This is a genomic window from Aeromonas sp. 6P (genome assembly GCF_051919525.1).
GTDB classification, from domain to species: Bacteria; Pseudomonadota; Gammaproteobacteria; order Enterobacterales; family Aeromonadaceae; genus Aeromonas; species Aeromonas veronii.
Genome location: NZ_JBQBEO010000002.1, coordinates 1,852,891 through 2,314,263, shown reverse-complemented (window position 1 = coordinate 2,314,263; position 461,373 = coordinate 1,852,891). Strand labels below are relative to the sequence as shown.

The 461,373-nt window shown below is 57.8% G+C and carries 398 protein-coding genes, 15 tRNA genes, 18 pseudogenes, 1 riboswitch and 1 other annotated feature (2 of these 433 cut by a window edge); of the genes and pseudogenes, 207 read left to right on the top strand and 224 right to left on the bottom strand.

Features of this window, described 5'->3' with window-relative positions:
- The 9 genes and pseudogenes from ACTG2J_RS10890 to rmf all read left to right on the top strand — a co-directional run.
- A protein-coding gene (locus ACTG2J_RS10890; RefSeq protein ID WP_439997481.1) for an NAD-glutamate dehydrogenase crosses the window boundary here: on the top strand, positions 1-240 show its 3' portion. Its footprint begins 4,599 nt before the window's first position; 240 of the gene's 4,839 nt are visible here — the last part of the coding sequence; its start codon lies off the left edge, out of view; its stop codon occupies positions 238-240.
- 77 nt (positions 241-317) lie between these two features.
- Complete coding sequence (gene pyrD / locus ACTG2J_RS10885; RefSeq protein WP_005336601.1) at positions 318-1,328, top strand: quinone-dependent dihydroorotate dehydrogenase; 1,011 nt, start codon at positions 318-320, stop codon at positions 1,326-1,328.
- 90 nt (positions 1,329-1,418) lie between these two features.
- Complete coding sequence (locus tag ACTG2J_RS10880; RefSeq protein ID WP_201937840.1) at positions 1,419-1,955, top strand: cell division protein ZapC; 537 nt, start codon at positions 1,419-1,421, stop codon at positions 1,953-1,955.
- A gap of 366 nt (positions 1,956-2,321) precedes the next feature.
- Positions 2,322-2,585: a type B 50S ribosomal protein L31 gene (locus tag ACTG2J_RS10875; RefSeq protein WP_005336598.1), complete on the top strand. Its 264-nt coding sequence runs from the start codon at positions 2,322-2,324 to the stop codon at positions 2,583-2,585.
- The gene (ykgO, locus tag ACTG2J_RS10870) at positions 2,586-2,711 is read left to right on the top strand and encodes a type B 50S ribosomal protein L36 (protein ID WP_005336596.1); all 126 of its coding nucleotides are present in this window, start codon (positions 2,586-2,588) and stop codon (positions 2,709-2,711) included.
- A gap of 139 nt (positions 2,712-2,850) precedes the next feature.
- A pseudogene (rlmKL, locus tag ACTG2J_RS10865) lies at positions 2,851-5,045 on the top strand (bifunctional 23S rRNA (guanine(2069)-N(7))-methyltransferase RlmK/23S rRNA (guanine(2445)-N(2))-methyltransferase RlmL).
- Entirely contained in the window at positions 5,045-5,275 is a 231-nt protein-coding gene (locus tag ACTG2J_RS10860; protein ID WP_127005603.1) for a glutaredoxin family protein, read from the top strand. Before rlmKL ends, ACTG2J_RS10860 begins: the two are co-directional and overlap by 1 nt.
- A 73-nt stretch (positions 5,276-5,348) precedes the next feature.
- On the top strand, positions 5,349-7,262 hold the full coding sequence (gene uup, locus ACTG2J_RS10855; RefSeq protein ID WP_179903896.1) for an ATP-binding cassette ATPase Uup: 1,914 nt from the start codon (positions 5,349-5,351) through the stop codon (positions 7,260-7,262).
- Positions 7,263-7,420: 158 nt separating this feature from the next.
- Positions 7,421-7,600, top strand: coding sequence for a ribosome modulation factor (gene rmf / locus ACTG2J_RS10850; RefSeq protein WP_005315693.1), 180 nt, complete (start codon positions 7,421-7,423; stop codon positions 7,598-7,600).
- An 84-nt stretch (positions 7,601-7,684) separates the two neighbouring features.
- On the opposite strand, the gene fabA is transcribed toward rmf, so the two are convergent.
- The 3 genes from fabA to ACTG2J_RS10835 all read right to left on the bottom strand — a co-directional run bounded on the left by fabA (position 7,685) and on the right by ACTG2J_RS10835 (position 10,741).
- Positions 7,685-8,245, bottom strand: a complete 561-nt coding sequence (gene fabA / locus ACTG2J_RS10845; RefSeq protein WP_005336586.1) for a 3-hydroxyacyl-[acyl-carrier-protein] dehydratase FabA — start codon at positions 8,243-8,245, stop codon at positions 7,685-7,687.
- Between the two features lie 77 nt (positions 8,246-8,322).
- The gene (locus ACTG2J_RS10840) at positions 8,323-10,299 is read right to left on the bottom strand and encodes a Lon protease family protein (RefSeq protein WP_439997480.1); all 1,977 of its coding nucleotides are present in this window, start codon (positions 10,297-10,299) and stop codon (positions 8,323-8,325) included.
- Between the two features lie 49 nt (positions 10,300-10,348).
- A complete protein-coding gene (locus ACTG2J_RS10835; RefSeq protein ID WP_167569712.1) occupies positions 10,349-10,741 on the bottom strand; it encodes a helix-turn-helix domain-containing protein in 393 nt (130 codons plus the stop codon).
- 124 nt (positions 10,742-10,865) lie between these two features.
- On the opposite strand from ACTG2J_RS10835, the gene ACTG2J_RS10830 reads away from it, so the two are divergent.
- The 9 genes from ACTG2J_RS10830 (at position 10,866) to ACTG2J_RS10790 (ending at position 17,359) form a co-directional block, all read left to right on the top strand.
- Positions 10,866-11,117 (top strand): hypothetical protein, encoded by a 252-nt coding sequence (locus tag ACTG2J_RS10830; RefSeq protein WP_069526815.1) that lies wholly within the window; start codon positions 10,866-10,868, stop codon positions 11,115-11,117.
- Positions 11,104-12,642: a replication initiation factor domain-containing protein gene (locus ACTG2J_RS10825; protein ID WP_411240981.1), complete on the top strand. Its 1,539-nt coding sequence runs from the start codon at positions 11,104-11,106 to the stop codon at positions 12,640-12,642. Before ACTG2J_RS10830 ends, ACTG2J_RS10825 begins: the two co-directional genes overlap by 14 nt.
- A gap of 29 nt (positions 12,643-12,671) precedes the next feature.
- Positions 12,672-12,992 carry a hypothetical protein gene (locus ACTG2J_RS10820; protein ID WP_023583768.1) on the top strand — a complete coding sequence of 107 codons (321 nt, stop codon included), beginning with the start codon at positions 12,672-12,674 and terminating at the stop codon, positions 12,990-12,992.
- A 300-nt stretch (positions 12,993-13,292) separates the two neighbouring features.
- Positions 13,293-13,520 (top strand): Flexible pilin, encoded by a 228-nt coding sequence (locus tag ACTG2J_RS10815; RefSeq protein ID WP_129504056.1) that lies wholly within the window; start codon positions 13,293-13,295, stop codon positions 13,518-13,520.
- 112 nt (positions 13,521-13,632) lie between these two features.
- Entirely contained in the window at positions 13,633-15,051 is a 1,419-nt protein-coding gene (locus tag ACTG2J_RS10810) for a hypothetical protein (protein ID WP_439997479.1), read from the top strand.
- A gap of 4 nt (positions 15,052-15,055) precedes the next feature.
- The gene (locus ACTG2J_RS10805) at positions 15,056-15,370 is read left to right on the top strand and encodes a DUF2523 family protein (RefSeq protein WP_129504058.1); all 315 of its coding nucleotides are present in this window, start codon (positions 15,056-15,058) and stop codon (positions 15,368-15,370) included.
- On the top strand, positions 15,371-16,573 hold the full coding sequence (locus ACTG2J_RS10800; protein WP_439997478.1) for a zonular occludens toxin family protein: 1,203 nt from the start codon (positions 15,371-15,373) through the stop codon (positions 16,571-16,573).
- Between the two features lie 88 nt (positions 16,574-16,661).
- On the top strand, positions 16,662-16,976 hold the full coding sequence (locus ACTG2J_RS10795) for a hypothetical protein (RefSeq protein WP_439997477.1): 315 nt from the start codon (positions 16,662-16,664) through the stop codon (positions 16,974-16,976).
- A 17-nt stretch (positions 16,977-16,993) separates the two neighbouring features.
- Positions 16,994-17,359 carry a hypothetical protein gene (locus ACTG2J_RS10790; protein WP_439997476.1) on the top strand — a complete coding sequence of 122 codons (366 nt, stop codon included), beginning with the start codon at positions 16,994-16,996 and terminating at the stop codon, positions 17,357-17,359.
- A 390-nt stretch (positions 17,360-17,749) separates the two neighbouring features.
- Here the strand turns inward: ACTG2J_RS10790 and ACTG2J_RS10785 are convergent, their stop codons facing one another.
- Positions 17,750-18,703 (bottom strand): DUF2971 domain-containing protein, encoded by a 954-nt coding sequence (locus tag ACTG2J_RS10785; protein WP_439997475.1) that lies wholly within the window; start codon positions 18,701-18,703, stop codon positions 17,750-17,752.
- A gap of 393 nt (positions 18,704-19,096) precedes the next feature.
- Positions 19,097-19,447, bottom strand: a complete 351-nt coding sequence (locus ACTG2J_RS10780) for a DUF3653 domain-containing protein (protein ID WP_439997474.1) — start codon at positions 19,445-19,447, stop codon at positions 19,097-19,099.
- Between the two features lie 115 nt (positions 19,448-19,562).
- Between ACTG2J_RS10780 and ACTG2J_RS10775 the strand changes: the two genes are divergently transcribed.
- The gene (locus tag ACTG2J_RS10775) at positions 19,563-19,838 is read left to right on the top strand and encodes a hypothetical protein (protein WP_113739544.1); all 276 of its coding nucleotides are present in this window, start codon (positions 19,563-19,565) and stop codon (positions 19,836-19,838) included.
- Here ACTG2J_RS10775 and ACTG2J_RS10770 read toward each other — a convergent pair.
- The 5 genes from ACTG2J_RS10770 to ACTG2J_RS10750 form a co-directional block, all read right to left on the bottom strand.
- Entirely contained in the window at positions 19,835-20,506 is a 672-nt protein-coding gene (locus tag ACTG2J_RS10770) for a hypothetical protein (protein ID WP_162628388.1), read from the bottom strand. The two genes, ACTG2J_RS10775 and ACTG2J_RS10770, sit on opposite strands and share 4 nt — an antisense overlap.
- Positions 20,464-20,730: a hypothetical protein gene (locus tag ACTG2J_RS10765; RefSeq protein ID WP_111901098.1), complete on the bottom strand. Its 267-nt coding sequence runs from the start codon at positions 20,728-20,730 to the stop codon at positions 20,464-20,466. The genes ACTG2J_RS10770 and ACTG2J_RS10765 overlap by 43 nt, the downstream gene beginning before the upstream one ends.
- A gap of 324 nt (positions 20,731-21,054) precedes the next feature.
- Positions 21,055-21,393, bottom strand: coding sequence for a hypothetical protein (locus tag ACTG2J_RS10760; protein ID WP_201989439.1), 339 nt, complete (start codon positions 21,391-21,393; stop codon positions 21,055-21,057).
- 373 nt (positions 21,394-21,766) lie between these two features.
- Positions 21,767-23,044 carry a tyrosine-type recombinase/integrase gene (locus tag ACTG2J_RS10755; RefSeq protein WP_162628392.1) on the bottom strand — a complete coding sequence of 426 codons (1,278 nt, stop codon included), beginning with the start codon at positions 23,042-23,044 and terminating at the stop codon, positions 21,767-21,769.
- A 380-nt stretch (positions 23,045-23,424) separates the two neighbouring features.
- Positions 23,425-23,727: a YebG family protein gene (locus ACTG2J_RS10750; RefSeq protein WP_005333111.1), complete on the bottom strand. Its 303-nt coding sequence runs from the start codon at positions 23,725-23,727 to the stop codon at positions 23,425-23,427.
- A gap of 170 nt (positions 23,728-23,897) precedes the next feature.
- Here ACTG2J_RS10750 and ACTG2J_RS10745 point away from each other — a divergent pair, with 170 nt between their 5' ends.
- Complete coding sequence (locus ACTG2J_RS10745; RefSeq protein WP_113739548.1) at positions 23,898-24,773, top strand: esterase/lipase family protein; 876 nt, start codon at positions 23,898-23,900, stop codon at positions 24,771-24,773.
- Between the two features lie 90 nt (positions 24,774-24,863).
- Here the strand turns inward: ACTG2J_RS10745 and ACTG2J_RS10740 are convergent, their stop codons facing one another.
- Entirely contained in the window at positions 24,864-26,837 is a 1,974-nt protein-coding gene (locus ACTG2J_RS10740; RefSeq protein WP_113739549.1) for an SDR family oxidoreductase, read from the bottom strand.
- A 248-nt stretch (positions 26,838-27,085) separates the two neighbouring features.
- Between ACTG2J_RS10740 and ACTG2J_RS10735 the strand changes: the two genes are divergently transcribed.
- The 4 genes from ACTG2J_RS10735 to ACTG2J_RS10720 all read left to right on the top strand — a co-directional run bounded on the left by ACTG2J_RS10735 (position 27,086) and on the right by ACTG2J_RS10720 (position 30,397).
- Positions 27,086-27,658: a phasin family protein gene (locus ACTG2J_RS10735; protein WP_005333118.1), complete on the top strand. Its 573-nt coding sequence runs from the start codon at positions 27,086-27,088 to the stop codon at positions 27,656-27,658.
- 94 nt (positions 27,659-27,752) lie between these two features.
- Positions 27,753-28,940 (top strand): patatin-like phospholipase family protein, encoded by a 1,188-nt coding sequence (locus ACTG2J_RS10730; RefSeq protein ID WP_113739550.1) that lies wholly within the window; start codon positions 27,753-27,755, stop codon positions 28,938-28,940.
- A gap of 1 nt (position 28,941) precedes the next feature.
- Complete coding sequence (locus tag ACTG2J_RS10725) at positions 28,942-29,583, top strand: TetR/AcrR family transcriptional regulator (protein WP_021230121.1); 642 nt, start codon at positions 28,942-28,944, stop codon at positions 29,581-29,583.
- A 25-nt stretch (positions 29,584-29,608) separates the two neighbouring features.
- Positions 29,609-30,397 carry a hypothetical protein gene (locus tag ACTG2J_RS10720; protein WP_439988652.1) on the top strand — a complete coding sequence of 263 codons (789 nt, stop codon included), beginning with the start codon at positions 29,609-29,611 and terminating at the stop codon, positions 30,395-30,397.
- A gap of 114 nt (positions 30,398-30,511) precedes the next feature.
- Here ACTG2J_RS10720 and ACTG2J_RS10715 read toward each other — a convergent pair whose 3' ends face one another.
- Together ACTG2J_RS10715 and ACTG2J_RS10710 are read right to left on the bottom strand one after the other, a co-directional pair.
- Positions 30,512-31,942, bottom strand: a complete 1,431-nt coding sequence (locus ACTG2J_RS10715) for a wax ester/triacylglycerol synthase family O-acyltransferase (RefSeq protein WP_439988653.1) — start codon at positions 31,940-31,942, stop codon at positions 30,512-30,514.
- Between the two features lie 255 nt (positions 31,943-32,197).
- Complete coding sequence (locus ACTG2J_RS10710) at positions 32,198-32,530, bottom strand: polyhydroxyalkanoic acid system family protein (RefSeq protein WP_120414265.1); 333 nt, start codon at positions 32,528-32,530, stop codon at positions 32,198-32,200.
- 259 nt (positions 32,531-32,789) lie between these two features.
- Here ACTG2J_RS10710 and ACTG2J_RS10705 point away from each other — a divergent pair, with 259 nt between their 5' ends.
- Positions 32,790-33,518, top strand: coding sequence for an FFLEELY motif protein (locus tag ACTG2J_RS10705; RefSeq protein WP_021230124.1), 729 nt, complete (start codon positions 32,790-32,792; stop codon positions 33,516-33,518).
- A 99-nt stretch (positions 33,519-33,617) separates the two neighbouring features.
- Here the strand turns inward: ACTG2J_RS10705 and ACTG2J_RS10700 are convergent, their stop codons facing one another.
- From ACTG2J_RS10700 to prpB, 3 genes are read right to left on the bottom strand one after another with little or no spacing between them, the layout of a single operon-like run.
- The gene (locus ACTG2J_RS10700; RefSeq protein ID WP_439988654.1) at positions 33,618-35,063 is read right to left on the bottom strand and encodes a bifunctional 2-methylcitrate dehydratase/aconitate hydratase; all 1,446 of its coding nucleotides are present in this window, start codon (positions 35,061-35,063) and stop codon (positions 33,618-33,620) included.
- Between the two features lie 10 nt (positions 35,064-35,073).
- The gene (gene prpC, locus ACTG2J_RS10695; protein ID WP_113739555.1) at positions 35,074-36,201 is read right to left on the bottom strand and encodes a bifunctional 2-methylcitrate synthase/citrate synthase; all 1,128 of its coding nucleotides are present in this window, start codon (positions 36,199-36,201) and stop codon (positions 35,074-35,076) included.
- Positions 36,202-36,211: 10 nt separating this feature from the next.
- A complete protein-coding gene (prpB, locus tag ACTG2J_RS10690) occupies positions 36,212-37,099 on the bottom strand; it encodes a methylisocitrate lyase (protein ID WP_113739556.1) in 888 nt (295 codons plus the stop codon).
- Between the two features lie 147 nt (positions 37,100-37,246).
- Here prpB and ACTG2J_RS10685 point away from each other — a divergent pair, with 147 nt between their 5' ends.
- The 4 genes from ACTG2J_RS10685 (at position 37,247) to rsmF (ending at position 42,642) form a co-directional block, all read left to right on the top strand.
- Entirely contained in the window at positions 37,247-37,873 is a 627-nt protein-coding gene (locus ACTG2J_RS10685) for a paraquat-inducible protein A (RefSeq protein ID WP_005333129.1), read from the top strand.
- Positions 37,857-38,459 carry a paraquat-inducible protein A gene (locus ACTG2J_RS10680; protein WP_005333132.1) on the top strand — a complete coding sequence of 201 codons (603 nt, stop codon included), beginning with the start codon at positions 37,857-37,859 and terminating at the stop codon, positions 38,457-38,459. Before ACTG2J_RS10685 ends, ACTG2J_RS10680 begins: the two co-directional genes overlap by 17 nt.
- Before the next feature lie 55 nt (positions 38,460-38,514).
- A complete protein-coding gene (locus ACTG2J_RS10675; protein ID WP_439997473.1) occupies positions 38,515-41,067 on the top strand; it encodes an MlaD family protein in 2,553 nt (850 codons plus the stop codon).
- A gap of 144 nt (positions 41,068-41,211) precedes the next feature.
- Positions 41,212-42,642: a 16S rRNA (cytosine(1407)-C(5))-methyltransferase RsmF gene (gene rsmF / locus ACTG2J_RS10670; protein ID WP_113739558.1), complete on the top strand. Its 1,431-nt coding sequence runs from the start codon at positions 41,212-41,214 to the stop codon at positions 42,640-42,642.
- A 226-nt stretch (positions 42,643-42,868) separates the two neighbouring features.
- On the opposite strand, the gene ACTG2J_RS10665 is transcribed toward rsmF, so the two are convergent.
- Both ACTG2J_RS10665 and ACTG2J_RS10660 read right to left on the bottom strand, forming a co-directional pair.
- Positions 42,869-43,141, bottom strand: coding sequence for a RepB family protein (locus ACTG2J_RS10665; protein WP_174218724.1), 273 nt, complete (start codon positions 43,139-43,141; stop codon positions 42,869-42,871).
- Positions 43,142-43,284: 143 nt separating this feature from the next.
- A complete protein-coding gene (locus tag ACTG2J_RS10660; RefSeq protein ID WP_274161461.1) occupies positions 43,285-43,644 on the bottom strand; it encodes a DUF3693 domain-containing protein in 360 nt (119 codons plus the stop codon).
- A 129-nt stretch (positions 43,645-43,773) separates the two neighbouring features.
- Between ACTG2J_RS10660 and ACTG2J_RS10655 the strand changes: the two genes are divergently transcribed.
- The 10 genes from ACTG2J_RS10655 (at position 43,774) to ACTG2J_RS10610 (ending at position 50,650) form a co-directional block, all read left to right on the top strand.
- The gene (locus ACTG2J_RS10655; protein ID WP_439997472.1) at positions 43,774-43,968 is read left to right on the top strand and encodes a hypothetical protein; all 195 of its coding nucleotides are present in this window, start codon (positions 43,774-43,776) and stop codon (positions 43,966-43,968) included.
- Entirely contained in the window at positions 43,965-44,258 is a 294-nt protein-coding gene (locus tag ACTG2J_RS10650) for a hypothetical protein (protein ID WP_439997471.1), read from the top strand. The genes ACTG2J_RS10655 and ACTG2J_RS10650 overlap by 4 nt, the downstream gene beginning before the upstream one ends.
- The gene (locus ACTG2J_RS10645) at positions 44,255-44,479 is read left to right on the top strand and encodes a hypothetical protein (protein WP_439997470.1); all 225 of its coding nucleotides are present in this window, start codon (positions 44,255-44,257) and stop codon (positions 44,477-44,479) included. Before ACTG2J_RS10650 ends, ACTG2J_RS10645 begins: the two co-directional genes overlap by 4 nt.
- Entirely contained in the window at positions 44,466-45,947 is a 1,482-nt protein-coding gene (locus ACTG2J_RS10640; protein ID WP_439997469.1) for a replication initiation factor domain-containing protein, read from the top strand. The genes ACTG2J_RS10645 and ACTG2J_RS10640 overlap by 14 nt, the downstream gene beginning before the upstream one ends.
- The gene (locus tag ACTG2J_RS10635) at positions 45,940-46,329 is read left to right on the top strand and encodes a hypothetical protein (protein ID WP_439997468.1); all 390 of its coding nucleotides are present in this window, start codon (positions 45,940-45,942) and stop codon (positions 46,327-46,329) included. The genes ACTG2J_RS10640 and ACTG2J_RS10635 overlap by 8 nt, the downstream gene beginning before the upstream one ends.
- A gap of 251 nt (positions 46,330-46,580) precedes the next feature.
- The gene (locus tag ACTG2J_RS10630; RefSeq protein ID WP_439997467.1) at positions 46,581-46,802 is read left to right on the top strand and encodes a hypothetical protein; all 222 of its coding nucleotides are present in this window, start codon (positions 46,581-46,583) and stop codon (positions 46,800-46,802) included.
- A gap of 112 nt (positions 46,803-46,914) precedes the next feature.
- Positions 46,915-48,318, top strand: a complete 1,404-nt coding sequence (locus ACTG2J_RS10625) for a hypothetical protein (protein ID WP_439997466.1) — start codon at positions 46,915-46,917, stop codon at positions 48,316-48,318.
- A gap of 36 nt (positions 48,319-48,354) precedes the next feature.
- Positions 48,355-48,663, top strand: a complete 309-nt coding sequence (locus ACTG2J_RS10620; RefSeq protein WP_180349303.1) for a DUF2523 family protein — start codon at positions 48,355-48,357, stop codon at positions 48,661-48,663.
- A 1-nt stretch (position 48,664) separates the two neighbouring features.
- Complete coding sequence (locus tag ACTG2J_RS10615) at positions 48,665-50,014, top strand: zonular occludens toxin domain-containing protein (protein WP_439997465.1); 1,350 nt, start codon at positions 48,665-48,667, stop codon at positions 50,012-50,014.
- Positions 50,015-50,137: 123 nt separating this feature from the next.
- Complete coding sequence (locus tag ACTG2J_RS10610) at positions 50,138-50,650, top strand: hypothetical protein (RefSeq protein ID WP_439997464.1); 513 nt, start codon at positions 50,138-50,140, stop codon at positions 50,648-50,650.
- A 347-nt stretch (positions 50,651-50,997) separates the two neighbouring features.
- On the opposite strand, the gene ACTG2J_RS10605 is transcribed toward ACTG2J_RS10610, so the two are convergent.
- The 15 genes and pseudogenes from ACTG2J_RS10605 to yceD form a co-directional block, all read right to left on the bottom strand.
- Positions 50,998-51,345, bottom strand: coding sequence for a DUF3653 domain-containing protein (locus ACTG2J_RS10605; protein WP_439997463.1), 348 nt, complete (start codon positions 51,343-51,345; stop codon positions 50,998-51,000).
- 87 nt (positions 51,346-51,432) lie between these two features.
- Positions 51,433-52,374: a site-specific integrase gene (locus ACTG2J_RS10600; protein ID WP_419178071.1), complete on the bottom strand. Its 942-nt coding sequence runs from the start codon at positions 52,372-52,374 to the stop codon at positions 51,433-51,435.
- Positions 52,375-52,747: 373 nt separating this feature from the next.
- Positions 52,748-53,527, bottom strand: coding sequence for a TatD family hydrolase (locus ACTG2J_RS10595; RefSeq protein WP_100653773.1), 780 nt, complete (start codon positions 53,525-53,527; stop codon positions 52,748-52,750).
- Positions 53,528-53,552: 25 nt separating this feature from the next.
- Positions 53,553-54,500, bottom strand: a complete 948-nt coding sequence (holB, locus tag ACTG2J_RS10590) for a DNA polymerase III subunit delta' (RefSeq protein WP_113739561.1) — start codon at positions 54,498-54,500, stop codon at positions 53,553-53,555.
- Complete coding sequence (tmk, locus tag ACTG2J_RS10585; RefSeq protein WP_005345536.1) at positions 54,485-55,126, bottom strand: dTMP kinase; 642 nt, start codon at positions 55,124-55,126, stop codon at positions 54,485-54,487. Before tmk ends, holB begins: the two co-directional genes overlap by 16 nt.
- On the bottom strand, positions 55,126-56,127 hold the full coding sequence (mltG, locus tag ACTG2J_RS10580; RefSeq protein WP_162628389.1) for an endolytic transglycosylase MltG: 1,002 nt from the start codon (positions 56,125-56,127) through the stop codon (positions 55,126-55,128). The genes tmk and mltG overlap by 1 nt, the downstream gene beginning before the upstream one ends.
- Positions 56,117-56,923: an aminodeoxychorismate lyase gene (gene pabC / locus ACTG2J_RS10575; RefSeq protein WP_113739562.1), complete on the bottom strand. Its 807-nt coding sequence runs from the start codon at positions 56,921-56,923 to the stop codon at positions 56,117-56,119. The genes mltG and pabC overlap by 11 nt, the downstream gene beginning before the upstream one ends.
- Positions 56,924-56,991: 68 nt before the next feature.
- Complete coding sequence (gene fabF, locus ACTG2J_RS10570; protein WP_005333158.1) at positions 56,992-58,233, bottom strand: beta-ketoacyl-ACP synthase II; 1,242 nt, start codon at positions 58,231-58,233, stop codon at positions 56,992-56,994.
- Between the two features lie 82 nt (positions 58,234-58,315).
- Positions 58,316-58,552 carry an acyl carrier protein gene (gene acpP / locus ACTG2J_RS10565; RefSeq protein ID WP_005300909.1) on the bottom strand — a complete coding sequence of 79 codons (237 nt, stop codon included), beginning with the start codon at positions 58,550-58,552 and terminating at the stop codon, positions 58,316-58,318.
- Positions 58,553-58,710: 158 nt separating this feature from the next.
- Entirely contained in the window at positions 58,711-59,445 is a 735-nt protein-coding gene (gene fabG / locus ACTG2J_RS10560) for a 3-oxoacyl-ACP reductase FabG (protein WP_005333159.1), read from the bottom strand.
- Positions 59,446-59,458: 13 nt separating this feature from the next.
- Entirely contained in the window at positions 59,459-60,394 is a 936-nt protein-coding gene (gene fabD / locus ACTG2J_RS10555) for an ACP S-malonyltransferase (RefSeq protein ID WP_005333161.1), read from the bottom strand.
- A gap of 71 nt (positions 60,395-60,465) precedes the next feature.
- Positions 60,466-61,425, bottom strand: a complete 960-nt coding sequence (locus tag ACTG2J_RS10550; RefSeq protein ID WP_040065495.1) for a beta-ketoacyl-ACP synthase III — start codon at positions 61,423-61,425, stop codon at positions 60,466-60,468.
- Between the two features lie 7 nt (positions 61,426-61,432).
- Positions 61,433-62,452: a phosphate acyltransferase PlsX gene (gene plsX, locus ACTG2J_RS10545; RefSeq protein WP_113739563.1), complete on the bottom strand. Its 1,020-nt coding sequence runs from the start codon at positions 62,450-62,452 to the stop codon at positions 61,433-61,435.
- Positions 62,453-62,461: 9 nt separating this feature from the next.
- Positions 62,462-62,629: a 50S ribosomal protein L32 gene (gene rpmF / locus ACTG2J_RS10540; protein WP_005300935.1), complete on the bottom strand. Its 168-nt coding sequence runs from the start codon at positions 62,627-62,629 to the stop codon at positions 62,462-62,464.
- A 19-nt stretch (positions 62,630-62,648) separates the two neighbouring features.
- Positions 62,649-63,171: pseudogene (gene yceD / locus ACTG2J_RS10535) on the bottom strand (23S rRNA accumulation protein YceD).
- Between the two features lie 118 nt (positions 63,172-63,289).
- On the opposite strand from yceD, the gene ACTG2J_RS10530 reads away from it, so the two are divergent.
- Positions 63,290-63,871: a Maf family protein gene (locus ACTG2J_RS10530; protein ID WP_113739564.1), complete on the top strand. Its 582-nt coding sequence runs from the start codon at positions 63,290-63,292 to the stop codon at positions 63,869-63,871.
- Positions 63,872-63,971: 100 nt separating this feature from the next.
- Here ACTG2J_RS10530 and ACTG2J_RS10525 read toward each other — a convergent pair whose 3' ends face one another.
- A complete protein-coding gene (locus tag ACTG2J_RS10525; RefSeq protein ID WP_113739565.1) occupies positions 63,972-64,634 on the bottom strand; it encodes an HAD-IA family hydrolase in 663 nt (220 codons plus the stop codon).
- Positions 64,634-65,578 (bottom strand): 23S rRNA pseudouridine(955/2504/2580) synthase RluC, encoded by a 945-nt coding sequence (gene rluC / locus ACTG2J_RS10520; RefSeq protein ID WP_005351815.1) that lies wholly within the window; start codon positions 65,576-65,578, stop codon positions 64,634-64,636. The genes ACTG2J_RS10525 and rluC overlap by 1 nt, the downstream gene beginning before the upstream one ends.
- 413 nt (positions 65,579-65,991) lie before the next feature.
- On the opposite strand from rluC, the gene rne reads away from it, so the two are divergent.
- On the top strand, positions 65,992-69,078 hold the full coding sequence (rne, locus tag ACTG2J_RS10515; RefSeq protein WP_439988669.1) for a ribonuclease E: 3,087 nt from the start codon (positions 65,992-65,994) through the stop codon (positions 69,076-69,078).
- A 115-nt stretch (positions 69,079-69,193) separates the two neighbouring features.
- A pseudogene (locus tag ACTG2J_RS10510) lies at positions 69,194-70,284 on the top strand (IS3 family transposase); the annotation flags it as partial.
- Positions 70,285-70,468: 184 nt separating this feature from the next.
- Here ACTG2J_RS10510 and ACTG2J_RS10505 read toward each other — a convergent pair.
- The 4 genes from ACTG2J_RS10505 to apbC form a co-directional block, all read right to left on the bottom strand.
- On the bottom strand, positions 70,469-71,941 hold the full coding sequence (locus tag ACTG2J_RS10505; protein WP_439988670.1) for an inorganic phosphate transporter: 1,473 nt from the start codon (positions 71,939-71,941) through the stop codon (positions 70,469-70,471).
- A 376-nt stretch (positions 71,942-72,317) separates the two neighbouring features.
- Positions 72,318-72,899 (bottom strand): dCTP deaminase, encoded by a 582-nt coding sequence (gene dcd, locus ACTG2J_RS10500; protein WP_005336719.1) that lies wholly within the window; start codon positions 72,897-72,899, stop codon positions 72,318-72,320.
- Between the two features lie 63 nt (positions 72,900-72,962).
- Entirely contained in the window at positions 72,963-73,607 is a 645-nt protein-coding gene (gene udk / locus ACTG2J_RS10495) for a uridine kinase (protein ID WP_005352133.1), read from the bottom strand.
- A 110-nt stretch (positions 73,608-73,717) separates the two neighbouring features.
- Complete coding sequence (gene apbC, locus ACTG2J_RS10490) at positions 73,718-74,800, bottom strand: iron-sulfur cluster carrier protein ApbC (protein WP_005345574.1); 1,083 nt, start codon at positions 74,798-74,800, stop codon at positions 73,718-73,720.
- Between the two features lie 186 nt (positions 74,801-74,986).
- On the opposite strand from apbC, the gene metG reads away from it, so the two are divergent.
- Positions 74,987-77,020 carry a methionine--tRNA ligase gene (metG, locus tag ACTG2J_RS10485; RefSeq protein ID WP_026034905.1) on the top strand — a complete coding sequence of 678 codons (2,034 nt, stop codon included), beginning with the start codon at positions 74,987-74,989 and terminating at the stop codon, positions 77,018-77,020.
- 109 nt (positions 77,021-77,129) lie between these two features.
- Here the strand turns inward: metG and ACTG2J_RS10480 are convergent, their stop codons facing one another.
- Positions 77,130-77,888 carry a CHAD domain-containing protein gene (locus tag ACTG2J_RS10480; RefSeq protein WP_113739569.1) on the bottom strand — a complete coding sequence of 253 codons (759 nt, stop codon included), beginning with the start codon at positions 77,886-77,888 and terminating at the stop codon, positions 77,130-77,132.
- 15 nt (positions 77,889-77,903) lie between these two features.
- Positions 77,904-78,176, bottom strand: a complete 273-nt coding sequence (locus ACTG2J_RS10475) for an acylphosphatase (protein ID WP_113739570.1) — start codon at positions 78,174-78,176, stop codon at positions 77,904-77,906.
- A gap of 82 nt (positions 78,177-78,258) precedes the next feature.
- Between ACTG2J_RS10475 and ACTG2J_RS10470 the strand changes: the two genes are divergently transcribed.
- The 6 genes from ACTG2J_RS10470 (at position 78,259) to ACTG2J_RS10445 (ending at position 85,749) form a co-directional block, all read left to right on the top strand.
- Entirely contained in the window at positions 78,259-79,689 is a 1,431-nt protein-coding gene (locus ACTG2J_RS10470) for a methyl-accepting chemotaxis protein (RefSeq protein WP_113739571.1), read from the top strand.
- A 113-nt stretch (positions 79,690-79,802) separates the two neighbouring features.
- Complete coding sequence (locus tag ACTG2J_RS10465) at positions 79,803-80,996, top strand: class I SAM-dependent methyltransferase (RefSeq protein ID WP_113739572.1); 1,194 nt, start codon at positions 79,803-79,805, stop codon at positions 80,994-80,996.
- A gap of 342 nt (positions 80,997-81,338) precedes the next feature.
- Positions 81,339-82,523, top strand: a complete 1,185-nt coding sequence (locus tag ACTG2J_RS10460) for an acyltransferase family protein (RefSeq protein ID WP_113739573.1) — start codon at positions 81,339-81,341, stop codon at positions 82,521-82,523.
- A gap of 409 nt (positions 82,524-82,932) precedes the next feature.
- The gene (gene selD, locus ACTG2J_RS10455) at positions 82,933-83,970 is read left to right on the top strand and encodes a selenide, water dikinase SelD (protein WP_064336017.1); all 1,038 of its coding nucleotides are present in this window, start codon (positions 82,933-82,935) and stop codon (positions 83,968-83,970) included.
- Positions 83,967-85,082: a tRNA 2-selenouridine(34) synthase MnmH gene (gene mnmH / locus ACTG2J_RS10450; protein WP_113739574.1), complete on the top strand. Its 1,116-nt coding sequence runs from the start codon at positions 83,967-83,969 to the stop codon at positions 85,080-85,082. Before selD ends, mnmH begins: the two co-directional genes overlap by 4 nt.
- A 22-nt stretch (positions 85,083-85,104) precedes the next feature.
- Entirely contained in the window at positions 85,105-85,749 is a 645-nt protein-coding gene (locus tag ACTG2J_RS10445) for an MBL fold metallo-hydrolase (protein ID WP_113739575.1), read from the top strand.
- 187 nt (positions 85,750-85,936) lie between these two features.
- On the opposite strand, the gene rnd is transcribed toward ACTG2J_RS10445, so the two are convergent.
- The 7 genes from rnd to ACTG2J_RS10410 form a co-directional block, all read right to left on the bottom strand.
- Positions 85,937-87,049 (bottom strand): ribonuclease D, encoded by a 1,113-nt coding sequence (rnd, locus tag ACTG2J_RS10440; RefSeq protein WP_439997462.1) that lies wholly within the window; start codon positions 87,047-87,049, stop codon positions 85,937-85,939.
- Positions 87,050-87,147: 98 nt separating this feature from the next.
- Positions 87,148-88,824 (bottom strand): long-chain-fatty-acid--CoA ligase FadD, encoded by a 1,677-nt coding sequence (fadD, locus tag ACTG2J_RS10435; protein WP_108570586.1) that lies wholly within the window; start codon positions 88,822-88,824, stop codon positions 87,148-87,150.
- A 198-nt stretch (positions 88,825-89,022) separates the two neighbouring features.
- Positions 89,023-89,901 (bottom strand): alpha/beta fold hydrolase, encoded by an 879-nt coding sequence (locus ACTG2J_RS10430; protein ID WP_113739577.1) that lies wholly within the window; start codon positions 89,899-89,901, stop codon positions 89,023-89,025.
- A gap of 8 nt (positions 89,902-89,909) precedes the next feature.
- Positions 89,910-90,425 carry a Slp family lipoprotein gene (locus ACTG2J_RS10425; protein ID WP_113739578.1) on the bottom strand — a complete coding sequence of 172 codons (516 nt, stop codon included), beginning with the start codon at positions 90,423-90,425 and terminating at the stop codon, positions 89,910-89,912.
- Between the two features lie 118 nt (positions 90,426-90,543).
- Complete coding sequence (gene tsaB, locus ACTG2J_RS10420) at positions 90,544-91,245, bottom strand: tRNA (adenosine(37)-N6)-threonylcarbamoyltransferase complex dimerization subunit type 1 TsaB (protein ID WP_005345613.1); 702 nt, start codon at positions 91,243-91,245, stop codon at positions 90,544-90,546.
- A 90-nt stretch (positions 91,246-91,335) separates the two neighbouring features.
- Positions 91,336-93,255, bottom strand: a complete 1,920-nt coding sequence (locus ACTG2J_RS10415) for an ATP-dependent DNA helicase (RefSeq protein ID WP_113739579.1) — start codon at positions 93,253-93,255, stop codon at positions 91,336-91,338.
- A gap of 67 nt (positions 93,256-93,322) precedes the next feature.
- Positions 93,323-93,568 carry a hypothetical protein gene (locus ACTG2J_RS10410; RefSeq protein ID WP_005336755.1) on the bottom strand — a complete coding sequence of 82 codons (246 nt, stop codon included), beginning with the start codon at positions 93,566-93,568 and terminating at the stop codon, positions 93,323-93,325.
- Between the two features lie 187 nt (positions 93,569-93,755).
- Positions 93,756-93,884 (top strand) — a sequence feature (His leader region).
- A gap of 25 nt (positions 93,885-93,909) precedes the next feature.
- Between ACTG2J_RS10410 and hisG the strand changes: the two genes are divergently transcribed.
- The 8 genes from hisG to hisIE are packed head-to-tail and all read left to right on the top strand — an operon-like array spanning position 93,910 to position 101,160.
- The gene (hisG, locus tag ACTG2J_RS10405; protein WP_005352174.1) at positions 93,910-94,806 is read left to right on the top strand and encodes an ATP phosphoribosyltransferase; all 897 of its coding nucleotides are present in this window, start codon (positions 93,910-93,912) and stop codon (positions 94,804-94,806) included.
- A 12-nt stretch (positions 94,807-94,818) separates the two neighbouring features.
- Positions 94,819-96,144, top strand: a complete 1,326-nt coding sequence (gene hisD, locus ACTG2J_RS10400; protein ID WP_113739580.1) for a histidinol dehydrogenase — start codon at positions 94,819-94,821, stop codon at positions 96,142-96,144.
- Complete coding sequence (gene hisC, locus ACTG2J_RS10395; RefSeq protein WP_113739581.1) at positions 96,141-97,211, top strand: histidinol-phosphate transaminase; 1,071 nt, start codon at positions 96,141-96,143, stop codon at positions 97,209-97,211. Before hisD ends, hisC begins: the two co-directional genes overlap by 4 nt.
- A 15-nt stretch (positions 97,212-97,226) precedes the next feature.
- On the top strand, positions 97,227-98,336 hold the full coding sequence (gene hisB / locus ACTG2J_RS10390; protein WP_160882141.1) for a bifunctional histidinol-phosphatase/imidazoleglycerol-phosphate dehydratase HisB: 1,110 nt from the start codon (positions 97,227-97,229) through the stop codon (positions 98,334-98,336).
- Positions 98,336-98,977 (top strand): imidazole glycerol phosphate synthase subunit HisH, encoded by a 642-nt coding sequence (gene hisH / locus ACTG2J_RS10385; protein WP_201989473.1) that lies wholly within the window; start codon positions 98,336-98,338, stop codon positions 98,975-98,977. Before hisB ends, hisH begins: the two co-directional genes overlap by 1 nt.
- A gap of 5 nt (positions 98,978-98,982) precedes the next feature.
- Positions 98,983-99,744 carry a 1-(5-phosphoribosyl)-5-[(5-phosphoribosylamino)methylideneamino]imidazole-4-carboxamide isomerase gene (hisA, locus tag ACTG2J_RS10380; protein WP_201989475.1) on the top strand — a complete coding sequence of 254 codons (762 nt, stop codon included), beginning with the start codon at positions 98,983-98,985 and terminating at the stop codon, positions 99,742-99,744.
- Positions 99,744-100,517 (top strand): imidazole glycerol phosphate synthase subunit HisF, encoded by a 774-nt coding sequence (hisF, locus tag ACTG2J_RS10375; RefSeq protein WP_113739585.1) that lies wholly within the window; start codon positions 99,744-99,746, stop codon positions 100,515-100,517. Before hisA ends, hisF begins: the two co-directional genes overlap by 1 nt.
- The gene (hisIE, locus tag ACTG2J_RS10370; protein WP_439988671.1) at positions 100,510-101,160 is read left to right on the top strand and encodes a bifunctional phosphoribosyl-AMP cyclohydrolase/phosphoribosyl-ATP diphosphatase HisIE; all 651 of its coding nucleotides are present in this window, start codon (positions 100,510-100,512) and stop codon (positions 101,158-101,160) included. Before hisF ends, hisIE begins: the two co-directional genes overlap by 8 nt.
- A 33-nt stretch (positions 101,161-101,193) precedes the next feature.
- Here the strand turns inward: hisIE and ACTG2J_RS10365 are convergent, their stop codons facing one another.
- Positions 101,194-102,708 (bottom strand): KAP family P-loop NTPase fold protein, encoded by a 1,515-nt coding sequence (locus tag ACTG2J_RS10365; protein WP_439988672.1) that lies wholly within the window; start codon positions 102,706-102,708, stop codon positions 101,194-101,196.
- A gap of 354 nt (positions 102,709-103,062) precedes the next feature.
- Here ACTG2J_RS10365 and ACTG2J_RS10360 point away from each other — a divergent pair, with 354 nt between their 5' ends.
- The gene (locus ACTG2J_RS10360) at positions 103,063-104,352 is read left to right on the top strand and encodes a sensor domain-containing diguanylate cyclase (RefSeq protein ID WP_439988673.1); all 1,290 of its coding nucleotides are present in this window, start codon (positions 103,063-103,065) and stop codon (positions 104,350-104,352) included.
- 86 nt (positions 104,353-104,438) lie between these two features.
- Here ACTG2J_RS10360 and ACTG2J_RS10355 read toward each other — a convergent pair whose 3' ends face one another.
- The gene (locus tag ACTG2J_RS10355) at positions 104,439-106,061 is read right to left on the bottom strand and encodes an acyl-CoA synthetase (RefSeq protein WP_439988674.1); all 1,623 of its coding nucleotides are present in this window, start codon (positions 106,059-106,061) and stop codon (positions 104,439-104,441) included.
- A 666-nt stretch (positions 106,062-106,727) separates the two neighbouring features.
- Between ACTG2J_RS10355 and ACTG2J_RS10350 the strand changes: the two genes are divergently transcribed.
- Positions 106,728-108,254, top strand: coding sequence for a YfcC family protein (locus tag ACTG2J_RS10350; RefSeq protein ID WP_201989479.1), 1,527 nt, complete (start codon positions 106,728-106,730; stop codon positions 108,252-108,254).
- A 62-nt stretch (positions 108,255-108,316) separates the two neighbouring features.
- On the opposite strand, the gene ACTG2J_RS10345 is transcribed toward ACTG2J_RS10350, so the two are convergent.
- Positions 108,317-108,505: a hypothetical protein gene (locus ACTG2J_RS10345; protein WP_113740031.1), complete on the bottom strand. Its 189-nt coding sequence runs from the start codon at positions 108,503-108,505 to the stop codon at positions 108,317-108,319.
- A gap of 501 nt (positions 108,506-109,006) precedes the next feature.
- Between ACTG2J_RS10345 and ACTG2J_RS10340 the strand changes: the two genes are divergently transcribed.
- Complete coding sequence (locus ACTG2J_RS10340) at positions 109,007-109,546, top strand: glycine zipper 2TM domain-containing protein (protein WP_058058824.1); 540 nt, start codon at positions 109,007-109,009, stop codon at positions 109,544-109,546.
- Positions 109,547-109,663: 117 nt separating this feature from the next.
- On the opposite strand, the gene xdhC is transcribed toward ACTG2J_RS10340, so the two are convergent.
- The 10 genes and pseudogenes from xdhC to ygfK form a co-directional block, all read right to left on the bottom strand.
- Complete coding sequence (xdhC, locus tag ACTG2J_RS10335; protein ID WP_021230037.1) at positions 109,664-110,149, bottom strand: xanthine dehydrogenase iron sulfur-binding subunit XdhC; 486 nt, start codon at positions 110,147-110,149, stop codon at positions 109,664-109,666.
- Entirely contained in the window at positions 110,146-111,024 is an 879-nt protein-coding gene (xdhB, locus tag ACTG2J_RS10330; protein ID WP_439997461.1) for a xanthine dehydrogenase FAD-binding subunit XdhB, read from the bottom strand. Before xdhB ends, xdhC begins: the two co-directional genes overlap by 4 nt.
- A pseudogene (gene xdhA / locus ACTG2J_RS10325) lies at positions 111,017-113,334 on the bottom strand (xanthine dehydrogenase molybdenum-binding subunit XdhA). Before xdhA ends, xdhB begins: the two are co-directional and overlap by 8 nt.
- A 364-nt stretch (positions 113,335-113,698) precedes the next feature.
- A complete protein-coding gene (locus ACTG2J_RS10320) occupies positions 113,699-115,000 on the bottom strand; it encodes an NCS2 family permease (RefSeq protein WP_180343373.1) in 1,302 nt (433 codons plus the stop codon).
- A gap of 397 nt (positions 115,001-115,397) precedes the next feature.
- Complete coding sequence (guaD, locus tag ACTG2J_RS10315; protein WP_421305821.1) at positions 115,398-116,714, bottom strand: guanine deaminase; 1,317 nt, start codon at positions 116,712-116,714, stop codon at positions 115,398-115,400.
- Between the two features lie 52 nt (positions 116,715-116,766).
- Positions 116,767-118,290 carry a nucleobase:cation symporter-2 family protein gene (locus ACTG2J_RS10310; RefSeq protein WP_439997460.1) on the bottom strand — a complete coding sequence of 508 codons (1,524 nt, stop codon included), beginning with the start codon at positions 118,288-118,290 and terminating at the stop codon, positions 116,767-116,769.
- A 95-nt stretch (positions 118,291-118,385) separates the two neighbouring features.
- Positions 118,386-121,283, bottom strand: coding sequence for a molybdopterin-dependent oxidoreductase Mo/Fe-S-binding subunit (locus ACTG2J_RS10305; protein ID WP_439997459.1), 2,898 nt, complete (start codon positions 121,281-121,283; stop codon positions 118,386-118,388).
- Positions 121,280-122,056: a molybdopterin-dependent oxidoreductase FAD-binding subunit gene (gene ygfM / locus ACTG2J_RS10300; protein ID WP_439997458.1), complete on the bottom strand. Its 777-nt coding sequence runs from the start codon at positions 122,054-122,056 to the stop codon at positions 121,280-121,282. Before ygfM ends, ACTG2J_RS10305 begins: the two co-directional genes overlap by 4 nt.
- A gap of 82 nt (positions 122,057-122,138) precedes the next feature.
- Positions 122,139-123,467 (bottom strand): putative aminohydrolase SsnA, encoded by a 1,329-nt coding sequence (gene ssnA / locus ACTG2J_RS10295; RefSeq protein ID WP_439997457.1) that lies wholly within the window; start codon positions 123,465-123,467, stop codon positions 122,139-122,141.
- A gap of 30 nt (positions 123,468-123,497) precedes the next feature.
- Positions 123,498-126,608 (bottom strand): putative selenate reductase subunit YgfK, encoded by a 3,111-nt coding sequence (ygfK, locus tag ACTG2J_RS10290; protein ID WP_439997456.1) that lies wholly within the window; start codon positions 126,606-126,608, stop codon positions 123,498-123,500.
- A gap of 135 nt (positions 126,609-126,743) precedes the next feature.
- Between ygfK and ACTG2J_RS10285 the strand changes: the two genes are divergently transcribed.
- Entirely contained in the window at positions 126,744-126,971 is a 228-nt protein-coding gene (locus tag ACTG2J_RS10285; protein ID WP_124242039.1) for a hypothetical protein, read from the top strand.
- A gap of 109 nt (positions 126,972-127,080) precedes the next feature.
- On the opposite strand, the gene mocA is transcribed toward ACTG2J_RS10285, so the two are convergent.
- On the bottom strand, positions 127,081-127,740 hold the full coding sequence (gene mocA / locus ACTG2J_RS10280; protein ID WP_201989523.1) for a molybdenum cofactor cytidylyltransferase: 660 nt from the start codon (positions 127,738-127,740) through the stop codon (positions 127,081-127,083).
- 4 nt (positions 127,741-127,744) lie between these two features.
- Between mocA and yqeC the strand changes: the two genes are divergently transcribed.
- Positions 127,745-128,581, top strand: coding sequence for a selenium cofactor biosynthesis protein YqeC (gene yqeC, locus ACTG2J_RS10275; protein ID WP_113740022.1), 837 nt, complete (start codon positions 127,745-127,747; stop codon positions 128,579-128,581).
- Positions 128,582-128,620: 39 nt separating this feature from the next.
- On the top strand, positions 128,621-130,213 hold the full coding sequence (gene yqeB / locus ACTG2J_RS10270; RefSeq protein WP_113740021.1) for a selenium-dependent molybdenum cofactor biosynthesis protein YqeB: 1,593 nt from the start codon (positions 128,621-128,623) through the stop codon (positions 130,211-130,213).
- Between the two features lie 71 nt (positions 130,214-130,284).
- Here yqeB and ACTG2J_RS10265 read toward each other — a convergent pair whose 3' ends face one another.
- From ACTG2J_RS10265 to ygeW, 6 genes are all read right to left on the bottom strand, one after another.
- Positions 130,285-131,208: a DMT family transporter gene (locus tag ACTG2J_RS10265; RefSeq protein ID WP_439988684.1), complete on the bottom strand. Its 924-nt coding sequence runs from the start codon at positions 131,206-131,208 to the stop codon at positions 130,285-130,287.
- Between the two features lie 171 nt (positions 131,209-131,379).
- Positions 131,380-132,312 carry a carbamate kinase gene (arcC, locus tag ACTG2J_RS10260; RefSeq protein ID WP_439997455.1) on the bottom strand — a complete coding sequence of 311 codons (933 nt, stop codon included), beginning with the start codon at positions 132,310-132,312 and terminating at the stop codon, positions 131,380-131,382.
- Positions 132,313-132,407: 95 nt separating this feature from the next.
- Positions 132,408-133,832, bottom strand: coding sequence for a dihydropyrimidinase (gene hydA, locus ACTG2J_RS10255; RefSeq protein ID WP_439997454.1), 1,425 nt, complete (start codon positions 133,830-133,832; stop codon positions 132,408-132,410).
- A gap of 119 nt (positions 133,833-133,951) precedes the next feature.
- Entirely contained in the window at positions 133,952-135,169 is a 1,218-nt protein-coding gene (locus ACTG2J_RS10250) for a YgeY family selenium metabolism-linked hydrolase (protein ID WP_439997453.1), read from the bottom strand.
- 137 nt (positions 135,170-135,306) lie between these two features.
- On the bottom strand, positions 135,307-136,506 hold the full coding sequence (gene dpaL, locus ACTG2J_RS10245; RefSeq protein ID WP_439832278.1) for a diaminopropionate ammonia-lyase: 1,200 nt from the start codon (positions 136,504-136,506) through the stop codon (positions 135,307-135,309).
- A 137-nt stretch (positions 136,507-136,643) separates the two neighbouring features.
- Positions 136,644-137,831 carry a knotted carbamoyltransferase YgeW gene (gene ygeW, locus ACTG2J_RS10240; protein ID WP_439997452.1) on the bottom strand — a complete coding sequence of 396 codons (1,188 nt, stop codon included), beginning with the start codon at positions 137,829-137,831 and terminating at the stop codon, positions 136,644-136,646.
- Positions 137,832-138,438: 607 nt separating this feature from the next.
- Here ygeW and ACTG2J_RS10235 point away from each other — a divergent pair.
- Complete coding sequence (locus ACTG2J_RS10235; protein WP_439997451.1) at positions 138,439-139,032, top strand: hypothetical protein; 594 nt, start codon at positions 138,439-138,441, stop codon at positions 139,030-139,032.
- A gap of 41 nt (positions 139,033-139,073) precedes the next feature.
- Here the strand turns inward: ACTG2J_RS10235 and ACTG2J_RS10230 are convergent.
- Positions 139,074-140,077: pseudogene (locus ACTG2J_RS10230) on the bottom strand (Wadjet anti-phage system protein JetD domain-containing protein).
- A 212-nt stretch (positions 140,078-140,289) separates the two neighbouring features.
- On the opposite strand from ACTG2J_RS10230, the gene ACTG2J_RS10225 reads away from it, so the two are divergent.
- Both ACTG2J_RS10225 and ACTG2J_RS10220 read left to right on the top strand, forming a co-directional pair.
- A complete protein-coding gene (locus ACTG2J_RS10225) occupies positions 140,290-141,531 on the top strand; it encodes an esterase/lipase family protein (protein ID WP_113740016.1) in 1,242 nt (413 codons plus the stop codon).
- Positions 141,532-142,011: 480 nt separating this feature from the next.
- A complete protein-coding gene (locus ACTG2J_RS10220; RefSeq protein ID WP_033113256.1) occupies positions 142,012-142,215 on the top strand; it encodes a hypothetical protein in 204 nt (67 codons plus the stop codon).
- A gap of 79 nt (positions 142,216-142,294) precedes the next feature.
- On the opposite strand, the gene ACTG2J_RS10215 is transcribed toward ACTG2J_RS10220, so the two are convergent.
- From ACTG2J_RS10215 to cmoM, 9 genes are all read right to left on the bottom strand, one after another.
- Complete coding sequence (locus ACTG2J_RS10215) at positions 142,295-143,125, bottom strand: hypothetical protein (RefSeq protein WP_113740015.1); 831 nt, start codon at positions 143,123-143,125, stop codon at positions 142,295-142,297.
- Positions 143,126-143,174: 49 nt separating this feature from the next.
- Positions 143,175-143,678: a peptide deformylase gene (gene def, locus ACTG2J_RS10210; RefSeq protein ID WP_033113258.1), complete on the bottom strand. Its 504-nt coding sequence runs from the start codon at positions 143,676-143,678 to the stop codon at positions 143,175-143,177.
- Positions 143,678-144,160, bottom strand: coding sequence for a GNAT family N-acetyltransferase (locus tag ACTG2J_RS10205; protein ID WP_113740014.1), 483 nt, complete (start codon positions 144,158-144,160; stop codon positions 143,678-143,680). Before ACTG2J_RS10205 ends, def begins: the two co-directional genes overlap by 1 nt.
- Before the next feature lie 99 nt (positions 144,161-144,259).
- Entirely contained in the window at positions 144,260-144,649 is a 390-nt protein-coding gene (locus ACTG2J_RS10200; RefSeq protein WP_113740013.1) for a septal ring lytic transglycosylase RlpA family protein, read from the bottom strand.
- Positions 144,650-144,686: 37 nt separating this feature from the next.
- Entirely contained in the window at positions 144,687-145,304 is a 618-nt protein-coding gene (locus ACTG2J_RS10195) for a hypothetical protein (protein WP_162628425.1), read from the bottom strand.
- A gap of 61 nt (positions 145,305-145,365) precedes the next feature.
- On the bottom strand, positions 145,366-149,793 hold the full coding sequence (mukB, locus tag ACTG2J_RS10190) for a chromosome partition protein MukB (RefSeq protein ID WP_113740012.1): 4,428 nt from the start codon (positions 149,791-149,793) through the stop codon (positions 145,366-145,368).
- 3 nt (positions 149,794-149,796) lie between these two features.
- Positions 149,797-150,516 carry a chromosome partition protein MukE gene (gene mukE / locus ACTG2J_RS10185; RefSeq protein ID WP_005336835.1) on the bottom strand — a complete coding sequence of 240 codons (720 nt, stop codon included), beginning with the start codon at positions 150,514-150,516 and terminating at the stop codon, positions 149,797-149,799.
- Positions 150,497-151,831 (bottom strand): chromosome partition protein MukF, encoded by a 1,335-nt coding sequence (gene mukF / locus ACTG2J_RS10180; RefSeq protein ID WP_113740011.1) that lies wholly within the window; start codon positions 151,829-151,831, stop codon positions 150,497-150,499. Before mukF ends, mukE begins: the two co-directional genes overlap by 20 nt.
- 99 nt (positions 151,832-151,930) lie before the next feature.
- Complete coding sequence (gene cmoM, locus ACTG2J_RS10175; RefSeq protein WP_033113262.1) at positions 151,931-152,707, bottom strand: tRNA uridine 5-oxyacetic acid(34) methyltransferase CmoM; 777 nt, start codon at positions 152,705-152,707, stop codon at positions 151,931-151,933.
- A gap of 101 nt (positions 152,708-152,808) precedes the next feature.
- Here cmoM and elyC point away from each other — a divergent pair, with 101 nt between their 5' ends.
- The 3 genes from elyC (at position 152,809) to pfkA (ending at position 155,591) form a co-directional block, all read left to right on the top strand.
- Entirely contained in the window at positions 152,809-153,579 is a 771-nt protein-coding gene (elyC, locus tag ACTG2J_RS10170; RefSeq protein ID WP_162628424.1) for an envelope biogenesis factor ElyC, read from the top strand.
- Between the two features lie 135 nt (positions 153,580-153,714).
- Complete coding sequence (tpiA, locus tag ACTG2J_RS10165; protein ID WP_047440675.1) at positions 153,715-154,470, top strand: triose-phosphate isomerase; 756 nt, start codon at positions 153,715-153,717, stop codon at positions 154,468-154,470.
- A gap of 149 nt (positions 154,471-154,619) precedes the next feature.
- Entirely contained in the window at positions 154,620-155,591 is a 972-nt protein-coding gene (gene pfkA, locus ACTG2J_RS10160; protein ID WP_005336840.1) for a 6-phosphofructokinase, read from the top strand.
- 1,610 nt (positions 155,592-157,201) lie between these two features.
- Here pfkA and ACTG2J_RS10155 read toward each other — a convergent pair.
- Positions 157,202-158,443, bottom strand: a complete 1,242-nt coding sequence (locus ACTG2J_RS10155; protein ID WP_005360943.1) for a dicarboxylate/amino acid:cation symporter — start codon at positions 158,441-158,443, stop codon at positions 157,202-157,204.
- Between the two features lie 270 nt (positions 158,444-158,713).
- On the opposite strand from ACTG2J_RS10155, the gene ACTG2J_RS10150 reads away from it, so the two are divergent.
- The 3 genes from ACTG2J_RS10150 (at position 158,714) to ACTG2J_RS10140 (ending at position 162,182) form a co-directional block, all read left to right on the top strand.
- Positions 158,714-158,998: a pyrimidine/purine nucleoside phosphorylase gene (locus ACTG2J_RS10150; protein ID WP_043820279.1), complete on the top strand. Its 285-nt coding sequence runs from the start codon at positions 158,714-158,716 to the stop codon at positions 158,996-158,998.
- 152 nt (positions 158,999-159,150) lie between these two features.
- Positions 159,151-160,536, top strand: coding sequence for an L-serine ammonia-lyase (locus ACTG2J_RS10145; protein ID WP_113740008.1), 1,386 nt, complete (start codon positions 159,151-159,153; stop codon positions 160,534-160,536).
- Positions 160,537-160,811: 275 nt separating this feature from the next.
- Complete coding sequence (locus ACTG2J_RS10140; protein WP_005336844.1) at positions 160,812-162,182, top strand: L-serine ammonia-lyase; 1,371 nt, start codon at positions 160,812-160,814, stop codon at positions 162,180-162,182.
- Positions 162,183-163,036: 854 nt separating this feature from the next.
- Here the strand turns inward: ACTG2J_RS10140 and ACTG2J_RS10135 are convergent.
- Positions 163,037-163,315: a YcgL domain-containing protein gene (locus ACTG2J_RS10135; RefSeq protein WP_005360946.1), complete on the bottom strand. Its 279-nt coding sequence runs from the start codon at positions 163,313-163,315 to the stop codon at positions 163,037-163,039.
- A gap of 107 nt (positions 163,316-163,422) precedes the next feature.
- Here ACTG2J_RS10135 and minC point away from each other — a divergent pair, with 107 nt between their 5' ends.
- The 5 genes from minC to mtgA all read left to right on the top strand — a co-directional run bounded on the left by minC (position 163,423) and on the right by mtgA (position 166,542).
- Complete coding sequence (gene minC / locus ACTG2J_RS10130; RefSeq protein ID WP_439988687.1) at positions 163,423-164,142, top strand: septum site-determining protein MinC; 720 nt, start codon at positions 163,423-163,425, stop codon at positions 164,140-164,142.
- Positions 164,143-164,160: 18 nt separating this feature from the next.
- Entirely contained in the window at positions 164,161-164,973 is an 813-nt protein-coding gene (gene minD / locus ACTG2J_RS10125; protein WP_005336847.1) for a septum site-determining protein MinD, read from the top strand.
- A 2-nt stretch (positions 164,974-164,975) separates the two neighbouring features.
- Complete coding sequence (gene minE, locus ACTG2J_RS10120; protein WP_005336848.1) at positions 164,976-165,242, top strand: cell division topological specificity factor MinE; 267 nt, start codon at positions 164,976-164,978, stop codon at positions 165,240-165,242.
- A 197-nt stretch (positions 165,243-165,439) separates the two neighbouring features.
- Positions 165,440-165,766, top strand: coding sequence for an HI1450 family dsDNA-mimic protein (locus ACTG2J_RS10115; protein ID WP_005352317.1), 327 nt, complete (start codon positions 165,440-165,442; stop codon positions 165,764-165,766).
- Positions 165,751-166,542, top strand: a complete 792-nt coding sequence (gene mtgA, locus ACTG2J_RS10110; RefSeq protein ID WP_439997450.1) for a monofunctional biosynthetic peptidoglycan transglycosylase — start codon at positions 165,751-165,753, stop codon at positions 166,540-166,542. The genes ACTG2J_RS10115 and mtgA overlap by 16 nt, the downstream gene beginning before the upstream one ends.
- Before the next feature lie 3 nt (positions 166,543-166,545).
- On the opposite strand, the gene ACTG2J_RS10105 is transcribed toward mtgA, so the two are convergent.
- Complete coding sequence (locus ACTG2J_RS10105; protein WP_439997449.1) at positions 166,546-166,674, bottom strand: hypothetical protein; 129 nt, start codon at positions 166,672-166,674, stop codon at positions 166,546-166,548.
- A gap of 147 nt (positions 166,675-166,821) precedes the next feature.
- Between ACTG2J_RS10105 and ACTG2J_RS10100 the strand changes: the two genes are divergently transcribed.
- A complete protein-coding gene (locus ACTG2J_RS10100) occupies positions 166,822-167,145 on the top strand; it encodes an HI1450 family dsDNA-mimic protein (RefSeq protein ID WP_005336851.1) in 324 nt (107 codons plus the stop codon).
- 55 nt (positions 167,146-167,200) lie between these two features.
- On the opposite strand, the gene ACTG2J_RS10095 is transcribed toward ACTG2J_RS10100, so the two are convergent.
- Entirely contained in the window at positions 167,201-167,512 is a 312-nt protein-coding gene (locus tag ACTG2J_RS10095; RefSeq protein WP_005360950.1) for a DUF1289 domain-containing protein, read from the bottom strand.
- Between the two features lies 1 nt (position 167,513).
- Positions 167,514-168,392 (bottom strand): CvfB family protein, encoded by an 879-nt coding sequence (locus tag ACTG2J_RS10090; protein WP_005345791.1) that lies wholly within the window; start codon positions 168,390-168,392, stop codon positions 167,514-167,516.
- Positions 168,393-168,623: 231 nt separating this feature from the next.
- Here ACTG2J_RS10090 and ACTG2J_RS10085 point away from each other — a divergent pair, with 231 nt between their 5' ends.
- The 4 genes from ACTG2J_RS10085 (at position 168,624) to ACTG2J_RS10070 (ending at position 171,007) form a co-directional block, all read left to right on the top strand.
- Positions 168,624-169,838, top strand: coding sequence for a UPF0149 family protein (locus tag ACTG2J_RS10085; RefSeq protein WP_439988689.1), 1,215 nt, complete (start codon positions 168,624-168,626; stop codon positions 169,836-169,838).
- A 170-nt stretch (positions 169,839-170,008) separates the two neighbouring features.
- Positions 170,009-170,473: a MarR family winged helix-turn-helix transcriptional regulator gene (locus tag ACTG2J_RS10080; RefSeq protein ID WP_005336856.1), complete on the top strand. Its 465-nt coding sequence runs from the start codon at positions 170,009-170,011 to the stop codon at positions 170,471-170,473.
- 2 nt (positions 170,474-170,475) lie between these two features.
- A complete protein-coding gene (locus ACTG2J_RS10075) occupies positions 170,476-170,664 on the top strand; it encodes a DUF4250 domain-containing protein (RefSeq protein WP_257724851.1) in 189 nt (62 codons plus the stop codon).
- A gap of 163 nt (positions 170,665-170,827) precedes the next feature.
- Complete coding sequence (locus ACTG2J_RS10070; protein ID WP_005345799.1) at positions 170,828-171,007, top strand: hypothetical protein; 180 nt, start codon at positions 170,828-170,830, stop codon at positions 171,005-171,007.
- A gap of 183 nt (positions 171,008-171,190) precedes the next feature.
- Here the strand turns inward: ACTG2J_RS10070 and ACTG2J_RS10065 are convergent, their stop codons facing one another.
- Complete coding sequence (locus ACTG2J_RS10065) at positions 171,191-171,778, bottom strand: FMN-dependent NADH-azoreductase (protein ID WP_439988690.1); 588 nt, start codon at positions 171,776-171,778, stop codon at positions 171,191-171,193.
- 226 nt (positions 171,779-172,004) lie between these two features.
- Here ACTG2J_RS10065 and ACTG2J_RS10060 point away from each other — a divergent pair, with 226 nt between their 5' ends.
- The 4 genes from ACTG2J_RS10060 (at position 172,005) to ACTG2J_RS10045 (ending at position 175,566) form a co-directional block, all read left to right on the top strand.
- On the top strand, positions 172,005-172,895 hold the full coding sequence (locus ACTG2J_RS10060; protein WP_101530832.1) for a DMT family transporter: 891 nt from the start codon (positions 172,005-172,007) through the stop codon (positions 172,893-172,895).
- An 84-nt stretch (positions 172,896-172,979) separates the two neighbouring features.
- Complete coding sequence (gene purT / locus ACTG2J_RS10055; RefSeq protein ID WP_421312162.1) at positions 172,980-174,158, top strand: formate-dependent phosphoribosylglycinamide formyltransferase; 1,179 nt, start codon at positions 172,980-172,982, stop codon at positions 174,156-174,158.
- Between the two features lie 125 nt (positions 174,159-174,283).
- Positions 174,284-174,943, top strand: a complete 660-nt coding sequence (gene hxpB / locus ACTG2J_RS10050; RefSeq protein WP_421312164.1) for a hexitol phosphatase HxpB — start codon at positions 174,284-174,286, stop codon at positions 174,941-174,943.
- A 419-nt stretch (positions 174,944-175,362) separates the two neighbouring features.
- Positions 175,363-175,566 carry a CPXCG motif-containing cysteine-rich protein gene (locus tag ACTG2J_RS10045; RefSeq protein ID WP_005336871.1) on the top strand — a complete coding sequence of 68 codons (204 nt, stop codon included), beginning with the start codon at positions 175,363-175,365 and terminating at the stop codon, positions 175,564-175,566.
- A gap of 174 nt (positions 175,567-175,740) precedes the next feature.
- Here the strand turns inward: ACTG2J_RS10045 and ACTG2J_RS10040 are convergent.
- A pseudogene (locus ACTG2J_RS10040) lies at positions 175,741-176,357 on the bottom strand (riboflavin synthase subunit alpha).
- A 102-nt stretch (positions 176,358-176,459) separates the two neighbouring features.
- On the bottom strand, positions 176,460-177,362 hold the full coding sequence (locus ACTG2J_RS10035; protein WP_439988691.1) for a DMT family transporter: 903 nt from the start codon (positions 177,360-177,362) through the stop codon (positions 176,460-176,462).
- A gap of 130 nt (positions 177,363-177,492) precedes the next feature.
- Between ACTG2J_RS10035 and ACTG2J_RS10030 the strand changes: the two genes are divergently transcribed.
- The 7 genes from ACTG2J_RS10030 to ACTG2J_RS10000 all read left to right on the top strand — a co-directional run bounded on the left by ACTG2J_RS10030 (position 177,493) and on the right by ACTG2J_RS10000 (position 179,864).
- On the top strand, positions 177,493-177,699 hold the full coding sequence (locus tag ACTG2J_RS10030; protein WP_005352334.1) for a YaeP family protein: 207 nt from the start codon (positions 177,493-177,495) through the stop codon (positions 177,697-177,699).
- A 148-nt stretch (positions 177,700-177,847) separates the two neighbouring features.
- Positions 177,848-179,227 carry an MATE family efflux transporter gene (locus ACTG2J_RS10025; protein WP_439988692.1) on the top strand — a complete coding sequence of 460 codons (1,380 nt, stop codon included), beginning with the start codon at positions 177,848-177,850 and terminating at the stop codon, positions 179,225-179,227.
- A gap of 159 nt (positions 179,228-179,386) precedes the next feature.
- Positions 179,387-179,463 (top strand) — tRNA-Val (locus tag ACTG2J_RS10020).
- Between the two features lie 12 nt (positions 179,464-179,475).
- Positions 179,476-179,552, top strand: a tRNA-Val gene (locus ACTG2J_RS10015).
- 18 nt (positions 179,553-179,570) lie between these two features.
- Positions 179,571-179,647 (top strand) — tRNA-Val (locus tag ACTG2J_RS10010).
- 25 nt (positions 179,648-179,672) lie between these two features.
- Positions 179,673-179,749: transfer RNA gene (locus ACTG2J_RS10005), tRNA-Val, on the top strand.
- A gap of 38 nt (positions 179,750-179,787) precedes the next feature.
- Positions 179,788-179,864: transfer RNA gene (locus ACTG2J_RS10000), tRNA-Val, on the top strand.
- A 170-nt stretch (positions 179,865-180,034) separates the two neighbouring features.
- Here the strand turns inward: ACTG2J_RS10000 and ACTG2J_RS09995 are convergent.
- From ACTG2J_RS09995 to fadR, 6 genes are all read right to left on the bottom strand, one after another.
- Positions 180,035-181,870, bottom strand: a complete 1,836-nt coding sequence (locus ACTG2J_RS09995; protein ID WP_101530828.1) for a sigma 54-interacting transcriptional regulator — start codon at positions 181,868-181,870, stop codon at positions 180,035-180,037.
- 283 nt (positions 181,871-182,153) lie between these two features.
- The gene (locus ACTG2J_RS09990) at positions 182,154-182,618 is read right to left on the bottom strand and encodes a hypothetical protein (protein WP_021229454.1); all 465 of its coding nucleotides are present in this window, start codon (positions 182,616-182,618) and stop codon (positions 182,154-182,156) included.
- A gap of 221 nt (positions 182,619-182,839) precedes the next feature.
- Positions 182,840-183,724, bottom strand: a complete 885-nt coding sequence (locus tag ACTG2J_RS09985; protein ID WP_201946795.1) for an AEC family transporter — start codon at positions 183,722-183,724, stop codon at positions 182,840-182,842.
- 12 nt (positions 183,725-183,736) lie between these two features.
- The gene (locus ACTG2J_RS09980) at positions 183,737-184,294 is read right to left on the bottom strand and encodes a YaeQ family protein (protein WP_439988693.1); all 558 of its coding nucleotides are present in this window, start codon (positions 184,292-184,294) and stop codon (positions 183,737-183,739) included.
- Between the two features lie 188 nt (positions 184,295-184,482).
- Complete coding sequence (locus ACTG2J_RS09975) at positions 184,483-184,623, bottom strand: TIGR02808 family protein (RefSeq protein ID WP_005345965.1); 141 nt, start codon at positions 184,621-184,623, stop codon at positions 184,483-184,485.
- Positions 184,624-184,888: 265 nt separating this feature from the next.
- Complete coding sequence (gene fadR, locus ACTG2J_RS09970; protein ID WP_026034983.1) at positions 184,889-185,602, bottom strand: fatty acid metabolism transcriptional regulator FadR; 714 nt, start codon at positions 185,600-185,602, stop codon at positions 184,889-184,891.
- Positions 185,603-185,935: 333 nt separating this feature from the next.
- On the opposite strand from fadR, the gene nhaB reads away from it, so the two are divergent.
- Together nhaB and dsbB are read left to right on the top strand one after the other, a co-directional pair.
- Entirely contained in the window at positions 185,936-187,516 is a 1,581-nt protein-coding gene (gene nhaB, locus ACTG2J_RS09965) for a Na(+)/H(+) antiporter NhaB (protein WP_064338053.1), read from the top strand.
- A 98-nt stretch (positions 187,517-187,614) separates the two neighbouring features.
- A complete protein-coding gene (gene dsbB / locus ACTG2J_RS09960) occupies positions 187,615-188,136 on the top strand; it encodes a disulfide bond formation protein DsbB (RefSeq protein ID WP_005336895.1) in 522 nt (173 codons plus the stop codon).
- A gap of 78 nt (positions 188,137-188,214) precedes the next feature.
- On the opposite strand, the gene ACTG2J_RS09955 is transcribed toward dsbB, so the two are convergent.
- The 3 genes from ACTG2J_RS09955 to uvrB all read right to left on the bottom strand — a co-directional run bounded on the left by ACTG2J_RS09955 (position 188,215) and on the right by uvrB (position 191,308).
- The gene (locus ACTG2J_RS09955; protein WP_040069761.1) at positions 188,215-188,862 is read right to left on the bottom strand and encodes a DedA family protein; all 648 of its coding nucleotides are present in this window, start codon (positions 188,860-188,862) and stop codon (positions 188,215-188,217) included.
- A gap of 179 nt (positions 188,863-189,041) precedes the next feature.
- Complete coding sequence (locus ACTG2J_RS09950) at positions 189,042-189,299, bottom strand: YkvA family protein (RefSeq protein ID WP_043820318.1); 258 nt, start codon at positions 189,297-189,299, stop codon at positions 189,042-189,044.
- Positions 189,296-191,308 (bottom strand): excinuclease ABC subunit UvrB, encoded by a 2,013-nt coding sequence (gene uvrB, locus ACTG2J_RS09945; RefSeq protein ID WP_439988694.1) that lies wholly within the window; start codon positions 191,306-191,308, stop codon positions 189,296-189,298. The genes ACTG2J_RS09950 and uvrB overlap by 4 nt, the downstream gene beginning before the upstream one ends.
- A 133-nt stretch (positions 191,309-191,441) precedes the next feature.
- Here uvrB and ACTG2J_RS09940 point away from each other — a divergent pair.
- Positions 191,442-191,517 (top strand) — tRNA-Asn (locus ACTG2J_RS09940).
- A 472-nt stretch (positions 191,518-191,989) separates the two neighbouring features.
- Here ACTG2J_RS09940 and ACTG2J_RS09935 read toward each other — a convergent pair.
- Positions 191,990-192,154, bottom strand: coding sequence for a hypothetical protein (locus ACTG2J_RS09935; RefSeq protein WP_439988695.1), 165 nt, complete (start codon positions 192,152-192,154; stop codon positions 191,990-191,992).
- A gap of 137 nt (positions 192,155-192,291) precedes the next feature.
- On the opposite strand from ACTG2J_RS09935, the gene ACTG2J_RS09930 reads away from it, so the two are divergent.
- Positions 192,292-193,977, top strand: a complete 1,686-nt coding sequence (locus ACTG2J_RS09930; RefSeq protein WP_005336899.1) for an aspartate:alanine antiporter — start codon at positions 192,292-192,294, stop codon at positions 193,975-193,977.
- A gap of 267 nt (positions 193,978-194,244) precedes the next feature.
- On the opposite strand, the gene ACTG2J_RS09925 is transcribed toward ACTG2J_RS09930, so the two are convergent.
- Together ACTG2J_RS09925 and fabB are read right to left on the bottom strand one after the other, a co-directional pair.
- A protein-coding gene (locus ACTG2J_RS09925; protein ID WP_439997448.1) for an IS3 family transposase occupies positions 194,245-195,464 on the bottom strand; the annotation gives its coding sequence in 2 pieces (ribosomal slippage) (positions 194,245-195,116 and positions 195,116-195,464; 1,221 coding nt in all).
- Positions 195,465-195,568: 104 nt separating this feature from the next.
- On the bottom strand, positions 195,569-196,780 hold the full coding sequence (gene fabB, locus ACTG2J_RS09920) for a beta-ketoacyl-ACP synthase I (protein ID WP_040068049.1): 1,212 nt from the start codon (positions 196,778-196,780) through the stop codon (positions 195,569-195,571).
- Between the two features lie 90 nt (positions 196,781-196,870).
- Between fabB and mnmC the strand changes: the two genes are divergently transcribed.
- Positions 196,871-198,889: a bifunctional tRNA (5-methylaminomethyl-2-thiouridine)(34)-methyltransferase MnmD/FAD-dependent 5-carboxymethylaminomethyl-2-thiouridine(34) oxidoreductase MnmC gene (gene mnmC, locus ACTG2J_RS09915; protein WP_439997447.1), complete on the top strand. Its 2,019-nt coding sequence runs from the start codon at positions 196,871-196,873 to the stop codon at positions 198,887-198,889.
- A gap of 95 nt (positions 198,890-198,984) precedes the next feature.
- On the opposite strand, the gene ACTG2J_RS09910 is transcribed toward mnmC, so the two are convergent.
- Positions 198,985-199,581, bottom strand: coding sequence for a DUF922 domain-containing protein (locus tag ACTG2J_RS09910; RefSeq protein ID WP_064335946.1), 597 nt, complete (start codon positions 199,579-199,581; stop codon positions 198,985-198,987).
- A gap of 183 nt (positions 199,582-199,764) precedes the next feature.
- Complete coding sequence (locus ACTG2J_RS09905; protein ID WP_201950787.1) at positions 199,765-200,229, bottom strand: hypothetical protein; 465 nt, start codon at positions 200,227-200,229, stop codon at positions 199,765-199,767.
- A 195-nt stretch (positions 200,230-200,424) separates the two neighbouring features.
- On the opposite strand from ACTG2J_RS09905, the gene dcuC reads away from it, so the two are divergent.
- The 5 genes from dcuC to ACTG2J_RS09880 all read left to right on the top strand — a co-directional run bounded on the left by dcuC (position 200,425) and on the right by ACTG2J_RS09880 (position 206,886).
- Complete coding sequence (dcuC, locus tag ACTG2J_RS09900) at positions 200,425-201,777, top strand: anaerobic C4-dicarboxylate transporter DcuC (RefSeq protein ID WP_158111151.1); 1,353 nt, start codon at positions 200,425-200,427, stop codon at positions 201,775-201,777.
- Positions 201,778-201,868: 91 nt separating this feature from the next.
- Complete coding sequence (locus ACTG2J_RS09895; protein WP_439988698.1) at positions 201,869-203,515, top strand: bifunctional metallophosphatase/5'-nucleotidase; 1,647 nt, start codon at positions 201,869-201,871, stop codon at positions 203,513-203,515.
- A 189-nt stretch (positions 203,516-203,704) separates the two neighbouring features.
- On the top strand, positions 203,705-205,348 hold the full coding sequence (locus tag ACTG2J_RS09890; RefSeq protein ID WP_439988699.1) for a hypothetical protein: 1,644 nt from the start codon (positions 203,705-203,707) through the stop codon (positions 205,346-205,348).
- Between the two features lie 144 nt (positions 205,349-205,492).
- Positions 205,493-205,996, top strand: a complete 504-nt coding sequence (locus tag ACTG2J_RS09885; RefSeq protein WP_005333421.1) for a M48 family metallopeptidase — start codon at positions 205,493-205,495, stop codon at positions 205,994-205,996.
- 26 nt (positions 205,997-206,022) lie between these two features.
- The gene (locus ACTG2J_RS09880) at positions 206,023-206,886 is read left to right on the top strand and encodes a DUF2927 domain-containing protein (RefSeq protein ID WP_113739986.1); all 864 of its coding nucleotides are present in this window, start codon (positions 206,023-206,025) and stop codon (positions 206,884-206,886) included.
- Between the two features lie 176 nt (positions 206,887-207,062).
- Here ACTG2J_RS09880 and ACTG2J_RS09875 read toward each other — a convergent pair whose 3' ends face one another.
- Together ACTG2J_RS09875 and ACTG2J_RS09870 are read right to left on the bottom strand one after the other, a co-directional pair.
- The gene (locus tag ACTG2J_RS09875; RefSeq protein ID WP_005333426.1) at positions 207,063-207,314 is read right to left on the bottom strand and encodes a DinI family protein; all 252 of its coding nucleotides are present in this window, start codon (positions 207,312-207,314) and stop codon (positions 207,063-207,065) included.
- A 74-nt stretch (positions 207,315-207,388) separates the two neighbouring features.
- The gene (locus tag ACTG2J_RS09870) at positions 207,389-209,815 is read right to left on the bottom strand and encodes a DNA polymerase II (protein WP_439997446.1); all 2,427 of its coding nucleotides are present in this window, start codon (positions 209,813-209,815) and stop codon (positions 207,389-207,391) included.
- A 166-nt stretch (positions 209,816-209,981) separates the two neighbouring features.
- Between ACTG2J_RS09870 and ACTG2J_RS09865 the strand changes: the two genes are divergently transcribed.
- The 3 genes from ACTG2J_RS09865 (at position 209,982) to ACTG2J_RS09855 (ending at position 212,499) form a co-directional block, all read left to right on the top strand.
- Positions 209,982-210,476 (top strand): prolyl-tRNA synthetase associated domain-containing protein, encoded by a 495-nt coding sequence (locus ACTG2J_RS09865; RefSeq protein WP_201989508.1) that lies wholly within the window; start codon positions 209,982-209,984, stop codon positions 210,474-210,476.
- Positions 210,477-210,739: 263 nt separating this feature from the next.
- On the top strand, positions 210,740-211,978 hold the full coding sequence (locus tag ACTG2J_RS09860) for a GGDEF domain-containing protein (protein ID WP_113739983.1): 1,239 nt from the start codon (positions 210,740-210,742) through the stop codon (positions 211,976-211,978).
- Complete coding sequence (locus ACTG2J_RS09855; protein WP_113739982.1) at positions 211,975-212,499, top strand: GNAT family N-acetyltransferase; 525 nt, start codon at positions 211,975-211,977, stop codon at positions 212,497-212,499. The genes ACTG2J_RS09860 and ACTG2J_RS09855 overlap by 4 nt, the downstream gene beginning before the upstream one ends.
- A gap of 60 nt (positions 212,500-212,559) precedes the next feature.
- On the opposite strand, the gene ACTG2J_RS09850 is transcribed toward ACTG2J_RS09855, so the two are convergent.
- From ACTG2J_RS09850 to ACTG2J_RS09835, 4 genes are all read right to left on the bottom strand, one after another.
- Positions 212,560-213,420, bottom strand: a complete 861-nt coding sequence (locus ACTG2J_RS09850; protein WP_021231339.1) for a PA4780 family RIO1-like protein kinase — start codon at positions 213,418-213,420, stop codon at positions 212,560-212,562.
- Between the two features lie 195 nt (positions 213,421-213,615).
- Positions 213,616-214,611: an LpxL/LpxP family acyltransferase gene (locus ACTG2J_RS09845; protein ID WP_064338069.1), complete on the bottom strand. Its 996-nt coding sequence runs from the start codon at positions 214,609-214,611 to the stop codon at positions 213,616-213,618.
- Positions 214,612-214,761: 150 nt separating this feature from the next.
- Positions 214,762-215,751: a lauroyl-Kdo(2)-lipid IV(A) myristoyltransferase gene (gene lpxM, locus ACTG2J_RS09840; protein WP_274160456.1), complete on the bottom strand. Its 990-nt coding sequence runs from the start codon at positions 215,749-215,751 to the stop codon at positions 214,762-214,764.
- Positions 215,752-216,006: 255 nt separating this feature from the next.
- Positions 216,007-216,999 carry a TDT family transporter gene (locus ACTG2J_RS09835; RefSeq protein WP_005352390.1) on the bottom strand — a complete coding sequence of 331 codons (993 nt, stop codon included), beginning with the start codon at positions 216,997-216,999 and terminating at the stop codon, positions 216,007-216,009.
- 102 nt (positions 217,000-217,101) lie between these two features.
- Between ACTG2J_RS09835 and ACTG2J_RS09830 the strand changes: the two genes are divergently transcribed.
- Positions 217,102-218,007: a LysR substrate-binding domain-containing protein gene (locus tag ACTG2J_RS09830; RefSeq protein ID WP_439997445.1), complete on the top strand. Its 906-nt coding sequence runs from the start codon at positions 217,102-217,104 to the stop codon at positions 218,005-218,007.
- A 95-nt stretch (positions 218,008-218,102) separates the two neighbouring features.
- Here ACTG2J_RS09830 and nfo read toward each other — a convergent pair whose 3' ends face one another.
- The 5 genes from nfo to ACTG2J_RS09805 form a co-directional block, all read right to left on the bottom strand.
- Complete coding sequence (gene nfo, locus ACTG2J_RS09825; protein ID WP_439997444.1) at positions 218,103-218,945, bottom strand: deoxyribonuclease IV; 843 nt, start codon at positions 218,943-218,945, stop codon at positions 218,103-218,105.
- Between the two features lie 317 nt (positions 218,946-219,262).
- A complete protein-coding gene (locus tag ACTG2J_RS09820; RefSeq protein WP_005333445.1) occupies positions 219,263-219,592 on the bottom strand; it encodes a YbaB/EbfC family nucleoid-associated protein in 330 nt (109 codons plus the stop codon).
- A gap of 114 nt (positions 219,593-219,706) precedes the next feature.
- Positions 219,707-222,247, bottom strand: coding sequence for a DNA polymerase III subunit gamma/tau (gene dnaX, locus ACTG2J_RS09815; protein ID WP_439997443.1), 2,541 nt, complete (start codon positions 222,245-222,247; stop codon positions 219,707-219,709).
- Positions 222,248-222,419: 172 nt separating this feature from the next.
- Complete coding sequence (gene apt / locus ACTG2J_RS09810; protein WP_005352403.1) at positions 222,420-222,965, bottom strand: adenine phosphoribosyltransferase; 546 nt, start codon at positions 222,963-222,965, stop codon at positions 222,420-222,422.
- A gap of 134 nt (positions 222,966-223,099) precedes the next feature.
- Entirely contained in the window at positions 223,100-223,477 is a 378-nt protein-coding gene (locus ACTG2J_RS09805) for a YbaN family protein (protein WP_019445809.1), read from the bottom strand.
- Between the two features lie 123 nt (positions 223,478-223,600).
- Here ACTG2J_RS09805 and dusC point away from each other — a divergent pair, with 123 nt between their 5' ends.
- From dusC to ACTG2J_RS09790, 3 genes are all read left to right on the top strand, one after another.
- Complete coding sequence (dusC, locus tag ACTG2J_RS09800) at positions 223,601-224,545, top strand: tRNA dihydrouridine(16) synthase DusC (protein WP_058056895.1); 945 nt, start codon at positions 223,601-223,603, stop codon at positions 224,543-224,545.
- A gap of 97 nt (positions 224,546-224,642) precedes the next feature.
- Positions 224,643-225,011, top strand: a complete 369-nt coding sequence (locus ACTG2J_RS09795) for a TraR/DksA family transcriptional regulator (RefSeq protein WP_005333451.1) — start codon at positions 224,643-224,645, stop codon at positions 225,009-225,011.
- Between the two features lie 161 nt (positions 225,012-225,172).
- Positions 225,173-225,892, top strand: a complete 720-nt coding sequence (locus tag ACTG2J_RS09790; protein ID WP_439997442.1) for a substrate-binding periplasmic protein — start codon at positions 225,173-225,175, stop codon at positions 225,890-225,892.
- A 117-nt stretch (positions 225,893-226,009) separates the two neighbouring features.
- On the opposite strand, the gene yjjG is transcribed toward ACTG2J_RS09790, so the two are convergent.
- The 9 genes from yjjG to ACTG2J_RS09745 form a co-directional block, all read right to left on the bottom strand.
- On the bottom strand, positions 226,010-226,690 hold the full coding sequence (gene yjjG / locus ACTG2J_RS09785; RefSeq protein WP_439997441.1) for a pyrimidine 5'-nucleotidase: 681 nt from the start codon (positions 226,688-226,690) through the stop codon (positions 226,010-226,012).
- A 14-nt stretch (positions 226,691-226,704) separates the two neighbouring features.
- On the bottom strand, positions 226,705-228,204 hold the full coding sequence (locus ACTG2J_RS09780; protein ID WP_439997907.1) for a M17 family metallopeptidase: 1,500 nt from the start codon (positions 228,202-228,204) through the stop codon (positions 226,705-226,707).
- A 171-nt stretch (positions 228,205-228,375) separates the two neighbouring features.
- Positions 228,376-228,452, bottom strand: a tRNA-Met gene (locus ACTG2J_RS09775).
- An 88-nt stretch (positions 228,453-228,540) separates the two neighbouring features.
- Positions 228,541-228,617 (bottom strand) — tRNA-Met (locus ACTG2J_RS09770).
- 88 nt (positions 228,618-228,705) lie between these two features.
- A tRNA-Met gene (locus ACTG2J_RS09765) sits at positions 228,706-228,782 on the bottom strand.
- Positions 228,783-228,870: 88 nt separating this feature from the next.
- A tRNA-Met gene (locus ACTG2J_RS09760) sits at positions 228,871-228,947 on the bottom strand.
- An 87-nt stretch (positions 228,948-229,034) separates the two neighbouring features.
- A tRNA-Met gene (locus ACTG2J_RS09755) sits at positions 229,035-229,111 on the bottom strand.
- An 88-nt stretch (positions 229,112-229,199) separates the two neighbouring features.
- A tRNA-Met gene (locus ACTG2J_RS09750) sits at positions 229,200-229,276 on the bottom strand.
- 94 nt (positions 229,277-229,370) lie between these two features.
- A tRNA-Met gene (locus ACTG2J_RS09745) sits at positions 229,371-229,447 on the bottom strand.
- Between the two features lie 196 nt (positions 229,448-229,643).
- On the opposite strand from ACTG2J_RS09745, the pseudogene glgX reads away from it, so the two are divergent.
- Positions 229,644-231,706, top strand: a pseudogene (gene glgX, locus ACTG2J_RS09740) (glycogen debranching protein GlgX).
- A 94-nt stretch (positions 231,707-231,800) separates the two neighbouring features.
- On the opposite strand, the gene ACTG2J_RS09735 reads toward glgX, so the two are convergent.
- The 3 genes from ACTG2J_RS09735 to ACTG2J_RS09725 form a co-directional block, all read right to left on the bottom strand.
- Positions 231,801-232,520: a hypothetical protein gene (locus ACTG2J_RS09735; RefSeq protein ID WP_088868835.1), complete on the bottom strand. Its 720-nt coding sequence runs from the start codon at positions 232,518-232,520 to the stop codon at positions 231,801-231,803.
- Between the two features lie 199 nt (positions 232,521-232,719).
- Positions 232,720-234,357, bottom strand: coding sequence for an ATP-dependent endonuclease (locus tag ACTG2J_RS09730; protein ID WP_439997440.1), 1,638 nt, complete (start codon positions 234,355-234,357; stop codon positions 232,720-232,722).
- Positions 234,358-234,619: 262 nt separating this feature from the next.
- Positions 234,620-235,498 (bottom strand): helix-turn-helix domain-containing protein, encoded by an 879-nt coding sequence (locus tag ACTG2J_RS09725; protein WP_113739972.1) that lies wholly within the window; start codon positions 235,496-235,498, stop codon positions 234,620-234,622.
- Between the two features lie 168 nt (positions 235,499-235,666).
- On the opposite strand from ACTG2J_RS09725, the gene ACTG2J_RS09720 reads away from it, so the two are divergent.
- Both ACTG2J_RS09720 and ACTG2J_RS09715 read left to right on the top strand, forming a co-directional pair.
- Positions 235,667-236,584 (top strand): DMT family transporter, encoded by a 918-nt coding sequence (locus ACTG2J_RS09720; RefSeq protein ID WP_042055857.1) that lies wholly within the window; start codon positions 235,667-235,669, stop codon positions 236,582-236,584.
- 69 nt (positions 236,585-236,653) lie between these two features.
- Positions 236,654-237,520, top strand: coding sequence for a LysR family transcriptional regulator (locus tag ACTG2J_RS09715; RefSeq protein ID WP_439997439.1), 867 nt, complete (start codon positions 236,654-236,656; stop codon positions 237,518-237,520).
- A 76-nt stretch (positions 237,521-237,596) separates the two neighbouring features.
- Here the strand turns inward: ACTG2J_RS09715 and ACTG2J_RS09710 are convergent, their stop codons facing one another.
- The 4 genes from ACTG2J_RS09710 to ACTG2J_RS09695 form a co-directional block, all read right to left on the bottom strand.
- Entirely contained in the window at positions 237,597-238,373 is a 777-nt protein-coding gene (locus ACTG2J_RS09710) for a TSUP family transporter (protein ID WP_159163721.1), read from the bottom strand.
- A 199-nt stretch (positions 238,374-238,572) separates the two neighbouring features.
- Entirely contained in the window at positions 238,573-239,328 is a 756-nt protein-coding gene (locus tag ACTG2J_RS09705; protein WP_439997438.1) for a tRNA-uridine aminocarboxypropyltransferase, read from the bottom strand.
- Between the two features lie 177 nt (positions 239,329-239,505).
- Positions 239,506-240,717: an ROK family protein gene (locus ACTG2J_RS09700; RefSeq protein WP_042055876.1), complete on the bottom strand. Its 1,212-nt coding sequence runs from the start codon at positions 240,715-240,717 to the stop codon at positions 239,506-239,508.
- Positions 240,718-240,849: 132 nt separating this feature from the next.
- Positions 240,850-242,517, bottom strand: coding sequence for a methyl-accepting chemotaxis protein (locus tag ACTG2J_RS09695; RefSeq protein WP_439997437.1), 1,668 nt, complete (start codon positions 242,515-242,517; stop codon positions 240,850-240,852).
- Positions 242,518-242,640: 123 nt separating this feature from the next.
- Between ACTG2J_RS09695 and ACTG2J_RS09690 the strand changes: the two genes are divergently transcribed.
- The 4 genes from ACTG2J_RS09690 (at position 242,641) to glpC (ending at position 247,521) form a co-directional block, all read left to right on the top strand.
- A complete protein-coding gene (locus tag ACTG2J_RS09690) occupies positions 242,641-243,096 on the top strand; it encodes a YchJ family protein (protein ID WP_439997436.1) in 456 nt (151 codons plus the stop codon).
- A gap of 242 nt (positions 243,097-243,338) precedes the next feature.
- The gene (gene glpA / locus ACTG2J_RS09685; RefSeq protein ID WP_439997435.1) at positions 243,339-245,012 is read left to right on the top strand and encodes an anaerobic glycerol-3-phosphate dehydrogenase subunit A; all 1,674 of its coding nucleotides are present in this window, start codon (positions 243,339-243,341) and stop codon (positions 245,010-245,012) included.
- Positions 245,002-246,267: a glycerol-3-phosphate dehydrogenase subunit GlpB gene (gene glpB / locus ACTG2J_RS09680; protein WP_439997434.1), complete on the top strand. Its 1,266-nt coding sequence runs from the start codon at positions 245,002-245,004 to the stop codon at positions 246,265-246,267. The genes glpA and glpB overlap by 11 nt, the downstream gene beginning before the upstream one ends.
- Positions 246,268-246,318: 51 nt before the next feature.
- Complete coding sequence (glpC, locus tag ACTG2J_RS09675; protein WP_236294136.1) at positions 246,319-247,521, top strand: anaerobic glycerol-3-phosphate dehydrogenase subunit GlpC; 1,203 nt, start codon at positions 246,319-246,321, stop codon at positions 247,519-247,521.
- Between the two features lie 100 nt (positions 247,522-247,621).
- On the opposite strand, the pseudogene ACTG2J_RS09670 reads toward glpC, so the two are convergent.
- Positions 247,622-258,305, bottom strand: a pseudogene (locus ACTG2J_RS09670) (retention module-containing protein).
- A 726-nt stretch (positions 258,306-259,031) separates the two neighbouring features.
- Between ACTG2J_RS09670 and nrfA the strand changes: the two are divergent.
- The 10 genes from nrfA (at position 259,032) to ACTG2J_RS09620 (ending at position 268,440) form a co-directional block, all read left to right on the top strand.
- Positions 259,032-260,471: an ammonia-forming nitrite reductase cytochrome c552 subunit gene (gene nrfA / locus ACTG2J_RS09665; protein ID WP_439997433.1), complete on the top strand. Its 1,440-nt coding sequence runs from the start codon at positions 259,032-259,034 to the stop codon at positions 260,469-260,471.
- Positions 260,472-260,522: 51 nt separating this feature from the next.
- Positions 260,523-261,116, top strand: coding sequence for a cytochrome c nitrite reductase pentaheme subunit (nrfB, locus tag ACTG2J_RS09660; RefSeq protein WP_113739964.1), 594 nt, complete (start codon positions 260,523-260,525; stop codon positions 261,114-261,116).
- Positions 261,113-261,793 carry a cytochrome c nitrite reductase Fe-S protein gene (gene nrfC, locus ACTG2J_RS09655; RefSeq protein WP_113739963.1) on the top strand — a complete coding sequence of 227 codons (681 nt, stop codon included), beginning with the start codon at positions 261,113-261,115 and terminating at the stop codon, positions 261,791-261,793. The genes nrfB and nrfC overlap by 4 nt, the downstream gene beginning before the upstream one ends.
- A gap of 87 nt (positions 261,794-261,880) precedes the next feature.
- Entirely contained in the window at positions 261,881-262,834 is a 954-nt protein-coding gene (gene nrfD, locus ACTG2J_RS09650) for a cytochrome c nitrite reductase subunit NrfD (RefSeq protein ID WP_113739962.1), read from the top strand.
- A 119-nt stretch (positions 262,835-262,953) separates the two neighbouring features.
- A complete protein-coding gene (locus tag ACTG2J_RS09645) occupies positions 262,954-263,397 on the top strand; it encodes a hypothetical protein (RefSeq protein WP_439997432.1) in 444 nt (147 codons plus the stop codon).
- 46 nt (positions 263,398-263,443) lie between these two features.
- The gene (nrfE, locus tag ACTG2J_RS09640) at positions 263,444-265,411 is read left to right on the top strand and encodes a heme lyase NrfEFG subunit NrfE (protein ID WP_439997431.1); all 1,968 of its coding nucleotides are present in this window, start codon (positions 263,444-263,446) and stop codon (positions 265,409-265,411) included.
- Positions 265,408-266,010 carry a DsbE family thiol:disulfide interchange protein gene (locus tag ACTG2J_RS09635; RefSeq protein ID WP_439997430.1) on the top strand — a complete coding sequence of 201 codons (603 nt, stop codon included), beginning with the start codon at positions 265,408-265,410 and terminating at the stop codon, positions 266,008-266,010. Before nrfE ends, ACTG2J_RS09635 begins: the two co-directional genes overlap by 4 nt.
- Positions 266,007-267,212: a heme lyase NrfEFG subunit NrfF gene (nrfF, locus tag ACTG2J_RS09630; RefSeq protein ID WP_439997429.1), complete on the top strand. Its 1,206-nt coding sequence runs from the start codon at positions 266,007-266,009 to the stop codon at positions 267,210-267,212. Before ACTG2J_RS09635 ends, nrfF begins: the two co-directional genes overlap by 4 nt.
- A gap of 91 nt (positions 267,213-267,303) precedes the next feature.
- A complete protein-coding gene (locus ACTG2J_RS09625; RefSeq protein ID WP_043824168.1) occupies positions 267,304-267,933 on the top strand; it encodes a DUF2268 domain-containing putative Zn-dependent protease in 630 nt (209 codons plus the stop codon).
- Positions 267,934-267,987: 54 nt separating this feature from the next.
- A complete protein-coding gene (locus tag ACTG2J_RS09620; protein WP_439997428.1) occupies positions 267,988-268,440 on the top strand; it encodes an NUDIX hydrolase in 453 nt (150 codons plus the stop codon).
- A 98-nt stretch (positions 268,441-268,538) separates the two neighbouring features.
- Here the strand turns inward: ACTG2J_RS09620 and phnX are convergent, their stop codons facing one another.
- From phnX to phnW, 3 genes are read right to left on the bottom strand one after another with little or no spacing between them, the layout of a single operon-like run.
- The gene (gene phnX, locus ACTG2J_RS09615; RefSeq protein ID WP_113739956.1) at positions 268,539-269,378 is read right to left on the bottom strand and encodes a phosphonoacetaldehyde hydrolase; all 840 of its coding nucleotides are present in this window, start codon (positions 269,376-269,378) and stop codon (positions 268,539-268,541) included.
- Positions 269,371-270,810, bottom strand: coding sequence for an aspartate aminotransferase family protein (locus ACTG2J_RS09610; protein WP_113739955.1), 1,440 nt, complete (start codon positions 270,808-270,810; stop codon positions 269,371-269,373). Before ACTG2J_RS09610 ends, phnX begins: the two co-directional genes overlap by 8 nt.
- Complete coding sequence (gene phnW, locus ACTG2J_RS09605; RefSeq protein WP_113739954.1) at positions 270,807-271,949, bottom strand: 2-aminoethylphosphonate--pyruvate transaminase; 1,143 nt, start codon at positions 271,947-271,949, stop codon at positions 270,807-270,809. The genes ACTG2J_RS09610 and phnW overlap by 4 nt, the downstream gene beginning before the upstream one ends.
- A gap of 265 nt (positions 271,950-272,214) precedes the next feature.
- Here phnW and phnR point away from each other — a divergent pair, with 265 nt between their 5' ends.
- The 6 genes and pseudogenes from phnR (at position 272,215) to ACTG2J_RS09575 (ending at position 280,606) form a co-directional block, all read left to right on the top strand.
- Positions 272,215-272,922, top strand: coding sequence for a phosphonate utilization transcriptional regulator PhnR (phnR, locus tag ACTG2J_RS09600; protein WP_005352498.1), 708 nt, complete (start codon positions 272,215-272,217; stop codon positions 272,920-272,922).
- A 120-nt stretch (positions 272,923-273,042) separates the two neighbouring features.
- Entirely contained in the window at positions 273,043-274,062 is a 1,020-nt protein-coding gene (locus ACTG2J_RS09595) for a putative 2-aminoethylphosphonate ABC transporter substrate-binding protein (protein ID WP_113739953.1), read from the top strand.
- Between the two features lie 272 nt (positions 274,063-274,334).
- Positions 274,335-275,429 carry a putative 2-aminoethylphosphonate ABC transporter ATP-binding protein gene (locus ACTG2J_RS09590; RefSeq protein ID WP_425855296.1) on the top strand — a complete coding sequence of 365 codons (1,095 nt, stop codon included), beginning with the start codon at positions 274,335-274,337 and terminating at the stop codon, positions 275,427-275,429.
- Positions 275,426-277,161, top strand: a pseudogene (locus ACTG2J_RS09585) (putative 2-aminoethylphosphonate ABC transporter permease subunit). Before ACTG2J_RS09590 ends, ACTG2J_RS09585 begins: the two are co-directional and overlap by 4 nt.
- Before the next feature lie 18 nt (positions 277,162-277,179).
- Positions 277,180-278,586: an FAD-dependent oxidoreductase gene (locus ACTG2J_RS09580; protein ID WP_113739950.1), complete on the top strand. Its 1,407-nt coding sequence runs from the start codon at positions 277,180-277,182 to the stop codon at positions 278,584-278,586.
- Between the two features lie 517 nt (positions 278,587-279,103).
- Complete coding sequence (locus ACTG2J_RS09575) at positions 279,104-280,606, top strand: hypothetical protein (RefSeq protein ID WP_162628419.1); 1,503 nt, start codon at positions 279,104-279,106, stop codon at positions 280,604-280,606.
- A 136-nt stretch (positions 280,607-280,742) separates the two neighbouring features.
- Here the strand turns inward: ACTG2J_RS09575 and sucD are convergent, their stop codons facing one another.
- The 8 genes from sucD to sdhC all read right to left on the bottom strand — a co-directional run bounded on the left by sucD (position 280,743) and on the right by sdhC (position 290,318).
- Positions 280,743-281,615 carry a succinate--CoA ligase subunit alpha gene (gene sucD / locus ACTG2J_RS09570; RefSeq protein ID WP_005333542.1) on the bottom strand — a complete coding sequence of 291 codons (873 nt, stop codon included), beginning with the start codon at positions 281,613-281,615 and terminating at the stop codon, positions 280,743-280,745.
- Complete coding sequence (gene sucC, locus ACTG2J_RS09565; RefSeq protein WP_005361097.1) at positions 281,615-282,781, bottom strand: ADP-forming succinate--CoA ligase subunit beta; 1,167 nt, start codon at positions 282,779-282,781, stop codon at positions 281,615-281,617. Before sucC ends, sucD begins: the two co-directional genes overlap by 1 nt.
- 171 nt (positions 282,782-282,952) lie before the next feature.
- Positions 282,953-284,143 carry a 2-oxoglutarate dehydrogenase complex dihydrolipoyllysine-residue succinyltransferase gene (gene odhB / locus ACTG2J_RS09560; protein ID WP_005333546.1) on the bottom strand — a complete coding sequence of 397 codons (1,191 nt, stop codon included), beginning with the start codon at positions 284,141-284,143 and terminating at the stop codon, positions 282,953-282,955.
- 35 nt (positions 284,144-284,178) lie between these two features.
- Entirely contained in the window at positions 284,179-286,986 is a 2,808-nt protein-coding gene (sucA, locus tag ACTG2J_RS09555) for a 2-oxoglutarate dehydrogenase E1 component (protein WP_439997427.1), read from the bottom strand.
- Positions 286,987-287,101: 115 nt separating this feature from the next.
- Positions 287,102-287,818: a succinate dehydrogenase iron-sulfur subunit gene (locus ACTG2J_RS09550; RefSeq protein WP_005333549.1), complete on the bottom strand. Its 717-nt coding sequence runs from the start codon at positions 287,816-287,818 to the stop codon at positions 287,102-287,104.
- A 16-nt stretch (positions 287,819-287,834) separates the two neighbouring features.
- Positions 287,835-289,601 (bottom strand): succinate dehydrogenase flavoprotein subunit, encoded by a 1,767-nt coding sequence (gene sdhA, locus ACTG2J_RS09545; protein WP_346201523.1) that lies wholly within the window; start codon positions 289,599-289,601, stop codon positions 287,835-287,837.
- 1 nt (position 289,602) lies between these two features.
- Positions 289,603-289,947, bottom strand: coding sequence for a succinate dehydrogenase, hydrophobic membrane anchor protein (gene sdhD, locus ACTG2J_RS09540; RefSeq protein WP_005333558.1), 345 nt, complete (start codon positions 289,945-289,947; stop codon positions 289,603-289,605).
- Positions 289,941-290,318, bottom strand: coding sequence for a succinate dehydrogenase cytochrome b556 subunit (gene sdhC, locus ACTG2J_RS09535; RefSeq protein WP_021231296.1), 378 nt, complete (start codon positions 290,316-290,318; stop codon positions 289,941-289,943). Before sdhC ends, sdhD begins: the two co-directional genes overlap by 7 nt.
- Before the next feature lie 442 nt (positions 290,319-290,760).
- On the opposite strand from sdhC, the gene ACTG2J_RS09530 reads away from it, so the two are divergent.
- Both ACTG2J_RS09530 and ACTG2J_RS09525 read left to right on the top strand, forming a co-directional pair.
- The gene (locus tag ACTG2J_RS09530; protein WP_439988726.1) at positions 290,761-292,047 is read left to right on the top strand and encodes a citrate synthase; all 1,287 of its coding nucleotides are present in this window, start codon (positions 290,761-290,763) and stop codon (positions 292,045-292,047) included.
- A 92-nt stretch (positions 292,048-292,139) separates the two neighbouring features.
- Positions 292,140-292,460, top strand: a complete 321-nt coding sequence (locus tag ACTG2J_RS09525; RefSeq protein ID WP_005352532.1) for a DUF4377 domain-containing protein — start codon at positions 292,140-292,142, stop codon at positions 292,458-292,460.
- 77 nt (positions 292,461-292,537) lie between these two features.
- Here the strand turns inward: ACTG2J_RS09525 and ACTG2J_RS09520 are convergent, their stop codons facing one another.
- The gene (locus tag ACTG2J_RS09520) at positions 292,538-292,978 is read right to left on the bottom strand and encodes an acetyltransferase (protein WP_005352535.1); all 441 of its coding nucleotides are present in this window, start codon (positions 292,976-292,978) and stop codon (positions 292,538-292,540) included.
- A 57-nt stretch (positions 292,979-293,035) separates the two neighbouring features.
- On the bottom strand, positions 293,036-293,881 hold the full coding sequence (locus ACTG2J_RS09515; protein WP_439988727.1) for a DUF5718 family protein: 846 nt from the start codon (positions 293,879-293,881) through the stop codon (positions 293,036-293,038).
- Between the two features lie 299 nt (positions 293,882-294,180).
- On the opposite strand from ACTG2J_RS09515, the gene ACTG2J_RS09510 reads away from it, so the two are divergent.
- From ACTG2J_RS09510 to ACTG2J_RS09495, 4 genes and pseudogenes are all read left to right on the top strand, one after another.
- Positions 294,181-294,768, top strand: a complete 588-nt coding sequence (locus ACTG2J_RS09510) for a class IV adenylate cyclase (RefSeq protein WP_236282375.1) — start codon at positions 294,181-294,183, stop codon at positions 294,766-294,768.
- Positions 294,765-295,156 (top strand): annotated as a pseudogene (locus ACTG2J_RS09505) (NUDIX hydrolase). Before ACTG2J_RS09510 ends, ACTG2J_RS09505 begins: the two are co-directional and overlap by 4 nt.
- Before the next feature lie 91 nt (positions 295,157-295,247).
- Positions 295,248-295,754, top strand: a complete 507-nt coding sequence (locus tag ACTG2J_RS09500; RefSeq protein WP_236282370.1) for a GNAT family N-acetyltransferase — start codon at positions 295,248-295,250, stop codon at positions 295,752-295,754.
- A 299-nt stretch (positions 295,755-296,053) separates the two neighbouring features.
- Positions 296,054-297,172, top strand: a complete 1,119-nt coding sequence (locus tag ACTG2J_RS09495) for a glycerol dehydrogenase (RefSeq protein WP_439988728.1) — start codon at positions 296,054-296,056, stop codon at positions 297,170-297,172.
- Positions 297,173-297,274: 102 nt separating this feature from the next.
- Here the strand turns inward: ACTG2J_RS09495 and pdxY are convergent, their stop codons facing one another.
- From pdxY to ACTG2J_RS09480, 3 genes are all read right to left on the bottom strand, one after another.
- Entirely contained in the window at positions 297,275-298,138 is an 864-nt protein-coding gene (pdxY, locus tag ACTG2J_RS09490) for a pyridoxal kinase PdxY (protein WP_019446110.1), read from the bottom strand.
- Between the two features lie 174 nt (positions 298,139-298,312).
- Positions 298,313-299,089 (bottom strand): DUF429 domain-containing protein, encoded by a 777-nt coding sequence (locus tag ACTG2J_RS09485; protein ID WP_439988729.1) that lies wholly within the window; start codon positions 299,087-299,089, stop codon positions 298,313-298,315.
- Between the two features lie 84 nt (positions 299,090-299,173).
- Positions 299,174-299,737, bottom strand: a complete 564-nt coding sequence (locus ACTG2J_RS09480; RefSeq protein ID WP_439988730.1) for a VC2662 family protein — start codon at positions 299,735-299,737, stop codon at positions 299,174-299,176.
- 260 nt (positions 299,738-299,997) lie between these two features.
- Here ACTG2J_RS09480 and ybcJ point away from each other — a divergent pair, with 260 nt between their 5' ends.
- Positions 299,998-300,231 carry a ribosome-associated protein YbcJ gene (gene ybcJ, locus ACTG2J_RS09475; RefSeq protein WP_005361116.1) on the top strand — a complete coding sequence of 78 codons (234 nt, stop codon included), beginning with the start codon at positions 299,998-300,000 and terminating at the stop codon, positions 300,229-300,231.
- Positions 300,232-300,264: 33 nt separating this feature from the next.
- Here the strand turns inward: ybcJ and ACTG2J_RS09470 are convergent, their stop codons facing one another.
- From ACTG2J_RS09470 to ACTG2J_RS09455, 4 genes are all read right to left on the bottom strand, one after another.
- Entirely contained in the window at positions 300,265-300,738 is a 474-nt protein-coding gene (locus tag ACTG2J_RS09470; RefSeq protein ID WP_019446113.1) for a DUF4442 domain-containing protein, read from the bottom strand.
- Between the two features lie 167 nt (positions 300,739-300,905).
- Positions 300,906-302,657 carry an ABC transporter transmembrane domain-containing protein gene (locus ACTG2J_RS09465; protein WP_005333600.1) on the bottom strand — a complete coding sequence of 584 codons (1,752 nt, stop codon included), beginning with the start codon at positions 302,655-302,657 and terminating at the stop codon, positions 300,906-300,908.
- Entirely contained in the window at positions 302,654-304,390 is a 1,737-nt protein-coding gene (locus ACTG2J_RS09460) for an ABC transporter transmembrane domain-containing protein (RefSeq protein WP_439997426.1), read from the bottom strand. Before ACTG2J_RS09460 ends, ACTG2J_RS09465 begins: the two co-directional genes overlap by 4 nt.
- 166 nt (positions 304,391-304,556) lie before the next feature.
- Positions 304,557-307,361 (bottom strand): response regulator, encoded by a 2,805-nt coding sequence (locus ACTG2J_RS09455; protein WP_439997425.1) that lies wholly within the window; start codon positions 307,359-307,361, stop codon positions 304,557-304,559.
- A 187-nt stretch (positions 307,362-307,548) separates the two neighbouring features.
- Between ACTG2J_RS09455 and trxC the strand changes: the two genes are divergently transcribed.
- Together trxC and ACTG2J_RS09445 are read left to right on the top strand one after the other, a co-directional pair.
- The gene (trxC, locus tag ACTG2J_RS09450) at positions 307,549-307,983 is read left to right on the top strand and encodes a thioredoxin TrxC (RefSeq protein ID WP_005352560.1); all 435 of its coding nucleotides are present in this window, start codon (positions 307,549-307,551) and stop codon (positions 307,981-307,983) included.
- 161 nt (positions 307,984-308,144) lie between these two features.
- Positions 308,145-309,527, top strand: a complete 1,383-nt coding sequence (locus ACTG2J_RS09445; protein WP_005333606.1) for an SLC13 family permease — start codon at positions 308,145-308,147, stop codon at positions 309,525-309,527.
- 63 nt (positions 309,528-309,590) lie between these two features.
- Here the strand turns inward: ACTG2J_RS09445 and ACTG2J_RS09440 are convergent, their stop codons facing one another.
- Entirely contained in the window at positions 309,591-312,065 is a 2,475-nt protein-coding gene (locus ACTG2J_RS09440) for a glycogen/starch/alpha-glucan phosphorylase (RefSeq protein ID WP_439997424.1), read from the bottom strand.
- 375 nt (positions 312,066-312,440) lie between these two features.
- Positions 312,441-312,638, bottom strand: a complete 198-nt coding sequence (locus ACTG2J_RS09435) for a DUF4250 domain-containing protein (RefSeq protein ID WP_005333612.1) — start codon at positions 312,636-312,638, stop codon at positions 312,441-312,443.
- A gap of 230 nt (positions 312,639-312,868) precedes the next feature.
- Between ACTG2J_RS09435 and ACTG2J_RS09430 the strand changes: the two genes are divergently transcribed.
- Both ACTG2J_RS09430 and ACTG2J_RS09425 read left to right on the top strand, forming a co-directional pair.
- Positions 312,869-313,354, top strand: coding sequence for a hypothetical protein (locus ACTG2J_RS09430; protein WP_064335890.1), 486 nt, complete (start codon positions 312,869-312,871; stop codon positions 313,352-313,354).
- A 411-nt stretch (positions 313,355-313,765) separates the two neighbouring features.
- A complete protein-coding gene (locus tag ACTG2J_RS09425) occupies positions 313,766-314,200 on the top strand; it encodes a YcgN family cysteine cluster protein (protein ID WP_322112500.1) in 435 nt (144 codons plus the stop codon).
- 541 nt (positions 314,201-314,741) lie between these two features.
- Here the strand turns inward: ACTG2J_RS09425 and pflB are convergent.
- The 4 genes from pflB to ACTG2J_RS09405 form a co-directional block, all read right to left on the bottom strand.
- Positions 314,742-317,024 (bottom strand): formate C-acetyltransferase, encoded by a 2,283-nt coding sequence (pflB, locus tag ACTG2J_RS09420; RefSeq protein ID WP_005352571.1) that lies wholly within the window; start codon positions 317,022-317,024, stop codon positions 314,742-314,744.
- A gap of 46 nt (positions 317,025-317,070) precedes the next feature.
- On the bottom strand, positions 317,071-317,919 hold the full coding sequence (gene focA / locus ACTG2J_RS09415) for a formate transporter FocA (protein WP_429193779.1): 849 nt from the start codon (positions 317,917-317,919) through the stop codon (positions 317,071-317,073).
- A 381-nt stretch (positions 317,920-318,300) separates the two neighbouring features.
- Complete coding sequence (ycaO, locus tag ACTG2J_RS09410) at positions 318,301-320,061, bottom strand: 30S ribosomal protein S12 methylthiotransferase accessory factor YcaO (RefSeq protein WP_103251413.1); 1,761 nt, start codon at positions 320,059-320,061, stop codon at positions 318,301-318,303.
- Positions 320,062-320,251: 190 nt separating this feature from the next.
- Entirely contained in the window at positions 320,252-321,172 is a 921-nt protein-coding gene (locus ACTG2J_RS09405) for a LysR family transcriptional regulator (RefSeq protein ID WP_113740037.1), read from the bottom strand.
- Positions 321,173-321,299: 127 nt separating this feature from the next.
- On the opposite strand from ACTG2J_RS09405, the gene ACTG2J_RS09400 reads away from it, so the two are divergent.
- Positions 321,300-322,058, top strand: coding sequence for an SDR family NAD(P)-dependent oxidoreductase (locus tag ACTG2J_RS09400; protein ID WP_069556261.1), 759 nt, complete (start codon positions 321,300-321,302; stop codon positions 322,056-322,058).
- 90 nt (positions 322,059-322,148) lie between these two features.
- On the opposite strand, the gene ACTG2J_RS09395 is transcribed toward ACTG2J_RS09400, so the two are convergent.
- Entirely contained in the window at positions 322,149-323,582 is a 1,434-nt protein-coding gene (locus ACTG2J_RS09395) for a glycoside hydrolase family 1 protein (RefSeq protein ID WP_439997423.1), read from the bottom strand.
- A 166-nt stretch (positions 323,583-323,748) separates the two neighbouring features.
- Between ACTG2J_RS09395 and ACTG2J_RS09390 the strand changes: the two genes are divergently transcribed.
- Positions 323,749-324,612: a LysR substrate-binding domain-containing protein gene (locus tag ACTG2J_RS09390; RefSeq protein ID WP_439997422.1), complete on the top strand. Its 864-nt coding sequence runs from the start codon at positions 323,749-323,751 to the stop codon at positions 324,610-324,612.
- Between the two features lie 36 nt (positions 324,613-324,648).
- Here ACTG2J_RS09390 and ACTG2J_RS09385 read toward each other — a convergent pair whose 3' ends face one another.
- Together ACTG2J_RS09385 and metE are read right to left on the bottom strand one after the other, a co-directional pair.
- Positions 324,649-325,398, bottom strand: a complete 750-nt coding sequence (locus ACTG2J_RS09385) for a substrate-binding periplasmic protein (RefSeq protein WP_257687632.1) — start codon at positions 325,396-325,398, stop codon at positions 324,649-324,651.
- A gap of 175 nt (positions 325,399-325,573) precedes the next feature.
- Positions 325,574-327,838, bottom strand: a complete 2,265-nt coding sequence (gene metE, locus ACTG2J_RS09380; RefSeq protein WP_439997421.1) for a 5-methyltetrahydropteroyltriglutamate--homocysteine S-methyltransferase — start codon at positions 327,836-327,838, stop codon at positions 325,574-325,576.
- Between the two features lie 276 nt (positions 327,839-328,114).
- On the opposite strand from metE, the gene ACTG2J_RS09375 reads away from it, so the two are divergent.
- Positions 328,115-329,023: a LysR substrate-binding domain-containing protein gene (locus ACTG2J_RS09375; RefSeq protein ID WP_335819340.1), complete on the top strand. Its 909-nt coding sequence runs from the start codon at positions 328,115-328,117 to the stop codon at positions 329,021-329,023.
- A gap of 6 nt (positions 329,024-329,029) precedes the next feature.
- On the opposite strand, the gene ACTG2J_RS09370 is transcribed toward ACTG2J_RS09375, so the two are convergent.
- Positions 329,030-329,965 carry a LysR substrate-binding domain-containing protein gene (locus tag ACTG2J_RS09370; RefSeq protein WP_439997420.1) on the bottom strand — a complete coding sequence of 312 codons (936 nt, stop codon included), beginning with the start codon at positions 329,963-329,965 and terminating at the stop codon, positions 329,030-329,032.
- 192 nt (positions 329,966-330,157) lie between these two features.
- On the opposite strand from ACTG2J_RS09370, the gene ACTG2J_RS09365 reads away from it, so the two are divergent.
- From ACTG2J_RS09365 to ACTG2J_RS09355, 3 genes are read left to right on the top strand one after another with little or no spacing between them, the layout of a single operon-like run.
- On the top strand, positions 330,158-330,895 hold the full coding sequence (locus ACTG2J_RS09365) for an isochorismatase family protein (protein ID WP_439997419.1): 738 nt from the start codon (positions 330,158-330,160) through the stop codon (positions 330,893-330,895).
- Positions 330,896-330,954: 59 nt separating this feature from the next.
- A complete protein-coding gene (locus ACTG2J_RS09360) occupies positions 330,955-331,854 on the top strand; it encodes a pirin family protein (protein ID WP_439997418.1) in 900 nt (299 codons plus the stop codon).
- Positions 331,851-333,077 carry an MFS transporter gene (locus ACTG2J_RS09355; protein WP_439997417.1) on the top strand — a complete coding sequence of 409 codons (1,227 nt, stop codon included), beginning with the start codon at positions 331,851-331,853 and terminating at the stop codon, positions 333,075-333,077. Before ACTG2J_RS09360 ends, ACTG2J_RS09355 begins: the two co-directional genes overlap by 4 nt.
- Positions 333,078-333,105: 28 nt before the next feature.
- Here ACTG2J_RS09355 and ACTG2J_RS09350 read toward each other — a convergent pair whose 3' ends face one another.
- Positions 333,106-333,990 (bottom strand): LysR family transcriptional regulator, encoded by an 885-nt coding sequence (locus ACTG2J_RS09350; protein WP_113739931.1) that lies wholly within the window; start codon positions 333,988-333,990, stop codon positions 333,106-333,108.
- Between the two features lie 101 nt (positions 333,991-334,091).
- Between ACTG2J_RS09350 and ACTG2J_RS09345 the strand changes: the two genes are divergently transcribed.
- From ACTG2J_RS09345 to ACTG2J_RS09335, 3 genes are all read left to right on the top strand, one after another.
- A complete protein-coding gene (locus tag ACTG2J_RS09345) occupies positions 334,092-334,730 on the top strand; it encodes an NAD(P)-dependent oxidoreductase (RefSeq protein ID WP_021231373.1) in 639 nt (212 codons plus the stop codon).
- Between the two features lie 354 nt (positions 334,731-335,084).
- Complete coding sequence (locus ACTG2J_RS09340) at positions 335,085-336,128, top strand: isopenicillin N synthase family dioxygenase (protein ID WP_069528370.1); 1,044 nt, start codon at positions 335,085-335,087, stop codon at positions 336,126-336,128.
- Positions 336,129-336,269: 141 nt separating this feature from the next.
- Complete coding sequence (locus tag ACTG2J_RS09335; RefSeq protein ID WP_439988738.1) at positions 336,270-337,433, top strand: trans-sulfuration enzyme family protein; 1,164 nt, start codon at positions 336,270-336,272, stop codon at positions 337,431-337,433.
- A 110-nt stretch (positions 337,434-337,543) separates the two neighbouring features.
- Here the strand turns inward: ACTG2J_RS09335 and ACTG2J_RS09330 are convergent, their stop codons facing one another.
- The 3 genes from ACTG2J_RS09330 to ACTG2J_RS09320 form a co-directional block, all read right to left on the bottom strand.
- Positions 337,544-339,205, bottom strand: a complete 1,662-nt coding sequence (locus tag ACTG2J_RS09330; protein WP_439988739.1) for an AMP-binding protein — start codon at positions 339,203-339,205, stop codon at positions 337,544-337,546.
- 98 nt (positions 339,206-339,303) lie between these two features.
- A complete protein-coding gene (locus ACTG2J_RS09325) occupies positions 339,304-339,582 on the bottom strand; it encodes a YfcL family protein (RefSeq protein ID WP_005333639.1) in 279 nt (92 codons plus the stop codon).
- A gap of 99 nt (positions 339,583-339,681) precedes the next feature.
- On the bottom strand, positions 339,682-340,797 hold the full coding sequence (locus ACTG2J_RS09320; RefSeq protein ID WP_257687624.1) for an ATP-NAD kinase family protein: 1,116 nt from the start codon (positions 340,795-340,797) through the stop codon (positions 339,682-339,684).
- A gap of 120 nt (positions 340,798-340,917) precedes the next feature.
- Between ACTG2J_RS09320 and ACTG2J_RS09315 the strand changes: the two genes are divergently transcribed.
- The gene (locus ACTG2J_RS09315; RefSeq protein WP_005333641.1) at positions 340,918-341,655 is read left to right on the top strand and encodes a TerC family protein; all 738 of its coding nucleotides are present in this window, start codon (positions 340,918-340,920) and stop codon (positions 341,653-341,655) included.
- 95 nt (positions 341,656-341,750) lie between these two features.
- On the opposite strand, the gene ACTG2J_RS09310 is transcribed toward ACTG2J_RS09315, so the two are convergent.
- The 18 genes and pseudogenes from ACTG2J_RS09310 to pspA form a co-directional block, all read right to left on the bottom strand.
- Positions 341,751-342,239 (bottom strand): OmpA family protein, encoded by a 489-nt coding sequence (locus ACTG2J_RS09310; RefSeq protein WP_113739925.1) that lies wholly within the window; start codon positions 342,237-342,239, stop codon positions 341,751-341,753.
- A gap of 35 nt (positions 342,240-342,274) precedes the next feature.
- Positions 342,275-343,504 carry a diguanylate cyclase domain-containing protein gene (locus ACTG2J_RS09305; RefSeq protein ID WP_058056947.1) on the bottom strand — a complete coding sequence of 410 codons (1,230 nt, stop codon included), beginning with the start codon at positions 343,502-343,504 and terminating at the stop codon, positions 342,275-342,277.
- Positions 343,501-344,058, bottom strand: coding sequence for a YfiR family protein (locus ACTG2J_RS09300; protein ID WP_150995807.1), 558 nt, complete (start codon positions 344,056-344,058; stop codon positions 343,501-343,503). Before ACTG2J_RS09300 ends, ACTG2J_RS09305 begins: the two co-directional genes overlap by 4 nt.
- Before the next feature lie 189 nt (positions 344,059-344,247).
- Positions 344,248-345,794 (bottom strand): annotated as a pseudogene (tyrR, locus tag ACTG2J_RS09295) (transcriptional regulator TyrR).
- Positions 345,795-345,942: 148 nt separating this feature from the next.
- Positions 345,943-346,041 carry a 4a-hydroxytetrahydrobiopterin dehydratase gene (locus tag ACTG2J_RS09290; protein ID WP_270905441.1) on the bottom strand — a complete coding sequence of 33 codons (99 nt, stop codon included), beginning with the start codon at positions 346,039-346,041 and terminating at the stop codon, positions 345,943-345,945.
- A 50-nt stretch (positions 346,042-346,091) separates the two neighbouring features.
- Positions 346,092-346,427, bottom strand: a complete 336-nt coding sequence (locus ACTG2J_RS09285; RefSeq protein WP_439997415.1) for a 4a-hydroxytetrahydrobiopterin dehydratase — start codon at positions 346,425-346,427, stop codon at positions 346,092-346,094.
- Positions 346,428-346,490: 63 nt separating this feature from the next.
- Positions 346,491-347,285, bottom strand: coding sequence for a phenylalanine 4-monooxygenase (phhA, locus tag ACTG2J_RS09280; RefSeq protein ID WP_439988740.1), 795 nt, complete (start codon positions 347,283-347,285; stop codon positions 346,491-346,493).
- A gap of 153 nt (positions 347,286-347,438) precedes the next feature.
- Positions 347,439-348,870, bottom strand: a pseudogene (locus ACTG2J_RS09275) (gamma-aminobutyraldehyde dehydrogenase).
- A 29-nt stretch (positions 348,871-348,899) separates the two neighbouring features.
- A complete protein-coding gene (locus ACTG2J_RS09270) occupies positions 348,900-349,727 on the bottom strand; it encodes an ABC transporter permease (RefSeq protein ID WP_421252261.1) in 828 nt (275 codons plus the stop codon).
- A gap of 35 nt (positions 349,728-349,762) precedes the next feature.
- The gene (locus ACTG2J_RS09265; protein WP_005346227.1) at positions 349,763-350,731 is read right to left on the bottom strand and encodes an ABC transporter permease; all 969 of its coding nucleotides are present in this window, start codon (positions 350,729-350,731) and stop codon (positions 349,763-349,765) included.
- A complete protein-coding gene (locus tag ACTG2J_RS09260; protein ID WP_439997413.1) occupies positions 350,728-351,741 on the bottom strand; it encodes an ABC transporter ATP-binding protein in 1,014 nt (337 codons plus the stop codon). Before ACTG2J_RS09260 ends, ACTG2J_RS09265 begins: the two co-directional genes overlap by 4 nt.
- 143 nt (positions 351,742-351,884) lie before the next feature.
- Positions 351,885-353,030, bottom strand: coding sequence for an ABC transporter substrate-binding protein (locus ACTG2J_RS09255; RefSeq protein WP_227342656.1), 1,146 nt, complete (start codon positions 353,028-353,030; stop codon positions 351,885-351,887).
- 197 nt (positions 353,031-353,227) lie between these two features.
- On the bottom strand, positions 353,228-354,151 hold the full coding sequence (locus ACTG2J_RS09250) for a LysR family transcriptional regulator (RefSeq protein ID WP_005346246.1): 924 nt from the start codon (positions 354,149-354,151) through the stop codon (positions 353,228-353,230).
- Between the two features lie 192 nt (positions 354,152-354,343).
- Positions 354,344-355,375: a YcjF family protein gene (locus tag ACTG2J_RS09245; protein ID WP_201990194.1), complete on the bottom strand. Its 1,032-nt coding sequence runs from the start codon at positions 355,373-355,375 to the stop codon at positions 354,344-354,346.
- A gap of 53 nt (positions 355,376-355,428) precedes the next feature.
- Positions 355,429-356,835 (bottom strand): YcjX family protein, encoded by a 1,407-nt coding sequence (locus tag ACTG2J_RS09240; protein WP_439988742.1) that lies wholly within the window; start codon positions 356,833-356,835, stop codon positions 355,429-355,431.
- Positions 356,836-356,936: 101 nt separating this feature from the next.
- A complete protein-coding gene (gene pspC / locus ACTG2J_RS09235; protein WP_005333670.1) occupies positions 356,937-357,341 on the bottom strand; it encodes an envelope stress response membrane protein PspC in 405 nt (134 codons plus the stop codon).
- Positions 357,338-357,574: an envelope stress response membrane protein PspB gene (gene pspB / locus ACTG2J_RS09230; RefSeq protein WP_005333672.1), complete on the bottom strand. Its 237-nt coding sequence runs from the start codon at positions 357,572-357,574 to the stop codon at positions 357,338-357,340. The genes pspC and pspB overlap by 4 nt, the downstream gene beginning before the upstream one ends.
- 3 nt (positions 357,575-357,577) lie before the next feature.
- Positions 357,578-358,264 carry a phage shock protein PspA gene (pspA, locus tag ACTG2J_RS09225; protein WP_201990198.1) on the bottom strand — a complete coding sequence of 229 codons (687 nt, stop codon included), beginning with the start codon at positions 358,262-358,264 and terminating at the stop codon, positions 357,578-357,580.
- A 196-nt stretch (positions 358,265-358,460) separates the two neighbouring features.
- On the opposite strand from pspA, the pseudogene pspF reads away from it, so the two are divergent.
- The 6 genes and pseudogenes from pspF (at position 358,461) to ACTG2J_RS09195 (ending at position 364,900) form a co-directional block, all read left to right on the top strand.
- A pseudogene (pspF, locus tag ACTG2J_RS09220) lies at positions 358,461-359,487 on the top strand (phage shock protein operon transcriptional activator).
- Positions 359,488-359,595: 108 nt separating this feature from the next.
- A complete protein-coding gene (gene sapA, locus ACTG2J_RS09215) occupies positions 359,596-361,191 on the top strand; it encodes an ABC transporter substrate-binding protein SapA (protein ID WP_439997906.1) in 1,596 nt (531 codons plus the stop codon).
- Between the two features lie 2 nt (positions 361,192-361,193).
- Positions 361,194-362,153: an ABC transporter permease gene (locus ACTG2J_RS09210; protein WP_005333676.1), complete on the top strand. Its 960-nt coding sequence runs from the start codon at positions 361,194-361,196 to the stop codon at positions 362,151-362,153.
- 35 nt (positions 362,154-362,188) lie between these two features.
- On the top strand, positions 362,189-363,082 hold the full coding sequence (locus tag ACTG2J_RS09205; RefSeq protein ID WP_005333677.1) for an ABC transporter permease subunit: 894 nt from the start codon (positions 362,189-362,191) through the stop codon (positions 363,080-363,082).
- The gene (locus ACTG2J_RS09200) at positions 363,082-364,080 is read left to right on the top strand and encodes a peptide ABC transporter ATP-binding protein (protein WP_005346272.1); all 999 of its coding nucleotides are present in this window, start codon (positions 363,082-363,084) and stop codon (positions 364,078-364,080) included. Before ACTG2J_RS09205 ends, ACTG2J_RS09200 begins: the two co-directional genes overlap by 1 nt.
- A gap of 34 nt (positions 364,081-364,114) precedes the next feature.
- Complete coding sequence (locus tag ACTG2J_RS09195) at positions 364,115-364,900, top strand: peptide ABC transporter ATP-binding protein (RefSeq protein ID WP_005333681.1); 786 nt, start codon at positions 364,115-364,117, stop codon at positions 364,898-364,900.
- A 104-nt stretch (positions 364,901-365,004) separates the two neighbouring features.
- On the opposite strand, the gene htpG is transcribed toward ACTG2J_RS09195, so the two are convergent.
- The 4 genes from htpG to ACTG2J_RS09175 all read right to left on the bottom strand — a co-directional run bounded on the left by htpG (position 365,005) and on the right by ACTG2J_RS09175 (position 368,559).
- Positions 365,005-366,918 (bottom strand): molecular chaperone HtpG, encoded by a 1,914-nt coding sequence (htpG, locus tag ACTG2J_RS09190; RefSeq protein WP_113739918.1) that lies wholly within the window; start codon positions 366,916-366,918, stop codon positions 365,005-365,007.
- A gap of 176 nt (positions 366,919-367,094) precedes the next feature.
- Positions 367,095-367,697, bottom strand: coding sequence for a recombination mediator RecR (gene recR / locus ACTG2J_RS09185; protein WP_113739917.1), 603 nt, complete (start codon positions 367,695-367,697; stop codon positions 367,095-367,097).
- A gap of 184 nt (positions 367,698-367,881) precedes the next feature.
- Positions 367,882-367,969: transfer RNA gene (locus ACTG2J_RS09180), tRNA-Ser, on the bottom strand.
- 134 nt (positions 367,970-368,103) lie between these two features.
- Positions 368,104-368,559 (bottom strand): YbjN domain-containing protein, encoded by a 456-nt coding sequence (locus ACTG2J_RS09175; RefSeq protein ID WP_005337119.1) that lies wholly within the window; start codon positions 368,557-368,559, stop codon positions 368,104-368,106.
- A 158-nt stretch (positions 368,560-368,717) separates the two neighbouring features.
- On the opposite strand from ACTG2J_RS09175, the gene ACTG2J_RS09170 reads away from it, so the two are divergent.
- Positions 368,718-370,055: a flavohemoglobin expression-modulating QEGLA motif protein gene (locus ACTG2J_RS09170; protein WP_158110736.1), complete on the top strand. Its 1,338-nt coding sequence runs from the start codon at positions 368,718-368,720 to the stop codon at positions 370,053-370,055.
- 80 nt (positions 370,056-370,135) lie between these two features.
- On the opposite strand, the gene ACTG2J_RS09165 is transcribed toward ACTG2J_RS09170, so the two are convergent.
- Both ACTG2J_RS09165 and ACTG2J_RS09160 read right to left on the bottom strand, forming a co-directional pair.
- Positions 370,136-370,717 carry a thymidine kinase gene (locus ACTG2J_RS09165; RefSeq protein WP_005337121.1) on the bottom strand — a complete coding sequence of 194 codons (582 nt, stop codon included), beginning with the start codon at positions 370,715-370,717 and terminating at the stop codon, positions 370,136-370,138.
- A gap of 91 nt (positions 370,718-370,808) precedes the next feature.
- A complete protein-coding gene (locus ACTG2J_RS09160) occupies positions 370,809-372,389 on the bottom strand; it encodes a Na+/H+ antiporter NhaC family protein (RefSeq protein WP_113740694.1) in 1,581 nt (526 codons plus the stop codon).
- Between the two features lie 88 nt (positions 372,390-372,477).
- Positions 372,478-372,649: riboswitch (Lysine riboswitch) on the bottom strand.
- A gap of 302 nt (positions 372,650-372,951) precedes the next feature.
- Between ACTG2J_RS09160 and ACTG2J_RS09155 the strand changes: the two genes are divergently transcribed.
- Positions 372,952-373,356 carry an H-NS family histone-like protein gene (locus ACTG2J_RS09155; protein WP_075115902.1) on the top strand — a complete coding sequence of 135 codons (405 nt, stop codon included), beginning with the start codon at positions 372,952-372,954 and terminating at the stop codon, positions 373,354-373,356.
- Positions 373,357-373,425: 69 nt separating this feature from the next.
- Here the strand turns inward: ACTG2J_RS09155 and ACTG2J_RS09150 are convergent, their stop codons facing one another.
- From ACTG2J_RS09150 to ACTG2J_RS09130, 5 genes are all read right to left on the bottom strand, one after another.
- Entirely contained in the window at positions 373,426-374,001 is a 576-nt protein-coding gene (locus ACTG2J_RS09150; protein WP_100646101.1) for a cob(I)yrinic acid a,c-diamide adenosyltransferase, read from the bottom strand.
- Positions 373,998-374,228 (bottom strand): DUF3820 family protein, encoded by a 231-nt coding sequence (locus ACTG2J_RS09145; RefSeq protein WP_005337126.1) that lies wholly within the window; start codon positions 374,226-374,228, stop codon positions 373,998-374,000. The genes ACTG2J_RS09150 and ACTG2J_RS09145 overlap by 4 nt, the downstream gene beginning before the upstream one ends.
- A gap of 1 nt (position 374,229) precedes the next feature.
- Positions 374,230-374,901: a 7-carboxy-7-deazaguanine synthase QueE gene (gene queE, locus ACTG2J_RS09140; RefSeq protein ID WP_162628475.1), complete on the bottom strand. Its 672-nt coding sequence runs from the start codon at positions 374,899-374,901 to the stop codon at positions 374,230-374,232.
- Between the two features lie 61 nt (positions 374,902-374,962).
- Positions 374,963-375,670, bottom strand: a complete 708-nt coding sequence (gene queC, locus ACTG2J_RS09135) for a 7-cyano-7-deazaguanine synthase QueC (RefSeq protein WP_113740692.1) — start codon at positions 375,668-375,670, stop codon at positions 374,963-374,965.
- Between the two features lie 20 nt (positions 375,671-375,690).
- Entirely contained in the window at positions 375,691-376,314 is a 624-nt protein-coding gene (locus ACTG2J_RS09130; RefSeq protein WP_259587375.1) for a tRNA-uridine aminocarboxypropyltransferase, read from the bottom strand.
- On the opposite strand from ACTG2J_RS09130, the gene rrtA reads away from it, so the two are divergent.
- On the top strand, positions 376,313-376,906 hold the full coding sequence (gene rrtA / locus ACTG2J_RS09125) for a rhombosortase (protein ID WP_074042643.1): 594 nt from the start codon (positions 376,313-376,315) through the stop codon (positions 376,904-376,906). The genes ACTG2J_RS09130 and rrtA overlap by 2 nt on opposite strands.
- On the opposite strand, the gene pyrF is transcribed toward rrtA, so the two are convergent.
- The 6 genes from pyrF to cmk all read right to left on the bottom strand — a co-directional run bounded on the left by pyrF (position 376,881) and on the right by cmk (position 382,054).
- The gene (gene pyrF, locus ACTG2J_RS09120) at positions 376,881-377,582 is read right to left on the bottom strand and encodes an orotidine-5'-phosphate decarboxylase (RefSeq protein WP_429034815.1); all 702 of its coding nucleotides are present in this window, start codon (positions 377,580-377,582) and stop codon (positions 376,881-376,883) included. The two genes, rrtA and pyrF, sit on opposite strands and share 26 nt — an antisense overlap.
- Positions 377,583-377,600: 18 nt before the next feature.
- Positions 377,601-378,767 carry a lipopolysaccharide assembly protein LapB gene (gene lapB, locus ACTG2J_RS09115; protein ID WP_005337141.1) on the bottom strand — a complete coding sequence of 389 codons (1,167 nt, stop codon included), beginning with the start codon at positions 378,765-378,767 and terminating at the stop codon, positions 377,601-377,603.
- A gap of 9 nt (positions 378,768-378,776) precedes the next feature.
- Positions 378,777-379,061 (bottom strand): LapA family protein, encoded by a 285-nt coding sequence (locus ACTG2J_RS09110; protein ID WP_005337143.1) that lies wholly within the window; start codon positions 379,059-379,061, stop codon positions 378,777-378,779.
- A 158-nt stretch (positions 379,062-379,219) separates the two neighbouring features.
- Positions 379,220-379,504: an integration host factor subunit beta gene (gene ihfB, locus ACTG2J_RS09105; RefSeq protein ID WP_005299934.1), complete on the bottom strand. Its 285-nt coding sequence runs from the start codon at positions 379,502-379,504 to the stop codon at positions 379,220-379,222.
- A 92-nt stretch (positions 379,505-379,596) separates the two neighbouring features.
- The gene (rpsA, locus tag ACTG2J_RS09100; RefSeq protein WP_005337148.1) at positions 379,597-381,267 is read right to left on the bottom strand and encodes a 30S ribosomal protein S1; all 1,671 of its coding nucleotides are present in this window, start codon (positions 381,265-381,267) and stop codon (positions 379,597-379,599) included.
- Between the two features lie 94 nt (positions 381,268-381,361).
- On the bottom strand, positions 381,362-382,054 hold the full coding sequence (cmk, locus tag ACTG2J_RS09095; RefSeq protein WP_439988743.1) for a (d)CMP kinase: 693 nt from the start codon (positions 382,052-382,054) through the stop codon (positions 381,362-381,364).
- 248 nt (positions 382,055-382,302) lie between these two features.
- Between cmk and ribA the strand changes: the two genes are divergently transcribed.
- The gene (gene ribA, locus ACTG2J_RS09090; protein WP_005337152.1) at positions 382,303-382,896 is read left to right on the top strand and encodes a GTP cyclohydrolase II; all 594 of its coding nucleotides are present in this window, start codon (positions 382,303-382,305) and stop codon (positions 382,894-382,896) included.
- A gap of 81 nt (positions 382,897-382,977) precedes the next feature.
- Here ribA and ACTG2J_RS09085 read toward each other — a convergent pair whose 3' ends face one another.
- Positions 382,978-383,934, bottom strand: a complete 957-nt coding sequence (locus tag ACTG2J_RS09085; RefSeq protein WP_439988744.1) for a LysR substrate-binding domain-containing protein — start codon at positions 383,932-383,934, stop codon at positions 382,978-382,980.
- A gap of 63 nt (positions 383,935-383,997) precedes the next feature.
- Positions 383,998-384,872: pseudogene (locus ACTG2J_RS09080) on the bottom strand (LysR family transcriptional regulator).
- Between the two features lie 95 nt (positions 384,873-384,967).
- Here ACTG2J_RS09080 and ACTG2J_RS09075 point away from each other — a divergent pair.
- A complete protein-coding gene (locus ACTG2J_RS09075) occupies positions 384,968-386,191 on the top strand; it encodes an MFS transporter (protein WP_439973884.1) in 1,224 nt (407 codons plus the stop codon).
- 145 nt (positions 386,192-386,336) lie between these two features.
- On the opposite strand, the gene ACTG2J_RS09070 is transcribed toward ACTG2J_RS09075, so the two are convergent.
- The 5 genes and pseudogenes from ACTG2J_RS09070 to ACTG2J_RS09050 all read right to left on the bottom strand — a co-directional run bounded on the left by ACTG2J_RS09070 (position 386,337) and on the right by ACTG2J_RS09050 (position 392,298).
- Positions 386,337-386,891, bottom strand: coding sequence for a VOC family protein (locus ACTG2J_RS09070; RefSeq protein WP_439973883.1), 555 nt, complete (start codon positions 386,889-386,891; stop codon positions 386,337-386,339).
- Positions 386,885-387,649, bottom strand: a complete 765-nt coding sequence (locus ACTG2J_RS09065) for a hypothetical protein (RefSeq protein WP_005337161.1) — start codon at positions 387,647-387,649, stop codon at positions 386,885-386,887. The genes ACTG2J_RS09070 and ACTG2J_RS09065 overlap by 7 nt, the downstream gene beginning before the upstream one ends.
- Positions 387,650-387,840: 191 nt before the next feature.
- A pseudogene (gene nfsA / locus ACTG2J_RS09060) lies at positions 387,841-388,565 on the bottom strand (oxygen-insensitive NADPH nitroreductase).
- Positions 388,566-388,636: 71 nt separating this feature from the next.
- Entirely contained in the window at positions 388,637-390,202 is a 1,566-nt protein-coding gene (locus ACTG2J_RS09055) for an AbgT family transporter (protein WP_005351146.1), read from the bottom strand.
- Positions 390,203-390,345: 143 nt separating this feature from the next.
- Positions 390,346-392,298 (bottom strand): putative bifunctional diguanylate cyclase/phosphodiesterase, encoded by a 1,953-nt coding sequence (locus ACTG2J_RS09050; protein ID WP_439989589.1) that lies wholly within the window; start codon positions 392,296-392,298, stop codon positions 390,346-390,348.
- An 861-nt stretch (positions 392,299-393,159) separates the two neighbouring features.
- On the opposite strand from ACTG2J_RS09050, the gene ACTG2J_RS09045 reads away from it, so the two are divergent.
- The 3 genes from ACTG2J_RS09045 to ACTG2J_RS09035 are packed head-to-tail and all read left to right on the top strand — an operon-like array spanning position 393,160 to position 395,615.
- Positions 393,160-394,098 carry a LysR family transcriptional regulator gene (locus tag ACTG2J_RS09045; RefSeq protein ID WP_439997411.1) on the top strand — a complete coding sequence of 313 codons (939 nt, stop codon included), beginning with the start codon at positions 393,160-393,162 and terminating at the stop codon, positions 394,096-394,098.
- Between the two features lie 54 nt (positions 394,099-394,152).
- The gene (locus ACTG2J_RS09040; RefSeq protein ID WP_021231409.1) at positions 394,153-395,175 is read left to right on the top strand and encodes a response regulator; all 1,023 of its coding nucleotides are present in this window, start codon (positions 394,153-394,155) and stop codon (positions 395,173-395,175) included.
- A gap of 8 nt (positions 395,176-395,183) precedes the next feature.
- Positions 395,184-395,615: a PAS domain-containing protein gene (locus ACTG2J_RS09035; RefSeq protein WP_005337175.1), complete on the top strand. Its 432-nt coding sequence runs from the start codon at positions 395,184-395,186 to the stop codon at positions 395,613-395,615.
- A gap of 89 nt (positions 395,616-395,704) precedes the next feature.
- Here the strand turns inward: ACTG2J_RS09035 and ltaE are convergent, their stop codons facing one another.
- The 3 genes from ltaE to ACTG2J_RS09020 all read right to left on the bottom strand — a co-directional run bounded on the left by ltaE (position 395,705) and on the right by ACTG2J_RS09020 (position 398,033).
- On the bottom strand, positions 395,705-396,724 hold the full coding sequence (gene ltaE, locus ACTG2J_RS09030; protein ID WP_439997410.1) for a low-specificity L-threonine aldolase: 1,020 nt from the start codon (positions 396,722-396,724) through the stop codon (positions 395,705-395,707).
- A gap of 112 nt (positions 396,725-396,836) precedes the next feature.
- The gene (locus tag ACTG2J_RS09025; protein ID WP_439997409.1) at positions 396,837-397,538 is read right to left on the bottom strand and encodes a short-chain dehydrogenase; all 702 of its coding nucleotides are present in this window, start codon (positions 397,536-397,538) and stop codon (positions 396,837-396,839) included.
- 87 nt (positions 397,539-397,625) lie between these two features.
- Positions 397,626-398,033 carry a helix-turn-helix domain-containing protein gene (locus tag ACTG2J_RS09020; RefSeq protein WP_005351138.1) on the bottom strand — a complete coding sequence of 136 codons (408 nt, stop codon included), beginning with the start codon at positions 398,031-398,033 and terminating at the stop codon, positions 397,626-397,628.
- 147 nt (positions 398,034-398,180) lie between these two features.
- On the opposite strand from ACTG2J_RS09020, the gene ACTG2J_RS09015 reads away from it, so the two are divergent.
- A complete protein-coding gene (locus tag ACTG2J_RS09015) occupies positions 398,181-399,080 on the top strand; it encodes an aldo/keto reductase (RefSeq protein ID WP_439997408.1) in 900 nt (299 codons plus the stop codon).
- A 70-nt stretch (positions 399,081-399,150) separates the two neighbouring features.
- Here the strand turns inward: ACTG2J_RS09015 and ACTG2J_RS09010 are convergent, their stop codons facing one another.
- Entirely contained in the window at positions 399,151-399,432 is a 282-nt protein-coding gene (locus tag ACTG2J_RS09010) for an RNA recognition motif domain-containing protein (protein ID WP_005337180.1), read from the bottom strand.
- A gap of 216 nt (positions 399,433-399,648) precedes the next feature.
- Positions 399,649-400,191: a hypothetical protein gene (locus ACTG2J_RS09005; protein ID WP_064340009.1), complete on the bottom strand. Its 543-nt coding sequence runs from the start codon at positions 400,189-400,191 to the stop codon at positions 399,649-399,651.
- Between the two features lie 106 nt (positions 400,192-400,297).
- On the opposite strand from ACTG2J_RS09005, the gene ACTG2J_RS09000 reads away from it, so the two are divergent.
- From ACTG2J_RS09000 to ACTG2J_RS08955, 10 genes are all read left to right on the top strand, one after another.
- Complete coding sequence (locus ACTG2J_RS09000; RefSeq protein WP_421322759.1) at positions 400,298-401,068, top strand: amino acid ABC transporter ATP-binding protein; 771 nt, start codon at positions 400,298-400,300, stop codon at positions 401,066-401,068.
- Entirely contained in the window at positions 401,061-401,858 is a 798-nt protein-coding gene (locus ACTG2J_RS08995) for an amino acid ABC transporter permease (RefSeq protein ID WP_323929972.1), read from the top strand. Before ACTG2J_RS09000 ends, ACTG2J_RS08995 begins: the two co-directional genes overlap by 8 nt.
- 2 nt (positions 401,859-401,860) lie before the next feature.
- The gene (locus tag ACTG2J_RS08990; RefSeq protein ID WP_439988749.1) at positions 401,861-402,682 is read left to right on the top strand and encodes a transporter substrate-binding domain-containing protein; all 822 of its coding nucleotides are present in this window, start codon (positions 401,861-401,863) and stop codon (positions 402,680-402,682) included.
- Positions 402,682-403,587: an amino acid ABC transporter permease gene (locus ACTG2J_RS08985; RefSeq protein ID WP_107685015.1), complete on the top strand. Its 906-nt coding sequence runs from the start codon at positions 402,682-402,684 to the stop codon at positions 403,585-403,587. Before ACTG2J_RS08990 ends, ACTG2J_RS08985 begins: the two co-directional genes overlap by 1 nt.
- Complete coding sequence (gene mepA / locus ACTG2J_RS08980; RefSeq protein WP_005359850.1) at positions 403,581-404,318, top strand: penicillin-insensitive murein endopeptidase; 738 nt, start codon at positions 403,581-403,583, stop codon at positions 404,316-404,318. The genes ACTG2J_RS08985 and mepA overlap by 7 nt, the downstream gene beginning before the upstream one ends.
- A gap of 85 nt (positions 404,319-404,403) precedes the next feature.
- On the top strand, positions 404,404-404,994 hold the full coding sequence (locus tag ACTG2J_RS08975; RefSeq protein ID WP_113740678.1) for a LemA family protein: 591 nt from the start codon (positions 404,404-404,406) through the stop codon (positions 404,992-404,994).
- On the top strand, positions 404,991-405,716 hold the full coding sequence (locus tag ACTG2J_RS08970) for a TPM domain-containing protein (protein ID WP_058058421.1): 726 nt from the start codon (positions 404,991-404,993) through the stop codon (positions 405,714-405,716). Before ACTG2J_RS08975 ends, ACTG2J_RS08970 begins: the two co-directional genes overlap by 4 nt.
- Positions 405,717-405,736: 20 nt before the next feature.
- Complete coding sequence (locus ACTG2J_RS08965; RefSeq protein WP_005337196.1) at positions 405,737-406,354, top strand: TPM domain-containing protein; 618 nt, start codon at positions 405,737-405,739, stop codon at positions 406,352-406,354.
- Positions 406,355-406,499: 145 nt separating this feature from the next.
- Positions 406,500-406,587, top strand: a tRNA-Ser gene (locus ACTG2J_RS08960).
- A gap of 83 nt (positions 406,588-406,670) precedes the next feature.
- On the top strand, positions 406,671-407,891 hold the full coding sequence (locus ACTG2J_RS08955; RefSeq protein ID WP_439997407.1) for a phage integrase SAM-like domain-containing protein: 1,221 nt from the start codon (positions 406,671-406,673) through the stop codon (positions 407,889-407,891).
- A gap of 116 nt (positions 407,892-408,007) precedes the next feature.
- On the opposite strand, the gene ACTG2J_RS08950 is transcribed toward ACTG2J_RS08955, so the two are convergent.
- Together ACTG2J_RS08950 and ACTG2J_RS08945 are read right to left on the bottom strand one after the other, a co-directional pair.
- Positions 408,008-409,321, bottom strand: coding sequence for an McrC family protein (locus tag ACTG2J_RS08950; protein WP_081999275.1), 1,314 nt, complete (start codon positions 409,319-409,321; stop codon positions 408,008-408,010).
- A gap of 11 nt (positions 409,322-409,332) precedes the next feature.
- Positions 409,333-411,843 (bottom strand): McrB family protein, encoded by a 2,511-nt coding sequence (locus ACTG2J_RS08945; RefSeq protein WP_042877945.1) that lies wholly within the window; start codon positions 411,841-411,843, stop codon positions 409,333-409,335.
- Positions 411,844-412,416: 573 nt separating this feature from the next.
- On the opposite strand from ACTG2J_RS08945, the gene ACTG2J_RS08940 reads away from it, so the two are divergent.
- From ACTG2J_RS08940 to ACTG2J_RS08915, 6 genes are all read left to right on the top strand, one after another.
- Positions 412,417-413,553 (top strand): tyrosine-type recombinase/integrase, encoded by a 1,137-nt coding sequence (locus ACTG2J_RS08940; RefSeq protein ID WP_042877944.1) that lies wholly within the window; start codon positions 412,417-412,419, stop codon positions 413,551-413,553.
- Positions 413,554-413,835: 282 nt separating this feature from the next.
- Positions 413,836-414,534, top strand: a complete 699-nt coding sequence (locus tag ACTG2J_RS08935) for a plasmid mobilization protein (protein WP_231563061.1) — start codon at positions 413,836-413,838, stop codon at positions 414,532-414,534.
- Positions 414,525-416,234: a hypothetical protein gene (locus ACTG2J_RS08930; RefSeq protein ID WP_439997406.1), complete on the top strand. Its 1,710-nt coding sequence runs from the start codon at positions 414,525-414,527 to the stop codon at positions 416,232-416,234. The genes ACTG2J_RS08935 and ACTG2J_RS08930 overlap by 10 nt, the downstream gene beginning before the upstream one ends.
- A gap of 161 nt (positions 416,235-416,395) precedes the next feature.
- Positions 416,396-417,388 carry an AAA family ATPase gene (locus tag ACTG2J_RS08925; protein ID WP_042877937.1) on the top strand — a complete coding sequence of 331 codons (993 nt, stop codon included), beginning with the start codon at positions 416,396-416,398 and terminating at the stop codon, positions 417,386-417,388.
- Positions 417,389-417,590: 202 nt separating this feature from the next.
- On the top strand, positions 417,591-418,013 hold the full coding sequence (locus ACTG2J_RS08920; protein ID WP_139739411.1) for a hypothetical protein: 423 nt from the start codon (positions 417,591-417,593) through the stop codon (positions 418,011-418,013).
- A 176-nt stretch (positions 418,014-418,189) separates the two neighbouring features.
- A complete protein-coding gene (locus tag ACTG2J_RS08915; protein ID WP_042877935.1) occupies positions 418,190-418,828 on the top strand; it encodes a hypothetical protein in 639 nt (212 codons plus the stop codon).
- A 140-nt stretch (positions 418,829-418,968) separates the two neighbouring features.
- Here the strand turns inward: ACTG2J_RS08915 and ACTG2J_RS08910 are convergent.
- Positions 418,969-419,517 (bottom strand): annotated as a pseudogene (locus ACTG2J_RS08910) (IS5 family transposase); the annotation flags it as partial.
- A gap of 532 nt (positions 419,518-420,049) precedes the next feature.
- Between ACTG2J_RS08910 and ACTG2J_RS08905 the strand changes: the two are divergent.
- On the top strand, positions 420,050-420,526 hold the full coding sequence (locus tag ACTG2J_RS08905) for a hypothetical protein (RefSeq protein WP_139739412.1): 477 nt from the start codon (positions 420,050-420,052) through the stop codon (positions 420,524-420,526).
- 404 nt (positions 420,527-420,930) lie between these two features.
- Here ACTG2J_RS08905 and ACTG2J_RS08900 read toward each other — a convergent pair whose 3' ends face one another.
- The 9 genes from ACTG2J_RS08900 to ACTG2J_RS08860 form a co-directional block, all read right to left on the bottom strand.
- Complete coding sequence (locus ACTG2J_RS08900; protein ID WP_042877930.1) at positions 420,931-423,354, bottom strand: hypothetical protein; 2,424 nt, start codon at positions 423,352-423,354, stop codon at positions 420,931-420,933.
- Positions 423,354-427,235 carry a hypothetical protein gene (locus tag ACTG2J_RS08895; RefSeq protein WP_439997404.1) on the bottom strand — a complete coding sequence of 1,294 codons (3,882 nt, stop codon included), beginning with the start codon at positions 427,233-427,235 and terminating at the stop codon, positions 423,354-423,356. Before ACTG2J_RS08895 ends, ACTG2J_RS08900 begins: the two co-directional genes overlap by 1 nt.
- Before the next feature lie 96 nt (positions 427,236-427,331).
- A complete protein-coding gene (locus ACTG2J_RS08890; protein WP_042877926.1) occupies positions 427,332-429,983 on the bottom strand; it encodes a DEAD/DEAH box helicase in 2,652 nt (883 codons plus the stop codon).
- Position 429,984: 1 nt separating this feature from the next.
- Positions 429,985-430,512: a hypothetical protein gene (locus tag ACTG2J_RS08885; protein WP_439997402.1), complete on the bottom strand. Its 528-nt coding sequence runs from the start codon at positions 430,510-430,512 to the stop codon at positions 429,985-429,987.
- A gap of 234 nt (positions 430,513-430,746) precedes the next feature.
- Positions 430,747-431,909, bottom strand: a protein-coding gene (locus ACTG2J_RS08880) for an IS3 family transposase (RefSeq protein WP_439997401.1) whose coding sequence is annotated in 2 segments (ribosomal slippage) — positions 430,747-431,654 and positions 431,654-431,909 — 1,164 coding nt in all. Because the reading frame shifts where the segments join, the coding sequence is not laid out codon by codon here.
- Positions 431,910-431,964: 55 nt separating this feature from the next.
- Complete coding sequence (locus tag ACTG2J_RS08875) at positions 431,965-433,050, bottom strand: site-specific DNA-methyltransferase (RefSeq protein WP_439997400.1); 1,086 nt, start codon at positions 433,048-433,050, stop codon at positions 431,965-431,967.
- A 79-nt stretch (positions 433,051-433,129) separates the two neighbouring features.
- Positions 433,130-434,068: a WYL domain-containing protein gene (locus ACTG2J_RS08870; protein WP_042877922.1), complete on the bottom strand. Its 939-nt coding sequence runs from the start codon at positions 434,066-434,068 to the stop codon at positions 433,130-433,132.
- A 488-nt stretch (positions 434,069-434,556) separates the two neighbouring features.
- Positions 434,557-434,988 (bottom strand): antitoxin Xre/MbcA/ParS toxin-binding domain-containing protein, encoded by a 432-nt coding sequence (locus tag ACTG2J_RS08865; RefSeq protein ID WP_081999271.1) that lies wholly within the window; start codon positions 434,986-434,988, stop codon positions 434,557-434,559.
- A 137-nt stretch (positions 434,989-435,125) separates the two neighbouring features.
- The gene (locus ACTG2J_RS08860; protein ID WP_439997399.1) at positions 435,126-436,265 is read right to left on the bottom strand and encodes a Fic family protein; all 1,140 of its coding nucleotides are present in this window, start codon (positions 436,263-436,265) and stop codon (positions 435,126-435,128) included.
- A gap of 211 nt (positions 436,266-436,476) precedes the next feature.
- On the opposite strand from ACTG2J_RS08860, the gene ACTG2J_RS08855 reads away from it, so the two are divergent.
- Positions 436,477-436,773, top strand: coding sequence for a hypothetical protein (locus ACTG2J_RS08855; RefSeq protein ID WP_042877918.1), 297 nt, complete (start codon positions 436,477-436,479; stop codon positions 436,771-436,773).
- 167 nt (positions 436,774-436,940) lie between these two features.
- A pseudogene (locus tag ACTG2J_RS08850) lies at positions 436,941-437,043 on the top strand.
- 376 nt (positions 437,044-437,419) lie between these two features.
- Here ACTG2J_RS08850 and ACTG2J_RS08845 read toward each other — a convergent pair.
- The 3 genes from ACTG2J_RS08845 to ACTG2J_RS08835 form a co-directional block, all read right to left on the bottom strand.
- Positions 437,420-438,139: a hypothetical protein gene (locus ACTG2J_RS08845; protein WP_113740632.1), complete on the bottom strand. Its 720-nt coding sequence runs from the start codon at positions 438,137-438,139 to the stop codon at positions 437,420-437,422.
- A 271-nt stretch (positions 438,140-438,410) separates the two neighbouring features.
- Positions 438,411-438,710 carry a cyclic-phosphate processing receiver domain-containing protein gene (locus ACTG2J_RS08840; protein ID WP_113740631.1) on the bottom strand — a complete coding sequence of 100 codons (300 nt, stop codon included), beginning with the start codon at positions 438,708-438,710 and terminating at the stop codon, positions 438,411-438,413.
- Positions 438,707-439,492 (bottom strand): SIR2 family NAD-dependent protein deacylase, encoded by a 786-nt coding sequence (locus tag ACTG2J_RS08835; protein ID WP_113740630.1) that lies wholly within the window; start codon positions 439,490-439,492, stop codon positions 438,707-438,709. Before ACTG2J_RS08835 ends, ACTG2J_RS08840 begins: the two co-directional genes overlap by 4 nt.
- Before the next feature lie 937 nt (positions 439,493-440,429).
- On the opposite strand from ACTG2J_RS08835, the pseudogene ACTG2J_RS08830 reads away from it, so the two are divergent.
- From ACTG2J_RS08830 to nuoL, 19 genes and pseudogenes are all read left to right on the top strand, one after another.
- A pseudogene (locus ACTG2J_RS08830) lies at positions 440,430-441,187 on the top strand (flagellar motor protein).
- Positions 441,165-442,040, top strand: a complete 876-nt coding sequence (locus ACTG2J_RS08825; RefSeq protein ID WP_005337213.1) for a flagellar motor protein MotB — start codon at positions 441,165-441,167, stop codon at positions 442,038-442,040. The pseudogene ACTG2J_RS08830 and the gene ACTG2J_RS08825 overlap by 23 nt, the downstream one beginning before the upstream one ends.
- Before the next feature lie 162 nt (positions 442,041-442,202).
- Positions 442,203-444,341: a TonB-dependent hemoglobin/transferrin/lactoferrin family receptor gene (locus tag ACTG2J_RS08820; protein WP_439997398.1), complete on the top strand. Its 2,139-nt coding sequence runs from the start codon at positions 442,203-442,205 to the stop codon at positions 444,339-444,341.
- Positions 444,341-446,347 carry a prolyl oligopeptidase family serine peptidase gene (locus ACTG2J_RS08815; RefSeq protein ID WP_439988754.1) on the top strand — a complete coding sequence of 669 codons (2,007 nt, stop codon included), beginning with the start codon at positions 444,341-444,343 and terminating at the stop codon, positions 446,345-446,347. Before ACTG2J_RS08820 ends, ACTG2J_RS08815 begins: the two co-directional genes overlap by 1 nt.
- Positions 446,344-448,791, top strand: a complete 2,448-nt coding sequence (locus tag ACTG2J_RS08810; protein ID WP_439988756.1) for a proprotein convertase P-domain-containing protein — start codon at positions 446,344-446,346, stop codon at positions 448,789-448,791. Before ACTG2J_RS08815 ends, ACTG2J_RS08810 begins: the two co-directional genes overlap by 4 nt.
- A 59-nt stretch (positions 448,792-448,850) precedes the next feature.
- Positions 448,851-450,290, top strand: coding sequence for a DUF1566 domain-containing protein (locus ACTG2J_RS08805; protein WP_439988758.1), 1,440 nt, complete (start codon positions 448,851-448,853; stop codon positions 450,288-450,290).
- 13 nt (positions 450,291-450,303) lie between these two features.
- Entirely contained in the window at positions 450,304-450,873 is a 570-nt protein-coding gene (locus ACTG2J_RS08800; protein WP_113740624.1) for a DUF1566 domain-containing protein, read from the top strand.
- Between the two features lie 41 nt (positions 450,874-450,914).
- Positions 450,915-451,151: a hypothetical protein gene (locus ACTG2J_RS08795; protein WP_162628470.1), complete on the top strand. Its 237-nt coding sequence runs from the start codon at positions 450,915-450,917 to the stop codon at positions 451,149-451,151.
- 100 nt (positions 451,152-451,251) lie between these two features.
- Entirely contained in the window at positions 451,252-451,656 is a 405-nt protein-coding gene (locus tag ACTG2J_RS08790; protein WP_005344919.1) for an NADH-quinone oxidoreductase subunit A, read from the top strand.
- 29 nt (positions 451,657-451,685) lie between these two features.
- Positions 451,686-452,360 carry a NuoB/complex I 20 kDa subunit family protein gene (locus tag ACTG2J_RS08785; protein WP_005344917.1) on the top strand — a complete coding sequence of 225 codons (675 nt, stop codon included), beginning with the start codon at positions 451,686-451,688 and terminating at the stop codon, positions 452,358-452,360.
- A 2-nt stretch (positions 452,361-452,362) separates the two neighbouring features.
- Positions 452,363-454,168: an NADH-quinone oxidoreductase subunit C/D gene (nuoC, locus tag ACTG2J_RS08780; protein ID WP_005337234.1), complete on the top strand. Its 1,806-nt coding sequence runs from the start codon at positions 452,363-452,365 to the stop codon at positions 454,166-454,168.
- A gap of 80 nt (positions 454,169-454,248) precedes the next feature.
- On the top strand, positions 454,249-454,791 hold the full coding sequence (nuoE, locus tag ACTG2J_RS08775) for an NADH-quinone oxidoreductase subunit NuoE (protein ID WP_439988759.1): 543 nt from the start codon (positions 454,249-454,251) through the stop codon (positions 454,789-454,791).
- A complete protein-coding gene (nuoF, locus tag ACTG2J_RS08770; RefSeq protein ID WP_201990233.1) occupies positions 454,788-456,173 on the top strand; it encodes an NADH-quinone oxidoreductase subunit NuoF in 1,386 nt (461 codons plus the stop codon). Before nuoE ends, nuoF begins: the two co-directional genes overlap by 4 nt.
- Before the next feature lie 41 nt (positions 456,174-456,214).
- Positions 456,215-458,971 (top strand): NADH-quinone oxidoreductase subunit NuoG, encoded by a 2,757-nt coding sequence (gene nuoG, locus ACTG2J_RS08765; RefSeq protein WP_201990235.1) that lies wholly within the window; start codon positions 456,215-456,217, stop codon positions 458,969-458,971.
- Positions 458,968-459,936 carry an NADH-quinone oxidoreductase subunit NuoH gene (nuoH, locus tag ACTG2J_RS08760; RefSeq protein ID WP_005337244.1) on the top strand — a complete coding sequence of 323 codons (969 nt, stop codon included), beginning with the start codon at positions 458,968-458,970 and terminating at the stop codon, positions 459,934-459,936. The genes nuoG and nuoH overlap by 4 nt, the downstream gene beginning before the upstream one ends.
- Before the next feature lie 10 nt (positions 459,937-459,946).
- Positions 459,947-460,489 carry an NADH-quinone oxidoreductase subunit NuoI gene (gene nuoI, locus ACTG2J_RS08755; RefSeq protein ID WP_005351100.1) on the top strand — a complete coding sequence of 181 codons (543 nt, stop codon included), beginning with the start codon at positions 459,947-459,949 and terminating at the stop codon, positions 460,487-460,489.
- 10 nt (positions 460,490-460,499) lie between these two features.
- Positions 460,500-461,039 carry an NADH-quinone oxidoreductase subunit J gene (nuoJ, locus tag ACTG2J_RS08750; protein ID WP_069555763.1) on the top strand — a complete coding sequence of 180 codons (540 nt, stop codon included), beginning with the start codon at positions 460,500-460,502 and terminating at the stop codon, positions 461,037-461,039.
- On the top strand, positions 461,036-461,344 hold the full coding sequence (nuoK, locus tag ACTG2J_RS08745) for an NADH-quinone oxidoreductase subunit NuoK (protein ID WP_005337247.1): 309 nt from the start codon (positions 461,036-461,038) through the stop codon (positions 461,342-461,344). The genes nuoJ and nuoK overlap by 4 nt, the downstream gene beginning before the upstream one ends.
- On the top strand, positions 461,341-461,373 hold the 5' portion of the coding sequence (nuoL, locus tag ACTG2J_RS08740) for an NADH-quinone oxidoreductase subunit L (protein ID WP_439997397.1). It continues 1,815 nt past the right edge of the window; only the first 33 of its 1,848 coding nucleotides appear in the window; the start codon lies at positions 461,341-461,343; its stop codon lies beyond the right edge, outside the window. Before nuoK ends, nuoL begins: the two co-directional genes overlap by 4 nt.

Genomic DNA, 461,373 nt, shown 5'->3' with positions numbered 1-461,373 from the left:
TTCCGCGAAGATCTGGACTGGCAGCAGCGCAGTCTCACTTCTGTGGTACTGGAAGGGTGCAAAGATCAGGGAGAATGCGCTACCATACTGGCCGACTGGATTTCGGAGCATGAGCAACTCTTGTCCCGTTGGACCCACATGTTGGCCGACTTCAAGACCACCAGTACTCACGAGTTCGCCAAGTTCTCGGTGGCCTTGCGAGAGTTGAACCTGCTCCAGTTGAATTGTCGGGCACTTTAATTGCCAGATTAAGGCATGAGACCGACATTACACCCAAAGCCCCGGCCAGTTGCCGGGGCTTTCTTTAAGGAGCAAAGATGTTGTACCCCATCGCCAGGCATTTCCTGTTCAAACTCAATCCGGAACAGGCTCACGATCTCTCCATGAAATATTTGCCCCGCCTTCTCGGTACGCCACTCGATTGTTTCTTCCGCCAGAATTTGCCGAAACGCCCCGTCACTGTCATGGGGCTTTCTTTTGCCAATCCGGTGGGATTGGCGGCCGGTCTGGATAAAGATGGTGAGTGCATTGACGCGCTGGGCGCCATGGGATTTGGTTTTATCGAAGTCGGTACCGTCACCCCCAGACCCCAAAGCGGTAATGACAAGCCGCGCCTGTTCCGGGTTATTCCGGCAGAGGGGATCATCAACCGGATGGGATTCAACAACAAGGGGGTGGATCATCTGGTGGCCAAGGTAAAAGAGGCCAAATATCAGGGAGTCATCGGCATTAATATCGGCAAAAACAAAGACACTCCCATCGAACAGGGCAAGGATGATTACCTGATCTGCATGGACAAGGTTTATGATCATGCCGGTTATATTGCCGTCAATATCTCTTCCCCCAACACCCCGGGTTTGCGTTCACTGCAATATGGCGAGGCGCTGGATGAATTGCTGGCCGCCCTCAAGGTGCGTCAGCAAGAGCTGGCCGCTCAATATAAAAAGTATGTGCCGCTGGCGGTTAAAATTGCCCCGGATTTAAGCCTTGAAGAAATAGATCAGGTGGCCGCTTCGCTGGTACGAAATGGTATTGATGGGGTTATCGCCACCAATACCACTCTCGAGCGCGAGATGATTTATGACATGCCCCACGCCGGTGAAGCGGGTGGCCTGAGTGGTCGTCCGCTGCAGCACAAGAGTACCGAGGTGATCCGTCATCTGGCCAAGGCGCTCAATGGTGCTCTGCCAATTATCGGGGTGGGTGGTATTGATAGTGCCATGGCCGCCCGTGAAAAATTGGCCGCCGGTGCCAGTCTGGTACAAATTTATAGCGGCTTTATTTATAAAGGGCCGGGGCTGGTCAAAGAGATTGTGACCAATATTTAAGAAATAGATGGCGGAGCCCTTTATTTGACGTTGCTGATTTCCTGCATATGGAATAAAGTCAACTGGTAATTATCAAGTAAGGGCTCCAACATGTTTATCCAACCGACCGATAGCTGGCAATGGCACTACGATGCCCAGAGTGACCGTCTGATGTTGGACCTGTCTGATAACATGTTATTTGCGACCGAGTATAAAGGGCGACAATTGGTGCCCAGCTCGTTTGCGACCCAGCCTTTTTGTGTCGATGATGCCGCCCTCTATTATCAGTTGATGGATAAAGCAGCCGAACTTGAGTGGAGTATTCCGCATCAGGTTCAGTTGGTGCTTAATGCCATCGCGGTCAGTCGTTTTTATAAACCCCTGATGCCGCAAAGCTGGTTTTTTAGTGAACAACATCCGCAAGTGAGCCCGCAAAACGGTGATCTGGTCCTGATGAATACACCCCATGGTAACGGCGAATTTATGGTCATTGAGGCAGGGGAGCAGGCCAGCGTCTGTTTGAACCTCACTGCCGATCTGGTATTGACCACCAGTAAAGCTTTGCCGCGTTTCGGGGTGATCAAGGTGATGAATAACCGGATGAAACCGCGTATTACCGTGACCGAGCAATATCGTCAGGTTAGTTGATATATTTTCATCAATCGTTTTATCTCTGTGATTACACCGCTGCCTGTTTTTACTGTTGTCACCTCAATCGTGCCTCGTTTCTGATACTTCATTGATCCGCGAACATCTTGCCCATTCTGATTGATCTTCATAGTTGTGATCCAGCCTCTCTTGAGGCTTGTTACATCCACTTGCACCACGCAGTATCTTGGTATTCCGTGCTGTAAGCATGGTGCCTCCCTCTAGTTTCGTTCTGCTTGCGTAGTGCCTTCACCTCGCTATCAACACATCACTCACTGCTGCGATTTTCTACATACGACATTTTATGCTTGAAACGAGAGCTATTCTCACCTACTTTTTGTTATAACATAACAAAATGGAGTTGCTATGAAGCCTCATATTCATCCTGATTATCGTTTGGTGCTGTTCCATGACACGGCGGCAGATGCCTTTTTCCTGGTAGGTTCAACCATCAAGAGCGATCGCCGCTATACGTGGCAAGATGGGAAGGAGTATCCCTACGTATCGCTCGATGTTTCCAGCCAGTCGCACTCGTTCTATACCGGCAAGCAGAAGCAGGTATCGAGCGAGGGGAGTGTGGCCCGTTTCAACAAGCGCTTTGGCGCATTTTCAAGCAAGAAGGAGTCCTGAATGCAGGTCGTCTGTTCACTCAAATCCGCACGGGCGCGTCATCCCGATTGTCAGTTGGTGCGCCGTCGGGGCAAATTGTTCGTGATTTGCAAAAGCAATCCCCGTTTCAAGGCTCGCATGAAGTGATCCGCTAAATGATGTCTGGCCCCATGATCTCGCTATCGGGTAGTCATGGGGCCTTTTACCTTTTCACCATCTATCAATCTGTTTCCATCCTGCTGTTTGCGCCGACTTTTGCATGCTCCAGCCCGCCTGATGAGGTATAATGCGGCACTATTTTTATGGGTTCCCCGTGAGCGTGATGAAAGAATTTTTTGCAACCTGCCCCAAGGGGCTGGAAAACCTGTTGGCCGACGAGCTGACCAATCTGGGTGCAGAGCAGGTCCGTGAGACCGTGGCTGGCGTCCACTTCAAAGGCGAACTGGCGGTAGGCTACAAGGCCTGTCTCTGGAGCCGTCTGGCTTCCCGCATCGTACTGGTGCTCTCCGAATTCCAGATGAACGACGATCTGGATCTCTATCTGGGCGCCCACACCATCCCCTGGGAAGAGCACTTCTCCGGCACCGCCACCATTGCGGTGGACTTTACCGGTACCAACGCCTCCATTCGCAATACCCAATATGGCGCGTTGAAAATCAAGGATGCCATCGTCGACCGCTTCACCAAGCGCGGTCACGTGCGTCCGGACGTGGACAAAAAGTCGCCGGATATTCGCATCATGGCGCACCTGGGCAAGGGCAAGGCCAATATCACGCTGGACTTGTCAGGCCCGGCACTGCACCAGCGTTTCTATCGTCAAGGCACAGGTGAAGCACCGCTCAAAGAGAACCTGGCCTGCGCCATGATTGCCCGTAGCGGCTGGGCCGGTGAGCCCATGATGGACCCGATGTGCGGTTCCGGTACCTTGCTGATTGAAGCGGCCTTTATTGCCGCCGACATGGCACCGGCGCTGCGCCGCGAGCGCTTCGGTTTCGATCGCTGGCTGCAGCACGATAGCGAGCTGTGGCAAAGCCTGATGATGGAAGCGCAAGTACGTGCCAAACGCGGCATGCAGCGTTGCGAAGTAAAACTGTTTGGTTGTGATGCCGACCAGCGTGTGCTGCTCAAAGCCCGTGATAACGCCAAAGCGGCCGGTGTGGCTCACCTGATTACCTTCAAGCAGGCCGATGTCTCCAAGCTGGAAAACCCGCTGCCGATGCCTGCCCCTGTTGAAGGGGAAGCAGGTCAAGGAGAGGCCCGCCAGGTCGGTATGCTCATTTCCAACCCGCCTTACGGCGAGCGTCTTGGCGAATTCCCGGCGCTGCTGGAAGTGCATCAGGCCCTCGGCGATGCCCTGCGTCGCAGCTTCCAGGGTTGGAAAGTCTCCATTCTGTCCGCATCCCCGAGCTGCTCAGCTGTCTGCGCCTGCGCGCCGACAAGCAATATCGCCTGTTCAACGGCGCCCTCGAGTGTCAGCTGCGCAATTATCAAATCGCACTGGACTCCGTGGCTTCCCAGAAAGAGGTGGCGCAGGACTTTGCCAACCGTCTGCGCAAGAATCTGAAAACCCTCGAGAAGTGGGCCAACAAAGAGGGCATCGATTGCTATCGCATCTATGATGCCGACTTGCCGGAATACAACGCCGCCATCGACCGCTATCAGGACTATCTGGTGGTGCAAGAGTATGCCGCGCCCAAGGACATTCCCGCCCAGAAGACCCGTCAGCGTCTGCTCGACATGGTTCAGGCCGCCATCAAGGTGACCGGGATGGACGGCGAGAAGGTGATCCTGAAGGTGCGCGAGCGTCAGGAAGGTAAACAGCAATATCAGAAGCTCTCCGAAGAGCAGCACCGGATGGAAGTGCAGGAGTACGGTGCCCGTCTGTGGGTCAACCTCTACGACTATCTGGATACCGGCCTGTTCCTCGACCATCGTCAGACTCGCCGCATGCTGGGTCAGATGGCCAAGGGCAAGCGGTTCCTGAACCTGTTTGCCTACACCGGCAGTGCCACCGTGCACGCAGGTCTTGGCGGTGCCAGCGAGACCACCACGGTGGACATGTCCCACACCTACCTGAACTGGGCGCAGGACAACATGCGTCTCAACTCGCTGGTGGGCCGTCAGCACAAGTTTGTCCAGGCCGATTGCCTGAAGTGGTTGTCTGAAGCCGATGATAAGTACGACCTTATCTTCATCGATCCGCCCACCTTCTCCAACTCCAAGCGGATGGACGAGAGCTTCGACGTACAGCGCGATCACCTGCTGCTGATGCAGCACCTGAAGCGCCTGCTGGCGGCGGACGGCACTCTGGTCTTCTCCAACAACAAGCGTCACTTCAAGATGGATCTGGCCGGTCTCGAGGCCACTGGTCTCAAGGCCCAGAATATCACCCAGAAGACGCGGCCGAAGGATTTCGAGCGCAACCAGCACATCCACAACTGCTGGATCATCACCCATGCGCCGGAGCAAGGCGAGGCGTGATGCTGACCCTGTTTCATACCGACGGTTGCCACCTGTGCGAGCAGGCTTGGGCGCTGGTGGAGGAGGCAGGCCTTGCCGCTACCACCCGTCAGTGCGACATCATGGATGATGAGCTGTGGCTTGCCGCCTATCGGGTGCGCATTCCGGTGCTGCGTGACGAAGCAGGCCGCGAGCTCGGTTGGCCCTTCACACTGGCCGAGCTAAAAAGCTGGGCCGCCCGTCAGGGGTGAGAGTGATTTGACGATAAAACGGGGGCAGACCCAGTCTGCTGCCCGTTTTTTTCATATGAAATAAGGAACACACATGGCTCTTTTAACATTGCACGGCGCATGTCTGTCGTTCAGTGATTTCCCGCTGCTCGACAATGCCGAATTGACCATCGAGCGGGGCGAGCGCCTCTGTCTGGTTGGCCGCAACGGGGCGGGCAAGTCCACCCTGATGAAGGTCATTGCCAGCGAATTGCCGCTGGACGACGGGCGTCTGGTGCTGCAACAAGATTTGAAAGTGACCCGCCTTGAGCAGGATCCGCCTGCTTCCAGCGAGCTGACGGTGTTTGACTATGCCGCCGAAGGGCTGGCGGGGGTAGGGGAGCTGCTCAAGCAGTACCATCACATCTCCATGGAGCTGGCGAGCGATCCGTCAGATGCCAATATTCGCAAGATGAGCGAGTTGCAAGAGCAGCTCGACTATCAGAACGGCTGGCAGTTCGAGACCCGTATCAGCCAGGTGTTGACCCTGCTGGGGCTGGATCCTGACGTGACCCTCGATAGCCTCTCCGGTGGCTGGCTGCGCAAAGTGGCGCTGGCCCGTGCGCTGGCTTGCGATCCCGACTTGTTGCTGCTCGATGAGCCGACCAACCACCTGGATATCGAGGCCATCAACTGGCTGGAAGATTTCCTCAAGGATTTTCGCGGCGCCATCGTCTTTATCTCTCACGATCGGGAGTTTATCCACAAGCTGGCAACCCGGATCATCGATCTCGATCGCGGCGCCATCACCTCTTGGCCGGGTAACTACGACGAGTACCTGCAGGGGAAAGAGGAGTGGCTGCGGGTCGAAGAGCTGAAAAATGCCGAGTTCGACCGCAAGTTGGCGCAGGAAGAGGTGTGGGTGCGTCAGGGTATCAAGGCTCGCCGTACCCGTAACGAAGGCCGGGTGCGCGCCCTTGAGGCAATGCGCATGGAGCGCAGCCAGCGCCGCGAGCTGCAGGGCAAGGCCAAGTTGCAACTGGATGAAGTCAATCGCTCCGGCAAACTGGTGTTCGAGACTGAGGGGCTGGGGCTGGACTTTGGCGATCGCACCCTGTTCAAGGGGCTCGATCTGCAAGTGCTGCGCGGCGACAAGATTGCGCTGGTCGGCCCCAATGGCTGCGGTAAATCGACCCTGATCAAGCTGTTGCTGGGTCAGCTTGAGCCAACCCGTGGCACCGTCAAGGGGGGCACCAATCTGGAGGTGGCCTACTTCGATCAGTACCGCGAGCAGCTTGATCCCGAGCAGACGGTGGTGGACAACGTCGGGGAAGGCAAGCAGGAGGTGATGGTGCGTGGCCGCTCCCGTCATATCCTCGGTTACCTGCAGGACTTCCTGTTCGAGCCCAAGCGGGCCCGTACGCCGGTCAAGGCGCTCTCCGGTGGCGAGAAGAACCGGCTGCTGCTGGCCAAGCTGTTCCTTAAACCCAGCAACCTGCTGATCCTCGACGAACCGACCAACGATCTGGATGTGGAAACCCTGGAGCTGCTGGAAGAGCTGCTTTCCGACTACCCCGGCACCCTGCTGCTGGTCAGTCACGATCGTCGCTTCATCGACAACACAGTGACCGGCTGCTGGCTGTTTGAAGGGGATGGCCGCATCAGCGATTACGTGGGTGGTTACGCCGACATGATGGCGACCCGCGAACAGCAGAACGCTCAACAACAGGCCAAGAGTGCAACGGTCAAGGCGCCCGAGCCGGTCGTTGCCGCCGCGCCAGAAGCGCCGAAGAAAAGCAAGAAGCTCTCCTACAAGCTGCAGCTTGAACTGGAAGGGTTGCCTGCTCGTCTTGAGCAGCTGGAAGCCGAGCTGGATGCGCTGCAAAGCGAGATCAACCAGCCCGGGTTCTTCTCGCTGCCGGCAGATAAAACCCAGCCGAAACTGGATGCGCTCAATGCCGCTGAAGCCGCGCTGGAGCAGGCATTTGCTCGCTGGGAAGAGCTGGAAGGACTCAAAAATCAGGAGTAAGTTCCCTGTAATTAAAACTTAATCCAGTTCAGTGCCTTGTGTCACATAGCCCAGTTAGGGTGGAAGTTTTTGTTTGACCCAGTGCGCTCGCAGGAGTAAAGATGAAAGCGACCGATGCAGAATTGGTCGCTTTTTTTGTTCCACGAAGAGGGTCGTAGATGATGAAGAGACAGAAGCGGGACCGTCTGGAAAGAGCTCGTGCTCGTGGTTATCAGGCTGGCGTGGTCGGCAAACAGAAAGAAGCGTGTCCGTATCAATGCCTGGATGCCCGAGGGCATTGGCTTGGTGGTTGGCGTGACGCCATGGAAGGGCGGGGCTCAGGCCTCTTCATGAAGTAGCAGCTACTTCATCACTCATTACAAAAGGAAAGGGGCCGTTGTGGCCCCTTTGCGTTAATGCTGTTTCACCACCAATCAGAGAGATCAGAATGCGGTGGTATCTTTGAACAGGCCCACTTTCAGGTCGGTGGCGCTGTAGATCGGACGGCCGTCGACTTCGACCACACCATCAGCAATCCCCATCACCAGCTTGCGGTTGATGACGCGCTTGAAGGTGATCTTGTAGGTTACTTTCTTGGCAGTCGGCAGGATCTGGCCGGTGAATTTCACTTCGCCCACGCCCAGAGCACGACCCTTGCCGGGGCCACCTTTCCAGCCAAGGAAGAAGCCAACCAGCTGCCACATGGCGTCCAGACCGAGACAGCCAGGCATCACAGGATCACCCGGGAAGTGGCAATCGAAGAACCAGAGATCCGGAGTAATGTCGAGCTCAGCCAGGATCTCGCCCTTGCCGTGTTCGCCGCCGTTGTCATTGATCTTGACGATGCGGTCCATCATCAACATGTTGGGGGCAGGCAGCTGACTGTTACCCTCACCAAACAGTTCGCCACGGCTGCAAGCCAGCAGCTCTTCACGGGTAAAAGAGTTCTTGCCCTGTTCGCACAGGGAAAGGCGGGCTTCCATGGTGGTATTGTCTACGGTCACGCGGTATTTCCTTCAAATGGGTCAAAGCCGGGCCAATTTAGCTTACAGTTGTTCGCTAAACAACTCCGATCACTTCATCAGCGGCCAAACAGGCGCCCCAGCAGGGATCGCAGCAGTCCGACTTTGGCAGTGGAGCCGTTCAACTCGTCCAACCGCTCCTGAATACGGCCAAACAGGGTATCGGGCATATCAGGCTCACCGGCGACACAGCCAGTGAGCAACTCGATGGCCTCTTCCACATGATCCACCGGGTGGATGTGGAACTGGCCTGCTTCAACCGCTGCAATCACCTCGTCAGAGAGGTTCAGCTGCTGGATGTTGGTGCCCGGCAAAATGATCCCTTGCTTGCCGGTGATGCCGTGGATTTTGCACACCCGGAAGAAGCCTTCAATCTTCTCGTTGACGCCACCAACGGCCTGCACATTGCCAAACTGATCGACCGCACCGGTCACGGCGAAGTGCTGATAGATAGGCTGGCGGGCGAGGGCAGAGAGCAGGGCACACAAGCCGGTCAGGGATGCACTGTCGCCATCAATTTCGTGGTAAGACTGCTCAAACACCAGATTGGCCGACAGGGGGGAGGGGTTCTCTGCGCCAAATTTGTTGGAGAGATAGCCGTGGATAATCATCATCGCCTTGGCGTGGATATGACCGGCCAGCTCCGCTTTGCGCTCGATATCCGCCACATCGCCATCACCAAGGTGTACGGTCGCGGTGAGGCGCACCGGCTCACCGAAATCATAAGGGTGACCGGAGACCTGAATGACCGATAGGCCGTTGATCTGCCCAATCTCTTCGCCATCGGTTTGCAGCAGGATCTGGCCGTCGATAACCCCTTGATCGGACTGCTCAACCAGATAGTTGAGGCGGTAATCCTGCTCCTCCAGTGCGCCACGGATATGCTCGTCGGTGACCACCTCGGCTCCCAGCTCCCGGGCCAGACTGTCAGCCATCCGCATGATGGCGGAGAGTTGCACTTCGGAGAGCGACAACCACTCCTGATGGTCACAGAGGCGGCTGGCATGGCGACAAAGGGCGGCGAGGGCGGCTGGCGTGAAGTCCAGCAGGCTCCAGCGCTGGCGCAGCCAAGCCAGGTACTGCAGAAATTCCTGCAGACCCTCTTCAATATTCACCTCTGACACCAGATCCGCGCGCAGGAAGATGCGCTCGGACATATCCCGATCCAGCATCTGGAACTCGGCCACGTCCAGTCGGTCACCGACCAGGATCAGCTTGAGCTTGATGGGGGTCGCTTCAGGCGCGAAGAAGGGGGTCAGGGTTTTCCCTTCCTGATAGGCGTTCCAGTCCAGCTCGCCTTTTTGCATGGCATTTTTCAGCTTGAACCAGAGGTGTGGCTGATCCAGCAGCTCATCCAGTTGCAAAATGAGGTAACCGCCGTTGGCTTCGCGCAGCAAGCCGGGCTCCAAAAGGTGCTGGTTGGCATAGACAGAGCCTTGCTCGGTCTGGTAATTGATGGAGCCAAATAGGGTATCCCAGTTGAGATCACGGCCATAAATCACCGGCGCTTCCTGCGCTTCGTGGTGGATCAGCAGATTGATCAGAATGGGGTGCTGGAACTCCAGACCCAATGCCACGTGAGCCGCCAGATCGGAGAGGAAATCATCGATTTTCGGATCATTGTTCTGCTTGCGCATGATGCGGGTCACGATGCGTTCGGCATCGAGATGGTGGCTCAACAGCTTGAGCAGCTCGCCAACCATTTCGCAAAACTCGACGCCGGTGCCCGGTTGCAGGCGCAGCCAGATAGGTTTGTAGGGGTTGTTCAGATTCTCGGTGTAGCAGAGATCAAACAGGTCACCGTCCTTGCCATTGGAGTCGGCAATCAGCGTCTGGCAAACGCCTTCGTAATCTGCGCCGGGGAACCCGTTGAGCAGCATGACCGGACAGTCACCATCAAAACTGGCAAGACGTTTGATGCCGGAAATGGCTCTGGGTTGCAGCGCAGCAAAGGGGATAGGTTCAAGCTCGCTAAGCTTGGGGAACTGTTCAATCGCAAAAGCGGGTTTTAATTGTTCTGATGTTAATTCAGCCACTTAAGACATCCGGTCGAAGATAGGATCAATTGTTGCCATTATACACAGTTCAATAAGTGGTGACAGGAAACAAGATACTTGATTTAACATAATATACATTATGCGCAGTGTTGTCTGGCCCGTGGCTGGGGGTCAGGAACATAGCTACCGCAAGGGCTACAGCCGTGCCTGTACCTTTTGTGTACTTCGCTAAAATGTCATACCAAGCGCGTTTTAGCTCGGGATTGGTTTCCCTGACTGCGGCCAGATTTAGCAGTACTTCTTGCACGTCCAGGCCGATCTCTTCGGCAATCTTTTTTGCAGTCGCATCAGTGAGTTGCGACTTTCCTTTGTTCACCGCAGAGATATAGGAAGTGGTAAATCCCAAGTCTGCGGCGACTTCCTGCAACTGGCTGTACTTTTTGGCCCTCATGTAGGCTTGAATCAGCGTATTCGAGTCCATCTTTTTGTCTCCTGAGTGGTTAGACAATCGGCCCATCATACCGATTTTGGCAAAAAACGGCTTGTTCCCATTCAACAATTCGTATGATTGAATCAATTCAACAAATCATTTGAATGCATGAACCATGACCCACTTTAGCCCACAAAACCTTGATCTGCCTGCTCTCATTGAGCGAAAGGTTTATTGGCAGGCTGAACCGACTGGCGATCTCTCCGCCTGCATCGCGGGTCAGGTTGAGATGTTTCGGGATCTGCATGAGCTGCGGGTCTATCTGTCTATGACGTACCCCGATACCGTGTTCGAGCTGGTCGAAGTGACCGAGGACACCTGGCAAGGGTTCTACGACCAGGGAGTCTTTTTCGATGACTGGTCATAACTCCGTGATGCCGATAAATAGCGTTATCGGCACCAAAACCCTGATCGACTATCTGTCCTTTACCTGGGCGCCGACCGAACTGCGCCAGATGACCGAGCTTGCCAAACAAGGTGCGCTCTTGAAGGCTATTCCGCGCTTTGACACCCAGGTAAAGGCCCTGCAAGCCGCTTTCTCTGAGCCTCCTGTCGAGGGTCTGCGTTACCTGTGGAAGCGTCCGGTCGGCTTCGCTCCCCTCACCCACTTCGACAAGGTGTCAGAACGGCTGTGCAACAAAGCCGAACGTCTGGGCGCAACCCCTGCCCCTACTGTGGCGCGTGTCTACGACAAGGCCACCGAGCGGTTGAGCCTTAAGGGTGTAGCCAAGTCCCCTGCCCCCGTCTTTACCCCTTCCATGACCGAAATGATGGAGCGGGCTTTGCACTCTAACTACCGATCTCGGGCCGATATGCGCAAAGAGCTAAAGGCTGTCTGCGCATCCCTGCTCAAGTTCTCCCAGTTCGAAGTTGTCGAGGGTGCCAAGTATTGGGAAGCCTACAACGATTTGATCGACTGCTACGGGGTGCAGTTCCTGGATGCCCTGTGCTGTTCCGAGATCGAGCTGTGGCTGGAAGAACTGAACACCAAGATCGGGGTGCCTATCCCTGAGCCTCGTTTCACTATGCGCCCTCGCCGCTCCGGTCTGCATGGTTACGCCAACTCGGCCGACCTGCTGTGTGATGGCCTCCCCTGTGGCCTGATTGGTTGGGGTGCTGCCAACCACGGTTGCATGGTCAGTTTCTCCGGCGTGGGTTGTGCCGCCCTCGATATGCAGGCTTTGCACTCTGTTATCTCTCACATCCCATCTGTTCGCATCACGCGGGTGGATCTTGCCCTGGATGACTACAGCGGTGAGGTGATCAGTTATCAGGGCGCGATTGATGGTGCCCAGGCTGGTGAGTTTCACCCAGAGCGGGGCCGTGCTCCGGCGTGGATGAAAATCGAATCCGGTGAGTTCGTCATATCCGAGATTGCCAAGGGCATCGTAAAGCGGTTTGGCATGGCACCGACCAAGGGCTGTTCTTTTTATGTGGGCAGCCGGATCAACGGTAAATGTGCTCGGGTATACGAAAAGGGTAAACAGATGCAATCGGCAGAGAACCCAAATTGGGTACGCGCCGAAGGCGAGTTACACAATAAGGATCGTGTTATTCCGCTGGATGTCCTGGTAAACCCAGATCCCTATTTCGCGGGGATGTATCCGCAATTTGCTAAATGGCTTGATGCTATTAAGCAGTCGGAATCTGTTCCGGTACGGGTGACCACCTTTAAAAACAAGTTCAAGACCAGTCGGGACAATGCGGTTTTCCATATGTCTCGGATGGCGGGCCGCCTTGTTAATTGGTTAGCAAGTGTTGAGGGGCTCGCCCCTGAAACGATTGTTCACCAATTAACAGCGCATCTTAAAGAAGATGATATTCCGGCGCGGTTAAGAATGCCGCTACCACCCGAGTTTATATCGGGTGAGCATTGTTTAGTTTCGACCTAAAAAATAGGTTCTTCAACGAGGTTAATATTATGTCCCTGCTCACTGGTGTTCTGGTAACTCGTGTTACTCATGGTTATGGTGTGTCCCGTAAATCCGGCGCTCCTGTGCCTTATGATTTTGCCCAGGTGGAATACCTGGCTCCGGCAAACAACGTCAACAAGCCTGAGTGCAATATCCACTCCTGGGGTTATGAGGTTCGCCAATTGGCCCTTCGTAATGACGCTGCGACTATTAAAGAAATGGCCGACTGTCCCAAGCTGGTCGCTATTGATCTTGTCCTGGAAGCCGATCCCCAGAATCCGACCCGAAATGTGGTTGTTGGCTTCCAGCCTAACAAAAAGCCGGTATAACCGCCGCGCACCGAGGAGGAGGAGCGAGAGCGCGCAGCGAGCGACGACGAGGGCGCGATAATGCTTTGTCTAGATATTACCTCCGAAGGATATGCTCGATTATCCGAGGGGGATTCCTGCGAATATGTGCTCCTGACTGTTCAGGAGCATAACAAGTTAACGGATATATCGAGCTGGTTTGAGTTCGATAAATCCACCGTAACCGTAGCCTTTGGTTTTGGATTAGCCATCTGGGTTGTCGGTTTAAAATTGGGCGCTGTTGCCCGTGTTATTGTTGGTGCAAAAAGAGGATAAATAAAAATGAAAAACGTATCAGGCTTGTTCCGTAACGGTTGTATCGCTGCTGTGGCCTCTCTCTCTGCGATGGGTGTTGCCCATGCTGCTGGTGAAGGTGGTACTGCTGCCGCTGCGGGTGCTGCGCTCGATACCGCGCTGTCAGACGTTAACGCCACCTCTCCCAAGGTGATGCTGGTCGTTGCTGCGGTGGTTGGTGTCGGGATCCTGGTCAGCCTTATTCGCAAGGCTTAAACCATGTCCCTGCTTATCGGGACGCTCTGGTTTTTGTTCTTTGTCGAGGGATGGCGAACATCCTTTTCAATCTAAGGCGGCTTCGGTCGCCTTTTTTTATATTGGGGGCTGTGTGCGCATAGGTTGGCTTTTATTGTTATTTCCATCGCTGGCATTTGCTATTGCGGGTTGTCCTGTCGGTGTGCAATTGGGTAGTGTGACGATGGCAACGCCCTTACCTGTCTGTCTTAAATTTGAAGGTTCGGATCTCGGGGGTTGTCAGGTTAATTGCAAGGGTGTTTGTGTCGAGTTGCCTTTGAATAACACCAAGGGGCCAGTAGAAACCACTGGGGTGGCGTGTAAGTTGTCAGATAATGGCAGTGGTAACGGCGATTCAGATGGCAGTGGTAATACGCCAGGTGAAGGCCCTTCCGGAACTAAACCGATAGATGGCTGGCTTAATTTTGAGCCCGTTATTGGTGACGCCACCGGAACATCTGTTTCGGGTGCTGTTGCCAAGTTGAATAAAAACTTGGGTGTTGCTCTGCGTCAAGTTGTAGAAAGCACTAAGTCAGATACAGCCAATCTCAATTCTATCGCTCATAATGCAGAGTCATTTTCTCGGGATATGAAAGATGCGCTTTATCATATAAAGCAATCATCAAGCGAATTATCTCATGTTAATGGCAATCTTGGCGGTGTGGCTGCTGCTCTTAGTACCACTAGGGATTATTTGCAATCTATAGATGCGAAGTTGAACAATCTTGGCTCTGGTTCTTCTGGTGGCGTTCCTTCTTCTGTTGCGTCTGACGTTGCTGGTATTTCCTCAATGATGGGTGCCTCTTTAAATATGATGTCCAGTATTCAGGGCAACACAAACGGTCTCAATAATAAGCTTGACGACATTTCTGGAAATACTAAGGCAACCTCTTATTTTGCCAAGGATATGAAAACCTCGCTTGAGAATATCGAGCGTTCCCTGGGGGGTGGTTCTGGTTCTGGTTCTGGTGGTGGTTCTTCTAATTGGAGTAACTCGGATATCGCATCTGTTGTTGAAAGTGCCGCAACGACTGCAAACCAATCTGAGCAACAGACGTATGTTTTGCAAGATATGCGCACTGCTCTTGAGATTATGGCCGAGAAGGCTGGCAACGGTAATGGTAGTGGTGACGGTAGCGGTGAAGGTTCTGGCGTTGATTATTCTAAGATGCCTGGATCATCTTCCAACCCTCTTTCTGTCGGTGATGCTGATTATAAATCTGCCTGTTCAGGGGATAACTGTTTCTTTGATGTTCCTGGTATGGAAAAAAAGTTGGCCGAAACAAACAAATCCCTGGCTGATAAATACACCTCCATCACCGAGGATGTGAAACAGGTGTTTTCCTTTAACCTCACTGGCTCTGCTGACCCGATGGAGTGTTTGGATCTATTCACGCACCAGGGAAAGGAATACACCGTCTGTCCGCCATCTGGTGATTACTGGAAAACCCTGGCGGCGTTGATGCTGTTTATTTTCTACTTTGTGGCTCTGATGATTATCTTTAAGAGGTGATGGCATGGAATGGCTTGGTGAGTTTTTTAATTCGTTCTTTAACGATATATACCAACTGGCAGTACAGTTTGCCGCTTGGTTTGCCGTGCGAATGGCTGTGCAATGGGTCGAGTTTAAATTGTTCCTGCTGACGTTTACCTGGGACGTTGCCAGGGAAGTGCTATTGAACATCCATTTCAGTGAATTACTGTCCTCGTCCTTCAATTCATTGCCGCCCAGTGTTCGGGGGATATTGCTATACCTGCATTTTGATAAAGGTCTGGCGATACTTTCCCAGGCATTTGTCACCCGCTTCATGCTCAACATGATGGGGTGGTAAATGTCTATCAAGATCCACCACGGCGCCCCAGGCTCTTACAAGTCGTCAGGGGCCATTCATACCGATGTACTGCCCGCCATCAAGGCAGGCCGCCACATCATCACCAACGTTCGCGGGTTCACCGCCGAGCGTTGCCGGGAGGTACTGGGTAAGGCTGTTCCTGAGAGCTTCCAGGTAACGTATATCGAAACCGAATCCCAGGACGGGCGGGATCATTTCGCTCGCTTCTATCATTGGGCTCCCAAAGGGGCTTTCTTCCTGGTCGATGAGGTACAACGGATCTTTCCGCCTTCTTGGCGCCAGAGTGATTTAGACCGCCTGGATTATCCAGGTGGGCCGGATGTGGCGAAAGAAGATGGCCGACCCGAAACAATAGACGTGGCTTTTGATATGCACCGTCACCACAACTGGGATTTCGTCTTTACTACCCCGAACATCAAAAAGGTTCACGCCGTTATTCGTGCCGCTGCTGAAACTGCAATCCGCCATACCAATATGGGCCTCCTGGGCATTGGGGGCCGCTATAAGACGGTTTTGCATCTGGCTGATAACAGCGGGTCGTCCATGTCCGATGTATTGCAAGCAAAGCCATTCAATAAGGTGCCGAAGTATGTTTTCAAACTCTACGACTCAACTACAACAGGTAAGGTCTCGGATACAATCGCGGGTAGCTCGATACTCCGAGATCCTAAAATACTTTTTTTTCTGGCAGTTATGGGGGTATGTATCTTCTTTGGCTTCATTAAGCCTGAGTATATCGACAAGCCTAACAAGGCCCCTGCGCCCTCTCCTACCGCTGTTCCGGCTCCTGGGGAGGTGGGTGATACGTCCAGTGCTGGGGTACGTCCTGGCGGCGCTCCTGCTTCGGCTCCTGGCGGGGTTCTTTCTGTAGGGCCGTTCGCGGGACACAAGCTGATCATCAGTTGCCATGTGCTGGTAAAGGATGAACGGGGATCATATCGGGTCGAGTATTGTTTCGCCCTGCGCAAGGGTGACGATGTTCAGCCAGTCTATAGCGATGATTGGCCGGATGAGCTTGCCAGGGTGGATGCGGTGAGCGGTTGCCATGCTGTAGTGAAGTACCAGGGCAAGCATGTTGACGTTTATTGTGATCCAGAAGGTGACGCCCTACGCCGTAAATACAATGCGGCCCTCTTTGCTGGCAGTGATGCCAAAAACAAAACAGGTGATGACCGGACATAGTATGTTAGATGATGCTTCCACATTGTGCTCCATTTGAGTTATGTTCATCCGTTAACGTAACATCTTTGGAGGTTCTATGGAGCATTCTGTGAAGTGGTATTCCGTACAAGTGTTATATACGGATCGAGTTCCTTTTTCTCTTTTTGGTGAACTTGAAAAGGGAGGTCTATTTATCTCCGCTGGCGGACGTCTTTGTAGTAGGCATGCAGCTGCTTACCTCGAGAGCGAGCATCTTGCTGAAACCTATATATCAGCGCTGGTAAAACGTAGGAAGAAACTTGATCCAAATTTTACAGCTAGAGCTGTTTTGATATCATCTAATCATAGTATGTACCGCAATCTTATCGTCAGAGATACATTTAAGGTTAGTGATAAATTAACATCTTGGGGTATTTGTATTTAATATTTTATAGGTTTGATATGATTGATATTCAAAGTGTGTTTTATGGTGTTTGTGGTCTATTGGCTGCCATTGCAATTACGCAACCAAAATTTTATGTCAAATATGCTAATTATTTATTGGTTGCTGCTTTCTTTAATATGATTTTGGTTTTGGCTGTTACATTATTAGCTCTTGTTGTTGCCAATGAGGCTGGAGAGTACAGAGACGGAATAAATTTATTTGCCAGGCATTTTTCTGAGTTCTTATTAAAGGTTGATAATTATCAAGCTGTGTCATATATGGCCTTGTTATTTATTGCATGGGGTAACCTATTGGTTTTGTCGAAGTTAATGGGTAAATATGAGGATGGCATTAAAAATAGAGAGGCGGATGATCGAATATAAGTTTACTGGTCTGTCAATGCGTCATGCGGTTATTTATGTTAAATACTATTCAGTGTGTCGCATTTCTACTGGGCTGGCGAGGTGTTTGTGTTTCATGGCGAAGCCATAGAAGCGCAACCCTCGCGCTTACCCCGAGAGCTCATGTCTCCAAGCGCGGCGCCCGCCGTTAGGCGGCTCTGAACTTTCCCGAGAATGACCCTCCTCCCCCTTCCCTGCTAAACCAGTCTTTAATGCCCCAGGCAGAGCGACCAGTCGGAAGGGTTGAGGAAGGAGCGCAGCGAGGACGAGACCCTGTAGGCTGTAGGGCGCGCCTGGTGACGACCTTTTCTTCCTGTCGAAGACAAAATTTTGCTAAGGTCTTCGGTGTGTTGTTATTGATTTTAAATAATTTCATTTCGGATAAATAATTTCATGTTTTAACTCATATCTTTCATCAGATATGTAGTTTTTATATACTTTTATGTGTTGCAGCTCAGGGTCTTTGTTAATTAAGTCTATTATATTGATAGTTTCTTTTTCATCAAAAAAAACTCCTAAGTAAATGCTTTTTATATATTTTTTATTTATTTTTTTTAAAAAGATAGGCTCATGATGATAGGCTATTGTTGTTTCTATTTCATTACTGCTTTCTAGTAATGTCATTAGCTCTTCATCACTTCTACTGGGTATTAATTCAACACTACTTTGATGTTTTATTACTTTGTGAGATTCTTTTCCTTCAGCTAGCATTATTGCATATTTAGCATCAGGATGTAGTTCCTCAAATGAGTGTGGAATAATTGCTCTGGTACATGACTCTGGTGGAGATATATATCTATGTTCTTTCTCGTATGACCAGTCATCACTTTTGGTTGTTAATAGTCGCTCGATAAACATTTCTGTTTCTATGGAATCAAAATCCTCCATTGTATCTAATTCATCGAGTTGTTCTTGTTCAAACAATATTGAGTCATAGTTTACTTTTCGTAAATGGTGTGGACCCTCGCCACGATTAAGCATATTCGTATCGTATCCAATACAAATGCCTTTATGCTGTGCTGAATAGTGTGTCCACATTAATAGGTTTCGTTGTGTTTCACTGAATGATGTTATACATATAGTTTTGACTATGTACTGGATCGCATTGATCGCGGTAGCTTTAGCCACATCGGCATTATCCCTTACGGAAACAAGAGAGTCGCTATGTTTAATCATGGCTTTAGATAGCTTCTCAATGGCATTCTTAGTCATTTGACCTTCATAGGGGTCATTTAGTGTTTTTATTAGGCTGAGTTTTAATTCTGGATTTTTTAAATGACTTGCTAAATCGAAGTTGTTAGGTAGATATTTATATAGCTTGCGCATGTCGACGCCTCTGGTTTTGAGCCCCCCGTATAGTAATACGGGGGGAATTCAGATTTCTACACCTGCCCCATCATTACTGAGTAAAAACATAAATAAAGGTTGATTTTTGGTGTGCAACTAACCATGTTATCTGAATGGCTTTTGCTTTATGAGGAAATCGATGGAGTTTGCGTATTTTTTGAACATAAGTGTGGCGCATGGCCGCGAGTTACTAATCCATCGGCAGGATTGCATTTTTCCGCCTCCTGGTCTTATCCAAGAGGCGATGCTTGGGAAGCATAGCTCTGCCAGTTCTGCACTTGCTAAAGCTCGTGAAGATTATGCTCATTATGAGATTCGCTGTTGTGAGCATTGCTGTAACGAGTAGTTGTTAGGGGGCATTCGCCCCCTGTTTTAGTTAATGCCTAATTTTTTCCTCCAGTAGAAAGCAGCCATCTGCCGTTCGGATCTCTCCGCTTGGATGATGGCTATCGCCTCTAGCCTTCGCCTGTCGTATGTGACCCCTGTCGGTGATACAAGGCAATCATTCTTCATTCGCCAGCCTTCCCATTCCTTCCAGATAGTGGGCAACTCCCTACCCGAAGCCATACGCATCAGCCGTTTATAAGCAGGTGGGATCTCTTTGCCCTTATCCCAATATGTGACCTGCCTCACAGAAACAAAACAAAGATTGGCCGTTTCTTCAATTGATAAACCGCACTCAAACCAACGAAAAATGAAGTTTTTGGTCAACTCTCGTTCCATCCAAGTAAATACCTGATAAACCAGCAAAATTGCGTGGAGTGGCTTATCGGCGGGTTTCGGATGGGCATTTAACAAAACGTCGCATTATGCGCAATGACGAATGCAGGAGGACGAAATGAAGAGAACCGAACAATGGAGCCGCTTTGATGCGGTTGACTGCTTGGCCACTGAGGCCGATATGGTTGCCTATCTGAAGGCAGCCCTTGAAGATGGTGATCCGGCGCTGCTGACTGCGGCATTTGATGATGTGGAGCGTGCTCGTGCCAAACTGCGTGGCCAGCCGAGCTACACACTGAAAGAACTGTTGGCACAGTGTGACCCCAATGCCGCGTCACCAGGTGAAATGGATTGGGGCCCAGATATGGGTTCAGAGAAATTGGAGTCGGATTAGTTGATAGCCGGTGAATTGAGTTTCTTCAGAAAGTCTTCAGAAACTTCACCCTGTTCGTTGGCGTTCTCGAAGACTTGGCTCATCACACTGAGGTCTTCAAGGAAGATTGGCGGCAAAGAACCCATCAATGCGTGCATGAACTGAGGATTATCAGCAAGCTCATCGGATATTGTGGCAATCAGACTTTGCTGGAATGACCTCAGGTTGTTCTCTGACCAGATGATATAAGAAGCAGCGGCGAGAGTTACGATCTCAATGAACTCAAAGGCCAACACATCATCTTCTTGGCCCTCAGCACAGAGCCCTGCGTACATTTCATCTATCAGTGGTTTTACATAGGAAAATGAAGGGTCTGGTTGCGGCAATAACTGAAACACACGAATCTGGTCATCGTTTAATGTGTAATGAGTTGATTGTCGAGATATGGACGCCTGCTTCGCTTTTCTAGCCTGCTTGGCTTTGAGTTTCGAGCGCTGAGCCCGTTTGTCCCTGCTTGCCATATAGTCCTTCATTAAGTAGAAAATGAGATTCGTATGATGCAACAAGCCAAGATAGCAGACAAGGCTAAGGCTAATGCCGATAACCCCATTTATCGGCATCATCGTGAGAGATAACAAGGCTTTATTCAGCCGGTTCTGCGGCACAATTCCTTCACCAATCCAGCGCATGACGATGAACCGTCACGAATGCCAGTCTCAGCCAGCTTAAGAAGATCCTCACCCAAGTCAGCAAGACCTGCCATCCGGTTCCCCTGCTGTTTGGCAATGTAGAGGTCGGCCAACTTGGCCAACTGATCCGCCAAAGCCCCCTCGCCCACAACATCTACTCGCTCAACCAGGAAGTCAGGCGGTGCCTTTTCCTGGTTGAAGTAGTCATCCCAATGATCAGACATACCCCCTCCCCTTAGTCGATATCCTGAAACCACAAATGTCCCATTTTGAGACAAGAGTCCACTATTAAATCAATACGTTGTGCGGAATCCCCCTCACTTATTGAACATTATGTTTGATTTTCACAGTTATAACCCTCGTTATTACAATGAAGATTCTTAGAAATATCTGTCCCCTACTTGAGAGGTCTCTCTCTGGAAATATTGATACTCCTTCTTGTAAAACAGCCATAAAAATGCCGACTATCGCGATAGACTCCCCTCCCCTTAAATCGTCACGGCTTATTCGGCTTGAAGAGTATTCGCCATTTCATTTTGGAAGTTGGGTCAATTCATATTCAAGGCACGTTTGGCGATGGCCAATGTGGGTGGCTGGCAGGTCAAGTAGAGGTTGCTGTTAAACTGCTGCAATATACGTTTGAGCTCGTTCATATCATCGGGATGGAGGGTTAAGGACCAGAGTGCTCTGGGCTGGCCATGATGGAGACCATTGGTATAGATAATGGTGCAATCTTCGATACGCAACTCTTTGCAGTGGGCCTCCATCTGCAGGCCCACATCCGGAAACCAGATATGCAGTGTGCCTGAAGAGATAAAGGTGAACTGGGCCGTGAGCGACCCTTTGCCAACGATCCTGAAGGTCTTTTCCACCACTGCCACTTGCATAACCGCTCCTCGGTATCTCGTTAATATTGATATCAATATCATCAATAATGACTGGATATGCAAGTGTGATAATAAGGCGCTGTTCAATCCGAATATGATTGCTTCCGGTATGTTACTTAGCTTTCGGCATCGGGTGTTCTCGTTGTTTCAGCAAGCAATTTCGTTTTTTGCTTCTCTGCTACGGGGTAAATATGTATGCCGCAGATGGCAAGGTGCCTGTTCTGAATCATCCATGTGAGCCAAAAATATTTCCTGAACCGATTGCCATCCAGAGAAGTACAACATTGCCGCGCCAACTTCTATGACACCCCAAACAAGCCATTCTGTGCTCTAAGAGCAGTCAATACAAATCAGGGGGATGTCACGTTGTTCGTTAGCTTTTGTGAACGTTATCTCTCACTTGTTGGTTCAGTCGGTCCAGCGGCTTTTGCTGGGCGCTCTCATGTCGTTCACTGTTGCTGGTGTGCAGGTATTTCGAAGTGGTGTCGATGCTGTCATGTCCGGCATCGGCCTGTACGTGGGAGAGCGGCCGCCCGTGCAGATTGATGTCATGGGTGATCCCGGTATGGCGGATCGCATGGGGAGAGAGTTCCCGCATTTCGGCTGCATCCTGGGCAAATCCATCCTGCTCTGCCAATTCTGCGCCTTTACCGATGATCACCATGATCAAATCCCGTAGCTGGCGAATGCCAAGGTTGGCGTTGAGTTCTCCCTGATCGCGACCATGTGCTGCCGCTTTATGGCGAACGAACAGTGGTGTCTGTTCATCCGGTGTCGGCAAGGGAGAGAGACCGAGGAAACGGCGGTAGCGTTCGAGTGCCGCCAGCAGCGCTTGGGATACCGCTACGGTACGCCGTTTGCCCCCTTTGCTTTGCGGAATAAAGTAGCCCCAGACGCCGGTTTTGCGATCCCGCCTGAACTGCCCCATCACAGGGGTAAAGCCCGGTCGGGCTGCAACCTCAGAGATCCGCAGATAGCAGGCGTACATCAGAATGGTGAGAAAACGGCTGCGCTCGTGTTGCTCCGGATGGTCGTTGGCAAGGGTGTCGGCGGCCTGCATCACGTATGACCACTGCAACTCGCTGAAGGCCTGCACCTGATCATCGGCTTCCAGCTGTTGCGGCCGTTTGACCCGCTGCAGCAGCAGAGCGGGATTCCTGTCCATGTACTCCTCCTGGATCAGAAACTGGAAGAAGGCCGACAAGATGGCGAGTTTGGTCTTCATCGCCTGCTCGCTCAGGCGATAGGGCAAGGTGCGGCCCAGCTCCCGTTTGCCCAAAAACGGACGCCATTGCGGATTGGGCAACCGCTCTCCCCACTCCTTGTCGAGGACAAATTGCGCTACGTTGCGGTAGGCGATCAACTCGTCAGGGGGGGACTGACAGTAGTCGAGATAGCGGATCATGATGCGGCGAGTGAGATCTTTCGGGCTGATGGCTGCCTCGCGAAAGCACCAGTGTAAAAAAGTGGTCAGTTCGCTGCGATAGGTTTTGTAGTTGTTTTCGCTGTTGCGCTGCTCCAGCAGCCAATCGACCGCCAGTTCGTAAACCAGCCCGGCATCGGGCACATCATTGAGGCTGAGGTTGGCAAGGTACTGATTGACCTGCGGATTGCCAGCTTCCAGATAGATAAGGCTGTCAAACAGCGGCATGGCTGGCGGCAAGGATAATGGTTGTTGAGTCATGGTGTTGCTTGTTGATGCTGAGATGAGTCGATATGAGCCTGTGAGCCGAGTTGATAGAAAAGTGCTCGTGATAGATGAATGCGGCTTCTATTGGGATTGGTACTGCCTATTGTTGTTGCTGATTAAGGTCACCGGGAGCGATCTGGATAACGTTCTCTCCACTGTTTGCTCATTATTTCCTCATAGATCTGGCTGGTGTCGCTCAGTGGTGCACGCTATTCAGTTATGCATTAGATATGCACCGTTGTTAAAAAATTCTCGGGGTAAATAGCCGTAAAAATGGTTTTAAATGCAAATAAAGTGAATGCAGTGAGCTGTTTATCCCGAAAAATAGCAGGTCTGTGCAATCAGGCCACCTGCTTTAGTGGCTTCTCCTTGCGCTTGGCTGCTGGGGCCTCTTCCTCTTTCGTGCCTGCCTGAACCTTGCCGCCGCGCAGCAGGGTTTGTAGCACATCGCGCTGCTCTGCCAGGTAGAATGCCAGACTCTCTTGCTGCTCTGGTGCCAACTCGATCGGGGCGCCAGCCAACAGGGTCATCAACTCATCGGCCGTATCCAGCAGCTTGTCATAGGCATCGGCCTCTTTTTTGCTGGCAAAGGTCATTTTTTCCACTCCCCCACGAACAACCACATATTTGATCTCGACAGCCATGATGGCCTCCTCTTGGTGATGATGGATAGAGTATATGTATGGATATACAGTATTGCAAATAACCTCACCGGAAAAGAGTTCGCCGGGGTTTAGCGACAAAAGCCGCGCTGGATCAAGCTGTCTCAAAGTGCCATTTGACTTCCACGCCTGACTGGTCGGATCATGGCCTTATGACGATCGTACGACACCTGTTTATCCTACTGATGGTAGAGGTGCTGCTCCTCGGGAGTATCGCCCACCTGGTCGTGGGACTTCCTTGGTTGCTGACCTTGCTGTTTGTCGTGTTTGCCCTGCTTGGGTTGCGCTGTCTGGTGGTGCTCGGCAGCTGGCTGTTTACCCGCTTCTACCCCTCCCCGGCTATCGGCCCCGGGCGCCGGGTAAAGATGATGGCGCAGGAGATGCTGGCCTACCTCTACACCTTCACCTTGTTGCTACCATTCGAGCCTTTGTTGATGGCACCCGATCGGCTGCGTCCATGCCAGCGTCCCGTATTGCTGGTGCATGGTTACGGTTGCAGTCGCGGGATCTGGCGCACCCAGCGCGCCAGATTGGAAGCCGCAGGCCATGTGGTTGCCACCATTACCCTGATGCCACCATTTGGTCATATCGATGAGATGGTGCCGCTGCTGGCCACCCGGATTGACGATGTGCTGGCGCAGACCGGGGCTGACAAGCTGGTGCTGGTCGGTCACAGCATGGGGGGGCTGGTCTGCCGCGACTATCTGGCTCTCCATGGGGGTGACAAGGTCGTGCGCCTGATCACCCTGGCTACGCCTCATCAGGGGAGTCAGCTTGCCGCCCTAGGGCTTGGGGCCAATGCCCGCGAGATGGAGCCCGGTTCCGGCTGGTTGCAGCGTTTTGCCTCTGTGCCGCTTTGCGTGCCCGGCATCTCGGTGCGCACCAGTCACGACAATGTGGTGATGCCGCAGGAGCGGCAACGATTGGTGGGAATGGAAGATATCGAGTTGCCCGCCATTGGCCATCTCTCTTTGCTCTACTCCCGTCGCACGACTGATCTGCTGCTTGATCTGCTGTCCCGAGTCTGATTCTCCTTATTCGACCTTCAACTGTTATTCCAAATAAAACAGGGGCCTGATTGCTCAGGCCCCTGTTGATTTCTTTATCGTATCACCCGGTTAGAAGTGTATCCCCTTAATCAGGGTCGAGACGGCAACCTGATCGGCGGTGGCCTTGGATTTGTCGCCATCCTTGGGATCGGCAAAGGTGCGGAAGCTGGTATTCATGATCACCTGCGCAACACGAGGTGCCAGGGCATGCACCACCTGACCAAACACCCCGAGGCGTGTGGCCAGTCGCACATGCTTGTTGATGATGGTATCGCACACCAGATCGGCGGCCTCTTCCGGCGTCATCATAGGTACCTGCTCATAGACCTTGGTCGGCGCGACCATCGGCGTTTTCACCAGCGGCATATTGATGATGGAGAAGCTCACCCCTTTATCGGCAAACTCGGAGGCGGCGGTACGCACCCAGGCATCGAGGGCCGACTTGGAGGCAACATAGGCGGAGAAGCGCGGCGCATTGGTCAACACCCCGATGGAGGAGATGTTGATGATGTGCCCTTTTTTCTTCTCAATCATGGTGGGCAGCACCCCCATGATCACCTTGAGCGCACCGAAGTAGTTGAGCTGCATGGTGCGCTCCAGATCGTGGAAGCGATCGAAGGAGTCCTCGATGGAGCGGCGGATGGAGCGGCCGGCATTGTTGACCAGAATATCGACGCCGCCGTGATCGGCCACGATGCGAGCGGTGATCTCCTCGGCCTGCGCCAGATTGGAGAGATCCCCCTGATAGATCTCGATGGTCAGCCCCAGCTCTGCAAACTCGGCTTTAGTCTCGGCAATTTTCTGCTCGTCGCGAGCGATGGTAACGACGTTTGCCCCCGCCCCCGCCAGCTTGCGCGCGGTTGCACGGCCAATGCCGGAGGTGGCCCCGGTCACCAGCACCACCTTGCCCTCTACCCGACCACGCAGGGAGCGATCGATGAAGAGCTCCGGGTCGAGGTGACGCTCCCAGTAATCCCACAGCCGCCAGGCGTAGCTGTGCAGCGGCGGCACTTCGATGCCGGTCCCTTTCAGTACCCGCTGAGTTTCGCGACTGTCGAAACGGGTGGGGTAACTGATAAGGCGGAACACATCCTTGGGCAGACCCAGATCGGCGATGGCGGCATCGCGGATACGGCGCACCGGCGCCATGGTCATCAGCATGGCGGTCAGGTGGCGGGGAATGAAATTAAAGAGAGAGGCGTTGATGCGGATCGCAGGCTCTGGCGCATGGGCGGCGCGGGAGAAGGTGCTCAGCATATCGCCAACCCGCATCGGGTTGGGGTCGGTCAGGTGGAAGGTTTTGTTCTCCTCGCCCTCTTGATGGGCGATATGCACCATGGCATCGACCACAAAGTTGACCGGCACTATGTTGATGCGCCCGCCCTCAACACCGATGGCCGGCATCCAGGGCGGCAGCAGACGGCGCAGCTTCTGGATGGTCTTGAAGAAGTAGTAAGGGCCGTCGATCTTGTCCATCTCGCCGGTATTGGAGTCACCGACAACGATCCCCGGTCGGTAGACCCGCCACGGAATAGTGCACTCGTTTCGCACAATCCCTTCCGCTTCGTGCTTGGTCTGGAAGTAAGGCATGTCGAGGTGTTCGGCCTCATCGAACATGTCCTCGCGAAACAGACCGTCAAACAGGCCCGCTGCAGCGATGGAGCTGCAGTGGTGGAACTGCCCCGCCCCCAGCCGCTCGGCAAGTTGAACAGCCTGACGGGTCCCTTCGGTGTTGACCTGCTGCTGGATCCCGGCCTTGGCGTTCAGATCATAGATAGCAGCCAGATGGAAGAAGTGGTCTATCTTGCCGATCAACTGCTCCTGTATCTCGACCGATACCCCCAGCAGCGGTTGCGTCATGTCGCCAAAAACCGGGACTGCACGCGATTGATCCACATTCCAGAATGCAAATAACTCCGGCAATTTATCCTGATGAGAGGCGCGCATCAGAAAATAGACGATACAGTCGGGATGCTGTTGGAATAACTTTTTGATCAATCGACGCCCGATAAAACCACTACCGCCAGTAATGAAATAGTTCATAAAGAGAATCCTGCTACTGATTAGGGTGTTACTAGGTTGTTAGATATATCACGATTCATATGGGAATCCGCAATTTGATTGTCGGTTCGTGAGCAAACCCTAATTTCGGTGGTGTGCCTGTTCCGTTATTAGGTAGAACCCTCTATTTTTTGTCCCTAGACTGAAGTTGAAAAATCAGTAATGCCACAACCCGATTGCAGTTTCGTTGTCGCCATTACATTTATCTGTCGTTATTCAAGGAGAAGATCATGGCTAAGAAATTGAAAGCGCTGGCAGGGTCAGTGACCGACAACCAACTCACCTCCACCATAAAGGAGTCCACCCAGCAGATCTGGTTGGCGGGTCTGGGGGCTTATGCCAAAGCACAGGAAGAGGGTGGCAAGATCTTTGAAGCCCTGGTGCAGGAAGGGGAAGCATTGCAGGCCAAAACCCGTCAGAGCGCAGATGAGAAGATTGCCGCTGTGACCGACAAGACCGCCAATACCTGGGGCCGTCTGGAGCAGGTGTTTGAAGATCGCGTGGCCCGCGCTGTGGCCAGCCTCGGCATCCCGACCCGCAAGGATATCGATAAGCTCTCCAAGCGCATGGCCGAGCTGACCGACGTGGTCCAGCAACTGCTGGATGCGCAGGAAGAGGAAGCCCCTGCCGCTGAAGCCAAACCGGCTGCCGCCAAAAAGCCCGCTGCCCGCAAGCCTCCGGTAAAGAAGGCGCCGGTAGCCAAGGCTAAAGAGGCCGTGGTTGAGCAGGCCGCCGATCTCCTCTCCGCCGCCGAAGATGCGGTGAAAGAGGTGAAAGCCAAAGCAGAGAGCGTCCTGCCCTGATCCCTCGCGGTGACGGAAGGTGATTGATACCGGCCCATGCCCTGCGCTGGGCCGCTCTTGTCATGATGAATGTCATGGATAGGGAGGCGACGCTATGAGTACCATCGCAATTGCCCTTGCTGGCGGCGGGCCGCTCGGCGGCATCTACGAGATCGGTGCCTGCGCAGCCCTCTCTGACAGCATCAACGGCCTGCGCCTTGACCATGCCGATATCTATGTTGGCGTCAGTTCGGGGGCCGTGGTGGCGTCGGCGCTGGCCAACGGCATCTCGCCGGCTAAGCTGGTGCGGATCCTGCTCAGCGATGATTCGGGGGAGATGTTTGACCCGGCCACCTTGCTGCGACCCGCCTTTCGTGAATATGCCGACCGCCTGACCTCGATCCCGCCGCTGGCGTGGCAGAGTCTGACTTACTATCTGGCGGCGCCCTGGAAGCGCAGCCTGTTTGAATCGCTGCAGGGGCTCTCCAAGGCCATTCCGACCGGACTGTTCGACAACCGCGGGGTAGATCGCACCCTGACCCAGTTTTTTTCTCGTCCCGGCCGCAGCAACGATTTCCGCCAGCTGCGCAGCAGACTGTTTGTGGTCGCTACCGAACTCGACACCGGCCACCCGGTCGCCTTCGGCAGCCCGGGGCTCGATGACGTGCCCATCTCGGCGGCAGTGCAGGCGTCGGCAGCTCTGCCCGGCCTCTTTCCCCCTTCATTGATTAACGGTCGTTACTATGTGGACGGGGCGCTGATCAAGACTCTGCACGCTTCGGTAGCGCTGGAAGAGGGGGCGGATCTGGTGTTCTGCATCAATCCGCTGGTGCCCTATGATGCGGACATGGCCGACGGCACCCCGACCAATCTGGTGGACAGCGGTCTGCCGGTGGTGCTGGCCCAGACTTTTCGCGCCATCATCCACTCCCGCATGCATGTGGGGATGGATCGCTACAAGCACCAATATCCCGACGCCGACGCCCTGCTGTTTGAGCCCTCTTCTGCCGATGGCGAGATGTTCTTCACCAATGTGTTCAGTTACCGGGATCGTCGCCGCCTCTGCGAGCACGCTTACCAGCATACCCGCCGCGATCTCTGGCTGCGTCGTGACGAGCTGGCGCCGGTGCTTGCCAAGCATGGCCTCGAGCTCAATCTGGCCGCGCTGGCCGATGAAGATCGCACCCTGCTGGCCCCCGGCATTGGCTCGGTCGCCGCCCTCGACAAGTCGCTGGAGCAGTTGCAGCACTGGCTTGCCAAACGCTATCGCCACGGCGTGCGCCGTTCATCACCAAAGGAGTAGCATGGATCGCAAACCCAAGCGCCGTACCCGGGAGCGGATCCTGACCACTGCCCTCGCCTGCTTCAATCGACAAGGGGAACCCAGCGTCACCACCTCGGCCATTGCGGCCGAGATGGAGATCAGCCAGGGCAATCTCTACTACCACTTCCACAACAAGGAGGAGATCGTCAACGCCCTGTTCTGCGAATTTGAACAGCAGATGGATCGCCTGCTGGAGGCGGTCAGCACCCCGTCCGATGAGCCCGAAGATATCTGGCTCTTTCTCCACCTGATGTTTGAAGCCATCTGGCAGTACCGTTTCCTTTACTACGATATCGCGACCCTGATGAGTGGTTATCATCAGGTGGAACAGCGCTTTTCCGCCCTGCTGCGCCGCAAGGAGCAGACCGCCATCGCCATTTGCAACCATCTGCAAACGGTCGGGCTGATGGAGGGCACGACGCAACAGATGCGCACGCTGGCGGCCAATGTGGCGCTGGTTGGCACATTCTGGATCTCTTACCAGCGGGCACTGCACCCCAAGGCGGACGCCGATATCGCCCTCGGCGTCTTTCAGGTGATGCAACTGGTCGCACCCTATTTGCGGGCCGATGCCCGCGCTCATCTGGGCGCCCTCGCCCACCACTACACCGACAAGGTTTGATTCACATGCTACAGGGAGAACAAGCATGACCACTTCACAACTCGAATTTGTCCCCTTCCCCTACGCGGATGCGGCCTATGAGTATGCCGGCCAGAAGCTGGCGGACAACTGGGATCGTCTCCATCAGGGGGATGCCGAACCCTGGCCCGAGGATGAACAGGTACAGGATGCCTGGCGGGCCTATCATGCCGGGGATTTTGCCCAGGCAGTTGCCCTTGGCGAAGCGGCCGGTGAGGCAGGCCTCAATGTGGCGAACAAAGCGCTGGTGATCCATGCCAGCTATCTGCTGGAGGACAAGTATGCCAAGCGAGCCGCCTTCGAGCGGGCGGCCAGCCATGCCGAGAAGCTGCAAAAGCGTCAGCCCAAGAACGCCAATGCCTGGTATTTCCACGCTCTGGCCCTCGGGCGCTACAGCCAGGTGATCTCCATCTCCAAAGCTCTCTCTCAGGGCATTGGTGACAAGATCAAGGCAAGCCTGGAGAAGGCACTGGAGATCGAACCCGACCACGCGGAAGCCCATATCGCCTTTGGCGCCTGGCACGCAGAGATCGTCGACAAGTTGGGGGCCATGATCGGCGGTCTCACCTATGGCGCCAAGAAGGAGGAGTCCGAGCGTCACTTCAAGGAGGCGCTGGCACTGATCCCCGACTCGGCTATCGCCCGCATGGAGTACGCCAACGCTCAGGTAATGCTGCACGGCAAGAGCCGCCTGAAAGCGGCCGAAGCCCTCTATGCTGAAGCGGCCGAGTGCGAACCCATGGATGCGATGGAGCGCCTCGATGTGGAGGCGGCGCGGGAAGAGCTGGAGGATTAACCGCCACTCTTGCCACGGATAGACAGCAAAACAAGAGGCCAACCCGCGGGTTGGCCTCTTTATGATGGGGGCAGACCGGCTGGCTACGCTGTCACTGGTCGCTCAAATGCTCGCTCAACCGAGCAGCGCATCCAGCCCGTTGGGGTCAAACAGCAGTTCCGGCTCCATCAGCACCAGCAACAGCAGTTGTTCGAACTCCACCGCAAACCGCTCGACCACCCGATCCGGATCCGGTACCAGCTTCTTGTCGGTGATAAGGCCCAGCTGCACCTTGTGATCGTAAGAGAGGATGGATACGCCGACGCCGATATCCCCCGATTGCGGCACCCAGAACAGCGGCTGACGCAGTCTTGCGCCGGCCAGATAGAGGGTCTGCTGCGGGCCGGGCACGTTGGTGATCACTGCACTGGCCTTGGCCGTGAGCAGCTCGACGGCCTGCTGCTGCACCGCATTGGGGGCCATGCCAAGGGCATGTAACAGGTTGAGCACCACCACGGGTTGCAGCGAGGTGCGCAACGCCTGCATCCGGTCGCGCACGGTATAGAGCCGCTGCAACGGGTGTTCAACATCCAGTGGCAAGTCCAGGGCCACCAGCCCGAAGCGGTTGCCAAGTGCCCCCTCATCATCTGGTGCACGCATATTGACTGGCACCAGGGCGCGGATCTTGACCTTGTTGGCATCATCCCCCTTCCCCTGCAGGTAGTGGCGAAACGCCCCTGCGGTGGCGGCGATCAGCAGATCGTTGACCGAGCAGCCCAGTACCTTGCCCACCGCCTTGATATCCGGCAGATCAATTTGTTCCGACCAGGCCACCCGCTTGGTGCTGGTGGTCTTGCCCCGCAGGCGGCAGGGGGAGTCATCACCGAGGGTAGCGATATTGCACAGCTCGCTCGCCACATCCCGCCCGGTCTTGAGGTAATCCACCGCCTTGGTGGGATGGGTGACCACTTCGACATATTTGGACCAGAGGCTACCGGTCAGTTTGAGACCGGCCCGCACCAGACGGCTGCCCTGGTGGCAATCCTCCTCATCCTCGTCATCGCTGTCATCCAGTGGCTCCGGTGACGGTGGTCGCGGCTCCCCTTCCGGGGTGTTATCCATCATGGTCAGCATGGCCCGCACCAGCGAGAAGCCATCGCCCATAGCGTGGTGAATGCGCACCACCAGCGCTTGCCCACCCAGCGACGTGTCGGTCAGGTGCATATCCCACAGGGGGCGCTGGTGGTTGAGCGGCGTCGAGGCGAGATCGGCCACCAGCTTCTCCAGCTCCAGCTTGCCTGCTTCACCCGGCAGGATCACTCGCTTGAGGTGCTGATCGAGATCGAAATCGGGATCATGGCGCCAGTAGTAGGAGCCCCCCTCCAGCACGGCCCGCTGGTGGAAGCGGGGTTGCACCGAAATGGTATGGCGCAATCCGGCCCGCAGACGCGTTTCATCAAGCTCTCCTTCAAACATCAGGACACCGATGATCTGCATCAGGTTGTTGGGTCTGTCCATGCGTAACCAGGCGGTATCGACGCAGGAGATAAATTCACTCAGTGGCATGGTTGTTTCCCTACAAAATGAACTTACCGAGGCGGCAAATTGCTTCTGCCCTCATATCCGGATGAAGGCTTGATGCAATCAGAATGACATTAATGAGTGCCGACTCGAAATATGAAATAAAGATGAAAGATTACTTACAAAATAGAATCGAGACCTCGCTGGATAATAAATATGACAAACCATATGGCTTGCAAACTTATTTCAAACAGCCATCGTTTACAGCTGATTTATTTAAAAGCAGTGCAACGAAGAGTTTCAAACACGTTTGGGGCAAGGTAAGCGATTGTCGACATAATCGAGGATCTCTTGCTCCAGTACGCTGCGTACCGGCAACAGCATCAAACCAAGATGCACTTCCAGTTCCAGGTTCTCATCGTCCAGGGTGAGAGTGCCATGTACCCCTGAGCCGCGAAAGTGTAGCTCGGTCTCTTCTTCATCTGCCCATTCGCAATCGAGTTGATAGCTCTCGCTCATGTCCGCAGCGATGGCTTCGGCCGCGAGCCGTGCGGCGGCCAATCCCAGCGGATGCTGACGGCTGATCTGGATGGTAGAGAGTGCGCTGCTGCCAGCGAGCGAGTTGAAGAACATGGTCGTTACTCTGGGTCATAAGTTAGTTATTGATATTAAACACATGTTCACAACAAATGAAAGGATGGTTCACATAAATGGGACTCACTTAACAGAGTCGAGAGGGATGCAGGCCATCAGCGGGGCATGGCATTTATTCCCTCCCCCGTGCGCGCTACACTTGTCACGGAACGGTCAGCAAAAGCTGCTTTTTTTTCATTCACTTGTATCTTCGTATCACCGAATCCCCATCAATGGGCCCAAGGCCAGAGAGCTGTAGATGACGCATCAAGAACATGCCCACGACGACGATAGCACCCTGGGTCGGCTCTACCGCCAGCTCAAGCGGGTTGCAGCCTTGCGCGAGCAGATGCGTGCCCACCCGGAAGATCAGCAGGATCGGGATCGGCTACGCCAGTGGCAGGCCGACCGGTTGGGGCGAACCCATCGTGATCTGCTGGAGAGTGACCGCTATGGCCCTGCCGCCGAGTTTTTCCTGACCGATCTCTATGGCCCCGGGGATTGCGCCCGCCGCGATGCGGACGTGATGCGGGTGATGCCGACCGCCGAGCGACTGTTGCCGGAGTCCGGCCTCAAGGTGCTGGCGCAGGCGATCGAGCTTGATGCCCTCTCCGAAGAGCTGGATTACCTGATGGTGGTGGCGCTGCGGCGCATTGATGGCATTGATCCCATCACGCCGGACCACTACACCATCGCCTATCGTGCCGTGGGTGAACAGGCGCGCCGGGAACATCAGATTGCGCTGGTGAGCGAGCTTGGCATGACGCTGGATAGGCTAGCGAGAAAACCGCTGCTGGGGGCAACCCTCAAGCTGGTGTCAGGGCCCGCCCATCTGGCGGGGCTTGGCGAGCTCTTCTCCTTTGTCGAGCGCGGCTATCAGGTGTGTCATCAGATGGGGCGTGCCAACGAGTTTCTCGAGACCATCGCCAGTCGTGAGACGGCCATCATGACGGCGCTCTTTAACGGCGACAGCAGTGCGCTGGGGTAAGGCTTATCGAGGGATAAGCCGCCAGAATAACAAAGCGGGCCGATGAGCCCGCTTTTCGTTTATCACTGTTTGCCGATATGTTGGCCAATGCAAGAGCGATCAGATCACCAGCAGATCCATAAAGGCGTGCACCGGGGTGGCGGCAAGGCGCGGCCCATCCTGACAGAGGGCCAGAATGTCGCTGACCCGTTTGGCCGGGAAGCGGGTGGCCAGATTGTGCTGGAATTTATCCACCAGCAGCGGGATCCCCTCCTCCCGACGGCGACGATGGCCGACCGGATACTCCACTTCCACCTTGGCGGTGTGAGTGCCGTCCTTGAAGAAGATCTGGATGGCGTTTGCGATGGAACGCTTGTCTGCCTCCAGATACTCGCGGCTGTAACGCTTGTCCTCCTGCACCGCCATCTTGCTACGCAGCGCGTCGATGCGGGGATCGGCGGCAACATCGTCCTCATAATCCTCGGCGATCAGGCGACCGAAGATGAGAGGCACCGCCACCATGTACTGCAGGCAGTGATCCCGATCGGCCGGGTTGTTGAGGGCACCGACCTTGCTGATGATACGAATGGCCGACTCATGGGTGGTGAGCTCGATACGGTCGATCTCCTCCAGCCGTCCCTTCACCTGCCCATGCAGCTTCATGGCGCACTCCACAGCAGTCTGGGCGTGGAACTCGGCGGGATAGGAGATCTTGAACAGCACGTTCTCCATCACATAGCTGCCGTATCCCTGATGCAGGGCGAACTGATTGCCCTTGAACAGCACATCGTAGAAACCCCACTTGGGCGCGCTCAGTACGCCTGGATAGCCCATCTCGCCGCTCATGGTGATAAGGGCGAGGCGCACCGCGCGCGAGGTTGCATCCCCCGCCGCCCAGCTCTTGCGCGACCCTGCATTGGGGGCATGACGGTAGGTCCGCAGGCTCTGGCCATCGACCCAGGCTTGGGAGACCGCATCGATCACCTGATCGCGGGTTCCGCCAAGCATATGAGTCACCACTGCGGTGCTGGCGACCTTGACCAGTACCACGTGATCGAGACCGACCCGATTGAAGGAGTTCTCCAGCGCCAGCACCCCCTGAATTTCGTGGGCTTTGACCATGGCCACCAGCACATCGGCCATGGTGAGCGGCGCCTTGCCTTCGGCCACGCGAGTACGGGAGAGCCAGTCGGCAGTGGCCAGAATACCGCCCAGATTGTCGGAGGGGTGACCCCACTCGGCGGCCAGCCAGGTGTCGTTGTAATCGAGCCAGCGGATGATGGCACCGATGTCCCAGGCTGCCTTGACCGGGTCGAGGCAGAGCTGGGTGCCGGGCACCCGGGCACCGTGGGGCACGAGGGTGCCGGGGACGATGGGGCCAAGGTGCTTGGTGCACTCGGGGAAGCGCAGGGCCATGAGGCCACAGCCGAGCGTATCCATCAGGCAGTAACGGGCGGTGTCGATAGCCGCCTTGCTGGTAATGGGGTGGTTGCAGACATAATCGGCAATATCGACCAGCACCTGATCGGGGTCTGGTCTGTGGTTGACGTCGACGTTGGCGGACATCGTGACTTCCTTATCGTTGTTGTAGAGAGACAAAGTGACGGGGGGCCGGGCCGACATAATCGGCGCTCGGACGGATGATCCGGTTGTGCTCGCGCTGCTCCATCACGTGGGCGCACCAGCCGGTGACCCGCGAGCAGACGAAGATGGGGGTGAACAGCTTGGTCGGGATCCCCATGTAGTGATAGGCGCTGGCGTGGAAAAAATCGGCGTTGGGAAAGAGCTCTTTCTCCTCCCACATCACCTTCTCAGCCTCGCAGGAGACGCGATAGAGGCGATCATCACCCACCGCCTCGGCGAGCTTGGCCGACCACTCCTTGATGATGACGTTGCGCGGATCCGAGGTGCGGTAGATGGCGTGGCCAAAGCCCATGATCTTCTCCTTGGCCGCCAGCTTGGCCAGCAATTCGCGCCTTGCCTGCTCTTCATCCTGCCAGTGTTCGATCATCGCCATGGCCGCCTCGTTGGCACCGCCATGGAGCGGGCCGCGCAGGGTGCCGATGGCCGCGGTGATGCAGGAGAACATGTCAGAGAGCGTCGAGGCGCAAACCCGCGCCGCAAAGGTGGAGGCGTTGAACTCATGCTCGGCGTAGAGGATAAGGGAGACATGCATCACCCGCCGCTCCAGCTCGCTCGGTGCCTTCTGGTGCAGCAGCGCCAGAAAGTGGCCACCGATACACTCCTCGTCGCTGTCGAGGGCGATACGAATACCTTCATGGCTGAACTTGTACCAGTAGATCAGAATGCCCGGGAAGGCAGCTAGCAGCCGATCCGCCACTTCATGCTCATGCTCGAAACCATCTTCCGGCTCCAGATCGCCGAGCATGGAGCAGCCAGTGCGCAGCACATCCATGGGATGGGCATCGGCGGGAATGCGTTCCAGCACTTCCAGCAGCGGCTGGGGCAAGGTGCGCAGGCGGCGCAGCTCGCGCTTGTAGGCGTCAAGCTGCTGCTCACCGGGCAACTCCCCCTTGAGCAGCAGATAGGCGACCTCCTCGAACTGGGCGCTGTCGGCCAGCTCCTTGATGTCATAGCCGCGATAGGTAAGACCGGTGCCACTCTTGCCTACTGTGCAGATACTGGTCTCCCCTGCGCTTTGACCGCGCAGACCGGCCCCGCCCAACGGTTTTTGCTGTCCCATAAGCTGCCTCCTATTCCTTGGCTGTAAACAGACGATCCAGTGTCTGCTCGTAGTGGTGATATCCGAGGAAGTCGTAGAGTGACTCCCGGGTCTGCATGGTCTCCACGACAGCGCGCTGATGGCCATCCTGGCGAATATGTTGATAGACGTTGAGGGCGGCCTGATTGGCTGCGCGGTTGGCGCTTAACGGGTAGAGCACCATGTCGACCCCGTGGGCGGCGAGCAACTCTTTGTCAAACAGCTCGGTTTTACCGAACTCGGTCATGTTGGCGAGGATCGGCACTTCGGCCGCCTGCTTGAACTGGTCGTACTGGGCAAGCTCGGTCACCGCCTCGGCGAAGATCATATCGGCACCGGCGGCCACATAGGCAGCGGTGCGCTCAAGAGCCGACTCCATCCCCTCCACCGCCAGTGCATCGGTGCGGGCCATGATGACGAACTCGCTATTCTCGCGAGCATCTACTGCCGCCTTGATCCGATCGCACATCTCTTCAAGCGTGACCACCGCCTTGTTGGGGCGATGACCACAGCGCTTCTGGGCCACCTGATCTTCCATATGGACGGCGGCAACACCGGCCCGCTCAAACGCGCGAATGGTGCGGGCGATATTGAATGCCCCGCCCCAGCCGGTGTCGATATCAACCAGAAGCGGCACACGGGTCGCCGCTGTGATCCGCTCGGCATCGATCAGCACATCGTTGAGGGAGGTCATGCCGAGATCCGGCAAGCCGTAGGAGGCATTGGCTACCCCGGCGCCGGAGAGATAGAGGGCTTGAAAACCGCTGCGCTCGGCCATCAGCGCCATATAAGCATTGATGGTGCCGACGATCTGCAAGGGATGTTCATTGGCAAGGGCGGTGCGAAAGCGCAAGCCTGCCGAGGGGGACAAACTGGACATCATGACTCCTTTCACCTGTCTAGTCTGGCTATCTAATATCACGTTTACGTTAACGTCAATTATACTTTCGTAACATTCCGGCCGCAGGCAAGACAGGAAACCGGTTTTAGGGTAAATTTCACCAATTCCTTCAACAGGTTGAATTGTATGATGGAGCCCGGTTCCGTGATTGTCTGTCCGGCGTGCGACTTGCTGATCCAGCGAAAAGCACTGCCGCTGCGTCGCCATGCCCACTGCCCACGTTGTCACCAACATCTCTATGGCCGTTATGCCTTTCGTCCCTCCCAGTTGATGGCCCTGACCATCACCGGATTTCTGCTGCTGCCCTCCGCCTTTTTTGAACCGCTGATCTATCTGCGGCTGGCTGGGGTCAACACCGATGCCGACCTGCTGCGCGGTATTCTGGTGCTGTTTGGCGAGGGCGAATGGTGGGTAGCCAGCCTGGTGCTCTGGTGCGCCGTGTTGGCGCCGGTGGGGTTATTGGCGGGGATCTTTGCGTTGGCTTCGGGTCTGGCCAAACGTTGGCACATTCTTCCTGTCACCTTGAAGCTGGTCGAGGTGTTTCGCCACTGGGCCATGCTGGAGGTCTATATCGTCAGCTTGCTGGTTGCCCTGTTCAAACTGATCGACATCGCCGATGTGCGCCTCGGTGGCGGCTTGCTCAGCCTCGGTATTCTGATGCTGCTCAACATGACTCTGCTGATCCTGTTTGACCCCGCCCCCTACTGGGCGCGGATCCCGTTAAAGGAGCCGGAACATGACCAGCGCCCGTGAGATGGGACTCTGCCGCTGCCATACCTGCGGTTTGCTGGTGCGCTATCAAGCCGGGGCAGTCTGCCCCCGTTGCAGTAGCAAATTGCAGGTGCGCATTCCCCGCTCCCTCGCCTGGTCGTGGGGCTTGCTGGCGCTCGCCACCTTCATGTTGCTCCCTGCCAATCTGTTGCCTATTACTCATTTCTACAACAAGGGGTTACTGCAGTCAGATACCATCTTCAGCGGTATCATGATGCTCTATCGCAGCAAAATGAGCGGGATTGCCACCATAGTCCTCACCGCCAGCATACTGGTGCCAGTGGGAAAAATATTGGGGCTGGGCTGGATCTGCTGGCAGTTGCAGCGAGCCAAGCCGGTGCGGCGCAAGCGCCAACTGGTGATGTATCGGGTGATCGATTTTATCGGTCGCTGGTCGATGCTGGACTTGTTCGTGATTTCGCTGATGGTGGCACTGGTCGATCGGGGTGTACTGCTGAGTGTTCGCGCAGGCCCGGGGGCCACCGCCTTTGCCGGTGTGGTGGTGCTGACCATGATGTCGGCCCGCATGCTCGATACCCGTTTACTGTGGGACAAGGCGGCCCGTTAATGATTTCTCTGTTTTTGTCTGATGTGCTGTTTAATCCAGCCAATAAGGAGTCACTATGATCGGGGCTGAACCCGTCATCGAAAAGCGCCGCTGGTTATCGCCGGTCTGGCTGTTACCCCTGATAGCCCTGCTGCTGGCAGGTGGCTTTCTCTATCAGCAGGTATTGAGCCGTGGCCAGCTTATCCAGATCAACTTCGCCCAGGGCAACGGCATCTTGCCGGGTAAAACCCAGGTTCGTTATCAGGGGGTGGCCATCGGCGTGGTGCAGGAGCTGGAGCTGGCTGAAGATGGCCGCAAGATTGCGGTGATGGCCAAGATTGACAGCCGTGCCAGACCGCTGATCCGCAAGGGATCCGACTTCTGGCTGGTGAGCCCCAAGGCGTCGCTCACCGAGATCTCCGGCCTCGATACCCTGGTCTCCGGCAACTACATCAACCTGCAACCGGGGCGTGAAAGCAATCCGCTGGAGGAGACCTTCGATGCACTGGAGGGCCCTCCTCCCGGCTATCAGGCTCAGGGTCGCATGCTGCACCTGACCGCCGATTCGCTGGGTTCGGTGGGGATTGGCGCCAAGCTCTATTTCCGCGGTATCGAGGTGGGCAGCGTCATCAATACCCGCCTGGGTCAGGACAACCAGAACGTCATTCTGGATCTGGTGATCGAGCCGCGTTTCGAGCATCTGGTCAAAGCCGATACCCGCTTCTGGAACATCAGTGGCATCAAGGGCTCCTTCAGTCTGGCCGGGGTGAGCGTGGAGGCAGGCAGCCTCACCTCCATTCTGAGCGGCGGCATTGCCTTTGATTCACCCAAAGATTCACCAGAGCCGGAGAAGGGACAGACCTTCGTCCTCTATAAAGGGCTGGCGGAAGCGGCGCGCGGTGCGCGTATCGACATTGCGGCTGGCGATCTTCCGGTCAAGGAGGGGATGCCCATCCTTTATGAGGGGATCGAGATTGGTCGTGTCGACCCCATTCGCCTTACCGACAAAGGCCGGGTGGTCACAGCGCTGATCAACCCGGAGCAGGCTTATCGCATTACCGACAAGAGCCAACTGGTGTGGGAGAGCATCTCCCTCTCCGCGACCGGCGTGCAGCATGCAGATCGCCTGCTCTCAGGCCCGGCCATTCGCCTCGACTATGTGGCGGGCAAACCGGTACAGAAGATGACCCTGACCGATCGCGCGCCCCAGAGCGGCACCAAGGTGACGCTGCAGGCTGACGATCTGGCAGGGCTCAATCAGGATGCACCTGTCTGGTACAAGGGATTGCAGGTGGGCCGTATCAGCCAGCTCACCCTGGATGCGCGCGGCAATGCCAGCATCGAGCTGGTGATGGCGCCAAATTATGGCCATCTGCTCAATTGTGCTCGCTTCTATCGCGCCGCCCCGTTGCAGATTGATGCCGATCTGAGTGGCATCAAAGTAGAAACCAGTCCGGCCAGTGCTTGGCTGGGGGGCGGGATCAAGCTGGTGCAAGCCAGCAGTGGCGAGCGGATTAATCGTCTCTACCCGAGTCAGGAGCTGGCACTGCTCGGCACCCGTGATGCCAAGCCGCAGCGCTGGTTGCTCAAAGCAGATCAGGCCGATGGCATTGGCATTGGCTCGCCAGTGCTTTATCTGGGGCTGGAAGCGGGCAAGGTCAAACAGCTGCGCGCCGCCAAAGAGGGGGTCGAGATCGAACTCGAGATTGATGGAGTCTATGCTCCCCTCCTCGCCCAGCAACCCCAATTCTGGAAAAAACCGGCCATCGACACCAAGGTGCGGGTCGATGGGGTGCAGGTCAAGGTGGGCAACCTCGGTACCCTGCTGCGCGGCGCCATCGAGTTCGATCGGCTGGCCAATGGCCGCAGCAGCCATCAACTGTTCGATTCCAGGGAGCAAGCCAAGGCCAAGGTGCGCCAACTGTCACTGGTGGCAGAGAGTAACCCGGGGCTCGGGATTGGCAGCCCGATCCGCTATCGCGGTGTCGATATCGGCAAAATTGAAGAGATCGAGCTGGAGCCGTCACTGGGTCAGGTGATCTTCAAGGCAGAGCTCGATGGCCACTACGCCGAGCGTTTCCTGCAGTCCGGTGCCCGCTTTACTCTGGTGCAGGCCAAGCTGGGGCTGGGCGGTGTCGCTCACCTCGATACCCTGATCAAGGGGGCGTTTGTAGAAGCACAACCCGGTAAAGGCGCTGGCAAAGATCGCTTCCCCTTGAGTCAGGTCGGCCCGGTGGGTCTGGCCCTGACCCTCAAGAGCCCCTCCGTCAATGGCCTGAGCGTCGGCAGCCCGCTACTGTTTCGCAAGATGGTGGTGGGCAGTGTCACCAAGGTGGCACTGGCTCGGGATGGTAGCGAGGTGGTGATCGACGTTAACGTCGATCAGGAGTATGCCCATTTGGTGCGGGCCAACTCCCGTTTCTGGAATGTCTCCGGGGTCAAGGCGGATATCGGCCTGACTGGCGGCACCATCGAAGTGGAGACAGTACAGAGCCTGCTGGCTGGCGGCATTGCTTTCAATACGCCGGAGAAAGAGATGGGTCCAACCGTCAAGGCAGGACACAGCTATCCGCTCTACGGCAAGGCCGAGAAAGAGTGGCTGGAGTGGAGTCCGCGTATCCAGCCCTGATCTCTTCCCTTTGTATCTCATCCAAGCCCGGCACAGTGCCGGGCTTTTTTATATTCCGGTGCCTGTTGATAGGGTTCAGATTCAGAATATTCTTAGCCTTGTGGTAGGATATCGCCCCTCTTTTTCGGTCAACGAGACGGCACAGTGCACGACAACACCTTCCTTCCCGATTACTTTTTACGCCACATTGCGGCCATCATGCCGGCCCATCTCTCGATGGATGACTTTGTGGCCAGTTGTCGACGTCCGCTGCGCCGCAGCATTCGGGTCAATACCTTGAAGATCGCCGTCTCGGATTTCGTCGCCCTGATGGAGCCACTGGGTTGGCAGCTTGACCCTGTCCCCTGGTGTGATACCGGCTTCTGGCTGACCCGCAGCGATGAAACCGTCCCACTTGGCAACACCGCCGAGCACTTGAGCGGGCTCTTCTACATTCAGGAAGCGAGCTCCATGCTGCCGGTGACGGCACTCTTTGCCAGCGACAAGATCAAAGCGGATGGCATGTTGCTGGATGCGGCGGCGGCCCCCGGCTCCAAGACCACCCAGATAGCCGCCTTGATGAACAATCAGGGGATGCTGGTTGCCAACGAGTTTTCCAGCAGCCGGTTGAAAGTGCTTAGCGCCAATATCCAGCGCTGCGGCGTGACCAATGTGGGCATGACCCATTTTGATGCCAAGGTATTTGGCCAGTGGTTGCCGGAGACCTTCGATGCCATCCTGCTTGATGCCCCCTGCTCCGGTGAAGGTACGGTGCGCAAGGATGAAGATGCGCTGCGCAACTGGAGTATCGAGAGCATCGACGAGATTGCGGCGGTGCAACAAGGGTTGCTGGAGAGCGCTTTCCATGCCCTGAAACCGGGTGGCGTACTGGTCTACTCCACTTGCACCTTGAGTGAGCAGGAGAACCAAGCGGTTTGCCAATCCCTGCTGGACAAGTTTGGCGATGCCTTGAGTTTTGACTCGCTGGCAGACCTGTTCCCTCATGCAGAGCAGGCCTGCACATCCGAGGGATACCTGCACGTTTGGCCCCAGATCTTCGACAGTGAAGGCTTTTTCGTCGCCAGATTGCGCAAGCATCACTCGGTTCACAACACCATGTTCAAGCCGGGCAAGCTGGGTAGATTCCCCTTTGCGCCGCTTCCTGCCAAAGAGGCGGAACCCATGTTGCGCGAGATTGAAGCCAACTTCGGGGTGGCACCACAGGGTCTGCTGTTTGGCCGCAATGACGAGATCTGGCTCTTCCCCCAGCGGTTTGATCAGGTGCAGGGCAAGTTGCGTTTCGATCGCATCGGCATCAAGTTGGCCGAAACCTTCAAGAAAGGCTATCGCCTCACTCATGAGTGGGCACTGGCCTATGGCGATAAAGCGAGCAAGGGCGTGGTTGAGCTTGATAGCGCCAATGCGCGGGAATTCATGATGGGGCGGGATGTCTGGCCAGAACAGGATGTTGGCACTGGCGAGGTGATCGTCCGCTATCAGGGGCATACCCTGGGCATGGGGAAATGGGTGGGGAGTCGGGTCAAGAATGCCCTCCCCCGCGAGCTGGTGCGTGACAACAATCTGTTCAATGCGTAGCGGGTCGTTCGGTGCATCAGCACTTGAACGAGTCTGAAATACCCACACTCTGGTTGAACTTTTCTTCGGATCTTGAAAAGCCTTGAGCCTTGTCTAAGCTTAAGGCAATCCGAACACCAGTTAGCGCACGGCTCTGCAAGGAGCCAATTCCCCTATGCCAGGTACAAGGAATTCGTACCTGGCTTTTTTTATCTCTTCACGTATCGCTGTTACTTCACTCTTGTGTCTATTCAACGGTCTCTTCGACCTGTGTGGCGACTCTGTTTTCAAACGGAGGTTCTCTACCCAGCTCATGTTGGTAGAGCAGATCGATCGCCTGCTCGATGAGTGATGCCTGACTGTCTTCGAGATGAAGACCCAGTGCGGCCAATCGTTCGGCGTGGCGATTGCTGATCCAGCATTGCAGTCTGGTATGGGTCTCTTGCTTGCGTTTTACATGTTGGCGCTGCCGCTCGGCATTGTTTTGTGGCCCCGCCTCTTGCACTTCACGCCCTGTCATTTCTTGGCTCATATGTCCTTGCGATGTTCCATTTCCGGATTTGTTATCTCTCATGACATGCCATTATAAATTGGAAGATGGCCCTTCCCTCTTGGGCTGTTGGCTTGCGAGACAAATATATCATCAGATCAACAAGATATCATTTAACATAAAAAATGAATATGCGCAGTGACCAGCCCACCGATGCTAGCGCTTCCCATCATTACGCAACCCACGGCCAGCGCGGCTCCCGTGTTTGCGCAGTATTTTTTTAATGCGTCATACCACGCTGCTCTAGTCTCCGGTGTCTTCGCTCTTACCGCTTGCAGCGAAATTATTACTTCCAGAGGGTCTATGCCGATTTCATTCGCAATGTAAATTGCTGTTTCGTCAGTAAATTGTTTGTGACCTCTGTTTATGTCCGTCATGTATGAATTGGAAAAACCAAGGCTCTCAGCAACTTCTTTAAGCTGAGTTAGGTTTTTAGCTCTCATGTACGCTTGAATCAGTGTTTTAGAGTCCATTTATTTTTCCTCGTTTGTTCAACCACAAGTCTATCACAAGCCTCCAAACCGATTATCCGCCGTCTTGCGTATTTATTTTTTGAAGCCAATACTCACGCCATTACGATAATCCGCCAATAGGTGAATCGCATGGAACGCCAGACCCTACAGCAGTTAACACCGGTTTACCACGTCTGCCCTGAGTGTCAGGGAGACGGCTGCCGTGACTGTGGCTCTATGGGTATCGTCGAGGGTGATTACCCTGACGACCTGCTTGATTTGGCAATCCCTTTCCCTTCCGACCGTGAACTCGATTTCAACGCTGATGCTGGAGTTTCCCAATGACTGTCCTTCGTTGTTCTTACTGCAATGAGTCTGAGGGGCATCTTGATACTTGTCCTTTCACTGCTATTTACGCCAAATCTTGCCCTCATTGTGGCAAGACTGACTTTGATAATGGAGCTGCTTGTTACGCCCCTCAGGTTTCATCTCCTGCTGCTGGCGATTGGGTTTGTGTTTATTCCAGTGACAATGCCCCTGATGCCGATCTTGACCCTTATGAGTGTCGTTATTGTGGTTGTATTGGTGGCCATGTTGACGGTTGTGTTTCTGTCGATCCGGACCTTGATTTATGACTACTCCGACCATCCAACGCACCCTGTACTGGCAACAAGAGCCTACCGGCTGGATTGCTGCCAGTGTGGCCGGTCACGTCGAGATGTTCCCTGACTTGGGATCCTGCGCTCGCTACCTCTCTTTCAACTATCCCGACACCGACTTCGATTTCGTTGAAGTCACCGAAAGCACCTGGGCAGCTCTCTATGAGCAAGGAGTGTTTTTCGATGACTGGTCATAACGCTCAACTCGTTAAGCATGACTTCTTGTCCTTCACTTGGAGCCCTGAGGTCATCAAGCGCATTGCTGGCCTTGCCAAGCAAGGTGCCATTCTCAAGTCTATTCCGGTGTTTGATAAGCACACTCATCACTTGCTGAGTCGCATCAAGCCTTTACCAACTGAGAAGGGGCTTATCTATGTACGACCCGTCCCTAGTCGCGACGACCCTCGCGCTCTTGTTGACGTTTCTATCCCTAACGCAGCTGTAGAAGGTGCCCGTGCCGTTCTCACTGCCTCCATGTATGAAGCCATGGAAGCCAACATTCGCCGTGGGTACAAAGACGACGCTAACCGCCGTTTGAACAAAGAGCTCAAAGCCGTCCTCGGCCAGCTGGTTGACGCTTCAGAACTGGAACTCAATCCAGACGGTACTATCTGGGATGCCTACAACGATTTGATTCATGCATACGGAATTCAATTCCTTGATTCCCTTTGCTGCTCAGAACTGGAGATCTTCTTCGATGAGCTTAATCATGAAATCGGCGTTCCTATACCTGCGCCTCGCTTTGCTATTCGTCCTCGTCGTGGTGGTGTCCACGGCTATTCCAGCTCTGGGGATATCCTCGTTGACGGAATCCCAGCAGGATTGGTCGCTTGGGGTGCTGCTAACCATGGCTGTTTTGTCTCCTTCACCGGTCAGGGATGTGACGCTCTTGACTTTGGTGCTCTGCATCGCGTCTTGGCCCGTATTCCTGGTGTGCGGATCACTCGGGTTGACTTGGCACTTGATGACTACGATGGGAAGTTTATCTCGTATTCTTCGGCTGTAGAGGCCGCCAAGTCTGGCGGATTCCATCCCCAGCGCGGCATGGCTCCCAAGTGGATGAAGATAGAGGCCGGTGAGTTCGAGCTCATCCCTGAAGTCGTCAAGGGCCTTACCAAGCGCTTTGGCATGATTGCTAATGCCGGTTGCTCTCTCTACATCGGTTCCCGCATCAACGGCAAATGTGGCCGCATGTATGAAAAAGGTAAACAGCTTTCATCTGTTGACCATCCTGATTGGTTTCGGGCTGAGGGTGAACTCCACAGCAAAGATCGCGTTATACCGCTCGATGTGCTCATCAACCCAGACCCTTACTTTGCTGGTCTCTATCCCCAGTTCGCTGTGTGGCTCCAGCAGCTCTCTGAGGCTGCCAAGCCTGTAGAGCCTGTCCGTGTCACTACGTTCAAGAACAAGTTTGCTCTGTCCCGTGATAACGCAATTGCCAATATGGCCCGCCTTGCCGGTCGTGTTGTCAATTACATGAGCACGGTTGAAGGTTTGAAACCTGAATCAATTATCAAACAGTTGACCAGCCATTTGTCACCTGACGATGTTCCATCCCGACTATTGATGCCGTTACCGCCAGAGATATTGAACGGTAGTTGCTCATTGTTTCTTGTGCCCAAACCAGAGGGCTTATTAACCGGAGAGTACAACCATGTCTGAGATCCAAAACGTCATTGTTATGTGCGTCACCCACGGTCGTGGTGTGTCCCGTAAAAGCGGTTCACCCAAGCCCTATGACTTCGCACAGCTCGAATACATCGTGCCGGCCACTAACGTGGATATGGCCGAGTGCAATATCATCAACTGGGGCTTCCAGTCCAAACAGTTCCCAGTCAAGAACGACCCGACTGTTTTGGCTCACCTGGCTGTCTGTCCGAAGCTGGTTCCTGTGACTTTGATCCTTGAGTCTGACCCGCGCGATTTCTCCAAGAACATCGTTGTCGGCTTCAAGTCTGACCAACCGGTCAAAGACGGATTTGGCGGCCCTGCTGCCAAAGACACTGGTAAAGACACCAAGTCTGAACCCGTGAGTAAGTTCTGATGAGCTGCCTACTTGTCTCCGATACGGGGGATCTCGTCGTCACTCAAGACGCCCTGAGCTCTTGTACGGGATATGTGCTTGTCACTCCGGATCAATATCGGGCACAGGTAGGCGCTTTGTCGGAATTTGATAGCAACCTTGCCAATGAGTATCTCGGTTTCATGCTGCTGACCTTCTTTGCCGGTCACAGCCTTGGCCGAATCGTACGCTGGCTCGGTAAACACTGATTTCACATCCAAAAGGAAATTGTTATGAAAATCATCAACGCTGTTCGTAAGTACGCTGCTCCGGTAGCTGTTGTCACCTCCGCCGCTGTCGCTTCCTCCTCCGCGTTCGCCGTGGATATCGCCACCGAGTTCGCCGCTGCCAAGACTCAGGCCGAAGCCAACGTCGATCTCGTTGTGGTCGGTGTCGTCACTCTGGCCCTGCTGACCTTCGGTGTGGGTGCGCTGCTCTCTTGGGCACGTAAGTAATGTTCTCCGCCCTTCTCTGGGCGACGGCTGTAGGCCTCTGCTTCGTTCTTGGCTTTACGTCAGGGGTCTATGCCGGATAACACGAGGGGGCGGGGAGACCCGCCTTTTTTTTATGAAATGGATCTTCGCCCTCTTATTTCTCATTCCATCGCTTTCATTTGCTGTTGAGTCTGCTCCGTCCGTTCCTCAAAATACGTATGGTCAAAACAAGGGTCTTTGTTCGATTACGTATATGCCAAGTTTGACTACTACTTATGAGGGTTGTCTTGCTTATCAGAAGAGTGTATTTGGCTCTGATGCTACTTTGATTTCTTGTAATACTCTTGAAGCTTTCCCTCATCGTTGGACTTGTGTTTATAAGCCTGCTTCTGGTTCTAATACTATTCGCGGCTCTTCTTTTTCAGCGGCTTTTTCTAGTCAGTATATTTGTCCTCCTCCTGCTAATCCTGATTTTACTATTGGCCCCATTGACTTAAATGGCTCTAAAGTTTGCCAGAAACCACCAAAGACTTGCCTTAAGGGGGCTATCGTTCGCGTTACCTCTGACGGCAAAGAGACCTGTGTTCCAAATTGTGGTGCAGCTGCCGGCCTTGCTCACTCTGGTCAGTATTTCTTTCAGGCTGGCCCCACTGTTGGCTCTACAGCTGGTGAAGTTAAATGTTACGGCCAATGTTCCATCCAAACCATTGGTGGTGGTGTTCAGCTTTCATCCGGTGCTTGGACGGGCTCTTTTACTTTTACTGGTGCCAATTGCTCTGTCGTTCGTCCAGAGCCCACCCTTGAATCAGAGAATGACACCTCCTCCAATGGTGACGCTCCACCCGTCGATAACTCCAATACCTCTCAAGGCACAGAAGACGCATTGGGTGATCTTCAGGGCTCTGTTTCTGGTGCTACCGGTACCCAAGTCCAGCCTAACGCCACCGGCCCGAATGGTGAGACCACTCTTAAGGATGTTGCCAAGGTCGTGGCCGATTCGGCCAACGCTCAGATCAAGGCCAGTTCTGAGCAGAACCTCGCCACCGGCAAACTCGTCTCCAATATCTCCAAGGACATACAGAACGCCATCCACAACAGTGGCCATGGCGGTGGTGGTGCCTCTGCATCCCTTCAGGCCCAAGGCAACGGCAAGCTCGACGGTATCAAAGACGCTCTCGACCATATCTCCGACAAGCTCGACAAAGAAGAGGAAGGCGATGGCCCGTTTGTTCCAGGTGCTGGCTCCGGCGCTTTCTGGGAAAGCGTCATTCCTGAAGCCTCGTTTACAGAAATCAAAGAAAAACAGTCCGAATCTATCCAGAAGATTAAGGATCTCAACACCGAATTTCAGACCTCTCTCCGCTTCACAGAGCTATCCGCATCCGGTGAGCCTGATAAGTGGGTTCTGAACATGAACGGGACGGCTATGCCGTTCGGTATGGGGGCGTTTCAGATGATCTTGAATATGGGCCTTGCTGCCGTTGTCCTCCTTCTCTGTGCGCTGTATGCGGTCTACATCATCGCGAATAGGAAATGAATTATGATAACGGAATTCATAAATTGGGTATCAGGGATGATGGTCGATATTCATTCGTTCTTTACGGATGGTGTCCCTTACATCGTGTCTAGAACGCTGGCCTACGTCGTCGAGATTGGCCTCTATCTCAAGATTGAGGGCGAGCTCATGATGATCCAGCTCGGCTATTCCATCGCCCAGCAGATCCTTCAGGACTTCAATATATCCGGCATCCTTCAACCACTCATGAGTTCGTTACCGTCCTCTATTCAGTGGTTCCTGTTCCAGTCCGGCGCGGTTGATGGCATGAACATGATCCTTCACGCCATAGTCACCCGCTTTGCTCTTAACTTCTTGGGGTGGTGATATGGCCGTCATCATTCGTCATGGGCCTAACGGCTCTTACAAGTCCGCCTCTGCTGTTTGGTATGACCTGCTCCCTGCTCTTCGTCAGGGCCGTATCTGCATCACTAACCTTGAGGGGTGTTATCCCCTCGAGGACATCGAAAAGCGGCTCGGAGAGAAGTTTCCAGACTCTACCCGCCTCTACCGTATCAACATTATCCACGATGACGCATTGCGCCTCTGGCGGCGTTGGTTTCACTGGGCGCCTGTTGGCTCTTTCATTCTCATGGACGAAGTTCAGGACATCTATCCTGATAAGTCATGGAAAGAATCCGATTTGGATTATCAGCCCATCGAGACTTATAAAGACCAGCTCCCAGCCGGTTTGATTGAGGATTATTATTTAGCGCTCGATGCCTGTAAGCCTGAGCAATTTGAATCCTGTGATTATGATGATACGGGTTCTTTATTATTCGATGAGAACGGCCGTGTTGTATATCCCAAGACCTTGAACGGTGCTTTTAAGCGCCACCGTAAATTCAACTGGGATATTGTTTGTGTTACTCCTGATATAAACGATATTTCCCCAATGGTTCGTGGTTGTGCCGAATTAGCCAAGGCTCAATCCAATAAGGACTCTTTTTTTTGGTATAAGCGTAAACCGAGGATATATGAACATAACCCGCGTTCGAATGGTGTCCCCGCTGCAAATTCTCCGGTATATCGTGAGAAAGTACCGTTGGCGGCGTTCCTCCTCTACAAATCAACCCAAACCGGCAAGCACACCAAATCGGGTCAATCTAAAGGCCCTTTCAGTTCACCCGTCTTTTATTTTTATGCGTTACTTATTGTCATCTTCGGTGGGTTTGCTATTTACAACTATTCTGAGGCCGACAAGCTCAATTCTGAGATCAACTCTAAGTCGAGTGTGGCAGCTCCTGAAACGGATCCTGCTGTGGCTGTTCAAGGTAGTTCGGGCACTGCTGGTAATGTGGGCACTGGTCGCACTAACAAGGTATCTCCTAGTAAGCCTGTTTTTGTGAACCCCTATAACGCCAAGGCCGTCTACGTTACCGGCGAATCACTCGACACCCAGGGGAACGGCGTGATCACCATTGCCCTGTTCACCAAAGACGGCGATGAGTACCACACCAACAACGATGAGCTCTACTCCATGGGCTATGCCGTTCGCTATAAGCGCTACTGTCAAGCCGAGCTCTACAACGTAGAGACCGGCGATTCTGTCACCATCTTCTGCCAGCCCACTAAATACGAAGAGCCCAAGGCCTCTGCTCTGCCTACTCCGGCGCTTATGAACCCGTTCACTACCAAGGAGACGGCTGAGGGAGGAAGCAAGGAGGGAGCGGCCTAGCGGACGACGACGCGACGAGCGGAAAGTGAAAACCGATCATCTTTTTATTTGAAATCTGTTTACATGAATCAAGTTTGCGCTACAATGAATCATGTAAACGGAATTCAAACAGTGAGGTGTGAAATGGAAGCTAAACGTGGTGGTGCTCGTCCCGGTGCTGGTCGTCCCAAGTCTGAACCGACAACAATGGTTCGTGTCCCTGATGGTTGCCTTGAAGCCGTCCGGCATTTGATTTCTGTATACAGAGATACCGGTTCCCTTCCGGTTTCCGAGCCTTGTGGCGACAGCCATAAACAGGTCGAGTTGCCGCTGCCCACTCAGGCAAGCGTCGAGTCTGTCCTAGTTCCTGAGCCTGTCGTTCCACCTTCTGATCCTGAATTGTCTACTGCTGCGCAAGCGTGGTATGTTTATATGCCATTGCTTTCTCAGTATCGTGGTTATGCTGATCTCAAGAAGCGCTTTCTCAAGTTTGCTGATTACGATGGTGGTTATTCCTATCTCTTTATGCTCCAGCTGTTGGAGCGCCTTGCCAAAATGTCTGATGGGCCTGAGCATGTTCCCTATGAGTGGATCAGTACCAATGCTCTTCGCGATTTTGCCCGTAAGCTCTACAAAGCCAATCCTCAATGGCATTGAGTGCCATCCCATGCTGACGCGCGGTCGAAGACCATAGCGCGTATAAGGCCGCCCACTGCTGTCCATTTCTGGGAAAGCGGTAGGTCGGCCGAAACTTCTTTGGAATGCTTCCCTGATGCAGGCTCACCCCCTTCCCTGCTAAGCCATCTTTAGTGCCCCGCCAGAGTGCCCAGCCGAAGGCTATAGGGCACGTCCAGCGCCTGCCTATGCCTCCTGTCGAAGACAAGCGACACTCACCGCGCCAGCCTGTTTACCCCCCCGTGTAGTAATACGGGGGGAATTCCACTGGGTGCCTACCCTGGGCACACACCTATGAAAAAACGAATGGGCCGTCAGGCCCCTTGTCTTTATCTGTATTTCTTGTACTTCTTTCTTGGGTTCTCCCACCGCTTGAAGTGGTCACAGCCCATAATGTCGATCATCTCAAGCCGCTGACGGGTCATTTGTGAACCGGCAGGGGTGATAAGGTGGTAGCCGGACATGCGCCACCCCTCCCAGTATCTGGTGAAGATGGTCGGCAGTTCCCGCCCGCACGCCATCCTCATTACCCTCTTGTAGATGTCGGGGATCTTCTTTCCCTCATCCCACAATGTGACCTCACTCACAGAAACGAAACAGAGTTCTGCTGTTTCTCTGACACTCAACCCGCACTCAAACCAACGGAAAATGAAATTTTTCGTGATATTACGTTCCATACAATCCAAACCGTCATAACTGGGTAATTCCAGCGGGTCGCAGTTTGAGCCCGTATTTAACGTAATCTGTGTAGTGACGCAGTTATGTCAAAGCAAACCATCCAGGGCATGATCGGAGAACTTATGGGCGTCATCGAAGTACTCCTGCAGGGTTCGCATATCCTTGTGGCGAGTGACTTCAATGATCTTGTTCATCGGCTTGCCGGCAGTCACTGCCGAGGTGATAAAACCGCGCCGCAGGCTATGGCCACTGACGTAAAGATCGTCGATGGTTTGGCCGGTTCGCCGCTTGATCATCAGGTTGATGCCCTGTGGGCCGAGTGGTTCGGCCATCAATTGGCCCCAGCGGTTCATGCGCCGAAACAGCGGCCCCTCGCTGATCCGGCTTTTGTGTAGCCATTTTTGCAGTGCCGACACGGGGCAATAGTGTTTGCCCGGGATCAGGGCTATCTCGGTTTCATGCAGCTGATGCTTGCTCGGTTTGAGACGAAGACGGATCCCCTGCCCCACAAAATCGAGATCGGTCACTTCAATTCGGGCCGCTTCCGAACGGCGCAAGGCGCCACTAAACATCAGCAGTAGCAGGGTGTGATCGCGCAAGCCCGCCAGATCATGGGTGTCAATGCCATCGAGTACCTGGGTCAATGGCTGTAACGTCAGGGCGCCAGTTTTGCGCTTGCGGTTATCTCCCAATCTGACAATACCGCGCATCATCTCCTTGATTTCGGGATGCTCGGTGGGCATGGGATGAATCCCTTTCTGCTTGAAGGCATAACGGATCCCGGCAAGCCGCCGCACCAGGGTTGCCGGTTTACGAGGTTCACCGTTACGCAGCTCACCCTTCCCCTCCTCTTTATCCAGCCATACCCAGTCGGCCAATACGCCGTCGGCCTGATCTGCCAGAAAGTTCATGATGTCGTGATGGGTGGTTTGCAGCGGATCCAGCCTGTGCAATTGGCACCAGAAGACAAAAATACGGGTATCCGCCTGATAGGCATTGAGGGTGGAATCCGCTTTTGCACTGCGCAAAAAGCGGCGTGCCCGGCTATTTAGTTGCGCATCGAACACAGTCTGCAGTGACTGATTAGCCGGATTGGACAAGGTTGGAAATGCCACGGAACTCTATGATTCATATGAAGTTTGAGAGGATCTTACAGGATCTTCCCTATACATCAAGTATTGATAATGAATATTATCGATACTTAGAACATCTTGTTTTAATGCCCTTTAACCACGCTGAATAAAGGAAACATAGGAATATCATTCAACCCAGTTTGGCAGAAACGAAAAAGTAAAATTGGCAGGGAAAAGTGAGAGATAACACAGCTCGGTGTTGATATTCAGGTGGGTAATCAGCTTGGTATTTGAAATATAAAAAGCCCCGAGCAACGGGGCTTCTGTGTTATTTTTTCGCCAGTTTGAATAGTTCAAAGAAATTCCGGCTAGTGGCTTCTGCCAATTCATTAAGCGGAATATGACGCAGATCGGCAATAAACTGCGCAACGTCTCGCACAAAGGCGGGCTCGTTCTCCCTCCCCCGATGCGGCACGGGGGCAAGATAGGGCGAGTCGGTCTCGACCAGCAATCTGTCGAGGGGCAGAGCCTTGACCACCTCTTGCAGGGCAGACGCATTTTTGAAGGTGACGATCCCGGAGATGGAGATATAGAACCCCATCGCCATCGCAGCTTGCGCCATTTCGAGGGATTCGGTGAAGCAGTGCAGCACACCGCCAACCTGATCAGCGCCCTCTTCAAGCATGATCTGCAAGGTATCTTGCTGGGCATCGCGGGTATGGATGATCAGCGGCTTGTTCAACGCGCGAGCAACCCGGATATGTTCGCGGAAAGAGGCTTGCTGCACCTCTTTGTTCTCGGGTGAGTAAAAGTAATCGAGACCGGTCTCACCGATGGCCACCACACGTGGATCGGCAGCTTGCTTGAGCAGCAACTCGGCATCGACACCGGGTTCCTGATTGAGCGGGTGTACCCCGCAAGAGGCAAATACCTGGGGATAGGGAGCGATCGCCTCGAGCATGGTCGGGAACTGTGCCTGAGTCACACTGACACAGAGAAAATATCCCACGTCCAGTTTCGCGGCCTTTGCCAGTACATCAGCCAAGCTGGTCTGCTTGCTGCCATAGCTGAGGCGATCGAGATGACAGTGGGAATCAACGAGTAACATATAAAACCTTTCTGCTTGTCGGTACTTATAACCAGCGACTGAGCCAGTTCATCAGATAGATGGTGGGATTGGAGAGCTGACCCGGCTGACATGCCGCTTTCAGGGCAACCAGATCTTGTTCTGCCTCCAGCAGTTTTTCGCTGGAGTGCTGCTCCGCCAACCGTTGACTCAAGATGGCCAGATCAGGCATTGCCAGCTGATGGTGACCACATCCGGCCTGGGTTTTCAGGGCATCGCACAAGAAGAGCTGCAACCAGTGCAACCTGACCTGCGTCTCCTGACCAAGCTGGCTGCACAATGCCGTCGCCTTGACCGGACTTTGACTCAGGGCGACAAACTGCTCCAGCAGTTCGCGGCGAGTACCGTCCTGTTGCTGCTCGATATAGTCGAGTACCCGCAGCGGGGCCCCCTGACAGATCCGCACCTGAGCCAGAGTGGCCTGATGACCCTGCTCGGCCAACCAGCGTACTGTTTCCCCTTCCGCAGGCAACTGACAGACATGTTTGTGACAGCGACTGAGAATGGTAGGGAGCAGCCGGGAAACCTGGGAGGCAATAAGCAACAGCAAGCTGTCGCCGGCCGGCTCTTCCAGGGTTTTCAGCAGGGCATTTGCCGCCGATTCGGTCATCCGCTCCGCATCAGGAATGATCACCACCTTGCCACGGCCGAGCTGGGCAGAGCCCTGCAGCCGCGTGCAGATCTCGCGAATGGCCTCGACCCCGATGGTCTTGCTGTCGCGCGTTATGGTGCCGAGATCCGGGTGGTTGCCCTTGTCAAACAGCTGGCAAGAGTGGCAGTGGCCGCACGGCTCTCCGCGATCCGGTTGCTGGCAAAGGTGCAAACGTGCCAGCCGCTCGGCCAGTTGCTCCTTGCCAAGACCAGGATCGCCCAGCAACAACCAGGCGTGGCCGAGACGACCGGACTGGGCCGTCTGGCTCAGGGCATGCCAGTCGGGGATCAGCCAGGGATACATAGCGGCTCGTTCGACAGATAGTGATCCAATGCACGCTCGATGGCAGCTTTGACCTGTTCCGGCGTTTGCGCCGCATCGATCACCACAATGGAATCATCCTTGGCGGCCAGTTCGAGATAACGAGTTCGGGTACGCTCGAAGAAGCTCAGTTGCTCCAGTTCGATGCGATCCAGCTCGCCGCGATGGCGCGCGCGCTGCAAGCCAAGGGCAGGATCGATATCGAGATAGAGGGTAAGATCCGGCTTGAAGTTGCCAAGCACCGCCTGCTTGATGGCACCGATAAGCTGGGCATCGATACCACGGCCGCCCCCCTGATAGGCCTGGGAGGAGAGATCGTGGCGATCCCCCACCACCCAGACACCGTCGGCCAGTGCGGGTTTGATGCGGGTCTCCACCAGTTGTACCCGGGAGGCATACATCAGCAGCAATTCCGCCTCGATGGTGAGGCGCTCGTCGTGCACCTCTTTGACGATGGCCCGCATCCGCTCGGCCAGCGGCGTACCACCCGGCTCGCGGGTGCACTCGATCCGGTTGATGCCGTGACGCTGCAGATAGTCAGTCACATAACGCACGGCCGAGCTCTTCCCTGCCCCTTCCAATCCTTCGATCACAATAAATTTAGACATTAGGGTTTCTTCAATATGTACTCACGAACCGCCCGATTGTGTTCATCGAGGGTCTTGGAGAAATAGTGGGCACCGCCCCCCTTGGCGACAAAATAGAGATAGTCGGTCGATTTGGGGTTAAGCGCAGCTTCGATGGAGGCCTTACCCGGCATGGCAATAGGCGTGGGCGGCAGGCCGTCGATCACATAGGTGTTGTAGGGATTCTTGTCGGTCAGATCGCTGCGGCGAATATTGCCATCGTAGCGATCTTTCACCCCGTAAATGACGGTGGGATCAGTCTGCAACTTCATGCCCAGACGCAGACGGTTGACGAATACGGAGGCGATCTGCGCCCGCTCGTCCGGCTGGCCGGTCTCTTTCTCGATGATGGAGGCCATGATCAACGCCTCATAGGGCGTTTTGTAAGGCAGGTTAGCCTGACGTTTTTCCCAGCTCTGCTGCAGGAAAGCCTCCATATCCAGATGGGCGCGACGCAAGATCGAGAGATCGCTGGCATGGGTGGTATAGGCGTAGGTTTCCGGCAAGAACCACCCCTCCAGCTTGCCATTCTCGATGCCGAGCTCCTGCGCTAGGTCGGCTTCGGATTGCTCGACGGTCAACCGCTCAAGATATGGGGCGCTGGAGAGCTGCTTCTGCCAATCCTCGAAACGGGAACCTTCGACGAAGGTGAGGCTGAAGTGAAACTCCTTGCCCGATGCGAACAGGGAAAGGGTCTCCTTGAGAGGGGCCCCTTCCTTGATTTCATAGGTGCCCGATTTGATGGCCACCAGTTCGGGATGGCTGCGCAGCCAGAGTCGCACCGCCCAGGGGCTGGTTTCCCCCTCCCCCAGTTCGGCGATGAGACGCGCCGCATGGGCGCCCTTCTCCACCGTAAAGAGCCGGGTCGGCCCCTTGTTGGTTAGCGTCTCTACCTGTTGCCATTTGTAATGTACATAGCCCCCGGCAGCGGCCACCGTCAGTGCCGCCCCCGCGAGCAGGGTGTAAAGCCGATTAAACTTCAATGACCAAACGCTCCTGTAAACGGCGACTCAATACCGCAGTGGGATAGTGAATATCCTCGATGCCATTGACCGGCACGACCCCCATAAGGGTATTGGTGAGCCACACCTCTTCCGCCTGCCATAGTGACTCCAGCGGAGCCTCTACCACACGCAACTCAATACTCATCTGTTTCAGCATCGCCATCACCTGGCGGCGCATGATGCCATCGACACCACCGCGGGCGAGATCGGGCGTAAACACCGTCTTGCCCCGACGCCAAAACAGATTGGCACTGACCCCTTCAATGAGAAAACCGCGACTGTTAAGCACTATCCCTTCGACTGCATTTCTGCTGACAAGTTCGCTTTTTAGCAATACCTGCTCCAGACGATTCAAGGTTTTAAGCCCGGCCAGCATGGGGGCATCACCGATCCGCTGGCGGCACACCACCATCTCGATCCCCTCCTGTTGCCACTGTCCATAGTGAGTGGGAAATGGCGCCAGAGTGACAATCCGGGTTGTGTGTTGACATCCGCTGCCATCATAGCCCCGCCCCCCCTTGCCGCGGGTCAGGATCACCTTGGCAACGCATTGTGGCTGGTCGGCCACCATCTTTTCAACCTCCCGGGTCAAGAGACCCCAGTCCGGTTCAATCAATCCCAGCCGGTTGTTGGCCAGCTGCAACCGTGCCAGATGGGCAGGCCACTGCAACACGCGACCCTCCCTGACCGCCATGGTGGTGAAATGACCGTCACCATAAGCCAGCCCCCGATCATAGACCGAGATGGTATCAAGCTTCATGCCATTGATAAGCAAAGGGATCCCTCCGATAAAAAAGGCCCGATACCGGCAGTATCGGGCCTGTGTCTTTGCCCTGCGGCAAATTATACGCGTTTGAAGATCAGTGAGCCATTGGTGCCGCCAAAACCAAACGAGTTGGAAAGGGCGTACTCGAAGCTACCAGGCTTGGCCACATGGGGTACCAGATCCAGATCGCACTCTTCATCCGGGTTGTCCAGGTTGATGGTGGGCGGAGCCACCTGGTCACGCAGGGCCAACACAGTGATGATCGCCTCGATGGCACCGGCGGCGCCCAGCAGGTGACCTGTCATGGACTTGGTGGAGCTCACCATCAGGGATTTGGCGTGCTCACCAAACACCGACTTCATGCCACGCAGCTCGGCCACATCACCCAGCGGGGTGGAGGTACCGTGCGCGTTGATGTAACCAATCTGCTCGGGGGCAATGCCGGCATCCTTGATGGCATTTTTCATGGCGCGAGCGCCACCGTTGCCATCAGCAGGAGGCGCAGTCATGTGATACGCGTCACCGCTCATGCCAAAACCGACCAGCTCGGCGTAGATCTTGGCGCCACGGGCTTTGGCGTGTTCGTACTCTTCCAGCACCAGTACACCGGCACCGTCACCCAGCACGAAACCATCGCGATCTTTATCCCACGGACGGCTCGCTTTTTGCGGTTCGTCGTTGCGGTTGGAGAGTGCCTTGGCGGCAGCAAAACCACCCATTCCCATCGCGGTGGAGGCTTTCTCGGCGCCACCGGCGACCATCACATCGGCATCACCGTAAGCGATCATCCGGCCAGCCATGCCGATGGCATGGGTACCTGTGGTACAGGCGGTAGTCACGGCGATGTTCGGCCCTTGCAGACCTTTCATGATGGAAAGATGACCGGACACCATATTGATGATGGTGGACGGAACGAAGAAGGGACTGATCTTGCGCGGGCCGCCATTGACCAAGCTTTCGTGGTTCTGTTCAATCAGACCCAGACCGCCGATACCGGAGCCAATCGCCACGCCGACACGCTCGGCATTCTCTTCATTGATGGTCAGGCCGGAATCATCCAGCGCCTGCATTCCGGCCGCGATGCCGTATTGAATGAAGAGATCCATCTTGCGAGCGTCTTTACGGTTGATACCGTACTGCTCGGGATCGAAATCCTTGACCAGGCCAGCGAAGCGGGTTGCAAACTCGCTGGCATCAAAATGTTCGATAAGGGAAATGCCGCTCTGCCCGTTGAGCAGTGCTTGCCAGCTGGATTCGGCAGTGTTACCCACCGGGGAAAGCATCCCCAAGCCGGTCACCACGACTCTGCGTTTTGACACTGAGGTAGTCTCCGAGAGGTGTTTTGAAAGGGAACAAATACAAAAGAAGCGGCCCTTGGGCCGCTTCTCTTAGAACAGGAACTTATTCCTGATTAGCGGTGATGTAGTCGATAGCCGCTTGAACAGTGGTGATCTTCTCGGCTTCTTCATCAGGAATTTCGGTATCGAATTCTTCTTCCAGCGCCATTACCAGTTCAACGGTATCCAAAGAGTCAGCGCCCAGGTCGTCGACGAAGGAGGCAGCGTTCTTAACGTCTTCCTCTTTAACACCCAGTTGTTCGATGATGATTTTCTTTACGCGTTCTTCGATGTTGCTCATGACCTGAATTTTCCTTTAAAAATACGCTATTTGCGTCTGGTTGGGGTAGTTTATTCAATTGACGTGAGTTTGCAAGTAGCTTGCCGCTGGTCAAACCACGAAATGTGCCAAACTTCGGCGTACTATCGCAAATTTGAACAGATCTTACGACAAATTGATTACACCATGTACATCCCGCCATTAACATGCAGGGTTTCGCCGGTGATATAGGCTGCTTCATCAGAAGCCAAGAATACCACAGCTGCGGCAATTTCTTTTGGATCACCCAAACGGGCGGCAGGCACCTGACTCATGATGCCGGCACGTTGATCGTCATTCAGGGCACGGGTCATGTCGGTTTCGATGAAACCGGGAGCAACCGCGTTCACTGTGATACCACGGGATGCCACTTCCCGCGCCAACGATTTGGTAAAACCAACCAGACCGGCCTTGGCGGCAGCATAGTTGACCTGACCGGCATTGCCCATGGTTCCCACCACGGAGCCAATGCTGATGATGCGACCGTGACGTTTCTTCATCATGGCACGCAACACCGGTTTGCTCAGACGGTAGAGAGAGGTCAGATTGGTATCGATGATCTCGTTCCACTCGTCATCTTTCATCCGCATCAACAGGTTGTCACGGGTGATACCCGCGTTGTTGATCAGGATGTCGATGTCGCCAAAGCGCGCCTTGATGGCGGCGAAGACGGCTTCGATGGATTCCTGGCTGGTCACGTTCAGTGCCATGCCGCAACCATTCTCGCCCAGATAGGCGCTGATCGCCTCGGCACCGCTCTCGCTGGTCGCCGTACCGACCACTTTCGCGCCACGGGCCACGAATGTTTCGGCAATCGCACGGCCGATGCCACGACTGGCACCGGTCACCAACACAACCTTATCGGTAAAGCTCATCACTTGCTCCTGTTTACTTGATCTGGGCCAGCGCCTGCTCAAAAGAGGCGGCATCGTTGGCGTGAATACCTTCCACCCGCTTGTCGATGCGCTTTGCGAGCCCGGTCAACACTTTGCCCGGTCCCATCTCGATCTCGAGGGTAACGCCCTCATTGGCCATCCTCTCGACAGTCTCGGTCCAACGAACCGGGCTAAACAGCTGACGTACCAGCGCTTGCTTGATGGCGGCCGGATCCTGTTCACAGGATACGTCGACATTATTGATGACCGCGATGGTTGGAACCTTGATCTCGATCCCGTCCAGCGCAGCTGCCAGTTTTTCTGCGGCAGGTTTCATCAGTGCGCAGTGAGACGGCACGGAGACCGGCAGCGGCAGCGCACGCTTGGCGCCCGACTCTTTCATCAGCACGTTGGCGCGCTCAACGGCCTCTTTGTGACCGGCGATAACCACCTGGCCCGGGGAGTTGAAGTTAACCGGAGAGACCACCTGCCCTTGTGCCGCTTTTTCGCAGTTGGCGGCGATGGATTCGTTATCCAGACCGATGATGGCCGCCATGGCGCCGGTGCCTTCGGGTACCGCTTCCTGCATGGCCAGACCACGCAGCTCGACCAGTTTGACCGCATCGGCAAAATCAAGTGCGCCACTGCAAACCAGCGCGGAGTACTCACCCAAGCTATGACCCGCCATCATGGCAGGCGTTGCCCCACCCTGCTGTTGCCACAGGCGCCAGAGGGCGACAGAGGCAGTCAGCAACGCAGGCTGAGTGCGCCAGGTCTTGTTCAGATCTTCAACCGGACCATCCATCACCAGGGCAAACAGGTCATAACCCAGCACCTGACTCGCCTCGGCGAAGGTCTCCTTGATCACGGCATGTTGTTCGGCCAGCTCGGCCAGCATGCCAACGGACTGGGAACCTTGTCCCGGGAAGGCAATGGCAAATTGGGTCATCATTGATTCCTTTTAGATAAGACAAAAATGAAATCGGTGACGGGATGATGGGCGCACCATCCCGCCGAAGATCAGAGGCGAACCAGCGCCGAGCCCCAGGCAAAACCGCCGCCAAAGGCTTCCAGCAGTACCAGCTGACCCGGTTTGATCCGGCCATCCCGCACCCCTTCGTCGAAGGCGACCGGAACAGAAGCGGCAGAGGTATTGCCGTGCTTGTCGAGGGTCAGCACCACTTTATCGAGGCTCATACCGAGCTTCTTGGCGGTGGCACTGATGATGCGGAAGTTGGCCTGATGCGGCACCAGCCAGTCCAGCTCGCTCGGTTCGATGCCAGCAGCGGCCAACGTCTCGGTGACGATCTCGCTCAAACGGGTGACCGCGACCTTGAAGACATCGTTGCCCTTCATATACATGTAGGCTTCGAGCTCGGCACCCGGCATGCCGCGACGGGGATGAGGCAGCTTGAGCAGCTCGCCATAACGGCCATCGGCATGAAGATGAGTAGAGAGGATGCCCGGGGTCTCGCTGGCACCGACAATCACGGCCCCTGCCCCGTCACCAAACAGGATGATGGTGCCGCGATCTTGCGGATCGCACATGCGGGAGAGCACATCGGCCCCGACGACCAGCACATGGCGGGCTGCGCCGGATTTGACGAACTGATCGGCAATGGAGAGTGCGTAGGTGAAGCCTGCGCAAGCAGCAGCCACGTCAAAGGCAGGAATGCCCGGAACGCCGAGCAGCCCCTGCAGCTCGCAGGCGGCAGCAGGGAATGCATTTTCAGCACTGGTAGTGGCCAGCACTATCATATCGAGATCGGCAGCGGTCAGACCGGCTGCATCCAGGGCGCGCAGGGCGGCCTGGTAAGAGAGGGTGGCAACGGTTTCGTCAGCCCCGGCAATACGGCGCTCACGGATACCGGTGCGTTCCACGATCCACTCATCACTGGTCTCAACCATCTGCTCGAGATCGGCGTTGGTACGCACTGAACTCGGCAGGTAGCTGCCAGTACCCAGAATTTTGCTATGCATAGAGTTCTTATAGATCCCTGTCAGAGAAGACAGCTTCAAGGCGATCTGCTATTTGCAGTGGAAGTTGATGTTTGGCCTCTTGTGCGGCCAGCAGGATCGCATTACACAGGGCGCGCCGTTCGGCCCGCCCATGACTTTTTACCACAATGCCGCGCAATCCTAACAGACTTGCTCCGTTATACTGGTCGGGGTTCAGGTAAGAAAAACGCCGTTTGAACATAAATCCGGCGATCCGGCCAAGAAAAGTGCGTTTCTTGCGGGGATATCCGGCCAGCTGGGCCATCATCCGCACCACCCCTTCTGCCGTCTTGAGGGCGACATTGCCGACAAAACCGTCGCAGACGATCACGTCGCTGTCGCCGCTGAAGATGCGATCCCCTTCTACAAACCCGACATAATTGAGCGCGTGGCACTGACGCAACAATTCGGCGCTGTGGCGCACCAGATCGTTGCCCTTGATCTCCTCCTCGCCGATGTTGAGCAAGGCAACACGGGGGGATGCAATGCCTTCTACCTTTTCGGCCACGACGGAGCCCATCACCGCAAACTGCAGCAAGGTATCCGCATCGCAACTGACGTTGGCGCCGAGATCCAGCATCACGGTGCGTTTGCCACTCAATGTCGGCAGCGCCTTGATAAGTGCCGGCCGATCGACCCCGGGCAGGGATTTGAGCACGCACTTGGCCATCGCCATCAACGCACCGGTATTACCGGCACTGACGCAGGCATCGGCCTCACCGGCTTTCACCAGATTGAGTACCACCCGCATGGAGGAGTCTTTCAGAGTTCGCAGCGCCACGATCGGTTTATCGCCCATGCCAACCACCTGGGATGCATGTACGAAACGAACGCGGGGATGATTCAGCAAGCCATGTTGCTGCAGCAGAGAAGAGCTCTGATGCTGGTCGCCGACCAGGATCAGTTTTAACTGGGGTAAAAGAGACAGTGCCTGCACGGCGGCAGGCACTGTTTCCGAGGGGCCAATATCTCCCCCCATGATGTCTAGCGCGACAGTTTGCGTAGACAAAGGCAATCCTTAAGCGATTACCTTTTTACCGCGGTAGAAACCATCGGCAGTCACGTGGTGACGACGATGAATTTCGCCACTGGTCTGATCAACAGTCAGGGCAGCGGTGGTCAGCGCATCGTGGGAACGACGCATGCCACGCTTGGCACGGGTTTTACGGTTCTGTTGTACGGCCATTGTAGGCTAACTCCTAAATTCACTTACGTTTAAGCTCTTCAAGAACTGCAAAGGGATTCGGCCGCTCATCAGCAGGTTCGATTTCACCCCAGGTCATCTCCATGTTTCCTCTCGGGCATGCATCCAGAGAATGCATTGCAACTTGAGGCAACGAGAGGATGAAGTTCATCCTCCAGGATTTGATGAAGATCTATCTCGCCGTTTTCGTCCAACTCAATGGGCTCATAAGCTTCCGGCAGTTCTTCCTCGTTTGTTCTTTCGAACAGCGGAGTGTAGATAAATTCAGCTTCACAGAGGTGTTCGAATGTCTCTCCGCAACGTTGGCAAACCAGGTCAACCTTGGCATGGGCAGTGCCTTTCATAACGGTCAACTTCTGGACATCTTTGCCAAAGTGCAGTGATACATCGATATCACTCTGCAAGCCAGCGGTTGATTCCTCCAGCCTGGGCATCTGCGACTTTTCCACTATCCCGATGTAATCGAGCAGCTTCAAGGCACTACGGACTGGATCAACCTTAACGGGCAACTTCACCTTTTGCATAGGGCGCGAATAATATAGGTCCAACAACTGATAGTCAAAGGAAAAAGTCCTTACCGCCGATGATTTTAACGTCACAAGTCCCTAGAATGCCGGTACTCGCTTTCATCGGTACCTGATTATGCCACAGAATCTGATCCTCGCCTCAACTTCTCGCTATCGCAAAGCCCTGCTGGAGAAGCTCGGACTCCCCTTTGAATGTGCCGCCCCCGATGTGGATGAGCAACCACTGGCTGGCGAATCCGCCGAGGCGCTGGTGGCCAGACTGGCTCGTGCCAAGGCTGATGCCATCGCTGGGCAACGTGATCACGGCTTGATCATCGGCTCTGATCAGGTGTGTGTCTGCAATGGCCGTATCCTCGGCAAACCGGGCACCATCGACAATGCCATCGCCCAGCTGATGGCGGCTCAAGGTCGCAGCGTCACCTTTTACACCGGGCTGTGCGTACTTAACGCTGCAACCAATGAGATTCATCAATTGATTGAACCGTTTACGGTCCACTTTCGCGATCTCGACGAATCCGCCATTCGCCGCTATGTAGAGGCTGAACTGCCCCTCGATTGTGCGGGCAGCTTCAAGTGTGAAGGGATGGGGATCGTTCTGTTCAAGGGGCTGGAGGGGCGCGATCCTAACGCATTGATCGGTCTGCCACTGATCGGCCTGATCGAGCTGCTGGAGCGCCACGGTATTGCCCTGCCCTGATTGCGGACGAATAGATAAGCTAGAACGAGAATATAAAAAGCCCGGTCAATATACCGGGCTTCTGTTATCAATCAGATTGATGTCTGTTAAAAAGATGCGTCTACAACAGCCCGCGAAGAGCCGTCATGGAGTCCACCACCGCCACAGGTCCGTGACGACTGAGGGCATCCCGACTATCTACACCCCAAGTAACGCCGATGCGCGGCATGGCAATTGCCTCGGCCATCGCCATATCGTGAACAGAGTCGCCGATCATGACGGCCTGCCAGGGTGACAGCCCCAGCTCATCCAGGATCTGCTCAAGCATCAGCGGATCAGGCTTGGAGCGGGCTTCATCGGCCCCACGACTGATCACAAACAACGGGCGCAGCCCGGTCTCATCCAATACCCGATCCAGCCCACGGCGCGATTTCCCGGTAGCAACAGCCAGTTGCAGTCCCCGTGACTGCCAGTCATGCAGCAACTCCCCTGCCCCGGCAAACAGCGGACTGGGGGTCGCATCGTGCAGATAGTGATGACGATAGCGATCGATGAGCGCGGCAATTTTGCGCTCATCAATAGCGCTACCATTGTCGCTACGTAAAAGGAAAAGGCGGGACATGGCGACATCAAGGCTCAATCCGATGATCTGCCGGATCTGGGCTGGTGCAGGAACCGCCAGCTCACAATCTCTGGCAGCCCCCTGCACACAGGCCACAATCCGGCCCACCGAATCCATCAGGGTACCGTCCCAATCGAAAATGGCGAGCCGGATATCCTGCATCAGCGTGGCAAGCCGTTGAGGAAGTTGTCGAGCTCAGGTGCCAGCGGCGCTTCTACCTGCATCTCGCGACCATCGGCCGGATGGGTGAAACTGAGCTTCCAGGCATGCAAAAAGAGCCGTTTCAGACCTTGGCTGCGCATTTTCTCGTCAAACGCCGCTTCACCGTACTTATCGTCACAGGCGATCGGATGACCGGCATGCAGGGTGTGCACCCGGATCTGGTGGGTACGACCGGTGATGGGGCTGCACTCGACCAGAGTCGCTTCGGCAAATTGACGCACGATGCGGAACCGGGTTTCGGAGGGCTTGCCATCGGCACTGACCCGTACTACCCGTTCGCCAGACTGCAGATCGTTTTTGCGCAGCGGCGCATTGACCACCTTGACGTGAGCCTGCCATTTGCCGCGAACCAGCGCCAGATACTGCTTGCGCATGGTCTTGACCCGCAACTGCTCATGCAGGCTGCGCAGGGCGCTGCGTTTTTTGGCAACCAGCAGTACGCCTGAGGTATCGCGATCCAGTCGATGAACCAGCTCGAGGAAACGGGCTTCAGGACGCAGGGCGCGCAGCCCTTCAATCACACCAAAGCTCAGCCCGCTGCCGCCATGTACGGCCATGCCGGAGGGCTTGTTCAGCACGATCATGGCATCGTCTTCAAACAGGATCTGGCTCTCCAGACGCTGGATAACACCGAGGTTGGCTGAAGGCAGCTCATTCTTCTCGGCAACGCGCACGGGGGGCACCCGCACCTCGTCACCTGCGCAGAGTTTGTACTCCGGTTTGATGCGCTTTTTGTTTACTCGCACTTCACCTTTGCGAAGGATGCGATAGATCAGGCTCTTGGGGACGCCCTTTAGCTGAGTCTTGAGAAAATTGTCGATGCGCTGCCCGTCATGCTCAGCTTCGATGGTGAGCAGCTGCACTTGTTGTTGTATCTGTGTCATGGCGCGGATTTTAACACTGCCAGCGCCCCTTGGCTGCATGGTTTGTTGAAAAATGGCGCCTTGCTATAAAAGAGGTTTAAATGGGATAATAAACAAGGTTTTGTCATTGTGTTCAAGCCTTGTACTAAGTGGCCAAAAAGTATGCCACCCAATCCCGAAACACCGTGTATACAAGAACATGACGGTTCCCGGGTGCGAGGTACAACGCATGGAGAACACAAACATCACCGTTTATTTGTCTCCATTTCGGCATCCTTATTCATTCCTTCTCGAGAAGTGATGACCAGAACGCCCTTAGTTTGCGCCTCATGCATACCCCAACCGGGAGGTTGCCCCAGTATGCTGAAGACCCGAGGCCGGCGCTGGCAGGACCCAGATGGAGGAAATCAAAATGACACAATAATGAGAACTCAATGAAAAGAATGCTTATCAACGCAACTCAAGAAGAGGAGTTGCGCGTAGCGCTGGTTGACGGACAACAGCTCTACGATTTGGATATTGAAAGTCCGGGACACGAGCAGAAGAAAGCGAACATTTACAAGGGTAAGATCACCCGCGTAGAACCCAGCCTTGAAGCTGCTTTTGTCGACTACGGCGCCGAGCGCCACGGTTTCCTGCCGTTGAAGGAGATCGCCCGCAATTACTTCCCCTCCGGTTACTCCTATCAGGGTCGTCCCAACATCAAAGAAGTGGTCCGCGAAGGTCAGGAAGTTATCGTCCAGATCGACAAGGAAGAGCGTGGCACCAAGGGTGCAGCCCTCACCACCTTTATCAGCCTGGCAGGTAGCTACCTGGTACTGATGCCCAACAACCCCCGTGCCGGTGGTATCTCCCGCCGTATCGAGGGTGATGAGCGGACTGAACTGAAAGAAGCCCTGAGCGGATTGACCGTGCCGGAAGGCATGGGCCTGATCGTACGTACCGCCGGTGTGGGCAAGTCGCCAGAAGAGCTGGAATGGGATCTGAACGTTCTGCTCAACCACTGGGACTCCATCCACAAAGCCTCCCAGGAGCGCGCCGCGCCGGTGCTGATCCATCAGGAAAGCAATGTCATCGTGCGTGCCATCCGTGACTATCTGCGTCGCGATGTGGGCGAGATCCTGATCGACAATCCGGTGATTTTCGAACGCGCCAAGGCCCATATCGAGCTGGTACGTCCCGATTTCCTCAACCGTGTGAAGCTGTACAAGGGTGAAGTTGCCCTGTTCAACCACTTCCAGATTGAAAGCCAGATCGAATCAGCCTTCCAGCGTGAAGTGCGCCTCCCTTCCGGTGGCAGCATCGTTATCGATCCGACCGAAGCACTGACCTCCATCGATATCAACTCCTCCCGCGCCACCAAGGGCGGCGATATCGAAGAGACGGCGCTGCAAACCAACCTGGAAGCGGCCGACGAAATTGCCCGCCAATTGCGTCTGCGCGATCTGGGTGGCCTGATCGTAATCGACTTCATCGACATGACGCCGGTTCGCCATCAGCGCGAAGTAGAAAACCGTCTGCGTGAAGCGGTTCATCAGGATCGCGCCCGCATCCAGCTGGGCCGTATCTCCCGTTTCGGTCTGCTGGAGATGTCTCGCCAGCGTCTGCGTCCTTCCCTCAACGAGTCCAGCAGCCACATCTGCCCCCGTTGCCAGGGTCAAGGCGTGATCCGTGACAACGAATCCCTCGCCTTGTCCATCCTGCGTCTCATCGAAGAAGAGGCCATGAAGGACAACACCGAGCAGGTTCACGGCCAAGTGCCGGTGGATGTTGCAGCCTATCTGCTTAACGAGAAGCGTGCCGCCATCGCCAGTCTGGAACAGCGAAATGATGTGCGTGTTTACATCATTCCGAACCAGCATCTGGAAACCCCGCACTACGAAGTGACCCGCATTCGTCAGAACGAGATCCCGGAAGCGGCCAGCTATGAGCTGAAAACCGAGATTGCCAAGCCGGTCTACCAGCCGAAGCAAGCTCAGGTGATCGAGCGTGAACAACCGCTGCTGCAAGGCTTTGCCCAGCCGACTCAACCCGCGCCAGTTGCAGCACAGCAGCAGACAGCCCCGGCCGTTGCCGCTGCACCTGCCGAAGCAGGTTTCTTCAGCAAGCTGATCAAAGGCATTACCGGCCTGTTCAGCAGCGATGCAGCACCTGCCGACGTGAAAGCGCCCGCCGAGAAACCTGCTGCTCGTGAAGCACGCAAGGATGAAGGTCAACGTCACCAGCGCGAAGAAGGTCGTGGCCGTGGTCAGCGTCCTCGTCGTGACGACAATCGTGGCAACCGCAACAATGCGGAAGCTGGCGAGAAGCGTGAAGGTGGCAACCGCGAAGCCGGTGAAAACCGCAATCGCCGTCCCCGCAAAGAGCGCGAGCCTCGTCAGGAGCGTGAAGCCCGTGGTGAGGTGCGTAGCGAACAGCGCATTGAACGTGAACCCCGTCAGGAGCGCGAACCTCGCGAACCGCGTCAGGAACGTGCGCCACGTCCTGCCCGTGAACCTCGTGCTCCCCGTGAGCCGCGCACCGAAGTCGTTGTTGAAGCGGTAGACGCCGTTGATGCAACTGCCGTCCAGCCACGTCAGGAGAAAGAGCTGAAAGTGGCCGAGCGCCGCGAACGTCGTCAACTGCGCAAGCAGATCCGTGTCGATGTCGCCGCTGCTGACACCTCTGCCCTGCCGGTTGACGAAGTAGCAGCGCAAGCTGAAGTGATCGATGCCACAGTGGGTAACGAGCAGGAAGAGCAGAGTGAAGGCCAGCGCCGCTCACGCCGCACTCCGCGCAGCCAGCGTATCGAAGGTCAGCGCCGCAAGCGCATCAACGAAGATGCCCGCAGCCAGCGTGACGAAGAACAGCAAGATACCACCACTCTGACCACCGCAGCCCAGGCAGATATTGCCAAAGCGCAGGTTGAAGAGCCGGTAGTGCCTGTTGTTACCATCCCGAGCGCTGAAGCCGTCGCTGCTGCCCTGCAAGCCTCTGCGGCACTGACCGAGCATGTGGTTGTCGAAGCCGTTGCTGAAGAAGCTGCCGAGCAGGCTGCTGCCCAGGTCGAAGCAACTCAAGCCGATGTGATCGCTAGCCCGGTTGTTGACGCTGTCGCTGAGGTCGTGGTGCCAGCAGAGCCGGAAGTTGCCGTTGTCGCCGCTCCGGTTGCCGACATGGCTGCCACTGAAGTCGTTGAAACTGCTCCGGTTGTTGAAGAAACCCCTGCTGTCAGCACTCCTGTCGTGGAAGCTGTACCGGCTGCAGTCGAAATGCCAGTTGCTGCCCCGGCACCTGTCGCTGCAGTTGTGGTGGAAGAGACTCCGGTCGTGACCAAACAGGTAGCTCACGGTGCTGGCCTGCTGGCTCGTGCCCGCAAAGCATCCGCCCCGATGGCAACCCCTGCCGAAGCCCCTGCCCTGCCTGTTCGTGAGCCGGTTAACTACCCGCCGCTGGTACGCAACGAAGTGAGCACCTCAGGTCGTCATGGTGGTAGCACTGCCGCCGTCAACGTGGCCACCTGCCCGGCCGGTCGCCCCTAAGCAACCCGGGTTGACCCCCTAAACAAAAGCCACACCAACCGGTGTGGCTTTTTTATTGCCTGTGTCCCGTCCTGAATATGGTTTACACCTTTCCCCCCAATAAATAGAGAACCCGATGGGACAAGGTGTGAAACGGACACAGCGCGATTACTCGCTGACTTTTAAACTGTCACTGGTCGAGCAGATTGAAAAAGGCGAGCTCACCTACAAACAGGCTCAGGTGCGTTATGGCATTCAGGGCCGCTCCACCGTTCTGGTATGGTTGCGTAAACATGGTCGGCAAGATTGGAGCCAGGGGGCTTCTGTGCGTGCCGGCAGGAGCATCACCATGCCTGACCCCGACAACCAGACGCCCGAACAGCGCATCAAGGAACTCGAGCAACAGCTGGCGCTAATGAGTCAGAAGGCCCAGTTCTTTGAGGCCGTCGTCGATGTACTGAAGAATGACTACGGCGTCTCCATCGTAAAAAAGCGACCCGGCAAGTCCTCTCGCAGCGGCAAGTCGAAAGGCTGAGCATTGTCAGGGCTTGCCTGTTTCTGGGGATAAGCCGGCAGGCTTACTACAAGCGCAATCGGGTCGCCGACGAGCGCCATGCACAAGGATTGCAGGTGGTGCGCTTCGTGCGTCAGGTTCGACTGCGACAACCTCGGGTGGGCACTCGCAAGCTGCATTATCTGCTGCAGGGTCAGGATGATGGCTGGCTCAAGGTAGGGCGGGACAGGCTGTTTCAGATATTGGCCGAGCACCGCCTGCTGGTGCCACCCAGACGGGCGTATCACAAGACCACCCACAGTTTTCACCGTTTCTACCGTCATCCCAACTTGCTCAAGGCGGGGCCAGAGCAGGTCACACCGGTGGCCCCGGAGCAGGTCTGGGTTGCTGATATCACCTATCTGCCAGCCAGGAGCGGGCCGCTGTACCTGAGCCTGGTGACGGATGCGTACTCACGCAAGATAGTGGGCCATCACGTACACGAAGGAATGCATGCCGAATCGGTGGCGATGGCGTTCAAGAAAGCGCTGAAGCAACGGTGTGGCAGCGGGGAGCTAATCCATCATTCGGACCGCGGCGTGCAGTATTGCTCTGGGCTGTATCAGTCACTACATGAACGGTACGGGGTGAAATGCTCGATGACGGATGGGTATGACTGTTACCAGAATGCGTTGGCGGAGCGGATGAACGGGATTTTGAAGGGAGTGTTACTACAGGAAAACGCCCTGGTTTCTCCTGTGTTTGCGCTTTGGATATTTCTGAGAAAGTTCATTCAAAGCGTCAATGTTCAGTATCACACCTATTGATAATTTCAATACAACACTTTGTTTGTTGGCATATCAAAGCCAATCACAGATATGAAAAAAGGGCCCACAGGCCCTTAGAAAAATAGCGATATTATCCACCAAACAGATGGTGGCTAACGATGAACAGGCCGCCGGAGAGCAGCATGGTCAGCGGCAGAGTCAATACCCAGGCCATCAGGATGGTCTTGATGGTCTGGCTCTGCAGGCCGGATTTGTTGGCAATCATGGTACCCGCCACCGCAGAAGAGAGAATATGGGTGGTGGACACCGGCATACCGGTCAGACTGGCGACACCGATGGAGGTTGCAGCCGTGATCTGGGCCGCAATGCCCTGGCTGTAGGTCATGCCTGTGGTGCCGATCTTCTCGCCCACGGTATGAACGATACGACGCCAGCCCACCATGGTGCCACAACCCAGCGCCAGCGCGATGGAGACAATCACCCAGGTCGGTGCGTATTCAGCGGTCGCGGTCAGATCCTTGCGCCATTTGGCCAGATCGGTCAGCTCCTTGGCTGGCAGTGGCAGCTTGGCTGCCTTGCGGGCGGTGTCATCGATACAGAGCAGCAGACGACGCACTTCACGGCGGTCGGTCAGGCTCATCTGATCATAAGTACGCACGGCCCCCAGACGGGCATCCAGGGTGGCCATCGCCTGCAGCACGCCATCGGCGGAACAGTGGGTCATCAGCTCTTCCTGAGCCGTTACCGGTGCAGAGAAGTTGATGACACCTGAGAGGGCTGACTGGTTTCGCTGGTAGATCTCCATGATGCGCTGGTTGGCATCCTGGGTCCGATCCAGATCATAGGAGCGGCTGTTCATGTCCAGCGCGAAATAGGCGGGCGCCATGCAGATCAGCACCAGCATCACAAGACCGATACCCTTCTGGCCATCGTTGGAGCCGTGCACGAAGCTGACGCCCATGGCCGAGGCCACCAGGGTAAGACGCGCCCAAAACGGCGGGTGCTTCTTGCCATCCACCAGCTGACGCTCTTCCGGTGTTTTGTGGATCTTGTTGCTGGTCCAGATGCGTTTCATTGCCAGCAGCAGCAGTGCCGCGATGATGAAACCTATGGTGGGAGAGATGATGAGGGACAGCATGATGTCGATCGCTTTGCCCACGTTGATCCCTTCTGTCACCGGTTTATGGGTGATCCAGGCATAGGCGCCGCCTACCCCCAGAATGGAACCGATCAAGGTATGTGAACTGGAGGCCGGGATCCCGAAGAACCAGGTGCCCAGGTTCCACACGATGGCGGAAAACAGCAAGGAGAAGACCATGATCAACCCTTGGGTGGAGTCCATCCCAAGCAGCAGGTCGATGGGCAGCAGATGGACAATGGCATAGGCCACACCCAGACCGCCGAACATGACGCCAAAAAAGTTGAAGATCCCCGATGCAACGACCGCCAGGTGAGCGGGCATCGCCTTGGTATAGATAACCGTTGCTACCGCGTTGGCGGTATCGTGAAAGCCGTTGATGAATTCATAGGCAAGCACAAAAAAAACGGCCAATACTAAACCGATCGACCACCACAAACCCAAACCACTAAACATTTCAAACATAAAAAAAAGCCTGTTTATGAGTTGCGGCGGATTATGCCAGATGGCGGCCAACACCATAGCCACCATTGAAATATTTCAGCCATAAAAAAAAAGAGCTTTTTGGAAAAAAATATCCTAGAGCCAGTCCTCATGCGGCTTGCCATCGATTAATTAAAGCCATCAATGATTGCAGGAAATGGCAAAATTAGCTGACAATTAAACCAATAATTTCATTTTTATGACGCATTTATGACAGAAAAACGGGAAAAAGTGGTGATAAAACAACCCGCCCCTCCCATCTCATCCGACCATTACCATTAACCCCATATCCATTTGATTCCAGATGCAAAAAGGGAGCACCTTGTGCTCCCTTGAATCGTTGCAGTGCCGTCTGTCATCAGTCCTGATTGATGCGGCTGGCAACGGCGCCCTGCTGGCTTTTGTACTTGGCATTTTCCCGCTTGTTGTAGGGGCGGGCCGCAACACCGGAGAGCATCTCGAAGTTCAAGGCGCCAATCTTCATCTTCGGGCGCAGCGCCAGCGGCAGTTTGCCACCATTGTAGAACTCCAGCACGATACGACCGGACCAACCCGGATCGATCCGGTGCGCCGTCACGTGCACCATCAGACCCAGGCGCGCCAATGAAGAGCGGCCATCCAGCCAACCGACGATATCGGCAGGCAGGGTGACGGATTCGTAGGTCACTGCCAGCGCCAGCTGACCCGGGTGCAGATAGAAAGCTTCGCCATCGGGGATGTGGATCTCGTCACTCATCACCCGATCGATGGCATCGGCCATCTCGCTGCTCGGGCCGCTCAGGTCGATATAGGGCGCGGTATGATCGCGAAACACCCGAAACTCGTTACCCAGCAGCACATCGACACTGACACCACTGATCCGCTCTACCCCGGGCCGTGGCTCAATGACGATCTTGCCTTCATCCAGATGGCGTTCAATATCGGTATCACACAGACGCATTGGGCGACTCTCCTGACAAATTGTGCTTTTAAAAAAGCCGGGCATCACCCGGCTTGTTTCATCTTAACCAATCAACATGTGGCGAATACGCGCCTTGAGCATGTCGATGGCGATGCGGTTCTTGCCACCACGGGGCACGATCACATCGGCATACTGTTTGGACGGCTCGATAAACTGCAGGAACATCGGACGTACCGTCTTCTGGTACTGCTTGAGCACGGAGTCCATGGTACGGCCACGCTCCTGCACGTCACGCACCAGACGGCGCAGCAGGCAGATGTCGAGCGGGGTATCCATAAAGATGGAGGCATCCATCAGGTCCCGCAGACGGCTGTCGGTCAGCAGCAGGATCCCTTCCAGAATGATCACCCGGCGCGGCGCAAACGGGGTCACTTCGTTCATCCGGGTGTGTTCGGTGTAGGAGTACTGGGGAATGGCAACCGCGTCACCTTTAACCAGCTGGCTCAGGTGCTGTACCAGCAAGTCGTGATCCAGCGCGTTAGGGTGGTCATAGTTGGTCTTGACCCGCTCTTCCATGGTCAGGTGGGTCTGATCACGGTAGTAGCAATCTTCGGTGATCACACCAATCTGACCTGCGCCCAGTTCGGCCACCAGCTCTTCATAAATGGTCTGGGCTATAAGACTTTTGCCAGACGCAGATGCGCCCGCAATACCGATGATCACACACGAATGTTGAGTATCAGACATGACAAATACCTAAAAGAGAAGAGCAGTGGGGATGGTTTAAACCGATCCATTATATAAAAAAGGGTGGGTCATGCCCACCCTCAATTCCCTTTCAAGTGACCGACCGCCGATTATTCATCCAGCGCCATGGCATAGAGGGGGGTCGCAATCGGTTTTGCGCTGAAAAAGAGTTCAGCCCCTACCCTGCGCGCCAGCTTCAAATAGGCCTGAGCCAAGCTCCCTTCCGGTGCGCCGAACACCGTCGGGCAGCCATCATCCATGTGTTGGCGGATGTCGATGTGCAGCGGCAACTGGCCAAGCAGCGCCACTTGATACTGCTCTGCCATCTTCTGGCCGCCACCGGTACCAAACAGCGGCTCATGATGACCACAGGCGCTGCAGACGTGGTAGCTCATGTTCTCGATAATACCGAGCACCGGCACATTGACCTTGTTGAACATGGCGATCCCCTTGCGGGCATCGGCCAGCGCCACATCTTGCGGGGTGGTGACAATCACCGCCGCCGAAGTCGGCACCTGCTGGGCCATGGTGAGCTGGATATCGCCAGTGCCCGGCGGCATGTCGACCACCAGATAATCCACCTCGCCCCAGCGGGTCTCATGAAGGATCTGCGCCAGCGCCTTGCTCGCCATCGGGCCACGCCAGATGGTGGCATCCTGCTCGGAGACCAGATAGCCGATACTGTTGCTCTTGAGGCCGCAGGCCATCACCGGCTCCATCAGCTTGCCGTCATGGCTGACCGGGCGCTCTTTGAGGGTGCCCATCATGGTGGGAATGGAAGGGCCATAGATATCGGCATCGAGAATGGCGACCCGCGCCCCCTCTTTTTGCAGCGCCAGCGCCAGATTGACCGCGGTGGTGGATTTGCCCACCCCCCCCTTGCCGGAGGCAACCACGATGATGTTGCGAATGCCCTGCACGGCATTGAGGCCCTGCGCCCGCGGCATGCTGGCGACGTCAATCTCCAGTGCCCAGTCGATACGGGCGGCACCGGTGGCGCTACGCAGCCTGGCATCATAGTTCTCTTTGAGCTGATCGAGCAGCGAAAGACCGGCAAACGGCAATACCAGCCGGATAGTGAGCCCCTGACCCTGATTGATGATCTCGCGAACGAATCCGGCATCCACCAGATCCTTGTGCCAGCCTGCTGGCTTAAATTCGGCGAGGATCTGTTTTACTGAATCAATCACCATTAACTCCTCATTATCTTGTCATTATCTTGAGGTGAACGGTTACCGCACACAAATCAGTGGCTTGCCTGCCATCGTAACAGCAGGTGCTGCCAAGGTTGGCATAGCCACAACCCTAGGCAGGCTACCCCCAATTCGGGTAACATGCACGGCACTCTATCATCCCAACAAGCACATCAAGAACGTAATATGGCAACTGATCCCCGTAAAATGCTGGTAACCTGCGCCCTCCCCTATGCCAATGGCTCCATCCATCTTGGCCACATGCTGGAACACATCCAGGCCGATATCTGGGTTCGTTATCAGCGAATGCGCGGTCATCAGGTGCACTTCATCTGTGCCGATGATGCCCACGGCACCCCGATCATGCTCAAGGCACAGCAGATGGGGATCACCCCGGAAGAGATGATTGCCGCTGTCTCCAAGGAGCACCAGGCTGATTTCGCCGGGTTCAACATCAGCTTTGACAACTATCACTCTACCCACAGCGACGAGAACCGCGAGCTGGCGGAGCTGATCTATGGCCGCCTGAAAAATGGTGGCTTTATCAAGAGCCGCACCATCTCCCAACTGTTCGATCCGGAAAAATCCATGTTCCTGCCGGACCGTTTCGTCAAGGGTACCTGCCCCAAGTGCAAATCTCCGGAGCAGTATGGCGACAACTGCGACAGCTGCGGCGCCACCTACAGCCCGACGGAGCTGATCGATCCGAAATCCGCCGTCTCCGGTGCAACTCCGGTAATGAAGGACTCCGAGCACTTCTTCTTCGACCTGCCGCAGTTTGAAAAATGGCTCTCTGAGTGGGTACGCGGCTCCGGCGCCATTCAGGAAGAGATGGCCAACAAGATGCAGGAGTGGTTCGAGAGCGGCTTGCAGCAGTGGGACATCACCCGTGATGCCCCCTACTTCGGGTTCGAAATTCCCGGCGCCCCGGGCAAGTACTTCTACGTCTGGCTGGATGCCCCCATCGGTTACATGGCTTCCTTCAAGAACCTGTGCAACAAGCGTGGCGACATCGACTTTGACAGCTACTGGAAAGCGGACTCCGACGCCGAGCTCTACCACTTCATCGGCAAGGATATCGCCTACTTCCACTGCTTGTTCTGGCCGTCCATGCTGGAAGGTGCCAACTTCCGCAAGCCGACCAAGGTCAACGTGCACGGCTATGTGACCGTCAACGGCGCCAAGATGTCCAAATCCAAGGGCACCTTTATCAAGGCATCCACCTACCTGAACCACCTGGATCCGGAGTGCCTGCGTTACTACTACGCCGCCAAGCTCAACAGCCGCATCGATGATCTGGACCTGAACCTCGAAGATTTCGTGCAGCGCGTCAACGCCGACGTGGTCAACAAGCTGGTCAACCTCGCCTCCCGCAACGCCGGCTTTATTGCCAAGCGCTTTGGCGGCAAGCTGGCAGCAACCTGCGCCGAGCCCGAGCTCTACGCCGAATTCGCCAATGCCCGTACCGCCATTGCCGAAGCGTATGAGAGCCGCGAGTTCAGCCGCGCCATCCGCGAGATCATGGCGCTGGCCGACAAGGCCAACCGCTACGTGGACGACAAGGCTCCCTGGGTTATCGCCAAGCAGGAAGGGGCTGACGCCGAGCTGCAGGCGGTCTGCTCTGTTGGCATCAACCTGTTCCGCGTGCTGATGGCCTACCTCAAGCCCGTCATGCCGCTGCTGGCCGAACGTGCCGAAGCCTTCCTGGCCGAAACCCTCAGCTGGGATGGCATCGAGATGCCGCTGGTCGATCACACCGTTGCACCGTTCAAGGCCCTCTTCTCCCGCATCGAGCCGGCGAAGATTGAAGCCATGATCGAGGCATCAAAGGAAGACCTGGCCAAGGAGCAGGCACCGAAAGTGACCGGCCCGCTGGCTGATGACCCCATCAGCGAAACCATCACCTATGACGACTTTGCCAAGATTGACCTGCGCGTCGCGCTGATCAAGAAGGCCGAAGCGGTACCGGAAGCCGAGAAACTGCTAAAGCTGCAACTGGATATCGGCGGTGAAACCCGTCAGGTGTTTGCCGGTATCAAGTCCGCTTACAACCCGGAAGATCTGGAAGGCAAGCTGACCGTGATGGTGGCCAACCTGGCGCCGCGCAAGATGCGTTTCGGCATGTCCGAAGGCATGGTGCTGGCTGCAGGCCCGGGCGGCAAGGATCTCTGGATCCTGGAGCCGCAGGAAGGCGCCCAGCCGGGTATGCGCGTCAAGTAAGCGCATCGACCCGATAAAAAAGAGGCCTGCGGGCCTCTTTTTTTGTCTCTGCACTCTTTTCGTCTCTGCGACTCTGCTGATTACTCCTATTGAGCATTCAGCAGGATGATTAGAGTGGGCTATCCAGCATCGCCACCCTGAGCCCCACCAGTTCAGCCTGCTGACAATCGAGGCGGCGCAATCGCGCCGCTATCTTGCGCTTGAGTTTGCACCTTACCCTGCGCTGCCGTTTATTTCCTTTCAGAGCGCGCCGCCACTGCTGCCAATCCTGCAACTGCCCGAGCCGCTCCTGCCAATGGCTAAAGGCGCTAACCCACTGCGCCTCCCCCGCCCCCAGCTCCAGCAGCAACTCGGCGCCGTAGCGCGCCTGTTTTATCTCAAGGCGCAAATGATGCCAGCGGCGCAGCTGTTGGCGATGGGAGATGTTGCCAGCCGGGTGCTCATCAAGTCGGCTCAATGCTCCATCGAGGCGACGGGCAAGGTGGCGCCGGTAGTGACGAGCCAGCCCTGAGGTATCGGGAGTTTGCTCCAATGCATCCAGCCAGCGGGCAAGCAGGCCCGAAAAAAGGGGAACCGTCACCCTGGGCAAGACGATTGTGGATGACGCGCCAAAGCGCGCGGCGTAAACCTGTGCATCGCGCAGGGCCGAGAGTCGGCCAATGGCCCGCTGCAGCCGTCGTTCCAGTTTTGGATGGCAAAGGGCGGGTCGCCACAATGCGAGCAGCGCCTGCATGCGGCGCGCAGCGATGCGATAACCATGGACATGGGTTTCGCTCGCTTCACGGCGCACCGCGCGAGCAGCATGGCGGTAGCTGGCAACCAGCACCCGGGCCTGCGCCAGCAAGGGATCACGCGTATCGGCAGTCATGATGTTCCCGGCAGATCAGTTGGTATGAAAGCCCTGGCCGCTTGGCGGCAGCGCCTCTTCATACTCCATCCGGGTCACCCGGGCGGTGCGCGGGCCATGTTCCAGCCAGCCCAGCATCATCTGCACCCCCTGTGCGGGACCGCTGATGAGGATCTCCACCGATCCATCCTCCAGGTTGTAGGCATGGCCCCGCAAACCCAGTTGCAGCGCCCGCTCACGGGTGAAATAGCGAAATCCCACCCCCTGCACCTGCCCCCACACCCGAATGACAAACGATTGCTCTCCCATTTCTCACACCTTCCGCTTAAGAAAAAATTTCCCGAGACGATAATGTGCCCGACACTCTATCTCTGCAGGATGCAGCTCCATTATGAAAGAAGTTAAATTCCGGTGGGTTGACCGCTATCTCATTCACCTCACCATCAGTGAAAAATTCCATATCGCGTTCTGGTTACCTCTCTTCATCATCGCCTTTCTCAGCTGGTATATGCTGGCGGCCAGCCATCAGCAGGAGATCTCCCTGCGGGTAGCGCAGTTGCAGCAACGGGTCGAGACCACGGCGCAGCTGGTCAGCCAGCAGCCCACTTTGGTGTTGCCTGCTGATCTGCGTCTGACCCGGCAAGGCAGCAGCGGGTTGCAGCAGCAAGGAGATCACTACCTCTTTACCGCGCCAGCGGGTCAGGCAGGCTACGTCACCGGTGATCTCGATACCGGCAACCTCTCCATGTGGGAGGGTCAGGGCTCGACCCTGCTCCTCATCGGCGCGCTGGCCGCCCTGATGGCACTGGTGATCCACTACATGATGACCTTTGTCTCCGGTGCGCTCTACTCCACCAACAAGGCGCTGCAAACCGTGGCGGACGGGGATCTCACCTTCCGTCTCAACTTCTTCCCGGTGCGGGACGAGTTCTCCACCCTGGCGGGCAGCATCGACCGCTTTACCGACCGCCAGCATCAGATCGTCAAGCTGGTCGAAGAGTCTGCCGAAGCGCTGACCCTGGCCGCAGACGAGTTTCGTGACCATGCCCGCGAAGGCGAGACCATGGCGCGTTCCCAGCGCCAGCACATGGATTCACTGGCCACCGCCATGGAACAGATGTCGGCGGCAATCCGCGAAGTAGCGCGCAATGCCAACGATACCCTGCAGCAGACCCGCCAATCGAGCGAAGAGGCGGCAAATGGCGCCAACCGGGTAGCCCGCACCATCGAAGCGATCCGCACCCTGGCCGACGAGATTGGCAACGCCTCCGGCGCGGTCGAGCGGCTCACCCACAATGCCAACCGGATCAACGAGGTGGTCAACGTCATCAACGCCATCTCCCAGCAGACCAACCTGCTGGCTCTCAACGCCGCTATCGAAGCGGCCCGTGCCGGTGAGCAGGGTCGCGGCTTTGCGGTGGTAGCGGATGAAGTACGTACCCTCGCCAGCCGTACCCAGCAGGCGACGGTGGAGATCCAGCAGATGATCGAAGAGCTGCAGACCGGTACCGGCGCGCTGAACGAGATCATGGAAAAGACTGTAGGGCGCGCCGCCAGCAGCCAGCAGCTCATCAGCGAAGTGGGGCTCGATATCGAAAAACTGAGCAACCACAGCGATGCGGTGCTGGAGATGAGCACCCAGATCGCTACCTCGAGCGAAGAGCAAAGCTCGGTCGCCGCCGAGATCACCCACAATCTGGATCAGGTACGCCATGAAGCGGCACAGGTGGAAGAGTCTGCCAGCGCCTCGGTAGCCGGTACGCAGGGACTTAAAGCCACCGCCAGCGAACTGACCCAGGCACTCAAGGGGATTAAGCTCTGACCATATGAGGTGTCAGATCAGGGCAACCCCATCCATTACACAGGGTTGTTTGAGTTTTACCTGCGGGCCACATAGAATGTGGCCCCTTTTCTTTCTACCATCGGCAAACATCCATGAGCGCTTCCATCTATCTCGTCAAAGGCCGCGAAAAATCCCTGCTGCGTCGCCATCCCTGGATCTTCTCCAAGGGGATAGAGCGGGTTCAGGGCAACCCCATTGACGGCGATACCGTCGAGATCTATGCCAACGATGGCAAGTGGCTCGCCCGTGGCGCCTGGTCAGGCAGCTCCCAGATCCGTGCCCGGGTCTGGACCTTCGACAAGGATGAGACCGTCGATCTCGACTTCTTTATCCGTCGTCTCAAATATGCGCAGGAGTCTCGCGATCCGCTGATCAAGCGTCAGGGCCTCACCGGCTATCGCCTCTGCGCCGCCGAATCCGACGGCCTGCCGGGTCTGACCATCGACCGTTATGCCGATTTTCTGGTGTGCCAGATCCTCTCTGCCGGCGCCGAGTTTCAGCGTGAGCTGATAACGCAAGCACTGCGTACCCTCTACCCCGAGTGCAGCATCTATGAACGCTCCGATGTGGCAGTGCGCAAGAAGGAAGGGCTGAAAGAGCGCACCGGCATTATCTATGGCGAGACCCCGAACGAGCCGGTGGTCATCGAGGAGAATGGCGGCGTCAAGATCCTGGTAGACATTCGCAACGGCCACAAAACCGGTTTCTATCTGGATCAGCGTGACAACCGTCAGGCTGCCGCCAAGTACACCGAAGGCAAGCGGGTGCTCAACTGCTTCTGCTACACCGGCGGTTTTGGCGTTTATGCCCTCAAGGGCGGCGCCAAAGAAGTGGTCAACGTCGATCTCTCCCAGAATGCGCTGGATATTGCCCGCCAGAATGCCGAGCTGAACGGGCTGGATACCAGCAATACCCAATTTGTCCGTCACGACGTGTTCAAGCTGCTGCGGGAATATCGCGAGAAGGGCGAGAAGTTCGATGTCATCGTGCTGGACCCGCCCAAGTTTGCCGAAAGCAAGGCCCAGCTGCTGGGTGCCTGCCGTGGCTACAAGGACATCAATATGCTGGCGTTCCAGCTGCTGGCGCCGGGTGGCGTGCTCTTGACCTACTCCTGCTCCGGCCTGATGGAGCAGAGCCTGTTCCAGAAGATCGTTGCCGATGCGGCGCTCGATGCCGGCCGCGATGCCCAGATCCTGGAGCTGCTCTCCCAGGCCTCCGATCACCCCATCGGTACCGCCTATCCGGAAGGCTTCTACCTCAAGGGTCTGGTGGTGCGCGCCCGCTGATCGGCCCCCCCCTCCCCTTGTGATCAATCAGGCCCCTTGCGGGCCTGATTGCTTTGCATCGTATGGTGCCTGAGCCTGACGCTCGCCCCGATTCCCCCTCTCTGCTTTATGGGTGTTTCCTCTCTTCCTCTTTCCCTACCTGCTCTCCACGGCTTCTCTGTTTAATTTTTTTGCACAAAAGCTGCACATTTATGATTTAAATCACACCCGTATGACTCTCTTTTCCGTAGTGTGATCCTGCCTGCGGCAGCCAAGCCGGGGCAACCGTCCCATCAGGATTGATGGACGGCACAACAACTAAATAGATGTCAGGCCAAGCTGAACATCACAAGGGATCCCGTTATGAATCAATCATTGCCGCTGTTAACGCCGCTGCGGGGCATCGCTGCCCTGATGGTGGTGCTGTTCCATGCCCGCTTGCTGCTCTTTCCCCAGTGGATGGAGTCGATCGCAGGCCACACCCAACTCATCGAGAATGGCTACCTCTGGGTCGACCTGTTTTTTATTTTGAGCGGCGTGGTGCTGGCCCATGTCTATGGCGAGGCCTTCACCCATACGCCCCGCACCATGAGCTATGGCCGTTTTCTCTGGCTACGGCTGACCCGCGTCTACCCCCTCTATCTGGTGACCCTGCTGCTGCTGGTCGGCTGGGAGCTTTACAAGGCGCAGCACGGGGTGGGCTTCTACGCCGGCCCCTTGTTCAAGATGTGGGAGTGGGAAGGGATGCCGCCTTTCGGCTCCCCCTTCACCCCGGCCGAGGCGTTGCCGAGCGCCTTCCTGCTGCTGCAGGTGGTGACCGATCACGGGCTGACCTGGAACTTCGCCGCCTGGTCCCTCAGCGTGGAGTGGATCAGCTACCTGCTGTTCCCGCTGCTGATTCCGCTGGCGGTCACCCGCAGTCGCTGGAGCCATCTCGCCCCCCTGCTGGCGCTGACGGTGCTGGCCTTTATCGTGCACAGTCGCGGCACCCTGGATGTCACCAGCGGCGCGCTGGCGGTGGGGCGCGGGGTGAGTGAATTTGTGCTCGGCCTCTGGCTGCTGCCGAGGGTCAAGGCCGCGCAAGGCTTGCCCATGATGAAGCGAGATCTGCCGCTGCTGGTCGCCTTTGTGCTGCCCTTCGCGCTGATGCAGTGCACCATGACGCCACCACTGACACTGCTGCTGATCGCCTCCTACGTGCTGCTGATCTGGATTGCCGCCTGCCAAGGCAATCGCCAAAGCCCGCTGCTGCGCTTCCTGGATAACCGCTTCACCAACTGGCTGGGGGATCTCTCCTACTCCATCTATCTGCTCCACGCGCTGGTGCTGCTCACCGGCTGCGAGCTTATCCACTATCTGGCGCCGGGGATCACCGAATGGTGGTATGGCCAGACCAACCCGCTGCTGGGGGTGGTAGCAACTTTGCTGATGCTGGCGGTGCTGATCGGGCTGTCGGCGCTGAGCTACAACCTGCTGGAGCGGCCACTGCAACGGCGCCTGCGCCGCTGGGGCAAGGCTCGCCAGCCGGTGCTGGAGCAAGCCGGCTAACCCGTTTTCGCCAACTGATAGCCCCGCAGAGGTCAAGCCAACCTCTGCGGGGCAAATCCGCGAGTGCTCTCCCCCTGCCGATAACTGAGCGGCTCATGCCAGCGCCCTCCTCCCTTACCTTCCACCCGCCAATCCCCTTCGCTTTGTGTGAATTCCTGTTCGAACCGGAGGGGGCATTTGTGGCATAATGCCCTGTCCTGTGGCCCTTGGCGGGGCTGTGTTGGCGCATCTGCCGCCTCTTCTTCCCCGTCCTACCCGGCAGCCCTGCGTGACTGCCTGACATCACTGCTTCCAGAAGCAGCCAAGGCCACCAATTTTTGCGGCTCTTTACATGACGGTAGATGGCCGCGCATTGACCAAGATGGCTCCCGCAGAGCCTCTGCACACGGTGCACAAACAAGGGGTAAGTATGTCTTCCATTCGTCTGACCCAATACAGCCACGGCGCTGGCTGTGGCTGCAAAATCTCTCCCAAGGTGCTCGACACCATTCTCAAGAGCCAGATCCCGGGCTTCAACGACCCGACCCTGATCGTTGGCAACAGCAGCAAGGATGACGCGGCCGTGGTCGATATCGGCAACGGTCAGGGCATTGTCTCCACCACCGACTTCTTCATGCCCATCGTCGATGACCCCTTCACCTTTGGCCGCATCGCCGCTACCAATGCCATCAGCGATATCTACGCCATGGGCGGCAAGCCTATCGTTGCCATCGCCATTCTCGGCTGGCCCATCAATACTCTGGCGCCGGAAGTGGCCCAGCAGGTGATCGACGGCGGCCGCCAGGTGTGCCACGAAGCGGGGATTTCGCTGGCCGGTGGCCACAGTATCGATGCCCCCGAGCCCATCTTCGGCCTCGCGGTCACCGGTATCGTGCCTCTCGACGCCATCAAGCAGAACGACACTGCCAAGGTGGGTGACACCCTCTATCTGACCAAGCCCCTCGGTATCGGTATTCTTACCACCGCCCAGAAGAAGGGCAAGCTGAAGCCGGAACACGAGCAACTGGCCCCCAACGCCATGTGCACCCTCAACAAGATTGGCCAGCGTTTTGCCGAGCTGCCGGGTGTCCACGCCATGACCGACGTGACCGGTTTTGGTCTGGCGGGCCATCTGCTGGAGATGTGTGAAGGATCCAATGTCAGCGCCCGCCTCGACTTCAAGGCGCTGCCGCTGCTGGATGAGGTGGATTACTACCTCACCGAGGGCTGCGTACCGGGTGGCACCCTGCGCAACCACGACTCCTACGGACACAAGCTCGATGCCATGGACGATCGCACCCGCAACATCATGTGCGACCCGCAAACCAGCGGCGGCCTGCTGGTCGCAGTGGGTAAAGAGAGCGAAGCCGAGCTGCTCGCCATCGCGCGTGAAGCTGGCCTTGCGCTCTCGCCCATCGGCCAGATCAAGCCCCTTGAGGGCTCCCGCTTTATCGAGATTGTCCAATGAGTGAATTGCCACTGGCCACGGACTACGCCCAACTCTTTTTGGACGATGTGCCGTTGATTGATGTGCGCGCCCCCATCGAGTTCAAGGAGGGGGCTTTCCCCTGCTCGACCAATCTGCCCTTGATGACAGACGATGAGCGCGCCCAAGTGGGGACCTGCTTCAAGAAGCAGGGTCAGGCCGCCGCCATTGAGCTTGGACACAAGCTGGTGGGGGGAGCAGTACGTGCCGAGCGACTCGAAGGCTGGCTGGCGCAGTTGCGCCAGCAGCCCGATGCCGTGCTCTACTGCTTTCGCGGCGGCCTTCGCTCGCAAACCGTACAACAGTGGCTGGCTGAAGCGGGGGTGACTCGCCCCCGCGTCGCCGGTGGCTACAAGGAGCTGCGCCGTTTCCTGATCGACACCCAGGACAAGGCTTCTGCCGAGTGTCACTGGAGCGTGCTGACCGGCATGACCGGCTCCGGCAAGACCCACATGCTCGATCAGGTGACCCAGGCGGTGGATCTGGAGGGGCATGCCCATCACAGGGGCTCGTCGTTTGGTCAACTGCCCGGCGGCCAGCCCAGCAACATCAATTTTGAAAACAACCTCGCCATCGAGCTGCTCAAACGCCGCCATCGTGGCGAGCATGCCTTCGTGGTCGAGGACGAGAGCCGCCTGATCGGCCGCTGCTGCCTGCCCCTCTCCCTCCATGAGGCCATGAGTCAGGCACCGCTGGTGGTGGTGGATGTACCGCAAATCGATCGGGCCGAGCAGATCCGTGAGGATTACGTGCACGATCTCTGGCTGCGCTATCAAGCCATGTATGGCCAGGAAGCCGGTTGGCCACTGTTTGCTGCCTACCTCACCGATGCGCTGGCCCGCCTCAAGCGCCGTCTTGGTGATCAGGCCCACCGCGAGCTGGACGCCCTGATGCAGACCGCCCTCACCGAGCAGGAAAAGAGCGGCGATACCGCGCAGCATCTGGCCTGGATCACGTTGCTGCTGACCCGCTACTACGACCCCATGTATCTCTACCAGCTTGGCAACAAGCAGGAGCGCATCGTATTCCGCGGTGACAAGCAGGCCTGTCTCGACTATTTCGCCGAGCAGCATGCCAGCGCGCTGCGCGGCTGACCCATCCCAAGAGAGGAACTCTATGTTGAAATTCGAGGTGATCCCGGTCACCCAGTTCGCCCAGAACTGCTCCCTCATCTGGTGTGACGAGACCCATCAGGCGGCCCTGATCGATCCGGGCGGCGAAGCGGACAAACTGCTGGCTGCCATCGCCAAGCGCGGCCTGACCCTGACCCACATCCTGCTGACCCACGGTCATCTGGATCACGTCGGTGCAGCCGCCGAGCTGCGGGAAAAAACTGGCGTCACCATTACCGGCCCCCACAAGGAGGACGCCTTCTGGCTCGACATGCTGCCCCAGCAGAGCCAGATGTTCGGCTTCGCCCATACCCCCGCGTTCACGCCGGATCGCTGGCTGGAGCAGGGTGACAAGGTGCAGGTTGGCCAGTGCGAGCTGGATGTCTACTTCTGCCCAGGCCACACCCCGGGTCATATCGTGCTGCTGAACCAGGCCGAAAAACTCGCCTGGGTTGGCGACGTGCTGTTTGCCGGCAGCATCGGCCGCACCGACTTCCCCCGTGGGGATCACGGTACGCTGATCAAGTCGATCACCGAGACCCTGCTGCCGCTGGGTGAGGAAATCGTCTTTATCCCGGGTCACGGCCCCAGCTCCACCTTCGGTCGCGAGAAGGTGAGCAACCCCTATCTGACCCAGCCTATCTGGTGATCAAAAAAGGCAGCGGTGTTCCGCTGCCTTTTCTTCTCTGCTCTCTTTTTCATTCTCGACTCCTGCCATCCGGCCAGCCACGTCCCACCAGCGTTCCCCATTTCGGCATGCCCATTTGTCTCTTTCGCCCAATAAAAATCCCCACCCGAGGGTGAGGATTGATTTATAGGTGCAACCGTCTGGTGGCTTATTGTGCCAGCAGGTGACCGACCAGCTCATGACGCCACCCTTGCAGCAGCATCGGTTTGTCGCTGCGGGCCCGCTCTTCGTCGTTCATCCGCCAGCTCCAGGTGAAGTACTGGTGAATGATCTTCTTGCTGGCAATCAGCTCAGGCGGAATATTGCTCGCCTTGGCCTTCTCTTCCACCATGGCCTTGATGCGCTTGAGCTCGGCCTTGTACTGGGGATAGTCCACCAGCCGGCGAATGGGCTCGGGCCAGCTGTCGGGATCGCTCTGCTGCGCCTTGGCAACGATATCGAGCATCCGCTTGCCGTGGATCTTGATTTCGATGGGCGAGAGGCCGAGCTCGTTGAGATCGCGCAGGGAGGCAGGACGGCGCTCCGCGACCTTGAACAGGTGCAGCTCTTTGACCACAAAGTTCAGAGCCAGATCGCGGCGCACCGCCTCCTGCTGGCGCCAGGCGGCCAGTTCACGCAGGATGGCGAGCTCGCGGCGTCCCAGTTGCCAGGCGTTGACGATATCGAGATAGGCCTGACGAGGATCGCTACCCTGGGTCTTGCGGGCGGAGTGGTTTTGGCACTCCTGCTCGAACCAGGCAAACTTGCCGCTTTCCCGCAGTTTGGCCATCACCTTCTCGTAGAGCGGCATCAGGTAGAAGACGTCAGCCGCGGCATATTCAAGCTGACGCGGGGTCAGCGGGCGGGCCAGCCAGTCGGTACGGGCCTGATCCTTCTCCAGCTCCACGCCGAGGAACTCCTTGACCAGCGCGCCGAAACCGACCGATACGCCGTGACCGAGGAACGCGGCAGCCAGCTGGGTGTCGTGCATCTGGTTGGGCAGATGGCCGGCCTGATGCTGGATCAGCTCCAGATCTTCACCGGAGGCGTGCAAAATGGCGATCTGCCCAGCCCGGCCAAGTTGCTGCCAGAGCGGTGCCAGATCGAGAGTGAGCGGGTCGAGCAGCGCCAGTTGCTGGCCGTCGTAGATCTGAAACAGGCCAAGCTGGGGATAATAGGTGCGGGTGCGAACGAATTCAGTATCGATAGCCAGGGGAACGTCGGCCAGAGAAGCGAGATACTGCTCAAGTTCGGCTTGCTGAGTGATTAGTTGATATTGCATCTGTGCCTGCGCGGTTGATCAGGGCCAAAAAGAAAAAACCGTGGGATGACCCACGGTTTTGCATCACTGCGACACACCAGAAAGCCCGGTGCAACGCCTTACTGCTTGGCAATCTCCTCGTCACGCAGTACGCGGCGCAGGATCTTGCCCACATTGGTCTTGGGAAGTTCGTCACGAAATTCTACCAGTTTCGGCACCTTATAGGCAGTCAGATGTTTGCGGCAGTGGGCAATAATCTCGTCCTCCTGCAGCTTTGGATCTTTCTTGACCACAAAGATCTTCACCAGCTCGCCGGAGACCTTGTGCGGCACGCCGACTGCGGCCACTTCCAGCACTTTCGGATGGAGCGCCACCACATCTTCGATCTCGTTGGGATAGACGTTGAAACCGGAGACCAGGATCATGTCCTTCTTGCGATCGACAATCTTGAAGAAGCCCTGCTCGTCGCACACGGCGATATCACCGGTACAGAGCCAGCCATCCTGCATCACTTCGGCAGTGGCCTCTGGGCGCTGCCAGTAGCCGACCATCACCTGCGGGCCACGCACCTGCATTTCGCCCGGGGTACCGAATTCGTGGATCACCTGACCGTTGTCATCCACCAGACGGATATCGGTGGAGCAGACCGGCAGGCCGATGGAGCCGTTGTAATCGCTCAGATCGTAAGGGCAGACGCTCACCAGTGGCGAGCACTCGGTCAGGCCGTAACCTTCCAAGAGCGGGGTGCCGGTCAGTTTCTTCCACTGCTCCGCCACAGCCCGTTGCACCGCCATGCCGCCACCGATGGTGAGCTTGAGCTTGTCAAAAGCGATGCTCTGGAACTCGGCATTGTTGACCAGGGCGTTGAACAGGGTGTTGACGCCGGTGATGCAGGTGAAGGGGTATTTCTTGATCTCTTTGACAAAACCCGGGATATCGCGCGGGTTGCTGATCAGCAGGTTGTAACCGCCAAGGCGCATAAAGAGCAGGCAGTTCACGGTCAGTGCGAAGACGTGGTAGAGCGGCAAGGCGGTAACCACAAACTCCTTGCCCCGCTCCAGCATGGGGCCATAGACGCCGAGGCACTGCTCGACGTTGGCAATCATGTTGCGGTGAGTCAGCATGGCACCCTTGGAGAGACCGGTAGTACCGCCGGTGTACTGCAGGAAGGCGAGATCTTCGCAGGCAATCTCCGGCTTGATGTACTGCTGATAACGCCCTTTAGCCAGCGCCTGGCGCATGGTGGTGGCGTGCGGCAGGTTGTATTTTGGTACCAGCTTCTTGACGTATTTCACCACGAAGTTGACCAGGGTGCCCTTGGCCAGACCCAGGTTGTCACCCATGCGAGTCAGAATGACGTGCTTGACCGGGGTGTCGTAGACCACTTTTTCCAGGGTATGGGCGAAGTTGGAGACGATGACGATGGCCTTGGCGCCGGAGTCCTTGAGCTGGTGCTCTAGCTCGCGCGGGGTATAGAGCGGGTTGACGTTAACCACGATCATGCCGGCACGCAGGATGCCAAACACGGCGATAGGGTATTGCAGCAGGTTCGGCATCATCACCGCGACCCGATCCCCCTTCTCCAGCTTCAGCTCGTTTTGCAGGTAGGCGGCAAAGGCGCGGGACTGCTCTTCCAGGCGGCGGTAGGTGATGGTCTGCCCCATGTTGACGAAAGCGGGCTGGTCGGCGAACTGGCTCACCGAGGATTCAAACATCTCGACCAGTGAGCTGAACTGCTCCGGATTGATCTCGGCGGGGACCCCTTGTGGATAACGCTTGAGCCAAACTTTTTCCACGAACTTCTCCTGCATAACTAGCACCTGTGCGCTCACTCTGTTGCCTCCGTCCCGGTTCACATCCATTTTAATCGGTTGTTTTAAGCTGATGCTCTAATGCCGCACATATTTACACAGCGCAACATCAATTAACAGCAAATTAACAACAGAAAAATGTGAGGGAGAAAACAAACCTGGAATTATTGAAAGCTGGCGATTCTACCGAACTTGACAAAACTTTACGATACAAACGGCCGTATCAACCGAATTTTCCATATGAAAATGGTGGTTTCCACCCAATATGACCCGCTCGATCTGCTGGAAAGCATCCTGACGGGCCTGCCATTGGGCTTCAAGTGCAGCAAAGCCCTGCTCCCCCTGAATCAACAGCACAGGACAACGGATAGCCGCCATCAATGCCCGAGCCTGTCCTTCGCTCATTCTCAGGGGCGACAGATCCCGCAAACGGGGGTCGCTGCGCCAGTGCCAGCGTCCTGCCCGCTCTTCAAGCTGCCGCTCACAGATAAGACGCGCCGCCTGCGACGTGATATCCGCCACTTTGCAACGGGCGGCGACAGCTTCATCGATGGAAGCAAAGCCGTTAGCACTGCGCTCCCGGGTGCGACTGCGGTTTAAAATCGCTCGTCGCAGCTGGGCAGGTACCTCCTCATCGGGCTGGCTCAGCGGCCCCAGCCCCTCCAGCATGATCAACCGCTCCACCTGTTTGGGGAACACCCCGGCATAGGCGGAGGCGATCAGCGCCCCGAGGGAGTGACCGAGCAGAGTGAAGCGCGACCACCCTGCCGCCTGCACGATCTGGTAGAGATCGTCCAGCCAGTCAACAAAGACATAAGGGGTGGTTTTGTGATCGGAGTGACCGTGTCCCGGCAGATCGACACAGATGAGGTGAAAATCACCCAGATGGGGCGCCAGCGGCAAGAAGCTGACGCTATTGTCGAGCCAGCCATGCAGGGCGATCAGCAGGGGTTTGCCCTGCTGATCATGCTCCGCAGACTGGTTATCCAGCAGGGCTACCCGCCGCCCATCTGCCAAGGTGAGCAGGCGTTCGTGCAGAGTGCTTTTGATGCTCTTGATCATGGCAAGCCTTAGCGACGCAGCGGCCGTCTCGGCCAGAAGGGATCATAGAAGGGGTCGTAGAAGTAAGGGTCCATATAGCGCACCTCCACCTCCTTGACTGGCGGCCACAGCTTGCTGCCCGTCACATTGAGCACAGAGAGGCGGTACTTGTGCTCGCCAATCTGGCTATCCACCGGTTTGCCTATGGTGCCAAGCACCGTCAGGCTGCGCCCCTTGGCGTAGAGGGTCGGATCGACAAAACCCTTCATGATGGCCAGAAAACGGCCCGGGCTCTGCTCGGTCTGCTCCGGCACACCGTTGGATTTAAGCGGCAGATAGACCACTTCAATAACACTCTGATCCGCCTTGTTGTGCACCGCCGAGATAACGCCGCTCCAGCGGGCCGGTTTGCCCTCCATTCCGCCAAGGGCGGGTTGATAAGCCACCAGCTGGTTTTCTGGCTCATAGGCCAGCTCCTTGGGTACCGAGCTACAGGCCCCGAGCAGCAGAGCCAGCGCCCCGACCACCATAGTGCGTTTCATCATGTCGCTTCTGCTATTACGCATCATGTCACTCTCCTGTTGCCAGCGTGGCCTGTCGGACCACCCGCTTTTATTGCAGCTGATGAGCGGCAAGAGCGACATGCTGTCAGTGCTCCTGCCCTTATTCGCGACCCGGCAGTTTTTTCCAGGTCACCTTGTCACGCAAATAGACCGGCGTTGCTTGTTCAACCGGCACCGCCTCCCCCGCCAGCCAGGCGGCGCGGGCCAGCGGCAGCATGTCCTCTGCCGCCGGGAAACGTACCTGGCTCACCGCCAGCTCATCGGCCAAACCACTCAGGGTCTCGCCATAGGTTTCAAAACCGGTGCCGACGCAGGTCACAGGGCCCGCCAGCTTGCCACGGACGTCAACCAGTGCCGCGGGCTCGCTCACCACCTCGTCCCCCACCAGTTGCATGCGGCCATCAATCAGCTCATAGCGGCCGAAATAGACCTCGTTCATCCGCGCATCGATGGCGGTCAGCACCTGCTCGGCGCCATCCAGTCGATAGGCACCTTGCGCCATGGCGGCCAGGGTCGAGATGCCGATCAGCGGCACCCCCGCACCAAACGCCAGACCTTGCGCCACACTGATGCCGATCCGCACGCCAGTAAAGGAGCCCGGGCCGCGACCGAACGCAATGGCATCAAGGTCACTCAAACTTATCCCGGCATCCTCTAACACAGCCTGAACCATGGGCAGGATTTTTCGGGTGTGATCCCGTGGCGCCTCCTCCCAGCGGGAGAACAGCTTGTCACCCACCAGCAAGGCGGCGGAGCAGGCTTCGGTGGCGGTATCTACGGCCAGGATCTTCAACTCGTTCATGCTTTCCAATCTCTATAAAATCAGTCAATTACATAACCGGCAAGCGAGATATGCTCACCCGTTGTTCAAATCTGTTAGCTGGCGACACATTTATTCACCGCGTTCAGTGCGATCGAAAAAACTCCCCAGCGTACCCAACTCCCGGGTGCGAGGGATGGCAGGCAGACTCTTGATAAAGGTGGCGCCGTAAGGTTTGTTGACCATGCGTGGATCACAGATAACCAGCACCCCGTGATCACTGCGATCACGAATAAGCCGCCCCACCCCCTGCTTGAGGGCAATCACCGCCTTGGGCAACTGCAGCTCGGCGAAGGGATCCCCCCCCTTGAGCTTGCAATCATCCACCCGCGCCTTGAGCAGCGGATCATCGGGGCTGGCAAACGGCAGTTTGTCGATGATAACACACGACAACGCCGCCCCTCGCACGTCGATCCCCTCCCAGAAACTGCTGGTCGCCACCAGCACGGCGCGGCCATTCTCGACAAACTCCTTGAGCAACCGTTGCTTGTTGTCCTCCCCCTGCAGCAAGACGGTGCGGCCAATCTCCCGGCGCAGCACCTCGGCCACCTGACGCATCACCTGATGGCTGGTGCAGAGGAAGAAACAGCCCCCAGGCGTCTTGTTGATGAGGGGGATCATCAGATTGGCCAGCTGCTCGCCACGGCCAAAGGCGTTGGGTTCCGGCAGATAGCGGGGCACACAGAGCCGCGCCTGCTCGCCATAGTCGAACGGGCTGTCGAGAATAAGCTCGGCGCTGCCTGCCAGCCCCAGCTCGGCCTTGAAGTGATCAAACCGCATATCCACCGTCAGGGTGGCGGAGGTGAAGACCCAGGCCACTTCCGGTCTTTGCACCTCGGCACTGAATCGCTCGGCCACCGAAAGCGGCGTCAGATTGAGGGTGAAATGAAGCCGCGAGCAGTCATACCAGTAGGAGAAACCGGTCTGGTTGACCGCCAGCACTTCACCCAGGCGAGTGCGCAGTTCACTGATGCGCCCGAAGGCGTGATCCAGCTGCTCGCCCCGGCCGAGAGCCAGTTTCAGCACTTCATAACAGAGTCCGAGGGCATCGTTGAGGCGGGCCAGCGCCTGGCCCCAGAGCGGCTGGCGCAACATGTCGCGGGTATTGCCGCGACCGCCATCCACCCCGAAGGCGAGACGCAGATCCTGACTGGCGATAGCGAGCCGGTCCGCCGCCTTGCCGAGCTGGGCCATGTCGTGGGCCTCTGCCCGATAGGCCAGCTGGATATCCTGCGCCAGATCCTGAATCGTTCGGCTGCCTACCGATTTGCCGAAGTAGTTGGTGGCGATCTCCGGCAGCTGATGGGCTTCATCAAACACATAGACTTGTGCTTCCGGCACCAACTCGCCAAATCCCGTGTCTTTCACCGCCATATCGGCGAAGAAGAGGTGGTGGTTGATCACCACCACCTGGGCATCCATGGCGCGGCGACGAGCCACCACCAGATGGCAGTCGTCGTAATAGGGGCAGTCGCGACCGAGACAGTTATCGTTGGTGCTGGTGACGTGGGCGAGGATCTCGGCGTTCTCCTGCAATCCCGGAATATCCCCCACATCGCCGTTATCGGTAGCAGTGGACCAAGATTTGACCTTCACCAGATCGTTCAGGATTTCAGGCTTTTGCAGATGGGATTCGCTCAAGAGCCGGTTCATCCGCTCGATGCAGAGATAGTTGCTGCGCCCCTTGAGCAGGGCCACCGGCGGGGTGTAGGAGAGCGCGCCTGTGATTGTCGGGAGATCCCGATAGAAGAGCTGCTCCTGCAGGTTCTTGGAGCCGGTACTGATCACCACCCGCTTGCCGGATTCCAGCGCAGGGACCAGATAGGCGTAGGTCTTGCCGGTACCGGTCCCCGCCTCCACCAGCAGACGGCCACCACTTTTGATGGCGCATGCGACCGCTTCGGCCATCTCCAGTTGGGGAGCGCGGGCTTTGAAACCGTCGATATGGCTGGCCAGAGGGCCATCTGGCTTGAACAGGGTCTGGATGGTCAAAAGGGCGTCCCGCAGCAAAAGCGGACATTATGCCAAAAGCGCGGCAAAAGCGGGACAGATAATCTGCCTAGACGAACAGATCGATCTGATGCTCGGGATCCGGCTTGTGATCGCCCTCCTCCGCCTTTGGCTGATCACGCTTGGCGGGGGTGCTATACGCCTGCTGGCGCTGTTGGGAGTCACTGTTATCAGTGCTGGTCTTGCGCAGCTGGTGCTTTTTGCTGATCTGGTTCACTTCCCGCTTGATCTCTTCGCTGCCGGGCGCGGCAGGCGCCCGGGGCAAAATGGGGAACAACAGGTCCTGGCTGGGCATGATGGCGACTCCTGCAGGGGTTATTGTCTAGTTATCGACCAGAAAACCGTTTTCGCCACTTTAATCGATCAAATCACAATTTCGGGTTGCATTTTCTGTCAAGGCAGGTAGTTTAAATCAGGCGTCAATTACGACATCTTATTTTGTAAAGGATTGATTACATGAAGTTCACCACCCTGAAGACTCATCACCACCATCATCATCCCGACTAGTCTTTCAGGAGGTTGACTGCTGGAAGACACTTAACTGGTGACTTCCAAAAGGACCGCAAGATTCATAAACCCTCGGAAGCACCCACTTCCGAGGGTTTTTTCGTTTTTGACTAGAAGGAAATCGAGCAAATGGAAACACAACGTCTGCGTATCGCCATGCAAAAGTCCGGTCGTCTGAGCCAGGACTCCCAGGCCCTGTTCAAGAGCTGTGGCCTCAAGATCAACCTGCGCGAGCAGCGCCTCATCGCCCATGTCGAGAACATGCCCATCGATATCCTGCGGGTGCGTGATGATGATATCCCGGGGTTGGTGATGGAAGGGGTGGTCGATCTTGGCATCATCGGCGAGAACGTGCTGGAAGAAGTGCAGCTGATCCGCGCCTCACAGGGCCTGCCCTTCGAAGTCAAAACCCTCAAGCAGCTCGATTTTGGCGGCTGCCGCCTCTCGCTGGCGGTGCCGGAAGATGTGACCTACACAGGGCCACAGAGTCTGGCGGGCAAGCGCATCGCCACCTCCTACCCCGGGCTGCTCAAGCGCTTCTTTGATGAAAAGGGTCTTGGCTTCAAGAGCGTGATGCTGGGCGGCTCGGTGGAAGTGGCGCCCCGTGCGGGCCTGGCCGATGCCATCTGCGATCTGGTCTCCACCGGCGCGACCCTGGAAGCCAATGGCCTCAAAGAGGTGGAGGTGATCTACCGCTCCAAGGCGGTGCTGGTACAGGCCCCCAACCCCTTGTCCGATGCCAAGCAGAAGCTGATCGACAAACTGCTGCCCCGCATTCAGGGGATGCAGCAGGCCCGCGAGAGCAAGTACATCATGCTGCACGCCCCCAAAGACAAGCTCGATGCCATCACAGATCTGCTGCCGGGTGCCGAACGCCCCACCATCATGCAGCTGGCCGGAGACACCAATCAGGTAGCGTTGCACGTCGTCTCCAGCGAGACCCTGTTCTGGGAGACTATGGAGCAGCTCAAGGCTCTGGGTGCCAGCTCCATTCTGGTGCTGCCCATCGAAAAAATGATGGAATAAGGAAGGGACATCATGCAGACCCTGATCTGGAAGACCCTCTCCCCTGCCCAGCAGGCCGACGTGCTGACCCGGCCCGCCCTCAATGACGAGGCCGATATTGGCGCCGTGGTCAAAGAGATCATCGCCGCGGTACGCAGCCGTGGCGATGAGGCCCTGCGCGAGCTGAGCCAGCGCTTCGAGCGTGCCCCCCGTGAGCAGTTGCGCGTCAGCGAAGATGAGATTGAAGCCGCCTGCGCGCGGCTGGATGACGACATCAAAAATGCCATCGAAGCGGCCATTACCAACATTCGCACCTTCCACGCCGCCCAAATGCAGCCATTGGTACGGGTAGAGACCCAACCCGGAGTGGTGTGCGAGCTGCGCACCCAACCCATCAGTCGGGTCGGCCTCTATGTGCCGGGGGGCAGCGCGCCGCTCCCCTCCACCGTGATGATGCTGGCCATTCCGGCTGCTATCGCCGGTTGCCGTGAAGTGGTGCTCTGCACCCCGTCTCCGGCGAGCGACGAGATCCTGTTTGCCGCCCGCGCCTGCGGCGTCGAGAAGGTGTTCGCCATCGGCGGCGCCCAGGCCATCGCGGCAATGGCGTACGGCACAGAGAGCATTCCCAAGGTGGACAAGATCTTCGGCCCGGGTAACGCCTATGTAACCGAAGCCAAGGGGCAGGTTTCCCGCGACTGGCGCGGCGCCGCCATCGACATGCCCGCCGGCCCCTCCGAGGTGCTGGTGATTGCCGACGAGAGCGCCAACCCCGCCTTCGTGGCGGCGGATCTGCTCTCCCAGGCCGAGCATGGTCCCGACAGCCAGGTGGTGCTGATCACCACCTCGCCGCTACTGGCCGATGCCATCGCAGGGGAGATCAAGAGCCAGCTGGCCAAGTTGAGCCGCCGCGATATCGCCGCCCAGGCGCTCGGCAGCAGTCTGGTGATCCTCTGTGACGATCTGGCCGAAGCATGTGCCATCTCCAACGCCTACGCGCCGGAGCACCTGATCGTGCAGACCCGCGCCCCCCGCGATCTGCTGGACCAGCTTGAGAATGCCGGTTCCATCTTTCTGGGAGCATGGACCCCCGAGTCGGTCGGCGATTACGCCAGCGGCACCAACCACACTCTGCCTACCTATGGCTATGCCCGCACCTGCTCGAGCCTTGGCCTTGCAGATTATCAGCGCCGCTACACAGTGCAGGAGCTGAGCGCCGAAGGTATTCGCGGCCTTGGCCCCATTGTCGAGCGCATTGCTCAGGCCGAAGGGCTCGATGGCCACAAGAACGCCGTGACGCTGAGATTGAACGCCCTGGCCGCCGCGCCCCAACAAACAGCACAGCAGAAGGATTTGTCATGAGCATTGCCAATCTGGCGCGCCGCGTGGTGCGGGCCCTCACCCCTTATCAATCCGCCCGCCGCATCGGCGGCAAGGGCCACGTCTGGCTCAACGCCAACGAGGCGCCGCAGGCCTATCCCTTTACCATCGAGGGGAGCCGCCTCAACCGCTACCCCGAGTGCCAACCGGCCGAGGTGGTGAACGGCTATGCCGCCTACGCCGGGGTCAATCCCGATCAGGTGCTGGTGAGCCGCGGCGCCGACGAGGCCATCGAACTGCTGATCCGCACCTTCTGCGAAGCGGGTGAAGATCAGATCCTCATCTGCCCGCCCACCTACGGCATGTACGCCATCAGCGCCGAGACCTGTGGCGTCGGTATCGTCGAGCAGCCGCTGACCGCCAGCCGCCAACCTGACTGGCCCGCCATCGCCGATCGCCTCAGTGACGTGAAGCTGGTGTTTCTCTGCTCCCCCAACAACCCCACCGGGGATCTGGTGGGGCGCGACGGCCTCATCGCCCTGCTGGAAAAAGCGCGGGATCGCGCCATCGTGGTGGTGGACGAGGCCTATATCGAGTTCTGCCCGGAAGCGTCCGTGGTGGACCTGCTGGCCCGCTTCCCCAATCTGGTGGTGACCCGCACCCTCTCCAAGGCCTTTGCCCTGGCGGGGATCCGCTGCGGCTTTACGCTGGCAAGCCCCGAGGTGATCGCCATGCTGGCCAAGGTGATCGCCCCCTATCCCATCCCCGAGCCCATCGCCCAGATCGCGGCACAAGCCCTCTCCCCCATGGGGCTGGAGCTGATGCAGGAGCGAGTGGTAGAGCTCAACAAGCAAAAAGCCGCCTTCAAGGCAGAGCTGACAACGCTTGCCTGCGTGAAGGAAGTATTCGAGGACAAGGGCAACTTCGTGCTGGTGCGCTTTGTGGATGGCGCAGCCGTCTTTGCCGCCATGAAGGCCGCTGGCATCATACTGCGGGATTTCTCGACCAAACCCGGCCTTGATAACAGCATTCGCGTCACCATCGGCTATCAGGGCGAGATGGATGCCGTGCTGGCGGTATTGCGTGATCTGCCCTCTCCCACTTTGTAAGACAAGGATGTAGCGATGAAGACCCCGTTTTTGTTTATCGACCGCGACGGCACCCTGATTGAAGAGCCGGTGACCGACAAGCAGGTAGATAGCCTCGCCAAACTGCGCTTCGAGCCCATGGTCATTCCGGTGCTGCGCGAGTTGCAGGCCGCAGGCTACGTGCTGGTGATGGTGACCAATCAGGATGGGCTGGGCACCGCCAGCCTGCCGCTGGAGAACTTCCAGCCACCCCACGACCTGATGATGCACCTGTTTGAATCGCAAGGGGTGAAGTGGGAGCAGGTGCTGATCTGCCCCCACTTCCCCACCGACGGCTGCAGCTGCCGCAAGCCCCATCTCGGGCTGGTGAAAGAGTACCTCGCCTCGGGTCGCATCGACTTTGCCAACTCCTTCGTGATTGGCGATCGCCAGACCGACCTGCAGCTTGCCGAGAATATGGGCATTGGCGGTATTCGCTACCACCCGCAGGATCACGACTGGCTCGCTATCCGTGATCAGCTGCTTTCCAAGGGGCGCGTAGCCTCGGTGGAGCGCAACACCAAGGAGACCCGCATCCAGGTGGCGCTGGACTTAGACAAGAGCGGCGGCAACCAGATCGCCACCGGCATAGGCTTCTTTGATCACATGCTGGATCAAATTGCCACCCACGCCGGTTTCCAACTCAAGCTGAACGTCAGCGGCGACCTGCATATCGACGATCACCACACGGTGGAAGACGTCGGTCTGGCCCTCGGTCAGGCATTGCGTCAGGCCCTTGGCAACAAGCGCGGCATCGGCCGTTTCGGCTTCGTGCTGGCAATGGACGAAGTGCAAGCGGTGATCGATGCGCGCCCGCTGACCGAGCAGGAGGTGAGCACCGCGCTGGATCTCAGCGGCCGCCCCTACTTCGTGTTTGACTGCCCGAGCGGCTTTGGCCGCGACAATGTTGGCGAGATGGCCACCGAGATGGTGCCCCACTTCTTCCGCTCGCTGTCAGACGCCATGGCCATCACATTGCAGATGAAGGTGGGCAGCGGCAATACCCACCATCAGGTAGAGGCGCTGTTCAAAGGCTTTGGCCGCGCCCTGCGTCAGGCTATTCGGGTGGAAGGGAGCGAACTTCCCTCCAGCAAGGGAGTGCTGTGATGGATGTGAGCAAGCAGAAGCTGGTCATTATCGATACCGGTTGTGCAAATCTGGCCTCGGTCAGAATGGCGTTCGAACGCCTCGGCGTGCAGCCGCTGGTCTCAAGCGTGGCGGCTGATATCGAGCAGGCGGACAAGCTGATCCTGCCCGGCGTCGGCACTGCGGTGGCCGCCATGAAAAACCTCAATGAACGGGGACTGGTGCCCCTTATTCGCGCCGCCAAGCAGCCGCTGCTGGGCTTTTGCCTCGGTATGCAGATGCTGGCGGAGGCCTCCGAAGAGAGCATGAGTGCCGATGGCAGTAAAGGCGATCTCATCGACTGCCTTGGCATAGTGCCGGGCAAAATCCGGCTGATGGAGGTCGGTAATCTGCGCCTGCCCCATATGGGCTGGAACCAGATTGAGCATGACGAAACCCATCCTCTGCTCAAGGGGATCCCGAGCGGCAGCTACTTCTACTTCGTCCACTCCTATGCGCTGGAGGTAACCGAAGCGACGCTGGCGACCTGCGACTACGGCAACCCTTTTACCGCCATCGTCGGTGGGGTTGCAGAGCACAGCAACTTCTTCGGCGCCCAATTCCACCCGGAGCGCTCAGGCGCATCCGGTGCCCGTTTGCTGCAAAATTTTCTGGAGCTGTGACTAGCATGATCATTCCCGCAATTGACCTTATCAACGGTCAGGTAGTTCGCCTCTATCAGGGGGACTACCAGCAGAAGACCGAATACAGCAGCAGCCCGCAGGCCCGCTTTGACGAATATGTCTCCCAGGGGGCGGTGCAGCTCCATCTGGTGGATCTGGACGGTGCCAAGGATGCCAAGGCGCGCCAGCTGCCCCTGCTGACCCAACTGCTGTCAGCCACCGAAGCGCCTGTGCAAGTCGGTGGCGGCGTGCGCACCGAGCAGGATGTGGCAGATCTCTTGGCCGCCGGTGCCAGCCGAGTGGTGATTGGATCCACCGCCGTCAAATCCCCGGATCTGGTAGCCAGCTGGATGGAGAAATACGGCCCCGAGCAGATCGTGCTGGCGCTGGACGTCAATATCGATGAGCAGGGCAATCGCCATATCGCGGTAGCAGGCTGGCAGGAGAACAGCGGCGTAACCATCGAAGCACTGATCGAGCGCTTCCTCCCCGCCGGGCTCAAGCACGTGCTCTGCACCGACATCAGCCGTGACGGCACCCTGGCTGGCACCAATGTCGAGCTCTATCGGGATCTCTGCGCCCGCTACCCGAGCGTCGCCTTTCAAGCCTCCGGCGGCATTGGCGGCATCGCAGATATCGAGGCGCTCAAGGGCTCCGGCGTCAAGGGGGTCATCCTTGGCCGCGCCCTGCTGGAGGGCAAGTTCTCGGTGGGTGACGCCATCGCCTGCTGGCAAGCTCCCGCAGCCGTTACCACAGGAGGTAACTGATGCTGGCAAGACGCATTATCCCCTGCCTCGACGTGAAAGATGGCGTGGTGGTCAAGGGGGTGCAGTTTCGCAACCACGAGGTGATGGGCGGCATTGTCGAGCTGGCGCGCCGCTACGCCGAGGAAGGCGCTGATGAGCTGGTGTTCTATGACATCACCGCCTCCAGCGATGCCCGGGTAGTGGACAAGAGCTGGGTGAGCCGGGTGGCGGAGGTGATCGATATCCCCTTCTGCGTCGCCGGTGGCATCAAGAGCGTCGAAGACGCCCGCCAGATCCTCGAATTTGGCGCCGACAAGGTCTCCATCAACTCCCCTGCCCTTGCCGACCCGACCCTGATCAGCCGACTGGCCGAGCGCTTTGGCGTGCAGTGCGTGGTGGTGGGGATTGACTCCTACTTCGACGCCGACACGGGCCACTATCAGGTCAAACAGTTTACTGGTGACGAGAGCCGCACCCGCACCACCGCCTGGCACACTCTCGACTGGGTGCAGGAGGTGCAAAAGCGCGGCGCGGGCGAAATCGTGCTGAACGTGATGAATCAGGACGGCATGCGCCAAGGTTATGATCTCGAGCAGCTCAAGCTGGTACGCAGCATCTGCAAGGTGCCGCTGATTGCCTCCGGCGGCGCCGGTGCCATGGCACACTTTCGCGATGCCTTCACCCTCGCCGATGTGGACGGGGCGCTGGCCGCCTCTGTGTTCCACAAGGGCCTTATCCCCATTCCCGAATTGAAACGCTGGCTGAAAACTGAAGGAGTCGCCATCCGTGAATAACTTCTCTGAAAATGCACAAACAACCGCCAGCGCGCGCCCCCTTGCCGAGCAACTCGACTGGGAAAAGTGTGACGGCATGATCCCCGCCATCGTCCAGCATGCCGCCAGCGGCGAGGTGCTGATGCAGGGCTTTATGACCCGCGAAGCGCTGGAGAAGACCCAGAGCTCCGGTCAGGTCACCTTCTTTAGCCGCAGCAAACAGCGGCTCTGGACCAAGGGTGAAAGCTCGGGCAATGTGCTCCAACTCGTGGCCATCAGCACCGACTGCGATCAGGACTCTCTGCTGATTGCCGCCAACCCCGTCGGCCCCACCTGTCACAAAGGGACAACCTCCTGTTTCCATGGTCACCCGCTGCCACCCCTCGGTTTTCTGGTGGAGCTGGAACAGGTGCTGGCCGCCCGCAAAGGGGCCGATCCGGCCACCAGCTACACCGCCAGCCTCTATGGCAAAGGCACCAAGCGCATCGCCCAGAAGGTCGGTGAGGAAGGTGTCGAAGTGGCGCTGGCCGCCATGGCCAAGGATCGGGAGGAGCTCATCAACGAATCCGCCGATCTGCTCTACCACCTGACCGTACTGCTGCAAAATGAAGGTCTGGGATTACAGGATGTCGTTCAGCGGCTTTATGAGCGGCATAATAAATAAACTGATAATAAAGCCGGGTTACCCCGGCTTTATTTAGTCAAGATGCACGGCTAGCTCAACTAAATTTTTATACGTTGTTAAGCGTCGCTCCAATAGTGACAGTTCCTTTTCTGCCAAAATAGTGTTTTCTTCTACAGTCAAATTCCGCATACGCCTAACACAATCTATTGTTAACGAGATAAAACGAGATGAATATTCATCATCTAAAGTCGGCTTCAATAGCCCCTCATAAGACATGACTAAAATGTTTCTCAAGGAAACCATATATTCACTATCTTTAAATGGATTTGCATATCGTTCACCATCGACATACTTAATATAACTTCCTATAGTACTCCCTGCTTTTATAAAACATTGAAAATGTTGTTCTTCATACTCACTTGTCAGACTATTAAAACCTTTCAAAGTAGGATGGTTATCTGTCTTAGGCATTTTGCCATCCGCTACAGCGCGATAATCTCCATTGTTTTTCTCGCATAGAGAGAACAGGTAAACAAGAAAAATCAGATTTAATGTGCGACCTTGGTAATTTACGATGGACGCGATCGTTCGATCCAACACTTGCTCTGTTTTTCTTAAGCTCAATGAAAAATGATCACAAACAGCAGTTAATACATTTACCAACACTTGGCTATTAGTGATCTCAGGCCATACATTGATATACTCAAAATGCAATTTTTTATCTACAACTGCCTGCTTAATAAACTCTCGCCGAGAGATACTGCCTAACGTAAATCGTCTATGAAAAAATCGTCCAAGATAGCTTTCTGCATCAAAACCATCGCCATAAATGACCTTGATAGCATGCTGCAACTGCTCAGTATCTGTTGCCAGTACAAATACTACCCCGGGAATATCAAAAATATGTTTGATGGTCTCCAGCATTTCTACCGCATAGGAGGGGCGACAGCGATCCAGCTCATCAATCAGGATAAATGCGGGTGCCTGTTTCTTTTTCTTGCCAATAATTGCTTCAACCCACTGTTTTATTTCATGCTTGAGCAACTGTACTGCTTCTGTCTTTTTACGAGTATCTTGAAAAAGTGATTCAACCAGTTTGCCCGCGTCATCAGCTGTAATGACCTCTTGGACTTCATCGATATTGATGCCAGAGACTTTTTTAAACAGAGCCTTGGTTACTATCGGCGCAGTTGCTTTTAACAATGATGCCAATTTGGTCGACAGATAGGGGGAAAGCTGAGGGCTACCCGCTTCTTCTTTCAGCTGTTCAATAATCGACGAAATCACCGTCAATAAGGGATCATCGGAAAAGTCCTGCTGCCAGGCATCGATATAGACGGTGGGATAGTGCGCTTTCAGCTCCATATACCAGCGCTTGATAAACCAGGTTTTACCCGCCCCCCACTCGGCATTGAGGTTGAGCACATAGTTGCGCTGCTTGCCTTCGGCGGCCAAGTAGTTGGTCAGAAACTCTGCATAGCGGGCACGATCAAGCCGATCGGCACTCAAGATCTCTTCGCTACCCGCAATGGCCCCCGGCCCGTCCCACTGAACAACGTCATCCCAATTAAACGGTGCCACTGCCATCTCGAATCTCTCCATATTGCGTTGCTGAGGATGATATCAGGGGCACAGTGAAAATTGTTTGATTAAAGACCTGTTTGTTGCCCTTTCTGCCGCTCGGGCTGGCGTATTTAACTGCCGGGCAATTGCTCTGCTGCTCGCCCACGATGCCGGGCCGATATAGGTGGGACGGTTATCTGCATAGCCACGGACTCAGTTGATTTCCTTTGACCACACCAACGATGACAATCGTGTGACATGGCGCAGAACTTGCGGAAATAAACACGAAATATGGCCTGTTCAGTGCTTAATTTAAACCGTTGGTACATATATTAGCGCGGTATACAACGACTCCATTGACCAAGGATGGTTAACCCCATGAAGAATGAACCCTTCTCTATCCAGTTACAGCATGAGCTGGATCACCTCAAAGCCATCTTCAACGAGACGGACGCCTACATGTTTACCAAGGATCTGGCGGGCCGTTACACCTATGCCAATCAGGCGGTGCTGGATCTCTTTGGTTGCACCCTCGCCGAGTTGCAGGGGCAGGATGATCGGGCCTTTTTTGATCTCGAATTCTCCGACACCATTCAACGCAACGACCGGTTGGTACTGGAGCAACAACTCGCCATCGCCCAGGAGGAGATCAACTACCTCAAATCCACCGGGGAAAAGCGCTGCTACTGGACCGTTAAAAAGCCCATCCATGACAAGGATGGCAACCTGATCGGCCTGTGCGGCATCTCCACCGATATCACCGAACACAAGCTGATTGAGGCCCGCATGGCGGAGCAGCATCAACTGCTGGAAATCATCCTCGCCAATGTGGATGCCCATATCTATATGAAGGACAGCCTGCACCGCTTTCTCTACGTCAACCAAAAGGTCGCCGATCTGCTGGGCCTTCCTGCCGAGCAGATCATCAACCGGCGCGATGACGAGGTGATCCCGGCTGCCAGCGCCTGCCAGCTGTGGCGGCTGGACAACCGGGTATTCGAAACCGGCGAGCTGCAAGCCGGGGAAGAGATGCTGACCGATCCCGAGGGAAATCAGCACTACTATTGGTCGGTCAAGGTGCCCTTTCTGCTGGGGGATGGCACCCCCACCCTGATCGGTATCTCCTCCGACATTACCGAACTGCACCAGCTCAAGGAGCAGCTGCACCAACAGTCGGTGCGCGATGGCCTCACCGGTCTCTACAACCGCCGTTTCTTTTTCGAGTTGTGCGAGAAGAACCTCAGTCTGGACATGCGCCACCACCTCACCTCGGTGCTGATGGTGCTGGATGTGGATCAGTTCAAGTGCATCAACGATCGCTTCGGCCATCCCCTTGGGGATAGCGCGCTGGTGCATCTGGGCAGGGTGATGCAATCGGTGCTGCGCAGCGAAGATGTGTTGGCCCGCATCGGCGGTGACGAGTTTGCCATCTTGCTACCCAACACCACCCTCTCGGCCGCCGCATCCCTGGCCGAGCGGCTGCGCCTGCAGGTGATGCAAAGCCCGCTCCCCCTACCCGATGGGGAGAAGCTGGTCATCACCATCAGCGCCGGACTGGTGGAAAATGGCGAAGGGGAGCTGATGGAGAGCCTCTACGCCCGCGCCGATCAGATGCTCTATCAGGCTAAACAGAGCGGCCGCAACTGCGTCGCCTGCAAGGCACCCTAGCCATACAACGGGAGGGCCAGCAGCCCTCCAGCTCCCTCGTATCTCCCTCCTATGAATGGCTGTGCTGGCTCCTTACGAACAGGCCGCTACCCCAGCTGTTTGCGCAGCACAAACTTTTGCACCTTGCCGGTGGAGGTTTTCGGCAGCGGGGTGAAGATGATGCGTTTGGGGGCCTTGAAGTGGGCCATCTGCTCCCGGCAAAAGGCGATCAACTCCGCCTGGGTGGTCTCTCGCCCCTCTTTCAGTTTGACGAAGGCGCAGGGCACCTCCCCCCACTTCTCATCGGGCATGGCGATCACCGCCGCTTCGTCCACATCGGGATGGCGATAGAGCACATCTTCCACCTCCAGACTGGAGATATTCTCCCCGCCGGAGATGATGATGTCCTTGGATCTGTCCTTGATCTCCACATAACCATCCGGGTGCCATACCGCCAGATCGCCACTGCGAAACCACCCCTCCGCCATCGCCTCGGCGCTGGCCGCCGGATTTTTCAGATAGCCTTTCATCACCACATTACCGCGCAGCACTATTTCTCCCATGGTTTTGCCATCCTTGGCCACCGGCTCGCCACTGACCGGATTGATGACCCGCATCTCCCCCTGCAGAGGTGACGCAACCCCCTGGCGCGCCTTGAGGCGGGAGAGCGCCGTGGCATCCTGACCTTGCCAGCTTCTTTGCGGTTCGCACAACACGCAGGGGCCATAGGTTTCGGTCAGGCCATAGACGTGGGTCACAGCGATCCCCATCGCTTCCATACCGGCGATCACGGTGGCGGGGGGCGCAGCGCCAGCGGTCATCACCTTGATGGGGTGATCCAGCCCCCGCTTGAGCGCCGGATCGGCATTGTTGAGCATATTGAGCACGATGGGCGCTGCGCAGAAGTGGCTCACCTTGTGCTCGTGCAGCGCCTCATAAATGGCGGCGGCCTGCACATGCCGCAGGCAGACGCTCACCCCGGCGGTGGCCGCCAGCGTCCAGGGGAAACACCAGCCGTTGCAGTGAAACATCGGCAATGTCCAGAGGTAGACGGGATGTTTGGGCAGCTCCCAGGAGAGTACGTTGTTGATGGCGTTGAGGTGGGCGCCGCGATGGTGATAGACCACACCCTTGGGGTTGCCGGTAGTGCCGGAGGTGTAGTTAAGTGAGATGGCCTGCCACTCATCCTCTGGCAACCAGCCGGGTTCATCGCCACTCCCTTGCGCAAGGAACTGTTCATAGTCGAGGTCACTGATAAGCGCACCCTCCCGGTAGAGGGGATCATCGATGGCGATGACCAGCGGTTGGCTCTCCAGCAGATCCAGCGCCTTGCGCACCACAGGGCCAAACTCCCTGTCCACCAGCACCACCTTGCTCTGGGCATGCTGGAAGATAAAGGCCATCGACTCGGCATCGAGCCGGGTATTGATGGTGTTGAGCACGGCGCCGCTCATCGGCACCCCGAAATGGGCTTCAAACATCGCCGGGATATTGGGCGCAACGATGGAGACGGTATCCCCCTCCCCGATACCGCGAAGCCGCAGGGCAGAGGCCAACTGGCGGCAACGGCGGGCGGTCTCGCCCCAGCTCTGGCGCAGCGGGCCGTGGATCAGCGCCGGATAGTCGGGGTAGACCCGCTCCGCCCGCCCCAAAAAGCTGATGGGGGTCAGGGCCTCGAAATTGGCGGGATTTTTTTCCAGATCGCGCTGATAGATGTTCTGCACTGTCATCGGGTTCCTTCCTCACAAGTGGCACAAAACGGGCAGTTTAGGGATGATTCAGAGATCAGTAAGCGACATGGGCATCCTGCCCGTCACTGGTCTCTTATGGGGATGACAGCCTAACAGCGAGCCTGCGGCGGCAGGTATTAGCAAAACGTCTTAGACAGGAACAGCCTGCTGCCAACAGGGGTTCCCTGTTTTCGTTGCAAAAAATATTTCATTACGGGAAAGCGTGCCATTTTTTTCACTGGCTGTTTTTGGCGAATAACGAAAAATGGCGATAATGGAATATTATTCCGCCAAAGCCTCTTTATATGTCATTTCATTCATCTCGGTGCGCACTACTTTCATGGCATTTATTTAAGACAAGCCACATTAAACGAAAGCTGAAATAGTTATTGCATAATAACTTTTATTTCATATCAGCTATTAGATCCATGACAAATAAATTCTGTGAGCCATCCCATAAAGTGAGCATGGTGCCATGTTCATCCAGCCGAGCACGGGTTACGGTTACAACGTGAAACAATCTACCGGATGTTCAATATCAGGCCAGATTTCTCGCCAATCACTACGCAATCCACAGTGAGTTTGCGTACCTTAGATGTATGACGCAGAAACCCTATCGACCCGATATTCCGCCGAGCCCAAACCTGCTTTATCAAGGAGCATTTTATGAGTGCCGTGCCGAATACTACACCACGCAGACAATTCCCTACTGCATTTACCATTCTGTTTCTTATTATGTTGCTGGCCATTGCGCTGACCTGGATAATTCCGGCGGGCGCCTATGCCAAGCTCTCATATAATCCGGTCAGTGAAAGCCTGATGGTCAATAGCCCACAGGGGGAAATAAGCCGACTTCCCGCAACCCAGGATGCTCTGGCAAAACTCAATATCAATATCGCGGTGGAGCAATTTACCAACGGCACCATCCGCAAGCCCATCGCCATTCCCGGCACCTATGCACGACTGGAGCAAGCGCCCAAGGGGCTCGGTGACGTGGCAGTCAGCATGGTCAAGGGCACCATAGAGGGGGCGGATATCATCGTCTTTATTCTGGTGCTCGGGGGGCTGATCGGCGTCATCAACAAGACAGGTGCCTTCAGTGCAGGGCTGGTGGCGTTGTCACGCAAGACCCGGGGCAACGAGTTCCTGTTTGTGGCGCTGGTCTGCTTCGTAATGGCGCTGGGAGGCACCACCTGCGGACTGGAGGAAGAAGCGGTCGCCTTCTACCCCATACTGGTGCCCATCTTTCTGGCGCTCGGCTATGACTCCATCGTCTGCGTAGGGGCCATCTTCCTCGCCGCCTCCATGGGAACCACCTTCTCCACCATCAATCCCTTCTCGGTGGTGATCGCCTCCAATGCCGCTGGCATTCCCTTTACCGAGGGGCTGATCTTTCGCGCCATTGGCTGTCTGGTGGGCACCCTGGTGGTGATCGGTTATCTCTACTGGTACTGCAAGAAGATCAAGGCCAATCCAGCCTTCTCCTACACCTATGAGGACAGAGAGAGTTTTCGCGCCCGTTTTCTCAAAGAGGGCTCTATGGACGAAGGGGTGCCCTTCACCCTGCGCCGCAAGATCATTCTGACCCTGTTTATCCTCGCCTTCCCGCTGATGGTGTGGGGCGTCTCCATGGCGGGTTGGTGGTTCCCGCAGATGGCGGCCTCCTTCCTGACCATCGCCATCATCATCATTTTTATCTCGGGCCTCAAAGAGAAAGAGGCGGTCGAAGCCTTCACCCAGGGCGCATCGGAGCTGGTGGCCGTTTCGCTCATCATCGGACTGGCGCGGGGGGTCAATCTGGTGCTGGATCAGGGGATGATCTCGGACACTATTCTGGCCTATGCCTCCGATCTGGTCTCCGGCATGCATGGCGCCGTGTTCGCGGTGGCGCAGATGCTGGTGTTCGCCCTGCTGGGGCTGGTGGTGCCCTCCTCCTCGGGGCTTGCAGTGCTCTCCATGCCCATCATGGCGCCGCTGGCAGATACCGTCATGATCCCGCGCTATATCGTGGTGTCGGCCTACAACTGGGGGCAATACGCCATGTTGTTTCTGGCCCCCACCGGACTGGTGCTGGTCACTCTGCAGATGCTCGGCATCCAGTTCAACAAGTGGGTCAAGTTCGTGCTGCCCATGGTGGGTTTTGTGCTGGGATTTGGCGCCCTGATGCTGGTGGTGCAAGTGATGTTGGCCTGATGGGCCTGTGATACATGAGTGACAACACCCCGAGCCTGGCGCGGGGTGTTCTTTTGTCAGTCTTAGTGGCGCACCCGCTCCTGCTGGCGGAAGCAGTAGAGTTTAAGGCTGATGTCGGCGATATCGGCAGGAAGCTCCTCTCCCTGCTCGGCCAGGGGCCGGTAGAGGGATGAGAGCAGACGTTCGGCCTGCTGCGCCGTGATGATGTTGGCCTGGACGGCCGGGGTGATCCAGCTGGGTAACATTGACATATCTCCCCCTCGTTGATCCGGTGATCTCGGGTGAACGTCTTCATATCAGGTCTTACGCAGTTGTCTGCCGACCCGCTCACCCTTTGCTTCACCCAATCAAAGCAAAATGCTTGCCGTGATCTCTTATCGGCCAACATCCGATGGGGCTGGAGCCATTTATCAATTACTTGCGTGGCCATCTCAACAAACAGAGCCCTTGTTCAAGACCTCCCTTGACCTGCCCCCGTCAGCACTTTGCCACTCTGGCATTCTGCTCACCGCCCGCCTTGCAAATTGCGACTCGAATTGCTCCTTATCACACTGGCAAAGCCCGCCATGCGACGGAAACTGGTCACTTTTAGTCCGTTGTCGCCAAAGCCCGACACTTTTTCATGGTGGCTATTTTTTGACCTTGCCAGCGCCTGTCGCAGGCCCATCCCCCTCGCCTTGTCCGGCCAACCGGTTATGACAAGATGGCGCCAGATTGGAACAGCCCGTATGGGTATGCAGGAGAACAACAAGATGAACAGATCCATGATGGCAGGTATCGGTATTGGCATCGCCTCGGCCCTGGCACTCTCGGCGGCGGCCAGCGGCTCCCTCTTTACACCCCAGCCCACCTTTGCCGAGGTGATCGCCAGCAAGCCGATCACCGAGACCATCAAGACTCCCCGACAGGAGTGTCGCAACGTCACCGTGACCCACCGCAAGCCGGTACAGGATGAGCACAAGATCCTCGGCACAGTGGTTGGCGCGGCGCTGGGTGGCGTGGTTGGCCACCAGTTTGGCGGCGGCAGCGGCAAGAAGGTGGCCACTGCTGCAGGGGCCGTCGCGGGTGGCTATGCCGGTAATCAGGTGCAGGGCAATATGCAGGCGGGCGATACCTACACCACCACCGAGCAGCGCTGCAAGACCGTGCAGGATACGAGCGTCAACACCATAGGTTATGACGTGACCTATCGCCTCGCAGGTCAGGAGGGGGTGATCCGCATGAAGCAAGTCCCGGGCGCCACCATTCCGGTCAAAGATGGCAAATTGGTGATCGACCAGCCAAAAGTGTGATTTCTCCTGACCCCACTCAGCAGCAGGCCCGCCTCTTTCGAGGCGGGCCTGTGTTTTTGGGCGGCTTGATTTCCTTTTTTCAAATAACGGCACGCACCACTCACGGCACCCGAACTATCACCCTTTGCAACACTTCTTCACCGCCCGTACCACGTTCTGATAACCGGTACAGCGGCAGAGGTTGCCCGACAGCCCGCGGCGGATCTCCGCATCGGTCAGCGGACGGCGTTCGGTCTTGTCGAGCAGGGCGGCGCTCGCCATCACAAGACCAGGCGTGCAAAAACCGCACTGCACCGCCCCCTCGTCGATAAAGGCCTGCTGCACATCAGAGAGCTCGTTACCTTTGCGTTCCCCCTCCACGGTACGAATGGATTTGCCATCGGCCCAGACCGCCAGATAGAGGCAGCTGTCGATGGCCGTGCCATTCACCCGCACGGTACAGGCGCCGCACTCACCGACACTGCACCCCTCTTTCACACTGATCAGCCCCTGCCCGCGCAGGAAGTGGAGCAGCGACATGGTGGGCGGCACTGCATAGGAGTAAGGCTTGCCGTTGATCTCGCACTGGATCTCCACGGCGGGACAGCTTTGCGGTTGCATCATAGGATCTTCCCTCCGGCACGTTCGACTGCGCAGGCGACCACCCGCTGCGCCAGGGTTTTGATAAGGTGCAGGCGAAACTCCTTCTCTGCCCGCCAGGAGGATCGCGGCGCCACATCGGCTACCACAGCCTCGGCAATCGCTGCCAGTGTGGCGCGAGTCAGCGGTTGCCCCTCGGCCGCCGCTTCCGCGTGAGGGGTGCGCACCGGTGTCGGGGCCGCCACCCCATAGGCCAGCCGCAGGCGCTTAAAGTGACCATCCTCAATCTGGCAGTAGGCGGCGCAGCCGATGGTGGCGATATCCATGGCATCGCGCATGGCGTACTTGAAGTAGTGGGAGCCCACCTGGGTGTGCGCGTCCGGGGCAAAGTGAAACGCCACCAGGATCTCCGCCGGTTGCAGCGCCACCTTGCCGGGGCCGGTATGAAATCCGGCGATGGGGATGCGGCGCGTACCATTGGGCCCGGCAATTTCCAGCTCGGCTTCCAGTGCCACTGTGGGCGCTGCCGAGTCGGCACTGGTGGCGCCGTTGCAGATGTTGCCGCCATAGGTGGCGACGTTGCGGATCTGCGGGCCGGCGATGGTAGCGGCCGCCTCGGCCAGCATCGGCAGGCGGCGCTGCACCAGCTCGTTTTCGATGATCTCGGTAAAGGTGGTGCCTGAGCCGATGCGGATCGACCCATCAGGCAACTCGCTCACCCCTTTGAGCTCGGGCAAGTCGTGAATATCGACGATATGGCGATAGGCGGCGTTGAGGTGATGCAGCTGGATCATCACATCGGTGCCACCGGCCAAGAGGCGCGCCTCGGGGTCGGCCTGACGCAGGGCGACCGCCTCGGCTACACTGTGCGCCTTGTAGTAACGGGCAATATCAAACATGGTGTTGCTCCTCCCCTGATCCCTCGCCAATCAAACCCGCCGCGACAAACTCCCGGAACAGGGTTTTGGGGGTGATGGGCAGCTCGTTGATGGCGACACCGGTCGCCATGCGGATGGCGTTACGGATCGCCGGGCCCGGCGAGATGATGGGTGGTTCCCCCAACGATTTGTGGCCATAGACCGACTGGGGCTCGTAGGTCTGCACGAAGTCGCATTCAAGCTCCGGCAAATCCAGCATGGTCGGGAACTTGTAGTCGAGCAGGTTGGGATTGCGTACCACGCCAGTCTTGGCGTCGATGATCATCTCCTCGAACAGGGACCAGCCGATCCCCATCCCCATGCCGCCATGCACCTGCCCCTCCGCCAGTTGCGGATTGAGGATCTTGCCTGCATCGTGCAGGTTGATGATACGATTGATGGTCACCTTGCAGAGATCGATATCGACGCTGAGATCGACAAAGGTACAGCCGAAACTGGGCGGGTTGGTGGTGGTCTTGTGGGAGACCTCGGAGGTGATCTGGCCACCGATGGTGAGGTGGTAGTAGGCGTTGACCGACACCTCGGCGACGCTGATCAGCACCTTGTCCGGTGCGCCAGCCAGCACCACGTAGCCGTCGATCAAGGTGAGGGATCCTACATCCTGATGACAGAGCTGGGCCGCCAGCGACAAAATGCGGGCCCGCAACTGCAGCGCCGCCTGATGGATGGCAGGGGCTGCCACATAGCTCTGGCGCGAGGCGAACGAGCCCGGGTCATAGGCGGTGATGTCGGTATCCTGAGTCGAAATGACCCGGATCTGCTCAAACGGAATGCCCAACGTCTGGGCCGCCATCTGGGCAAAGACGGTGTCCGACCCCTGCCCTATCTCGGTGGCGCCGATCTGCAGATTGACGGTGCCATCCTGATTGAGCAGCATGCGGGCGCCAGCAATTTCGACCCCCACCGGATAGGTGTTGGAGCCGTAGCTAAAGCACGCTACCCCGATGCCGCGCCGCACACGGCTGGCAGGATCCTGCCCCAGACACTCGGCCTTGAGTCGATCCCACTCGAACATCTCGCGGCCACGCAGCAGGCAGTCCGGCAACCCGGCGCTGTAGATGGTCTTCTGGTTGACCTGATTGACGTCCCCTTCCCGCGCCACGTTGGCGATGCGCACATCAAGCGGATCCAGCCCCAGTTCGGCGCAGGCGTCATCCAGCATGCATTCGAGGGCAAAAATCACCTGCGGCGCGCCGTAACCGCGCATGGCACCGGCGGTGGGCAGGTTGCTGTAGAAGGTTTTGGCGTCATAACCGAATGCGCTGCGCGGATAGAGGTAGCTGATCTTGTTGCCCCCTGCGCTGGCGATGGAGTGGCCGTGGGAGGCATAACCGCCGGTGTTGGAGAGCACGTCGAGCTGATAGCCCTTGAGGGTGCCGTCGCGGTTGAGGCCCATCTTGCCATCGATGGCAAAGCCGTGGCGGGTGCGGGAGGCAAAAAAACACTCCTCCCGGCTCAAGGTCACCTTGACCGGCACGCCGCCAAGCTTGTAGCTCAAAAACGCTGCCATCGGCTCTTCCAGCACATCCTGCTTGTTGCCAAAACCGCCGCCCATATAGGGCTTGATCACCCGCACGCTCGACCAGGGCAGACCGAGGGATTGGCCACCCGGCTGCGCACTATCTGGGGGATCTGGGTGCTGCTGACCACGATGATGTGGTCCGGTTGATCCATGTAGGCGTAACAGGTCACCGTCTCCAGATGGCAGTGCTGCACCACTGGCGTCCGGTAGTGCGCCTGAAACTGCAGATCTGCCGCCGCAATGGCCTGCTCCGGGTCATTGGCGCGAAGCTGGCTTTGGCGTAGCAGATTGCCGCTCGGGTGAATGGGATAGGCACCGTCGGCCAGCGCGCTCTCGGCATCCGTCATCACCGGCAGCGGCTCGTAAGTCACCTTGACCAGCGCGGCAGCCTTCTCGGCCACCAGCGGATCGCGCGCCACCACGATGGCGACCCCATCACCAAAGTGGCGTACATGGTCGGTGAGCAGACGGCGGTCTTTCACATCCCGTTTCGCCTCATCGAGGGACCAGGCGTGACCGGCGGTGCGAAAACAGGTGGTGGGGACATCTTCATGGGTAAATACGGCTTCGACCCCGTGCAGGGCCAGTGCCTCGGTCGCATCGATGGCGAGCACCTTGCCGTGGGCAATATTGCTTCGCACGTACTTGGCGTGGCGCATCCCGAGCATGATGTTGTCATCGGTATAGCGGGCGCTGCCGGTCACCTTGGCCTCGGCATCCACCCGCTGGAGCGGTAATCCTATGGACATATGCAAGTCCTTTTTCGAATGGAAAAATCTGGAACCGGCATAAAAAACAGCAAGATATGCGCCTGTTTCCCGCCCTCATCAGGAGAATGGGGAGAAGTGTGAAGGGGATCCCATCTAGCCCGCTTTTGTTGGCCCGAAGCGACAAGCCAGGGGCAGCCCCTGAGCAAATGTGTCCCGTCGGCGGTGAAAAAATCGGCATTGCGAGGACAACAAGGGCGAGAGCCTATCAATCTGGTAGGGAGATTTATCAAAATGGTATCGCGATGGCACCAGCAGCTAAGGCATGGTAACCAGCGTTGACGGTCAGAGCGCCGCAGATATAAAAATGGGGCCGCCAGAGCGACCCCAAACGGGAGGGTTATCCCTAAATAGCCCACCCTCCAGCATAAAAGAGCACCAGCGCCAGGGCGATGACCACGGTGCCGACGTTGAGCTTGTGCCACTCCTTCGAGCAGATGCGGCCGATCACCAGCGAGCTGAAGCCAAGCATGATGCCGGTGACGATGTTGCAGGTGAGCACGATAAAGACCGCGCACACCAGCCCGGACATGGCCCCGACAAAGTCATCGAAATCGAGCTTGGTGACATTGCTCAGCATCAAGAGCCCCACATACATCAGGGCCGGCGCCGTGGCATAGGCGGGCACCAGATAGGAGAGCGGCGAGAGGAACAGCATCAGCAGGAACAGGCCGCCAACCACGGTAGCGGTCAGGCCGGTTTTGCCACCCGCCGCCGTGCCCGCGGCCGATTCGATATAGACGGCAGCCGGGGCCGCCCCCACCAGACTGGAGAAGATGCTGCTGACCGAGTCGGCACTGAGCGCCTTGCCGCTGTTGATGATGTGACCATCCTTATCCAGCAGGTTGGCCTGCCCCGCCACGGCCCGGATGGTGCCGGTGGCATCGAATACCGCTGTCATCACCAGCGCCAGCACGCTGGGCAGCACCAGCGGCGAGAGGGCCCCCATGATGTCCAGACTGAAGATGAGGGACTTGCCCTGATCGTCCGAAAGGCTCGGCAGGGCGAACAATCCCTGATACTTCACCGCCGGATCGAAGATAAGGCCGAAGATGGAGATGGCGATGATCACCAGCAGGATCCCGCCCGGTACTCTCAGCTTCTCCAGCCCGAAGATCACCGCAAGGCCGATCAGGGACATAATGACCGGCATAGAGGTAAAGGCTCCCAGCGCCACCGGCAGCCCCTCGAGCGGGTTCTTGATCACCAGCCCCACCCCGTTGGCGGCGATAAGCAGCAAGAAGAGACCAATCCCGATGCCGGTGCCGTGGGCAATCCCCATCGGCAGGTTGTCGAGGATCCAGCTACGCACCCCAGTCACCGAGATGGCGGTAAACAGCACCCCCATCAGGAAGACGGCCCCCAACGCCACCGGAATGGGGATCTGCTGCCCCAGCACCAGACTGAAGGCAGTAAACGCCGTGAGGGAAATAGCGCAGCCGATGGCCATCGGCAGCTTGGCCCAGAGCCCCATCAAGAGCGAACCGAACCCCGCCACCAGACAGGTGGCGACAAACACGGCGCCGGGGGGAAAGCCCGCCTTGCCGAGCATGCTCGGCACCACGATCACCGAGTAGACCATGGCAAGGAAGGTGGTGAGGCCCGCCAGAACCTCCTGTCTGACATTGCTGCCCCGCTCGCTGATCATAAAGTAGCGATCAAGAGCCGTGAGCGGCTGTTGCTTTGCTGCGCTAGGGCTGGCGTCATCATTGGCCAGCTGTTCCACGCTGTTTGTCCTGCTGTTTGCTTGGGTCATACCCAACTCCTTCACACGCGCCTGAATGTTCCATGACGAAATGGCGACAGGATCTGCGGGTCTGCCTCGCGCCAGTCTGATGAGAAACAGGCGATGGAGGCAGAGGATGCTACAGACAGACCAGGGCAGGCAGCCTTGACTCAAACGTTTGCCTTGCTGGTCAAAAAAACCGGGCCATTTCACGTTCTATGCGGGGAGATCCCCTGTGGTGCGGCAAGACTGGCGCCCCTGTGGGGCACGCCAGCCACCGTATTCGTTGGGGCTGCGCCGCGGCAGCCCACTCCAGCCTCTACCCCCGTTCATGCACCAGTTGGCCATCCACATAGGTGCGGTAGATGGATCTGTCATCCCCCAGGGTCAACAGCACAAAGAGCTTGTCCCGCAGGGTGGTGGAGTTGTCATAACGCAGCTGCTGCAGCGGGGTAGCGACCGGGTCGAGCACCACGAAGTCCGCCTCCTTGCCCACCGCAAAGCTGCCGATCTTCTCGTCCAGCCCCAGCGAATGGGCGCCGCCCAGGGTGGCCAGATAGAAAGCCTGATAGGCCGAGAGCCGTTCGCCCTGCAGTTGCATCACCTTGTAGGCCTCGTTGAGGGTCTGCAGCATATTGAAGGTGGTGCCCGCGCCGATGTCGGTGCCCATCCCCACCTTCACCTGCTTGCGCCACGCCTTGTGCAGCTTGAACAGGCCGCTGCCGAGATAAAGATTCGAGGTGGGGCAAAACGCGATGGTGGAGCCGGTCTCCTTCAAGCAATCCCACTCCTGCTCTTCCAGATGGACGCAGTGGGCAAAGACGCAGTTGTGGCCGGTCAGCCCATGCTGGTGATAGACATCGAGATAGCCCTTGTGCGCCGGGAAAAGAGATTTGACCCAGGCGATCTCGTCCTTGTTCTCGCACAGATGGGTGTGCAGATAGGTGGTGGGAAACTCTTCGCGCAGTCGCCGCGCCATCGCCAGCTGCTCGGGTGTCGAGGTGGGTGCAAATCGTGGTGTGATGGCATAGAGCAGTCGACCATTGCCGTGCCAGCGCTCGATAAGCTGCTTGCTCTGCACATAGCTGCTCTCGGCTGTATCGAGCAGATAATCGGGCGCATTGCGATCCATCATCACCTTGCCGGCGATCATCCGCATATTAATTCGACTGGCCGCCTCGAACAGGGCATCCACCGACTCGGGGTGAACGGTGCCAAACACCAGCGCCGTGGTGGTGCCGTTTCGCAGCAGCTGTTTGATAAAGAAGGTGGACATCTCGCGGGCATATTCGAGATCGTTGTAGCGCCGCTCGGCCGGGAAGGTGTGGCGGTTGAGCCACTCCAGCAGCTGCTCGCCATAGGCCCCTACCATCTCGCTCTGGGGATAGTGAATGTGGGTATCGACAAAGCCCGGCACTATCATCTTGCCGCGATAATCCCGCACCCGCACTTCGGTCGGAATGCGATCCTTGCCCTCCTCCCACTCACCAAACCAGTCGATGCAGCCGTTGCGAATGATCAGCAGGCCATCCTCGATAAGGCGCGCGTTGGACTCAATCTCCTCGGGCTGCTCCACCACCCGGGTGATATCGAAGAAGCTGCCGCGTACCGCTTTGACAGAGTTGTCGTTTTTCATAACCGTTTCCCTGTTTTTCTTGTTCTGTTGACGTTTTTTGCCGGTTTAACCGTCAGATCCGTTCCACTTGTGGCGCCACCGCCTGCCCGGGTACTGGCTCTGGTGAACCCTCCCCTTTGCTGGCCGATGACAGGCCCGCGCTGCGGGCGGTAAAAATCACATCCGGCTTGTCGCTCAGCTGGATCACTTCAACCGCCTCTGCATCCCTGACGGCCGCCTTGCGCTTGCGGCTCTGTGGCAACACCAGATTCATGATGATGGCGGTGATACCGCCGGCGCAGATGGGATTCTCCACCAGCATGTAGATACCCGCCGGCAGCACCTTGAAGACGTTCGGGTCATAGGAGACACCGAGCCCAAGACCCAGCGAGGTGGCGACGATCAGGGTCTCCCGCCGATCGAAGCCGTGGCTGATGATGATGCGACCACCAGCGATGGCGATCATGGAGAACATGATGACCATGGCGCCCCCCATCACAGGTGACGGTATGGTGGTAAAGAAGCGCCCCACCACCGGGAAGAGCCCCAACAACACCAGAATGACGGCAATAAACTTGCCCACATGGCGTGAGGCCACCCCGGTCATCTGGATAACGCCGTTGTTCTGGGCAAAGGTGGTGAGCGGCAAAGAGCCGAGGGCCGAGGCGATCACCGAGACCAGACCGTCCGCCAGCACACCGCCGGAGAGCCGTTTTTGAAATTCAGGCCCCTGAATATCCCGGTGGGAAACCATGGCGGTGGCGGTGATGTCCCCCACCGCCTCCAGCACGCTCAACAGATAGATGGTGCCCGCCAACATAAAGGCGTGAAAATCGAAGGAGAAACCGTACTTGAACGGGATAGGCACCGTAATAAGCGGCAGGTTTTCAAGGGCGGAGAAATCCACCATGCCGAGCATCAGTGCCACCGCATAGCCCACCATCAGGCCGATGGCAATGCCGCTCATCCGCAGCAGCGGGCTTCGGCTGCAGTTGAAGGCGACGATGACACAGAGCACCAGCAGCCCCAGTCCGATGTGCTCGTATTTGCCAAAGGTGCCGCTGCTCATGGCGGAGAAGCCGCCGCCAAAGTCGATGATCCCCACCTTGATAAGGCTCAGGCCAATCATCAGCACCACTACCCCGCTCACGGTCGGGGTGATCACCCGCTTGAGGTAGGGCAGCACTAAGGAGGAACCCATCACCAGAAAGGCTCCGACAAAAGAGACCCCGAGCAGGGTCGAGACGATCAGCTCCTCGTGGATGCCATCTTTTTTCATGGCGCCGCCGAGCGCGATCATCACGGTCACGAAGGAGAAGTTGACCGACTGGATGGAGAGCAGCCCAGAACCGATGGGGCCATAACGGTTCACCTGCAACCAGGTGCCGATACCGGAGGCGATCATCGCCATGGAGACCAGATAGGCGGTGGTCTCGGTGGATAGGCCCAGGGCGCCGCCGACGATCAGCGCCGGGGTTACCATGGGGACAAAAATGGCCAGCAGATGGGTCACTGCGCCCATCAGGGTTTGATAAAACGGGGGTTTGTCTTCCAGCTCGTAAATGAGATCCGAGTGCTTGCGTGTTGTTTTAGACATCGTGTTTGTCCCATCACACAGAATGTAGGCGGAGTACTCATTCCGCCGTCAGGTGCTGGGGGCGAGCTGGCGCCCGCCCCTCACCTTTTCTTTTGTTATGCCGACACTTTTTGCTCCAGCTTGCCCAGTTCGCGCAGGATCTGCTCCGGCGTGAAGTGCCACTTGCGCAGCCAGACACCGCAGGCGTCGTGGATGGCGGTGGCGATGGCGGGCGCGGCCCCGTTCACCCCGATCTCCGAGATGGACTTGGCGCCGTAAGGGCCGACCTTGTCATCACTCGGTACCAGGAAGGCCCGAAAATCGCGCGGAATGTCGCCAATCTTGGGCGCGCCATAGCTCTTCAGATCCCGGGTGAGCGGGATGCCCTTGCTGTCGTAGCAGATCTCTTCGGTCATGGTGTGGCCGATGGCCCGCATGGTCGCCCCGTAGATCTGGCCGAGGGCCAGCTCCGGGTTGATGGGGGTACCGCAGTCGAGCAGGGCGTAGAACTTGTCGAGCCGGATCTCGCCGGTTCTGACGTTGACCGCCACCTCGGCGAAGTTGGCCCCATACGGGAAGGCAAGCTCAGAGGTGATGTAGCTGGCGGTGCCCACCAGAATGCCGAAGCCGGTACCGGTCTCAGCCTTGTGGGCCAGCTTGGCGAGGCTCACCTCCCCCTTCTTGCCGCGCACTATGCCCGGGTGAACCAGCTCCACATCCTCCACCGGCTCGCCCAGCATGGCGGCGCCATGGAACAGGATCTTCGCCTTGAGGTTCTCGGCCGCCTTTTTGGCCGCGTTGCCGGAGAAGCAGGTGCCTGACGAGGCGTAGGCCCCCTTGTCGAACAGGGCGTGGTCGGTGTCGCCGGAGATCACATGCACATCGCTGAGCGGGCAACCGAGCACCTCGGCAGTCAGCTTGGCCACCACAGTATCGAGGCCGGTGCCGATATCGGCGCCACCGGAGTGAACGATAAAGGTGCCGTCAGATTCCAGCTTGACCATGCAGTTGGCCTGATCGATATCCGGGATCCCCGATTTTTGCATGATGATGGCGACGCCACGGCCGATGCGCCAATCCCCGTCGGCGGGTTTGGGGCTATCCCAGGCAATCAGTTCGCGACCCTGTTTGAGGATGGGCTCGAGGGCGCAGCTGGCGGCGTGGGGCACAGAAGTCGGCATCTTGCCCTCGCCGATGGCACCCAGCACCTTGAGGATGTCCCCTTCATGCACCCGGTTGTGCTCCACCATGTCGAGCTGATCGATCCCCAGTTTCTCGGCAAGTTCCGCAATGGCCATGGTCAGGGCGAAGTTGCCCTTGGGCGCGCCGTAGCCCTGATAGGCGCCGGTCGGGCAGATGTTGCTGTAGTAGGTGTTGACGGTAAAGCGCACGTTGTCGCACGGGTAGAGCGGCAGGGAGAGCGCCGGGCCGTTGCTCGGCACCGTCAATGAGTGGTTGCCGTAAGGGCCGGTGTTGGCACGAAAATCCATATCGATGGCGGTGATGGTGCCATCTTTTTTGGCCCCCACTTTCACCTTCACCTTGGCCACGTGGCGAGAGGTGTTGCTGATGAACTCCTCTTCACGGGTGTAGCGGAAGGTGACCGGACGGCCGGTGACTTTTGTGGCCCAGGCGCATACCTCTTCCAGCAGGATATCCTGCTTGGAGCCAAAGCCGCCCCCTACCCGCTCCTTGATCACATGCACCTGATGCTGCTTGAGGCCGACGATACGCGCTACCTGACGGCGCACGTGCCACGGCACCTGAGTGGATGCGTGAATAACCAGACGATCCCCATCCATGTAGGTGAAGCAGATGTGCGGCTCGGTCGGGCACTGCTGGGCCTGGGTCGATTCGTAGGTGCGCTCGACAATCTCGTCCGCCTCGGCAAAGCCTTTTGCCACGTCACCGATCTGGCCATGGACACTGGCGGCCAGGTTCTCGTGCGGACGGGAACCGATGGGGAAGTTGATGATCATGTGCTCGTCGCCACGGCGCACCGAGCAGGCGTTCTGCTGCTCGAGATCCGCCGGAGCGCCGGCCATGTAGACGATGGGCTCGTCGTGCACCAGCGGCGCATTGGGGGCCATCGCCTCGTCAATGCTCATGACCGCCGGCAACACCTGATACTCGACCTCGATGAGTTTCAGGGCCGCCAATGCGATGGCTTCGCTCTCGGCCACCACGGCGGCCACCCGGTCACCGACGTGACGCAGCTTGCGGCCAAACATGCGGCGATCCAGCGGTGACGGCTCGGGGGCACTCTGGCCACCCGGGGTGTAGTAGATATCCGGGCAGTTGAGGTGGGTGATGACGTGCACGACGCCCGGCATGGCTTCGGCGCGGCTCACGTCGAGTTTGGTGATCACCGCATGGGGATGGGGGCTGCGCAGCATCTTGATGACCAGCGCATCCTCGCTGACCCGATCCTCCACGTAGCAGGGCTTGGCCTGCACCATCTTGGCTGCGTCCACTTTCGGGCAACTCTTGCCGATATGGCGCAGGTCGTCACGGAATTCGGGGGCAATCTGGCACAGATAATCGGGATCCTGCATCCGTGAACTGGCAAGCTCGATAGCCTGATAGAACTGCTGATAACCGCCATCGCGGTGAAACAGGCCCGAGAGGGCATCGTCGATTTGATCACGGGTGGGGTTGGAATGGCGATCAAGCAGGTCGGTGACGATGAGCGCCGCGGCCGGATCATTGTAGCCGGACTGCACCACCCCCACATCTACCATCGCCTGCTGTACCAGACTGAGCTGGTTCCAGCTGCCCAGCGACTCGGCGGTGCGCACCTGCGCCCCATCCAGTTGTGCGGCGATCAGCAGGGAGGCGTTGATCACCTTGCCATTGAAGAGAATGGCGTCGGAGCCGGCGAAGCCGAAGCCGTCGTCACTGTTGCGCACCGAATGCATCCGGCACTGGTTGAACAGCACCCGCTGGGCATTCTCGCCAGCTGGGGTGATGACGGTGCGCAGGGCACCGTTCAGGGTAAAGTTGAGTTCCATCATGCCTGTACCTCCTGCTGCTGGCACTCGACCAGCAGATCCGCCACTACCACGCCGGTGATATACCGCTTGTAACTTATGCTGCCCGCCAGATCTTCACGGGGCGCAATCAGCTCGCTTACAGCGGCCTCCAGCGCGGCATCGTGCAGTTCGCGGCGCTCCAGATCACGCAGGCGCATCGGCTGCGGGGTGACGCCAGCGACGGCCACCCGCATCTCGCCAATGCTGTCGAGGGCCACGGCGGCGGTCATTACCGCCAAGCCATCGGCGTTGCGGCTGATGCGGCGAGTGGCGCAGCGCAGTTCAGGCTCCGGCAGCACAACTCCGAGCACCAGGGCATTGCGCTGGCCCGCCAGATAGGCGTCGATGGGTTGCAGCAGGTTGTTCTCCAGCACGACCACCGCTTCGAGTACCAGCAGCACCGGCAGCAAGGGGGAATCCTGCTGTTGGCAAGCAAGTTCGCCGCCAATGGTGGCCTGATTGCGCAGATGGCGGGAGTAAACAAACCCCAGCGCGTCGCACAGGGCGGCCGGGGTGCGGGGATCCTCTTTCAGGGTCTGCAGGGTGACGGTGGCGCCGATATGGAGCTGGCCGTGCTGCTGCTCAATCTGGCCAAGCCCAAGCTTGTCCAGTGAGATGGCGACCTTCTTGTCGGTGCGGGTCGGGGCGGCGTTAAGCTTGCTGCCGCCCCCCATATAGACGGCGTCGTTGCCGAAGCTGGCCTTGAGTTCCAAAGCCTGACCCAGTTGCTCGGGTCGGAAGAATTGCTCAATCATGTGTCGTCCTTACTCTTGCTGCCCGCCGCCGGGGCGAATCCACTGGGCGGGCAATCCGGTCCAAAAACTGCGGAAGGTGGCCTTAGGCCAGCTGATCCATCCGTTGCCACAGGCGGCTCGCCACCTTGCGGGCCTGCTCATAAATAGGCGCAACATCGAACGGGAACTCGCGGTCCTGATAGACCATGCGCCCCTCCACCATCACGCTGTTGACGCTGGCAGATCCCATGCCGAAGGCGAGATGGCCACCGAGGTTGCGCGGCGCCAGCGGGGTCGGCGCGTCGTAGTCGCAGATGGTGAGGTCGGCCTTGTAGCCCGGCTCCAGGCGGCCAAATTTGGCGCCGAAGTTGCGCTCCAGCAGGGTGTTGCCGTTCCACAGGAAGCGGGCAAAGCTGTCGGGCCACAGCGCGCCGCCGGCATCCTTGTGCTTGAAGTAGGCAAACTTGAGCTCTTCGAGCATGTCGGAGCCGATACCGTCGGTGCCGAGCGCCAGATTGCGATACTCCGGCAGGTGCATGTTGTAGCCCACGTGGTTGTTCATGTTGGAGCGGGCGTTGTGCACCAGGAAGGCATCGCGGCTGTTGAGCAGCTCGATGTCGGCCGGGCTCAAGTAGATGCCGTGGGCGATAAGGGTCTTGCTGTCGATCAGGCCAAACTCGTCCAGTCGGGCGATAGGCTCCTTGCCATGGTGGTGATGACCGTGGGCCATGTCGTAGCGGTCTTCCGCCACATGGATATGGAGACCACGACCGGTGACCTGCACCGCTTCGCGCAGCATGGCCAGCCCCTCGTCAGGCACGGTGAAGGGGGCATGGGCGCCGATATGGGCCTCCACCAGATAGGGTTCACTCCCCTTGGCCTTGGCGGCATCGATTGCTTGCGCGAACAGGATGTTCTCCTCTACCCCGGCCTGCAGCTCGGCGAGGCCGCCGTTGCGATCCGTGGTCTCGAAGCAGGTCATGCCGCGCAGACCCGCCTCCATAAACCCTTTGCGCAGCACGTTGAGGGAGCCCTTGATGAAGTTGGGCGAGGCATGGTGGTCGATCACCGCGCTGCAACCGCTCTTGATCGCTTCCAGCGAGCAGATGAGGCCGCTGTAGTAGAGGGACTCCTCATCGAGGGCCCGATCGAGCCGCCACCAGAGGTTTTTCAAGGTGGAGATAAAGTCCGGGCAGGGGGCGATGTTGGCCATGATCCCCCGCGACAGGCCGGAGTAGAAGTGGTTGTGGGCACAGACGATACCCGGCATCACCAGCTTGCCACCCATCTCCCGATAGTTGGCCTCTGGGTAGAGGGCCCGCAGATTGGGCCCCACCGCTTTGATAAGGGTGCCTTCGATGGCGATATCCACCCCTTCCAGCACCCGGGTCGGCTCCAGCTGGACCGCGGTGACGTTCTTCAGAATAAACATGGTGTGCTCCTTCGCTTATTCGTGGTTCGCTCAGGCCTCGACGGCCCCCAGCAGGTAGTGGTGATGAGCATGGACATGGCTGATGATCCGGCACATGTCGCCAAGGGCTGCAGGCGCATCCTTGATCCGGCTCTGGGCGTCTATGGTCAGGCGATAGGTCTCGCCATCCTGACGCACCCGCAGTTCGCCACCATCCGCCAGATAGAAACCGGGGTTGCGGCTGTTGTCGAAATCCTCGGGCAGGCTGAAGATGGTGACCTTGTCCTGATAGGGCTTGCCCTGCCACGGGCAGAACTGGGCGCAGTTGCCACATTCGTTGCAGTAGGCATCCAGATGCAGGGTCTGGAACTGGTCTTTGAAGCCCGGTACCGCGATGGCGACGTTGGCCCGGTTGGGGCAGACATCCACGCACTTGCTGCAGAGGTAGTTGCACTCGAGGCAGCGGTGCGCCTCTTGCGCCACGAAGGCATCACGCTCGTTCTTGTCGACCAGAGTGACGGCGATGCTCCCCTTGCGGCGGTAGATCTCATCCTTGCCAGACGGCTGGATGGCTACGTCACTCTGCTGGCTGGCGATATGCTCGCGAGAGAGCACCAGATCCGCGGCACGGCGGGCACCACCGATGGCACCGACGATGGAGGATGGGCCGCTCTGCACGTCACCGATGAGGAAGACGTTGCGACGGCTGGTTTCGCCAGTCTGGCCATCCACCTCGGGCCAGCCATCGCTGCCAAGAGGAATGCCCATCGCTTTGAGCACCTCGCAGTCAGGCTGCTCGCCGATGGCGGTGATCAGCGCATCCATCTGCATCACTTCGGTCTGCTCGGTGGGCACAGGACGGCGGCGGCCCTGCTCGTCAGGATCCCCCAGCGCCATCATCCGCACGGTGAGCTTGCCATCTTTGTCAAAGCGCTCCGGATTGGTGAGGAAGCAGAAACTCACCCCATCCTCCACCGCTTCCAGATACTCCTCGCGATAGGCGGGCATCTCTTTCTCGCTGCGACGGTAGATCACGGTCACATCGCTGACACCCGGCACCTTGAGGGCGGCGCGGGCGCAGTCCATGGCGGTGTTACCGGCGCCGATCACCGCCACATGGCGGCCGAGTGGCAGCGGTTTGCCCTGATTGAAGCTGCGCAGGAAGTTGAAGGACTTGTAGACCCGATCATGACCCCCTTCGAGGCGCATTCCGCCATTCTTGTCGGCACCGATGCCGACGAAGACATAGGTAAAGCCCTGAGCGTGCAGCTTGTCGACGGTGAGCGCCGGATCGCAGCCAAACTCGAACTTGACCCCGTGAGCGGCGACAAAGTCGATGTCTTGCTGGATCAGTTCAGCCGGGATGCGGAACTCGGGGATGATGTGCTTGACCACGCCACCGGCATCCGCTTCGCGCTCGAACACGGTGACCGGATGACCGGCACGGGCCAGGAAGTAACCGGCGGAGAGGCCGGCCGGGCCGGCACCAATAACCGCAACCGGGTGCTTGTCACCGCTGCCTGCCGGTTTGTGCCAGCGCGCCTTGTACCCTTCCCAGCCGCGCTCCAGTGCCACCTTTTTCAGCTCACGGATATTGAGCGCGCTGTCGTAGTCGAGGCGGGTGCAGTTGTACTGACACTGGTGATCGCAGATATGACCGGTGATGGCAGGCAAGGCGTTGCGCTGATAAATCAGCTCAAGGGCTGCCACATACTCCCCCTCGCCCATCAGGCGAATGTACTCGGGGATATCCTGATGCACGGCGCAGGCGGTGACGCAGGGCGCCACGTAGCAGTCAGTCAGCGGCAGGCCACCACCCACTTCGATCCGATCCTCGGACTTCCACTCCTTCTGGGTGTAATCCATGGTGAGCGCCTTGGCGGCAAGCGCCTCCAGCTTGGCCACGTCCACCTGACTCATGCCCCAGCTGTCCGATACATCTATCTCTTTGAGGCACTCGATCTGGCGCAGATAGCCACCCGGTTTCAGCAGGTCGGTGGCCATGGTGATGGGGCGGATACCGGTCTCAAAGATCTCGGCGATGTTGAACTTGCTGGCACCACCTGAGTAGGAGATGGGCAACTTGCCATCGAAGGCGCGGGACAGCACAGCAGCCACGTTGATGGAGAGCGGGAACAGCGCCCGACCGGACATATACATCTCATCCCCCGGCAGCGCCCCTTTGCGGTTGATGGTGCCGAGGGTGTTGGTGAGCTTGACCCCAAAGGTGAGCCCCTTCTCGGCCCCCAGCGCCATCAAGCGGGTCAGCATCGCCTTGGCCTGATCCAGCTTGAGGTCGTGATCGAACGACTCTTCGCTAAGACCAATGTAATCAAAGCCGCAGGTATCGAGGATCTCGCGCACCCGCGGGTAACCCAGTAGGGTCGGATTCAGTTTGACGAAGGTGTTAAGCCCCTTCTCTTCCAGCATGTAGCGGCAGATGGCCTCGATCTCGTTGGGCGGGCAGCCGTGCATGGTGGAGAGGGTGACACCGTGCACCAGCTCGGCCGGGATGCGCTCCACCAGCTGTTGCAGACGATCGCGGTGCGCCCCCAGTCCCAGCTCGGCGATAAACTGCTCGTCGGCCACCAGCTCGCGCAGCACCTGCTGGTACTCGGCAAACTTCGGACTTTGGCTTGCATCCATCAGGCTGTGGATAAACTGCTGCATCGGTGGCTGTTTGATGCCATCGAGGTTGTACCCCACGCTCATGTTGAAGATGAAGGACTTGGCCTCTCCGTCGAGGCGCGGGTCGAACACCTCTTCTAACAGGTAGAGGGCAAACCAGGCTTTAAGATACTCGTCAAACGCCTTGGGCAGGGTGAACTCGGTAGACCACTCGGTGTTGAAGCACTCGTCTTCGGCATCGATGCAGGGCTTTTCCAGTTCGAGACGGTCCAGGATCTGCACCGTCTTGAGCTCGATAAAGCGCCCGCCGGTCAGCCAGGAAGTGACGATGTTCTGGGCCAACTGGGTATGGGGGCCGGCTGCCGGGCCAATGGGGGTCTCGCAGGTTTCACCGAACACCTTGATCTTGCGCTCGTCCTGCTTGCGATAGAATTGCGCGGCGGGAATACCGAAAATGCTCTGACTCTCTTTATATTCCGCAAAAATACGAGTCAACAGGTTCTTGAACGGAACGGGTCGCATAATATCGCCCATGGCTATCTCCTTGCAGCTGTTCTGCCCATTGGCAGCATGAATAAATGGGGTATCCGCACGGGTGTTCCCCCTTGGCAAGGAGAAGAGCAACAATCAGGCCACTCCATCGGCAAAACTATTTTTTAGGGTAAAAGCGTGAGATGGCTCGAATTAATGAAGGCGGTTTGGCATGTCGCCATTATGATTAATGAGAGTGGTTCTCACTCACTTGAAATTTTATTCAAGGCAATGCCAGAGAAAAATGAAAAGTATCAAATCGGCAGCGATAAATATCACTTTGATAGGGTAAAAATCATCCAGCATTATCGCAAGCAAACCCCGGCCAATATGGCCGGGGTTTGCTTAAAAGTCACTGCTATATAAAAGGCGGTCGTCGCTATTTCGGTTTATCCAAAGGCTGCGAGATGACTCGGCGTTACCGCCCCTCTGGCTGCCATTGTATGCAGAGGGAGGTGGGTCCCAACGATGCGACTCAGCCCTGCTCGGTTGTAAGCTCGTCGGCAGAACGCAGCTCCAGTTCGTCGCGGATCAGCGCCTGATATCGCTCGGGGGTATCGATATCAAAGAGGATGGCAGGACTCTCGACCGGTATGCTTCGGTGTGGGCGTTGCAGCAACCAGCGGCGCACCGAACCCTGTGCCGGCGCGGCAGCCAGCTCCCTTGCGAGGGATTTTGGCAGCAAGACCGGGTGGCCCGCTTCCCCCTCAAAGCTCGGGAGCAGAGCGAACTCTCCGCGCGCCTGCCACAACTGTTGATAGACCTCGCGCGGGATACAGGGCAGATCCCCGTGGCTGATAAAGAGGTAGTCAGCATCGCTGGCCGCCAGAGCGCAGCGGATGGAACTACCCAACCCCTGCTCATAGTCAGGGTTATGGACGATGAGAATGTCGGGGCGATTTCCATAACAGGCAGCGAGTTCGGCCCCGCGATGACCCACGACCAAAATAATCCGGGAGCAGAAGGCCAGGGCATTTTTGAGACTTGCATCAAGAATTGTCCCCGAGCCATAAGGTAGCATCATTTTCCATGCCCCCATGCGGGATGACAAACCTGCTGCGGTAATTATACAGTCACACTGTTCACGCCCCCGAGCCTGCACCTTTTCATTCACCTCGCTATTTATTTCGGTCATTGCCATGTCCTTGCCACACTCTGTTATTCACGCGTTTCCGGATATTGGTTCGCTTTTAAATCCACTGCTTGAAAATAGTGACAACCATACCACGCTAATTAGCCTTTGTGGTGCCGGCGGAAAAACCAGCACCCTGTTCTGGCTGGCGGAATATTTTTATAAGCAGGGTAAAAGGGTGCTAATTACCACCACCACCCGAATGTTTCTGCCAGCCCCATCACACTATCGGGAATTGATTATCGAGACGGATCCCGTTCGTCAACTTACCCGCTGTCAGGCCCTGCCGGATGGCCCGACCCTGGTTGCCCTGTTCAGCCATCTTGACGAGCGCACCGGCAAGGTTGCAGGGCCGGATCTGCGCCAAATCGACCTGCTCAAAGGACAGCAGCGCTTCGATCTCATCCTGGTCGAAGCGGATGGCGCCCATCACAAGTTATTGAAAGTGCCCGCTTTGCACGAACCTTGCATTCCACACCAGAGTGACTGGGTGATCGCCCTGCTGGGCGGCGCCATGGTGGGAGCCAATGCCGAACCGACGCAGATCCACCGCTGGGCTGAATTGCAGGCCCTGTGCGGGATTGCGGCGGGTGAGCCACTGGATTGGGCACTGTTTGACAAGCTGCTCTCCCACCCCGAGGGGGTGTTCAAGGGCACCCCGCCCGGGGCGCGCCGGATCTGGTTTATCAATGGCGATTATCAAAATGAGGCGTCGTGGCTGGCGGAATTGATAAAGCTGCAGAGCCGCCACCCCGAGATCCACGCCATCTGGCAGGGGGCCGTGCGCGAATCCCCCCCCATCCGTCACCTGATCTGCACAGCTCCGCACGGGGAGGCGCTTTAGCCTCGCCCCTGACGTTTTAAGGATGAAAAGAGGTACCTTATGAATCTGTTTGCACACGCAGCCCGACTGGAACAGGAGAACACGCCGTTTGCCATGGCCCAGATCATCGAGAGCCGGGGCTCCACCCCGCGCCATCAGGCCCAGATGCTGGTGATGGCCGATGGCCAGATCCTCGGTACCATCGGCGGCGGCATGATCGAGCGGCTGGTGATCGAGGAAGCGATGGCTGCCATTGCTGAGCGCAAGCCCCGCATCTTCCATGGCCGGATGGCGCGCAACGGTGAGCATGCGGTCGGGTCGGATTGCGGTGGTGCCATGTCGGTCTATATCGATGTCTATGGTCTGCGACCACGGCTGGTGCTCATTGGTGCCGGTCACGTCAACCGGGCTGTGGCCCATGCCGCAGCGCCGCTCGGCTTTGATGTCCATGTCGGGGATTGCTTCGAAGGGAGCCTCAACCCTGACCTCTTCCCGGCCGGTACCCATCTGGTGCAGGCCGATACCATCAGCGCGGTGATAGATAAACTGGCCATCGAGTCCGCCAACTTCGTCATCATCGCAACCAACCATCAGGACAAGGAGGCGCTGGATCGGCTAATCAGCCGTCCCCTCGCCTATCTGGGGCTGCTCGCCAGCAAGCGCAAGGTGCAGACCTTCACCCAAGCGCTGCGCCAGCAAGGGGTGAGCCAGGAGCAACTGCAGCAGCTGCACGCCCCCATCGGCTACAACATCGGCGCCGAGACCCCCGAGGAGATCGCCATCAGCATTCTCGCCGAGTTGTTGCAGGTGAAAAACGGCAAGGCAGGCGGTCTGATGCAGGATGATGTGCGCCTCAAGCGGGATCAGCTGGTGGTGATGCGTGGCTCCGGTGATATCGCCACCGGGGTGGCGCTGCGCCTGCACAATGCCGGCTTCAAGGTGGTGATGCTGGATCTCGACAAGCCGACTGTGATCCGCCGCACTGTCGCCTTCGCCCAGGGGATGTTCGACGGTGAAACCAGCGTTGAGGGAGTGCGTGCCAAGCGGGTCGAGAGCGTCGAACAGGCGTTCGAGCAGCTGGATCGGGGCGTCATTCCGCTACTGGTTGACCCCGACTGTGCCACCCTCGCCGAGCTCAAGCCCCGCTATCTGGTGGATGCCATCCTCGCCAAGCAGAATCTCGGCACCCACAAGGAGATGGCCCCCATTACGGTGGCCCTTGGCCCGGGGTTTGAGGCGGGGCGCGACTGCGATGCGGTGATCGAGACCAACCGCGGCCATCATCTGGGCCGGGTCATCTATCAGGGCCCCGCCCAACCCAATACCGGCATTCCCGGGGTGATCGAGGGACACTCCGCCCGCCGGGTGGTGCGCGCCCCTGTCGCCGGGGTGATGAAGAGCATTATCAAGCTCGGTGATCTGGTGCAGGAGGGGGATGTGATCGCCCATGTGGGGGACGCCCCCATTATCGCGCCGCTCTCCGGCATGGTGCGGGGGCTGCTCAGCGATGGCATCGAGGTGACCGTCGGCTTCAAGATCGGTGACATCGACCCCAGAGGCGAGCGGGCCGACGCCACTACGGTATCGGACAAGGCACGCGCCATCGGCGGCGCCGTGCTGGAAGCCATGATGCATCTGGCCCAGCGCAGATAAGAGAGTGTTCTTAAAACCAGAAGGGCCCGCCATGATGGCAGGCCCTTTTTATTTCGTTGCCGACAATCGACTCAGCCGTGCTTGACGCGGGTCTCCCCCGCCACCGACACCACAGAGCGCTTGCCCTTGCGGCTGATGACGAGAAGCGCCAGCACGATAAGGGCGATGCCGCTCCCCTCCACCGGCCCCGGATTTTCGCCCAGCAGCCACCAGGAGAGCAGCACGCCGCTCACCGGCACCGCCAGTGTGCTGAGGCTGGCGATCCCGGCCGGCAGCTTTTTCAATACAAACAGCCAGAGGCTCCAGGCCAGCGCCGTGGCGAAGATGGCGCTGTAGGCGAGCGCACCAAACACATAGGGCTGCCAGTCGATGGGTCGCTCCGGCACCAGCGCCGCCACCACGGCCATCACCATGGTGGCGTAGATCATCTGCCAGGTGGTGAGGGACATCAGATCCACCGCGGGGTGGCGGACATACATCCGCTTGGCGATGATGGCGCTGATCCCCCAGCAGATGCCGGAAGCAATCCCCAGCAGCGCACTCTTCATGGAATCCAGATGCAGCTGCCAGGGCTCGATCACCAAGAGCAGCCCGCAAGCCGCCACCCCGACCGCCAGATAGTGGAGCTTGCGCATCCGCTCGCCGAGAAAGAGCGCCGCGAAGATCACCACCCAGAACGGCATGGTGTAGCTCAGAATAGCCACCTTGCCCGCCACGCCGCTGATCAGCGCCCACTGGGCCAACCCCACCATGCCGCAGGTTTGGAACAGGGCGATGGCGAGGGTATAGCGAAACGGGGTGGGTTTAAGATAACGGCGCCCACGCAGGGCCAATACCAGCAGCAGAACCAGAGATCCGCACAGGCAGCGCAGGGCGGTGAACTCGAAGGCCCCCGCGTAGAGCATCACCTGCTTCATCACGATCCAGCTGTAACTCCAGATGGCGGTGAGCAGGATCAATCCCACCAGCGCCGCCATATTGATCTTTCCGCTCATTTGCTTGTTACTCACCTCTTGTCACTCATTGCGCCGGGTCTGCTCTCGGCGTCTTGCCCGCGCTTGAAGGCGGTCATCTTACGCCGCTCATCCTCCGCTGACCATGGTCGCCCCGAAATGAACAAGGGGGCCGTCGGCCCCCGCAATCACACTCAACCCGAGCTGGAACGCCTAGCGGCAGATAAGGGTTCCCGTCTTGCCGGCAATGCCGTCGGCGGCCTTCTCCAGCAAGGTGATCAGGGATTTGCGCCCCGGCAGGGAGGTGGCGAACGAGAGCGCCGCCTCCACCTTGGGCAGCATGGAGCCCTTGGCAAACTGCTCCTGGGCAATAAAGCTGTTGGCATCGGCCACGCTCAACTGATCGAGCCACTGCACATCGGGCTTGCCGAAGTTGATGGCCACTTTCTCTACCGCGGTAAGGATGATCAGCATGTCGGCGTCAATCAGTTCCGCCAGCTTGGCACTGGCCCAATCCTTGTCGATCACCGCGCTGGCACCGCGCAGGTGATTGCCTTCGCGCAGCACCGGAATGCCGCCGCCACCGACGGTGATCACCACCTGACCGGCAGCCAGCATGGCTGAGACGGTCTCTTTCTCGATGATGTCGACGGGTTTGGGGGATGCGACCACCCGGCGATAGCCACGGCCGGCATCCTCTTTGAGCCGCTCGCCTTTGGCCATGAGCGCCTCGGCCTCCTCCTTGCTGAAGAAACCGCCAATGGGCTTGCTCGGGTCGAGGAAGGCTGGATCGTTCTTGTCGACCTCAACCTGAGTCACCAGAGTGGCGACCGGCTTGTGGATGCCGCGTTCCAGCAGTGCTTCGCGCAGGGCATTTTGCAGGTCATAGCCGATATAACCCTGACTCAGGGCCACACAGACCGACATGGGCAGATGGGGGGATTTTGGCTCGTGGCGGGCCGCCACTTCGAACGCCTGCTGGATCATCCCCACCTGCGGCCCGTTGCCGTGGGTGACCACCACCTCGTGCCCCTGGGCGATCAGGTCGGCGATAGTGTGCGCCGTGCTCTGCACCGCCTTCATCTGCTCGGGCAGATTGTTGCCCAGCGCATTGCCACCAAGGGCCAGTACGATTCTCTGTTTCATCTTGTTATCTCCAGTGATGGGACAAGCCGGCGCAATACCGGCCCACCTTTCGTTGTTCACATAACCTTGCTGCTCTGCCTGTTTCGAACGGATTGTCAGCCTGCCACTGTGGGGCAAGGCGAGTGCAGATCCGGCGCCAACGCCGGATCAAAGGGCGCTCTGGCCAGAAAACGGCCGTGACCACGCCGCCCCAGAAACTCGCCGTCGCGAGCGACTATCTCGCCGCGACTGAGGGTCATCCTGATCTGGCCGGGGCAGCGCATCCCCTCGTAGGGGCTGTAGTCACCGTTGTCATGCAGGGCGGCGTGACGGTTCAGGGTCTCGCCACGGGGATCCATCAGCACCAGATCGGCGTCGGCCCCCGGTTGCAGATTGCCCTTGCGCGGCCAGAGGCCAAACAGGCGCGCCGGATTGGCGCTGGTGAGGGCCACGAAGCGTGACGGCGAGATGCGCCCGCCCAATACCCCGTGGGCAAACAGCAGCAGCATCCGGTTCTCGACGCCCGGCAAGCCGTTGGGGCAGCGGCTGAAATCGCCGCCTGAGAGGGTCATGCGCTGGGCGTGGGAGAAGTTGCAGTGATCGGTCGCCACCGTGTCGATGTCGCCAGCAGCGATACCGACCCACAGCTTGTCCTGCTCGCGGCGTGAGCGCAGCGGCGGGCTGAGCAGATAGTCGACTCCGTTCTCCCGGTAGTAGCAGGAATCATCCAAAAGCAGATATTGCGGGCAGGTCTCCACCCAGACTGGCTGGCCCTGACGGCGCGCCAATTTCAGATACTCCAGCCCCAGTCCGTTGGAGAGGTGGACGATATAGAGCGGGGCATTGCCCGCGAGCCCCGCCAGATTGATCATCCGGGCGATCGCCTCCGCCTCGCACTCCAGCGGGCGGCTTTGCGGGTGATACCAGGGCTCATGATGGCCAGCGGCGAGCAGTGCCGCACGGCGCGCCGCGATGGCGGCATCGTTCTCGGGATGGACGGTGGCAAGCGCCCCCACCTCTTTGAGGCGGGCCAGGGCACGCAGCACGTCATGGTCCCCCAGCTTGTACTGGTAGGTGAGATAGAGCTTGAAGCTGCTGATCCCCTCCTCCTGCACCATGGCGGCCATCTCATTAAGGATGGCGTCATCCACATGCTGGATCACGCCGTGAAAGCTGTAGTCGATCACCGCCTGATCGGCGGCGTAGTCGTGATAGCGGGCCAGCTGGTGATGCAGGTTGCACCCCGCCGGGCCAAATCCCATGTGATCGACGATGGTGGTGGTGCCACCACAGGCGGCGGCACGGGTACCGCTGAAAAAATCATCGCAACTGCGGGCAATCCCGACATCGATGTTGAAGTGGGTATGGACGTCGATGCCACCCGGCATCACATAGCAGCCGCTGGCATCGATCACCCCGGTTTCGCCATCGGGCTGGATATCGGCGGCGCGGGCGCGGATCACCCCGTTCTCGATCAGCAGATCCTGACGATATTCCCCCTGCGCATCGACCAGCACGCCGTTTTTGATCAGCCGTTTCATCCCCACCACCTCGAATGCATTTTGCCTTCAAACAGCAAGGCCCCGCCTCAACAAAGACGGGGCACTTGTCACACTTGCGACAGCCGGGCGGCGATGGCAGTCACCACCCGGCAGCCCCCTTACTTGTCCAGCTCGGCCAGATAGAGCATGGGGATCACGGCGTACATGGCGGCGCACTTGACCAGATGCTCTTTCCAGGTCTTCTCGTTCGGGGCGTGGGCCTCCGGCTCTTTACCCGGGCCAAAACCGATGACTGGAATGCCGTGGCGCCCCATGATGGAGACACCGTTGGTCGAGAAGGTCCACTTGTCCACCACCGGCTCCTTGTTGAACAGCTCGCGATAAGCCTTGGAGAGGGTTTTGACGGTGATGTGATCCTCTTCCACCTTCCAGGTCGGGAAGTAGCACTCGGTCGGGTAAACCAGACCGGTGTAGGCCGGACGGTCGTACTGGTACATGGAGACCTCGGCACCGGCGGCTTGCACCGCAGGCAGGGCGCGGATCTCGTCGAGCGCACCTTGCCAGGTCTCGCCCCAGGTGAGGCGGCGGTCGATGGAGACGGCGCAGCTGTCTGCCACGGCGCAGCGGCTCGGAGAGGTGAAGAAGATCTCGGAAACGGTCAGGGTGCCCTTGCCGAGGAAGTCGTCATGACCGAGGTTGTGGCTGAGCTCCTGCAGCTCGCCAAGAATGGGGCCCATCTTGAAGATGGCGTTGTCACCGCGCTCCGGCGCAGAGCCGTGGCAGCTCACCCCCTGCACTTCCACACGGATCTCCATGCGGCCACGCTGGCCACGGTAGATCTGGCAGTCGGTCGGCTCGGTACTGACCACGAACTCGGGGCGGATCTTGCTCTGCTCGATGATGTACTGCCAGCAGAGACCGTCGCAGTCCTCTTCCTGCACGGTACCGGTCACCAGCAGGGTGTATTTATCTTCCAGCCCCAGATCCTTGATGATCTTGCCGGCATAGACCATGGAGGCCATGCCCCCTTCCTGATCGGAGGCGCCGCGGCCACCGATGATCTCGTGGTCTTCCATCCCCTCATAGGGGTCGAAGGTCCAGTTGGCGCGGTTGCCAACACCGACGGTATCGATGTGGGCATCCATGGCGATCAGGTGCGGGCCGTGGCCGATGTAGCCCAGCACGTTGCCCATGGGGTCGATCTCGACCTTGTCGAAACCAACCTTCTCCATCTCCTGCTTGATGCGCAGCACCACGCGCTCTTCATCGCAGCTCTCGCTCGGGATAGCGATCATGTCGCGCAGGAACTGACTCATCTCGGCCTTGTACTGGTAGGCCTTCTCCAACACCATTTCAAACGGAATTTGCTTGTTCATTGTGATTCTCCATAACAACTGAGAGTGCGCGGCCTGTTCGTCGGCAGCGCCCTGTGCCCGTTACCGCGCCCCGTTGGCGAGGCGCGACCAATTTCAATTCGTGTCTCTGCTCTCGCAGGGATTACTCACAGCCGGGGTTAATCGCAGGCAGGATGCTTGCCTTCCCACACCACTTCCCGGTAGTGGGTCACATCGGTGTCCCCTTCGGTGTTGATGATCAGCACGACCGAGTTGCTATCCAGCCCGAGACGCGCCATCAGCGCCGCGCGATCCGGGTGGTGACGCACTGCCGCCAGCACGCCGGTACCGACCGAGCCGGATTCGCCGGAGATGATGCGGGGATCATTGCCAAGAGGGTTGCCCAGCACTCTCATCCCCAGCGCCGACACCTTGTCGTGGCAGGAGATAAACTGGGTGGTGCAGCTTCTGAGCAGCGGCCAGCCGAGCGGATTGGGTTCACCGCAGGCAAGACCGGCCATGATGGTGCGCATATCGCCTCCCACGTTGACCATCTCCCCCGCCACACCAGAGCGGTAGATGCAGTCGGCCTGATCCGGCTCGACTACGATACTGTGCAGGTTTTTCGCCCCGAAGCAGTCCACCAGATAGCCGAGCACCCCGCCCGCCAGCGCCCCGACTCCGGCCTGCAGCAGCACGTGGGTGGGCTGCTTGATGCCCATATCTTGCATCTGCTCGACCGCTTCGTCGGCCAGAGTGGAGTAACCCTGCATGATCCAGGTCGGGATCTTGGTGTAACCCTCCCAGGCGGTGTCCTGCACTATGTGCCAACCGCGCTCTTCGGCCATCTTCATGGTCAGGCGCACGGTATCGTCGTAGTTCATGTCGGTGACAATGCACTCGGCACCGAGGTTGAGGATGTGATCCACCCGCTCCCGGGCCGAGCCCTTGGGCATGTAGACCACCGCATGCTGACCCACCTGCTTGGCGGCCCAGGCGACGCCGCGACCGTGGTTGCCATCTGTGGTGGTGGCGAAGGTCATCGGCTCCTTGATGGTGCGTTTGATGAGATCGAAGGAGAAATCCTCGATGGCCACCCCGTACTTTTCACAGAGCAGGTTGGCGATGGCATAAACGCCACCCAGCATCTTGAAGGCATTGAGGCCAAAGCGCTTTGACTCGTCTTTGACCAATATATTTTTCACCCCGATATAGGCGGCCAGATCTTTTAGGTCGCACAATGGGGTCGGCTCATAACCGGCCAGTTTTTTATGAAAAGCGCGAGCCTTTTGTGCTTCGGCGCGAGAAAACAGCGGAGATGGCTCAGCGGTAAAGAAACGGTTATCGGCAATATCCATCTTCAGCGAAAATTGGGACATGCTTACCTCACTAGGCGTTACCTGACAAAGAGCTGCCTCGCCGGGAGATCCGTTATTCAGATACCACGGGGAGAAAACTCAAAATAATGGGTTCGACAGTGTGGGCAGGATGAATATTCACCCTGCCCTGCCGTTATTTATTTCACCCGCTTTTGCGCCTCTTTAATCAGATTTTCCAGGGTTTCTGCCGGGGCGGAGAATTTACGGGCCATGATCATGGCGGCGATAATATAGGGCTTCCAGCTCGCCTCTTTGTAAGTGGCGATACGATATTTCTCGAATACCCCTTCGGTTACTTCGCCCTCTTTGCAGGAGACGCCGGAAATATCGGCGGGCAGGCAGTGCATATAGAGCGCTTCGCCCCCCTTGGTAAGCTTCATCATCTCCTCGGTGCAGTGCCAATCCTTGTGCTTAGCGTTCTGCTCCAAACAGTGTTTCTCCAGATCTTTGAGGCCAGCGTGGTCATTGGCACGCAGCAACTCGGTGCGCTGCTCCATCACCTTGTAGGGAGCCCAGGACTTGGGATAGACGATATCGGCATCCTTGAACGCCTCTTCCATGGAGGTGACCTGACGGAAGCTGCCGCCGGATGCCTTGGCATTCTCCTTGGCCACTTCGATCACGTCCGGGATCAGGTCATACCCTTCCGGGTGGGCCAGGGTCACATCCATACCAAAGCGGGTCATCAGGCCGATGATGCCCTGCGGCACGGAGAGCGGCTTGCCGTAGCTCGGGGAGTACGCCCAGGTCATCGCAATCTTCTTGCCCTTGAGGTTTTCCAGGCTGCCGAAGTGCTCCTGCAACCAGGCCAGATCAGCCATGGACTGGGTCGGGTGATCAATGTCGCACTGCAGGTTGACCAGCGCCGGACGCTGGGGCAGCACCCCCTTCTCGAACCCTTCATCCAGCGCGGCGCCCACTTCACGCATATAAGCGTTGCCGGCGCCCAGATACATGTCATCGCGGATACCGATGGCATCGGCGCAGAAGGAGATCATATTGGCGGTTTCACGGACGGTTTCACCGTGGGCGATCTGGGATTTGCCCTCATCCAGATCCTGCTGGGCCAGACCGAGCAGGTTCAGCGCAGAGGCATAAGAGAAGCGGGTTCGGGTGGAGTTATCGCGGAAAACCGAGATACCGAGCCCGCTGTTAAACAGTTTGGTAGCAATATTTTCGGCACGCAGTGTCTTGAGGGATTCGGCCAGTTTCAATACCAGTTCAAGCTCCTGAGGTGTTTGCTCCCAAGTCAGCAGAAAATCTTTTTCATGCAGGTTGGATTTGAGTGCTCTGATCTCTTTGATTAATTCGTTAACTGCTTTCATCGTTCGCCCCAATCATTGGATGAGATATGGATAGCTCCCCTTTCACTCACGATGTCACCAGCATCCCGGTTGTGGGTGAGCGCATCGGTTAGCGTCGATATGAGGCAATCAATAACCATGCCAAACCAATAAAATGCAGGTAGATATTAATAAATGGCGAAAGTGTGTGATCCCACCCACAAAATCAGCGGCTATTTAAGCGGTTTATTCAATAAAAAGGTGAGCGGATCAGCCAAGCCATAAAATAGCCGGGTGATAATAATCAGAGGCGATATCTCGGCATCGGTGAGAATTATCATCAAAGGTCAGTTTCAGGGGCTGAAATGATATCGGCGGGGCTGTCGTTATCATTATGATAATGCCGTGCAGCGACTTGCTCTTTTGTTACGACCTCTTCTGCAGAAATGTCTCGGCCATCTCGCCTCCCCTGCACTCCCGTATCACCTCTCGCCTTATCTTCCGGCCACATCGCTGGGCGCGGTTGGCCCAAGGTGCTAACGTGAATACGCCAGCTGCGCATCTGTCTCGGATGCTCAGGAGAGGCCGACGTTCACGACCGCAACTGCTCGGATGAACCTGCATGACTTACATCTTTGAGGGATTATCTATGTCCAGGAATGCTGCTCTGCTCATCACCCTGACCCTGCTCGGTATCACCCCTGCCCACGCCATCAGTGCCAAATATGCCGAGCAACTGGAGCGATCCGGCTGCACCCAGGTCACCGAGGCGCAGGGCTGTAACATTCACAAAACCAAAGCGGAAAATGCCAAGGCGGGATTTGGCACGGCCGCCCCGGCCGCGGAGGGCGGTCTGAATCTGAGCTATGAGCAGAAGCTGGAGCGCTCGGGCTGCACTCAGGTGAGCGAGCTCAATGGCTGCAATATCAACAAAACCAAGGCTGAGAACGCGGCTGCCGGTGTTGGCAATGCTCCGGCCGCGGCAACCAGCGCCAGCCCCTATGCGGGCAACTGGATCGCCACCTTCCCCCAAACCGGCGCCACCGTGGCCAATATCCGCATCGATGGCAAGGATCAGGTGTGGGTCAACGACAAGAAGGTCAATGCCAAGAAATCCGATGGCGCGCTGGTGTTCAAGGATGGCATGGTCATCTACACCATTCAGGGGGATCGCCGCATCAAGGGTGAAGATGGCTGGGTCGATAATGATGCCGGCACCAAGGGGCCCATCAACGCCAAGTAAGCAGCTGACCACGAAATGACAGGGAGCGCGGGCTCCCCGTTTCACCCCTGATTGCCCATCGCGTCCAATGACCAGCTCCGCCAGTGAGGGGCCAGAATCAATACCTCCTGCTCCAGCCAAGTCCCGTCTGTGATCAGTTTATCGAGCCAGGGAACGCCTGCCAGCGTGCCATGACCATCAACCTGATCAGCCTGCGTCGTCACACGCCAGGGCACCTTGCTACTGTCCGTTGCAAAGGTGCGCACCGGACGGGCGTAGTGATCCAGATAAGGCCGCAGCTCACAGGGAAGCCAGAGCATGGCCGGTCGATTTAGCTCGCGCGCCAGCTCGACGGCAATATCGATACCCCGTTGATCGAGATCGCCGAAATGGGCCCACTGCACGCCCGCAGGCAGCAGCGGGATCAGCTGTTTGGCCAGGGTGGTATTGCGACCGGGTGCAAAAAGCAGCAGTTGCCCGGGTTGCAGCGGGTAGTCGACAAAGGCCCCCTTGTTTTCCACCGTAATGACCCGCTCCCCTTGCCAGCCGATGGCCGCCAGCGTGCCCAGAGTCCGCTCCGGCAACGCCAATTCCCCCAGCAGCGCCATCATTGCCGTCATATCGTGCTGCTGACCTTGCCGATCGACCAATGAGAGAGGTTCGAGGGTACGGATGCGGATCACCTCATCTTGAGTTAGCGACAAGTCCGCAAGCAGTGGCGCTGCAAGGGATGCTGATCGCGGATGCTTGCTATCCCCATGCCAGAGGGCATAAAAGCAGGCCTGATTGAGCCGCGCAGGCAAACTCACTCCCATTCGTTGCAGCTGCTCACCCTTGTCCTGTTCCGGGGGCGCCACCAACGCCAGCTGCCCGAGCAAATAAGTCCGCCCCGCGTCGGTCAACACATAATGAGCACCTCGGCCAACCGGCTTGATCCCGGCCACTGCCTGCAACAGATCCTTCAACTCGCGTCATGCCGACTCTCAAGGGTGCAGCCCTTTCCGTTCTGGCTATCGAGCAACCGTGCACACAAATCCTGTACCCGCATCTCATCAAACAGCGACATCCTCACCTCTCCATGTGGCTTCATATGACGAAGTAGAGGTGATTTTCCCTGCCATTACCGTGACCGGCTTCGCAAGCGGTTCTTATCAGCCCCGCCATGCATGGCCCGTTACTGGTAAACCCGCCACAAAGGGCGCAAGCTGGTTTGATATAGAGATACGCTGCACTCTTCGCGGCACGACAACGCGATACCCGCTTTCACAAGGGCTTGCCATGACCGACGCCACAGACCCCTCGCCATCCTCTTCCTGGCATCTTTCGGATATCCGCGAGCTGGCGCACCTGCTGACTCTGGCGCTGCCCGCCGCGGTAGAGATCACCGAAGCGGTACATCAGGCGGTACTGAGCGGTATGGGGCTCAAGGGACGGGATGAGGGAAAAACAGCCGGGATCACCGGACTGGTCTACAAGAGGGTACATGGCGCCGCCAACACCCTGGGCAGCGGCATCAACCATCTGCTCAGCCGCCTGCCAGCCACACCACCGCCCCACCAGATCCCCGAAACACCGAAACGTGCGGCCCTGATCGCCACGCTCAACGGCGTGTTGGGGGACAAGCTGGTCGAACACCACAATGCTCTCGCCACCCCCATGACTCTGCGCTATCAGGGCAAGCCCCTCGATTGGCAGGCGATGCCAAAGGATCTACCCCGCGAGGGACGGGTGCTGCTGATGATCCATGGCCTCTGCATGAACGATCTGCAGTGGCAGACCGAGCATCAAGGCAAACCGGTCAATCACGGGGAGCAACTTGCCGCCGCGCTTGGCTATCAGCCTCTTTACCTGCGCTACAACTCGGGCCTGCCCATTGCACAAAACGGACAGGCGCTGGCCCTGTTGCTGGAGCAGCTGTTCGCCCACTGGCCGGGAGAGCTCAAAGAGATAACGATAATGGGCTACAGCATGGGGGGACTGGTTGCACGCAGCGCCTGCCACCATGCTGGCGTGGCCGGGCTCACCTGGCCTGCGCACCTTGCCAACCTGATATTTCTTGGCACACCACACCACGGCGCACCGCTCGAACATGCAGGTCACTGGCTGGAACAGTTGCTGCCCGCTACCGCCTACAGCGAGCCCTTCGTCAGACTGGCGCGGCTGCGCAGTGCTGGCATCAAGGATTTACGCCACGGCAAGGTGATCGATGCCGTTGCCCCACCCGACCCCGCCGTCCCCTCACAGGACCCACGCGCGCCACTCCCATTGCCCGGCGGCGTCAACTGCTATGCCATTGCCGCGACCACAGCCGCCAAGCGCAGCCTGCTGGCCGACCGGCTGATTGGCGATGGACTGGTGCCGCTACGCAGCGCCCTCGGCCAGCACAACGAAGCGCGCCATCTGCTGGCTTTTCTTCCTGCCCATACCCTGATTGTCTATCGCACCAGTCATATGGCCCTGCTCGCCAGCCCGCAGGTTGGCCAGCAACTGCTGCGCTGGCTCAGCCCCTTGCAGTTATAGCGAGCTGGCTATTAAAGCAACAGAGTGCTGGTTCACAAAGAAGCCCTGTGGCACTCTGGGACGTCAAAGGGAAGACCCACACTGACACCTCATGTGTCCCCACGGCAAAGGAGCGCCACCGATGGCCAAAGCAAGCAAGAAAGAGATCAAGAAGAAGATCGCCGCTCGTCTTGAGAAAATTGCCAAGCATGAAGGCAAGATCAAGAAGCTGAAGAAGGCCCTGAAGTAGGGCCCATCGCATAAGAAAACCGCCAGCTGGCGGTTTTTTCATCCTCCTTTTCGCCCCTTTCCCATCTCTTTTGATACCAATGGCCTTGATGTAAACGCCTAAAGTGCACCTCAGCAAAACAACCCGACTGAAGCCACGCACGTTCTCATCGCTGATATTTGGTCTAACAGCGCCAATCGGGCGCCGCGCGTGCCCATGCCAGCAACTACCTTCAACGGAGTGTTTGATATGAGCCAGCAGTGGAGCGCCATATGTTCTCTTACACCCTCACCTTCAAAGATGATGTCGACCGCCTGACCGCCCCCGAGCAGGAGGTCTCCTTGCAAAGCCCTGCCCAGGCGGGCGATTTCCTTATCCTCTCCGACGGTAGCCGCCATCAGGTGATGTTTGTCACCCACAGGGCTAACTACAGCAGCCTCTATCTCGATAAAGGGGTCAGGGTGCCGCAAAGCTAGCAAAGCTCATTCTTCAGTTTGCGAAAGCAAAAGAGCGGCACCTGGCTGCTCTTTGGTCTCTCTTTATGTGGATTTGCTGTCACAGCACCTTGATCACCGGTTGGTGCACTATCTCGACGTCGTCTTTATAGACCACCAGCTCACCCGGTGGCACGCCTCGCTCACCCAATACGGTGACAACGCACTCGTAGCGATAGGGGCCGCTCGTGAAGAGATAGGTATGATTGCCCCCCGTCCCCTCCACCCTGACGGTGCCATTTTTCAACACCAGATCCGGCTTGTCGGCGAGCGTCTTGCCCTTGGCCCAGGAGGCGTAGCGATAGTGGCCATCGTCCAACTCGTCGATGCGGATGGTAAATTTCTCGGTCTGCCACATCAGCTCGGGGCTCTTGTACTCCCGCACACTGGGATGCAGACCGCTCTTCTGCCTGGCGATAAGCTCGGCTTTCAATTTGGCGGCCTGTGCAGTCTGATGATTGATACCGATGACCTTGCCATCAAAGTCCATCCAGACCTCACCACTGCCCAGCATAATGCCTCGCCAGCCCATGGTCTGCCAATCCTGCCCGACCCGGGAGGTAGCAATGCTTTTTAATATAGCGTCATCAAATACCTCGCCAAATCGGGTCAGCATCTCCGCCGGGGTTTTGATGGCGGGAATGGGATACTCCTGCTTGAAGGGGTACTTCATCTGGTTGGCAAGGGCCTGATGATCCCGGGCTTCTGCCGCATCGACCAACTGCTGCACAAAGGGGCGATATTCGGCCGGCAGCTGCTCCTCGTCGGCTGATACGGGGAGGGCTACCCATAATGTTCCCAGCAGCAAGGCAGCCCATAAACCATAGCGCCCCTGCTCTCCTTTGTTATTGCGGCTAAACAGTGCCCTGACATTCCATTTTGCCACTTTCATTCTGCCTGCTCCCCACATAACTAAAACGGCCAGCCACTATCCGCAGACATTAGCTGGCGGACTTGAGCGATTTTTTAACTCGTTTGAGTGCCATCTGCCGCTTGAGCGGTGACAGGTAATCAATGAACAAGTTGCCATCCAGATGATCAATTTCATGCTGCATGACAATGGCCAAAAAATCGCTGCTCTCGATGGTGATCGGATTGCCTTTTCGATCCAGTGCAGATACTACCACCGAGCTGTAACGCTCGACATCCGCGTAGTAATCCGGCACGGAGAGACAGCCCTCTTGTCCAAGCACCTTTTCAGTACCGCTTATCACTTGTGGATTAATCAAAACCAGCGGCTGATCCCTGCTCTCGGACAAGTCGATAATAACGACGGCCTCTTTACGCCCGACTTGAGTCGCGGCCAAACCAATCCCGTTTTCCGTCGCATACAGGGTCTCCAACATGTCATCGATCAGCCCCTGTACGGCAGCAATATCCTCAACCCGCTCGGCCTTGAGCCTCAACCTGGGGTCGGGAGCCGTCAAAATATTCAAAATCGCCATCACAACTCTCCATTAACCACTTTTTTCAATCCGAGGTCACAGCCCAACGGCCGGGACATGGAGACAAACTCTTGATCCTCTTCGACCACGTTGTAACCAAGGCGCTCATAAAACCGTATCGCCCCATGGTTGTCTGTGAAGCTGGACAAGGTGACCCGGCATTTGCCCTCACGCTCAGCCTCCTGATGCAGCCGCTCCATCACGGCAGCGCCAAGATGTCGCCCCTGATACTGAGGGAAAATGATCAGCAGATGAACATGCTGGGCATCCTCATATGGCTTGCTACATAACAGACCAATGCGCTCTCCCCCATGCTGGATCCACGAAAACCATTGCGGCAGATAGGAGCTGGCTAGCCGTTCGCGTTGAAATTGGTCATCCCAGCCAAAGAGCGACTCAACATAGGGAAAAATCCCCTGTTTCACGGCAGTAAAGACCTGCTCAAATTCATTTTGCGACACATCAATCAGCTCAATATCCATCTCTTTCCCTGCTCAAGCCATATTGGATACGCTGTTAGCGCACAAGCAGCCTATTACGATTTTTCCAAACGGCTGCAGATTCAGAAGCATCACGAGCGGTCACAACACCTCAACCTTTACCTTGATAACACCTTCGCGAATGTTGGCGATGGAGCCGAAGGCTGATTTGGAGAGATCGATAATTCGCCCGCTTTTAAAGGCGCCGCGGTCATTGACCTTGACCACTACGCTCTTGCCATTGGCGAGGTTGGTCACCCGCACCATGGAGCCAAAGGGCAATTCCATATGGGCGGCGCTATTGAGGTTGTTGCGATAGAGCTCGCCGCTGGCAGTCTTTTTACCGTGATAGCGGTCGGCATAATAGCTGGCATAACCGGTCTCGCTATAGCCGCGCCAGCTGCCGCCGTGACGCTCGTCATAACGGCTGCTACAGGCTACAAGTAGCAAACAGAGTGTTATTACTAGAGTTTCTCCCACTCTATTATGCATAACATTATCCTTGTTAAATAAAGCATCTAACATGAAATTATTTATCTATACTTTCATTTATGAAATCATTCAATGTTTTATCAATATTCTTACAAAAAACCTGATACTCATCATAAACACAACCAGATAGCGGAAGCTCTGGATTTATTTTATTATCTATGTGATGTCTGATATGCCAACGAGCCATGCAAATGTTCGTATAAATCGTTCTATATCTATCCATCCAGATGTTAAGCTTGCTTCGTTCTATTCCCCCGTTACTAAAAACCTCATCTCTAAAAACTCTAGTTTCACCAACCAAATATGACAACTCATTATTAATATCATCCAAATACCCATGAATAATTTGATATGATACTCGTTGGGAGCGATTAAGATGGATGGCGACATCAACAAAAAAACCATTAAAAACACAAGCTCTTATCTTGCTTGGAAATGCACCGCCAAACTCTTTATTACAGATATGCTTTATATTTCCCTCTAGAGTTAATTGTGAATTTTCTAACTGAGCATCAATATCGGAAAGCTCAAGAAACATATTATTTTTAATTCTATTTCTATTGATGCGAGCCTGTATAAATGCATAGAACTGAGCGGACAGAAATCCGACTATGGCTGTGACAATTGGCAGAACAACATCTTTGTCTATCACCATAATAGCCCTCTTCAATCTTTTGAAAACGGGAGGCCTGCCTCCCGTTTTCATACGTTACCTCTCAGGCAATCAGCTTGTCGTCGGCAAAGCCGAAGCCGCGCAGACCCACCACATGCACGTGCTCGTGCTTGCCCTGCACCTTGCGGATGAGCTTGTAGGTGGTGCCCTTCTCCGGGCTGATGTTCTCGGGCGCCGCGATAAGCAGCTGCATATCCTGCCGCTCGCACAGCTCGAACAGGGTGGCGATGGATTTGCCATCCAGACGGGCCGCTTCGTCGAGGAACAACAGACGGCAGGGGGCGATATCCTTGCCGCGCAGACGGCGGGACTCCTCCTCCCAACTGATCAGTACCATCAAGAGGATGGCCTGACCGGTACCGATCGCCTCGCCGGTGGAGAGCGCGCCGCTCTCGGCACGCAGCCAGCCATCGGCCCCGCGCTGCACCTCGATCTCCAGCTCCAGATAGTTGCGATAGTCGAGCAGCACGTCGCCCATCACCTGATAGCTGCGATCCCCCTGTTCGATCTGCGGGTTCAGGCGCTGGAACAGCTTGGCCATCGCCTCGGAGAAGCTGAGCTCCTTGTCGGCGAACAGATCGTTGTGCATGGCGGTTTGATCGGCCAGCGCCGTCAGCAGACGGGTGTGGGCCTCGCGGATATTGACGTTGAGGCGCACCCCGCGCACCAGACCGAAGGCGATGTTCTGCAAGCCCTGGTTGAGCACCCGGATACGGTTCTGCTCGCGGCGGATGATGTTGGTGATCTTGGCCGCCACCTCGTGAGAGGAGAGCGACAGGTGGGTTTCCCGCTGCTTGAGTTCGTCTGCCAGACGCGCCAGCTCGATCTCCATCTCCTCGATCGCCTCCACCGGATCATCGGAGCGGATGATGTCGTTGCGGATGCGATCTTTGAGGTAACGGTAAACCTGCACGTAGAAGGCCACCTTCTGCTCGGTGCTGCGGTTGCCCTCCGACAGTCGCAGCGCATCGCGCAGGGCCTCGTCGTGGGCCACAGCCACTCGCAGGGCGCCGAGGGCCTTGTCAGACATGGAGCGCAGCTCGTCGCTGTCAAGATACGCCAGCTCGCGCTTGTTGAGGCGCTTCTCGACGTCGGTCTCCCGCGCCAGACGCACCACCCGCGACCAGCTCGCTTTGTGACCCACCAGAGATTTACGGGCGCTGTAGTAATCCTTGCCTTCCAGCTTGAGACGGCCGCCAAGGGATTCGATCTCTCGCTTGGTGACCTGCAACTGGGCCTCGGCGCTGGTGCGACGGGAACGGGTGCGGATCAGCAGCTCTTCAATCTCTTTCTTGTGGGCGCGCGCCTTCTCTTCCATATCGTCAGAGAGGGTCAGCCCCATGGCCGCCAGCTCCTGCTCGAACTCGGTCAGGGTCTGGCGCTTGGCCTCGACGCTGGAGTTGAAGGCGGTGCGCAGCTGCAACGCCTCGGTGTGACGCTGGGCAATCTGCTTGTGCTGCTCGCCAGCAGTGCGGGCCGCAAGCTCGGCCGCTTTCAGCTTCTCTTTGAGTCGCTCGCTCATCTCGGAGGCCTTGCCCAGCAGGTCTTGCGCATCCTGATAGGCAAAGTGCGGCAGACGGGCCACCAGCTGATCGAGGGCATAGCAACGGCGCTTCTGCGCGGCCAGCAGGTCGCTCACCTCATCGTAAGCCGCCTGCAGGGCGGCAAGATCCTGCGGATCCTGACGCAGCACTTGCACCATGGTTTCCAGCTTTTCCAGCGACTTGCCGTGTTTGGCGATAAAGGCTTCGGCCTGTTTCAGCGCTTCCACATCGGCGTGAGCCGCCTCGAGGCGGGCCGCCAGCTCTGTCTCGGCAAACAGGTGGGCAAAGGGCAGCATCCCCTGCACCAGCTGGATATGGCGAGTCAGCTGGGCAGCAGCCGCTTTGGCATCACTCAGCTGCTTGTCACACTCGCCGATGGCTCCTTGCAGCGCGCGCAGCTCGGCCTGCTTGGCCTGCACTTCGGCTTCGGGATCGGGGCGGAAGGCGATATCCAGATGCTGGCCGATAAAGTCGCGGAAGTGACCGTAGAGACGGTGGTACTTCTGCTGCTCGAAGGCGGCCTTGGCGTAACCCTCGATCAGCCCTTCGCGTTCAAGATCAAGCTGCTCGATCCGTTTTTCCCGGGCGGCGCGACCAAACAGCGGCAGCTCGGGATAGCGGGAGAAGCGCACCTGACGCTTGCTGGTGCGCACCAGCACGGCGTCTCCCAGCTCTTCCGCTTCCACTAGGTCCTCGTCAAAGGAGTCGGGGTTGCCCTGAATCAGGTAGATATCTTCCGGGCAATCTTCCAGCTTTTTCAGCCGCTCGATGGCGCCCTCAAGGTCGAGCACCACCAGGGCGCTGCGAGCCGGGCCGTAGAGCGCGGAGTAGTAAGGGGCATCATCGATGGAGATGTCGTCGTAGACATCGGAGAGCAGCACGCCCCCCACCTGCTCGGCGATGCGAGCCAAGCGCGGATCCGCCTCGCCTGCCCCCAGTTGCAGGTTGCGAATTTGCAGCTCCAGCGCCTGTTTCTGCGCCGCAATGCGGTTGCTCTCCTGCTCGAACTCGCGCTCCTTGTCGAGCACAGTCTGCATACCGGCCGAAAGCTCTTCGGCGGTGGCGAGCGGCAAACCGCTCTGCTCGCGCAGCTGCTCGAGTTTTTCAAAGGATTTCAGCCAGCGCGGCGCCAACTTTGTGAGCTCCGCAATATCGCGGCCCAGCTGGGTGCCCTGATGCTCGAGGCTGGCGCGGCGCTGATTCACCTCCGCCTGCAGCTCGGAGAGCTCCTCCTGACGAGTGCGCTGAGCTTCGAGGAAAATTTCCAGCTCATCGCTGCTGGCAATCAGCTGGCCAGAGGCCTGCTGCAGCTCGTCACGCAACTTGAAGAGACTCTTCTGGCTTTCGCTCTCTTTCTCGAGGCGAGCCAGCGCGGCGCGAAGACCCTGCCCCTGGGCAATGCGAGCCTTGTCTTCGATGTGACGCTTGAGCAGCGCCTGCGCGGTAGGCCAGGCGGCCTCGCGCACTGTTTCGGGGGCGATGCTCAAAAGCAGCGCCAACGCCGCTTCATGCTCGGCCACCGCCGCTTTGGCCAGCGCCAATTGCTGCTCGGCCCCCAGCACCCGGCTGGTGAGGCTCTGCTCGGCGCTACGGAACTGGTGCAGGGTGTCGCTCGCCTGTTCGGCGGTCAGCCCCGGCAGCTCGCACTGCTCGCGGGCAGCATCGAGAGCCTGCACCGCCTGACGGTACTGGATGGCGCGGGTCTGCTGGATATCGAGCGCCTGCTGATAGTCGGCAAGTTGGGTCTTGAGGCTGTCTACTTCTGCCTGCGCCAGCTCCTTGCGCTCTTCCACTTCCAGCAGCTGGCAGTGGATCTCCTCCACTACCGCCTGCTGCTGTTCGAGTTTGTCAGAGAGATCCGCCAGATCGGCGCGGTACATCTCGATCTTCTTCTGCAAGCTGACGGCCGCCATCACCTTGGCCAGATGCTCGGAGGCAGACTCCAGCTCGTCGGTCAGCAGTTTCTCGCGGTTGGTGAGCTGCTCCACCTCGTCCGCCAGATAGATGGCACGCTGTTTCTCTTCGGCCAGAATGCGGCGCTTGTCGGCCAGCTCCTGGCGCGCCTTGAGGGCCAGCTCGGAGAGACGGCTCTTCTCGGCGGCGTTGCGCACATAGTCCGCCGCCACATAGTGGGTGGTCTCGGTGATCAGGTTCTTGAACAGATCCCGCTGACCCTGGGTCTCCTTGATGGCCTCCAGCGTGCGGCGGTTTTCATAGATGGCCGCCTCCATGTCTGCAAACGCCTTGCGCACCCCGGAGTTCTCCGGCAGCAAGTATTCGCGCAGGGAACGGCTGATGGACGAGGAGATACCGCCGTAGAGAGAAGCTTCGATCAGGCGATAGAACTTGCCGCGATCTTTTTGATCACGCAGCTTCTTCGGGGTGATGCCGAACTCGAACATGAAGTTGTGATAGTCGGTCACCGTATTGAATTTGGCGACTTTCAGCGCCCCCAGCTCGGCGGCCGCCCCTTTCAGATCGGTAAAGGCGCGTACCCGCCCCTTGCCGCCATCGAGCTTCTCCAGCAGCAGATCGGTCGGAGCCAGATTCTCCGGCACATCCACCAGCGCAAACGGGGTGATGTTGACCTTGTTGTCACGGTTGGCCACCTGTTCGAGATGGACGCCGACCCAGATCCGCTGTTCGCGGCTGTTCATCACTTCCAGCAGGGAATAGCAGTGGCCGCGCTGCAGCTTGCCGTAAAGCCCCTTGTCACGGGAGGCGCTGCTGGAGCCCGCTTCCGTGGTATTGCGGAAGTGAAGCAGTGACTGGTCGGGGATGAGCGCCGCGATAAAGGCCGCCATGGTGGTGGACTTGCCCGCGCCGTTGCCGCCGGACAGGGTAGTGACCAGCTGGTCGAGATCGAAGGTCCGGGCAAAGAAGCCGTTCCAGTTGACCATGGTCAGGGATTTGAACTTGCCTCGCACCGGTTATACCTCCAGATCCAGTTGTTCTTCATCGAGATCCGCCTCGATGTCATCAAAGAGCGAGTCGCTGCTCGGCATTTCGTCGTCGTGGAAGATGGCTTCACCCTCCTGGATCATCCGCAGCTGGACGGCGCGCGGATCTTCATCGGAGCGCACATCCGCGGCGAAACGGAACACCGATTCGTTGACCCGGAATTTATCTCCGTTGCCAAGGGCGGTGATCATGCCAAGGCGGCGCAGACGGCGCATGGAGGTGCGGATCTTTTCGAGCAGCTTCTTCTTGTCGAGATCGGTACCGCCGGAGCGGCTGTTGACCATCCGCAGCAGCTGCTTCTCGTCGGCGAGGCTCAGCACCTCTTCTTGCAGCTCGGCCATGGCGAACACCCCTTCCGAGGCGAGACGATCAGGGCTCAGGTAGAGGTAGCAGAGCACCTTGCCCACCAGCATATCGAGCTCGGAGAGCACAGTAGTACCGATGTCGGAGCTCGGGCGCGGGCGCAGGTAGAAGAAGCCTTCCGGCGCCTTGATCAGCTCCACCTGATAGCGGCCGTAGAAGATCTCCAGCTCGCTGTGATATTCGACCAGCGCCGAATGCTGCTCGAACTCGTCGGCACTGATGTGACGGCCGGAGCGCAAGGCGGTGTCGATGCGCGGAAACAAGGGGTTGGCAATCGCCTCTGCAAGGCGCAGCGGCAAGGGAAACTCAGAATTGATCAATGACATAGGCCTGAACCTTGGATCCAGCTTGGTTAATGGGTTTCCATGCGGGTTGGCGATGCAGTTCGCGCTCGCCGCTGGCATGGCCCAGGCGCACGGCCTGGTCGATCAGAAGACGCGCCACATCGAAGTGGGCATGAGCCGGGTAGTCCAGCAGGTATTCGCGCAGCACATCGGCCAGATCCAGCTGCTGGCCCTGCTCGGGGTAGCGGGCCAGATAACGCTCGATGCGCTCGGCCAGCTCCTGGTTGATGTCCACCATCTCGACGTACTCCATCTCGAGGGGCACCTCACCGGTCACCTCCTCGTCGTGGATGGCGATGGTTTCATCGCGCAGCTCCAGCAGACGGGGCTCTTCGGCCACCCGCAGCTGCCAGTTGTGCTGCTCGAAATTGCGGATGGACTCGCGCAGCCGCTGGCTGAAGGCGCGGTTCTTGTCCATGTCGATGGCGTTGCGGATAAATTTGTGGACGTGCCTGTCGTAGCGGGACCAGAGCTCGATGCACTGCTGACCCCAGCTGGTGATGACGTCAAGGCGCCCTTGCAAGGCGTGAGTCAGCTCCTCGACGTGGAACAGATCGTCGCGCCCCTGCGCCGCTTCCTGAATATTGAGCAGCCCCGCCTGCAGGCGGTGGCCAGCAGCATCCAAAGTATCTTGCAGCTCGCGCAGGGTCTGGCCGGTCTCGTGCAGCAGCTTTTCGCAGCTGTGAATGGCATCGACCCAGTTCTGGGTCAGCAGGGCCGCGATTTCGCTCTTGACCTGATTCTGCTGCTCATCCATGGCGCGCTGGGTGAGATCGATACGTCCAAGGGTCTCTTCCAACGAGAAGGTGAGGCGCGGCAGCACCTCGGCATCCCACTGCTCGCGGGTGTTGGTCTCAAGCGCCGCCTTGCGGGCGGTGTCGAGCTCGGAAGCCAGGTGCTCGAGCAGAATGGAGAGCTTGATGGAATCAACCTGACGCTGATCCATAAAGAAGTCGACGATGCTCACGCCAAGGCGAGACAGGCGGTAGAGGCTCTCCCCCGCCACCATGTCGGTGTTGAAACGCGACAGCAGCTGCTGGCGAATAAGATCGTTGATGGCGTTGTTGGCGCGACCGGTGAGGGTCTCGTCCATCTGGCCGAAAGCGCTGCTGACATAGCCAAAGGCATCGTGCAGCGCTGCTTCCGACAGGTCCGACTCATCTTCGGACAGGGTCTTGATTGCAATCAGAAAGGCCAGCCGGTCGGTCGGCAGGCTCAACGCCAACCCCTCCTGCCTGATCCACCCTACTAGCTCCGGCAAAGAACGCTCTGGCAGGGTACGGGATGTACTCATCATGATGTTGTCATCTCGTTGTTGTATTGGGCGCAAAATCGTGCGCGCGGCTACATCCGGTAGCATCGAAACATGGTTCACATCGACGTGAACCGCGAGCAATCAGCTGGCCGGCTTCTGGGCCATCACATGGATATAGCGACCGAGGGAGACAAAAGGCTCCTGACGGCAATATTGCTGCTCCATGGCCAGCAAATCGTCGAACTTCTCCACCTGATCCTGCTTGTGACGCATATAGTCGTGGATCACCCGCACCCCGGTCTTGCCGATGATGCGCAGCCCCCCGCGACCAATCCAGTCATAGACCTGCTCCGGCAGCTGGGGATTGGTGGGCGTAAGCGCAGTCTGACGCTTCTTGCGAAGACCAAGGCGCACATAGTCAAAATTGCCCACCACCAGGCTCTGGAACAGCAAACCATGACGGTTGTAAAAAAGCAGCGACAGTATGCCCCCGGCATTGACGAAAGGGAACAGACCCAGCAAGGTCTGGCGCGGCTCGGCGAGCCACTCCAGCACCGCATGGCAGAGCACCAGATCAAAGGTCCCGGTTACGTGTTGCTTCAGATCCTGAATGGGGCAATGGATGAGACGAATTTTGTCTTCCAGCCCCTTCTCGGCGATCTGGCTGCGGGCCAGCTCCAGCATTTCTGCTGACAGATCGCACAGCTCCACCTGATGACCCATGGCCGCCAGCTTCTGGGCGAAATAGCCAAAACCGCCCCCCGCATCGAGGATGCGCAGCGGTCGGTTGCCAAGGCGGGCCAGGCAGGCTTCGATGTCGCTCCAGACAATGGTGGTGCGGATGCGCCCCTTGGTGGAGTCGTAAATGTTGCGTGCGAACTTGTCGGCGCGCCCGTCAAAACTCTGATCGTGCTTCAAGGAGAAACTCAACATTAGCGCCACAGGGTTGTGGCCATCCCAAAAAAGAGAGGTATTCTGTCACATCCCGAATTTGCTGAAAACTCAAGGAAGTGTCTGCCGTGTTTGTGCTCAAAAAGTGGCTTGGTCAACTGTTAATGCCGCTCCCCTTCTCCCTCTCCCTGCTGCTGGTCGCCCTGCTGCTGCTCTGGTTCACCCGTTTTCAGAAAACCGGCAAGCTGCTGGCGACTCTCTCGCTGCTTCTGGTCGCCCTGCTGGGAATGCGGCCGGTGAGCTACGAACTGGCCCGCGGGCTGGAGCAGACCTTCCCGCCGTTCGAGGTGAGCCAGCATCCCAACGTCGAGGCGATCGTGGTGCTCGGCAATGGCCATGTCAGCGACCCGGCGGTGCCCGAGCGCTCCTGGCAAAACAATATCGCCCTGGCCCGCACTCTCGAAGGGGTTCGCCTCGCCCAGGCCTATCCCGACGCCGAGCTGGTTTTCTCCGGCTATGTATCGGGGGATACCCTCTCCAATGCCGAGGTCAATGCCCGGATGGCCGAGAGCCTCGGCATTCCCCGCGCGCGAATGACGTTGTTTGAAAACAACAAAGACACTCATGATGAAGCGGTCAGTATCAGCCGCCATCTGAAAGGAAAAGAGGTGGCGCTGGTCAGTTCGGCCACTCATTTGCCACGTGCCATGGCCCTCTATCAGGGCCAGGGACTCAATGCCGTGCCGGCCCCCACCGATTACACCGCCAAGCAGAGCCAGGTACCCCAGCCCCTCTACAGTTATTTACCCAAAGGGCGTTATCTGATGTATTCCGAAGCTGCCATCCACGAATGGATTGGGGTATGGTGGGCTCGCTTGCGGGGGCAGGTTAACGAATGAGCGATCAAGCGTTTCATTCCTGATTTGGATCAGGAAAGCGAAAAAAAATTACGTCATTTGCCGCCGGGTCAGCTATCTTGGGCTCGGTTCAATTCATATAATGTCGCGCAATCAAATGCCTAGGAGATATACAAGATGAGACAGCACCTGGTAATGGGTAACTGGAAACTGAACGGCACCAAAGCTTCTGTAGAAGCTCTGATCAAAGGACTGACCCCGGCTGCTGCCGCTCATCCTTCTGTGCAAGTCGCCGTCTGCCCGCCGGTTATCTTTTTGGGTCTGGTTGAGCAACTGACCGCTGGCAGCAAGATTGCCTACGGTGCCCAGAACGCTGACGTTCACGAGTCTGGTGCCTTCACCGGCGAAAACGCCCCCTCCATGCTGAAAGCCTTTGGTTGCACCTACTCTCTGGTCGGCCACAGCGAGCGTCGTACCCTGCACGCAGAGACCGACGACGTGGTTGCAGCCAAGTACGAAGCCATCCAGAAAGGCGGCCTGATCCCGGTTCTGTGCATCGGTGAAACTCTGGAGCAGTTCGAAGCCGGCGTGACCAAGAACGTGGTTGAGACCCAGCTGAAAGCCGTTATCGACCGTTGCGGTATCGCCTCCTTCAACAACGCCGTTATCGCTTACGAGCCGGTATGGGCCATCGGTACCGGCAAGACTGCCACTCCGGAAATCGCTCAGTCCGTTCACGCTCACATCCGTCAGTACCTGGCCGGTTTTGATGCCGCCGTTGCTGCCAAAGTACAGATCCTGTACGGCGGTTCCGTTACTGGCGCCACTGCAGCCGACCTGTTCGGTCAGCCGGACATCGACGGTGGCCTGGTCGGTGGTGCGTCCCTGAAAGTGGACGACTTCTCCCAGATCATCGCTGGCGCTGCCAAGTAATCGCTGATTACGGCAAAGAGAGGGGCTCGTCCCCTCTCTTGTATCGCTTTTCCTATGGTGGCCCCCGCATCCCATATGAAAGCCGATATAGTAAAAGTGGCTTGTCTATTTAAACATTCGTATTTGACAACTCAGATCCAGAGGCACTCATGACCAAACAAATCAAACGTATTGGTGTTTTGACCAGTGGTGGCGACGCACCGGGTATGAACGCAGCCATTCGCGCCGTGGTTCGCGCCGGTTTGCATCATGGCCTGGAAGTTTACGGTATTTATGATGGCTACCTCGGTCTGCACCAGGATCGTATCGTCAAGCTGGAGCGTCACAGCGTCTCCGACGTGGTGAACCGTGGTGGTACTTTCCTCGGCTCCGCCCGTTTCCCTGCCTTCAAAGACCCCGCAGTGCGCGCCGAAGCGATCGAAAACCTGAAAAAGCACGGTATCGATGCGCTGGTCGTCATCGGTGGTGACGGCTCCTACATGGGTGCCAAGAAGCTGACCGAAGAGGGTTTCCCCTGCATCGGCCTGCCGGGCACCATCGACAACGATATCGCCGGTACCGACTTCACCATCGGTTTTGATACCGCTCTGAACGTGGTGGTTGACGCCATCGACCGTCTGCGCGACACCTGCAGCTCCCATCACCGTATCTCCGTGGTCGAGATCATGGGTCGCCACTGTGGCGATCTGGCCATGTCTGCCGCCGTTGCCGGTGGTGCCGAGTATGTGATCGTGCCGGAAGTAGCCTTCGACAAAGAGAAGCTGCTCAAGCAGATCAAGGAAGGCGAAGCCAAGGGCAAGAAGCACGCCATCATCACCATCTGCGAGCACGTTACCGACGTGAACGCACTGGCTAAAGACATCGAAGCCCTGACCGGTCGTGAAACCCGCGCCACCATCCTGGGCCACATCCAGCGTGGCGGTGCCCCGACTGCCCGTGACCGCATCATGTCCAGCCGTATGGGTGCTTACGCCGTTGAGCAGCTGCTGGCTGGTCACGGTGGTCGCTGCGTCGGTATCCAGCGCAACGAGCTGGTCCACCACGACATCATCGACTGCATCGAGAACATGAAGCGTCCGTTCGATCAGGAGCTGTACAACCTCTCCACCACCCTGTTCTAAGCCTCGCGGCTTTTAACCGGCTGTTGATGACAAAAACCCTCCATCGGAGGGTTTTTTTATATCTCAAGCAAATGGTGCATCGGCACGCTGTTTGCCCCTCACCATACGGGTTGCCTGATTCCCAACCCTTGCTCCGTCTGTCGGATCGTTAACGTCCACCTCCTCGCACCAACCGATATCAGCCAAAGATACCGTTCCGGTATTGTCGTGGATCTTTTATCACTGCGAACCGGATTGCGTTGACCTGCGCTCTGTCGACCCTGAAGCGAGCTTGTTCAGCCTCCTCGTCATACGCCGCTTTTTATATCTCAATCTTGCAGAAGGGATTCAGATCTCTTCCCCAACCATGCTCCGGCGCAGTTCTCGTATTGCACTCACATGACTCACGCAGATGCATCGCCCACGCAAATCGCTACTCGCGCCCAGCCCAGCCCAGCCCAGCCCAGCCAGAGAATACGCCTCTGGCCTATTGCGCACCTCACTCTTGCTGCGGCCATGTCGACTCCGAGGCCGACGGGGAAATTGGCGGTGATAAAACAGCCAGCTGCCACTCTATATCCCCCCGATGCACGGCTCTCCTCCCTATGCCCCCAGTGTTTTGCTGTAAAAATGCGGAGACTCTGGACTGATAAAGTGATGGTGCGACAAGGGTTGGCAACCAGACTCTCTCCATAGACTTCTTTTGGATGGGCTATCTACGTCAGGAATCGTCAAACTATGGTCTTGAACACTTTTTATGGCTTCAATGACACTATTACAAGGGTGAAAACTTATAAAAAGCCATTTGAGCTCCATACAAAACCCATCACAAAACCAACCAGTAGCTCAACAACCAATTGAATTTAAATGAAATAATCATAAAAACAGAATCTTGAATGCCTGACCTGCCATGGCAGGTGATAAAATCAGCTCAATATGACAAAAATAGCCATCTCAACCAACCACGAACATAAAGCAGTTATTTTATCAACTTACACCTTGTTTTACCCCCTTGTTATGGTATCTTGACTGCATCAACCAACAACTTAGGGAGAGAAAAATGAAAGAGTTTGTCGTTACTGCCGTTTTCACGGTGTTTTTCACCCTGGTTGCTGTCTCTCTGCCCTCACTGTCACAGTTCTGAGCCGGATAGAGAGGCATCAATCCGGACCGACTCTCTTTGCCATGTCTGTTTAATCGCCATCAACTGGCGCTTTTCAGTGACAATGCCGAGATGGTCAACATAGATATGATTTCATCACGTTGACGCTGTTTCTTTCGCCACAAGGGTGTAACTAGGATGGTTTAACCATATGGCCTGATGGAGTAGAACCAGCAGCAGATCATATCCGAGGGGAGCAAGGCTCCCCTTTTTGTTACCCGCCATTTGACAATCCCCTACCCCGGCATCTACAACAGGCCGGTTGACGCCATACGGCCCATGCCCACAACTGATGTTTTCCCTCCCATGCTCTCCATTCAACACAGCTAAATCCGTCAGCAATCTCTTGTGCACACCTTTGCTCTGATACTTGTCCGGCAGATATAAAAAAGCCCCCGCCATCATGGCAGGGGCTCGCGTTACCCAGTGTCAGCTTAAGGCTGTTATATCTCAGTCCAGCTCAAAGCAGTTATGCCTTGTTCCAGCGCTCTGGGTCATATTCCGGGCTGAAGCGGTCAACAATGACAGCACAGGCCGCATCGCCGGTGATATTGAGGGAGGTGCGGATCATGTCGAACAGACGATCCAGCGCGAACAGCAGCGGCAACCCTTCAATGGGGATCCCGGCCGCCAGCAGCACGGCAACCACCAGGAAGCTTGGGCCCGGCACACCGGCCTGGCCGATCGCCCCCAGAGTGGAGGTCACAATGATGGCCGCCCAAGCACCGACGCTCAGATCGATGTTGTAAACCTGCGCGAAGAAGATGGCGACCAGACCGTAATAGATGGCGTTGCCACTCATGTTGATGGTGGCACCCAGCGGCAACACAAAGGAAGCGGTCGCGTTGGTCACTTTCAGATCATGCTCGCAGGTCTCCATATTGACCGGCAGGGTCGCCATGGAAGAGGCGGTGGAGAAGGCCACGATCTGCGGCTTCTTCATGGCAGAGAGGTACTTCATCACCGGCGTGTTGGAGAACATCATCACCAGCAGCGGATAGACCACGAAGCCGAAGATAAGGATGGCTGCCACATAAACCACGAACAGCTTGAGTACAAGGGTCAGCACGTCGAAGCCATAGGTACCGATGGCTTCCGCCATCAGACCGAACACCCCGAGCGGTGCGATGATCATCACCTTGTTGATCATCCAGACAAAGGCATCCACCAGAGTATTGAGCCCATCGACCAGTGGCTTGGCCCGCTCGCGTGGTTGTTTGGCCAGCGCAATGCCGAGGAACATGCAGAACACCAGGATCTGCAGGATGTTCGCTTCGTTGAGGGAGTTGAAGACGTTGGTGGGGATCATGCCAAGCAAGGTGGCGACTGCATCCGGCAGCGCCCCTTTATCGGCGTAGTCACCGCCAAACATGGAGGCAACGGAAGCGAAATCGACCCCGACACCCGGTTTGAAGATCTGCCCCATCACCAGCGCCAGCAACACGGCCAACGCTGAGGTCACGAGGAAGAAGGCCAGCGTAGCCGCACCGATCTTGCCCGCAGCCGGGCTGGCGCCCAGATTGGCGGCGCCGGAGAGGATGGCAACCGCCACCAGCGGGATCACCAGCATCTTGATCAGCTGGATAAACAGGGTACCGAGCGGTGCAAACACGGTGGCTTGTTCACCCATGAACGCGCCGACCACTGCGCCCAGTACCATGGCGACCACAACCTGGAAGCCGATGTTTTTAATGAGTCCTTTAGTTAACACAATATGTTCCTTTATGTAGCAAAATTCACACTTTTCCCAGTGCAATTAACCAAACAGGGGAATGAGCGGCTGCCCATTCCCCTGTTTGCGCGTGTTATCTCACATTTAATTGCTGTTTTAAATCAGCAAATCATTAACCTTGGCTATTAATAAGTTTGCGAAAAAGTGAAGATTCAAAGCGGTCTCGGCGATTTTTCCCTCATCCCCCATGACAACTGGCAAAAGATTGTGCTAGTTTGGCTGCACAAACGTACACACAGGGATGTAAAGATGCTGAAAGTTAACGAGTATTTCGACGGAAATGTAAAATCCATCGGTTTCGAACAAAAAGGCGAGAAATCAACCGTCGGGGTGATGAACGCCGGTGACTACCTGTTCAACACCGCCGCCCCAGAACGGATGACAGTGATCAAGGGCGCCCTCACCATCCAGCTGGCTGATGAAGATGAGTGGCACACCTACAGCCAGGGTGAATCCTTCCTGGTGGCCGGTCACTCCTCCTTCAAACTGGAAGTGAAAACCCCCACAGCTTATCTGTGCGAATTTATCGACTGATCAGGCCGGTTGAAGGGGAGCAGCCCCTTCAATCTTCTTGGTTTCCCCAGACCCATTATCTGTGTCCATGTCACAGCACCGCACATCCCCGCTTTCCATCCACGTCAAAAATCCTAGAATAAACAGACATAAACCATCACCGGATTGATGTCATGATCAGCGTGTTTGACCTGTTTTCCATCGGAATTGGCCCCTCCTCTTCCCATACTGTCGGCCCCATGCGTGCATCCTATGCTTTCGTCCAGCAGCTCAAGCTGCAAGGCCATCTGCCACAGGTCACGCGGGTCGAAGTGGAGTGTTACGGCTCGCTGGGCCAGACCGGCAAAGGGCACGGTACCGGCAAGGCAATCATTCTGGGGTTATCGGGCTTTGAACCGGAATCGGTCGATATCGATGCGATTCCCGCCATTCTGGCTCGAGTGGAAAAGGAACAGAACCTGCAGCTGGCAGGCGAACAACCAAGCCATTTTCCCCGCACCGGTGCCATCATCTTCAACCGCCGAAAAACCCTGCCGGCCCACACCAATGGCATGACTCTGCGCGCCTTTGATAAAGAGGAAAACCTGCGCTTCAGCCAGACCTACTACTCCATCGGGGGCGGCTTCATCATTGAAGAGAGCCACTTTGCCACCGCCAAAGAAGAGGCCGCCAAGTCCGATGCCGAACATCCAGTCCCCTACCCGTTCGACAGCGGCGCCCAGCTACTGGCCCACTGTCAGGAGAGCGGCCTCTCCATCTCGGGGCTTATCCTCGCCAATGAGCGGGTATTTCGTAGCGATGAGCAGATAAAAGCGGGGCTGCGCAAGATCTGGCAGGCGATGCAGGGCTGCGTCGAGCGAGGCTGCAAGAGCGAAGGGGTGCTGCCGGGCGGCCTCAAGGTTCGGCGCCGCGCCCCGGGGCTGTTCCGCCAGCTAAGCTGCGAGACCAACTTCAACAAGGATCCGCTGATGGTGATGGAGTGGGTCGACTTGTTTGCGCTGGCCGTCAACGAGGAGAACGCCGCCGGTGGTCGGGTGGTGACCGCCCCCACCAATGGCGCCGCGGGCATCATTCCCGCCGTGCTGCACTACTACGATCGCTTCGTCCACAAGGTGGATGACGAGACGCTGATCCGCTACTTCCTCACCGCGGCTGCCATCGGCATCTTATATAAGAAGAACGCCTCCCTCTCCGGCGCCGAAGTGGGTTGTCAGGGAGAAGTGGGAGTCGCCTGTTCCATGGCGGCTGGCGCACTGACCGAACTGCTGGGTGGCAGCCCGGCCATGGTGGAGAACGCCGCCGAAATAGGCATGGAGCACAATCTCGGCCTCACCTGCGATCCTATAGGCGGACTGGTGCAGGTACCCTGCATCGAGCGCAACGCCATGGGGGCGGTCAAGGCGATCAATGCCGCCCGCCTCGCCCTGCGCGGCACCGGCGAGCACAAGGTGTCGCTCGACAAGGTGATCAAGACCATGTGGGAGACCGGCAACGACATGAAGACCAAATACAAGGAGACGGCCCGTGGCGGCCTCGCCGTTAACATTACCGAATGTTAAAAAACGGCAAATGACTCCATTTGGTTCCGAAATGCCCGGCATCGCCGGGTATTTTTATGGGCAAACGCTTAACAAAATGGATAAGCACAAAAATAAATTTTATACTCGCGCCTCAGATTCAACAAAAATAGATCTATTTCAACTTTTTTTAGGTCTGGAGCCGTTACACTACGGTTATCTGGTTCTGTGACCTGCGCTGACAAGCGCGTTCCATGGATCTCCCAAATTTCTGTGAGTGGGCATGCCGCCCCCTTCTACCCTGAGGTAATAGTGACATGATCAGCGTTTTTGATATCTTCAAAATCGGTGTAGGCCCCTCTTCTTCCCACACTGTTGGCCCGATGAAAGCGGCCAAACAGTTTGTTGACGAGCTGCGCGCGGGCGGCAAGATCCGCGATGTAACCCGGATCAATGTCGACGTTTACGGCTCCCTCTCCTGGACCGGCAAAGGCCACCATACCGACACTGCCATCATCATGGGCCTGGCTGGCAACCTGCCGGAAAATGTCGATATCGATGCCATCCCCGAGTTTATCTCCCGTGTTGAGCAGACCGAGCGCCTGCCGATCGGCCTGCACTGCCACACTGTCAGCTTCCCGCGCGACGCCATGGTATTCCACGACGAAGCCCTGCCACTGCACGAAAACGGCATGAAGCTGACTGCCCTGATCGAAGATGAAGTGGTTTACAGCAAGACCTACTACTCCATCGGTGGCGGTTTCATCGTTGACGAAGAGAACTTCGGCAAGGCTGACAGCGGCGACATGTCCGTACGCTATCCGTTCAAGAGCGCCGCCGAGCTGGTTGCCCATTGCAGCCAGACCGGTCTCTCCATCTCTGCTCTGATGATGGAAAACGAGAAGTGCTTCAACACTCCGGAAGAGATCTACAAGAAGTTCGGCAAGATCTGGAACACCATGCGCGAAGGTATCGAGCGCGGTTGCCGTACCGAAGGCGTTCTCTCCGGCCCGCTGCGCGTACCCCGTCGTGCCGCGCCGCTCTACCGTCAGCTCAACACCAACGAGAACCTCTCGAGCGATCCGATGAACATCGTTGACTGGGTCAACATGTTCGCTCTGGCAGTCAGTGAAGAGAACGCTGCCGGTGGCCGCGTGGTCACCGCCCCGACCAACGGCGCTGCCGGTATCATCCCGGCCGTACTGGCCTACTACGACAAGTTCATCCAGCCGGTTGGCCGCGACGAATACACCCGCTTCTATCTGGCTGCCGGTGCCGTCGGCATCCTCTACAAGATGAACGCCTCCATCTCCGGCGCCGAAGTGGGCTGTCAGGGTGAAGTGGGTGTCTCATGCTCCATGGCCGCTGCCGGTCTGACCGAGCTGATGGGCGGTAGCCCGGAGCACGTCTGCGAAGCTGCCGAGATCGGCATGGAACACAACCTGGGTCTGACCTGTGATCCGGTTGCCGGTCAGGTACAGGTGCCTTGCATCGAGCGTAACGCCATAGCAGCCATGAAGGCAGTCAACGCCTCCCGTATGGCCCTGCGTCGTACCTCCAAGCCGCGCGTCTCTTTGGACAAGGTGATCGAGACCATGTACATCACCGGCAAGGACATGGACTCCAAGTACCGTGAAACCTCCCGTGGTGGTCTGGCCATCAAGGTGATGCAGGTTGCTTGCGAATAAATAGGGGTTGCGACCCTCATCTGAACAAAGGCGGGATATCCCGCCTTTTTTATTGCCCGAATGGGATGCCGGGCACTTATACCGGCATACCGACCATTTCACTGTAGGGCGTCGCTGATATACCCCTGCTATGCCACCGCAATGCGGATTGCCTTGTCTGCATACCTCTCTGATGACATACCTTGATTAACTCTTCTCAATGCATTGAGAGGGACATTACGCCCCGATATGAAACCTTTACCTGCTATCTTGCCCCAGCCACGCTTTCACACCTAATCGATATCGAGATGGTCCCTCATCTCAATATCCCCCTTTGGTCATACCCTTGTTTGGCAAGACGCGGTTACCGCTCACCCTGCGGATTATCACGCCGCCACATTGATTGCCTCCTATGTGGCACTTTCGTGATCAGGGCAAACAATCAAGTACACAAACAGGGGGTTAGCTCATCATTTTGGCCACAGCGCATCGCGCAAACTGGTTTTAGCACCGTTATCACCGCCCTCTTTACGCCCTATTTGATGTAAAACGCATCAAGCAGTGGAGGCCAAAAAAGCGCCCAAGGAAGAGGCTGAAAATAATCGATGAATGGGCCAATAGCCGTTGAAATGGCGGATATGAGTACGCGCCACTCGCTATTTTTGTGAGCGCCAGCAAAGGTTGAGGATATGGTGTTGGGAGCAGATTGACTTTCTATTTAAACAGCGAAAAGTGAATATCACCAAAGGGAGGGTTTAATTTGGCCAGATCCTGTCACGGGATTATCGCAGGCCACCTCACCGGGGCCGGAATGCGTCATGCAGAGTCACAAAGAATTAGCCCCGCTGGGCAGAACGCACCACGGGGCTGGATATTCAGGATGGTTTTTTCAGGCTGGCCTTGTGCTGTTCCAGCAAATTCTCAGGGGGCGGTGGCACCTGCAGGTAGAACCCCTGGTTGGTCAGCGCGGCCATCACCTTGCCGACATCAGCCAGCCCCAAGGGCTTGGCCGGATCCAGCTTGGTCATCAGCACCAGCTCGGGACGCCCGAATGCGCTCAGCAGTGGCTCGGGAACGCGGGAGAAATCCTCTCTTTTTTCAACAAAAAGGTAGGTCTCGGCTTTTTTGCGACTTTTATAGACTGCACACAACATGGAAATTGATATAATCCGACGAGTTTATTGCCTCTGATGGGGGCAAACTATAACATCAGGAATTGAATAACAATAACGGATTAGCATCTCTGCCTCGGGGAAGATTCATGGTTGAGCGCGATAACGAATTGAAAGGGACCACCTTCACTATTTCTGTGTTGCATATCAGCGATGGCGAGCCTGAGCGGATACGTCAGTTGTTGGCCGAAAAAGTGGCCCAGGCACCCTACTTTTTTAATTGCGCACCGCTGGTGATCAATGTTTCCCGACTGGAACATATTCCCGATTTCGAACAGCTCAAGGAGCTGGTGGAGTCCGAAGAATTTGTGCTGGTCGGCATCACGGGGGCGCGCAGTGAAGAGATGAAGACGGCCGCCAAGGCGGTGGGACTGGCCGTGATGGCCTCGGGCAAGAGTCGCAAGAGCGAACCGGAACCCGAGCCTGCCCCCGCGCCAGCCGCCCCTGAGGTGGTTCCCGAGCCCGAACCCGCCCCCTTGATCCCGAGCAAGGTACATGTGGGACCGGTTCGTTCCGGCCAGCAGATTTACGCCGCCGGCACCTCGCTGGTGGTGCTGGGGTCCGTCAGTCCGGGAGCCGAAGTGCTCGCCGACGACAGCATTCATATTTATGGCACCCTGCGTGGCAGAGCCATTGCCGGTGCCCGGGGAAACACCCAGGCCCGGATCTATTGCCAGCAATTACAGGCCGAGCTGCTCTCCATCGCGGGCACATTCCAGCTGAGCGATGCATTGCAGGCAGGCCTGATCCAGCAACCGGTACACGTCCGGCTGGACAATGAACAACTCCGAATAGACCGTATCAAATAGAGTTACAAGGAAGCGAGAATGGCGCGAATCATAGTCGTTACATCGGGTAAAGGTGGCGTTGGCAAGACCACAACCAGTGCGGCCCTGAGCACCGGCTTAGCCCAGCGTGGTCACAAGACAGTGGTCATTGACTTTGACATCGGTCTGAGAAACCTGGATCTCATCATGGGCTGCGAGCGGCGCGTGGTGTATGACTTCGTCAACGTCATCAACGGGGAAGCAAACCTCAATCAGGCGCTGATCAAAGACAAACGCTCGGAAAATCTGTTTATCCTGCCCGCCTCCCAGACCCGGGACAAAGATGCCCTCACCCGTGAGGGGGTCGAGAAGATCCTGGATCAGCTGGCGGAGATGAAGTTCGATTACATCGTCTGCGACTCCCCGGCGGGGATCGAGGCGGGCGCGCTGATGGCGCTCTATTTTGCCGACGAAGCGATCGTCACCACCAACCCGGAAGTCTCTTCCGTGCGTGACTCCGACCGCATCCTTGGTATCCTGGCCTCCAAGTCCCGTCGCGCCGAACGTGGCGAAGACCCCATCAAAGAGCACCTGCTGCTGACGCGCTACTGCCCGACCCGCGTCAACCGCGGCGACATGCTGAGCGTGCAGGATGTGCAGGAGATCCTGGCCATCCCGTTGCTCGGGGTGATCCCGGAGTCCCAGGCGGTGCTGCGCGCCTCCAACTCCGGTGAACCGGTTATTCTGGACAAGGAGTCCGATGCCGGTCAGGCCTACGAAGATGCGGTGTCCCGCCTGCTGGGCGATGCCAAGGAATTTCGTTTTCTGGAAGAAGAGAAGAAGGGCTTCTTTAGCCGACTGTTCGGGAGTTAAACATGTCATTATTGGATTATTTTCGTTCCAACAAGAAACAGAACACCGCACAACTGGCCAAAGAGCGGTTGCAGATCATTGTTGCTCACGAGCGTTCATCCAGAGGGGGGCCGGATTACCTGCCCCAGCTCAAGCAGGATATCCTCGATGTGATCCGCAAATACGTCAACATTGATCCGGAGAAGATAACCGTCCAACTGGATCAGAAGAGTGATGAGCTGTCGGTACTGGAGCTCAACATCACCTTCGCCGATGACAAGAAGGGATGAGCTGACGCCCTATGCGTGACCCCTTCCCCCAATGAAGACCGGATCCTGTCACTGGATCCGGTTTTTTATTGGCACAAAAACAGGTCACAGCGGCTCGCCTCATCTCGCCAAGGGGTCTGCCGACCGCTAGAATAGCGCCGCCCCGCAGGCTGTGATCTGCGATGGCACCTTTTTCTCTTTTCTGGAACAGACCGCTTATGTCTATGAATGACGAAATGCACAGCGTCGAGGAACTGCTCGATACCGCCCTCGAACTCTTTATGGAGCTGGCCTCTGACAACCTGCCGGAGCAGGAGATCGCCCGCTTCAATCAGGAGTTCAACGATCGCGGCCTGCTGGCCGAAACCGATCCGGCCGATGACTGGGAAGCGGACGTGGGTTTTGCGGTGAGCGACACCGACTATGCCGAGATCTGGGTCGGCCTTGGCAACGAAGAACAAGAGTATGAGCACCTGTTTGCCCGCATGCTGCTCTCCCGCCGTGTTGACGAGAAGTTCTGCCACATCGAATGGCTGCCCCAATAATTCCGGATCCCGATGATCCCAGCCACTATCAGTGGGAGTCTGACCCTGACGCCGTGGCCCCCGTGCGCGCATCTGCATCGTTTGGGCGCCGGGTGTTGAGGTGGGCAGGCAAGATCGCGCTGGCCGGGCTGCTCTGCTCGGTCGGCTCGGTCGCCTTGCTGCGTTTTATTGATCCGCCGATGTGGAGCTGGCGTATCGAGCGGGCTCTATTTCCGCCCGCCAAAATCACCCAGGTGCGCCATGAGTGGGTGGATCTGGAGTCCATCTCCAAAGAGCTGCAACTGGCGGTGATCGCCGCCGAGGATCAGCGCTTTGCCGATCACAACGGCTTTGACATGGATGCCATCAACGCGGCACTCAAGCACAACCAGCACAGCGAACGGGTGCGCGGTGCCAGCACCCTCAGCCAGCAGACCGCCAAGAACCTCTTTATGTGGAGTGATCGCAGCTTCCTTCGCAAGGGGCTGGAGGCCTGGTTTACCCTGCTGATGGAGCTGGGTTGGGACAAGGCCCGCATTCTCGAGGTCTATCTCAATATCGTGGAGTTCGGCCCCGGCATCTATGGCGCCGAAGCCGCGGCCCGTACCTACTTTGGCAAACCGGCCAGCCGCTTGACCCGCTACGAGTCATCCCTGCTGGCTGCAGCCCTGCCCAATCCGTGGCGCTATCGGGTCAAGCCCCCTTCACCCTATGTGCAGAAGCGCTCGGTCTGGATCCGCCGCCAGATGGGACAACTGGGTCAGATCACCCTCAATCGGGTGCATCAGGCCGACTGATCCTCAGGGCTGATCGGGTTTCTCCGGTGGGCCCAGATGACCGCCCACCGTCTCGCGGTGAAGCGGCAGATAGTGCCACCACCAGGCCTCGCGCCGTCGCTTGATCTGTTGCCGCCGTCCCCGCTGCTTCATCCCCTCACTCCCTGCCAGATGATCCGCGCCTTAACCATACTCCCCCAACGGCAACTTGGACAGGCCAGCCACGCCCGGCGTACTGGTCTGGCCGCCACAGCCAATAATTGTTACAGTAGCGAACCTCGATGTATCTGGAGTGATTTCATGGAACAGCGTACCCCGGATCAGCTGGTCGAATGGGCCTATGATCAGTTTCTTGAGCAGGCCGCCGATATGCTGGCCCCCGAACAAATTGTCGACATCACCCTGGAGTTTGAGCAGCGTGGCGCCGTGGAGGCGACCCTGCCCAATGCCGACTGGTCGACCGAGCTGGGTGAGCCGGTTGATATGGAGCGCTGGGTCGAAGTGTGGGTCGGTTTGCTGGATCATCAGGATGAGTTTGAGGTGATCTTCGCCACCTTCCTGCTGCCCCGTCTGTTGACCGAAGATCAAGTGCATGTGCGCTGGCATCGCCAGCAGCAGGCATAAAAAAGGCGCCATCGGCGCCTTTCTTGTTTCTATGCTCTTTTATTTCTGTTCTCTGCTAATCCTGCGCCGCGATGGCCTTGGCCAGACAGCGGCGGCACCAGCAAGCGCTGGCCTCCTGCATCGGCAATACCGGCAACTGGCTGCACCAGCACTGGGCGATGGTCTGACCGGCAGAGACGGCGCAATAGGCCGGTTCGCCACAACCCGGACAGCGGTGGGTGCTTTTCGAGCCATTCAGCTCGGCCATCACCGCCAGCTGGGCCTTGCTATCCATCGCCGACCAGTGGCCGATCTCGGTCAAGGTACGGCCACAACCAAGGCAAAGCCCATCTTTCGCCTTGCAGAGGCCAACACAGGGGCTCGGCATCTTATTCGCTATCCTGCGCCTGCTCGCCTGCTTGTACCTGCGCGGCACCGGCATCGGTCAGGGTAATAGCGTTATCTTCGATGACAATCTTGCCCTGCTTGTAGAGGCCACCGATCGCCTTCTTGAAGGTGCCCTTGCTCATGCTGAACAGCTTGTAGATGAGCTCGGGTTCGCTCTTGTCACCCACCGCCAGACTGCCGCCCTGCTTTTTCATCCGGCTCAGAATGCGTTCACCAGCGTCATCAACCCGCGCCAGACCAGGCTTTTGCAGGGTCAGATCGAGCTTGCCATCTTCGCGTACCTGCTTGACCCAGGCGGTTTGCGGCCGACCGGTCATCACCCGGCCAAACACTTCGTTCTTGAACAGCATGCCGGGATACTGACCGTTGACGATCACCTTGATGCCAAGGGGCGAGTGCTCACCCGGCAGCGCGGTCACTTCGTCACCAACCTTGAAGTTGCTGCCGGCCGGGGTCAGGAAACGCTCGATGCGGCTGGTGCCGACCATGCGCCCTTCGTTATCCAGTTGCAGACGCACCAGATAAACGTGGCCCACCTGCATCGGCTTGTTCTGCTCACGGCTGGGCACAAACAGATCCTTTTTCATGCCCCAGTCGAGGAAGGCACCAATCTTGTTGGCATTGACCACTTTCAGACCGGCAAATTCGTCCACCATGGCAAATGGCTTGTCGGTGGTGATCACCGGTTCGCAATCGGCATCCAGATAGAGGAAGACCTGCACGCTATCCCCCTCTTTCACCCCTTCCGGCAGTTGACGCTTGGGCAGCAGCAGTTCACCGTACTCATCGGCCGCAAGCCAGGCGCCACGGTCTTCGAGTTCAACAACGGTGAGGGTGTTCATCTTGCCAATCTGTATCATGGTGCTCTCTTTTTTCATTACCCGGATGGGCCAACTGAACATGGCCCCTATGGGCGCGCATGTTACCTCAAGAGCGGTGATCCGGCCTAGTCCCCAAGCCACCACGAGCCGCCCTTTCGCTCCGATCTTATCCGCCAATGGTGATTAAATCGCCAAACAGGCGGCCATTTGCTGCAAATAACCCCACTTTTAGGTAGACTTCGCGGCTGTTCAAATCCAGAGGAACTGTCGATGAACCCATCCACTCGTACCCGCCATCTTAATCAATGGATCCAGAGCCACAGCGATCAGGACATGACCTACCCGGCCCTGCACGGTTTTCTCTGTGCTCGTCTGGTGGGGCCAGAGACCCCTGACTGGCAACACCCGCTGGCTGGTCTGCTGGAACAGGATGCCGAGTTGGATGAAAAAAGCGCAGAAGCCCTCAACCACCTGATCGCCGAGCTGGAATCCCAAGCCGACGACGCCCAGCTGGCCCTGCCCAGCCAGTGCCGCCTGCCCAGCGATAACCCCGAGCAGGTGTTCGAACAGAGCCACCCCCTCGGTCAATGGTGTTATGGCTTCAGCATGGGTTTTGCCACCTGGCCCAAGCCGAAGGATTTGAACGACCCGACCACCCAGTACCGCTTCAGTCTGGCCGCCGAGCTGAGCCTGTTTCGCGACAAGCAGATGGCCCAGATGCTCTATAGCGCCGCCGCCAGCGAGCTTCCCTTTGTCGAGTTCTGCAAACGCCAGCGCCAGAACATGAAAACCGCCCTCAACCAGTTACTCAACCTCGACCAGTATCAGGCCGCCCCCAGCACCGATGTCGTCCTCAATGGCGAGCAGGCCCAACAGTGGCAGACCTGGTTCGAGCTGGCCGACAACTGCCGCGATCATCAGGCCCGCCTCGGCTGGTTCGAGAAGATCATCGCCGATGCCACTCCGCTCTTTGACGACGCCTTCTGGCAGCAAATCGCCGGCCACGGCTGGAGTGCCCCCGAGCTGCGCCCTCTGCTGGCCGCCAGAGCCGGCCGCGCCGACTGCCTGCTGCGCCTTGGCAAGCTGGGCGAGGCCAAAGCGGAGTATCTGGCGCTGCTGACAATCTGCGTGGCCGATGAGCTGGGTTGCCGCTACAACCTCTCCACCCTCTATGCACTGCAAGGGGATTGGCAGGCGTTGGCCGCCCTGCTGGTGCGCTTCGATGAAGCCTCCAGCTGGTTGCTCTATAACAAGGCGCTGATGGTCTTTGCTACCGAGGGTGCCGAGGCAGCCAAGCCCCATCTGCTGGTCGCCATCGAGGCCAACCCGCACATTCCGGCCTGCCTGCTGGGTCAGCGCAAGCTGCCCAAACAGGAGCCACAAAGCTGGCAAGCGGGCAGCCGAGACGAGGCCGCGCTCTACGCCATCCACACTCGTGAGGCCTGGCTCAAGCAGAACGCCCTCATCTGGTTGCGTAAAGGCTGAACAGCGTTGGCTTAAAATCCCGTCGGTCAGACCCGGTTTTTCCTTGAGGGCGTGCGCCACCGCACATTTCATCGCAACCGGGTCAGACAAATCAGCTTGAGTTTCGTATCATCAATGTCAAAGTATCAAAAGAAACTGCATCTGATGCAGCCGTCACAGCAGGGTGTAATATGTCAAAAATCATAGCGTTACTCGCTCACTACCCGCCCTATCAGTTGGTACATGCCGCCGAGATGCTACGGGATACCTTCGAACAGTTTTATGAACAGCGTTACCAGCTGACCGTGCCGCAATGGCGCCTGATGATGGTGCTCGGCCCCAACTACCCCATCAGCCAGAAAGAGCTGGTCGAGGCGAGCGGCATGGACAAGGTGCGCATCTCTCGCGAGATCCGCCGTCTGGTCGAAAAAGGGATCATCTTTACCGAGAGCAGCGAGCAGGATAAACGCATCAGCCTGGTCTCCCTCACCAATGCCGGGCTCGCCCTCTTCCTGCAGCTCAAAAGTGAAGCGGGCAGCTGGCAACATACCCTGACCGACTATCTGCCTAGCGAATCCCGCGAGGCGATCCGCCAGCATCTGCACAGCGTCAGCGCCGCCATCGAGCAGCTGCAATCACTGGATCGGGAGAAATAATCATGGATTTGAAAAAATTCGCCACCATGGACATCAACATGCTGCTGAGCGTCGTCAATATGCAGCTGCGAGATCGCTATGACGATCTTGATGATCTCTGCAAGGCGCAGGAGATCGATCAGACTGCACTGGAAGCGCGGCTCGCCAGCGGCGATTTTCACTACCAGCCAGCGCAGAAACAGTTCAGATAAAGAGAGCTAGCGGGATCGGGATCACAGCGCCAGTGATGGCGCTGGTTCTGCGGTAAAAACCTGATATGGTCTGAAGAGCCCCAACAGGGTGATGCACGGATACATCACCCTGTCACAAGAGGGCATTAAAATCGTTTCAGGTGAGCAAACCAAGGATGACCCCATGATATTGATGACCCGACAGAGCCTGTTGATCACGCTCTGTACCCTGTTGATGATCAGCCTCTTCACACCCCACTTGCCGCAAAGTACCGAACAGTGGCTAACCACCCTCTTGCTTGGCCTGCTGGTCACGGTGGCATTGCTGCTGGTGCGTGGTTGTCGTCGCTTTATGATGGAGTAGTGACTCCGCCGGAACGTCTATACCGACCGCTTGCCGCGATACCCTCTATAGCAGCAACGTCTGTCGCAATCGTATCTAGCCCAAAAACAAACGCAGCCTGATGGCTGCGTTCTTGTATCTGGCGGGGCAACCCCTTGAAGAGATAACCCCTGACGGGATAGATAGCCCTTATAGAGAGAGCCCTTAGATAGCCAGAGCCTCAAGCTGCGCTTTGGCCGCTTCCATCCCCTTGCTCTGGGCATCCGGGCCCATCCCCATCCCCTCGGCGTAGATGAAATCCACCTCTTTGATACCGATGAAACCGAGCACGGTACGCATGTAGGGGGTGACCAGATCGGTGGCGCTGCCAACGTGCATGCCGCCACGGGGGCTGCTCACCAGCGCACGGGTATTTTCAACCATACCCACCGGGCCGGTCTCGGTATAGCGGAAGGTGACGCCAGCGCGAGCCACCAGATCAATCCAGTTTTTCAGCTGGGTCGGGATGTTAAAGTTGTACATGGGGGCCGCAATCACCACCAAGTCGCTCGCTTTGAGTTCGGCAATCAGCTCGTCGGACTGGGCGATCACCGCCAGTTGACGCTCATTGAGGTTGTCACCACCGCGCAGGCCGGAGGCCAACTCGCCATCCAGCACCGGCAAGTTGAGGGCCGCCAGATCACGCACGGTGACGGCATCATCCTGATGGTCAGCCAGGAAACCGTCTATCAGGGCGTTGGATTGGGAATATTGACCCAGGATGCTGGATTTGAGTACGAGGATATTGGCCATGGTGAAACTCCATTTGGTTGTCGGTTGAACAGCGTTGCTGTCGATGGAGGTCACTCTAAACATTGTGCTTATTTGCTGATAGCGAAAATAGATGCTCAACTTGTTCAAATTTTTTGATGCAAGGCCACTTCCTCGCCAGCCAACCCTGCGGCCGCGCTTCAACCCTTGGCAGAACAAACGATTGCCGTTATGATCCGCCGCACTTTTTTCCAGCGACCCGGATCCCATGATACCCTCGCGCAGGCACTCTCCTTTGGCCGGTGCAGTCTGGATGATGGTGGCAGGACTCTGCTTCGCCGCCGTCAACAGCCTGAGCCAGTATGTCAGCTTCAAACTCGGCCTTGCCTCTACCCAGGTAGCCTTCCATCAATACCTGATCGCCCTGATCTGCCTGCTGCCCTGGCTGGTTCGCCATGGCCTGCGCCAATCCCTGATGACCAATCAGTTCCGGTTGCACCTGTTGCGGGTATTGCTGGCGGTGATCGGCATCCAGCTCTGGCTCTGGGCACTGGCGTACCCCGTCCCCATCTGGCAGGGGATCGCCCTGCTGATGACCTCACCGCTGTTTGCCACCCTGGGCTCCGCCCTGCTGCTCAAGGAGCAGGTGAGCCGCGCCCGCATTCTGGCCACCCTGGCGGGCTTTGCCGGCGCCATGCTGATCCTCGCCCCCTGGACTGACGAATTCAACTGGGCCTCCCTACTGCCGGTGGCGGCGGCGCTGTTCTGGGCAGGTTACTCCCTGATGGTGCGCTATCAGGCAGCCAACGAATCATCCCACACCATAGTGGTCTACCTGCTTATTTTCAGTACCCCGTTCAACGTCATGCTGGCCCTGCCGGAGTGGCAGTGGCCAAGCGAGAGCCAGTGGCTGCTGGTAGCCGCTTCCGGCGTGCTGACGGCGCTGGCCCAGATGTCCATCGCTCGCGCCTACAGCGTGGCGGAGGCCTCCTTCGTACAGCCTTTCGATTTTGCCAAGCTGCCGATGAACGTGCTGGCGGGCTGGCTGGTATTTGGCTGGGCCCCCCCCGGCCGTCTGTGGCTTGGCGCCGCTATCATCATTGGCGCCATTACCTTGCTGACCCATCTGGAGCAGCGCGCTCACAAACCCGTTTCCTGAGGTACGCCATGCGTGCCTCTTTTTTGTCCGCTATTCGTGCGATAGCGATCATCAACAATGACCATCGACATCAGGAGAGATCGTATGTTTGGAACCGCAACCCGCCCCGGCGCCACCCGTGCCCTGCTGCTGGGCTCCGGCGAACTTGGCAAGGAGGTCGCCATCGAGTTGCAACGCTTCGGGATCGAAGTGATCGCCGCCGACCGCTACCCCAATGCCCCCGCCATGCAGGTGGCGCACAAAGCCCACGTGCTGGATATGCTCGATGGCAACGCCCTGCGTGCCCTGGTCGCCGAGGTTAAACCCGACCTCATCATCCCCGAGATTGAAGCGATTGCCACCGATACCCTTGCAGCCCTTGAGCAAGAAGGGGTCAAGGTAGTGCCCAACGCCCGTGCTACCCAGCTCACCATGAACCGGGAAGGGATCCGCCGCCTCGCTGCCGAGACGCTGGGTCTGCCCACCTCCCCCTACCGCTTTGCCCAAAGCAAAGAGGAGTTTGTCGCCGCCGTCGAGGCTATCGGCCTGCCATGTGTGGTGAAACCTGTGATGAGTTCGTCCGGCAAGGGGCAGAGTGTACTGCGCGATCTCGCCAAGCTCGATGAGAGCTGGACCTACGCCCAGGAAGGCGGCCGCGCCGGTCGTGGCAAGGTGATCGTCGAGGGCTTCGTTCCCTTCGAGTACGAGATCACCCTGCTCACGGTACGCGCCGTCGATGGCATTCACTTCTGCGCTCCTATCGGCCACCGTCAGGAAGATGGCGACTATCGCGAATCCTGGCAGCCGCAGGTGATGAGCGAGCAGGCGCTGGCCCGCTCCAAAGAGGTTGCGGCCAAGGTGGTCGAGGCCCTCGGTGGTTACGGCCTGTTCGGAGTCGAGCTCTTTATCAGGGGTGATGAGGTGTGGTTCAGCGAAGTCTCTCCCCGCCCCCACGATACCGGCATGGTGACCCTGATCTCGCAGGATCTCTCCGAGTTCGCCCTGCACGTGCGCGCCATTCTGGGGCTGCCGGTCGGCACCATCACCCAGTACGGGCCGAGCGCCTCCGCCGTGGTACTGCGCGAAGGGCACAGCCAGAATATCTGCTATCAGGGGATTGGTGAGGCGTTGGCGCTGGTGCCGGGCGCCCAACTGCGGCTGTTTGGCAAACCGGAGATCGCCGGTCGCCGCCGTCTTGGCGTGGCGCTGGCCCGCGCAGAGGATTGCCAGGATGCGGTAGAGAAAGCCAAAGCCGTGGCCGCCAAGGTCGAGGTGCTGTTCTAAGGGCTTTTTGCCATAGCAAAACAAACGTTTGCCGATGTGATCGGGCGCAAGGGGCATGGCAATGCCCCTTTTGCATTTGCTCGTCAGGCTTATAATCCCCTCTTCAAATTTGTCAGGAGTACAAGATGTTAGCTGCCGTGATCTTCGATATGGATGGTGTTCTGATCGACTCGGAACCCTTTTGGCAACGGGCCCAGATCGCCGTTTTCTCCGAACTGGGTCACCCCCACACCGTCGAGGATTGTGAGTCGACCATCGGCGTGCGCATCGATCAGCTGGTTGCCCACTGGTATCGCCTGCGCCCGTGGAGCGGCCCAACTCAGGAAGAGGTGGTACAGCGCATTCTGGATCGGGTCAACGCCCTGATCCTCTCCGAAGGTCAGGCCAAAGCCGGTGTGCTGGAGGCGCTCGACCTTATCGAAGCCCGCGGCCTGAAAGTGGGTCTGGCGACCTCCTCCCCCTTTGCGATGGTAGAAGCGGTGCTCGGCAAACTCGGCATTCGCGATCGCTTTATGGCGGTGCACTCCGCAGAGGTGGAGCGTTTCGGCAAACCGCACCCGGATGTCTATATCCACGCTGCCGAGAAACTGGGGGTAGAGCCCGTCCATTGTCTAGCCATCGAAGACAGTTTTACCGGCCTGCTGGCGGCCAAGGCGGCCTCCATGACAGCGCTGATCGTGCCGGACCCCGCTTTGGTGGGTGACCCACGCTTGGCCATCGCCAACTACCAGCTCGGCTCGCTGGCCGAGCTCAATAGTGAAATGCTGGCCAGCTGGGCCAAATAATTCGCCCGCACCAGCCGTTCGCATCCTTCACGGGGCCGCAGGCATACCTGCCTGCGGCCCCGTTTTTATAGGTGAATCGGTGCCAAAGGATAGATACCCACCTAGCGGCAACAAGAGGAAAACCGGCCGGATGTGCTGCCCCCCTCCCGGATGGCCAAATGGCCTTTTTCGCCAGTAAAAACCGCCGTTCAGCCCCTTCCATTACCAACCAGTAGTTGGCAATAACAGCTACAAATCGCCGATTAGAAACCAACTTTCGGGCCATTTTTGCCCCGGCAGCGCCTGCTGATCCCCTTTTCCGATCCGGGTTTGATCCCTGTCATACCGCCTTCATAAACGTGCGCTTGCTCGCGGTTAGCCCGCGCCTGCGCAGCTAGAATCAAGGGAGACAGGCGGCCCGCGGGCCCGAGGAGGTTATCATGATCGAGTACACCAGCAAGCGCATCGTCTGCCCCCACTGCGGTCACCATACCCGGGTCGAGCTGGATGCCAGCCAGGGTGATCAGGAGTTTTACGAAGATTGCATGGCCTGTTGCAATCCGATCCACCTGCGGCTTCACCGCGACGAAGCCCGCGACTGTTTGCAGCTGTTTGTGGATGCGGATGACGAGCAACTGTTTTGATTACGAGTCACAAAAAGCCGAGCAGCTGCTGTGCCTTCAAGTCGCAAAGAGCTGAGCAGATGTTGTGACTGCGAGTCATAAAAAGTTGAGTAGATATTTTCACCATATGAATAACAAGGGCCTGCACACTGCAGGCCCTTGCTTATGAGGCGATTAACACCGAGCCGTTTCCTTTCAGTTACCCCCGCGCGCCGCCAGTACCCGCTCCACCGTATCGACGATTGCCTGGGTCTGGGGATCGATCTCGATATTGGTCTGCCAGCCCGCCTTTACCCAACCCAGATTGGTGCGGGCCAGGGTCTCGGGGATCAGGTGGACGCAGAACTCCCGCTCGCGCACCTCACCTATGGTCAGACTGATGCCATCGATGCCGATGTACCCCTTGGTCAGCACATATTTCATCAGCTCGGGAGCAAGGCGATACCACACCTGACGGTTGTTGGGGGTATCGATCACCGAGGTAACCTCTGCCATGCCGATGATATGGCCGGACATGGCATGACCGCCGATCTCGTCGCCAAAGCGGGCGGCCCGCTCCACATTGACCTTGTCCCCCACCTGCAGCTTGCCGAGGTTGGTCAGGCGCAGGGTCTCCTGCATCAGATCGAAGCTGACCAGCTCCCCCTCGACACGGGTGACGGTCAGGCATCAGCCGTTGTGAGCGACTGAGGCGCCGAGGGCCAGCCCTTCCCCCACTCCCGGCTGGGCATGCGGATCACGTGGGTACGAAATGAAGCACTCTCTTCGATGGCGACCAGCTCGGCCACACCTTGCACAATTCCGGTAAACATCATCACCTCTTTGTTTCTGGTAACACGCTCTGTTTTTTATCGCGGCCTGTGGCCGCTTCTTTTACATAATCCGTTTTTACACAATTCGTTTCGTACAAACTGTCACACCTGCTCCGCCGCCTCAGACCGCGCCAGCACACGAGCCCGGCGCTGGGAATGGATGACCACTATGCCAGCCAGCACGATGAGCAGACACCCCGCCATACTACTGAGGGTCGGCATTTCACCAAACATCAGATAGCCGCAGAGGGTAGAAAAAAAGATCTGGAAATAGAAGAAGGGCGCCAGAGTAGAGGCCTGCGCATACTGCATCGCCTTGATAAGGCAATATTGGGAGAGCAGGGTCACCACTGGTAGCGCCAGCAGATAGGGCAAGTCAGCAAGCCCAGGGAAGTGCCACAGTGCAGGCTGCCAGCAGAGTGCAACCATTGCCACCATCCCCAGCATGAAGCAGGTGACGATCAGGATATCGAGGGTGGTCAAACGTGGATCCACCAGCTTGGTGATGAGGTTGTAGCCGGTGTTGGCCAGCACAATGACCAGTGGCAGCAGATAGTAGAGGTTCGCGTCTCCCCCATCAGGATGGGTCACCACCAGCACGCCAAACAACTCCAGCAGCACGGCCGCCACCTTGGTCCGGGTCAGACGCTCCCTGAAAAAGATCACGCCCGCCACCACGAAGGCCAGCGAACCAAGCTGGCAAATGATGGTGTAGACGTTGAGCGGTACATGGGCCAGCGCAATCACCGAGACCAGCGCACAGACCAGAAACAGCAGCGAGCGCAACAATAGCCAGCGATCCACCGCCAGCAGCGCCGACATGGTGCGCCTTGGCAATAACAGCAGCAGACCGAGGAAAGGAACAAAGAAGCGAAACCAGACCATCTCCATCACGGAGTAGCCATGGAGTACCAGATATTTGTCTGCGCCATCCTTAAGCGTCAGGGCGAGAAGTGCAAACAGCGTCAGAAAGATCGCCAGTGAGTTGCGCGAAGAGAACAGCATCAAAGAGGCCGAAACAGGAAAAGGGGGTAACCAAACTAACGGGCTTGCCGCAAATTACAACCGCGAGACTGACAAAATGGGAGCAAAACCGCTATATTTGCTCGCCTTTTTACTTTCAAGGAAGCAAATCATGATGGTTTATGAGTGCTGTGAAGCGATCCGTATCGCCTATAACCAGATTGGCTCCGGCGAGCAGGGCTACGTGCCGAAGGCCATCGCCGCCACTATCCGTGCCCTCAACGCGGTCGCCGCCGATGAGCGGGTGCCCGCCGAACTGCGTGAACAGGCCGCCTATGCGGCAGCCAACCTGCTGATCAGCGATCACGAAGACGCCTGATCCCGCTGCCGGGGCGGCAACTATTTCGTCCTGGATGAATTTCAGGCTAAAATGCCTCCCCCACCCTTTGCATGCCCGCCCGGGTGTGCAAAGGCTCTTCCCGATTTCCGCTCTTTACTCTATCTATCTGATCCACTCGGAGGTGTCAGTGCAACGTTATTGGTCCGAGGCGAAGCAGCTCGTCCGTCTAGCCAGCCCCATACTGGTCGCCCAGGTCGCCCAGGTCGCCATGAACTTCGTCGATACCGTGATGGCGGGTCAGGTGAGTGCGGTCGATCTGGCCGCCGTGTCGGTGGCCTCCAGCTTCTGGCTACCGGTGATCCTGCTGGTGCAGGGGATCATCATGGCGCTCACCCCCATCGTTTCCCAGCTCAACGGCGCCCGCAAGCGGGATCAAATCCGCCCGGCCGTCCATCAGGGCTTCTGGCTGGCACTCATCGTCACCCCGCTGGCAATGATTGCGCTCTATTACAGCCCGCTGGCGCTGCAGTTCATGGATGTGGAGCCGGTGATGGCGGCCAAGACCACCGGCTACCTGCACGCCATCCTGTGGGGCCTGCCCGCCTTCGTGATGTTCCAGGTGCTGCGCAACTTCAGCGAGGGTCTCTCCCACACCATGCCCACCATGGTAATCGGCTTTGTCGGGCTGGCGGTCAATATCCCCGCCAACTACATCTTCATTCACGGTCACTTCGGCATGCCAAAGCTCGGCGGTGTCGGCTGTGGCGTGGCTACCGCCATCGTGCTGTGGGCCATGCTGCTGGCGATGATCCTCTACGTGAAGCTCTTCTCTCATTTCAAGGAGATCAACCTCTTCTCCCGACTCGCACGCCCCAACGGCAGCCGGATCTGGCGCTTGTTCCGCTTGGGCTTCCCCATCGCCATGGCCATCTTCTGCGAGGTGACCCTGTTTACCGTGGTGGCCCTGATGCTGGCCCCCTTCGGCGCCGAGACGGTGGCGAGCCACCAGATTGCCCTCAACTTCTCCAGCCTGGTCTTTATGCTGCCCCTCTCCATCGGGGTGGGTGTCACCATCCGGGTCGGCCACAGTATCGGTGAAGGGCAGCCCCATCATGCCCGGGTAGCGGCTCGCACCGGCTTGATGCTGGGGATGGCCATCGCCGCTGCTACTGCCGCCATGACGGTGCTGCTGCGCGAACAGATCGCCTCCATCTATACCGATGATCAGCAGGTGATCGTCCTGGCGGCCATTTTGCTGTTCTTCGCCGCCATCTATCAAATCTCCGACTCGGTGCAGGTGGTCGCGGCCGCCGCACTACGCGGTTACAAGGATACCCAGGCGATCTTCTACGTCACCATCGTCGCCTACTGGGGACTGGGGCTGCCCACCGGCATGATCCTGGGTCTGACCGACTGGCTGGTGCCGCGGATGGGGCCGCAGGGCTTCTGGATCGGCTTTATCGTCGGTCTCACCAGCGCGGCCCTGATGCTGGGGGCGAGATTGCGCTACATCTATGGCCGTTTTGCCACTCCGGAAGCCTGCACTACCCTGTCGCGAGCCCAGTAACAGGGCTTGGCAAGGGACAACTCGCCTGCAAAATCAACAGGCTGCGCAAGAACTGGGCAAACAGTCTCCTTTGTGCATATGGCCTGTTGACAGCCTTGGGGGGCATGGGTAGTATGCCGACCACGTCAGCAGCGCTGGCGTAGTGAAGTAAGAGAAAGTGGGTTTATAGCTCAGTTGGTTAGAGCACTACCTTGACATGGTAGGGGTCGTTGGTTCGAATCCAATTAAACCCACCACTTTTCTGTGATGCGTCCTTAGCTCAGCTGGTTAGAGCACCACCTTGACATGGTGGGGGTCGGTGGTTCGAATCCACTAGGACGCACCATTACAGAACACTGATTATGCGTCCTTAGCTCAGCTGGTTAGAGCATCACCTTGACATGGTGGGGGTCGGTGGTTCGAATCCACTAGGACGCACCATTCAGTTTGAAAGAAATGCAGATGTGGGTTTATAGCTCAGTTGGTTAGAGCACTACCTTGACATGGTAGGGGTCGTTGGTTCGAATCCAATTAAACCCACCACTTCTGCATAAAGAAATAAAAGTCGCATTGCGCACCCTGCGTCCTTAGCTCAGCTGGTTAGAGCATCACCTTGACATGGTGGGGGTCGGTGGTTCGAATCCACTAGGACGCACCAGATTAAAAAAGCCCGCTCATCGAGCGGGCTTTTTGCATTCTCCATGCAGCCACTCCCCTGCCCCGCCAATCCGTTCACTACCGACCGGGCAACGGCGCAGAGCCTTGTTCCCATAAAAAAACCCGTGTCATCCGATAAACGACACGGGCCGGATAGATGCCGCCAGATCTTCAGCTCTGCACGGCAATCTCGTACTTCTTTATCTTGCGATAGAGGGTGGCAATCCCAATCCCCAGCGCCTGTGCGGCCAGTTTTTTGTTGCCAAGCCGCTGCAGGGTCTCTTCTATCATCTGTTTTTCCATGCTCTCAAGACCGCTCTCACCCGGAACGGGCTCAGGCAGTTTCTCCGGCGTGGCGGCAAGCGGCGCTGTGGCAGGCACATTGAACGCCGCATCCAGGTCGGTCACCGGGATCGACTGGGCCGCCACGCGATGGGGCTCCTGATTGCGGATGATGTTGGGGGGCAGCAGACTGGCGTCAATCACTTCGCCCGCTTGGCTGACGTTGACCAGATATTCGATGAGGTTGCTGAGCTCACGGACGTTGCCCGGCCAGCGATACCCCTTGAGCAGCGCCATCACCTCGGGAGCCAAACCGGGATAGACGATGCCAATGCGGCTGGTGTGCAGGTTGAGGAAGTAGTGGGTCAGCAGCTCCACGTCCCCTTCCCGCTCCCGCAGCGGCGGCAGGTTGAGGGGGATGACGTTGATGCGATAGTAGAGATCTTCACGAAACTTCCCTTCGGCGATGTATTGATCGAGATGCTGGTGAGTAGCGGCGATGATGCGAATATCCACCGGCACCGGTCGGCTGGCCCCGATGGGGGTCACCTCCCGCAGCTCCAGCACCCGCAGCAGCTTGGCCTGCATGGTGAGCGGCATGTCGCCAATCTCGTCAAGGAACAGGGTGCCCTGATGGGCCGCCTGGATCAGGCCCTGTTTGCCACCGCTGGAGGCACCGGTAAAGGAGCCCTTCACATAACCAAACAGCTCGCTCTCCAGCAGTTGTTCGGGAATGGCGGCACAGTTGATGGCAATAAAAGGCTTGTCCTGCCGCGGACTCAGGCGATGAACGGCGCGGGCCACCACCTCTTTACCGGTACCGCTCTCGCCACAAATCAGCACGCTGGAGGGACTCTGGGCGATGCGGTGCAGTAGCCGCTTGAGGGTGCGCATCGGCTTGCTCTCGCCGATCAGCTGATCGATCCGCACATCCGGATCCGGCTCCTGCACCTGACCGGAGTGGGACTGGTGAAAGGCCATCAGAAAGAGCTGCTGCCCCTGCACATGATGTAGCTGGCCGATGATCAGCTCCTGACGACCTTCAAAGGTGATGATGTGCTGGAGATGACCACTCAGCCCCTGTTGGGAGAAGGTGAGCGGGCGGATCCCCACTTCGCGCCCCTGCAGCTGTTCCTGCTGGCAACCCAGATGATGGAGCGCCGCCTCGTTGGCGTAGAGCAGTTGACTCTTGTCATCGAGCAGCAGGCAACCCTGATCCATGTTGGTCATCAGATTGAGGAACACCTTGTTGACCCCGTCCGACAGCCCGCGTGAATCGAGCAGCTTGGCTACAAAGATGGTGGAGATATGGCGCACATAGTCGCACACATCCTGCAGATTGTTGTTGAGGCGCGCCTGCTGCTCGTCGCTGAAAGCCACCAAACTGATCACCCCGATGCAGCGCTCGTCCACCATGATGGGCACCCCGAGGAAGGCGCGCTCACGGCAGCTCTCCTTGCAGGTACAACCGTCACACACGGGATCATCACTGGTGTGGGTAACGATCTTCTCCCTTTGGTTATCAATCACATAGCGCAGCAGGCGGGAGTCGCCCTCCAGCTGACGTCCGAAGAACTTGCCATAGGGCCCGGTGCCAGCCACCCGAACCATATCGGCATCCACAATTTCGACCTCAAGCTGCAGCACACTCGCCAGCATCTTGGCAAAGCGCAAGATGGTCGGCTGGATCTGCATCAACAGACACTGGTTGCTCACGGATCTCATCCATCATTCCTTTTTGTTCTTGTTATCCTCCCCCGAAAGGGAGTCATGCTGGCCAGATACTAAGGGATATCAGGGGGAACTACTTCGGGGGGGATCACGAAAAGGGAAAATGATCCGTATCCTCCGTGACTTCAGAGGCACAGATAAAATTCAATAAAAACATGAAGATGAAAACACATGCAGCAAGATAAACCACTCGGGACAGCCAAGCCTGCTGATCTGCGGAATCCATCGACAAATCATGCTGAAGGTAGGGAAAACAGCCACTGAAATGGCATCTGGCTCACGCGCCGCGTACCTGTTTCAAGACTTGGCACTCATGGTCGAAATCCGCTTTATCTTGCGGCTGAATGTAACTTTGCCAGCGGGCAAACAGCTCGGCCGTTGGATAACGATGCAGACGAATACCGGTGCGATAGAGTTTGGGAAAGAGTGGGTCTGGCTGGGATCTCACGACCAGACCGCGCAGTTTCTCGCCAGAGGGAATGGCAATCACCAGCTCATCCCCCTCTTTCAACCGTATGGCCCCCAGAATACCGATGCCGCCGATGGCTATGTCGCGCACTACCACATAGGGCACCGGGTTGAGCAACTCCAAAAACCAGTTGCGACGGCTGCATTCTGCCTTGTAACCACCGCCACTGAGGATAAAACGGCGGTGTCTGCGCCAGTCATAACCGGTAGGCAATGCCGGGTCATAGCGCGATTTTGCCTGCCCCACAGGATCAGATTGCTCACTTGTGCCCATCCGGTTTCCCTCACTGGCATTGGTTAAACAGTGTCAGTCAGCTCTTTTTCAACTATAGCTGTCGCCGTTAGGCCGGGGGCTCAGGGTCGGATACGGGTCGACAGATATATTACGGAGGCAATGATGAATAGAGATGACATGGATGAGATGCGAACTACTGCGACTCGGTTCGATCAAGCAATAGACCAGTGAGTCGCACCGCCGCAGCGATGCAATCTGGCTTAGCCGGGCAGATGAAGTGCCAGCCAGACCGCCAGCGGGATCACTAGCACAGAGAGGGCATTGCCGCCGAGCACGATACTGGCCACCTTGTCCGGCTGACAGTGATACTGCTCGCAGAGCATGTAATTCAAGACCGCAGGGGGCAAGGAAACCGACAACATCAACAGCGGGATCCACTCCGTCTTGAGCGGCAACAGCCAGATCGCCAGCAGCAGCGACAATCCCCCCGCCAGCAGATAGAGCAGGTTGCACTTGAGCGCGAGGCCAAGGTGATCGAGTTCTCCCTCCATCAGGCGAATACCCAGCGCAAAGAGCATCAGGGGCACCGAGATCTGGCCGAGCAGCGAGGCCGTGGTCACCACATATTCCGGCAGCGTAATGTGCAGGTTGGCCACCAGCAAACCGGCCAGCGCGGCCCACAACACAGGGCTGCGCAGCCACAGCCAGCGGGAGGTATTGGCCGAGAGAATAAACATGCCGACCGAGAAGTGCAGCAGATTGGAGAGCACAAAGAGGATCACGATGGCCCCCAGTTGCTGCTCGCCAAACGCCAGCACCATCAAGGGGATACCGAGATTGCCGGTATTTCGGAACATGGCGGGCAAGATCAGGGCTGCCCGCTCAATTCCTTTGAGTTTGAGCAGCGCGAGCAACAGACCGGGTAACAGAATAACCAGCGCCCCCGCCGCAATCAGCGGCAGATGCTCCGCCAGCACCAGCGGATACTTGACCAGCGCGGAGAAGACCAGCGCTGGGGTAAACAGCTCGATATTGGCCCGATTGACGTAACCGAGCGCAGCCCCCGGTCGCAATCGCCCGTAGAGGGCGCCGAGCCCGACCACACCGAACACCGGAATGACGATATTGAGCAAGGCGCTGAACATGGGCGGCGTCCGTTACAGTTCGCGGGCCGGTTTGCCCATCAGCACCACCGGATCCAGCGTCACTTCCAGTGCGCCATTGCTTACCCAGAGCTGACCATCGGAAATAGTGCAGGTGAGCTGCATGGTGCGCTCGACCATGGCGGTGAGCGGCAGAGTCTGGCTGTCGGAGAGTTCGATGATGCTGAGGTTGTCATGCTGGCTCAGCTTGCCCTGGTTCTGCTTCCACCAGACGGCTGTACCACGACCACCGTAGAGGTAGAGCACCACCTGACGGGCACGGTTACAGGCCTTTTTCAGCCGTTTTTCATCGGGTTGGCCCAGCTCGATCCAGAGCTCTACGTCGTCCGAGTAGTTCTTGCACCAGAGCTCGGGTTCGTCATCGGCGCTCAATCCCTTGGTGAACTCCAGTCGCTCGGCAGCGTGCCAGGCAAAGGCCGCCAGCCGGATCATCATCCGCTCATCGGTTTCGGAGGGGTGGCGCGCCAGCGTGAGGGAGAAGTCCTGATAAAGATTGCGATCCATATCAGACAAACTGATCTGGGCCTTGAATACGGTTGCCTTGAGAGCCATAGAAAACCTTGAACACCTGATAAGAGAAGGGTGAGTGGGAAATACGGGCGCCAGTGTAATCAAAATCGGCGGCAGGTTCGACCATCCTGACCAAAGATTTCCCCTTCCCTGCCGGGATAAGTGCTTTAAAAGACACAAAAAACAAATGCCAGTCCGAAGACTGGCATTTGGCGGCATGGAGAAGCGACTCACTTCTCGGCGGACTGTACCCCGAACGCATTCAGCAGCATGCAACAGGTCACTGCCACCGCCACGAATCCGCTCAGAAAGATAAAGGGCATGGCCCCATATCCCAGTACTGTCCAGATGGTGTGTTCAAGAAGACTCATTGTTGTGTCCTTCATCCGGTGAAAGGTGTGTTCCTTCTGGCGGATATTGGCTCCGCTCTTGATGCCTCCATTTGACCTCAATCAGCGGTTGGGTCCTATGCCACCAAAGTGATAAATGCAGGGTTCATTTGCGCTGGATCAAGCTTTTTGGCCAAATATCCATGCAGTTCAAGCAATTACCACCGCCAATCAAGGATAGACACAAACACGGCAGAATAAAAAAACGCGCCGGATGGCGCGTTTCTTGGACAGCACAGGCAAGGGATCAGTTGTCGCACAGATCGCTTGGCATGTCCTGACGCAGGCGGGTCCACAGCTTGCCGGACTCGATACCGTACTGACGCACCGTCATGAACACGGCTTCGTGGTTCTTGGTCTCCGCCAGATTGAGCAGGGTCTTGTAGTAGGCGTCTGCGGTCTCGCGGGCCTGCTTGTCGGAGAAGTAGTAGCTGCCGACCCGGCTGTACAACCCTTTGAAACCGTTCAGGATCAGGGCGTAGATCGGATTGCCGGAAGCAAACGCCAGCTGGTGGTGCAGGCGATAATCGAACTCGGCATAAGCCTGTGCGTTGTTCTCGACCCCATCGGCGCCACGCAGGATCTCGGCGGCCTGTTCCGGATTGTGACGGATCGCCCCGCGGATAAAGATGGTGCAGATATGGGTACGGGCGGAGAGCAGCTGAGCTATCAGATCAGGTACCTTGTCCTGATCCAGACGGGCCAACGTCTCCAGAATATTGAGGCCGGAGGTTTCCCAGAAATTGTTCACCTTGGTCGGCTTGCCATGCTGTATGGTCAACCAGCCATCACGGGCCAGTCGCTGCAGCACTTCGCGCAAGGTCGTCCGCGTCACCCCGATCAACTCGGATAATTCACGCTCGGCGGGCAGAATAGATCCGGGAGGAAAGCGATTGTTCCAGATGGACTCGATGATGTATTCCTCGGCAAACCCAGCTGGGCTCTGCGCTTTTATAACCATGAATTGACTCTGTTGTAATGCGTAAAAAGGCTGACGAATGATATCAAAGCGATGATGGCTGGCAAGCATAAGGTCAGTCCTCTGCTCACATATGGCAAATATAGTGTTGGGAATATGTATCTAATCGCCACGAGGGAGCCAGCCAACCCCGACAAGGTGGTTATAAAACAGACACATGGGCAGAGATCCATCGGCTATCATTTATAATCGTCACGCTTTTTGATTAAAATCACGAGGAATCAGACAGATAAAGGCCAACATCCGGAGGCACAGGTCGAATCATCCTTGACTGCATAGAAGCAGATCCTAACAACAAAGTTGAGACCCATTATCATGCCAATAAGCCTAGGGCAGGCATTCGCCAAGAACTTCTTGGGCAATGCACCACAGTGGTATAAAAGCGCCATCTTGCTATTTCTGGTGATCAATCCGATTGCCTTCCACCTTGATCCTTTCATTGCGGGCTGGTTACTGGTCGTTGAGTTTATCTTCACCCTGGCCATGGCCCTCAAGTGCTACCCCCTGCAACCGGGTGGTCTGCTCGCGATCGAAGCCGTGTTGATCGGCATGACCTCCGCCGATCAGGTCAAGCACGAGCTGGTCGCCAATATCGAAGTGCTACTGTTGCTGGTGTTCATGGTGGCAGGCATCTATTTCATGAAGCAGCTGCTGCTCTATGTCTTCACCAAGCTGCTGATCGGCGTACGCTCCAAGATCCTGCTCTCCCTCTCCTTCTGTCTGGTCTCCGCCTTCCTGTCAGCCTTTCTCGATGCCCTGACCGTGATTGCCGTGGTGATCAGCGTCGCCACCGGCTTTTATGCCATTTATCACAAGGTCTCGTCCGGCAAGGAGTTTGGTCACAGCCATGACCATACCGATGATAAGGAAGTCGCCGAGCTCAATCGCCAGGATCTCGATGATTTTCGCGCCTTCCTGCGCAGCCTGATGATGCATGCCGCCATCGGTACCGCGCTGGGTGGTGTCTGCACCCTGGTGGGCGAGCCGCAAAACCTCATCATCGGCGAGCAAGCCAGCTGGAACTTCGCCGAATTTGCCATTCGCATGTCACCCGTCACCGTCCCCGTCTTTATCTGCGGTCTGCTGACCTGCGTGCTGGTAGAGCAGTTCCGCTGGTTTGGCTATGGCGCCCGCCTGCCGGACACGGTGCGTGCCATCATGGAGGAGTACAACCGCTACGAAGAGGCAAAACGCAGCCCGCAAGACAAGGCCAAGCTGATCGTTCAGGCATTGATTGCGGTCTGGCTGATCGTCGGTCTGGCCATGCACCTGGCAGCCGTTGGCCTGATTGGCCTCTCGGTCATCGTGCTGGCCACCTCCCTGACCGGGATCACCGAGGAGCACTCGCTGGGTAAAGCCTTCCAGGAGGCACTCCCCTTCACCGCCCTGCTGGCGGTCTTCTTCAGCGTGGTCGCCGTCATCATCGATCAGCAGCTGTTCAAGCCGGTGATCCAGCTGGTACTGGCAGCCAAACCGGAGAACCAGCTGGCCCTCTTCTATCTGGCCAACGGGGTGCTCTCCATGGTCAGTGACAACGTCTTTGTCGGCACCGTCTACATCAATGAGGTGAAGACGGCCATGCTCAATGGTGCCATCGACCGCGCCCAGTTCGATCTGCTGGCGGTAGCCATCAACACAGGTACCAACCTGCCGTCGGTCGCCACTCCCAATGGTCAGGCCGCCTTCCTGTTTATGCTCACCTCGGCATTGGCGCCGCTGCTGCGTCTCTCCTATGGCCGCATGGTCTGGATGGCGCTGCCCTACACATTGGTGCTGGGGCTGATCGGCTTTTTCTCTGTCGAATTGCTGCTTGGTCCTGCCACCGAGTGGTTCTATCAGCACGGATGGCTGGTGATGGAGAGTGCGCTGCCAGCGGTACAGCCGGCACTGCATTAATCCGTTACGACGGTTTCCGAGGGCCCTTTCAGGGCCCTTTTCTTTTCGGTTCCGCTCTGCTCTAATTCAGCCACTGTTTTTTCTGAGAGATCAATGAGATGATCGAGTTTCTCCGCCGTATCGCCGCCCATCGGCTGGCCTGGGGTCTGTTGGCAGCATCAGCCCTGTTCCTCGAGTTGTGCGCCCTCTTCTTCCAGCATGTGCTGGGCCTCTCCCCGTGCGTGATGTGTGTTTACGAACGGTTGGCGACCCTGGGTGTGCTGGCCGCCGGTCTGCTCGGCATGGTGGCGCCGGATAAGTGGTATGTTCGCTGGAGTGCCATGTTGCTGTGGGGCTACAGTGCCTTCCGCGGCTTCCAGCTGGCCCTCAAGCATGTGGACTATCAGGTTAACCCCTCCCCATTCAACGTCTGCAGCCCGTTTGCCGACTTCCCGAGCTGGGCTCCGCTCGATCAGTGGCTCCCCTGGCTCTTTATGCCGGAAGGGGATTGTGCCCAGATCACCTGGCAGTTCTTCGGTTACTCCATGCCCCAGTGGCTGGTTGTCATCTTCGCCGCTTACCTGTTGGTCTTCACCGTGGTGGCCATCGGCAATCTGGTGAAAGGACGCTGCTGCAACTGAGTGTCATGCCCGCGTGAAGATAAAAAGGGGGAGCCATAATGGCTCCCCCTTTCTCGTTCTGGCTGACCGTATTTCTGGTTACGCCCTAGCAGTGCTCATCTTGGCCTTGACCGCGCCAATTACCATGGGCAACAGGGAGATACCGATGATGCCGAAGATCAGCAGGGTAAAGTTGTGACGCACCACCGGCAGATTACCAAAGAAGTGGCCGGCATAGACGAAGGAGAGTACCCACAGCAGACCGCCAACCAGGTTGAACGCCAGGAAGCGCGGATAGGTCATGGCCCCCATCCCTGCCACAAACGGCGCAAAGGTACGCACAATTGGCAGGAAGCGGGTGATGATGATGGTTTTGCCACCATGCTTGGCATAGAAGGCGTGGGTCTTCTCCAGATAATCCCGGCGGAAGATTTTGGAGTCCGGATTACGGAACAGCTGCTCGCCGAAGAAGTGACCAATGGTGTAGTTGACCACGTTGCCCAGCACGGCAGCGATGATCAGCACGGCCGCTAGGGTATGGACATCCAGCACGCTGCCCACGGTAAGCGCACCGGCGGCAAACAGCAGGGAGTCACCCGGCAGGAACGGCGTCACTACCAAGCCGGTTTCACAGAAGATGATCAGAAACAGGATGGCGTAAACCCAGACGCCATAGTTCTCGAACAGCTCTTTCAAATGCACATCTACGTGCAGAATAAAGTCAATTGCAAAGAGGATCAGATCCATTTTTTCCATACCCATAAAGTGAACGGCGTGGAGTCTACGCCAATGCTATTCGGGCGACAATCACCGGGGCAGCCTCTTTTTCATCCCGCCGCGCCCACCTTCAAATGAAACCGTTTTTCCGCTTCCTTCGAGGGTGGGAGCACAAAGAGTGATGTCAAGCGTGGTGTTGAAAAGGTGAACTAGGAGGCCTGTTCCAGCTCGCTGCGCACTGCGGGGGGCAAACAACGCTCCCAGCCCCATAGCAACACCAACAGCAGGGTCACATCATCGAACCACCCCAGCAAAGGCACCACGTCAGGGATAAGATCCACCGGACTGATGCCATAGAGCAGGATAAGGATCACCAGTCCCCTCGCCCACCAGGGGGTACCGGGATGGCGAAAACCCTGATAGAGACGACGCAGTCGTTGCCAAATCAGCCAGCGTTTGCGGCTCATGATTCGATCAACTCGCTGCGCAACTGCTGGATCTGATCCCGTAGTGCCGCCGCCTGTTCGAACTCCAGATCCCGGGCATGTTGGAACATCTGCTCCTCCATCCGCTTGATCTCTTTGGCAATCTCGCTGGCAGAGCGGACATGGTATTCCCCTTGCGGCTCGGCCGCCTTGCGCATCCCCTTGCCAGGTTTGCCTGCCGTGCGGCTGCCTCCCATGTCCATCACATCGCCAATGGACTTGTTGAGCCCTTTGGGGGTGATCCCATGCTTGAGGTTATGGGCATGCTGCAAGGCGCGGCGCCGCTCGGTCTCCTCAATGGCGACCTTCATCGAGTTGGTGATGGTATCGCCGTAGAGAATGACCTTGCCGTTGAGGTTACGCGCCGCCCGGCCGATGGTCTGGATCAGCGAGCGAGTGGAGCGCAGGAAGCCCTCTTTATCTGCATCGAGAATTGCCACCAGCGACACTTCCGGCATGTCGAGACCTTCCCGCAGCAGGTTGATACCCACCAGCACATCGAACTTGCCAAGGCGCAGATCGCGGATGATCTCCACCCGTTCGACCGTATCAATATCGGAGTGGAGGTAGCGCACCTTGACGTCGTGCTCCGCCAGATACTCGGTCAAGTCTTCCGCCATCCGCTTGGTCAGGGTCGTGACCAGCACCCGCTCCTCGACGGCGACCCGCTTTCGGATCTCGGAGAGCAGATCGTCCACCTGAGTGGTCACCGGACGCACATCGATCTCCGGATCGAGCAGGCCGGTTGGGCGCACCACCTGCTGCACCACATCGCCGCCGGACTTCTCCAGCTCGTAGGGGCCCGGGGTCGCCGAGACAAACACCGTCTGCGGCATCAGCGCTTCAAATTCGTCGAACTTGAGCGGCCGGTTGTCCAGCGCCGAGGGGAGCCGGAAGCCGTACTCCACCAGGGTCTCCTTGCGGGAGCGGTCCCCTTTGAACATGGCGCCGATCTGCGGCACCGTGACGTGGGACTCGTCGATGATGAGCAGACCGTCCCCCGGCAGGTAGTCAAACAGGGTGGGCGGCGGCTCCCCCGGCGCACGGCCGGAGAGGTAGCGGCTATAGTTCTCGATACCGGAGCAGTAACCCAGCTCCTGCATCATCTCCATGTCGAACTGGGTACGCTGGCTGATGCGCTGCTCTTCAACCAGCTTGTTGAGGGACAACAGCTGCTCGCGGCGACTGCGCAGCTCCTCCTTGATATGCTCGATAGCCCCCAGAATGGTCTCGCGCGGGGTGGCGTAGTGGGTCTTGGGGTAGATGGTGTAGCGCACTACCGTCTGCTCGATAGCGCCGGTCAGCGGGTCGAACAGGGAGAGCCGCTCCACCTCTTCATCAAATAGCTCCACCCGCAGTGCCAGCTTGTCCGATTCGGCAGGGTAAATATCGATGACTTCGCCGCGCACCCGGAAGGTACCGCGTTGAAACGCCATGTCGTTGCGGGTGTACTGCAGCTCGGCGAGGCGACGCAGGATATCCCGCTGGTTAATCACATCCCCCACTTTGAGATGCAGCATCATGCTCAGATAAGCTTGGGGATCCCCCAGACCATAGATGGCCGACACCGAAGCAACGATCACCACGTCGCGCCGCTCCAGCAGCGCCTTGGTGGCGGACAATCGCATCTGCTCGATGTGATCGTTGATGGAGGCATCCTTCTCTATAAAGGTGTCGGTGGTCGGCACATAGGCTTCGGGCTGGTAATAGTCGTAGTAGGAGACGAAATACTCCACCGCGTTGTCGGGGAAGAACTCTTTCATCTCACCATAGAGCTGGGCGGCCAGGGTCTTGTTGGGAGCCAGGATCATGGTCGGGCGGTTCAGGGTGGCGATGACATTGGCCATGGTGAAGGTCTTGCCCGAACCGGTCACCCCGAGCAGGGTCTGGTGGGCCAGCCCCGACTCGATGCCATCCAGCAGTTGGGCAATCGCCGTGGGCTGATCCCCGGCGGGTTGAAACTGGCTGGCTAACTTGAACAATTTGCTCATGAACACTCCCGACACAAAACAGCAGGAGAGCAGTGTAACCGAGGGTTTGGCAGCGGTACACCCGTGCCATCATCCCGCGAATGGCTTGACCACCTCGGACACCTTCTGTATGATGCTCCTCCTTGCCTGATGTTCCCCCGTAGTTCAGTCGGTAGAACGGCGGACTGTTAATCCGTATGTCACTGGTTCAAGTCCAGTCGGGGGAGCCAATTCCTCACCATCTCGGTGCAAGTTATCCACTTTAGTGCCCTCTCCTGCCAATTTTAATGCACAAGATCCTTCTTGCTGCTGACGCTCCCTTTTGTTACCCGTCCCGGCTCGACAGAGTTTTCTCCTGTCGCATCTAACTATTTGATTTTTATACAAACATTTTTCTTCCGGTATTTTTTGAACAGCCCTTGCATCCCAGTGCTGGCGCGGCTTTCAGGGCGATGAACAAGTTTCATAAACAGGGTTATCCACAGATTCTGTGGGTAAGTGCAGCAAGCCCTGTCAGGACGCGGGATTGCCCTTGATGGCCCCCGGCGAAGAGTCATTTTGCTGGCCAACCTGATTTTATGCTGTTTTTTTGCCCCCTCAGGAACAGTGAGGTGACAGGCTCTATTGGCACTTTTCAGAGGTATCTTTTTGCCAACCCTTTTCCCTGTGGGCGAACGGGCAAATATCAAGCTGATTTGCCCCTCAGCCAACCATGACGGCCATCGGTTGAATCTGCTGAAACAGATCCCCGCCAAGCGGCTGAACAGCAGAATCTAAAATATCGGCCTGCGCCAGAGCTCTTCGGTCGCGGGCAGCAGATTTCACTAATTGACAACGGCTGTTACAGCAAAAATTGCCAGATTTCATCCGCTTGTCTCCCTATCACGCCGCCGGTTCCACAAATAGCGTCCGATAACGTCCGATTAATCGCTCCCTTGCGCTTCTTTATTGGGGATAGATCCGGCACAATATCGACCCCACTTTTTTCCTCGGTTTTTCCGGGCATGACCATAGATTTCGTGACACTGCTACATCAAAGCGACTCCCTGCTGCTGTTCGTGGTATTGGCCTTCGGCCTGCTGCTTGGCAAGGTGCGAATTGGCAACTTTCAGATTGGCAACACCATAGGTGTGCTGTTTACCGCCCTGCTGTTCGGCCAGATGGGCTTCGAATTTGCGGCCACCACTGAAAACGTCGGCTTTATGCTGTTCATCTTCTGTGTAGGGATCGAGGCGGGCCCTCACTTCTTCAGCGTCTTCCTGCGCGACGGCATCCACTACATCACCCTGACCCTGGTGATCTTGCTGACCGCCCTGTTGCTGACGGTGGGGCTGGCCAAGTTCTTCAATCTGGGACCGGGCATGGCGGCGGGGATCCTGGCGGGTTCCCTCACCTCGACCCCGGCACTGGTGGGTGCTCAGGATGCCTTGCGCAGTGGTCTGCTCAACCTGCCCCATCAGACCGATATGCAGGCTGTGCTCGACAATATGGGCATCGGCTACGCCCTGACCTATCTGGTGGGTCTGGTGGGCCTGATGCTGGTGGTGCGCTATCTCCCATCGCTGGCACGCCTCGACCTCAATACCGAAGCGCAAAAAATCGCCCGTGAGCGGGGGCTCTCCGACAGCGAGAGTCGCAAGACCTATCTGCCCATCATCCGCGCCTATCGGGTTGGTCCCGAACTGGCAGCCTGGATCGGTGGCCGTACCCTGCGTGAGACCGGCATCTATCCCCATACCGGCTGCTATGTAGAGCGGATCCGCCGCAACGGCATTCTGGCCAGTCCCGATGGCGATGCCGTCATTCAGGAAGGGGATGAGATCGCTCTGGTGGGCTATCCCGAGAGCCACGAGAAGCTGGACGTCAACTATCGCAACGGTAAAGAGGTGTTCGACCGCAACCTGCTCGACCTGCAGATCGTCACCGAAGAGATAGTGGTAAAGAATGACTCCGTGGTAGGCCGCCATCTGGTGGAGCTCAACCTCACCGAGAAAGGGTGCTTCCTCAACCGGGTAGTGCGCTCCCAGATCGAGATGCCCTTCGATCGCAACATCATGCTGCAAAAGGGCGACGTGTTGCAGATCAGCGGCGAGAAGCAGCGGGTCAAACTGCTGGCCAACAAGATCGGCTTTATCAGCATCCACAGCCAGACCACAGATCTGGTGGCCTTCACCACCTTCTTCGTACTCGGCCTGCTGATCGGCTCTGTTTCGCTGGTGTTCGGTCAGATCGAATTCGGTCTCGGCAACGCCGTCGGCCTGCTGCTGGCAGGCATTCTGATGGGTTACCTGCGGGCCAACCACCCGACGGTCGGCTATGTGCCGCCCGGCGCGCTCAGATTGGCCAAGGATCTCGGTCTGGCGGTCTTTATGGTGAGCACGGGCCTGAAAGCCGGTGGCGGCATCCTCGACCACCTCAGCGAGGTGGGTACGGTAGTGCTCTTCTCCGGCATGCTGGTGACCACCTTGCCGGTGCTGGTAGGCTATCTGTTCGGGGTCTGGGTGCTCAAGATGAACCCGGCGCTGCTGCTCGGTGCCATCACAGGTGCCCGTACCTGTGCCCCGGCGATGGATGTGGTCAACGAGGCAGCCAACAGCTCCATTCCGGCGCTCGGCTATGCCGGTACCTATGCGGTGGCCAACGTGATGCTGACCCTTGCGGGCTCCTTTATCATCGGCTTCTGGTTCTAGCCAGCAGCCATCACATTACCGCTAACAAAGAAGGGAGCCTCAGGCTCCCTTCTTGCTATCTGCCTTTCTCCCAAGTGCGGAGCAGGCTCATTGGTGTGGCGCCCCCCATCTGCGCTGAAATCTGCCACCAACCCACTCCCCCTATTCCACAATGGTCGATGCTCTGCTCTGCTCTGCTCTGCTCTGCTCTGCTCTGCAATGAGTGATGGCAGATCCCGTGTCTAGTCCTGAAATAGGTTTACACATTTTCAACTAGCATTTCTCTACTCAAAACCCCCTATGTACAGCATCGGGGGTTCTGTATTTCAACGCATGATGCGGCCGCTCCACGTTGTAAATATCCACCGCTTCACGCACCATCTCCCGCGCTTGCGTTAAATCCTGCGGGCTTTGCAACAATAACTCTCCTTTCAAAATCCCGTTCACCCGCTCCGCCAACGCATTCTGGTAACAGTCATACCCATCCGTCATCGAGCACTTCACCTCGTACCGTTCATGTAGTGACTGATACAGCCCAGAGCAATACTGCACGCCGCGGTCCGAGTGGTGGATGAGTTCACCGCCGCCACGCCGTTGCTTCAGTGCTTTCTTGAACGCCATCGCCACCGACTCCGCGTGCATTCCTTCGTGTACGTGGTGGCCTACTATCTTGCGTGAGTACGCATCCGTCACCAGGCTCAGGTACAGCGGCCCGCTCCTGGCGGGAAGATAGGTGATATCTGCGACCCAGACCTGCTCCGGGGCCACCGGTGTGACCTGCTCTGGCCCCGCCTTGAGCAAGTTGGGATGACGGTAGAAACGGTGAAAACTGTGGGTGGTCTTGTGATACGCCCGCCTGGGCAGCACCAGCAGGCGGTGCTCGGCCAATATCCGAAACAGCCTGTCACGCCCGACTTTGAGCCCGCCATCATCCTGACCCTGCAGCAGATAATGCAGCTTGCGAGTGCCCACCCGAGGTTGTCGCAGTCGAACCTGACGCACGAAGCGCACCACCTGCAGCCCTTGTGCATGGCGCTCGTCGGCGACCCGATTGCGCTTGTAGTAAGCCTGCCGGCTTATCCCCAGAAACAGGCAAGCCCTGACAATGGTCAGCCTCTCGACTTGCCGCTGCGAGAGGACTTGCCGGGTCGCTTTTTTACGATGGAGACGCCGTAGTCATTCTTCAGCACATCGACGACGGCCTCAAAGAACTGGGCCTTCTGACTCATCAGCGCCAGCTGCTGCTCGAGTTCCTTGATGCGCTGTTCGGGCGTCTGGTTTTCGGGGTCAGGCATGGTGATGCTCCTGCCGGCACGCACAGAAGCCCCCTGGCTCCAATCTTGCCGACCATGTTTACGCAACCATACCAGAACGGTGGAGCGGCCCTGAATGCCATAACGCACCTGAGCCTGTTTGTAGGTGAGCTCGCCTTTTTCAATCTGCTCGACCAGTGCCAGTTTAAAAGTCAGCGAGTAATCGCGCTGTGTCCGTTTCACACCTTGTCCCATCGGGTTCTCCATTTATTGGGGGGAAAGGTGTAAACCATATTCAGGACGGGACACCGAAGACAAAAAAAGCGCCCTGAGGCGCTTTTTTCATATCAACCGGATGATCAAGCTTTGAACTTGCTGAACACCAGAGAGGCGTTGGTACCGCCAAAGCCGAAACTGTTGGACATGACGGTGTTGAGCTCGGCCGCTTCGTACTCGCGCACGATGGGCAGCCCTTCAGCCTTCTCGTCCAGGGTCTCGATGTTGATGCTAGGGGCGATAAAGCCGTGTTCCATCATCAGCAGGGAGTAGACAGCCTCGTGCACGCCCGCAGCGCCCAGCGCATGGCCGGTCATCGCCTTGGTAGCAGAGATCTTGGGACCGTTGGCGCCAAACAGAGTCTGGATAGCTTCCAGCTCTTTGGTATCACCCACCGGAGTGGAAGTGCCGTGGGTGTTGATGTAATCAACCTTGCCCACACCCTGCATTGCCATCTTCATGCAACGCACCGCGCCTTCACCGCTCGGCGCGACCATGTCGTAGCCGTCGGAGGTAGCACCGTAACCGGTCAGCTCGGCATAGATGTGAGCACCACGGGCCAGCGCATGTTCCAGCTCTTCGATCACCAGAATTCCACCGCCACCGGAGATAACGAAACCGTCGCGGTTCGCATCATAGGTACGGGACGCTTTTTCCGGCGTGTCGTTGTACTTGGTGGAGAGCGCGCCCATGGCGTCAAACTGGATGGTAGAGGACCAGTCCAGCTCTTCACCGCCACCGGCGAAGACCACATCCTGTTTGCCAAGCTGGATCAGCTCAAGCGCGTGACCGATGCAATGAGCAGAGGTGGCGCAAGCTGAGCTGATGGAGTAGTTGACACCCTTGATCTGGAACGGGGTCGCGAGGCAAGCAGAGGTGGTGGAAGACATGGTGCGCGGCACCATGTAAGGGCCCACACGCTTGACCCCTTTCTCGCGGGCGATGTCCACAGATTCCGAGGTGTTCTTGCCGGAGGCACCACCTGAACCGACCACCAGGCCGGTACGCTCGTTGGAGACCTGATCTTCCGCCAGACCGGCATCTGCAATGGCCTGCTGCATGGAGAGGTAGGCGTAGGCCGCAGCGTCACCCATGAAACGCATGACTTTACGGTCGATCAGTTCAGACGGATCGAGTTTGATGTTACCCCAGACACGGCTGCGCAGGTTGTGCTGCTCGAACTGCTCGGAATAGGTGATGCCGGATTTACCTGCTTTCAGGGAGGCCAGCACTTCTTCCTTGTTGTTGCCGATACTGGAGATGACGCCGATACCGGTGATCACTGCTCTTCTCATTAATTCATCTCGTCTGGAAAAACTGGCGCCAAGTCTACCCGCTTTCGGCTGCCAAACTGGTCTGCTTTCACGTAGAATGCCCGCGATTTTGTGACGCGAGCCGAGGAAAACGTGAGTCAAACATCCTTACATCATGCCCGATTGGACTGGAATGAAGCGGGAACTCCTGTCTCCAGTGACTTCGGGGATGTGTACTTTTCCAATGATAACGGTCTAAGTGAAACCCGCTACGTCTTTTTGCAGCAAAACCGGCTACCTGCGCGATTTTCGCACCACGATAGTGACAGTTTCGTGATAGGTGAAACAGGTTTCGGCACAGGTCTTAACTTTCTGGCGACAATGCAAGCCTTCCTGGAACAGGCGCCCCAATCCGGCAACGGCTCCCGTCTGCACTTCATCAGTTTCGAGAAATACCCCCTGACCCAAGACGATCTGCGCAAGGCGCTGGCCGCCTGGCCTGAAATTGGCCACTTGAGTCAGGATCTTGTCGCCCAATGGCCGCTGCCGGTCTCCGGTTGCCACCGCCTGCATTTTGCGGGTGGCCGCATTCGCCTCGATCTCTGGTTTGGCGACATCAAGGATATGCTGCCGCAGGTGCCTCATCGGGCAGAAGGTCTGGTGGATGCCTGGTATCTGGATGGTTTCTCCCCGGCCAAGAACCCGGAGATGTGGACACAGGAGCTGTTTGATGGTCTCGCTCGCCTCGCCCGTCCCGATTGCTCCATTGCCACCTTTACCTGTGCCGGTTTTGTCCGTCGCGGCCTGATTGCCGCCGGTTTTGCCATGAAGAAGGTGAAGGGCCACGGTAGCAAGCGGGAGATGCTGGTGGGGGATCGCACCGACAAGCAGCCGCAGCAGACCATCGCCCCCTGGTATGCCCGTCCTGCCGGACGCACTGGCGAGGTAGTGATCATCGGCGGCGGCATCGCCTCGGCCATGACGGCGCTCTCTCTGGTGGAGCGGGGTCGCAAGGTGACGTTGCTGTGCGCAGATGGCGAACCGGCTACCGGCGCCTCAGGCAATCGCCAGGGGGCGCTTTATCCGCTGCTTAACGGCGAGCACGATGCACTGTCACGCTTCTATTCGCTCGCTTTTGGCTATGCCCACCAACGGCTGCTGGCGTTGGCCGAGCGTCATCCCATCGCTTTTGCACTGTGCGGGGTAACCCAGCTCGGTTATGACGACAAATCGGCAGCCAAGCTGGCCAAGATAAGTCAGGGCCCCTTCCCGTCCGAACTGATGCATCCCCTCTCTACAGCAGAGGTAGAGCAGGTGGTTGGCCTGCCCTGCGGCCACAGCGGCGTCAGCTATCCGCTGGGAGGCTGGCTCTGTCCGGCCGATCTCACCCGAGCCGCCCTGAAAGAGGCGCAAGCCAGCGGCCTGCTTGAGGTGGTGTTCAACACCGAGGTGGTTGCCATTGCCGAGCAGACAGATGCTTGGCACATAGAGAACCAGGATGGCCGCCACTGGCAGGCCCCCAATCTGGTGGTCGCCGCCGGACACAAGCTGCCATCACTGCTCCCCTTTGCCGAGCTGCCGCTCTATCCGGTGCGCGGTCAGGTGAGCCATGTGCCGACCACGGCCAGCTTGCGTCAGCTCAAGACCGTGCTCTGCTACGATGGCTACCTCACGCCAATGCACAACGATCAACACTGCATCGGCGCCAGTTATGGCCGCAACCAGAGCAGCCTTGAGTTTCGTGCCGAGGAGCAAATCCAGAATCAGGTGCGGTTGCAAGCCTGCCTGCCAGAGCAAACCTGGCCCGCCGAGGTGGATGTGAGTGGCAACAAGGCGCGCGTAGGGGTGCGTTGCGCCAGTCGGGATCACCTGCCGGTGGTGGGGCCAGTGGCCAGATTGCAAGGTCTGGCGGATCACTATGCGCAGCTGCAGCATGATCAGCACAACGCCCAGCCGCTCCCCCTTCACCCCGGCCTCTATGTGCTGGGGGCGCTCGGTTCGCGGGGCCTCTGCTCGGCGCCGCTCTGTGGTGAGCTGCTCGCCAGCGAGATCTGCGGCGATCCCCTGCCGCTGGCCGCCGATCTGCTGGAGGCGCTCCACCCAGCCCGTTACTGGGTACGCAAGCTGCTCAAAGGCAAAGCGCTGGTCTGAACCGGACTCTGCAAACAAACAGAATGGCCGCCCATCGGGCGGCCATTCTGTTTATCAAATCGTGCGATGCTGGATATTGCGTCTTGAGATAGCGCTCACTTGGGCCAGTGCACCCCAAGCTGTTCGCCGTAACCTGTCTGACGCTGGAATCCGTCGAGCCGTCCCTTAATCTTGTTCAGCTCGCCACTGCCTGCTGCCCACGCGGCATAGCGCAGCGCCTGACAATCTGCATGACCGGGTAATCCCGCAATGGCGCCCCCCACCTGATTGGCCCCCTGCAGCACCATCTCCTTGAAGCGGGATTCGTAGTCAAACATGCTGGAGAGCAGACGCCCCCAGCGCTGGCGGGCAGGATCGTTACTGTTCGCGCTCTGACGCCAGCGGGGCAGCAACACAGTGGCGTTGGTGGTCACCGTCACCCGGTTGAGCTGGCAGCGCCCCGGCAACTGCTCGGTATCCAGCTGCCAGTCCACCTGATAACTCGCCTTGCCGAGTACGGGCTTGCCATTCACCTTGGGAGCACTCTGGGCAATCGCCCGGGCAAGCTGCTCCGGACTGGTTGCATTGACCTCATAAAAACGGACATTGATGCGGGACTCTGGCACCACTTGCGGCCGGCTCGGCTGAGCCTGACTCATCAGGGGCAACAGCAACAACCCGACCCCCACTACTCCATAAACCTTGCTGACCATGCCAGACTACCTTCCTTGATTGCACGGGCGGAGTACCAACCTTGGTGAACCCCACCGCCACACAGATGACGGGTATAGCCTATGTGTGACGACGAGGCGGCGCAATACAATGATGCGCCCAGAAATCAGAGCACGCTCACAGGTTGCGTGAGCAGAGTATGGCACAAGGCCAAAACTGTATTTTTATTGAGCATGACGGCTGATTCGCTGCCAGTCGAGGTGATAGTTTTTCACATTGATGTCATGACCATCTATCTGAATAAAATGATCATTTTTAAGGCGGTTGGCAAAAAAGTCCTGATCTGCCCCCTCATTGAGCCACAGCTCGCAAAGTCCCCGTTTTCCCTCTCTGGCATAGAATCTCGGAGTGACCAGCAGCGCGACCCCATCTACCCGGATGGCATGACGGGCCAGGCAGTTTGCTTCCGTGGTTTTGGATGCCAGCGCGGCAAAACGGGGTCTGTTCCCCTCGGCAACCACCAGAACGCCGTAAGAGTGAGGAGCCATGAGACGCCGCATGGCGACCGCCTGATGAGGACCGGTTTGATGAAAACCGTCATTGGTTACCGCAAACACGCAAGTAGGTGAAAATAGCATCGCAAGCAGGAAAAGAGAGCGTTTAATGCCTGAAAAATCACCAATCGCCATATAAGAGCCTCAAAAGACAACCAAGGCTGGCAAGGGTAGGTAGCCAAACCCGCTGGGTAAAGTACCTTTACCTTTCTTTAATTCTGTTCATGGGGTTAAACGTTGATTTAGCTCACACAACATCCTGTTTCCAGTCGCCACTCTACCCCTATCGGAATAGACTCCCTCCACTCTCATCCAATCAGAAGGCAACATATGCTGGAACTCATCGTTGGCACCCTGGTCACCCTGGTGGTGGGCCGTGCCATTTTCAAAGGATACTCCGCGACCGGGGTGCTGCTGAGCGGCGGCTTGCTGCTGCTGGTCATCACCGCCATGATGGGCAAGCCGGTACTGCCGAGCAAGGTGGTCAGCACCGGTTATATCGCAACCGATATCTTCGAATACGTCCGCTTCCTGCTCAATGACCGTGGCGGTGGACTGGGGATGCTGATCATGGTGCTGTGCGGCTTCGCCGGCTACATGAGCCATATCGGCGCCAACACCATTCTGGTCAAGCTGGCCAGCAAACCGCTCGGCATCATCAAGTCCCCCTATATCCTGCTGGTGGCGGCCTATCTGGTGGCCTGCGCCATGTCGCTGGCGGTGAGCTCCGCCACCGGCCTCGGCGTGCTGTTGATGGCCACCCTGTTCCCGCTAATGGTCAACATGGGGATCTCCCGTGGCGCGGCTGCGGCCGTGTGCGCCTCGCCAGCCGCCATCATTCTGGCACCGACCTCAGGGGACGTGGTGATGGCCGCTCAGGCCGCCAACATGCCGCTGCTGGATTTTGCCTTCAAGCTGACCTTGCCCATCTCGCTGGTGGCGATCGCCTGTATGGCGGTGACCCACTTCTTCTGGCAGCGCTACCTTGATCAAAAATCCGGTGAGCACAACGAACCGGTCGCACCGGGTGATCTGGTGACGACTGCGCCGGCCTTCTACGCCATCCTGCCCTTTACCCCCATCATCGGGGTGCTGGTATTTGACGGCAAATGGGGTCCGCAGCTGGATATCGTCACCATCATCGTCATGTGCATGGTGTTGGCCAGCCTGCTGGAGCTCGTGCGGATCCGCAATGGCAAGGAGCTGCTGGACGGTCTGCAGGTATGCTGGCGCAACATGGCTGACGCCTTTGCCGGTGTGGTCATGCTGCTGGTCGGTGCCGGTGTCTTCGCCCAGGGTCTGATGACCATCGGCTTTATCGACACACTGCTGGCTCACGCGCAGGATCTCGGCTCCGGCGGCCTGATCATGATGCTGTCACTGGTGGTGATAACCACCCTGGCCGCCTTCACCACCGGCTCGGGCAATGCCCCCTTCTACGCCTTCGTAGAGCTGATCCCCAATCTGGCAAGCAGCCTTGGCATTAACCCGGCCTATCTGGTGATTCCCATGCTGCAAGCCTCCAACCTGGGTCGCACCATTTCTCCGGTATCCGGGGTGGTGGTCGCCTGTGCCGGGATGGGCAAACTCTCGCCGTTCGAGGTGGTCAAGCGCACCAGTATGCCGGTCGCCGTCGGCCTGCTGGTGGTGATCATCGCCACCCAGATCATGGTACCCGCCTGATCATTGACCAGCCCGGCACCCTGCCGGGCTGGTATCCTCCCCCCCCTTTGCAGTAGACTCGGTGCTCATTTTCCCCCTAAGGAGGACCGAGATGAGTATTACGGTTCAACTTGCCCATTTCAGTGATTGCCACTCCCACTTCGATGGCGCGCCCATGAGCTTCTCCCCTGTCGGTGAAGGCCAGTGGCGCACCCAGTGCGGCGGTTATGCCCGGATCCTGACCCGACTGACCCAACTGCGTGCCAAAGCCGCAGCAGCCGGCCAGCGTTTTCTGTTTCTGCACGGTGGCGACTCCTTTCAGGGCTCGCTCTATTTCAACCGCTTCAAAGGGCGCGCCAACGCCGACCTGCTCGCCATGCTGGCCCCCGATGCCATGGTGCTCGGCAACCACGAGTTCGATCTGGGTAACGGCCCGCTGGTGGAGTTCTTGCGCCAGCTCGATTTTCCGGTGCTGGCCGCCAATCTGGACAACAGTCAGGAGCCTGCCGACACGCCGCTTGGGCTGTGGGATATTCCCCACCTCTACGACGCCCATCAGCCCTGGCATCGTCAGGTGATCGACGGGGTTCCCTTTGCGCTGCTTGGCATCACTCTCGCCCAGATGGCCGCCATCGCCAACCCGGATCCCCACACCCGTTTTCACGCGGTGGCCGACACCCTCACCAAGGTGCTGCGGGAGATAAAGAGCGAAGGGATCCACCATATCGTGCTGCTGAGCCACCTCGGGCTGGATCAGGACAAGCTGCTGGCCGAGCGCTTCCCCGAGCTCAGCCTCATCATCGGCGGCCACACCCACAGCCTGCTGGGGGATCTCGCGCCGCTGGGTCTGCCAAGCGAAGGTACCTACCCCCTGATGAACAACGGGGTAGCCATTTTGCACGCTGGCCACAGCGCCCTCTGCCTCGGTGTCTGCGAGCTCACCTTCGATGAGGCGGGCCGCGTCGTGCAAAGTCAGGGTCAGCTGGAGTGGCTCCCCTGGCAGCCCTGGCCATTTGCCTCCACGCCACCTGTCGGGCTCACCTTCTGCGAGCCGGACCCACAACTGGAACAACATCTGGCCAAACGCTACCGGCCGGAGATTGAAACCATGAGCCAGCGCATCGTCACCCGACTGGCGGCGCCACTGCCCCATCAGCGGCTACCGGATGCCACCCTGCCCCACGGCAGCCAGCTCGCCCCGCTGGTGGCCCGCGCCATGCTAACCGCTGCCCGTGAACAGGTAGGCGAGGTGGACTTTGCCCTGCACAATGCTGGCGGCGTGCGCTGCTCGCTGGAGCCGGGCCCCCTGAGCGAAGCAGATATCGCCGGTCGCCTGCTGCCGTTTGCCATTCCTCTCACCCTCTATCGGGTGCACGGTCACGAGTTGGCGGAAGCGCTGGAGAATGCCATCGACAACGCCACCAACAACGGCGTGGTCGGCAATGGCAATGGCAGCTTCCCCTACACCGCAGGGGTGCGATTCACCTATCAGGCCGATCGGCCCAAGGGTCAGCGCATCACCCGACTGGAGTGGGAAGCCGCCCCCGGCCAGTGGCAAGCGGTCAATGCCGAACAGGTCTATCGCGGAGTGTCGAGCGCCTATACCGCCTCCGGCAAGGAGGGCTACACCGCACTGGCGCGGACCCTGACCCAGCACAATCAGGAGCTCGGCATCACCCTGGCCGACGCCTTTATCCGCTGGGCCCGTCACCTGCCGACACTGGAAGCGCAGCCGCCCCTGCTTGAGTACATCCATTGATGCAGAGGGGGAATGGCTTTGCCACATCCCCCTGACGGCCAATATTGCCGCAGCCAGCGCCCGGTTCCCTGCAAGAACCGGGCTTTTTCGAGAATATTTGCCCCACACGGGCCCGCCCCATTGCATCGCACTCACTAGCTCGGCAAGATAGGCCCGCTTTCAAGACCAGCTGCAGGAACAGGCGACTTCATGAATCACTCCATCCGTTTCACTCCCCCTCGCGTCAACCCGGGTATCAAGCCAGCCATCGTGCTGCTGACCGCCCTGCTGGCGCTGCTCTTCTGTCTGCGCAACCCGCTCTTCCACGCCATGGCGCCGGGCTTTGATGCCTCGCTGTTCGCGGTGATGGGCAAGATGTGGAGCGAAGGGGGCGTGCTCTATCGCGACATGATCGACATCAAGGGGCCGATGATCTTCGCTCTCGACGCGCTGGGTTATCGAATGGGGGGATTTGTCGGGATCTGGACACTGGAGTGGGTGCTCTGCTGGCTCGGATTGCTGGCCAGCTGGCAGGCCTTTGCCCAGCTCGGACTCTCGTTCAAGGCGCGCCTTGGCGCCATGCTGGCGGTGCTGGCTCTCTACGGCACCCGTTACTACTACGGCAACATGACCGAGGACTGGACCTTCCACCTCGCCCTCATCGCCCAGTGTGCATTCATTACCCTGCTGCTGGACAAGGGATTTCGCTGGTGGCCGGCACTGGTGGCGGCACTCACCTTCGCCATCGTCGCCTGGATGCGCACCAACAACGGCGCCTTCTGGGGGGCCTGGTATCTGGTGCTGTTCTGCCACTGGTGCCTGCACGAAAAGTGGCGTGATGCCATCTTGCTGCTCATCTCCAGCCTGCTGGGGCTGGCGCTGATTGGCGGCCCGCTTTACGCCTACTTCCAGCAGCATGATCTGCTGGCGGCCTTCAAATACTACGCCTTCGACATCTTCTTCGAGGGGAGCTACGGCAACGGCTTCTCTCCCATGGTGGGCGCCGTCGGCCTGCTGCGCACAGGCCTTGTGATGCTGCTGCCCGCCTTCATCATTCTGATGCTGAGCCGCCGTCAGGAGTGGTATCTGCCCGCCCTGCTGGCAACCCTGTTTGGGGTACTGTTCACCCTGATCGCCAACTCGGTCTCCGGCCATGTGTTCGATCACTACGACGTGCTCTATCTGCAACTGGCGGTGCTGCCGCTGGCGGTATTGCTGGATCGCAGCGAACAGCAGGCAGATGCCATCGGGCTGCTTTGCATCTCGCTGGTGGTGCTCACCGCCAGCTGGCTGCTGGCCCAGCAGCTCGCCTTTGGCTGGAGCACCAAGGAGTGGTCCCTCGAGCGGGTCAACGAGGTGCTCGGTACCAGCCTGCTGTGGGCGCTGCCGGTGCTGATCCTCATCCCCCTCTGGCGCGCCTGGGATGTGCGCAGTGCCACCCCCTGGCTGGCAACGCTGGCCATGCTGCTGCTGATGATCAACAACGCCTGGGAAGGCACCCTCAAGGGTCGCCCTTTCAATCCGGCCGCGCAGGTACGGGTCGATCGCATCAAAGCCGAGACAGTCCCGAGCGACAAGATCTGGGTCGATGGCATCCAGCCGCAATATTATCTCTGGACCGATCGCCAGCCGGCGTCCGCCTACCTCTTCTTTGCCAACGTCAATCCGCCCTATGACGTGCGCGAGCGAGTGCTGGCCGATATCCAGCGCCAGAATCCGAAGTTCATCATCGCCAAGCCGGATCGGGTGAGCGAGGAGCTGAAAAAACCGAGCACCCCTTCCCATCTCGCCTTCTATCAATACCTGACCAGCCACTACGAAGAGGTGGATCCGGGTCTCTATCGCCGACGCTGATCGTCAATACGCCCCGCAGGGCGGCCATTGTTGCAATGGCCGCCCTTTTTCTTGCGCCAGAACCCCTTGCAGCAGCGGCCCGCAGTAGGCAAGCCCGCCCGAGATAACTACAATGACGCTCTTTTTGATGTAACGAGTGACACCATGGCGGAACTGACTTATCTGGGCGGCTATCCCGACCCTCTCAAGGCACAGGTACAGCAGCTGATTGCGGCAGGCAAGCTGGGGGAGATGCTGGCCAAACGCTATCCGGAAAGCCACCAGATCCAGAGCGACAAGGCGCTGCTCGCCTACACCATGGAGCTGAAGAACCGCTACCTCAAGAGCTCGGCGCCCCTGTCAAAGGTGGTGTTCGATGGCAAGATCAACGTGATCAAGGATGCCCTCGGCCTGCACACCTACGTCAGCCGGGTACAGGGCAGCAAGCTCAAGGCCAAGAACGAGATCCGCATCGCCGCCCTGTTCAAGGAGGCACCGCCCCCGTTCCTGAAAATGATCGTGGTGCACGAGCTGGCCCATATCAAAGAGAAGGATCACAACAAGAGCTTCTACCAGCTCTGCCAGCACATGGAGCCCGACTATCATCAACTGGAGTTTGATCTCAGGCTCTGGCTCACCTGGCGCGATATCGACAAGGCCAACCGCTAGGCTGACAACCGTTTCAGGGAGGAAACATGTCATTTGCCGCAACCCCCTTTGGTGCCACCCGCTTTATTGCCACTTTGGTAATGGCCAACTTGGGCTGCGCTGCCCGTCCCCGCTGCTCGTCACACGGGCTGCTGGCGCTGCTGCTTTTGCTCGCGGGCCACAGCGCCCGGGCCGATGAGCGCTGGCAGAGCAACAGCTATCTGGTCGAGAGCTTTATGGCCATCGCCATGGAGCGGGAGTATGGCGAAGCCAGGCAGACCCGTTTTGCCCGCTGGCAGCAGCCGATCCGGCTGCAACTTATCAACGAGTCGGGTGACAAGCCGCTGCAGGCCGACGTGGTGAAGGTACAGGCAGCCCATCTGGCCCGTATCACCGGCCACCCCATCAGCATGGTGTCCGCAAAGCCCAACCTCACCCTGATCATGACCGACTACAGCAAGATGAAGAGCTGGGCCAACCGCACCATGGGGGGGGATCCATCGGTCAAGATGGCGCTCAAGGAGGGGCTCTGCCTTGCCAACTTCGCAACCAATGCGAAACACGAGATCAGCCGTGCCACCATCATCATTCCGGTAGACTACAGCCGGGCCAAGGGACGCTTTCTCGACTGCGTGGTGGAGGAGTTCACCCAGGTGATGGGGCTGCCCAACGACTCGGACAAGGTGTTTCCCTCCATCTTCAATGACAACAGCATCGACAGCTTTTTGACCGGGCTGGACTATGTGCTGCTCAAAATGGCCTATCACCCGGCCCTCAAAGCCGGAATGAGCAGTGACGAGATCCGCACCGCACTGCCCATTGCGCTGGCCGACCTGCGCGCCAAAGGGGAGATCCGCGAAGCCAACCGCCGGGTGCAGCAGCAGAGCCTGAAAAGCTGGGCGGGGTTGTAACGGGCATGGCTCAACCCAGAGCCAGACAAGCCACCGCGAACCTCTCACCACCCACAAAAAACGCAGCCACCTGGCTGCGTTTTTGTTGTCCGAGGATCGGCGGATCATTCGCGGGCATGCCCGTTTATCAGCTACCCATTTATCCAACGCCCGAGTTATCCACTGACAGTGCGGGATCAAGAGGCGACATTCTCTTCCGGCATCCAGCTCTCGGCGTTCTCCCACACCTCCTGCACCATGGCTTCGGCCAGCTCTTTATCTTCCTTGCTGGCACGGCTGACGGTCAGAGCCATGGCACTGCCTGGCGCGACCCGCACATGGATGTCGGGAAATTTTTCGCCAAGCTGCTTGAGCAGCTCCTGACGTAGCGCCTCCATGGTCGAGGTCGGGATCTGATGTTTTCTGTCGATGATGATTTCAAGACGCATAGGAAACTTCTCCATGATTTATAACTGTATTTTTATCCAGTATTCATGGGAAGTAAAGTGCCAACTTGCACCAATCAGAAAAGATCCAGCTGCTGACCGCAGATCCGGTCGAACGACTCGCCGATAAAGGGCAGGATGGCATCGGCAATGGGCCGCAACTGCTTGTCTATGTAGTGTTCGTAATCGATGGCGCTGCGCCTGTATTCCAGCGGCTCTGGGCCATTGAGGGTCATCAGATAGGCGATGGCGCCCCGATGCTGATAGCGCTGGGGCAGACCGCGGCGCAGGTTCTCCTCATCGGCCAGCCGCGCTGCCCGCACATGGGGCGGCACATTCTTCTGATACTCTTCGAGCTTCTGGCGTAGCCGTTTGCGGTAGATGAGCAGATCGTCGTGACGACCGGCCCGAGTCTCATCCACCATGGTGCGCACATAGCCGCTGGGATCTTCATCGTGAAACACCAGTTCATAGAGGCGGGTCTGAAACTGCTTGGCCAGCATGGTCCAGTCGGTGCGCACCGATTCGAGCCCCTTGAATACCAGCTGTTCACTCCCCTCACTGGCTTTGCCAACCAGCCCCGCATAGCGCTTCTTGCTGCCCTTCTCCAGCCCGCGGATGGTGGGCATCAGAAAGCGGCGATAGTGGGTCTCGTACTGGATCTCCAGATAGCTCGGCAGGTCGAACTCGCGCCTGATCAGTGCAGCCCAGTTATCGTTGATCATTTTAGCCAGTCGCTGGCCAATCTCGTCCGCCTCATCGGGGCTGGTCTCGCGCCCCAGATGGACAAAGGTGGAGTCGGTGTCACCATAGATCACCTCGAACCCCTTATCTTCTATCCACTCGCGGGTCTGCTGCATGATGCTGTGGCCACGCAGGGTAATGGACGAGGCTAGGCGCGGATCATAGAAACGGCAGCCCCCCGACCCCAGCACGCCGTAGAAGGAGTTCATGATGATCTTGATGGCCTGGGAGAGTGCCTTGTTGCTGGCGGCCTTGGCTCTGTCCCTCGCCGCCCACAGGGTGGCGATGAGTTCCGGCAAGAAGTGCCGCTCGCGGGAGAACATGGCGCCGCGAAAGCCGGGAATGGCGTGCTCGGGATGCTGCAGCCCTTCGATAAGTCCCATGGGGTCGATGCAGAAGGTGCGGATGATGCTGGGATAGAGGCTCTTGAAATCGAGCACCAGCACATGGCGATAGAGACCGGGTTTGGAGTCCATCACATAACCGCCGGGGCTTGCCAACCCACCGTCGGCCGGCAGATTGGGGGCCACGTAGCCGCCACGATGGAGCCGCGGCAGATAGAGGTTGGTAAAGGCCGCCACCGAGCCCCCTACCCTGTCCAGCTCAAGGCCAGTGAGGGAGGCTCGCTCAATGGCAAACGGGATAAGGTGGCAGTAGTCGAAGATCTCCCACACCAGCTTGCAATCTTCCAGGTTGTAGCGGGCGAGCGCCTCCTTGTCGGAGTGGAACAGCTCGGTGATCTTCTCCCCCCGATTGGCCACATCCTCGATATCCTTGCCACGGCCGAGCAGTTCGCTCGCCACCGCATCCAGGCTGTAGCTGGCAAACTGCCAGGTGGCGCTTTTGAGGGTATCGATGCCATCCAGCACCATGCGCCCGGGGATAATGACGTTGCCAGTCTGGGGATCGCCCCGTGACGAGCGCCAGAAGCAGAGCTCGCGCCCCCGCCCGAGCCGCAGTCGCCGCTTGTTGAGCTCGGCACGGCGGAGCAGCAGGCGAAAGTCAAAATTGACCACGTTCCAGCCAATCACCAGATCGGGGTCATGCAGGCTGAACCAGCTCTCCAGCGCACTCAGCAGGGCGCTCTCGTCCGCCACCCACTGGACCTGGGTGCCCCAGCTCTCGGCATCCGCCTCCGGGGTGCCGATCATGATGACCCGCGCATCCTGTTCGCTGTAAAGACCGACCGAGAAGAGGGCCCCGTCCATGGCGCACTCCACATCCAGCGACACCCAGGAGAGGGTCGGCGTCACCGCCTGCGGCGCGCAGCGCGCCTCGTTCACCTCCCAGTATCCCTGCTTGCCCCCCTTCTTCACCGCCCGGCCATCGAAGCGTACGCCAGCTGTGATGAAACGCTCCATCAGAAAACGCTCCGGCAGCCGGATATCCGCCTCGAAGTGCTCCAGCCCGCGAATGAGTAACAGCTCGATGGCGCGGTGAAAGGCGCTCAGGGTGGCGAAATAGCAGCCCACCACGGGGCGACCGTCGAAGGTATGCATCGGCAGGCGGCGAAACCGCCCGCTCACCCCGGCCCCCTTGAACAGCTCGGCGGCTTCTGCCATATGGTTCTGTGGCAAAAAGAACACCGGCTCCTGCCCCGGCACCACCACTCGCACCGGCCCCTGCGCGCTCCAGAGCCACATCACGATTTCGGTGGTGGCGGCGTGCCCGTTGCGGCCGCGCACGTCCCGACCGTGACGGGTCAGGATAAAACCGTCGAGGGGCGGAGTGGCGGGTACGGTGGGCTGGGTTGCAGTCATGAAGCGTAAAGGGGCTGTCCGAGAATGGGACTATTGTACGTTCATACAGTGCCTGCTCGCAATCGTCACGCTGGCTGCGAGGCGGGAGTCAAACTGGTAAGCTCGATCCGGCCGTTATTCCCGCCCATCCCGTTCTGACCACTCTTCGCCGACGAAAGGAGTCTTTGTGGCAATTTATTCCCTGCTGGATCAGCTGGCGATCCCCTACCAGCGTGTCGATCATCCCCCCGTATTTACCTGTGAGGAGGCGAGCAAGCTGCTGCCCGACCTGCCCGCCGCCAAGACCAAGAACCTCTTTTTGCGCGATCCGAAAAGCGAACGGCTGTTTCTGGTGGTGAGTCCGGAGGATCGCCGGGTCGATCTCAAGGCGCTGGCAGCCATGCTCGGCGTCAAGCGGCTGAGCTTTGGCTCCCCCGAGCGGCTCGATGCGGTGCTCGGCCTTACCCCGGGCTCGGTGACCCTGCTCGCCATGGTGCGCGACAGGGAAAAAGCGGTAGAGCTGGTGGTGGACGAGGCCATCTGGCAAGCCGAACAGATGCAGTGCCATCCGCTGGTCAACACCGCTACCCTGATCATCCGCCTCGACGACGTGCGCCGTCTGCTGACCCATCTGGGCCGGGAGGCCACCGTCATGCGCTTGCCTGCTACAACCTGCGATTAGCACAACGTCTGGCGGTTGGGTTCACCCTGCCGCCAACACAACCACCTTTCACGCAGCGAAATTGACTGACAAGACAATAAAATGGCTCCTTGTGCGCTGATAAATCGAGTCAGCAATTGCCATTGTGCAAGAAGTCGGAGGTGAGCACATTCGGCCATTTAACCCATTGATAATAGGTTGGATTCATGTTGTGATCGGCCACTGCCAGCGGGCGATACCCCATCGCCTGTTCGTTCACAGGTGACTTCCCAGAGAGCCCCTTGATGCCAAGTCTGTTTTCCTCAGCCCAGTTGTTGAGTCTGGTACTGTTCGTCACGCTGTCACATGTGGGGGTCGCCACCATTTTCGCCGCCATGTGGCACACCCATCGCCAGATCAGGGCATTGATCTACTGGTCAGCGGGGGAACTGGTTATCGCGGGGGCTTTTTGCTGCCTGCTGCTGCGCCCCCTTGAAGGAAATGCATCCCTTGCCAATATTCTCTGCACCAACCTGCTGTTGATGTCGACCACCCTGCTCTATGAACGGGGTATGCGCCACTTCTTTCGCCGTGAAGCCGACCAACTGGGCTGGCTGCTGCCCGCCGTTACCCTCGGCGGTTTCGTCCTGTTTGCCCTGACCGCCCTGCAGCAACCCCTCTTTGATGTGCATAGCCGGATCATCGTGCTCTCCGGCGTGCTCTCGCTGCAGATTGCGCTGCTTATCTGGCAGCTCTGGCGCTACCAGCGGCGGGCCCCCGTCTATCGGGTGCTGCGCTTTGCCATTCTGCTGCTCGGCCTGCAACTGCTGTTGCAACTGCTGCGGATCGCCAAACATCTCTGGCAGCCGGAGCTGGCGGCCAACTCCTTCACCGACCCGCTGCTCGGGCCTGTGATCCTGCTCAGCCTGCTCTTTACCATCGCCCGCAGTTATCTGCTGCTGAGCCTGGTCCACACCCGCCAGCAGCAAGCCCTGCTGGCCACCCAGCGCAAGCTGGAGCGGCGCGCCAATCAGGATGAGCTGACCGGCCTGTTCAGCCGCCACTATTTCGAGCGCCAGGTGGCCCTGCGTGCCCGCGAGATGGCTAGCCCTAGCCAGCTGCTGCTGATCGATCTGGACAACTTCAAACAGATCAACGACCGCCACGGCCACCCCGCCGGTGATGCCATGCTGCGGGCCGTGGGTCGGGTGATCGCCAATACCCTGCCTGCCGAGGGCATGGCCGGTCGGCTTGGCGGCGATGAGCTGGCCCTGCTGCTGATGGCGGACCCGCAGACCCTGCCCGACTACTGTCACAGCCTGCAACAGCAGATCGCCGAGGCGACCCGGGCGCTGGCCGGTGGCCCCATCAGCCTCAGCATCGGCCTCACCTCGCTACACCCTGACGAGGGGTTTGAAGCGGCCTATCTGCGCGCGGATCGGGCCCTTTACGCCGCCAAACAGGCTGGAAGGCAACGGGCCTGCGTACAGGAGCTCCACCACAACGAGCCGCAACCGCTGCCGCCCTGCGCGCTCCTGTCATGAGCAAAGTGCTCGCTCTGCAATGCCGACCGGCCAGGCTGGCAGATGCTCCGGCTTACCGGCGCTATGTCACCGAATGCGCCAAAGACGGACAGCCGCTCTATCAGGTGGCGCAATTTGACCCGGACGGCTGGCTACAGAGCCTGCTGGATCACGCAGAAGCGCGCAACTTGCCCAGTGGATACCTGCCGACCACCACCTATTTTGCCCTCGATGGCGAGGAGATCATCGCCACCCTGCGTCTTCGTCACGGTGACAATGAGGCAACCCGCCAGTGGCTGGGTCATATCGGTTACGAAACCCGCCCCTCTCGCCGTGGCGAAGGGGCCGCGACCGTGCTGCTGCGCTGGGTGCAACAACAGGTGCTGGCAGCGCCGGTGCTGATCAGCTGCGGCGAAGATAATCTGGCTTCCCGCAAGGTCATTACGGCCGCCGGGGGCGTGTTGCTGGGGAGGCGCTTCCATCCGGGGGATCGCAACTGGCTGGAGATGTATCAGCTAGCCCCCTGCCCCAGCCGACCATAGCCGCAGCAGCAATAAAAAGAGCGCCCCGAAGGCGCTCTTTTTGCGAACGTGGCAAGACCGTTAGTAGCTGTCTTCCTGCTCCGCCTTCATCCGGGCCTGACGGGCATAGGCCTCCTCTTCGGCGCTCTCAATCTCCTGCAGCACCGAATCGAGATCGATGGCGGCGCGGCTCTCTTCAAAGTGACCGGTCAGCTCGCTATCGGGGGTGAGTTTGCCATCTTCAAACAGCGCCCACATCTCCTGGGCATAACGGGTCTTGAGCAGCTCGGGGGCATACATGCCGTAGTAGTTGCGCATATTGTTGACGTCCCGCTCCAGCATCGCCTTGGCCTGGTTGTTGGCGGCGGCATCCACCACCTGGGGCAGGTCGATAATGACGGGGCCCTGTTCATCCACCAGCACATTGAACTCCGAGAGATCACCGTGGATAAGACCGGCGCAGAGCATCCGCACCACGTAACGGATCACCTTGGCATGGTCGATGACCGCCTGCTCGGGGGTAAGCGCCACATCGTTGAGGCGCGGCGCGACATTGCCATCCTCATCGGTGATAAGTTCCATCAAGAGGACGCCATCGAGGCAGACATAAGGCTGCGGCACCCGCACACCGGCCGCCGCCAGCTTGAACAGGGCGTCGACCTCGGTGTTCTGCCACACCTCTTCATGCTGTTTGCGGCCGTACTTGGAGCCCTTCTCCATGGCGCGAGCGCTGCGGCTGTTACGCACCTTGCGCCCCTCCTGATAGACCACGGCCTGCTTGAAGCTGCGCTTGGACGCCTCTTTATAGACTTTGGCGCAGCGGATCTCGTCGCCGCAGCGCACCACATAGACGTCGGCCTCTTTGCCGCTCATCAACCGGCTGACGACCTCATCGACCAGGCCGTCATCAACCAGAGGTTGGATTCGATTTGGAATTTTCATGGCCGCCCTTTTACCCTATTTCCGCTCTCGAAGATAGCTCCGCGCACGCTCACCTGCCTCTCCCTTTCATAAGACACCCTGTTATCCCCTGTTTGCGCTGTTTTTGTCCACCCGTTCGCCTTAAAAACCACCAGCAGCAGACCAAATACGAAAGGCGCCTGTGCCAACAAAAATGGCCCGCAAGCGGGCCAATTTTCAAGGTTCGGGCGGCAAGCCCTGACGAATACGCTGGATCCCCGCTTCATAAAGGCCGTCATCCCCCTCCTGATGCTCCAGGGTTTCGAAGATCTTGAGAAACCACATGTACTGCTCGGGATGGCGCGCCACCTGCATCTCCACCACCCGGTTCATGGCGTTGACGTCTGCCAGCAGATCGGCGGTGGGATAAGGGTCAAACGGCGGCTCGATCTCCAGCAGATAGCATCCCTCATCCTCGTCATAGCTGGCGAAGATGGGCACGGCCCTAGCGCCAGTCAGCTTCACCAGCTTGGGCAGCGCGGGCAGGGTTGCCTTGGGGCGACCAAAAAAGGGAACAAACACGCTCGCCTCGCGGCCGTGATCCTGATCTGGCAGGTAGAAGAAACTGGCACCAGCGCGGATCGACTTGATCGCAGGCTTGATCCCGGCGCTGCGCTCATAGACCTTGCCCCCTTTGGCCCGCTCGCGGTTGATGTACCAGTCGAACACCTGATCTTTCGGGCTCTTCATCATGGTGCACATCTCGATGCCCATCATGGAGAAGTAGCGGCCAATCATGTCGACCGCCCAGGTATGAGGCACCACCAGGATCACCGGGCGGCCTGCAGCCTGCTCCGCTTGCACATGCTCCCAGCCGGTGACCTTGATGCGGCGGGTCAGCCGCGCCTTGCTGCGCCAGCTGAGCTCGCCAAAGCCCATAAAGGTCTTGAGCCCGACCCGGATCGATTTGAGCAGCAGCGCCTGCCGTGCAGCGGCATCCAGCTCGGGAAAGCAGATCTTGAGGTTGGTATCGGCGATATAGGCCTGCTTTTTCGAAAAACGCAGCAGGGTCGGCGAAACCAGATCGGCAAAGCGATCCCTCAATCTCGCGGGGGTAAATGCCAGCAGGGAGAGCAGGCCCAGCGCGCACCAGCTGCCCCACCATTTGGGATGCAGCAGGCGGCTATGAAATGAGGTATCAAATACCGGATCTAACGCAGACATGGCGGCCATCAAGTCATCAAAAACAAACGGTTATTGTAGTTATCCTGACATTTTTTTCTACCCTGGGGAGGCTGGCCATCAGCCTGCAAGGCACTGATCAGACTAGTTATCATAAAAAATGGCCCACCTGGGGCCATTTCAATCAATCCAAATTCTGGGTCAGCCGTGGGGCGACAATCCCTTGCGGATCCGCTGGATCCCCGCCTCGTAAAGGCCATCCGGCCCCTCCTGATCCTGACGGGTATCGAAGATCTTGAGGAACCACATGTACTGGCCCGGATGGCGCATCAGCTGCTGTTGCACCATGTCGTTCATGCGACAGGTATCGGCCATCACATCCTCGGTGGGATAGTTGTCGAACGGTGCCTCAATCTCCAGCCGGTAGCAGTGGTTCGCTTCGTCATAGCAGGCGAGCAGCGGCACCGCCTTGGCACCGCTGACCTGCACCAGACGGGGCAAGGCAGGCAGGGTCGCTTTGGGATAGCCAAAGAATGGGGCGAAGATGCTCTTCTCGCGGCCATGATCCTGATCCGGCAGATAGAAGAAGCTGCGACCGCTCTTGATGGTCCTGATCACTGCCTTGATCCCGGCGCTGCGCTCATAGACGCGGCAACCGTTCTTGGCTCGTGCACGGTTGAGGTGCCAGTCAAACACCGGATTGCGCGCCCGCTTCATCATGGTGCACATGGGCACCCCGCGCTGGGTGAAGCAGTAACCGGCGGCATCCACCGGCCAGGTATGGGGTACTACCAGGATCACCGGACGGCCGGCCGCCCGCTCCGCCTCGATATGCTCCCAACCGATCACCTGCATCCGGCTCATCAGATAACGCTGACTGCGCATGGTGAACTCGCCAAATCCCAACAGACTCTTGAGGCCGACCCGGATCGAGGTCAGTGCAATGGCATCCCGCTCTTCCGGGCTCTTGTCCGGGAAGCAGATCTCCAGATTGGTTCTGGCGATATAGATCTGTTTTTTCGAGATACGAAACACCAGCGGTGCCAAGGCTTCGGCCAAACGGTCGCGCAATCGCACCGGCACAAAGGCGAGCAGCATCAGCACGCCGAGCGCCAGCCAGCTGAACCAGTAGCGGGGATGCAGAAAACGGGCTTCAAAAGAGGAGTCAAATACGGGATCTTGGGACGACATGTATTGGGGTCGAGCGAAAAAGTGGTGCTGCATTGTAGTCGTCCTGACAGGTAATACCAGTTAAATCCATGGCAAATAGCCCGCCACGGGCGCCACATCAAAAAACCATAAAAAAATGCCCCGCACCGCGGGGCATTTTGCTCGTTACACAACCAGGGTGGAGGCTCTTTGTCCATCCATAGTATGACTGGTCGTTTATCCCGTCGCTCTCGGAGCGCACTGCTTATCCATTTCCCGATGTCACATCATCAAGATTTATCGGTGAGCACCCTGGCGGGCCATGCCGTTATTCATTTCGGTATTACGCTGCGGCAGAAAAAACATCAGGTAACGCAGTGCCACATACCCGACGATCACGGTAGCCACCCCCAGCTCGAAGTGGGCCAGCAGTCTGATCTGCTCGACGTAGTGACTCCCTTGCGCAAACCCTTCAACCAGATGAGCCACTTTGAACAGGGCGGTGGCACCGATCACCAGCGGGAAGGTGAAGGCGGCATAACCCGGCGAGAAGGGCAGACGCAGCAGTTTGATGAAGGCCAGATAGATGATGCCGGTCATCAGGATGGCAATCCCCAGCAGCACGGCCACCAGCAGCAGTGACGGCTCCTGGCTGACGGTCAGGTAACCGGCCAGAGAGAGGCTGGCAGGAGCAGCCAGAATGGCGATGGTCGGTTTGGCGGCATCCGGCACTTCATGGCTGAAGATCAGGCGATAGAGCATCAGCGGCAGCATCAGGCCGTAGCAGATGATCCCGAACCAGAGCAGGCCGTTGGCCAGCGGGGCAAACTGACCACCCGGGAAGGCGACGTCAGCCACGATGATCCCCACCGGCGGCACGAACCAGCTCGGCACCATGTGGTGGATTTCAAACTCTTTGGCGCGATGCCAGATAAAAGTGGCCAGGAACAGCAGGTGAACAGCTACGGCAAACAGCCAGAGGGCCTCGCCCGCTTGCGGCGCAATCATACCGAGCGCTTTGGAGACCACCATGGTCCCCATGGCATAGGTCGGTACCACACTGCCGACTACGGGGTGAGCGAGATCCTGCAACAGCAGGCGGGGGTGAAGCAGAAACTTGAAGGTCAGGATCACCAGCAGCACGGCAGCAATGGCAGCGCCCAGCAGTTGCATCCGGCCATCGAAGTGACCGGCATTTTCCCAACACCAACCAAGGCTGGCGATGCCCAGCGCCAGACCCGCCATGGGGGTTGGGGCGGCAGCCAGTGATTTACGGGTTCTTGCGATCATGATGACACCTTTCTATTGATGACTATGGCGATAGGATAATGGTCCCTTATCGTTTACGATATCTAAATGAATTAAATCAATCATTCAGGAAAACCAAACACGATGAAACTGACCCTGCAGCAGCTGAAAGTGTTCGCCACCATTGCCCGTTATGGAAACCTTGGCCTTGCCGCCAACGAGCTCTGCCTGAGCAAGGGGGCCGTCTCCCAGTCGCTGCAGGAGCTGGAGCGCCAGCTCTCTACCCCGCTGTTTGACCGCATTCACCCCAGATTGCAGCTCAACAACGAGGGGCGCCTGCTGCAACCGGCCGCCGAAGAGCTGCTGACCCGGATGCAGGATATCGAGAACCTGTTCAGCCCCGATGCCGAGCCGAGCGGCCAGCTGCGCTTTGGTGCCAGCCAGACCATCGGCAACTACCTGCTCCCCACCCTGCTCGCCAGCAGTAAACAGGAGCTGGGGCTCCCCCCCAAGGTGACCATCAACAACACTCACCTGCTCTGCCATGCGCTGGCCAACTTCGAGCTGGATATGGCACTGATCGAGGGGGAGAACCACCACCCCGACCTGCTCGCCGAACCCTGGCTGCAGGACGAGATGCTGGTGGTGGCCCCACCCGGTCACCCGCTTGCCAACAAGAAGGAGCTATCCCTCTCCCGACTGGGGGGCGAGACCTGGGTATTGCGTGAAGCGCAATCGGGCAGCCGCGAGCAGTTTATCCAGCAGATCCAGCCCGAGCTGCCCCGCTGGCAACCAGGGCTTGAACTCAACACCCTGGAGGCGGTGATGCTGGCGGTGGAGAAGGGGCTTGGCATCTCCTTTATCTCCCGGCTGGCAGCCTCGGATCGCCTGGCAGATGGGCGGCTGATCGCCCTGCCCCTCTCCCGGCGCTTCCCGCGCCAGCTCTCCCTTATCTGGCACAAGCAGAAGTACCACTCCACCTCCCTGCGCCACTTTATCCACTTCTGCCGGGCTCAGGTGAAGGATTCCGAGGTGAGCCGCGCAGGGTAACGCCCGCTCGGAGCGCCGCTGGCAGACCCGCCCGCCAATGACGGAAAAAGCAGAGAGGGAGCCACGGCTCCCTCTCTTTGATTCGCTTCTGAGTATCACTGCGCCAGACTGCGCAACCAGCTGATCTCCTCGCCCCAGATGGACTCGTCTATGGTCTCGAGGATCAGCGGAACGCGATCGAAGCGATCATCATTCATGATGTGGTGGAATACTGCCTCCCCCAGATTGCCCTCCCGCAAGCTGTGGTGGCGATCGACCCGGCTACCGAAAGTGCACTTGGCGCCGTTGATATGCATCCCCTTGAGATAATGAAAACCCACCGTGCGGTCGAACTCGGCAAAGACAGTGGCACAGCTCTCGGTGGTGCGCAGATCATAACCTGCGGCAAAGGCGTGGCAGGTATCGAAACAGATCCCGACCCGGCTCTTGTCCTCCACCCCCTCGATGATGGTGGCGAGGTGCTCGAACGACCAGCCGAGGTTGGTCCCCTGCCCGGCGGTATTCTCGATCACCGCCGTCACCCCTTCACTGCGCTCCAGCGCCCAGTTGATGGACTCGCTCACCAGCTTGAGGCTGGCAGCCTCTGGGATCTGCTTGAGATGGCTACCGGGGTGGAAGTTCAGATAGCAAAGCCCCAGCTGCTCGCAGCGCTTCATCTCGTCGAGAAACGCATCGCGGGATTTGGCCAGACCATCGGGATCCGGGTGGCCCAGATTGATGAGATAGCTGTCGTGGGGCAGGATCTGCTCCGGCAGAAAACCGGCCTTGTCACAGGCCGCCTTGAAGGCGCGGATGGTGGCATCCGACAAGGGGGCGGCCTGCCACTGACGTTGATTCTTGGTAAAGAGGGCAAACGCGTTGGCCCCGATGGCCTGGGCGCGGGCGATGGTATTCTCCACCCCGCCGGCCGCACTGACGTGGGCTCCGATATATTTCATACAATCTCCTCAATACGGCAAGCCGCCATTATGCCGCTCCCGCCCGGCCACGCCAAACCGGGATATCCGATAGCGGGTATCGACAAATAGTGCCGCCTATACAAGGCGCTGCGTTTCATGGCGTAATCGGCCTTCGCTGTGGCAACCTCTCCCCAGAAGGGATAGTTAGAGCCCGCCCGCGCCAGCATGGCGCCCATAAAAAAACGCAGCGTATCGCCTGAGCAATAACGCTGCGTCTTTGGGTCTCTCGGCCGTCCCCCTTGCCGTGACCCGAATGGCCAGCGACAAGGGAGCAAGAATGCGCGGGGAGAGTCGCCTTAGAACGGCATCTTGAAGCCTGGCGGCAGTTGCATGCCACCGGTCAGCTCGCCCATCTTGGCCTTGTTCTGCTCTTCCACACGACGCACGGCATCGTTACAAGCGGCGGCAACCAGATCTTCCAGCAGCTCCTTGTCATCTTCCATCAGGGAGGGGTCGATCTCGATGCGACGGACGCTGTGGCTACCGGTCATGGTGACCTTGACCATGCCAGCACCGGCTTCACCGGTCACTTCCATCTGAGCCAGCTGCTCCTGCGCCTTCTGCATACGCTCTTGCATCTGTTGGGCCTGTTTCATCAGGTTCCCCATTCCACCTTTACCAAACATATGTCGTCTCTCGTCTTGAAATCCGGCATCCAGCGCCGGGCTGTGGGCTTGTCTGTCCTAGATGGGGACAGCCAAACTGCTTTTCAACCGGAAGCAAGCTCCCGGCCACGGAATTTAGCGGTTGAGGGGCTCGATACTCTCGTGATGGAGCACGGCACCAAACCGCTGAACTAAAAACTGCACGTTGGGATCCTGCTCCAGATCCCGGGTCACCTGCTCGCGCACCCCGAGATAGAGGCGATGCTCGATCTCGAGGGGGGTCTCCTGGTCAGGCACCACACCGAGCGTCACCTCGACCTGCACCGGTTGCCCCAGCGCTGGCCCGATGATCTCGGCCAGGTCGGCGCGCGCCTTGTCGCTCACCAGATGGCGCTGCTCGGGCTTGAGGGTTAGCAGTACCTTGTCCCCTTCCCGCGTCATCACCGAGTTGATGGCCAGCTGGCGCAGCCGCCCACCCACCTGAGTGTGGGCGATCAACTCGGCCCAAGGGTCGCCGCAACCATTGAGCAGCGAGGAGGGAATAAGGCGGGTCGCCTCCCCCTCTTGCGGCTCGCTGTCGCTTTCGAGCTCATCCCAGTCGATGGTCTCCATCACTGGCTGAGGGGGTTCATCCTGCGTCACAAGGGCAGCAGCCACTGCCGTGGTGGCAACGGGCGGCTGGGTCGCAGGGGCTGACGTCACCGCAGGCGCCGCAGCACTGCGTTCACCGGGTCGATAGCTCGGCTGCCCGTCGAGATCCCAAGGTGGCAGATCGGTTGGCTGGGCCGGTGCCGTGACAGGGGCGTGGCTCATCACCTGAGTCTGCCCGGCAAATCCCTGATTGAGGTACTCTTCGTAATCGCCGTTATCACCCTGCGGCTCGTAACCATCGCCATAGAGATCCACTGGCGGCAGATCATCATAGTGACCCATCGCCGCCATCCCCTGCCCGGCCGATTGGCTGACCGGAGCAGGTTGTTGGGTGACGGCCGGTGCAGCAGCGGGCGCGACAGGACGAGCTGGCGTAACCGGCACCGCGCGCGGCGCGGGCGCCGCCGGGGCATCCTGACCACGCTGGCGGCTGCGCAGCATGTTTCGCTTGCCAAGCAGGCTCTGCATGCTCGATACCGCAGACACGGCTTCAGGTGCGGCAACCGGCTCGGTTGTCGGTTCGAGCGCGGGCTCGAAGGGGGCGGTCAGCGGCTCGCTACGGGAATAGTCCATATCGGCTGCGGAAGGTGCTCGATCATCAGCATCAGCGGATTGTTCGGCTGAGTGCGCAGACACATCGGGCTGCACATGGGGTAACGCGGGCTCGGGTTGATACCCCATGCCTGCGGCTTCGCGCAGCAGCTCATCCTGCTGGCTGAACAGCTCGGCGGCTTGCGCCTCCTCCTCTCTGTCAGCGGGGTTGCCAATGTCATCCGTCATCGCAGGCGGGGAGACATTAACCGCGGGCACGGCGCCGCTGATCGGTGCCAGTGTGGCCGATTCAGCGGCCGGGGGCTTTCCCGGCAAGGAGGCTACCGGAGTGGTATTGCTCGTCATTGACGGGGGCAGCGCAGTGAGGCTGGCCGGATGCAGGGCATCACGCCTTGGGGAGAAGGCGAGCATCCGCAGGCAGGTCATCTCCAGCGCGGTGCGGCCATCGGGGGCCCAGGGCAGATCTTTACGGCCACCCAGCACGATCTGGTAGCAGAGCTGCACCTCTTCCGGGCTCATCGCCTTGGCCAGTTGCAGCAGGGAATCGGCATCCGCCCCCTGCTCCTGCACACTGGCAGGCAGCAGTTGCGCCATGGCGATGCGATGGAGCAAACCTTCCAGCTCGGCGTGGAGCTGATCAAAATCGGGGCCCAGGGTGGCGATCTCGGTGATCTTGGCCATAGTCGCGGGGGCATCTTGCCGCAAAATGCCTTCCAGCAGCTGGTGCAGATGGCGGTGATCGAGCGTGCCCAGCATCGCCAACACGCTGTCGAGGCGCACGCTGCCATTGCCGTGGGCCAGCGCCTGATCGGTCAGGCTCAGGGCATCGCGCATACTGCCGTCAGCGGCTTTGGCCAGGGCCAGCAGGGCGCGTGGCTCGAAGGGCTGCCCCTCCTGATCCAGCACCCATTCGAGCTGCTTGGCGATCTGGGTCTGATCCAGACTCTTCAGATGAAACTGCAGACAGCGCGAGAGGATGGTAATGGGCAGCTTCTGCGGATCCGTGGTGGCCAGCAGAAACTTCACATAGGGAGGCGGCTCTTCTAGGGTTTTCAGCAGCGCGTTGAAGCTGTGGCGCGACAACATGTGCACTTCATCGATGAGGTAGACCTTGAAGCGGCCACGGGCCGGGCGGTACTGCACGTTGTCGAGCAGCTCGCGGGTATCTTCCACCTTGGTGCGGGACGCCGCGTCAATCTCCAGCAAGTCGACAAAGTTGCCCTGATCGATCTCGCGGCAGGTATCACAGACACCGCACGGGTGGCTGCTGATCCCCTGCTCGCAGTTGAGGCTCTTGGCCAGAATACGGGCGATGGTGGTCTTGCCGACCCCGCGGGTACCGCTCAGCAGATAGGCGTGATGCAGCCGTCCCTGATCCAGGGCGTTGGTCAAGGCGGTCAGCACATGTTGCTGGCCTACCACTTGTTCAAACGTATGGGGGCGCCATTTACGCGCCAGAACCTGATAGCTCATAAATCCATCATGCAGGGAAGACAAGGCATTGAGGCCGGATGCTAACACAAATGGCGGGCTGGCTGTATCGGCTATCGGTCAGAGCGGGAGGGATCGCTTGATTTTCAAACCGATGCCCGCAAGGGCACCGGTTCAACGCAGGCCCGATGCAGAGGATCGGGCCGAAGAGGCATTACTCGCCGGCCAGCTCGACCAGTGAGACCACCTTGATGCCAGCGGCAGTCAGGCGGGCATCGCCACCCAGAGACGGCAGGGAGATGATGAAGGCCGCATCGGCCACTTCACCACCTGCGCGGCGGATCAGCTTGACGGTCGCATCGACGGTACCACCGGTCGCCAGCAGATCGTCCACGACCAGCACCTTGTCACCGGGCACGATGGCATCGGTGTGCAGTTGCAGGGTGTCGGTGCCGTACTCGAGGGCATAGGACTCCTCGATCACTTCGCGCGGCAGCTTGCCCGGCTTGCGGACCGGCACGAAGCCCAGCCCCATGGCATAGGCAACCGGCGCGCCAAAGATGAAGCCGCGGGCTTCGGTGCCAACAATCTTGGTGATTCCTTGATCACGATAATGATTGGCCAGCAGATCGATGGTGGCCTTGAAGGCCTCAGCGTTTTCGATCAGGCTGGTGATGTCACGAAACAGAATACCCGGCTTCGGATAGTCGGGAATGGTCTTGATGCTTGCTTCGATAAATTTCAGGGTTTCCGGATTCATGTGTTGACCGCTTATTTTTTTGACCCAGGGGTGGCCATTTTTTCTCAATTCCCTTCTGCGGGAAATAAAAAAGCCTGTCACGCAAAAATGACAGGCCGACTCCATAGCATTATTGCTGCAATAGCTTAGGGACTTCACTTCGCCATTGCAACTGGCTCCAGCACTGGCAGACGCATTAACCAGGTGAGCAGGATCACCATTATGACAACCAGCAACCCCTTTACCCACAGCAGTGGCACCACCGCCAGTGACACCGAAAAGGTGAGCAAAATGAAGATAATGGCGCGCCGTCTGGCCTGGCGACGAATACCGCGATATTGCTGCCAATCCACGATGGGCGGGCCAAACCAGGGATGGGTCAGCAACCAGCGATGAAAACGGGGCGATGAGCGGGCAAACAGGGCGGCAGCCAGCAACATGAAGGGGGTAGTCGGCAAGAGCGGCAGCACAATGCCCACTATACCAGTGGCAAATGCCAGCCACCCGAGCGCCATCAGACACCAACGCTTCATTCCTTCTCCTTGCGTGATTTATCTCCCTCTAGCCTAACAGAGTTTGAGCGGGTGCTGACAGCGGGCCGCAACCCCACTACAATCTGCGCTCTTTTTTCTTGCCACTCTCGTCGGAAAGCCGTTATGCGCGTTATTTTGGCCCCCATGCAGGGGGTACTGGATCACCTGATGCGGGAGGTACTCACCTCCGTCAATGATTACGATCTCTGCGTGAGCGAGTTTATCCGGGTCGTCGATCAGCTGCTACCCGCCAAGGTGTTCTACCGCCTCTGCCCTGAACTGCTGCAAGATGGCAAAACCCGCGCAGGCACCCCGGTGCGGGTACAACTGCTGGGGCAACACCCCGAGTGGCTGGCCGAGAACGCCGTGCGCGCCATCGAGCTGGGCTCCCCCGGCGTTGATCTCAACTTCGGCTGTCCCGCCCCTACGGTCAACAAGAGCAAGGGCGGTGCGGTGCTGCTCAAAGAGCCCGAGACCATCTACCGCATCGTCAAGGCGGTACGCGAGGCGGTACCTACCCACCTGCCGGTGAGCGCCAAAATTCGCCTCGGTTACGACGACAAGGATCTCTATCTGGAGAACGCTCAGGCGGTCTTCCAGGGGGGCGCCAACGAGCTGGCCGTTCATGCGCGCACCAAGCGCGAAGGGTACAAGGCCCCCGCCCACTGGGAATATGTGGACGCCATTCGCCGCGCCCTGCCCATCCCCGTCACCGCCAACGGCGAGATTTGGGATCACAAAGATGCCCTCGCCTGCGCCAGGGTCTCGGGTTGCGATGCCCTGATGGTCGGGCGCGGCGCCATCTCCCTGCCCAATCTGGCCAACGTGATGAAAACCGGCTGCCCGCACATGAGCTGGGCCGAGGTGCTGCAGTTGATGGTGAGCTATACCGAGCAGGATCTGGCCAGCGAAAAAGCCGACTACTACCCCAGCCGCATCAAACAGTGGTTCAGCTATCTCAAGCGGGAATATCCCGAAGCGGATCTGCTGTTTCAGGAGATCCGGGTGCTCAAAGAGACGGATCCGATCCGCGATGCCCTGCTGCAAGCAGCCAAAAGCCACGGCTAACCACGTTTAACTTGACGCATATCATCTTGATAGAGTTATCGGATCCCTATACTGCCCCGAATATGTCGTCTGTCCTGTGGGGGATAATGTGTGTGAAATGACGCAAGCACAGTTGACTGTCTGGCGTAATCGCCTGCTGTCAGACTGGGCCCAAGTACGAGAAACGCTGATCGGTCAGCTCAAAGCCTGCCGCCGTGACGAGTGGGCCGAACAGGTCGGTCACTGCGAGCAAGATCAACTGGTGGAACTGACCAGCCGGCTGGATCTGCCGAAGGTTGAGCAGAGCGTGGCCCGCCTCAAGCGGATCGACGCGGCACTCTGCCAGATGGATCTTGGCCTCTATGGCCTCTGCTCCGATTGTGAAGAACCGCTTTCCATCGAACAGCTGGAACAGGATCCGACCCTGCAACGCTGCCCGCGCTGTGAAACCCGTTACCGCAAGGGATTCCACGCCCACGAACTGTGAGGGATGCACATCTGTGCATCCGCTCAACCCTCAGCACTGGTTACTCCGTCGTTCCTGTCCAATACTCAACCGTATCAGCCTGTTCGAGGGTATGCGTTGTGTACAGACTCTTGTTGTTATGGTGTTTGTGTTGCCAGGCTACGGCACAGGAGTCATTGGTCGTGGGCTGGGTCGACTGGCAGCCCTTCAGTTATCGCAATGAACAGCAACAGCTCCGCGGACTGGATGTGGAGCTGCTCAACGCCATCTTCCTGCGGGCCGGTTATCAGGCCAGATTCAGTGAAATGCCCTGGGCTCGCGTGCTGCACGAGCTGAAATTCGGCACGGTTCAACTGGCCATGTCAGCCAATATCACCGCCGAGCGGCAGCAATATGCCCGCTTCAGCCACCCCTATCGGGAAGAGGAGACGGCCATCGTCATCCGTCGGCAAGATGCCGATCGCTGGCGCGGGATTACCACCCTGGAGCAGTTGATCAACACCCCCGACTTCCATATCGGGGTGCTCAAGGGCTTTGATTACGGCAATACCTTCCGCCAGTTGATGGCAAGGCCCGAGCTGCAGCCCCGTTTGCAGATGCGCTTGCGGCTGGATCAGTTGCTGAAGATGTTGCAAGGGGGACGGATCCAGGGGTTTATTCTGGATCCCCACGGACTGCAGGAGTGGCAGGGTAAGGATGGCGTGCAGGACAAGCTGTATATTCTGCTGCATATCGAACAGACACCGGTTCACCTGATGCTTAGCAAAGAGAGCACCACTGAGGCGCAACTGCAGCGGATCAATCAGGCTATCGATCAATTGAAACAGAGTCCAGACTATCAGCAGATCCTCGATCGCTACCAGTTCAGATCCCTGCATTCACAGGAAAACACTCATAAGTAAGGGGAGCATATGCTCCCCTTGCAGTCTCAAGCAAACCCAATCCTGTCTCAAACAGCCCTGGTTGCAACTTGCCAGGACGTTTTGGTCACCGATAACGTGATGGATTACTTCTGCCTGTCAGCGTCCCAGCACAATGTCGGCAAGGTGGGCGAAGTGGTGGATTTCGTGGGTGGCATCGCACTCGCCCGCTTGCCGCGCCGGGTTGTACCAGCAGGTTGCCAGCCCCTGCGCCGCCGCCCCGGCAATATCGGTTTTCGGGTTATCCCCCACCATCAGCACCCGGGCCGGATCTGGCTGCCCCATCAGGGAGAGGGTGTGCTGGAAAATAGCTGGCGCCGGCTTGGTCACCCGGATCTCGTCGGAGATCACCAGCGGCTCGAACCACTCGCTCCAGCCCAGTTTGCCGAGCCGCCCCCGCTGGGGCACGCTGAAACCATTGGTGATGATCCCCATCCGCACCTTGCTGCGCAGCTGCTGCAGGGTCTCGACCACCCCTTCAAGAGGTATGCTAAGGGCAATGATCTGCTCCAGAAAGGTGTTGTTCATCTCCATGGGATCGGCGGCAACCTGCTGGGCAAAGAGGGAGAAGCGGGTCTGCTGCAACGCCGTTGCATCGATCTCGCCGTCGTTGTACTGCTGCCAGAGCCCGTGATTGAGGGCGTGGTACTGCGCCATGCTGGCGTCATCAGCCTGTACGCCATAGATCTGCAGGGTGTGCGTCAGCGCAGAGGCGACCGGAAAATCGAGCAGGGTTTCATCCAAATCGAACAGCACCCAGTCATAGCTTGGTTGTTTCACAGAACTCCTTGTTATCATTCAGATTGTTCAGAGGCTTGGCGACCAACTCTGCCAAGCGGGCTGGCCAGCAGATCCAGCGTGAGGCGCACGCCAAAGCCGGTCACTTCGCTGGAGACTACCCCATTGCCCCCCTTGTTGCGAAAACCGCTCAGGTCGAAGTGCAGCCAGGGGGTCTGCTCTGGCACGAAGTGGGCGAGGAAACGGGCCGCATCAATGTGATCCGGCGAACTGCCCGGTGCACACTGCAACAAATCGGCCCACTCGCTCTCGATGTTGTCGTCGTAATCGTCATCAAGCGGGAAGGGCCAGATCCGCTCACCGCTGCGCTGACCCAGATTGACCAGCGATGTAATCCATTCGCTGCGATTGGTAAAGACGCCGCTGTAGCGGCTACCCAGCGCCCGTTTGCAGGCCCCGGTCAGGGTTGCGTAATCGAGCAGCAGATCTGGGGTATCCTGCACCGCCATCGCCAGGGTGTCGGCCAATACCATTCGCCCTTCGGCATCGGTATCGACCACCTCGATGGAGGTGCCATTGATGGCAGTCACCACCTCGCCGGGGCGATAGGCGTGAGGGCCGATATGGTTCTCGGCAATGGCCAGCCAGCAGTGTACCTCGTAGGGTAGCTGAGCTCGGCTGATAGCGTAGAGGGCCCCCAGCGCCACCGCGCTGCCCCCCATGTCCAGATGCATGCCATACATGCTGCCGGAGACCTTGAGGTTGTAACCGCCAGAGTCGTGGCAGATCCCCTTGCCCACCAACGCAATGCGGCGCACCGGCTTGGGTGGATAGTAGCTGAGCTTGACCATGGCCCCCTGATTGTCTTCCGAGCCACGAGCAACGGCCAGAAACGCCCCCGCCCCCAACTCGGCCAGCTGTGCCTGATCATAGTGATGGCACTGCCACCCCTCATCTTGCGCCAGCTTGCTGACAAACTCGCGATAGCTGGCGGCCGTCAGCTCGGAGGCAGGCAACACCGCCAGATGGCGAGCCAGCCCGTTGCCCCCCGCTTCGCTGTAAAGGCGTGCCAAGTCCAGCACCACTGCGGGTGAAACCTTGATCTGCTGATAGCTCCAGCTGCTTTCACTGCGGCGCTTGCTGGTGGGCAACGAAATATTGGCGGCAAGCAGGGCTGACAACATCACTTCGGCCAGCATCACTCGCTCGGAGGGGGAAAAACCTTCCAGATGCAGCCCGAGCCGCTCCACATTGAGCCCAGAAAGAGGAGCAATCCAGCCTCTGATCTGTTTATAGAGGCGGTGATCCCGCGTCACACTGCCGGCCACAAACATCACCTGCAACAGGGTATTGCCATGCATCAGGGTAAAGGGCGCTTTTTTCCCCAGCGCAAGCTGGGTCTGGAGACCCGCAAGGGCGGGGAGCGAAAGCAAGGACTCCTTCTGCTCTTCGGCGATCAGCAGCAGTTGCAACGGCAGCCCTTGGGCAAGGGCTTCGGCCAGCGTGGCATCCCGGCTTTCAATAGCAGGAGGAAGATAGGTGAAGGGAGTGATCACAGGCGCGTGCCTCATCCATGAAGAGATACCTGATGATACCCAACAAATGGTTGATACGACCAGTTTTGGTCTTGAAAAAGCGTCAGAAATAGCAGTAATCACCAGATGGTGACGAGCATCAAGAAGGATTGTTCAATGATTGGCAATGCAGGAAGGGAACGTACAGAAAGTTGGTTGCGGGGGCCGGATTTGAACCGACGACCTTCGGGTTATGAGCCCGACGAGCTACCGAGCTGCTCCACCCCGCGTCCGAATTGTCACCCTCAAGCCGAGCAGTAGCTTGATGGCGTTTGTCTGCTTTCGACTGTTTACACAATCCCATGCTGACGAAAGAGTTGGTTGCGGGGGCCGGATTTGAACCGACGACCTTCGGGTTATGAGCCCGACGAGCTACCGAGCTGCTCCACCCCGCGTCCGAATTGTCACCATCAAGCCGAGCAGTAGCTTGGTGGCGTTTGTCTGCTTTCGACTGTTTACACAATCGCAAGCTGACGAAAAAGTTGGTTGCGGGGGCCGGATTTGAACCGACGACCTTCGGGTTATGAGCCCGACGAGCTACCGAGCTGCTCCACCCCGCGTCCGAATTGTCACCCTCAAGCCGAGCAGTAGCTTGGTGGCGTTTGTCTGCTTTCGACTGTTTACACAATCGCAAGCTGACGAAAGAGTTGGTTGCGGGGGCCGGATTTGAACCGACGACCTTCGGGTTATGAGCCCGACGAGCTACCGAGCTGCTCCACCCCGCGTCCGAATTGTCACCCTCAAGCCGAGCAGTAGCTTGGTGGCGTTTGTCTGCCTTCGACTGTTTACACAATCGCAAGCTTACGAAAAGTTGGTTGCGGGGGCCGGATTTGAACCGACGACCTTCGGGTTATGAGCCCGACGAGCTACCGAGCTGCTCCACCCCGCGTCCGAATTGTCACCCTCAAGCCGAGCAGTAGCTTGGTGGCGTTTGTCTGCTTTCGACTGTTTACACAATCGCAAGCTGACGAAAGAGTTGGTTGCGGGGGCCGGATTTGAACCGACGACCTTCGGGTTATGAGCCCGACGAGCTACCGAGCTGCTCCACCCCGCGTCCGAATTTTTCTCGAAGTGGCCGAGCAGTAGCCAGTTCGATTTCTCCTTTCCTACCAACCGGTTACACCGGCTTGACTGGTCAGGATCTCAGATGGTTGCGGGGGCCAGATTTGAACTGACGACCTTCGGGTTATGAGCCCGACGAGCTACCGGGCTGCTCCACCCCGCGTCTGAGGTCGCCAATAATAGGCGCCAGCGCACAGATTGCAAGTAAATATCTCAAAAAAAGTTTATTCGTAGATTAATCGGACAAATAGTGCGGTCATTAGCAGCATCATGCTGTTTTTTCAGGCAATCGAGTCCTTGCCAGGCATCCGGCACTACACTCAATAAGGTGAACACTCCTCATTTTGGGTAGGTAGAATATGCGCATCTCCGCCGGTCACTGCCGTCAGTTGGGGGCCACACCCGATAGTAACGGCGTCAACTTTGCGATCTGGGCACGCCTCGCCAGCCGGGTCGAACTGCTGCTCTTCGCAAGCGCAGACGATGCGACCCCCGAGGTGATACCCCTCTCCCCACGCCTCAACCGCACCGCCTACTACTGGCATATCCATGTGGAGGGGATCTCGGTCGGGCAACGTTACGCCTATCGCATTCAGGGCCCGTGGCGCCCATATGGCGGCACCCGCTTCGATGCCGAGAAGGTGTTGCTCGACCCTTACGGCCGCAGCATCGAGCTTGGCGCCAATTACGATCGATGGGCGGCGGCCCGTCCGGGCAGCAATCTGGCTTGTTGCGCCAAGAACAAGGTGGTCGATACTCGCCACTACGACTGGGAAGGAGACAAACTGCCCGCTCACTCCCTCTCCCGCTCGGTGATCTACGAGCTGCATCTGGGGGGCTTTACCAAGTCTCCGAGCTCCGGGGTCGATCCGGCGCTGCGTGGCACCTATCTCGGGCTGATTGAGAAGATCCCCTATCTGCAATCTCTCGGTGTCACCGCCGTCGAGCTGCTGCCGGTGTTCCAGTTCGATCCTCAGGATGCGCCCAAAGGACTCTCCAACTACTGGGGTTACAGCCCCATGTCCTTTTTCGCCCCCCACGCCCAATACGCCTGCGGCGATGATCCGCTGACCGAGTTTCGCGACATGGTCAAGGCGCTGCACAAGGCCAATATCGAGGTGATCCTGGACGTGGTTTACAACCACACCGCCGAAGGGGGAGATGATGGCCCCACCTTCTCGTTTCGCGGCATCGACAACGAGGCCTACTACATCCTCGACAACAACCAGAAGGACACCAACTATTCGGGCTGCGGCAACACCTTCAATGGCGCCCATCCGGTGGTGCTGCGGATGATCATGGACAGCCTCCACTTCTGGCGTCAGGAGATGCACGTCGATGGCTTCCGCTTCGATCTGGCGGCCATTCTGTCGCGGGACGAGTCGGGTCAGCCGCAGGCCAATGCGCCGACCCTGCGCACTATAGATACCGACCCCAACATCGCCGACATCAAGCTGATTGCCGAAGCCTGGGACGCGGGGGGGCTCTATCAGGTGGGGTCACTGGCCGGCGCCCGCTGGCGTGAGTGGAACGGCCAGTTCCGGGATGATGTGCGCCGCTTCCTGCGCGGGGATGACAACAGCGTCACCGCCTTTGTCGAGCGGCTCTGCGGCAGCCCCGACATCTACCACTATCACCACGCCGATCCCGAGAAAAGCATCAACTTCGTTACCTGCCACGACGGTTTTACCCTGTGGGACTGGGCCAGTTACAACAGCAAGCACAACGAGGCCAACGGGGAGGAGAACCGTGACGGCTGCGATCACAACTTCAGCTGGAACCACGGCCATGAAGGGGTAACGGAAGATCCCCAGATCAACGCCCTGCGGATGCGCCAGGCCAAAAACATGATGGTGGCGACCCTGCTCTCGGTGGGATCCCCCATGCTGCTGATGGGAGACGAGCTGCTGCGCACCCAGCGGGGCAACAACAACGGCTACTGCCAGGACAATGCTACCTGCTGGATGAACTGGCTGCCCAATGCCCGCAGTCAGGAGATGTTCCGCTTTATGAAGGAGCTGATCCAGTACCGCAAACACCTGTTTCAGCGCCCGGAACAGGAGAGCATGCCGCTGTCACTCACCGAGATCCTGCGCCACAGCGAGATCTGCTGGCACGGGGTCAACGCCGGGCAACCGGATTTCAGCCCCCACTCCCACGCCATCGCCATGTCGGCGCTGTCGAGCGAAACCAAGCTGGCGCTCTATGTGCTGTTCAACGCCTACTGGGAGCCCCTCACCTTCAACCTGCCGAGCCCCCCAAGGGGGTCGGCGGCTACTGGCGGCGGATCCTCGATACCGCCCTCCCCTCGCCGCAAGATATCTGCACCTTCGGCATGCCGCTGGAGGGATTGACCCGGGAATATCTGGCCCAGCCGCGCAGCAGTTGCCTCTTTATCTGCGGGGCCGACGACTTCTATTGATCGATAGCTGCTGCTTGATTGCTGCGATTCCTGCAAGCCAGATATACAAAAGCCCCGAGTGTTGGCTCGGGGCTTTCTCTTTTCAGCGCCAGTGTCAGATCAGCTGGTGCAACACACTGGTAGCGGCAATCTGGGCGATCAGCAGGCCACACAGGGAGGTAGAGACCACCACAGGCGCGGTATCACGCTGCAGGTAGAGCGGGCTGAACCAGAGCAGCAGAGAGGCCACCAGCAGCGCTGCCTGGGTCACCACCGCCGGGATCAGGGCATCGAGATTGGCCTCACCCCCTTGCCAGCCCACCAGCACTGCCAGCCAGACAAGGCTGGCCATCGCCCCCACCAGACCGGCCAGCGGCAACAGGGTGTTGAATGCCTTGAGACGATGACGGGCCCGCAGCAGCATCAGGTGGGCAAAGGCCGCCCCCAGCATCGCCATCTGCAGCAGACCGCTCACCCAGCCCTGCAGTTGCAGCAGCCCGATGCCATAGAGAGCGAGCGGCAACGCCGGTAGCCAGAGCAGTGTCGAGGGGACTGAACGCTTGCCCTCCAGCCGTGACTGGGCCAGTGACAAGCCAACCCCGAGCACCAGTGCGGCCCCACCACTCCAGATCAGCCAGCTGGCCGCCTTGGCCTCGACCGCCAGCATCAGGGAGAGCGCAGTAATGACCCAGATGGAGAAAAGCTGCTGACTGATGCGCGAGCGCTGGCCGGGGCAGATATCACCGCGCCACAGCACGATACCGAGGGCGATCAGCGCACCAAGCGCCATCAATCCGGTGAGAGGAAAGAGCCAAAAAGGGAGTTGGACGAACACGACGCCTCCAGCAGTAAAGATTCGAGGTGCGCCACCGGGGGCGCCAGAGAGGGGCGAGTATACCCAAACCGGCGGCTATCCCCAATCGCGACAAACAATCGTGGGCAAACCATCCGAGACAATTTGTCGCCAGCGGGGCTCACGTTGAGAGGCGCCCTGCTGGCAGTTATGCCCATAATGACCGGATACGGTGGTGGCTTTAGCCCTGACCGCGGGCCAGCGCCACCACCCGGGCAAACATCTGGCGGATCACCGGCGGAATATGTTCGGCGCCGAGCCGCTCCGCCTCTTCCACCACCGCCAGCGCCATTCCCGGCTTGCTGCGGTGATGGATCGCCTTGTTGATGATATGACTGGCGCTCCACATGGCGCGCCCGCCCACCCCGGCCTCGCGACGAAACACAGCTTCAAAACCGTTGTGATAGAGGTAGTGCTCGATGTCGGCGGCAGGGAGCTGGGTCAGTCGGTCCCGCTCCCGCTCTCCCTTGAGCTGGCCACGGGCCGAGGTGGCATACTTGAGCCCCGCCTCGTCGCCATCGGTCAGCAGGTGCCACTCGATGCCAAAGTCCCGCGCCACCTTGATGAGCGGCGACTGGCCGCACTGGGCAAACTCGATGATCCGCACCCCCTCGGCCCGCAGACTGTAACCGCAGATCTGCGCCAACTCGGAGAGCAGCCAGATCTCGGTCTCCCCCTCCACCAGCAGCCAGCAACGGGCAAACAGCGACATGGGGCGGTTGATCCGCACATGGAAGGCGATCTTGCGCAGATCGTCGCTGCTGTAACGCTCGCCCCCCAGCTGGTGACAGAGGATATCCTGCTGACGGCGCACCAGCCGCCGCACCTGATTGAGCGGCAGGGAAGAGAGCAAGTCCCCCGAGTTGGTGGTGAGCAGCTTCTGGCCCGGCAGTTGTTCCAGCAGCCCCCACGCCAGCGCCAGCATGGTCGGGTGCAGCCGGCTCTCAGGATCCTCCAGGATCATGATGGGACGGGCCCCCTCCTCCAGCTCGCGGTTGCCCCGCGCTTGCAGCAGGGTAGCAGCCATCCCCGCCATCGCCAGCTGCAGCGCGCGGTTATCGGCGCGGCGCAGCAGGGTATGCAGGTTGCCAGGATTGCGCAATGTCATGGGGCGATTGATGATGTCGCGCTGACTGCGCGGCTTGTTCTTGATGGGTGCCAGGGCGTTGAAGTAGTGATCCATCAGCTGGCGCACCGCCTGGAGCGCCTCTTTGAGCTCCGGCTCGCCGATGCGCTGGGGTTCATCTATCAGCTTGTCCGCCAGCTCGCTCAGGCGATGCTCGGAGAGATCTCCCCACTGCAATGTCTCCACCCCGTTGCGAGCGGTACGGGCGTCCCGCAACCGGAACACCGGGTTCATGGTGATGAGCATGCAGACAAGCTCGTGGGTATTGGCGATGGGCAAGCTCTTGCCTACCCCGTCGAGAAAGTCGTGAATGGTGAGCACAGAGCCATCCGCCTGCAGCTCGGCGCTGGCGCGATAGTGAATGCGGTGGAATTTGTCCTTGTGCAGCACCCAGGAGGGGCAAAGACGGGCCAGCCGACGGGAGTGCTGACACATCTGGGGTCTGTGCTCACTGAAGGTGAGCACCAGTTGCAGGTGACGCGCCGGGGCCAGTTCGGGATCTTCCGGTTGGTGAAAATCCTCGGCGCTGAACTGATAGGGCTCGGCATCCTGCCCCAGCAGACACCAGAGGGCGCGCAGCAGGCTCGATTTACCCCAGGTATTCTCGCCGATCAATACTGTGGTCTGATCCAGCCCGAGCGACAGGCGATTTATACCGCGAAAACCTTTGACTTCAATACGTTCCAGAAACATCCAGCCATGTCCACATCATTGTGATGGGGCAATAGTGGCAAAATTACCGGAAAAATCCTATCGCAGGCGGGGCTTTTTCAACGTGAACTGTGAGGCACTGCAGGTTCGGGAGGGGTAACAACAGCGGTGCGATCTTGCGGGGCATTCCAGTGGCTGAACCAGAGATGACGGGTACGGATTTGACGTTTGCGATAATTCAATGGGCATTCCTTTCAATGGATAAGTGGTAGAGAGTACACCTCTTTTACCCAAAGTCTCAGGGTTATCTGTGACGGGAAGATGACAATTGTGCCCGCCACTGCCCCGGCGTCAAACCAAACGCCTCACGAAAACGATTACCGAAATGGGCCTGGGAAGAGAAGCCACACTGACTGGCGATGCTGGCCAGCGGCTCAGGGCCAGCCAACAGCTGCTTGGCCCGTTTGAGCCGCAGCCCAAGCAGATAGCGGTGGGGCGGGCAGCCGAGACTCTGACCGAACATGCGGGCAAAGTGATACTCGCTCAGCCCCGCCTGCTGGGCCAGCTCTGCCAGCGTGACCGAATCGGCCAGATGGGCCTGCAGATACTCCTGCACCCGTTTGATCACCACGGGCGCCAGCCCGCCGCGCAGAGGCGGCAAACCGGGAGCCTCCTCGGTGTGGTGGCGGTAGGCGTGGAGGATCAACATCCAGGCGCCGTGTGAAAGCGCCAGCCGATCGACCCCGTGCTGCCACTGCAGTTGCATCAGCTGGCGCTGCACCAGCTCGGCCGCCTGCGGATCGTCGATAAAGGTCTTGTCCACCAGTTGCAGGTGGCGCCCCTCCTTGTCACACACCTCCTCGGCGATACGAGTGAGGTGAGTCGGGGTGAAGTAGAGATGAAAGAAGCGAAACTCTTCGCGCACCAGCCACTCGGATCTGTGGTGATCCGGCATGATGCACACCTTGCCGGTGCCACCGTGGCCACCCGGCCCATCGAGTCGCTCGGTCTGCTCGCCTCCTTGCAGATAGACGCTCAGGGTGTGGTGGCCCGGCTTGTGATAGCGGGTCTGGTCATAACAGTTGCGCCAACTGGCGACGCCAAGCCCGGGTTCGAGCCAGCAGGCGTCCTCCAGCCGGGCGCCGGTGCTGACCAGTGCATCAAATACCCCTGCTGTTTTCATTCGCCCCTGCCGCCTGTTCTGATGTACGTGTTATGCCGCTGCCATCCATCTTACCGACCGCGCCCGCAGATGACAGCGCAAGGCGATGAAAAACCGCAAGATGGTGCAATCCAGCCATCAGGGCTCGCCCCATAGTGGGTCATCTCTCCCTGACTCACCGGAAATGTGATGAATCTGATGCTCTATCTTGCCACCGTGCTTATCTGGGGCAGCACCTGGATTGCCATCGCCTGGCAACTTGGCCCCATCCCCATCGAGGTGTCGGTGCTCTATCGCTTCCTGCTGGCAGCGGTTGCGCTGTTTGCACTGCTCACCGCCAGCGGCCGCTTTCCGCGCCTGCCGTGGCATGGCCAGCGCTATGCGGCGCTGCTCGGTGCCCTGCTCTTTTCCACCAACTTTCTCTGCTTCTACCACGCCACACGCTATATCCCGAGCGGCATGTCGGCGGTGATCTTCGCCAGTGCCAGCATCTTCAACGGCCTCAACCTCTGGCTGTTCGAGAACAAGCGCCCCACCCTGCGCTGGTTGCAAGGCTCCTTGCTGGGGCTCTTTGGCACCCTGTTATTGTTCTGGCCGGTGCTGGCAGATGCGCAATTGGGTGCAAACGGCTGGAAGGGGCTGCTGCTCGCCTGCGGCGGCACCCTCTGCTTTTCGCTGGGCAATCTGGTCTCGGCACGAGGCCAACGCCACGGCTACCACGTACTGCAACTGGTGCCCTGGGGCATGGTTTACGGCGTGGTGCTGTTGCTGGGCTGGGTCATATTGCTCGGGCAGCAACTGGTGGTGCCGACCGATGGCCACTATCTGGCGGCCATGGTCTACCTCGCCCTGTTTGGCTCGGTGATCGCCTTTACCGCCTACCTGACCCTGGTGGGGCGCATCGGTGCCAGCAAGGCCTCCTACGCCACCGTGCTCTTTCCGTTGGTGGCGCTTACCCTCTCCACCTTCTATGAAGGCTTTGTCTGGCAGCCGGTCTCGGTGGCCGGAGTGGTGATCAGCCTCATCGGCAATCTGGTGATCTTCGCACCGCCCTTAAGTGAATGGCGCATTCGACCGGCCAAGGCAGCAAACGACCCTTGCTCCTGAGCCAGTCAGCCCCTAAGGTAGCGCTGATCAATCTGTGACGATCCTGATGGCGATAAACAAGGGGGCGAGATGTTACTGGAAGGGCTGGAGACGCTGAGCCTACTGGCAAGTGAAGGAACCATGGCCAAGGTGGCCAGTCGCCTCTATATCAGCCAGTCGGCAGTGAGCAAGCGGATTGCCCAGCTGGAGCTGCGCCTTGGCAAGAAGCTGATTGAGCCGGAGGGGCGCCAGATCCGGCTCACCCCGCAGGCCAAGGAGCTGCTGGAGAGAGTGGCCCCGAGTCTGGCAGAGATGAAGGGAGTGCTGGCCGATAGTCAGGATCTGGCGGATCACAGCCCCCTCCCCATCGCCTGCTCCGAAACCCTGCTGGCCGGTTATCTCGCCCACTTTATGCGCGACTATCTGGAGCGCGATCCCCACCTTGCCCTCTCTACCCACCACACGCCGGTCATTCTGGCGCGGGTGCGCAGCGGTGATGCCCTGCTCGGCATCTGCGCCGGTCGGCTCCCTCCCGGCCATGGCCTCGGCGCCGATCTGCTGCTTGAGGAGCCCTTCTATCTGGTGGGCGAGGCGCAGCCGAGCCTGCCACCAGCCAACACAGAAAGCAGGCGCAAGATCCTCACCATGGATCTGGAGAACCCCTCCAACCGCTACCTGCGCGAACCGCTGGCTTATTTGGGGCTGGAGCCCGCCATGGAGCTCGACTCCTATCTGGCGCTCATCGAACTGGCCAAGGCAGGTATTGGCCCTGTGCTGCTCCCCGCTGGCCTACTGGGGCTGGTGGGAGAACAGGGGGATATGGCGCGTCCAATGCCCGGGCTGGGCCGCCCCCTCCATCTGGTCTACCGACCAAACAGCCTAAAGCGAGAGCGGATCGCCAGGCTGGTGAGCGCCCTGCACCAACACTTTCGCCACCGAAGCGACACACCGCGCTAGCCATGTAAAACACCAGATATGACAACGGGGCCCTTGGGCCCCGTAAACATCCGATTTGTCGCACACTCGCCGCGGCTCAGATCCAGGCAAACAGCTCGGGATACTGGCTCCACACCAGCTTGGCAGACATCAGCAAGGAGACGGTCACCAACAGCGGCTTGATCAGCTTCACCCCTTTTTTCAGCACCATCTTGGAGCCAAAGCGGGCGCCGATAAACTGCCCCAGCGCCATGCAGAAGCCGACACTCCACACCACCTTGCCACCGAGCGCAAAGAACAGCAGGGAGGCGATATTCGAGGTGAAGTTGAGCAGCTTGGTATGGGCGGTGGCGCGCGCCATGCCAAAGCCCGCCAGCGCCACGAAACCAATGGCAAAAAACGAACCTGTGCCCGGCCCGAAAAACCCGTCATAAAAGCCGACACCACCCCCCACCAGCAGCGCAAACAGTATGGGAGTCAGACGGCGGGAGCTCTCGGCATCGCTTACCCGCGGCGAGAAGTAGAAGTAGCAGGCAAAGGCCATCAGCAGGAAAGGGAGCAGGCGCTCGAGAATGGCGGCGTCTATGGTCTGCACCGCCAGCGTGCCGATGGCCGCACCGATAAAGGTGCAGATCACCGCAGGCCAGATCATGGCCCACTCCAGCAGCCCCTTGCGGGCATAGAACCAGGTGGCGGAGAAGGAGCCAAAACTGCTCTGCAGCTTGTTGGTACCGAGCACCAGCGCGGGGGGCATGCCGGTGGCCAGCAGAGCAGGCACCGTCAACAGGCCGCCGCCACCAGCGATGGCATCGATAAAGCCGGCGACAAGCGCCACACCGAACAGGGCAAACAGGGTAACCAGTTCCAATTCCATCCATAGACCTCACGAGAGTGGGTTGCCCGAAGGGTCGAGCAACCAGAGATAACCAAAACGACGTTGTGCGGGGGGCTGCACAGGCTGTCCGCTATCCTAACGGGCCACTGACCATGAATCTAACGAAACAGTGGCAGCCAATTGATTCCTGATTTTCATTGATTTGAGCTGTCAGGCCCCTGCCCCCTCAGAGGGCCAGTTAGCAAGCCGGTGAAGCGACGTTCGCTTCCTTGATGGCCGCCAGTGCCTCACAGAGATGCTCCTCATCGGCACCGGGGAAACGGCTGACCCGCCCGGCCATATAGCGGCTGCTGAACAGATTGAACCAGTGCTGCAGTGCCTGCCCCGCCTTGAGCTCTCCCGCCACTTCCAGCACACAGGCCGCCACTTCGGCGGTGCAAAGGTGCTCCTCGCAGTTGGCCACCCGCATACCGTAGGTCGAGAGCGCATCAGGCTTGATGGCGAGCACCGGAAAACCGTCCAGATAGGGGCTCTTGTTAAACATCTTGCGCGCCTCCGGCCAGGTGCCATCGAGCAGGATAAAGAGCGGTTTTTTCCCCGGTGCCAGCATCACCTCGCCGGTCAGGCGGGCAGGCTCCTTCTCGCAAGCGGGAAAGACTACATAGGGCTGCCAGGCGGGATCGGCCAGCAGGGCCAGTAACTCGGGATGCGGCTCGGTGCGCGACCAGAGAAAGGCCCAGGTGGTATCCGGCAACACATCGGCGATCAGGCAACCGGTGTTGGAGGGCTTCATCGGCTCGCTGTCATACATCAGCAGGCAGAAACCGGCCTCCGCTTTGAGCTCGGGGCGCCACTCGCAGGCACACCAATCCTCGCGCAGCTGACAGGCTGGACAGCGGGCCAGGGTGCCGCCACGGGCAAGAAACGGTCGGGTAGAGATACTCTTGCGCCAGGCCCGCAGGCGGTTGACGGCGTGATCAGGAACAGGCTTCATCTAGGTTCACAACTGGAGTCAAAACAGGAACGGCAGCAATACATACCAACATGTCATGGCGCCACAGGGCGCGATAACAGGGGGCTGCCGGAAAAGCGCAAGATTGTACCCAGTTACACGCTGGCGGAACAGCAATCCCTGCCCCTTTCGCCAGACACAGTGCCAACTCCTATTGCCTTACGACTCCTGACAGCTACGTAGCAGCTCCAGCAACAGGCTGCCATCGCGCAGTGCCTTGTGCACCTGCACCGAAGTGGGCTTGGTGGGATCTTCGTAGAAGTGGGTGGATTCAATCTGCAGCCGCACCAGATATTCGGCGGGCAACTGGCTGGCCAGCGACTGGTGCAGCATGGGGAACAGCAGCCGATCGGCACGGGTGATCTCGCCCCCCAGCAGCAGCTTGCCCGGATTGAGCAGGCAGATGAGATTGGAGAGTACCTTGGAGAGACGACCCGCCGCTTGATGGAGAATATCCTGACAGAGGCCGTTGCCCGCCAGCGCCAGCTCGCACAGCTCGCGGATGGTGACGCTCTCGGGCAAGTCGTGCTCCTGCATCCGCTCGCGCAGATCCCGGTATTGCGCCTCCAGCGCCTGATTGGTCACCAGGGTACAAGCGCAGCCAAAGCCGCCGCAGTAGCAGCGCTGGCCGTAAGGTTCGAGCTGCAAATGGCTGAGATCTCCGAGCAGCGCATTTTCGCTCTCGATAAGCTGGCCATTGACCACCATGCCAACCCCGATGTCGTTGTGGACAAACACCAGCACCGCATCGGCGCAATTCTTGGCAGCCCCCCACTCCCGCTCGGCCTGGATCCAAGTGCGCACGTCACCGCTCACCAGCACAGGTACCGAGAACGCCTGTTGCAGAGTCGGGCCAAGGGGCCAGTTGCGCAGATCGTAGAAGGGGAAGTGCTTGACCATGCCGGAGTGGCGCTCTACCTGACCCGGCAGACAGAGGGCGATGCAGGCCAGACTGAGGGACTTTCTCGGCAAAAACACCTTGATGGCATGCACCAGACTGCCCAGCAGATCGGCGCGCTCCTCCTCGGTAAATAGGTGGCGCTGGCGGGCCAGCGAGCGACCAGAGAAGTCAAACAGCGCCATATCCACGTAGCCACGGCCAAGACGCATGGAGAGAAACTGGAAGCGGCGCTCGTTGATGCGCAGCAAGGTCTGACGACGGCCGCGCCCCACCGAACTTTCACCACAGGTGACCACCAGACCCCCATCAAGCAGTTCCCTAGTGATCTTGGTGATACTGGCCGGCGAGAGGCCGGTCAGGCGGGAGAGATCGGTGCGCGACAGCTCCTTGTGCTCTTCCAGGCTGGCATAGACCAGGCCGTAGTTGAGCTGCCGGATCAAATCGATACTACCTTTCACGATCTCATTCATAGGGTATGGGGCAAAGGCTGAAAAAAAGAGGCTGGCAATTTTCACACATTATTGGTCAATCCCCAAATAAAGTGCGGCCTGAACCGGGGGTCAGGCCGCATCTTGTGGTTGCCGTCACGGACCATTGCAAGATCAATAACGGAATTGCGACACCAGTTTGCGCAATTTGTCACCGGTACTGGCCAGATCGCGTGTGGTGCTGTTGGATTCCACCGCCGCGCTGGTCAACTCGCTGACAATCTGCTGAATGGCCACCAGGTTCTTGTTGATCTCCTCGGAGACCGCGTGCTGCTCCTCGGCGGCGGTGGCGATCTGGATGTTCATGTCGTTGATGGTACTGACCGCCATCACCATGCTGTCGAGGGAGCTGGCGATATGGCTCGCCTCCTGCACCGTCTCCTGGCTGCGATCCTCGCTCGCCTGCATCACCTCCACCGCCTGCTTCACCCCGCCCTGCAGACGTTGCAGCATCTCGTTGATCTCCTTGGTGCTCTGCTGGGTACGACCAGCCAGCGAACGCACTTCGTCCGCCACCACCGCAAAGCCGCGTCCCTGCTCACCGGCACGGGCCGCCTCAATGGCGGCGTTCAGCGCCAGCAGGTTGGTCTGCTCAGCAATGCCGCGAATGACCTCCACCACCGAGCCGATCTTGGCGGTCTCTTGCGCCAGCTGTTCGATAACGCCGGAGGCGGTATGCACCTCCCCCACCAGCCGGTTGATACTGTTGATGGCCCCGCTCACCACACCTCGGGCGGCGTCCGATTCACGGGCCGCATCGCTGGTTGCCGTCGCGGCATTGGAGGCACTGGCCGCCACCTCCTGCGCGGTGGAGCTCATTTCTGTCACCGCGGTGACCACCTGATCGGTCTCGCGACTGTGACCCTGCATCTGATGGTCATAGTGCTCGCTCAGATGGTGCAACTTGTCGACCGCGCTGAAGAGGTGGTTGCTGGTCTCGCCCACCTGACTCACCACCGACTGGATCCGCTCGACAAAGCGGTTGAAAGCGCTGGCAAGCTGGCCAATCTCGTCCTGACTCTGCACCTTGAGACGCTGGGTCAGATCCCCGTCGCCGTTGGCGATATCGTTCAATGCCAGCACCGCATCCGCCAGCGGCTTGGTGACCCGGTTGCCCACAATGATGGTCGCCGCCAGGGTGATACCCAGGATCAGCAGGATCAACAGCACACTGCTCTGCAACGAGGCATGCATGTTGCTCTCGCGCTCTGCCCGCAAGGCTGCCAGCTCGTTGTCGATATCATCGATATAAAAACCGGTACCAATGGCCCACTGGTATTTGTCCAGCACCAGAGTAAAGGCCAGTTTGGGAGCATCGCGACCGATGGAGGGCTTGGCCGTCCAGTATTCGGTAAAACCATCCCCCTGACGGGCCGACTTGAGGATCTCCTGGATCAGCAACTTGCCCTTGGCATCCTTGTCGTTCCAGCGGTTTTTCCCCTCCAGCTCGGTACGCACCGGCAGCAGTATGGTGTTGCCCTCGAAGTCATAGACAAAAAAGTAGCCGTCACTGCTGTAACGCAGCGGCCTGAGCAACTCTTTGACCTTTTGACGATTTTCCGGTGAATCCGGCAGGGAATACACGGCATCGACGGCGGTTTTGGCCATCATGATGTAACTGCTGAGCAGCGCTTTACGCTCCTTGATGGCATTTTCCCTCGCCACCACCAGATCAGACTCCAGATCGCGCTTGGAGACCATGTAGTTACTGAGATTGACCACTAGGGCCATCAACAGTACGGGGACTGCACCCAGTAACAGGATTTTCTGCTTTAGCGTCATCTTTCACATCCTTGCAGCTGTTTTTATTGGAATTCCTTGCTTACTCATCAGTATAGGTGCTGGCAGGGCGAGCCCAGCTTTCGTTACAATTCCCTTAAACAAATTGGCCAGAACGTGAAAATCATGAATCTTTGTCCTTGTGGGTCAACCCTTTATCTCGAACTGTGCTGCGGCTCGCTTCACCGCGGTACTCCCGCCCAGACTCCCGAACAGCTGATGCGCTCACGTTACAGCGCCTTCGTGCTGGGTCTGGGGGAGTATCTGGTCCATAGCTGGCACCCGACCCACCTTGGCGGTCTCACCGCCGAAGAGCTTTCACGCATCGACACCCGCTGGGATGGTCTCGAGATCATCGCCAGCCAGGGTGGCCCGGAGGATGAAACCGGGATGGTGGAGTTCAAAGCCTGGTTTCTGGAAGGGGATGAGCGTCACTGCCTCCATGAGCGTTCCCGCTTCGTGCGTTATCAGGGGCGCTGGGTCTACACCGAGGGAGAGCAGGATCCGGCCCCCCTCAAGGCGGGACGCAACGATCCCTGCCCCTGTGGCAGCGGCAAAAAGCACAAGAAGTGCTGCGGCTGACCCATAACACACCCACCAGACTCGTCAAACAGTGACAAGGGGCATCCGATGCCCCTTTTTTGTGTCTGCCATTCGCCACCGGCCCATCAACCGATGCGATAACAAGCGTGACAAATGTCACATATTGCTCATTAATGCGCGGAGAAATGAGCGTTTGCGAACGCAAATTTGGCCCATATCAAACATTTCCACTCAGAAGTAGGCCACACTGGCCTCATCTGGAAGAGATGAGACGGGCAACAATGAAAAGAATAACTACACAAGTCGTCATCATAGGCGGCGGTGCCACAGGGGCCGGCATCATGCGCGATTGCGCACTGCGCGGTATCGACTGCATCCTGCTCGAGCGCGATGATATCGCCGCCGGCACCACCGGCCGCAACCACGGCCTGCTCCACTCCGGTGCCCGCTACGCGGTGACGGATCAGGAGTCCGCCCGCGAATGCATCCAGGAAAACCGCATCCTCAAGCGGATTGCCAGCCACTGTGTCGAAGACACGGGCGGCCTCTTCCTCACCCTACCGGAAGATGACATCAATTTCCAAACCACCTTTATGGATGCCTGCGCCCTGGCCGGTATCGAAACCCGCCAGCTCGATCCCGGTGAAGCCCTGCGCATGGAGCCCAACGCCAACCCGGCGATGATCGGCGCCATCCATGTACCGGACGGTACGGTCGACCCGTTCCGCCTCGCCGCCGCCAACGTGCTGGACGCCAAAGAGCACGGCGCGCGCATCTTTACCCACAGCAAGGTGCTGGGGCTGCTGCGCACGCAAGATCGGGTGCACGGGGTCAAGGCCATCAACACCCGCACCGGCGAAGCGTTCGAGGTGGAGTGTCAGGAGGTGATCAACGCCGCCGGCATCTGGGGCCAGCAAATTTGCGAATATGCCGATCTCGGCATCCGCATGTTCCCGGCCAAGGGCTCCCTGCTCATCATGGATTACCGCATCAACCAGCTGGTGCTTAACCGCGCCCGCAAACCGGCGGATGCGGACATTCTGGTGCCGGGCGATACCATTTCTCTTATCGGCACCACCTCCAGCCGCATCGATTACAACAAGATTGACCAGCTCACCGTCGAGCCCGAAGAGGTGGAGGTACTGCTGCGCGAGGGGATCAAGCTCGCCCCCATCATGGCGCGCACCCGCCTGCTGCGCGCCTATGCCGGGGTACGTCCGCTGGTGGCGGTGGACGGTGACGACACCGGCCGCAACATCAGCCGCGGTATCGTGCTGCTGGATCACGCCGAGCGCGATGGCCTCAAGGGGTTCAACACCATCACCGGCGGCAAGCTGATGACCTACCGCCTGATGGCTGAGTGGGCCACCGATCTGCTGGCCAAGAAACTCGGCAACAACAAGCCCTGCCAGACCGCCGAACTGAGCCTGCCCGGCTCACGGGATCCGGAAAAGGTCTCCGCCCCCGGTCTCTCGGTGCCGGTCGAAGGCTCCGCCCAGTACCGCCACGGCGAGCGGGTCATCGCCTTCTTCCGTGACAATCCGAAAGCCAACGCCCTGATATGCGAGTGCGAAATGGTCACCGCGGGCGAAATCGAATACGCCCTGCGCGAGCTGGATGTGGACAACCTCATCGATCTGCGCCGCCGCACCCGTCTGGGAATGGGGCCCTGTCAGGGCGAGCTGTGTGCCTACCGCGCCGCCGGCCTGATGCAGGAGTATGGCAAGGCGGACGGTCGTCAGGCCTGCGTCATGCTGCGCCAGTTCCTGGAAGAGCGCTACAAGGGAACCCGCCCCGTTCTGTGGGGCGATGCCCTGCGCGAGGCCGAGTTCACCTACTGGATCTACGAAGGGCTGTTTGGCCTGGGGGAATGGACGACGCCGCAGCTGGTTGCCGATACCCCACGCGACCCAACCAGCGAGACCACTCACAAGGAGAGCCGTCATGAAGTTTGACAATATCGTTATCGGCGGTGGCCTGGCGGGCCTCTCGGCTGCTCTGCGGCTGGTGGAGGCAGGCCAGAAGACCCTGCTGATGGCCTCCGGCCAGAGTGCCCTGCACTTCTCCTCCGGCTCGGTCGATCTGCTCGAAAGCGAGGGTGATCCCCGCGCAGCCCTGCCAGCTTTTATGGCAGCCCATCCGGATCACCCCTACAGCAAGGTGGGGATGCAAAATATCGAGGCAAGTCTGGCCGATCTGCAGCGCCACTGTGCTGAGCAGGGGCTGCCGCTGGTGCGCCATGACACCAATCACCAGCGCCTGACCCCCATCGGCACCCTCAAGCGTACCTGGCTCTCCCCCGATACTTGCGCCTGCGTCACCGATGCGCCGATCCCGGACGTGCTGCTGCTGGCCACCCTCGAGGGCTTTCGCGACTTTCATCCGGCACTGGCAGCCGCCAATCTGGCGACCCATCCGCGCTTTGCCCACTGCCGCATTCTGACTGGCGAAATCCGCCTGCCCCAGCTGGCGGAATTCAGCCGCAATCCCCACGAGTTTCGCTCAGCCGACATCGCGCGCCTCTGTGACAAGCATCATCTGGTGGCCGATCTGGCCCGCGAGATCAGCCGCATGGTGCAGGAGAGCGGCGTACCCGGCTGCCGCCATATCGTGCTGCCCGCCTGCCTGTCGCTGGGGCTGGTTGGCCCGCGTCTGTCGGAGCTGGAGCAGCGTACCGGCTGCACCATCAAGGAGGTGGCGACCATGCCGCCATCACTGATCGGGATGCGGATGCAGGAGGCGCTCAAGCGCCGCTTTATGGCCCTTGGCGGCACCTTCCTCACCAGCGAGCGGGTGCTGGGCGCCCGTTACGACGGTGACCGGGTGGTCGGCGTACATACCCAGAATGGCGATGATCAGCTGTTTGAAGCGGACAACTTCGTGCTCGCCTCCGGCAGCTTCTTCAGCCGTGGGCTGGAGTCCCGTCTGCGCGGCATTCGCGAGCCCATCTTCGATGCCGATGTGCTGAGTCTGGAGGAACGCGATGCCTGGGCCGGTCGCCGCCTGTTCGATCACCACCCCTTTATGGGCTTCGGGGTCAAGACCGACGACAAGCTCAGAGTGCTGCGTGGCGGCAAGCCGCTCACCAACCTCTATGGCGCGGGCAGTGTCTTGGCCCATTACGACCCAATTCGTGAAGGTTCCGGCTCCGGCGTTGCCGTTGCCACCGGCTGGCAGGCTGCCGGCCATATTCTGGGCGCGGCCCAATGATTACTACGTCCCATATCCCGTGTCTTCATCATCGCCGGGAGGAGAACTGACATGCTACTGGATCATGCCAACCAAACTTTCGATCAGTGCATCAAATGCACTGTCTGTACCGCCTACTGCCCGGTGGCCAAGGCCAACCCCGCCTACCCCGGCCCGAAACAGGCGGGCCCGGATGGCGAGCGGCTGCGCATCAAGAGCCCCGAGCTGTTCGATAGCGCCCTCAAGCACTGCACCAACTGCAAACGCTGCGAAGTAGCCTGCCCGAGCGGAGTGCGCATCGGCGACATCATCGCCAAGGCCAAGCATCAGTACAGCGGTTTCAAACCGGGGATCCGCGAGTTCGTGCTCTCCCACACCGATCTGATGGGCAGCATGTCTACCCTGATGGCGCCGGTGGTCAACTTCACCACCGGCCTCAAGCCGATGAAGCTGGTGCTGGACAAGGCGCTGGGGGTCTCATCCCACCGCGATCTGCCCAAATACTCCCAAGGCACCTTCCGCGGCTGGTACAAAAAGCAGAAAGAGACTCAGGCCAGCTTTGCGCGGCAGATCGCCTACTTCCACGGCTGCTATGTCAACTACAACCACCCGCAGCTTGGCAAGGAGCTGGTACAGGTGCTCAACGCCATGAACATCGGTGTGCAGTTGCTTGAGCGGGAGAAGTGCTGCGGCGTGCCGCTGATTGCCAACGGCTTCATGGACAAGGCCAAGCAACAGGCGGCCTTCAACATCAAGCAGATGGAAAACTCCCTGCTGGGCAACGAGATGCCGCTCTTGGCCACCTCCTCCACCTGCGGCTTTACCCTGCGCGATGAATATCCCCACCTGCTGGAGCAGGACAACCACAAGGTGCGGGATCGCATCTCGCTGGTGACCCGCTTCCTGTGGAACGAGTTCTACAAGGGCAACAAACCGGCGATGAAGCCGCTCAATCTGCACATCGCCTACCACACCCCCTGCCACATGGAAAAAATGGGGGGCGTCATCTACACCCTCGAATTGCTGCGCGCCATTCCCGGGGTCAAGGTGACGGTGCTGGAGTCCCAGTGCTGCGGTATCGCCGGCACCTACGGCTTCAAGTCGGAGAACTACCAGACCAGCCAGACCATCGGTGAGGGGCTGTTTGATCAAATCAACCGCCTCTCCCCCGATCTGGTGATCACCGACTGCGAGACCTGCAAATGGCAGATCGAGATGAGCACCAGCTTCCGCTGTGAGCATCCGATCCACCTGCTGGCACAGGCGTTGGCCTGACTACTCCGGCCCTTGCGGCCGTATAAAAAAACAATCCACGCAGAGATAAACAAAGAGCCGGCAATTGCCGGCTCTTCTTTTTTACGCTTCACGCTCGCTATCAGGGGTGCTGGATGATCAGGCTATGTTGATCTTCCAGCATGCTCTGCAGGATATCGTGGGACGAGGTGCTGGTGAGATTCCAGCTGGTCAGGTCCACATCCTTCAGGGTGATCTGTTGGGTTATCTGGCCATCACCAGCGGGTGAAACCGAGAGATTCACATCGCTCAGGCCATTGCTCCCCGTGGTCACCGAGGCAGAGAGATGCTTGAGCAGATCATCGACACCATTGCCAGTGACCCCTTGCAGCATGTCAGCCAGATCGATCTTGTCCCCTTGCTCCGGATGGAAGTCGGTGATGGTATCGATGGCGGGCAGCCCCAGACTCCCCTCGTCCCCGTGCTGCCAGACGAAGAGATCGCTGCCAGCCCCGCCGGTGAGGATGTCGTTGCCATGCCCCCCCAATAGACGGTCATCGCCGGAGGAACCAAACAGCCAATCCCCCTGATCGGAACCGACCAGCTCATTACCACTCTGGCCGTGCACCGTAATGGTCTCAAGGGGCGTGCTGACGGTTGAGCCGCCGACACTCGACTCGGCACTGATCCCCAGCACATGGTCACCGTCGCCAAAACCGCTGAAGTAGAGCGGAACCGAGTGATCGGCCGGGATCAGCCAGTCGCCATTGCCATCGGCATGACCAACGATCTGACCATGCTCGTCCTGCACCTGCGCCCCATCCAGACCGCTGATGCGGATGGAGAGCTCACCGGTTGCCGGATTGACCACGCTGGCATTGATGCCAAGGGGGATAACGGCCCCCTGCAAGGCATGGAACGCATGCTGATCCACCGTCAGACCCGGCATATCCGGCTCGGGAGTGACCGTGATGGTCACCTGATCGGTGTCGCTCAGCGGGCCACCCGCACCAGTGTTGCCCTGATCGGAGGTTGTGACGGTAAGGGTATCTTCTCCCCAAAAATCTTTGGCCGGTTCATAGTGCAGGTTGCTTGCCAGCAACAGGTTGAGATCAGCCAGCGACCCCACCAGGGTGATCTCGCTGGTACCCGCCCCCTGCACCATCACGGCACCGGTTGCACCCAGCAAGGTCAGTACACCATGTTCGACCCGCAGCACCATGGAGACAGGCGCACTGCCTGCATCCACATCCTTCACGCTGACGCCGGAGAGCGACAGGGAGCCATCTTCCTTCACCGTCATGCTGCCAGGCAGCTGATTGACCGGGGCATCGTTGACCGGCTGCACCTCGATGGGCAGCACATCGGTATCGCTGAGTGCCCCGCCACTACCCGTGTTCCCCTGATCGTTGATGACCATGGTCAGGGCGTCATTGCCGTAGAAATCACTGTTGCCCTGATAGGTGACCCCACCAGAGAGCAAGGCATTGAGATCGGCCAGCGTGCCGGTCAGCACCAGCGAACCGGTGCCGTTGCCGACTACCGTCACGCCGCTGCCAGCAGGTAGCGTCAGGGTGCCATGTTCCACCGACAGGGTGATCTTGATGGGGCTGTTGCCCGCATCCACATCTTTCACCTGCAAACCGTGGATGACAAAAGGCTGATCTTCCTGCGCGACCTGAGGGGTCGTTGGCAATACGTTGATTGGCGCATCGTTGACCGGACTCACCTCTACATGAATGGTGCCATTGACCTCGGGGCCAAGGGCGCCGTTGTCGAGGCTCTGGGCGGTGATCTTGAGATCCAGTGCACCGTTGGCATCATTGGTCACCAGCTCGACAGCACCCAGCTTGCCTCCCTCGGTAGTGACCTGCCAGCGACCGCCACCCAGATCAACAACCGTCCCCGCCACGCCGTTTGGCAAGCGGATCTCGGCACCATCAGGCACCCCTTCGATGGTGACCCGCACCTGCTCGGGCTTGTTCTCATGCACATTACCCGCACTGCCGCCGGTTGGCTGGGAATCCCGGGTCTCCAGCCCCAGATCCAGCGTGATCACATCCCCTTCGGTACCGCTCGTCTGACCCTGAATATCGGCGATAAGGGCATCCCCCACCGGATTGACGGTGACGGTAAAGCTGCCACTGGTTTCGAGCGGAATGGTGAGCCCCTTGTCGAGGGTAAAGGCACTGAGTGACAGATCCACGGTGCCGCTGAAATCGGCCGGCGGGATCAGGGTCAGCTTGGAGAAATCGGTCCCCACGGGTACCTGCCAGACGCCGCCACCATTGTTGACCGCCGGAGCCGACAGGGTGAAGCCATCCGGTACCCCCTTGATCTGCAGCGCGACGATCTGCTCCGAGCCATCGTTGTCGATAAGGGTTGCGCCAAATCCGGCAAGGTTGACCGTGCCGTCTTCGCTCCCCGTGACGCTGTGAACCGAGAGTTGGGCCGGATCGTTGACCGGTCTCACCTCAAAGCCGACCTGCCCGCTCCAGCTGCCGCTGTCGCTCACCTGTTGGCCGCTGACCAGCGCGGTATCGACGATATCGATCTTGATGTCGAGCGGTACCTGACCGCTGAAGTGCTCTTTGGGCACAAACACCAAGTCCTTGAGGACCTCCATATCGTTGACCACTAGGGTGTTGACCGGCTTGCCGCTGCCATCGAGGAAGTAACCATATTTCGCATCCACCGTAATGGTGACCCGCTCCACGGTTTCGAGGCCACCATTGGCGATGGAGGGGCTGATATCGGCCAGTTTCACCGAGAGATCGAGGTGGATCTCGCTATCTTCCAGATTGTCCGGCTGTCCGTCATGGTTGGTGTCCTGCACGGTCAGTGTCAGTTCCGGATGCTCGCCACGACCACCATTCACATCGACTACGGGGGCCACATCGACCCTAACCGTGCTGCTGTCAACCTTGATATCGCCACTGGCGGTATCGGTATTCACCACCTTCACCTCAATATTGAGCGAACCGGCAAAGTCCTGTGGCAAGCCAAGGGTCAACCCCTCCAGGCCCGCCAGTGACGGCGGCACCTTGATGACGTACTCACCGGTCGAGATGTTGTACTCGGCCCCGCTGATAGTGACGCCCGCTGGCAGCCCCTTGAGGACAATGGTCACCTCGTCGCTGGCCTGGTCGGCGGCGCCGATATGGATCACGCCTTTGAGCTGCTGACCAAAATCAACCCGGATATCCTCCTTGCCCACCAGCACGGCGTTGTCGTCGATATCGACAGTCGCCGCCGGTGTCTTGGGCGTCACTGGCTTGTTCTCAAATTCGGCACTGGTTTCCAGGCTCACTTTGACATGGGCGCTGGCATCACCATCATCGCCCCGGTCGATCACCATGGCATCGATGCGGATCGGTTCGACCTTGCCGACAAACCCGTCCGGCGCATGAAGCTTGAAGCTACCGAGATTGCCCGCCGGCACGATCCAGCTGCCGTTACCGTTGTTGATACCGCCAACCACCACAAACTGATCGCCTGCACCACCGTTCAACACCGGCAGGTTGATCACCAGATAGTCGATCTCCTCCACGCTCGAGGGATCGAGGTCGGTAAAGACGAAGCGTCCAGTCAGGTCTATATCAGCACCGCTCTGCCCCACGAGAGCTCCACCGCTCTGGGTCAGCACGCCATCGGGCTCCACCACGGCCTGGATATCGACATGCAGATTGCCATCGATCACCTTCTCGGCCACCGCGCCCGAATCCACATCATGCTGGGTCACGGTAACATGGCTCTGGATAGTGGTATCCCGATCGCTATCCTCCGGCGCCTTCACCAGCAGTTGCCCCCCGTTGAGCAGGCTGTCGAGCTGGGCGGCAGTCAGGGTGACCTTTGCCACTGACCACGGTCAGCTGGCTCTCGACACCGCCGACTCGCAACCAGATCTGGTAGCCATCCTCCACCCCGGAGAGGCTCAGCGCCGTGACCTTCTCGGCGCCGTCAGTGAAGGTCGGATGCCAGTCCAGCACGGTGAATTGATCTTCCAGGCCATGGCTGGTCTTGCTGTAGTCGGTGGCGTCAATCTCCGGTGCCACCTTGATATGCAGCGGCACCTCGAAGCTCTTGTGATCGCCATCGTTCTCGGTCACCACCACCTTGGCGATCAGGTTCAAATCCGCCGTGCTGTTGTGGGGCGGCTGTATAAGCAGGTTGCCAAGATCCGATACATTGACCTGATAGGTCGGTTTGCCGCTGGCATCGAGCCCGGCAAAGGTAAAGGTCAGCTCCTTGCCATTGGCATCAAAGACCCGAGCCCCTTCCGGCAGCCCTTGCAGCACCACGTTGAGGCTCTCGGATTTATCCCACGGGGTATCCGCCAGCTCACCGGATACCAGCTTGAAATCAAGGGGAGCACGCCCATCCTCAGCCACTGTGATGCTGTAACCCTCACCATCTTGGGTCCAGCCCGTATCGCTCAGAATGAAGTCCGGTTTATCCACCACCCCCACCAGATCCACATGAAGGGTCTGGGAGCCCGTCTCCTTCTCGTTCACCACGGTATGGGTCTGGCCACTGGCATTTGTCAGAGTAGCCGTGTCTTTCACCACCCCCTTGATGATCAAGTCGAAATCGACGTTGCTGTTTTTCGGCGGTTGCAGCTTGAGTTCGCCAATCCGATCAACAGGAACCTCATAGTAACCGACTATGTTCTGTGCAACGACGGAACCTCCCAGCAACAAGGTTGCACCGTCAGGCAGGCCGCTGATGCGGACAAACATCTGCTCGGAGCCATCGAGTTTGTCATCCAGATGAGCAAGGGAGATCTTGCTGCCCAGATCGAGCAGGGTGTCTTCCTTGCCCTGAATGTCACGCACGGTGAGCTTGGCGTCATCGGCCACCGGATTGACGTTGATCACCAGATCAATTTTGTCTCCCTGCGCCGTGCCCTGACCCTGAGCGATAGGGTTCTTCTCGGTGCTGATCGGCGTCACCGACAGCTTGATGTCACCACTGAAATCCTCGCCCGGAACCACAGTCACCTTGTTGATGGTACCTGCCGAAACGGTGTAGATGCCATTGCTATTTGGCTTGAGCTCGACACCGTCGAGCATCAGGATTCCCTTGCCCGCTTCCAGCTTGATCTGATAGGTCAACGTCTCGGATCTGTCGGTATCAGTCAGGCTCGCCTTGACGTCCAGCTTGATACCCGTACTGTCTTCATTGGTCTCATAGTGGCGAGTGGTGTTGGCTGTGTCCCACATCGGCTTGTCGGCCACGCCGCGCACCGTCACAGCCAGATCGCCCGTTACAGCCGCAGGTGCCGCCCCTTCGGTGACACCAACTTGCAGTTGTACCTGGAAGTGCAGCTGCTGGCCCTTGTTGCTCCAGGTAGACCAGTTGGCATCCGGCACAAAAGTCACCCCCTGGGTGCTGTAGTGCACATTATCACTGGTCACCATGGCTGCTGGCGGGACGATAAACCATTTGCCATCAGCCGTGGTGGTGAGGGCAACCCCGTTGTAATAGAAGGTGCCATGGGCATTGGCAGGCGCCTGGATAAGCAACTGATCCACATGCTCACCGCGATCGAAATCGCCTATATCGAGCTGCATGTTGATAGGGATACCCAGCCTCGGGTCTTGCGCCCCCTGATCTTCGTTACCAATGGCTTCGCTAACGGTAAAGCGCACCGCTTCATCCTGCAGATTGAGGGTCAGTGTGCTGTCCGCACGATCGTCATCGCCATCGACCAGATGGGCTGTCACCACCTGACTCAGCTGGGCATTGTCATGATCAAAACCGGCCGCAGGCTTGAAGGAGTAGGAGCCGTCGGCAGAGATGGTCAGGGTTCCCATCACCTGCTTGCCATCGGGGCTCATTACATCTTGTATCAAAGATCCATTGATGGCGTACGTCTGGCCATTGATGCTGATCGACTCGACGCGGGCACCATCCGCACCTTCATTGGCGGTAGGCAGCAGATCGCCGGTCACACTACTGCTCCCCTCACTCAGGGTATGAGCCAGCACAGTGCCGATAGGCATGTCATCCTGCACCGTCACGGTCACACTGACGTTCGGACTGCGGTCGCCATCATGATCGGTGACAAACAGCGGCACTTCGATGGTCAACTCATCCTTGCCTTGTGCACCGTGATCAAGCTGGCCTACCAGATGGACGCTGTAACTGCCGTTAACATCGAGGTGGACCCAGAAAACGGGCTTGCCCCCCTCGGCCGTAGCCAGATACCAGCCGGTGCTGTGTGCAGCCAGCGTAACCGCTTTGCCACCCGACATGAGGTGATTGGCCTGATTGAATGCAGCCACATCCAGCTCAAGGGAGGCAACCCGATCCGCACCGGCAGTGATGGTCACCTTGCCACTATCGGTTTCTCCACTATCTGCAGGTGTGGTCCCTGGATGCTGACCGTTCACTGCATCGAGATCAGACTCCTCGACCCGAACCGGTTCAATGGCGGATATGACCGGGTTGATGCCATCAGTCACCGTGATGGTGGCGGTTCCCTGATTTTTGCTGTCGTCGCTGTCGGTGACTTCGACCGGAAGGGTCAGCTCCTGCTTGTTGTCTGCACCGTGATCCAGGTTGGTATGCACCGTCACCTGATAACCTATCTCTGCGCTGGTATGAGCGGCGATGGTGGCAGGGACAGTGGGGATGGAAACCGTCATCACTACCAGACCGCCACTGGTCACCGCCTGGAAGGTGTGACCATCCGTGCCAACCGCTTTCCAGGTCAGGGGTTCGCCGTTATGGGTGATGGCCTTACCATTTGCATCCATCACCTGACCAGCAAAGGTCAAACGCACATCGGTCACCGGATCCGAGTCGGCTTTGATGGTGATCTTGCCGCTGGCTTGCTGATCATCCGCCGTCTGGTTATTGGCGGCGCCATCGAAGCGCCCTTCATTGAGGGTCACTCCGGTCAGGGTGAGGGTCGGTTTCTCCCCTTCCCCAATCTGGATATTGAGGGTGCCGCTGGTGCTGTCGTTGTTGCCACCTGCCTTGTCGTAGTCATTGACGATCACCTTGATGGGCAGCTCGGTCACTGCGTTGCCGCTCTGATGAAGCCCCTGATAAAGGGTCACCTGATAGTCAAACCCGTTCTTGCCCGCCTGATCGAGGCTGCCAACCAGCTTGACCTCGAACACCTCGACCCGCAGGCCATTGACCTCGACATAGCCCTTGAGCAGCTGGCTGCCCGGGATCAGCGGGTCACCATCCACCAGCTCGTACTGCACCGGTTTACCCAATGCGGTCAGCGCAGGCTGTTCGCTGGCATCGGCAAAGGCTACTTCAACCACCCGATCCGACCCGGCTTGCACATCGAAGTGACCGGTTTGGCTCAAGCTGTTGCTGCCAGTGAGGTCCCCCTCATCCAGGGTCACCCCAGTGCCAGCAATAAAGCTCGGAGCTGTGCCATCGGCGATGGTGAGCGGCAGCGTGGTACCGATGCGATCGCCATCCTTGTCGGCAAGGGTGACGGCCAGCGGCAGGTTGAGGGATTCACTCCCCTTATGATCCAGCTCGCCACTCAAGGTCACCTTGGCGGTGATGATCCAGTTGCCGTTGTTGTCGACCAGACTCAGCTCGGCGCGCAGCACCACCTGCCCACCGGCAGTCCCGACCAGCTGGCCATTAGCGTCGAGGGAGAAAGTGACCGGGTTGCCATGACTGGTCAAGCCGGTCAGGGTGCTCTGAATGGTGGCGATATCAAAACCAAGGGAGTTGGGGTCGAGGGCATCGCTGCCGTGCGCGACCGAGAAGCTCATGGAGCTGACGGCGGCCGCCTCCCCTTGTGCCATTTCGGTGATCATGGTGCCGCTCATGGCGGAGATGGTCGGATTGGCGCCATCACCCACCGCCACGGTCATGGTGGAGGAAACCTTGTCGCCGTCGCTGTCGAGCAGGGTAAAGCCCGCCTTGAGCAGGCTGTCGGCACTGCTCTGATCCAGTGGCTGATGGAGGGTGAAGCTGTATTTGCCATCGTTGCCGAGGGTCAGCTCAAACACCAGCTTGCCGTCGGGAGTGCGCCCCTCGATCAGGTGATCGGCCACCGTGATGGTCACGGCCTGCTTGCCCGAGGTGAATCCTTGCAGCCCAGGCTGGTTGGCATCGAAAGTGATGCTGGCTAATGGATCGCTGCCTGCGGTGATGGCCAGATCGCCGTTAAGAGTCTGGCCCTGCTGCCAGTTGCTATCTTCGGTCAAGGTGAGGGAGACAGGATTAACCTGCGGCAAGGCACCATCGGTAATGGTGATATTGAGGGTACCGAGGTTGCTCTTGTCCCCGTCAAAATCGCTGCCTTGTACCTTCAAGCCAAGGTTGAGGCTGTTAGTCGCCTCCGGCTCGTCAAATACGCCGGTCAGGGAGACACTGTATTTGCCATCCAGACCGATGGTGACGGTAAGGATCCCCTTGCCCTGCCAATCCTTAACGATCAGCTGGTTATCTTGCACCTCATAGGTTGTCGCCTTGCCTTGGCTGGTGAGCCCCGCCAGCGCCGGTTGGCTGGCATCAAAGTTGAGGGAGACCAGACGATCGCTGCCCACCGTCACCGGCAGCTGACCATCGATGCTCTGGTTGCCCCCCTCTTGCAGGGCGACCCCCTTGTCGACGCCCAATACGGGATCACTGCCATCATTGACGGTCAGGGTCAGGTTGGCGCTGGTGCTGTCGCCATCGATCTCGTTGGCGCTCACCTGCAAATCGAGGGAAAGCATGTCGCTCCCCTGATGATCGAGCGGGCCGGTGAGGGTGACCACCACCCGCCCAGCCAGATCGCTGCCCTGCTGCTGCGCCTTCAGCTCGGCGCGCAGCACCTCCACCCGTTGGCCACTGCCATCCAGGTAGTAACCCACCAAGGTGCGATCATCGGCAAATTCAAAGGTCAGCGGATGACCATCGCTGGCAAGACCCGAGCCGTTGAGGGTAGTCAGGGTACTGTTCTGATTACTGAACACCAGCGAATCCACCAACAAAGGATCGACACCGTGTTTGACTACAAAACGGCTCTCACCCACTACGGCAGCACCGTTGATAAAGGCATCTTCAGTCAGAGGAATGGCCGGGATCTCGAAGCTAGGCGGATTGCTGTCCACCAGATTGATCACCAGCGGCGCCTTCACCAGATCGCTGTCGCTGTCGCGATATTCGAGGTTGAACGGCAGGCGCAACGCGTCCTGACCGTGATCCAGGCTCTGACTCCAGACGATGCGGTAACTGCCGTCATTGTTGAGGGTCAGGGTGAAGACAGTCGCCCCACCAGCACTGGCGGTCAGGGTCTGACCGTTGATGGTGTAGCCAAGAGGCGCGCCATGGCTGACGAGCCCCAGCCCTTCCAAGGCACTCTGATCAGCAGCGAACTGGACTTGCAGATTGCCATCCTGACCGGCACCGGTATTGAGGCTACCGGTCGCGGTGATCGGGCCTTCGGCCAATCCGGCTTCGGAGAGCGTCAGAGTTTCGCTCTGACCGATCAGCGGCGCCCCATCGCTGGCAGTGTTGCCCGCAAGATCGGTGACACTGGCACGCACTTCAAAGGATTGATTGATACCGGAGAGATCAAGACCTGATACCTGCCAGCGGCCATCGGCCCCCACCAGTGCCGAGGTGGTCAGCAGCGGCTGGCCATTGCTGTCGACCAGAGTGATGGTGACACTCTGACCTGCCTCCACATTGCTGGTGGAGCCGCTCAGGGTGGCGCTGCTGTTGCCAAACAGGGCAGTGGTATCGAGATCATCGATATCGATGAAGGCCCGGGTATCGACATTGATAACAAGGGTATCGCTGGCGCGGTTGCCGGCAATATCCACGGAATTGACCTGAAACTGGTACTGGCCATCGGCCAGGGTCTGCGGCAGCTGATATTGCCAGTTACCGGCGGCATCCACCGTCAGGACGGTGAGCACGCTACCGCCAAGGCTCAGGGTTACGGTGGCACCGGGCTCCCCCTTTCCTTGCAGCAGCGGGGTATTGTCGCGGGTCAGATCATCGATCTGGCTGGCGCCGGTGTCGCTCTCATCGGCGAGATCGAGGGTAATGGTGGTGATGGTATCAAGCAGAGTCTGTCCGGTGTCGCTGGCATTGTTGCCCGCCTGATCCTGGGTGTTGGCCACAATCTGCAACGGGCCATCCACCAACTTGCCGGTCACATCGCCAAAATTGGCTTCCCACACCAGGCCGGGCAGCACCACGGTCGTCACCGTCAGTGAATTTCCCGCCTGATCGATAAGGATCACAGTGACTGGCTGGCCTACCTCCACATCATCCACCACACCACGAATGATGACGCCAGCCGCTTCATCGGCGTTGATAATGTTGTCGCTGGTTTGGGGCTCGGTGATGGTGATGGCGGCAAAGAAATCGCGTTCTTCGGAAAACAGCAGCTCATCGCCCACAGGTTGCACCGCATGGTCGGTATCAAAACCGGCCTCGGCCAGGGTGGCATCGTTGGTACGCTCGACCACCACAAAACCACCCGAGCTGGAACCGGCCACACCACCGATATTGCCCGCAGCGGCTGCGTTGCCGGCGGCGGTCTCCTGGAACAATTCGGTCGGGTCAATACCCTGACGGATCGCCTCTTGCAACGAGGCCAGTTCCGGATCAGTCGGTTGTCCATCAGCAGCAGGCTCAGGTTTGGCGGCCATATCTTGCTCACCAGCAGGATCACTGCCCGGCTCGGCTAGTTGAAAGTGGCCACCTTGGGCAGCTTGCAGGCGATCCCCCGGCTGCAATGCCATCCCCACCTTTGCTCGTATGACAGATCCATCTGCACTGATGACAAACACGGAGCCCTTGAGTTGGGTGATCACCGTGGACTTTTCAATTTGCAACTCTGCCATACAACCTCCAGCAAAACCTTAACCACCAACATCAGTACCTACAGGGCACTTGTCTGTTCAATAATCATACCGCACCAGACTAAGTGGGTCTTTTCGCTATTTTCGACAATGATTGCCATAAAATGGCCATAACTTACAAGATTGTGCATCTAACAGGCCCTTTTTAATAAAATTAGATTTGGATGAACCCAATTCAATCACCTTTATTAACAGGTCTATCAGACTTCATGTGACCATTTCTGTCGTTTGACGATAAATCCACTGCAGCCTCAATAAATGGATCATAATCCGAAGGTCAAAAGCTCACACCACAACACCGCAGATTTGCATATTTAGTCAATTATTAGCATAAGACATTACCAAAATCTGTGAACAATACGGCAGCAATCAGGATCAGCAGCAAAAAGTGCCAGTACGCAACTGTATCGATCAAACTCCTGCCATCGAATGCTCGGCAGTTAACAAGAAGTTGAGTTTCCATAAAATTTAATCCAGATCTCATTTCAGCGATCAATCCTGTGCACCAATTGATCTGGCACAACTCTCCCTCCGATAAATCATCATTAAATTTACCTATTTGTTAGGGTAACCCTCGAGCAATCATATATTGCGCGGTTTTATTCACCCGCAAGCGAATGTCTGCCCACCCCGCCCGACGGGGGGAAGATCCACACCAAGATGGAACGGGTCAGACGAGACCAAAACATTTATCTGGGAGTGATAAACGTGGGTTCACAACACAGGCATATCAAACTGGGCCTCGCCACCCTGCTGCTGACTACCAGCCTCGGCACCAGCGGCTGGGCGCAGGCAGCCGATGACACGCAACCCAAAGGCAAGATCGAGGCGCGCAGCGAGCTGTTCGCCAAGGATCACGCCGATCAGTTCACCAGCTGGCAAGCCACCAGCGAAAGCAAGGAACGCACCGACGCGCTGGCGGAAGATCCCAATATGGTGGTGCTGTGGGGCGGTTACCCCTTCGCCAAGGATTACAACAAGCCGCGGGGCCACTTCTATGCGCTGACCGACGTGCGGGAAACCCTGCGTACCGGCGCCCCCAAGACAGCCGAAGATGGCCCGCTGCCGATGGCCTGCTGGAGCTGCAAAGGCCCGGATGTGGCCCGCGTCATCGACGAGCAGGGTGAGGATGGCTACTTCAAAGGGATGTGGGCCAAGGGTGGGCCGGAAGTAGTCAACACCATCGGCTGCGCCGACTGCCACGACACCGCCTCGAAGGAGTTCAAGGAGGGCAAACCTGCCCTGCACCTCTCCCGTCCCTATGCCGACCGGGCCATGACCGCCATTGGCAAGCCATTCAAGGAGCAAGGGCGCTTTGATCAGCAGTCCCAGGTGTGCGGCCAGTGCCACGTGGAGTATTACTTCAGCGGCCCCACCAAGGCGGTCAAATTCCCCTGGGACAAGGGCACCACTGTGGAGCAGATGGAGGCCTATTACGATGAAATCGGCTTTGCCGACTGGACTCATGCCCTCTCCAAAACCCCTATGCTGAAAGCCCAGCACCCCGAGTACGAAACCTGGCGTGCCGGCATTCACGGCCAGAACAACGTCGCCTGTGTCGATTGTCACATGCCCAAGGTGCAGAACGAGCAGGGCAAGGTCTACACGGATCACAAGGTGGGGAACCCCTTCGATCGTTTCGAGCAGACCTGCCGCAACTGCCACACCCAGAGCAAGGAGATGCTGCAAGGGATCGTCAAGCAGCGCAAAGAGGCGGTGATCGAGACCAAGCTGAAGGTCGAGAAGCAGCTGGTACACGCCCACTTTGAAGCCAAGGCGGCCTGGGATGCCGGCGCCACCGAGGCAGAGATGAAGTATATTCTGCAGGACATCCGTCACGCCCAGTGGCGCTGGGACTACGCCATCGCCTCCCACGGGGTGCAGATGCACGCCCCCGAAGTGGCCCTCAAGGTACTTGGCAGCGCGCTGGATAAAGCCGCTGACGCCCGCACCAAGCTGGCACGCCTGTTGGCCAGCAAGGGGATCAGCCATGAGATCGCCATCCCCGACATCTCCACCAAGGAGAAAGCGCAAGCCGCCCTTGGCATGGATATGAAGCAGTTCAACAGCGACAAGGCCCAGTTCCTCAAGACCACGGTCCCCGCCTGGGATGCCGAGGCCAAAGCGGCCGGACGGCTGGCACAGTAACGGCGCCTGCGGGCCCGGCCAGACCAGGCCCGCAGCGGATGGAGGCTTCCTATGGGTGATTTAACGATGGATTTTTTACGACTGATGCTGATGGCAGCCATGCTGCTCACCAGCCTGCAGGGTCAGGCGGCCGAGTCGGCAGCAGCCCCTGTACCAGCTACACATGAAGTGGAATTTTTACGCAATCCCGACAAGGCCTGCACCGACTGTCACAAGGAGCAGAGCGAGGGAATGCACGGCAAGCATGGTCAGGCGACCAATCCCAACAACCTGGCACCAGTCACCTGCACCAACTGCCACGGTCAGCCCTCCCCTCAGCATCGGGAAGGGGTCAAGGATGTGATGCGCTTCAGCCACAGCCTGAAGGATAAAGAGAGCATCAAGCTTTATCCCATCAGCGAGCAGAATGGAGTCTGCATGAGTTGCCACGAGCCCAAAGTGCTTCGCGAGGCGCTCTGGGCCCACGACGTGCACGCCACCAAGCTCACCTGCACCAGCTGCCACCAGTTGCATCCGGCCAAGGAGCCCATGGTGGGGATCCCGGAAAAATCCCGCATCAGGCTCTGCGTCGACTGCCACAGCAAGCAACATGAGGCCGTCAAGGCGGCCAAGGCGAACACCACCTCGGGCAAGGAGGCACAATGAGCTGCTCTCGCCGTGACTTTATGGCGGGCATGGGAGCAGGGGCCCTTATCATGATGACGGGGCCGACTCGCTCCCTTGCCACCCCCCTTGCCCACAGCCAGACCATCGACGGGGTACGCTTTGGCATGCTCCACGACGAGACGGCCTGCATCGGCTGTACCGCCTGCATGGATGCCTGCCGGGAGGTGAATCAGGTGCCAGAGGGGGTCTCGCGCCTCGAGATCATCCGCTCCGGCCCCATCGGCACCTTCCCCGATGCCGAGTACCACTTCTTTCGCAAGTCCTGCCAGCACTGCGACAACGCACCCTGCGTGCACGTCTGCCCCACCGGTGCCTCCCATATCCGCAAGGAGGATGGCATCGTCGACGTCAACCCGGATCTCTGCGTCGGCTGCATGTACTGTCTGGCCGCCTGCCCCTATCAGGTGCGTTTCATCAACCCTGTGACCAAGGTGGCCGACAAGTGCGACTTTTGCCGCAAGACCAACCTGGCGGCAGGCAAGGAGCCGGCCTGCGTGGAATCCTGCCCCACCAAGGCGCTGGTGTTCGGCAATCTGGATGATCCGGACAGCCCCATCGCCAAACGGCTGGTGAAGGAGACCACCTATCGCTACAAGCAGGCGCTCGGTACCTCGCCCAAGATGTACCGCGTGCCCAAAGGGGAGATAAAGTCATGACGATGCAAGAGGCGTTTCACTTCCCTTCCCTCGTGTGGGGATTTGTCCGATCGCCATCTACCGCAGTAACAGAAGGAGGAATGGATCATGTTGCATGACGCATTTCACTTCCCTTCACTGGTCTGGGACTGGCCCATCGCCATCTATCTCTTTCTGCTCGGCATCTCCGCCGGGGCCACCACCCTCTCGGTGCTGCTGCGCCGCAAGGGAGCCGGCAGCGAGAGCGGCATTATCAAGGCGACTGCCATTCTGGCGCCGGTGAGCGTGGTGCTGGGGTTACTGATCCTCATCTTCCACCTGGCCCGCCCCTGGACCTTCTGGAAGCTGATGTTCCACTACCAGTTCGACTCCGTGATGTCGATGGGGGTCATGCTGTTTCAGCTCTATATGGCGGTGCTGTTCGCCTGGCTGGCTGTAGTGTTTCGCGCCGAGATTGAGACCTTGCGCTGTCACCTGCTGCAAGAGAAGTTCGCTTTTGTGGATGGGCTGATTGGCTGGCTCGCCCGCATCGAACGGCTGCTGGCGCCGCTGTTGCTGCTGCTCGCCGTGCTGCTGGGGGCCTACACCGGCTTTCTGCTCTCGGCGCTCAAGACCTATCCGCTCTTGAACAACCCGGTGCTGCCGGTGTTGTTTCTGGTCTCGGGCATCAGCTCAGGTATCGCCTCCACCATCTTGCTGGCGGTGACGCTCTTCAAGGAGAACCATCACAGCCAAGGGGTGAGCTTCGTGCATCGCTTCGAGCGGCCGGTGCTGGCGGTGGAGGTGTTGCTGCTGGTCTGCTTCTTTACCGGCCTCTACTTCGGTGGCGGTCAGAAAGAGGTGGCGATGTGGGCGGCCATCGGCAGCGGCTTCTGGGCTCAGGTGTTCTGGGTCGGGGTGGTGGGCATCGGCATGCTACTACCCCAGCTGCTGGCTCTGCTGACCCCGGCGCCCCTGCGGGAGCGCAACGGCCATCTGGTGCTGGTCTGCAGCCTGACCCTGGTGGGGATCCTGCTGCTGCGCTACTTCGTGCTTTATGCCGGCCAGATGACTGTAGTTTAAAGGTATGATCACCAGCGCCAGCCACCTTCGGGTGACTGGCGCTGGCTCGTTGATTCGCAAGTGAAATCTAAATGGGGATAACAACGTTGGAATTTCTTTATCGAGGGTTCAACTGCCATATGACAGTGACCGATGCCATGGTTCCCAAATCGCTATCGGATGATCCAGAGCAAGGCGCTGAGTTTGGTGATGACAGAGTTCAATGCGGAGACTCAGATTTCACATGCGGACTCTCTATCACCAATACCATTCACTCACACGAATACGCTGGGAATGGTGAACCAACTGGAGGGATATCGACAACCCCGCATTTTGAAGTAGCCAAACGCTATGCCTTGGGAAATGGAAGGTTTGCCAACGGCCATGTCATCCGAATGTCCATCCCAGAATTAAAGAAAGCTGGCGTAACCATCTATCGAGTCAATGATTGCCTTGATACCCCCTCAGTCCCTTCGGATGACGAACATTGGATCTATTTCAAAGGCGAGTTTCCTCAAAGCACCATTGTGGAAACGTTCCACGCCTACTCTGAAGCGCCTTCTGAGCCTGAGTTGAAAGACTGAAATTTGTAATTAATTCAATTAATTTCTAATTGCATTTGGAGGTTGTGTGCTGGCGGAGCTCGGCTATCTCTCACTGTTGCTGGCGGCGGCACTCTCCTTGCTGCAGGGCACCCTGCCCTGGCTGGGATTACGGCTCGCCTCCCCGACCCTGCTGCGCTGCGCCAAGCCGCTGGTGCTGATCAATGCCATCCTGCTGTTAGCCGCCCTACTGCTGCTCGCCAGCTGCTTTGCCCGGGATGATTTCACCGTCAGCTATGTGGCCCAGCACGCCAACAGCGCCCTGCCGCTGGGCTTCAAGCTGGCTGCGGTATGGGGCGGCCACGAGGGCTCCATGCTGTTCTTCGTGTTTGCGCTGGGGCTGTGGGGCGCTCTGGTGGCCCTTTGCTCCAAGCGGGTCGATCCGCTGATCACAGCTCGAGTACTGGCCATCATGGGGCTGATCGTCGGGCTGTTCGGTCTCTATACCCTGATCTTCTCCAGCCCGTTTGACCGCCAGTTTCCGGGACCGCTGGAGGGGCGCGATCTCAACCCCATGCTGCAGGATATCGGCCTTATCATCCACCCGCCCCTGCTCTATCTCGGTTACGTCGGCTTTGCGGTCAACTTCGCCTTCGCCATGGCGGCGCTGCACTCGGGCAGACTGGATGGCGCCGTGGCCCACTGGAGCCGCCCCTGGGCACTCAGCTCCTGGGTGTTTCTCACCGCCGGCATCGTGCTGGGTTCCTGGTGGGCCTATTACGAGCTCGGCTGGGGTGGCTGGTGGTTCTGGGATCCGGTAGAAAACGCTTCCCTCTTGCCCTGGCTGCTCGGCACCGCTCTGCTGCACGCCCTGATTGTCTGCGAGAAGCGCGGCGCCTATGGTCACGCTGTGCTGTTGCTCTCCATCTTCACCTTCGCCTTGAGCCTGCTCGGCACCTTCGTGGTGCGCTCCGGAGTGCTCACCTCGGTACACGCCTTTGCGGTGGACCCCAGCCGCGGCCTCACCCTCTTGTTGCTGCTCGGTTTGCTATTGACCTGCGCCCTCACCCTGTTTGCCCTGCGCGCAGACATTCGCGCCCCCTATGCCCGCTTTGGCTTGCTGTCAAAGGAGGGGCTGCTCGGCGCCGCCATCCTGCTGCTCTGCGTGGCCTGCGCCAGCGTGCTGCTCGGCACCTTCTACCCCATGGTGTTCCAGTCGCTTCATCTGGGTTCGCTCTCGGTAGGCGCCCCCTATTTCAATACCATCTTCGTGCCGCTGGCCCTGCTGCTGATGGCGCTGATGACCCAGCTGCCGCGCCTGCGCTGGCAGCAGCTTGCGGCACATTCCCGACTAAACGCTCTGTTACCGCCGCTGTTTGGCCTGCTTGGCGGCGGGCTGCTTAGCCTTGCCTATCTGGAACAGGGATCGTTTTCCGGTAGCTGGATTGGCATCCTCGCCAATATGGTGAGCCTCTGGCTGATGGCCAGTCTGTTGCTCCCGCTCTTGCAACCGACATCGCTGCGCGAGCTCACCCTCAATCGGCTCGGCAGCTTGCTGGCCCACCTTGGGGTGGCGGTGTGCGCCCTTGGCATCGCGCAGGTGAGTCACCACAGTCAGGAAGGGGGCACTTTGCTAAGTGCCAACCAGCCCTACCAGCTCGGTGCCTTCGAGTTTCGCTATGAAGGGCGCGAGCCGGTGATCGGCCCCAACTATACCGCTGAGCGGATCACGCTTAGCGTGCACAAGAATGGTAAAGAGGTGGCGCGGCTGACGCCGGAGCGGCGCCACTACAGCGTGCGCACCATGAACATGAACGAACCGGGCATCGCGTGGGGACTTTTTGGCGATCTCTACGTGGTGCTGGGTGACAAGATGGGGCCAGATGCCTATGCCATGCGGCTGCACTACAAGCCGCTGGTACGCTGGATCTGGCTCGGCGGCCTGTTGATGATGGCGGGCGGCACCCTACGCCTGATCGCACGTCGCCCCTTGCTTGCCTCCCGTTCCGTTGCGGTTAGCGCCTCCCATCCCCGGCTCGAACAGGAGGCGTTATGAGATCCCGCCTGCGCCTCTTTCTTCCCTTGCTGCTGACCCTGAGCCTCGGCGCCCTGCTTTGGCTCGGCCTTGGCAACAATCCCTACAGCCAGGATGAGGCGACGCTCGGCCGTACCCTGCCTGCGTGGCAGAGTGACGACCTGTTTGGCGGCGCCACCATCCACACCGAGGCGCTCAAGGGGGAGCCCTTCGTACTCAACGTCTGGGCCAGCTGGTGCGCCAACTGCCGCGCCGAGCATCCGCTGCTCAGCGAGCTCGCGGCAACAATGCCCCTCTACGGTCTCAACTACCGGGACAAGAGGGATGCCGCCCGCGCCTGGCTTATCCAGGCGGGCAACCCCTATCGCGCCGTACTGGCCGACCCCGACGGCAAACTGGCGCTGGAGCTCGGCGTCTACGGCACGCCTGAGACCTATCTCTTTGATGCCGATGGCACCCTGCTCGCCCGCCATACCGGCGAGCTTACCAAAGGGATCTGGCAACGTCAGTTTGCCCCCCTGCTCGACCAGGCGCGAACTGACGCGCAAATGAAGGCCGCTACAACGGCACCCGCAATTGCGTCATCTATTGCAACATCAGCTCGGGAGACACAGCCATGATGCGCCGTTCTCTTGCCTGCACCCTGCTGGCCCTCGGCATGCTGCTGAGTGCAACTGCATATTCCAGCGGGGTCGATACCTATGAGTTTCGCCATCCCGAGCTGCAAAATCGGGCGCAAGAGCTGGCCCGCGCCCTGCGCTGCCCCCAGTGCCAGAACCAGAATCTGGTAGAGTCCAACTCCCCCATCGCCCGGGATCTGCGGCTAGAGATCTACCGCTGGGTGGACGAGGGGCAGTCTGATGAGCAGGTGATCGCCCGGATGACGGAGCGCTTCGGCGATTTCGTCCGCTACGATCCCCCCTTCAAGGCCAGCACAGCGCTGCTATGGGGCGGACCCCTGCTACTGTTGGGGCTGGCGCTGTTGACCCTGTTTCGCCGCCTGACACGCACAAAGGTACAAGCCATCCCTGTCGTTAGAGCAATGATTGAACCCATTCATCAACCTGCGGCCGATCCCCGCAGCGAATTGAATTGGCTGATCATGCATGGGGAGCAGACAGGCCTCTCCCCCGACCAGCCACTCTACAGGGAGCTGAGCGCCGCCCGCCTGGCCAACGCCATCCCGGCGGCTGAGCTGGCCCTGCGCGCACAACTGGCCAGCCAGCATGACAATCGCGGCCGCAATAACCGGCACGGGCGGGCCTTGTTGCTGCTTGGCATCATGGCCATCGCGGCCGTTGCCGCTTTGTATTTCAGCAGCGGCCGTTATCAGGCATGGCAGGATTATGCATCCCGTCCCGATCCGCTGGCGGGGTTGAGCCCGTGGGATCTGCAGGACAAGGAGCTGGGGAGTCTGCATCAGAAACTTCAGCGCAACCCCGCCGATCTCGACAGCTGGGCGGCGCTTGGCCAGCTCTATCTCTATCGGGGCGAATATGACAGCGCCCTGCTCGCCTACCAGCGTCTGGCTCTGCTGGAGGGGGGCGCCAGCGCGGCGACTCAAGCCGCCCAAGCCACCGTGCTCTACTATCAGGCGGGCCAGCAGCTGACTCCCGAGGCAACCCGCCTGCTGGAGAGCGCCCTCAAGCAGGACGCGGGGGAAGTGAGCGCCCTGATGCTGCTCGCCTCCGATCACTTCCTGCATGGCCGCTACAGCCAGGCCATTGCGCTGTGGCAGCAATTGCTCGATGGCGAGCGCCCTCGCATCAACCGGGCTGCACTGATCGAGGCGATCCAGACGGCAAGCATAAGGGGCGGGTAACCCCTTGATTGAAGGAGGGTAATCGTGGTGATATGGCGCCGCGACCACGCAAGTGGCTCAGCACTCTCTTTCAATAGACAAGGATGTCTGGATGCAACTCACCCTGTTAAACGACTCGGGCAAATTCGATGGGCTCGATGACACCATTAGGCACGTTTTTGCCGAGACGGCGCACAAATTGAATGCCTTGTTCGATCTCTCCCAACTGGATGTCACCTTCAGCCCTTTTGCCGAGGGGGATGCTCCCGATTCGGGTATCGGTGGCTGGGCCATCAACATGTATCGAATAGAACTCCAGCTTGATCTGGAACGGCCTGATATCAAAGAGGTGATCATCACCGAATTACCTGCCGTGCTGGCCCACGAAGTCCACCATATCGTGCAAAAGAAGAATAAGGTGGAAGCAGAAACACTGGCCGAAAACCTGATTTTTGAAGGACTGGCCTGCTACTTTGAGCAGAGGTTCAATGGTGGCACACTCCCCTCGCTGTTCAAGGAGTCTCATCATCATGACTGGCAATCGCTCCTGGCAGAGATGACGCCCCATCTATCCAGCAAGCAGTTCAACTTTTTAGACTTTTTCTACTGCCGTGATAACCGGCCATTTCCCAAATATGCCGGTTACTGGGTGGGGTTCAATCTGGTGGCCAACTATCTGGCCAAAAATGGCCTGAATGAAATAGAGGTCATGGGCCTGCCCGCCGAGGCGTATTTCAATTAACACGCCTTCACTCTGTTCATGGCTATCACAGAGCCCAAACCCGGAGAGAAGATCATGATCCCCATTCGCTGCAAGGCCGTCTCTAGCGTTGCCCTCACCACTGGCGATGGCGAAATAAAATTGCTGGTGATGAAGCGGATCAAGGGCGGTTTCTGGTGCCATGTGGCGGGCACGGTGGAGGCGGGTGAAACCGGCTGGCAGACCATTATTCGGGAGTTTGGCGAAGAGACGGGGATCGGGGTCACCGAACTCTACAACGGCCAGTATCTGGAGCAGTTTTACGAGGCGAGCTTGAATACGGTGGAGGTGGTGCCGGTCTTTGTAGTCTATTGCCCGCCCAATCAGGCGGTGATCCTCAACGACGAGCACATAGACTATCGCTGGTGTTCCCTGGCCGAAGCAAAAGCGCTGGTGAGTTTCCCCGGCCAGAAGGCGCTCTACGACCATATCTGGCACCATTTTGTCGACAACGCCCCCTATCCCCTGATGCGGGTCGATATCCGCTGACCGCGCACGGCTTCCCCCTTTAAATGCAACACGCCCCCGGATGGGGGCGTGTTGTATCTCAAGCCAGCCAAGCGCTTTTGTTAGACCAAGCAGATGGCCTACGGCCGCTCGCCAGCGGCCAAACGGCGGTTGATATCGGCGATAACCGGGGCGATGTCGGCCAGGGTATCAATCACATAGTATGCCCCCGCCGCCCGCAGTTTGGCCTCGGCCGGTGCGCGCCGGGCGGCGATCTCCGCCTCGCTCATGGCGACAAACTCTTCCCAGGTGGCGCCAAACTCGTTGCCGGAAACCGACAATCCCACCGTCCACATGCCCGCGTTAAGCCCTTCGCTAATACCCGGCACGGCGTCATCCACCTTGATGCAGCGATGCACGGCGCTTATTCCCAGCTCAATCACGTTGGCCAGCGCCATCCAGGGGCCGGGGCGACCACCGGCTTTGAGGTCATCGGTGGCGACCCAGTGATCCGGCCGATAGCCGTGATCGGCCGCAGCAGGTACCAGCGCCTCCATCACCGGACGGGGATAACCGGAGCAGGAGCCGATTTTCATCCCCTGCCCCCGCAGAGCGTCCAACACCGGCAGCACACCGGGGATGGGGGCGGCAAAGCGGGTCACGGCGGCAATCTGCAGCGGCATAAAGGTGTGATAAATGTGATCCACCTCGGCGTGGCTCATGGGGTGGCCGAAGCGAGCCTGCCAGCGCGCATCCACCGAGGGCAGACGGCCCAGTGCGGCGATATGATCCCACTTGCCAAGGCCCATGGGCTGGCGTGCTTCGTCCAGGGTCACGGGAAAGTCATAGGCGCGGGCGAAGGCCTCGACGAAGATGGAGGTGGGGGCGAAGGAGCCGAAATCGACGACGGTGCCAGCCCAGTCGAGGATCAGCGCCTCCACATCGGTGGTCGGGTCGATGGCAGTCTGCAAGTCAGTCATGGTGATGTTCCTGTTTCGGTGAAAGTGCGATCTCGCCCAATGCGCGATCGAGAATGGAAATGGCGCGCACCAGATCGGCGCGGGCGATATTGAGTGGGGGCGAGAGCTGGATGACGTTCCCTTGGGAGACCTTGAAGCTGAGCCCCAGCTCCAGACAGCGGTAGAGCAGCCGCTCGGTGGCCTGGCTATTGCGGGTGCGACTCTGGTGATCGACCACCAGATCGAGCGCCCAGAGCATACCAATACCGCGCACCTGCCCGATCAGCGGGTGACGCTCGGCCAACTTGCCGAGCTCGGCCGCCATAAAACGGCCATCCTCCTGCGCTTTTGCCAGCAATCCCTCTTCACGGATGGTAGTGATGGTGGCGAGCGCCGCCGCGCAGCCGATGGGGCTCTTCTCGTGGGTGTAGTGACCGAGCGAAATAGCTGCGGCCTGATTGAAACGGTCGCGGGTGATGAGCGCCGCAAACGGCACCACCCCGCCCCCCAACCCCTTGCCCAGACAGATGATGTCGGGTTCGATGCCGAACTCCTCGAAGCTGAACCAGTGGCCGGTGCGGCCCAGGGCATTGGGGATTTCGTCGACGATCAACAGCACCTTGTGGCGATCGCAGATCTCCCGCACCCGCTGCCAGTAGGCCTTCGAGGGCACCTGTACGTCGGTGTTACGGATGGGCTCGGCGATAAAGGCGCCGATCCCTCCCTCCTTCTCGATGACGTACTCCAGATAATCGGCGTAGTGCAGGTCATCCCCCTCCCCGCGATACCAGACGCCGCGATAACGGGTGGGCGGCGGGATGCGCTCCACTCCGGCCATCAAGGGGCCCATACCGGCGCGAAAACAGGCCTCGCCGCCGACCGAGATGGCATCGAGGGAGGCGCCGTGAAAGGCATCCCACAGGGACACCACCTTGCTGTTGCCGGTGATGAAACGGGCAAGCTTAAGAGCAATCCCCACCACCTCGCTGCCGCCGGGGGCGAACAGCACCCGGTTGAGATCGCCGGGGGCCAGCTCGGCCAGGGTGCGGGCACAGTCGATGGCAACCTGATGGGTGTAGCGGCGGGGCGCAAACGGCAGATCGGCGAGTTGCTGCTGCACCGCGGCCACCACCCTGGGGTGGCCGTGGCCCAGCTGATGGACGCTGTTGCCGTGAAAATCGAGGTAACGCTTGCCCGATACACTGGTCAACCAGCTCCCCTGCGCGCGCTCAAGCAGATCCAGACAGGGGGTGGAGAGTGCCTGATGGAGGAAGTAGCGGCTATCCTCAGCCAATCCCGCCTGCACCGCCTCGCACTGGTCTGCCCACCAGCGCGCCCGCCCCTCGCCGAGGTTGATATCCCCTTCGCTGTCGGCGCGGCCGCTGCCGTGCAGCTTATGGTCATGCAAATCGCGGCCACGCAGATCACGACCCTGAGCCAGCATGCTGGTCATCGCGCGTCCCCTTGCCAGTAGCAGGCGCTGGCCATGGCGGCGAGCAAGCTGCGCACCCGCTCCGGGGTCACGTCGCCGATATTGCCGATACGGAAGCAATCGGCCTGGGAGACCTTGCCTGGATAGATAACAAAACCCTGCGCCTTGAGCCGCTGGTAGAAGTCGGCGAAGCGGTAGTCAGGGTGGGCCGGAGAGTAGAAGGCGGTGATGATGGGAGATTGCCATTTTTCTGGCAGCAGCGGCGCAAAGCCGAGCGCCGCCATCCCCGCCACCAGCGTGCGCTGATTCTCGCTGTAGCGCTGATGACGGGCTTCAATGCCCCCCTCCTCGTCCAGCTCGCGCAGGGCCTGGGCAAAGGCAAGCACGGTATGGGTGGGCGAGGTAAAGCGCCACTTGCCCCCCTGCTGCTCCATGGTCTGCCACTGGGCATGCAGGTCGAGGGAGACCGAGCGGGCGCGCCCGGCGCAGGCCGCCAACGCGACGCGGCGAGCGATGACAAAGCCAAAACCCGGCACCCCCTGAATGCACTTGTTGGCCGAGCTGATGAGAAACTCGATGCCAAGGCGACCCATGTCGATGGGGATACCGCCAAAGCTGCTCATGGCATCGACGATCAGGCGGATGCCGCGGCGCTGGCAGAGCTCAGCTACCTCTTCAAGGGGGTTGAGCATACCGGTGGTGGTCTCGCAGTGGACCATGGCCAGATGGGTGATCTCGGGGTGGCGCGCCAGCATCGCCTCGATGGCGGTGGGCTCCGGGCGGGTGGTCTCACCGCAGTCCAGCTCGTGGTGGCGCAGGCCAAGGCAGCGGGCCATCTCCCCCATGCGGGCACCGTAGGCGCCGTTGTTGATGATCAGCAGACACTCATCGACGCCGATCGCCGAGCCCAGCACACTCTCCACCACATAGCTGCCACTCCCCTGCAGCAGCACGGCGCTGTAGTCACTTTGATATTCCGGGCCAGTGGCCAGCCGCACCAGCTCGCGGCGGATGGGCTCCACCACCCCCTGGTTGTAGTCCGCATCCCAGGTGCAGCTGTCTTGCAGCATGGCGGCACGCACAGTCGCGGTGGTCGAGAGGGGGCCCGGGGTCAGCAGCAGGTAATCGACGGCGCCGGGGGCCGCAGGAATATGGGTCATGACTTCGCTCCTTTTGGTATATACCAGAATGAGCGCATTGTGGGTAACTGCCCCGCCAAGGTCAAAGGGGTGGCGCTACGTGCAACAAAAAATTCATTTTCAGCGCCGGGATCGCGATAATCTAGGAAGCCTGAACAGCAGGGGCGATACTGGTATCTACCAACGCATGTTGATGTTGCCGTGTAACGACCGGGCAGATGACCTGCCCTATGCCCAGCCCATTGCCCAACTCATTGCACAACTTATTGCAAAACCAGGGATTTTCATGAGCAAACCGCAATATCTGCAGATCAAGGATGCCCTCGCCAACCAGATCCTGGCGGGGGGTCTGGCCCCCAACGACAAGCTTCCCTCCGAGCGGCTGCTGGGGGAACTCTATGGCACCACAAGAGTCACCATCCGCGAGGCACTGGTGCAGCTGGAGGCGAACGGCCTTATCTATCGGGAGGATCGCCGCGGCTGGTTCGTCACTCCGCCGCGCTTTCGCTTGAACCCCAGACGCACCTCCAACTTTCACCAGATAGTGCGGGAGCAAGGGGGAGAACCGCACACCGAGCTGCTGGAGAAAAGCCGCCAGGCGGTGCCGCCCGCGTTGATGGCGCAACTGCAGCTCAAGCCGTTCGACAGCCTGTTTCTGCTAAAACGGCTGCGCTACGCCAACGGGCGCGCCATCTGCTACTGCGAGAACCACTGCCTGCCAGAGCGGGTGCCCGGCCTGCTGGCACTGGATCTCAACGGCAGTCTGACCGAGATCTACCAGGCCCATTACGATCTCCACTACGCCCGCATGCAGGTACGTTTCTTCCCCACAGCCCTGCCGGACGAGGTGGCCAAGGCGCTGGGGGCCACCGCCGGTCTGCCCGCCCTGCGCCTCGAGCGGCTCAACTTCGATCAGCACGGACGGGTGCTCGACTTCGATCTGGAGTACTGGCGCCACGATAGTCTGGAGATCGAGGTGGATACCCAGGATTAGTCACGGACAAATCAGGAACGGCAAAACGTCACGGGGCTGTCACGGTCACGTCATAAAGATCCCCTAGCCTCTCTCTCGACCAATCTGGTTTATACCAAACCAATTTAACTGGAGAAGAGGATGAAACAGGGAACCCATCTGCTGGCCGCCGCCATGCTGGCAGCCATGACAGCCCCGGCACTGGCCGCGACCGATCTCACCGTCTACACCGCCTTCGAACCGGAGCAGCTCAACGAGCTGAAAACCGCGTTCGAACGCCAGCATCCGGATATCAACATCAAGTGGGTGCGTGACTCCACCGGCGTGGTCACCGCCCGCTTGCTGGCAGAAAAAGCGCAGCCCAAGGCGGATGTGGTGTGGGGACTGGCCGCCACCAGCCTGATGCAGCTCGATCAGCAGCAGATGCTCAATGCCTATGCCCCGAAAGGGCTGGATAAGCTCGACAGCCGCTTTCGCGACAGTAAGGCCGAGCCGCACTGGATCGGTCTGGACGCCTTCTTCAGCGCCATCTGCTTCAACAAGGTAGAGGCGGAAAAACAGGGGATCCCGGCGCCCACCAGCTGGGCCGACCTCACCAAGCCCATCTACAAGGGCAAGGTGATCATGCCCAACCCCAGCTCCTCCGGCACCGGTTACCTGAGCGTTGCGGGCTGGCTGCAGACCATGGGCGAGCAGCAAGGCTGGCAATTTATGAACGGCCTGCACCAGAACATCGACCGTTACACCCACTCGGGCTCCGCCCCCTGCAAGCTGGCCGCCAGCGGTGAAACGGTGATCGGTATCTCCTTCGACTTCCCGGCGACCAGCCTCAAAGCCAAGGGAGCCCCCATCGAGGTGGTGTTCCCGAAAGAGGGATCGGGCTGGGATATGGAAGCTGCCGCCATCATCAAGGGCACTCCCAAGCTGGATGCCGCCAAACAGCTGCTCGACTTTGCCGCCACCGAACAGGCCAACGCCCTCTACAACAAGTCGTTCGCCGTGGTCGCCATCCCCGATGTAGCCCAACCGAGAGCGGGCTATCCGGCGGATATCAAAGGCCAGATGATCGACAACGACTTTAGCTGGGCTGCCCGCGAGCGCAATACCATTCTGGCCCAGTGGAGCGCCAGCTTCGACGGCAAGACCGAAGCCAAGCAGTAAGCGTGAAGGGCTGCGGTTTGTTCACACCCCACACACCGCCACCAATAAACTGCCAGTCGAAGGCCAACAGGTGTTGGCCTTCGCTTTTTGGTTTTAACTTCCCGAGTTTGTATTGCCTTCAATTAGCGACGCCTCGCCCATCCGCACGGTGCCAAGCCACCTGCTGTCGACCCGTCGTCATCTGACTGTCATCAAGCTGTCATCCCCCGATCACCTGACCGTCACACTTCCCCCGCAAACTGGTATATACCAAATCAGTAGCGAGTCGAACCATGACCCAGCCCTATCTGGACATTCAACATCTCAACAAGCAGTTCGGTGCTTTTCAGGCCCTCAAGGGGATCTCTCTGACCATTGAGCCGGGGGAGTTTATCTGCTTTCTCGGCCCCTCCGGCTGCGGCAAAACCACCCTGCTCAGAGCCATCGCCGGGCTGGATCTGCCGGACAGTGGCGAGATCTGGCAAGGGGGGCGCAACATCTCCCGCCTGCCACCCCAACAGCGCGACTTTGGCATCGTGTTTCAGTCCTACGCCCTCTTCCCCAACCTGACGGTGGCCCAGAACATCGCCTTCGGCCTTGAGAATCAGGGGCTGGCACGGGATCTCATCAAGGAACGGGTAGATCACTGGCTGGGGTTGGTGGATCTCACTGCCCAGTCCCACAAATACCCGAGCCAGATCTCCGGCGGCCAGCAGCAGCGGGTGGCGCTGGCCCGGGCCTTGGCTCTCTCCCCCGGCCTGTTGCTGCTGGACGAACCGCTCAGCGCGCTGGATGCGCTGGTGCGCACCCACCTTCGCAGCGAGATCCGCGCCCTGCAGCAGCGCCTTGGCATCACCACCATCATGGTGACCCACGATCAGGAAGAGGCGCTGACAATGGCCGATCGCATCGTGGTGATGGAAGGCGGCCGCATCGTACAGGTGGGCACCCCGCAGGAGATCTACCACCAGCCTGCCAGCCGTTTCGTGGCAAGCTTTGTCGGCACCATGAACTTCCTCGACACCCTGGTGCTGAGCCCCACTCAGGTGCGCCTCAACGAACAACCGCTGCAGCTTGCCAACCGGGCCGCCGCCGGCAGCAAATTGCAGGTGGCGATCCGCCCTGAGGCGATCACCCTGAGTGCGCCGAGCGAGCTGTCTCTTGGGCAGCACGGCATCGACGCTCAGATTGATCAGGTGGAGTTTCTCGGTGCCGCCCAGCGCCTTATCTGCACCGCCGACACCTATCTGGGCCCGCAGCAAATTCTGGTGGAGCGCCCGACCCACGAGCTGCCCCGCCACGAACAGGGTGGCTGGCGCAGCGGCATGCGCTGCTCGCTGCACTGGCCTGCCGGGGCGATGCAGCTGTTTGAAGGAGAGCGCCCATGACTGCCCCCATTGCGACCTCCTCCCTGCTGCCACCAGCGACAGCCCGCCAAGACTCTCGCTGGCAGCGGCTCTGTCGCGGCTGGAGCCGGGATCAGCTGCTGCAACTGTTCCTGCTTGCGCTCGGCATCGCCCTGCTCACCGGCGGTCTGCTGCTGCCACTGCTCACCATGTTGCAAAAGAGCCTGCAGGATGAGAACGGCCTCTGGGTGGGCCTTGCCAACTTCAGCGCCTACTTCGACTCCCCTCATCTGGGGCGCACCATCGGCAACACCCTCTGGCTCGGGGTGCTGATCACCGCGCTGGTGGTGACCATCGCCTTTGGCTACGCCTATGCCCTCACCCGCACCTGCATGCCGGGCAAGCCCCTGTTTCGCCTCATCGGTTTGATCCCGCTCCTGATGCCCTCCCTGTTGCCCGCCATCAGTCTGGTCTACTGGTTTGGCAATCAGGGGATCGCCAAGGGGCTACTTGGCGGCGAGAGCATCTACGGCCCCATAGGCATCGTCATTGGTCTGGGCTTCTGGTGCTTCCCCCACGCCCTGATGATCCTCATCACGGCGCTGGGTCAGAGCGATGCCCGCCTCTATGAAGCCTCCCGGGTGCTGGGCAGCAGCGGCTGGCGCACCTTTGTCACCGTCACCCTGCCTACCGCCCGTTATGGCCTGCTCAGCGCAGCCATCGCGGTCTTCACCCTCACCATCTGCGACTTCGGGGTTGCCAAGGTGATTGGCGGCCAGTACAGCGTGCTGGCCACCGACATCTACCGGCAGGTGATCGGGATGCAGAACTTCTCGCTGGGCGCCGTTGCCAGCGTCACCCTGCTGCTGCCGGCGCTCGTGAGCTTTGCCCTGGAGCACAGAGTGCGCAGCAAGATGCAGGAGCAGAGCAGCACCAAGGCGGTGCCCTATCAGCCCAAACCCCATCGGCTGCGTGACCTGCTGGCGCTCGGCTGGTGTACCCTCTGGCCCTGCTGTTTCTGGCGCTGGTGGGGATGGCGGTTTACGGCTCCCTGGTGCAGTTCTGGCCCTACAACCTCGAGCTGACGCTGGATCACTACGCCTTTGACAGCAATAGCGTCTACGGCTGGCAGCCCTTTACCAACACCTTGCAGCTGGGCCTCTATACCGCGCTTATCGGCACCGTGCTGGTGATGGTGCTGGCCTGGGCGCAGGAGAAGGGGCGCCACTTTGCGCCGCTGCGCCAATTGCTACATCTGCTTGCCATGCTGTCGCTGGCGGTGCCCGGCATGGTGCTGGGGCTGGGTTATATCTTCTTTTTCAACGGCAATCCGCTCTTTGGCGGCCTATACGGCACCCTGCCGCTGATGGTGCTCTCCTGCGTCATCCACTACTACACGGTGGGCCATATGACGGCGCTGACCAGCCTCAAGCAGTTGCCCAAGGAGCTGGAGCTGGTGGCCATCTCATTGCGCATTCCGCTCTGGAAGGCGTTCTGGCGAGTCACCCTGCCCGCCTCCCTGCCCGCGCTGCTGGAGATCTTCATTTACCTGTTCGTCAACGCCATGACCACCACCTCGGCGGTGATCTTCCTCTACTCGAGCGACAGCGTGCTCGCCTCCATCGCCGTGCTCAACATGGAGGATTCCGGCGATACCGCCGCGGCTGCCGCCATGGCCACCCTGATCCTGCTGGCCGCCGCCACCGTCAAGCTGCTCCAGCTCTTTTTGAGCCGCGCCCTGCTGGATCGCACCCAGCGCTGGCGCCACCAATAACCTTATCGAGGAGTCATCATGTCCACTCTCCCCTTCTGGCTGGCCGAAGCGCTCGCCGCCGAACAACCCGCACCGCCCACGCCCCTAGTCGGCAACCACGAGGCCGATGTCTGCATCGTCGGTGGCGGCTTTACCGGGCTGTGGAGCGCCATCGCCCTTAAACAGGCCGAGCCCCACCTGCACGTCATAGTGCTGGAAAAAGATCGCTGCGGCAGCGGCGCCTCCGGGCGCAACGGCGGCTGTTTGCTCACCTGGTCGGCCAAGTATTTGACGTTAAGGCGCCTCTTTGGCGAGCAGCAGGCAGCCTGGCTGGTACAAAGATCCGAGCAGGCGGTGCACGAGATCGCCCACTTCTGCGAAACGCACAACATAGAGGCAGAGCTGAGGGTCGAGGGCACCTGCTACACCGCCACCAGCGAGGCCCAGCGTGGCCTGATGGAGCCGGTATTGCGGGAGCTACAGCGCGCAGACCTTAACCAGTGGCAGGCGATTGAAGAGGGTGAACTGGCGAGCCAGTGCGGTTCCCACGTTCATCTGGAGGGGCTCTACAGCCCCCACGCGGGCTCGGTGCAACCGGCGCTCTTGGTGCGCGGCCTGCTGCGGGTAGCGCGGGAACTGGGGATCGAGGTCTATGAGCACTCCCCCATGCAGCGCCTTGAGGCGGGCCAGCCAGCGCGGGTGCAAACACCGCAAGGTGAGGTACGTGCCCGCAAGGTGGTACTGGCCCTCAACAGCGCCATGGTGCAGCACTTTCGCGAGTTTCGCCGCAGTATCGTGCTGGTCTCCTCCGATATGGTGATAACCGACCCCGCGCCGGATACACTGGCTGCCCAGCAGCTTGAGCACGGCCGCAGCGTGGTGGATGGCCGCACCTTTGTCCATTACTACCGCTCCACTCCACAAGGGCGGCTGATGCTGGGCAAGGGGGGCAACACCTTCGCCTTTGCCAACCGCCATCTGGCCGAGTTTGATGCCCCCAGCCGTTACCTTGCCCCCCTTACCCGCACCCTGCGCCGCTTCTTTCCGGCGCTCAAAGAGGTGCCCATCGCCGCCAGCTGGTGCGGCGCCTCCGACCGCTCGGTAGATGGCCTCCCCTTCTTCGGCCACTGGCGAGGGCAGCCCAATATCGTCTATGGCCTCGGCTACTCAGGCAACGGAGTGGCGCAAAGCTGGATGGGCGGCCAGCTCCTGGCGGCCCTGGTGCGCGATGAAGTGCGGGAGGAGGACAAGCCTTGGCGTGAATGCGCGCTGGTCAGCGGCCCGCGCGGCTATTTTCCGCCCGAGCCGTTTCGCTGGCTGGGCGCCATGGCGGTGCGCAACGCCATCAGGCGCAAGGAGCGTGCGGAAGATGAAAACCGCCCGGTGGCCTGGTATGACAAACAGCTGGCCAAACTTGCCGATGCGGCGGGCAAGGCGGATAAATAGCCTTCCCAAGACCATATTTATTGAAACTGCCGCCCCTTGGGTCGGCAGTTTACAGGTGAAACCAGAGGGACATTATCAAGCAACATGACCAGCTGATTGACCCCTGCGTCAGCAGAATTGATGCATCAGCAGGACAGCTCCAGACAACGTTGACGCTGCGCAACAATCTTGGTTTGTTCAATTCTGGCGGCAGGCAATAACTATGACATACTCCCCCCCATAATCCGAATTCGTGTCGCTTTTTAAAGTCAAGAGTTCAAAAAATCGCCACCAATCACCTTGTTAACAAATTTATTGATCTCCGACTGCTTTTTGTCTTCATTCAGTTTGCATAGTTCACTGCGTCAGTTACCATGCCTCAATTGAGGATAAACCGCCTTAGTTGATGTTGTTTTCTAAGGTTGCATTTTCAATAAAGATTATATTGGGTTGTGACTTTAAGAATTAGCTTTCGTTTGAGTGATTATTATATTTCATACTTACATGACATTTTGTATTAACTTTTTTGGTGTTATTTATGAGTCGCTGGATAGAAAATTTTGAAAAGCATCCCTTCCAAGATACTTGGTCTCAAATTGTATCGTTAAAAGATAGTATCAACTCAGATGATAAAACAGTCATCACCGATACAACTGAAATAGCAAGACTCAAGAAAGTTGTAGCATTTATAAATGAACTTTTATTAGCCTGCGACCCAGAATTAATACCAGAACAAACATGGAGCAATTTTTCAAGCCAAGCTACTGCGTGTCTGCAAAGCATATCGAGCTTTAATAGCAGCCGAAATATTCAACATATCATTCAAGCCAACTCTAACTTGGATAATCTGTTAACTTATATACGCCCATACCAAGTAATAACAGGAAAGGCAGCTAGAGCGGCTAAAACAGCCTTTTCATCCTATACAAAAGAGATTTCTATAAGCCTAGACTCAATTAATAGAGAAATCACCACAAAATTTGACTCTATCCAATCTGACGCCGATTACCTGTTAGATGAAATTGAAAAAATAAAGAATAACGCAGCATCAGAACTGGAAAACTGCGAAATAATTAGTGAAAAAATCACAAACCTAGATGAAGGTTATTTTAATAACTCCGTGAACAAAAGTTTAAAGACTAGGATGGAAGAGTTTGAGTCAGAAATAACTCAAGCCCATGAAAAAATACTGAATTTCTCTGAAATTCTCTTTGAGGGAACTTCAACCGATGACTCTGTAGAACAGAAAATAAACGTTGCTCTCGATAATATAGAGTCAGATGCGAAAGAAAGCGCATCCCAACTTGTAAAGCTCAGGTCAAAGATTGATGACTTCAGTAATTATTACAATCTAGTTTTTGGTGAACTTCAGGATGATGAAAATAGAAAAGGAGGATTGAAATCAGAAATTGACACTAGAAAAAAAGAACTAGAAAAATTCAAAGAAACTCAAGAGTTAAAATATAAAACTCTTGTTGAAGAGATAGAGAGTTTACTCCCTAGTGCAACTAGCGCTGGTTTAGCAAGCGCATATAGAGAAATGAAAGTCAGCTTTGATGGTCCGATTATTCAAAACACAATAATATTCTACGGTACAATTGCCTGTTTAATTTTTACTGCACTTGTATCAATGACTCAAGAGCTTGGTTGGTTTTATATAAAGTTTCATAACATTCCAGAATTAACAACATTGGCCTCTAATATTTTATATAAAGCACCGATAATTATACCTGTAATTTGGTTAGCGTTGTTCTCTTCAAAAAGAAGAAGTGAAGCATTACGTTTACAGCAAGAATATGCGCATAAGGAAGCCTTGGCAAAATCATTCCAAAATTTCAAGGCTCAAATTGAGGCGTTAGGGGAGGAAACCCCTGTACTCATGAATAAACTTCTTGAGGCAGCCATTGATGCTGTATCAAAAAATGCATCAGACACATTAGATAAGAAGCATGGGGACAAGACACCTGTTCATCAAACACTTGATGGAGCACTTGACTCATTAGGAAAGATAAAGGCTTTATTCGAATCTAAAAAACCTTAACCATAGTTAAAATTAGATTGTAAGTTCGAATCGCAAAAAGCTAATTCGTGCTTACGATAAAGAAGAACGTATCCATCATAATAAAAACGCCGCCCATCGGGCGGCATTTTTATTATAGATAACGGGCTAACGGGAATTACCAGCCGGTTACTTCGCGCAGGGCCTTGCCGATATCGGCCAGGGAGCGGACGGTTTTCACGCCAGCATCTTCCAGCGCGGCAAACTTCTCGGCGGCGGTACCCTTGCCACCGGAGATGATGGCGCCAGCGTGGCCCATCCGCTTGCCGGGAGGGGCAGTAACACCCGCGATATAGGAGACCACCGGCTTGGTGACGTGGGCCTTGATATAGGCGGCCGCGTCTTCCTCGGCGTTACCGCCGATCTCGCCGATCATCACGATCGCTTCGGTCTGCGGGTCGTTCTGGAACATCTCCAGAATGTCGATAAAGTTGGAGCCCGGGATGGGGTCGCCACCGATACCGACGCAGGTGGACTGGCCAAAGCCCTCGTCAGTGGTCTGCTTGACCGCTTCGTAGGTCAGGGTGCCGGAGCGGGAGACGATGCCCACCTTGCCCGGCTTGTGAATGTGGCCCGGCATGATGCCGATCTTGCATTCACCCGGGGTGATAACGCCCGGGCAGTTGGGGCCGATCATCCGCACGCCGGTCTCTTGCAGCTTCACTTTGACGTCCAGCATATCCAGCGTCGGGATGCCTTCGGTGATGGTGACGATGAGCTTGATGCCCGCGTCGATCGCTTCCAGGATCGCGTCCTTGCAGAACGGCGCCGGCACATAGATGACGGAGGCGGTGGCGCCGGTCGCTTCGACCGCGTCACGGACGGTGTTGAACACCGGCAGGCCCAGATGGGTGGTGCCGCCCTTGCCCGGGGAGACGCCGCCCACCAGCTGGGTGCCGTAGGAGAGCGCCTGCTCGGAGTGGAAAGTACCCTGACCGCCGGTAAAGCCCTGGCAGATGACTCGGGTGTCCTTGTTGATCAGTACGCTCATCAGTTGGCCTCCGCTGCTTTGACGACTTGCTGCGCGGCATCGGTCAGACTCTTGGCCGCAATGATGTTGAGGCCGCTCTCGGCCAGCTTGATACCACCCAGCTCGGCGTTGTTGCCTTCCAGACGGACCACGACGGGCACCTTGACCCCCACTTCCTTGACCGCACCTATGATGCCTTCCGCGATCATGTCGCAGCGCACGATGCCGCCGAAGATGTTGACCAGCACCGCTTTGACGTTGCTGTCGGAGAGGATGATCTTGAACGCCTCGGTCACCCGCTCCTTGGTGGCGCCACCGCCGACGTCAAGGAAGTTGGCCGGCTTGCCGCCGTGCAGGTTGACAATGTCCATGGTGCCCATGGCCAGACCCGCGCCGTTGACCATGCAGCCGATGTTGCCATCGAGGGCCACATAGTTGAGCTCCCACTGGGCGGCGTGCGCTTCGCGGGGGTCATCTTGTGACGGGTCGTGCATCTCGCGCAGCTTGGGCTGACGATACAGTGCGTTGGCATCGATGTTGATCTTGCCATCCAGGCAGTGCAGGTTGCCCTGCGCGGTGATCACCAGCGGGTTGATCTCCAGCAGCGCGAAATCGCAATCCAGGAACATCTGGCCCAGACCCATAAAGATCTTGGTGAACTGTTTGATCTGATCGCCGACCAGACCCAGTTTGAAGGCCAGTTCGCGGGCCTGATAAGCCTGCGGACCCACCAGCGGATCGATGGCCGCCTTGTGGATCAGATGGGGGGTTTCGTGGGCAATCTTCTCGATATCCACGCCACCTTCGGTCGAGGCCATGAAGACCACGCGGCGAGAGCCACGGTCAACCACGGCGCCCAGGTAGAGCTCTTTGGCGATGTCGGTGCAAGATTCCACCAGGATCTTGGTGACCGGCTGGCCGTTGGCGTCGGTCTGGTAGGTCACCAGATTCTTGCCAAGCCAGTTCTGGGCGAAAGCACGGATCTCATCCTTGCTCTTGGCCACTTTCACGCCGCCCGCTTTACCGCGGCCACCGGCGTGTACCTGGCATTTTACGACCCAGGTATTGCCGCCAATCTTGTCGGCCGCTTCGGCCGCTTCTTGTGGGGTAGCACAGGCATAACCTTCGGAGACCGGCAGGCCATACTCGGCAAACAGCTGTTTTGCCTGATATTCATGCAGATTCATAGATGCTCTATCCGTGTTGTAGGTATTTCCGTCCGGGGCTGGTGTTTCTCAATCCCCTGTGAATGGGGGCCTAGGCGGCCCCTCGTTATCTTTCAATCGCTCGGGTATTACTCAAACGTCCAGCAGCACATCCGGCTCGGGGCGCAAACCCCTTGCCTGGGTGCCACAGGCTTAGACGTCCAGCAACAGACGGGTCGGGTCTTCCAGCAGCTCCTTGACGGAGACCAGGAAGCCTACCGATTCGCGTCCGTCGATGAGACGGTGATCGTAGGAGAGCGCCAGATACATCATCGGCAGGATCTCGACCTTGCCGTCAACGGCCATCGGGCGATCCTGGATCTTGTGCATGCCCAGAATAGCGCTCTGGGGCGGGTTGATGATCGGGGTGGACATCAGGGAGCCGAACACGCCACCGTTGGTGATGGTGAAGTTGCCGCCAGTCAGTTCATCCACGGTCAGCTTGCCGTCACGGCCCTTGCCCGCCAGATCCTTGATGGCCTTCTCGATGTCCGCCAGGCTCATGTTGTCGCAGTCGCGCAGCACCGGCGTCACCAGACCACGGGGGGTGGAGACGGCGATGCTGACGTCGAAGTAGTTGTGGTAAACCACGTCATCACCATCGAGCGCCGCGTTCACTTCCGGATAGCGCTTGAGGGACTCCACCACCGCCTTCACGTAGAAGGACATAAAGCCGAGCTTGATGCCGTGCTTCTTCTCGAAGATCTCGCCGTACTGCTTGCGCAGATCCATGATGGGCTTCATGTTGACCTCGTTGAAGGTGGTCAGCATGGCGGTGGTGTTTTTCGCTTCCAGCAGACGCTCGGCAATGCGCTTGCGCAGACGGGTCATCGGTACCCGCTTGTCGGTACGACCACCCAGCGGGGCAACCTTGGCTGCCGGGGCTGCAGTTGCGACCGGTGCGGCTGCCGCAGGCTGGCTCTTGGCCTTGATGAAGGCTTCCACATCATCCTTGGTGATGCGACCGCCCTTGCCGGTACCGGTCAGCTTGGTCACGTCGATGTCGTGCTCGCCAATCAGGCGGCGCACCGAGGGGCTCAAGCCATCGGCACCATCATCGGCCACCGCTTCAGCGGGTTTCTCTTTGGTCTCTTCACCGGCCACCGGAGCGGCGGTGAGGATGGCAATCAGTTGACGGGACAACACGGTTGCCCCTTCCCCTTGCAGAATATCCCCCAGCACACCGGCTTGCGGTGCCGGCACTTCCAGCACCACCTTGTCGGTCTCGATGTCGACCAGCACTTCGTCACGGGCGACCAGATCGCCCGGTTTTTTGTGCCAGGTGGCGATAGTGGCATCGGCCACTGATTCCGGCAGATCCGGTACCTTGATTTCGATAGTCATCCAATCAGTTCCTTTTTACTTCTATGCCAGAGGCTTTACAGGGTAAGGGCATCTTCCACCAAGGCTTTTTGCTGCTTGGCGTGGACAGACATGTAACCGACGGCCGGTGAGGCTGACGCGGGGCGGCCGGCATAACGCAGGGTGGCTCCGGCTGGCAGCACGCCATCGTAGTGGTGACGGGTGCAGTACCAGGCGCCCTGGTTCTGCGGCTCTTCCTGACACCAGACAAAGTCGGTGACGTGGCTGTAATCGGCCAGAATGGCGCGCACTTCCTCTTCCGGGAAGGGGTAGAGCTGCTCAATTCGCACCAGTGCCACATCTTGCTGCTCGGCCTTGCGACGGGCATCGAGCAAGTCGTAGTAGACCTTGCCGGAGCAGAAGACCACGCGCTTGACCGCTTTCGGATCCAGCGCATCGATCTCGCCGATGGCGTTCTGGAAGGTGCCTTCCGCCAGCTCTTCGAGCTTGCTCACCGCCAGCGGGTGGCGCAGCAGGGATTTGGGCGTCATGACGATCAGCGGACGGCGCATCGGACGCACTACCTGACGACGCAGCATATGGAACACCTGCGCCGGGGTAGAGGGCACGCACACCTGCATGTTGTGCTGGGCACACATCTGCAGATAACGCTCCAGACGAGCGGAGGAGTGCTCCGGCCCCTGCCCCTCGTAACCGTGCGGCAGCAGCATGGTCAGGCCGCACATCCGGCCCCACTTCTGCTCACCGGAGGAGAGGAACTGATCCACCACTACCTGGGCACAGTTGGCGAAGTCGCCGAACTGGGCTTCCCAGATGGTGAGGCCAGCCGGCTCGGCGCTGGCGTAACCATATTCAAAGGCCAGTACCGCGTTCTCGGTCAGCACAGAGTCATACACCTCGAACGGGCCCTGCTCGTCGTGCAGGTTGCACAGCGGGGTGTAGGTGCTGGCATCGGTCTGGCTGTGCAGCACGGCGTGGCGGTGGAAGAAGGTGCCACGGCCGGAGTCTTCACCGGTAAAGCGGATGCGGGAACCCTTATCCACCAGAGTGGCGTAGGCCAGGGTTTCAGCAAAGCCCCAATCCACCAGCTTCTCGCCAGCGGCCATCAGACGGCGGTCTTCGTAAATCTTCTCGACCTGCCGCTGCAGCACGTGAGTCGCCGGATACTGGCTCACCCGCTCGCCGAGGCTCTTGAGGTGATCCATCGGCACGGCACTCTCATAGGCCATGTTCCAGTCGTGGCCCAGATACGGCGTCCAGTCGACGGAGTGCAGCTCCATCGGCCGCCACTCCTTGCTCACCCGCTCGCCGCGATCCAGCGCTTCGCGATACTCGTTGACCAGTTCGGTCGCCCGCTCCTGAGCGAGGCTCCCCTCGGCCACCAGCTGATCGGCGTAGATCTTGCGCGGGGTCGGGTGCTGCTTGATCTTCTGGTACATCAGCGGCTGGGTCGCGCTCGGCTGATCCGCCTCGTTGTGACCGTGACGACGGTAGCAGACCAGCTCGATCACCACGTCGCGTTTGAAGGTATTGCGGTAATCCAGTGCAATCTGGGTCACCAGCACCACGGCTTCCGGATCATCCCCGTTGACGTGCAGCACCGGCGCCTGCACCGCCTTGGCGATGTCAGTGCAATATTCGGTGGAACGCAGGTCACGGATATAGGAGGTGGTGAAACCAACCTGGTTGTTGATGACGATGCGCACCGTCCCGCCGACACCATAGGCACGGGTCTGGGACATGTTGAAGGTCTCGGCCACCACGCCCTGACCGGCCATGGCCGAGTCACCGTGAATGGTGATGGGCAACACGTTGGAGCCATCTTTGTCACCGCGACGATCCATACGGGCACGCACCGAGCCGATGACCACAGGGTTGACAATCTCGAGGTGAGAGGGGTTGAACGCCAGCGCTAGGTGGACGTTGCCACCCGGGGTGGCGAAGTCGGAGGAGAAGCCCATGTGGTACTTCACATCACCGGTACCCCAGGATTCGCCATGCTTACCGGCAAACTCGTCGAACAGATCCTGAGCGCGCTTGCCCAACACGTTGATCAGCACGTTGAGACGACCGCGGTGGGCCATACCGATAACGGCCTCTTTGCAGCCCTGCTCACCGGCGCGACGGATCAGCTCCTTGAGCATGGGGATCATGGCGTCGCCACCTTCCAGCGAGAAGCGCTTAGCTCCCGGGAACTTGGCGCCCAGATATTTCTCCAACCCTTCGGCGGCGGTCAGGCTCTCGAGGAAACGGGTCTTCTCTTCGAGGGTGTAACTCCCCTTCCCTTCAATGGATTCGAGACGCTGTTGCAGCCAGCGCTTCTCTTCCGTGGAGGTGAGGTGCATGTAGTCGGCGCCGATGGAGCCGCAATAGGTCTTCTTCAGCGAGGCGTAGAGGTCGGAGAGCACCATGGTCTCGCGACCGATGGCGTAGGAGCCCACATTAAAGGTGGCCTCCATGTCTGCGCCCTGCAGGTTGTGGAACGCAGGATCCAGTTCGGCAACGGTTTCACGCTGCCACAGGCCCAGCGGGTCCAGATTGGCATTCTGGTGACCACGGAAACGGAAGGCGTTGATCAGCTGCAATACCCGCACCTGCTTGGCATCCACTTGCGGATCGGAGACGGGGGCACTGTAGCGAGAGGGATCCTTGGCCAGACGACGGAAATAATCGCGGACCTGGGAGTGGGGTTGTTCAACCGCATGGCCATTGACCTGGGGCAGCTCGCTAAACAGGCTGCGCCACTCGTCGGACACGGAGTCAGGATTTTCCAGGAAGGATTCGTACAAATCCTCGATATAGCTTGCATTCGCACCAGCCAGGTGAGATGACTCCAACCAGGCCTTCATCACGCCGTTATGCATTTCTATCCCTTGTACTTCTTGTTACTGCTGCGCAGCTTGTAGGGGTCAAATAGCCATCCTGCCACGGGTGGGATGGCTATCCAGAGGTCGGGCCAGCACCTGGCCGGCCCTGATACTAAACAGCCCGATTGAGCAACATCGACTTGATCTGGCCAATCGCCTTGGTCGGGTTCAAGCCTTTCGGACAGACGTTCACGCAGTTCATGATGCCATGGCAGCGGAACACGCTGAATGCGTCGTCCAGATTCCCCAGTCGTTCGGTGGTCGCGGTGTCGCGGCTGTCAGCCAGCCAGCGGTAGGCGGCGAGCAGCCCGGCCGGACCGATGAACTTGTCGGGATTCCACCAGAAGGAGGGGCACGAAGTGGAGCAGCAGGCACAGAGAATGCACTCGTACAGGCCGTCAAGCTTGGCGCGCTCTTCGGGGGATTGCAGGTGCTCACGCACCGGCGGCAACTTGTCATCATTGATGAGGAAGGGTTTGACCTTCTCCCACTGGGTGTAGAACTGGGTCATGTCGATCACCAGATCACGGATCACCGGCAGGCCGGGCAAGGGGCGGATAACGACGTTATTGCCCTTCTTCAGCAGGTCGGAGAGCGGGGTGATACAGGCAAGACCGTTCTTGCCATTCATGTTGAGACCATCTGATCCACAGACCCCTTCGCGGCAAGAGCGGCGGAAGGCGAGCGTGGGATCCAGCTCTTTCAACTGGATCAGTGCGTCGAGCACCATCATGTCGGAACCTTCAGGAATATCAAGACGATATTCCTTCATATGGGGGACGTTATCAACATCCGGATTGTATCTGTAGACAGAGAATGTGACGTTCATAGGGCTGGCTCCGCAATCAGTAAGTCCGGACCTTGGGCGGGAACGCCTCACGGGTCTTGGGTGACATGTTGACAGCGCGACGGGTCATGGACTCGGTGTCCGGATGATAGAGGCTGTGGCACAGCCAGTTCTCATCGTCGCGATCCGGGAAGTCGAAGCGGCAGTGAGCACCGCGACTCTCGGTACGGAAGTTGGCGGCAACCGCCGTGGCAAACGCCGTCTCCATCAGGTTGTCCAGCTCCAGGCACTCGATGCGCTGGGTGTTGAACTCTTTGGAGGTGTCATCCAGACGAGCTGACTTGAGGCGCTCGCGGATAACCTTGAGCTCGGCCAGCCCTTCTGCCATCGCCGCACCTTCGCGGAATACGGAGAAGTTGTTCTGCATGCAGCGCTGCAGGTCTTTGCGGATCTGCACCGGGTCTTCACCGTCACGGCAATTTTCCCAGCGGTTGAAGCGGGCCAGTGCGGCATCCAGATCCGACTCGGAAGCATCGCGGCCGTGATCTATCTCGCCCAGGGTGTTGACCAGATGCATGCCGGCCGCGCGGCCGAACACCACCAGATCCAGCAGGGAGTTGCCACCCAGACGGTTGGCACCGTGTACGGAGACACAGGCAATCTCGCCCACCGCAAACAGACCGACCACCGGTACATCGTTGCCGTTCTTGTCCTGGGTCAGGCACTGGCCATTCACGTTGGTCGGCACGCCGCCCATCATGTAGTGGCAGGTTGGGATGATCGGGATCGGCTCTTTGACCGGATCCACGTGAGCGAAGGTGCGGGAGAGTTCGCAGATCCCCGGCAGACGGGATTCCAGCACCTCTTTGCCGAGGTGATCCAGCTTGAGCTTGATGTGCGGGCCCCAGGGACCGTCGCAACCACGTCCTTCGCGGATCTCGATCATGATGGAGCGGGCCACCACGTCGCGACCGGCCAAGTCCTTGGCGTTCGGCGCGTAACGCTCCATGAAGCGCTCGCCATCTTTATTGAGCAGATAGCCACCTTCACCACGGCAGCCTTCGGTTACCAGCACCCCAGCCCCGGCGATGCCGGTCGGGTGGAACTGCCACATCTCCATGTCCTGCACGCCGACGCCGGCACGCAGCGCCATGCCGACGCCGTCACCGGTATTGATGTGGGCGTTGGTGGTGGACTGGTAGATACGACCGGCACCGCCAGTCGCCAGCACGGTGGCCTTGGCCTTGAAGTAGACCACTTCACCGCTCTCCATGTCGATGGCGGTACAACCCACCACGTGGCCATCCTGGTTCTTCACCAGATCCAGCGCATACCACTCGGAGAAGACAGTGGTCTTGTTCTTGACGTTTTGTTGGTAAAGGGTGTGCAGCAGGGCGTGACCGGTACGGTCGGCGGCCGCTGCGGTACGAGCAGCCTGCTCGCCACCGAAATTCTTGGACTGACCACCAAACGGACGCTGGTAGACAGACCCGTTATCGAAACGGGAGAAGGGCAGCCCCATGTTCTCCAGCTCATAGATAGCCTCGGGACCGGTTTTGCACATGTACTCGATGGCTTCCTGATCGCCGATGTAATCGGAGCCTTTTACGGTGTCATACATGTGCCACTGCCAGTTATCGTCGTGGGCATTGCCCAGCGCAACCGTGATCCCGCCCTGAGCGGAAACAGTGTGAGAACGGGTTGGAAAAACCTTGGACAACAGAGCGCAGCTCTTGCCGGACTGGGCAATCTGCAGCGCGGCGCGCATACCGGCACCACCGGCACCAATCACCACCGCATCAAATTCACGAGTTGGAATAGTCACCTTACACACCCCACAGCACGACGAAACCCGTCATCAGATAGACAAACAGCACCACGACCAGGGCAAATTGCAGCGCCCCGCGCAGCCCTACCGGCTTGATATAGTCAGTCAGCACCTGCCACAGACCAATCCAGGCGTGGATTAGTACGCAGAGCAGGGTCAACAGGGTGAATACCTTGGTGAATGTTTTGGCGAAGAAGCCGGCCCACACCTCGTAGGTGATGTCGTTGAACGCGACAAAGCCCACCAGATAGAGGACATAACAGGTCATGATGAGGGCGGTGGCGCGGATCAGGATGTAATCGTGAACGCCGCTGCGCCCGAAGGTTGCAGAATTGGTTACCATACAAGCACTCCCGCCAATACAGCCAGGATCGCGGTGATCACGAAGGCCACGCGGGCGCTCTGATTGCCGGATTCCAGCTCTTCCCAATAGCCCATATCCATGACCAGATGACGCAAGCCGCCCACAATGTGGTATGCCAGCGCAGTCAGGATCCCCCACAGCACGAGTTTGACCAGGAAGTTGTCCATGATGGCAACCACGGTTGCAAACCCTTCGGGAGAGGCGAGTGAAGTACCAAGCATCCACAGCAAGATGCCCAGTGCAACAAAGGTAATGACCCCTGAAACACGGTGCAGGATGGATGCAATGGCAGTGACAGGAAAGCTGATCGTCTGTAGGTCGAGGTTGACCGGTCTCTGTTTGTTTTTCACGCTTGCCCACTCAGCTCCATTGAGCACGTTAGTTATTGTTTTAACTCACACTTGAGGGCACGGAATGGTGATTGTTGGTTTTTTGTTACCAAAACACTCTGAAAAAGCCAAAACGCGAGTTTTCGGTTTCACATCAGGCTTTGCCAAAGCGTTTCAAACACCCGCAGCCATGACCCACGTGGCGCAGTATATCGGCGGCCTTAACCGAAGACAATCAATTAGCTACAAAGAAAACACAAAACCGCAAACTCGATCGCATATTTAATTTAACATTTCATTAATGCCATTAATGGGGTTCCAGCAAAATTGACATTGATAAGGAACTCTGTTTCAAATAAGGCGCTCCAGCCACTTCGGTATGGGTAACAACCTTTGCCAGCGTCATAAAAGTCGTAATAGAGTAGGACTGGAACCAAATTATAAAGAGCAAAGGAGACGTGCTATGGCTGATAAGATAGCCACCCTACACCTGCCCGGAAAAGATCCGGTCGAACTGCCGATCCTCTCCGGCACCATCGGCCCGGATGTCATCGATGTCAGAAAATTGGGATCACAGGGGTATTTCACCTTTGACCCCGGTTTTATGGCCACCGGTTCTTGCAAATCTGCCATTACCTACATTGACGGGGATCAGGGTGTCTTGCTGCACCGTGGTTACCCCATCGCCCAGTTGGCCACCCAAGCCACCTATCTGGAAGTCTGCTATATCCTGCTGTACGGCGAAGCGCCGACCAAGGCCCAATATGCCGAATTCGAACGCCTGGTCACCCGCCACACCATGGTGCACGAGCAGATAGCCTTCTTCTTCCGCGGCTTCCGTCGTGACTCCCACCCCATGGCCATCATGTGCGGTGTGGTCAGCGCCCTCTCCGCCTTCTATCACGATGCCCTCGACATCAACAACGAGCAGCATCGCGAGATCTGTGCCTTCCGTCTGCTCTCCAAGATGCCGACTCTGGCAGCCATGTGTTACAAGTACTCCATCGGCCAGCCGTTCATGCAGCCGCGTAACTCCCTCTCCTATGCCGGTAACTTCCTGCACATGATGTTTGGCGTGCCGACCGAAGAGTACAAGGTCAACCCCATCGTTGAACGCGCCATGGATCGTATCTTTACCCTCCATGCGGATCACGAGCAGAACGCCTCCACCTCCACCGTTCGTCTGGCTGGCTCCTCCGGTGCCAACCCGTTCGCCTGTATCGCCGCGGGGATCGCCTCCCTGTGGGGACCGGCCCACGGTGGCGCCAACGAAGCCTGCCTGCGCATGCTGGAAGAGATCGGCTCGGTGGATCGCATCCCCGAGTACATCGCCAAGGCCAAGGACAAGAATGATCCGTTCCGTCTGATGGGCTTCGGTCACCGTGTCTACAAAAACCACGACCCCCGTGCCACCGTGATGCGCGAAACCTGCCACGAAGTACTGACCGAGCTGCAGATCAAGGATCCGCTGCTGGACGTAGCCATGGAGCTGGAGCGTATTGCGCTCTCCGACCCCTACTTCGTCGAGAAGAAACTCTACCCGAACGTAGACTTCTACTCCGGCATCATCATGAAGGCGATCGGCATCCCGATGAGCATGTTCACCGTGATCTTCGCCATCTCCCGCACCATTGGCTGGATTGCCCACTGGAACGAGTTCCACTCGGACCCGGACAGCAAGATTGGTCGTCCACGCCAGCTCTACGTGGGTCACCCACTGCGCGAGTTCACTCCGCTCGAGCAGCGCTAACCACTGCGCTGATATGGTTTGTTACAAAGGCGGTCATTGACCGCCTTTTTGTTTGCCGCTCTAATGCCCCCTTTCGCGTTAAGGAGTCCATTATGAAACCACTGTTTATCAGCGCAGCCTTGCTGCTGACCGCCTGCCAGAGCGCACCCGCCCCGTCACAGGGGGAGACCCTCTATATCAACAGCCAGTTGGTCGATTGCGTCGGGGTTGGCCCAATGCAGTGCATGCAGGTTCGCAGTGATGAGCAGCAGCCCTGGACGCTGTTCTACCAGAATATTGAAGGTTTCCAGTTCGAGCCGGGTTACCGCTACCAGCTCACTGTCAGCAAGGAGCAGCTCACCGATGTGCCGGCCGATGCCCCCTCCGTGCGCTATCAGCTGATCAAGGTGGTGAACAAGGTCGCCAGCAAGTAACAAACACGATCAAAAAACGGGGGATGGCTGATGCCATCCCCCGTTGGTTTATGGGTACTGCGCCTCATCAGGCACGATCAGGTCGGCGCCAGCGCCATATGCAGCAGCGGATAGGGCTTGCCCTGACCATCCAGCGGCGAGCGACCCGTCACGGTGAATCCCATCTTCAGATAGAAGCCCACCGCCTGTTCGTTCTGCTCGTTGACGTCAACCTGCGTCGCGCCGCCCTGCGTGATGGCATGGGCCACCAGCAAACGCCCCACGCCACTGCCGCGCGCCCCGGGAGCCACAAACAGCATCTCCAGCTTGCCCTCGTACACTCCGCTAAAACCCGTAATCTGCCCCTCTTCTGTGCGGGCACTGTGCAGTGTCACCGCATCGAAGTAGTGCTCCAGAATAAGCGGTTTAAGCGCGAGGATCTCGGCCTCGGGCAGGAAGTGGTGGGTCGCCCGAACAGAGGCCTCCCACAGATCGATCAGGGCCGGATAATCGGCCCGGGATACCTGAACAATCGTCATGAAATGACTCGATATGATAACCAGCGGGAAGAGACACCTTCCCGCTAGCAACGGTGATTAGCGCGCCTGCACCGCCTGCAGCAGCACCGACATATCAGCGCCAAAGTGGCGGCTGCGGATCGCCTCGCGAATATCCGCTTCGCTATAACGGCTGCCCGGATAGACCACCACGCAGGAAGTGTCGCCCGGTTTGAGGAAGTGGGTCTCGCCAAACGGGGTATAGCGAGTGGCACCGATACTGATGAGCGCATGGGGAGGATGTCCCGCCTGCGCTAGCAGTCCCTGAATGTGCTCCGCCGGCCCCTCATCCTGCTGATGATTGAACTTGTCGATGGCCCAGTCGAGCAGCTTGCCGTGGAAGTAGCTGTAGTCGATGGCGGCGCTGTCTACCCCGTAAGCGTGCAGCTCACCATCGCGCTCCAGATAGCAGGCGATGCGATAGTCATCGAGCTCGCAGCCGGCAGAAAAACCGGAAAGCGGCAGCAGCTTGTCCGCCAACCCCTTGCTCTCTTCACCCCAGTTCTTTTTTTCGCTGATCTTCTTGGCGTTGGGACGACGGATGGAGCAGTCGTTATAGGCACCAAAGGCGCGGGGATGGATCGCCACCACCTGCTTGCCGGCATACTCCAGCTCGCACCAGAGGGCTACTTCCGGCTCGATCTGCACCTTCTCGTCACCGCTGACCGCCGCTTCCGGCAGGAAGATCGCCTTGTCGCTCAACGGGAATACCCCGAGCTGATCCGGATGGCCCGGCACGAAAAAGGGAAACAGCGCCTTGGGCGCCGTGGTGTCGCGCACGACTACCGCTACGAAGTCCGACGCTTCACCCGCCTGCTCCAGATGACCGGCGAAATTGCCCGCGACTCCGAGTCCGATAAACTTGCTCTCTGCTGCTATCTGCATCTTGCTCACCTGCATCTTGCCAACGCAAGGTAGCAGGCTCGTCACCTACTACCGCTAAAGTGGCAAGATTAAACCACAAGGACCCCGCCTTCGCCCAGTCCGGCCCTGTCGTGATGTGCGCCAGTCCGCTTTTTTAGGGTCGAAAAGTCTGTGGCGAACCAGCCATTGCGCACTCATTCAGCTACGCGGTCACCGCGCTGGAAACAGTGTGTTTCCGGCCTATCCCCTCTTTCTACTTGGGACTCAACTTCATCTTTGTTAGGCTGCCTGCCACACAGGCTCACAGAGGGATCTTCTTGATGTCACAGGCGCACTTTCAGGGCCGCTTCGAAGTCGAGTTCAAATATCAGCTGACGGATCGCCCCGCCTTCCTCAAGGCACTGCTCGCCCTCAATCCGGAGATCATGCTGGAGGATAATCTGGAGCAGGATCGCTACTTCGACACCCCGGATGATGCCCTTGCCCAGGCTGGCAAAAGTCTGGCTATCCGCACCATGCAGCCCTCCGGCATCCAGCTCTGGATCGTCAAGGGGCCCGAGAAGGATCGCTGCGAGGCGGTCACTATCAATGATGCGGACAAGGCCGTCAGCATGCTCTTGACCATGAACTACCGGCAGATACTCGTGATCACCAAAAGGCGCAGCATCTACTTCATTGGCCCGTTTCACGTCACCCTGGATCATCTGGCCGAGATCGGGGATTTTGCCGAGCTCGCCATCATGACCGATGACGAGAAACGCCTCCCGGCGTTTCGCCAGCAACTGCTCGCGCTGGCAGATCAGTTGGGACTTTCTCCCGATGCGCAGGAGCCTCGCTCCTACCGAACCCTGTACACCCGGTACATGCAGACAATACACACCACACAACCAGAGGATGCAACTCAATGATCGACAAACTCGCCTGGCTCACCTTTAAAGATCAGCAGCTGCTCTGCGCCCGCTCCCACGGCAAGGACATCTATTACATCCCGGGCGGCAAGCGTGAACCGGGCGAGAGCGACGAGGCGGCACTGATACGCGAGATTGCAGAGGAGCTGGCTGTCACCCTGCAGCCCGATACCCTGCGCTTTGCCTGCGAGTTCAGCGCCCAGGCCGATGGCAAACCGGCAGGAGTCGAGGTGCGACTGCGCTGTTACACCGGCGAAGCGAGCGGCACCCCGATCGCCTCGGCAGAAATTGCCGAGCTGCGCTGGCTCGACAGCTCTCACCTCGATGAGCTCTCCCCGTCTCCCGCTTGCTGTTTACCTGGCTGGTTGAGCAGGGGCTGATCCGCTGACAAGCCGTACTCACGGCGAGCACAAGTACCCACCTCATATGAACCAACGGTGGCAGTCAGCCACATAACAGCGCAACAACAAGGATGTCAGATGGACATAGTGGAAGTTAATAGCGCAGCGACCTACCAAAGCGCGCTCATCACCCTGCTACAAGATTGTGTCGATAGCGGCGCCTCGGTCGGTTTTTTACCGCCGCTGACCACGGAGGAATCTACCCGCTACTGGCAAGGAGTTGAAGCGGATCTAGCGGCAGGTCACCGAAAGCTGTGGCTTGCCCTTGAGCAACAACAGCTCGTGGGAGCGGTTCAGCTCGCGCTCTGTGGCAAGACCAACGGTCGCCACCGGGCCGAGGTGGAAAAACTGATGGTACTGCAAACGGCGAGAGGCAAAGGTGTCGGTCGTGCGCTGATGCAGGCAATGGAACAAGGCGCCCATGCCGCGGGCCGTTCGCTGCTGGTGCTGGATACTCGCGCCGGTGATGTGGCCTCCCACCTCTATCGTCAACTCAGCTATCTTGAGGCGGGCCAGATCCCGAGCTTTGCACGCAACGCCGATGGCTCTCTTGCTGCGACCGTCATCTTCTACAAACCGCTCTGACCATCCCCTATGCCTTATCCACATACAGCAGGGCCGCACCAAGCGGCCCTGCTTGTTTCCAGCGTGACTGTTTGTTGAAGCAGTATTGCTTGCGACGGATTGCCACGATAGAGCCATTGCTCCTGTATGCCTCAACACCGCCAATCGTTCGCCCCAAAATACAACCAAACAAATAGAAAGATTAATTAATGATTAAAACGCCCCCCCTTTTCTTCTTCATCTATTGCCTCATCAGGCGTATCGTGAGAGACCCATTTGATAATCAATTTTATGTTATTCACTGCCTTGAGGAATAATGGATGCCCACTTTGCCCCGTACAGTTACCTCCCCCAAAAAGTTCATCATCGGTCAACACCTTCTCCCGCAACTCCATGAGCACGTTAAAGATTTTGGTGACTATGCGTTGCTCATCAGCGATGAGTTCATTCTGGAGCGGGTACGGGAAGAAGCTTTGGCGGGGCTCCTGCAGGCAGGCCTCAGGGGAGTGGTCGACAAGTTTCGCTATGAATGCACCGAACAGGAGATCCACCGCCTGACCCACCTTGCAGAGCAATATGGTGCGAACGTGATTGTCGGGATCGGCGGCGGCAAGACGCTGGATGTCGCCAAGGCCGTGGCCTTCTATCTGCGCCGTCCGGTTGTGCTGTTCCCGACGATTGCCTCCACAGATGCCCCCTGCACGGCACTGGCGGTGATCTACAACCAGGCGGGTGAATTTGAACGCTATCTGTTCCTGCCGCAAAATCCGGACGTGGTGCTGGCTGACACGGCCATCATTGCCGCCGCCCCTCCCCGCTTCTTTTCCGCAGGCGTTGGCGATGCCCTGGCCACCTATTTCGAGGCGCGCGCCTGCTATCGGGCCGACGGGCTCAATCTGGTCGGCAAGCGCCCTTCACGCACTGGCCTTGGCCTGGCACAGCTCTGTTATGAGCTGCTTGGTGAGAACATCGAGCTGGCAATGGATGCGATACGCCACCATGTCTCGACTCCGGCGCTTGAGCAGGTTATCGAGGCCACCATCTATCTCAGCGGGGTCGGCGCAGAAGCCGGTGGACTGGCCGCAGCTCATGCCGTCAACAACGGCATGTCACTGATCGCTGAGCTCCATCGCGCCCAGCATGGTGAGAAGGTAGTCTTCGGCCTGCTGACCCAACTCGTGCTTGAGCGCGCCCCGCAACATGAACTTGATGAGGTGTTTCGCATCATCGACTGTGCAGGCCTGCCCATGACGCTGCAAGAGCTGGGGCTCACCCACTTCCATGAAAGCGAGTGGCGCAAGGTGGCGCAGCTGGCCTGCGATCCCCTCGATACCATGGGCAACATGCCGATGACAGTGAATGAACAGGATGTCTACGCCGCCATGGTAGCGGCCAATGCCATGGCTGAGCGTTATCGCCTCCGCCATCCCCGCACCTGATTGCTTGCCGCACTAAACAGGCAAACAGTAAAAAGGCTTGCCCATTGGCAAGCCTTTTTCATCTGCATCCCCTTGTCGGGATAGACGAACGTCCGCGTTGACTCAGGGGAGTTTCACCGCTCGCACTGCAACCTCTGGCAGGGCGAAGGCATCTTGCGCGGCGATGAGTTGCAGCTCGTAAGCCTGCTGGCGCCAGGTCTCCTGCAGCACCGCATCCACCGAGGCGTTGGTGCGCTCGAACGCGCTGACCGCATCGTGACCGGCCAGCAAATTGGCCAGCATCAGAGCGCTGATAAGATCGCCCACCCCCACCGGCTGGCGGGCAAAGTCATAGAGCGGACGGGCAATCAGGTAATCCCCTTGCGGGGTCGCCAGCAGCATCTCGAAGCGGCTGGAGTCCTGCGCCGCACGACCGAGATGCTTGACCAGCACCAGCTTGACGCCGCGGGCCAGCAGCTGATGGGCAGCCGCGCGAGTCTGATCCAGATCAGCCAGATGGGTATCACAGAGGGTCTCCAGCTCCAGCAGGTTGGGGGCCATCATGTCGGCCACCGGCAACGCCTGCTCGGTCAGGAAACGGGTGACGCCGGGAGCGACGATACACCCCTTCTCCGGATGACCCATCACAGGGTCGCAGAAGTAGATGGCATCAGGGTTGGCCGCCTTGACGGCGTTGACCACAGTCAGGATCTCGTCCCCCTGCTCGGCAGAGCCAAGGTAGCCGCTCAGCACGGCGTCACACTGGCTCAACACCTCGATATTGCCCAATCCTTTCACCAGCGCACTGATATGACCCGCCGGCATCGCCATCCCCTGCCACCCCTGGGCATATTGGGTGTGGTTGGAAAACTGCACCGTGTTGATGGGCCATACATCCATACCAAGGCGACGCATGGGGAAGACGGCCGCGCTGTTGCCGGCACAACCAAAGACCACGTGGGACTGAATAGAGAGAACGGATTTCATCGGGAATACCACAGCAAAGGATCAGCAAGGTGGGCAATATATCGGATGAAGATAACGATGCGCCACCTTGGCGCGGGATGAACAGGCAATTTCCTGACTAAAGACAGGTTTTTTACGCCATTTGGCCCGCGTCCACAGGGTGAGCGGAGCCATGATCCGCCGCATCACCGTCCATCACATGCCGTTGTACTCAACGCCATGACGGGCAAAGTGATAGACCCATCCCTCATCACACGGCATGTCAGTGGGTGGCGAAATCAGCTCAGGCAATACCGTCACCTTGCCACCAGCGGCATATTGCAGCGCCATCAGGGCGCAGAGCGCCGCATCGTAGCGATCAGTGCCGACCAGCACATCCGCAGGCAGCTGCGCCGCCAGCTCGGGCCGTGCCGGAGAGGCCTTGCCGCCCACTTTGGCCAATGCCGGATAGACCTCCAGCACGGCGCGACTGGCCTTCGGGGCAACGGTCGGTACCAGTTGCAGATCCGAAAGCCGCGGCAGCATGGAGAGCGCCAGGGTGGCATTGTTACCGAGCCGATCGAAGGTGGCCGAGAGGGGCTTCTTGCCGTACTGCTGATACAACCAGCGCTCGCAGTCGCGATAGGCGTAGGGGTTGTCTATCTCCCGCTCGGGAGCGGCGCAGCTGTGTGGTTGGCCGTTGAGCAGATCCCGCAAGGCGCGGGGAAAGGCGAGCGGCGCATCGATACCGAGCGCCAGTTGCGGGCAGGCTTCTACCTGCATCAGGGTCAGCTCGTTTTGCAGGGCCGGACGCAGCAGAGCGGCCAGATCCGGCGCCACCCGCGAGCTCAGACGAAACAGCGGCGACACCCCGAGCCAATGCAGGTGGTTAGAACCGGCCTGCCAGCCCACTACAGCAACCGCCTGGGCACTGCCCTGCCAGCCCCGCACATCCCAGCCGATCCCGATTGCACTCATCTGCCCTGCCGTCATCAATTACCTCTTTTCACCTGTCACACGTTGCAAGAGGCACAGGGTAATCAGCAGAGGCCTTTAACGCAAAGCGAACCGCCTTGGTCAGAACGATTTCTGGAAGTTCACCAGCGGCAGAATGGGGAACACGCCGTTGGCGGCATAGTTGGCCAGCCCGATCTGCAAGCCATCGAGGTGCTGGGTGGCATTGATAAAGCCAATCTGGAAGGTGGTACGCTCGGCATAGTTGACGAAGCCGACGTTGGCCAGCGCATTGCCCTTGGCGATGTTGACGGCACCCCAGTTGAGCCCCTGCACATTGTTGGTCAGGTTGACTACCCCCAGATTGACGCCGGTATCCTGACCTTCGTGCCAGTTGATGGCGTTGATGGCGACACCGCCAAACTGGTGACGCACCCGACCAGCACCGAGGAAAATCCCGAGCTGCAGACCGCTGAACTGATCCACATCGGAGAGGGCGAAGATCGGCAGATCAATACCCTTCACCTGACCGGTCCGGCCGTAGAGCAGCGAGGCGCGCGCTCCTTCCACCTGATGGGACGCGGGCAAATTGACCCCGGGCAGCGAGACCTGCACCGGAGTACTGGCCTGCGCAACACCGCACAGAGTAAGGGCGCTGCATGCCAGCAGCAGGCGGGAGAGTGTCATGGAAAGTTCCTTGGGCCATTGAGAGTGGCCCGATCCTAACAGTCAAGGGAGAGTGTGGGCACACCAGCAGGGACGAGGTGCGTCACGATACGTCACGGGTGGCCCTCTCACCTCTCCATCAGGTCTTGCGAAAGCGCCACCTTAAAGACAATCGGCCACTTTTTCGCAGCGAGTGGCCCCTCTTCCTTTCTTTGCCTGAGCGAACTGCCTAAAATAGTCGCCCTGCTGTATCCGGCATTCATCCATCTAGAGGATTTCCCATGGAGACGTTTCTGCTCGAAGGTCACCCCTTCGTTGCCTTGTGTGACCTTATCAAACATCAGGGGTGGGCCGATTGTGGCGGCGCCGCCAAAGCCCTCGTTGCCGAAGGGCTGGTCGAGGTGGACGGTCAGGTGGAGACCCGCAAGCGCTGCAAGATCGTGGCCGAACAGGTGGTCAACTTCAACGGCATGAAGGTCGTGGTGAAAGAGGGCGTCAGCCCGGAGATTGGCTAAACCCGGTTCAGGGAGCCACTCTCCGGCAACCGGCTAGCTGGCCTTGATCGACAGGGTCAGCACAAAACGCGCCATCGCCTCATCCCCGTTCAATGACGGACAGGTGGCCACCACCTGGATGGGGCGATTGATGCGCTGACCGCTTGCCAACGATTCGTCGATCATGGCGTCAATCTCCTCCCCCGCTGCGCAGTCGAACTGCACATCCCCCTCCGGTCGTTTCAAAAACTCTCCCTGCACATCCTTGAAGGCAAAGTGCACCTTCTTGCGCCGCTGCCGCCCCTTCTCCATCACCAGCAGACCGCCTACCAGATCGGCGCCGGTCGCCAGCGCGCCAAAATACATGCTGCCCAGGTGGTTGCGGGTACGCCAGCCAAGAGGAATGCGAATGCGCAGCGCCTTGGCGTTCATCTCTTCGATGATCGGGGCACAAAATCCGATGACGGGAATATAGCGCCAGGCAAACAGCCGAAGTGCCAGATTGGCTTTGAAGCGTTGCAAATCCATATGCGAACTGATCCGATGAGTTAATGTAAACAACATGTTGCCTGCATCTGCGCCATTCGACAAGCACAGGGATCACGCTTACGACCTTTTGCCCAACCCAAAAAAACAGAGGGAACCGTACCGGTTCCCTCTTTTCGCTCATGTCGCTGTTACAGCAAATGTGCCGATCAGGCGCGCTTCTCTTCGAGCCAAGCCCCCTGACTCTGCATCTCGAACAGCTGGGCATAGTGACCGCCGAGGGCCATCAACTCACCATGGGTACCCCGCTCGCTCACCTGACCGCGGGAGAGCAGCAGAATCTCGTCCGCATCGACGATGGTCGAGAGGCGGTGGGCGATGGCGATGGTGGTGCGGCCACGACGGGCAGCAGAGATCGCCTGCGACAGCGCCAACTCGGTCTGGGAGTCCACGCTGGCCGTCGCTTCATCCAGAATGAGGATACGCGGATCTCCCACCAGTGCACGGGCAAAGGAGAGCAGTTGCCGCTGACCGGCGGAGAGGTTCTTGCCACCCTCCTCCATCAGGGTGTTGATCCCCTGTGGCAAGCTGCGCACAAAGTCGGCCAGCTGCACCTCGCTCAGCGCCTGCCAGAGCCGCGCGTCATCTATGCCGGCGCGGCCGAGACGCAGGTTCTCCGCCAGAGTGCCGACGAAGATAAAGGGATCCTGCTGCACCAACCCGATGCTGCGGCGCACCGCCGCCAGCGACAGAGTATCCAGTGCGTGATCATCGAAGCGGATCTGCCCCTGATCCAGCGGATAGAAGCCCATCAGCAAGCTGATGATGGTGGACTTGCCGCTGCCGGTATGGCCCACCAGCGCCAGCATCTGGCCCGGTTTTGCGGCAAAGCTGACCTCCCGCAGCACCTGCTGCTCGCCATCGTAGGAGAAGCTCACCCGCTCGAAACTGACCCGTCCTTCCAGCGGGCGCAGCTCGCCCTCGGTGCTCTCGCGGGTTTCATCGAGCAGGGCAAAGACCCGCTCCCCCGCCACCATCGCCTGCTGCAACTGGTTAAGCTGGTTGGTCATCTCGATGAGCGGCTCTATCATCCGGCCCAGATAGCTGATAAAGGCGTAGAGCACCCCCACCTGAATGGCACCGGCGTGGCTCACCCCCTCGTGGGCGAACAGCGCCAACAGACCGATCAGCACCATCATGTAGAAGAGATCGATGAGCGGACGCAGCAAAATGCCGTTGATCTTGAGGCTCTTGATCCGTGCCGACCAGTGCTGCTGGTTCACCTCGGCAAAGGCGTTGGCAAAGTGGCGCTCCTGCACCATCGCCTGGATCACCGGCATCCCCTGCAGCGACTCGTTGAGGCGGCTGTTGATGTCGGAGAGCAGACTGCGGGTCGCTCGCACCACCGGCACGCTCAGTTTCTGGTAGAGCCACATCACCCCACCCACTGCGGGCAGCAGCAGGGAGCAGACCAGCATCAGCCGCAGATCCAGCAGCGCCATCGAGATGAGGATGCCGCACAAGAGCACCACTTTTTGCACCAGCAAGCCGATCACCTGCACATAGAGGTTCATGATCGCCTCGGTGTCGTTGGTGATGCGGGAAATCAGCGAGCCGGAGCGATGCTTGTCAAAGTAGCGGGCCGGCAAGCGGATGGCGGTGGCAAACACCTGCTCGCGCAAGGTTTGCACCACCGCCTGGGCGATACGGTTAAAGCGCAGGGATTGCAAATAGAAGCCCGCCGCCGAGAGTACCTGCAAGCCCAGATAGCCCGCTGCAATCAGGGCTATGGTGGGCAGCACGATATTGCGAGGCGCCAGATAGTCATCGATAAAGAGCTTGATCAGCAGCGGCCCGGCCACTTCGGCACCGGTGGCGAGCAGCAAACAGATCCCCGCCTGAATAAGCCAGCGAGGATACTGAGCGCAGTAAGCGAGTAGTCGTTTAATGGTCGGATTCACAGGCTCTCCTCCACCGCTTCTTCGAGACGCTGATAACGCACCATATCTGCATACCAGCCATTGTGCGCCATCAGGGCACCGTGATGACCCCGTTCGCTGATGGTCCCCTGCTGCAGCATCAGGATCTCGTCGGCCTGCTCCACCGCCGTCATGCGATGGCTGACCAGGATCAGGGTGCGACGATGGGCTTTGAGAGCGTGCAGAATTTGCTGCTCGGTGTGGGCATCCACCGCCGAGAGCGCATCATCGAGCACCAGAATGGGCGCATCCAGCAGCAGGGCGCGGGCAATGGCCAGCCGCTGTTTCTGGCCGCCGGAGAGGGTCACCCCTTTCTCCCCCACCTCGGTCTCATAGCCCTTGGGGAAACGCACGATATCATCGTGGACACAGGCAATGCGCGCCACCCGTTCGACCTCCTCGCGGCTCGCATCGGGTTTGCCCAGGGCGATATTGGCGGCGATAGTGGTGGAAAACAGGAATGGCTCCTGCGGCACATAGGCAAACTGGCTGCGCAGTGTGGCGAGCGGCAGCTGGTCAATCGGAACGCCACCCATGACAATCGAACCGTGAGTCGGATTGGCAAGGCGCATCAACAGCTTGAGCAGGGAGCTCTTGCCTGCCCCGGTGCGCCCCACAACCCCGAGCATCCCCCCTTGCTTGAGGGTAACGTCGATATCCGCAAGCAGGGTGCGCTGCTCAAGTTGATAGCTCACCCCTTTGATCTGCAAAGGAAAGGCAGAGGTAAACACGGCCGGCTGGGCGGGCTCTTCGATATCGCTGCGCTCCCCAAGCAGGCTTTCGATACGGGAGTAGGCGGCGCTACCCCGCTCGATGATGTTGAACAGCCAGGCGATGGCAAACATCGGCCAGATCAGCTGGCCGAGGTACATGGTGAAGCTGGTGAGCTCACCCAGAGTCAACTCACCCTGCAGCACCAGCACACTGCCCCCCGCCACCGCCAGAAAATAGGAGCAACCGATACAGAGATAGATGACCGGATCGAACTTGGCATCGATGCGGGCCACCGCCATATTGCGCTCCCCCGCTTGTTTGGTCAGCTCGGCAAAGCCTTCATCTTCCAGCGATTCAACCGCATAGGATTTCAACACCCGTACGCCGGAAAGGGCCTCCTGGGTCTTGTTGTTGAGCCTGGAGAAGGCCCCTTGCGCCGCCTTGAACTGGGTGTAGATCTGGGTGCCGAAGCGGTTCATGAAATAGGCCATCACCGGCAGCGGCAGCAAGGAGACCAGCGTCAACTGCCAGGAGTACTGGCTGCACATGATGGAGAGCACCAATACCCCGACCATGATGGAGTCCACCAGAGTCAGCACCCCTTCGCCAGCGGTCATCTCCACCGCCTGAATGTCATTGGTGGCATGGGCCATCAAATCGCCAGTACGGTGGCGCTGATAAAAATCTGGGCTTATCCGGGTGAAATGGCTGAACAGGCGATTGCGCAACACATAGGCCAGACGGTAAGAGGCACCAAACAGCATCACCCGCCAGACGTAGCGCAGCAGATAAATCAGCACACCCAGACCAAACAGCCCCGCCAGATAGCGCATCAGGGTGCCATTGTCGAGACCGCCCTTGGTGATGCCATCCACCACCCAGCCCACCACTTTGGGCGGAATCACGGTCAACAGGGCCACCATCAGCAGCAGGGAGATGGCAGCCAGATAACGGGGCCACTGCTCCTTGAAAAACCAGCTCAATCGTAGAAATACGCTCACACCACCAACCTTTAGCGCTCTCTGCCCGTGACCGCTCCAAGGAGCGGCCATCAGAGAAGCCACGCAGAAATAGAAGAATGAAAACAATCGCCTCCGGCTGGAGGCGATTCGAACGAAAGCTCATCATATCCCGAACCGGGATGGTTGAGAATAATTACTATTTAATTCACTGTGACATGCGATCATCCCCTGATGAATAGGGATTATACGAATTTTCATGCTGCTCACCGGTCAACAGGAAGTGTGACACCTCTTCCCGGGTCTGGCTGAACACCTGTTGCAACTGCTCCAGATCTGTCTCGCTCAGCACCTCGTTTTGCCGCAAGCGCCACTCCAGCTCGCCAGCCACCAATTGCAGACGGGACGCCGAGATATTGGCAGACACTCCCTTGAGGGTGTGCAGTAGCTTGCTGGCCACCTCGGGCTGCTGACGGCGCAAGGCGGAGCGGATCTCCCACAGATCGTCCTTGTGCTCCGACATGAACAGCTTGAACAGGATCTGCAACGCCTCCTTGTCCTGCTCCAGCCGCTTGAGGGCATCCTGCAGATCGAGGATCCCGATCATATCCGGCGGTTTCACCTCCATGATCCCCACCTGCTCCACCCCTTGCGGCTTTACCCACTGCAGCAGGTTGTTGTAGAGATCCAGCTTGCTCACCGGCTTGGTGACATAGCCATTCATCCCCACCCCCAGGCAACGCTCCTTGTCACCGGGCATGGCACTGGCGGTGAGGGCAATGATGGGCACATCGTGCTTGTCGACCATCTTGCGGATCTGGCGGGTGGCATCGAGTCCGTCCAGTACTGGCATCTGCAAATCCATCAGGATCACGTCAAAAGGCTGCTCGGCGACCCGCTCCACCGCCTCCCGACCATTGCTGACCACACACACCACCGCATCGACGCGCCGCAGATACTCGATGATGAGCTGCTGATTGACCCGGTTGTCTTCCGCCAACAGCACTCGGGTACCCTGCAACAGGGATTTGAAGTGTTGCTGATCCCCCTGTGCCTCGGCCTTGCGCAGGTTGAGCTCGTAAGAGCTGCCGTTGAGCAGTTCGTCCACCTTGGCCAGCAGGGCATTTTCGGTCATCGGTTTGGGCAGAAAATGGGTCAGCCCCATGCTGTCCATCCGGGCGTGCAGCCCCTCTCTGGCCCAGGCACTAATCATCAGAATGGGGATCCGCCGCCACTGACTGTGTTGATACATCTCCAGCGCCAGATCGAGCCCATCCTCCTGACCCATGCGCCAGTCGAGGATCGCCAACCGCAGATTCGGTCCCTCTTCACGGAGCAGCTGACGGGCGCGGGAAAGGGAGTTAACCGGCAGCACTCGCACTCCCGCCCGAGTCAGAATGTCCCGGGCCAGATCCAGCACCAGTTCGTTGTCATCCATCACCATCACCAGCGGCTGGTTTTCGAAGAAGACTTTCCGTCCAGCGACGCCGTAGACCGCCTGCGCCATCGGAATATCGAACTTGAACAGAGAGCCGACGCCAGGCTTGCTCTCTACGCTGATCCGCCCCCCCATCAGCTCCACCAGCCGCTGGGAGATGTTGAGCCCAAGACCCGAGCCGCCATATTTTCGGGTATTACCCGCCTCCAGCTGGGTAAACGCCTGAAACAGTTGGGTCTGCTTCTCTTCGGCAATGCCGATGCCGGTATCGCGCACACTGAAGCGGATCCGCATTGGGTGAGGATTGGCCAGCTCGATGCAGACTTCGACTTCACCGCGTTCGGTAAACTTGATGGCGTTGTTCACCAGATTGACCAGCACTTGTCCCAATCGCAAGGGGTCCCCACGCAAGAAGACCGGCACCTCCGGTGACTTGCGAATAACCACTTCCACGTGTTTGCGCTCCGCCAGATCGGCAAACATGCCCGCCAGCGAATCTAGCTGCTCGCTGAGATCGAAGTCGATCTCCTCCAACGTCAGCTTGCCTGACTCCACCTTGGTCAAATCTAGGATGTCGTTGATCAGCAGCAGCAGGGTATCGGATGAGGATTTGATCTTGCCCAGATAGTCCCGCTGTTGTTGATCCAGTTCGGTCTGCAGTGCCAGCGAGCTAAAACCTATGATGGCATTCATGGGGGTGCGGATCTCATGGCTCATGTTGGCCAGAAAATCGCTTTTGGCCTGGGCCAGCAAGCCGGTCTGGCGCGACAGTTCGCTCAGCTTCTGGTTACGGCGCCACAGGGTGAAGGCCACCAGCGCAAAGCAGATCAAAGCTCCGCACAGCACCATCAGATAAAAGCGATTCATCAAAGAGGAGGCGCGCTCCAGCTTGTCGAGTTTCCAGCGCACCAGACTCTCGATCACATGCATGTCGATGAGCTGGTAACGCAAGGTGTGATAGGCCATCACCTGCTGGCTGATCTCCTTGCTCAGGCGGATCAGGGTCGCGATCTCCGGCAAGTTGCCATAACGGGATTGCAACTGCTGTTGCAGCTGATCCAGCGTAGTCTGTTCACGTTTGTCCCAACTGCGCTGCAGATAGTTGCTCAGTTGCGCCAGCTCCTCCAGGTCGCGATGAAGCGCACTGTCTGACGGGCTTATCCCCCGCACCTTTTTAATCTGGGCCTGCAGGGGCGCATTGAGGTACTCGATAGCCATCTCAATGGCATGAAGCCTGGCCAGCGCCATCAGATAGGTGTCCATGTCATCAAGCAGAGCCTGGGAAAGGTCGTCTTGCACCAGCTCGGGATCTCTTCTGACTTCCCGTACAAAACCGTCAAGGGTGATGGATAACTGGTTCAGGCGCTGCTGGACATTGCTGTCATTGGCCTGCTCCCGCCCAAGCAGATAGAGGGTATCGGCGTTGATCCTGTTCAGCACCACCTCGGCCGCTTCGTTCAGGTTGTGGGCCTGCTGCTGCTGACTGAGCGACTGCCAGCAGTAGCCCGAAAAGGCAAGCAGCAGGGCAACAATCAGCCCTGGCACAGCACGGTTTTTCCGTGATCCTTTATTCATCCCGTCTCGACTCTCATCTGGTGGTCGCTGAATTATCCGGTCAGGCAATGAACCCAGGGGGAATTATCCACTCCCGCTGGGCACTGTGTTACCGTTATTGCTCTGATATTTCGCTATTGTTTCGCGATTGCTTCATTCTGGCTTTTCATCATATCCCCGGCCAGAGCTGATTTAGAAGGAACCAATTATGTCATTTATCACTACTTATTGTAGCCACTGCTTTACCAGGAACCGCCTGCCCGTTACCCATATCGATACATCTGCCAAATGCGGGCGCTGCAAAGCCCTCCTGTTCAGCCAGACCCCTTGCCTCGGGAATGCGGATAACTTCGATACCCTGATCAACTCAGACATCCCGGTCGTGGTCGATTTCTGGGCCAGCTGGTGCGGCCCCTGCCAGCAGTTTGCTCCGGTATTTCATGAGGTTGCCCATGAACTCGAACCACGGATGCGCTTTGCCAAAGTCGATACCGAGCAACAGAGCACCATTGCCGCCCGTTACGCCATTCGCAGCATCCCCACCCTGATGGTCTTCCAACAGGGCAAACTGGTGAACCAGATAAATGGCTCCTTGCCCAAGAGCATGTTCAAGCAATGGCTGGAACAGTTCATGGATGTTTGATTTATATTTCGCACATGTTTTATTTATGTGTTCATTTCCTCATTTTTATCAATGAGTATGTGAGTAGAGGCTGATTTTCAACATGTGAGTCTGTTTCAAACAAGTGAATGGATGTAATCTCGGCAACACAAAAACAACCATAAATTAACCGAGAGAACATTATGCACACATCAGCTGTACCCTCTGCTCCATCTCGCTGGCTGGACATCAAATCAGGGATCGTCATCCTGGATGTTTTGCTCCTTTGTGCCATGCTCGCCTGGCTCCCGTTTGACCCCATGGTCAACAAGGGGCTGGGCATTCTGGTCTTTATCGCCATCCTCTGGCTGACCGAAGCACTGCACGTCACCATCACCGCGCTGCTGGTACCCCTGCTGGCTACCGTGCTCGGGGTGTTTGACATGAGCAAATCCCTCACCGATTTTGCCAACCCGATCCTGTTCCTCTTTTTTGGCGGTTTCGCCCTCGCGGCAGCCCTCTCCAAACAGGGACTGGATACCCTGATGGCAGGCAAGGTGATGCACCTGGCCAATGGTCATCTGGGTTGGGGCGTCATCCTGCTCTTTACCATCACAGCCGCCATGTCGATGTGGATCAGCAACACCGCTACCACCGCCATGATGCTGCCACTGGCGATCGGTATGCTGGCACGCCTCGATAGCAAAAAAGAGCGCGCCACCTTCGTCTTCGTATTGCTGGGGATCGCCTACAGCGCCAGTATCGGTGGCATCGGTACCTTGGTGGGTAGCCCACCCAACGCCATCGCAGCCGCCCAGATGGGGATTGGCTTCACTGACTGGATGAAATTCGGTGTTCCAGTCGTGCTGATCCTGATGCCCTGCGGCATTGCCCTGCTCTATCTGGTAACCCGCCCGCGTCTCAGCCACCGCGTCGAGATCCAGGATGTCACCATCAACTGGACCCGCGAGCGTAAAGTGACGCTGGCAATCTTCCTGACCACCGTTGTGCTCTGGATCGGCTCACAACCCATCTCCAACGCCTTTGGCGGTATTCCGCAACTCGACACCCTGATTGCCATGGGCGCCATCGTAGCCATCGTGGTCAGCCGTGTCGCCAGCTGGGATGACGTCAACCAGAACACCGACTGGGGCGTACTGATGCTGTTTGGCGGCGGTCTGACCCTGAGCGCCATTCTCAAAGCCACTGGTACCAGCGCCTTCCTGGCCAGCCATCTGTCGGCCGTACTCTCCAACGCAAACATTTTTGTTGTGTTGCTTATGCTGGCCGCCTTCGTGGTGTTCCTGACCGAGCTGGTCTCCAACACCGCCACCGCCGCACTGTTGGTTCCCCTGTTTGCCGGTGTCGCCGAGGCACTGGGTGTATCACCTGTGGTGATGTCTGTGTTAATCGCTATCGGTGCCTCCTGTGCCTTTATGCTGCCAGTCGCCACGCCGCCCAATGCCATAGTCTTTGCCAGTGGCCACATCCGCCAGAGGGAGATGATGAAAGCCGGTATGGCTCTGAACGTGGTCTTTACCGTGTTGCTCGCCCTGCTGGCCTACTTCGTTGGCGATATCCTCTGATCCACCTCCCCCCAATAAACAAAAACCCCCGCATTGCGGGGGCTTTCTCATTTATAAATCCGATTAGCCGATGTTGCAGGCCTTCAGATCCCAGATCCGATCCACATAGTCCTGAATGGAGCGGTCGGAGTTGAACTTGCCCATGGTGGCCGAGTTGATGATGGCCTTCTTCGCCCACAGTGCCGGATCCCGATACCAGGTATCGATCAGCTTGTGTGCATCCGAGTAGGACTGGAAGTCCGCCAGGGTCAGGTAAGGGTCTCCCCCTTCCAGCAAGGAGCGCTTGATGGAGGCCAGTTCACCCGGACGACCAGGCGTGAAGTAGTCGGTATCAAACCAGTCCAGCACGGCTTTGAGCTCGGAATTGGCATAGTAGAAGTCGTACGGGTTGTAACCGCGCGCCTTCAGCGACTTCACTTCGTCCACGTTCAAACCGAAGATGGCACAGTTTTCGGCCCCCGCCTCTTCGGCGATCTCGATGTTGGCTCCATCCAGCGTCCCGATGGTGATTGCACCGTTGAGTGCCATCTTCATGTTGCCGGTACCGGATGCTTCATAACCGGCAGTGGAGATCTGCTCGGAGACATCTGCCGCCGGGATCAGCTTCTCGGCCAGACTCACGCGGTAGTTCGGCATGAACACCACTTTCAGCTTGCCCTGGATACGAGCATCGTTATTGACCCGATCCGCCAGCTTGTTGATGGCATAGATGATGTCTTTGGCCAGCTTGTAACCGGGCGCCGCTTTGGAGCCGAAGATAAACACGCGCGGATGCATGTCATAGTCCGGGTTGGCCAGCAGACGACGATAGAGTGCCATGATGTGAATGAGGTTCAGCTGCTGGCGCTTGTACTCGTGCAGACGCTTGATCTGAACGTCAAAGATCGCCTCGGCACTGACATCGATACCGGTTTCGTCTTTGATGACCTTGACCAGCTTCTCTTTGTTGTGACGCTTGATGGTCATGAACTGCTGCTGGAACGCCTTGTCGTCGGCAAACTTCACCACGCCACGCAGTTTGTCCAGTTGCAGCGGCCACTCCTTGCCCACTACTTCGTTGTAGAGGCCAGCCAGTTCCGGGTTGCACGCCAGCAGCCAGCGACGCGGGGTCACCCCGTTGGTCACGTTGCACATTTTTTCCGGCCACAGCTCGGCATACTCGGGGAAGAGATCTTCCTTCACCAGCTTGGAGTGGATCTCGGCCACACCGTTCACCTTGGACGAACCGATCACGCACAGGTTGCCCATGCGAACCTTGCGCACATCTCCCTCTTCGATGATGGAGAGCTTGGCTTTGATAGCATCGTTGCCCGGCCACTTGGGCTCGACCAACTCGTTCAGGAAGCGGGCGTTGATCTCGTAAATCACCTCCAGATGGCGAGGCAGTACTTTCTCGAACAGGCTGACCGACCACTTCTCCAGCGCTTCCGGCAGCAGAGTGTGGTTGGTGTAGGAGAAGACCTGATAGCAGATAGCCCAAGCGGCATCCCAGTTCAGATCTTCCTCGTCAACCAGCACCCGCATCAGTTCCGGGATGGCAACAGTCGGGTGAGTATCATTGAGCTGAATGGCAATTTGCGCGGCAAAGTTGCTGAAGTCACTGCCATGGACCCGCTTGTAGCGGCGCATGATGTCCTTGATGGAGCAAGCACAGAAGAAGTACTGCTGGATCAGACGCAGCTCTTTACCTGCATCGGTCTCATCGTTCGGATACAGCACCTTGGAGATGGTCTCGGCCTGGGCTTTCTCAGCCTGGGAGTCGATGTAACCACCGGCGTTGAACACGTCCCAGTCGAAAAACTCGGAGGCGCGGGATTCCCACAAACGCAGGATGTTGACGGTGTGACCGCCAAAACCGACCACCGGAATATCCCAAGGCACCCCTTTAATCTTGCGACCGGCGTGCCATACCTTCTTCAGGCCGCCATTGTCACCAAACACGGTCTCGACGTAGCCATAGAGCGGCACTTCTTGCACCGACTCGGGGCGGCAGATCTCCCAGGGGTTGCCATATTCACGCCAAGAATCCGGACGCTCGATCTGGCGGCCATCCTGGATTTCCTGACGGAACAGACCGTGTTCGTAGTGGATACCGTAACCAACCGCCGGATAGTTCAGAGTGGCCAGCGAGTCGATAAAGCAGGCAGCCAGACGGCCCAGACCGCCGTTGCCAAGTGCCATGTCCGGCTCTTGTTCGCACAGGTCGGTCAGTTCCAGACCGAGTTCGCCCAGCGCCTCTTCGCAAGTCTTGTAGAGGGAGAGGTTGTGCAGGTTGTTGGAAGTCAATCGTCCCATCAGGAATTCAGCAGAGAGATAGTGAATCGCACGAGTATCTTTCTTGAAATGAGTCTGCTGAGTGCGGGTCAGGCGCTCGTACACCTGTTCATTGACGGCCGCAGCAGTGGCTTTCCACCACGCTTCGGGAGAGGCTTTCTGTTCGCTTGTTCCCAAGGTAGAACGCAGGTGACGCACGATACTCGCCTTGAGCTGATCTTTATCCAGTTGGAGATCCTGGTCTGTCTTCTTCTTGGTAGTCATAAACCATATTCCTTCGTTACAAATAAAATTGTTATCCCGCTTGCGGGACCGGCGCTGTTGTTATCTCAAAATATGTACCGGCGTGAGAATACTAACTAAAGCGGCAGAATTAAAAGTTAACGCAAGTCACACTTTAACCGATAAAAACAGCCTGAAAAGCTTGAAAACCCTTTCCTTTAATTGATTGCACAAAAACAAACATTCCCTTTATTATCATAAACTTAATGAAACAATAAAAATATTCTGGCATGAATAGGTTTTCAGAGATTGCCAAGCCTTGAAAATCCCTGAAAATAGGCAGCAAGACGGCACATTGAAACCGGTTTCAATGTGCCTGAAAAATTACCGTATAAATATGAAGCAATCATTGCACCCTTAAAGATGTGCCTTGAACTGATTACTCAATGGATCGTAATGGTACCCAATCTGATCCAGACGTCCTGCCAACTGCTCTTCACTCATATCGTAATAGGCCAGCAACTCCTCCAACCCGTCACACTCAAGCCTTAGCTTCTCATTGATGATGCCCAGCAAGATGTTGGCATCAAGACGTTGCAAGGTACTGATATCCATGGCGGCACCTCCTGTAAATGACCTGTATAACCATGGGCGGTTACGCAAGGTTTGTCCATAGTACGAAAAACACCCAATCAGCTTTATATTAAATAGTGTTTAAAAACATAACCTTACTAACGACACATGCCAACACCATCACATTTTTCAGCAAAAACACCTTGTCACTGCCACAGGATAGAACTACTGTATGCACATACAGCTTGGATATTCATACAGGAACCACATATATGAACCAGCCCCTGCACTCACTGCCCTTTGCGATGAATCGTGTCATGAGCAAGCCCTGGCCAACCAGAACCGCCTGCAAAGCGGAGTTGGCTCATTATGGTGTGACTATCCAGTCTGATGATCAGTTTCTGAGCGAGCTGACAAAGCTTGGGGAGGCTCATACCGGCTGGATCTTGTTGATCGCCCCGCCGGGACGCCCCACAGTCAGCCGTCTGGAAGAGCGAGGTATCGATCCCAAGAGAGTGCTGGTGGTACATAGCCCCAAAATCAAGAACTGGCAGCAAACCCTGGAGCGCAGTCTGGGCAATGGTCACTGCGCCGCCGTATTTACCTGGCTACCCGAGCAGATCGAGCTGGATCACGTCAAGCTGCAGCGACTGGGACAGCAATCTGGCGTACTCACCCGCTTCTTTGGCGCGAAACGGACTAACCTCGGCACACCTCTGCTGGCCTATTCAGAGCAAGATATCTATCTCAACCATTAAGACAAAAAACGAACGCCTACGCAGGCTCTCCCGCGGGTCGCAGTGACAGAAGGGCGTAAACAATATGTGACCAGCGGCTTTATTTGAAAGACAAGCGTGCAACAGCCTGACGGTAGGCATCGGAGACATTTGACCCTGCTTGCTGCAAGCAGACAAACATCAAAAGATGTAACGGATCAAGAAGCAGAAAATAAAACCTGAACTGGACAATCATGCAGCCCAAGTATTCAAACCTGCGGGACTTCCTGCCCACCAGCGAACCCGTTTGAGCAATATGATGAGGCTGAAAGTCATTGCATTCATTTGAGCTGATCACGACAATTTGCCAACCGGAGTGACCCTCTCCTTGAAATACCGGGTAACAAGGGGTATAACCACGCGTTTTATCAGGTGTAATAAGTGAGCGGTATGATGCAAGCCCCCTTTTGGCAGACCAAGAGTCTGCAGCAGATGAATGAATCCGAATGGGAATCCCTCTGCGATGGTTGCGGAAAATGCTGCCTCAACAAGCTGATCGATGAAGATACCGACGAACTGGTTTTCACCAATGTCGCCTGCAATTTGCTCAACACCAAGACCTGTCAGTGCTCTGATTACGCCAATCGTTTCAAAAAAGAGCCTGACTGTCTGCAGATCACCCATGACAAGATCACCGAATATGACTGGCTCCCCTCAACCTGCGCATATCGCCTGCTGTCTGAAGGTGACGCTCTTCCAGAGTGGCATCCTCTGCTGACCGGCAGTCGTTCCGCGATGCATCAGGCTGGTCAATCCGTCCGTGGCAAAGTCATTCACGAGGATCAGGCGGGTGAATGGATCGATCACATCATCACCTGGGCCAGCTGACACGCTCAACCCGCTATTCTCCAGAGGCAAGGGCTGCACAATGTGCAGCCCTTGTTGTTTCTGCAAGCAGGGTTTGTAGCTTCACACATATCTGGCAGGCTAAACCAGACCCCCTCCCAACTGCACATTGAGAGAGGCAGAGGCAGAGGCAGAGGCAGAGGCAGAGGCAGAGGCAGAGGCAGAGGCAGAGGCAGAGGCAGAGAATGATTCCATTGTCACAGGCTTATGGGTATTGCTTGATACCCGCGATGGCGCCTCTGTTCCCCCCTTAAACCTGATCAGCTGTTCCACGAGCCATAGCAACACTGATGCAATGGCAGGCAAAGCAACCGCCTATCCCCTTAGAGCGCGAATAAAGCATAATCGCATTACAGACGGGGCCTAGATCAATCCTGGTGAGCCCCTCCCCTCGAATACCCAGTAACAACTGTGGTGGTTGCGATGGAACTGGAGGCGATTCACAGGGGATGATTACTCCCCCTGAATCGCACGCATAAAAAAACCGGCGCCTTGGCGCCGGTTTTTGCTCACTACGTCTCGATTACAGAGAAGCAGTGAAGGTACGGGTGATGACGTCTTGCTGTTGCTCTTTGGTCAAAGAGTTGAAGCGAACGGCATAACCGGATACGCGGATGGTCAACTGCGGATATTTCTCCGGGTTTTCCATGGCGTCCAGCAGCATTTCACGGTTCATCACGTTAACGTTCAGGTGCTGACCACCCTCTACGTTGGATTCGTGGTGGAAGTAACCGTCCATCAGGCCAGCCAGGTTGGCTTTCTGGGCTTCCATATCTTTACCCAGTGCGTTTGGAACGATGGAGAAGGTATAGGAGATACCATCTTTAGCGTAAGCGAACGGCAGCTTGGCTACGGAAGTCAGGGAAGCAACAGCACCTTTCTGGTCACGACCGTGCATCGGGTTTGCACCCGGACCGAACGGAGCACCAGCACGACGGCCATCCGGGGTGTTACCGGTCTTCTTACCATATACCACGTTGGAGGTGATGGTCAGAACAGACTGGGTAGCAACAGCACCACGGTAGGTGTTCAGCTTCTGAATCTTCTTCATGAAGCGCTCAACCAGGTCACAGGCGATATCATCAACGCGAGCGTCGTTGTTACCGAACTGCGGGTATTCGCCTTCGATTTCGAAGTCGATGGCAACGCCATCTTCGTCACGAATCGGCTTGACCTTGGCGTACTTGATGGCAGACAGGGAGTCAGCGGCTACGGACAGACCAGCGATACCACACGCCATGGTGCGATATACGTCACGGTCGTGCAGCGCCATCAGAGAGGCTTCGTAGCTGTACTTGTCGTGCATGTAGTGGATGATGTTCAGCGCAGCAACGTATTGCTTGGCCAGCCAATCCATGAAGTGGTCCAGACGATCCATTACGTCGTTGTAGTCGAGGTACTCGGACTTGACCATCTCGGTTTTCGGACCGACCTGGATCTTGAGCTTCTCGTCCATACCACCGTTGATTGCATACAGCATGGTCTTGGCCAGGTTGGCACGAGCACCGAAGAACTGCATCTGCTTACCAACGATCATCGGGGATACACAGCAAGCGATGGCGTAGTCATCGTTGTTGAAATCCGGACGCATCAGATCGTCGTTCTCGTACTGAACGGAAGAGGTCTCGATGGATACCTTGGCACAGTACTTCTTGAAACCGACCGGCAGCTTCTCGGACCACAGGATGGTCAGGTTCGGCTCAGGGGACGGGCCCATGGTGTACAGGGTGTTCAGCATACGGAAGCTGTTCTTGGTGACCAGAGTACGGCCATCAACGCCCATACCAGCCAGGGTCTCGGTCGCCCACATCGGGTCGCCGGAGAACAGTGAATCGTATTCCGGAGTACGCAGGAAGCGAACCATACGCAGCTTCATGACCATGTGGTCCATCAGCTCCTGGGCTTCTTGCTCGGTGATCAGGCCTTTCTGCAGGTCACGCTCGATGTAGATGTCCAGGAAGCTGGAGGTACGACCGAAGGACATGGCTGCACCGTTCTGGGACTTGACTGCCGCCAGGTAGGCGAAGTAGGTCCACTGTACGGCTTCTTTAGCGTTCTTGGCCGGTACGGAGATATCGCAACCGTACTTGGCAGCCATCACCTTCATCTGTGCCAAGGCACGGTGCTGCTCGGAGATCTCTTCGCGCAGACGGATGGTGGCTTCCAGGTTGACGCCGTTTTCCAGGTCAGCTTGCAGGGACTTGAACTGGGCCAGTTTGTCGGCCATCAGGAAGTCAACACCGTACAGAGCAACACGACGGTAGTCACCGATGATACGGCCACGGCCGTAGGCATCCGGCAGACCGGTGATAACACCAGACTTGCGGCAGTTCAGGATGTCTTTGGTGTAAACGTCAAACACGCCCTGGTTGTGAGTCTTGCGGTATTCAGTGAAGATCTTCTCGACCATCGGGTCCAGTTGACGACCGTACACTTCGCAAGAAGTTTTAACCATCTTGATACCGCCGTTGGCGATGATGGCGCGCTTCAGCGGCTTGTCAGTCTGCAGACCAACGATCTGCTCCAGGCTCTGATCGATATAACCGGCATCGTGTGCGGTAATGGTGGAGGGCAGGTCAGTATCAAAATCAACCGGCGCATGAGTGCGGTTCTCGATTTTGATCCCTTCCATGACCTTGTCCCACAGCTTGGTGGTCGCTTCGGTCGCGCCAGCCAGGAAGGACTCGTCACCTTCATACGGGGTGTAGTTCTTCTGGATGAAGTCACGGGTGTTGACAGAGGTCTGCCATTCACCGGCCGCGAAGCCTTCCCATGCTTTTTGGAACTGTTCGTTAAGTTCTGCCATTTTTCATTACCTCACACGGTATTGATGTAGTATCCCGCAATCATCCTTAATGATGACGACGGAAGATAAACCAGTAAGTCAGACCAACCATCACGCCACCACCGATGATATTGCCGATGGTCACGGGGATGAGGTTGTGTAGGACGAAGTTGGATACGGTCAGGTCAGCAAAGGTTGCCGGATCCTGGCCGATGGCCTGCCAAAATTCCGGACTAGCCACGCTGTGGATAGCGATACCAACCGGAATCATAAACATGTTTGCGATGCTGTGCTCGAAACCTGAAGCAACGAACATGGCAACCGGCAGCAGCATAACCACTACCTTGTCAGTCGCGCTGCGGGCACCAAAGGCCATCCAGGCAGCAAGGCATACCATCAGGTTACAGAGGATACCCAGCGCCACCGCTTCGAAGAAGGTGTGGTGAATTTTGTGTTGGGCCACGTTGAGGGCGTTAAGGCCCCACTGGCCGTCTGCTGCCGTGTACTCGGCAGAAACGATGATCAGCGCCACCATCAGCAGACCGCCAATCAGGTTGCCGAAGTAGACCAGACCCCAGTTCTTGAGCAGCTGAGCCCAGCTGATGCGATTGGCAGCCTTGGCCACCAGCGTCAGGGTGGTGGAGGTGAACAGCTCGGCACCGAGCAGCACACAGAGAATAAGTCCGAGAGAGAAGCAGAGACCGCCCACCAACTTGGCCATACCCCAAGGCATGGAGCCGGTTCCGGTCGTCACTGTGATGTAGAAGATAAATGCGATGGCGATGAAAGCGCCTGCGGTGATGGCCAGTGGAATGACCTTGTATGCCGGCTTGGTAGCCTTGGCATAGGTGATGTCTTCAGCCAGTGCAGCGATGGCTTCGGGCTTGAGACAATCGAATGGAGATTCAGCTTTCAATTATTTTCTACCTGAATGTTTTGCCTGTTGAAATCATAACAAAGGGCCTAATAGCCAAAATTGACATTGATCAAGTTTATCAGAGTGCGAATGTAATTTTACTACAAATATTTTAGTGCGATGGCTACGCCACTTTACACCAGGTATCAGCTGAAACAGAAATATCACATTTTTAATGCAATGATTTTAAAGAATTTATTTTCGATCATGGAAATATGGTATTGGCAAGATATCTTTGCAGATCGACAGCACATCCCCTGCCCTGCCATCACCCCCCTTAGGGGTATTTTTTGTTTTTTATTTCATCTTTGAATAACAATCCCGTGCCTTGCCGCACGATAAACAGAAGGGGCCACACGGCCCCTTCCTTTACAGCAACGATCACGCCCAGTGATGGGCTCGCTTGGCCTTCTGCAGCTTCTCGTAGGCCGCCAGCAGCTTCTGGTGCAGCGGGAACTGGGAGAGCGACAGGTCGGCCGCCTCCAGCCCGTGGAAGCGTGCTTCGCCAGTGGCGTTGGCCCATGCCTGTGCCAGCGTCTCTTCGCCATACATGCGAGTGAAGACGGCGCGATACTGCTCCGGATCCCGCTCCTCGTCGAGGAACAACTCGACGCAGGCACGCAGGGCGCGGTAGTAGCTGGCACGCTCGGCAGTAAACACCGACTGGTTGAACTCCATGGTCCAGTCGATGAGATCCAGTGCGGTCTCCAGCTCACCGGCGGCCAGCGCCAGCATGGCTTTCAGCTCGCCAACGCGCAGGGTGTGCAGCGCGGTCCCCTTGGCAGCAGCGATGCCCAGCAGCTCGCGTACACGGGTGCGCTCGTCGTGCCCCTCTTCATCCAGTTGATCAAACAACGCCATGTACTGCTCGGCATCCCAATCAAGTGATGGCAGTGCCAGGATCACTTCGCGCAGGTTGGCGCCCATGTTGTTGTTGGCCAGCAGCAGATCTTCGGCCGGATAGATGTCGGACATGCCCGGCACCAGAATGCGGCAGGCGTAGACACCCAGATGCTCGTAGTCGGCGATATAGACCGGCTGCTCCAGCTCATGGAAGATGCCGATCAGGTGATCGAACTCCTCCTGCGAGGTGCCACGGAAGTCCCAGTCGGCAAACTCGAAGTCCGCATCCTGCTTGAACAGATCCCAGCTGATAAGGCCCGAGGAGTCGATGAAGTGGGTCTCGAGGTTGTGGTGATCCGCCACCTGCTCGTTGTCGAATGACGGCGGCACAAACACGTCGAGATCCTTGAGACCGCGGCCCTGCAGCAGCTCGGTGACGGTACGCTCGAAGGCCACTTCGAAGCGCGGGTGGGCACCGAAGGAGGCAAAGCAGGTGCCATTGCTCGGATTGAGCAGCACCACGCAGATGACCGGATAACGGCCACCCAGAGAGGCATCGAAGCTGTAAATGGGGAAGCCTTCCGCTTCGAGCGCCGCGATGGAGGCGGCAATCCCCGGATAACGGGCAATGACCTCGTCCGGGATCAACGGCAGGCTGATGGCCTCGGCGATGATCTTGTTCTTCACGTGGCGCTCGAACACCTCGGAGAGCGCCTGGGTGCGCGCTTCGGTCTTGGTGTTGCCAGCGCTCATGCCGTTGGAGACATAGAGGTTGCCGATGATGTTCATCGGGATGTAGACGGTCTCGTGATCGGACTGACGCTCGAACGGCAGGGCGACGATACCGCGCTCTTCGTTGTTTGACTGCAGATCCACCAGCATGTCGGCGGTCACTTCACCGTCCGGGTTGTAGAACTTGCGGGTGAAGCTGTCGAGCAGACCGGCCGGGAACTGGTCACCCTCGATGGGGAACCACTTTTCGTTCGGGTAGTGAACGAAATCGCCGTTGGCGACCTGCTCGCCCAGATAGAAGTCGGCGAAGAAGTAGTTGGTGGAGAGACGCTCGAAATATTCGCCAAGGGCGGAAGCGAGGGCTGCCTTCTTGCTGGCACCCTTGCCATTGGTAAAGCAGAGGGGGCACTCTTTGTCCCGAATATGCACCGACCAGACGTTCGGCACGGGGTTGAGCCAGGAGGCCTCTTCGATATCAAACCCTAAGGCTTGCAGCTTGGTCTGGAAGCGTTCGATGGAGTCTTCCAGCGCCGCGTCCTTGCCGGGAATAAAAGTGTGGTCAGTCATCACGATATCCTGATTTTTATTGGCTCATGTTCGGCCGCAGATAATAGCAGGGGTCGCCGACTTTGGCAGGACAAAATCGAGTCAATGAGTTCTCCAGAAAAATGAAGTCATCGCGTGAATGACAACGACCACCGAGATCCTGCCGGCACCTTGCATCGCAGACAAAACTGATCCAGTGATCCACACAGGCTCACAAAACCTCCATCGAGCCCTCGTCGATCGCCGTATTTAGCACGCCTCCCAACCAGTGAATGAACGCCAGAACCCTAGGTGAGAGCTGGCGACGATGCGCATAGAGCGCATGAACGGGCAAGGGAGGTGCCTGCCACTGGGGCAGCACCATGACCAGTTTTCCACTGGCGAGCAGCTCTTCTACTCCGATTCGCGGCATCTGGATGATCCCTAACCCCGCCAGTGCAGCTGCCAGATAGGTTTCACTGTCGTTTACCGTGAGCGCTCCGGTCATCGCCAGTACGGCGCGGGAACCATCGCTCTGCTGGTACTCAAAACCGGCTTCGCGGCCACCTGACACGGAGCCATAGTGGATCAACCGGTGCCCAGCCAGATCGGTCAACGTTTCTGGTACACCATAACGAGTCAGGTAAGCCGCGCTGGCACAATTGATTTGACGATAGTGGCCCAGTGGACGAGCTACCAGGCTGGAGGATTCCAGCGCCCCCATCCGCACCACACAGTCGAAGCCTTCGCGCACCAGATCGACCCGCCGATCTGTACTGCTCAGCATCAGCTGCAAGTCAGGGTGGTCCGCCAGAAAAGCAGGCAATGCCGGTATGACCAAATGGCGAGCCATCCGACTCGGCATATCCACCCGCAGCTGGCCGCTGAGCCGTCCCCCGTGCCGAAACAGCCCATTAAACTCCTCCATATCGGCCAGCAACTCCTGACAACGGGCATAACAGAGCTGCCCATCAGTGGTCAGTTGTACCCGCCTGGTAGTGCGATGGAGCAAACGAGTTCCCATCTGTTCCTCCAACCGCCGAATCGCTGCGGAAAGCGTTGCCTTGGGGATACCCAGTTGCTCGGCGCTGCGGGTGAAGCTCTCAAGCTCAGCCACCCGTATAAACAATCTCATCGCATCAAGTTGATCCATGGCCTCATTGTCAATGTAAACGGAACAGTGCATTCATTATTACCGGCTTTATCCATCACACAAGCACTAATAGAGTGATAACACATGCTCAGACCGAGCCCTCCCCACTCTTGATAGGAGTTGAACCATGACCCTTCCCATCGCTCTCATTACTGGTGCCAGCCGCGGCCTCGGTAAGCACTCGGCACTGGCCCTCGCAGCCAAAGGCGTCGACCTCATTCTCACTTACCGCAGTCAGGCGGAAGAGGCGGCAGCCGTGGTGGCACAAGCCAATGCACTCGGCGTAAAGGCTCATGCCCTACCGCTCGATGTGGCCGACTGTGCCTCCTTTGCAGCCTTCGCCGTTGAAGTACATCAACTGTTGCAACGGGAGTGGCAACGCGAACAGTTCGATTTTCTGGTCAACAATGCCGGGATCGGCATCCACGCCAGCTTTGATCAGACCACTGAGGAGCAGTTCGATACCCTTGTGAACATTCAGCTTAAGGGTACTTTCTTTGTAACCCAGCAGCTGTTACCTCTGATCCGCGATGGTGGCCGGATCATCAATATTTCAACCGGCCTAACCCGTTTTGCCCTACCGGGCTACGCCGCTTACGCGGCCATGAAGGGAGGAGTAGAAGTGCTGACCCGCTATCTGGCCAAGGAGCTTGGTCCACGGAGGATCGCCGTCAACGTGGTGGCCCCTGGTGCTATCGAGACCGATTTTGGCGGCGGTGTAGTGCGGGACAATCAGGCAGTCAACGACTTCATTGCCAGCCAAACAGCACTTGGACGAGTCGGCCAGCCCGATGACATCGGCGGGGTGATTGCAGCCCTGCTCTCGGATGACAATCGTTGGATCAATGCCCAGCGCATTGAAGCTTCGGGAGGAATGTTCCTCTAGCATCCCACGGCCAGTGCAGGTCAAAACATGCCATGCAAAAGGCCCTGACAGGAGCCAGGGCCTTTTCGTATGACAAGCCAAGGAGATATGTTAAAGCACCTTGCCGCCTGAAGTGATGACCGCCTGATACCAGTGGAAGCTCGCTTTCTTGATCCGGCGAAGGGAGCCCCCCTGCTCGTCACGATCCACATAGACGAACCCGTAACGCTTCTGGTAGCCGTTGAGCCAGCTCAGGATGTCGGTGAACGACCAGGCGCAGTAGCCGAGCAATTCCACCCCATCCTGCATCGCCTCCTGGCACGCCTTGACGTGGCTGCGCAGGTAATCGATACGGTACTCATCGTTCACCTTTTCGCCCGCCTCCAGCTTGTCGAACTCGCCAAGACCGTTCTCGGTGATCATCAGCGGCAGGCCATAGCGGGAAGAGAGGCGACGCAGGGCGATACGCATCCCGGTCGGATCGATGGCCCAGTCCCAGTTGCTGGTCTCAAGGTACGGATTGGGCGCCGTCTTGTAGAGGCCGGGGATGCCGCTCGATGGCGTAGTACCCTTCTTGCCGGTGGTGTTGATCCGCTGCAGGGTCTGACCGCCCAAGGGGTTATCTGTGTAGGTCAGGGTGTAGTAGTAGTTGACGCCGATGTAGTCGGGCGTCCCCTCGCGCAGCAACTCCATATCGCCCGGCAGGATCTCCGGCGCCTCGCCGTTTTCTCGCAAGTAAGCGAGCGCCGCCTGCGGATAGCGGCCAAAGCAGTAGGCATCCAACCACCAGAGGTTGTTGAACTCCTCGGCGTTCTCATAGGCCAGCATATCTTTCGGATCGCACGACGCCGGATAGGCAGGGGAGTAGGCAAAGCTCGGGCCGATGAGGCCATTTGGCACATGCTGGCGAAAGGCCTTGATCACTCGGGCATTGGCCAGAAACGCGATGTGGTTGGCGGCAAAGAAGCGCTTGCGATCCTGCACGGCAGGCGGATGGGTGCCGAGCTGATAGGCGTTGGTCAGGTTGTAATTCTGCTCGTTGAGAGAGACCCAGTACTTCACCTTGCCGGCAAAGCGCTGATAGAGGGTCACGCAGTAGCGCTCGAAATCCTCGATAATGCGTCGGTCTTCCCAGCCGCCGTACTCATCTTGCAGCGCCTGCGGCAGATCCCAGTGATAAAGGGTCAGTATCGGCTCGATCTGGTGGGCCAAGAGGGTGTCGATCAGCTTCTCGTAGAAGGCCAGACCCGCCTCGTTCACCTCCCCCCGACCGGTGGGATAGATGCGTGGCCAGCTCACCGAGAAGCGGTAGGCCTTGAGCCCCATCTCGGCCATCAGCGCCACGTCCTCTTCCATGCGGTGGTAGTGATCCACCGCCACATCGCCGTTGCTCCCCTCAAAGGTCTTGCCCGGCAGCTTGGTGAAGAGATCCCACACCGAGGGCCCCTTGCCATCGGCATTCCAGCCCCCCTCCACCTGATAGGCAGCGGAGGCGGCGCCCCACAGAAAATCGCTCGGGAAGTCGTTGAACTTGTGGTGATGCATCTGGTGTTGCTCCTTCTGCGCTGATGGTGTCAGCCATCTCTGATAACTCGGCGCCCCCTGTCGGGGCGCCCGAAATGAATTGGCATAAGCATCCATCACTTCTAAAATTCCGTCCAATGACAAATTTGACCACTCAACATTCCCAACAGGAATGAAAGGAGCCCTGATGGAGCTACGGGATCTGAAAGCCTTCGTCACTCTGGGGGAGGTGCTGCACTTCGGCCAGGCAGCGGTGCGTCAGCACGTTACCCAGTCGGCCCTGAGCAAACAGATCAGGCGGCTGGAGGAGGAGCTGGGCGGCGAGCTGTTCGAGCGCAACGCCAGTACCACTCGCCTCACCGGACTGGGCAGGGCGCTGTATGAAGATGCCCGCGCTGTGGTCATCCAGAGCGAGCAGCTCTCGCGCACCGCCCGCGACGTGCTGGCGGGCAATGTCGGCACCCTGCGTATCGGCTTTGGTGTGGCCACCAAGATCCTGGTGCCCGCCGCCATCGCCCGCTTTCGCGCCGAGCGGCCGAAAGTGACCATCGAGCTCAACGATCTCTCCACCCACCACCAGCTACTGGCGCTCAGTGAAGGCAAGCTGGATCTCGGTTTTTGCCGCCTGCCCGCCCCCAAGGGGTGGCACGCCCTGCCGGTGGTCGAAGCCCACTTTGTCGCCGTGCTGCCCGCCAGCTACCGCGATGTGAGCGAGTTGGCGGATCTGGTGGACAAGCCGCTGGCGATCCTGCGTCGGGACAAGGCGCCGTCGTTTTACGATCACCTGATGAACTATCTGGCCCAGAGCGGGCTGCGTTTTCGCGATATCCAGTACGTCAACGACTTCGCCGCTGGCGTCGCCACCGCGGCGGCAGAGATCGCCTGGACCCTGGTCCCCTCCTCCACCACCATAGAGCACCCGGATGTGCTCACCCTCCCCCTCAGAGATGGGGAAGCCTGCTGGACCATTGGCCTTATCCGTCCGCCCCACAGCAAGGGGCCCTTGATCGATGCCTTCTGGGCAACCATTTCTGATATGACGCCAAGATAGACACGCCCTTGGCAAACCGCAGATGGCGGCCGCGCATCAACGATAGCGTTCGACGATACGCGCCAACTCGCCGCTTTGTCGCAACCGTTGCAGGGCTCGGTTGAACTCGGTTATCCGGGTATTGAAGCGGGAGTGCTTGCCGATGCAGAGATTGAACGGGGTAGCGTCAAGCTGCAGCGGCACCTCGACCACCTGCCCGGAGAGACCCAGCTGGTTGAGTTTGAAACGTGCCACCAGTGGGTCGGTCACCATCAGATCCCCCCGACCCGCCGCCAGCATTTTGAAAACGTTATCAACATTGATGGTGTGATGAACGGTGAAGCCCGCCAGGTTCTCCTTGCCCCAGCCGTTACCGAAATAGTCGAGAAAGGTAAGCGATTTGAAGTCGCTCAAGCGGTTGGCACGCTGAAATTCCGCCATGCGGGGATGGGCACGCTGGGTAAAAATGGTTAGCACAGTGGTGGTGACCGGCTCTTCCACAACCAGGGTATAGCTGCGCCGCTCCCGGGTAGCGATGGTGACAAAGCCATCGGCCTGCGCCATCCGCACCAGTTTTTGCGCCCGTTGCCACGGATAACCTTCATGGCGCACCCGCAGCCCCATCTGCGCAACCACCCGATCCATCACGTCGATCATCAGCCCGCGCATCCTGCCCTGTTCGTCACGCCACGAATATGGGGCAAAGTCGTCAAAGTAGACCAGCTTCAACTCGGCCGCTGGCGCCGCCCATGCACTCTGCCACACCAGCAATCCCCACAGGATTGCGCTCCCCAGACTGACTCTCATGGCCGCGACTCCATCCACTTCTGCCAACTCTGAGCCTAGTGCAAAGCGGGCTGCGGCAAGGCTCAGAAGCCAGTGGAAAAAGTGGCCAACGAAAAAGAGAGAGGAAGCAGTGGCTTCCCCTCTCTCGTTCGTTTGTCAGCACGCCACCTTACCGATGGCAGTCACGGCTTGCCGGTTACGCCAGCTCGGCCCGCAGCGCCCTGGTGGCATCGACCATCACCTTGAGGGCGGCTTCCGTCTCTTCCCAGCCGCGGGTCTTGAGGCCGCAATCCGGGTTGACCCAGAGCCGCTCGGCCGGGATCTGCTTGGCCGCCTTGCGCAGCAACCCCTCAATCCAGCTCTGGCTCGGCACGTTCGGCGAGTGGATGTCGTAGACGCCCGGGCCAATCTCGTTGGGGTAGTTGAAGCGCTCGAACGCTTCGAGCAGCTGCATCTGGCTGCGGCTGGTCTCGATGGTGATCACATCCGCATCCAGCGCCGCCACCGCCTCGATGATGAGGTTGAAATCGCTGTAACACATGTGGGTGTGGATCTGGGTGCGGTCCGCCACCGGGCTTGCGCTCAGACGGAAGGCGCACACCGCCCAGTCGAGATAGGCCTGATGATCCTGCTTGCGCAGGGGCAAGCCTTCGCGGATCGCCGGTTCGTCGATCTGGATGATCTTGATGCCGGCGGCTTCCAGATCTGCCACCTCGTCGCGAATGGCCAGCCCGATTTGCAGGGCGGACTGCTCGCGGCTCACGTCTTCGCGCGGGAAGGACCAGCAGAGGATGGTCACAGGGCCAGTCAGCATCCCCTTGACCGGCTTGTCGGTCAGGCTCTGGGCAAATCGGGTCCATTCGAGCGTCATGGGAGTCGGGCGGTCAATATCGCGGGTGATCACCGGCGGCTTGACGCAGCGTGAGCCATAGCTCTGTACCCAGCCGAAGCGGGTGATGGCAAAGCCATCCAGCAGCTCACCGAAATACTCCACCATGTCGTTTCGCTCGGCCTCACCATGAACCAGCACGTCCAGCCCGATGGCCTCCTGACGCGCGATGGCATCGCGGATCTCGGCCTTAATGCCCGCCTCGTAGGCGCTGTCATCGATGCGACCGGCGCGCCAATCCTGCCGCAACACCCGGATCTGGGAGGTCTGCGGGAAGGAGCCGATGGTGGTGGTGGGCAGCAGCGGCAGCTTGAGATCCGAGCGCTGCAGCTCGGCCCTGACCGGATAGGGGCTGTGGCGATCAAAATCGCTGTTGGTGAGGCTGGCGAGCCGTGACTGCACCGCTTTTTTGTGCACCCGGCTGTCGGACTCCCGATCCACGATGGGCTGGCTGTAGGCGGTGATTTTGTCGAGCTCGCCCCCATCCAGATACTCTCTGAGCAGTCCCAGCTCGAAACATTTTTGCAAGGCGAAGGCGAACCAGCTGCGGGTCTGCGGATCCAGCTCCTGCTCCAGAGTCAAATCCACCGGGCTATGCAGCAATGAGCAGGATGAGGCCACCCAGAGCCGCTCGCCGAGTTTGGCTTTCAGTGCCTTCAGAGTCGGCGCCAGCTTGGCCAGATTGGCACGCCAGACGTTGCGGCCGTTGATCACCCCGGCGGAGATGACCCACTGGGCAGGCAAATGCGGCACCAGGGTCTCCAGCTGCTCGGGGGCGGCCACCAGATCCAGATGCAGGCCATCTACCTTGAGGCTGGTGATGATGTCGCGCTGATGGGCCACCGAACCGAAATAGGTGGTGAGCAGCAGCTTGCAGGGGCCCGCGAGGCGCTCGTAGGCGTTGAGGTAGGCCAGCCGCCACTCGTCCGGCAGGTCCAGCGTCAGCGCAGGTTCATCGATCTGTACCCACTCCACTCCCTGGGCGGCCAACTTGGCCAGGATCTCCTGATAGACAATCAGCAGGCGATCGAGCAGTTCAAGGCGGGAGAAGCCGCTCTCTTTCTCCTTGCCGAGCCACAGGTAGGAGACCGGCCCCAGCAGCACCGCCTTGACCGGCAGCCCCAGCGCTTTGGCCTCTTCGACCTCGTCAAACAGCTGGCTCCAGCCCAGCTTGAAGCGCTGATCACGGCTGAATTCCGGCACCAGATAGTGATAGTTGGTGTTGAACCATTTGGTCATCTCGGCGGCGGCGGCCGCCGGGCCGGTCGGCGCACGGCCGCGGGCCACCCGGAACAGGGTGTCGAGATCGGTCTCGCCATGACGGTGACGGGCAGGCACCGCATCCACCAGCAGGCTGGTACCGAGCACCTGATCGTACCAGGCGAAGTCGCCCACCGGCAGCAGATTGACCCCGGCGCCGTGCTGGGCCTGCCAGTGGCGCTCACGCAGCGTCTTGCCCACGGCAACGAGTTCGGCCTGAGTGGTCTCGCCACGCCAGTAGGATTCGAGGGCAAATTTCAACTCGCGCTTGGCGCCGATACGGGGGAAGCCCAGGGTGTGTGCTCGTGTCATAGGTTCATTTCCTTATGCTCATTCATCTGATGGGAAACTGGATGGTTTAGCCATCCAGATGTTTACACATCCAAAATGACAAGATAAGGTGACGCTGGCTATTGAATCCTCTTCAAGTGGCTCTCAAATAATCCTCAACTGACCGCCAATCAGGTTCACCGCGAGGATACAGAGGCCGATTTTTACAGGTGCAAGAGGTGCCGGAGTCAAGAAGCGCAGCAGGCCACCGCCGACCGTAACCTCAGCGCCATACGCAATCTCACAAGGAGCCATCTTATGGCAGTGCCAAGCAATGCAGGGATAGAGATCAAACACTTGAAAACATTGACCGCGCTGGCCGAGCAGGGCTCGCTGGCCGGTGCGGCGCTAACCCTCAACCTTACCCAGTCCGCCCTCTCCCACCAGCTCAAAGAGCTGGAGACCCGCCTCAATCTGGAGCTCTACCTGCGCAAAAGCCGTCCGCTGGTGCTGACCGCAGCCGGCAGCCAGCTGCTCGCCCTCGCCCGTCAGGTACTGCCCGCCCTGGCCCAGACCGAGAAGAAATTGCAGGCCTTGCAGAGCGGCGATGCGGGCAGGCTGCATCTGGCGCTCGATTGCCACAGTTGCATCCAGTGGCTACTGCCGCTGTTGCCCGATTTTCGCCGCCAGTGGCCTGGGGTGGATCTGGAGGTGGAGTCAGTGCCGGGCTTTGATGCCATCAATGCCCTGCTCGGCGGCCAGCTCGACCTGCTGCTCACCTCCGATGTGCAGGCCCGCGGCGATCTCCACTTCGAGCCGCTGTTTGCCTTCGATCTGACTCTGGTGATGGCGCCGGATCATCCCCTCTGCCACCAGAGTCGCATCGAGCCGGGCGATCTGGGGCCGGAGGTGCTGCTGGTCTATCCGGTAGAGCGCAGCCGCATGGATATCTTCAGCCGCTTTTTGCAACCCGCCGGGGTGGAGCCCGCCCGCTGCAAGCCGGTGGACAACACCTCGGTGATGCTGCAGATGGCCGCCGCCGGCCTCGGGGTTGCCGCCCTGCCGCGCTGGGCCAGCGAGGAGTTTGTCAGACAGGGGATGCTCTGCGCCCGCCCCCTCGGCAGCGGTATTCGTCGCCATATGTACGGCGCGGTGCGGGCCGCCGATCGGGATCAAGCCTGCCTGCAGAGTCTGTTCGAGCGCATTCGCCGCAAGATGGAGGGATAGCCCTCCTCAGCGTGGCTGACCGACCTCTGCCAGCAGTGCAGGCAACTGCGCCTTGATAAAGTCGATGAGGGCCCTGACCGCTGGTGACAGACCGCGCCGCGCGGGATAGAGCATCACCAGCCTGCCATCTTTGGGACGCCACTCGGGCAGCAGTTGTTGCAGCCGCCCATCCGCCAGCTCACTCACGCAGGCGTAAAGTGGCAAGCCCACCATCCCGAGCCCCGCCGGCGCCGCCTGTTTGAGGGTTTGCACATTGTCGCTGCGCAGCAGCACATTGACTGCCACCTCCTCACTCTCCCCACTGTCGTGCCGCAGCCGCAGCAGATCTGCCTGACGATCCAGCGAGCTGAAAAGCAGGGCATCCTCTCCTTCCAGCTGGCGTGGATGCGCCAGCGCATTGTGGCGCGAGAGCCACGCCGGGGTCGCCAACACGCCCCACTGCACAGTACAGAGCGGCACCTGCACCAGGCTGGAGGGGTGCTGCTCGAAGGCCACCCCGCGGATCACCACATCCAGCCCCTCCTCCAGCAGATCCACCTGCCGGTTGCTGGCTTGCACGGCGAGCCTCACCTTGGGGTATTGCGCCATAAAAGCGGGCAGCAAGCGGGCAAGCAGCGCATCGGCAATGGTAATGGGCACGCTGATCCGCACCTGACCGCTCGGCTCCTGCTGCCTTTGCCGCACTGCCGCCTCTCCGGCCTGCGCCTCGGCCAGCATCGCCTGACAGTGGCGATAGAGCACCTCACCAGCATCGGTCAGGCTGAGCTGGCGCGAGGTACGTTGCAGCAGACGGGTATCCAGCCGCTCCTCCAGCAGCCGGATCCGGCGCGAGATCCGCGACTTGGGCACGCCAAGCGCCCGCGCGGCGGCAGTGAATCCCTGTCGCTGCACCACATGGGTGAAGAGATAGAGATCATTCAAATCAAGTTCCAGTGGTGTCATCGGGCAGCCTTGGTCAGGGTGAGGTGCATTCACATCGTTCCACTGGCGGAACGATAAGAACCTATTTCACCAGATTGTCGCTATTTTTGCAGCCATCATAATGGCCCTGTCCCCATCAGACGGTTGCTGCACCGGCAATCCGCCCCACCAGCAAGGGCCGTTTGACTGTTCCGATATCACAAGGAGTTCACCATGAAACTGCGACAAATCTGCTCTGCCACCCTGCTCGGTCTGGCGACCCTGACCGCCACGCTGACCACCACAGCGACACCGGCCATGGCCGCCGAGGCTGCCAGCCATCCGACTGTATCACCCAACCGCTATCTGGAGATGCTCTCCCGAGACAATGCGGTACTGCTGCTGGTCGACCATCAGGTCGGCTTGCTGAGCGGCGTGCGCGACACCACGGTGGGCGAGCTCAAGCACAACGTGGTGGCGTTGGCCAACGCCGCCCGCGCCCTCGGCGTGCCGGTGATCGTGACCGCGACCATGCCCGATGGCATGTGGGGCCCCACCATGCCTGAACTGACCAGTGCCCTGCCGAATTTGAAGGTGATCAACCGCACCGTCATCAACGCCTGGGACGATCCTGCCGTGCGCGCCGCCATTGAGAAGACCGGCCGCAAACAGCTGATCATCGCCGGGGTATCCCTCGAGATCTGCGCCAGCTTCCCGGCCCTCTCTGCCAAGGCTGCCGGCTATGATGCCCGGGTGGTGCTCGATGCTTCCGGTACCTTCAACGAAGCCAAGCGCACCACGGGTCTGCAACGCTTGCTGGGGGCCGGTATCCCAGTCACCGACTACGCCTCTGCCGCGGTCGAGATGCTGCGCAGCAACGTCGACCCCAAGGCGCACGATGTCTACAGCGCCCTCGACATGCCTTTCGCCACCCTGGTGTGGCAGATGCAAGAGGGTGCCAAGAAGTCGTAACTCGCCTCGCCTTCGGTCAGATGACCGAAGGCTTCTTTTGTCTTCAAGAGGTTATATCGATGACCAGACGCCTGACTCTCTCCGCCCCCGTCAAGGGCCAACCGCTGCGCATTGGCAGCGGCTTTACAGCCAGCCATTTTGGCGAACACTTTTTCAACGGTCTGATAGACCCCGTGGTAATGGTGGATCACTTCCAGATGACCGCCCCCACCTTCGAGCCCCATCCCCACGCCGGGATCTCTGCCGTCACCTATCTGTTCGAGGATTCGACGAGCCCCCACGTCAACTACGACTCCCTCGGCAATCAGGGCCCCATCGAACCGGGCGCGATCCACTGGCTGGCGGCCGGGCGCGGGGCCGTGCATACCGAGCAGCCGGAGGGGGAATCGCCCTATGTCCACGCCCTGCAGATCTTCGTCAACCTGCCTGCCCGTCAAAAGATGATGTCGCCTTTTGCCGTCCACGCAGCCGCTGCCACCATCCCCGAGTTTCATGGCGAAGGGGCGCGAGTACGGGTGGTCGCAGGCCACAGCAACGGGATAACGGCGCCACACTCGGCAGCGCTGCCCCAACCCTTTACCCTGCTCGATGGCCATTGCGCGCCCGGCAGCCACTTCACCCATCTGCTGGCGGCAGGCTGGAATGCCATGATCTATCCCCTGACCGGATCGCTGACCCTGCAGGCGGAGGGAGAGCGGCACCTCATCCCGGCAGGTCACGGGATGGGTGTCAGCCTCTCTGCCGAGGGCGGCGAGGCGGTGGCTCTGCAGCTTGAGGCCACCGAGCCCTGCCACTTCGTGCTGCTCTCAGGCCAGGCGCTCAATGAACCCCTGGTCAAACATGGCCCCTTCGTCATGAACAGCCACGACGCCATTGCAGATCGGCTGCATGCCTATCAGCGCGGCGAATTTGGTCAGCTCAACGATGAGTGGCTGCGCAACGGCCAATATCGGCCATGAGCACGCTCGCTGGCCACCAGCCACAAAGCACGCGCTGGCCTCTGGTCTTCCTCGCCATTTTTGCCGGTGCCAGCGGCGCCCTCTGCCTTGGCAAAGTGCCCGCCGTACTCGGCATACTGCGCAACGAGCTGGGGCTGACACTGGTCGAAGCCAGCTATCTCGCCTCGGCCTTCAATACGCTGGCGATCCTCTTCAGCCTCTTTCTCGGCCTGCTGCTGACTCGCTGGAGTGGGCGGCAAACCGGGGTTGTGGGGCTTTTGGTTATCGCCACAGGCGGGGCGTTGGCACTGCCCGCCACCGGGCTGGCCATGATGCTGCTGTCGCGCATTGTCGAGGGGATTGGCTTTTTGCTGGTCTCGGTGGCCATGCCCGCCTTTATCGTGGCGGTGACCCGGGAGGAGGATAAACGGCTGGCCATAAGCCTGTGGGCGGTCAACCTGCCCCTCGGGGCGGCGGCGGGTATGCTGCTCACTCCCTGGCTCACGGCGCAAGGTGGCTGGCGACTGGCCTGGCTGATCCTGATGATCCCGCAACTCTCTGCCCTGCTGCTTCTGCTCGCCAGTCGCTCGGCAGATAAACTGCGGGTCTGGGCACCCCAAAACTCGATCAACTCGGGCCACCCGCTGCGCCAGCTCACGGTGCTCCGGCAGAAGGCACTCTGGCGCTACGGGTTGGCGTTCACGCTCTACAGCCTGATGCTCTGGGCGCTCTTTGTCTGGCTGCCAACCATGTTGCAAGGCAGCCCCGGGATTGGCCAAAGCCAGATCGCCCTGCTTTCGGCGCTGGCGGTGGTCGCCAATATTCCCGGCAACCTGATGGGGGCATGGCTGCTGCGCCGGGGCGTAGCGCGAGACCGGCTGATCAGCTGGGCACTGGGTCTGATGGCGCTGTGCGGCATGCTCGCCTTCTGGCCCGGCCTGTCGCCGTGGTGGGCCTATGGATTGTGCCTCGTCCTCTCCCTTTCGGGTGGCATGGCGCCGCCAGCGATCCTCTCGTCTGCGCAGGGAGTGAGTCAGGGGCCGGTGCAACTGGCCATCGTGCAGGGCTTTTTTGTCCAGCTCGCCAACCTCGGTCAGCTGCTGGGGCCCTTGCTGCTGGCGGCCCTGATGACGGACAGCGGCCATTGGGGAAGCGCTCGCTGGCTCTTTCTGGGCGGCTTGCTGCTGACAATCGGGCTCTATCTGTGGCGCCGCCCGCTCGTTGGCGGGCAAGAGCCCAGCTGACAGCTAGGCCAAGCCGTATTGATATATGTCAGGAGGTGCCAGCAAAGTAGCTGCGCAGCGCCTCCACCACCCGCCGCACCTTCTCCGGGATCTCCCGCTGCGGCGTGATGGCGTGGATCTCCATCGGTGCCACCCGAAAACCGGGCAGCAGTTCGAGCAGACGCCCCTGCGCCAGATCCTCGCCAATTTCTCCCTCCGGTTGCAGCGAGATCCCCTGCCCCGCCAGCGCAAACTGGCGCAAGGGCAACACGTTATTGCAGAGCACCTTGGCCTTGAACCTCACCCTGTGTTCGCCCCCCTTTTCATCCTGCAGCAGCAAACCGTTGCCCAGCATGTCGCCACAGAGCCAGTCGTGGGTGGCCAGATCGGCGGGCATGCGCGGCGTCCCCTTGCGCGCCAGATAGGCGGGGGCGGCGCAGAGCAGCATCCGGGTTTGCCCCAGTTTGCGGGCCACCAGAGTCGAGTCGGGCAAGGTGCCGACCCGCAATGCCACGTCGATCCGCTCGGCAATCAGATCCCGTTTCTCGTCGTCGGCGATGATCTGGATGGTGAGGCCGGGGTGGGCCTGCAGCAGCGGCGAGAGGGCCAGTGCCAACGGCTGGCCCGCCATCCCCACCGGGGCGGTGATCCGCACTTCACCGAGCAGGGCGTCGCGCACCTCCGAGAGGCGCAACTCGGTCTCGCTCAGGGTCTGCTGCAACGCCCGGCACCCTTGCCACACCACCTCTCCCGCCTCGGTCAGACTGAGGCGACGGGTGGAGCGATGGAGCAGGGGCAGCCCGAGCAGGCTCTCCAGCTGGCTGATATGCTGACTGACGGCGGAGGGGGTCATGCCAAGGGATTTGGCCGCCCCTGTCATGCTGCCCGCTTCCACCACTGCGGCGAAGATGGCGTAACGTCTGAGCTGTTCCATTATTAAACCCAACTTATAAGTGAATGCATTTTTGAGGTGATTATTAAATCATAAATGGCGGCGTAGGATAGCCCCATTCCAACAGTGAAGGAGAGTTCCCCATGAAGATTGCCCTGATCGGTGCCAGCGGTTTTGTCGGTTCAGCCATCCTGAACGAGGCCATCAGCCGCGGCCATCACGTCACCGCCATCGTCCGCGATGTCAGCAAGGTGGCCGCCCATCCGCAGGTCACCGCCGTGGCGGTGGATGCCCAAAACCCGCAGGCATTGGCCGAAGTGCTCAAGGGGCACGATCGGGTGATCAGCGCCTACAACCCGGGCTGGACCACACCGGATATCTACGACCAGTACCTCAAGGGCGCCAACGCGATCGTCGCAGCAGCCAAAGCGGCCAACAGCTGGCTGCTGGTAGTAGGTGGCGCCGGCAGTCTGGAGGTTGCCCCCGGCGTGCAACTGGTGGATACCCCGGAGTTCCCGGCCGAGTGGAAACAGGGGGCACTGGCGGCCCGCGACGGTCTCACCGCCCTGCGCCGTGAAACCACCCTCGACTGGCGCTTTGTCTCTCCCCCGGTGTTCCTCGAACCGGGCGAGAAGCGCGGCGGCTATCGGATTGGTGGCGATCAGGTGCTGTTCAGCGGCGAACAGCCTGCCGGGATCACCGCCGGAGATCTGGCCGATGGCGTGCTGAACGAGGTGGAAAAACCAGCTCACCAGCGCCAGCGCTTTACTCTGGGTTACTGAGAGCCAGCAGGCGGTTAAGGCCAGAATACGCGGTCACTCGCCTGTGCTTTCGGTCAGGTGAAAAACCGCTCAACCAGAAGGGAGGCATCCGCCTCCCTTCTGTTTTGGCCATTTTCTGTTTTGGTCATTTTTGCCACTGGCAGCTTGCCTCTGGTTATCACTCTCCCCCTCACCATTGCCCCTTTACCCCACAATGGCTGCGCAAAAAACCTTCAGCCCATCAGTTGCCGAATTCCATTTCGAATTTTGTATATAACTAAGAATAATTTGTTGTTTCCGTCTTCTAACACCGAACAGTAGCATCCCCCTTATTCCAGATGGCGCCAGAGATAACGAAAGAGTGAGGAGGTGCACATGGAACATTCACCACTGCCGATCATCAATCTGGCTGCCCTCAACGGGGCGCCCGAGGTGCGTCGCCCTATGCTGGCTAGGCTGGCCGCGACCGCCCGCGATGTGGGCTTTTTCTATCTGGTCGGCCACGGCTTGAGCAAGGTTGAGATGCTAGAGACCCTGGCGCTGGCAGAGCGATTCTTTGCTCTGCCGGAGCAGGAGAAGTTGGCAGTGCAGATGGTCAACAGCCCCCACTTTCGCGGCTACAACCGGGTCGGTGCCGAGCTGACCCGCCAGCGGCCGGATCTGCGAGAGCAGTTCGATATCATGAATGAGGCGCAAGCCCTGCCTGCGGTCTTGATCCGTGAACCCTGGCAGCGGCTGATCGGCCCCAACCAGTGGCCGACCGCCCTGCCCGAGATGAAAGGCCATCTGCTGGCATGGCAGGAGCGGCTGAGCGATATCACCCTCACCCTGCTCGCGGCCTTCGCCGAGGTGCTGGAGCAACCGGCCAACGTGTTTGACGACAGTATTCGCGGCGCCCCCTACCAGCACATGAAGCTGATTCACTACCCGGGGCAAGAGGCGGGTGGCAGCAGTCAGGGGGTCGGCGCCCACAAGGATCCCGGCTACCTGACGCTGGTGATGCAGGACAATCACTCTGGGCTTGAGGTCGAGACGGCCGACGGCTGGATCTCCGCGCCACCCCTGCCGGGAGCGCTGGTGGTCAATATCGGCGAGCTGCTGGAGCTGGCCTCCAACGGCTATCTCAAGGCGACCCTGCATCGGGTGGTGAGCCCGCCGCCCGGCGTCTCGCGCCTCTCCTGCGCCTTCTTTATGGCGGCGCGGCTCGATGCCACCGTGCCACTGCTCAGCCTCTCCCCCAAGCTGGCAGCGCAGGCGCAAGGGCCAGAGAGTGACCCGACCAACCCGCTCTTTAATCAGGTGGGGGAGAACGTGCTGAAAGGGCGGCTGCGCTCCCACCCGGATGTGGCGGCCCGTCACTATGGGCCGTTGGAGCCCGCTCGCCTCCCGCGCACTGAAAGCGAAGCGATACCGGCCTGAGCAGCGCAGAGATCCGCCGGCGGGTATATGCATAAGCCACAAGCAGCATGGATATACCCGCCCTGACAACGAACAACAAGCAACAAGCAACAAGCAACAAAACAAGTCATGGCCAGAGCCTGGCCATCACGGAGCAACACGATGAAATTCAAGACCATGAGCGTACACAGTGGCCAGCGGATCGACCCCCAGACCGGAGCCCTCACCACCCCGCTCTACCAGAGCAGCACCTTCAGCTACTTCAACGCTCAAGCGGGCAAGGAGCGCTTTGCAGGTCAAGCCCCCGGCTTTATCTACAGCCGCTTTGGCAACCCCACCACCGCCGAGCTGGAGCAGAAACTGGCGGCGCTGGAAGGGGCTGACGAAGCGCTGGTGGTGGCGAGCGGCATGGCGGCGGTGAGCGCCATCATGTATGCCCTGGCCGACAGCGGCGATGAGGTGGCCTATATCGGCCCGCTCTACGGCGGCACCGATGCCTTCTTGAAGCAGACCTTCAGCCGCGCCGGTATCAAGGTCACCGCCTACGAGAGTGACCGGGATCTGCTGGCCAACATCCGCCCCGCCACCAAGGTGGTACTGTTCGAAACCCTGACCAACCCCACCCTCAAGGTGGTGGATCCGCGACTGGTGGTGGAAGCGGCCCGCAAGGTGGGCGCCATCACGGTGTGTGACAACACCTTCCTTACCCCCTACCTGCTGCGCCCGCTGGAGCTCGGGGTCGATGTAGTGATGCACAGCGGCACCAAATATCTGGGCGGCCACGGCGACATCATCGCCGGGGTGGTGGCAGGCTCCCACGCCCTGATGAAGTCGATCCGCACCGTGGCCCTCAAGCATATCGGCTCCCCCATCGGCCCGCAGGAGGCCTACCTGCTGCAGCGCGGGGTCAAGACCCTGCCGCTGCGGATGGATGCCCACCTGCACAATGCCCAGAAAGTGGCCGAGTTTCTGGCGGCACATCCGGCGGTGAAGAAGGTGATCTACCCGGGGCTTGCCAATCATCCGGGCCACGATGCTCTCAGCGCCTTCGCCAGCGGCTTTGGCGGCATGGTGAGTATTGAACTTGAAGGCGGGTTTGAGCGCTGCGCCACCCTGCTCGATAACCTGCAACTGTTCGTGCAGGCGGTGAGTCTGGGGGATCTCGAGAGTCTCGCTTGCCATCCGGCCAGTACCACCCACGCCGCCATGGACGAGGGGAGCCGCCTCGCCGCCGGGGTCAACGACGACCTCATCCGCTTCAGCATCGGGGTGGAAGATGCGGACGATCTGATCGCCGATCTGGCTGCCGCGCTGGCGCAGATCTAACCGGGCGCGCTTTTACTCGCCGACAAAACAGCGGCGAGTGAAATGCCTCAAACACAACAACGGCCCATCAAGGGCCGTTGTTGTTTGTCGCGATGTGGAAAATGCGGGATTTACTCCTCCCACACCACCACTTGCGATGAGGGCCAGCGCTCCCCGACATGGGCGTACTTTTGCTCCAGCAGGTGACGCTTGATCTTCATGGTGGGGGTCAGCACGCCGTTCTCGATATTCCAGGGAGTCTTCACCACCAGAATGCCGCGAATTTTGGCATGAGATTCCAGCTGATCGTTGACCCGTACCCGCGCCGCTTCCAGTCTGGCGTTGACCTCCTCCCGATTGCCCTTCATGGCACTCTCGGCCAGTTGCACCAGCGCAATGGGCTGGGGCATACCGTAACCAATCACGCAGAGCTGTTCGATGATGGGCTCCTGCCCCAGCAGTCCCTCGATGGGCACCGGCGCCACATACTTGCCCTTGGCGGTCTTGAACACATCCTTCATCCGGCCGGTGATGGTGAGATAACCCTCCTTGTCCAGCTTGCCCATGTCGCCGGTGTGGAGCCACCCCTCGGCATCGATGGCCTCGGCGCTGTGCTCGGGATCCTTGTAGTAACCCAGCATCATCCCTTCGCAGCGGCAGAGGATCTCCCCCTCGTCGGAGATCTTGATGGTCACTCCGATCCCCGCCTTGCCGACGGTGCCGATCTTGTCGGCGCGGAACGGGTAGTTGATGGTGGAGTAGGCGTGGTTCTCGGTCATACCCCAGGCTTCAGTCACCTTGAGGCCGATGCTCAGATACCACTCAAGCAGCGCAGGGGAGACAGGCGCAGAACCGCAGCCCAACACCCGGGCCTGATCCAGTCCCAACCCCTTTTGCAGCTTGCGTTTGATAAGGCCGGAGATAAGCGGGATCTTGAGCAGCAGTTCGAGTTTCTTCTGGGGCAGCTTCTCGTGGATCTTGATGCGGAACATGGCCCACAGCCGTGGTACCGAGATAAAGACGGTGGGACGGCAGCGTTTGACATCTTCGATAAAGGTATCGAGGGATTCGGGGAAGGCGATGGTTGCGCCGCCATAGAGACTGCCGCCGTAGATGTAGACCCGCTCGGTAATGTGGGCCAGCGGCAGGTAGGAGAAGCCCCGATCGGCCTGGCTCAGGCTCACCGTCTCCACCAGCTTCTCGCACGACCAGGCGTAACGCTCGACGCTCAGCATCGCCCCTTTCGGCTTGCCGGTGCTGCCGGAGGTGTAGACCAGACTCAGCAGGGAGTCAGGGGCCTGCACCGGGCTGTCAGGGATCGGCTCATGCGCCTCCAGCAGATCGTCCCACTGGTGGCTGGCCGGCATGGTGTCATAGGGGAAGGCGATGCGCAGCAGATCGGCGGGTACGCCCGCCTCCTGACTCTTCCAGTCATCCAGCTTGCCGACGAAGATCGCCTTGGCTTCGCTGTGGCGCAGCACATATTCGATGGTGTCGACGTTGGCTGTCGGGTAGATGGGCACGCTCACATACTGCCCCATCTGCATCGCCAGATCGGCGATAAACCACTGGGCGCAATTCTTGGAGAGCAGCGCCACCTTGTCACCCGCCACCAGACCAAGGTGACGCAAGGCCGTCACCATCCGCCGCGCTTCATCGGCCACTTCACCCCAGGTGAAATCGACATATTCGCGGTTGATGGTTTGACGCAGGTAGGTTCGATCAGGACACTGCCGCTCCCAGTGATAGAGCATCTCGAGCGGCAGTTTATTGGCAATACTTGAGGAGGCCATAGTTTAATCCCTGAAACAAAAGGCGAAACTTATTATTAACCTTTCACTAACTTCAGGGGAAGGATAAACTCAAACTTCAGTTTGAATTGTGTATCCGATCAAGCTTCTGCGTCTTGTTGCAAACGACTCCACATCGCCTGCACCAGTTTTTCATCCTCTTCAGAAAGCTCACCTTGCAAGATCGCCTCGTTGAGGCTGCGCAGCACATAGCTCTTGACGTCCCGCACCAGGGTCTTGCCTTCCAGCTCTGCCCGGGCAACGGCCAATGAGATATGACCTCGCAGGTAACCCCCCGCAAACAGCTCATCGTCGGTCGCGGTAGCAACCATGCTGTCGATCAGTCCCAACAACTTGTGCTCAAAATCGTGAATCGTCATGTAACGCAGCCTCATTTGCGGCAAAAAATTCGGGGGTATGGAACCGCAATCCGGTTGATTGCAGCTCTCTGGCGCCAGGCCAGCAGCGTCCTTGGCGTCCTATTCCGGGTTGGCCACCGGGTAGATGACCTGATCCTTGTATCCCGTGGTTATTCGCAGATAACCACGCAACGCCCGGTTTAATTCGGGATCATCGGTGTCCACCAGCAGCGGCCTGCCCGCAAGGGCGGCAAGCTTGGCTTTGGTTGCCAGCACCTGGATATTGTCCAGCCCGACACACCGAATCACCTCAGGACTCAATTGCTGATTTCCGCGCCCGAACAGATGTCCCTGTCCGCCTATCAGGGTAATGATCAGTCGGCAGCGACGGCCGCGGATCCGGGTCAGGATCTCGTCGGCGCTGAGATCCTGCCCGATAAGTCGGCCATTTTCCACCAGATCCACACCGAGCAAAGTATTTTCCAGACCGAGCTCAGCCATACAGGCTGCCACCGTGCTGCCGGAGCCCATCAGATAGAGGGTATCGGGCTCCATCTGCTCCACCACACCGGCGGCGAGATCCGCCAGCACCAGCTCTTCGGACTCCTTGCCCCCCTGCTTGACCGCCTGCACATAACGCAGATCACCGGGCACCTTCAGCTGGCCGTAGTGGCGGGCCCGCACCTTGCCCGCGCGAAACGCCTCCTCGTCGATGTCGCGCACCTCGGCATCGATCAGGCTGAGCAGTTCCCCTGCGATCATCCGCGCCACCACCCGCCCGCTGGCAGCGGGCGTCACCCCGTAGACGCCGGAGTGGATCTTGCACCCCGCGGGAATGCCGAGCACATGGCAGGACTCCCCCACCGCGGCGCAGATATCCCGCGCCGTGCCATCACCACCGGCAAACAGCAGCAGATCGACCCCGGCTTCGCGCATCAACTCGGCGGCGTGGCGGGTATCATCGGCCGAGGTGCTCTCCCCGGCCGGTTGATAGATGACCCGACAGGGCAACCCCAGCTCGCGGGCTACCGTCTCCCCCATCTCTCCCGCCACCGTCAGCAGTTCGAACGGGACATTCAGCTCGCACAGTGGCAACAGAGCTTGCAGCGCCCGCTCCTGCGCTTTGGGCACAGCGCCTCGGGCCAGCGCCTCGGCAACTACACCGTCACTGCCCTTGAGCCCCACTGCACCGCCAATCCCGGCGACCGGATTAATAATGAACCCTAATCGAAACATGCCTGCCTCCCTTGCGATGGCCACCATTTTTATCTTTTCCCCCCTCTGGGACAAGCAGTGGCGCCCCTGCTAGAATGCGCTGCTTCAATTTTCCAACCAATTTTCAACCAAGGTTCAATCATGCTGGAATGGGTTCTTGATCCCTCTGCCTGGGTCGCACTCGCCACCCTTACCCTGCTCGAGATCGTGCTGGGCATCGACAACATCATCTTTATCTCCATCCTGGTCGGTCGCCTGCCGGAGGCGCAGCGTCAAAAAGCGCGCATTCTGGGTCTGGGGCTCGCCATGGGTACCCGGATCCTGCTGCTGCTCTCGCTGGCCTGGGTGATGCGTCTCACCGACCCGCTCTTCACCGTGCTGGGTGAAGCCATCTCCGGCCGCGATCTGATCCTGCTGCTGGGGGGCCTGTTCCTCATCGGCAAGAGTGCCCACGAGATCCACGTCACCCTGGAAGGGGCGGCCGAGCCGGAAAGCGTCAGCAAAGCGGCCTCGGGCTTTATCAGCACCCTGATCCAGATCGCCATCCTCGATATCGTGTTCAGCCTCGACTCGGTGATCACCGCGGTCGGCATGGCCGATCACGTGCCGGTGATGGTGCTGGCCATCATGATTGCCGTCTTCATCATGATGTTTGCCGCCAAATCCATCGGTGATTTCGTCGACAGCCACCCCACCATCAAGATGCTGGCCCTCTCCTTCCTCACCCTGGTGGGTTTCGCCCTGATGGCCGAGGGGATGGATCTGCATATTCCGAAGGGCTACATCTACTTCGCCATGGCCTTCTCGCTGGTGGTGGAGATGATCAACATCCGCCTGCGCAGCCATCACGACAATAACGGGCAAAATAGCGCGCAGTAATCCTGCCCCACATGCCCCCGCGACCCCAGCTGTCGCGATCAAAAAGAGCGCCGATCGGGCGCTCTTTTTTTATGGGTAACGAAACGATGAAAGGGTTATTGATCGCTGATGACGATGGCAACCCGGCGGTTGGCGGCCCGGCCCTCTCTGGTCTTGTTATCTGCCAGCGGCATGGTCTCGCCACGGCCATGGATCTCCAGATTGGCCGGCTTCATGCCGACCGAGACCAGCACATCGGCCACTGACTGGGCCCGCTTCAGGGAGAGCTGCTGGTTGTAGCTGCTCTCGCCGGTATTATCGGTGTGGCCATCCACCCGCGCCTTGTCCAACCCTACGCCAAGCAGTGTTTTACCCAGTTTTTCAACGGATTGGCGAGTCTGGGGATTGAGCGCCCCCACGTTGTTGGCAAACAGCACCCGGTTGGCCAGATCCAGCGTCCACCCCTCATCGGTCAGATAAAAGCCCTGCTCCTTGAGCACGGCGATCTGCTCCGGGGTCAACCCCTTGGGGGCACTCTGGCAACCGGCCAGCAGTGACAACACCAACCCCAGCAGGGTCACTTTCAACAGGTGGGTGATCTTCATGGTTTGCTCCTTGTTTATGTTGTTATTCTTGCCCGTCAGGCGATGGTTTGCTGTTCGCTGCGGCGCGCCCGTTTCGCCAGATACATGGCTGCATCGGCCTGATCACACAGCACGCTGGCACTCATGCCCGCCTGATAGACGGCGAAGCCGACACTCACCTCTGCCACCAGCTGACGACCGTCACGCAGCGCCACCGGTTCGCTCATCGCCTGCTGGATGCGGCCAATCACCTCTTCCACCTCATGCTGTCGCTGGAGTGGGCCAACCAGCACCGCAAACTCGTCACCACCGAGGCGAAACACCAGATCATCCGGACGCAGCTGATGCTGCACCCGTCTTGAGAGCGCGATCAGCACATCGTCACCGGCGTTGTGCCCCAGCGTGTCATTAATTTGCTTGAAGCGATCGCAGTCGAGATAGAGCAGCGCAAACCCCTCTTGCTCGCCGAGGGAGATGGCCTGCGCGAGCCGCGCTTCAAACAGGGCGCGATTGGGCAGTCCGGTGAGGGCATCGTGAGTCGCCTGATGGAGCAGGCTGGCATTTTCGCGGGCCTGCTGGGCCTGCCAGGCTTGCAGCTCGTCCAGCAGGGAGTTGAAGTCATCCCCCAGCTCGTTAATCTCGACGATATCGGCCGGTGGTGCCCGCATCCCCAGGGTGCGCTGTCGGCGTACCGAGTGGGCGACAAGTGCCAGTTTGCGCAGCGGTGCGGTGATGGAGACCTGCATCCGGTCAGCCACATAGAGTGCCACCATGGCGCTCAGCATCAGGCAAACCACCATCACCAGCAGCGCCGAGAGCAAAAACAGCAGCAGGTATTCACCGTGGCCGCGCAGTTCGATGGTGGCGATCTGCTCACCACCCCGCAGCATGGGGAGTTTGACTGGCCCCGGCATCAGCAGTTGGGCCAGATAGTCTTCGAGCGTCACCAGCGGGTTGCTTCTGGGGCGCTCCCAACTGGCAAGCAGCTGACCATTGGTCAGCACGATAGTGGCTTCGGCCACCTCTTCCTTGGCAACGATGCCACTGAGCGCCTCGCTCGCCGCCTCCTCATCGTGGAACACCACCGCCGCCTCGGCGCTGTAGCTGATGGCGCGGGCTACCAGCTCCAGATTGTGGTCGGCGTAAAAACGCACTACCAGCAGGGCCACCAGAGTAAAAAAGAGTCCTGCCACGCTGACGGCTGTAATGGCGGCCACCAGATGGGTTCGCCCCAGGCTCTGACGCAGGGTCAGACGGCGGGGAGCCGCGCTCACCTGTCGTCTCATGGGACCCCCTTGTCGGCATGGGCCAGCTTGAGCACGGCGGGATGCACCCGCACGCCGCTCAGGGCCAAGGCATCGAGGTTCACTTTAAACCGCACTCGCACGCTGTCCGGCGAGGTCTGCAGGCAGAACACCGAGCTGGTGGAACAGTCGTGGTTGTATTCGCTGATGCTGAGCACTGGGTGTCCCTGCAGGCGGGCAAACAGCGCAATCCGGGTCGGCTCGTCGAGCACTCCCAGATAGAGCACATCGCAGTGATCGCTGATGGCCGGATCGCTCGCCTCGTAACGATGGACCTGCACGGTACGGCCATTGGCCTGACGATCGATGGTAAAGAGGGCACCGGCATATTCGGTCGGTGCCGCCACGCACATACGCAGCACCGCAGGCTCGGTGGGCCAGCGGGTGTAACTCATGATATCGAGCACCAGCTCCCTGACCGCCGTCGCCCGGCTCTCTGCGGCCGTTTCCGCCAGCGCGCGGGGCAACAGCAGGCCAAACGCAACCAACAGGATCGCCAGACGGGCAGTTAAACGAGGGGAAAAGAGTAACAGCATGATCGGGAGGTGGTCGCCTTGACAATACCGCTGCTATGGCATTGCGGTTCGGGTAGATGAACCCAGATAGTAAGTTGGCTGACACAGGCCTGACAAGTCTCACCCCGCCATCATCTACCGAGTTCGTGTAAAGAAAACGGAGAGCCCGTCTGGTAACGGGCTCTCTGGTAGCAGGCAGCAAGGTGGAAATCACTTCTTGCTGATGCCGTATTCCCGCAGCTTGTTGGCGATGGCGGTATGCGACACGCCCAGGCGTTTGGCCAGCTGGCGCGTCGACGGGAAGGCGGGATAGAGCCGGGCCAGCAGCTGGCTCTCGAAGCGCTTCACCGCATCGTCGAGGTTTCCCTCAAACCACTCGTCGATCAGCGGCATGGTATCGGCCGCCACCGGCAGGTCGATCTGCTCGGGCCCCAGTTCATCACCTTCCAGCAGGGTCATGGCACGGTAGAGACAGTTGCGCAGCTGACGCACGTTGCCCGGCCAGCGATAGGCGGTCAGGTAGTCTGCCATGTTGCGGGTAAAGCGCGGACGGGGTCGCTGCAACTCGCTGGCAAAGCGGGAGACAAACTGCTGGGCCAGCACCATGATGTCCGCCTTGCGCTCGCGCAGGGGGGCAGCGCCAGACTGAGCACGTTGAGGCGATAGTAGAGATCCTCGCGGAAGGTTCCTTCGTGCACCAGATCCAGCAACTGCTTCTGGGTAGTGCAGATGAAACGCACGTTGACCTTCACCTCCTGCTCGTCACCGACCCGGCGGAACACCCCATCCTGCAGCACCCGTAAAAACTTGGTCTGCAGATGGGGAGACATGTCGCCGATCTCGTCCAGCATCAGGGTGCCGCCGCTCGCCAGCTCCAGCACGCCGCGCTTGCCCTCGGTGTTGTTGCCAAATGCGCCGGGGGCATAACCAAACAGCTCGCTCTCGGCCACGTTATCGGGCATGGCGGCGCAGTTGAGGGCCATAAAGGGGTGGCTGGAGCGCAGGCTGGCCCCGTGACAGGCACGGGCCAGCAGCTCCTTGCCGGTGCCGGTCTCGCCGACGATCAGCAGCGGCGCGTCCTGCATCGCCAGTTTGCGCGCTTGCGACAGCACCTCTTTCATCTTGGGACTCTCGGCCTGCAGATGCTCGAAGCCCCCCACTTCCACCGCATGAAGCGCGCTGAAGTGCAGACCGACCCGACGGGCAGATTTGAGCACCACCACGGCCCCGGCCAGCGCCTGCTTGCCGCGGGCTTCTGCCACGAACAGCGGCATCAGATCTGCCAGATACTCTTCGCCATTGAAACTGAGCTTGCAGGTCTGCGGCTTGATCTCGCTCGCCTCCAGCCAGCGGGTGAAGGAGAAACCCTTGACCAGCGAACCGAGCGCCACCCCGCGCACCTCCTCCACCGGCAAGCCGAGGGTGGTGAGGGCAGACTGGTTGGCCTGGGTCACCTTGCCCTTGCTGTCGAGGGAGAAGACCAGATCCGGCAGCGCCTTGAGCAGCGCCTCGATCTCGTGATGCTCTCGCTCGGAAGGCATGTAGGGGATGGTCTTGACGTCGTAGACGCCGGGAATGCGGCGGATCTCCGGCATCAGGTGCTGAAAATCACTGAACTCCAGCTCGGGAAAGTTGAGATAGATGATGCCTGAGGTATCGATTTCGATGCCGCGCAGATCGATATTGTGCTCCACCAGGCGGTCGAGCAGTTCCCGGGTCAGGCCCAGGCGGTCTTCACAGCTGACTTCAAGACGCATTCGGGACACACTTCCTAGCTAACTCTATGAATGAGCGGATAATACAGTCTCGATCCCCCCAGTGCGAGCGCCAGCCCATAAAAATGCGGGCCCGCCCCGCTTTCGCAGGCAGGCCCGGGTCAACCGATGACGCTGGTGTGGGGTGCGATTACCGGAGCAACTGATCGGTGCGCGCCGCCATGATGAAGTCGTTGCGATGCAAGCCGCCGATCTTATGCATCCACCAGCTGACGGTCACCTCCCCCATTCGGTCAGAAATGCAGGAAGGGGGATACTCCGCCTCAACCTGTTCTCAGATTATCTGGGCAATTGGTCTGTACGCGCAGCCATGATGAAGTCGTTGCGATGCAAACCGCCGATCTTGTGGGTCCAGCTGACGGTCACCTTGCCCCACTCGGTCAGGATGGCCGGATGATGGAACTCTGCCTCCGCCAGCTCGCCCAGGCGGTTGGTAAACGCCAGCGCCTCCTTGAAGTTGCGAAACGTAAATTCCCGCCGCAGTTGCAGCGCCCCCCCCTCCACCAGCGGCTGCCAGTCGGGAATAAGCTGCATCAGCTCACGCAGCTCCTCATCGCTCACCTTGGGGGCATCGGCGCGACACGCTTCACACTGTTGGCTGGCCAGTTCGGACATGGGTTACTCCTGCTTGAATTAATGAAAAATTAATGAAAATGAAATAGGGTTGTTTGCTTTTGGTCAGCTCGCCTGTTTGCCAGCGGGAACCTCAAAACGTGGCGGATAGAGGCCAAGCCGACTGGCCTCGGCCAGAGCAGCCATGATCTCCTCCCCAGTTAGTTGGTAGAGATGCTCGAGACTCGGCAGCACAAAATAGGTGGGCTGCATGATGTCGATGCGATACGGGGTGCGCAGCACGGTCAACAGATCGAAAGGTTGCAGCAGCGGCTGGCCGGAGAGGGCATAGGCGGTCTCACCGATGGAGGAGAGAATGCCGCCACCGTAGATACGCAGCCCGTCGGGCGTTGCCAAGAGGCCAAACTCCACGGTGAACCAGTAGAGCCGCGCCAGAAAAACCCGCTGCTCCTTGCTCGCCTGCTGCCCCAACTGACCGTATAGGTGGGTGAAGTGGGCAAAGGCCGGATTAGTCAGCATGGCGCAGTGGCCAAAGATCTCGTGAAAGATATCGGGCTCTTGCAGGTAGTCGAGCTCGTCCCGGCGCCGGATAAAGGTCGCTACCGGAAACTGGCGGTTGGCCAGCAGGGCGAAGAAGCGATCGAACGAGATAAGCGCAGGCACCGCCGCCACCGACCAGCCGGTAGCGGGCTGCAAGACAGCGTTGATCTCGGCCAGCTGGGGGATGCGATCACGGGGCAGCCCAAGCCTGTCGAGACCGGCCAGATACTCATCACACCCCTTGCCATCGAGAGCGGCGAACTGACGTTCGATCAGGATCTGCCAGGTGCCGTGCTCTTCGGCCGAGTAGTGGATCACCCCGTCAGCATCCGGCTGGTGGGCGGTGTAGAAGGTTGCCATAGCGGTTCCATCCTCTGGCGCCACATCAAGGCGCCTTGCCGTTTCATCACGATTTCACTGTAACGAAATGGCAACAAAAAAAGCAGCCGACCCATGAGTCGGCTGCCTGAAACAGTTGTAAATAAATTGTGACAACCCGCTAACCAATCCCCACTACAGCTTGACCATGATATGGCGCGGCACCGTGTAATCCTCCAGCGCATAGAGGGAGAGATCCTTGCCGTAGCCCGACATCTTCATGCCGCCGTGGGGCATCTCGGAGGTGAGCATGAAGTGGGTGTTGATCCAGGTGCAGCCATATTGCAGGTGGCTGGCCACCTTGCTGGCGAGGCTCAGATCCTTGGTCCAGACCGACGAGGCGAGGCCATAGTCCGAGTCGTTGGCCCACTGCACCACCTGCTCGGCATCGTTGAAACGGGTCACCGACACCACGGGGCCAAACACCTCGCGGCGCACGATCTTCATCCTCCTGCCGGGCCCCGACAATCAGGGTCGGCTCGAAGAAGAAGCCGTTGCCTGGGCGGATCTTGCCCCCCGCCGTCACCTCCACATGACCGCTGCTCTGGGCCCGCTCGACAAAGCTGGCAACCCGGTTGCGCTGTCTGTCCGAGATAAGCGGCCCCATCTCCACCCCCTCCTCGTACTGGCTTCCCACCTTGATGGAGGCCACCGCATCGGTCATGGCGGCGACGAACTTGTCGTAGATCTTGCCCTGGGCATAGATACGGCAGGCGGCGGTGCAATCTTGCCCTGCATTGTAAAAACCGAAGGTGCGAATGCCTGCCACCACCGCCTCCAGATCCGCATCGTCGAAGATGATCACCGGCGCCTTGCCCCCCAGTTCAAGGTGGGTGCGTTTCATGGTGCGGGCGGCGCTTTGCAGGATCTTCTGGCCGGTGGCGATATCGCCGGTGAGCGACACCATCCGCACCAGCGGGTGCTCCACCAGCGGCGCCCCTACACTCTCGCCCCGCCCGCAGATGACGTTGATAACGCCGCGGGGGAAGATCTCGCTGGCCAGCTCCGCCAAACGCAGCGCGGTGAGCGGGGTCTGTTCGGAGGGTTTGAGCACCACCGTATTGCCCGCCGCCAGCACCGGCGCCATCTTCCAGGCCGCCATCATCAGCGGGTAGTTCCAGGGGGCGATACTGCCCACAACACCTATGGGATCACGGCGGATCATGCTGGTGTGCCCCTCGAGATACTCCCCCGCCAGCGGCCCTTGCAGGCAGCGGGCCGCCCCGGCAAAGAAGCGGAAGCAGTCCACCACCGCGGGCAGCTCGTCGTTGAGCACAGCCAGATAGGGTTTGCCGCAGTTGAGGGATTCCAGCGCCGCAAACTCCTCGGCGTGGCGCTCGACGAGATCCGCCAGACGCAGCAGCAGATTGCTGCGGCTTGCCGGGGTGGTGCGGCTCCACTGGGCGAAGGCGCGCTGGGCACCGTTCACCGCCCGGTTCACCTGTTCGAACGAGGCTTCGGGCACGGCGGCGATCTGTTCGCCGTTAGCCGGGTTGAGAATGGGTTCGGCCTGCCCCTCGCCGGTCACAAACTGGCCATCAATCAAGAGTTGGGTTGAGAGTTTCATGGTTGCATCCTTGCGCACGCGTTGAATCATCATTTGCCACTGCCAGCAACATCATGGGTGTCGCGAGTGAGGTAGTAGGCAAGCAAAATGGGGATAGTGGTGAAGGCCACTATGATGAGGGCCACCACGTTGGTGACCGGCCTGTCTCGGGGACGGATCAGCTCCTGATACATCCAGATGGGCAGCGTGGTCTGCTGGCCCGCCGTAAAGGTGGTGACGATCACTTCGTCAAAACTCAGGGCAAAGGCCAGCATGCCCCCCGCCAGCAGCGCCGTGGCCAGATTGGGCAGGATCACGTAGCGCAGGGTCTGGAAGCCGTCGGCCCCGAGATCCATCGACGCCTCGATGAGGCTCTGGTTGGTGCGGCGAAAACGGGCCAGCGCATTGTTGTAGACCACCACCACACAGAAGGTGGCGTGGCCGATAACGATGGTCCAGAAGCTGAACGGGATCTCCATCAAGCCGTAGGCGGAGCGCAGCGCGATACCGGTGACGATGCCGGGCAGCGCGATGGGCAGCACCAGCAAGAGCGACACCACCTCCTGACCGAAGAAGCGGCTGCGGGCAATGGCCCCTGCCGCCAAGGTACCGAGGATCATGGCTGCCAGCGTCGCCAGCCCCGCTACCTCCAGTGACAGCTGGATAGCACGCCACACATCGGGACGATTGAGGGTCACCTCGAACCACTTGAGGGTGAGCCCGGGGGGCGGAAACTGGTAACTCTTGCTCTCGCTGGTGAAGGCGTAGAGGAAGATAAACAGAATGGGAAAGTGCAGGAACAAGAGTCCACCGATGGAGGCGTACTTGAGCAGGCCCGAAGGGCGCTCTCCCTGACGGCTCACTGAGCTAGCTGACATGACGGCCTCCTTGCTGCCGGTTCAAAGCGATAGGGTCAAAGCGCATCAAAGGCTCCTAACCGTTTCGCAATCGCCAGATAGATGGCGATGATAAGGATCGGCACCAGCGAGAAGGCGGCGGCAAAGGGCAGATTGCCCGCCGTTCCCTGCTGCATGTAGACCACCTGACCGATATACATGGTCGAGTTGCCGATGATGCCGGGGATGATGTAATCACCGAGGGTCAGCGAAAAGGTGAAGATGGAGCCCGCCACCACACCGGGCAACGCCAGCGGCAGGATCAGGTTGCGAAAGGTCTGGGCGGGTGTCGCCCCCAGATCGCTGCTCGCCTCCAGCAGGGATCGCGGAATACGCTCCACCGCCGCCTGAATGGGCAGGATCATGAAGGGCAGCCAGACATAGACGAACACGATAAAGGTGCCGAGCCGCGAGAAGGAGAGCGACGGGCCACCTATCACCGGCAGGGAGAGGATGGCATCGAGCAGCCACTCCAGCCCCATGCTGTCTGCCAGCCAGCTCACTACCCCCTCCTTGGCCAAGATCAGCTTCCAGGCGTAGACCCGCACCAGATAGCTGGACCAGAGCGGCAGCATGATCCCTACATAGAACAGCGCCCGGGTCTTGCCACTGGTGTAGCGTGCCATGTAGTAGGCAACCGGAAAACCGAGCAGGGCGCAGGCCAGGGTCACCAGCAGCGACATGCCGACGGTGCGGCCGATCACATCCAGATTCTCCGGTCGCAGCAGGGCGACGAAGTTTTGCAGCCCCAGCTCGTGGCGCACCTGACCGCTGAACTCGTCCAGCCCGAACAGGGAGTTGGAGAGCAGCATCAGCAAGGAGCCGACATAGATGATGCCGAGCCACAGCAGCGGCGGCCCCAGCAGGATCGCCAGCAGCAGGCCGGGCCGACCATAGAGCAGGGTCGAGAGGCGCCGCAGCGGCCTGAAACGGGCAGGTTCGGGCTGATGGTTCATGGCAAGACTCGCACTGTGAGGGGCACTCATGGCTGCGCCCCCTGATGGGCGCCGCTCAGGCGATGGATGGCCTGCTCCGGCCAGCTGAGACTGACCCTGCTGCCACGGGCCAGACGGGCCTGCCCCTCATTGGGGTGATTGACGATGATCTCGAGCTGCTCCCCGAGATCAACCCGATAACGGACGAAGGGGCCCAGATACTCCACCTCGCGGATCTCCCCCGACCAGCCCGGCGCGCCCGCCTCAGCGAGCCGGATCCGCTCCGGGCGCACCATCATCTGGCTGCCGTCACCGCACAGCCGTCTGGCCTGCTCCCCTTCGAACAGATTGACGGTGCCGACAAAGCGGGCCACAAACGGCGTCGCCGGAGCGTCGTAGATGGTATCGGGGGCTGCGATCTGCTCGATCTTGCCCTGACTGAAGATGCAGATCCGGTCGCTCATGGAGAGCGCCTCCTGCTGATCGTGGGTGACGAAGATAAAGGTGATGCCCAGCTGGCGTTGCAGCGCCTTGAGCTCAAGCTGCATCTGCTCGCGCAGTTTGAGATCGAGGGCCCCCAGCGGCTGATCCAGCAGCAGGATGCGTGGCTGGTTGATAAGCGCCCGGGCGATGGCAATGCGCTGGCGCTGGCCGCCGGAGAGCTGGCTTGGGCGGCGCTTGCCGACCCCGGGCAATCGCACCAGCTCCAGCATCTCGTCCACCTTGCGGTAACGCTGTGCCTTGGCGACCCCCTTGAGCATCAGGCCATAGCCGATGTTGTCGCGCACATCCATGTTGGGAAACAGGGCATAGTCCTGAAACACGGTGTTGAGGTTGCGATCATAGGGGGGCACGGTGGAGCAGGGTTCGCCAAACAGGCGGATCTCCCCATCGCTCGGGTACTCGAAGCCCGCGATCATCCGCAGGCAAGTGGTCTTGCCGGAACCGCTCGGCCCCAGCAGGGTAAAGAATTCCCCGGAGGGGATCTGGAAAGAGATGTCATCGACCGCCTTCACCTCGCCATAATGGCGACTGACCCGGTCAAATTGTACGGCGTTCATGGGGCGTCCTTGTCTGTACTGGGATGGGCCGGACTCCTGTCCGGCCCGCTTGATTATCCGGTTTTGGCAGTCATGCAGAGGAGGCGCAGCTCCCCTGCCGTTGGCAAGGTGGCAGTGGTTCCGACCACCTTGCTCACGCCGCCTCAGCGACCGCCCAGAATGGCGATATAGTCGGAAACCCAGCGGTAATAGGGCACGCAAGTTCCCTGGCTCTTGCACTGGGAGACCGGAGTGCGCCAGAAGCGAACCCGATCGAAGTTGTCGATACCGTTGGTTTTGCACCCGGTCGGGCCCAGCAGGGCATTGCCCTCACAGGCGGCAGGCACCACAGGCACCGAGCCAAACCAGGCGGCGAGATCCCCCTGCAGCTTGTTGCTCAGGGAGTGTTCCAGCCACTTGTAAGCGCAGGTGAGGTTCCTGGCATCGCTGTGCACCATGCTGGTATCGGCCCAACCGGTGACGCCCTCCTTAGGCACAGTGGTGGCGATGGGTTGCTTGTCGGCAATCAGGGCATTGGCCTGGAACGGCCAGGAGCCTGACGCGACCACCCCTTCGTTCTTGAAGTCATCGATTTGAACGAAAGCATCATGCCAGTAGCGTCCCACCAGCTGGCGCTGCTTGCGCAGCAGATCGAGGGAGGCCTTGTACTGATCCTCGTTCAGCTCGTAAGGATCCTTGATGCCCAGGGCAGGCTGATGGGTCATTAGATAGAGGGCGGCATCGGCGATGTGGATCGGGCCGTCAAAGGCCTGCACTCGCCCCTTGTTGGACTTGCCATCCGCCAGGGTCTGTTCCTCGAATACCACGTTCCAGGAGTCCGGTGCCTTGGGGAACACCTTGGTGTTGTACATCAGGATATTGCCGCCCCACTGGTAGGGCACGCCGTAGTGCTTGCCATCCACAGTGTGCCAGGGGGCATTTTGCAGCCGGGGATCAATCTTGCTGTAGCTCGGGATGAGTGCCAGATTGAGCGCCTGCACCTTGCCACCGGCAATCAGACGCAGACTGGCATCGCCGGAGGCGGTCACCAGATCGAATCCCCCCTCGTTCATCAAGGCCACCATCTCGTCCGAGGTGGCCGCCGTCTTGACGCTCACCTTGCAGCCGGTCTCTTTCTCGAATCCGGTCACCCAGTCGTAGTTCTTGTCGGTCTCGCCACGTTCGACGTAGCCAGCCCAGGCCACGATATTGAGCTGGCCTTCACCCTTGCCGAGCTCGGTCGGGGCAGCCTGGGTCTGGCCTGCCAGCAGCGCCGGCACAAGAGCCAGCATCAGAGGGGTCAATTTCATCATGCACTCCTTGCATTGTGTTGACTTGCATCAGGTGAAGGAACGCCACCATCGGCGTTAACATCCTGTTAACCAGCAATGAGCTTAGGGGAGTGGCAATACGATGAATATTTCAATTTTTGGTGGCTCAGGTATCAGCTAAATCGATATCGAGTGCAGATGAATCTGATTTTTGGTGGCTCCCCCGCAAGAGATGGCTAGCGAGGGAGCGCCTGACGGGCACGCAACCGGCTCTGATCCCGCGCAATATCGATAAATTCCCGCGCCGTCCAATCCAGCCGAGAACCACGGCGCCACACTAGCCCGATATCGATGGCGGGAATGGGCTCCTTGATGGGGCGCGCCTCGACCCGCTCCTGCTCCAGCGACCAGGGGCGATAGGCAAAATCGGGCAACAGGGCGACCCCGAGCTGGCTCGCCACCAGACTGCGCACCGCCTCCACCGATGCGGTGCGCAGCACGATACGGGGGGAGATGCCGTAGCGACGCAGGCCGCCACCGATGATCTGATCGAGCTGATCGGCGGTCAGCGAGATCATCGGCTCCTCCCCCAGTGCGGTGAGCGAGAGGGTCGACTCGGCGCAGAGCGGGTGGTTGGCGGCCAGCCAGAGCCGCAGCGGCGAACGGGTCAGCAACTCGGTATCAAACGCCTCTTGCCGAATGGTGCGGTTGGTCATCAGGATCCCCACATCCACCTCGCCGTTGACGATCTGGTGCTCCAGAAAAGGCTGTTCATCCTCCTTCACCTCGATCTGTACCGCCGGAAAGGCGCGGCGAAAACGGCCGAGCGCCTCTGAGAGGTAGTAACCCGCCACCAAGGTAGTCACACCGATAGTGAGCCGTCCCTGATCCTGCTGGGCTACTGCTTTGAGGGAGTGGCTCGCCTCGGTCATGGCGCCGAGAATACGGCGGGCGTGGAGCAAAAACTGGTGGCCCTGAGTGGTGAGGGTGACGCCGCGCGGATTGCGCTCGAATAGCGGGGCGCCGAGCTCGGTCTCCAGCTCGCGAATGGCGCTGGTGACCGCCGACTGGGAGATATGAAGCTCGGCGGCGGCACGACTCACTGAGAAGCTGTCGGCCACGGCCACAAAATAACGGATCTGGCGAAAGGTAAAGTTCATCGGGCATCCTTGCCGATTGGTACGATGGATGTGATTGGTAAGATTGACTGCCAGCTTAACCGTAAACGGGCGCCTCGCCAAAGCCGGGCACCAGGCAGCCAACTCAATGATCTGCCGATTAAAACCATGCCCCTGTGGCTTGGCGAGCACGACAGGGGCAAGGGTCATATCAGCAAGGTGCAGATAGGGCTATCAGGATTTGTTGAGATACCCCGCCAGCTGGCCGATCAGCCGCTTGCGCAGCTCGCCGAGTTTCGGTTTCTCGTCCGCACACCAAGGCAGCGGGCGGCACGCTTCGATGGTGCGCAGGCCAAGGCGAGCGGTGAGCAGCCCGGCCCCCACCCCTTGTGCGGCGCGGGCAGAGAGCTTGGCGGCAAACTCGGCGCCCAGCAAGTCCATCCCCACCTCGGTCACCAGCTCGGTGGCACCGGCGTAGAGCATGTTGCGAAACACCTGACGGATGAGGCGTATGCGGCTCCAGTAGCCAAGCTCGATGGCGTAGACATCGGCGATATCCTCGATCATCCGCAGGTTGCGCCACAGCATCAGCATCATGTCGATGGTGGCAAGCGGGCTTAGCGCCACCAGCACAGCGGCCTCCCCCGACCATTTTGCCACCCGCGCCTGCGCCAGTTTGTCGCGTTCGCTCAATACCAGCTGACTGTAAAGGGTCAGCACCTCCCGATCGCTGTGGCTCTCGTCGAGCTGGGCCAGCCAGGTTTGATACCCCTCGCGCCCCTTGTCGCCACTTTTGACCGCCAACCCTTCGCAAAAGGCCTGCCCCTGCCCGACACCCTGATGGGCCAGCAGATCTTCTGCTCGCGAGCGCACATCCTGACGCCGCTTGAGAGTGTGCAGCCGCAGCCACTCGCGCCCCACCACGCTGGCGGTGCCCGCCGCCACCAGCGCCGAGGCCGCCAGCCAGGCGCTGCCCCAGAGCGGGGTGGTGAGGAATTGATCGTAAAGAAAGGCGCCATACTGGCCCAACGAGAGCAGACCGACTGCCCCCAGCCCCCACGCCAGCAGCCGATGGCGGCGGCGCGGTTTGCTGACGAGGGCGCTCTCCACCTCGGTGAACTCGTCCAGCTCGTCGAGGCGCTCGAAACTTGCCTCCTCCAGCCGCTGAGCCGGTGCGGGCGGTCGCTCGTCACTGGCCACCGTCAAGGCAGGCTCAAGGATCACCTTGCCCTGCAACGGTGGCCGCTCTTTTATCTGATCGTTCATCGCATTGTTCTCCTGTGCGCAGCCTTCGGCTCAGGTGCCAAGACCGCACACCGTTATTCGAGGTGATCCCCGAGCAGAAATTCCAGCGCTGCATCGAGCCGGATATGGGGCAGCGCCTGATGGGCGCTCATGGGCATGGGACGAAACGCCTGAAAATCAAAGCCTTGACTGTTCCACCACTGCGCTGGCGGAATATGGGGCGGCACCTCCCCGGGGAACAGCAGCAGCGGCTCACCGCTCAGGCTGGTGCCGCGGATGGCGGGGAACTCGCGGCCATTGGCCATCCCCTTGCCCACCTCGGTCGCCTTGATGGCGGCGAGCGCCAGACACTCGGTGGTGATCCCCTCAAAACGGGCCTGACCGCGACCGCTGCGTACCAGATGCTGGAGCAGGGAGACCATGGGCGCATGCTGTTCGGGGGTGACGTGATCGGCCTTGCTCGCCACAAACAGCAGCTTGTCGATACGGGGCGAGAAGAGTCGCCGCCACCAGTTGCTCTTGCCGTAGGCAAAGCTCTCCATGATGCGGGCGATGGCCTGCTGCATGTCGCCAAAGCTGGCCGCCCCGGCGTTAAGCGGCTGCAGGCAATCCACCAGCACGATCTGGCGATCAAAGCCGGCAAAGTGCTGCTCATAAAAACCCTGCACCAGATGCTGCTTGTACTGCTCGAAGCGCTGCTTGAGAGTGGCGTAAAGAGTGCCATCGGCGGGCTCGCCGACAGGCATCTCCCACACCCAGGGGACAAATTGCAGCATGGGGGCACCGGCATACTCGCCCGGCAAGACGAAGCGGCCGGGCTGGATCAGGTGCAGCCCCAGCTCCTGTTTGCAAGCATGCAAGTAGGCGGTGTAACGCTCGGCTAGCTCAGCCACCGGCCGCTCTTCGAAGCGCTGATCGACCTGCCACCCGGGGGTCAGCCAGCTGGCGGCAAGTGCCTGCAGCTCTGGGCGACGAAGCTGCTCGCGCACCTGTTCGCTCCACTGCTCGTAGCTCATCTCAAGGAGCGGCAAATCGAGCAGCCACTCCCCGGGGTAGTCCACCAGATCCACGTAGAGGGTGGAGATCTCCCCCAGATGCTTGCGCAGAGGGTGACGGGTGCGATAGCGGATTTCGAGGCGCACTTCGGCCACCCCGCGGGTGGGCTCGGGCCAGGCTGGTGGAACGCCAAACAGGGAGTCGAGGCCACGCTCGTAGGCAAAGGTGGGGATGTGGGCATTGAGCTGCGGCACCCGGCGGGCGCCGAGGATGCGCCCTTGACGCAGGGCATCCCACAACGGCAAACGGCCATCGATGGCCGCGTGTTCCAGCTGGTTGACCAGCGCCGTGATAAAGGCGGTTTTGCCGCTGCGAGAGAGGCCGGTCACCGCCAGCCGGATATGGCGATCCCGCACCCGGTTCACCACGTCGTTCGCCTTGTGTTGCAGGCGAGTCAACTTCTGTTCCAGTTTATTGAGTATCAAGGCTTGACCCGTTCTCCCTTGGTGGTTGCATCTGGATAGCTGGTGTCGATGGTGGCGCATCACGGGAGGCGCCGCCATCGACATGGGGGCTTCAGCAAGAACTACAGCTTGCGAAACTCCCGCTGCAGGGTGAACTCCCTAGAGGTCACCAGCTTCTCGATCCGCTGAACTCTGGGCTCCAGCGCGTCAAGTTCCTGCGCGATGCGGCCCAGCGCCTGATGAGGGGTGATCCCCGCCTGCCAGCTGCGCGCCTTCATCCGCACCTCGGCAAAGTCGGCATCCTCTTGCGAATAGAGGGTGACCGGCTTTTTGTCGAGCAAGAACCAGGCGGCGATATAGGCGGTGAAGGTAATGAAACCGGCAAAGATAAGGCCACTGATGGCAAGCAGCCGCACGATCCAGGTCTCCACCCCGAAATACTCAGCCAAACCGGCACAGATCCCGGCTATCTTGCCACGCTGGGGATCACGATAGAGGTTACGCCCTTCACGACTGACACTGCTCATACCTTGTTCCTCCAACCGGGTACTTCCGCATCCAGAATTGATTCCAGCGCGCCCACTCGCTCCTGCATCTTCTCGGTGCGAGCCAGCAGCCCTTGCAGCTGTTCCCGCTCGCTATCGGCAAGACCGGCGCCAATCCGCCCCTTGGCACGATAGTGCAGCACCAGCCAGATGGGGGCTACCACCACCATGAAGACCACCATGGGAACCATCAATACGCCCAGCAGATCTTCCATCTGTTACTCCCCCTGTTTGCCTTCGCTTTTGCTGTCGCCCTGGCTCAGCTTCTGGCGCATCGCTTCCAGCTCGCGGCTTATCTGATCGTCCACTTCCAGCTCGGCAAACTGCTGCGCCAGCGCCTTGTCAGACTGACCCAGATCGGCGCGGGCCTCCATCTCGTCGATGCGACGCTCCATCCGCTCGAACTTGCTCACCACCGCCTGACTGTCACCACGGGCAACCTGGCTCTGCACGTTGAGACGGCTGCTGGCCGCTTCGGTGCGAATGGCCATCGCCTTTTGACGGGCGCGGGCATCTTCCAGCTTGGCTTCGAGCTGACGGATCTCTTCACCCAGCTTCTCGATGCCGCTGTCGACCGCCTGCTGCTCGCGGTAGAGGGTCTCTGACAACTCGGTCTGTTTCTTCTTCTCGATAAGGGCGGCGCGGGCCAGATCTTCACGTCCCTTGGTCAGGGCCAGCTCGGCCTTGGCTTGCCACTCGTCGACCCGCTCCTGATGACGGGCGACCTGACGGCCAATCTCTTTCTGGCTGGCGAGGAAGCGGGCCAGATTGGAACGTTCCTTGACCAGCTCGTCCTCCATCTCCTGGATGATCAGGCGCACCATCTTCTGGGGATCTTCTGCCTTGTCGAGCAGGGCCGTCAGGTTGGAATTGATGATGTCGGCCAGACGGGAAAAAATACTCATGATTGCACTCCTGTTATTGGCATGGCGTTGTTTCTCCATTGACAATAGCAACTTGTGTGCCAATCTGGAACAAAATTTAACTTGTTGATTTATATGGGGCAGAATAGCCGGATTGCAAGATGCCTCGCGCAAGTGATGATTAAAATCACCAACTTTTGGTAAGATTGACCAGCTTTTACAACTGACAGGGATCACTATGACCACGGCCACGGAAAGCCTGCTGGGGGAATCCAACGCATTTCTCGAGATCATTGAGCAGGCCTCACGGCTCGCCCCGCTGCGCAAACCCGTGCTGATCATCGGTGAGCGGGGGACGGGCAAGGAGCTGATCGCCCACCGCCTACATTATCTCTCGGCGCGCTGGGATCAAAGCTTTGTCACCATCAACTGCGCCACCCTGAGTGAGAGCCTGCTGGAGACCGAGCTGTTCGGTCACGAAGCGGGGTCGTTTACCGGTGCAGCCAAGCGCCATCAGGGCCGCTTCGAGCGGGCCGATGGCGGCACCCTCTTCCTCGACGAGCTGGCCACCACCAGCGCCCGGGTGCAGGAGAAGCTGCTGCGGGTCATCGAGTATGGCGAGTTCGAGCGGGTGGGTGGGGCCAAGCCCCTCAAGGTGGATGTACGACTGGTCTGCGCCACCAACGAGGATCTCCCTGCGCTGGCCGACAAGGGGCAGTTTCGCCACGATCTGCTCGACCGGCTCGCGTTTGATGTGATCACCCTCCCCCTTGCGGGAGCGGCGGGAAGATATCCTGATGCTGGCGGAGCACTTCGCCCACAGCATGACCCGGGAGCTGGGCTATCCGCTGTTTGCCGGTTTCTCGCGCAAGGTGACCCAGCTGCTGCTGGATTACCACTGGCCGGGCAACGTGCGGGAGCTGAAGAACGTGGTGGAGCGCAGCATCTATCGTCAGGGCAATCCCCAGCTGCCGCTCTCGACCCTGGTGCTTAACCCGTTTGATTCGCCCTGGCGACCACAGGTCACGCAACCTGCGCAAGAGGCCCGAAGCGAGGTACAATCTGCATCCCCCCTCGCCCTGCCACTCGATCTCAAGCAGGCGGTGGCGGAGTACGAGATTAATTTACTCAAGCAAGCGATGCAGCAATCCCAGTATAATCAGCGCAAAGCCGCTCAACTGCTGGCCTTAAGCTATCACCAGTTCCGTGGCATGCTACGCAAATATCAGCTGCTGGATGGCGATAACGATGCAGAACAAGAGTGAAGGAGTGCGGTTGATGCCGACTCCAGCAACACGCCAGCCTTCGCGCTGGCACATTTGTATCAAAACGTGCGTACAAAACCCCTATAAGAACATGGTTCAACAATGAGAATGCTCACACCCTTGCTGCTGGGTATGCTGGTGCTGGTCACCGGCTGCCAGAAGCAACCCGAGGCCTCCAAAACCGGACTCATCTATTGTGCTGAGGGATCCCCCCTCTCCTTCAATCCCCATGTTTCCAACTCCGGGGTGACACTGGATGCCAGTGCCCGTCCGCTCTACGACCGCCTGCTGGAGGTGAACCCCAACACCCTGGCGTTGGAGCCGGCGCTCGCCACCAACTGGCATGTCAGCGAGGATGGCCTCACCTATACCCTGACCCTGCGCAAGGGGGTGACGTTTCACCATACCCCCTGGTTCAAGCCCACCCGCACTTTCAATGCCGATGACGTGGTCTTTACCTATGCTCGCCAGCTGGACGAGCAGCACCCCTATCACAATGTCTCCGGCGGCGATTACCCCTACTTCTACAGCCTGGGGCAAGATCTACTGATCAAGCGGGTGAGCAAGAAGGGGCCGCAGACGGTAGTGTTCGAGCTGAACCAGCCAAACGCCTCCTTCCTCGCCACCCTGGCCAGCGACTATGCGGTGATCCTCTCCGCCGAATACGCCGAGCAAATGTTGCAGGCGGGCACGCCAGCCCTGCTGGATAGCCGCCCCATCGGCACCGGGCCGTTCAGCTTCAAGGAGTATCGCCACAACGAGTTCATCCGCTATCTGCGCCACCTTGGCTACTGGGGCGGCGATGCCAAGATTGAACAGCTGGTCTACGACATTACCCCCAAATCCGCCAAACGGCTGGCCAAGCTGCTGACCGGCGAGTGCGACGTGATGAGCACCCCTTCCGCCAGCCAGCTCTCGGTGATCAAGCAAAATCCGGCGCTCAGTCTCTCGGTCCAGTCGGGGATGAACGTCGCCTTTTTGGCCCTCAATACCCGCAAGCCGCCGTTCAACAACGTCAAGGTGCGTCAGGCCATTGCCAGCGCCATCAATATCGACAACCTGCTGCAGGCGGTCTATTTCGATACCGGTCTGCCCGCCAACAGCCTGCTGCCGACCCTCTCATGGGGGTACAACCCCAGCCTGCCCGAGCGCAAACCCGACCTGAAACGGGCGCGCCAGCTGCTCAAGGAGGCGGGGCTGGAGAAAGGGTTCGAGATGCAGGTGCTGGTACAACCGGACGCCCGCCCCTACAACCCGGATGCGGTCAAGACCGCTCAGCTGATCCGCAGCGATCTGGCCAAGGTCGGGATCAAGCTCAAGATCGTGCAACGGGAGTGGCCGGTGATCGAAGGCCGCCTCACCAAGGGGCTGTACGACAGCCTGCTCTCCGGCTGGATTGCCGACAACGCCGACCCGGACAACTTCTTCCGCCAGCTGCTGAGCTGCTCGGCAGTGGAGCGCGGCAACAACTACAGCCGCTGGTGTAGCCCGGCCTTCGATCAGCTGCTGGATGATGCGGTCACCACGCCCCAGCTCTCGTTCCGGCTGCGTAACTACTACTATGCCCAGACACTGCTCAACGAACAGCTGCCGCTGATCCCGCTGGCACACGCCTTGCGTACCCAAGTCAGCCGCAGCGACATCGAGGGGCTGACGCTGATGCCCTTTGGCGGCACCTCCTTCAACCAGGCTCACAGGGAGTAAGCATGCTTCTATACACCTTGCGCCGCATCAACCTGCTGCTCATCACCCTGCTGGCGCTGACCTTTGTCGCCTATCTGCTGGACTATCGGCTGATCGGCCATCAGCTCAGCTTCTGGAGCGGCTACCCCGATTTCCTGCGCCGCATTTTCGCAGGTGACCTAGGGCTCTCCAGCGTCTCCGGGCTGCCGGTGCTGGACGAGATCCGCCACTACTTCCCGGCGACCCTGATCCTTTGTCTGGCGGCGTTCGCCATCTCGCTGCTGGTGGGCATTCCCCTCGGCACCCTGGCGGCCCTGTCCCAGGGAAAGACGCTGGATCTCTCCATCATGACAGCCGGTCTTATCGGCTATGCGGTGCCGGTATTCTGGCTGGCGCTGCTGGTGGTAATGCTCTTTTCGCTGGATCTCGGCTGGTTGCCAGCCTCCGGGCAGATCAGCCTGCTCTACGACGTCCCCCCCATTACCGGCATCGCGGTGATCGATGTGCTGCTCAGCAACGAGCCCTGGCGGCAAGCGGCGCTGCACGATGCCCTGCGCCACCTGATCCTTCCGTCACTGGTGTTGGCGGTGGTGCCCACTACCGAGGTGATCCGCCATGTGCGCAGTTCCCTCATCGACGTGATGAAGCAGAACTACATCAAGGCGGCAGCGAGCCGGGGCCTTTCCAAGGCGCAGATCGTCTGGCGCCATGGTCTGAAGAACGCCCTGCCGCCGGTACTGCCGCTGCTGGGTCTGCAGCTAGGCAGCGTACTCACCTCCGCCATGATCACCGAGGTGGTGTTCGAGTGGCACGGGATCGGCCGCTGGCTCATCAGCAGCATCGCCCTGCAGGATTACGCCGCCATTCGCGGCGCAACCCTGGTAGTGGCCAGTTTCGTGATCCTGACCAGCGTCAGCACCGAGTTGCTGACCACCCTTATCTATCCGGCACGGCGCAAAGAGTTGTATGCCAAACAAGATTGAACGCGCTCATGGCGTGACCAGGAGCCAGGTATCCTATGCAAGATAAATCGAACATCTATCCCGAGCTCAAGATCCTCTCGCCCCTTGAGCAGACGTGGGCCTCCTACAGCCGCAATCCGCTGGCGATGGCAGGGCTCTGGTGCTTTTTGCTGTTGCTGCTCATCACGCTGGTGGGGCCGCTGGTCGTCCCCTACGGCATCGATGAACAGCACACCGACAAGCTGCTGCTGGCCCCCTCGTGGGCGGCGACCGGCAACATCGACTATTTTCTCGGCACCGACGATCTGGGGCGCGACATGCTCTCCCGGCTGGTGGTAGGGGCGCGTCTCACCTTCGGCTATGCGCTGGTCGTGGTGGTGATCGCCATGGTGGTGGGCTCCGCCATCGGTATCCTCGGCGGCATGAGCAAGGGGCTTAAATCGAGCGTGCTGCACCACCTGCTCGATACCCTGCTCTCCATCCCCTCCCTGCTGATGGCCATCATCATGGTCGCCATCATGGGGCCGGGTTTTGGCAATACCCTGATAGCCATTACTCTCGCCTTGATCCCGCCCTTTATCCGGGCCACCTACAACGCAGTACATGCCGAGATGCAGAAGGAGTACATCACCGCCAGCCGCCTCGATGGCTCGCCTCCCTTCCGGATCATGCGGCTGGCTATTTTGCCCAACATTGTCGAAACCCTGGTGGCCCAGACCACCCGCACCTTGTCTGCAGCCATTCTCGATATCTCGGCGGTCGGGTTTCTTGGCCTCGGCGCCCAATCTCCCCAACCGGAGTGGGGCACCATGCTGGCCGATTCGAGCGACCTTATCTATCTCGCCCCCTGGACCGTCACCCTGCCAGGCATCGCCATCCTGTTCAGCGTGCTGGTGACCAATTTAGTTGGTGAAGGCATTCGCGAAGCACTCAAAGAGGGGAACGACTGATGCCGCTGCTCGACATACGCAATCTCACCATCGAGATCGACACCCCGCAAGGCAAGGTCAAGGCGGTGGACAAGGTGAGCCTGACCCTGACCGAGGGGGAGATCCGCGGTCTGGTGGGTGAATCCGGCTCCGGAAAAAGTCTGATCGCCAAGGTGATCGTCGGCATCGAGAAGGACAACTGGACGGTTCGTGCCGACCGGATGCGCTTCAACGACATGGATCTGCTGACCATGGCTCCCAAGGAGCGCCGTCGCATCATGGGTCGCGAGATCGCCATGATCTTCCAGGACCCCATCAGCTGTCTCGACCCCTCCGAGGAGATCGGCACCCAGCTGGAAGAGGCGATCCCGACCGATTCGTTCGAGGGACAATTCTGGCAGCGCTTCCAGTGGCGCAAGAAGAAGGCCATCGCCCTGCTGCACCGGGTCGGCGTCAAGGATCACCGCAAGGTGATGCGCGCCTATCCCCACGAGCTGTCGGATGGCATGTGCCAGAAGGTGATGATCGCCATGGCGATTGCCAACCAGCCGCGTCTGCTGGTAGCCGACGAGCCCACCAGCGCCATGGAGTCCACCACCCACTCCCAGATCCTGCGACTGCTGGACAAGATGAACAAGCTGGGCAATACCACCATCCTGATCATCAGTAACGATATCGCCGCCATCGCCAACCTGACCGACACCATCAACGTGATGTACTGCGGCCAGATGGTGGAAGTGGGCACCCGGGAGCAGATCCTCGAGACCCCGCATCACCCCTATACCGATGCCCTGCTCAAATCGATCCCCGACTTTGACAAGCTGGTGCGCCACAAGTCGCGCCTCGAGACCCTGCCCGGCGTCATCCCGCCGCTGCAACACCTGCCCATCGGTTGCCGTCTGGGGCCGCGCTGCCCCTACGCCCAGAAGCAGTGCGTGCAAACCCCGCTGATGAACAAGGTGAAAGGACATCAGTTCAGCTGTCACTTCCCGCTGAACATGGAGGAGCCGAAAAAATGATGACCGTTAATGCCCCCATGAAGGAGCCCCGCTTGTGATCGAGCCATCCCTGTTGCAGGTCAGAGGCCTTAGCAAAACCTACCAGAACCGCACCGGTCTGTTCCGTCGTCAGGCGGTGGAAGCAATCAAGCCCCTCTCGTTCGACCTCGAAGTGGGCCAGACCCTCGCCATCGTCGGCGAGGCAGGCTCCGGCAAGAGTACCCTCGCCCGCATTCTGGCTGGCATGATCGAACCCACCAGCGGCGACATCGCCATCGACGGCCAGCTGATGGTGCATGGCGATTACCAGACCCGCTGCAAACTGCTGCGGATGATTTTTCAGGATCCCAACACCTCGCTGAACCGCAAGATCCGGGTCGGCCAGATCCTGGAAACCCCACTGCGCCTCAACACCGAGATGACCGAGGAGGAGCGCCGCGAGAAGGTGGTGCAGACCCTGCGTATGGTGGGGATGCTGCCGGATCACGCCCTGTTCTATCCGCAGATGCTCTCCTCCGGTCAGCAGCAGCGGGTGGCGCTGGCGCGCGCGCTGATCCTCAACCCCAAGATAGTGGTGGCCGATGAGGCGCTCTCCACCCTGGATATCTCGGTACGCTCCCAGATCATCAATCTGCTGCTGGAGATGCAGGAGACCATGGGGCTGAGTTATGTGCTGGTAGCCAACGATCTGGGTATCGTCAGCCATATCAGCGACGAAGTGCTGGTAATGCACGAAGGTCGGGTGGTGGAGCGCGGCAAAACCCTCAAGGTATTTGCCGATCCCCAGCATGAGGTGACTCGCCGTCTCATCCAGAACTACAACAACGAATACCGCAAATAGAGAGGCACTGGCCGCCGCCCTTGCCGCTGTTGTCGCCGCGCTCACACGGCGAGATCAAAAAAGCCCACTGCATGCAGTGGGCTTTCTGTTACCGGCGTTGCAGCTTAGGCTTGCAGCAACAGGCGGTTGATGCGGGAGACGAAGCTCGCCGGATCGTTCAGCCCGCCCTGCTCGGCCAGCTGGGCCTGTTCATGCAGCAGGGTGACCCACTCACCGAACAGTGCCTCGTCTTCAATGGTGTCGAGTTTCTTCACCAGCGCATGGTCAGGGTTGAGCTCCAGAATGTACTTCTGCTCCGGTACCGGCTGGCCGGCCGCACGCATGAGCTTGATCATCTGGGTGCTCATACCGTAGGCGTCGGTGACGATGCAAGAGGGGGAGTCGGTCAGACGGTGGGTGACACGCACCTCTTTCACTGCATCGCCCAGGCTCTTCTTGACCCGCTCAACCAGACCGGCGTTGGCTTTTTCGGCATCGATCTGCGCCTGCTTGGAGGCTTCGTCTTCCAGATCGCCGAGATCCAATTCGCCACGGGTGACGGAGATAAGCTGCTTGCCGTCGAACTCGGTCAGATGGCTCATCAGCCACTCGTCCACGCGCTCCCACATCAGCAGCACTTCGACACCCTTCTTGCGGAAGATCTCGAGGTGCGGGCTGTTCTTGGCAGCGGCATAGGAGTCAGCAGTGATGTAGTAGATCTTCTGCTGGCCTTCCTTCATGCGGCCAACGTAATCCTCCAGCGACACGGTCTGGGCTTCGCCCTCACCGGCGGTGCTGGCAAAGCGCAGGAGCTTGGCGATCTCTTCGCGATTGGCGTAATCCTCGGCCGGGCCCTCTTTCAGCACATTGCCGAACTCTTTCCAGAATTTGGCGTACTTCTCGGCATCGTCTTTCGCCAGCTTGGAGAGCATGGTCAGCACGCGCTTGGAGCAAGCCTTGCGCAGGGAGGAGGTCACCTTGTTGTCCTGCAGGATTTCACGGCTGACGTTGAGCGGCAGATCGTTGGAGTCCAGCACCCCTTTGACGAAGCGCAGGTAGGTCGGCATAAACTGCTCGGCGTCATCCATGATGAAGACGCGCTGTACGTAGAGCTTCAGACCGTGCTTCTGCTCGCGGTTGTAGAGGTCGAACGGTGCGCGGGCCGGTACGTAGAGCAGGCTGGTGTACTCCTGCGCCCCTTCCACCCGGTTGTGACCCCACAGCAGCGGATCTTCAAAGTCGTGGGCGACGTGCTTGTAGAACTCCTGATACTCCTCGTCCTTGATATCTTTCGGGTTGCGGGTCCACAGTGCCGTGGCGCGGTTGACCTGCTCCCACTCGCCCGGGGTGCCGACGATGGTCTCACCATCCTCTTCGCGATCCGGGGTGCCCTCTTTGAACATCTCCACCGGCACGCTGATGTGATCGGAATACTTGCCCACCACGGAGCGCAGGCGCCAGTCGTCGAGGAACTCGTCCTCTTCGGCACGCAGGTGCAGGATGACGTCGGTACCGCGACCCTCTTTGGTCACGTCAGCGACGGTGAAGGAGCCTTCCCCTTCAGATTCCCACTGTACGCCCTGCTCCGGAGCAGTACCGGCGGCGCGGGAGACCACGGTCACCTTGTCGGCCACGATAAAGGCGGAGTAGAAGCCGACCCCGAACTGACCGATCAGCTGGGAGTCACGTCCCTGATCGCCGGAGAGGTTTTTGAAGAATTCTGCGGTGCCGGACTTGGCGATGGTACCCAGGTGCTCAATCACCTGATCGCGGGTCATACCGATCCCGTTATCGGAGATGGTCAGGGTACGCTTCTCTTTGTCCACCACCAGACGCACACGCAACTGGCCGTCGTTTTCGAACAAAGAGGCATCGGAAAGCGCCTTGAAGCGCAGCTTGTCCGCCGCATCGGATGCGTTGGAGATCAGCTCGCGCAGGAATACTTCTTTGTTGGAGTAGAGGCTGTGAGCCATCAGGCTCAGCAGTTGTTTGACTTCAGTCTGAAAGCCGTGGGTTTCGGCATGAACACTTTGGGTCATGGACCAATCCTCAGAAACATCGGGTTGAACATATGCCCAACCTAGATGGGGACGGCCAATCAAATATCAAGGGGCGAGTGTGCAATCCCGCTCACTCGCCCCTTTAAATCCGCTCAAACGGCTATTTCTTACCCAGCTCGACCGCTATTAATGCGGGGAAACTGGCTGGCACCTTGCTATTTCAAGCGTTGGCGCCCCATCAGGGAGTGGGAGAGCGTTGTGCCATCCACCAGCTCCAGCTCGCCCCCTACCGGCACCCCGTGGGCAATGCGGCTCACCTCTACCCCGGCGGTGCGGGCCATATCGGCGATATACCAGGCGGTGGCATCCCCTTCAATGGTGGGGTTGGTGGCGAGGATCAGTTCGCTGATCGCCTCATCTTTCAAGCGGCGCTCCAGAATATCGAGCCCCAGCTCCTCCGGGCCGATGCCGTCCAGCGGCGACAAATGGCCCATCAGCACAAAGTAGCGACCGGAAAACTGACCGGTCTGTTCGATGGCGGCCACGTCCGCCGGGCTCTCCACCACGCAGAGCAGGCCATTCTCTTCCCGCTTGGGATTGACGCAGATATCGCAGCGATCGTTCTCGGTAAAGGTGCGACAGTGGCTGCAGTGGCCAATCTCGGTCAGGGCGCGAGAGAGCAACTGGGCCAACCGCAAACCGCCGCTGCGCTCACGCTCGAGCAGGGTAAAGGCCATCCGCTGGGCAGACTTGGGCCCCACCCCCGGCAATACCTGCAGGGCTTTCATCATCTCATCGAGCAGGGGACTGAACTTCATAACACTCCTTACACGGGCCTGCCCCTCGCCACCACCAGGGCCACGACGGGTCAGCAAAACAGGATAACGCCATTGGCGCAGGACTATACCCGAGCCCGCCGCCCATCGCCATCGGCTTGCCCACAGCGCTCGCAAAAACGCGGATAGCAAAAAGCCCTGACGTTTCCATCAGGGCTTTGCAATGTGGCGGTGAGGGAGGGATTCGAACCCTCGATACGTTGCCGTATACACACTTTCCAGGCGTGCTCCTTCAGCCACTCGGACACCTCACCAAATTTTGGTCTGTGGTTTAACGTGTTCAGCCAACACGGTGTTCGCTACGCTGTTGCGCTGGAACGGGGCGTAATTTAGGGGAAAGCCCCGCCCGCGTCAACGGCTTTTTTCACCTGGCGAACCGTTCGAACACTTAATGCACAGATTCCGGTGCGACCTGGATTTCCGGCAGGTTGAGGAAGCCGGAACGTTCGCATTCGGCAACCAGTTCGTGGGTTGCGGCGATGGTGCTTTGCACGAACAACAGGAACTGCTCGACGCTGAGTCCGGCCTTGGTAAAGACGGTGTGGCCGACCACCAGCCGCGGCAGATTGTCATCGATGATATCGAGGAACACCTTGAGGGAGGGGTACTGCATATTGAGTCGGCCCAGTTCGGCAACCAGCGGCAGCATTGCGGAGGGGCGCACTTCCAGCTCGGAGGAGAACAGCAGGCCTTCCTCTTCCACGAAGATCCGGCTCTCCTGAATACCATCGACCGACTGCAAAGAGACAATGTGGATACCGTGACACTGGTCGCAGACATAGTGCTCGATACGAGCCTGTTGCAACCAACGCATTATCATTTCGGAGCTGGGGATATTCATCATTTCCACGACAAGATTGGGATCAAGGGGCGCAGTCTAAACCAATTTGCTATCAACAAAAAGCACGCCAACCCGATAACCCTGCGGCTCGCTTCTTTTTGGCAAGCGCTATGCATATACTCAGCCAAATCCACGATGACGCTTGCCCCACAGGGGGCCCGATGACTATCCAAGAAAAGTATCGCCTTCATCTGAAATCACTCTCGGATGAGCTGCTCACCCTGCAAAAACCCATCCGCATTCTGGATGCCATCAAATGGCCACGCCATCTGCAGGATCGCTTTCTGGCAAGCGGTGGCAGGGAGCTGCCCGCTATCGACAGGCACTTCTATGATGCCCTCCCCCTCGGCTTCGATCCGCGCAACAAGTATCTGGAGCTCAAGGAGCTGCGGGACCGGATCCGCAGAAAGCTGGGGCCGCAGGACGATCTTGGCCGGATCCTGCAAGAGACGGTCGATCAGTACATGGTGGTGATCGAGATGCTGCGCCAGCGCGGCCAACCCGATTTTCAGCGTTATAGCCAGTTGCTTTATGGCTCCGCCAGCGATCACCTGCGCGGGGATCGCAAGACCCTCAAGGAGCTGGGCTCTCGGCTGTGCGATATCTTCTCCCTGCCCGGCGCCCGCCATCTGGTACGCCCCTACCCCAAGGAGTTCGAAGGCGAAGCGGCGGTAGCCAAACTACAGGGCAAGCTGTCGAGCTACTTCAGTGACGGCACGGTGCAGGTGAAGCTGAGCGATGGCATCGTCTCCGACGCCGCGGCCGGTGGCGACTACATCAAGCTCAACTCCCACGCCCGTTTCTCCGAGCTGGACTTGCAGGTACTGGAGGTGCACGAGGGGTGGGTTCATGTCGGCACCACCCTCAACGGTCGCCAGCAGCCCTATGCCACCTGGCTGAGCGCAGGTTCGCCGCGGATCACTGCGTGCCAGGAGGGGCTGGCGGTCTTGATTGAGACGCTCACCTTCAGCTCCTTTCCGGATCGGGCCAAGCGCATCTCCGATCGGGTAATGGCCATCGACATGGCCGAGCGCGGCGCCGATTTTATCGAGGTGTTTCAGCACTTCGTACAGCAGGGCACCAGCGAGCACGACGCCTACAAGATCACCCAGCGGGTCTTTCGTGGCGGTATGGTGGGCGGCGGCGCCTGCTTTACCAAGGATCTCTCCTACGTGCGTGGCTATGTGGAGACGGTCAACTTTATCCGCAGCGCCGTGCTGGAAGGGGTGCCCGAGATCCTGCCGATGCTGTTTGTCGGCAAGGTGACCCTGGATGACATCCCCGTGCTCTATCAGCACTACCTAGAGGGGCTGATTGCCGCCCCCCGTTACCTACCGCCGATGTTTCGCGATCTCACCGGGCTCTACGTCTGGTTCGGTTTTGCCTCCGGCATGTCACTGGTGGATATCGGCCGGGTACAGCACCATTTTCGCCAGCTGTTTCAACGCCTGCCGGTGGCCGACCCCATCATTGCGCCGGTGGATATCGAGATCGACTGAACCACAGCGATAGAAGTTGGGGAAAATAAAAAGGGCGCCAGATTGGCGCCCTGCTCGACGATTCAAATATCGCAGCCGAATTATTTGTAAGCCCGACCTTCGAGATAGTGTTTGCGACAGAGTGACACATAGCGATCGTTGCCACCGATCTCCACCTGTTCGCCATCACGCATAACCTGCCCCGCTTCATTGACCCGGGAGTTCATGTGAGCCTTGTTGCCACACCAGCAGATACTCTTCAGCTCTTCAAACTTGTCGGCCAGACAGAGCAGATGGTAGGAACCGGGGAACAGCTCGCCGCGAAAATCGGTCTTGAGGCCATAGGCCATCACCGGAATATCCTGCTCATCGACGATGCGGGCCAGCTGGTAGACCTGCTCACGGGTCAGGAACTGGGCCTCGTCCACGATAAAGACATCGATATGTTTCTTTGCATGGCGCTCTTTCACCATTTCAAACAGATCACAGCTGTCGCTGAACACGTCCACCTTCAGTTCAAGACCAACCCGGGCACTGATCACCCCAACCCCGAAACGGTCATCGATGGCTGGCGTCATCGCCAGAGGATGCATGCCCCGCTCCAGATAGTTGAAGTGCGCCTGAATGAGCTGGGTGGATTTGCCTGAATTCATGGTGGCAAATTTGTAGTGCAGTGAAGCCATGATACTGTTCCGAAACTGAATTTATGGGGCGCATGCTAACCAAAGCCCCTGACAAAACCAAGGGGCCCGCGGGCCCCTTGCTCTATAAATGTTACGCGGTGGCCAGCACTGGCCGCGCTTTGGCCTTTTTCAGGTGATAGCCGGTAAAAAGCACGAACCAGAGGGCGCTGATACTGAAACCGGCCAGGCTGGAGTGCATCAAGCCCATCGCCAGGTAACCGATGGCCGCGCCGAAGGCGATGGCCAGTGCATAAGGCAGCTGGGTCATCACGTGATCGATGTGATGGCAGCCGGCACCGGTGGCAGAGAGGATGCTGGTGCTGGAGATGGGTGAGCTGTGATCCCCGAACACCGAGCCAGCCAGTACCGCCGCCAGCATCGGCAGCATCAGGCTGATGTCGCTGGCGGCGGCCATGTCACCGGCCAGCGGCAGCATGATGCCGAAGGTACCCCAGCTGGTACCGGTAGCAAACGCCATGGCACAGGAGAGGATAAAGACCACGGCAGGTAGCACTTCGATCGGCAGGTTACCGTTAGCCAGCGAAGCCAGGTACTTGCCGGTCTCCACGTCGCGTACCACTGCACCTATGGTCCAGGCAAACAGCAGGATGTTGATGGCTGGCAGCATGGCCATGACACCTTGCGGAGCGGCCTTGATCCAGTTCTTGGCACCCAGCTTCAGGCGCATCGCCAGACCGATGGAGACCACCAGACTGCACAGGGCACCGTAGACCAGCGAAGAGCCGACGTTGGTATTTTCGAACGAGCCGAGCACGCTGAAAGGCAGCCCTTTCTCGCTCAGCACCGCAGCACCGGAATCGATCATGAAATAGATGGTGGCGGCGGTCAGGGTCAGGATCGGCAGTACCATGTCGATCATGCCGCCGTTGCTCTCCTCCGGGCTTTCCATATCCAGACCGATGGGGCGGCCCTTGGACTCATCCCACAGCTTGCCTTCCAGCGCCCACGCTTCGTGTTGACGCATCGGGCCGATATCGAGTTGGAATGCAATCACCACCAGCACCATGATCAGGGTGAAGACGGCGTAGAGGTTCATCGGGATCATCTCGACAAATGCCGCGATGGGGCTCTGTTCAGTCAGACCGTGGGCCGCCATGATGCCGCCAACCAGAGCGATGATATAGGCCCCCCAAGAGGAGATGGGCATCAGCACGCAGACCGGCGCCGCGGTGGAGTCCAGCAGATAGGCCAGTTTGGCACGGGAGATCTGGAAGCGGTCGGTCACCGGACGGCAGATGGCCCCCACCGACAGGCTGTGGAAGAAGTCATCGATAAAGAAGGCAAACACCATCATGCCAGTCAGGGCTTTGGCGCCCTTGCGGGTCTTGGCACGACGCTCGGCCCACTCGGCAAAGGCACGGGTCGCCCCGGAGACGCTCATCAGGCTGATGAGGCCACCCAGCAGCAGCATAAACAGGATCATGTTGACGTTGTCACGATTGAGCGCGCCATCGACCCAGAAGATCTTGAGCACGGTATTCAACATGTAATGCAGGGATTCGAGGGGCGAAAACTGATTGAGCAGCAAACTGCCGGTGACGATGCCCACACCAAGGGACAGCAGCACGCGGCGGGTCAGGATCGCCAGCGCGACAGCCAACAGGGGGGGAAGAACGGACCAACCGGAGTCGGCGAAATGACTAATGTCCATGATCTCTTTGCACCTAAAGATTACAGGTGGAGATCTACCGAGAGGATCTAAAGAAACAAAACCTATGGGGAGGTCATACTCCTCAGCCCCTTCAGGTAGCGCTCCATAGTGGATGACTATGGCAGTCCTGCACCTATTAGATGCAGAACCAGCAGCCCGGTATGATGGCCTGGCCACTTCGGCGCTGACTCCTTTCCTTGTGCATCACAGGCATCACCCTCCGCACAAATACTCATAGGCAGCGCGCCTCTACTTAAAGGTATTCGCCGCACATTTTATCGAGATGGCAGCTTATAGCAAGTTTTTTGATTAAATAGTCACGATAAACATATCAAGGTCGAATAATGGTAGTCAAATGATGCAACAACGCCTGTTTTGACGCTATTTTCACCTACTACGGCTTCATTGGCATCCAATCACCAAGCCTATTGCTGGCCATATTAAATATCTATATTGATGTTCCCCACGGATATTATATTTAACCCGGCTTGACTTATTTAAATCACCAAGCAAGAATCAGCTGGAACATAATATTTTTCTCTGACTCGACGTGGTAACTCATATGAATGAATTTTTAAAGGTACTGCTTAATATCCGCAGTCTGCGTGCGACCTGCCGCGAGCTTTCTCTGGAACAACTGGAAGAGGCACTGGAAAAACTCTCTACTATCGTTGCTGAACGTCAGCAGGATGAAGCTGCCGAGCGTCAGGCCCGTGAAGAGCATCTGCGGAAAATTAACGAATATAGCGAAATGCTGAAAGCCGCCGGTATTGACCCGGCAGAATTGGTAAGCGCTGTCGCTACCAACCCCGGCAAATCAGAAAAAGCCAAGCGGGCGCCACGTCCTGCCAAATATCGCTATCAGGATAATGGCGTAGAGAAAACCTGGACCGGCCAGGGCCGTATGCCTTCAGTCATTGCCAGCGCAGTGGCAGCAGGCAAATCACTGGAAGATTTTGCTATCTGACAGCGCTTGCGTTGCTAATAAAAAACCTCGCCAAGGCGAGGTTTTTTATTGCCGCTTAAACGTGAAATATCAGATAGCCGATTGCGGACGATCTGCTGCCTTGACCCACAGCACTTCACGATCCCCTGCCACGCAGATGAGATAGCGGGCAACGGTAAAGAACCAGTCACTCATCCGGTTCAGATAGGGCAGCACCTCGGGATTGACCCGCTCTTCCCGGCTCAAGGTCAGCAGCAAGCGCTCGCAATGACGCACCAGAGTACGCACCACATGCGCTTGCGCCGCGGCACGGGAACCACCCGGCAATATAAATTGGCGCAGCGGTGGCAATGGCTCGCTATAACGATCTATCTGCTGTTCAAGGCGAGTGGTCCAGGCAGCATTAACTTGCCAAATTGATTCATTCTGGGCGTCGCTGGAGAATGCCAACTCGCCCCCCAGATCAAACAACTCCTGTTGCAACAGCTGTAAATCAGCCAATAAGCCGACCTCTTGCGATGGCACGTCACAAATCAGCAAGCCAATATGGGAGTTGAGCTCATCGATATAACCGTAGGTCTCGACCCGCAAATGATCCTTGGGCAATGGGATACCATCGGCCAGCCGGGTCATGCCCTTGTCGCCCTGCCTCGTATATATTCTCATACCGACATCCTGTTAATAATGGGAATAATCATGGACTCGAGTCCATTGAGTTTGATTTCGTAAGCCAACGCCAGCGTCTGGCCCAATTTACCCGCCGGAAAACCGCTGCGCGCCATCCACACCAGATAGGGCTCGGGAATATCGATGATACGCCGCCCCTGATATTTACCGTAAGGCATCTTGTTAGTCAGAGTCAGCAGTACCTGTTCGTCGGATAGCCAATCCATATTAATCAATATCCAGATATTTATGAGTCTGGATTGAGAGTCGCCAGTTACGCGCGATACAGGTATCCATCGCCAATTGGGTGGCCCGTGGTTTCTGGCTGATCGGCTGCAAGGCAATGACCACGTCCGGGCGCAGAGTTGCGGTCGCCAGCAGCACATCCAGCTCTTCAATATGGTGCTCGGTGGCCACCGGATGCTTGATCTCGTTGGCCCGCTCCAGCGCCGAGACCAGCACAGGCAGCCCCCCTTTCATACCGATCTTGGGGGAGACTGTTACCCAGGTCTGCTCATGAGTCTTGATCTCGCTGGTGCCACTGGTTTCAATTTGCACCTGATAACCCGCCGCCAGTAATGCTGACGAGAGTTCGTGCAGATCGTAGAGGCAGGGCTCGCCACCGGTGATCACCACATGGCGCGCCTGATAACCCAGATCGCCAAAGCTCTTGATAATCTGCGCTGTGCTGAGTTGGCTCCAGCAATCGGATTCGTTGGAACGATCCAGTACCGCCGCCTTACCCACTTCACGAGCCGGATCAACAACCCAGGTATGACGGGTATCGCACCAGGGGCAGCCCACCGGGCAACCCTGCAGGCGAACAAAGATGGCGGGCAGGCCGGTAAAGATGCCCTCCCCCTGGATGGTCTGGAAAATCTCGTTGATTGGGTAGTACATCTCGATCACGGCTTGTTGCAAAAGTCGCGGATTATACCCCAAGCCACGGCAAGACGCAGGCTCACTCTGCGCTTTTCTCACCCAGCCCGGTTTTCTCAAACAGTCTGGCCATGATGCCCGCCTTGTCGGCCAGATAGTTGTTCAGGCCGCGACGGCGCAGTTCACACGCAGGACACGTGCCGCAACCGTCACCGGCAATGCCGTTGTAGCAGGTCAGGGTCTGCTGGCGCACCGTGTCGAGGTGACCATAGTGATCCGCCAGTGCCCAGGTTTCGGCCTTGTCGAGCCACATCAAGGGAGTTTCAAAACGGATGCCGCGATCCAGCCCCAGCGACACCGCCTGATTGAGGGCCTTGACGAACTCGTCACGGCAATCGGGATAGCCGGAGAAGTCAGTCTCGCAGACACCGGTGATCACCGCTTCGGCGCCCACCTGATAGGCATAGATGGAGGCCAGCGTCAGGAACAGGATATTGCGGCCCGGCACGAAGGTGTTGGGCAGCCCGTTATCCTGCAGCTCGCAGCTGACCGGAATGTCATCACGGGTCAGGGCAGAGACCGCCAGCTCATTGAGCAGCGTCACATCCATCACCTTGTGGGCGGCGATCCCCAGTGCACTGCCCAGGCGGCGCGCAGTGTCGATCTCTTCCCGATGGCGCTGGCCATAGTCGAAGGTGATGGCGTGCACTTCATCGTACTGCGCCAATGCCTGCACCAGACAAGTAGTGCTGTCCTGACCGCCGCTGAAAACCACGACTGCTTTTTTCATCTTGATAACTCCTTGAATTGTCACGCGCGGCGGCCTTCGGCAAAGTCCTGCCACTGGGTATTCAACCGATTGAACAGGGTCAGCAAGGGCGCATAGCGCTCCGGCCTCCCCTCCCACCGGGACAAGAGGTGATAGCCCGCCTCTATGGTAGAGAGGGCATCGGGAAAGGGTTTCTTTCGAATAGCATATTGACCGGCAATGGCACCAATGCCGATGCGGGGCAAGCGGGCCAGTGCCGGGTTGCTCTGCAACATGCGATAGGCTTTGCGCCAGGTGCCGTCAAGCAAGATAAAGGCGACGGATGCGGAGCCAGAGGATTCACTCTCCCACTGTTGGCGAAGATCGGTCAGCGAAATGGCATCCTCATCCGGCCAGAGTAGATAGCAGCGACGGGAAGGATCTGCAAGCAACCCATTGAGCCACTCATCGCGGGAAAAGTCCTCCCCCACATGGATCTCGCACTGTTGCAAAGAGGCCGCCAGCAGCGCCGCAGTCCCCTTGGGATGTGCCACCTCGTTGGGGTGCTGCAAGATGTAGAGGGGCGTGTGATTGTCAACCGGCACAATATAATCGCACAAGCAGGCTTTGAGGGCTCGGGTGCAACGTGTACAGTATCGACTGTTCTTGTCGTTGGACTGTTTCATGTTGTCAGACAAATCTGGATTGCTCTGGGTTATCACGCTCTCTCTCACCAGCTTGCTACTCTTCTTTACCGTTCCCAATCTTCAGCTCTCCTTCGATCGGCCCTTGATCGCCGGGGGCGAAGGGTGGCGGATCATAACAGGCAATCTGGCTCATACCAATCTGTGGCACCTGCTGCTCAATCTGGGCGGCCTCGCCATCCTCTATAGCCTATTTCGCGACTATCTGGGTGGGGCTCGCCTGCCGCTGCTGATGTTGCTGCTCTGGTTGGCAGTGGGCTTGGGGATCTGGTGGTGGTGCCCGCAGACCCAGTGGTACATGGGGCTATCTGGCTCGCTGCATGGCCTGTTTGTCTGGGGGGCAATGCAGGATATTCGCCACGGACGCCGCACATCGGGCTGGCTACTGTTGGCAGGGATGGGGCTCAAGCTGGCGATGGACTTCTACAACGCAGGAGAGAGCCCGATATCCACCCTGATCAATGCCAGGGTACACATCGGCTCTCATCTTATCGGGGCCGGTGCAGGCCTGTTGCTCGGCCTGCACCGCGTATCACTGAGTGAGCCTGTTACGCACCAGCCAGCTCGGCATTGATGCTGGCCAGCATGACGGCCGGATCGGCAGCCTGCGTAATGGGGCGACCGATAACCAGATAATCGGACCCCGCCTCGACCGCCGCTTTCGGTGTCATCACCCGGCGCTGATCCCCGGCCGCTGAACCGGTCGGGCGAATACCCGGGGTCACCAGCTTGAAATCTTCGCCCAGCAAGGCTTTCAACTCATGGGCCTCGTTGGCAGAGCAGACCACCCCATCCAGACCGGATGTTTTGGTCAAGGTAGCCAGCCGGATCACCTGCTCGGCGGGGCTTACATCCAGACCAAGAGGGATCATGTCGGACTGCTCCATGCTGGTCAGCACGGTCACGCCGATAAGCAGGGGGGCCTTGTCGCCATAAGGCAGCAGCGCCTCTTTGGCGGCACGCATCATCCGCTCACCACCACTGGCATGCACGTTGACCATCCAGACACCGAGCTCGGCACTGGCTGCCACGGCTTTGGCAACGGTATTGGGAATATCGTGAAACTTCAGATCCAGAAAGACATCGAATCCCTTGGCCACCAGCTGGCGTACAAACTGCGGGCCAAACAGGGTAAACATCTCCTTGCCTACCTTGAGACGGCACTGGGCCGGAGAGATACGTTCAACGAACGCTAAGGCATCTGCCTCATGCTGATAATCCAGCGCTACCAGTACTTTGGGATCTTGCATCTCACATCCTATTGCTTGTTATTCACCGTCCAGACCACGGATCGGCTTGATGGAACCCCACTGGCGACAAGACGGGCACTGCCAGAACAGCGAGTGAGTGGCAAAGCCACACTGCCGACACTTGTGGGTTGACTTGATTTTGATCTGCTCGCCGACCAGCTGTTGCAGCAGTTCGAGGCTCTCCTTGGCAGGCCCCTCTTCCGCACTGGCCAACTGAAAGCCGACCAGCTGGTAAAAACCTTTCATCGACGGATGACGACGCAGCTGACGCAACACCAGCGAACGGGCCTGGCTCAGGCCATCACGCTCTTCAACCAGCTTGGCAAGGGCCAAGGTCACGCTGACACCGGCGTGATCTTCCACTGCCTTCTCAAGCAGCGGGATCAACGCAGGCGTGCGGCCCAACTGCTGATAGCACTCGAGCAATTTGGGCATTGCCTCGGAGGCAAAGTCGATATCCTGCTCGAACACCCGCAGCAGCTCCTTGCTGGCCTGCTCATACTCTCCATCTGCCATGGCGAGCTCAGCGAGGCGCAAACTGGCCCGGGCACATGCCGGATTGATACTGAGCGCCCGTTTGAGCTTGGCCAGCCCCTCCCCTTTATTGCCCTCACGCAGCGCGATTTCGGCCTGTTCGCAATAGAAATGGGAGATGGGGTCGGCCAGCTTCTTGCCCTGGAATTTTTGCAGACGAACCGCCACATCGATGGCCTTGTCCCAATCCCGCAGTTGCTGATGGATAATCAACAACTGTGCCAGCGCCGTCTCTTCATAGTCGCTGTCGTCACACAGCTCGTTCCAGAGCGCTTCCGCCCGATCGAGCAGACCAGCAGCAAGAAAGTCGCGCGCCAGCTCCTGCAACGCCAGCTGGCGCTGTTCCCGGGTCAGTTGGCGGGTTACCAGGTTCTGGTGGATCTTGATGGCACGATCGACCTCCCCACGCTGGCGAAACAGGTTGCCGAGGGAGAGGTGTGTTTCGATGGTTTCACTGTCCACCTCAAGCAGCTGGATAAAGAGATCCACCGCCTTGTCGGATTCATCGGACAGCAAATAGTTGAGGCCCGCCACATACTGGCGGGAAAACTGGTTACTCTGTTTTTGGGTGTCCTGGCGAACACTCCTGCGACCCATGTACCAACCATAACCGGCGGCGATGGGCAACAGCAGGAAAAGCAGTTCAAGCATTGAGGAACATTATTCCTTACCCGGTGACCGGGCCAGCTCCAACTCGCGGGATTGACGACGCATGGTGCGGTTGAGGGTGCGGTTTTGCATTTTCAGGCGCAGGAACAGCAGGCCGAATACCAGCCAGCCCAGCAAAAAACCGCCAGCGAAGAAGAAGCCCAACAGCATGGCAAGCGAAAACTCACCCTGAGCGATCAAGTAATTGAACTGAACCAGCTGGCCATTTTGTGAGCCCAGCGCCAGGGTCAGAACAAACACCAGCACCAGCGGAATGAGGGCCAAAATACGCTTCATAAGAGCTCCCTGTCAGTATCTAATGAGAGGCTGATTATCCTTAAAATCGCAGGCAGACTCTAGAGTGAATGGGAAAAGAGTTTAAGAAACAAGACGATTGGCACAGGAATCGGTGCCAAAAAGAAAAAAGGCATACCCGAGGTATGCCCATTTCTGCATTATTCAATGATGTTGACGCGCTCGCGCAACTCTTTGCCAGGTTTGAAGTGCGGGACATATTTCCCGGTCAGTTCAACCTTGTCCCCAGTCTTGGGGTTGCGGCCCACACGGGGCGCACGATAGTGCAGTGAAAAACTGCCAAATCCGCGGATTTCAATCCGGTCGCCGTTTTGCAAGGTCGACGCCATCTGCTCAAGGATCTCCTTGATGGCGGCTTCGACATCCTTGGCCGGCATATGCATGCGGCTGGCTGCCAGTTGTTCGATGAGATCTGATTTGGTCATAACGTTAAATCTCCTTCCCCGATCACATGCAATATTCATTTTGCCAGGATAAAAAAGGGCGGCGCAATGCCGCCCTTTTCTTGCATCAAGGATTACTCACCCTTGGCGGCTTTGAACGCTTCCATCATAGCATTGCTGAACACAACTTCTTCTTGCTGGTTCAGGTTATCGATAGCAACACGCTCATCAGCCTCGTCCTTAGCACGGACAGACAGGCTTACGGTGCGGTTCTTACGATCAACGCCCATGAATTTAGCTTCAACTTCGTCACCAACAGACAGCACCAGAGTGGCGTCTTCTACACGGTCACGAGCAGCGTCGGAGGCACGCAGGTAGCCTTCTACGCCATCAGCCAGTTCGATAACGGCACCTTTGGCATCAACCTCGGTAACCTTACCCTTCACGATAGCACCTTTCTTGTTGTCAGCCAGGTACTTGTTGAACGGGTCTTCTTCGATCTGCTTGACACCCAGGGAGATGCGCTCACGCTCCGGATCCACTTGCAGAACAACGGCTTCGATCTCGTCGCCTTTCTTGAATTCACGAACTGCTTCTTCGCCCTGGTTGTTCCAGGAGATGTCAGACAGGTGAACCAGGCCGTCGATGCCGCCATCCAGACCGATGAAGATACCGAAGTCAGTGATGGACTTGATCTTGCCGGAAACACGGTCGCCTTTGGCGTGAGTTTCGGCAAACAGCTGCCACGGGTTGGATTTGCACTGCTTCAGACCCAGGGAGATACGACGACGCTCTTCGTCGATGTCCAGAACCATCACGTCAACCACGTCGCCAACGTTAACAACTTTGGACGGGTGGATGTTCTTGTTGGTCCAATCCATCTCGGATACGTGTACCAGGCCTTCAACGCCTTCTTCGATTTCAACGAAGCAGCCGTAGTCGGTCAGGTTGGTCACGCGGCCAGACAGACGGGTGGTCTCCGGGTAACGCTTGGCGATAGCAACCCAGGGATCTTCGCCCAGCTGCTTCAGACCCAGGGATACACGGGTACGCTCGCGGTCGAACTTCAGAACCTTGACAGCGATCTCGTCGCCAACGTTGACGATTTCGGAAGGATGCTTAACGCGCTTCCACGCCATGTCGGTGATGTGCAGCAGGCCGTCAACACCGCCCAGATCTACGAATGCACCGTAGTCGGTCAGGTTCTTGACGATACCCTTAACTTCTTGACCTTCTTGCAGGTTAGCCAGCAGGCTTTCGCGCTCGGAGGTGTTCTCGGTCTCGATCACGGCACGACGGGAAACAACAACGTTGTTGCGCTTCTGGTCCAGCTTGATGACTTTGAACTCGAGTTCTTTGTTTTCCAGGTGAGCGGTGTCACGGATCGGACGCACGTCAACCAGAGAACCCGGCAGGAAGGCACGGATGCCGTTCAGTTCAACGGTGAAACCACCCTTGACCTTGCCGTTGATGATACCGATAACGGTAGCTTGCTCTTCGTAAGCCTTCTCAAGCTGCAGCCAGGCTTCGTGGCGCTTGGCTTTTTCGCGGGACAGCTTGGTTTCGCCGAAACCATCTTCGATAGAGTCCAGAGCCACGTCAACGGTGTCGCCGACGTTGATTTCCAGCTCGCCCATGGCGTTCTTGAATTCTTCAGCCGGGATAGCGGACTCGGATTTCAGACCGGCGTCAACCAGTACGAAACCGTTCTCGATAGCAACGACAGTACCCTTGACGATGGAACCTTGACGGGTTTCAACGGCGTTCAGGGACTCTTCAAAGAGTTGAGCAAAAGATTCGATCATTGTTTATGTCACAAATGAAACATCCACTTGCAATCCGGCACAAGCGGGGCTGTTTTAAATAATCTGCGCCATCCTTGGTGCAGACGACCGGATGTCAGCTTGCGCTGGCATCACCAAGTTGTTGCTCTGCATAGGCGAGTACTGTTGCCAGCACTTCATCTATGGTCATGGCGGTAGAGTCTACCACCAGAGCATCTTCTGCCGGTTTCAGGGGGGCAACGGCGCGATTTCTGTCGCGATCGTCACGTTCCCGAATCTCGGTTAAAAGACGCTCAAAGTTAACATCAAAGCCCTTATCTTGCAACTGCTTATAGCGACGCTGGGCCCGTTCTTCGGCACTGGCGTCGAGGAAAATCTTTACCTCGGCCTCGGGGAAAACAACTGTACCCATGTCACGACCATCGGCAATCAGACCCGGGGCCTGACGAAATGCCCGCTGACGGCGCAGCAAGGCTTCGCGCACCCGGGGGAAGGCGGCGATTTTACTGGCAGCATTACCCACTTCTTCGGTGCGAATGGTGCGGGAGACATCTTCCCCTTCCAGGATCACCTTGACCAGATCGCCCTCAACCTGAAATTGCACATCCAGATTGGCGGCCAGCGGCACCAGTGAGGCTTCACTGTCCAGCTCTACATCGTGATGCAGGGCGGCCAGGGACAACACCCGATAGATGGCGCCCGAGTCCAGCAAGTGCCAACCCAGCTTCTCAGCAAGCAGCTGACACAAGGTGCCTTTACCTGCACCACTGGGGCCATCAATTGTCATTACGGGGGCCATCTGAGGCATAACTTCTCTCCTGCACTGTGTTGCTCCCATCCCGAAGGGGTGGGTTAATGGGCGCCGATTATACCCGAATGTGGTGAGCCTGGCAGTCATCAATCCGCACAAAGGGCCAAAACCCCGACGGACAGCTGTGCTTGTATCTCATTTGGAGATTTCATTAAGCAATGCAGGGACTTGTTCTTATGGTCGTTCCTGACAAGGCGCGCTAAACTGGCCCCCTTTTTTGAGCCGTTAGTAGTAAGGAGCAACCTATGAGCAGCGTTACCCTCGTGGCCAAATCAAAATTGCCAACCCCCTGGGGCACCTTCACGCTGGTAGGTTTTCAGGAAACCGGCACAGGCAAAGATCACGCCGCACTGGTGATGGGCGACATTACCGGTGAAGAGCCCGTGCTGGGCCGGATCCACTCAGAGTGCCTGACCGGCGACGCCCTGTTCAGCCTGCGTTGTGACTGCGGTTTCCAGTTGCAGGCGGCCATGGAGAATATCGCCAAAGCCGGTCGTGGCGTGTTGCTGTATGTGCGTCAAGAGGGCCGTGGCATCGGCTTGCTCAACAAGATCCGCGCCTATCACCTGCAGGATCAGGGGGCCGATACCGTGGAGGCCAACGTAGCCCTTGGTTTCGCCGCCGATATGCGCGACTACACCATCTGCGCCGATATGCTCAAGCAGCTTGAGGTCAAGTCTCTCAAACTGATGACCAACAACCCGCGCAAGATGAAAGCGATGGAATCCTTCGGTATTCCGGTGGCCGAACGGGTACCGTTACAGGAAGGGCGCAATCCCCACAACGAGTTCTATCTGTCGACCAAGGCCAACAAGCTGGATCACATGCTCAAAAAATGAGCCTGCATTGACGAATGCCAGATAGTCAAACGCCTCCCGAACGGAGGCGTTTTTCTTGGGACGACCACACATCAACCCAAGCTATCTAAGTGGCACGGTCAGATTGGCCAGCAGAGCTTCAAGCTCTTCGCCAGTGCGGGCAGCACAGTATTGTTCGACCCGCTCGCGGGTCAATTGCGGCGCGAGACGTTCAATCAGGTCATACAGATAGCCGCATAAAAACGCCCCTCTGCGCAACCCGATAGCGGCCACACCGCCTGGTAGCCAGGGCGCCGTTTTGAGCACCAGATCGCCATCGCGCTGGGGCTCCCAGGCAAAAGTTGCCATCACCCCGATGCCCATCCCTTGTCTGACATAGGTCTTGAGCACATCGCTGTCGCTCGCACAGCAGGCGATCCGGCTCTCGGCATGAGCGCAATCAGTGCCATGTGCAGCAGAGAGCGCCCTTCCATCGGTCACCAGCGCAAACCCCACCAGTTCGGCCGGGGTCAGCGAGTTTGCTTTGGCCAACGGATGATCCTTGGGCAGCACCAAGCCCCGTTGCCACTGAAAAGAGGAGAGCATGAGCAGATCGCTCCCCTCCTCCGGTTCATCCGCCAGCAGCAGATCGGCGGCGCCATCATGCACGGCTACGCGGCACTGCGCCGCACTCCCCTGCATCACAGTTACGGCAACTTTGGGAAAGCGGGCCATAAAACCCTTGAGGATGGCGGGCAGAATATAACGGGCTTGCAGATGAGTAGCGGCAATGGTGAGGGTTCCCTGCTCCGGATGCACATGCTGCCTGGCCATTACCTTGATCGTGGCGACCTTGTCCAGCACCTCCGCGGCCACTTTGATCACATCCCGACCGATGGGAGTGATTTGGGTCAAGTGTTTGCCGCTGCGCTCGAAGATCTGGATCCCCAGCTCATCCTCCAGCATCCGCACCTGTTTGCTGATCCCGGGCTGGGAGGTAAAGAGGCTCTCGGCGGTGGCCGACAGATTCAGCCTGTGGTTCGCCACCTCGACGATATAGCGCAATTGCTGCAATTTCATGGTGTAGCCCTCAAGCGAACTCACCGTTAATAGTAACAAACTTTCAGCAATGGCCCGCCGCCATCAGGCCGGGCGCTCCTTGAGTAGGAAATCACGCAAGGCACGGTTGGCCATGGAGAGTGGATCGCCACGCCGCCACGCCACGCAGAGATCGAGATAGATAGGCGGGGCGAAGGGCACGCCACTCAGATCCGGCTCCTCTTCCAGCACCATCCGCAAGAAGGTGGTCACCGCAAAGCCTTGCCGCACCACCGCTTTGAGCAGAGGGATAAGATTGCTCTCGAAGGCGATATCGGGTTCAACGCCCAGGCTCTGGGCCAGCGCCTCCATATGCTCCCGGTGATAAAAGCCACGGCGAAACAGCGCCAACTCCTGAGCAAAGAACTGCGAGAGGGTGACGGCTGATGCGCCACGCAAGGGGTGATCGTCCCCCACCACCATCAACATCTCTTCGCTCAGCAGATGCGCTCCCTCGATGGCGGGGGGAGATCACTGGTGATGAGAATGGCCAGATCGAGGGAGCCATCCACCATCCGGCTGAGCAGCTCGCGGGTACCGGCCTCTTCGACCCGGATCTTGAGGCCGGGATAGCGATGCTTGAAGGCCATCAGACGAGGGGGGAAATAGTAGGAGCCCATCATGTAGGGGATCCCGATCCGCACCTCCCCCCGCTCCAACCCCTTGAGCTCGGCCATCTCGGCCTCGGCCTGATGCATCTGCAGCAACAAGCGCTCGGCATGGCGACAGAGCACCTCTCCCTCCGGGGTGAGCCGTACCGCCCGGTCCTGTCGATCAAACAGCCGCAATTCGAGCTGCTGCTCCAGCTTGGCGATGGCCATGCTGATGGCCGGCTGTGCCACATGCAGACTGTTGGCTGCCTTGGTAAATGAGCCGGCATCCCTGACCGCCAGCAGATAGGTGAGCTGTTTCAGATCCATGTATCAATTCATCTTATGAGATGGATAACTTAAATATATTATATTTATAACCGCAAGGACTCTACCCTGACCAAAAGTAGTCAGGACAATACGCAATGATTGAAGTTGGAAGTCGCGAGTGGATACGTGCAACCCTGGCCCTCAGCCTGGGCTCTTTTCTGGTGTTTCTGAACCTCTACCAGACCCATCCCCTGTTACCCCTGATCGCCGAGGTCTTCTCGGTCAACTCCCTCTCGGCCAGCTGGACCCTGGCAGGATGCACTGCAGGCCTCGCCGCCTCCCTGCTGATCTGCGCCAGACTGGCGGATCGCCATGGCCGTCGGCAAGTCATGCTGGGTACCCTCACCCTGGCGATCCTGCTCTCACTGTTAATCCCGCTGGTTGAGCAGTTTGGCACCCTGCTGCTGCTACGCATCCTGCAGGGCGCGCTGCTGGCAGGGCTGCCCGCGACCGCGATTGCCTATATGGGGGAAGAGTTCAGCAAACGGGCGCTGCTCTCGGCGGTGGGGGTCTATATTGCCGCCAACTCCCTCGGTGGCATTGCCGGTCGGGTGGTCGGCGGTCTGTTGGCGGGCTGGTTTGGCGACTGGCAGCATACCTTTCTGGGGATTGGTGTGATCAGCCTGTCACTGCTGCCGCTGGTCTTCTGGCTGCTGCCCCATCAGACCCGCTTTGTGGCGAGCGCCCCCGTTCGCGGCCAATTTGCTCGCGCCTTGCAGCAACACCTGACCAATCCCTTGCTGGTAGGGGCTTACCTTATCGGGGGACTCAACTTTATGGTGTTTTTGAACCAGTTCAGCTACCTCACTTTCCTGCTGGCCAAGCCCCCCTTCTCCCTGCCCACCCAGTGGCTCGGCATGCTGTTTCTCACCTATCTCTCGGGGACGGTGGCCTCCTCTCTGAGCGGTCGCTTTGCCAATCGCTGGGGGGCACAACGCATGCTGCTGGTCGGGATCGCGCTGATGGCCCTCGGGAGTCTGTGGCTGCTGCAGGGCAGTCTGCTCGGGATCCTGAGTGGCTTGCTGATCTCCAGCTTCGGCTTTTTCCTGGCACACGCCTGCGCCAGCGCCTGGGTCGGTCATCATGTCGAACACAACCGCGCCCTCGCCTCCTCCCTCTATCTGGTGGCCTACTATCTGGGAGCGAGTCTGGGGGGACTTTACCTGCACCCCTTCTGGGAGCAAGGCGAGCTGGGCGGTCTGGTCATGGGAATTGAACTGGTCCTCATCCTGACGGCAGGCTTGAGCCTCTGGCTCGGCCGTCTCAAGCAGCGAAGCCAATCGCCACTGCCCGCCCAGCAGCCCCACCGACACCGGTAACAGGCTCAGCGCAAACAGGGTCACCCACGAGCAGATAGCGCTCTCGCAACCAAGCACCGCCAGATAACAAAAGGGGTCACACCGGTGACCCCTTTTGCTGCGTTATTCAAGAGCCTGTCAGGCTAGCACCGCATTGAGCGCAGGATCACTCCTGATCGAAATAATCCGCAGCCACCGCGACCACAGCGTCGGTCGCCACCTCTTCGGCGATCACCTCAGCCAGCGGGCGCAGGTGAAACTTGATCTGGCCGGAAGGCAACATCAGGCCAATATCGGGGTTGCGGGTATCCTGCATGTTGCCGGTTTTGAATGGCAGCTCGGGATAGCGCGCTACCAGATCTTGCAGTGAAGTAACCACCAGCTCGATATGTTCCAGCCCCGCCTGATGGACGCGACCCGGTTTCGGTGCAGCCAGCTCGATACAGGGTACCTGTACCTCACCAGCCAACAGAGGCTGATGCAACTGATAAGTGGCGATGGGGCGCCCGCCAATCATACCCTCCACCAGCAAGGAGCCCGCCTCAGCCAGCACAGCACATAGCGCGCGGTACTCCTGCAGGGTAGCCGCCCGATAACAGAGGTGATCGACCGTTGGCCGGGAAATTGTGACGCCAGTGGCGGCCAGTTCTGCCAACAGCTGAGAAACAAATGGGGCCATTGGCCCCAGTGTGGAATCGAGTGGGTGGGACATGCTTACCATTTCTTCTTGGGTTGAAACAGGACATCGAGCTCGTCGGCTTCCTTGTCCTTGATGTTTTGCAGATCCTGGGCGCTATTTTGCTGCTGCAGCTCTTCAAGCTCCTTGAGCCCCTGACGCATATCTTCTTCACGGGCCAGCAGATAGGGATCCTTGTCGCCCACGCTCGCCATGGCAGAGAGTCCCTTGGTATAGAGCTGGCGGCAAGTACCATATTGGCCCTGAATGCGGGCATCCATCGCCCGCTTGACCAGATTGGAGATGTTGATCTTGAGCTGCATCAGCTCAAGGCGGCGCTCTTCTTGGGCAAACCCCTGAGGGTCAATCTTGCCCTTGTTGTGCTCTACCCGCAGCACGGCCCGCATCTTCTTGACCAACTGCAGCATCTGGATCGCCTGACGATCGGACTCCGGGGTCTTGAACTGACCCTCATCCTGAACACTGTAGTTCTCCTGCACATTCTTGATCTGGGTCTGCACATCGACGATGCGCTGCTTGATCTGATTGTTCGGCATCACCTGGGCGATGGCGCGATAGGCATCGAGGATCCGGTGCTGCAACAGCAACACCATGTTCTTGGAGAAAGGCACAAGATTGACGTTCAGCAACACCTCTTCGGTCTCGTCAGCCACCGTCTTGTGTCTGGCAACGGCGTGACGCTTGTCCGCCTCAGCCTTCTGCTTATATTGCTGCACCACGTTATAGGCGATAACCAAAAACAGGAGTGCGCCGATAGACAGCAATACCAAAGTTAAAATCATAGGATGTCCAAACCCCTGTTCCTATCCAATTGCGTGATCCTACAACAGCTTACCCACTTAAGGTAGCCTGCAGATCCCCCCTTGCCCACGATTTGTCACCAAGCTGTGCCCCCGGTCTCAGGGAGAGATTGCAGGATCAGGGGATGATGACCATGACGGTCACCTCCCCATAGTATCGCCCATCAGCGCCATTACTTGAGGTTAAAGCCCCGCGATTGCAGGAATCCCAGCATAAAAGGGCGGGACTCCTTGCCCAGAATGGCGCGGATCTGGCCGCTCCAGGTCTGCTGTTTGTTGTTGCTGCTACGGGCCTGATAGTAGTCCGCGATCTGCTGATCGTACCGGGCCAGCAGGTCGCGATCCAGCTCGTGCTGGTAGCGCTCCTGATGCACCACCAATCCCCTGGGCAGACGGGGTTTCTGTTCCGGCTGCTGGGCAGGATGACCAAGGCAGAGGCCAAACAGCGGGATCACCTGATGGGCAGGCCGAGCAGTTCGCTCACCTCGGCCGGATGGTTGCGAATGCCGCCGATATAGACCCCGCCCAGCCCCAGCGACTGCGCCGCCAGCAAGGCGTTTTGCGCCATCAGAGCGCCGTCGATGGCTCCGATCAGCAACTGCTCCGCATAGCCGGTCTGGGCCTCGGGCACGATCTGGGTGTGGCGGTGGTAATCGGCGCAGAACACCAGAAACTCGGCCGCCTGCACCACATAGGGTTGATTGCCCGCCAGCATGGCCAACTGCTGACGCGCCTCGGGCTCGCAGACTCGCACAATACTGGTCACCTGCAAAAAGCTCGAGGTTGAGGCGGACTGGGCGGCGGCGAGAATGGCATCCAGCTGCTGCGGGGCGATCGGCTCGGCAGTGAACTGACGAATGGAGCGATGGGAAAGGATAAGATCGATGGTCTGATTCATGGCACCTCCAAAATGAGGTAACACCATAGCGAAAAAAACGAGGGAGCCCAAGGCTCCCTCGCACACCCAGCTTAAGGGGCCGGATAGACGTAAGGGGCTTGCAACCCGAGCGGGAAGCCGAGCGCCCAGTAGAGCAGCAGGAAAATCGTCCAGCTCACCAAGAAGGCAAGCGAGTACGGCAGCATCATGGAGACCAGAGTACCGATCCCGGTGCTCTTCACATACTGCTGGCAATAGACCACCACCAGCGGGAAGAATACCATCAGCGGGGTGATGATATTGGAAGCAGAATCCCCTACCCGATAGGCCGCCTGGGTCAGCTCGGGGGAGATCCCCACCGCCATCAACATGGGTACCAGGATCGGGCTGATCAGCGCCCACTTGGCGGAGGCCGAGCCGACTACCAGATTGACGCTGGCGGTGAGCAGGATCATCCCGACGATAGTCACCTCACCGGGCAGCGCCAGCGCATGGAGCACTTCGGCACCGGAGAGGGCCAGCAGGGTGCCCAGATTGGAGTCACCAAACGCCTTGATAAAGAGCGCGCAGAAGAAGGCCATCACCATGTAGGAGCCCATCTTGTTCATGGTGGCCGACATGGCATCGATCACATCCTTGCCACTCTTGAAGCTGCCTGCGACAAAGCCGTAGACAATCCCGGGCAGGATAAAGAGCAAGAAGATGAGCGGCACAATGGACTTCATCACCGGCGCGGCGAAGGTGGTCAGGGAGCCATCGGCAGCACGCAGCGGTGAATCGCTCGGGGAGAGCGCCAGCGCCAGCAGCACGATAGCCGCCAGCATGGCAAACCCAGCCCAGTTGAAGGCCCGGCTCTCTTGCGCGCTGTAGCGCCCCATCTCGTCGGCACTCTCCAGATCCTCGTTGAGCGCCACGTGCTTGAGGCGCGGCTCCACCACCTTTTCGGTGATGAACCAGCCGACGCAGATGATCAGCAACGAAGAGGCACCGGTAAAGATGATGTTGCACAGGGTGTTGACCATGTAGTCAGGATCGAGCAACTGAGCGGCGGACTGGGTAAAACCCTGCAGCAGCGCATCCCCGCCGGAGGGCAGGAAGTTGGCGGCAAAACCGCCGGAAACGCCGGCAAAGGCAGCGGCGATCCCCGCCAGCGGATGGCGTCCGGCAGCGTGGAAGATGATGCCACCGATGGGGATCACCAGCACATAACCCGCATCTGCGGCGGTGTGGCTGACGATCGCCACCAGGATCAGCATGGGAGTGAGAAAACGGGCAGGCGTCACTTTGAGCAACTTTTTCAGACCGGTATTGATAAAACCGGACTGCTCGGCCACCCCGACCCCGAGCATGGCCACAAGCACGATCCCGAGCGGGGCAAAGCCGGTAAAGGTGGTCACCATGGTGGAGAGAAACTCGGCCAGACCGGCACCGGTCAGCAGGTTGTTGACCACTACCGCTTCCCCGGTACGGGGATTGACCAGATCAAACTGGAATTGTGACAACACCCAGGAGCCGACCCAGACGATCAGCAAGGCGTAGAGGAACAGCATGGCGGGGTCGGGTAATTTGTTCCCGGCTTTCTCGACGCCATTGAGGAAACGGTTCAACCAACCTTTGGGAGGGCTGGCCGGACGGTCATTGACAGCAGCATGACTCATTATTGCGATACTCCTTTCCCTAGAAACGAGGGCGCATGCTAGCAATTCCAGCCAATCTGTCTCATGACCGATCGCAAAAGAATGATTAATTTTGATTAAATATTGCGGAATAAAACCCCAAGTTGTGGCCTAACGCACACTTGTTACTCTGCCATCACAGCATCTAGCAGTGGATAACGCCCGACCTGGCACTCCACCACAAAACCGCTCGCCTCGACTTGCGCCACCGTCAGCGGCTTGCTGAACAGATATCCCTGGAACACATGGCATCCCTGGGTCTGCAGGGCGGCCAGCTCGTGAGGCTCCTCCACCCCTTCCGCCATGATCCCCAACCCCAGATTGGTGGCCATAGCCGCAGTCGCCCGGATCACCGGCAAGTTGAGGCCGACCACGAAGGAGCGATCCAGCTTGATGTTGTTGATCGGCAACCGGTTGAGATAGGCCAGCGAGGAGTAGCCGGTACCGAAATCGTCGATGGCAATCTTGATCCCCTGCTCGCTCAAATCATCGAGAATGCCGAGACACCCCTTCATATCGAGCATCAGCACGGTTTCGGTCAGCTCCAGCGTCAACAGGGAGGCATCCACCCCGTGCAGCTCCAGCTGCTGGCGAACTTGCCCGGGCAACGCCGACGAGAGCTGGAAACCGGAGAGGTTGACGGAGACCGGCACCCGCTGATGGAAGCGCTTCTGCCAGCTGGCGACCTGTGCCAGCGCGGTGGAGAGCACCCAGCTGCCGATCTCGCGGATCAGCCCCATCTCTTCGGCCAGCGGGATAAATTCCACCGGCGACACATGGCCGAGCACCGGGTTGTACCAGCGCAGCAGCGCCTCGTAACCGATCAGACGCCGTTTGGCGGCATCGACCTGCGGCTGGTAACAGAGGCTCAGCTCCTGGCGGCCGATGGCCTTGGCCAGAAACTGTTTGAGATTGAGCTTGCGCTGCAGGGTCTGCTGCATGCTGGGGGTGAAACGCTGCCAGCGCAGCCGCCCCATCTGCTTGGCCTGATACATGGCCATGTCGGCACGGGTGATGAGGTTGTCCCCGTCATCCGCATCATCGGGATAGATGGCGATACCGATACTGCCGCCGATGGTCACCTCCGGCAGCCCGCTCAGTTGCAGCGGCTTGGTCATCTGGGAGAGCATCTGATCGGCCACCTCTTGCGCCCGATCCCCCTGATTGCCCAGCGGCACCAGTGCTGTGAATTCATCGCCACCGAGGCGAGCCAGCTCCACATCCCGCGGGCAAATCTGTTTGAGGCGACCGGCGACCCGCTCCAGCAGGCGATCTCCCGCCTTGTGGCCGTAGTTGTCGTTGACCAGCTTGAAGTTGTCCAGATCCATGAACACCAGCGCGAAACGCTCCCCCAGCCCGCAATAGGCCTCGAGAGATTTCATCAAGCCATACCGATTGAGCAGGCCGGTCAGGGAGTCGTGCCAGGCGAGGTGGCGATGCTCTAGCTCTTCGAGTTTGCGATCGGTAATATCGCGCATGGTGAGCAGAATGCGGGCCCCCTGCTGGATATAGCGGAACTGATACTGGAACCAGCGCATCCCCTTGAGGGTACGGCACTCCCCCTCGGTCACCACTTCATCGAGACGGGAGAGCTTCTGGTAGAAGCTGTCATCATTGCCGGAGAAAACCTGGGAGAGCTTGGCGATCTGGTGGCCGAAACACATTTCGAAGTGATAGTTGCCACTCTCGAAAACGCCCCGGCTATCGAACAGGCAGGCAAGGGTATCGCCGGTTGCCAGTGAGGACTCCTGATAGAGGGTATCGGAGTCGAGCACCGCTTCGGTCATCATCATCAGCCGGCCAGCCAGCTGAATGCCAGAGAGGCGTAGATAGATCTGCTTCTTGACCCCCTTTGGGGAGAGGGTCCACCACTCGTTGTAACTGCGCCCCTGCTGAAAATCACCCAGATAGCGCTGCAGCAGCAGATCAATGGCGGTTGCCATATCGGCAGAGAAGTCGCGGGAGCAGAGTTCGTCGAGAGACGTCGCCTCCCACACGGAGAGCGCGGCGCTGTTTGCCCAGAAAATATGGTGATGCTCGATGTCATAAACCCAGATCGGGGTATGCAGAACATCCATCGTCTTCAGTAACCGTTCGTCAAGCGTATTCATCTGGTCAAGGTCATTCATGCTGGATGGTCACTGGTTAACCGGAAAACAGATCTGGCAAACCGCTAGCTGCAGAATGCAAGGTGCAAATACCTCTCGGCCATTATCCCTTTTCACATAGCCAAGAGCGGACAAAACTATTTCAGATATCAACAACAGGGCAGCCTGTACGGCAATACCACAAAGGACTCAGCCAAGGACCTTGTTAATCCAAGCAAATCATATAGTCGATTTTTAACTTTTTTCCCCAGTAAAAACAAGCACTAAGAGCTATCCACTCGAGACCTTGAAAGAGCAATTGCATATTTGCTGCGACAAATTTGTTATTAACATTTAAATCAATGGTGGAAATAGTCATCACTCTCTGTCACAAAGCTTCCATTAATTAACCAAGCGGATGGATAAACAGCCAAAAAAACGCCAAAACGGACAAAAATAGTTCACTAAGGCGGAATTGATATACCCCAAATTCATTTTTCAACAGGCAATGAGCAAAACCCGAATATATGATCTGCATCACATTGGCTGTAGATGGCAAACCACCCCGGCTGAGTACGCAGAGCAACCCGGCGCCCTTCCATCAGGTTGCAATATCGGCCTTCGCCTGCGGTTATAGCGGAACAAATCAGGGAATATGGCAAACATCACTGCCGCAGTACCATTTGGCATCGTGCCGGAATAATCACCAGCTCGGGGAAACTGAGATGACGGGCGGGTGGAGAACTGGTATCAACAGAAATCGAATCCAGATCAATTAAACGCTGAATTAACCTTGCCAACCCGGAACGCTCTTTTTATGGTTGCCCCCTTGTTACACCCAGAACAGCGTTTATGAAGCACATCGAAGAGTTCTACCTGTTCGTCAAGGTGGTGCAAGAGGGAGGATTCTCCCACGCTGCAGCCGCACTGGGCATGCCAACAGGCACCATCAGTCGACGCATTTCCCAGCTGGAAGAGCAACTGGGTTGCTCCCTGCTACATCGCTCTACCCGCAAGCTCCGCCTTACCGATGATGGCCTCAGATACTACGAACGTCTCTGCACGCCACTCGCACAAATCGAGCAGGCCACCAGCGAGATCCAGGGTCAAGAGGCCGACATCACCGGGCTTATCCGGATAGCTGCGCCGATCGCACTCTCCAACACCATCCTCATCGATATGCTGGCCGAATTCGGGCTGCACTATCCCGAGGTACAGTTCGATATCACCCAGACCAATGATCACCAGCACCTGTTCGACAATGATCGGGATCTGGTGTTCTTCAACGGTGAGCTGCACCAGTCGCTGCCCAATGCGATCTGTCTCGGGCATATCGAGTACGGCCTGTTTGCCTCACCACTCTATTTGACCAAAAAGGGCACCCCCTCCCATCCCAACCAGCTGGAAGAGCACGATCTCATCTACTGCTGGCCTCACCAGCACTGGCAACTGACCGACAAGGATGGCCAGAGTGTCTGCATCAAACGCAGCGCCAAACTGACCGTCAACCAGACCCAGGCCGCGGTACGTGCAGCCCGGCGTCATCTGGGGATCGTCAATGCCCCGCTGCACTATCTGAGCAGCTTCCTCCATGACGAGCAGCTGGTGCCGGTACTGACCGACTGGCAAACCGGCAATCGCCCCTTCTACATGTTGTGTTGCCAGCACCAGTTCGCTCCGTTGCGTGTTAAGATGTTCGTTGAATTTGTTGAAAAATACTCAGCACGCTATCGCAATCGGCAGTGGGACAACCAATTTTCACAAGGTGATAGCCTCACCCATTGCATCTGACCGTTAGCGGGCCACACTTATAGCATCCCTTGCCAACAGAGCCTGCCTAACGCCATGAATGTATTGATATGTGATGACTCCGGGTTCGCCCGCAAACAGCTGGCGCGGGCGCTCCCGGCCGACTGGAAAGTCGATTTGCACTACGCAGCCAATGGTCTCGAAGGGATCGAACAGGTGCTGATGGGTCATGGCGATCTCATCTTCCTCGATCTGACCATGCCGGAAATGGACGGTTACGGCGTGCTGGAGACCCTCCAACGGGAGGGTCTGCGCAACAAGGTGATCGTGGTCTCCGGGGATATCCAGCCAGAGGCCTATCAACGGGTCATGGGGCTGGGGGCGCTCGATTTCATCAAGAAACCCGCCGCCCCCGAGACCCTGGTCGCCCTGCTCAAACAACACGGTTTCTGGAGTGCCGCCCCAAGCGGTCAACCAAGCGCCCCCGAGCAGCTGACAAGCGGCGTGGTAGCCGATGCAGGCGTCAAGATCACCCCCGAAATCCGCGATGTCTATCAGGAGCTGGCCAACGTCTCCATGGGTCAGGCCGCCGACTTGCTGGCTCGTCTGCTCAACGCCTTCGTGGTACTGCCTATCCCCAACGTCAACGTGCTGGAAGTATCAGAGTTGCATATGGCCCTCTCGGCCGCTGCGGATTCGGATACCCTCTCCGCCGTCTGTCAGGGGTTTATCGGAGCGGGGATCGCCGGTGAAGCGCTGATCCTGTTCCATGACTCCAGCTTCAAAGATTTGGCCAAGCTGATGAACCATCAGGGGACGCTGGATCGCACCGCCGAACTGGAGCTGCTGATGGATACCGCCAACGTGCTGATCGGCGCCTTCCTGCGCGGCTACGCCAACCAGCTCGACACCCCCTTTAGTCAGGGGCACCCGGTGGTGCTCGGCCAGCACAGACCCATCAACGAGCTGATCAACACCAACAAGAGTCGCTGGCGCCGCACGCTCGCCATCGAGATCAACTACCGGATCCAGGATTACGCGGTGCAGTGTGATCTGCTGCTGCTGTTTACCGAAGATTCCATCGCCACCATGAACAACAAAATCATGCACATGCTCTAGGAGTGACTATGGAAATCCGTGAATTTCATTGGCTGATGAACATAGTCCAGAACCTGGACGTAGGCCTGGTAGTGCTCGACAAGGAGTACAAGGTACAGGTGTGGAACGGCTTTATGGAGAGCCACAGCGGCCGACTGGCCAGTGACGTGCGCGATGGCGTACTGTTCGAGCTCTTCCCCGATGTGGACAGAGCCTGGTTCGAACGCAAGGCCAACATGGTCTTCAAGCTCAACAACCGCGCCTTCAGCACCTGGGAGCAGAAGCCCTATCTGCTGCGTTTCTCCAACTATCGTCCCATTACCGGCTCGGCCCCCCATATGTTCCAGAACCTGACGCTGGTGCCACTGGCCGATTTCGGCGGTCAGGTGACCCACATCGCGGTGATGATCTACGACGCTACCGATGAGGCCATGCTGATGAGCGGCCAGCGGCAGGCTTGAGCTTTCAGCAAATAACAGAGGGCGCCGCGGCGCCCTCTGTTATTTCGGTATGAACAGGTCTTGGTATAACCTCTACCTGACCAGCCGTCTCAACGCACTCCGAGATACTCGGTGAAGGCGTCGATCACCTCTTCAATATCGTCATCGTTGATCTGCAGATGAGTCACCAGCCGCAGCTCGCCGTAACCGGAGAAGAGGATCCCCCGCTCCTTCATAAAAGCGAGCAGAGGGGCCGATTCCCCCTCACGCAGCCGCAGGAACACCATATTGCTCTGCACCAGCGAGAGGTCGAGCTCGATGCCAGGCAGTGCAGCCAACCCTTCGGCCAGCCGTTTGGCACGGCGGTGATCATCGGCCAGGCGGGTCACATGCTGCTCGAGGGCAAACAGACCGGCTTGCGCCAGAATCCCCGCCTGACGCATGCCACCTCCCAGCATCTTGCGTAGGCGGCGCGCACGGGCGATGAAATCGTGGCTGCCCACCAGCAGCGAGCCCACCGGTGCGCCCAACCCCTTGGAGAGACAAATCGAGATGCTATCAAATGGAGCGGCGATCACCTCGACCGGGGTCTCGCTGGCCACGGCGGCGTTAAAGAGCCGGGCGCCATCGAGATGGAGCTTCAAGCCGCGCTCGGCAACGAATGCCCCCATCTCCTGCAGATAGGAGAGCGGCAGCACCTTGCCGTTGTGGGTGTTCTCAAGGCAGATCAGGCGAGTCTGGACGAAGTGGGCATCATCAGGGGCCAGCGCAGCCTTGATATCATCGAATGCCAGCGTGCCATCGCGCTGCATCGGCAAGGGTTGCAGGGCTACGGAGCCCAGCACGGCACTCCCCTGCGCTTCATAGCGATAGATGTGAGCGGCGTTGCCGAGGATGGCCCCCTCACCGCGCTGACAGTGGCTCATCACCGCCAACAGATTGGACATGGTGCCGGACGGCACAAACAGCGCCGCCTGTTTGCCCAGCAATCTGGCCCCAAAGGCCTCCAGCGCGTTGACGCCCGGATCTTCACCATAGACATCGTCACCGACTTCGGCGTGGAGCATGGCTTGACGCATGGCGTCAGTAGGCTGGGTGACGGTGTCACTTCGTAAATCGATATAGCGCATGAGATCCCTCCTGAAACAGGAGAGTGACGTTAGCCATGCGCCCCTCGCTTGGCAAGGGGCGCATGAGCAGAATGTGAAGCAAATAGACGTCCATAGAACCCGCAGGCGGGATTTACCAAGGCAGCGGCTGACCGTTGAGATCCAGTAGCTGACCCGATTGGGTCAACGATAACCCCTTGATGAGATTGAGCAGTTTCACCGCCACCTCGGCAGGCTCCTGCAATTGCTCCACAGGCAACTCGCTCAGAAAGGGGGTGTTCATCGGGGAGTCCATCAAGCCGGGCGCCACCGCCACCACCCCTGCTTGCGGGAAACGTTGCGCCCACTCGAGGGCCAGAGTTTTCACCCCCATGTCGAGGGCCGCCTTGCTCATCCGGTAGCTGTAACGCCCCCCCTCCAGATTGGAGGTGATGGAGCCCGCCAGATCAGAGATGGCACACAACCACAGCGGATGGTCATTGCCCATCAACCGACTGAAACGGGCAGCCAGCGCCAGTGTTGGCCAGGCATTGGCCAGCAGGCTGTCGCACAGCCACTTGGGGTGCACCTCTTCGACCCGCCGCTCCGGCATAAAGCTGACATCGTGCAACAGGCCGATGGTGTTGATTACCACAGTGGGAAGCGGATCGGTGTCGTAGAGGGTAAACAAGGCGTCGAACGAGATGGCGTCCACCTCTTGCAGCGGGAAGAAAGCCCCCATCTCGATCCCTTTTGGATAGGTGCGCCCGGCAAGAAGGAAGGACTCCCCCCTTGCCATCAGCTCTCTTGCCAGCGCCGAGCCCAGCGCACCGCTTCCGAGGATCAAGTAGCTCATCGCCCATTCCATGGAGAGTTATCTTGCTTAGAGCGTATCAGAATAATCAACCGGCCGTGACACGACCAAAGGGTAATATGCCTCTCATCACGCTTCCCCCAGATGGCGACCAAACTCCCGCGCCAGCGCCAAGTCGAGAAAACCGTCCGCTTTCTTGTGGGTGCGCAAAAACTGGTAATAGGCGAGCAGGGTGACCAGTGCCTCCTCATCGGGCAGCCCCACCCCGGGTTGCTGCTCGCCCAGCAGTAGCTGCGCCGCTGCCAGCGCCTCCCTGTCTACCACTTCCGCCTGACGGTAGAGATAACCGCAGCCGGTTGCCAGCCACTCCAGCGAGCAGTTGGCCCCCATGGCGATCTGGTTGGCCCGCGCCAGGCCAGGCTCGGCTCCCTTCAAATATTTGCGGATCAGCGCTTCACTGAGCCCCACCTTGCGGGCAAACGCGCTCACGCTCATCTCCCCGATCAGGCTCTGCAAGCGCTCGGCAAATCCTTCCATTCAACTCTCTCTCCTACTCTGCGATCAGAACCAAAGTTCGAATCATACCACTGCCCATTATTGCTTTGCCAGCCACATGAGGCCAAGATGCCCGCAGTCATCTATGTTGCACATCGTTTTCGCATCATGTTTTTCAAGGAGTCAACCATGTCTGTATCCCGTGTCGCCCTGCATCCGCAAGGCCCCACCTTCTCTCGCCTCATCATGGGTTACTGGCGCCTGATGGAGTGGCAGCTCTCTCCGGCCGCTCTGCTCGATCTGATGAAATATCATCTGGATCTGGGGATCACCACCATCGATCACGCCGATATCTATGGTGGCTACCAGTGCGAAGAGGCCTTTGGTCACGCCCTACGCCTCGAGCCTTCCCTGCGCAGCCGGATGGAGATCGTCACCAAGTGCGGTATCGCCCTCACCGCCAAGCCGGAGCATGCTCTCAACCACTACAACACCGGCAAGGACCATATCATCGCCAGCGCCGAGGCCTCGCTGCGCAAGCTCGGCACCGACCATCTGGACCTGCTGCTGATCCACCGCCCGGATCCCCTGATGAACGCCGATGAAGTGGCCGACGCCTTTATCACCCTGAAACAGGCGGGCAAGATCAAGCACGCCGGGGTATCCAACTTCACCGCCCGTCAGTTCGAGCTACTGCAATCGCGCCTCCCCTTCCCGCTGGTCACCAACCAGCTGGAGATCTCGCCGCTTCATCAGGAAGGGACCCTCGATGGTACCCTGGATCAGTGCCAGCAGCTTGGCATCAAGCCGATGGCCTGGTCATGTCTCGGCGGCGGCCGACTGTTCAGCGATGACGCCTATGCCCCGCTGCGTGCCGAACTGGAGCAGATCCGTCAGGAAGTGGGCGCCCAGACTATCGAGCAGGTGGTCTACGCCTGGGTAATGATGCTGCCAAGCCAGCCGCTGCCATTGATTGGCTCCGGCAAGCGGGAGCGGATTGCTGCCGCCGTGGCCGCCGAATCTGTCGAGCTTAACCGCCAGCAGTGGTTTCGCATCCGCAAGGCGGCGCTCGGTTACGACGTCCCCTGATCACAGCAAAACATTCAGAAACAAAAACGGCATGGGGGAAACCCATGCCGTTTTTCATTGCCGAGGCACCTTAGCGGTGGCGCTGTTGCGGGCGACCACGGGGAGCATCTGTCTTCGGTTTGGCCTGGTTGACGGTGATGGTACGGCCACCGACTTCAGTGCCATGCAGACCAGCGATGGCCTTTTCGGCATCACCATTGACCGGCATTTCAATAAAACCAAACCCCTTTGACTGGCCGGTATCGCGGTCGATGATGATATCAACCTTGTCGACCTGTCCAAACTGGCTGAACAGGGTTTTCAGTTCGTCGGCCGTCATCCGGTACGACAGATTTCCTACGTAAATCTTCATGCCATCCACTCTCGATTCAAGGTGCCTTCTCTATGCAATTCCCAGCATAACGGTAAGGGCACAACCCCTATGCCGGACCTGCCATGGCTTCATGCCGTGGCCTTCTCCACACTGTCGTCAAGTGATTGATCTCTTGGGTTAACAGTGCAGACAAGATCAATTCGAGTCACTGGCAGTATCTGAGCTTTGCCGGGAATTGTCGAGAAAATAGTCGACTCAGGCCGATTGCAGATCTGACAACCGTTGCGCCAGCATCCGGCGACCGTGCCAGGCACGTTTAAAGCCGAAGCGATAGACAGACGGGCTCACCAGATGCAGCTCCCCCGCCTTGAGATCCAGCAAGGCCATGGCCGCCGCCAGCTCCTCTTCACTCAGTTGCAGATCGAGGCTGAAGTCGAGCCACTGGCCATCGTGACCCACTCGCCTCTCTCGTTCGAGCGCCACCAACTGACTGCGGGGCAGTGCCAGCGCCTCATCCTTGTTGCCATTGAGCAAATAGATATGCTGTTCATCCCACCCCAGCTCCGCCAGGCGCCAGGGCTGCCAGCTGCGGGGCAGCGACACCATGATCCCGGTGATGCCACCAAAGACCACGCCCACCCAGTTGAGCAGCGCCATGGCGCCCCAGCCATCCCACAAGGAGGCCGCCACCACGCCCCAACTCACCAGCAACAGCAGAAAAATGACGCAGCGATAGCGAACCGCTGGCGGCATCAACAGCTGCACCTGCGAACCGGCAAGCAAGGATGTAATACGCATGAAAAGCTCCTGTCATCACGAAATGGCGCCATTGTGAATAGCCATCAGGATGCTGACAAGGGGGTTTTCTTTGTCATCCCCCTATAAAATCAATACCATGGCGTAAATGATTCTCAGTGGAACCCGCTTCTTGACCAGCTCGCAACCCTGTGTGCGCTTTTGTGGCGTCGACAAATTCTATGGCGATTTTCAGGCTCTTCATCACATCGATCTCACCATTGAACGGGGAGAGAAGTGGGTTATCTGTGGCCCGTCAGGCTCGGGAAAATCGACCCTGATCCGCACCATCAACGGGCTGGAGGGGATCGACGGCGGCCAGCTGTTCCTGTTTGGCGAGCCGGTGACCCCTTCCTACCTGCGCCGCCTGCAAGGTCGGGTTGGCATGGTGTTTCAGCAGTTCAACCTCTTCCCCCATATGACGGTGCTGGAAAACCTGATGGTGGCGCCGGTGCATACCCTGGGGTTGCGCCCTGAGGAGGCCAAAGCCCGGGCGCTCGGGCTGCTCGAGCGGGTGCGCATTCAGGCACAGGCCGACAAGTACCCCCACCAGCTCTCCGGCGGCCAGCAGCAGCGGGTCGCCATCGCCCGCTCCCTCTGCATGCAACCCGAGCTGATGCTGTTTGACGAGCCCACCTCCGCCCTCGACCCCGAGATGATCCGCGAAGTGCTCGATGTGATCCGCGAGCTGGCTGACGAGGGGATGACCCTGATCTGCGTTACCCACGAGATGGGCTTTGCCCGTCAAGTGGCGGATCGGGTGATCTTTATGGACGAGGGGAAGATCATCGAGTCGGCCCCGCCCGCCCAGCTGTTCAACGCCCCTCGTCACCCGCGCACCCGGGCCTTTCTCGAACAGGTGCTCAGCTATCATGGCTAGGCTCAATCGTTCCCGTCTGCTTGGCTGGCTGTCAGGCATTGTGATGCTCTCTGCGCTACTGGGCTGGGCGCTCTATAGCGGCGCTCGCCAGATGGGCTATGAGTGGCAGTGGCCGCGGGTGTTGCCCTTTCTCGGCGAATGGGATGAGGGAACCTTTTATGCCGGCCCCTTGCTAAACGGCCTGCTGGTCACTTTGCAGGTGGCGCTGCTCAGCCTGTTGGGCACTCTGGCGGTCGGGGTGTGCGTGGTCAGCCTGCGGCTGCTCCCCTCCCGGCTCGGCCCCTGGCTCGCCATCGCCTATCTGGCGCTGGTGCGCACCACGCCCCAGTTGGTGCAGCTCTATATTCTCTATTTCTTGCTGGGCCCCATGCTGGGATTGGCCCCCCTTGCCTGCGCCGTGTTGAGCCTCTCCCTCTATCAGGGGGCCTTCACCGCCGAGGTGTTGCGTGCAGGCGTACAGGCCATTCCCAAAGGACAGTGGGAAGCAGCCCACTCCCTTGGCTTGTCGCGAACCATCACCCTGCGCACCGTGATCCTGCCCCAGCTGGTGCGCATCACCTTGCCGCCGCTCACCAACGAGCTGGTCTCCCTTATCAAACATTCGGCGCTGGTGAGTGTGATCGCCATCTTCGATCTGACCAACGAAGGGCGTACTCTGGTTGCCGATACGTTTCTGACCTTTGAGGTGTGGTTTACCGTAGCTGCCCTCTATTTGCTGTTAACCCTGACGCTGTCAGCCTGTTCGCGGGCGCTGGCCCGTCACCTGAATCCGGATCAACAAGGACGCTAACCATGAATCTGTCATTCAAGACCACCCTGTCGGGCGCTGCCCTGCTACTGACAAGCCTGCTCACTCCGGCACTGGCACAAACTGCCCCCTCCGACACCCAGGCACAGATCGAGCAGAGCGGTACCCTGCGGGTCGGCATGTCCACCTTCGCCCCCTGGGCGATGCGCGACAAGCAGGGGGCCCTGATCGGTTTCGAGATTGACGTGGCCCGTCGCCTCGCCACAGATAACGGCTGGCAGGTAGAGTTCGTGCCTACCGCCTGGGATGGCATCATCCCCTCCCTGTTGGCGAAAAAATATGACGTCATCATCGGCGGCCTCACCATCACCCCCGAGCGGGGGAAGAGCGTGCGCTTCACCCAGGCCTACTCCCATTCGGGGGTGCAGCTGGCCGCCTCCAGCACCATGGCCAAAGAGAAGAAAACCGTGGCGGACTTCAACCAGCGCGGGGTGATCCTGGCGGTACGTCGTGGCGCCTCACCGGTACAGGTGGCAAAAGAACACTTCCCCAAGGCCACCCTGCGCCAGTTTGATGACGAGTCACAGGTATTTCAGGAGGTGCTGAACGGCCGCGCCCACGGCGCCCTCTCCTCTTCCCCGAAACCCGAGCAAGAGGCGCTGCGCCACCCGGATGCCCTCTTTATGCCGTTTGCCGAGCCGTTGGCACAAGGCGATGAAGGCTTTGCCCTGCGCAAGGGGGATGATGCCCTGGCTGAACAGTTCAACGAGTGGATCGCCGCCCGTCAGGCCGATGGCTGGCTCAAGGCGCGCCATGACTACTGGTTCAAGTCGCTGGCCTGGGAAGCGCAGGTCGCCAACCCCTGATGCTGATTGCTCTAAAAGAGACCATCCGGCGCATCGTCCGTGGGGCATGTCGGAACATCAACTGGCTGGATGGGGCGATCGCCCTGATCCTGCTGCTGGCTGGCCTCTGGCTGGCCAGCCGCTTGCACATCGGGGTGGCCTATCAGTGGCGCTGGCATGAGGCCTTCGATCTGCTGTTCACCCCTGGCCCTCACGGCGAGTTGCCCTACTTTTTCAGCGGTCTGCTCACCACCTTGCGCATCGCCCTGCTCGGCATGGTGCTGGCGCTGCTGCTCGGCACTGCGCTGGGGGTAGCCGCCTTCAGCCGCCGCCCCTGGCTGGTGATGCCCGCGACCCTGTTTATCCAGCTGATCCGCAATCTGCCGCCGCTGGTCTTTATCTTCATCTTCTACTTCTTTATCGCCAACCAGCTGCTGCCTGCGAGCGGCCTCTCCCGCTGGCTCGGCACCGTATCACTCTCCCCGTGGCAAGAGGCGCTGTTTGGCCCACCTGCCCGCTGGGAAAACCTCATCTCAGGCACCCTCTGCGTTGGCATGATCAGCGCAGCCTTCGTCGCCGAGATCGTCCGTGCCGGGCTTGCCGCCATCCCCCGTGGCCAGTGGGAGGCGGCGCAGAGCCTCGGACTCTCCCCCAGGGTGCGGCTGCGCCATGTGATCCTGCCGCAGGCCATGCTGCTGATGTTGCCCCCCCTCACCGGTCAGCTCATCGCGCTGGTGAAGGATACCGCCATTGTTTCCCTTATCTCGGTGCAGGAGCTCACCTTCGTCGGTACCGAGATGGCCAACTCCAGCGGACTGGTCTACGAGATCTGGCTGCTGGTAGCCGCGGCCTATTTATTTATATGTTTGAGTCTGTTCGTATTGCTGAGCCGACTCGAAGCAAGACAAGGAGCACGCACATGCTGACGTCCCTGTTGCTGGCGACTGTATTGCAAGCGGAAGCCATCGGTGGTTATGCCGCCGGTTGCCTGAAAAACGGCGTATCCCTGCCCCTCGAAGGGCCGGGTTATCAGGTGATCCGCACCAAACGGCTGCGCTACTACGGCCACCCCGACCTTATCCACTACCTGCAAGCGCTGGCCAACCAGACCCGCATGGCCGGGCTGCCGGATCTCTATATCGCCGATCTGGCGATGGCCCGTGGCGGCCCCTTTACCTCCGGCCATCGCAGCCACCAGACTGGCCTTGATGCCGATATCTGGTTTCGCATGGCCAACCGCCCCATCAGCAAATGGGAGCAGGATGCCCCCAAGGAGTGGGCACTGATCGACGAACCCAGCTACAAGATGTTACCGGGTCGCTTTGGCCCCCAGCAGCTAACCCTGCTGCGGCTGGCGGCCAGCAAACCCGAGGTGGCCCGCATCTTCGTCAATCCGGTGATCAAATCCGCGGTCTGCCAACAGGCAGGCAACGAACCCTGGGTCGCCAAGCTGCGCCCCTGGGTGGGCCACTTCAGTCACTTCCACGTGCGGCTGCGCTGCCCGGTGGGCAGCCCCGATTGCGAACCACAGGCTCCCATTCCGCCCGGCAATGGCTGCGGGGAAGAGCTGGCCTCCTGGCTCAAAGACAAGCCCCAGCTGCCCAAGGTATCCGGCATCAACAAGCGACCTGAGCTACCTGCGCGTTGTGGCAACTGACCCCAAGCTGGTATGGTGATGCACTCTTGGTCGTACACCATCCATGGCGCACTATCGACTCGAAATACCAAAGGAGAACAACAAGATGGCCACATCACTCTGGCGCAGAACCACGCAGAGCCTGTTGACCCTGACACTGCTGCTCGGCCTGACCGGCTGCGGCATGAACAACATTCCGACCCTGGATGAGCAGGTCAAGGCGAGCTGGGGGCAGGTGGAGAACCAGTATCAGCGCCGTGCCGATCTCATTCCCAATCTGGTGGCAACCGTCAAGGGCTACGCCAGCCATGAGCAGGAGACCCTAAAGGCGGTCACCGATGCCCGTGCCCGGGTCGGCAGCGTACAGGTGAGCGATCCTGCCCAGCTCAAGGAGTTTGAAGCGGCGCAGAACCAGCTCTCAAGCGCCCTCTCCCGCCTGATGGTGGTGGTAGAACGCTACCCCGAGCTGAAAGCGGATCAGCAGTTCCTTGCCCTGCAGGCACAGCTGGAAGGAACCGAGAACCGCATCTCGGTGGCTCGTCGCGACTATATCGAGGCGGTACGCCAGTTCAATACCGAGATCCGCACTTTCCCCGGCATCATCTGGGCCAAGCTGCTCTACTCGGATCTGGAGGCCAAACCCAGTTTTAGTGCCAAACCCGGTGCCGATGAGGCGCCCAAGGTCAGCTTCCAATGAAGATGATGCTGCGCTGGTTTCTTCCCTGTCTGCTGCTCTGGGCCACTGCCCTGCAAGCGGCACCGGACTTCCCGACGCTGAGCGGACGGGTAGTGGATGAAGCCAGTCTGATGTCCCGCAAACAGGCCCATCAACTGACCCAACAGCTGGCCGCTTTTGAAAAGCGCAGTGGTATCCAGCTGGTGGTGGTCTCTGTCGATAGCCTCGATGGGGAGACTATCGAGGAGTACGGCTACCAGCTCGGTCGCCACTGGGGGATCGGCCAGAAAGGCAAAAACAATGGCGTGTTGTTGCTGATCGCCCAGGATGAGCGCAAGGTGCGGATAGAGGTGGGATATGGGCTGGAAGGTGCCCTGCCCGACGCCATCGCCGCCAACATCATCCATGGCCGCATCCTGCCCGCCTTCAAGCGCGGCGATATGGTGGCCGGGATCATGGCGGGCAGCCAGAGCATCATGAAGGCACTCGCCGGGGAATATCAGCCGGTCGAGCAGCCAAAGAGTGACAACGGTGGCGGCCCCTGGCTGTTTATTCTGGTGGTGATTGCAATGATCGTGCTCCACAACCTGCGCGGGGGTGGTGGCGGTGGGCCGGGAGGACGACGTCGGTCGACCTACATGGCTGGTGGATTGGGTGCCGGCTCCTTTGGTGGTCGCTCCGGCGGCGGATTCAGCGGTGGCGGCGGCAGTTTTGGCGGCGGCGGAGCCTCCGGTGGCTGGTAACAGGAGTAAAGAGACAAATCATGATTTCTAAACAGTTCTTCCACACGCTTCAGGCCAAGGTGCGCGAAGCGGAGCTAGAGACTGATGCTGAACTGGTCACCGTGCTGGCCCCGGCCAGCGATGGCTATCGCTACATTCCCACCCTCTGGGCGGCGCTGCTGGCGATGCTCACCCCGCTGCTGGTGTTCCAGCTCGGCTTCTGGCTAGGCTGGTACGAAATCCTGCTGGTGCAGTGGTCGGTCTGGCTGCTTCTGAGCCTGCTGTTCCACTGGACCCCCATCAAGATGCGGCTCATCCCGAAAAAGGTTCGCCAGCACCGGGCTGCGCTGATGGCTCGCCTGCAATTTGTCGAGCAGGGGCTGCACCGCACCCGCGACCGGCTCGGGGTGCTGATCTTCGTCTCGGCCGCCGAGCACTATGTAGAAATACTGGTGGATGACGGCATCGCCCAGCATATCGACAATGGCCAGTGGCAGGAGATCATCGACGACTTCGTGGCGCGAGTGCGCAACAAGGAGATCGAACAGGGTTTTCTGGAGTGCGTAGAGCGCGTTAGCGCCATTCTGACCGACGCCTTCCCGGCCACCCGGGATCAAAACGAGTTGCCGGACAGTCTGATCATCCTCGACAAGCCCTGATCCGGTTTAAAAAACCGGCATTCTGCACAAGGGTTAAGCATTCGGAAAAGATTATGAAAAATAAGGGGAAAAGAGGTTGACCCACACAGCCCTTTCCCCTAAATTACGCCCCGTTCCAGCGCAACAGCGCAGCGAACGAAAATTTGGTGAGGTGTCCGAGTGGCTGAAGGAGCACGCCTGGAAAGTGTGTATACGGCAACGTATCGAGGGTTCGAATCCCTCCCTCACCGCCAAATATAACCCGTTGAATTTCAACGGGTTTTTTCATTTCTAGACTTACGTGATTTTTTTCCTGGATCAACTAGGTGGAACAATCATGTATCTGAGTAAAAATGCCTCCGGCACCTACTACACCCGCCTCCCACTCCCCAAGGTTTTGCGTGACAGAGGCCTTCCATTTGCCATTCGCACCTCCCTGTGTACCAAAGATCGTCAGCTCGCAGTAGACCGAAACCTGGCTGTGGCAGCTCGTACTCGCGCACTTATCGCGGCTACCCCTGCTGATACTTCCCCTCGCAGTTTCTATCGCTGGATCCGCGCCGATCTAGACGCGTTCAAAGCTGCGGGGTTCATCCCTCCTCAAACACCTTCCACACCTCGTGAACCTTCTGTTAATGCCTCAGCTTGCCCTAGCAGTGGGATCACGCTCAGCCATGCACTGGCGAGATTCATCGAGACTAAAGCCAGTGAGGGGATCCAGCACAAGACGATGGGCCAGCTCCAACTTCGGATCAACGCCTTCGTCACCTGGGCCAAAGGGGTTAAAGTCGATGAGGTGACGCCCGCGCTGGCACAGGAGTATCGCAACATCTTGCTGCGCAAGAGCGACATCAGTTTCAAAACTAAGACCGATTATCTGGCTGCTCTGAAACAGTTCTTTCGTTGGTGCGTGGCACTGGACTATTGCAGTCGTAACCCATTCGATGGGCTGACGGCAGGTAAAAAACCGAACAAACGGGCGGATGAGGAGCGAGTGCGTTGGTATCGCCCTCAACTGGCTCAGCTGTTTGCCAGCCTGCGCAGCAAACAATCCCAGAAAGGTAAAAAATTGAAAATTCAGGACTGGTGGGTGCCCCTGCTGTGCCTGTACGCAGGGTTGCGGCCTTCCGAGGCCTGCCAGCTCAAAACTCAGAACATCAAACAGGTTGAGGGGATTTGGTGTTTGATGGTCGATGCGGGAGAGGCGGATCAACAGCTCAAAACTGCCAATGCGTACCGTACCGTGCCACTGCACAGTGCGTTGATCGGACATCAATTCCTGGACTATGTGGAGAGTCGTCGCAGTCAAGGGAAGGTATTTTTGTTCGATGACCAACCATCAGGCAAAGACGACGACTGGGCGCATAACATCACCTGTCGCTTCCAACGCCACCTCAATGATGCTGGCATCGTAGGTCAGGGCCGCCCCACCATTTACGGGATAGACACACGTTTATCGATGAGCTGCAACAGGCGGACGTTGCTGAGCATATTGTGGCTGAGTTGGCGGGACATAGTAAAACAGGGATCACTTTTGGCCGCTATGGAAAACGGGTAAGTGTTTCCCTTTTGAAAGAAAAGATTGAGTTGATCCCCAGCGACTTAGTCGACAAGTGAGAACTAGAACCAATAGACCTATACAGGGTCAGTCGTAGCTACCAACCCATTTAGCAATTAACATGAGTTGGTAAAAAATGCTTGAAGAGCACCACATGGTGGTAGCAGCAGGCGACGATCTTGCAGGCAAAATGGTAATACCCATAGTCGCAAACCATTAGGAAATGTGAAAACCGGTAGGGGTTTTTCGAAACTTCCAGTTTTCGGGTAAATCAGTACCACATCGCCTTTGCCATCGAGATAGGACTGGCCGTAAGCATGTAACTGATAGAAATCATGCTGATCCAGCCCGTACTTTTCGCTGCCGTTGGCTTTTTTACCATCAAGCAACTTCCATTTTGTGTCCAGCACTAGTCGTCTGACTTTAGCTTCTTGTACCAGCAGGTCGGGTTTGAGGCGAAACCAGCTCTGTTTGTTGTGTGTGACCAGCGAAAAACTGCTGGTTTGTGTTCGTAAGGAGTAGCCATTGTTGAGTTGTCGAGCTAGATGTTTGGCGACGAAAGACTCAAAAATCGCCTCCATTGGAAATAGTAAGGATGGGGCATGATGAGCACCACTGCCGGTGAGGGGCGATTCACCTTGCAGAATCAAACGGGCCCAAGCTAGTGCCCCGTCATAATGCGCCATCCCACGATCCAGGCGAATCCGGGCAAAATCCGCGTCATGTTGGGCGGATGCAGGAATATCGCCGAATACAAAACACAGTTCTCGAGCCAATTGCTGGTGTACCTGTGAGGATGTCCACGCAAGAGCACATCGTAACGCAGCATGTAAAAGGCGGTTCTCTGGCCGATTAGGTGAATACTCATCAAACTCAGCAAAAAAGCGATCACGCCGACACAAGTTGTGGCGCAAATGCCCAGCTATTTGCAGCTTACCGCGTAGGGCAAAGAGGTTGTCTTTCTGGCTATGATAGTCACTTCGAAGGCCTCGCTTGACAACGTGCTCTACCGCTCGTAGGAACTCACCGATAAATACCTCCAACAGGGGTATGCGCCTAGCCTGCAATTGGGCGCTATCGGTCTGAATGTGGCGAAATCCTCCCAAACAGCACAGCATTTCGATCAATAGCCGCCGAGCGTCAGCCTTGCCGCTGGCTTTGCCGAGTTTGGGTAGCACTTCGATCTGATAGCCATCTGGACAGCGGATTACTCCGACAAAGCTCGTCACCTGCACGACTTTACGTCCACACCGCTGGGTCAGCCGCAGCCAAGCCGCTTCACCAGCATCAGCGGCACGCAAAGCACGGCTCTCCAGCCAAGAAAAAATAGGGGTAGGTACCTCATGTAAACCCACTTTATCGAGTAAACGATGTCCATCAACCGGTAAAGCTGCCAGAGTGTCGAACTCAAAGATTGTGATTCCTGTCATATTGGATCCCGTCAAACCAAGGCCTGATAAATGCCGATATAGGCATCAGGTTCAACGAGAACTGGTTGCTGCACTTGGTAGCGGCGTTTGGTTGAATAACTGTCAAGGCCGTGATCGCTGCCGAACAAGTCATTCAAATCTTGCTCATGGGCGTCACTCTCGGTGATAAATTGGGCCCTCAGCGGTTTTTGGTTGTCACCCAGCACAAGTCGGATTTTGTGCCAGTCCTCGAAAAAATACTCCTCTAGCAACGGGATGAGGCGTTTGCGAAAAACGTCGACCAACTTATCAAAACGCATGGGACCATCTACCACTTCACGAATTGAGGTGAAATAAGCATGGCCAATGCAGTGATCCCGGTCGTACAGTGCCTCAATGCGCTCGTTGATGCGTTCCAGCATTAGACGAACATCAATTTCCCCCCGCGCTGTCGTCACTAGCAAGCCCGCCAGTGGGGCGCTGTGTGGGTCATCCACAGATTTTGCTGCTCGGGTGTCGGGCATTAGTGGTACGAAATCGAAACGGCGACGCAATGCGGTATCGAGCAGCGCGAGCGAACGGTCTGCCGTGTTCATTGTGCCAATAATGTCCACGTTTACGGGCACCGAAAACGCTTCACCCGAATAGGCTAACGTCAGCTCTAAAGGTGGGGGATTACCATTAAGGGGATCGCGCTTGTCTGCTTCGATCAGAGTGATCAACTCACCGAAAATTTTACTGATATTGCCCCGGTTAATTTCGTCGATCACCATTGCAAAGCGTTGGTCGGGGAACTGACGTGCTTTACGGCAGAGTTGTTTGAAGGCACCAGAGTGGATCTTGTACCCGACTTCGCTAACTTCACCATCCTCACTATTCAGTATGGGACGCAGGCCCTCAACAAACTCTTCGTAGCCGTAGGACTGATGGAAAGTGACAAAGCTGTAACGTTGAATGGTGCTGGTTTTCTCTGGTCCCCGTTTGAATTGCTCGACCAGAGCAACCAAGTCCTCGCAGGACTCTTGCCACTCTCCCGACAATTCCCATGCAGAATTCTTGTCTTTATCGAAGATGAATGGGCTTTGCATTGCCTTTTGCTTTACAGTTGTTGATTCTTCGACAGTGTGCCTTTGCAGGGTGGATCTGACTCTGGCGGTTTTATGTATCCCGGACTTGAATGTGTGGATCGCCTCAATAAAAGGATGTTCATACAATGCCTGTAGACTGCCTTTGCCACCCAGCTCATATAAGGCTGCTGCGAGCCCCTCCCACCATGTTAGTCCTGCAATCTTGTCGGTGATAAACTGGCGACGCCATTCTTGCTGCGACATTGATGTAACCTGTGTCTCGTAATCACGTTTCAGCAGTTGCATCAGAGTGTAGGTTTTTCCAGTTCCAGGCGGGCCGTAATAAATACGGTTCAAACAGTTGGCTACAGGCTGTTTGGTTACAGGGATTTCAGTGGCCACTGACTCGGGCATCTTGACATTAGTTGCATTGACGTCATCAACTGACTCGTTTGCGAGTGCAGCTAATTCGGCCAAGCCAGTACCAAAAAATGGCTTGAGCAACGTTGCTTCAAACTCTGGTAAGTCAGCAGCTGGCACACGCTTGAAAGTGGAATTGTAGTTCGGAGTCCAGCCTTTCTTGCTACCTTGATACCCCCCCTGCTTTATTCCCTGCTTCAATACTCGGTAACGACGTTGCATCCAACCATCCCCCGCAGAACATGGTTCTGGTGCAGAGATAAACTGACCAACAAGTGACAGGCTTTCGTTGCCATGGCAGAGATAAAAAAGTGTACCGAGAGGAACTTCCAAAAACTCTTTTCCCTGGCCCTTTGCAGTTGCACCGTGCATCACTGCCAGTTCAGCGTCTAGGTATTGTTGCCATTCATCTGTAGAAAAGTCCTCTGTACCGTGCGATAGCTTCCAGATCGCAAGATTTTTCTGGCTCCATGCATCCCATACATGGTGCCCAAACTCTAAGATACCAATGTCATTCGGTCGCTTGGCTGATACCTCCCGCTGTAACGCGGCCATTCCTTGATTAGCAGAACTGCCTAGGTAAGAGGCAAGACACACAGGCTTGAAAATTGGGACAATTACAGGGTCTTGTCGATTTTGGTAGTGAAAAGCGATCTTCCACTTGAAGGCCTCTCCTAGTTGGTCAAAGGCATCTATGGCTTCTAGATCTCCTTTGGCAGCAAAATGTGCAACTTGCACGACGAAGTGACGGATTTTTTCGAAAGCTTCCCCGGCAGTTGAACCTAACGAGGAATACCAACCATGTGTATCTGAGTAGCTCAGTTTTGTATCCGAATCTTTATCCTCAGTACTTTTTCGCGAAAATACGCCAAACTTGAAGGCAGACCCTCCCCAAATGCTACCAAGTTCATCTAGACCTGATTCGAGCCAGTAGGTGAGGGTCTGCTTGGAACCTGCTTTGCTGTATTCATCTAATGTCATCGTGGCCAGCCTCGAAGCAGGCCAAACTTTCAAAAATTCATCCCAACGTGCGTACTGTTGCTGGAAATCATTCATGTAGTCATTCCTTAGTTGAGGAGCTCGGTGCAGACCATAGAATGCGGCGATTGCATCGCCTACTGCCGCTGTTAGCTCTTAATTGGATGAGTGAGCTGAGATTGAAAGCATCTTCTACCTTTGACAGCGCTTCACCGCAATATAAGAGGTGTGATTTTCAGATGTTTATCCCACTGGCTTGCTCATTTCGATGCTTTTTTGTCCGCCGATGTTGCTTACATGGATTTACGAATGTCTCTATGAGTAAGAAAAAGAAAGAGTGCGGGTTGTATAAAAAGCCTTGTGGCTTGCAGGAATTGCATTTATCGATTCCAATATTACCTGAACGGAGCTGGTATAAAGGGTTGAAATTGCTCACCACTGACGGATTTTAACAATTTCATCACATGACCGGTAAAAGGGAAATATCAACCAGAAATCGTGCCCTCTGTGGCTCAGATGTTGTGGTGGAACGATATTATTTAAAAAGCCAAATAATTTTCTTGACTTGCAATTTCGTTTGTGCATCAAAAATCTGTTGACTTATTTTTTTAATGCTCATAACCTATGCGCAAATCAACTGGATTAGAGCCGATGAACAATGATAAAAACTCACAGGCCAAAGATTTAAATAAGACTCTTGGACTGGCAATAAATGAAAATCTGAAATTTAAAGAAGCCCGCTATGCTGAATCAACCATTGGACCATATCGCCGCAAGAGCAAGCAGCTTGTAACTTGGTTCGGTAAGAAAAAGTTGATCGACTTTAGCTCTACAGACATAGAGATGATGGTCGTAAAACTTTTGAAGAAATATAATGGCTGTACAGTTAATCACTACCTGGAAATTCTGCGCAGTGTATTTGTTAGGGCGAAACTCGACGGTTTAATTCCATCTAATCCGATGGAAAACATAAAGAAATGTAAATTTACCAGAAAGAAGCCGAAACCATTCTTGCAGTCTGAGATTGCACTTTTGCTACAACAGAATAAGCAGGAAAACTATCAAATTGAAACTGCATTGATACAGGTAGGGATAGCAACTGGTTTACGAATTAGTGAACTGCTCGCCTTAAGTGCTGAAGTTGTTGATCTCGAAAAAAAGATGCTAACCATAGATCTGGCTTTGGTAAATGGTGTGTATAAAACCCCTAAAAATGAGGGGTCTAGACGAACAATAGAATTGACAGCGCAGGCAATAGAACCGCTAACTCTACTGCTAGAACAAGCCAAGAATAGAAAGGCAAAAAATATAAAAGTCACGCAGAATGATAATCGAACTAAATTAATCGAATCTCGGACATTGTTAGCCTATTTTTGTGCAAAGCGGCGCCCTTACGCCTCAGTTGATGAATACAGAGAAAAATTCTTTAAACCGTACTGTATCTCTCTTGGCGTTGATTATCGCGGGCCATCGCAATTCCGTCATACATTTGCCAGTCAACTATTGTCTGCCGGAATAAATGTACCATGGATTGCACGGCAGATGGGGCATGCTGGTACTGAAATGATTCAGCGCTGTTATGGCCAATGGTTAGTCGAGGATGCAGTCGATTTTGGAGCCCAGGCAGGAGCGGTTTTGCAACGGTGCTTACATTCGAATGCTGTAGATACGGTAGAGCAGTCTGCTGCGCCATCTGCCACATTGTACAGAAATTGGAATGAGTTGATGACCATGCCAGAGATGCAATCGATAATACCATTAATCGAAATGCTCCTTAAAAAGAAGTGAATTACGATAGCATAAATTAAAGAGAGTTATCGGGTTAATATGATCTAAGAGTGTACGGTATCGTTGCAGCTAAAAACTATCGTTGACGCTACTATCTAATCAGGCAGTTTATTGCTTTTAATAAAAAGAGCAAGGTCACTCCTACACCGTACAAATTGCGTTCCGCAATGTACGGTGTACGGAGCCTTGCCATGGCTGTCGCCCTGGACCTACCTGTGCTGCCGCCCAGACCCGCTAAATAAATATATAAATTAGAGCTGTTCAGCAGCCAGGAGACAATACGTGGGAAAAGAAAATAAAAAATTAAGGAATAGCAAAAATAACACTTTACGTGAGGAGCTGATAAGAGATCCTGATCTCATGCTGCTCATTGAAAGGGCCGTTATCAGGTGCATCAATGACGATGTCGCTGTCACTATTAACGGTATAGCTAGAGATGTAAATATGGATACAGACATCGTTCGACAAATGTTGCCGAGTTTTACAGAGATCCGGGATCATCGAATCGAGCTACGCTGCACATATGAGGAAAAACGTCGTTGGGAGAAAAAGGCTAAAAATGCAAAAGTCACTGTATCGAGGTTAGCATCTCAATCTCTCTCAAAATTGAAAATCGTCATTTCTCCAGCAGAAACATTACGCGACACAATAAATAATCTTATTGCGCAACAGACCGGGTTTTATAACAATTTCAATCAGCTGGTAAAATGGTGTAACTCCCATAAGGGCGATGTAAATCTACTTTTTATTTTATGCGAACTCAGGGAACTAGAAAAACAACATAGAGAGCAGGTTGATAAAGTTAACGAGATGTTATCACCACAATTAACACAGCCATCTCGGGTTATACGCTATGGCAAACGCGATACTGCGACCCCAGACACTACATGGTCACACTCAGGTGAGGATGACGAGGATGCAGTGGAGGTAAATCCAGCATTAATCGAGAGTGAGTATGAGGAGCATGAGCTATGGCGGTGATTAGATTTTTTGCAACCAATGGGCATCGCCAAACTAAATCCAGCGCCCCAATAGATTACCTACTGGGTATCTACAGCGCTCTGACGCCGCAACAAAAAAATGAGCGTAGTACAATCGCTGATGCGATTAGGGTTGCTCGTGATAAAAATGACGCTCCATTGGTTCATCGGTTGAACCAACAACTGAGACTGATCCATGGTGTACAACGGACTCCACCACCTGAGCTGTTGGCTGGAAATCCACGAGACATCGCTTATGCAATCGAGATATCGCCACATAAATATAAATACACCAGCGGTGTCATTGCACATGCAATTGAGGACAACCAGACGCTGAGCTCCAATCCAGATATTGCTCAAGAATTTCGTGCATTGATGGAGGAGCTGGTTTTTGCGGGATTACCCATAGAGGACAGGATGATCTTGTGGGTACAACATACGCATGAACAAAATCTGGAGAATCATTTCTTAATCCCACGGATTAATCTTCGCACTGGAAAATATTTCAACCCTCACCCACCAGGTGCGGAAGGAGATTTTAATGCGATCCGTGATTACCTCAACCTGAAACATAACCTTGCACGTCCAGATGATCCGCAACGCCAGAGGCTGACAGGAACAATACCACGGTACAGTAAAAATGCGGACTTAATTGCAGCGTTATCTGATGCGGTGCAGTTACGGGTAACTCAGGGTCAGTTATGTAACCGACAAGCTGTGATTGATTGGCTGGAGCAACCTCAGACTCGACAAATGTATGGTATTAGCGAAGTCGAGGCTAAAAAGGGTTACATCCGGATTGTGCCAGAGGGAAAGATCAAGGCTTTTCGGCTGAAAGGAGCTTTATTTAGCCGTTCGTTTACCAGTATTGATGCGGTGAGACCGACGTTGACGATAACAACGCCTCCACAACCGTCGTTGGATGCACTCTGGCAGCAGATTGAGGAGCGGATAGCCAAACGCCGGGCCTTCAATCAGAGCCGCTATAACGTCACTGAGACGCTGCACCCAATGCCCTCTCCGAGGCCTGTGAGACGACCGACAGGTATGGCCGCAGTGATAACCCAGAGACATCGCAAACAGCCAACAAATGCGCTTTTTTGGCAACAGCAGATGCAGCTATATGCAGGTTACACACTGACCCCAATTAACCCTGAGGGAACCCTAACAGTAGACACCGAAAAGGCATTAATTCAACTGCTGATGAAAATTTTGAGCGCTATTTTAGCATTACTAGGAGTTAATCATGAATTTAGAGAAACAATTATTAGAGTTGCTCAGTTTTATCAACACCGAGCAGATCAGCTCGATAGCAACACTCAGGGAGCAGGTTCAATCGCAGCATGTCACACAGCAGCAGATAATGAACGACCATCAGGTCTTGCTGACCATGTTGCAGCATTTGAACACGCATACCAGCGACAGCAACGTCTCTGCCGAGAACTCCATTCATCAGATGAGCGTTTCGCTCGAACTGTTGCAGGAGCAGGTTCAGACCTTGAGCGGCTCCGTAGAGAGTACGCAGAGGTCGGTGAGATTGCTACTCGAGGTCTTAGAATCATAATGGATAACCCTATATTAGCAGCCAAAAGAATTGCACGTTTCAGGATGAGGCCTGGAGCGTATGCATTAACATATCAGCACGAGCACTCTGGTCAGAGGACTGCACGTCATGAAATGGATTCAGATCTTTCTTTGTAAAATATTCTGAATGGCGTTTGTTTTTTATATTTCCTGAACATCATCAACAATAGATTATTTGCAATGTTTATTTTTATAAATAGCAATAATGAATATCTACCATTGATATATAAAAACAAAAAATAATAATAACCTTTTTTTTTGGGGGGGGGGGAGTATGTATGCTCCAGAATAAAATGTTAGCTTGGGGGGTTAGTAAGGGGCGGATTGCCAGTGAGCAAAAACCGATTTGGTTGTTGGACGAACTTATTGAGCAGGGTGATCAGTGGATCATCAATGGCGCCCCAAAATCTGGTAAATCGCTGCTCGCAACGCAACTCGCATTGGCCATCGCCAGTGGAGGACAGTTCCTCAACTGGAAGAATCAAGCTCCAGCACGAGTGTTGTATATGGATTTTGAGCTAAAAGACCGGTTGTTCTGGAAACGCTTTTTAACCATGACAACACATAATAATGTGACTGACCAAACAATTGAGCGGAACTTTTTCCGGTGTGGTGATTTCCAGACAACGGATGTATTGGATCCTGTAGAGGCGAAAAAAATGATCTCCATCGTGAATGAGATCCAGCCTGACCTGATTATTTGGGATGTATTAGCTAGGATGCATACAACGGCGGAAAATGATAACGGTTTGATGGGGCAGGTAATGCGGTCCATAAGAAAGGTTAGTGGATCCGCCGCACACATCGTTGTGCATCATGCCAGAAAATCTTCACCAGGAGCTGAGAACTATAATGCTGGCGCTGCTGGTATCAGGGGGGCATCATCCATTCATGGTGAGGCTGATGGGGTTATGTCACTAGCATTGCGGGATGGGCAGGGGGCTAGATTCAGTCTCAGATTTAGTTCGAGAGCGGTTGAAACTCCTGATGAAATTTTATTAAACAGAACAGAACATCTGATATTCGTCAGCGCGAATGATAGTGATAAAAACACATTATTAACTTCCCTGAAAAAAGCTCTGAGTGGGCATACCTCAGTATCAGCAGCCGAGTTAGTGAACTCCTTTTGTGCGGAATTTTCCATACAGGAACGGCAGGCAAAAAACTATATCAGAAAATGCGTCGCAAATGCTTGGGTTCGGCGGGAGAGGAGGCCGGATAAAACGTATGAGTATATCGCAACAGATTTACTCACTGATGTGTCAGCCTAAACACACAATATTTACCACCTGGATGCAAGGGTGCAATGAACCTCTATCTATAAATAGATTGCATCCAGAATTACCCCCTTACATATCCCCCCTTTCATGCACAAGAGCGCCTAGTGCTTATTTTAGACATTGCATTTTAAATGCATTATGATTCTGAAATAAACAATTGAGCCTTTGTTTTCAAAATAAAATATGAATCACATTGAAAACAACTAGAACATTTCATTCAAGCATTGATGTCCTGCTTTATGCAGGAATTCGTCTGTTTATGCTCTATATAAGCCTCATGTCCTTTAAATCGAGTGGCAAGAATGTTTTTATTTATATTGCTCTGCGAGCATATTATCCACATGTAATGACTACTGCATTAGCGATATTTACCATCCCAACCACGTCCATTCTGTTTATGGACATGTTATATGTCAAATATAGTGCAGCCAATACTCAAAAAGAGCAAAAAATAACCAAGAGCAAAATTTGTACAATTATTTTTTCAATAAAAAACCCCTTAAAAATCAATGGTATGATCCATTTATCTCGCTTGACAGATGGCAATCTCTCGGTTTACCGTGGCGTTACTCTTAGAAACTCAATGGCGACTCATGATGGATCAACTATGCGATAGGAGTTTGAAAAGGAGGGAGAAATTTAAAAATTTCAATATCTCTATTTATACTAATTTTTCGTGGGGCTGGTGATCGGGTTCTGCTCCAAGAGTATTCAAATAGGATGATTGTTATATCATCACCACAGCAACCGTTTGCCGATTGCCGATTGCCGATTGCCCCCACTGGACTAATCATGATAATTTTAACTAAAAAGCCTTTCATCGGCCCATTCATCTACCACCTAAACGGCTATGTCACCAAGCCCGGATATGAAATTCCATTTTCCGACAAAAAATCCTATAACCAACCCATTATGCTGGCTAAACATTTCAACCAACTGCGACGTGACAGCGTCGAGGCTGGTTTTAATGCTGGCAGTGGCAGTGCAGACGTTCGACACTGCCTGATCACCCAACTGATCCTATTGGGTCATCCCGATCTGCCGAATTTCGAGTTCATCCCGCAGCCACCCAGGGAGCAGTGCTATAAGCAGCCGGAGGATGGCCATAGATACCTGGAAAACAGACTACTACGGGCTCGTACCTACACCTATCAGGTCAGCGGCTATATCATCGACCCGTCTAGCCATCCACAATCGTTTATGGAGCTGATTCGATTGGACACACCCCTGTTATCGGGCACTGATTTTTTCCAGATGACCCAGTATCTGCGTAACCACCTGCTGGGTGCAATCCCACACCATCTACTGGTGACTGAATTAAATTTGCTCCACGATCCGATTTACGACCTCCACGATATGTTTCTCTCCACTGTCGCGCGGTGTTCGGATGGAATGTTGCGAGATAACGGGATGTGTGTCGCGAGCAGTTAGTCTAGGGAAGGTGCGAACAAGTGGATCGCACCTTCACCACGAACTCTTTGTCCGCATTTGAAATGCCCATCACTCCAAAAACCTGACTTTTTGCAGCAAGTTTTCGGCTATTAAGCGCCATTTAGCCTTATTTTCGAGGCTTATCTCGATTTTTGGGCACAGCTATCCCATGCCCGTATCATCTGGTCCACGCGAAACAGACTCGCCAGCGTAAACAACATCGCCAGTTGGTTGTCGTTCTTGCGCAGCCCCTTGAACCGCGCCTTCACAAAGCCAAACTGACGTTTGATGATCCGAAACGGGTGCTCCACTTTGGCGTGGATGCTGGATTTGAGCCTCTCAAAGGCAATCAGAGCCTTGTTTTTTCGCGGATGCTTGTTGAGCTCCTTGAGCCTGCCAGGTCGCATCGCAATCGCCCATTGTGCCTTTACATCCGCCAGCTCTTCACGATTTTCCGCACCCTGATATCCTGCGTCAGAGAACACAAATGCCTCCTCGCCATGGAGCAGATTTCCCACTTGATTGAGGTCATGCTCATTGGCTGCCGTGGTCTCCAGACTGTGCGTCAGGCCACTCTTGGCATCGACACCGATATGAGCCTTCATGCCGAAGTACCATTGATTGCCTTTCTTGGTCTGGTGCATCTCACCGTCACGCTCGCCACACTTGTTCTTGGTCGAGCAAGGGGCAGTCTGTTAGTAATCGATTTTTTGCTCATGTAGGTTCATAGAAATCTCAGTTTACACACGTAAAAAAGCCACGGTTTTTTTCCAGAACATCTAAGCTTTTTTTTCATGAACTCATGATTTTTTGGCGAGATTTTTATACTGTTTTTTTACTTTTTATGTTGGAAATAATTATGTGAAACCCCATTATTTTTTCCACGAAAAAGACTTTTCTCCGTGTGGTTTTTTTTGATTTTCATTGTTTTAAACTTCTCACTATAGACAGTGAAAAGAGAGCGAAAAATCAGTTGAAATTTAATGGGAAAAATATTTTAGATATTTTTGATAATTGCTATTGCCATTTGCATGAAATCAACCTAAATTAACTGCAACTAGGCGCGCGCTATACATTTACACCTACAAATAGTGAATGTGTTTTGCGTTAACCTATAAGTTTTTATTTGGCAATAAACTCATTGCTTTGGGGTAGGTCTTCAACCTACCAATAGATAAACACAAGTGCTGAAAAATCTTCGTTAATATATGAGGTTGTATTATGATTGAAAAAGTTAATGATGACGTCTGTGCGATTGAATCTGAGGTTATTAATAATGCACTCGTCCTTTTGATGGGGGCCTATAACCTGAATGAAAACACCTGTGCCCTTGATAAGCATGTGGTGCTCAAAAATAGTAACTATATGTATGAACTTCATGATTTTCCCCCGTTTGTCCTTGTAAATAAGGACATTGCAACGCATGTTGCAAGAGCATTAGATGATGTGTCAATTAAGACATATTATGATGATCTCGCTGATGCATTTTACAATGATGAGAATGGTAGTACTGTTACTTATGATCAAGTACATTCTGATTGGGCCCGTAGCAACATGCCTAGTTACTATATGCCAGGTGGAGACTACCAATCTGCTGAGCATTTCCTTGCAGAGATGGGGGCTGACAATGTGAATGAATCTACTATTATAGAAAATCACAAAATGGCGATAAATGTACTCTCAAGAGTAAAAGTATAGCCATTATTGATGTTGGTTCAGTCGCAAAACTAACTATTGAAAGTTAGTCTGGCTTGCTCCATCAATCTTATTGATGTGTAAGAAGTTTGAACATGATATGTATGAGGTTCAAACACCTTCACCAATAACGTGAAATGCACATCTGATGAAAGTAGCAATCTTAAAATAAGCGGGACTGAAAGCGCAGCGCGTTTGCAGTCCCTTTTTATTTGTTAGATTTGGTATAACGCCTCGATTGTTTTTACGAGGCCAAACATTGTCTATCTAGCATCGATTTTCAGTTAATTTGGCTTGATGCATTAGCCAAATTATTGTCTGCCGTTGCCATCAAGAAAAGGCATTGCCCACCACTGGTTTTCTCCCATTGTGCTCCACTTTGTTCGCACCTTCCCAACGTCGATTGCTCAACTGAGCAAAATCGCATCTCTAGAGTCGGGATTTATCTCTTTCCATCGCTTGATTAGTGTTGTCACGCAGGGGTTACCCGCAAGCTGATTCATACGAACCCAATCAACATCTAGCAAATCAGCAAGTAATCCGATGTCCAGTTCACCTTGCAAGGTGTGCCATTGTCGGATGCTTGGCTGTCTCATTAACTGAGCTTTTGGAGAGGTTAATCCACCGACAACAAAATAACCCTTTTCTTTGTCGTACCATATGCGTTGAATACCCGGTATGTTACTCATCCAGCGTTTGATGTCGTTTAAAGGCTTATCAAAGTATCGAGATAACAAGGTATCTAAACTACCGCTGATTGATGTGTCCTTTTTCTTACCTCGCCTATCTAACCAACGCTGAATAACCTCTTTTTTTACCTGATAGTAAGTCACCTTCGTTTCATTTTGTTGATGAAGCGAAACTAATTGTTCTTGCCATAATTCAACTAATTCTGGCAGTTCACTTTCAAAGCGCATTGCTGCTTTTTGGCTGGACAGAACGCCATCATCACTCAACTCTTTGACAATATTGATTAATACTTCACTATCTGGCAGCATCCAATCCATCAACGGATAAGGCCTCTGTTTCTTGGTTAAATCCGTAAGCGCATCTTCCATACCCAGTGGCAATACATTCGTTTGGTCGTAAGATGGATCTTGCATCATGATTGATACTTGTGCGTCCTTATCCTTACTCAAAACAAGCGTAATTCTTGCCGCAAAGCGTCGTTGTTTATCAACTTCCGTACCGTAGTAATCCATTACAACATTCTGACGATAACTATAGGGCCAATTCTCATTCATCAAAGTGAGCAAATCATCTACAGATGTTTCGAAATTGGCCAAGTACTCATTTGTTTTCAAAGTCATACCAGAATCAGTGGGATCGAAGGGGATCAAAACCGGTCTGTCATTTGAAACCGTAAACAAATAACCATCAGTAATGACAATGGTTGATTCGTTTAAACAGGCGTGTTGCAATGGTAAGACTTGAGAAATAGACTTATTAGAATCAATCAGTAAACGTTTGATCTCTAACTCTTTAAGAACCACTTCAAGCTTTCTAATTATAGCTTCTTTGTATGCCTTGGTGTCTAATAAGTCGTAGTTGTAGGTGTAATATCCGCCTTCAGACGCAACGTATAGCTTTATCGGATCATCGTCTCTTTTTGACTCGATTAACAACCCTTTTTCGACTGGGTCTCCCGTTACATCATGAGGATTAACGTTGATATGTTGAACTGCACACCGTCCAACTAACGACTTCGTTAGTGGATAACGATCATCTTCAATACCTTTTTCCTGATCTAGCAGAATCAAAACGCGGTCAGAACGTTCAAGCTTTATCCGTTCAAAGTCATTTGCCGCAGTTCCATCTAGTAAATTCCACGAAACATCGACGCCTTTCTGTGCAATTATAGATTTAAATAAGTCTAATATTTCTTCACAAGCAACAACGGCATTAACTCTTAGGTCTATAATCTTGATTTCACCGGATATCTCGATGCTTGGGAAAGATGACTTGGCCTTATTGGCCTTATGCTTTGTTTTCAACGTCAGTGGTTGGAGATTTAACGTTTTAGCTGAAAGTTCAAAACCATAGTCACGCGCAAAAAGGATAAACGCATCTTGCACTGGTTTTAACACCATAGGCCAACTTTGCTCAAACCTGGTTGGTGTAGAAAGATCCAGAAACGGACGCTGCTTCCGTGAATTTTTACTCTTTCCAATTTCTTTAAACAGCGTAGCTCTCGGTTTTCTTTCATGGCCAGGATACCACCTGACGAGTACCTTATTTTTGTCATAGACCCATAGAGGCTTTTTAATGCGATCTATATCATCGTCATTAGATAACGGTCTTAATGGAACATTGGTATAGAACAGAGCAATTTCAGTGGTATTACCATCATTTAACTGCTGAGTTCTACAATCTAGACTAATCGCATTTACACCGCCAGCCCAGCTATCTACTTTCAATAACGGACAACCTAAACTGTAAGCGCCTTTACAATGACCGCCAAAAGCCCGTAATGATCGCATCATCAGTCGAATCCACACAGGATTTAACACCGGTGAATATTCAACTCGAACTGGATTAATAGGTTGCAACTCAGCGTCTACAATAGATGGAGGACTATCACTTGAACTTTGTAAAGCGACATAGAGACCAAACTGATTACCATTTTTTTTCATTAAATAGGCAAACTGCCGGCTGTCTAGTTCAGCATCAATACGTTCTTCCCAGGCTTTCTTCTCTTTCCACTGATAGTTGTTATTGAGAAGTGGATAGTGATAAACCACAAATTTGTTGGCTTTATCTGCATCAACCTCGCTATTTAAATAAACTAAATGAGACAGCGGCAACTTCCTCAAATCTTTATTATTATCCATTAACTTTGCTCCCTTATACGCTGCCAAACTATTTTAGAAAACCACTTAAAGCCAGACGTCATTTGATACCCATCGCTCACTAGACAGCCTGGTAAAAACAGGATTGAGGCATTCTCAACTTTTACTGGCTCCAACATTTCAGAGAAGCCAGATAAAGAACAATCTTCACCAGTTAATAGATTCGCGATAACCAAAATGGCATTTTCACCACGGATCTGGCGTATCTTTTCCAACTTTTTAATTAACCCAAAAGGAGAAAAATCAGGATGTTTGCCAGAAGCACACCATTGATCAAAGCCTTCATCAGACTGTTCTAGAGCGGCTATAGACCAAAATTTAGCATCAACAAAAACATCCGCGTTTGCTATCTCAAAATCATATAATTCAAACAGCTCATGGTTATAAACATCTTGTTTAGTAAAAAGCTGCTTATCACTAAGCAATGCGCGAATGCCTTCTTCTCCAATACGTCCTTGTAAAATTCGCTGAATAACGACTGGATGAAATGCAAATTGCTCTTCAATGTCATTAGCAGAAGGATGAAATGAAGTTCGAAAACCTTTGCGATTAAACCAATTCGAGATGGCCGGTTGTCGCTTAACTACTTCATAGAGCGCCTGGGGATTATATTTAATCAATCCGGCTGCTCGCTTCGCAAAGAACTGCCAACTTTTCGGGTCATACCATATTTCACCAGTAGCCTTTGACTCTTCCGGTCTTTCAAAACATGCCCAACGACACAAAGGCTCATTTATGCCGAAAGTATTTTTCTGAGGTTTCCATTGAAGATCATGCTGTAATACAGCTCGGCCTAGTTCATACCAAAGCCCTGAAATTTCTTCAATACAACCCTTACCTTGTCGTGCATCTCGGATAGCAGAAACCAACTTGTTATCAATAATATCTACTGCACCAGAGCCATCCTGGGATCGCGTTCTCAACAGCTCAAGAAAGTTAGAAACCGAAGCGTTTTCTGAGTAAACAAGATCATCAATAAGCTGATTGTTAAGGTTTGAAACCCAATTTCGGTTGTTAGTAAAAACTGTTAGTTGGCCGTAATTACGAAGATGACCTGCTACATCATCGCTCAAATGAATCGCTACATGAGGCACATATGCCCAAGCACGTTCAATACGACCAACTTGCTGCTGAACATCAGCGGCAAGATTCTTAACGTAGTCATTTGTCCCTTTATAAAGCTTGTTTAGCTCCTGGATTTTAGAGACTGAGTTATTCATCAATGGCATAATGAATTGCCGTTGCTGTTTACGTGAAAACTCTGAGCGCCTGACTAATTTTTCTAAGTTTCTGAGTTGAAAGCCAGCATGAGACATTTCATCATCAGCATCATTACTATCCCATGGTGAAAAGTAAAAGTGCTTACTTTCAATAATAAAAAGCGACGTCAGATCCATCCTTCCTTGAGAGTTAGGCAAGGAGTAATCCAAATTAATACCATTGGTTGCGGATGCGATTTGTGTCATTACAACGACAATACGACCAGAGTCGAACGCCGCTTGATATGCGTGCTCAAATCCCTCTTTCTTTTGTGCCTCTGCATTTAGTAAGCAAATCATCATAGGCTTACCGTTGACAGTTAAAGGAATAAATACATCGTCAAAAGAAGACAATACTCCGGCCGTTGGTCGCTCCATTTCAAGCCAATCAGCGCTAATTCTGCTGTTTTCTGCGGTATCACTAATCAACCACTTCCTCAGGTATTTAACTGAGTTAACAAAGGCCAAATGCCCTTTATGTTGTGGCTCATTCGATGCTAAACGTAGAACATGTAGTAATTTAAACAGCACAGACTGCCGGTATGCATACTTGTAGTCTGAGTTCTCAGCCTCAAAAAATACTGCATTTAAATGCAGTTTTGCCTCCTGAAAAACTGGAGAATTGATTGCATCATCAAAGTCGTGGATCGCGGTTTTCAGTGCCGAGCGACGCTTTTCCGATTTGTCTTTAACCAATGAGCGGATCACAGCCATTTGTAGCTGCCTATCCTCGCCAGTTTGTAAATATGGAATCGGCTTCTTAAACCAATCTTCGGGGCGCGGCTCAAAACTATCACCCAAAAAACTCTCGTTACATTGTGGATTGCGGGCCTGTGCAACGTAACGCAAAGCGCTTTCAATCCAGCGTATATCAAAATGGCCAATTGCCCTCTCGATATAAGAGGTTGCGGATAACGCAAAAACGAGATTCCGACTAGATAGCGAAACCATTAACCCTTCAGGTGTTGTCGGCAATAGTGCTCGTTTAATCTTGATCCTCAGTGGGTCAATATCTGCTTCGGCTTCATCAGTGGTTAACAGCCAGGTTGTCAGGCCAAACATATTCGTTTGAGTATTTGGCAATAGGTTTGATTTACTCAGCGCCTCTAACTCAGCTAAGCTTGTACGGGGTAAGGAGAATAGTGATAAACTAGGTAAAGCTGTGCTGTAGTATGATGGTCGATAGTCATTAGCGGGGTCGAAAAGTAATCGGTTTAACCTAACAAGATACTCATAGGCTTCGGACTCATCGGTCGCAAACTGTGACAACAATAAACTGAAGCGTCTGATATATTTCTCCATCACCCGCAAAAAATCACCGACATCAACCGATACATCATCGCTTTCACCATGACTTTTCACTTCAAAGCCATAGGGTTTTTGCTGTAACTGCAAAGGTTCACTGGTCACTAAGTGATCTGAGCGAAACAAATATTTCTTTTCGAACGGAGCACCTGATTCATACTGCTTTAAAGGGATTACCAGCGCCCTAGACTGATTGAGATCGACACCTTTACTCGTTAGATCCTCCTCTAAGTCGGCAATAAGCTGTTTAAGCTCACTGTAAAGCTCAGGTATAGGTTCGGCAGTAACAAACTGCATTCGCGCTAATAAGCGCTTACCCCCTTCAAGTAATTGACCAATACACTCTGGCGGTTCTTGCACCATTTGAGACTGTGCGAGTAATGTTTGTAAAATGTCAGCTTGGTAATCAAATTCATCAACAAATACCACCTTACCGGCCAGTTGCCCGCTCGACATCCTGACTTTCTGTTTACCGTCGTAAAATGAAGCAAACATTTTTTGTGTCGTTAACACCAGCAAATGTTGCTTATCATCGTGCCAGGCAATAGCAGGAAAAATTCTGCGCACCCATTTATTTTCTCTGAATAAGCGAAGCTTTTCTTTTGCTTGCCTCGTGAGTTCATGCGTCTTGCCATAGTGCTTACTGGAATATTTCACTGCCTTCTCTAAGGATGACATACCACCAAGTAGCGAGCGCTCGACAAACCCACACAGTTTTCTTAGTTCCTGCTCTTCTCGTTCGAGTAAGACGCCCATCGAATCAGGACTTTTCTTTTTGTACTCAACATTACGGGCAATGGCTGAAACGTTGTGGCAAGCACGGACGAGAGCCTCTTTATCAGCATTAGAACGAAACACTCCTAAACCATGGATATCCTCAATAGCCTTATAAGGATCGGGCAAGTCAGATTTTTGAACACCTTGTTCATGTGGCAGTGCCCGTTGAGAAACGGCACTGACAACAGTTTCATCCTGAGCATAAAGAATACTAACGAGTAGTGGGTTACCTGAGCTATCTTTTGCACTCGTTGCACTTTCATAAATGTCATGCAGGATGTTCCAGCGATGGGTGACCAATATGGCCTGCAACCCTTTTGATTTTATAAATTCAAGGCTCGCTGGAATTTTCCCGCCTGGGCTACGATAAAGAGAACTACTTTTGCCACCGCCTGTTGGACCTTGTAACTGGCAAAAGCCAGCAATAGCATTTTCGTTCTTTGCATTAACCGATAGAGCAAGTGCCTGTTCAATCGTATGCGCAATGATTTGATTATAAGAAGTCGGTATTGGCTGACTCATCTAAATCCTCGTTAACTTGATAATCCTTTGGAGTTTCGCCCCTTTTTTAGAAGGAGCGACAAGGTTGGAGACAACACAACACCAACAAATCACTCATTAATTCAATTCAGGCACGATCTCTTGCGACCAACTGTCTTCCATCAGCATTCTGAAGGACATACCGCCCGACGCTGCTTCCAATGTAAGCTTTCCGGCATCCACCGCCGTCTTGACATGCTCAGTTAAAAGCTCAAACAAACGACGTTTGTACTCAGTGTCGTCGTTGCCTTTTAAATGCTCGCCCTTGGTTTCCAACACCGAGAAACGGTAATTACCTGAGCTAGGCTGTTCGACGCACACCAATAAGTCAGGGTAAACCTTTTGCTTTTGCCACCCTTGTAGGCTGTACTCGCGCTGATTTACCGCAATGCGATGCCACCAATACACAGATTCTTGTTTGTCCAAATACCAGGCTGTGTCTCGCTCTAAATTGTTAAGCCCATTTTGATAGACCTTTTCGAACAGGCTTTTTTCGAGTTCAGATCCATCTTTGCGGCGAAGCACCTGATCATGCTCACTGACGTTTACGTCAATGGTTTGCGCCAGTTCCCAATTTAGCTTTTCGTTATCTGAAGCAAGCAGGCGCAGGGAGATATCCCCCTTGTCCAACTTAGACCTGAAGATTTGCTCCGACAATTGAGCAACCTGTTGTTTAATGTCGCGCTTCATCTCTTTGAGTAGCTCAAGGCGGTTAGTAAACAACGCCTCCTCAGAAACACCATTACCACGCAAGATGTCTAATGTCTGTTTTAACACCCGCATGGCTTGCCATGGGTTTGGAATAACATCGGTGAGCTGTCTTACCATAAACGAGATATCTAGACCTGCACTGGGGTCAAACTCAACGCTTTGGTGTACCGGATCGGCCAAGTCCAATTCGCCTTGGTTATCCTTTGACATTTTGTAGTCGATACGGGCAATCGTGCGCTGTAATTTGTCGTCCACTAGCTGGAAGTTCTCTGCATTCAAATAAGACAGCGATTCCCAATCCAGGTCACCCAGCACATCCCGTTCATAGTCAAACAAACGGTAGCCATCTTTGTTCCCAGCATCACGATGTAAAACCCGAGGCAAGAATATTTTAGGTAGGTTACGAAAACGCTCTCTACGCAATAAGGTTTCTTTGCTCACTACTGCGGCGGGTTTATTGGCTTCCGAGGCTTTAACCTGATTCGCCACATCCCCCATACCTTCTTCTTCTAAACCTTGCTTAACACCGGCGACAGCTTCCATCACATCCTGATCAAAGGTGTAGACATAACACTCATCTAAGCTTGGTTTTTGCGTCAATCGCGCATGTGGTTGACGTAGTACCCGGCCAATCATTTGGGTGATTGCCGTTTTTGCGGTCATTTTAGACAACACGGTTAACACATAAGCAAAGGGGCAATCCCACCCTTCACGCAGCGCATCCTTTGTGATGATGTATTTAACAGGGCACATTTCGCTGAGCAAATCATCATCACCCAACTCGTCTTTGTCCGACGTTTTCAGGCGAATCTCATTTTCATTTACGCCCAGTTTGTCCATCAAATATTCGCGGGTGTCTTCCGCATGAACAAAGGCTGAATCTCGTTGATCTTTACCTGTCCGCTCAACACGGATCAGCATGATGGGCCGAATATAGCGACCGGTTTCGTTTTGTAGCTGCCCGGCATCCTGTTCAAGCTCAGCCAATTTAGCGTGCGCAAGCGACAAGGTATGCTTCCACTCACTTTTGTCTTCGTTGATTAAGTTAATGGGTAACTTAATCATTTGCTCATCTTTCAGTGCTTGCCCAGACACATTCACCAGCACATTTGAATGATGTTTACCGTTTGCGTTCGGCGTTGCCGAGAGCTCAAGAATAAACTTAGGATTGAAACCACAAAGCGTATCTCTGGCCGTTTCGCTGTATGCCTTGTGGCCTTCATCAACAATAATAATGGGCCGTACTATACGTAACACATTGCCCAAGCTTTGTTTGACTGACACTGAGCCTGGGGCTATGCCTTCTTGCCAACCGTAATCGGATAGATCGTTACAATCTAAATTACGAATACTGCTCAATAGCGCCTCATTGGCGGTGGTGTCATCTTCAATGGGGAAGAAGGTGGTAAATCGCCCGCTATCACGGAACATGCGTAGCGTTTCTTTCGATTGACGCGCACTGGATTGCAGCATCAACAACATAACGCACAGGTTTTCGTCGGTATCCCGCTTGGTAAATGCATCGTTCTTTTCGAGCATTTTTACCCGCCCACCCGAAGCACGTTCAAGCATTTGCCGATACGGATGCTCACGATTGGCCAACTGTTTCCAGGTTTGTTTGTAAATGGCATCCGATGGCACCACCCAGAGCACCATACCGGTTTGTTGCGTAAACAAATCCGTTTGCAGGCGCTCGACCGCAGCAACGCCAAGTAAGGTTTTACCGCCACCCGTCGGCACTTTCAGGCACACGTTAGGAATTGGCCGCTCTAAGCCGTCAAACCTTGTGACATAAGGCGCAGGCACCAAGTGACCGCTCTTGTCTTTAAGTAGGTCAATACGGCGCTCCTGTACCAGAGCTTCCCACGTATCTTTGGCGTAATCGGTTAAGCGAGCCTCTTTGCCTTTCATTTTCTGAAAAGCAACAAAGTCTTCCGCTTCTTCCTTGGTGTCGGCCAGCTTTTTTAAGTAATAATCCAGCTTATCCAGCACACCGTTTTGGTAGTCTTTTAACTCCATGTTACGCCCCCATAATGCGATGGATAGCGTAAGGCAACTGGCAAAACTCAATGCGTTTTTCAGTTAAGTCCTTCTGACTCATAAATTTCGCAACAGCGAATACAATCGTGCGTTTTTTCGTGGCATTTTTTTTAACAATCTCAGCTACTTTGTCCGCGTTTAATGCCGCTTCATTTGAGCGCAGCCATTCGCTATCTGGACGATAGAACAGATGAATACGGAATAGATCTGTTTCACCGATAAAACCATCAGCAGAAGCTTTAGCGACCGTTGCTAACGACTGCCCAGTGGCGGTATAAAACACATAACGTGCGAGCGCGTCAAACGACGGCATTGCATCACCAGTGAGCAAACTTTCAATTTGGATCGGTTCACCCAAGGTACAATAAGTGAAACTGCCACCAATGCCTGGGGAAAACTCATCCACTTTGCGCTCACCGGTGACAGTCAGCACACCGTCTTTGAGCTCTTTTTTGATGTTGTCGAAATCTTTGCTGTGTTTTGCTTCCACTTTGGCAATTTTTTCCAACAGCTCAGCGTGTTTTTTCTCAAAAACCGACCAGGTGATTTTTTCAGAAAGCAGTTCTTGCTTTTGGTTTCCTTTGAAGGGGTAACCGTTAATAACCCGGCGAACACGTTCAGCAGTTAATGTATCGGCGTAGTCTTCACACTCAACTAAGATAAACTTCCGATTACCATTGTCATTTTTATTAGCCTCTAGTACCGCATGTGCTGTTGTTCCTGAACCAGCAAAGTGTAGTGGTCAACTAAATCCGGACACTTGGTTAGGCCGTTCTTCGGCTTTTGCTGGCGGTATCCCGTCATTGTGTTGATGTGGACGCCGCCAGTTGTAGTAATCCATCAGGTAGTAACTGATATCCCGCTTCGCCTCTCGCAAGTTCATATATCCCATAGCCGGGAGCCACTCTGACTTCAGGCTTCTGAACAACCGTTCCATCGGGGCGTTATCCCAGCAGTTGCCACGCCGACTCATACTCTGGGTCATGCGATAGCGCCACAGTCGTTGCCGAAATGCCCCGCTGCCATATTGGCTGCCCTGGTCAGAGTGAAACAGCACGCCTGACGGACAACCTCGTTGCTGATACGCCATCTCAAGTGCTTTGATGGCAAGCTCTGCATCTGGTTTATCTGACATCGCCCAGCCCACGACCCGCCGGGTGTGCAGGTCAAGCACCGCTGCCAGGTAATGCCAACGACCACCTGCCCAGACGTAGGTGATATCGCCACACCACACCTGATTGGGTTGCTGGACATCAAATTCGCGGGCCAGCAGATTGGGAATGTCCGGTCGTTCAGACTGTGCCACCTTATAGCGGTGTGCGCCCGGCTGTTTGGATACCAGCCCGGCTTCCTTCATCAGGTTACGTACTTTGAATCGACCAATCTGATACCCCAACTCCCGCATCATCGACATCAAGGCGCGGCTGCCAGCCGAATCCCTGCTCGCTTTGAACAACCGGCGCAACTCAGAGCGCTGTTGCATGCGCTCACGGTTAATCGCCCGCCTACGGGCCAGATAATCGTAAAAACAGGAGGTGGGAACATCGAAAGCGCAGCAGACCAGGGTGATGGGGGCTTGCTCCCTTAATCGGTCTATCAGCGCGTACGTGTGAACTCGTCCGCCATCAAGAGAGCAGTAGCCTTTTTTAGAATGTCCTTTTCACGTTCGAGTCGATTGATACGGGCTTCCAGCTCCTGGATTTTCTGCTGTTCCGGGGTCAGTGCTTTACTAATCGGGGTTGTGCCGCAGCGTTCGGATTGGAGCTGCTGAACCCAGCGGCGAAGTACGGTTTCACCGACATCCAGTGAACGGCTGGCTTCAGGGACAGAATATCCCTGGTCGAGCACCAGGGATGCGGCTTCGAGTTTGAATTCGGCAGTAAATGAGCGACGTAATCTTGTCATTGAACACCTCAGGTCATGGTGGCGACTGTACCACCTAAAATGGTGTCCGGGATGATTAGACCACTACACCGGAATCTATTACAATGGAAGTTTCTGTAGTTGCTAGCTCTAACACTCGAGCTATTAACGTCGATGGTTTAGGTGTGATGAACACATCAGAGGACGCTTCAAAGTCCATTACTTGGAGCAACTCTTTTTTCGCATCTTGAGTGTGACCGACATCTTTGTTCAACCAAAGGGTTTGAGGAACCCTACCGTCTTTAACATCTGATAAATATCGTTTTAATCTTGGCTGATTATCACCATTTGCTCCCCACCAAATTTTTCCTTGAGAGTCTAACCGGTCAAAATTGTCCTTTGAGACCCTCCAATATGTTCCTTTAGGTGGGCCAGAAATGATCCGTCCAGAGGGACAAGTAATCGAATATGTTCCTTCTGAATAAAAATTACGAGCAGATAAATCCCCCGAAGTCCATGGGCCATTTGGGTCGTCATCAGGATTAGAATACCGCGCTTCCATTTCTTCAGTGCGAGCTAGTAAGTTAGGTCTCCAGACTTCTTTGTTTTTTGCATATACCAGAATAAAATCATGGTCTTCCGAAAAAAATTGTGCTGTATTTTTAGGACTAAACACCTTCTGCCAAATACATGTAGCAACAAAATTTTCTTCGCCAAAAATTTCATCCATCAAAACTTTGAATCTATGAGCTTCATTATCATCCAAGGTGATCCAAATTGACCCACTTTCACTCAGTAGTTCGCGAAGCAGAATGAGTCTCGGCCACATCATGCATAGCCATTTGTCATGACGCTCCAAATCTTCTTTATCAACGGGATTAGCTGACTTTTTCAACCACTCCTGCATCAATGGTGAACGCACATTGTCGTTATAACACCAGCCTTCATTACCCGTGTTGTAAGGAGGGTCGATAAAAATGCAGTCTACTTTACCGGCATGAGTCGGCAGTAACGCCTTGAGGGCTTCGAGGTTATCGCCATGGATGATGAGGTTGTCATCCAGTGAGGCCGCCTTACCTTGCTGTGGTAACGATTTATCGGCGACCACTTTGAGTTCACGAAACGGCACACTCAGGTGGTGTGAATACACAAACTGCTTACCTTTAAAATCCAACGTTGGCATAGGTATTCCTTAAATTCTTCATTAATTCTAATGATTAATCTCTAGTAATAAAAAGTGTTGCCTGGGTTGTGCTCATCGTCTAAGTGACATAACCCGGCGCAATTGCGAGGTTTTGTACCCCATAAAGCGCGGCACGATTGTTCAATGCCAGTTGGCATTGACTGCTTGATAAGCAAGCGGTCTCGGAACAATCGACATTCCAAAGCCTGAGCAAATACCCCGCAGTTGCAGCTCTGATTTCAACCTTCAGTACGCCACCCGCCATGCCATAGTCCAGCTCAATCGCTTCGCTGTGCGCTATGCGTGGGTGCGGCACTAACTCCAGCTCTACGAATCGGTTCCACTGTCGATCTTGGGTTTCGAGCTCACTTTCTTTGATAACAGAAGGCGACAAGGTTGAATCTTCGAGCACAGCAGCGGTTTTAATTCGGGTCAGTACAAAGTCACGGAATTCACTACGCTTGCGGTCAAAACCACGAACGTGCCAACGCAGACCATTATCCACCAGCGTATGAGGCACAATTTCACGGGTTGTTTCACCGCTTGATAGCGATACATAGGTGATACGCAAGGCTTTGCCTTTGTGTATGGCCTCGGAGACTTTCGCCACTATCGATAAACTCGGTTTGTTAAGGTGATAAGGTGCTTCACACGCAAGAGGTGGTTTTACCTTGCCTGTGAAGCCATCGCCATACCCTTGGCTAATCGTCGCCAGTGTTCGAACGATGTCATAGTCGAACAAGGGTTCAAATGCTTCACCACGCTTATGCAACTTGAGCTTTGGGTCATACTCAATGTTGTTTGGTGCAAGCTCTCGGTACATTGTGAAGTCTTTCGTGGCCTGAGCGGCGGCTATGCTAAAGCGATCGACTAAATCCGCCCGAACCGCTTCTCCTTTAAACAGTAAGGTGAAATCGATGTGAGCAATGCGATCTCTGGTTGCTTGGGGCAACTGTGCTATCTGCGAAGACCTATCTGGTTTCGCCACTACCGTTTGTTTTAAACCATCATCTGTCATGCGTCTTGCTCATCCAATTCAACCAGTTTCTTAAAACTCTGTTTATCAAGCGGTGACCGACATCGCGTAATCACATTGAACAGTGTCGCTCAACGCAGCTCTTCATCCGCAATGACTTAGCAATCTCTATTGGGTGAAGCAGGACCGATAGCCATGAGACACTGAATAGGCTTTAACCTAATCAATTTTATTAGGTGTCATCGTATCACAAGTTATTTTGTAGGGAAGACTAAGCGACAACTTTTTGATCTTGATTGCTATTGTCGCTCAGGTATCGGCATGAAGACCTTGTTTTGTGCCATTGCTGATAGCCGCTATCAATGTGCTACCCGAACCAGTGGCACGAGGATGTTACTGATTTGAGATACACCTTTCCTGAGTCTGTAGATATCAGGGCACGTCGACTCTCTCGAACGCGCCTGGCAACTTCTGCCAGTACAGATCAGTTATCACCTGACACTAGCCTTAAATTGGTGCGAGATTCCGCTTTAGTTTAGGACGCCGTGCTCGATGCGCCCGATAAGATCGAGCACGGCCTGGATGTGTTCTGGACTATCCTGGTAGTCAACCGGACGCCTGCCCCCAAGTGCTATCGCAGGTTTCTGCAACCATCGTAGTGCACGTGATGCATTACCATCATGTAATGCTATGGCCGCAGCCATTACTGCGGGGGCTACTGGTGGATCTTGACTAATGAGTGGATGTCGAGCCGGATCCTGAATACTGGCCAGATGTAGATCAATGTCCAGATCAGGCCACCGTACTCCGTCATCCCCTAACGGCTCAACGCTAAACACCGATGCTACTGGAGCTCCGCTAAAACACGGAAAATGTCTAAATTCCAAAAAATGCTTTTTTCCGTCCGCGTACAACCACAGTCCCAGTGGCTCAATGCTCAAAACAGCTATCGTTTGGTCCATTGTTTTGCTCCCCAATTCTACCTGGCGTCAGGCATCCTATATAAAGAAACCAATCTGACGGTGGCCAATCACACATGCCCATAATCGATTGGCTTCTCACTATACCTGTAAAATCCATCCCATTTTGAGTCCCTTTATCAATGATGTGTCAATTTGAGCCTATAACTGGTATTTCTACCGACGCCACTTGACCCTTTTTCTAGGCAGTTTTTTTCAAGTAGATCAGTAAGGTGGCGTGTCGCAGTTGATTTGCTCACCTGAGCAATTTTTTGATACTGGCTGGCACTAATGCACGGTAGGCCGCCCTGTATGTAACCGTCTAACAAATGGTTCAGGATCTGGATTTGTTCTGTGAACAGCTGGTCGCTAGCGTGTTGCTGCCAGAAACGGTTCCGGGCCAGAGTATGGGTGCATGATTGTTGGGCCTGTTCCAGCGTGACGTTGAGTGTGTCCAAAAACCAAACCAGCCACTCTGTGACATCCACGCCTCCTCTCTGAGTCTGCTCCAGAGCGCGATAGTAATCGGCTCGGTGTTCGAAAATCACGGTCGACATTGCATACAGAGTGATGCTCTGGTTGTCGGCCTGAGAGAGTGCAAGATCGGTTAGGGCTCGGGTGACCCTCCCATTACCGTCATCAAACGGATGCAAAGTGACAAACCATATGTGGCTGATGGCGGCCCTTAGTAATGGGTCTAGGCAGGGGTCATCGAGACTGGTTCTGAACCAGTCGATGAAAGTGGCCAATTCCTGCTCCAGCCCCTCTCGTGGTGGGGCTTCGAAATGCACGATGAGTCGATCACGTGCTCCGGATATCACCTGCATCGGCTTATCACCACGCAGCTGGCCAACGCGTATCTGATGCGATCTCCGGTCATCAGCGGGGAAAAGCCAGCGGTGCCATTGCAGCAAGCGTTCCAGCGTCAATTGCTCATCGTTGTTATAGATTGCATCAACAATCATGGCCGCCAATCCATCAGAGCGATCTGAGGTGGGGTAAGGTGCCTGTTCCGATATGTCAAGGTGACGAGCCAGCGATGTACGTAATGATTGCCCATTAAGTCGTTGATTCTCGATGGCCGATGAAGCAATAAGATTGGCAAGTAGCGTATCAAGCACATGTGACTGATGCGCTAGTTTTGTGCTGTGGGCTGATAAGTGAAGGCCCTGGAGTAGTCCCAGATTGCGGTACACCATGCGTAGCCGTGGCAGTAACGGCTTATCTTGCCAGCAAAAATTTGGCCACTCTTCGTGTTGCCAGATCCAGTTTGCTGCCATCGATAACCTCGTTGATTCTGTGTCGCGGGCAAGTAGTGCAATGCCACAAATGAGCCGAACTGACACCTTATTCGGCTCACAGTGTGAACCGATAATAGCCATCATTCGGCTCATGACACAACTAGTACCATTGAAAGAACCTGCTGGGGATGTCGTTTGTCGGAAGATGCTGCACAATAAGTGACTAACCGCACAAATGGAGCTGCAAGATATGAAAATTATGGCAATAAAAGAGGTAGAGGTAGTCAGCGATGTCCGCTGTGATGTCTGTGAAAAGAGCTGCCAAACGGACTGTTCAAACATCTCGTTTGGAACATTGAGTGCCCAATGGGGTTATGGCTCTCAGCACGATGGTGAACAGTACGAGGTCCATCTGTGCGAGTGCTGCTTCTTTCAAGTCATCGCAAATATGAAAGAGGAGCGGCGTGGGGCCATGATGTTTTCAGAAAAAGAATATGATCTAGAACGGGATTTTGGGTTGGTCAGTCGGAACCTAGAGCTTATCTGACCCCATACAAGACAGATTTTTGTGTTAAGCAGTCTCTCCAAGTGCCTTTGCATCGGTCAGATAGGAGCTACAACGCAGTCAATTGCCACAACCTATGTGGTTGACATTTAATTAATTTCCTATATAAAAGTACGATAAGTCTCATAGCAATTACCTGAGACAATTATGTAGCTTTTATTTCGGTAAAAAATGCGTAAGCTATTGAAATTGAAGGTTATATTTGTGCTGTGATGTACGAGAATGAGGGTTCGAATCCCTCCCTCACCGCCAAATTAAAAAAACCGACCTCAGGGTCGGTTTTTTGCTTTCCGGCAAACACCTATGCCGACAAGTGAGCCAGAGCCACGCAGTGGCGGATCATCCACACGCTCCCCCCCAGTTTGCAAAGCCCTGATGGAACATCACTGCTTTTCGTATTGCCAGCTCCCGCCCCCTACCTTGCTTTTGTGATTGCCCCACCCGACAAGCGTTCCTTCCTGTCACAACAGGAGCAACAAGAGGTGTTGTTTCCCAAATCAATACAGCTTGAATGGAACCAACTGAGGGCTCTGTGAGCAGATCACCAAACCAAGCAGAGATAATAGACACGGAACAGGACCTTGAAGAGCATGTTAAAAGAACTCAATGCTTAAGGCCCTGTACATGATCATTTTATAGTTTTAGATATTTCACACTTGATTCGATCTATTGATGGTTGACATGCTAGACGACTAAATATTTTGTATGTTGATAAATGAGGGAGGCGTACAAGCAAGGAAACTTGATCACCCCGTTCGTAACGCTGAATTTGGTATCTGACTCTCCCCCAGCCAATCTGTTCATTGATGTTTTCAACCATCTGAAAACCCTGCTTGGTTAAATGGTTATCCAGTTCATCAAATACGATTTTCGAAATCGCGATATAGAGTTTACAGTGGACCTGCTTTATACGCTCATTCCATATTTCACGAGCATGCTCAAGCCACTCATCCTTTCCTTTTAATGAATACCAATTTCGTGAGCGGGCGGGAATATAGTTTGTCATCAGAGAGCCATCCATGAGCTGTTTGTATGATACACCCAGTTCATCGCCAATCATTGTATATAAGGCTCTCATTTGCTGTTGTAGCGGTGCTTCACCCTCCTCGCAGCCCTTCCAAGGTTCACTGTAGTATGCACATTCAGACTCCACTGAAATTGCATTGGTATCACATGGTCCACCACCTGGATTTATACCAAAGAATGCGACAGGATACTGAGGGGATAGCATGTTCTCATACCTACAGAAAAGCAGGTCCCACCCCATATCATTCTTTAAGTTATCATATTTGTTTTGGATGAACGCAAACAGACTCTCTTTACACAAGAAATTGATATCCGTACTCATACATTGTCCATTACATCGTTAAAGTGGAAGTTGGATTGTCATTCTGAATTAAATAAAAGTCAACAAGATAGCGTTTTTACCATTTATGTCTTAAAAGGAAAATTTCATTACTCGTACTTGTCTACTTTAGAAGCCTTTTTATTTTTCAGGGGGGTGACGTTTAACTGTTGAAACTTCATTGCAGATATCAATTCTTCCCCAATTTCCAGAGGGCTTTATACATAGTGACATGATTTACTATCTCTGGAGTTTAGTCACAGCCTTGGACTTGTCATGTTGACTTCGCTAAAAAGTCATTTATGGCCATAATGCCCAGTTCCATTTTTATTCTTGCGGAGACATTTGCTGAATGAATATGAATTTTGGGAGGGATGAAGTGATTTGTCATTACCTCATTTTCTATCCAGAGAATCACGTCGTATCCGGTTCCTCTATCATCATCACCGAGGTCATGATCAAGACTAATTTCAGTCACCATCTCTGTTTTTAGCCATGCAATCGCCTCGTCCGGCCAAAAGACACGAATCCACCCTACCGGAGTTTTTCTTTCATCGTCCAGATACAATTTCATACCATTTTTTCCAGGTTCAGTTCCAATACGTGAGCAATCCCGCAATTGGCCCCATCCACAATCAGCTCACCGGGAAACGGTAGTCTGGATGACAAGCCAAGATCGGGATCGATGTAGTAGACACATGCGCCAGGGTTGATGTTTTGTAACAAAGAACTCGCAGGCTCAACAAGTAAACTGGTGCCGACAACTACTACGATATCAGCCTCGCAGAGCCAGCGACGAGCTTGTTGATACTCATAAATCTTTTCACCAAACAGCACGATATCTGGGCGTAATTGTGAGCCAGTGGATGGGCTGCGATCACCGACCTTCACATCTTCATGCCAGGGCTGGCGATATTTTTTGCTACGGAAACCGATGGGGACCAAAAACTGGATTGAACCATGCAGATGAAGGACTTCACGGCTACCTGCTCTCTCATGTAAGTCATCAATATTTTGGGTGATGACCCTAACAGTACATTTTTGTTGTAGCAGGGCTATCAGATAATGCACCTGTGAGGGGGCGGCTTCTAACATGGTTTGACGCCGTTTATTGTGAAAGGCCAAGAAGCCAGCCAAATCCGTACTCATGCTACTAGCGTGGGAATAGCGCCAGTTCTCATGATTACGCCAAATACCTTCACTTCTAAACGTGGGCACACCGCTTTCCGCTGATAAGCCCGCCCCGGTAAAGAAGAGGATTGTGGGATGGTAGTGTTGGCCATTTACCGAGGCTTGTGCTCTTTTTTCTCTGTGACGGCGCTGATGTCTTCGTGCTCGGGAAGAGATTGGTTGCATACGACCACCTTTTGTTAAGGTGTGACCGGCCCACCCGATTGATTTGTTACTGAACCAGGGGGTTGGGATCACACCTCATGACTATGTTCCTACTCACCTCGTTGAGGTAAGAATGAGGGGGAGTGGCAGTTACCAGCTGAGCTCAAACAAGCTGCGACTAATGGATGTTATTGCACTGGCAGACCTGGCACTTTGTTTACTGAAGGGTTCGCTATGCATGAAAAACCAGTAGCGATACTCCTGAGCAAAATGATCACATGCCTGCAAGAGTGGCTCTCGGTAATCGCGTCTTATGCGCTCCGTTATGGCCTGCTGTTCATCCAGATACAGAGCTTTGAGGCCAAAGCAATGTTGTCGGACACACCAGTCGACAGCACACAATGCGGTTAACTGGTTGTATCGCCTAAACGGTCGGATTGAACTAATCAGATATAACAGTTCAGCCCCTCTGGCAAAGATACAGGGATAGGCCTCCTCCCTTATTTGATTTTGCTGGACCCGCATGATGGTCCAGTCCAGGATTTGCAACATACCCTGGGTGGTTATAGTGGGTTTTTGATCAATGGCACGACTGACGAAACGATGGATTTGCAGGACTGTTCTTGTTGAAATCATGGTTGCTTACTCACACAGTATTTAGCGCAAAGCACACTCGTGTAAGGAAGATTTAGAAGCCTTGAGTTAATGCTGGGGACGATTCTGTGGCGAGGTGAAGCAACTTACCCATGATACAGATTTGAAGAGGATGGCGGAGATCAGATCACCGCCCCCTTGGTTATTTCCCTTCAAGCTTCATCGATTTGCTCCTCTTCAACATACCTCCCTTTGCGGACGTTACCCAGCGCCCATTAATTGCTCAGCGATTGGATATCATTTTGAAAAACTGATACTTAAGTAGCTACACTAGCGATTATCAACATGCAGGGATGTGTAAAAAATGAGCTTGATTGGCTTGGTACTGGCGTTGATCGCCATCCTTGGCGGCAACATGATCGAGGGTGGTCATCCCAGCGCACTGCTCGATCTGCCCGCATTTCTTATCGTGATCGGCGGTACCATAGGTGCTGCGCTGACCCAGTTCCCCTTCTCCGTCGTCGGCAGCACCATGAAGCGTTTCAAATGGCTGCTCTCCCCCTCAAGCTCGACATGCATGAACAGGCCCAGTTACTGGAGACCCTGGCAGGCAACGCCCGCCGCAGCGGCATGCTGGCGCTGGAAGGGATGATCGACGAGATCAAGGATCCCTTCCTGAAGAAAGGGGTGCAGATGATGGTTGATGGTTACGAGAAAACCAAGATACACGAGGTGCTGGAGAACGAGATCGAATTTGAACAGGAAGATCTCGAACAGACGGTCAAATTCTATGAAGCCATGGGCGGCTACTGCCCGACCATGGGGATCGTCGGGGCGGTATTTGGCCTGATCCACGCCATGGGTCTGCTAGATGCCCCCGACAAGCTGGGCGGCGCCATCGCGGTGGCCTTTATCGCTACCATCTACGGGGTATCCGCCGCCAACCTGATCTTCTTGCCGTTCGGCAACCGCTACAAGGGGTTTGCCCACCAGATCCGCCACTACAAGGAGATGACCCTGACCGGCATTCTCTGCATCGTTGATGGCGAATCCCAAGCGCGCCTGCAAGTTACCCTCGAACCTTATCTGGGAGGTCACGGTGGCCAAAAAGAAAAAGGCTGAAGCACCGGAGAACCATGAACGCTGGCTGGTCTCCTATGCCGACTTCATGACCCTGCTGTTCGCCCTGTTTGTGGTGCTCTACTCCTTTGCCATGGCCAAGCAGTCCGAAACCCGGGTGCTTATCCAGGGCTTTATCGAGTCGCTGGGTAAAATCGGCCTCATCTCCCCGCCTGCTGGCTCACCCTTGATGCAGGGGGGAACAGGGATTCTCGAGCCGGAATCGAAGACCACGCCGAGCAGCCCGAAAGAAGAGACTGTACTGGAAAAAGATGCCCCCATGGCGGCATCGGACCCCTTCAACGAGACCATAGGTGCCTCGGAAAAACCGAGCGCCACCGAAGCCTGGCCCCACAAGACCCGGGAGCAGGAGTGGGTGCAGGTGACCAAGCAGAAGCTTGAGCAGCAACTCAAGGCCCAGATTGAATCGAAGGATCTCGAGGTCGAGCAACTCGGCAGTCAACTGGTGATCCGCATCGGCGAGAAGGCGCTGTTTCCCGCCGATTCGGCGTTCCTGCAGCCCCAGTTCATCCCGCTGGTCAACAAGATCGCCGGCATTTTGGCCAACATCCCGGGGCAGGTAGTGGTCACCGGTCATACCGACAACTCCCAAGCACCGGTGGAGCTCTATCGCAACAACTGGGAGCTCTCGGTGCTGCGGGCCTCTTCCATAGTGCAGACCATGCTGACCAACCCCCAGCTGGATGCCAGACGAGTCATCGCTCAGGGTGTTGCCGACACCCAACCCCGCTTTGCCAATGACACCCCCGAACATCGCCAGGCGAACCGCCGGGTCGATATCACCCTCTCCCAAGGCAAGGCCGCAGAAGAGTCGCTGCAACTGCTCAAGCCCTGATCCCCCCGCTCCCGCCTCGCGCGGGAGCCTCTTTTTAAAAACAAATAACTCAACAATATCAACACCATAAGATCTTAATGATAATGATTGCCATTTATTGTCAAGTGGTCAGGCCTCTGCAATAATGCCGCCCTTCAGGCTTAAATAAAAACAATTATCATTATGAACAAACTGCTTCAGGCATGGCCGGCACTCCTGTGTGCCTCCGCTGGCGCGGCCTATCTTCCCCCTGTGGAGAAGGCGCGCAGCGACGACACCATCATTGTCACCGGGCAACGGGTACAACAGAAACTCTCCGATGTTTCCGGCTCCATCACCGTCATCACCCAGGAAGAGCTGGACCGTCAGGTCGCCAGCGAGCTGACCCATGTGTTTCGCAAGATCCCCGGTGTCTCGGTCACCGGCTCTGCCGGGCGACCGCAAAACATCAGCGTGCGCGGCATCGGTGGCAACCGTATCCTGCTGATCAAGGATGGAGTGCGCGTCAGCGACGGCTTTGGCGCCGACAACATCAATGACAAGGTGGGTCGCTTCAACTTCGACCTTGATGACATCAAGCAGATTGAGGTGGCCAAGGGGGCCGGCTCCTCCCTGCATGGCTCCGATGCCATCGGCGGCACAGTGGTGATGAATACCAAGCAGCCGGAAGATTATCTGCAACAGCAAGATAGCTATCTGGCGGCCAAAACCCTCTACGGTGGCGACAGCAACAAGAAGAAGCTCAGCATGACCGGCGCGGTGCGGGCACTGGAGAGCGAACATCTGTTGCGCCTCTCCGGCTGGCGTGGCAACGAAACCGCCAACTTTGAGGAGAACCGCATTCCGGCTGATTTGGATGGCATGAGTGCCTCCACCAGCAGCCGCCTCCCCCTCAATGCCCATCACGCTCTGCGGCTGGAGCTGGACTACTACGAGGATCACGCCAAACGCCAGATGGGGCCCAAAGCGGTGCCCCAACCCGATGGCAGCTGGGACGTGGTCGGTTTTCAGGAAGATGGCGATCAGCGCACCCAGGGCGGCAAGTTCAGCTGGGAAGCCAGCGATCTGGGCATGGTCGATACCCTCAACTGGAGCCTGTTTGGCAACCAGTCACGCAACGAAGCCAACCAGCGCCAGCTGCTGCGCAACGATGCCCTGAGCGGCTATCCCAGATATCGCAGCCAGCGCACCCTCTCCACGTTCGAGGAGCTGCGCCTTGGCAGTGAGCTGGAGTTGCAGAGCAAGCTGAGCACCGGCTCGCTGGATCACACCTTCAGCTACGGTGTGGAGCTGGAACAGGCCAACCACGAGCGGCCGGTCAGCAATCTGACCCTGGAAGATGGCATCACCACCCAGGGACAGAAAGCCCCCTTCAGCAAGGCCGAAACCCGCCGCGATGGCATCTGGCTGAGCGATGTGATCGATCTGGGCAACTGGCAGTTTACCCCGACCCTGCGCTTTGACCGCCAGCGCCTGCGCGCACCGGACAGTAATCTGGCCGAGAACCACAGCGACCACATCTCCCCCAGTGTGGCGGCCAGTTACCGCTTCAACGAAACATGGCGCAGCTGGCTCAGCTATGCCAACGGCTTCCGCGCCCCCGCTTACGATCAGGTTTACGGCAACATTCCTCACTACTTTGCCATGCCGCCGTTCGAGATCATTGCCAACCCCAACCTCAAGGAGGAGACCAGCCACAGCCTGGAGTGGGGAGTGAATGGCCAAAGCGACAACTGGAGCGTCAAACCGGCCGTTTTCTACAACCGCTACTACAACTTCATCGACTGGCGCCAGACCGGTTTTCGCCTCGATGACGGTGTCTTCCTGCGCCAATATCGCAACGTTGCCAAAGCAGAAACCTGGGGCGCCGAGCTGGCCGCCAGCCTCTGGCTGAGCGACGAGTGGGAGCTTTCGACCAATCTGGCCTGGATGGATGGCAAGGATCACCGCGGTGAGCCGCTGCGCACGCAGACACCGCTGGAAGGCAACACCACCCTGCGCTGGCAACAGCTCGACTGGGGGGTTGAGCTCAGTGGCAACTATGCCGCCGCCATGACCAAGGTGCCACAGTGCGCCAATGCGCAGACTGGCTACAACGGTGCCTGCCAGAGCAGCGCAGGCTGGTTCAGTCTGGATCTCACCGGCGACTGGCAGATCACCGAGGCGCTCAAGGTCAATGCCACCATCGGCAACCTGCTCGATACCCGCTACGTCCGCTATCAGGATGTGGCCGGACTTCCGGCTGGCAGCGATACCTCCCTCTACAGCCAGAGCGGCCACTACCTGTCAGCCAGCCTCAGTTACCGTTTCGTGGGGATGTGATGAAACATCATGCAATCATGGCGGCCCTGTTGGCCGTCCCGTTGGCGTGGGCGCAAGAGGCCCTGCCACCCCCGATCCCGTCCCAGCCACACCTGATTTCAGGCAATCCCGTACGCCAGGATCCCTACTTCTGGTTGCGGGACGAGAGCCGCAGCAACCCGGCCATTCTCGCCCTGCTCAAGCAGCAAAATCGCTGGAGCGAGCAGCAACTCGCCGCGCAGCAGCCGCTGGAGGCAACCTTGCGCGCCGAGTTTGCCCGTCATCCGGCGGGGGAATCTGTGCCAGAGAACTGGCTTGTCCGCGGCGATCAGGCATGGCTGCTGCGCCCGGATGGCTCACTCTGGCAACGCTACGGGGGCAAGGTGCAGCAACGGCTTCCCGCCAGAGCGGGTGAGGGCTATTACGAAGCGGGCGGCTGGGCCCTGAGCCCGGATAACCGCACGCTGGCCATCGCCGAAGACAGGCGCGGCGATCTCGACTATCAGGTCACCCTGCTCGATCTCCAGAGCGGCAAGGTGCTGTCCAGTTTGGCGCAGCGCAGCGCTGATCTCGCCTGGTCACAAGATGGTCGCACCCTCTACACTATCGTCAACGAGCGCTACACCCTGCGCCCCTGGCAGCTGCGCGGCTGGCAGGATGGCCAGGAGCAGACTCTCTATGAGGAGCAGGATCCCGCCTGGCTGCTCAGCCTCTATCGCACCACGGATGGCCAGCATCTGGTGTTGCAGGGCAACAACCACGACAGCTCGGAGCAGTACCTGCTCGACTCGGGCAAGCCGCAGCAGATCAAACCCCGCCAGCGCGGGGTGGAATACTATCTGGACAGCCAATCCGGCTGGGTGATCAAGAGCAACCGGGAGGGCGCATTTGCCCTCTATTCAGCCAACACGCCGCTCGATGAGTGGCAGCGTCTGTGGCCCGCCAAAGGGGAAGATCTCGGCGATCCCGACAAGTGGCGGCTGTTTGATCGCCATCTGGTGGTGCAGTTTCGCCAGCAGGGGGAGGATTGGCTCGCACTGCTCGACCGCAACGGCCATGAACGCCAGCGCCTGCCGCTGGCCAGTGGCGCCGGTACCGGCTGGCTGCAAGGAGAACATGACCCGGCCAGCGACCGTATTCTGGTGCGCAGTCAGGGCTTGAGCCAGCCCCCCGGCCAGCGCTGGCTGGATTTGAACAGCGGCCAGTGGATCAACGACCAGCACACCGGTGACGACAAGGGATTGCCCTATCAGAGCGAGCGGCGCTGGGTCACCTCCGACGATGGCACCCGGGTGCCTGTCTCGCTGGTATGGCGCAAGGATCTGGCCCCTCGCGCCGTACTGCTCTACGGCTATGGCGCCTATGGCACGCCGATGCGCCCCTACTACCAGAAAGAGCTGTTAAGCCTGCTGGATCGGGGCTTTGTCTACGCCATCGCCCATGTGCGCGGCGGCGGCATGCTGGGGGAGCAGTGGACCCGCGACGGACGGGGCATCCACAAGCAGAACGGCATCAGCGACTTTATCGCAGCCGGTCACGCCCTGCGCCACTGGTCGCCCGACTCTGCTCCCCTGCCCCTGTTTGCCATGGGGGGCAGCGCGGGGGGCACGCTGGTTGCTGCGGCCCTCAACCAGCAACCGACACTCTTTAGCGGCGCCGTGTTGCAGGTTCCCTTCGTCGATATGCTCGGCACCATGAGCGATCCTGCCCTCCCCTTGACCCGTCAGGAGTATCAGGAGTGGGGCAATCCGGCCAAGCCCGCAGAGTATCAGGCGATGCGCCGCATCAGCCCCTACGACAACCTGCACCGCGCCCCCTACCCGCCCCTGCTGGTCACTACCGCCCTGCACGACAGCCAGGTGCCCTACTGGGAGCCGGTCAAGTGGCTGGCCCGCCTGCGGGAGCACAGCACGGGCTCCGGCCCCTACCTGCTGCTGACCGAACTGGAGGGAGGCCACCGCGCCGGTGGTGGCGATCGGGCTCGTGAATTTGCCTTCTTGTTGCATCTGGCGGGGATCAATCAATGACCCTGCCGCTGATTGGGAGTACCACTATGAAACCCCTGTTGCCCGCCCTCTTGCTGGGGCTGGCTGGCTTTGCCACCGAGGCCGCCGAACTGCGTTTTGTCGAACAGGACGCCCCGGCCGATCCCCGCCTCTGGCTCGAACAGCAGCTCGGCATCACCCTGAGTGATGCCCCGGCCTATCAGCGCCAAGGCAAGCTGGGCCACTATCTGCATTATCGTCAGCAGCTCAATGGCGCACCGATCGCCGGCCTGATGGCCGCCGTCAGTCTCGATGAGCAGGGTCGCCCGTGGCGCCTTTATCACAATACCCGACTGATGCAGGCACAGGCGACGCCATGTGATGAAGCAAGCCGCGCCGGGGTGGATGCCTATACCGCCACGCTGGATGGTACAGTGTGGCAATTCGCCGGCAGTGACGAAGCCCAGCCGTGGTACTGGCAGGATGGCGACACACTGACTGCGGCCTGGCGCCTGCTGGCGGTGGAAAGCCAGCCGGGCAACAGCAAAAGCAGCCACTGGCAACTGTTTGTCACCTGCGATGGCAACGCCCTGCTGGGGCGCACGCTGCAAGAGGCCAACAGCCGTGCCGAAGCGGCACCGCTGGCAGGGGAAACGGCCACGGTGCAGGCCCGCATCTTTGCCCTCGACCCACGCACTCAGCTGCAAGATGGCAATTTGCTGTGGCGCCACGATCTGGTGCTGGACAACGGGGCCTATCGCACCGTGCCGCTCACGGTACAAAAGGTGGATGACACCTACCAGCTGAGTGGCCCTCGCGCCCGGGTTGTGGATGGTACGGCGCCGGAAACTGCCCCCTTTAGCAGCCCTGATGCCGATGGCTTCCAGCTGGATCACCAGCAGCCCGCCTTCCTCGATATCAATGGCTACTACCATCTGGATCTGGCCCAGCGCCATGTGGAATCCCTGGGCTACCCAACACTGATGGGCGGCCCCCTGGCCATCGATACCGATGCCGGGGAGCAGGACAACTCTCTCTATGACCCCTTCCTGCGCCGGTTGGAGATTGGCCGGATAGGGGTGCCCGACGCGGAAGATCCCATGGTGATCTGGCACGAATTTGGCCATGCGGTGCAGCACCATATCCTGCCCGACATGGGAGACGAGGGTGACTGGGGCGCCATCGGCGAGGGCTTTAGCGACTATCTGGCCGCCAGCTGGCGCCAGCGTAGTCCAGAGGCTCGCCAGTTCGAGCCTTTCATGGTCTTCAACTGGGATGCCAGGATCAGCGGCCGGACGCCCCGTCAGCTCGATGATCTGCGGGCGCGCTATCATCCAGGCTTCCTCTATCCGGCTCACCTCACCATCAACGGCAGCAACGGCGACCAGCTGTGGGGCACCCCGCTCTTCACCGCGCTGCGCCAGGCTGTTGAACAGTATGGCGAGGTAGCCCGTGACGAGTTCGATACCCTGCTGATTGAATCCCACTTCGGCCTCGGCCCGCAGGTGCGGATGCCCCAGTTGGCGCGGGTCACCGTGGATACCGCCAACCGCCTCTATCCGGATCGCAGTTATGGCAAGCTGCTGGAGCAGGCCTTCCGCCACCACGCCCTGCTGCCCACGCCCATCGCGGCCCGCCTTGCCGATGACAGCTACCTGTTGCCCGGGGAGAAAAAGAGCCTCGCCATCGAATTGACCAACCAGAGCGGCCGCCCCCTGACCGTGGCTGACGCCAGCCTGCTCCCGACCAAGGGGCTCATGGGTGATGGTCACTGGCAAGGAGAGCTCAACGCCGATGGCACCGCCCGCTGGACCCTGCCGCTGGAAGCGGCGAGCAACCTGACCTGTGGCGAGGCAGTCACCTTGCCGCTGCAGTTCCAGCTCACCCTGCCCAGCCCCACCGAGCGCCAGACCCGTCTTGACCTGCAACTGCCGATCGGTGAACCGCTCTGGCAGCGGGCCATCGGCCAGGGTGGCCAGATCAAGGATGCGGTGAGCGATGAACGGCACGGCCTGTCCCGCTTCACTCTCACCCTGCCCGAGAGCAAGGCCCGTATCGACAGCGGATTCGTGGTCGCCCTCGATCTGGAGCACAGCAAACTGGAGCAGCTGGAGATCTGGCTCACCTCCCCTTACGGCACCCGGATCAGCCTGTGGAACAAGGGTTACGCCAGCCATACCCGGCTCAAGGGGGAGTTCCCCCGTGAACTGGTACCGTTCGAATCACTCGATAAGCTGCACGGTGAACCGCTTGCTGGCCGCTGGCTGCTGGAGATCAACGACACCAGCGCCGGTGACACCGGTCAGTTGCGCAACTGGCGGGTAGCCCAGCAAGTCGGCGCCCGCTGCGACAAGGATGAAGCCCTGCCCAACACCGGCATCATTCCCCTTGAGCAGGATGAAGGGGGTGGCGGCACGACTTCCCCCCTGCTGCTGTTGCTGGCCCTCTGGCCCCGCCTCTGGCACCGGAGCACCCCGCGCCGTTGAATCCTGTACCACGGGGGTTACCGCCCCCGTGAACCTGTGACCGAATCAAGGAATGTGAAGTGAAACCATCCGTACTGGTTATTGCAACCCTCTCAGCCCTGCTCAGCGCCTGTGGCGGCGGGGAAGATAACGCACCACTGGCGATCCCGGACTACCGGGTCGATGTCGCCCTGCCAACCGCCGGTACCCTGTGCGCCGATCTGGATCAGAACTGGCAATGTGATCCTGCCGACCCTGCCGTCAGCGGCGAAGGAGTTGTGGCCCTGGTCAGCCGTTCGGCCAACATCGTCAACTCGCCCCTGCTGTTCGTACCGAGGAGCGGAGGCCTGCTGCTGGCACATCCGGCCGCCAAAGGGGATCCACAACGGCTACAACCGACCCTGCTCAGCACCCTGTGGCAGAGCCGCGTTGCCGAAGGGGTGGCCGCCGATCGCGCACTGACGCAGCTGCTGACCGATCTCGCGCCGCTGCAACCGGGCAGCGACCGCGCAGCCCTCGCAGGTCTAGGACAGTTTGATCAGGCGCTACAGCAGGTGGCGATCAGCTTGCAGCAACAGGCCCGCACACGCCTTGCCACCGCCAAGGAGACCCAGTTGCTCACCACCAGCTATCGCGCCATCAGCCTGATGCTGGCGCAATTGGCTCAGGAGTGGCAGCGCAACGGCCAGTTTGCCGAAGAGACCCAAAGCGAGCTACTGACCCTGCTGGTGCAGCAGCAGCCACGCAACCTGCTGACCGTCACCGGTGTCACCACCTTCAGCGATGGCAACGACCCGCTGCTGGAGCAGGAGCCCGACGACTATCCGGGACAAGATGCCAGCTGGAATCGCACTCGTCCCCAACTTACCTATCGCAAACTCGATGATCGCGGTCAGGCGCTCCCTGACAACGCGCCGAGTTGGCAGTGCGTCAAGGATCTCAATACCGGTCTGGTGTGGGAGGTCAAATCAGACGATCCCTTGAGCCCGGCCTGGAAAAGCAGACCCTTTGCCTATGAGGATGAGCAGTTCAAGGCGACCGCAGGCGAGCAGCAAGCGGCCTACCAGCATATTCATAAGAGGATCGAACAGCTCACCGCCGAAGGAGATCTGGCGGCCCTAGCCCGGGCACAGGCGCTGACCACCATGCTGACCACCCGCGCGTATCAGCAGTGGCTCAATGGCGAGCAACGCTGCGGCATCAGCCAGTGGCGGCTGCCCACCATGGGTGAGCTGATGTCACTGATGCACTACGGCAGCCTGGCCAAGGACCCGCTGGGTCAACGCATCATCGTGGATACCCGTTACTTCCCGGATATCGCCCCCTCGGAAGATGACACCTACCATGGCTACTACTGGAGCGCCACCAGCAACACAGCTCAGCGCTTCTCCGGTGGCCCCATCAGCAAACGCACAGTCCTGCTCCTGGGAGAAGATGCGGGCACCACCTATCCCGCGCTGGTGCAGCAAGATACCTATATCGAGCTGATGCAGGTACGACTGGTCGCTACTCCCCAATAATCCGAGGAATATCATGAGCCTTTATCGCTTTTCGTTCGCCATGATGGCACTGCTGGCCCCCCTGGCCCACGGTGCTGCCATTTGTGATGACACCATGGATCGCACCGCCCCCTCTGCCCGTTTTCTTGACCATGGCAACGGCACCGTCACGGATCAACACACCGGCCTCACCTGGATGCGATGCAAACTGGGGCAGACATGGAGTGGCAGCAGTTGCCTGGGGGAACCGACCGTTTACTACTGGCAGCAGGGGCTGCAAGTGGCGGAGCGGATCCGCAGTGACAGCAGTCATGCTCTCTATCACTTCGGCGGTATCAGCCAGTGGCGTCTGCCCGACATCAAGGAGCTGGCGACCCTGGTCGAGCATGCCTGCTACAAGCCCTCTCTCAATGAAGCCATTTTCCCGCGTGCCATGGCGGGGGGCGGTAAAGAGGTCAATGAGGGCTATGTCTATCTGATGAGCAGCACGGTAACCTCCGCCAATGGTCAGCGGGCGTATCTGGATATCACCTCGGGAGATATCGGTCTTCGCGCCATTGGCGCCTACCCGGATCAGGTCTTGCTGGTCGCCAATAAACCCTGACCGCCCCACGCTCGAAACCGGAACGCGATGACAGGAGAGGCTTGAAAGCCTCTCTTTTTATTGCTCTTGCCACCCCCTATCTCACCCGCCATCACGCTCTTCTCCCGCCAGTGCCCCCTGCCCGCGATACCGACCTGATCCGGCTTCGCCCGCGGCATTTACCCCTTTCAGGTGATGACGAGGAGCAGCTCTCTGCGCTTTCCAGGCCTTTCTCGCCCGCCATAACCAACAAAAAAGTGCGCTTCTTAACAAAATTTAATTACCGGTTAACCGATTAATAATTAACCCGTAAAAATGACATGTAAATCAGTGCGAAAGTGTCATAATGCGTAACATTATTGTTAAGTCGCTTGATTAATTTGGTTAGGAAAAACCTCTATGTTTGCTGATATTTCTGCTCAACATTGGGCTTTTGCCATTTATGTCATCGGTGCCATCACCATCTGTCTGGTGATGATAGGCCTCGCTGCCCTGCTGGGAGGTCGTGCCTACGGCCGCACCAAGAACAAGCCATTTGAATCTGGTGTCGACTCGGTCGGCAGTGCCCGCCTGCGTTTTTCCGCCAAGTTCTATCTGGTCGCCATGTTCTTCGTCATCTTCGACGTCGAGGCGCTCTACCTGTTTGCCTGGTCTGTTTCCGTGCGGGAGAGCGGCTGGGTCGGCTTTATTGAAGCCACCATTTTCATCGGACTGCTGCTTATCGGCCTGATCTACCTCTGGCGCATCGGCGCACTGGACTGGTCACCGCGCAAACCGCAGTTGAACAACAAAAACAGTGATTGAACCACAGACCCTTTCCTTGAGGTTGCACCATGAAGTACACCCTGACCCGGATTGACCCGGATGCACCCGTTGAGCGCTACCCCCAGGAGCAGCGCCAGACCGTCGATGACCCACTGGCGCAAGAAGCGACGCGCGGCATCATGATGGGCCGCCTCGAGGAGGTGCTGCAAGACACTGTCAACTGGGGCCGCAAAAACTCCCTCTGGCCTTACAACTTCGGCATCTCCTGCTGCTACGTGGAGATGTGTACCGCCTTCACCTCCCCCCACGATGTGGCCCGCTTCGGCGCCGAAGTTATCCGAGCCTCGCCCCGTCAGGCCGACTTCATGGTGATTGCAGGGACCCCCTTCATCAAGATGGCGCCAGTCATCCAGCGCCTGTATGAACAGCTGCTCGAACCCAAGTGGGTGATCTCCATGGGGGCCTGCGCCAACTCCGGCGGCATGTATGACATCTATTCCGTGGTGCAGGGGGTGGACAAGTTCCTGCCGGTCGACGTCTACATTCCGGGTTGCCCGCCCCGTCCCGAAGCCTTTTTACAAGCCCTAATGCTGCTGCAGGACTCCATCGGCAAAGAACGCCGCCCCCTCTCCTGGGTGGTGGGCGATCAGGGGATCTACCGTCCCCAGATGCAGGCCGAAAAAGAGCGCAAGCGCGGCGAACGGATCAATGTGACCAACCTGCGCACGCCGGATGAGATCTGACCATGAAACTGACTCGTGATTTTCCCAGCAATTACGCCATGGCCCAGTGGCAGCCCAGCGACCACAAGGATGCCAAAGTCATTGGCGAACTGTTTGCCCACTTCGGGGCCGAGCACTTCACCGTGCAGACCACGCGCACCGGCGTGCCGGTGGTCTGGCTTCCCCGCGAACTGCTGCAGGATGTGATGGGCTTTTTGCGCAAGGTGCCCTCCCCGTTCGTGATGCTCTTCGATCTGAGTGCGACTGACGAGCGGCTGCGCAGCCATCGCGACGGTCTGCCCCAGAGCGATTTCACCGTCTTCTATCACCTCATCTCCATCGACCGTAACGCCGATGTGATGTTGAAAGTGGCGCTGGCCGAAAGTGACCTGCATCTGCCCACCATCACCAACCACTTCCCCAATGCCAATTGGTACGAGCGGGAAGTGTGGGATCTGATGGGCATCACCTTCGATGGCCATCCCCATCTGACCCGCATCATGATGCCCAAGAGCTGGCAGGGTCACCCGCTGCGCAAGGATTACCCGGCGCGCGCCACCGAATTCGATCCCTTCATGCTCGATGCCGCCAAACAGGACATGGAGCAGGAGAACCTGCTGTTCAAACCGGAAGAGTGGGGCCTAGCCCGCGGCAACGAGAACGAGGACTACATGTTCTTGAACCTCGGCCCCAACCACCCCTCTGCCCACGGCGCCTTCCGGTTGGTGTTGCAGCTCGATGGCGAGGAGATCCGTAACTGTGTGCCCGATATCGGCTACCACCATCGCGGTGCCGAAAAGATGGGCGAGCGCCAGTCCTGGCACAGCTACATTCCCTATACCGACCGGGTCGAGTATCTGGGCGGGGTGATGAACAACCTCCCCTACGTGCTGGCGGTCGAGAAGCTGGCCGGCATCAAGGTGCCCCAGCGGGTCGACATGATCCGGGTGATGATGGCGGAGCTGTTCCGCATCCAGAGCCACCTCTTGTTCCTCGGTACCTATATCCAGGACGTGGGGGCCATGACCCCGGTCTTCTTCACCTTCACCGATCGGCAGAAGATCTACACCATCATCGAAGCGATCACCGGTGCCCGCATGCACCCGGCCTGGTTCCGCATCGGCGGTGTGGCCCACGACCTGCCGAAGGGATGGCAACGGCTGGTGCAGGACAACCTGCTGAGCTGGCTGCCCAAGCGGCTGATGGATTACGAAAAAGCGGCGATGCGCAACAGCATACTGCGGGGTCGAACCATAGGCGTCTCTGCCTACACCACCGAGCAGGCGTTGTCCTGGGGCACCACGGGTGCCGGATTGCGCGCCACCGGCCTCAACTTCGACATACGCAAGTGGCGCCCCTACTCCGGTTACGATCAGTTCGACTTTGAAGTGCCGGTCGGCAGCAATGGCGATGCCTACGACAGAGCCACCGTGCGGATCGAGGAGATCCGCCAGAGCATGTCGATCATCGAGCAGTGCATGAAGAACATGCCGGAGGGCCCCTTCAAGGCAGATCACCCCCTCACCACCCCGCCGCCCAAAGAGCGCACCCTGCAGCACATCGAGACCCTGATCAACCACTTCCTGCAAGTGTCTTGGGGCCCGGTGATGCCCGCTGCCGAGTCGTTCCAGATGATTGAGGCGACCAAGGGGGTCAACAGTTACTACCTGACCAGTGACGGCTCCACCATGAGCTACCGGACCCGGATCCGCACCCCGAGCTTTGCTCACCTGCAGCAGATCCCCTCGGTGATTAAGGGCAGCATGGTGTCGGACCTCATCGTCTATCTGGGCAGTATCGATTTTGTTATGTCGGATGTGGACCGTTAAGTGATCCGCCCTCCCGGCCATGGCCGGGAATTGGGATCGCCGGACGAGCAGTAAAAGGACAAGCCACCAAAGGTCAAGTCATGAGCCAGCAATGTCAGTGTCACAATAATCAGACCCCACAGGGGCAAGGGGCATGCAGCAGCAAACAGGACGACTTCGTTCTGAGCCAGGCTGAACGCGATGCCATCGAACGCGAGAAACACCACTACGAAGATCCCCGCGCCGCCAGCATCGAAGCGCTCAAGATCGTGCAACAGGCCAGAGGCTGGGTTCCCGACGGCGCCATTCATGCCATCGCGTCCGAGCTCGGCATTCCCGCCAGCGACGTGGAGGGGGTTGCCACCTTCTATAGCCAGATCTTCCGCCAGCCGGTAGGGCGTCACATCATCCGCGTCTGCGACAGCATGGTCTGCTACATCAATGGCCATGAAGATCTGCTGGCCGGTCTCAAGGAGGTGATGAACCTCGGCCCCGGTCAAACCACCCCGGATGGCCGCTTCACCCTGCTGCCGGTCTGCTGCCTTGGCAACTGCGACAAGGGGCCTGCGATCATGATCGATGACGACACCTATGGCGGCCTCGATCCGGTGACCTTGCTGAAAACGCTGGAGGCTTACCCATGAGCCTGCCGCAAAACAAAATCCTCGCCTCTCTTGGCACCGCCAATCGCACCCCGCGTGCCCCCGAGACCCATCCGCTGACCTGGCGGCTGCGGGATGACGGCCAGCCGGTGTGGCTGGAGGAGTATCAGGCCAAACAGGGCTATGACGCCGCCCGCAAGGCGCTCGGCCAGATGAGCCCGGACGAGATCGTCAGCACCGTCAAGGATGCCGGTCTCAAGGGACGCGGCGGTGCGGGCTTCCCCACTGGTGTGAAGTGGGGGCTGATGCCCAAAGACGAGAGCATGAACATCCGTTACCTGCTCTGCAACGCCGACGAGATGGAGCCCAACACCTGGAAAGATCGCCTGCTGATGGAGCAACTGCCCCATCTGCTGATCGAGGGAATGATCATCTCGGCCCGTGCGCTCAAGGCCTATCGCGGCTACATCTTCCTGCGTGGCGAGTATGTGGATGCCGCCATCCACCTGCGCCGGGCGGTGGAAGAGGCCAAGGCCGCCGGTCTGCTGGGCAAAAACATCTTGGGCTCGGGTTTTGATTTCGAGCTGTTCGTCCACACCGGTGCCGGTCGCTACATCTGTGGTGAAGAGACGGCGCTGATCAACTCGCTGGAAGGGCGCCGCGCCAACCCGCGCGCCAAGCCCCCCTTCCCCGCCGTCTCCGGCGTCTGGGGCAAACCCACCTGCGTCAACAACGTCGAAACCCTCTGCAACGTCCCCGCCATCATCGGCAACGGGGTCGCCTGGTATCACGGGCTGGCGCTGCCGGGCTCGGAAGATCACGGCACCAAGCTGATGGGCTTCTCCGGCAAGGTGAACAACCCCGGGGTCTGGGAGCTGCCCTTTGGCATCACCGCCCGCGAGCTGTTTGAAAATTACGCCGGCGGCATGAAGAGCGGCTATCGCCTGAAAGCCTGGCAACCGGGCGGCGCGGGCACCGGCTTCCTGCTGCCGGAGCACCTCGATGCCCAGATGTATACCGCCGGTATCGGCAAGGTAGGTACCCGGATGGGGACTGGCCTCGCCATGGCGGTGGATGACTCCATCAGCATGGTCTCCCTGCTGCGCAACATGGAGGAGTTCTTCGCCCGCGAGTCGTGTGGCTGGTGCACGCCCTGCCGCGACGGCCTGCCCTGGAGCGTCAAGCTGCTGCGGGCACTGGAGCGTGGCGAAGGGCAATCCGGCGATCTGGCGACCCTGGAGCAACTCTGCGGTTTCCTTGGCCCGGGCAAGACCTTCTGCGCCCACGCACCGGGCGCCGTCGAGCCGCTGGCCAGCGCCATCAAATATTTCCGCTCCGAATTTGAGGCCGGGATCAAAGGCAGCGGTGATAACCGCAAGCCGGTCAAAGGGATCCAGCCCAATCTGCTGGGCGAGCGCTGGTAACGACACCACAGATTTCACAAAACAGGTTTCAGGGAAGTTGTATGGCAACCATTTATGTAGACGGCAAAGAGTACGAGGTAGACGGGGCAGATAACCTGCTGCAAGCCTGTCTGTCGCTGGGTCTGGACGTCCCCTACTTCTGCTGGCACCCGGCGCTGGGTAGCGTTGGCGCCTGCCGCCAGTGTGCGGTGAAACAGTATCAAAATGCCGATGACAAACGCGGCCGTCTGGTCATGTCCTGCATGACCCCGGCCACCGATGGCAGCTACATCGCCATCGAGGATGAAGAGGCTAAAGAATTTCGCAAGAGCGTGGTGGAGTGGTTGATGACCAACCACCCCCACGACTGCCCGGTGTGTGAAGAGGGCGGCGCCTGCCACCTGCAGGATATGACGGTGATGACAGGCCACAACAGCCGTCGCTACCGTTTCACCAAACGCACCCACCAGAATCAGGAGCTGGGCCCCTTCATCGGTCACGAGATGAACCGCTGTATCGCCTGCTACCGCTGCGTCCGTTACTACAAGGATTATGCCGGTGGCGAGGATCTCGGGGTCTACGGTGCCCACGACAACGTCTATTTCGGGCGGGTCGAGGATGGCACCCTGGAGAGTGAATTTTCCGGCAACCTGGTGGAGGTCTGCCCCACCGGCGTCTTCACCGACAAGACCCACTCCAAACGTTACAACCGCAAGTGGGACATGCAATTTGCCCCCAGCATCTGCCAACAATGCTCCGTGGGCTGCAACATCAGTCCGGGCGAGCGTTATGGCGAGCTGCGCCGCATCGAAAACCGCTTCCACGGCAGCGTCAACCACTACTTCCTCTGTGACCGTGGCCGCTTTGGCTATGGCTACGTCAATCTGGCCGACCGCCCGCGCCAACCGCTGCTCAAAGATGGCAACGACCAGCTGACCATCACAGTCGATGGTGCCCTCAACCGCACCGCCGATGCCCTGCGCACGGCCCGCGGCCTCATCGGCATCGGCTCGCCCCGCGCCTCGCTGGAGAGCAACTTTGCCCTGCGCGAGCTGGTGGGTGAAGACAACTTCTACGCAGGCGTCGAGCAGGCCGAATGGGCCTGTCAGCTGAAGATGCTGCAGATCCTGCAACAGGGCGGCGTGCCGACTCCGAGCCTGCGGGACATGGAAGAGACTGACGCCATTCTGCTGCTCGGCGAAGATGTCACCATGAGCGCAGCCCGTATCGCGTTGGCGCTGCGCCAAGCCGTCAAGGGCAAGGCTCGCGAGCTGGCCCGCAAGATGAAGGTCGATCTGTGGCAAGTCGCCGCCGTTCAGACCCTGGGTCAGAACGAGCGCTACCCGCTGCTCATCACCAGCCTCGACACCACCCGTCTGGACGATGTGGCGGCCGACAAGCTGCATGCCCCCTATGCCGATCAGGCGCGCCTTGGCTTTGCCATCGCCAACCTGCTCGACCCGAGTGCACCGGCCGTGGCCGACCTCTGCCCCGAGCAGCAGGCACAAGCGACTCGCTGGGCCGAGCTGCTCGGCAACGCCAAGAAGCCGCTCATCATTGCAGGCTCCAGTGCCCGTGACGTGGCGCTGATCGAGGCGGCCAGCAACATTGCCCGCGCCCTGAAAGGTCGAGCTCAGGAGGTAAGCATCGCGCTGGTTGGCCAGGAGGCCAACTCGCTGGGGCTGGCCATGCTGGGCGCTCAAACCTTGTCAGACAAGTCGCTCGAAGCCGCCCTTGCGCGTATCGAGTCCGAAGAGGGGTTGGCACTGGTCACCCTGGAGAACGATCTCTACCGCCGCGCGCCGCGCAACCGGGTGGATGCTGCACTGGCACGGCTGCAGCACCTGCTGGTCATCGACCATCAGGCAACCCCGACCGCCAACAAGGCTGATCTGGTGCTGCCAGCGGCCAGTTTTGCCGAGGCCGATGGCACGCTGGTGAACATGGAAGGGCGCGCCCAGCGCTTCTTCCAGGTCTATGCACCCGCCTTTTACAACGCCGATATTCAGGTGCGTGAAGGGTGGCGCTGGCTGGCGGCGCTGCAAGGGGCGATCGAACGCAAGCCGCTGCGCTGGCAGAACTTCGACCAGGTCAACCATGACTGCGCCACCAGCAATCCGCTGCTGGCTACCATGCTGGAAGCGGCGCCCAATGCAGGCTTGCGGATCCGTGGCATGCGACTGGCCCGTGAGCCGCATCGTTACAGCGGTCGCACCTCCATGCTGGCGGATCAGAACGTCAGCGAGCCGCGGGTAGCGCAAGATCCCGACTCCCCCTTCAACTTCTCCATGGAAGGGTATGCCGGAGCCCGTCAGCCGCTGCCGCAAGTACCGTTCGCCTGGGCGCCGGGCTGGAACTCTCCCTCCGCCTGGAACAAGTTCCAGGATGAAGTGGGTGGTAAACTGCGTGCTGGCGATCCGGGTCGCCGTCTGCTGGAAGCAACAGACCCGCAGGCAGAAGGCAAGGCGCTGCTCGGCTGGTTCACCACCATCCCCGCCCCCTTCAAGGCCGCAGAGGCGCTGCAAGTGGTCAATTATGCCCAGCTGTTTGGCGGCGAGGAGCTGTCGGCCCGCAGCCCGGTCATTCAGGCCCGGATGAACGAACCCGAGCTGGTGCTCAATCCCCTTGATGCGCAGCGTCTGGCCCTCCACGGGGGCAGTCAGGTCTCCTTCTCCTGGGGCGGGAGCCACTGGCAACTGCGTCTGCGGCTTAGCGAGCAGCTGAGCGCCGGTCTGGTGGGGCTCCCCCTTGGGGTGAACGGCCTGCCGACGGCCCTGCAACAAGCCTCAATCACTAACCTGCAGGAGGTGATCGCATGAGCGAGTCGCTGATCGATCTGTTGCTGGAGGTGGGCAAGGCACTGATCGTGCTGGTGGGGATCGTGGGGGCTGGCGCCTTCATGAGCTTCATCGAGCGCCGTCTGCTGGCCCTGTGGCAGGATCGCTACGGCCCCAACCGGGTGGGGCCGTTTGGTCTGCTCCAGCTGGCCGCCGACATGATCAAGATGTTCTTCAAGGAGGACTGGATCCCGCCGTTCGCTGATCGACGGATCTTTATCCTGGCCCCCATCATCGCCTTCACTGCCTTTATTCTGGCGTTTGCGGTGGTGCCCATCACCCCCACCTGGGGCGTGGCGGATCTCAATGTGGGGCTGCTCTACATCCTGGCCATCGCGGGGCTGGCGGTCTATGCGGTGCTGTTCGCCGGCTGGTCGAGCAACAACAAATACTCATTGCTCGGCAGCTTGCGCGCCTCGGCCCAGACCCTCTCCTACGAGGTGTTTCTCGGGCTATCCCTGATGGGGATTGTGATCCAGACCGGCAGCTTCAACCTACGGGATATCGTCGAGGCACAGGCAGACTTGTGGAACGTGGTGCCCCAGATCCTGGGCTTTGTCACCTTCTTGTTTGCCGGTGTCGCCGTCACCCACCGTCACCCGTTCGATCAACCAGAAGCCGAGCAGGAGCTCGCCGATGGCTATCACATCGAGTATGCGGGGATGAAGTGGGGTCTCTTCTTCGTGGGCGAATATATCGGCATCGTGCTGATCTCCTCGCTCATCGTGACCCTCTTCTTCGGTGGCTGGCACGGCCCCTGGCTGCCCCCCTTCATCTGGTTTGCCCTGAAGACCGCCTGTTTCATGGTGTTCTTCATCCTGCTGCGGGCCTCCCTGCCTCGCCCGCGCTTTGACCAGGTGATGTCGTTTGGCTGGAAAGTCTGCTTGCCGCTGACCCTGATCAATATGCTGGTCACCGCGGCAGTTGTACTGATAAGTACGCAGTGAGGCACTCAATATGAAAATTGTTAGCATTATTCAGGGTGTCGGCACCCAGTTACGCAGTCTGGCCATGGTCTTCTCCCATGCCTGGCGGCCCCGTGAAACCCTCAACTATCCGGAGCAGGCAGTCTATGCGGCCCCCCGCTACCGCGGTCGCATCGTGCTGACCCGCGACCCCGACGGGGACGAGCGTTGCGTGGCCTGCAACCTCTGCGCAGTTGCCTGCCCGGTCGGCTGCATCTCGCTGCAAAAATCTGAGCGGGATGATGGCCGCTGGTATCCGGAGTTCTTTCGCATCAACTTCTCTCGCTGCATCTTCTGCGGCCTGTGTGAAGAGGCTTGCCCCACCACCGCCATCCAGCTGACACCGGATTTCGAGATGGGTGAGTATCGCCGCCAGGATCTGGTGTACGAGAAGGAAGATCTGCTGATCAGCGGGCCCGGCAAATACCCGGACTACAACTTCTATCGCATGAGCGGGATGGCCATCGACGGCAAGCCGAAAGGGGATGCCGAAAACGAAGCCAAGCCCATCGATGTCAAGAGCCTGCTGCCCTGAGGAGTCAATCATGGAACTGGCATTTTATGCCTCGGCCCTGGTGGCCATTTACAGCACGCTGCGGGTGATCAGCACCAGCAATCCCATGCATGCGCTGCTCAATCTCATCATCTCCCTCATCGCCGTGGCCATGATCTTCTTCTGCCTGGGTGCCGCCTTTGCGGGCGCCCTGCAGGTGATCGTCTACGCCGGCGCCATCATGGTGCTGTTCGTGTTCGTGGTGATGATGCTGAACCTGGGGAGTGCCCAGGCACAGGAGAAAAAGTGGCTCACCCCCATGACCTGGGGGGGCCCAGCCCTGCTCTCGCTGATCCTGCTGGGCTTTCTGGCCCACGGCATTCTCGGGGTGACCGGGGGCCTGATCGGAGTGACCGAGGTGACCGCCAAGCAGGTGGGTGTCGAGCTCTTTGGCCCCTATGTGCTGGCGGTGGAGCTTGCCTCCATCCTGCTGCTGGCGGGTCTGGTAACCGCCTATCACCTGGGTCGGGAAGAGAAGAGCGGTGAAGTGCTCTCCGTCCCGCGCTCTGCACAAGAAGGAGGTCAGCAATGAATGGAATCCCTATGGAGCACGGCCTCCTGCTGGCCGCGGTGCTCTTCTGCATCGGCTTGTGCGGTCTGCTGATCCGCCGCAACCTGCTCTACATCCTGATGAGTATCGAGATCATGATGAATGCCTCGGCACTGGCGTTTGTGGTGGCGGGTAGCCGCTGGGCCCAGGCCGATGGCCAGATCATGTATATCCTGGTGATTTCTCTGGCGGCAGCGGAGGCCAGTATCGGCCTTGCCCTGTTACTGCTGCTCTATCGTCGTTACCACACCCTAAACGTGGACACTGTGAGCGAGATGCGCGGATGAGCCTCTTATATCTGACTTTTCTATTTCCG

Bases quoted from the DNA above. Each gene is read 5' to 3' on its own strand.
- ygfM (WP_439997458.1), bottom strand. From the start codon at position 122,056: ATGATTGAGCAATTCTTCCGACCCGAGCAACTGGGTCAGGCTTTGGAA.
- ACTG2J_RS10195 (WP_162628425.1), bottom strand. From the start codon at position 145,304: ATGGTGATAGACAAAGATGTTGTTCTGCCAATTGTCACAGCCATAGTC.
- pyrF (WP_429034815.1), bottom strand. From the start codon at position 377,582: ATGCAAGATCCCAAAGTACTGGTAGCGCTGGATTATCAGCATGAGGCA.
- ACTG2J_RS10650 (WP_439997471.1), top strand. From the start codon at position 43,965: ATGACTGTCCTTCGTTGTTCTTACTGCAATGAGTCTGAGGGGCATCTT.
- rpmF (WP_005300935.1), bottom strand. From the start codon at position 62,629: ATGGCCGTACAACAGAACCGTAAAACCCGTGCCAAGCGTGGCATGCGT.
- ACTG2J_RS10065 (WP_439988690.1), bottom strand. From the start codon at position 171,778: ATGGCCAATATCCTCGTACTCAAATCCAGCATCCTGGGTCAATATTCC.
- ACTG2J_RS08950 (WP_081999275.1), bottom strand. From the start codon at position 409,321: ATGACAGGAATCACAATCTTTGAGTTCGACACTCTGGCAGCTTTACCG.
- ACTG2J_RS09985 (WP_201946795.1), bottom strand. From the start codon at position 183,724: ATGTTCAGCGCCTTGCTCAATATCGTCATTCCGGTGTTCGGTGTGGTC.
- odhB (WP_005333546.1), bottom strand. From the start codon at position 284,143: ATGACTATCGAAATCAAGGTACCGGATCTGCCGGAATCAGTGGCCGAT.
- ACTG2J_RS09305 (WP_058056947.1), bottom strand. From the start codon at position 343,504: ATGAGACGACAGGTGAGCGCGGCTCCCCGCCGTCTGACCCTGCGTCAG.
- lapB (WP_005337141.1), bottom strand. From the start codon at position 378,767: ATGCTTGAACTGCTTTTCCTGCTGTTGCCCATCGCCGCCGGTTATGGT.
- ltaE (WP_439997410.1), bottom strand. From the start codon at position 396,724: ATGCGCTATATCGATTTACGAAGTGACACCGTCACCCAGCCTACTGAC.
- ACTG2J_RS09830 (WP_439997445.1), top strand. From the start codon at position 217,102: ATGAAACTGACCCTGCAGCAGCTGAAAGTGTTCGCCACCATTGCCCGT.
- pspB (WP_005333672.1), bottom strand. From the start codon at position 357,574: ATGGAAGATCTGCTGGGCGTATTGATGGTTCCCATGGTGGTCTTCATG.
- ACTG2J_RS08940 (WP_042877944.1), top strand. From the start codon at position 412,417: ATGAACAATGATAAAAACTCACAGGCCAAAGATTTAAATAAGACTCTT.
- ACTG2J_RS09820 (WP_005333445.1), bottom strand. From the start codon at position 219,592: ATGTTTGGTAAAGGTGGAATGGGGAACCTGATGAAACAGGCCCAACAG.
- ACTG2J_RS09340 (WP_069528370.1), top strand. From the start codon at position 335,085: ATGGAACATTCACCACTGCCGATCATCAATCTGGCTGCCCTCAACGGG.
- ygeW (WP_439997452.1), bottom strand. From the start codon at position 137,831: ATGAAAGCAGTTAACGAATTAATCAAAGAGATCAGAGCACTCAAATCC.
- ACTG2J_RS09885 (WP_005333421.1), top strand. From the start codon at position 205,493: ATGGCGGAACTGACTTATCTGGGCGGCTATCCCGACCCTCTCAAGGCA.
- ACTG2J_RS09350 (WP_113739931.1), bottom strand. From the start codon at position 333,990: ATGGAACAGCTCAGACGTTACGCCATCTTCGCCGCAGTGGTGGAAGCG.
- ACTG2J_RS09875 (WP_005333426.1), bottom strand. From the start codon at position 207,314: ATGCGTCTTGAAATCATCATCGACAGAAAACATCAGATCCCGACCTCG.
- ACTG2J_RS10645 (WP_439997470.1), top strand. From the start codon at position 44,255: ATGACTACTCCGACCATCCAACGCACCCTGTACTGGCAACAAGAGCCT.
- ACTG2J_RS09980 (WP_439988693.1), bottom strand. From the start codon at position 184,294: ATGGCTCTCAAGGCAACCGTATTCAAGGCCCAGATCAGTTTGTCTGAT.
- ACTG2J_RS10145 (WP_113740008.1), top strand. From the start codon at position 159,151: ATGATCAGCGTGTTTGACCTGTTTTCCATCGGAATTGGCCCCTCCTCT.
- ybcJ (WP_005361116.1), top strand. From the start codon at position 299,998: ATGGAGACGTTTCTGCTCGAAGGTCACCCCTTCGTTGCCTTGTGTGAC.
- ACTG2J_RS09365 (WP_439997419.1), top strand. From the start codon at position 330,158: ATGAAACTGCGACAAATCTGCTCTGCCACCCTGCTCGGTCTGGCGACC.
- ACTG2J_RS10530 (WP_113739564.1), top strand. From the start codon at position 63,290: ATGCCACAGAATCTGATCCTCGCCTCAACTTCTCGCTATCGCAAAGCC.
- ACTG2J_RS10790 (WP_439997476.1), top strand. From the start codon at position 16,994: ATGATTGATATTCAAAGTGTGTTTTATGGTGTTTGTGGTCTATTGGCT.
- ACTG2J_RS09860 (WP_113739983.1), top strand. From the start codon at position 210,740: ATGCCAAGTCTGTTTTCCTCAGCCCAGTTGTTGAGTCTGGTACTGTTC.
- ACTG2J_RS10305 (WP_439997459.1), bottom strand. From the start codon at position 121,283: ATGATGGAACTCAACTTTACCCTGAACGGTGCCCTGCGCACCGTCATC.
- ACTG2J_RS10630 (WP_439997467.1), top strand. From the start codon at position 46,581: ATGAAAATCATCAACGCTGTTCGTAAGTACGCTGCTCCGGTAGCTGTT.
- ACTG2J_RS10460 (WP_113739573.1), top strand. From the start codon at position 81,339: ATGAATCAATCATTGCCGCTGTTAACGCCGCTGCGGGGCATCGCTGCC.
- dusC (WP_058056895.1), top strand. From the start codon at position 223,601: ATGCGCGTTATTTTGGCCCCCATGCAGGGGGTACTGGATCACCTGATG.
- ACTG2J_RS09480 (WP_439988730.1), bottom strand. From the start codon at position 299,737: ATGACACTCTCCCGCCTGCTGCTGGCATGCAGCGCCCTTACTCTGTGC.
- ACTG2J_RS10480 (WP_113739569.1), bottom strand. From the start codon at position 77,888: ATGACTGCCGATACGCGTGATCCCTTGCTGGCGCAGGCCCGGGTGCTG.
- ACTG2J_RS09110 (WP_005337143.1), bottom strand. From the start codon at position 379,061: ATGAAGCGTATTTTGGCCCTCATTCCGCTGGTGCTGGTGTTTGTTCTG.
- ACTG2J_RS10700 (WP_439988654.1), bottom strand. From the start codon at position 35,063: ATGTCCGCCAACGTCGACGTCAACCACAGACCAGACCCCGATCAGGTG.
- ACTG2J_RS09905 (WP_201950787.1), bottom strand. From the start codon at position 200,229: ATGGCGATTGGTGATTTTTCAGGCATTAAACGCTCTCTTTTCCTGCTT.
- ACTG2J_RS10030 (WP_005352334.1), top strand. From the start codon at position 177,493: ATGATGGTTTATGAGTGCTGTGAAGCGATCCGTATCGCCTATAACCAG.
- ACTG2J_RS09510 (WP_236282375.1), top strand. From the start codon at position 294,181: ATGTCACAGGCGCACTTTCAGGGCCGCTTCGAAGTCGAGTTCAAATAT.
- ACTG2J_RS10350 (WP_201989479.1), top strand. From the start codon at position 106,728: ATGAGTGCCGTGCCGAATACTACACCACGCAGACAATTCCCTACTGCA.
- mtgA (WP_439997450.1), top strand. From the start codon at position 165,751: ATGGCTGCCCCAATAATTCCGGATCCCGATGATCCCAGCCACTATCAG.
- ACTG2J_RS09270 (WP_421252261.1), bottom strand. From the start codon at position 349,727: ATGTCAGCTAGCTCAGTGAGCCGTCAGGGAGAGCGCCCTTCGGGCCTG.
- ACTG2J_RS09265 (WP_005346227.1), bottom strand. From the start codon at position 350,731: ATGAGTGCCCCTCACAGTGCGAGTCTTGCCATGAACCATCAGCCCGAA.
- ACTG2J_RS10680 (WP_005333132.1), top strand. From the start codon at position 37,857: ATGACCAGCGCCCGTGAGATGGGACTCTGCCGCTGCCATACCTGCGGT.
- hxpB (WP_421312164.1), top strand. From the start codon at position 174,284: ATGTTAGCTGCCGTGATCTTCGATATGGATGGTGTTCTGATCGACTCG.
- tpiA (WP_047440675.1), top strand. From the start codon at position 153,715: ATGAGACAGCACCTGGTAATGGGTAACTGGAAACTGAACGGCACCAAA.
- ACTG2J_RS09245 (WP_201990194.1), bottom strand. From the start codon at position 355,375: ATGAACGATCAGATAAAAGAGCGGCCACCGTTGCAGGGCAAGGTGATC.
- ACTG2J_RS09620 (WP_439997428.1), top strand. From the start codon at position 267,988: ATGATCCCCATTCGCTGCAAGGCCGTCTCTAGCGTTGCCCTCACCACT.
- ACTG2J_RS10880 (WP_201937840.1), top strand. From the start codon at position 1,419: ATGTTTATCCAACCGACCGATAGCTGGCAATGGCACTACGATGCCCAG.
- xdhC (WP_021230037.1), bottom strand. From the start codon at position 110,149: ATGATGCAACCGCAAAGCTGTCCCGCCGTGGAGATCCAGTGCGAGATC.
- ACTG2J_RS10310 (WP_439997460.1), bottom strand. From the start codon at position 118,290: ATGTCTAAAACAACACGCAAGCACTCGGATCTCATTTACGAGCTGGAA.
- ACTG2J_RS09910 (WP_064335946.1), bottom strand. From the start codon at position 199,581: ATGGTCAGCAAGGTTTATGGAGTAGTGGGGGTCGGGTTGTTGCTGTTG.
- ACTG2J_RS10465 (WP_113739572.1), top strand. From the start codon at position 79,803: ATGAGCGCTTCCATCTATCTCGTCAAAGGCCGCGAAAAATCCCTGCTG.
- ACTG2J_RS09485 (WP_439988729.1), bottom strand. From the start codon at position 299,089: ATGACGGCAGGGCAGATGAGTGCAATCGGGATCGGCTGGGATGTGCGG.
- ACTG2J_RS09930 (WP_005336899.1), top strand. From the start codon at position 192,292: ATGACCATAGATTTCGTGACACTGCTACATCAAAGCGACTCCCTGCTG.
- ACTG2J_RS10725 (WP_021230121.1), top strand. From the start codon at position 28,942: ATGGATCGCAAACCCAAGCGCCGTACCCGGGAGCGGATCCTGACCACT.
- mukE (WP_005336835.1), bottom strand. From the start codon at position 150,516: ATGTCATTGATCAATTCTGAGTTTCCCTTGCCGCTGCGCCTTGCAGAG.
- ACTG2J_RS10715 (WP_439988653.1), bottom strand. From the start codon at position 31,942: ATGCCACTGAGTGAATTTATCTCCTGCGTCGATACCGCCTGGTTACGC.
- ACTG2J_RS10100 (WP_005336851.1), top strand. From the start codon at position 166,822: ATGGAACAGCGTACCCCGGATCAGCTGGTCGAATGGGCCTATGATCAG.
- ACTG2J_RS09445 (WP_005333606.1), top strand. From the start codon at position 308,145: ATGCACACATCAGCTGTACCCTCTGCTCCATCTCGCTGGCTGGACATC.
- ACTG2J_RS09870 (WP_439997446.1), bottom strand. From the start codon at position 209,815: ATGACTGCAACCCAGCCCACCGTACCCGCCACTCCGCCCCTCGACGGT.
- ACTG2J_RS09345 (WP_021231373.1), top strand. From the start codon at position 334,092: ATGAAGATTGCCCTGATCGGTGCCAGCGGTTTTGTCGGTTCAGCCATC.
- ACTG2J_RS09805 (WP_019445809.1), bottom strand. From the start codon at position 223,477: ATGAAGCGTTGGTGTCTGATGGCGCTCGGGTGGCTGGCATTTGCCACT.
- ykgO (WP_005336596.1), top strand. From the start codon at position 2,586: ATGCAGGTCGTCTGTTCACTCAAATCCGCACGGGCGCGTCATCCCGAT.
- ACTG2J_RS10835 (WP_167569712.1), bottom strand. From the start codon at position 10,741: ATGGACTCGAATACGCTGATTCAAGCCTACATGAGGGCCAAAAAGTAC.
- queC (WP_113740692.1), bottom strand. From the start codon at position 375,670: ATGAAAAAAGCAGTCGTGGTTTTCAGCGGCGGTCAGGACAGCACTACT.
- ACTG2J_RS09035 (WP_005337175.1), top strand. From the start codon at position 395,184: ATGGAAATCCGTGAATTTCATTGGCTGATGAACATAGTCCAGAACCTG.
- ACTG2J_RS10760 (WP_201989439.1), bottom strand. From the start codon at position 21,393: ATGCAAGTGGCAGTGGTGGAAAAGACCTTCAGGATCGTTGGCAAAGGG.
- hydA (WP_439997454.1), bottom strand. From the start codon at position 133,832: ATGAAACGGCTGATCAAAAACGGCGTGCTGGTCGATGCGCAGGGGGAA.
- ACTG2J_RS08835 (WP_113740630.1), bottom strand. From the start codon at position 439,492: ATGCAACCAATCTCTTCCCGAGCACGAAGACATCAGCGCCGTCACAGA.
- ACTG2J_RS09500 (WP_236282370.1), top strand. From the start codon at position 295,248: ATGGACATAGTGGAAGTTAATAGCGCAGCGACCTACCAAAGCGCGCTC.
- dpaL (WP_439832278.1), bottom strand. From the start codon at position 136,506: ATGTCCCAATTTTCGCTGAAGATGGATATTGCCGATAACCGTTTCTTT.
- ACTG2J_RS09075 (WP_439973884.1), top strand. From the start codon at position 384,968: ATGATTGAAGTTGGAAGTCGCGAGTGGATACGTGCAACCCTGGCCCTC.
- yqeB (WP_113740021.1), top strand. From the start codon at position 128,621: ATGAATCTGTTTGCACACGCAGCCCGACTGGAACAGGAGAACACGCCG.
- ihfB (WP_005299934.1), bottom strand. From the start codon at position 379,504: ATGACCAAATCAGATCTCATCGAACAACTGGCAGCCAGCCGCATGCAT.
- ACTG2J_RS10740 (WP_113739549.1), bottom strand. From the start codon at position 26,837: ATGAACTATTTCATTACTGGCGGTAGTGGTTTTATCGGGCGTCGATTG.
- ACTG2J_RS09355 (WP_439997417.1), top strand. From the start codon at position 331,851: ATGAGCACGCTCGCTGGCCACCAGCCACAAAGCACGCGCTGGCCTCTG.
- pyrD (WP_005336601.1), top strand. From the start codon at position 318: ATGTTGTACCCCATCGCCAGGCATTTCCTGTTCAAACTCAATCCGGAA.
- ACTG2J_RS09645 (WP_439997432.1), top strand. From the start codon at position 262,954: ATGACAGTGACCGATGCCATGGTTCCCAAATCGCTATCGGATGATCCA.
- ACTG2J_RS10045 (WP_005336871.1), top strand. From the start codon at position 175,363: ATGATCGAGTACACCAGCAAGCGCATCGTCTGCCCCCACTGCGGTCAC.
- ACTG2J_RS08955 (WP_439997407.1), top strand. From the start codon at position 406,671: ATGTATCTGAGTAAAAATGCCTCCGGCACCTACTACACCCGCCTCCCA.
- ACTG2J_RS09320 (WP_257687624.1), bottom strand. From the start codon at position 340,797: ATGTTTCGATTAGGGTTCATTATTAATCCGGTCGCCGGGATTGGCGGT.
- ACTG2J_RS09330 (WP_439988739.1), bottom strand. From the start codon at position 339,205: ATGGCCTCCTCAAGTATTGCCAATAAACTGCCGCTCGAGATGCTCTAT.
- ACTG2J_RS09530 (WP_439988726.1), top strand. From the start codon at position 290,761: ATGGCTGATAAGATAGCCACCCTACACCTGCCCGGAAAAGATCCGGTC.
- ACTG2J_RS09525 (WP_005352532.1), top strand. From the start codon at position 292,140: ATGAAACCACTGTTTATCAGCGCAGCCTTGCTGCTGACCGCCTGCCAG.
- ACTG2J_RS10595 (WP_100653773.1), bottom strand. From the start codon at position 53,527: ATGTTACTCGTTGATTCCCACTGTCATCTCGATCGCCTCAGCTATGGC.
- ACTG2J_RS10705 (WP_021230124.1), top strand. From the start codon at position 32,790: ATGACGCATCAAGAACATGCCCACGACGACGATAGCACCCTGGGTCGG.
- ACTG2J_RS09990 (WP_021229454.1), bottom strand. From the start codon at position 182,618: ATGGGCACAAGTGAGCAATCTGATCCTGTGGGGCAGGCAAAATCGCGC.
- nuoC (WP_005337234.1), top strand. From the start codon at position 452,363: ATGAAACTGACTCGTGATTTTCCCAGCAATTACGCCATGGCCCAGTGG.
- ACTG2J_RS08925 (WP_042877937.1), top strand. From the start codon at position 416,396: ATGCTCCAGAATAAAATGTTAGCTTGGGGGGTTAGTAAGGGGCGGATT.
- ACTG2J_RS09045 (WP_439997411.1), top strand. From the start codon at position 393,160: ATGAAGCACATCGAAGAGTTCTACCTGTTCGTCAAGGTGGTGCAAGAG.
- ACTG2J_RS10685 (WP_005333129.1), top strand. From the start codon at position 37,247: ATGATGGAGCCCGGTTCCGTGATTGTCTGTCCGGCGTGCGACTTGCTG.
- ACTG2J_RS09040 (WP_021231409.1), top strand. From the start codon at position 394,153: ATGAATGTATTGATATGTGATGACTCCGGGTTCGCCCGCAAACAGCTG.
- ACTG2J_RS09370 (WP_439997420.1), bottom strand. From the start codon at position 329,965: ATGACACCACTGGAACTTGATTTGAATGATCTCTATCTCTTCACCCAT.
- ACTG2J_RS08905 (WP_139739412.1), top strand. From the start codon at position 420,050: ATGATTGAAAAAGTTAATGATGACGTCTGTGCGATTGAATCTGAGGTT.
- nrfB (WP_113739964.1), top strand. From the start codon at position 260,523: ATGGGTGATTTAACGATGGATTTTTTACGACTGATGCTGATGGCAGCC.
- ACTG2J_RS09430 (WP_064335890.1), top strand. From the start codon at position 312,869: ATGAACCAGCCCCTGCACTCACTGCCCTTTGCGATGAATCGTGTCATG.
- ACTG2J_RS08985 (WP_107685015.1), top strand. From the start codon at position 402,682: ATGCTGATTGCTCTAAAAGAGACCATCCGGCGCATCGTCCGTGGGGCA.
- ACTG2J_RS09065 (WP_005337161.1), bottom strand. From the start codon at position 387,649: ATGATTTTAACTTTGGTATTGCTGTCTATCGGCGCACTCCTGTTTTTG.
- ACTG2J_RS09390 (WP_439997422.1), top strand. From the start codon at position 323,749: ATGGAGCTACGGGATCTGAAAGCCTTCGTCACTCTGGGGGAGGTGCTG.
- ACTG2J_RS09300 (WP_150995807.1), bottom strand. From the start codon at position 344,058: ATGCTGTTACTCTTTTCCCCTCGTTTAACTGCCCGTCTGGCGATCCTG.
- ACTG2J_RS09705 (WP_439997438.1), bottom strand. From the start codon at position 239,328: ATGAAGCCTGTTCCTGATCACGCCGTCAACCGCCTGCGGGCCTGGCGC.
- nuoJ (WP_069555763.1), top strand. From the start codon at position 460,500: ATGGAACTGGCATTTTATGCCTCGGCCCTGGTGGCCATTTACAGCACG.
- ACTG2J_RS10505 (WP_439988670.1), bottom strand. From the start codon at position 71,941: ATGTTTGAAATGTTTAGTGGTTTGGGTTTGTGGTGGTCGATCGGTTTA.
- hisG (WP_005352174.1), top strand. From the start codon at position 93,910: ATGGAAACACAACGTCTGCGTATCGCCATGCAAAAGTCCGGTCGTCTG.
- ACTG2J_RS10765 (WP_111901098.1), bottom strand. From the start codon at position 20,730: ATGTCTGATCATTGGGATGACTACTTCAACCAGGAAAAGGCACCGCCT.
- ACTG2J_RS10640 (WP_439997469.1), top strand. From the start codon at position 44,466: ATGACTGGTCATAACGCTCAACTCGTTAAGCATGACTTCTTGTCCTTC.
- ACTG2J_RS08865 (WP_081999271.1), bottom strand. From the start codon at position 434,988: ATGGACCAAACGATAGCTGTTTTGAGCATTGAGCCACTGGGACTGTGG.
- ACTG2J_RS10770 (WP_162628388.1), bottom strand. From the start codon at position 20,506: ATGCGCTGGATTGGTGAAGGAATTGTGCCGCAGAACCGGCTGAATAAA.
- ACTG2J_RS10675 (WP_439997473.1), top strand. From the start codon at position 38,515: ATGATCGGGGCTGAACCCGTCATCGAAAAGCGCCGCTGGTTATCGCCG.
- ACTG2J_RS08995 (WP_323929972.1), top strand. From the start codon at position 401,061: ATGGCTAGGCTCAATCGTTCCCGTCTGCTTGGCTGGCTGTCAGGCATT.
- ACTG2J_RS10750 (WP_005333111.1), bottom strand. From the start codon at position 23,727: ATGGCTGTCGAGATCAAATATGTGGTTGTTCGTGGGGGAGTGGAAAAA.
- selD (WP_064336017.1), top strand. From the start codon at position 82,933: ATGTCTTCCATTCGTCTGACCCAATACAGCCACGGCGCTGGCTGTGGC.
- ACTG2J_RS09610 (WP_113739955.1), bottom strand. From the start codon at position 270,810: ATGACCAGCATGCTGGCTCAGGGTCGTGATCTGCGTGGCCGCGATTTG.
- udk (WP_005352133.1), bottom strand. From the start codon at position 73,607: ATGTCTGATACTCAACATTCGTGTGTGATCATCGGTATTGCGGGCGCA.
- ACTG2J_RS09170 (WP_158110736.1), top strand. From the start codon at position 368,718: ATGACTATCCAAGAAAAGTATCGCCTTCATCTGAAATCACTCTCGGAT.
- ACTG2J_RS09440 (WP_439997424.1), bottom strand. From the start codon at position 312,065: ATGACTACCAAGAAGAAGACAGACCAGGATCTCCAACTGGATAAAGAT.
- ACTG2J_RS10660 (WP_274161461.1), bottom strand. From the start codon at position 43,644: ATGGACTCTAAAACACTGATTCAAGCGTACATGAGAGCTAAAAACCTA.
- ACTG2J_RS08965 (WP_005337196.1), top strand. From the start codon at position 405,737: ATGATTTCTAAACAGTTCTTCCACACGCTTCAGGCCAAGGTGCGCGAA.
- queE (WP_162628475.1), bottom strand. From the start codon at position 374,901: ATGTACTACCCAATCAACGAGATTTTCCAGACCATCCAGGGGGAGGGC.
- nuoF (WP_201990233.1), top strand. From the start codon at position 454,788: ATGAGCCTGCCGCAAAACAAAATCCTCGCCTCTCTTGGCACCGCCAAT.
- ACTG2J_RS10730 (WP_113739550.1), top strand. From the start codon at position 27,753: ATGAGTACCATCGCAATTGCCCTTGCTGGCGGCGGGCCGCTCGGCGGC.
- ACTG2J_RS08915 (WP_042877935.1), top strand. From the start codon at position 418,190: ATGATAATTTTAACTAAAAAGCCTTTCATCGGCCCATTCATCTACCAC.
- fabB (WP_040068049.1), bottom strand. From the start codon at position 196,780: ATGAGAAGAGCAGTGATCACCGGTATCGGCGTCATCTCCAGTATCGGC.
- ACTG2J_RS10820 (WP_023583768.1), top strand. From the start codon at position 12,672: ATGTCCCTGCTCACTGGTGTTCTGGTAACTCGTGTTACTCATGGTTAT.
- ACTG2J_RS09425 (WP_322112500.1), top strand. From the start codon at position 313,766: ATGCAAGCCCCCTTTTGGCAGACCAAGAGTCTGCAGCAGATGAATGAA.
- ACTG2J_RS10345 (WP_113740031.1), bottom strand. From the start codon at position 108,505: ATGTCAATGTTACCCAGCTGGATCACCCCGGCCGTCCAGGCCAACATC.
- ACTG2J_RS10035 (WP_439988691.1), bottom strand. From the start codon at position 177,362: ATGCTGTTCTCTTCGCGCAACTCACTGGCGATCTTTCTGACGCTGTTT.
- ACTG2J_RS10250 (WP_439997453.1), bottom strand. From the start codon at position 135,169: ATGAACAAGCAAATTCCGTTTGAAATGGTGTTGGAGAAGGCCTACCAG.
- ACTG2J_RS09590 (WP_425855296.1), top strand. From the start codon at position 274,335: ATGACCCAGCCCTATCTGGACATTCAACATCTCAACAAGCAGTTCGGT.
- sdhD (WP_005333558.1), bottom strand. From the start codon at position 289,947: ATGGTAACCAATTCTGCAACCTTCGGGCGCAGCGGCGTTCACGATTAC.
- ACTG2J_RS10090 (WP_005345791.1), bottom strand. From the start codon at position 168,392: ATGATACAGATTGGCAAGATGAACACCCTCACCGTTGTTGAACTCGAA.
- ACTG2J_RS09205 (WP_005333677.1), top strand. From the start codon at position 362,189: ATGCAAGATAAATCGAACATCTATCCCGAGCTCAAGATCCTCTCGCCC.
- hisH (WP_201989473.1), top strand. From the start codon at position 98,336: ATGGATGTGAGCAAGCAGAAGCTGGTCATTATCGATACCGGTTGTGCA.
- sucA (WP_439997427.1), bottom strand. From the start codon at position 286,986: ATGCATAACGGCGTGATGAAGGCCTGGTTGGAGTCATCTCACCTGGCT.
- pspC (WP_005333670.1), bottom strand. From the start codon at position 357,341: ATGAGCAGTGTCAGTCGTGAAGGGCGTAACCTCTATCGTGATCCCCAG.
- ACTG2J_RS10605 (WP_439997463.1), bottom strand. From the start codon at position 51,345: ATGGAACGTAATATCACGAAAAATTTCATTTTCCGTTGGTTTGAGTGC.
- ACTG2J_RS08930 (WP_439997406.1), top strand. From the start codon at position 414,525: ATGGCGGTGATTAGATTTTTTGCAACCAATGGGCATCGCCAAACTAAA.
- ACTG2J_RS09850 (WP_021231339.1), bottom strand. From the start codon at position 213,420: ATGAAAATTCCAAATCGAATCCAACCTCTGGTTGATGACGGCCTGGTC.
- ACTG2J_RS10200 (WP_113740013.1), bottom strand. From the start codon at position 144,649: ATGCATAATAGAGTGGGAGAAACTCTAGTAATAACACTCTGTTTGCTA.
- ACTG2J_RS08785 (WP_005344917.1), top strand. From the start codon at position 451,686: ATGAAGTACACCCTGACCCGGATTGACCCGGATGCACCCGTTGAGCGC.
- ACTG2J_RS08860 (WP_439997399.1), bottom strand. From the start codon at position 436,265: ATGGCAGCAAACTGGATCTGGCAACACGAAGAGTGGCCAAATTTTTGC.
- nuoE (WP_439988759.1), top strand. From the start codon at position 454,249: ATGAGCCAGCAATGTCAGTGTCACAATAATCAGACCCCACAGGGGCAA.
- ACTG2J_RS09385 (WP_257687632.1), bottom strand. From the start codon at position 325,398: ATGAGAGTCAGTCTGGGGAGCGCAATCCTGTGGGGATTGCTGGTGTGG.
- ACTG2J_RS10830 (WP_069526815.1), top strand. From the start codon at position 10,866: ATGACCCACTTTAGCCCACAAAACCTTGATCTGCCTGCTCTCATTGAG.
- ACTG2J_RS10135 (WP_005360946.1), bottom strand. From the start codon at position 163,315: ATGTTGTGTGCAGTCTATAAAAGTCGCAAAAAAGCCGAGACCTACCTT.
- ACTG2J_RS10355 (WP_439988674.1), bottom strand. From the start codon at position 106,061: ATGACAGTGCAGAACATCTATCAGCGCGATCTGGAAAAAAATCCCGCC.
- ACTG2J_RS10205 (WP_113740014.1), bottom strand. From the start codon at position 144,160: ATGGATATTGAGCTGATTGATGTGTCGCAAAATGAATTTGAGCAGGTC.
- ACTG2J_RS10080 (WP_005336856.1), top strand. From the start codon at position 170,009: ATGTCAAAAATCATAGCGTTACTCGCTCACTACCCGCCCTATCAGTTG.
- ACTG2J_RS09000 (WP_421322759.1), top strand. From the start codon at position 400,298: ATGATTCTCAGTGGAACCCGCTTCTTGACCAGCTCGCAACCCTGTGTG.
- ACTG2J_RS09025 (WP_439997409.1), bottom strand. From the start codon at position 397,538: ATGAGCTACTTGATCCTCGGAAGCGGTGCGCTGGGCTCGGCGCTGGCA.
- rpsA (WP_005337148.1), bottom strand. From the start codon at position 381,267: ATGATCGAATCTTTTGCTCAACTCTTTGAAGAGTCCCTGAACGCCGTT.
- hisB (WP_160882141.1), top strand. From the start codon at position 97,227: ATGAAGACCCCGTTTTTGTTTATCGACCGCGACGGCACCCTGATTGAA.
- ACTG2J_RS10860 (WP_127005603.1), top strand. From the start codon at position 5,045: ATGCTGACCCTGTTTCATACCGACGGTTGCCACCTGTGCGAGCAGGCT.
- ACTG2J_RS10625 (WP_439997466.1), top strand. From the start codon at position 46,915: ATGAAATGGATCTTCGCCCTCTTATTTCTCATTCCATCGCTTTCATTT.
- ACTG2J_RS09325 (WP_005333639.1), bottom strand. From the start codon at position 339,582: ATGACGATTCACGATTTTGAGCACAAGTTGTTGGGACTGATCGACAGC.
- ACTG2J_RS10735 (WP_005333118.1), top strand. From the start codon at position 27,086: ATGGCTAAGAAATTGAAAGCGCTGGCAGGGTCAGTGACCGACAACCAA.
- nuoI (WP_005351100.1), top strand. From the start codon at position 459,947: ATGAAAATTGTTAGCATTATTCAGGGTGTCGGCACCCAGTTACGCAGT.
- rluC (WP_005351815.1), bottom strand. From the start codon at position 65,578: ATGACACAGATACAACAACAAGTGCAGCTGCTCACCATCGAAGCTGAG.
- sucC (WP_005361097.1), bottom strand. From the start codon at position 282,781: ATGAATCTGCATGAATATCAGGCAAAACAGCTGTTTGCCGAGTATGGC.
- ACTG2J_RS09935 (WP_439988695.1), bottom strand. From the start codon at position 192,154: ATGAAATCTGGCAATTTTTGCTGTAACAGCCGTTGTCAATTAGTGAAA.
- ACTG2J_RS09730 (WP_439997440.1), bottom strand. From the start codon at position 234,357: ATGTTTCTGGAACGTATTGAAGTCAAAGGTTTTCGCGGTATAAATCGC.
- ACTG2J_RS09050 (WP_439989589.1), bottom strand. From the start codon at position 392,298: ATGGATGTTCTGCATACCCCGATCTGGGTTTATGACATCGAGCATCAC.
- rrtA (WP_074042643.1), top strand. From the start codon at position 376,313: ATGTTGTCAGACAAATCTGGATTGCTCTGGGTTATCACGCTCTCTCTC.
- ACTG2J_RS10470 (WP_113739571.1), top strand. From the start codon at position 78,259: ATGAAAGAAGTTAAATTCCGGTGGGTTGACCGCTATCTCATTCACCTC.
- ACTG2J_RS09975 (WP_005345965.1), bottom strand. From the start codon at position 184,623: ATGAGTCTTCTTGAACACACCATCTGGACAGTACTGGGATATGGGGCC.
- ACTG2J_RS09145 (WP_005337126.1), bottom strand. From the start codon at position 374,228: ATGGATTGGCTATCCGACGAACAGGTACTGCTGACTCTGACTAACAAG.
- ACTG2J_RS09470 (WP_019446113.1), bottom strand. From the start codon at position 300,738: ATGGATTTGCAACGCTTCAAAGCCAATCTGGCACTTCGGCTGTTTGCC.
- ACTG2J_RS09290 (WP_270905441.1), bottom strand. From the start codon at position 346,041: ATGGGGGAGGTGACCGTCAGCTGGTGGATGCATAAGATCGGCGGCTTG.
- ACTG2J_RS10825 (WP_411240981.1), top strand. From the start codon at position 11,104: ATGACTGGTCATAACTCCGTGATGCCGATAAATAGCGTTATCGGCACC.
- ACTG2J_RS10720 (WP_439988652.1), top strand. From the start codon at position 29,609: ATGACCACTTCACAACTCGAATTTGTCCCCTTCCCCTACGCGGATGCG.
- ACTG2J_RS10745 (WP_113739548.1), top strand. From the start codon at position 23,898: ATGACGATCGTACGACACCTGTTTATCCTACTGATGGTAGAGGTGCTG.
- ACTG2J_RS09315 (WP_005333641.1), top strand. From the start codon at position 340,918: ATGCTGGAATGGGTTCTTGATCCCTCTGCCTGGGTCGCACTCGCCACC.
- ACTG2J_RS09635 (WP_439997430.1), top strand. From the start codon at position 265,408: ATGAGATCCCGCCTGCGCCTCTTTCTTCCCTTGCTGCTGACCCTGAGC.
- cmk (WP_439988743.1), bottom strand. From the start codon at position 382,054: ATGCCTCAGATGGCCCCCGTAATGACAATTGATGGCCCCAGTGGTGCA.
- ACTG2J_RS09310 (WP_113739925.1), bottom strand. From the start codon at position 342,239: ATGAAGATCACCCACCTGTTGAAAGTGACCCTGCTGGGGTTGGTGTTG.
- mukF (WP_113740011.1), bottom strand. From the start codon at position 151,831: ATGATGAGTACATCCCGTACCCTGCCAGAGCGTTCTTTGCCGGAGCTA.
- sapA (WP_439997906.1), top strand. From the start codon at position 359,596: ATGCTCACACCCTTGCTGCTGGGTATGCTGGTGCTGGTCACCGGCTGC.
- ACTG2J_RS10220 (WP_033113256.1), top strand. From the start codon at position 142,012: ATGTTCTCTTACACCCTCACCTTCAAAGATGATGTCGACCGCCTGACC.
- ACTG2J_RS09725 (WP_113739972.1), bottom strand. From the start codon at position 235,498: ATGAAAACAGCAGGGGTATTTGATGCACTGGTCAGCACCGGCGCCCGG.
- glpB (WP_439997434.1), top strand. From the start codon at position 245,002: ATGAAGTTTGACAATATCGTTATCGGCGGTGGCCTGGCGGGCCTCTCG.
- mocA (WP_201989523.1), bottom strand. From the start codon at position 127,740: ATGACCGAAATAAATAGCGAGGTGAATGAAAAGGTGCAGGCTCGGGGG.
- ACTG2J_RS08890 (WP_042877926.1), bottom strand. From the start codon at position 429,983: ATGGAGTTAAAAGACTACCAAAACGGTGTGCTGGATAAGCTGGATTAT.
- ACTG2J_RS09085 (WP_439988744.1), bottom strand. From the start codon at position 383,934: ATGAAATTGCAGCAATTGCGCTATATCGTCGAGGTGGCGAACCACAGG.
- ribA (WP_005337152.1), top strand. From the start codon at position 382,303: ATGAGCAGCGTTACCCTCGTGGCCAAATCAAAATTGCCAACCCCCTGG.
- ACTG2J_RS09165 (WP_005337121.1), bottom strand. From the start codon at position 370,717: ATGGCTTCACTGCACTACAAATTTGCCACCATGAATTCAGGCAAATCC.
- ACTG2J_RS09715 (WP_439997439.1), top strand. From the start codon at position 236,654: ATGTTACTGGAAGGGCTGGAGACGCTGAGCCTACTGGCAAGTGAAGGA.
- ACTG2J_RS09700 (WP_042055876.1), bottom strand. From the start codon at position 240,717: ATGAATGAGATCGTGAAAGGTAGTATCGATTTGATCCGGCAGCTCAAC.
- rne (WP_439988669.1), top strand. From the start codon at position 65,992: ATGAAAAGAATGCTTATCAACGCAACTCAAGAAGAGGAGTTGCGCGTA.
- ACTG2J_RS09255 (WP_227342656.1), bottom strand. From the start codon at position 353,030: ATGAAATTGACCCCTCTGATGCTGGCTCTTGTGCCGGCGCTGCTGGCA.
- ACTG2J_RS10150 (WP_043820279.1), top strand. From the start codon at position 158,714: ATGCTGAAAGTTAACGAGTATTTCGACGGAAATGTAAAATCCATCGGT.
- ACTG2J_RS09335 (WP_439988738.1), top strand. From the start codon at position 336,270: ATGAAATTCAAGACCATGAGCGTACACAGTGGCCAGCGGATCGACCCC.
- ACTG2J_RS10410 (WP_005336755.1), bottom strand. From the start codon at position 93,568: ATGCCCAGCCAGGACCTGTTGTTCCCCATTTTGCCCCGGGCGCCTGCC.
- ACTG2J_RS10875 (WP_005336598.1), top strand. From the start codon at position 2,322: ATGAAGCCTCATATTCATCCTGATTATCGTTTGGTGCTGTTCCATGAC.
- ACTG2J_RS09435 (WP_005333612.1), bottom strand. From the start codon at position 312,638: ATGGATATCAGTACCTTGCAACGTCTTGATGCCAACATCTTGCTGGGC.
- ACTG2J_RS10610 (WP_439997464.1), top strand. From the start codon at position 50,138: ATGGAAGCTAAACGTGGTGGTGCTCGTCCCGGTGCTGGTCGTCCCAAG.
- ACTG2J_RS09175 (WP_005337119.1), bottom strand. From the start codon at position 368,559: ATGATGAATATCCCCAGCTCCGAAATGATAATGCGTTGGTTGCAACAG.
- ACTG2J_RS08875 (WP_439997400.1), bottom strand. From the start codon at position 433,050: ATGCCAACGTTGGATTTTAAAGGTAAGCAGTTTGTGTATTCACACCAC.
- ACTG2J_RS08790 (WP_005344919.1), top strand. From the start codon at position 451,252: ATGTTTGCTGATATTTCTGCTCAACATTGGGCTTTTGCCATTTATGTC.
- ACTG2J_RS10785 (WP_439997475.1), bottom strand. From the start codon at position 18,703: ATGCGCAAGCTATATAAATATCTACCTAACAACTTCGATTTAGCAAGT.
- nrfD (WP_113739962.1), top strand. From the start codon at position 261,881: ATGTTGCATGACGCATTTCACTTCCCTTCACTGGTCTGGGACTGGCCC.
- ACTG2J_RS09200 (WP_005346272.1), top strand. From the start codon at position 363,082: ATGCCGCTGCTCGACATACGCAATCTCACCATCGAGATCGACACCCCG.
- nuoG (WP_201990235.1), top strand. From the start codon at position 456,215: ATGGCAACCATTTATGTAGACGGCAAAGAGTACGAGGTAGACGGGGCA.
- ACTG2J_RS10265 (WP_439988684.1), bottom strand. From the start codon at position 131,208: ATGAGCGGAAAGATCAATATGGCGGCGCTGGTGGGATTGATCCTGCTC.
- htpG (WP_113739918.1), bottom strand. From the start codon at position 366,918: ATGACCCAAAGTGTTCATGCCGAAACCCACGGCTTTCAGACTGAAGTC.
- ACTG2J_RS08855 (WP_042877918.1), top strand. From the start codon at position 436,477: ATGAAAATTATGGCAATAAAAGAGGTAGAGGTAGTCAGCGATGTCCGC.
- ACTG2J_RS09520 (WP_005352535.1), bottom strand. From the start codon at position 292,978: ATGACGATTGTTCAGGTATCCCGGGCCGATTATCCGGCCCTGATCGAT.
- fabG (WP_005333159.1), bottom strand. From the start codon at position 59,445: ATGAGCTTTACCGATAAGGTTGTGTTGGTGACCGGTGCCAGTCGTGGC.
- ACTG2J_RS09895 (WP_439988698.1), top strand. From the start codon at position 201,869: ATGAGTATTACGGTTCAACTTGCCCATTTCAGTGATTGCCACTCCCAC.
- ACTG2J_RS10710 (WP_120414265.1), bottom strand. From the start codon at position 32,530: ATGTTCTTCAACTCGCTCGCTGGCAGCAGCGCACTCTCTACCATCCAG.
- ACTG2J_RS10340 (WP_058058824.1), top strand. From the start codon at position 109,007: ATGAACAGATCCATGATGGCAGGTATCGGTATTGGCATCGCCTCGGCC.
- ACTG2J_RS09285 (WP_439997415.1), bottom strand. From the start codon at position 346,427: ATGTCCGAACTGGCCAGCCAACAGTGTGAAGCGTGTCGCGCCGATGCC.
- hisA (WP_201989475.1), top strand. From the start codon at position 98,983: ATGATCATTCCCGCAATTGACCTTATCAACGGTCAGGTAGTTCGCCTC.
- fabD (WP_005333161.1), bottom strand. From the start codon at position 60,394: ATGACCCAATTTGCCATTGCCTTCCCGGGACAAGGTTCCCAGTCCGTT.
- ACTG2J_RS09595 (WP_113739953.1), top strand. From the start codon at position 273,043: ATGAAACAGGGAACCCATCTGCTGGCCGCCGCCATGCTGGCAGCCATG.
- ACTG2J_RS09020 (WP_005351138.1), bottom strand. From the start codon at position 398,033: ATGGAAGGATTTGCCGAGCGCTTGCAGAGCCTGATCGGGGAGATGAGC.
- ACTG2J_RS09260 (WP_439997413.1), bottom strand. From the start codon at position 351,741: ATGAACGCCGTACAATTTGACCGGGTCAGTCGCCATTATGGCGAGGTG.
- ACTG2J_RS10665 (WP_174218724.1), bottom strand. From the start codon at position 43,141: ATGACAGGGCGTGAAGTGCAAGAGGCGGGGCCACAAAACAATGCCGAG.
- guaD (WP_421305821.1), bottom strand. From the start codon at position 116,714: ATGAAAAACGACAACTCTGTCAAAGCGGTACGCGGCAGCTTCTTCGAT.
- ACTG2J_RS10550 (WP_040065495.1), bottom strand. From the start codon at position 61,425: ATGCATAGCAAAATTCTGGGTACTGGCAGCTACCTGCCGAGTTCAGTG.
- glpA (WP_439997435.1), top strand. From the start codon at position 243,339: ATGAAAAGAATAACTACACAAGTCGTCATCATAGGCGGCGGTGCCACA.
- xdhB (WP_439997461.1), bottom strand. From the start codon at position 111,024: ATGTTTGATATTGCCCGTTACTACAAGGCGCACAGTGTAGCCGAGGCG.
- ACTG2J_RS09495 (WP_439988728.1), top strand. From the start codon at position 296,054: ATGCCCACTTTGCCCCGTACAGTTACCTCCCCCAAAAAGTTCATCATC.
- ACTG2J_RS10775 (WP_113739544.1), top strand. From the start codon at position 19,563: ATGAAGAGAACCGAACAATGGAGCCGCTTTGATGCGGTTGACTGCTTG.
- arcC (WP_439997455.1), bottom strand. From the start codon at position 132,312: ATGAAACAGAGAATCGTACTGGCCCTTGGTGGCAATGCGCTGGGCAAC.
- prpC (WP_113739555.1), bottom strand. From the start codon at position 36,201: ATGGGACAGCAAAAACCGTTGGGCGGGGCCGGTCTGCGCGGTCAAAGC.
- pdxY (WP_019446110.1), bottom strand. From the start codon at position 298,138: ATGAAATCCGTTCTCTCTATTCAGTCCCACGTGGTCTTTGGTTGTGCC.
- phnR (WP_005352498.1), top strand. From the start codon at position 272,215: ATGAGCAAACCGCAATATCTGCAGATCAAGGATGCCCTCGCCAACCAG.
- ACTG2J_RS09695 (WP_439997437.1), bottom strand. From the start codon at position 242,517: ATGACGCTAAAGCAGAAAATCCTGTTACTGGGTGCAGTCCCCGTACTG.
- yqeC (WP_113740022.1), top strand. From the start codon at position 127,745: ATGTCCTTGCCACACTCTGTTATTCACGCGTTTCCGGATATTGGTTCG.
- def (WP_033113258.1), bottom strand. From the start codon at position 143,678: ATGGCGATTTTGAATATTTTGACGGCTCCCGACCCCAGGTTGAGGCTC.
- minC (WP_439988687.1), top strand. From the start codon at position 163,423: ATGGTTGAGCGCGATAACGAATTGAAAGGGACCACCTTCACTATTTCT.
- ACTG2J_RS09890 (WP_439988699.1), top strand. From the start codon at position 203,705: ATGAATCACTCCATCCGTTTCACTCCCCCTCGCGTCAACCCGGGTATC.
- ACTG2J_RS09550 (WP_005333549.1), bottom strand. From the start codon at position 287,818: ATGAACGTCACATTCTCTGTCTACAGATACAATCCGGATGTTGATAAC.
- ACTG2J_RS09055 (WP_005351146.1), bottom strand. From the start codon at position 390,202: ATGAGTCATGCTGCTGTCAATGACCGTCCGGCCAGCCCTCCCAAAGGT.
- prpB (WP_113739556.1), bottom strand. From the start codon at position 37,099: ATGTCCAGTTTGTCCCCCTCGGCAGGCTTGCGCTTTCGCACCGCCCTT.
- ACTG2J_RS09010 (WP_005337180.1), bottom strand. From the start codon at position 399,432: ATGAAGATTTACGTAGGAAATCTGTCGTACCGGATGACGGCCGACGAA.
- ACTG2J_RS09880 (WP_113739986.1), top strand. From the start codon at position 206,023: ATGTCATTTGCCGCAACCCCCTTTGGTGCCACCCGCTTTATTGCCACT.
- ACTG2J_RS10365 (WP_439988672.1), bottom strand. From the start codon at position 102,708: ATGGCAGTGGCACCGTTTAATTGGGATGACGTTGTTCAGTGGGACGGG.
- tmk (WP_005345536.1), bottom strand. From the start codon at position 55,126: ATGTCTAAATTTATTGTGATCGAAGGATTGGAAGGGGCAGGGAAGAGC.
- minE (WP_005336848.1), top strand. From the start codon at position 164,976: ATGTCATTATTGGATTATTTTCGTTCCAACAAGAAACAGAACACCGCA.
- ACTG2J_RS10800 (WP_439997478.1), top strand. From the start codon at position 15,371: ATGTCTATCAAGATCCACCACGGCGCCCCAGGCTCTTACAAGTCGTCA.
- hisC (WP_113739581.1), top strand. From the start codon at position 96,141: ATGAGCATTGCCAATCTGGCGCGCCGCGTGGTGCGGGCCCTCACCCCT.
- ACTG2J_RS09405 (WP_113740037.1), bottom strand. From the start codon at position 321,172: ATGGATCAACTTGATGCGATGAGATTGTTTATACGGGTGGCTGAGCTT.
- ygfK (WP_439997456.1), bottom strand. From the start codon at position 126,608: ATGGGCGATATTATGCGACCCGTTCCGTTCAAGAACCTGTTGACTCGT.
- ACTG2J_RS10425 (WP_113739578.1), bottom strand. From the start codon at position 90,425: ATGATGAAACGCACTATGGTGGTCGGGGCGCTGGCTCTGCTGCTCGGG.
- ACTG2J_RS10070 (WP_005345799.1), top strand. From the start codon at position 170,828: ATGATATTGATGACCCGACAGAGCCTGTTGATCACGCTCTGTACCCTG.
- ACTG2J_RS09160 (WP_113740694.1), bottom strand. From the start codon at position 372,389: ATGGACATTAGTCATTTCGCCGACTCCGGTTGGTCCGTTCTTCCCCCC.
- ACTG2J_RS09845 (WP_064338069.1), bottom strand. From the start codon at position 214,611: ATGGCCGCCATGTCTGCGTTAGATCCGGTATTTGATACCTCATTTCAT.
- ACTG2J_RS08840 (WP_113740631.1), bottom strand. From the start codon at position 438,710: ATGAAATTGTATCTGGACGATGAAAGAAAAACTCCGGTAGGGTGGATT.
- nfo (WP_439997444.1), bottom strand. From the start codon at position 218,945: ATGAAATATATCGGAGCCCACGTCAGTGCGGCCGGCGGGGTGGAGAAT.
- phhA (WP_439988740.1), bottom strand. From the start codon at position 347,285: ATGGCAACCTTCTACACCGCCCACCAGCCGGATGCTGACGGGGTGATC.
- ACTG2J_RS09155 (WP_075115902.1), top strand. From the start codon at position 372,952: ATGAATGAATTTTTAAAGGTACTGCTTAATATCCGCAGTCTGCGTGCG.
- ACTG2J_RS09955 (WP_040069761.1), bottom strand. From the start codon at position 188,862: ATGGATCTGATCCTCTTTGCAATTGACTTTATTCTGCACGTAGATGTG.
- nrfC (WP_113739963.1), top strand. From the start codon at position 261,113: ATGAGCTGCTCTCGCCGTGACTTTATGGCGGGCATGGGAGCAGGGGCC.
- ACTG2J_RS08820 (WP_439997398.1), top strand. From the start codon at position 442,203: ATGAACAAACTGCTTCAGGCATGGCCGGCACTCCTGTGTGCCTCCGCT.
- ACTG2J_RS08870 (WP_042877922.1), bottom strand. From the start codon at position 434,068: ATGACAGATGATGGTTTAAAACAAACGGTAGTGGCGAAACCAGATAGG.
- ACTG2J_RS08815 (WP_439988754.1), top strand. From the start codon at position 444,341: ATGAAACATCATGCAATCATGGCGGCCCTGTTGGCCGTCCCGTTGGCG.
- acpP (WP_005300909.1), bottom strand. From the start codon at position 58,552: ATGAGCAACATCGAAGAACGCGTAAAGAAAATCATCATCGAACAACTG.
- metG (WP_026034905.1), top strand. From the start codon at position 74,987: ATGGCAACTGATCCCCGTAAAATGCTGGTAACCTGCGCCCTCCCCTAT.
- dcd (WP_005336719.1), bottom strand. From the start codon at position 72,899: ATGCGTCTGTGTGATACCGATATTGAACGCCATCTGGATGAAGGCAAG.
- ACTG2J_RS09580 (WP_113739950.1), top strand. From the start codon at position 277,180: ATGTCCACTCTCCCCTTCTGGCTGGCCGAAGCGCTCGCCGCCGAACAA.
- dnaX (WP_439997443.1), bottom strand. From the start codon at position 222,247: ATGAGCTATCAGGTTCTGGCGCGTAAATGGCGCCCCCATACGTTTGAA.
- ACTG2J_RS10115 (WP_005352317.1), top strand. From the start codon at position 165,440: ATGTCTATGAATGACGAAATGCACAGCGTCGAGGAACTGCTCGATACC.
- pflB (WP_005352571.1), bottom strand. From the start codon at position 317,024: ATGGCAGAACTTAACGAACAGTTCCAAAAAGCATGGGAAGGCTTCGCG.
- ACTG2J_RS09690 (WP_439997436.1), top strand. From the start codon at position 242,641: ATGAATCTTTGTCCTTGTGGGTCAACCCTTTATCTCGAACTGTGCTGC.
- ACTG2J_RS09005 (WP_064340009.1), bottom strand. From the start codon at position 400,191: ATGCGTATTACATCCTTGCTTGCCGGTTCGCAGGTGCAGCTGTTGATG.
- hisD (WP_113739580.1), top strand. From the start codon at position 94,819: ATGCAGACCCTGATCTGGAAGACCCTCTCCCCTGCCCAGCAGGCCGAC.
- ACTG2J_RS09400 (WP_069556261.1), top strand. From the start codon at position 321,300: ATGACCCTTCCCATCGCTCTCATTACTGGTGCCAGCCGCGGCCTCGGT.
- ACTG2J_RS09795 (WP_005333451.1), top strand. From the start codon at position 224,643: ATGACGCAAGCACAGTTGACTGTCTGGCGTAATCGCCTGCTGTCAGAC.
- minD (WP_005336847.1), top strand. From the start codon at position 164,161: ATGGCGCGAATCATAGTCGTTACATCGGGTAAAGGTGGCGTTGGCAAG.
- dsbB (WP_005336895.1), top strand. From the start codon at position 187,615: ATGATCGAGTTTCTCCGCCGTATCGCCGCCCATCGGCTGGCCTGGGGT.
- ACTG2J_RS08800 (WP_113740624.1), top strand. From the start codon at position 450,304: ATGAGCCTTTATCGCTTTTCGTTCGCCATGATGGCACTGCTGGCCCCC.
- ACTG2J_RS09835 (WP_005352390.1), bottom strand. From the start codon at position 216,999: ATGATCGCAAGAACCCGTAAATCACTGGCTGCCGCCCCAACCCCCATG.
- ACTG2J_RS08845 (WP_113740632.1), bottom strand. From the start codon at position 438,139: ATGAGTACGGATATCAATTTCTTGTGTAAAGAGAGTCTGTTTGCGTTC.
- ACTG2J_RS08970 (WP_058058421.1), top strand. From the start codon at position 404,991: ATGAAGATGATGCTGCGCTGGTTTCTTCCCTGTCTGCTGCTCTGGGCC.
- ACTG2J_RS09070 (WP_439973883.1), bottom strand. From the start codon at position 386,891: ATGGTAAGCATGTCCCACCCACTCGATTCCACACTGGGGCCAATGGCC.
- ACTG2J_RS10140 (WP_005336844.1), top strand. From the start codon at position 160,812: ATGATCAGCGTTTTTGATATCTTCAAAATCGGTGTAGGCCCCTCTTCT.
- sucD (WP_005333542.1), bottom strand. From the start codon at position 281,615: ATGAGCGTACTGATCAACAAGGACACCCGAGTCATCTGCCAGGGCTTT.
- ACTG2J_RS10235 (WP_439997451.1), top strand. From the start codon at position 138,439: ATGTCCAGGAATGCTGCTCTGCTCATCACCCTGACCCTGCTCGGTATC.
- ACTG2J_RS09720 (WP_042055857.1), top strand. From the start codon at position 235,667: ATGAATCTGATGCTCTATCTTGCCACCGTGCTTATCTGGGGCAGCACC.
- ACTG2J_RS09950 (WP_043820318.1), bottom strand. From the start codon at position 189,299: ATGAGCCGCAAACGCTGGCTGATTTGGCAACGACTGCGTCGTCTCTAT.
- ACTG2J_RS10360 (WP_439988673.1), top strand. From the start codon at position 103,063: ATGAAGAATGAACCCTTCTCTATCCAGTTACAGCATGAGCTGGATCAC.
- ACTG2J_RS10430 (WP_113739577.1), bottom strand. From the start codon at position 89,901: ATGATCAAGAGCATCAAAAGCACTCTGCACGAACGCCTGCTCACCTTG.
- ACTG2J_RS09455 (WP_439997425.1), bottom strand. From the start codon at position 307,361: ATGAATAAAGGATCACGGAAAAACCGTGCTGTGCCAGGGCTGATTGTT.
- apt (WP_005352403.1), bottom strand. From the start codon at position 222,965: ATGAATCCGGAAACCCTGAAATTTATCGAAGCAAGCATCAAGACCATT.
- phnX (WP_113739956.1), bottom strand. From the start codon at position 269,378: ATGACTGACTTGCAGACTGCCATCGACCCGACCACCGATGTGGAGGCG.
- recR (WP_113739917.1), bottom strand. From the start codon at position 367,697: ATGAAGTTCAGTCCCCTGCTCGATGAGATGATGAAAGCCCTGCAGGTA.
- ACTG2J_RS10805 (WP_129504058.1), top strand. From the start codon at position 15,056: ATGGAATGGCTTGGTGAGTTTTTTAATTCGTTCTTTAACGATATATAC.
- ACTG2J_RS10620 (WP_180349303.1), top strand. From the start codon at position 48,355: ATGATGGTCGATATTCATTCGTTCTTTACGGATGGTGTCCCTTACATC.
- pspA (WP_201990198.1), bottom strand. From the start codon at position 358,264: ATGAGTATTTTTTCCCGTCTGGCCGACATCATCAATTCCAACCTGACG.
- tsaB (WP_005345613.1), bottom strand. From the start codon at position 91,245: ATGAACGAGTTGAAGATCCTGGCCGTAGATACCGCCACCGAAGCCTGC.
- ACTG2J_RS10215 (WP_113740015.1), bottom strand. From the start codon at position 143,125: ATGAAAGTGGCAAAATGGAATGTCAGGGCACTGTTTAGCCGCAATAAC.
- ACTG2J_RS08975 (WP_113740678.1), top strand. From the start codon at position 404,404: ATGGCCACATCACTCTGGCGCAGAACCACGCAGAGCCTGTTGACCCTG.
- ACTG2J_RS10095 (WP_005360950.1), bottom strand. From the start codon at position 167,512: ATGCCGAGCCCCTGTGTTGGCCTCTGCAAGGCGAAAGATGGGCTTTGC.
- apbC (WP_005345574.1), bottom strand. From the start codon at position 74,800: ATGGTGATTGATTCAGTAAAACAGATCCTCGCCGAATTTAAGCCAGCA.
- ACTG2J_RS10525 (WP_113739565.1), bottom strand. From the start codon at position 64,634: ATGCAGGATATCCGGCTCGCCATTTTCGATTGGGACGGTACCCTGATG.
- ACTG2J_RS10615 (WP_439997465.1), top strand. From the start codon at position 48,665: ATGGCCGTCATCATTCGTCATGGGCCTAACGGCTCTTACAAGTCCGCC.
- ACTG2J_RS10075 (WP_257724851.1), top strand. From the start codon at position 170,476: ATGGATTTGAAAAAATTCGCCACCATGGACATCAACATGCTGCTGAGC.
- ACTG2J_RS08990 (WP_439988749.1), top strand. From the start codon at position 401,861: ATGAATCTGTCATTCAAGACCACCCTGTCGGGCGCTGCCCTGCTACTG.
- ACTG2J_RS09515 (WP_439988727.1), bottom strand. From the start codon at position 293,881: ATGCAGATAGCAGCAGAGAGCAAGTTTATCGGACTCGGAGTCGCGGGC.
- nhaB (WP_064338053.1), top strand. From the start codon at position 185,936: ATGCCAATAAGCCTAGGGCAGGCATTCGCCAAGAACTTCTTGGGCAAT.
- ACTG2J_RS10225 (WP_113740016.1), top strand. From the start codon at position 140,290: ATGACCGACGCCACAGACCCCTCGCCATCCTCTTCCTGGCATCTTTCG.
- nuoH (WP_005337244.1), top strand. From the start codon at position 458,968: ATGAGCGAGTCGCTGATCGATCTGTTGCTGGAGGTGGGCAAGGCACTG.
- ycaO (WP_103251413.1), bottom strand. From the start codon at position 320,061: ATGACTGACCACACTTTTATTCCCGGCAAGGACGCGGCGCTGGAAGAC.
- ACTG2J_RS10060 (WP_101530832.1), top strand. From the start codon at position 172,005: ATGATACCCTCGCGCAGGCACTCTCCTTTGGCCGGTGCAGTCTGGATG.
- hisF (WP_113739585.1), top strand. From the start codon at position 99,744: ATGCTGGCAAGACGCATTATCCCCTGCCTCGACGTGAAAGATGGCGTG.
- ACTG2J_RS10635 (WP_439997468.1), top strand. From the start codon at position 45,940: ATGTCTGAGATCCAAAACGTCATTGTTATGTGCGTCACCCACGGTCGT.
- ACTG2J_RS09360 (WP_439997418.1), top strand. From the start codon at position 330,955: ATGACCAGACGCCTGACTCTCTCCGCCCCCGTCAAGGGCCAACCGCTG.
- mepA (WP_005359850.1), top strand. From the start codon at position 403,581: ATGCTGACGTCCCTGTTGCTGGCGACTGTATTGCAAGCGGAAGCCATC.
- ACTG2J_RS09150 (WP_100646101.1), bottom strand. From the start codon at position 374,001: ATGAGAATATATACGAGGCAGGGCGACAAGGGCATGACCCGGCTGGCC.
- rnd (WP_439997462.1), bottom strand. From the start codon at position 87,049: ATGCAATATCAACTAATCACTCAGCAAGCCGAACTTGAGCAGTATCTC.
- ACTG2J_RS09710 (WP_159163721.1), bottom strand. From the start codon at position 238,373: ATGGAATTGGAACTGGTTACCCTGTTTGCCCTGTTCGGTGTGGCGCTT.
- ACTG2J_RS09625 (WP_043824168.1), top strand. From the start codon at position 267,304: ATGCAACTCACCCTGTTAAACGACTCGGGCAAATTCGATGGGCTCGAT.
- ACTG2J_RS10085 (WP_439988689.1), top strand. From the start codon at position 168,624: ATGAACCCATCCACTCGTACCCGCCATCTTAATCAATGGATCCAGAGC.
- ACTG2J_RS08945 (WP_042877945.1), bottom strand. From the start codon at position 411,843: ATGAATGATTTCCAGCAACAGTACGCACGTTGGGATGAATTTTTGAAA.
- ACTG2J_RS10475 (WP_113739570.1), bottom strand. From the start codon at position 78,176: ATGGGAGAGCAATCGTTTGTCATTCGGGTGTGGGGGCAGGTGCAGGGG.
- ACTG2J_RS10320 (WP_180343373.1), bottom strand. From the start codon at position 115,000: ATGATCAGCGAGCGGGGCAGCAATGTCAGACAGGAGGTTCTGGCGGGC.
- ACTG2J_RS10655 (WP_439997472.1), top strand. From the start codon at position 43,774: ATGGAACGCCAGACCCTACAGCAGTTAACACCGGTTTACCACGTCTGC.
- ACTG2J_RS10815 (WP_129504056.1), top strand. From the start codon at position 13,293: ATGAAAAACGTATCAGGCTTGTTCCGTAACGGTTGTATCGCTGCTGTG.
- ACTG2J_RS09130 (WP_259587375.1), bottom strand. From the start codon at position 376,314: ATGAAACAGTCCAACGACAAGAACAGTCGATACTGTACACGTTGCACC.
- ACTG2J_RS09995 (WP_101530828.1), bottom strand. From the start codon at position 181,870: ATGAGATCCGTGAGCAACCAGTGTCTGTTGATGCAGATCCAGCCGACC.
- ACTG2J_RS09375 (WP_335819340.1), top strand. From the start codon at position 328,115: ATGGCAGTGCCAAGCAATGCAGGGATAGAGATCAAACACTTGAAAACA.
- ACTG2J_RS10105 (WP_439997449.1), bottom strand. From the start codon at position 166,674: ATGAAGCAGCGGGGACGGCGGCAACAGATCAAGCGACGGCGCGAGGCC.
- ACTG2J_RS09855 (WP_113739982.1), top strand. From the start codon at position 211,975: ATGAGCAAAGTGCTCGCTCTGCAATGCCGACCGGCCAGGCTGGCAGAT.
- metE (WP_439997421.1), bottom strand. From the start codon at position 327,838: ATGACACGAGCACACACCCTGGGCTTCCCCCGTATCGGCGCCAAGCGC.
- nuoK (WP_005337247.1), top strand. From the start codon at position 461,036: ATGAATGGAATCCCTATGGAGCACGGCCTCCTGCTGGCCGCGGTGCTC.
- phnW (WP_113739954.1), bottom strand. From the start codon at position 271,949: ATGACCCATATTCCTGCGGCCCCCGGCGCCGTCGATTACCTGCTGCTG.
- ACTG2J_RS09575 (WP_162628419.1), top strand. From the start codon at position 279,104: ATGAGTCGCTGGATAGAAAATTTTGAAAAGCATCCCTTCCAAGATACT.
- holB (WP_113739561.1), bottom strand. From the start codon at position 54,500: ATGTATCCCTGGCTGATCCCCGACTGGCATGCCCTGAGCCAGACGGCC.
- lpxM (WP_274160456.1), bottom strand. From the start codon at position 215,751: ATGTCGTCCCAAGATCCCGTATTTGACTCCTCTTTTGAAGCCCGTTTT.
- purT (WP_421312162.1), top strand. From the start codon at position 172,980: ATGTTTGGAACCGCAACCCGCCCCGGCGCCACCCGTGCCCTGCTGCTG.
- dcuC (WP_158111151.1), top strand. From the start codon at position 200,425: ATGCTGGAACTCATCGTTGGCACCCTGGTCACCCTGGTGGTGGGCCGT.
- mnmH (WP_113739574.1), top strand. From the start codon at position 83,967: ATGAGTGAATTGCCACTGGCCACGGACTACGCCCAACTCTTTTTGGAC.
- ACTG2J_RS09015 (WP_439997408.1), top strand. From the start codon at position 398,181: ATGTCTGTATCCCGTGTCGCCCTGCATCCGCAAGGCCCCACCTTCTCT.
- ACTG2J_RS10445 (WP_113739575.1), top strand. From the start codon at position 85,105: ATGTTGAAATTCGAGGTGATCCCGGTCACCCAGTTCGCCCAGAACTGC.
- trxC (WP_005352560.1), top strand. From the start codon at position 307,549: ATGTCATTTATCACTACTTATTGTAGCCACTGCTTTACCAGGAACCGC.
- rmf (WP_005315693.1), top strand. From the start codon at position 7,421: ATGATGAAGAGACAGAAGCGGGACCGTCTGGAAAGAGCTCGTGCTCGT.
- fadR (WP_026034983.1), bottom strand. From the start codon at position 185,602: ATGGTTATAAAAGCGCAGAGCCCAGCTGGGTTTGCCGAGGAATACATC.
- pfkA (WP_005336840.1), top strand. From the start codon at position 154,620: ATGACCAAACAAATCAAACGTATTGGTGTTTTGACCAGTGGTGGCGAC.
- glpC (WP_236294136.1), top strand. From the start codon at position 246,319: ATGCTACTGGATCATGCCAACCAAACTTTCGATCAGTGCATCAAATGC.
- nrfF (WP_439997429.1), top strand. From the start codon at position 266,007: ATGATGCGCCGTTCTCTTGCCTGCACCCTGCTGGCCCTCGGCATGCTG.
- uup (WP_179903896.1), top strand. From the start codon at position 5,349: ATGGCTCTTTTAACATTGCACGGCGCATGTCTGTCGTTCAGTGATTTC.
- ACTG2J_RS08900 (WP_042877930.1), bottom strand. From the start codon at position 423,354: ATGGATAATAATAAAGATTTGAGGAAGTTGCCGCTGTCTCATTTAGTT.
- ACTG2J_RS10755 (WP_162628392.1), bottom strand. From the start codon at position 23,044: ATGCCGCTGTTTGACAGCCTTATCTATCTGGAAGCTGGCAATCCGCAG.
- ssnA (WP_439997457.1), bottom strand. From the start codon at position 123,467: ATGTTTATTCTGAAGAACGTCACCGCGGTCCAGCTGGAGCCGACCCGG.
- ACTG2J_RS10780 (WP_439997474.1), bottom strand. From the start codon at position 19,447: ATGGAACGAGAGTTGACCAAAAACTTCATTTTTCGTTGGTTTGAGTGC.
- ACTG2J_RS09395 (WP_439997423.1), bottom strand. From the start codon at position 323,582: ATGCATCACCACAAGTTCAACGACTTCCCGAGCGATTTTCTGTGGGGC.
- ACTG2J_RS08810 (WP_439988756.1), top strand. From the start codon at position 446,344: ATGACCCTGCCGCTGATTGGGAGTACCACTATGAAACCCCTGTTGCCC.
- ACTG2J_RS09210 (WP_005333676.1), top strand. From the start codon at position 361,194: ATGCTTCTATACACCTTGCGCCGCATCAACCTGCTGCTCATCACCCTG.
- ACTG2J_RS08895 (WP_439997404.1), bottom strand. From the start codon at position 427,235: ATGAGTCAGCCAATACCGACTTCTTATAATCAAATCATTGCGCATACG.
- uvrB (WP_439988694.1), bottom strand. From the start codon at position 191,308: ATGAGCAAATTGTTCAAGTTAGCCAGCCAGTTTCAACCCGCCGGGGAT.
- ACTG2J_RS09250 (WP_005346246.1), bottom strand. From the start codon at position 354,151: ATGAACTTTACCTTTCGCCAGATCCGTTATTTTGTGGCCGTGGCCGAC.